At 50.4% G+C, this 461,373-nt stretch carries 407 protein-coding genes, 2 tRNA genes and 11 pseudogenes (2 of these 420 only partly in view); 184 read left to right on the top strand and 236 right to left on the bottom strand.

Going from position 1 to position 461,373, the window contains the following annotated elements:
• Positions 1 to 42, bottom strand: the 5' portion of a protein-coding gene (locus C7W93_RS04115; protein ID WP_108438878.1) for an ABC transporter substrate-binding protein. 1,035 nt of this gene lie to the left of the window's left edge; the window shows 42 of its 1,077 coding nt (coding positions 1-42); it begins with the start codon at positions 40 to 42; its stop codon lies off the left edge, out of view.
• Positions 43 to 558: 516 nt separating this feature from the next.
• Here C7W93_RS04115 and C7W93_RS04110 point away from each other — a divergent pair.
• On the top strand, positions 559 to 1,203 hold the full coding sequence (locus C7W93_RS04110) for an SAM-dependent methyltransferase (protein ID WP_108438877.1): 645 nt from the start codon (positions 559 to 561) through the stop codon (positions 1,201 to 1,203).
• 127 nt (positions 1,204 to 1,330) lie between these two features.
• Here the strand turns inward: C7W93_RS04110 and C7W93_RS04105 are convergent, their stop codons facing one another.
• On the bottom strand, positions 1,331 to 1,621 hold the full coding sequence (locus C7W93_RS04105) for a putative quinol monooxygenase (RefSeq protein ID WP_108438876.1): 291 nt from the start codon (positions 1,619 to 1,621) through the stop codon (positions 1,331 to 1,333).
• Between the two features lie 94 nt (positions 1,622 to 1,715).
• Here C7W93_RS04105 and C7W93_RS04100 point away from each other — a divergent pair, with 94 nt between their 5' ends.
• The 5 genes from C7W93_RS04100 to siaD all read left to right on the top strand — a co-directional run bounded on the left by C7W93_RS04100 (position 1,716) and on the right by siaD (position 6,483).
• Positions 1,716 to 2,282, top strand: a complete 567-nt coding sequence (locus C7W93_RS04100; protein WP_108438875.1) for a hypothetical protein — start codon at positions 1,716 to 1,718, stop codon at positions 2,280 to 2,282.
• 453 nt (positions 2,283 to 2,735) lie between these two features.
• Complete coding sequence (siaA, locus tag C7W93_RS04095; RefSeq protein ID WP_201747156.1) at positions 2,736 to 4,724, top strand: biofilm regulation protein phosphatase SiaA; 1,989 nt, start codon at positions 2,736 to 2,738, stop codon at positions 4,722 to 4,724.
• Between the two features lie 16 nt (positions 4,725 to 4,740).
• On the top strand, positions 4,741 to 5,283 hold the full coding sequence (gene siaB / locus C7W93_RS04090) for a biofilm regulation protein kinase SiaB (RefSeq protein WP_108438874.1): 543 nt from the start codon (positions 4,741 to 4,743) through the stop codon (positions 5,281 to 5,283).
• A 25-nt stretch (positions 5,284 to 5,308) separates the two neighbouring features.
• Entirely contained in the window at positions 5,309 to 5,689 is a 381-nt protein-coding gene (gene siaC / locus C7W93_RS04085) for a biofilm regulation phosphoprotein SiaC (protein ID WP_108438873.1), read from the top strand.
• 2 nt (positions 5,690 to 5,691) lie between these two features.
• The gene (gene siaD / locus C7W93_RS04080) at positions 5,692 to 6,483 is read left to right on the top strand and encodes a biofilm regulation diguanylate cyclase SiaD (RefSeq protein ID WP_108438872.1); all 792 of its coding nucleotides are present in this window, start codon (positions 5,692 to 5,694) and stop codon (positions 6,481 to 6,483) included.
• Between the two features lie 142 nt (positions 6,484 to 6,625).
• Here siaD and C7W93_RS04075 read toward each other — a convergent pair whose 3' ends face one another.
• Together C7W93_RS04075 and C7W93_RS04070 are read right to left on the bottom strand one after the other, a co-directional pair.
• Entirely contained in the window at positions 6,626 to 7,309 is a 684-nt protein-coding gene (locus C7W93_RS04075; RefSeq protein WP_108438871.1) for an HAD family hydrolase, read from the bottom strand.
• A 311-nt stretch (positions 7,310 to 7,620) separates the two neighbouring features.
• On the bottom strand, positions 7,621 to 7,866 hold the full coding sequence (locus tag C7W93_RS04070; protein WP_108438870.1) for an H-NS histone family protein: 246 nt from the start codon (positions 7,864 to 7,866) through the stop codon (positions 7,621 to 7,623).
• 290 nt (positions 7,867 to 8,156) lie between these two features.
• Here C7W93_RS04070 and C7W93_RS04065 point away from each other — a divergent pair, with 290 nt between their 5' ends.
• The gene (locus C7W93_RS04065; RefSeq protein WP_108438869.1) at positions 8,157 to 9,368 is read left to right on the top strand and encodes a patatin-like phospholipase family protein; all 1,212 of its coding nucleotides are present in this window, start codon (positions 8,157 to 8,159) and stop codon (positions 9,366 to 9,368) included.
• A gap of 355 nt (positions 9,369 to 9,723) precedes the next feature.
• On the top strand, positions 9,724 to 10,341 hold the full coding sequence (locus tag C7W93_RS04060) for a hypothetical protein (protein WP_146177516.1): 618 nt from the start codon (positions 9,724 to 9,726) through the stop codon (positions 10,339 to 10,341).
• 119 nt (positions 10,342 to 10,460) lie between these two features.
• Here the strand turns inward: C7W93_RS04060 and C7W93_RS04055 are convergent, their stop codons facing one another.
• The 6 genes from C7W93_RS04055 to C7W93_RS04030 form a co-directional block, all read right to left on the bottom strand.
• Complete coding sequence (locus C7W93_RS04055; RefSeq protein ID WP_108438867.1) at positions 10,461 to 11,240, bottom strand: peptidylprolyl isomerase; 780 nt, start codon at positions 11,238 to 11,240, stop codon at positions 10,461 to 10,463.
• Positions 11,241 to 11,363: 123 nt separating this feature from the next.
• A complete protein-coding gene (locus C7W93_RS04050) occupies positions 11,364 to 11,630 on the bottom strand; it encodes a BolA family transcriptional regulator (RefSeq protein ID WP_108440470.1) in 267 nt (88 codons plus the stop codon).
• Positions 11,631 to 11,638: 8 nt separating this feature from the next.
• A complete protein-coding gene (locus tag C7W93_RS04045; RefSeq protein ID WP_108438866.1) occupies positions 11,639 to 12,259 on the bottom strand; it encodes a septation protein A in 621 nt (206 codons plus the stop codon).
• Between the two features lie 91 nt (positions 12,260 to 12,350).
• The gene (gene msrB, locus C7W93_RS04040) at positions 12,351 to 12,749 is read right to left on the bottom strand and encodes a peptide-methionine (R)-S-oxide reductase MsrB (protein ID WP_108438865.1); all 399 of its coding nucleotides are present in this window, start codon (positions 12,747 to 12,749) and stop codon (positions 12,351 to 12,353) included.
• Positions 12,750 to 12,805: 56 nt separating this feature from the next.
• A complete protein-coding gene (locus C7W93_RS04035; protein ID WP_108438864.1) occupies positions 12,806 to 14,305 on the bottom strand; it encodes a YdiU family protein in 1,500 nt (499 codons plus the stop codon).
• Positions 14,306 to 14,504: 199 nt separating this feature from the next.
• Positions 14,505 to 15,326 carry a ferredoxin--NADP reductase gene (locus C7W93_RS04030; RefSeq protein ID WP_108440469.1) on the bottom strand — a complete coding sequence of 274 codons (822 nt, stop codon included), beginning with the start codon at positions 15,324 to 15,326 and terminating at the stop codon, positions 14,505 to 14,507.
• Positions 15,327 to 15,650: 324 nt separating this feature from the next.
• Here C7W93_RS04030 and hutU point away from each other — a divergent pair.
• Positions 15,651 to 16,604: pseudogene (gene hutU, locus C7W93_RS04025) on the top strand (urocanate hydratase); the annotation flags it as partial.
• Positions 16,605 to 16,870: 266 nt separating this feature from the next.
• Here hutU and cls read toward each other — a convergent pair.
• Positions 16,871 to 18,265 carry a cardiolipin synthase gene (gene cls, locus C7W93_RS04015; RefSeq protein WP_225869743.1) on the bottom strand — a complete coding sequence of 465 codons (1,395 nt, stop codon included), beginning with the start codon at positions 18,263 to 18,265 and terminating at the stop codon, positions 16,871 to 16,873.
• Positions 18,266 to 18,393: 128 nt separating this feature from the next.
• Positions 18,394 to 20,688, bottom strand: coding sequence for a site-specific recombinase (locus C7W93_RS04010; protein WP_108438862.1), 2,295 nt, complete (start codon positions 20,686 to 20,688; stop codon positions 18,394 to 18,396).
• 414 nt (positions 20,689 to 21,102) lie between these two features.
• On the opposite strand from C7W93_RS04010, the gene C7W93_RS04005 reads away from it, so the two are divergent.
• Positions 21,103 to 21,894 (top strand): DeoR/GlpR family DNA-binding transcription regulator, encoded by a 792-nt coding sequence (locus C7W93_RS04005; RefSeq protein ID WP_108438861.1) that lies wholly within the window; start codon positions 21,103 to 21,105, stop codon positions 21,892 to 21,894.
• Positions 21,895 to 21,960: 66 nt separating this feature from the next.
• Here C7W93_RS04005 and C7W93_RS04000 read toward each other — a convergent pair whose 3' ends face one another.
• Positions 21,961 to 23,022 carry a DNA-binding protein gene (locus C7W93_RS04000; RefSeq protein ID WP_108438860.1) on the bottom strand — a complete coding sequence of 354 codons (1,062 nt, stop codon included), beginning with the start codon at positions 23,020 to 23,022 and terminating at the stop codon, positions 21,961 to 21,963.
• Positions 23,023 to 23,321: 299 nt separating this feature from the next.
• Here C7W93_RS04000 and C7W93_RS03995 point away from each other — a divergent pair, with 299 nt between their 5' ends.
• From C7W93_RS03995 to C7W93_RS03910, 18 genes are all read left to right on the top strand, one after another.
• A complete protein-coding gene (locus C7W93_RS03995) occupies positions 23,322 to 24,305 on the top strand; it encodes a tyrosine-type recombinase/integrase (RefSeq protein WP_108440468.1) in 984 nt (327 codons plus the stop codon).
• 207 nt (positions 24,306 to 24,512) lie between these two features.
• The gene (locus C7W93_RS03990; protein ID WP_108438859.1) at positions 24,513 to 25,385 is read left to right on the top strand and encodes a DMT family transporter; all 873 of its coding nucleotides are present in this window, start codon (positions 24,513 to 24,515) and stop codon (positions 25,383 to 25,385) included.
• Between the two features lie 265 nt (positions 25,386 to 25,650).
• The gene (leuC, locus tag C7W93_RS03985; RefSeq protein WP_108438858.1) at positions 25,651 to 27,051 is read left to right on the top strand and encodes a 3-isopropylmalate dehydratase large subunit; all 1,401 of its coding nucleotides are present in this window, start codon (positions 25,651 to 25,653) and stop codon (positions 27,049 to 27,051) included.
• A 23-nt stretch (positions 27,052 to 27,074) separates the two neighbouring features.
• Positions 27,075 to 27,197, top strand: coding sequence for an entericidin A/B family lipoprotein (locus C7W93_RS03980; protein WP_108438857.1), 123 nt, complete (start codon positions 27,075 to 27,077; stop codon positions 27,195 to 27,197).
• A gap of 58 nt (positions 27,198 to 27,255) precedes the next feature.
• Positions 27,256 to 27,903 (top strand): 3-isopropylmalate dehydratase small subunit, encoded by a 648-nt coding sequence (gene leuD / locus C7W93_RS03975; protein ID WP_108438856.1) that lies wholly within the window; start codon positions 27,256 to 27,258, stop codon positions 27,901 to 27,903.
• 127 nt (positions 27,904 to 28,030) lie between these two features.
• Positions 28,031 to 29,101 (top strand): 3-isopropylmalate dehydrogenase, encoded by a 1,071-nt coding sequence (gene leuB / locus C7W93_RS03970; protein ID WP_108438855.1) that lies wholly within the window; start codon positions 28,031 to 28,033, stop codon positions 29,099 to 29,101.
• 94 nt (positions 29,102 to 29,195) lie between these two features.
• The gene (asd, locus tag C7W93_RS03965) at positions 29,196 to 30,329 is read left to right on the top strand and encodes an aspartate-semialdehyde dehydrogenase (protein ID WP_108438854.1); all 1,134 of its coding nucleotides are present in this window, start codon (positions 29,196 to 29,198) and stop codon (positions 30,327 to 30,329) included.
• Positions 30,330 to 30,617: 288 nt separating this feature from the next.
• Positions 30,618 to 33,407: a FimV/HubP family polar landmark protein gene (locus C7W93_RS03960; protein ID WP_225869742.1), complete on the top strand. Its 2,790-nt coding sequence runs from the start codon at positions 30,618 to 30,620 to the stop codon at positions 33,405 to 33,407.
• Positions 33,408 to 33,580: 173 nt separating this feature from the next.
• Complete coding sequence (gene truA, locus C7W93_RS03955) at positions 33,581 to 34,399, top strand: tRNA pseudouridine(38-40) synthase TruA (protein ID WP_108438853.1); 819 nt, start codon at positions 33,581 to 33,583, stop codon at positions 34,397 to 34,399.
• Positions 34,400 to 34,509: 110 nt separating this feature from the next.
• Complete coding sequence (locus C7W93_RS03950; protein WP_108438852.1) at positions 34,510 to 35,178, top strand: phosphoribosylanthranilate isomerase; 669 nt, start codon at positions 34,510 to 34,512, stop codon at positions 35,176 to 35,178.
• A 66-nt stretch (positions 35,179 to 35,244) separates the two neighbouring features.
• Positions 35,245 to 36,507 (top strand): tryptophan synthase subunit beta, encoded by a 1,263-nt coding sequence (gene trpB / locus C7W93_RS03945; protein ID WP_108438851.1) that lies wholly within the window; start codon positions 35,245 to 35,247, stop codon positions 36,505 to 36,507.
• A 138-nt stretch (positions 36,508 to 36,645) separates the two neighbouring features.
• The gene (gene trpA / locus C7W93_RS03940; protein WP_108438850.1) at positions 36,646 to 37,443 is read left to right on the top strand and encodes a tryptophan synthase subunit alpha; all 798 of its coding nucleotides are present in this window, start codon (positions 36,646 to 36,648) and stop codon (positions 37,441 to 37,443) included.
• A 112-nt stretch (positions 37,444 to 37,555) separates the two neighbouring features.
• Entirely contained in the window at positions 37,556 to 38,428 is an 873-nt protein-coding gene (gene accD, locus C7W93_RS03935) for an acetyl-CoA carboxylase, carboxyltransferase subunit beta (protein WP_108438849.1), read from the top strand.
• Between the two features lie 90 nt (positions 38,429 to 38,518).
• Entirely contained in the window at positions 38,519 to 39,847 is a 1,329-nt protein-coding gene (folC, locus tag C7W93_RS03930) for a bifunctional tetrahydrofolate synthase/dihydrofolate synthase (RefSeq protein WP_108438848.1), read from the top strand.
• 80 nt (positions 39,848 to 39,927) lie between these two features.
• On the top strand, positions 39,928 to 40,908 hold the full coding sequence (locus tag C7W93_RS03925; RefSeq protein WP_108438847.1) for an SPOR domain-containing protein: 981 nt from the start codon (positions 39,928 to 39,930) through the stop codon (positions 40,906 to 40,908).
• A 111-nt stretch (positions 40,909 to 41,019) separates the two neighbouring features.
• A complete protein-coding gene (locus C7W93_RS03920) occupies positions 41,020 to 41,508 on the top strand; it encodes a CvpA family protein (protein ID WP_108438846.1) in 489 nt (162 codons plus the stop codon).
• A gap of 109 nt (positions 41,509 to 41,617) precedes the next feature.
• Positions 41,618 to 43,129 (top strand): amidophosphoribosyltransferase, encoded by a 1,512-nt coding sequence (gene purF / locus C7W93_RS03915; RefSeq protein WP_108438845.1) that lies wholly within the window; start codon positions 41,618 to 41,620, stop codon positions 43,127 to 43,129.
• A gap of 74 nt (positions 43,130 to 43,203) precedes the next feature.
• The gene (locus C7W93_RS03910; RefSeq protein WP_108438844.1) at positions 43,204 to 44,457 is read left to right on the top strand and encodes a cystathionine gamma-synthase family protein; all 1,254 of its coding nucleotides are present in this window, start codon (positions 43,204 to 43,206) and stop codon (positions 44,455 to 44,457) included.
• Between the two features lie 112 nt (positions 44,458 to 44,569).
• Here the strand turns inward: C7W93_RS03910 and C7W93_RS03905 are convergent, their stop codons facing one another.
• On the bottom strand, positions 44,570 to 45,151 hold the full coding sequence (locus C7W93_RS03905; protein ID WP_108438843.1) for a TIGR00730 family Rossman fold protein: 582 nt from the start codon (positions 45,149 to 45,151) through the stop codon (positions 44,570 to 44,572).
• 31 nt (positions 45,152 to 45,182) lie between these two features.
• On the bottom strand, positions 45,183 to 45,884 hold the full coding sequence (locus tag C7W93_RS03900; protein WP_108438842.1) for a TetR/AcrR family transcriptional regulator: 702 nt from the start codon (positions 45,882 to 45,884) through the stop codon (positions 45,183 to 45,185).
• A gap of 139 nt (positions 45,885 to 46,023) precedes the next feature.
• Between C7W93_RS03900 and C7W93_RS03895 the strand changes: the two genes are divergently transcribed.
• The 11 genes from C7W93_RS03895 to C7W93_RS03845 all read left to right on the top strand — a co-directional run bounded on the left by C7W93_RS03895 (position 46,024) and on the right by C7W93_RS03845 (position 56,721).
• Positions 46,024 to 47,049 (top strand): patatin-like phospholipase family protein, encoded by a 1,026-nt coding sequence (locus tag C7W93_RS03895; protein ID WP_108438841.1) that lies wholly within the window; start codon positions 46,024 to 46,026, stop codon positions 47,047 to 47,049.
• 49 nt (positions 47,050 to 47,098) lie between these two features.
• The gene (locus C7W93_RS03890) at positions 47,099 to 47,986 is read left to right on the top strand and encodes an alpha/beta fold hydrolase (protein WP_108438840.1); all 888 of its coding nucleotides are present in this window, start codon (positions 47,099 to 47,101) and stop codon (positions 47,984 to 47,986) included.
• A gap of 131 nt (positions 47,987 to 48,117) precedes the next feature.
• Positions 48,118 to 48,963: a 3',5'-nucleoside bisphosphate phosphatase gene (locus C7W93_RS03885; RefSeq protein WP_108438839.1), complete on the top strand. Its 846-nt coding sequence runs from the start codon at positions 48,118 to 48,120 to the stop codon at positions 48,961 to 48,963.
• Between the two features lie 272 nt (positions 48,964 to 49,235).
• Positions 49,236 to 50,120: a protease HtpX gene (gene htpX / locus C7W93_RS03880; RefSeq protein WP_108438838.1), complete on the top strand. Its 885-nt coding sequence runs from the start codon at positions 49,236 to 49,238 to the stop codon at positions 50,118 to 50,120.
• A 94-nt stretch (positions 50,121 to 50,214) separates the two neighbouring features.
• On the top strand, positions 50,215 to 50,838 hold the full coding sequence (locus C7W93_RS03875; protein WP_108438837.1) for an L-threonylcarbamoyladenylate synthase: 624 nt from the start codon (positions 50,215 to 50,217) through the stop codon (positions 50,836 to 50,838).
• 109 nt (positions 50,839 to 50,947) lie between these two features.
• On the top strand, positions 50,948 to 51,637 hold the full coding sequence (locus C7W93_RS03870) for a site-2 protease family protein (RefSeq protein WP_108438836.1): 690 nt from the start codon (positions 50,948 to 50,950) through the stop codon (positions 51,635 to 51,637).
• Positions 51,638 to 51,697: 60 nt separating this feature from the next.
• The gene (locus C7W93_RS03865) at positions 51,698 to 52,900 is read left to right on the top strand and encodes a tryptophan--tRNA ligase (RefSeq protein ID WP_108438835.1); all 1,203 of its coding nucleotides are present in this window, start codon (positions 51,698 to 51,700) and stop codon (positions 52,898 to 52,900) included.
• A 20-nt stretch (positions 52,901 to 52,920) separates the two neighbouring features.
• Positions 52,921 to 53,529, top strand: a complete 609-nt coding sequence (locus C7W93_RS03860) for a class I SAM-dependent methyltransferase (protein ID WP_370446393.1) — start codon at positions 52,921 to 52,923, stop codon at positions 53,527 to 53,529.
• A 194-nt stretch (positions 53,530 to 53,723) separates the two neighbouring features.
• A complete protein-coding gene (gene dapA / locus C7W93_RS03855) occupies positions 53,724 to 54,602 on the top strand; it encodes a 4-hydroxy-tetrahydrodipicolinate synthase (protein WP_108440466.1) in 879 nt (292 codons plus the stop codon).
• A gap of 58 nt (positions 54,603 to 54,660) precedes the next feature.
• The gene (gene bamC, locus C7W93_RS03850; protein WP_108438833.1) at positions 54,661 to 55,839 is read left to right on the top strand and encodes an outer membrane protein assembly factor BamC; all 1,179 of its coding nucleotides are present in this window, start codon (positions 54,661 to 54,663) and stop codon (positions 55,837 to 55,839) included.
• Between the two features lie 72 nt (positions 55,840 to 55,911).
• Positions 55,912 to 56,721, top strand: a complete 810-nt coding sequence (locus C7W93_RS03845) for an MBL fold metallo-hydrolase (protein ID WP_108440465.1) — start codon at positions 55,912 to 55,914, stop codon at positions 56,719 to 56,721.
• Between the two features lie 169 nt (positions 56,722 to 56,890).
• Here the strand turns inward: C7W93_RS03845 and C7W93_RS03840 are convergent, their stop codons facing one another.
• Positions 56,891 to 57,163 carry a hypothetical protein gene (locus C7W93_RS03840; protein ID WP_108438832.1) on the bottom strand — a complete coding sequence of 91 codons (273 nt, stop codon included), beginning with the start codon at positions 57,161 to 57,163 and terminating at the stop codon, positions 56,891 to 56,893.
• Between the two features lie 341 nt (positions 57,164 to 57,504).
• Entirely contained in the window at positions 57,505 to 58,626 is a 1,122-nt protein-coding gene (locus C7W93_RS03835; RefSeq protein ID WP_108438831.1) for a cupin domain-containing protein, read from the bottom strand.
• 164 nt (positions 58,627 to 58,790) lie between these two features.
• On the opposite strand from C7W93_RS03835, the gene C7W93_RS03830 reads away from it, so the two are divergent.
• Entirely contained in the window at positions 58,791 to 59,339 is a 549-nt protein-coding gene (locus C7W93_RS03830) for a peptidylprolyl isomerase (RefSeq protein ID WP_108438830.1), read from the top strand.
• 179 nt (positions 59,340 to 59,518) lie between these two features.
• On the opposite strand, the gene C7W93_RS03825 is transcribed toward C7W93_RS03830, so the two are convergent.
• The 4 genes from C7W93_RS03825 to ilvD all read right to left on the bottom strand — a co-directional run bounded on the left by C7W93_RS03825 (position 59,519) and on the right by ilvD (position 66,939).
• A complete protein-coding gene (locus C7W93_RS03825) occupies positions 59,519 to 60,526 on the bottom strand; it encodes a hypothetical protein (protein ID WP_225869741.1) in 1,008 nt (335 codons plus the stop codon).
• Positions 60,523 to 63,246: a DNA mismatch repair protein MutS gene (mutS, locus tag C7W93_RS03820; protein ID WP_108438829.1), complete on the bottom strand. Its 2,724-nt coding sequence runs from the start codon at positions 63,244 to 63,246 to the stop codon at positions 60,523 to 60,525. The genes C7W93_RS03825 and mutS overlap by 4 nt, the downstream gene beginning before the upstream one ends.
• A gap of 138 nt (positions 63,247 to 63,384) precedes the next feature.
• Complete coding sequence (locus C7W93_RS03815) at positions 63,385 to 64,653, bottom strand: TIGR03862 family flavoprotein (protein WP_108438828.1); 1,269 nt, start codon at positions 64,651 to 64,653, stop codon at positions 63,385 to 63,387.
• A gap of 408 nt (positions 64,654 to 65,061) precedes the next feature.
• On the bottom strand, positions 65,062 to 66,939 hold the full coding sequence (gene ilvD, locus C7W93_RS03810) for a dihydroxy-acid dehydratase (RefSeq protein ID WP_108438827.1): 1,878 nt from the start codon (positions 66,937 to 66,939) through the stop codon (positions 65,062 to 65,064).
• A gap of 393 nt (positions 66,940 to 67,332) precedes the next feature.
• Between ilvD and metC the strand changes: the two genes are divergently transcribed.
• Positions 67,333 to 68,628 carry a cystathionine beta-lyase gene (gene metC / locus C7W93_RS03805; protein ID WP_108438826.1) on the top strand — a complete coding sequence of 432 codons (1,296 nt, stop codon included), beginning with the start codon at positions 67,333 to 67,335 and terminating at the stop codon, positions 68,626 to 68,628.
• A 66-nt stretch (positions 68,629 to 68,694) separates the two neighbouring features.
• Here metC and C7W93_RS03800 read toward each other — a convergent pair.
• Both C7W93_RS03800 and C7W93_RS03795 read right to left on the bottom strand, forming a co-directional pair.
• A pseudogene (locus tag C7W93_RS03800) lies at positions 68,695 to 69,163 on the bottom strand (Lrp/AsnC family transcriptional regulator).
• 40 nt (positions 69,164 to 69,203) lie between these two features.
• Complete coding sequence (locus C7W93_RS03795) at positions 69,204 to 70,355, bottom strand: hypothetical protein (RefSeq protein ID WP_225869740.1); 1,152 nt, start codon at positions 70,353 to 70,355, stop codon at positions 69,204 to 69,206.
• Positions 70,356 to 70,530: 175 nt separating this feature from the next.
• Between C7W93_RS03795 and C7W93_RS03790 the strand changes: the two genes are divergently transcribed.
• Positions 70,531 to 71,310, top strand: a complete 780-nt coding sequence (locus tag C7W93_RS03790; RefSeq protein ID WP_225869850.1) for a HugZ family protein — start codon at positions 70,531 to 70,533, stop codon at positions 71,308 to 71,310.
• Between the two features lie 33 nt (positions 71,311 to 71,343).
• On the opposite strand, the gene dmeF is transcribed toward C7W93_RS03790, so the two are convergent.
• The 4 genes from dmeF to C7W93_RS03770 all read right to left on the bottom strand — a co-directional run bounded on the left by dmeF (position 71,344) and on the right by C7W93_RS03770 (position 74,720).
• On the bottom strand, positions 71,344 to 72,396 hold the full coding sequence (dmeF, locus tag C7W93_RS03785; protein ID WP_108440462.1) for a CDF family Co(II)/Ni(II) efflux transporter DmeF: 1,053 nt from the start codon (positions 72,394 to 72,396) through the stop codon (positions 71,344 to 71,346).
• A gap of 8 nt (positions 72,397 to 72,404) precedes the next feature.
• Positions 72,405 to 72,680, bottom strand: coding sequence for a metal/formaldehyde-sensitive transcriptional repressor (locus tag C7W93_RS03780; RefSeq protein WP_108438824.1), 276 nt, complete (start codon positions 72,678 to 72,680; stop codon positions 72,405 to 72,407).
• A 79-nt stretch (positions 72,681 to 72,759) separates the two neighbouring features.
• Positions 72,760 to 73,455 carry a haloacid dehalogenase type II gene (locus C7W93_RS03775; RefSeq protein WP_108440461.1) on the bottom strand — a complete coding sequence of 232 codons (696 nt, stop codon included), beginning with the start codon at positions 73,453 to 73,455 and terminating at the stop codon, positions 72,760 to 72,762.
• Positions 73,456 to 73,511: 56 nt separating this feature from the next.
• Positions 73,512 to 74,720, bottom strand: coding sequence for a DUF2252 domain-containing protein (locus C7W93_RS03770; RefSeq protein ID WP_255419144.1), 1,209 nt, complete (start codon positions 74,718 to 74,720; stop codon positions 73,512 to 73,514).
• A 103-nt stretch (positions 74,721 to 74,823) separates the two neighbouring features.
• Between C7W93_RS03770 and C7W93_RS03765 the strand changes: the two genes are divergently transcribed.
• From C7W93_RS03765 to C7W93_RS03740, 6 genes are all read left to right on the top strand, one after another.
• On the top strand, positions 74,824 to 75,195 hold the full coding sequence (locus C7W93_RS03765; protein ID WP_108438822.1) for a nucleotide pyrophosphohydrolase: 372 nt from the start codon (positions 74,824 to 74,826) through the stop codon (positions 75,193 to 75,195).
• A gap of 102 nt (positions 75,196 to 75,297) precedes the next feature.
• A complete protein-coding gene (locus C7W93_RS03760; RefSeq protein WP_108438821.1) occupies positions 75,298 to 75,699 on the top strand; it encodes a hypothetical protein in 402 nt (133 codons plus the stop codon).
• A 144-nt stretch (positions 75,700 to 75,843) separates the two neighbouring features.
• Positions 75,844 to 76,566: a FadR/GntR family transcriptional regulator gene (locus tag C7W93_RS03755; RefSeq protein ID WP_108438820.1), complete on the top strand. Its 723-nt coding sequence runs from the start codon at positions 75,844 to 75,846 to the stop codon at positions 76,564 to 76,566.
• A gap of 156 nt (positions 76,567 to 76,722) precedes the next feature.
• Positions 76,723 to 77,478, top strand: a complete 756-nt coding sequence (locus C7W93_RS03750) for an SDR family oxidoreductase (protein WP_108438819.1) — start codon at positions 76,723 to 76,725, stop codon at positions 77,476 to 77,478.
• A gap of 85 nt (positions 77,479 to 77,563) precedes the next feature.
• A complete protein-coding gene (locus C7W93_RS03745; RefSeq protein ID WP_108438818.1) occupies positions 77,564 to 78,424 on the top strand; it encodes a fumarylacetoacetate hydrolase family protein in 861 nt (286 codons plus the stop codon).
• A gap of 319 nt (positions 78,425 to 78,743) precedes the next feature.
• Positions 78,744 to 80,060: an MFS transporter gene (locus C7W93_RS03740; RefSeq protein ID WP_108438817.1), complete on the top strand. Its 1,317-nt coding sequence runs from the start codon at positions 78,744 to 78,746 to the stop codon at positions 80,058 to 80,060.
• Positions 80,061 to 80,259: 199 nt separating this feature from the next.
• Here C7W93_RS03740 and C7W93_RS03735 read toward each other — a convergent pair whose 3' ends face one another.
• Complete coding sequence (locus C7W93_RS03735; protein ID WP_146177515.1) at positions 80,260 to 80,892, bottom strand: hypothetical protein; 633 nt, start codon at positions 80,890 to 80,892, stop codon at positions 80,260 to 80,262.
• A gap of 199 nt (positions 80,893 to 81,091) precedes the next feature.
• On the opposite strand from C7W93_RS03735, the pseudogene C7W93_RS24925 reads away from it, so the two are divergent.
• The 5 genes and pseudogenes from C7W93_RS24925 to C7W93_RS03710 all read left to right on the top strand — a co-directional run bounded on the left by C7W93_RS24925 (position 81,092) and on the right by C7W93_RS03710 (position 84,705).
• Positions 81,092 to 82,075, top strand: a pseudogene (locus tag C7W93_RS24925) (LysR substrate-binding domain-containing protein).
• A gap of 83 nt (positions 82,076 to 82,158) precedes the next feature.
• Positions 82,159 to 82,812 carry a GNAT family N-acetyltransferase gene (locus C7W93_RS03720; protein WP_108438813.1) on the top strand — a complete coding sequence of 218 codons (654 nt, stop codon included), beginning with the start codon at positions 82,159 to 82,161 and terminating at the stop codon, positions 82,810 to 82,812.
• 384 nt (positions 82,813 to 83,196) lie between these two features.
• Positions 83,197 to 84,135, top strand: a complete 939-nt coding sequence (locus C7W93_RS03715) for a GlxA family transcriptional regulator (protein WP_108438812.1) — start codon at positions 83,197 to 83,199, stop codon at positions 84,133 to 84,135.
• A gap of 93 nt (positions 84,136 to 84,228) precedes the next feature.
• On the top strand, positions 84,229 to 84,399 hold the full coding sequence (locus C7W93_RS24560; protein WP_161539872.1) for a hypothetical protein: 171 nt from the start codon (positions 84,229 to 84,231) through the stop codon (positions 84,397 to 84,399).
• An 81-nt stretch (positions 84,400 to 84,480) separates the two neighbouring features.
• A complete protein-coding gene (locus C7W93_RS03710) occupies positions 84,481 to 84,705 on the top strand; it encodes a hypothetical protein (protein WP_108438811.1) in 225 nt (74 codons plus the stop codon).
• 102 nt (positions 84,706 to 84,807) lie between these two features.
• Here the strand turns inward: C7W93_RS03710 and C7W93_RS03705 are convergent, their stop codons facing one another.
• A complete protein-coding gene (locus tag C7W93_RS03705; protein WP_108438810.1) occupies positions 84,808 to 85,179 on the bottom strand; it encodes a hypothetical protein in 372 nt (123 codons plus the stop codon).
• A 118-nt stretch (positions 85,180 to 85,297) separates the two neighbouring features.
• Here C7W93_RS03705 and C7W93_RS03700 point away from each other — a divergent pair, with 118 nt between their 5' ends.
• From C7W93_RS03700 to C7W93_RS03655, 10 genes are all read left to right on the top strand, one after another.
• A complete protein-coding gene (locus C7W93_RS03700) occupies positions 85,298 to 85,594 on the top strand; it encodes a single-stranded DNA-binding protein (RefSeq protein ID WP_108438809.1) in 297 nt (98 codons plus the stop codon).
• 58 nt (positions 85,595 to 85,652) lie between these two features.
• Positions 85,653 to 86,474: a hypothetical protein gene (locus C7W93_RS03695; protein WP_108438808.1), complete on the top strand. Its 822-nt coding sequence runs from the start codon at positions 85,653 to 85,655 to the stop codon at positions 86,472 to 86,474.
• Positions 86,444 to 86,773 carry a hypothetical protein gene (locus C7W93_RS24385; RefSeq protein WP_146177513.1) on the top strand — a complete coding sequence of 110 codons (330 nt, stop codon included), beginning with the start codon at positions 86,444 to 86,446 and terminating at the stop codon, positions 86,771 to 86,773. Before C7W93_RS03695 ends, C7W93_RS24385 begins: the two co-directional genes overlap by 31 nt.
• 414 nt (positions 86,774 to 87,187) lie before the next feature.
• Positions 87,188 to 87,475 (top strand): major coat protein, encoded by a 288-nt coding sequence (locus C7W93_RS03685; protein WP_108438806.1) that lies wholly within the window; start codon positions 87,188 to 87,190, stop codon positions 87,473 to 87,475.
• Between the two features lie 402 nt (positions 87,476 to 87,877).
• Positions 87,878 to 89,176 (top strand): hypothetical protein, encoded by a 1,299-nt coding sequence (locus tag C7W93_RS03680; protein WP_146177512.1) that lies wholly within the window; start codon positions 87,878 to 87,880, stop codon positions 89,174 to 89,176.
• A gap of 3 nt (positions 89,177 to 89,179) precedes the next feature.
• Positions 89,180 to 89,515 carry a hypothetical protein gene (locus C7W93_RS03675; RefSeq protein ID WP_108438804.1) on the top strand — a complete coding sequence of 112 codons (336 nt, stop codon included), beginning with the start codon at positions 89,180 to 89,182 and terminating at the stop codon, positions 89,513 to 89,515.
• Positions 89,515 to 90,666 carry a zonular occludens toxin domain-containing protein gene (locus tag C7W93_RS03670; RefSeq protein ID WP_108438803.1) on the top strand — a complete coding sequence of 384 codons (1,152 nt, stop codon included), beginning with the start codon at positions 89,515 to 89,517 and terminating at the stop codon, positions 90,664 to 90,666. Before C7W93_RS03675 ends, C7W93_RS03670 begins: the two co-directional genes overlap by 1 nt.
• Positions 90,663 to 91,946, top strand: a complete 1,284-nt coding sequence (locus C7W93_RS03665) for a type II secretion system protein GspD (protein WP_161539871.1) — start codon at positions 90,663 to 90,665, stop codon at positions 91,944 to 91,946. The genes C7W93_RS03670 and C7W93_RS03665 overlap by 4 nt, the downstream gene beginning before the upstream one ends.
• Positions 91,947 to 92,071: 125 nt before the next feature.
• On the top strand, positions 92,072 to 92,662 hold the full coding sequence (locus C7W93_RS03660) for a hypothetical protein (protein ID WP_108438801.1): 591 nt from the start codon (positions 92,072 to 92,074) through the stop codon (positions 92,660 to 92,662).
• 423 nt (positions 92,663 to 93,085) lie between these two features.
• A complete protein-coding gene (locus C7W93_RS03655) occupies positions 93,086 to 93,466 on the top strand; it encodes a hypothetical protein (protein WP_146177511.1) in 381 nt (126 codons plus the stop codon).
• Between the two features lie 759 nt (positions 93,467 to 94,225).
• On the opposite strand, the gene C7W93_RS03645 is transcribed toward C7W93_RS03655, so the two are convergent.
• Complete coding sequence (locus C7W93_RS03645) at positions 94,226 to 95,152, bottom strand: LysR family transcriptional regulator (RefSeq protein ID WP_370446392.1); 927 nt, start codon at positions 95,150 to 95,152, stop codon at positions 94,226 to 94,228.
• Between the two features lie 166 nt (positions 95,153 to 95,318).
• On the opposite strand from C7W93_RS03645, the gene C7W93_RS03640 reads away from it, so the two are divergent.
• From C7W93_RS03640 to C7W93_RS03595, 10 genes are all read left to right on the top strand, one after another.
• Positions 95,319 to 96,023: a glutathione S-transferase family protein gene (locus tag C7W93_RS03640; RefSeq protein ID WP_108438797.1), complete on the top strand. Its 705-nt coding sequence runs from the start codon at positions 95,319 to 95,321 to the stop codon at positions 96,021 to 96,023.
• A gap of 73 nt (positions 96,024 to 96,096) precedes the next feature.
• Positions 96,097 to 96,603 carry an amidase family protein gene (locus C7W93_RS03635; protein ID WP_161539870.1) on the top strand — a complete coding sequence of 169 codons (507 nt, stop codon included), beginning with the start codon at positions 96,097 to 96,099 and terminating at the stop codon, positions 96,601 to 96,603.
• 119 nt (positions 96,604 to 96,722) lie between these two features.
• Positions 96,723 to 97,484, top strand: coding sequence for a GntR family transcriptional regulator (locus C7W93_RS03630; RefSeq protein WP_108438795.1), 762 nt, complete (start codon positions 96,723 to 96,725; stop codon positions 97,482 to 97,484).
• Positions 97,485 to 97,575: 91 nt separating this feature from the next.
• Entirely contained in the window at positions 97,576 to 99,285 is a 1,710-nt protein-coding gene (locus C7W93_RS03625; RefSeq protein ID WP_370446441.1) for a fumarate reductase/succinate dehydrogenase flavoprotein subunit, read from the top strand.
• A gap of 19 nt (positions 99,286 to 99,304) precedes the next feature.
• Positions 99,305 to 99,538 (top strand): ferredoxin family protein, encoded by a 234-nt coding sequence (locus C7W93_RS03620; protein ID WP_108438794.1) that lies wholly within the window; start codon positions 99,305 to 99,307, stop codon positions 99,536 to 99,538.
• Between the two features lie 52 nt (positions 99,539 to 99,590).
• Positions 99,591 to 101,000 carry an ABC transporter substrate-binding protein gene (locus tag C7W93_RS03615; protein WP_108438793.1) on the top strand — a complete coding sequence of 470 codons (1,410 nt, stop codon included), beginning with the start codon at positions 99,591 to 99,593 and terminating at the stop codon, positions 100,998 to 101,000.
• A gap of 34 nt (positions 101,001 to 101,034) precedes the next feature.
• Positions 101,035 to 101,925: an ABC transporter permease gene (locus tag C7W93_RS03610; RefSeq protein ID WP_108438792.1), complete on the top strand. Its 891-nt coding sequence runs from the start codon at positions 101,035 to 101,037 to the stop codon at positions 101,923 to 101,925.
• Between the two features lie 5 nt (positions 101,926 to 101,930).
• Entirely contained in the window at positions 101,931 to 102,773 is an 843-nt protein-coding gene (locus C7W93_RS03605; protein ID WP_108438791.1) for an ABC transporter ATP-binding protein, read from the top strand.
• Between the two features lie 10 nt (positions 102,774 to 102,783).
• Positions 102,784 to 103,767, top strand: coding sequence for a HEAT repeat domain-containing protein (locus C7W93_RS03600; RefSeq protein WP_108438790.1), 984 nt, complete (start codon positions 102,784 to 102,786; stop codon positions 103,765 to 103,767).
• A gap of 13 nt (positions 103,768 to 103,780) precedes the next feature.
• Positions 103,781 to 104,119, top strand: a complete 339-nt coding sequence (locus C7W93_RS03595) for a gamma-butyrobetaine hydroxylase-like domain-containing protein (protein WP_108438789.1) — start codon at positions 103,781 to 103,783, stop codon at positions 104,117 to 104,119.
• Between the two features lie 47 nt (positions 104,120 to 104,166).
• Here C7W93_RS03595 and C7W93_RS03590 read toward each other — a convergent pair whose 3' ends face one another.
• A complete protein-coding gene (locus C7W93_RS03590; protein WP_108438788.1) occupies positions 104,167 to 105,498 on the bottom strand; it encodes an LLM class flavin-dependent oxidoreductase in 1,332 nt (443 codons plus the stop codon).
• Positions 105,499 to 105,808: 310 nt separating this feature from the next.
• Between C7W93_RS03590 and C7W93_RS03585 the strand changes: the two genes are divergently transcribed.
• From C7W93_RS03585 to C7W93_RS03540, 10 genes are all read left to right on the top strand, one after another.
• Complete coding sequence (locus C7W93_RS03585; RefSeq protein WP_108438787.1) at positions 105,809 to 106,294, top strand: rhodanese-like domain-containing protein; 486 nt, start codon at positions 105,809 to 105,811, stop codon at positions 106,292 to 106,294.
• 76 nt (positions 106,295 to 106,370) lie between these two features.
• Positions 106,371 to 107,294, top strand: a complete 924-nt coding sequence (epsC, locus tag C7W93_RS03580) for a serine O-acetyltransferase EpsC (RefSeq protein ID WP_108438786.1) — start codon at positions 106,371 to 106,373, stop codon at positions 107,292 to 107,294.
• 78 nt (positions 107,295 to 107,372) lie between these two features.
• A complete protein-coding gene (locus tag C7W93_RS03575) occupies positions 107,373 to 107,666 on the top strand; it encodes a helix-turn-helix domain-containing protein (RefSeq protein WP_108440459.1) in 294 nt (97 codons plus the stop codon).
• Between the two features lie 65 nt (positions 107,667 to 107,731).
• Positions 107,732 to 108,664, top strand: a complete 933-nt coding sequence (locus C7W93_RS03570; protein WP_108438785.1) for a family 2A encapsulin nanocompartment shell protein — start codon at positions 107,732 to 107,734, stop codon at positions 108,662 to 108,664.
• 101 nt (positions 108,665 to 108,765) lie between these two features.
• Positions 108,766 to 110,625 carry a family 2A encapsulin nanocompartment cargo protein cysteine desulfurase gene (locus tag C7W93_RS03565; protein WP_370446440.1) on the top strand — a complete coding sequence of 620 codons (1,860 nt, stop codon included), beginning with the start codon at positions 108,766 to 108,768 and terminating at the stop codon, positions 110,623 to 110,625.
• Between the two features lie 181 nt (positions 110,626 to 110,806).
• Complete coding sequence (gene tauA, locus C7W93_RS03560) at positions 110,807 to 111,805, top strand: taurine ABC transporter substrate-binding protein (protein ID WP_108440457.1); 999 nt, start codon at positions 110,807 to 110,809, stop codon at positions 111,803 to 111,805.
• On the top strand, positions 111,778 to 112,602 hold the full coding sequence (locus tag C7W93_RS03555) for a taurine ABC transporter ATP-binding protein (RefSeq protein ID WP_108438784.1): 825 nt from the start codon (positions 111,778 to 111,780) through the stop codon (positions 112,600 to 112,602). The genes tauA and C7W93_RS03555 overlap by 28 nt, the downstream gene beginning before the upstream one ends.
• An 8-nt stretch (positions 112,603 to 112,610) precedes the next feature.
• Positions 112,611 to 113,501 (top strand): ABC transporter permease subunit, encoded by an 891-nt coding sequence (locus tag C7W93_RS03550; RefSeq protein WP_108438783.1) that lies wholly within the window; start codon positions 112,611 to 112,613, stop codon positions 113,499 to 113,501.
• Between the two features lie 211 nt (positions 113,502 to 113,712).
• Positions 113,713 to 115,002 (top strand): O-acetylhomoserine aminocarboxypropyltransferase/cysteine synthase family protein, encoded by a 1,290-nt coding sequence (locus C7W93_RS03545; RefSeq protein ID WP_108438782.1) that lies wholly within the window; start codon positions 113,713 to 113,715, stop codon positions 115,000 to 115,002.
• 229 nt (positions 115,003 to 115,231) lie between these two features.
• Positions 115,232 to 115,879 (top strand): HD domain-containing protein, encoded by a 648-nt coding sequence (locus C7W93_RS03540; protein WP_108438781.1) that lies wholly within the window; start codon positions 115,232 to 115,234, stop codon positions 115,877 to 115,879.
• 83 nt (positions 115,880 to 115,962) lie between these two features.
• On the opposite strand, the gene C7W93_RS03535 is transcribed toward C7W93_RS03540, so the two are convergent.
• Entirely contained in the window at positions 115,963 to 116,769 is an 807-nt protein-coding gene (locus C7W93_RS03535) for a glutamine amidotransferase (RefSeq protein ID WP_108438780.1), read from the bottom strand.
• A 417-nt stretch (positions 116,770 to 117,186) separates the two neighbouring features.
• Here C7W93_RS03535 and msrB (C7W93_RS03530) point away from each other — a divergent pair, with 417 nt between their 5' ends.
• The 3 genes from msrB (C7W93_RS03530) to C7W93_RS03520 all read left to right on the top strand — a co-directional run bounded on the left by msrB (C7W93_RS03530) (position 117,187) and on the right by C7W93_RS03520 (position 119,307).
• Positions 117,187 to 117,795 (top strand): peptide-methionine (R)-S-oxide reductase MsrB, encoded by a 609-nt coding sequence (msrB, locus tag C7W93_RS03530; protein WP_370446391.1) that lies wholly within the window; start codon positions 117,187 to 117,189, stop codon positions 117,793 to 117,795.
• A 38-nt stretch (positions 117,796 to 117,833) separates the two neighbouring features.
• Complete coding sequence (msrA, locus tag C7W93_RS03525) at positions 117,834 to 118,571, top strand: peptide-methionine (S)-S-oxide reductase MsrA (RefSeq protein ID WP_108438779.1); 738 nt, start codon at positions 117,834 to 117,836, stop codon at positions 118,569 to 118,571.
• Between the two features lie 292 nt (positions 118,572 to 118,863).
• Positions 118,864 to 119,307, top strand: a complete 444-nt coding sequence (locus C7W93_RS03520) for a porin (protein ID WP_108438778.1) — start codon at positions 118,864 to 118,866, stop codon at positions 119,305 to 119,307.
• A gap of 232 nt (positions 119,308 to 119,539) precedes the next feature.
• Here the strand turns inward: C7W93_RS03520 and C7W93_RS03515 are convergent, their stop codons facing one another.
• Positions 119,540 to 121,072 (bottom strand): DUF535 family protein, encoded by a 1,533-nt coding sequence (locus C7W93_RS03515; RefSeq protein ID WP_161539869.1) that lies wholly within the window; start codon positions 121,070 to 121,072, stop codon positions 119,540 to 119,542.
• Between the two features lie 488 nt (positions 121,073 to 121,560).
• On the opposite strand from C7W93_RS03515, the gene yjjJ reads away from it, so the two are divergent.
• The gene (yjjJ, locus tag C7W93_RS03510) at positions 121,561 to 122,925 is read left to right on the top strand and encodes a type II toxin-antitoxin system HipA family toxin YjjJ (protein WP_108438776.1); all 1,365 of its coding nucleotides are present in this window, start codon (positions 121,561 to 121,563) and stop codon (positions 122,923 to 122,925) included.
• A gap of 49 nt (positions 122,926 to 122,974) precedes the next feature.
• Here yjjJ and cobA read toward each other — a convergent pair whose 3' ends face one another.
• From cobA to C7W93_RS03490, 4 genes are all read right to left on the bottom strand, one after another.
• A complete protein-coding gene (gene cobA, locus C7W93_RS03505; RefSeq protein WP_108438775.1) occupies positions 122,975 to 123,748 on the bottom strand; it encodes a uroporphyrinogen-III C-methyltransferase in 774 nt (257 codons plus the stop codon).
• Positions 123,749 to 123,907: 159 nt separating this feature from the next.
• Positions 123,908 to 125,518, bottom strand: a complete 1,611-nt coding sequence (locus tag C7W93_RS03500) for an ABC transporter substrate-binding protein (RefSeq protein ID WP_108438774.1) — start codon at positions 125,516 to 125,518, stop codon at positions 123,908 to 123,910.
• Positions 125,519 to 125,719: 201 nt separating this feature from the next.
• Entirely contained in the window at positions 125,720 to 126,343 is a 624-nt protein-coding gene (locus tag C7W93_RS03495; protein WP_108438773.1) for a hypothetical protein, read from the bottom strand.
• A 126-nt stretch (positions 126,344 to 126,469) separates the two neighbouring features.
• A complete protein-coding gene (locus tag C7W93_RS03490) occupies positions 126,470 to 127,144 on the bottom strand; it encodes a nucleoside/nucleotide kinase family protein (RefSeq protein ID WP_225869739.1) in 675 nt (224 codons plus the stop codon).
• Between the two features lie 356 nt (positions 127,145 to 127,500).
• On the opposite strand from C7W93_RS03490, the gene C7W93_RS03485 reads away from it, so the two are divergent.
• The 5 genes from C7W93_RS03485 to C7W93_RS03465 all read left to right on the top strand — a co-directional run bounded on the left by C7W93_RS03485 (position 127,501) and on the right by C7W93_RS03465 (position 132,149).
• Entirely contained in the window at positions 127,501 to 128,502 is a 1,002-nt protein-coding gene (locus C7W93_RS03485; protein WP_108438771.1) for a sugar ABC transporter substrate-binding protein, read from the top strand.
• A gap of 173 nt (positions 128,503 to 128,675) precedes the next feature.
• Entirely contained in the window at positions 128,676 to 129,635 is a 960-nt protein-coding gene (locus C7W93_RS03480) for an ABC transporter permease (protein WP_108438770.1), read from the top strand.
• Between the two features lie 2 nt (positions 129,636 to 129,637).
• Positions 129,638 to 130,438 carry an ATP-binding cassette domain-containing protein gene (locus C7W93_RS03475; RefSeq protein WP_108438769.1) on the top strand — a complete coding sequence of 267 codons (801 nt, stop codon included), beginning with the start codon at positions 129,638 to 129,640 and terminating at the stop codon, positions 130,436 to 130,438.
• Entirely contained in the window at positions 130,431 to 130,883 is a 453-nt protein-coding gene (locus tag C7W93_RS03470; protein WP_108438768.1) for an RbsD/FucU family protein, read from the top strand. The genes C7W93_RS03475 and C7W93_RS03470 overlap by 8 nt, the downstream gene beginning before the upstream one ends.
• Before the next feature lie 6 nt (positions 130,884 to 130,889).
• Entirely contained in the window at positions 130,890 to 132,149 is a 1,260-nt protein-coding gene (locus C7W93_RS03465) for an ROK family protein (RefSeq protein WP_370446390.1), read from the top strand.
• A 24-nt stretch (positions 132,150 to 132,173) separates the two neighbouring features.
• Here C7W93_RS03465 and C7W93_RS03460 read toward each other — a convergent pair whose 3' ends face one another.
• The 6 genes from C7W93_RS03460 to C7W93_RS03440 form a co-directional block, all read right to left on the bottom strand.
• A complete protein-coding gene (locus C7W93_RS03460; RefSeq protein ID WP_108438767.1) occupies positions 132,174 to 132,662 on the bottom strand; it encodes a MaoC family dehydratase in 489 nt (162 codons plus the stop codon).
• 107 nt (positions 132,663 to 132,769) lie between these two features.
• Positions 132,770 to 132,943, bottom strand: a complete 174-nt coding sequence (locus C7W93_RS24555) for a thioredoxin family protein (RefSeq protein ID WP_161539868.1) — start codon at positions 132,941 to 132,943, stop codon at positions 132,770 to 132,772.
• Between the two features lie 182 nt (positions 132,944 to 133,125).
• A complete protein-coding gene (gene ribA, locus C7W93_RS03455; RefSeq protein ID WP_108438766.1) occupies positions 133,126 to 133,794 on the bottom strand; it encodes a GTP cyclohydrolase II in 669 nt (222 codons plus the stop codon).
• Positions 133,795 to 133,927: 133 nt separating this feature from the next.
• Positions 133,928 to 134,542, bottom strand: coding sequence for an FMN-dependent NADH-azoreductase (locus C7W93_RS03450; protein WP_108438765.1), 615 nt, complete (start codon positions 134,540 to 134,542; stop codon positions 133,928 to 133,930).
• A gap of 25 nt (positions 134,543 to 134,567) precedes the next feature.
• The gene (locus tag C7W93_RS03445) at positions 134,568 to 135,269 is read right to left on the bottom strand and encodes a pirin family protein (RefSeq protein ID WP_108440454.1); all 702 of its coding nucleotides are present in this window, start codon (positions 135,267 to 135,269) and stop codon (positions 134,568 to 134,570) included.
• Between the two features lie 191 nt (positions 135,270 to 135,460).
• Positions 135,461 to 136,867 (bottom strand): MFS transporter, encoded by a 1,407-nt coding sequence (locus tag C7W93_RS03440; protein ID WP_108438764.1) that lies wholly within the window; start codon positions 136,865 to 136,867, stop codon positions 135,461 to 135,463.
• A gap of 110 nt (positions 136,868 to 136,977) precedes the next feature.
• On the opposite strand from C7W93_RS03440, the gene C7W93_RS03435 reads away from it, so the two are divergent.
• Entirely contained in the window at positions 136,978 to 137,901 is a 924-nt protein-coding gene (locus C7W93_RS03435) for a LysR family transcriptional regulator (RefSeq protein WP_108438763.1), read from the top strand.
• Here C7W93_RS03435 and C7W93_RS24920 read toward each other — a convergent pair.
• Positions 137,842 to 137,979, bottom strand: a pseudogene (locus C7W93_RS24920) (LysR family transcriptional regulator); the annotation flags it as partial. The gene C7W93_RS03435 and the pseudogene C7W93_RS24920 sit on opposite strands and share 60 nt — an antisense overlap.
• Positions 137,980 to 138,174: 195 nt before the next feature.
• Complete coding sequence (locus C7W93_RS03425; RefSeq protein ID WP_108438762.1) at positions 138,175 to 140,157, bottom strand: autotransporter outer membrane beta-barrel domain-containing protein; 1,983 nt, start codon at positions 140,155 to 140,157, stop codon at positions 138,175 to 138,177.
• 326 nt (positions 140,158 to 140,483) lie between these two features.
• Between C7W93_RS03425 and dbpA the strand changes: the two genes are divergently transcribed.
• The gene (gene dbpA / locus C7W93_RS03420; protein ID WP_108438761.1) at positions 140,484 to 141,872 is read left to right on the top strand and encodes an ATP-dependent RNA helicase DbpA; all 1,389 of its coding nucleotides are present in this window, start codon (positions 140,484 to 140,486) and stop codon (positions 141,870 to 141,872) included.
• Between the two features lie 63 nt (positions 141,873 to 141,935).
• Here the strand turns inward: dbpA and C7W93_RS03415 are convergent, their stop codons facing one another.
• Positions 141,936 to 142,577: a PolC-type DNA polymerase III gene (locus tag C7W93_RS03415; protein ID WP_108438760.1), complete on the bottom strand. Its 642-nt coding sequence runs from the start codon at positions 142,575 to 142,577 to the stop codon at positions 141,936 to 141,938.
• 251 nt (positions 142,578 to 142,828) lie between these two features.
• Here C7W93_RS03415 and C7W93_RS03410 point away from each other — a divergent pair, with 251 nt between their 5' ends.
• On the top strand, positions 142,829 to 143,296 hold the full coding sequence (locus C7W93_RS03410; protein WP_108438759.1) for a (2Fe-2S)-binding protein: 468 nt from the start codon (positions 142,829 to 142,831) through the stop codon (positions 143,294 to 143,296).
• Positions 143,293 to 145,617 (top strand): xanthine dehydrogenase family protein molybdopterin-binding subunit, encoded by a 2,325-nt coding sequence (locus C7W93_RS03405; RefSeq protein WP_108438758.1) that lies wholly within the window; start codon positions 143,293 to 143,295, stop codon positions 145,615 to 145,617. The genes C7W93_RS03410 and C7W93_RS03405 overlap by 4 nt, the downstream gene beginning before the upstream one ends.
• Positions 145,618 to 145,849: 232 nt before the next feature.
• Here C7W93_RS03405 and C7W93_RS03400 read toward each other — a convergent pair whose 3' ends face one another.
• Positions 145,850 to 151,084, bottom strand: a complete 5,235-nt coding sequence (locus C7W93_RS03400) for a hypothetical protein (protein WP_108438757.1) — start codon at positions 151,082 to 151,084, stop codon at positions 145,850 to 145,852.
• A 540-nt stretch (positions 151,085 to 151,624) separates the two neighbouring features.
• Positions 151,625 to 152,137: a hypothetical protein gene (locus tag C7W93_RS03395; protein ID WP_108438756.1), complete on the bottom strand. Its 513-nt coding sequence runs from the start codon at positions 152,135 to 152,137 to the stop codon at positions 151,625 to 151,627.
• Between the two features lie 191 nt (positions 152,138 to 152,328).
• Between C7W93_RS03395 and C7W93_RS03390 the strand changes: the two genes are divergently transcribed.
• Entirely contained in the window at positions 152,329 to 153,429 is a 1,101-nt protein-coding gene (locus C7W93_RS03390; protein ID WP_225869738.1) for an ABC transporter substrate-binding protein, read from the top strand.
• A 178-nt stretch (positions 153,430 to 153,607) separates the two neighbouring features.
• Here C7W93_RS03390 and C7W93_RS03385 read toward each other — a convergent pair whose 3' ends face one another.
• The 3 genes from C7W93_RS03385 to C7W93_RS03375 all read right to left on the bottom strand — a co-directional run bounded on the left by C7W93_RS03385 (position 153,608) and on the right by C7W93_RS03375 (position 157,647).
• A complete protein-coding gene (locus C7W93_RS03385; protein WP_108438754.1) occupies positions 153,608 to 155,062 on the bottom strand; it encodes a Ppx/GppA phosphatase family protein in 1,455 nt (484 codons plus the stop codon).
• A 208-nt stretch (positions 155,063 to 155,270) separates the two neighbouring features.
• Positions 155,271 to 157,325 carry an ATP-dependent DNA helicase gene (locus C7W93_RS03380; RefSeq protein ID WP_108438753.1) on the bottom strand — a complete coding sequence of 685 codons (2,055 nt, stop codon included), beginning with the start codon at positions 157,323 to 157,325 and terminating at the stop codon, positions 155,271 to 155,273.
• A gap of 121 nt (positions 157,326 to 157,446) precedes the next feature.
• Positions 157,447 to 157,647: a YdcH family protein gene (locus tag C7W93_RS03375; protein ID WP_108438752.1), complete on the bottom strand. Its 201-nt coding sequence runs from the start codon at positions 157,645 to 157,647 to the stop codon at positions 157,447 to 157,449.
• Positions 157,648 to 157,861: 214 nt separating this feature from the next.
• Between C7W93_RS03375 and C7W93_RS03370 the strand changes: the two genes are divergently transcribed.
• A complete protein-coding gene (locus tag C7W93_RS03370; RefSeq protein ID WP_108438751.1) occupies positions 157,862 to 158,614 on the top strand; it encodes a PP2C family serine/threonine-protein phosphatase in 753 nt (250 codons plus the stop codon).
• A 151-nt stretch (positions 158,615 to 158,765) separates the two neighbouring features.
• On the opposite strand, the gene C7W93_RS03365 is transcribed toward C7W93_RS03370, so the two are convergent.
• The 13 genes from C7W93_RS03365 to C7W93_RS03305 all read right to left on the bottom strand — a co-directional run bounded on the left by C7W93_RS03365 (position 158,766) and on the right by C7W93_RS03305 (position 173,945).
• Positions 158,766 to 159,725, bottom strand: coding sequence for a hypothetical protein (locus C7W93_RS03365; protein ID WP_146177510.1), 960 nt, complete (start codon positions 159,723 to 159,725; stop codon positions 158,766 to 158,768).
• Positions 159,726 to 159,884: 159 nt separating this feature from the next.
• Positions 159,885 to 160,982 (bottom strand): cell division protein ZapE, encoded by a 1,098-nt coding sequence (gene zapE / locus C7W93_RS03360; RefSeq protein ID WP_108438749.1) that lies wholly within the window; start codon positions 160,980 to 160,982, stop codon positions 159,885 to 159,887.
• A gap of 178 nt (positions 160,983 to 161,160) precedes the next feature.
• Positions 161,161 to 161,571, bottom strand: a complete 411-nt coding sequence (locus tag C7W93_RS03355; RefSeq protein ID WP_108438748.1) for a hypothetical protein — start codon at positions 161,569 to 161,571, stop codon at positions 161,161 to 161,163.
• An 11-nt stretch (positions 161,572 to 161,582) separates the two neighbouring features.
• Positions 161,583 to 163,010, bottom strand: coding sequence for a dihydrolipoyl dehydrogenase (lpdA, locus tag C7W93_RS03350; protein WP_108438747.1), 1,428 nt, complete (start codon positions 163,008 to 163,010; stop codon positions 161,583 to 161,585).
• Positions 163,011 to 163,249: 239 nt separating this feature from the next.
• The gene (gene odhB, locus C7W93_RS03345; protein WP_108438746.1) at positions 163,250 to 164,509 is read right to left on the bottom strand and encodes a 2-oxoglutarate dehydrogenase complex dihydrolipoyllysine-residue succinyltransferase; all 1,260 of its coding nucleotides are present in this window, start codon (positions 164,507 to 164,509) and stop codon (positions 163,250 to 163,252) included.
• A gap of 72 nt (positions 164,510 to 164,581) precedes the next feature.
• Positions 164,582 to 167,437, bottom strand: a complete 2,856-nt coding sequence (locus C7W93_RS03340; RefSeq protein WP_108438745.1) for a 2-oxoglutarate dehydrogenase E1 component — start codon at positions 167,435 to 167,437, stop codon at positions 164,582 to 164,584.
• 340 nt (positions 167,438 to 167,777) lie between these two features.
• On the bottom strand, positions 167,778 to 169,091 hold the full coding sequence (gltA, locus tag C7W93_RS03335) for a citrate synthase (RefSeq protein WP_108438744.1): 1,314 nt from the start codon (positions 169,089 to 169,091) through the stop codon (positions 167,778 to 167,780).
• A gap of 127 nt (positions 169,092 to 169,218) precedes the next feature.
• Entirely contained in the window at positions 169,219 to 169,488 is a 270-nt protein-coding gene (locus tag C7W93_RS03330) for a succinate dehydrogenase assembly factor 2 (protein ID WP_108438743.1), read from the bottom strand.
• 177 nt (positions 169,489 to 169,665) lie between these two features.
• Positions 169,666 to 170,376 (bottom strand): succinate dehydrogenase iron-sulfur subunit, encoded by a 711-nt coding sequence (locus C7W93_RS03325; protein WP_108438742.1) that lies wholly within the window; start codon positions 170,374 to 170,376, stop codon positions 169,666 to 169,668.
• Positions 170,377 to 170,388: 12 nt separating this feature from the next.
• The gene (gene sdhA / locus C7W93_RS03320; protein WP_108438741.1) at positions 170,389 to 172,167 is read right to left on the bottom strand and encodes a succinate dehydrogenase flavoprotein subunit; all 1,779 of its coding nucleotides are present in this window, start codon (positions 172,165 to 172,167) and stop codon (positions 170,389 to 170,391) included.
• A 2-nt stretch (positions 172,168 to 172,169) separates the two neighbouring features.
• Positions 172,170 to 172,535: a succinate dehydrogenase, hydrophobic membrane anchor protein gene (gene sdhD / locus C7W93_RS03315; RefSeq protein ID WP_108438740.1), complete on the bottom strand. Its 366-nt coding sequence runs from the start codon at positions 172,533 to 172,535 to the stop codon at positions 172,170 to 172,172.
• Complete coding sequence (gene sdhC, locus C7W93_RS03310; protein WP_108438739.1) at positions 172,536 to 172,952, bottom strand: succinate dehydrogenase, cytochrome b556 subunit; 417 nt, start codon at positions 172,950 to 172,952, stop codon at positions 172,536 to 172,538.
• Positions 172,953 to 173,156: 204 nt separating this feature from the next.
• Positions 173,157 to 173,945, bottom strand: coding sequence for a GntR family transcriptional regulator (locus C7W93_RS03305; RefSeq protein WP_108438738.1), 789 nt, complete (start codon positions 173,943 to 173,945; stop codon positions 173,157 to 173,159).
• Between the two features lie 367 nt (positions 173,946 to 174,312).
• Between C7W93_RS03305 and C7W93_RS03300 the strand changes: the two genes are divergently transcribed.
• The 5 genes from C7W93_RS03300 (at position 174,313) to C7W93_RS03280 (ending at position 181,498) form a co-directional block, all read left to right on the top strand.
• Positions 174,313 to 175,302, top strand: coding sequence for a malate dehydrogenase (locus C7W93_RS03300; RefSeq protein ID WP_108438737.1), 990 nt, complete (start codon positions 174,313 to 174,315; stop codon positions 175,300 to 175,302).
• A gap of 166 nt (positions 175,303 to 175,468) precedes the next feature.
• A complete protein-coding gene (locus tag C7W93_RS03295) occupies positions 175,469 to 176,446 on the top strand; it encodes a CoA ester lyase (RefSeq protein WP_108438736.1) in 978 nt (325 codons plus the stop codon).
• 79 nt (positions 176,447 to 176,525) lie between these two features.
• Positions 176,526 to 177,053, top strand: coding sequence for a hypothetical protein (locus C7W93_RS03290; protein ID WP_108438735.1), 528 nt, complete (start codon positions 176,526 to 176,528; stop codon positions 177,051 to 177,053).
• Positions 177,054 to 177,328: 275 nt separating this feature from the next.
• Positions 177,329 to 180,052: an aconitate hydratase AcnA gene (acnA, locus tag C7W93_RS03285; protein ID WP_108438734.1), complete on the top strand. Its 2,724-nt coding sequence runs from the start codon at positions 177,329 to 177,331 to the stop codon at positions 180,050 to 180,052.
• A gap of 195 nt (positions 180,053 to 180,247) precedes the next feature.
• A complete protein-coding gene (locus C7W93_RS03280) occupies positions 180,248 to 181,498 on the top strand; it encodes a DUF2863 family protein (protein WP_108438733.1) in 1,251 nt (416 codons plus the stop codon).
• Positions 181,499 to 181,695: 197 nt separating this feature from the next.
• Here C7W93_RS03280 and C7W93_RS03275 read toward each other — a convergent pair whose 3' ends face one another.
• Positions 181,696 to 182,874 (bottom strand): M14-type cytosolic carboxypeptidase, encoded by a 1,179-nt coding sequence (locus C7W93_RS03275; RefSeq protein ID WP_108438732.1) that lies wholly within the window; start codon positions 182,872 to 182,874, stop codon positions 181,696 to 181,698.
• A 76-nt stretch (positions 182,875 to 182,950) separates the two neighbouring features.
• On the opposite strand from C7W93_RS03275, the gene C7W93_RS03270 reads away from it, so the two are divergent.
• The 4 genes from C7W93_RS03270 to C7W93_RS03250 all read left to right on the top strand — a co-directional run bounded on the left by C7W93_RS03270 (position 182,951) and on the right by C7W93_RS03250 (position 184,739).
• A tRNA-Pro gene (locus C7W93_RS03270) sits at positions 182,951 to 183,027 on the top strand.
• A 616-nt stretch (positions 183,028 to 183,643) separates the two neighbouring features.
• Positions 183,644 to 183,967, top strand: coding sequence for a type II toxin-antitoxin system RelE/ParE family toxin (locus tag C7W93_RS03260; RefSeq protein WP_108438730.1), 324 nt, complete (start codon positions 183,644 to 183,646; stop codon positions 183,965 to 183,967).
• 1 nt (position 183,968) lies between these two features.
• Complete coding sequence (locus C7W93_RS03255) at positions 183,969 to 184,301, top strand: helix-turn-helix domain-containing protein (RefSeq protein WP_108438729.1); 333 nt, start codon at positions 183,969 to 183,971, stop codon at positions 184,299 to 184,301.
• Positions 184,302 to 184,385: 84 nt separating this feature from the next.
• Positions 184,386 to 184,739, top strand: coding sequence for a hypothetical protein (locus tag C7W93_RS03250; RefSeq protein WP_108438728.1), 354 nt, complete (start codon positions 184,386 to 184,388; stop codon positions 184,737 to 184,739).
• A gap of 1 nt (position 184,740) precedes the next feature.
• On the opposite strand, the gene C7W93_RS03245 is transcribed toward C7W93_RS03250, so the two are convergent.
• The 7 genes from C7W93_RS03245 to C7W93_RS03215 all read right to left on the bottom strand — a co-directional run bounded on the left by C7W93_RS03245 (position 184,741) and on the right by C7W93_RS03215 (position 192,520).
• Entirely contained in the window at positions 184,741 to 185,031 is a 291-nt protein-coding gene (locus tag C7W93_RS03245) for a type II toxin-antitoxin system RelE/ParE family toxin (RefSeq protein ID WP_108438727.1), read from the bottom strand.
• Positions 185,024 to 185,269, bottom strand: coding sequence for a type II toxin-antitoxin system ParD family antitoxin (locus C7W93_RS03240; protein ID WP_108438726.1), 246 nt, complete (start codon positions 185,267 to 185,269; stop codon positions 185,024 to 185,026). Before C7W93_RS03240 ends, C7W93_RS03245 begins: the two co-directional genes overlap by 8 nt.
• An 862-nt stretch (positions 185,270 to 186,131) precedes the next feature.
• Positions 186,132 to 187,076 (bottom strand): LysR family transcriptional regulator, encoded by a 945-nt coding sequence (locus C7W93_RS03235; RefSeq protein WP_225869737.1) that lies wholly within the window; start codon positions 187,074 to 187,076, stop codon positions 186,132 to 186,134.
• Between the two features lie 180 nt (positions 187,077 to 187,256).
• Entirely contained in the window at positions 187,257 to 188,609 is a 1,353-nt protein-coding gene (locus C7W93_RS03230) for a D-serine ammonia-lyase (RefSeq protein ID WP_108440452.1), read from the bottom strand.
• Positions 188,610 to 188,753: 144 nt separating this feature from the next.
• Complete coding sequence (locus C7W93_RS03225; RefSeq protein WP_108438725.1) at positions 188,754 to 189,494, bottom strand: aldolase; 741 nt, start codon at positions 189,492 to 189,494, stop codon at positions 188,754 to 188,756.
• 75 nt (positions 189,495 to 189,569) lie between these two features.
• The gene (locus C7W93_RS03220) at positions 189,570 to 190,877 is read right to left on the bottom strand and encodes an MFS transporter (RefSeq protein ID WP_108438724.1); all 1,308 of its coding nucleotides are present in this window, start codon (positions 190,875 to 190,877) and stop codon (positions 189,570 to 189,572) included.
• A 143-nt stretch (positions 190,878 to 191,020) separates the two neighbouring features.
• Positions 191,021 to 192,520, bottom strand: coding sequence for a M81 family metallopeptidase (locus C7W93_RS03215; protein ID WP_161539867.1), 1,500 nt, complete (start codon positions 192,518 to 192,520; stop codon positions 191,021 to 191,023).
• A gap of 532 nt (positions 192,521 to 193,052) precedes the next feature.
• On the opposite strand from C7W93_RS03215, the gene C7W93_RS03210 reads away from it, so the two are divergent.
• Both C7W93_RS03210 and C7W93_RS03200 read left to right on the top strand, forming a co-directional pair.
• Complete coding sequence (locus C7W93_RS03210) at positions 193,053 to 193,724, top strand: antibiotic biosynthesis monooxygenase (RefSeq protein WP_108438722.1); 672 nt, start codon at positions 193,053 to 193,055, stop codon at positions 193,722 to 193,724.
• A gap of 511 nt (positions 193,725 to 194,235) precedes the next feature.
• Positions 194,236 to 194,772: an Lrp/AsnC family transcriptional regulator gene (locus C7W93_RS03200; protein ID WP_108438720.1), complete on the top strand. Its 537-nt coding sequence runs from the start codon at positions 194,236 to 194,238 to the stop codon at positions 194,770 to 194,772.
• Here C7W93_RS03200 and C7W93_RS03195 read toward each other — a convergent pair.
• The 24 genes and pseudogenes from C7W93_RS03195 to C7W93_RS03085 form a co-directional block, all read right to left on the bottom strand.
• Positions 194,769 to 195,473: an SDR family NAD(P)-dependent oxidoreductase gene (locus C7W93_RS03195; protein WP_108438719.1), complete on the bottom strand. Its 705-nt coding sequence runs from the start codon at positions 195,471 to 195,473 to the stop codon at positions 194,769 to 194,771. The two genes, C7W93_RS03200 and C7W93_RS03195, sit on opposite strands and share 4 nt — an antisense overlap.
• A gap of 27 nt (positions 195,474 to 195,500) precedes the next feature.
• Positions 195,501 to 196,385: a phenylalanine 4-monooxygenase gene (phhA, locus tag C7W93_RS03190; protein WP_108438718.1), complete on the bottom strand. Its 885-nt coding sequence runs from the start codon at positions 196,383 to 196,385 to the stop codon at positions 195,501 to 195,503.
• 15 nt (positions 196,386 to 196,400) lie between these two features.
• Positions 196,401 to 196,715: a 4a-hydroxytetrahydrobiopterin dehydratase gene (locus tag C7W93_RS03185; RefSeq protein WP_108438717.1), complete on the bottom strand. Its 315-nt coding sequence runs from the start codon at positions 196,713 to 196,715 to the stop codon at positions 196,401 to 196,403.
• Between the two features lie 9 nt (positions 196,716 to 196,724).
• Positions 196,725 to 197,918 (bottom strand): amino acid aminotransferase, encoded by a 1,194-nt coding sequence (locus C7W93_RS03180; protein ID WP_108438716.1) that lies wholly within the window; start codon positions 197,916 to 197,918, stop codon positions 196,725 to 196,727.
• Positions 197,919 to 197,942: 24 nt separating this feature from the next.
• The gene (gene hppD / locus C7W93_RS03175) at positions 197,943 to 199,019 is read right to left on the bottom strand and encodes a 4-hydroxyphenylpyruvate dioxygenase (RefSeq protein ID WP_108438715.1); all 1,077 of its coding nucleotides are present in this window, start codon (positions 199,017 to 199,019) and stop codon (positions 197,943 to 197,945) included.
• A gap of 259 nt (positions 199,020 to 199,278) precedes the next feature.
• A complete protein-coding gene (locus tag C7W93_RS03170; protein ID WP_108438714.1) occupies positions 199,279 to 200,388 on the bottom strand; it encodes a HoxN/HupN/NixA family nickel/cobalt transporter in 1,110 nt (369 codons plus the stop codon).
• Positions 200,389 to 200,483: 95 nt separating this feature from the next.
• Positions 200,484 to 201,335, bottom strand: coding sequence for a hydrogenase nickel incorporation protein HypB (gene hypB, locus C7W93_RS03165; RefSeq protein WP_108438713.1), 852 nt, complete (start codon positions 201,333 to 201,335; stop codon positions 200,484 to 200,486).
• Positions 201,335 to 201,664, bottom strand: a complete 330-nt coding sequence (locus C7W93_RS03160) for a hydrogenase maturation nickel metallochaperone HypA (protein WP_108438712.1) — start codon at positions 201,662 to 201,664, stop codon at positions 201,335 to 201,337. Before C7W93_RS03160 ends, hypB begins: the two co-directional genes overlap by 1 nt.
• A 21-nt stretch (positions 201,665 to 201,685) precedes the next feature.
• Entirely contained in the window at positions 201,686 to 202,798 is a 1,113-nt protein-coding gene (hypE, locus tag C7W93_RS03155) for a hydrogenase expression/formation protein HypE (RefSeq protein ID WP_108438711.1), read from the bottom strand.
• Positions 202,795 to 203,973, bottom strand: coding sequence for a hydrogenase formation protein HypD (gene hypD, locus C7W93_RS03150; protein WP_108438710.1), 1,179 nt, complete (start codon positions 203,971 to 203,973; stop codon positions 202,795 to 202,797). The genes hypE and hypD overlap by 4 nt, the downstream gene beginning before the upstream one ends.
• Entirely contained in the window at positions 203,970 to 204,656 is a 687-nt protein-coding gene (locus C7W93_RS03145; protein WP_108438709.1) for an SIS domain-containing protein, read from the bottom strand. Before C7W93_RS03145 ends, hypD begins: the two co-directional genes overlap by 4 nt.
• A 36-nt stretch (positions 204,657 to 204,692) precedes the next feature.
• Entirely contained in the window at positions 204,693 to 204,974 is a 282-nt protein-coding gene (locus C7W93_RS03140) for a HypC/HybG/HupF family hydrogenase formation chaperone (RefSeq protein WP_108438708.1), read from the bottom strand.
• Positions 204,965 to 207,421, bottom strand: coding sequence for a carbamoyltransferase HypF (gene hypF / locus C7W93_RS03135; protein WP_108438707.1), 2,457 nt, complete (start codon positions 207,419 to 207,421; stop codon positions 204,965 to 204,967). The genes C7W93_RS03140 and hypF overlap by 10 nt, the downstream gene beginning before the upstream one ends.
• A 208-nt stretch (positions 207,422 to 207,629) precedes the next feature.
• On the bottom strand, positions 207,630 to 208,172 hold the full coding sequence (locus C7W93_RS03130; RefSeq protein ID WP_108438706.1) for a hydrogenase maturation protease: 543 nt from the start codon (positions 208,170 to 208,172) through the stop codon (positions 207,630 to 207,632).
• Complete coding sequence (locus tag C7W93_RS03125) at positions 208,169 to 209,575, bottom strand: hypothetical protein (RefSeq protein WP_108438705.1); 1,407 nt, start codon at positions 209,573 to 209,575, stop codon at positions 208,169 to 208,171. Before C7W93_RS03125 ends, C7W93_RS03130 begins: the two co-directional genes overlap by 4 nt.
• The gene (locus C7W93_RS03120) at positions 209,572 to 210,219 is read right to left on the bottom strand and encodes a DUF6084 family protein (RefSeq protein WP_201747153.1); all 648 of its coding nucleotides are present in this window, start codon (positions 210,217 to 210,219) and stop codon (positions 209,572 to 209,574) included. The genes C7W93_RS03125 and C7W93_RS03120 overlap by 4 nt, the downstream gene beginning before the upstream one ends.
• Entirely contained in the window at positions 210,212 to 210,853 is a 642-nt protein-coding gene (locus C7W93_RS03115; protein ID WP_108438704.1) for a DUF5947 family protein, read from the bottom strand. Before C7W93_RS03115 ends, C7W93_RS03120 begins: the two co-directional genes overlap by 8 nt.
• Before the next feature lie 62 nt (positions 210,854 to 210,915).
• Complete coding sequence (locus tag C7W93_RS03110) at positions 210,916 to 211,488, bottom strand: NifU family protein (RefSeq protein ID WP_108438703.1); 573 nt, start codon at positions 211,486 to 211,488, stop codon at positions 210,916 to 210,918.
• Complete coding sequence (locus C7W93_RS03105) at positions 211,485 to 213,311, bottom strand: nickel-dependent hydrogenase large subunit (RefSeq protein ID WP_108438702.1); 1,827 nt, start codon at positions 213,309 to 213,311, stop codon at positions 211,485 to 211,487. Before C7W93_RS03105 ends, C7W93_RS03110 begins: the two co-directional genes overlap by 4 nt.
• A gap of 51 nt (positions 213,312 to 213,362) precedes the next feature.
• A complete protein-coding gene (locus tag C7W93_RS03100) occupies positions 213,363 to 214,424 on the bottom strand; it encodes a hypothetical protein (RefSeq protein WP_201747152.1) in 1,062 nt (353 codons plus the stop codon).
• Positions 214,425 to 214,798: 374 nt separating this feature from the next.
• A pseudogene (locus tag C7W93_RS24915) lies at positions 214,799 to 215,122 on the bottom strand (PAS domain-containing protein); the annotation flags it as partial.
• A gap of 39 nt (positions 215,123 to 215,161) precedes the next feature.
• Positions 215,162 to 215,974: pseudogene (locus C7W93_RS03095) on the bottom strand (response regulator); the annotation flags it as partial.
• Positions 215,975 to 216,073: 99 nt separating this feature from the next.
• Positions 216,074 to 218,350, bottom strand: a complete 2,277-nt coding sequence (locus C7W93_RS03090; protein WP_370446389.1) for a PAS domain S-box protein — start codon at positions 218,348 to 218,350, stop codon at positions 216,074 to 216,076.
• A 67-nt stretch (positions 218,351 to 218,417) separates the two neighbouring features.
• A complete protein-coding gene (locus tag C7W93_RS03085; protein ID WP_225869736.1) occupies positions 218,418 to 219,164 on the bottom strand; it encodes a Crp/Fnr family transcriptional regulator in 747 nt (248 codons plus the stop codon).
• A gap of 341 nt (positions 219,165 to 219,505) precedes the next feature.
• Here C7W93_RS03085 and C7W93_RS03080 point away from each other — a divergent pair, with 341 nt between their 5' ends.
• Positions 219,506 to 219,739 (top strand): hypothetical protein, encoded by a 234-nt coding sequence (locus C7W93_RS03080; protein WP_108438701.1) that lies wholly within the window; start codon positions 219,506 to 219,508, stop codon positions 219,737 to 219,739.
• A gap of 117 nt (positions 219,740 to 219,856) precedes the next feature.
• Here C7W93_RS03080 and C7W93_RS03075 read toward each other — a convergent pair whose 3' ends face one another.
• Positions 219,857 to 220,003 carry a lmo0937 family membrane protein gene (locus C7W93_RS03075; RefSeq protein ID WP_108438700.1) on the bottom strand — a complete coding sequence of 49 codons (147 nt, stop codon included), beginning with the start codon at positions 220,001 to 220,003 and terminating at the stop codon, positions 219,857 to 219,859.
• A gap of 430 nt (positions 220,004 to 220,433) precedes the next feature.
• On the opposite strand from C7W93_RS03075, the gene C7W93_RS03065 reads away from it, so the two are divergent.
• The 6 genes from C7W93_RS03065 to C7W93_RS03035 all read left to right on the top strand — a co-directional run bounded on the left by C7W93_RS03065 (position 220,434) and on the right by C7W93_RS03035 (position 227,898).
• Complete coding sequence (locus C7W93_RS03065) at positions 220,434 to 221,792, top strand: hybrid sensor histidine kinase/response regulator (protein WP_108438698.1); 1,359 nt, start codon at positions 220,434 to 220,436, stop codon at positions 221,790 to 221,792.
• A gap of 238 nt (positions 221,793 to 222,030) precedes the next feature.
• Positions 222,031 to 222,444: a hypothetical protein gene (locus C7W93_RS03060; protein ID WP_146177509.1), complete on the top strand. Its 414-nt coding sequence runs from the start codon at positions 222,031 to 222,033 to the stop codon at positions 222,442 to 222,444.
• Positions 222,444 to 223,895, top strand: a complete 1,452-nt coding sequence (locus tag C7W93_RS03055; RefSeq protein ID WP_108438696.1) for an ATPase domain-containing protein — start codon at positions 222,444 to 222,446, stop codon at positions 223,893 to 223,895. Before C7W93_RS03060 ends, C7W93_RS03055 begins: the two co-directional genes overlap by 1 nt.
• A gap of 601 nt (positions 223,896 to 224,496) precedes the next feature.
• Positions 224,497 to 226,641 (top strand): 3'-5' exonuclease, encoded by a 2,145-nt coding sequence (locus C7W93_RS03045; RefSeq protein WP_370446388.1) that lies wholly within the window; start codon positions 224,497 to 224,499, stop codon positions 226,639 to 226,641.
• 199 nt (positions 226,642 to 226,840) lie between these two features.
• Entirely contained in the window at positions 226,841 to 227,566 is a 726-nt protein-coding gene (locus C7W93_RS03040) for an AzlC family ABC transporter permease (RefSeq protein ID WP_108438694.1), read from the top strand.
• Positions 227,563 to 227,898 (top strand): AzlD domain-containing protein, encoded by a 336-nt coding sequence (locus tag C7W93_RS03035; RefSeq protein WP_108438693.1) that lies wholly within the window; start codon positions 227,563 to 227,565, stop codon positions 227,896 to 227,898. Before C7W93_RS03040 ends, C7W93_RS03035 begins: the two co-directional genes overlap by 4 nt.
• 154 nt (positions 227,899 to 228,052) lie before the next feature.
• Here the strand turns inward: C7W93_RS03035 and C7W93_RS03030 are convergent, their stop codons facing one another.
• The gene (locus C7W93_RS03030; RefSeq protein WP_370446387.1) at positions 228,053 to 228,649 is read right to left on the bottom strand and encodes a GntR family transcriptional regulator; all 597 of its coding nucleotides are present in this window, start codon (positions 228,647 to 228,649) and stop codon (positions 228,053 to 228,055) included.
• A 307-nt stretch (positions 228,650 to 228,956) separates the two neighbouring features.
• Here C7W93_RS03030 and C7W93_RS03025 point away from each other — a divergent pair, with 307 nt between their 5' ends.
• The 4 genes from C7W93_RS03025 to C7W93_RS03010 all read left to right on the top strand — a co-directional run bounded on the left by C7W93_RS03025 (position 228,957) and on the right by C7W93_RS03010 (position 232,974).
• Complete coding sequence (locus tag C7W93_RS03025; RefSeq protein ID WP_108438692.1) at positions 228,957 to 229,238, top strand: UxaA family hydrolase; 282 nt, start codon at positions 228,957 to 228,959, stop codon at positions 229,236 to 229,238.
• Positions 229,239 to 229,287: 49 nt separating this feature from the next.
• Positions 229,288 to 230,457 (top strand): UxaA family hydrolase, encoded by a 1,170-nt coding sequence (locus C7W93_RS03020; RefSeq protein WP_108438691.1) that lies wholly within the window; start codon positions 229,288 to 229,290, stop codon positions 230,455 to 230,457.
• A 190-nt stretch (positions 230,458 to 230,647) separates the two neighbouring features.
• Positions 230,648 to 231,973, top strand: coding sequence for a C4-dicarboxylate transporter DctA (gene dctA, locus C7W93_RS03015; RefSeq protein ID WP_108438690.1), 1,326 nt, complete (start codon positions 230,648 to 230,650; stop codon positions 231,971 to 231,973).
• On the top strand, positions 231,970 to 232,974 hold the full coding sequence (locus tag C7W93_RS03010) for an Ldh family oxidoreductase (protein WP_108438689.1): 1,005 nt from the start codon (positions 231,970 to 231,972) through the stop codon (positions 232,972 to 232,974). The genes dctA and C7W93_RS03010 overlap by 4 nt, the downstream gene beginning before the upstream one ends.
• 107 nt (positions 232,975 to 233,081) lie before the next feature.
• Here C7W93_RS03010 and C7W93_RS03005 read toward each other — a convergent pair whose 3' ends face one another.
• The 13 genes from C7W93_RS03005 to C7W93_RS02945 form a co-directional block, all read right to left on the bottom strand.
• Positions 233,082 to 233,789, bottom strand: coding sequence for an ABC transporter ATP-binding protein (locus C7W93_RS03005; RefSeq protein ID WP_108438688.1), 708 nt, complete (start codon positions 233,787 to 233,789; stop codon positions 233,082 to 233,084).
• On the bottom strand, positions 233,782 to 234,567 hold the full coding sequence (locus tag C7W93_RS03000) for an ABC transporter ATP-binding protein (protein WP_108438687.1): 786 nt from the start codon (positions 234,565 to 234,567) through the stop codon (positions 233,782 to 233,784). Before C7W93_RS03000 ends, C7W93_RS03005 begins: the two co-directional genes overlap by 8 nt.
• 2 nt (positions 234,568 to 234,569) lie before the next feature.
• Entirely contained in the window at positions 234,570 to 235,736 is a 1,167-nt protein-coding gene (locus C7W93_RS02995; RefSeq protein ID WP_108438686.1) for a branched-chain amino acid ABC transporter permease, read from the bottom strand.
• A gap of 2 nt (positions 235,737 to 235,738) precedes the next feature.
• Complete coding sequence (locus C7W93_RS02990) at positions 235,739 to 236,659, bottom strand: branched-chain amino acid ABC transporter permease (RefSeq protein WP_108438685.1); 921 nt, start codon at positions 236,657 to 236,659, stop codon at positions 235,739 to 235,741.
• A gap of 106 nt (positions 236,660 to 236,765) precedes the next feature.
• Complete coding sequence (locus C7W93_RS02985) at positions 236,766 to 237,710, bottom strand: LysR family transcriptional regulator (RefSeq protein WP_108438684.1); 945 nt, start codon at positions 237,708 to 237,710, stop codon at positions 236,766 to 236,768.
• A gap of 2 nt (positions 237,711 to 237,712) precedes the next feature.
• Positions 237,713 to 238,330: a HutD family protein gene (locus C7W93_RS02980; RefSeq protein ID WP_108438683.1), complete on the bottom strand. Its 618-nt coding sequence runs from the start codon at positions 238,328 to 238,330 to the stop codon at positions 237,713 to 237,715.
• Between the two features lie 36 nt (positions 238,331 to 238,366).
• Positions 238,367 to 239,521 carry a branched-chain amino acid ABC transporter substrate-binding protein gene (locus tag C7W93_RS02975; protein ID WP_161539865.1) on the bottom strand — a complete coding sequence of 385 codons (1,155 nt, stop codon included), beginning with the start codon at positions 239,519 to 239,521 and terminating at the stop codon, positions 238,367 to 238,369.
• Positions 239,522 to 239,655: 134 nt separating this feature from the next.
• A complete protein-coding gene (argE, locus tag C7W93_RS02970) occupies positions 239,656 to 240,861 on the bottom strand; it encodes an acetylornithine deacetylase (RefSeq protein ID WP_108438681.1) in 1,206 nt (401 codons plus the stop codon).
• Positions 240,854 to 241,531 (bottom strand): DUF1028 domain-containing protein, encoded by a 678-nt coding sequence (locus C7W93_RS02965; protein WP_108438680.1) that lies wholly within the window; start codon positions 241,529 to 241,531, stop codon positions 240,854 to 240,856. The genes argE and C7W93_RS02965 overlap by 8 nt, the downstream gene beginning before the upstream one ends.
• Before the next feature lie 18 nt (positions 241,532 to 241,549).
• Positions 241,550 to 241,975, bottom strand: a complete 426-nt coding sequence (locus C7W93_RS02960; protein WP_108438679.1) for a Rid family hydrolase — start codon at positions 241,973 to 241,975, stop codon at positions 241,550 to 241,552.
• 52 nt (positions 241,976 to 242,027) lie between these two features.
• A complete protein-coding gene (locus C7W93_RS02955; protein ID WP_108438678.1) occupies positions 242,028 to 242,534 on the bottom strand; it encodes a flavin reductase in 507 nt (168 codons plus the stop codon).
• Between the two features lie 53 nt (positions 242,535 to 242,587).
• On the bottom strand, positions 242,588 to 244,042 hold the full coding sequence (locus C7W93_RS02950) for a 4-hydroxyphenylacetate 3-hydroxylase family protein (protein WP_108438677.1): 1,455 nt from the start codon (positions 244,040 to 244,042) through the stop codon (positions 242,588 to 242,590).
• A 295-nt stretch (positions 244,043 to 244,337) separates the two neighbouring features.
• Positions 244,338 to 245,051 carry a GntR family transcriptional regulator gene (locus tag C7W93_RS02945; protein WP_161539864.1) on the bottom strand — a complete coding sequence of 238 codons (714 nt, stop codon included), beginning with the start codon at positions 245,049 to 245,051 and terminating at the stop codon, positions 244,338 to 244,340.
• A gap of 193 nt (positions 245,052 to 245,244) precedes the next feature.
• On the opposite strand from C7W93_RS02945, the gene C7W93_RS02940 reads away from it, so the two are divergent.
• The 8 genes and pseudogenes from C7W93_RS02940 to C7W93_RS02910 form a co-directional block, all read left to right on the top strand.
• Positions 245,245 to 246,351: a mandelate racemase/muconate lactonizing enzyme family protein gene (locus C7W93_RS02940; protein ID WP_108438675.1), complete on the top strand. Its 1,107-nt coding sequence runs from the start codon at positions 245,245 to 245,247 to the stop codon at positions 246,349 to 246,351.
• Between the two features lie 33 nt (positions 246,352 to 246,384).
• Positions 246,385 to 247,068, top strand: a complete 684-nt coding sequence (locus tag C7W93_RS02935; RefSeq protein ID WP_108438674.1) for an amino acid ABC transporter permease — start codon at positions 246,385 to 246,387, stop codon at positions 247,066 to 247,068.
• Between the two features lie 11 nt (positions 247,069 to 247,079).
• Positions 247,080 to 247,736: an amino acid ABC transporter permease gene (locus tag C7W93_RS02930; RefSeq protein ID WP_108438673.1), complete on the top strand. Its 657-nt coding sequence runs from the start codon at positions 247,080 to 247,082 to the stop codon at positions 247,734 to 247,736.
• A pseudogene (locus C7W93_RS02925) lies at positions 247,720 to 248,295 on the top strand (amino acid ABC transporter ATP-binding protein); the annotation flags it as partial. The gene C7W93_RS02930 and the pseudogene C7W93_RS02925, both read left to right, overlap by 17 nt.
• The gene (locus C7W93_RS25415; RefSeq protein ID WP_370446439.1) at positions 248,235 to 248,414 is read left to right on the top strand and encodes an endonuclease domain-containing protein; all 180 of its coding nucleotides are present in this window, start codon (positions 248,235 to 248,237) and stop codon (positions 248,412 to 248,414) included. The pseudogene C7W93_RS02925 and the gene C7W93_RS25415, both read left to right, overlap by 61 nt.
• A gap of 89 nt (positions 248,415 to 248,503) precedes the next feature.
• Positions 248,504 to 249,298 carry a transporter substrate-binding domain-containing protein gene (locus tag C7W93_RS02920; protein WP_108438671.1) on the top strand — a complete coding sequence of 265 codons (795 nt, stop codon included), beginning with the start codon at positions 248,504 to 248,506 and terminating at the stop codon, positions 249,296 to 249,298.
• A gap of 116 nt (positions 249,299 to 249,414) precedes the next feature.
• Complete coding sequence (locus C7W93_RS02915) at positions 249,415 to 250,521, top strand: porin (RefSeq protein WP_161539863.1); 1,107 nt, start codon at positions 249,415 to 249,417, stop codon at positions 250,519 to 250,521.
• Positions 250,522 to 250,603: 82 nt separating this feature from the next.
• A pseudogene (locus C7W93_RS02910) lies at positions 250,604 to 250,729 on the top strand (SDR family oxidoreductase); the annotation flags it as partial.
• A gap of 160 nt (positions 250,730 to 250,889) precedes the next feature.
• On the opposite strand, the gene C7W93_RS02905 reads toward C7W93_RS02910, so the two are convergent.
• From C7W93_RS02905 to C7W93_RS02850, 12 genes are all read right to left on the bottom strand, one after another.
• On the bottom strand, positions 250,890 to 251,759 hold the full coding sequence (locus tag C7W93_RS02905) for an amidohydrolase (protein ID WP_108438669.1): 870 nt from the start codon (positions 251,757 to 251,759) through the stop codon (positions 250,890 to 250,892).
• A gap of 8 nt (positions 251,760 to 251,767) precedes the next feature.
• On the bottom strand, positions 251,768 to 252,292 hold the full coding sequence (locus C7W93_RS02900; protein ID WP_108438668.1) for a MaoC family dehydratase: 525 nt from the start codon (positions 252,290 to 252,292) through the stop codon (positions 251,768 to 251,770).
• A gap of 99 nt (positions 252,293 to 252,391) precedes the next feature.
• Positions 252,392 to 253,705 (bottom strand): MFS transporter, encoded by a 1,314-nt coding sequence (locus C7W93_RS02895; protein WP_108438667.1) that lies wholly within the window; start codon positions 253,703 to 253,705, stop codon positions 252,392 to 252,394.
• An 87-nt stretch (positions 253,706 to 253,792) separates the two neighbouring features.
• Positions 253,793 to 254,938 carry a CaiB/BaiF CoA-transferase family protein gene (locus tag C7W93_RS02890; RefSeq protein ID WP_108438666.1) on the bottom strand — a complete coding sequence of 382 codons (1,146 nt, stop codon included), beginning with the start codon at positions 254,936 to 254,938 and terminating at the stop codon, positions 253,793 to 253,795.
• Positions 254,935 to 256,074, bottom strand: a complete 1,140-nt coding sequence (locus C7W93_RS02885; RefSeq protein ID WP_108438665.1) for an ABC transporter substrate-binding protein — start codon at positions 256,072 to 256,074, stop codon at positions 254,935 to 254,937. Before C7W93_RS02885 ends, C7W93_RS02890 begins: the two co-directional genes overlap by 4 nt.
• Positions 256,075 to 256,078: 4 nt before the next feature.
• Positions 256,079 to 257,179, bottom strand: a complete 1,101-nt coding sequence (locus C7W93_RS02880) for a Gfo/Idh/MocA family protein (protein ID WP_108438664.1) — start codon at positions 257,177 to 257,179, stop codon at positions 256,079 to 256,081.
• 3 nt (positions 257,180 to 257,182) lie between these two features.
• Positions 257,183 to 257,632, bottom strand: a complete 450-nt coding sequence (locus C7W93_RS02875; RefSeq protein ID WP_108438663.1) for a MaoC/PaaZ C-terminal domain-containing protein — start codon at positions 257,630 to 257,632, stop codon at positions 257,183 to 257,185.
• 16 nt (positions 257,633 to 257,648) lie between these two features.
• Positions 257,649 to 258,002, bottom strand: a complete 354-nt coding sequence (locus tag C7W93_RS02870) for an L-rhamnose mutarotase (RefSeq protein ID WP_225869735.1) — start codon at positions 258,000 to 258,002, stop codon at positions 257,649 to 257,651.
• Entirely contained in the window at positions 257,999 to 258,844 is an 846-nt protein-coding gene (locus C7W93_RS02865) for a carbohydrate ABC transporter permease (protein WP_108438662.1), read from the bottom strand. The genes C7W93_RS02870 and C7W93_RS02865 overlap by 4 nt, the downstream gene beginning before the upstream one ends.
• 4 nt (positions 258,845 to 258,848) lie before the next feature.
• A complete protein-coding gene (locus C7W93_RS02860; RefSeq protein WP_108438661.1) occupies positions 258,849 to 259,739 on the bottom strand; it encodes a carbohydrate ABC transporter permease in 891 nt (296 codons plus the stop codon).
• Positions 259,740 to 259,826: 87 nt separating this feature from the next.
• On the bottom strand, positions 259,827 to 261,152 hold the full coding sequence (locus C7W93_RS02855; RefSeq protein ID WP_108438660.1) for a sugar ABC transporter substrate-binding protein: 1,326 nt from the start codon (positions 261,150 to 261,152) through the stop codon (positions 259,827 to 259,829).
• A gap of 135 nt (positions 261,153 to 261,287) precedes the next feature.
• Positions 261,288 to 262,358: an ABC transporter ATP-binding protein gene (locus C7W93_RS02850; RefSeq protein ID WP_108438659.1), complete on the bottom strand. Its 1,071-nt coding sequence runs from the start codon at positions 262,356 to 262,358 to the stop codon at positions 261,288 to 261,290.
• On the opposite strand from C7W93_RS02850, the gene C7W93_RS02845 reads away from it, so the two are divergent.
• The 3 genes from C7W93_RS02845 (at position 262,342) to C7W93_RS02835 (ending at position 264,884) form a co-directional block, all read left to right on the top strand.
• Complete coding sequence (locus C7W93_RS02845) at positions 262,342 to 262,578, top strand: hypothetical protein (protein WP_146177507.1); 237 nt, start codon at positions 262,342 to 262,344, stop codon at positions 262,576 to 262,578. The two genes, C7W93_RS02850 and C7W93_RS02845, sit on opposite strands and share 17 nt — an antisense overlap.
• Positions 262,579 to 262,806: 228 nt before the next feature.
• Complete coding sequence (locus C7W93_RS02840) at positions 262,807 to 263,883, top strand: porin (RefSeq protein WP_108438657.1); 1,077 nt, start codon at positions 262,807 to 262,809, stop codon at positions 263,881 to 263,883.
• Positions 263,884 to 264,038: 155 nt separating this feature from the next.
• Positions 264,039 to 264,884 carry an IclR family transcriptional regulator gene (locus tag C7W93_RS02835; RefSeq protein WP_108438656.1) on the top strand — a complete coding sequence of 282 codons (846 nt, stop codon included), beginning with the start codon at positions 264,039 to 264,041 and terminating at the stop codon, positions 264,882 to 264,884.
• Positions 264,885 to 264,979: 95 nt separating this feature from the next.
• Here C7W93_RS02835 and C7W93_RS02830 read toward each other — a convergent pair whose 3' ends face one another.
• The 5 genes from C7W93_RS02830 to C7W93_RS02810 form a co-directional block, all read right to left on the bottom strand.
• Positions 264,980 to 265,714, bottom strand: coding sequence for an amino acid ABC transporter ATP-binding protein (locus C7W93_RS02830; protein WP_108438655.1), 735 nt, complete (start codon positions 265,712 to 265,714; stop codon positions 264,980 to 264,982).
• A 69-nt stretch (positions 265,715 to 265,783) separates the two neighbouring features.
• A complete protein-coding gene (locus C7W93_RS02825; RefSeq protein WP_108438654.1) occupies positions 265,784 to 266,743 on the bottom strand; it encodes an agmatinase in 960 nt (319 codons plus the stop codon).
• Between the two features lie 47 nt (positions 266,744 to 266,790).
• Positions 266,791 to 267,453: an amino acid ABC transporter permease gene (locus tag C7W93_RS02820; RefSeq protein WP_108438653.1), complete on the bottom strand. Its 663-nt coding sequence runs from the start codon at positions 267,451 to 267,453 to the stop codon at positions 266,791 to 266,793.
• Positions 267,443 to 268,123, bottom strand: coding sequence for an amino acid ABC transporter permease (locus C7W93_RS02815; protein ID WP_108438652.1), 681 nt, complete (start codon positions 268,121 to 268,123; stop codon positions 267,443 to 267,445). Before C7W93_RS02815 ends, C7W93_RS02820 begins: the two co-directional genes overlap by 11 nt.
• A gap of 14 nt (positions 268,124 to 268,137) precedes the next feature.
• A complete protein-coding gene (locus C7W93_RS02810; protein WP_108438651.1) occupies positions 268,138 to 268,992 on the bottom strand; it encodes a transporter substrate-binding domain-containing protein in 855 nt (284 codons plus the stop codon).
• 116 nt (positions 268,993 to 269,108) lie between these two features.
• On the opposite strand from C7W93_RS02810, the gene C7W93_RS02805 reads away from it, so the two are divergent.
• The 3 genes from C7W93_RS02805 (at position 269,109) to C7W93_RS02795 (ending at position 270,863) form a co-directional block, all read left to right on the top strand.
• The gene (locus C7W93_RS02805; RefSeq protein WP_108438650.1) at positions 269,109 to 269,993 is read left to right on the top strand and encodes a LysR family transcriptional regulator; all 885 of its coding nucleotides are present in this window, start codon (positions 269,109 to 269,111) and stop codon (positions 269,991 to 269,993) included.
• 99 nt (positions 269,994 to 270,092) lie between these two features.
• Positions 270,093 to 270,236, top strand: coding sequence for a carboxymuconolactone decarboxylase family protein (locus C7W93_RS02800; RefSeq protein WP_225869734.1), 144 nt, complete (start codon positions 270,093 to 270,095; stop codon positions 270,234 to 270,236).
• Positions 270,237 to 270,521: 285 nt separating this feature from the next.
• Positions 270,522 to 270,863, top strand: a complete 342-nt coding sequence (locus tag C7W93_RS02795) for a BON domain-containing protein (protein WP_108438648.1) — start codon at positions 270,522 to 270,524, stop codon at positions 270,861 to 270,863.
• 242 nt (positions 270,864 to 271,105) lie between these two features.
• On the opposite strand, the gene C7W93_RS24380 is transcribed toward C7W93_RS02795, so the two are convergent.
• Complete coding sequence (locus C7W93_RS24380; protein ID WP_146177506.1) at positions 271,106 to 271,456, bottom strand: hypothetical protein; 351 nt, start codon at positions 271,454 to 271,456, stop codon at positions 271,106 to 271,108.
• Here C7W93_RS24380 and C7W93_RS02785 point away from each other — a divergent pair.
• Both C7W93_RS02785 and C7W93_RS24550 read left to right on the top strand, forming a co-directional pair.
• Complete coding sequence (locus C7W93_RS02785) at positions 271,455 to 271,958, top strand: hypothetical protein (RefSeq protein WP_108438646.1); 504 nt, start codon at positions 271,455 to 271,457, stop codon at positions 271,956 to 271,958. The two genes, C7W93_RS24380 and C7W93_RS02785, sit on opposite strands and share 2 nt — an antisense overlap.
• A 123-nt stretch (positions 271,959 to 272,081) precedes the next feature.
• On the top strand, positions 272,082 to 272,360 hold the full coding sequence (locus tag C7W93_RS24550; RefSeq protein WP_161539862.1) for a molybdopterin-dependent oxidoreductase: 279 nt from the start codon (positions 272,082 to 272,084) through the stop codon (positions 272,358 to 272,360).
• Between the two features lie 91 nt (positions 272,361 to 272,451).
• Here C7W93_RS24550 and C7W93_RS02775 read toward each other — a convergent pair whose 3' ends face one another.
• Positions 272,452 to 272,889, bottom strand: a complete 438-nt coding sequence (locus tag C7W93_RS02775) for an RcnB family protein (RefSeq protein ID WP_108438645.1) — start codon at positions 272,887 to 272,889, stop codon at positions 272,452 to 272,454.
• A 424-nt stretch (positions 272,890 to 273,313) separates the two neighbouring features.
• Between C7W93_RS02775 and C7W93_RS02770 the strand changes: the two genes are divergently transcribed.
• A complete protein-coding gene (locus C7W93_RS02770) occupies positions 273,314 to 274,690 on the top strand; it encodes a CHASE3 domain-containing protein (protein WP_108438644.1) in 1,377 nt (458 codons plus the stop codon).
• Positions 274,691 to 275,631: 941 nt separating this feature from the next.
• Here C7W93_RS02770 and C7W93_RS02765 read toward each other — a convergent pair.
• The 23 genes from C7W93_RS02765 to C7W93_RS02655 form a co-directional block, all read right to left on the bottom strand.
• On the bottom strand, positions 275,632 to 275,841 hold the full coding sequence (locus tag C7W93_RS02765) for a cold-shock protein (RefSeq protein ID WP_108438643.1): 210 nt from the start codon (positions 275,839 to 275,841) through the stop codon (positions 275,632 to 275,634).
• Positions 275,842 to 276,276: 435 nt separating this feature from the next.
• Complete coding sequence (locus C7W93_RS02760; RefSeq protein WP_108438642.1) at positions 276,277 to 277,281, bottom strand: hypothetical protein; 1,005 nt, start codon at positions 277,279 to 277,281, stop codon at positions 276,277 to 276,279.
• 297 nt (positions 277,282 to 277,578) lie between these two features.
• A complete protein-coding gene (locus tag C7W93_RS02755; protein ID WP_108438641.1) occupies positions 277,579 to 278,868 on the bottom strand; it encodes an NRAMP family divalent metal transporter in 1,290 nt (429 codons plus the stop codon).
• Between the two features lie 340 nt (positions 278,869 to 279,208).
• Positions 279,209 to 281,605 (bottom strand): ATP-dependent DNA helicase, encoded by a 2,397-nt coding sequence (locus tag C7W93_RS02750; protein ID WP_225869733.1) that lies wholly within the window; start codon positions 281,603 to 281,605, stop codon positions 279,209 to 279,211.
• A complete protein-coding gene (locus tag C7W93_RS02745) occupies positions 281,590 to 283,290 on the bottom strand; it encodes a VRR-NUC domain-containing protein (protein ID WP_108438639.1) in 1,701 nt (566 codons plus the stop codon). Before C7W93_RS02745 ends, C7W93_RS02750 begins: the two co-directional genes overlap by 16 nt.
• Positions 283,291 to 283,326: 36 nt before the next feature.
• Entirely contained in the window at positions 283,327 to 283,638 is a 312-nt protein-coding gene (locus C7W93_RS02740) for a hypothetical protein (RefSeq protein ID WP_108438638.1), read from the bottom strand.
• Positions 283,639 to 283,804: 166 nt separating this feature from the next.
• Entirely contained in the window at positions 283,805 to 286,399 is a 2,595-nt protein-coding gene (ligD, locus tag C7W93_RS02735; protein ID WP_108438637.1) for a DNA ligase D, read from the bottom strand.
• 13 nt (positions 286,400 to 286,412) lie between these two features.
• Positions 286,413 to 287,378 carry a Ku protein gene (locus tag C7W93_RS02730; RefSeq protein ID WP_108438636.1) on the bottom strand — a complete coding sequence of 322 codons (966 nt, stop codon included), beginning with the start codon at positions 287,376 to 287,378 and terminating at the stop codon, positions 286,413 to 286,415.
• Between the two features lie 191 nt (positions 287,379 to 287,569).
• Positions 287,570 to 287,989 carry a PRC-barrel domain-containing protein gene (locus tag C7W93_RS02725; RefSeq protein WP_108438635.1) on the bottom strand — a complete coding sequence of 140 codons (420 nt, stop codon included), beginning with the start codon at positions 287,987 to 287,989 and terminating at the stop codon, positions 287,570 to 287,572.
• A 316-nt stretch (positions 287,990 to 288,305) separates the two neighbouring features.
• A complete protein-coding gene (locus C7W93_RS02720; protein ID WP_108438634.1) occupies positions 288,306 to 289,010 on the bottom strand; it encodes a response regulator transcription factor in 705 nt (234 codons plus the stop codon).
• Positions 289,011 to 289,142: 132 nt separating this feature from the next.
• Positions 289,143 to 289,649, bottom strand: a complete 507-nt coding sequence (locus C7W93_RS02715; protein ID WP_108438633.1) for a type II secretion system protein — start codon at positions 289,647 to 289,649, stop codon at positions 289,143 to 289,145.
• Positions 289,636 to 290,037 (bottom strand): type II secretion system protein, encoded by a 402-nt coding sequence (locus C7W93_RS02710; protein WP_108438632.1) that lies wholly within the window; start codon positions 290,035 to 290,037, stop codon positions 289,636 to 289,638. Before C7W93_RS02710 ends, C7W93_RS02715 begins: the two co-directional genes overlap by 14 nt.
• A complete protein-coding gene (locus C7W93_RS02705) occupies positions 290,012 to 290,545 on the bottom strand; it encodes a type II secretion system protein (protein ID WP_108438631.1) in 534 nt (177 codons plus the stop codon). The genes C7W93_RS02710 and C7W93_RS02705 overlap by 26 nt, the downstream gene beginning before the upstream one ends.
• Positions 290,542 to 292,695 (bottom strand): secretin N-terminal domain-containing protein, encoded by a 2,154-nt coding sequence (locus C7W93_RS02700; RefSeq protein ID WP_108438630.1) that lies wholly within the window; start codon positions 292,693 to 292,695, stop codon positions 290,542 to 290,544. The genes C7W93_RS02705 and C7W93_RS02700 overlap by 4 nt, the downstream gene beginning before the upstream one ends.
• Positions 292,696 to 292,697: 2 nt before the next feature.
• On the bottom strand, positions 292,698 to 293,264 hold the full coding sequence (locus tag C7W93_RS02695) for a hypothetical protein (protein WP_108438629.1): 567 nt from the start codon (positions 293,262 to 293,264) through the stop codon (positions 292,698 to 292,700).
• Positions 293,261 to 293,866, bottom strand: a complete 606-nt coding sequence (locus C7W93_RS02690; RefSeq protein WP_108438628.1) for a hypothetical protein — start codon at positions 293,864 to 293,866, stop codon at positions 293,261 to 293,263. The genes C7W93_RS02695 and C7W93_RS02690 overlap by 4 nt, the downstream gene beginning before the upstream one ends.
• A 2-nt stretch (positions 293,867 to 293,868) precedes the next feature.
• Positions 293,869 to 294,378: a hypothetical protein gene (locus C7W93_RS02685; RefSeq protein ID WP_108438627.1), complete on the bottom strand. Its 510-nt coding sequence runs from the start codon at positions 294,376 to 294,378 to the stop codon at positions 293,869 to 293,871.
• Positions 294,365 to 295,129, bottom strand: coding sequence for a hypothetical protein (locus C7W93_RS02680; RefSeq protein ID WP_146177505.1), 765 nt, complete (start codon positions 295,127 to 295,129; stop codon positions 294,365 to 294,367). Before C7W93_RS02680 ends, C7W93_RS02685 begins: the two co-directional genes overlap by 14 nt.
• A complete protein-coding gene (locus C7W93_RS02675) occupies positions 295,110 to 296,780 on the bottom strand; it encodes a GspE/PulE family protein (protein ID WP_108438625.1) in 1,671 nt (556 codons plus the stop codon). The genes C7W93_RS02680 and C7W93_RS02675 overlap by 20 nt, the downstream gene beginning before the upstream one ends.
• Positions 296,777 to 297,949, bottom strand: coding sequence for a type II secretion system F family protein (locus tag C7W93_RS02670; RefSeq protein ID WP_108438624.1), 1,173 nt, complete (start codon positions 297,947 to 297,949; stop codon positions 296,777 to 296,779). The genes C7W93_RS02675 and C7W93_RS02670 overlap by 4 nt, the downstream gene beginning before the upstream one ends.
• Positions 297,946 to 298,452 (bottom strand): transglycosylase SLT domain-containing protein, encoded by a 507-nt coding sequence (locus tag C7W93_RS02665; protein WP_108438623.1) that lies wholly within the window; start codon positions 298,450 to 298,452, stop codon positions 297,946 to 297,948. The genes C7W93_RS02670 and C7W93_RS02665 overlap by 4 nt, the downstream gene beginning before the upstream one ends.
• A 1-nt stretch (position 298,453) precedes the next feature.
• Entirely contained in the window at positions 298,454 to 298,891 is a 438-nt protein-coding gene (gene gspG / locus C7W93_RS02660; protein WP_108438622.1) for a type II secretion system major pseudopilin GspG, read from the bottom strand.
• Positions 298,892 to 299,008: 117 nt separating this feature from the next.
• On the bottom strand, positions 299,009 to 299,674 hold the full coding sequence (locus C7W93_RS02655; RefSeq protein WP_108438621.1) for a DsbC family protein: 666 nt from the start codon (positions 299,672 to 299,674) through the stop codon (positions 299,009 to 299,011).
• Positions 299,675 to 300,486: 812 nt separating this feature from the next.
• Here C7W93_RS02655 and C7W93_RS02645 point away from each other — a divergent pair.
• From C7W93_RS02645 to C7W93_RS02620, 6 genes are all read left to right on the top strand, one after another.
• Positions 300,487 to 302,613: a TonB-dependent copper receptor gene (locus C7W93_RS02645; RefSeq protein ID WP_225869732.1), complete on the top strand. Its 2,127-nt coding sequence runs from the start codon at positions 300,487 to 300,489 to the stop codon at positions 302,611 to 302,613.
• Positions 302,614 to 302,936: 323 nt separating this feature from the next.
• Positions 302,937 to 304,556 carry a lytic polysaccharide monooxygenase gene (locus C7W93_RS02640; RefSeq protein ID WP_108438618.1) on the top strand — a complete coding sequence of 540 codons (1,620 nt, stop codon included), beginning with the start codon at positions 302,937 to 302,939 and terminating at the stop codon, positions 304,554 to 304,556.
• A 472-nt stretch (positions 304,557 to 305,028) separates the two neighbouring features.
• A complete protein-coding gene (locus C7W93_RS02635) occupies positions 305,029 to 305,709 on the top strand; it encodes a response regulator transcription factor (protein ID WP_161539861.1) in 681 nt (226 codons plus the stop codon).
• A gap of 126 nt (positions 305,710 to 305,835) precedes the next feature.
• On the top strand, positions 305,836 to 307,218 hold the full coding sequence (locus tag C7W93_RS02630; protein WP_108438616.1) for an NAD(P)/FAD-dependent oxidoreductase: 1,383 nt from the start codon (positions 305,836 to 305,838) through the stop codon (positions 307,216 to 307,218).
• A gap of 360 nt (positions 307,219 to 307,578) precedes the next feature.
• Positions 307,579 to 308,295 (top strand): response regulator transcription factor, encoded by a 717-nt coding sequence (locus C7W93_RS02625; protein WP_108438615.1) that lies wholly within the window; start codon positions 307,579 to 307,581, stop codon positions 308,293 to 308,295.
• A 2-nt stretch (positions 308,296 to 308,297) separates the two neighbouring features.
• Positions 308,298 to 311,591: a hybrid sensor histidine kinase/response regulator gene (locus tag C7W93_RS02620; RefSeq protein ID WP_161539860.1), complete on the top strand. Its 3,294-nt coding sequence runs from the start codon at positions 308,298 to 308,300 to the stop codon at positions 311,589 to 311,591.
• Here C7W93_RS02620 and C7W93_RS02615 read toward each other — a convergent pair.
• From C7W93_RS02615 to C7W93_RS02580, 8 genes are all read right to left on the bottom strand, one after another.
• Entirely contained in the window at positions 311,567 to 312,346 is a 780-nt protein-coding gene (locus tag C7W93_RS02615; RefSeq protein ID WP_108438613.1) for a hypothetical protein, read from the bottom strand. The two genes, C7W93_RS02620 and C7W93_RS02615, sit on opposite strands and share 25 nt — an antisense overlap.
• 62 nt (positions 312,347 to 312,408) lie before the next feature.
• Positions 312,409 to 313,554 carry a YaiO family outer membrane beta-barrel protein gene (locus C7W93_RS02610; RefSeq protein ID WP_108438612.1) on the bottom strand — a complete coding sequence of 382 codons (1,146 nt, stop codon included), beginning with the start codon at positions 313,552 to 313,554 and terminating at the stop codon, positions 312,409 to 312,411.
• Positions 313,551 to 314,762, bottom strand: a complete 1,212-nt coding sequence (wecB, locus tag C7W93_RS02605) for a non-hydrolyzing UDP-N-acetylglucosamine 2-epimerase (RefSeq protein ID WP_108438611.1) — start codon at positions 314,760 to 314,762, stop codon at positions 313,551 to 313,553. Before wecB ends, C7W93_RS02610 begins: the two co-directional genes overlap by 4 nt.
• Positions 314,759 to 316,654: a polysaccharide deacetylase family protein gene (locus C7W93_RS02600; protein ID WP_108438610.1), complete on the bottom strand. Its 1,896-nt coding sequence runs from the start codon at positions 316,652 to 316,654 to the stop codon at positions 314,759 to 314,761. The genes wecB and C7W93_RS02600 overlap by 4 nt, the downstream gene beginning before the upstream one ends.
• Complete coding sequence (locus C7W93_RS02595; protein ID WP_108438609.1) at positions 316,648 to 317,691, bottom strand: hypothetical protein; 1,044 nt, start codon at positions 317,689 to 317,691, stop codon at positions 316,648 to 316,650. The genes C7W93_RS02600 and C7W93_RS02595 overlap by 7 nt, the downstream gene beginning before the upstream one ends.
• The gene (locus tag C7W93_RS02590) at positions 317,688 to 318,809 is read right to left on the bottom strand and encodes a polymer-forming cytoskeletal protein (RefSeq protein WP_108438608.1); all 1,122 of its coding nucleotides are present in this window, start codon (positions 318,807 to 318,809) and stop codon (positions 317,688 to 317,690) included. The genes C7W93_RS02595 and C7W93_RS02590 overlap by 4 nt, the downstream gene beginning before the upstream one ends.
• A gap of 3 nt (positions 318,810 to 318,812) precedes the next feature.
• On the bottom strand, positions 318,813 to 320,498 hold the full coding sequence (locus tag C7W93_RS02585) for a glycosyltransferase family 2 protein (RefSeq protein WP_370446386.1): 1,686 nt from the start codon (positions 320,496 to 320,498) through the stop codon (positions 318,813 to 318,815).
• Between the two features lie 412 nt (positions 320,499 to 320,910).
• Entirely contained in the window at positions 320,911 to 321,279 is a 369-nt protein-coding gene (locus C7W93_RS02580; protein WP_108438607.1) for a hypothetical protein, read from the bottom strand.
• Positions 321,280 to 321,440: 161 nt separating this feature from the next.
• On the opposite strand from C7W93_RS02580, the gene C7W93_RS02575 reads away from it, so the two are divergent.
• Positions 321,441 to 322,649, top strand: a complete 1,209-nt coding sequence (locus C7W93_RS02575) for an IS256 family transposase (protein ID WP_108440444.1) — start codon at positions 321,441 to 321,443, stop codon at positions 322,647 to 322,649.
• A 315-nt stretch (positions 322,650 to 322,964) separates the two neighbouring features.
• Here the strand turns inward: C7W93_RS02575 and C7W93_RS02570 are convergent.
• From C7W93_RS02570 to C7W93_RS02530, 8 genes are all read right to left on the bottom strand, one after another.
• A tRNA-Sec gene (locus C7W93_RS02570) sits at positions 322,965 to 323,057 on the bottom strand.
• Positions 323,058 to 323,071: 14 nt separating this feature from the next.
• Positions 323,072 to 325,009, bottom strand: coding sequence for a selenocysteine-specific translation elongation factor (gene selB, locus C7W93_RS02565; RefSeq protein WP_108438606.1), 1,938 nt, complete (start codon positions 325,007 to 325,009; stop codon positions 323,072 to 323,074).
• A complete protein-coding gene (selA, locus tag C7W93_RS02560; RefSeq protein WP_108438605.1) occupies positions 325,006 to 326,493 on the bottom strand; it encodes an L-seryl-tRNA(Sec) selenium transferase in 1,488 nt (495 codons plus the stop codon). Before selA ends, selB begins: the two co-directional genes overlap by 4 nt.
• Positions 326,490 to 327,521, bottom strand: coding sequence for a formate dehydrogenase accessory protein FdhE (gene fdhE, locus C7W93_RS02555; protein ID WP_108438604.1), 1,032 nt, complete (start codon positions 327,519 to 327,521; stop codon positions 326,490 to 326,492). The genes selA and fdhE overlap by 4 nt, the downstream gene beginning before the upstream one ends.
• Positions 327,522 to 327,582: 61 nt before the next feature.
• Positions 327,583 to 328,227, bottom strand: a complete 645-nt coding sequence (locus C7W93_RS02550; protein ID WP_108438603.1) for a formate dehydrogenase subunit gamma — start codon at positions 328,225 to 328,227, stop codon at positions 327,583 to 327,585.
• Positions 328,227 to 329,183 carry a formate dehydrogenase subunit beta gene (fdxH, locus tag C7W93_RS02545; protein ID WP_108438602.1) on the bottom strand — a complete coding sequence of 319 codons (957 nt, stop codon included), beginning with the start codon at positions 329,181 to 329,183 and terminating at the stop codon, positions 328,227 to 328,229. The genes C7W93_RS02550 and fdxH overlap by 1 nt, the downstream gene beginning before the upstream one ends.
• Positions 329,184 to 329,227: 44 nt before the next feature.
• Positions 329,228 to 332,299, bottom strand: coding sequence for a formate dehydrogenase-N subunit alpha (gene fdnG / locus C7W93_RS02540; RefSeq protein ID WP_146177504.1), 3,072 nt, complete (start codon positions 332,297 to 332,299; stop codon positions 329,228 to 329,230).
• A gap of 228 nt (positions 332,300 to 332,527) precedes the next feature.
• A complete protein-coding gene (locus tag C7W93_RS02530; protein WP_108438599.1) occupies positions 332,528 to 333,169 on the bottom strand; it encodes a hypothetical protein in 642 nt (213 codons plus the stop codon).
• A 297-nt stretch (positions 333,170 to 333,466) separates the two neighbouring features.
• Between C7W93_RS02530 and tkt the strand changes: the two genes are divergently transcribed.
• Positions 333,467 to 335,554: a transketolase gene (tkt, locus tag C7W93_RS02525; RefSeq protein WP_108438598.1), complete on the top strand. Its 2,088-nt coding sequence runs from the start codon at positions 333,467 to 333,469 to the stop codon at positions 335,552 to 335,554.
• Here the strand turns inward: tkt and C7W93_RS02520 are convergent.
• The 8 genes from C7W93_RS02520 to C7W93_RS25410 form a co-directional block, all read right to left on the bottom strand.
• A complete protein-coding gene (locus C7W93_RS02520; protein WP_108440443.1) occupies positions 335,540 to 336,847 on the bottom strand; it encodes a glucoamylase family protein in 1,308 nt (435 codons plus the stop codon). The genes tkt and C7W93_RS02520 overlap by 15 nt on opposite strands.
• A 484-nt stretch (positions 336,848 to 337,331) precedes the next feature.
• Complete coding sequence (locus C7W93_RS02515; RefSeq protein ID WP_108438597.1) at positions 337,332 to 338,030, bottom strand: HAD family hydrolase; 699 nt, start codon at positions 338,028 to 338,030, stop codon at positions 337,332 to 337,334.
• Entirely contained in the window at positions 338,027 to 339,472 is a 1,446-nt protein-coding gene (gene zwf, locus C7W93_RS02510; RefSeq protein WP_225869731.1) for a glucose-6-phosphate dehydrogenase, read from the bottom strand. Before zwf ends, C7W93_RS02515 begins: the two co-directional genes overlap by 4 nt.
• Positions 339,473 to 339,474: 2 nt before the next feature.
• Positions 339,475 to 340,521 carry a phosphogluconate dehydrogenase (NAD(+)-dependent, decarboxylating) gene (gene gnd, locus C7W93_RS02505; RefSeq protein ID WP_108438595.1) on the bottom strand — a complete coding sequence of 349 codons (1,047 nt, stop codon included), beginning with the start codon at positions 340,519 to 340,521 and terminating at the stop codon, positions 339,475 to 339,477.
• 169 nt (positions 340,522 to 340,690) lie between these two features.
• Positions 340,691 to 342,106 carry an alpha,alpha-trehalose-phosphate synthase (UDP-forming) gene (gene otsA, locus C7W93_RS02500; RefSeq protein WP_108438594.1) on the bottom strand — a complete coding sequence of 472 codons (1,416 nt, stop codon included), beginning with the start codon at positions 342,104 to 342,106 and terminating at the stop codon, positions 340,691 to 340,693.
• Between the two features lie 61 nt (positions 342,107 to 342,167).
• Entirely contained in the window at positions 342,168 to 344,000 is a 1,833-nt protein-coding gene (locus C7W93_RS02495) for a glycoside hydrolase family 15 protein (RefSeq protein ID WP_108438593.1), read from the bottom strand.
• Between the two features lies 1 nt (position 344,001).
• Positions 344,002 to 344,787 carry a trehalose-phosphatase gene (gene otsB / locus C7W93_RS02490; RefSeq protein WP_108438592.1) on the bottom strand — a complete coding sequence of 262 codons (786 nt, stop codon included), beginning with the start codon at positions 344,785 to 344,787 and terminating at the stop codon, positions 344,002 to 344,004.
• A gap of 403 nt (positions 344,788 to 345,190) precedes the next feature.
• On the bottom strand, positions 345,191 to 345,385 hold the full coding sequence (locus C7W93_RS25410; RefSeq protein ID WP_370446385.1) for a hypothetical protein: 195 nt from the start codon (positions 345,383 to 345,385) through the stop codon (positions 345,191 to 345,193).
• A 286-nt stretch (positions 345,386 to 345,671) separates the two neighbouring features.
• Between C7W93_RS25410 and C7W93_RS02480 the strand changes: the two genes are divergently transcribed.
• The 7 genes from C7W93_RS02480 to C7W93_RS02450 all read left to right on the top strand — a co-directional run bounded on the left by C7W93_RS02480 (position 345,672) and on the right by C7W93_RS02450 (position 353,792).
• Positions 345,672 to 346,613 (top strand): D-ribose ABC transporter substrate-binding protein, encoded by a 942-nt coding sequence (locus C7W93_RS02480; protein WP_108438591.1) that lies wholly within the window; start codon positions 345,672 to 345,674, stop codon positions 346,611 to 346,613.
• A gap of 162 nt (positions 346,614 to 346,775) precedes the next feature.
• On the top strand, positions 346,776 to 347,453 hold the full coding sequence (locus C7W93_RS02475) for a DUF2291 family protein (protein ID WP_161539859.1): 678 nt from the start codon (positions 346,776 to 346,778) through the stop codon (positions 347,451 to 347,453).
• The gene (locus C7W93_RS02470) at positions 347,450 to 349,033 is read left to right on the top strand and encodes a sugar ABC transporter ATP-binding protein (RefSeq protein ID WP_108438589.1); all 1,584 of its coding nucleotides are present in this window, start codon (positions 347,450 to 347,452) and stop codon (positions 349,031 to 349,033) included. The genes C7W93_RS02475 and C7W93_RS02470 overlap by 4 nt, the downstream gene beginning before the upstream one ends.
• Positions 349,034 to 349,055: 22 nt before the next feature.
• A complete protein-coding gene (locus tag C7W93_RS02465; protein ID WP_108438588.1) occupies positions 349,056 to 350,138 on the top strand; it encodes an ABC transporter permease in 1,083 nt (360 codons plus the stop codon).
• Positions 350,138 to 351,184 (top strand): Gfo/Idh/MocA family protein, encoded by a 1,047-nt coding sequence (locus C7W93_RS02460; protein ID WP_201747150.1) that lies wholly within the window; start codon positions 350,138 to 350,140, stop codon positions 351,182 to 351,184. Before C7W93_RS02465 ends, C7W93_RS02460 begins: the two co-directional genes overlap by 1 nt.
• A 14-nt stretch (positions 351,185 to 351,198) precedes the next feature.
• Positions 351,199 to 353,217, top strand: coding sequence for a hypothetical protein (locus C7W93_RS02455; RefSeq protein WP_201747149.1), 2,019 nt, complete (start codon positions 351,199 to 351,201; stop codon positions 353,215 to 353,217).
• Between the two features lie 143 nt (positions 353,218 to 353,360).
• Positions 353,361 to 353,792 carry a universal stress protein gene (locus C7W93_RS02450; protein WP_108438587.1) on the top strand — a complete coding sequence of 144 codons (432 nt, stop codon included), beginning with the start codon at positions 353,361 to 353,363 and terminating at the stop codon, positions 353,790 to 353,792.
• A 98-nt stretch (positions 353,793 to 353,890) separates the two neighbouring features.
• On the opposite strand, the gene C7W93_RS02445 is transcribed toward C7W93_RS02450, so the two are convergent.
• The 3 genes from C7W93_RS02445 to C7W93_RS02435 form a co-directional block, all read right to left on the bottom strand.
• Positions 353,891 to 354,889 (bottom strand): LLM class flavin-dependent oxidoreductase, encoded by a 999-nt coding sequence (locus tag C7W93_RS02445; protein WP_108438586.1) that lies wholly within the window; start codon positions 354,887 to 354,889, stop codon positions 353,891 to 353,893.
• 240 nt (positions 354,890 to 355,129) lie between these two features.
• On the bottom strand, positions 355,130 to 355,369 hold the full coding sequence (locus C7W93_RS02440; RefSeq protein ID WP_108438585.1) for a DUF1488 family protein: 240 nt from the start codon (positions 355,367 to 355,369) through the stop codon (positions 355,130 to 355,132).
• Between the two features lie 100 nt (positions 355,370 to 355,469).
• On the bottom strand, positions 355,470 to 355,700 hold the full coding sequence (locus tag C7W93_RS02435) for a hypothetical protein (RefSeq protein ID WP_108438584.1): 231 nt from the start codon (positions 355,698 to 355,700) through the stop codon (positions 355,470 to 355,472).
• A gap of 426 nt (positions 355,701 to 356,126) precedes the next feature.
• Between C7W93_RS02435 and C7W93_RS02430 the strand changes: the two genes are divergently transcribed.
• The 3 genes from C7W93_RS02430 to C7W93_RS02420 all read left to right on the top strand — a co-directional run bounded on the left by C7W93_RS02430 (position 356,127) and on the right by C7W93_RS02420 (position 363,484).
• A complete protein-coding gene (locus C7W93_RS02430) occupies positions 356,127 to 356,936 on the top strand; it encodes a MipA/OmpV family protein (protein ID WP_225869730.1) in 810 nt (269 codons plus the stop codon).
• Between the two features lie 114 nt (positions 356,937 to 357,050).
• Positions 357,051 to 358,472 (top strand): NADP-dependent phosphogluconate dehydrogenase, encoded by a 1,422-nt coding sequence (gndA, locus tag C7W93_RS02425; RefSeq protein WP_108440440.1) that lies wholly within the window; start codon positions 357,051 to 357,053, stop codon positions 358,470 to 358,472.
• Positions 358,473 to 358,585: 113 nt separating this feature from the next.
• Complete coding sequence (locus C7W93_RS02420) at positions 358,586 to 363,484, top strand: NAD-glutamate dehydrogenase (protein WP_108438583.1); 4,899 nt, start codon at positions 358,586 to 358,588, stop codon at positions 363,482 to 363,484.
• Between the two features lie 99 nt (positions 363,485 to 363,583).
• On the opposite strand, the gene C7W93_RS02415 is transcribed toward C7W93_RS02420, so the two are convergent.
• The 9 genes from C7W93_RS02415 to gcvH form a co-directional block, all read right to left on the bottom strand.
• Complete coding sequence (locus C7W93_RS02415; RefSeq protein ID WP_146177503.1) at positions 363,584 to 364,504, bottom strand: hypothetical protein; 921 nt, start codon at positions 364,502 to 364,504, stop codon at positions 363,584 to 363,586.
• 786 nt (positions 364,505 to 365,290) lie between these two features.
• On the bottom strand, positions 365,291 to 366,313 hold the full coding sequence (locus tag C7W93_RS02410) for a class I fructose-bisphosphate aldolase (RefSeq protein ID WP_108438581.1): 1,023 nt from the start codon (positions 366,311 to 366,313) through the stop codon (positions 365,291 to 365,293).
• Positions 366,314 to 366,463: 150 nt separating this feature from the next.
• Positions 366,464 to 367,252, bottom strand: a complete 789-nt coding sequence (locus C7W93_RS02405; RefSeq protein WP_370446438.1) for a slipin family protein — start codon at positions 367,250 to 367,252, stop codon at positions 366,464 to 366,466.
• Positions 367,253 to 367,257: 5 nt separating this feature from the next.
• Positions 367,258 to 368,724: a nodulation protein NfeD gene (locus tag C7W93_RS02400; protein WP_108438580.1), complete on the bottom strand. Its 1,467-nt coding sequence runs from the start codon at positions 368,722 to 368,724 to the stop codon at positions 367,258 to 367,260.
• 197 nt (positions 368,725 to 368,921) lie between these two features.
• Entirely contained in the window at positions 368,922 to 369,923 is a 1,002-nt protein-coding gene (lipA, locus tag C7W93_RS02395) for a lipoyl synthase (protein WP_108438579.1), read from the bottom strand.
• A 67-nt stretch (positions 369,924 to 369,990) separates the two neighbouring features.
• Positions 369,991 to 371,115, bottom strand: coding sequence for a glycine cleavage system aminomethyltransferase GcvT (gcvT, locus tag C7W93_RS02390; protein WP_108438578.1), 1,125 nt, complete (start codon positions 371,113 to 371,115; stop codon positions 369,991 to 369,993).
• Between the two features lie 88 nt (positions 371,116 to 371,203).
• Entirely contained in the window at positions 371,204 to 372,583 is a 1,380-nt protein-coding gene (locus tag C7W93_RS02385; protein ID WP_108438577.1) for an L-serine ammonia-lyase, read from the bottom strand.
• A gap of 92 nt (positions 372,584 to 372,675) precedes the next feature.
• Entirely contained in the window at positions 372,676 to 375,594 is a 2,919-nt protein-coding gene (gene gcvP / locus C7W93_RS02380) for an aminomethyl-transferring glycine dehydrogenase (RefSeq protein WP_108438576.1), read from the bottom strand.
• 114 nt (positions 375,595 to 375,708) lie between these two features.
• A complete protein-coding gene (gene gcvH / locus C7W93_RS02375) occupies positions 375,709 to 376,089 on the bottom strand; it encodes a glycine cleavage system protein GcvH (RefSeq protein WP_108438575.1) in 381 nt (126 codons plus the stop codon).
• 483 nt (positions 376,090 to 376,572) lie between these two features.
• On the opposite strand from gcvH, the gene C7W93_RS02370 reads away from it, so the two are divergent.
• From C7W93_RS02370 to C7W93_RS02360, 3 genes are all read left to right on the top strand, one after another.
• On the top strand, positions 376,573 to 378,201 hold the full coding sequence (locus C7W93_RS02370; protein ID WP_108438574.1) for a hypothetical protein: 1,629 nt from the start codon (positions 376,573 to 376,575) through the stop codon (positions 378,199 to 378,201).
• 662 nt (positions 378,202 to 378,863) lie between these two features.
• Complete coding sequence (locus C7W93_RS02365) at positions 378,864 to 379,088, top strand: hypothetical protein (protein ID WP_108438573.1); 225 nt, start codon at positions 378,864 to 378,866, stop codon at positions 379,086 to 379,088.
• 252 nt (positions 379,089 to 379,340) lie between these two features.
• Positions 379,341 to 379,664 carry a hypothetical protein gene (locus C7W93_RS02360; protein ID WP_108438572.1) on the top strand — a complete coding sequence of 108 codons (324 nt, stop codon included), beginning with the start codon at positions 379,341 to 379,343 and terminating at the stop codon, positions 379,662 to 379,664.
• Positions 379,665 to 380,054: 390 nt separating this feature from the next.
• Here C7W93_RS02360 and C7W93_RS02355 read toward each other — a convergent pair whose 3' ends face one another.
• The 6 genes from C7W93_RS02355 to C7W93_RS02330 all read right to left on the bottom strand — a co-directional run bounded on the left by C7W93_RS02355 (position 380,055) and on the right by C7W93_RS02330 (position 385,940).
• Positions 380,055 to 380,534, bottom strand: a complete 480-nt coding sequence (locus tag C7W93_RS02355) for an HAD domain-containing protein (protein WP_108438571.1) — start codon at positions 380,532 to 380,534, stop codon at positions 380,055 to 380,057.
• 170 nt (positions 380,535 to 380,704) lie between these two features.
• Positions 380,705 to 381,358, bottom strand: coding sequence for a LysE family transporter (locus C7W93_RS02350; protein ID WP_108438570.1), 654 nt, complete (start codon positions 381,356 to 381,358; stop codon positions 380,705 to 380,707).
• A gap of 111 nt (positions 381,359 to 381,469) precedes the next feature.
• A complete protein-coding gene (gene panE / locus C7W93_RS02345) occupies positions 381,470 to 382,426 on the bottom strand; it encodes a 2-dehydropantoate 2-reductase (protein WP_108438569.1) in 957 nt (318 codons plus the stop codon).
• A gap of 91 nt (positions 382,427 to 382,517) precedes the next feature.
• On the bottom strand, positions 382,518 to 383,054 hold the full coding sequence (locus C7W93_RS02340) for a helix-turn-helix domain-containing protein (RefSeq protein ID WP_108438568.1): 537 nt from the start codon (positions 383,052 to 383,054) through the stop codon (positions 382,518 to 382,520).
• Between the two features lie 151 nt (positions 383,055 to 383,205).
• Positions 383,206 to 384,714 (bottom strand): DHA2 family efflux MFS transporter permease subunit, encoded by a 1,509-nt coding sequence (locus C7W93_RS02335; protein WP_370446437.1) that lies wholly within the window; start codon positions 384,712 to 384,714, stop codon positions 383,206 to 383,208.
• 98 nt (positions 384,715 to 384,812) lie between these two features.
• Complete coding sequence (locus C7W93_RS02330) at positions 384,813 to 385,940, bottom strand: HlyD family secretion protein (RefSeq protein WP_108438566.1); 1,128 nt, start codon at positions 385,938 to 385,940, stop codon at positions 384,813 to 384,815.
• A gap of 321 nt (positions 385,941 to 386,261) precedes the next feature.
• Between C7W93_RS02330 and C7W93_RS02325 the strand changes: the two genes are divergently transcribed.
• The gene (locus tag C7W93_RS02325; RefSeq protein WP_108440438.1) at positions 386,262 to 387,677 is read left to right on the top strand and encodes an efflux transporter outer membrane subunit; all 1,416 of its coding nucleotides are present in this window, start codon (positions 386,262 to 386,264) and stop codon (positions 387,675 to 387,677) included.
• Between the two features lie 48 nt (positions 387,678 to 387,725).
• Here C7W93_RS02325 and C7W93_RS02320 read toward each other — a convergent pair whose 3' ends face one another.
• Positions 387,726 to 388,292 carry a gamma-glutamylcyclotransferase gene (locus tag C7W93_RS02320; RefSeq protein WP_108438565.1) on the bottom strand — a complete coding sequence of 189 codons (567 nt, stop codon included), beginning with the start codon at positions 388,290 to 388,292 and terminating at the stop codon, positions 387,726 to 387,728.
• 302 nt (positions 388,293 to 388,594) lie between these two features.
• Between C7W93_RS02320 and C7W93_RS02315 the strand changes: the two genes are divergently transcribed.
• From C7W93_RS02315 to C7W93_RS02290, 6 genes and pseudogenes are all read left to right on the top strand, one after another.
• A complete protein-coding gene (locus tag C7W93_RS02315) occupies positions 388,595 to 389,515 on the top strand; it encodes a 1-aminocyclopropane-1-carboxylate deaminase/D-cysteine desulfhydrase (RefSeq protein ID WP_108438564.1) in 921 nt (306 codons plus the stop codon).
• 64 nt (positions 389,516 to 389,579) lie between these two features.
• Positions 389,580 to 389,843 (top strand): annotated as a pseudogene (locus tag C7W93_RS25405) (LysR family transcriptional regulator); the annotation flags it as partial.
• Positions 389,844 to 389,871: 28 nt separating this feature from the next.
• Complete coding sequence (locus C7W93_RS02305; protein ID WP_108438562.1) at positions 389,872 to 390,801, top strand: HlyD family secretion protein; 930 nt, start codon at positions 389,872 to 389,874, stop codon at positions 390,799 to 390,801.
• Positions 390,798 to 391,775, top strand: coding sequence for an ABC transporter ATP-binding protein (locus C7W93_RS02300; RefSeq protein ID WP_108438561.1), 978 nt, complete (start codon positions 390,798 to 390,800; stop codon positions 391,773 to 391,775). The genes C7W93_RS02305 and C7W93_RS02300 overlap by 4 nt, the downstream gene beginning before the upstream one ends.
• A complete protein-coding gene (locus C7W93_RS02295; protein ID WP_108440437.1) occupies positions 391,775 to 392,926 on the top strand; it encodes an ABC transporter permease in 1,152 nt (383 codons plus the stop codon). The genes C7W93_RS02300 and C7W93_RS02295 overlap by 1 nt, the downstream gene beginning before the upstream one ends.
• A gap of 294 nt (positions 392,927 to 393,220) precedes the next feature.
• A complete protein-coding gene (locus tag C7W93_RS02290) occupies positions 393,221 to 393,448 on the top strand; it encodes a type II toxin-antitoxin system HicB family antitoxin (RefSeq protein WP_108438560.1) in 228 nt (75 codons plus the stop codon).
• Positions 393,449 to 393,471: 23 nt separating this feature from the next.
• Here C7W93_RS02290 and C7W93_RS02285 read toward each other — a convergent pair whose 3' ends face one another.
• The gene (locus C7W93_RS02285) at positions 393,472 to 394,278 is read right to left on the bottom strand and encodes an EamA family transporter (protein ID WP_201747217.1); all 807 of its coding nucleotides are present in this window, start codon (positions 394,276 to 394,278) and stop codon (positions 393,472 to 393,474) included.
• A gap of 195 nt (positions 394,279 to 394,473) precedes the next feature.
• Between C7W93_RS02285 and C7W93_RS02280 the strand changes: the two genes are divergently transcribed.
• Positions 394,474 to 395,328: a LysR family transcriptional regulator gene (locus C7W93_RS02280; RefSeq protein ID WP_108438558.1), complete on the top strand. Its 855-nt coding sequence runs from the start codon at positions 394,474 to 394,476 to the stop codon at positions 395,326 to 395,328.
• A gap of 133 nt (positions 395,329 to 395,461) precedes the next feature.
• Positions 395,462 to 396,712 carry an IS256 family transposase gene (locus C7W93_RS02275; RefSeq protein ID WP_108438557.1) on the top strand — a complete coding sequence of 417 codons (1,251 nt, stop codon included), beginning with the start codon at positions 395,462 to 395,464 and terminating at the stop codon, positions 396,710 to 396,712.
• Positions 396,713 to 396,777: 65 nt separating this feature from the next.
• Here C7W93_RS02275 and C7W93_RS02270 read toward each other — a convergent pair whose 3' ends face one another.
• A complete protein-coding gene (locus C7W93_RS02270) occupies positions 396,778 to 397,068 on the bottom strand; it encodes an HU family DNA-binding protein (protein ID WP_108438556.1) in 291 nt (96 codons plus the stop codon).
• Between the two features lie 262 nt (positions 397,069 to 397,330).
• Here C7W93_RS02270 and C7W93_RS02265 point away from each other — a divergent pair, with 262 nt between their 5' ends.
• Entirely contained in the window at positions 397,331 to 398,563 is a 1,233-nt protein-coding gene (locus tag C7W93_RS02265; protein WP_108438555.1) for a DUF2863 family protein, read from the top strand.
• An 88-nt stretch (positions 398,564 to 398,651) separates the two neighbouring features.
• Here the strand turns inward: C7W93_RS02265 and C7W93_RS02260 are convergent, their stop codons facing one another.
• From C7W93_RS02260 to C7W93_RS02245, 4 genes are all read right to left on the bottom strand, one after another.
• Complete coding sequence (locus C7W93_RS02260; RefSeq protein ID WP_108438554.1) at positions 398,652 to 399,134, bottom strand: hypothetical protein; 483 nt, start codon at positions 399,132 to 399,134, stop codon at positions 398,652 to 398,654.
• A gap of 265 nt (positions 399,135 to 399,399) precedes the next feature.
• Positions 399,400 to 402,465 (bottom strand): efflux RND transporter permease subunit, encoded by a 3,066-nt coding sequence (locus C7W93_RS02255; protein ID WP_108438553.1) that lies wholly within the window; start codon positions 402,463 to 402,465, stop codon positions 399,400 to 399,402.
• A gap of 3 nt (positions 402,466 to 402,468) precedes the next feature.
• Positions 402,469 to 403,638 (bottom strand): efflux RND transporter periplasmic adaptor subunit, encoded by a 1,170-nt coding sequence (locus tag C7W93_RS02250; RefSeq protein ID WP_108438552.1) that lies wholly within the window; start codon positions 403,636 to 403,638, stop codon positions 402,469 to 402,471.
• A gap of 74 nt (positions 403,639 to 403,712) precedes the next feature.
• Entirely contained in the window at positions 403,713 to 405,293 is a 1,581-nt protein-coding gene (locus C7W93_RS02245) for an efflux transporter outer membrane subunit (protein ID WP_108438551.1), read from the bottom strand.
• Between the two features lie 317 nt (positions 405,294 to 405,610).
• On the opposite strand from C7W93_RS02245, the gene C7W93_RS02240 reads away from it, so the two are divergent.
• From C7W93_RS02240 to C7W93_RS02220, 5 genes are all read left to right on the top strand, one after another.
• Positions 405,611 to 406,303, top strand: coding sequence for a TetR/AcrR family transcriptional regulator (locus C7W93_RS02240; protein ID WP_161539858.1), 693 nt, complete (start codon positions 405,611 to 405,613; stop codon positions 406,301 to 406,303).
• A gap of 146 nt (positions 406,304 to 406,449) precedes the next feature.
• On the top strand, positions 406,450 to 407,082 hold the full coding sequence (locus tag C7W93_RS02235; protein ID WP_108438549.1) for a paraquat-inducible protein A: 633 nt from the start codon (positions 406,450 to 406,452) through the stop codon (positions 407,080 to 407,082).
• On the top strand, positions 407,069 to 407,788 hold the full coding sequence (locus C7W93_RS02230) for a paraquat-inducible protein A (protein ID WP_108438548.1): 720 nt from the start codon (positions 407,069 to 407,071) through the stop codon (positions 407,786 to 407,788). Before C7W93_RS02235 ends, C7W93_RS02230 begins: the two co-directional genes overlap by 14 nt.
• Positions 407,781 to 409,412, top strand: coding sequence for an intermembrane transport protein PqiB (locus C7W93_RS02225; RefSeq protein ID WP_108438547.1), 1,632 nt, complete (start codon positions 407,781 to 407,783; stop codon positions 409,410 to 409,412). Before C7W93_RS02230 ends, C7W93_RS02225 begins: the two co-directional genes overlap by 8 nt.
• Positions 409,409 to 410,044 carry a membrane integrity-associated transporter subunit PqiC gene (locus tag C7W93_RS02220; RefSeq protein ID WP_108438546.1) on the top strand — a complete coding sequence of 212 codons (636 nt, stop codon included), beginning with the start codon at positions 409,409 to 409,411 and terminating at the stop codon, positions 410,042 to 410,044. The genes C7W93_RS02225 and C7W93_RS02220 overlap by 4 nt, the downstream gene beginning before the upstream one ends.
• 26 nt (positions 410,045 to 410,070) lie before the next feature.
• Here the strand turns inward: C7W93_RS02220 and C7W93_RS02215 are convergent, their stop codons facing one another.
• A complete protein-coding gene (locus C7W93_RS02215) occupies positions 410,071 to 411,423 on the bottom strand; it encodes a TAXI family TRAP transporter solute-binding subunit (RefSeq protein WP_108438545.1) in 1,353 nt (450 codons plus the stop codon).
• 4 nt (positions 411,424 to 411,427) lie between these two features.
• On the bottom strand, positions 411,428 to 412,531 hold the full coding sequence (locus tag C7W93_RS02210; protein ID WP_225869842.1) for an acyltransferase: 1,104 nt from the start codon (positions 412,529 to 412,531) through the stop codon (positions 411,428 to 411,430).
• A gap of 263 nt (positions 412,532 to 412,794) precedes the next feature.
• On the opposite strand from C7W93_RS02210, the gene C7W93_RS02205 reads away from it, so the two are divergent.
• On the top strand, positions 412,795 to 413,025 hold the full coding sequence (locus tag C7W93_RS02205; RefSeq protein ID WP_108438543.1) for a DUF3820 family protein: 231 nt from the start codon (positions 412,795 to 412,797) through the stop codon (positions 413,023 to 413,025).
• 9 nt (positions 413,026 to 413,034) lie between these two features.
• Here the strand turns inward: C7W93_RS02205 and C7W93_RS02200 are convergent, their stop codons facing one another.
• The 6 genes from C7W93_RS02200 to C7W93_RS02175 all read right to left on the bottom strand — a co-directional run bounded on the left by C7W93_RS02200 (position 413,035) and on the right by C7W93_RS02175 (position 419,558).
• Positions 413,035 to 413,511 carry an acyl-CoA thioesterase gene (locus C7W93_RS02200; RefSeq protein WP_201747147.1) on the bottom strand — a complete coding sequence of 159 codons (477 nt, stop codon included), beginning with the start codon at positions 413,509 to 413,511 and terminating at the stop codon, positions 413,035 to 413,037.
• 217 nt (positions 413,512 to 413,728) lie between these two features.
• Positions 413,729 to 414,844, bottom strand: coding sequence for a lipocalin-like domain-containing protein (locus tag C7W93_RS02195; RefSeq protein WP_108438542.1), 1,116 nt, complete (start codon positions 414,842 to 414,844; stop codon positions 413,729 to 413,731).
• On the bottom strand, positions 414,844 to 417,432 hold the full coding sequence (locus tag C7W93_RS02190; RefSeq protein WP_108440435.1) for an FtsX-like permease family protein: 2,589 nt from the start codon (positions 417,430 to 417,432) through the stop codon (positions 414,844 to 414,846). The genes C7W93_RS02195 and C7W93_RS02190 overlap by 1 nt, the downstream gene beginning before the upstream one ends.
• Positions 417,433 to 417,475: 43 nt before the next feature.
• Positions 417,476 to 418,192 carry an ABC transporter ATP-binding protein gene (locus C7W93_RS02185; protein ID WP_108438541.1) on the bottom strand — a complete coding sequence of 239 codons (717 nt, stop codon included), beginning with the start codon at positions 418,190 to 418,192 and terminating at the stop codon, positions 417,476 to 417,478.
• A 152-nt stretch (positions 418,193 to 418,344) separates the two neighbouring features.
• The gene (gene alkB / locus C7W93_RS02180) at positions 418,345 to 418,998 is read right to left on the bottom strand and encodes a DNA oxidative demethylase AlkB (RefSeq protein ID WP_108438540.1); all 654 of its coding nucleotides are present in this window, start codon (positions 418,996 to 418,998) and stop codon (positions 418,345 to 418,347) included.
• Positions 418,999 to 419,015: 17 nt separating this feature from the next.
• Positions 419,016 to 419,558 carry a cysteine hydrolase family protein gene (locus C7W93_RS02175; protein WP_108438539.1) on the bottom strand — a complete coding sequence of 181 codons (543 nt, stop codon included), beginning with the start codon at positions 419,556 to 419,558 and terminating at the stop codon, positions 419,016 to 419,018.
• 167 nt (positions 419,559 to 419,725) lie between these two features.
• On the opposite strand from C7W93_RS02175, the gene C7W93_RS02170 reads away from it, so the two are divergent.
• Complete coding sequence (locus C7W93_RS02170; protein WP_108438538.1) at positions 419,726 to 420,613, top strand: alpha/beta fold hydrolase; 888 nt, start codon at positions 419,726 to 419,728, stop codon at positions 420,611 to 420,613.
• A 55-nt stretch (positions 420,614 to 420,668) separates the two neighbouring features.
• Here the strand turns inward: C7W93_RS02170 and C7W93_RS02165 are convergent, their stop codons facing one another.
• The gene (locus tag C7W93_RS02165) at positions 420,669 to 421,652 is read right to left on the bottom strand and encodes an aldo/keto reductase (RefSeq protein ID WP_108438537.1); all 984 of its coding nucleotides are present in this window, start codon (positions 421,650 to 421,652) and stop codon (positions 420,669 to 420,671) included.
• A 306-nt stretch (positions 421,653 to 421,958) separates the two neighbouring features.
• On the opposite strand from C7W93_RS02165, the gene C7W93_RS02160 reads away from it, so the two are divergent.
• Together C7W93_RS02160 and C7W93_RS02155 are read left to right on the top strand one after the other, a co-directional pair.
• Complete coding sequence (locus C7W93_RS02160) at positions 421,959 to 422,876, top strand: LysR family transcriptional regulator (protein WP_108438536.1); 918 nt, start codon at positions 421,959 to 421,961, stop codon at positions 422,874 to 422,876.
• Between the two features lie 173 nt (positions 422,877 to 423,049).
• Positions 423,050 to 424,258 (top strand): NAD-dependent formate dehydrogenase, encoded by a 1,209-nt coding sequence (locus tag C7W93_RS02155; RefSeq protein WP_108438535.1) that lies wholly within the window; start codon positions 423,050 to 423,052, stop codon positions 424,256 to 424,258.
• Between the two features lie 128 nt (positions 424,259 to 424,386).
• Here C7W93_RS02155 and C7W93_RS02150 read toward each other — a convergent pair whose 3' ends face one another.
• From C7W93_RS02150 to C7W93_RS02140, 3 genes are all read right to left on the bottom strand, one after another.
• The gene (locus C7W93_RS02150) at positions 424,387 to 424,815 is read right to left on the bottom strand and encodes a molybdopterin-binding protein (RefSeq protein WP_108438534.1); all 429 of its coding nucleotides are present in this window, start codon (positions 424,813 to 424,815) and stop codon (positions 424,387 to 424,389) included.
• A gap of 94 nt (positions 424,816 to 424,909) precedes the next feature.
• The gene (locus C7W93_RS02145; RefSeq protein WP_201747146.1) at positions 424,910 to 425,365 is read right to left on the bottom strand and encodes a DUF4118 domain-containing protein; all 456 of its coding nucleotides are present in this window, start codon (positions 425,363 to 425,365) and stop codon (positions 424,910 to 424,912) included.
• Positions 425,366 to 425,446: 81 nt separating this feature from the next.
• On the bottom strand, positions 425,447 to 426,298 hold the full coding sequence (locus C7W93_RS02140; RefSeq protein ID WP_225869729.1) for a carboxylesterase: 852 nt from the start codon (positions 426,296 to 426,298) through the stop codon (positions 425,447 to 425,449).
• A gap of 506 nt (positions 426,299 to 426,804) precedes the next feature.
• Here C7W93_RS02140 and C7W93_RS02135 point away from each other — a divergent pair.
• Positions 426,805 to 429,825, top strand: coding sequence for an autotransporter serine protease (locus C7W93_RS02135; RefSeq protein ID WP_146177502.1), 3,021 nt, complete (start codon positions 426,805 to 426,807; stop codon positions 429,823 to 429,825).
• Positions 429,826 to 430,104: 279 nt separating this feature from the next.
• Here C7W93_RS02135 and C7W93_RS02130 read toward each other — a convergent pair whose 3' ends face one another.
• The gene (locus C7W93_RS02130) at positions 430,105 to 431,190 is read right to left on the bottom strand and encodes an agmatine/peptidylarginine deiminase (RefSeq protein WP_161539857.1); all 1,086 of its coding nucleotides are present in this window, start codon (positions 431,188 to 431,190) and stop codon (positions 430,105 to 430,107) included.
• A gap of 507 nt (positions 431,191 to 431,697) precedes the next feature.
• On the opposite strand from C7W93_RS02130, the gene C7W93_RS02125 reads away from it, so the two are divergent.
• Entirely contained in the window at positions 431,698 to 432,234 is a 537-nt protein-coding gene (locus C7W93_RS02125) for a cytochrome b (protein WP_108438529.1), read from the top strand.
• Positions 432,235 to 432,278: 44 nt separating this feature from the next.
• Here C7W93_RS02125 and C7W93_RS02120 read toward each other — a convergent pair whose 3' ends face one another.
• Positions 432,279 to 435,659 (bottom strand): ATP-binding protein, encoded by a 3,381-nt coding sequence (locus tag C7W93_RS02120; RefSeq protein WP_108438528.1) that lies wholly within the window; start codon positions 435,657 to 435,659, stop codon positions 432,279 to 432,281.
• A 269-nt stretch (positions 435,660 to 435,928) separates the two neighbouring features.
• Here C7W93_RS02120 and C7W93_RS02115 point away from each other — a divergent pair, with 269 nt between their 5' ends.
• Positions 435,929 to 436,648 (top strand): response regulator transcription factor, encoded by a 720-nt coding sequence (locus tag C7W93_RS02115; protein WP_108438527.1) that lies wholly within the window; start codon positions 435,929 to 435,931, stop codon positions 436,646 to 436,648.
• A gap of 114 nt (positions 436,649 to 436,762) precedes the next feature.
• Here the strand turns inward: C7W93_RS02115 and C7W93_RS02110 are convergent, their stop codons facing one another.
• From C7W93_RS02110 to C7W93_RS02100, 3 genes are all read right to left on the bottom strand, one after another.
• Positions 436,763 to 437,467, bottom strand: coding sequence for a DUF899 family protein (locus C7W93_RS02110; protein ID WP_108438526.1), 705 nt, complete (start codon positions 437,465 to 437,467; stop codon positions 436,763 to 436,765).
• Positions 437,468 to 437,570: 103 nt separating this feature from the next.
• Positions 437,571 to 437,765: a hypothetical protein gene (locus tag C7W93_RS02105; RefSeq protein WP_108438525.1), complete on the bottom strand. Its 195-nt coding sequence runs from the start codon at positions 437,763 to 437,765 to the stop codon at positions 437,571 to 437,573.
• Between the two features lie 82 nt (positions 437,766 to 437,847).
• The gene (locus C7W93_RS02100) at positions 437,848 to 438,048 is read right to left on the bottom strand and encodes a hypothetical protein (RefSeq protein ID WP_108440434.1); all 201 of its coding nucleotides are present in this window, start codon (positions 438,046 to 438,048) and stop codon (positions 437,848 to 437,850) included.
• Between the two features lie 178 nt (positions 438,049 to 438,226).
• Between C7W93_RS02100 and C7W93_RS02095 the strand changes: the two are divergent.
• Positions 438,227 to 438,562, top strand: a pseudogene (locus C7W93_RS02095) (NAD(P)(+) transhydrogenase (Re/Si-specific) subunit beta); the annotation flags it as partial.
• A 116-nt stretch (positions 438,563 to 438,678) separates the two neighbouring features.
• Here the strand turns inward: C7W93_RS02095 and C7W93_RS02090 are convergent.
• Complete coding sequence (locus tag C7W93_RS02090) at positions 438,679 to 439,107, bottom strand: VOC family protein (RefSeq protein ID WP_108438524.1); 429 nt, start codon at positions 439,105 to 439,107, stop codon at positions 438,679 to 438,681.
• 105 nt (positions 439,108 to 439,212) lie between these two features.
• Here C7W93_RS02090 and C7W93_RS02085 point away from each other — a divergent pair, with 105 nt between their 5' ends.
• Together C7W93_RS02085 and C7W93_RS02080 are read left to right on the top strand one after the other, a co-directional pair.
• Positions 439,213 to 440,118 (top strand): LysR family transcriptional regulator, encoded by a 906-nt coding sequence (locus C7W93_RS02085; protein ID WP_108438523.1) that lies wholly within the window; start codon positions 439,213 to 439,215, stop codon positions 440,116 to 440,118.
• Positions 440,119 to 440,252: 134 nt separating this feature from the next.
• Positions 440,253 to 440,533: pseudogene (locus C7W93_RS02080) on the top strand (amino acid ABC transporter ATP-binding protein); the annotation flags it as partial.
• Between the two features lie 396 nt (positions 440,534 to 440,929).
• On the opposite strand, the gene C7W93_RS02075 reads toward C7W93_RS02080, so the two are convergent.
• From C7W93_RS02075 to epsL, 15 genes are all read right to left on the bottom strand, one after another.
• Positions 440,930 to 442,042, bottom strand: coding sequence for a glycosyltransferase family 1 protein (locus C7W93_RS02075; protein WP_108438522.1), 1,113 nt, complete (start codon positions 442,040 to 442,042; stop codon positions 440,930 to 440,932).
• A gap of 116 nt (positions 442,043 to 442,158) precedes the next feature.
• The gene (locus C7W93_RS02070; RefSeq protein ID WP_108438521.1) at positions 442,159 to 443,151 is read right to left on the bottom strand and encodes a DUF535 family protein; all 993 of its coding nucleotides are present in this window, start codon (positions 443,149 to 443,151) and stop codon (positions 442,159 to 442,161) included.
• Between the two features lie 53 nt (positions 443,152 to 443,204).
• Complete coding sequence (locus C7W93_RS02065; protein ID WP_108438520.1) at positions 443,205 to 444,623, bottom strand: mannose-1-phosphate guanylyltransferase/mannose-6-phosphate isomerase; 1,419 nt, start codon at positions 444,621 to 444,623, stop codon at positions 443,205 to 443,207.
• A gap of 72 nt (positions 444,624 to 444,695) precedes the next feature.
• Positions 444,696 to 445,466 (bottom strand): WecB/TagA/CpsF family glycosyltransferase, encoded by a 771-nt coding sequence (locus tag C7W93_RS02060; RefSeq protein WP_108438519.1) that lies wholly within the window; start codon positions 445,464 to 445,466, stop codon positions 444,696 to 444,698.
• 101 nt (positions 445,467 to 445,567) lie between these two features.
• Complete coding sequence (locus C7W93_RS02055) at positions 445,568 to 447,049, bottom strand: lipopolysaccharide biosynthesis protein (RefSeq protein ID WP_108438518.1); 1,482 nt, start codon at positions 447,047 to 447,049, stop codon at positions 445,568 to 445,570.
• A gap of 55 nt (positions 447,050 to 447,104) precedes the next feature.
• Positions 447,105 to 448,169 carry a glycoside hydrolase family 5 protein gene (locus tag C7W93_RS02050; RefSeq protein ID WP_225869728.1) on the bottom strand — a complete coding sequence of 355 codons (1,065 nt, stop codon included), beginning with the start codon at positions 448,167 to 448,169 and terminating at the stop codon, positions 447,105 to 447,107.
• Between the two features lie 53 nt (positions 448,170 to 448,222).
• Positions 448,223 to 449,347: a glycosyltransferase family 4 protein gene (locus C7W93_RS02045; protein ID WP_225869727.1), complete on the bottom strand. Its 1,125-nt coding sequence runs from the start codon at positions 449,345 to 449,347 to the stop codon at positions 448,223 to 448,225.
• Positions 449,337 to 450,587 carry a polysaccharide polymerase gene (locus C7W93_RS02040; protein ID WP_225869726.1) on the bottom strand — a complete coding sequence of 417 codons (1,251 nt, stop codon included), beginning with the start codon at positions 450,585 to 450,587 and terminating at the stop codon, positions 449,337 to 449,339. Before C7W93_RS02040 ends, C7W93_RS02045 begins: the two co-directional genes overlap by 11 nt.
• A gap of 186 nt (positions 450,588 to 450,773) precedes the next feature.
• The gene (gene epsG, locus C7W93_RS02035) at positions 450,774 to 451,649 is read right to left on the bottom strand and encodes a chain length determinant protein tyrosine kinase EpsG (protein ID WP_108438516.1); all 876 of its coding nucleotides are present in this window, start codon (positions 451,647 to 451,649) and stop codon (positions 450,774 to 450,776) included.
• A 5-nt stretch (positions 451,650 to 451,654) separates the two neighbouring features.
• Positions 451,655 to 453,070, bottom strand: coding sequence for a chain length determinant protein EpsF (gene epsF, locus C7W93_RS02030; RefSeq protein ID WP_108438515.1), 1,416 nt, complete (start codon positions 453,068 to 453,070; stop codon positions 451,655 to 451,657).
• A 59-nt stretch (positions 453,071 to 453,129) separates the two neighbouring features.
• Complete coding sequence (epsE, locus tag C7W93_RS02025; protein ID WP_108438514.1) at positions 453,130 to 453,918, bottom strand: polysaccharide export protein EpsE; 789 nt, start codon at positions 453,916 to 453,918, stop codon at positions 453,130 to 453,132.
• A gap of 49 nt (positions 453,919 to 453,967) precedes the next feature.
• Positions 453,968 to 454,972 carry an EpsD family peptidyl-prolyl cis-trans isomerase gene (locus C7W93_RS02020; RefSeq protein WP_108438513.1) on the bottom strand — a complete coding sequence of 335 codons (1,005 nt, stop codon included), beginning with the start codon at positions 454,970 to 454,972 and terminating at the stop codon, positions 453,968 to 453,970.
• A gap of 5 nt (positions 454,973 to 454,977) precedes the next feature.
• A complete protein-coding gene (locus C7W93_RS02015; RefSeq protein ID WP_161539856.1) occupies positions 454,978 to 455,625 on the bottom strand; it encodes a hypothetical protein in 648 nt (215 codons plus the stop codon).
• A gap of 93 nt (positions 455,626 to 455,718) precedes the next feature.
• On the bottom strand, positions 455,719 to 457,101 hold the full coding sequence (locus tag C7W93_RS02010; RefSeq protein ID WP_108438511.1) for an undecaprenyl-phosphate glucose phosphotransferase: 1,383 nt from the start codon (positions 457,099 to 457,101) through the stop codon (positions 455,719 to 455,721).
• Between the two features lie 12 nt (positions 457,102 to 457,113).
• Positions 457,114 to 458,337 carry an XrtB/PEP-CTERM-associated polysaccharide biosynthesis outer membrane protein EpsL gene (gene epsL, locus C7W93_RS02005; protein ID WP_225869725.1) on the bottom strand — a complete coding sequence of 408 codons (1,224 nt, stop codon included), beginning with the start codon at positions 458,335 to 458,337 and terminating at the stop codon, positions 457,114 to 457,116.
• A 1,213-nt stretch (positions 458,338 to 459,550) separates the two neighbouring features.
• On the opposite strand from epsL, the gene C7W93_RS02000 reads away from it, so the two are divergent.
• Positions 459,551 to 460,261, top strand: a complete 711-nt coding sequence (locus C7W93_RS02000) for a phosphatase PAP2 family protein (protein ID WP_108438510.1) — start codon at positions 459,551 to 459,553, stop codon at positions 460,259 to 460,261.
• 303 nt (positions 460,262 to 460,564) lie between these two features.
• On the opposite strand, the gene C7W93_RS01995 is transcribed toward C7W93_RS02000, so the two are convergent.
• Positions 460,565 to 461,373: the 3' portion of a porin gene (locus C7W93_RS01995; protein ID WP_201747145.1), read on the bottom strand. Its footprint extends 277 nt past the window's final position; only the last 809 of its 1,086 coding nucleotides appear in the window; the start codon falls outside the window, past its right edge — the gene reads right to left on this strand; it ends in the stop codon at positions 460,565 to 460,567.

Raw genomic sequence — 461,373 nt, 5'->3', positions numbered from 1 at the left:
TGCGCTGCGGCGGGACGTTACGTCTTCTTTAATAGAATCCATGTGATGACATCTCCAAGACAAGGTTGAATTTGATTTTATTATGACATGTCATTACGTTTATTGACATGTCATTGAAATATATGACATGTCAGTGAGGCGGTCAAGTTTTTTTGAGAAATTTGCTTCAACTTGGCATGGGCAGCGTAGTTCATTGTGATTAAGTAAATATCTGCCCAATTATTTGCTGGAAATATCTCCCAAAAACGCTCACGAATTGACCGTCGCTCTAGTGAGTTTTAGCGAAACTACCCGAGCATTTAGCCGCCAAATTGCATAGGATGCGTATAAAACCGTGTAAAATTCCAGTGATTACAAATCACGTCATTTTTGGCCTTCAGTGACGATAAAGCCCTGAATATTCAGGGCTTTATGTTTTTTGACATAACGCGTTTCAGTTTATATTCGCATCTTGGTGTCACCCGCTACAGGGATACGCATCAAGAGGGCACACCGACTTGCCTGACCAACTTGCGCCGGTCGATTTTCAACTTTTTTATTACATCTGGAATAAGTAACATGCTGATCATTACCATCAAACAAGGTAAAGAAAAAAGCCTGCTGGTTCGCCAGCCATGGATTTACGCTTCGGCTATTGAGCGCGTCGATGGCAAGCCGGGCGAAAACATGCAGTTTGGCGCCACCGCGCTGGTGCATTCTTCTTCAGGTAAATTTCTGGCGCGTGCAGCGCATAGCCCTAAATCAGAAATCCGTGCACGGGTCTGGACTTTTGACCAAAACGAAGCGGTTGATCATGCCTTTATGAAGCGTCGCATCAAAGCTGCTGTGTCCGCACGCAGCATGGCTGGTGGGGCAAAAAATAGTGCAGCGACGGATGTCGTGCATCTGGTGATGGCCGAAAAGGATGGTTTGCCCGGTTTATTGGTCGATTGGTACGGCGGTCGTAAAGGCTATTTAATCTGTGAATTTCAGGCCGCTGGCGTAGAAGCCTGGAAGGTGCCTATCGTTAAAGCGTTGATGGCTGAGACGGATTGTCCCAACGTGTATGAGCGTTCCGATGAGCTGATCCGTAAAGGCGAAGGTTTACTGGACGTATCCGGTGTGCTGGCCGGAGAAGAACCGCCAGATGAAACGCAGTTCACGGAAAATGGCGTGCGTTTTGCTGTGGATATCAAGACCGGCAAAAAAAGTAAATATCGATAGTTTGATCGCTGCATAGTCAGCATTTTTTAGTCTGGCGCAGAAAATGTGCGCTATCTTTTTTAGAGAAGATAGCGCGCAATGTGTAACTGGTTTTTTCTGTACTGCTTGCTGTATTCCGCCAGGATTTTTACGCCAGGATTTCGAGTATGCGTAAAGTGCTACTCTCTACTAAATCCGCGGCTTGCGCTTTCCATGTCATCACGTGCGGCGCATCAAAATGTTGATGCAGCAATTCACGACTTTCCCATCTCTCGAAGAAGACGAAGGTACGGGGATCGTCTAAATCGCGATGCAAATCATATTGGATGAAGCCAGGATCGCTTTGCGTGGGCGCAATCAGTGCACGCATCGCTGCTTCCATGTTTTCTTCTTGTCCAGGTTTGGCGGTATTGATCGATATGACGGCGACGTGTGACATGCGTTTCCTTTTTTGCGGTGAATGTCAGACAGTACAGCAGGATAGGGTTGCGCGTACGAACGATTCAACGTCACTAGTGTAAAGAAAGCCTGAGATGAACGACACAATAAATCCCGCAAGTCATGAAGATATGCTGCCGATCGGTATGTTGGGAAACGGACGGGGCACGGCGAAAGCGATGGAGACAGTCGCCATTCGCAAAACCAATATTGAAGGATGGCAGCCGTTTCATTATGAAAAAATTTCGGCGACCGAATTTGAAGTCAGTGGCGGTATTCCGGCCATTATCGGCGGCGCAAAAAGATGGCCCGAACCGCATACCACCGTGATTGTTTCTGAAGAAGAACTCGCGCAGGAATTGGAGGCGGTGTCGGAAGAGGCGCCGGCAGGGAATGACGACAGTGTCCGTGTAGCAGCACCTGCCGTTTTGGTGTCGAGTGCCGTGCAATCCTTGGCTGGCATCACGGATGCAAAACTGGCTAACCCAGCAAGCAGCAAACAAAAATACATGACCGTCATTTTGCGTATGCCGGACGATGCGGCTGGGCATCAGCGTATCGCCGACATGCTCGCGCTAGATAACAATTTCTTCGGTGCAGTGGTCATGGCGACTGCGTTTCAAGAGGATATTTTGGTGAGTCAGTTTTTACAAAAGAGCTAAACGAAAAAGTATTTTGTTGTCAGTGTGGTTGTATATTTTATTGTCTTATTTTGAACGAGAGGGCGGTCTCGGCGAAAATGGACCCGAAGCGCCACCAATTGACGATAGGGCGATAAGAACTAAGTTTTATGTGTATGGCGCAGGCTTGTAGCGGGGCACTATTTTTGCAATGAAAATTAAATAACAATTTATATTGGCATGGTTATATCATGCAATTATTACATAATTTATTATTAATTTTATGTTTTAAGTGAAGATTTTGATGTCGGGTTTTGGCGTCGGTTATTTTCTGGATAGCAAGGAAAAAAGCCAATTTGACATTGCCTTGCGTTAAAAGTAACATCTCTCCAAATCCACATTGGCATACTCAGGCGCATGTATTTGGCTGTATCCTTTCGTCGGCAAAATCTTCCGGTATTTCCGGTTTAAAAGAACTTTCTGAGAAGAAACATAGTGCGAGCATTAGGTCTGCGTGAGAAATCGGTACTGGCCTTGTTCGGCACCTTCCTTTTGGTAATGCTGCTGGCAGGACTTGCCGGCTGGCAAGCGGTTGAATCGATACGCTCCCATCTGGGGACGGCGTTTACCGGTAATTTTACTTTACTGAATCGTGAGCGAATTCTGGCACCTGTCAGCAGAGAGCTGGCACTGTCGCTACGATTGGCTGGCTCGCAGGCAATTCGTCAATGGTTTCTCGATGGAAATAATGTACAAAAGAAAGATTCAGCGTTCGAGGAAGCCGAAGGCTTCCGTGCGGACTTTACCGATAAGTCATATTTCCTCATTTCGGCTCTTTCGAATAACTACTATTTCAACGACCCCAAAAGTCCCGTCAGCAGCGCGCCACGTTATCAGTTGAAAGTTGGCGATCCAAACGATGCCTGGTTCTTTAGTACGATGAAAGGCGACAAACGCTTTAACGTCAATGTCGATCCCGACGTCAAACTAGGTGTGACTAAAGTGTGGTTCAACGTCATGGTGACGGACGGTGATCGCAAGCTTGGGCTGGCGGGTAGCGGTTTGGATTTGTCGGTCTTCCTGCGTGACTTTATTGCCACTACCGAGCGCGGCGTTACACCAATGATTGTGAATGCCGATGGCGCGATCCAGGCGCATCCTGATAGTAAGCGGATTGCTTTTAACTCAGGAACTAAAGAAGCCAACATTTACCAGTCGCTATTTGGATTGCTGGATGGTCCTGGCGATGCGGCAGCGGCGCGGCAGGCTTTGGCAAGTTCGGCTGCCGCCCCGGGCAGTGCGAAGATGTTCTCAGCCCGAATACAAGGAAAAGAGCAGATAGTTGCCGTATCGTATATCCCTGAACTGAAATGGTATGTGCTGACCGCGGTCGACCTGAATAAGGTGGAAGTGATTGGCGATGGCTTCCTGTTGAAGGTGGCGATTGCTGCTGCCGCTTTGCTGGCGCTGGCCGCACTGGGATTTGTTTATGCGGTGAATCGCATGATCCTGACACCGCTGATGACGTTGAAGCAATCGGCGCAAAAGATGGCGGCAGGCGATTATGCCATTGCGTTGCCAGCACCTCGCGATGATGAGATTGGCGAGTTGGGCGCAGCATTTGGCGCGATGGTGGATAAAGTACGGCGCAATACCGAAGAACTTGAGGAAGCAGTGCGCGAACGTACCGCAGAGCTGGTGTTGGCGAATAAAGAGATGGGCGCAGCAAACAAGAAGATAAGCGATTCGATTTCTTATGCCAGTCTGATTCAGCGCACGATTTTGCCGGACCGGCAGTTGAGCATGGCGTTGGGCGACAAACACTTCGTACTCTGGCGTCCGCGCGATGTAGTGGGCGGCGATTTTTATGTTTATCGCGAAGTCGAAGGCGGTTGCCTGCTCGGCGTAGTTGACTGTGCTGGCCATGGCGTGCCGGGCGCTTTCATGACTTTATTAGCCCGCGCTGCGATCGATCAGGCAATCGACGAGGTCGGTGTTAACGATCCCGCCGGGATTCTGCAACGCACCGATCAGGCGGTCCGGGCGATGTTGCAAGCTAATGAGGATCAGCGTGACCTTGCGACCAATATGGATGCAGGTTTTGTTTATCTGGATTTTGTTGCCCGCCGTGCAACGTTCGCAGGTGCCAAAATCGCGTTGTACTGGTGCGATCAGGACGAGGTCGGCACGATCCGTGGCAGTCGGCGGGCGATCGGTGATCGTCGGCCTGGCGAGTTTCAGAACGAGACGACGGGATTAGATGGCGCGCGTACCTTTTACATGACTACCGATGGCTTCCTCGATCAGGCAGGCGGTACGCGCGGATATGGTTTTGGAAATGCACGTTTTGCCGATATGCTGCGACAACATGCCAAGCGGCCTTTGGCGGAGCAAAGCGCGGCGTTCGAATCAACGCTAGCTGCGTATCAGGGACCTCACCCGCAACGCGACGATATTACTATCATCAGCTTTCGCTTTGGCTGACCCTTTGGAGACATCCATGGATGTGCTTGACCTTCTTTCCTTGCAGCAGACATTTAATCAACAGCGGATAATGCTGTGTTTTAACGGGCCGCTGACTAAAAGCTTGATCGAAGAGATCGGTAATGCGTTGCGCAACTATTTGCAGCGAGAAAATCTGACCGCCTCTTCATCGGTAGACGTATTTGCGGCATATATTGAACTAACGCAGAATATTCGCCACTATGCAGTTAGTAAAGGCTGGGAAGAAAGCGAAGCGGCTGCCACCGTAGTGGTTGCCCGCGATGCAGTGGGACGTCATATTGTCTCGGCTGGCAACTTGCTGGACGCAGCCGACGGCCCTGCGCTGGTCGAACGTATTAATGTTCTGGCAACGATGGATAAGGTGCAGTTAAAGGCCAAATATAAGGAAGCACTGCGCATGCCACGCGCAGCAGGAACATCCAGTGGTGCAGGGCTGGGTTTGATTGACATGGCACGCAAGGCGTCTGAACCGCTTGCTTGCTCGTTACGCACCCTTAATGACGGCAAGGCATTTATCAGCCTGCGCGTTGTGTTGTAACAGGAACCGCACAAAGGAACGCATGATGGAAAATTTGATGATAGCGGGTACGCAATCGACACCGGAAATTCATTGCGACAAGGATACCGGTATCGTAGAAATGCGCGGAGATTCGTATCCAGAGAACTCCTATGAGCTTTTCTCTCCGGTAATGGATTGGGTTGCGGCAGCTCTTAAGGATAGTGATCAGCCGCTGCTGCTGAAGCTGCATTTGTTGTATCTGAATACCAGCAGCGTGAAAGCGATGATGGATATTTTTGACATGCTCGAAGATGCGCATGGCAAAGGACGCGCGGTGGCGGTGAATTGGTATTACGACGAACAGAATGAACGTGTAGCCGAACTTGCCGATGAATTCAGGGAAGACTGTACTTTCCCGTTTACTATCGTCGAGCAGGTCGAATAAATATGCGTGAAGCGCGCCCACTTGAAACATCGATTGAAGCCTTGTTGGCCGATAGCGCTTATGAGGGGCATCCTCTGCGCCAGCCATTGGCCGATCTCTATGCCGAATGTCAGGCGCAATTGCACCGGCTTGAGCGTATTACCAGCATTTCAGATCAATATCAGACGGCAGCGCGCGAGGTGAATCTTTCCCTGAGCCAGCGTTACGGTAAACATTTACGGCAGCTTGAAAAGTTGGTGCGCATCACTGACCGCTATCAGTCGATGATGCGAGAACTGAACGTTGCATTGAAGGAAGCTTCAGCCACGGATGCATTAACCGGCCTTGGCAATCGGCGCATGTTGATGGAGCAACTGAAATCGGAAGTCGCAAGATGGGAGCGTATGCGCCGTCCGTTTGCGATTGCGATCGCCGACATTGACCATTTCAAAGAGGTTAATGACACCTACGGCCATGAAGGCGGTGATAAAGTCTTAACCGAAATCGCACAAATTCTGAAGTCCGGCATGCGGGAATATGATTGCTGCGGGCGTTGGGGGGGAGAAGAATTCCTAATCGTCTTACCGGAAGCGACGGCGTATGATGCCGGGTCGATTATCGAGCGCCTGCGACATGCGATTGAAACCTCCGACATCCAGCTCGAAAATAAGCTTGTGCCGTTGTCTGCCAGCTTTGGAATTGCGGAATACTTTCCGGGCGAAACCATTTCTGATCTGATCAATCGCGCTGATGCGGCCATGTACGCTGCCAAGCGGGCAGGGCGCAATCGCCATGAAACTTCTCGCAAAGATTAGCGAAGCGTTGGCCCTCGATTCGGCGCAATCACCCTTTTAAGAACATTCATTCTTTCAAATTTGCGCAACGCTAAAAGCGTGCAGCTCGCATGTTTTACGTGTGCTGCCGCCAAATTACCGCGTCATCAATCTTCGTCAGCATTTAGTTAATCCCTAATCCATGCAGAACTCTATGCGAGAGTTCTGCGGATGTGCGCGAAATAAGTTCCTCAGGCACGTTAAATTTTTTGGTGAGACGTTTATGGCTTTCAAATCCATATGAAACCATGAACGGGTGCATGCCCGCACTTATTCCCGCCAGAAAATCTTTTTCTTCATCGCCACAAATATAGCTGCGCGCCGGATTAATATTAAATCGCTCTCTGGCGGCACGGAATTGCACGGCCTTTTCCTGGCGCACAGGAATATGGATGAAAAAATCGAGCGCGTCGAGATCGATGCCATGGCGGCGAAATAATTGCCGAAGTGTTTCTTCCGGTTCATTGGTGATATTGCGCGTCACCAGACCGACCACAATATCCGGGGCTGCTATCAGAGACTGAATCAATTCTGTGATTTTGGGATATAGCTGTGCCTCTTCGCGATAAACTTCGGTTAGCGTGGTCACTATCTGTTTCCTGCTCTGCTTACCAATCTGTTTTTTGATATTCGCTGGAAAATCCTTCAGCCCCCCCAAATATTTAAAAATATGGCGTCGCTTTTGAAAACTTTCTTCATCGCCGATTGCCATATTGTGGCGTGCAAATGTTTTGTCGATGGCGCTAAACGCGTCTATCGTCGTGCCGTCTGCATCCAGAATAATGAGTCGTTTGTTATTGTCGTACATACGCTATCCGTGAATTAATGGTGGTAATGATTGCGTGCTGTTCTCACGCGGCGACTCTGTCAGCACCCTAACTAATTAATGTGACGGCAGCGTGACGTTGAGATTATTGGGAGCGCACTACTATCGACGGGCAATCAGGCTTTGGTCTGGCCGTTTTTTTTGGACTAACAATAAAAAAGCCACGTGCAATGACGTGGCTTTGGTAATTCTTCTGGTCTTCTGCATGCGGTCAAATTAGCGCGTTGTGCTTTGCTACTGTCGCTTGAATTTTGCCAAAATCGCACATGCTGAAGTTGACCTCGATACCGAGATTACATCTCAGTATTTTCCGGTGTCGATTGCTGTGCTTCTTGCGGTTCTTGCGCTTCGACTGGTGTAGAGGATGGCTTCATTACGCGTTTCTTGCCCATCAGGCCTAAATCGGCGCCAGTGATGCCATATTCTTGCATCTTGGTTTTGATTTCCAGGATGACGTCGGCGAGCTCAACCAGACGGACTTCTTCTGCTTGCTTACGCAACTGTTCGATTTGATCTTGTAGTTCTCTGTATGTAGACATTTCTGAGGCTTCCTTCGGCTGGAGAACGGTAAAGTATACATTAACCCTGTGGATGAACGAGAGTAGCCGGATAAAAACCGCATAAAAATTTCTATATGGTGCCGAGTTGAATTTCCTTGCAATAGCTTTGAAAGCAAATTTGCTGCTGCAAGCATATTTTAGCGTTGCCTGAGACGGCCAAATACAGCCAGTCATCGCGCAATGCCCCTTGTTTTCTTTTTTTGCGTACAGGGGAGCTTAACAATGTCTGTTCACAGCGTATAGTCATCGGTCTTATTCAAGGATTTCATATGATGCGTTTCATCAATTCTTTATTGTCAGCTATCGGATTATCGTCGGGCTTTACGGCGCAGCAAACCATCGCCTCGGCTTCACAGCGAGAAGCCGAGGATCAGGCAGATCGGCAGGAATACGAAGCGAGGATTAACGCGGTAGTGAATGGATTGGTCCTTCGCAGCACAATTCGCGTTGATAACACGTTGGATATATTGATGCTATCTGGCGGCGGTCAGCATGGTGCTTATGGCATAGGATTTTTGCGCGGTTGGCAAAGTCGCGCCGATGCCATCATGCCGAACTTTGATCTGGTGACTGGAATCAGCACGGGCGGCTTGCAAGCACCGTTTGCTTTACTTGGCACTGCTGCCGCACTCGATCAGGCTTCGGCGCTTTATCGCAGCGCGACCACCGATTTTGCACCAACCTTTGATTGGTTATTCTGGTTGCGACGAACGGGAGGATTGGTCAAAACGGCGCGTTATAAATTGATGATTGAACGCGAGATGGATACCCGTATGACCGCGCAGTTGCAAGCTAGCTTTTCAGAGGGTAAACAACTTGTGATAGGCACGACTGATTTTAATTTGGGCATTGGACGCCTTTGGGATATCGGGCATGAATTGCAGGCTGACGATGGTTTAAATCGGGTGCAACAAATATTGCTGGCAACGACCGCAATTCCGGGTGTTTTTCCACCATTGATAATCGACGGTCATGTGCATGCGGACGGCGGGGTGATATCCAACCTGCTCGGTGCTCTGGATTTTGAAGGCTACAGAAAATTGGGTGCTCGACTCGCTGCGTCAGGCGTCACTCAGCCGACAACAGTACGTATTTGGGTAGTGGTTAATATGTGGACATATCCCAAACCAATATCGATTAATCCGTTTAGTCGTCGTGCGATTTTGCAGCGTAGTAATTCATTAATGTTCTGGAATCATCAGCTGCTTTATCTAGCCGGGCTGAACGATCTGATCCGTGCAGTTAATGCAGAGGTTCCGGAATTGCGCCTGGAAATGCGTTATACCGCGATCCCATCCGAATTGGCAAACGCGCCGGGAGCGGCAGCATTGTTTAACGAGGAATGGATGACGCGTATTGAAAAATTTGGCTTTGAGCGCGCTCAAGGCGCGAATCCTTGGGATACGACGACTACGCCGCATGCGCGACCGTTGCCCGTATTGACGTCCGCTGAAAGAGTGGCGTTTGATCAGGATGAATGATGCAGCGCTGAGAGTGCAACCATTAACGTTAAAAGTATCTACTCTCCGTGTGAAAGTTTGACTGTCGATAAATTACTAATAATTTTTAGTGGTATTTTTGTTGATTTTTTACTACTGTAAAGGGAGTGGTTGCGATCAAAGTGGCACGTATAGCCATGTAGAAATAGTTGCGAAAGAAGGCATGATTTGATTTGCGCGACCGATATAAAAGGAAGTCTTGGTTTGACCAAGACCATGGTCAACAAATTGCACACAGGGAGCGCTGAAAATGGACCAACTATATCTACTCAGGTTGAGGTTTATTATTCCCTGCGCGTCGTTACTTCTAGTCTTATCAGGGTGCGCATCTGTTGGATTGAACACGGTAGAGTTGCAGCCGGTCATCATCAATACGGGCACTTTGGTTCAAGCTGGCTCGTTTGGTTTTTGTGCATCTCAAGGCAAGACGCCAGAGACAACATTTTCCTCGGTTCCGCCACAGATGATGGTTGGATATGATGATTTCTTTAGGGGTGGTAAATCACCTTTTGCTTGCGATGACGTCCGGATTTCCATCTTCAGAGGTGGCGTGAAATTCGATTTGACGCAGTTTGATCGAATTGCGCATGCAGAGCTTTTGCTAGACACGATGCAGTCGGTAACACGCAGCGACGGTAAGCTGATGCAAACTCAGACGCCTGTTTCTTATGCGAATATGCTTTGCGTGGCGACCGAAATATTTGCTTCTAACATGCTTTGCGACAACGAAATGCCACTTCCCGTAGGTGAGGTTATTAGCATTGATGTATCCAACCAAGTACGCGATTGGATAAATAAGCGACGTAATAACTTTGGCTTTATTTTAGGTGGCCCAAGGCCGATGTTTTCCGCACAAACGCCGCCGCGGGACAATGATGCAAAAATAAGTTGGTACAACAATGTTCGCTTGCGTGTTACTTATCAAAAGACTGGAAATTCCAGGGTAATGCAGTAAATTGGTGCTAGCTCGCGTATGGTAAGTAATCTAAAAAATGAGATTCATTGTGTTTGCTACAGGCAATAAAAAACGCTCCGAAGAGCGTTTTTTATTGCGACTATAAGGCTCAGTGAGACTTATTGAACCTTAGCTTTTGCACGCAATTCCTGTTGGTATGCTTGCAGTTTCTTCTGTTGCAGCGCCTCAGTGATTTGTGGCTTCACTTCAGCTAATGTAGGGATCTTAGCTGGACGGGATTCTTCCAGACGAATCACGTGGTAACCAAATTGGGTTTTCACTGGCGTTTCAGTGATTTGACCTGGTTTCAATGCGACCAGAGCGTCGGAGAACTCTTTAACGAAAGAAACGGGAGTTGCCCAACCCAGATCGCCACCGTTAGCAGCTGAGCCTGGATCTTTTGATTGCTTTGCCAGATCTTCAAATTTAGCGCCGCCTTTTAACTTGGCAATGATAGCTTTTGCATCGGCTTCGTTTTCTACCAGGATATGGCGAGCATGGTATTCCTTGTCGCCAGCAGTTGCTTTGAATTTGTCGTATTCAGCCTTGATATCGGCATCGCTGATTGGGTTTTTCTTGATGTAGTCTGTCACCAATGCGCGAATCAGGATCGACTGACGGGCGATATCAGCTTGGGCTTTTACGTCTGCGCTGTTACCTAGGCCTTGTTTTTCAGCTTGCTGGACCAAGATTTCGCGGTTGATCAGCTCATCTTTAACCATTGCGCGCAGTTGCGGTGAATCAGGCTGGCCGCCTTGAGCTGCCATTTGAGTAACCATCAGGTCGGCACGCGAAGAAGGGATTGCCTTGCCATTTACAACGGCAATATTTTGGGCTAAAGCAGGTAAAGCAACAGCTGCAAAAAGTACGACCAGCAAGCGAGCAGGTTTAAAAGTCATATTCAAATCCTAAATAGATTGGGGAGGTGTAGAAGAATAAAGCAGAATATAGCTAGAAAGAATGAAGTGTCTAATTAATGTGTAACTAAATTTTACCGACGCAAGAGATAACCAATACGTTTTTTAGGAGTTGCTTAGTTCCGACGGTGCCAAGGCAATGATCGCTAAAGCATGAATTTTATGTTTCATCATGTCATCTAAACAATCATACACCAGACGATGCCGATTCAAGCGATTTTTCCCTTCAAAAACTGTGGAAACTAGCTTTAGCCGGTAGTGACTGCCGCCGGAGGCAGCGCCGGCATGTCCCGCATGCATTGCCGACTCATCTTCGAGTAGACATTCGGTCGGCGCAAAAGTTGCAACCAATTTTGTGCGAATCTCATCCATCTGGGTCATTATTTTGGCTCCTTAATGTATTTGGATAAATACAAGCTTTGCCCGATAACAAAGGCAAACATCAAACCCATACCGCCAAATAGCTTAAAGTTTACCCACGTGTTGGTAGGAAAGTTAAAGGCCACGTACAAGTTTAGTACGCCCATAAATACAAAGAAAGCGCTCCACGCCAAGCCTACTTTGGCCCAGATTGGCTCAGGTAATGCCATCTGTTTTTCCATCATTGTACGGATCAAATTTTTACCCATAACTAACTGGCTAATAAGTAATGCGCTGGCAAAGCACCAATACAATACCGTTGGTTTCCATTTGATAAAGGTGTCGTTGTGAAAGTAAATCGTCGCGCCGCCAAATACCGTAATAATTACCAGAGAAACCCATAGCATTGGATCAACTTTTTTACGGCGTGTAAGTAAATACCCTATTTGCAGCAGAGTAGCCAAAATCGCTACCGCAGTGGCCAATATAATAGGTGCCTGCGTCGCAGTAACAATGCCACCGGAGACGAAGCCCGACAAATATTGTGATACCAACGCTTGCGCCGCGTCGGTGTGGCCTTCGCCCCACTTAAAAATGCCGAAAAAGAGTATTACCGGGAAAAGGTCAAACAGAAACTTCATGGGTGGTACTTTCGTTCTAATGAGAAAATTTTGGCGAAGAATAATATTGGTCACCGAAAATAACTGACGTTAAATAATATTAACGCGCTGATTATGTCGGATCAAACCTCAATGAAGCAGAGTTAATGCAATAACGTAAGCCGGTCGGTGGCGGTCCATCAGGAAAAACATGGCCTAAATGAGCGTCGCATACATTGCATAAGATTTCAGTCCGGTTCATCCCGTGCGTACGATCGATGCGTTCGCTGACATTGTCGGGGTTAATGGCTTTGAAGTAGCTGGGCCAACCGCAACCAGAATCAAATTTTGCATCAGATTCAAACAGCGGTGTATTACAGCAGACGCATGTATATATACCGTGTTCATGATGATCCCAAAATTCGCCGGTAAATGGGCGTTCGGTCGCTGCTTTACGCGTGACTTCGTATTCCATTGGTGCAAGTGCTGCACGCCATTCCGCTTCGGTCTTGGTAACTTTCACTGTAGACATTATGGTTTCCCGTTTTTTAGCAGTTTTATATGGTGTCTCGACGACAGTTTATGGTTTTAGGACGAGCAGCTAACTTCTAACTTACTAGCCCAATCCGGCGGCAATTCGGCATAGCGTGCGTGCTCAGGTTGCTCGTCAAATGGTCTCTCTAAAATCTGCCTTAATTTGCTGACTTCAGAGTAGTCTTTTTTCTGTGCTTTTTCGATGGCAATTTGTGCCAAATAGTTTCGCAGCACGTATTTGGGGTTAATTGAATGCATTGCAAGGCGGCGGGTTGCGTCTATGCTGTTTTCTGCGGTTAAACGTAAGCGATATTGTTGTGCCCAGCTGTCAAAACCCATTCTATCTATAAACAGGTCACGCAAAGGCGCATCGGTTTCAGGATGCACGCTTTGCAAATCACCTAAGCGCCGAAAGAATAAGGTGAAATCTGCGTGACTTCCTTGCATAAGTGCAAACATGGCATCGAATAATTTATCGTCATTTTCCTGATAAGTCTGTAAGCCCAGTTTTGCATGTAGTAAGGCGTCGAGTTTTTCAGCGTATTGCGCCTGATAATTTTTTAATGCGTCTTCGGTCGCTTCAACACTGCCAATCAATGGCAGCAATGTCTGACCAAGCGCATAACAATTCCAATGGCCGATTTGCGGTTGCATATTATAAGCATATCGACCTTGGCTGTCGGTGTGATTGCATATATAGCTCGGGTCGTAAGCTTCCATGAAACCAAAAGGGCCATAGTCGATAGTTAGTCCCAAAATTGACATATTGTCGGTGTTCATCACGCCATGCATGAAGCCGACCGCTTGCCATTGCGCCATTAAATGCGCGGTACGCTTTGTTACTTCGGCCAAAAAAGCATGGTAACGATTTTCGGCCCCGGCTAATTCTGGATAAAACGTATCGATAACGTAATCTGCCAGAACTTTTAGCGATGTGTGATTTTTGTTATAAAACCAATGCTCAAACGAACCGAAGCGCACGAAGCTTGGCGCTAATCGCGTCACCACCGCTGTGGTTTCGGGCGTTTCGCGCATGACCAATTGATTTGAGCCGATCACGCTGAGTGCGCGCGATGTAGGTATGCCCAGCGCGGCCATCGCTTCCGAACATAAAAATTCGCGGATAGAAGAACGCAATACTGCACGACCATCACCCATGCGCGAGTAGGGCGTTGCGCCAGCACCTTTAAGTTGAAGTTCGATACGACCCGCCACGGGATCTGATGCAGGGACGTCGCCTAATAATATTGCTCGACCATCACCTAATTGGCCTGCCCATTGGCCGAATTGATGGCCTGAGTAGACTGCTGCAACTGGTCGCGAAGCTTCTAATAGTTGGTTGCCCGAAAATGTTTCGACAAACTGTTCTGATGAAAATATGGCAGGGTCGAGGCCGATCAATGCGGCCGCCGAAGCGCTGGCATCTACTAAATAGGGAGCCGGGAGCGGCGTTGGCATTAGACGCGTATAGAACTCAGGCGGTAAAGCTGCGAACGCGTTGCCTATCGAAAGAGGCATAACTGCTGCGATATTTTTTACTGCTGGGGCATGCATGCAATTTCCTTGGTTGTCGGAATGTGGTTTTAGGCGACATTTTGACAGAGATAGAAAATGTCGTTGTCGCCAACGTCGTTGTAGGTGGATTTCTGTGTTTTGTAAAAGGGCGCAGGCAATATTATTTAATAATAAATAGCCATCTAAAGGATGGCATCAATTCTTGGCCTATCGCCATTTGTCCATTACCAAACTTAACTCACCAATAATCTTCTGTGACGAATTGCCCGGGGGCAGCCCTGCGGCAAGGGCGCATTCCTCGTTGTGCCAATATTTCTCTCGTCGCTGTAATCATTTCCGGATTGCCGCACATCATTAAACGTGATGCGTCGACCGTAATGGGATGGCCGACAGCGCTTTCCAACGTTCCGTTTTCGAGCAACGTCGTAATACGTCCGTGCAAATGCTGTGCGCCATTGGAAACAGTATCTCTGGTCGTGGCTTGCACTAATGTCAGGCGCGCACCGCCGTTAGTGAGTTGCGAGCGTTGCGACAAACTGCTTAATAACGGTTGATAAGCTAATTCTTCGCTGGTGCGTACGCAATGAACGAGCACTAAATTACGAAATTTTTTCCACACCGATGGATCTTGCAAAATGGAGATGAAAGGACCCAAACCGGTGCCGGTCGCCAGCATCCAAAGGTCTTCACCGTCGACAAAGCGATCCGCTGTCATGAAGCCATAGCTGGTTTTATCAACCAGTACGGAATCCCCCGGCTGAAGCTTCGCCAGTAGTTCGGAAAATTGTCCATTTGGCACAAGTACAAGATAAAACTCTAGCGCATCTTCCTCGACCGCCGAGGTGACTGAATAGGCGCGTGAAAATGTTTCTCCGCTCTCGGCAACCAGTCCAAGTCGCGCAAATTGCCCCGGCGTAAATACATAGCCAGGAGGACGCGTACATCGAAAGGACAGCAATTTGTCAGTCCAGTAATGCACGCTGGTCACTATTTCGCTGGTATTTTTTTCCATATTTTTGTCGGCGGTGGGCATATGAGGTAAGGCAGTGAATGTGGACATTGAGCCTATAACCATACACTTTTCGGCCCGGCGATGGGGTGGTAACGATTGCTCGGTATCGCTTATGCATCTTTATATGCATTTCTACATAGCGTATGTACGGTCAACTTGCTATTTTTCAACTAAAACGACATCTGACATAAATTTTATTTGACACATGTTGTATAGCCATTCTACTTAAGCTGAATATACAACTTGATCGCTATAAAATAATGAATCACCTAAATTTAAGGGCTTAAATAGCTGCACTAGCAACGCAAGATAAGTCTTAGAGACAGCTATAAACAAACGATCGTCTTACCACTTTTATCGAAAGTAAACAGAATGAATGCAATAACGTTGCCAAAATTAACCGATCCACGCCACGGCGAAACCCGCGTAATTCGCGCTGCACGCGGTACTGCTTTGATTGCCAAAAGCTGGCTGACCGAAGCACCGCTGCGGATGCTGATGAATAATCTTGATCCTGAGGTCGCCGAGCGCCCGGGTGATCTTGTGGTGTATGGCGGCATCGGGCGGGCGGCGCGGGACTGGGCTTGTTTCGACAAAATCGTTAAAGTGTTGACAGCACTAAATGAAGACGAGACCTTGCTGGTGCAATCCGGCAAACCGGTTGGTGTCTTTAAAACCCACGCCGATGCGCCGCGCGTACTGATCGCCAATTCCAATTTAGTCCCAAAATGGGCGAACTGGGAGCATTTCAATGAACTAGACCGTAAAGGTCTGTTTATGTATGGGCAGATGACCGCTGGAAGCTGGATTTACAGCGGCAGTTAAGGCATCGTGCAAGGCACGTTTGAAACATTTGCCGAGGCAGGACGTCAACATTTTGGCGGCTCTCTGGCGGGTCGTTGGATTCTGACTGCTGGCTTAGGCGGCATGGGCGGCGCGCAGCCGTTGGCTGCAACCCTGGCGGGCGCAGTGTCTTTGACCATCGAATGTCAGCAACCCAGTATTGATTTCCGCTTACGTACACGTTATCTGGACAAACAAGCCAAGGATCTGGATGACGCCATAGCATTGATCAAATATCAGACCGAACGCAAAGAAGCTGTTTCTATCGGTTTGCTGGGTAATGCTGCCGAAGTCTTATCTGAAATGGTTAAGCGCGCTCGGGCTGGTGAGATCAAGCCCGATCTGGTGACGGATCAAACCTCTGCGCATGATTTAATCAATGGCTATTTGCCGATTGGCTGGAGCGTTGCGCAATGGAAAGAGGCGCAGACCGTGCAATCGCAGCAAGCGCAATTGATGGCCGACGCTGCCAAGTCTTGCGCCCAGCCCCCGATAAGAACATTCATGCGGTGCAATTGGAATTGGCGCAGTGTACTTATATGGAAGAACAGCATCCTTTTGCTTTTAATGAAATGTTGGCAAATCAGGTGCGACCGACATTACGCCTGTTTATAGAAACAATGCTGGCACGCGCGCAGCAGAATCTGCCTTAATATCTAATGTGTCATGGCGCGCAACGCGACGATTGGCAGATACATTCGTCGCATTCTAAGTATGGGCAGCTATGTTGTCGTTGAAGCTTTACACTTTTAAAGCCAGTATTCGAACGATCTCGCTGCCCATTCCTTAATCCGGTCCGCCATCGAACGTTGGTCCCAGGCTTGTTTGGTGATTTCTTCCGATGTGTTGAGATCATCCCGAAACGCGTTTTCCATTTCACGGCCAAACTCGTCACCGAGAATGATGACGTTTGCTTCGTAGTTATGCAGGAAGCTGCGGATATCGAGATTTGCTGAACCAACGGTTGACCAGACGCCATCAATCACAGCAGTTTTGGCGTGCAGCACAGCGACTTTTAAGCGATAAATTTTGATACCGGCCGCCAGCAATTGGTCGTAGTACGATTGCCCCGCTTGAAATACTAAACTGTTGTCGGAAACACTAGGAAAAATCATTTTGACGTCGACTCCCCGTGCGGCCGCATCGATTAATGTCTGTACCATTTGTGAGTCGGGAGCAAAGTAGGGCGTCGTAATGTGGATGCTTGTCTTCGCATTCTGAAACGCCTGGATATATGCCTTGTAAAGTGAAAAGTCGCCTCGCGGCCGACTGATGACGACGCGCACAACTTTGTCACCGGCATTGCTTAACGTTGGAAAGTAGTCCAGATCGGGCAAATCCTCGCTAGCCTGCCCCGACCACGAACGCATAAATGACAATTGCAGCGAGGCGACTGCCGGTCCTTCAATCTTGATATGGGTGTCGCGCCATCCTACCGAACCGCTGGCTTTTTTCTTCGACCTGAATAACGAACTGTTGGCATAGGCCGCGCTGATATTGACGCCGCCGGTAAAGGCAATTTTTCCATCAACGACCAAAATTTTTCGATGATCACGATTATTCAGACGCCAGCGACCAAACCGCTTGAGCGGATTGACGGGATTGAATTCAGCTAGCTTAATCCCTGCATTACGCATCCGGTCAAAAAATTCGGCAGGCGTGCCTAGGGTTCCTACGCCGTCATAAATAATATTGACCTGCACACCAGCGCGTTGCTTTTCAATTAATAAATTAGCAAAACGTAAACCAAGTTCATCCTGATCGAAAATATATGTTTCAAAATTAATATTATTTTTGGCATTCGAAATGGCCTCGATCATTGCATTAAGTGTTTGCGGTCCATCAAACAGCAGCGTTATTTTATTACCGGAAATCAGCGGTGTACTAGTGGCTGCATCTTCCAGGGCGGCTAACTTTTTCAAATCGACGTGAGAGTGGCGCAGTTTATTAGCCAGAACTGAGGGTGTTCTTTTTGTTAAAAGAGTATTTTCCGGGGAGTTGCCGGTTGCTAAGTTAGCGTTGGCAGGCTCCGTTTGACTAAAGTCGCTGACGTTTGGCAGGGAGGCGCACGCAGCGACCATCAGGCCGAACAAGCTTAGAAAAAGTAGGCGTTGCAAGCGGTGAAATCGGGAGGAATTTGACATCGCGGATCTTTTTATATCAGGCTAAACAGCATGACAATAAGTATATAGTCAAAATATCATTACCCGAGCAATCTTTGATCCGGTGTTGGCCGTGGATTTATTAAACAAAGGTCATTGAGAGGTCATAGTTATCCTGCCAGATTATTTTCACTTTCACTAGTCGTCGACACGACAATTTTCGGCGGTATAAAAAAGTCGATAGGGCGTTTAATGAAACGCGCAAATATCCCTTTTGCAAGCGGCAGGCTTTGCTGAAACCGTACTTGGCGAGAGCGTAAGGCGACAAATAAAGCCAATGAAAAACTGACCCACAGATTAATAGTACCGATAGCTAATATGCCAAGAATCGAACGCACGACTGTATGCCAGGCCATTTCATTATTCAGCCCAACTAGAGAGATAGCGAAGTTCGCAGCTGAAAATGTAATGTGGCGAATATCAATTGGCAAGCCGACCATAAATCCGATGGTGCCAATCGTGCCCAATAGAATTCCGAAGTAAAAGTTACCCATTAAGCCGCCCAGATTGCCCTCAAGGTAATGCGCGACCTTACTTAAACGTTCCTTGCCAAGTATTTTCCCCAACCAACGCGCACGCTCTATGCGTTTTGCCATATGAGTATATAACGCACTATTGTCGTAATAGCCCGAAATCAGACCGGCGATAAACAGACAACCGCCAGCAATAGCAGCATGAAACAGCGCCAGGCTATTTAAAGGATCAATATCGTGGAGTAAATGCTGGGCTTTGTCAGGGCTGACCAGATGGTGACCAAACAAATAGAACCAGGCAGTACTAATGAGATAGGCGACTGGGAACACCATTAAAAGATTGCCCGCCACTGCCACAAACTGGGTGCGCAATACTTTAACGATTAACTCGACCAGACTATCTATATCGATATTGCGTCCATCTTTGCTGTGTAATCCGGCGGCAATCCGCGACGCGGTCATTGCCGGTTGCTTGGTAGCGACCGTAAAGTGTAAAACGTGAATTAGCATGAAGCCGACCGAGTAATTCATGCTGAACAAAAAAGCTTCAACCAGCGGCGCGGCGCGTAAATAGGAGAATAGAATCTTCAGCAGCGCCATAAATCCAATGACAACGCCTGCACCGGATGCCGAGCGGAACATTGCATTGAATTGGCTGCGATTTTCTGCAATGTAATGTTCGCCGGTTCGGCTGGCATTTTCGGTGATGTTTCTGGCGAGCAAGTTAATGTTGTTGGCAAATAACTCGCGCACTGCATATTTGCGGTTATGCGCTTCAACCAGTTCTCTTGCCAGCGCGATGGCGGCAGTGCGTTTGGATAGTTCGGTAAATGTTATCGCTGGCGTTAAGGTATTTTCTTTTGCATCTTTTGCATCTTTTGCCTGATCGTCGACTGATGCCACGATGTTCGCGTCATCTGCACTGTTATTTATCTCAACCAGTGCCAACAGTTTGCGTAGGCGCGCTATGTTTTGATCCAGACGCACCAATAAATAAGTCAGAGCAACGCTGGTGCCTTTTTTTAGCGCATTTTTGCGAATTTTGATGACGACGTCGTCGCATTGATCCAGCATGACATGCAGATGTTTAGCGTCTTCAACTAGCGTCGGTGAGAATTGCTCATCGACTGAGTCGTCGTCTTTTTCCGCGTTTATTTCTATGGCATCGTCTGTTTTAGTAACGGTAAGCGCATCGCTATTCGTGGCGTGCTCATCATCAAGACGACGGCGATAGTCTGCCAAGTAGCGATGTAATTCGACGTTTTGCATCAGAAAAGGCGATTCGAAATCTTCCATTTCCGGATATAAACGAATTAAGGACGGTTCCAAGCCCATCGCGCTGACGCGATACGACAAAGTTTGCGTGGCTTCCAATAACTCGACGATCGTTTTGCGCCGGTCGCGGGCTTCGTCGGAGGATTTACTGGTTGCAGTGCTGGCATGCTCAACCCCGTTTGCGTTGGGAGTTTCGGCGTCGGATGGCGTAGCTCTCAACGGCGATGCATTATCCAGAACCGCAATCAGGTCTAGCCATTCTTTGGTGGAGATTGCATTCAGCCATAGGTAATCCGTTTCTGCCGGTAGAACGCGGTCCAGGCAATCTCTTAAGTAAGCCTCGTCTAACGCGGGCGGCAGCACTCTATAAGATATGCGCTGAAACAGTTCCGTGAAGAAGCCGGCGTTGGGCAGAATCCCGATGTCGGTATATAAACTTGTTTGACGCCGAGTCGCGTACAGTCGGCATAAATAATGCCTTAGCGCACTGGCTTGAAGCGGATCATTTTTTAGCAACTCCACCAGCACGCGAATCTTTTCTGCGGCTTCGCTGCCGTTTTCTGGATTTGGTGGTCGCAACGTGTCTACCAAAGCAGTCAGATATTCAACGTTGGGGGAGTCTGGATCGACGGCAATCAGTTTAAGTGTGGATAGCATGAAAACGTTTTTAATTGCGAAGCGCACAGTGTACGTTTTGTCAGGTTAAATTGCGTTATCAATTGCATAGATGGTGTGGGGTGATTGCAAAAATGGTAAGAAATTTCAGGACGCTACGCGTATCTCTGATAGTTATATGTATGTGGAAAACGCAAAGTGCAATGACATATTTCTCCTAAGGTATAAAAAACAATCGCCATTATTGCTTTGGCATGACTTTCAGCCGGTAAAATGCTTTCCTTGTCGATGAATCTATTGGGAACTAAGATTGCATGGGATTGCGTCCTGATGCCATGTCCAAGGTAGTTTTGGTTTAGTTTGCCGTATCCATGCGCCAATAAAAAGCTTCGCCCAGAAAAATAAAAATACATTTCAATTATTTTTGACTACCGACACCAAGACGGAATTCGTTATATGACACAGACACCGGTCATTGCATTAAATGTACGTCAGCAGGAAATACTCAATTACGTCCAGCGTGAAAGTTTTGTCACAGTAGAAAATTTGGCGAATCGTTTTGGGATGACGCAACAAACCATTCGACGTGACATTAATATGCTGTCGGAGCTAAATCTGCTGCAGCGTTATCACGGTGGTGTTGGTTTGCCTTCTAGTGCTGAGAATATTGCCTACGGCGCGCGGCAGGGATTGCAATCTGAAGAGAAACGCAGGATTGCGGCGTTGGTCGCCGAACATATTCCCGATCAGGCAACCTTATTTATCAACATCGGCACAACGACTGAAGAAGTCGCCAAGGCCCTCAGCCGTCGCCGTAACTTACGCGTTATTACTAACAACCTTAACGTTGCTGCGATCATGAGCGGTTATCCCGGCTGCGAAGTGATCATTGCTGGCGGCGTGGTGCGGGCGCGTGATTTAGGGGTTACTGGCGAAGAAACGATCGATTTTATTCAGCGCTTTAAGGTGGATTTTGGCATCATCGGCGTTTCTAGTATCGATCCCGATGGCGCTTTACGCGATTTTGATTATCGTGAAGTCCGCGTGGCAGAGGCTATTATTGCCCATTCCCGCACGGTATTTTTAGTCGCCGACCATTCCAAATTTATGCGCTCCGCATTAGTGAAGCTGAGTGAACTGTCTAAAATTGATGCCTTGTTTACCGATAAGCCGATACCGGAATCATTGGTTCAGGCTTTTAAAGACGCGGATACGGATGTATTCGTGGCGGATAAAATATCGGATTAATCTCCGATTGTTCTGATGGGATCTTGTTCCGACTGATCTTGCTAATTTTTTCAGCGCATCGGTTACTTAGCTCAGTTTAGATTCGGTCGGAGTCGGAATCATCAATGCTTGGGCCTGTAATGTGGCCCGTTCTTGCAGCAAACTACTTTTTTCCTCACGTAATTTTTCTAATTTGTCCTCTGCGTCCTTAATACGTTCTGTCAGCATCGATTTCTCCTTTTCTTCTACAGCAAACCGCATGCGCGCCGCATCAAGCGTTTGCTGGGTCGTTACGAGCGTGTCTTTTAGCGCGGTGCGATCAGAGCGCAACTGCGCTACTTGATACGACAACTGACTATGTTCCTTGCTGATTAACACGGCTTGTTGACGCTCGCTATTGAACGCTTCTTGTAATTGCCCTAGCTCCTCGCGCAGCAAAGGAAGTTGTTCTAGCAATGCTTCCTGCTGCACTATTTTTAGCTGCTGCGCGCTGCATTGCTGTCGACTGCTCGTCAATTCTTGTTCTGTTCGCATCAATCGCTGCTCAAATCCGCTGCGTTCTTCGGCGCGTTGCAGTGTGCTGGCCTGTTGATAATGCTCGAACTGCGTCCGTGCATAAGTTAATTGCTGATTGATCGTTGCAATTTCAGCTGCACGGTCTGACAGGCGATTATGCAAACCGGCATTTTCAGCTTGCACTGTTGCCAACGTTAGATTTAGCCCTCGTTGTTCTGCGCGCAGCTGTTCAAATACCTGCTGGGCGCGCGCGGCGTCCTCGGTCAAATGGGCGTTCGTTTCAGCGGCGGCCGTATTTTCTTCGTGCTGGCGCTGCAATGTTTCCGCCATCGCATCCAACTCTAGCCGATGTGCCTCTTGTGCCTGCTCCATTCTTTGCTCGACATTGGTTTGCAGATTGTCGTACACGGTTTTCATTGCATCGATGAAGGCTGGCGGGATGCCGATATCGATGCTTCCAATCGTTCCTTGCTGCTCTGCCTTCCACCGTTTTAAGAGCGGGGCGAGGGTGCTTTTGCTGCCGGTACTCCCTAATTCTTCACGTACGTTATCAACAGTGGGATTTTTGCCCTCAGCGGTTAATTTAACAGCAGCCTGCAAAACGTCAGAATACAAAATTCCAATGCGACCCATTTTTTATCCTTTAGTAACATATTACATGATACGTAATATTATCTTAAATTATGATATTTAATAACATTAATTTTCTAATTTATAACATTCGATAATGTATGTTATCGAATGTTATGTTTGGTATGATGGCGCTGCTTGCTGTAATGCGTATTACGGTGTGGTTTGGATGAAAAAACAGTCTTCAAAAATTGGGGCTCTAAATTTTTGAGGCAACGGACTTGGCGCGTTGGGTTTGGTATTTATGCGATACCGCTTTTTTATAATAGAGATGAGGTTCAGGTTAGATGAGCGATGACCGTATGAAGATCCGCATTAACTCTAATCAGGCGTTGATTGAGAAAGCGTCGCCCAGCGCGCAATCAATCGACGCCTGGCAACAGCAGCATCGTGAGTTTCTGGCTGCTGCTACCTCCGATAACACGCGTAAAACGTATCGCTCGGCGATTCGCCATTATTTGGAATGGGGTGGGGTTTTGCCGGGGGATGAGGCGACGATTCTTCGCTATCTGCTGGGGCATGCTGAGTTGTTGAACCCGCGGACATTGGCCCTGCGTCTGACGGCGTTATCGCAGTGGCATAGTCAGCAGAATTTCCCCGATCCGGCCGCAACGCCGACTGTGCGTAAAACATTGCTCGGCATACAGCGTAAAAATGGTCAGCCAGCACGCAAGGCAAAAGCATTGCCTGTAGAAGATATGGCGTTAATTGTGTCGGCATTGCAGAAACTTGGAACGCTGAAAGCACTGCGTGACAACGCGCTGCTGCAGATTGCTTACTTTGGTGCGTATCGGCGCAGCGAGGTGGTACAGCTTCAAGTCGAACACATTACTTGGGAGCCAGAGGGATTGCTGCTAACGTTGCCGCGCTCCAAGACGGATCAAAAAGGCGAGGGCGTGATTAAAGCAATTCCGTTCGGCGATCAGACTTGCTGTCCCCCGACGGCTTTGCGTGCCTGGATAACTGCGGCAGAAATTACTTCCGGACCACTATTTAAAAGCATTAACAAATGGGGGCAAATTGGTGAGGAGGCTATGCATGAAGCTAGCCTGAACGGTATTTTGACTGCAGCCGCCATGTTGGCCGGGTTGCCCTATGTGCCGCAATTAAGTAGTCATAGCCTGCGGCGCGGAATGGCGACCAGCGCTTATCGTGCCGGAGCACGTTTTCAGGATATAAAACGGCAGGGAGGCTGGCGTCATGACGGCACAGTGCAGGGCTATATCGAAGAAGCAGGGCGTTTTGAGGAAAATGCGGCTGGTCATTTGCTGCGACGAAATAAGTAGGGCGGTTAGGTGGGGATTATTGCTAATCTGATTAAAATTTGCCGATACCGTCGATTTGACTGTAGATATTAGTCTTTGTTGCTGTGTCCGAATTTGGCCAGACTGGGCAATACGATTTCATTACAATCTTAATTGCTGGCAGACTTTTGCATCTTTCCTTGCCCTTTTGCCGAACGTACAACTTCTCTCGAAACTCCTCCGCGAAAAATGAATATTCTCGAACTCCTATTATTAGCCGCAATTTGGGGCGCTTCATTTCTCTTTATGCGAATAGGTGCGCCGGAGTTTGGGCCGGTCGCCTTAATCTTTTTGCGAGTGGGAATTGCCGCGGTGGTTCTCGCACCTGCGCTGCGTTCGGCTAGCGCACGCCAGCATTTCAGGACAAAGGCCTTGCCATTAATGGTGGTTGGCGTTTTCAATTCAGCGCTGCCGTTTTGCTTGTTTGCTTACTCAACGCTTTACGTTAATGCGGGTTTTGATGCGGTTTTAAATGCGACAACACCGCTATGGGCAGCGCTGATCGCGATGGCATGGTTAAAAATCCCGTTGGGCAGAGTGCAGGTGGCTGGTTTATTGATTGGATTAATCGGCGTAATTATCTTGGTGTGGGACAAAATCGACGGTGGTCTGCCAAGTGTGTGGCTGGCGACTGGCGCAGCGTTACTGGCAACGCTGTTGTATGGCTATTGCGTCAATTATTCTAAACAACGTTTAGTGGGTGTGCCCCCGTTCGTTGTCGCTTTCGGAAGTCAATTCTTTGCCACAATCGTATTACTTCCATTTGCCTTGTTTTATTGGCCGACGGAGGCGATTTCTGCGTCCTCCTGGTATTCGTTACTGGCGCTGGGCGTAGTGTGCACGGGTTTTGCCTATATTCTGTATTTCAGACTGATTGAAAATGTCGGTTCTGCATATGCGGCATCCGTCACCTTTTTGATTCCAATCTTCGGCGTAGTCTGGGGTGCCATTTTTCTGCGGGAAGAAGTAACGCAGACGATGATGATTGGCTGTCTGGTCGTGTTGGTGGGGACCGCTCTGGCGACGGGAAAAATAAAATTTTCGCGGTTTGCGCGCCTTTGATTTAAGTAGTTGATGCAATGGGGAGCGGGCGATTGCTTGTTATTTTGCCACTTAAACAGTGCGGCGGCATTGCCATAAATTACGTATATATAAGCTGATCGATGTTTGGTCGAGGAGTGCGAACTCTCTTTATTGGCGCAAATCGCAGTTAATGGGCGATGTTTTTATGTCACTTTGCCGCATGCAACCGAAATTTGAACCCCACAACTATGGCATAATCCGAGGCTAATCCCACCGTTTAGCGCGTCCTTGTACGCGATTGATCATGCTCAAAACTCTTTACGACAAATTATGGGAATCTCACGTTGTCCATGCCGAACAGGATGGCACAGCGATTCTTTATATTGATCGACATTTATTACATGAAGTGACTAGCCCACAGGCTTTTGACGGTCTAAAGCTGGCTGGACGGACGCCATGGCGCGTTCCAGCTAATCTGGTCGTCGCTGATCACAACGTTCCAACGACTGATCGTGCGCACGGGATCATTGATCCGGTCTCGCGCCTGCAAGTCGAAACATTGGATGCGAACGCCAAACAGTATGGCCTGACTTATTTCGGTATGAATGACCTGCGCCAAGGGATCGTGCATGTAATCGGACCTGAGCAAGGTGCGACGCTGCCAGGTATGACGGTGGTATGCGGCGATTCACATACTTCTACGCACGGCGCGTTTGGTTGTCTGGCGCACGGTATCGGCACCTCTGAAGTTGAGCATGTACTGGCTACTCAGACGTTATTGACAAAAAAATCCAAGTCGATGCTGATTCAGGTTGAGGGTGTGATCCCGAATGGCGTGACCGCAAAAGACATCGTATTGGCGATAATCGGCCAAATCGGGACTGCTGGCGGCACTGGATATGCGATTGAATTCGGTGGGGCAGCAATTCGTGCGCTTTCGATGGAAGGCCGGATGACAGTCTGCAATATGGCTATTGAGGCTGGCGCCCGAGCAGGAATGATTGCAGTGGATGACACGACGATTAACTATGTTAAAGGTCGTCCGTTTTCGCCAGTCGGCCCGCATTGGGAGCGCGCTGTCAGTTATTGGCGCACCTTGCACACCGATGTCGGTGCTAAGTTCGACTTGGTGGTCACATTAAATGCTGCTGAGGTCAAGCCCCAAGTTACTTGGGGTACGTCGCCTGAAATGGTCGTGGCGATCGATGGCCGTGTACCTGATCCAGACAAAGAAAAAGATCCAACCAAGCGCGATGGCATGGAAAAAGCGTTAGCTTACATGGCGCTGAAACCAAATACCGCGATAGAAGATATTCGTATCGATAAAGTATTTATCGGTTCCTGTACCAACTCACGCATTGAAGATTTGCGTGCTGCCGCGGTCGTAGTACGGGGAAAATTCCGTGCTTCTAACGTTAAGTTGGCGATGGTGGTGCCAGGTTCAGGACTGGTCAAAGAACAGGCAGAACGCGAAGGCCTGGATAAAATTTTTAAAGATGCTGGTTTTGAATGGCGGGAGCCTGGTTGCTCGATGTGTCTTGCGATGAATGCAGATCGTCTCGAGCCTGGTGAGCGTTGCGCATCAACCTCAAACCGCAATTTTGAAGGTCGTCAGGGTGCTGGTGGACGTACTCATCTGGTGAGTCCGGCGATGGCCGCGGCGGCCGGTATTGCCGGTCATTTTGTTGATATTCGTTCGCTCTAGTCCTATCTTTTAATATCAAAAATATGAAAAAAATCATTACTTTATGTGTTTTTGCTGCCGCTGCCACGTTGATGGCTGGCTGTAATACGTTTCAAGGTTTCGGCAAGGATGTCGAACACGTAGGCGAAAAAATTCAGGGAAAGTAAATCGGTTCGCCAGCGCTTGTGCTGGCGTCTGAATGGCCCCTATTTTGGAATAAATGTCATGAACAAATTTACCGTATTAGATGGTTTGGTGGCACCGCTGGATCGTGCCAATGTCGATACCGATGCCATCATTCCGAAGCAATTCTTAAAATCCATTCTGCGGACTGGATTTGGACCGAACCTGTTTGACGAATGGCGTTACCTGGATCATGGCGAGCCGGGCATGGATAATACAAAGCGCCCAATAAATCCTGATTTTGTGCTGAATCAAGCGCGCTATCAGGGAGCCTCTGTTTTATTGGCACGAAAGAACTTCGGTTGCGGCTCCTCACGTGAGCATGCGCCATGGGCTTTGGATCAATATGGTTTTCGAACCGTGATTGCGCCTAGCTTTGCCGATATTTTCTTCAATAATTGCTATAAAAATGGTTTGCTACCGATCGTTTTGCCAGAAACCCAAATTGACCGTTTATTTGACGAAGTTAAAGCGTTCCCCGGATTTCGTTTGATTATCGATTTGGAAAAACAACTGGTCACGACTGCGAACGGCGATGTTGCCTATCCATTTGAAGTCGGTGAATTCCGTAAGTATTGTTTGCTGAATGGTCTCGATGATATTGGCTTGACTCTACGTCAGGCTGACAAAATCCGCGAATTCGAAGATCGCCATTTATTTGAACAACCATGGTTGGCAAATACGATTTGATGCGATAGAGGGTGGCGCATTACATTAATGCGCCGCTATACGTGAAACCACATTTGTACGATGAAATCGGGCTCGTTAATCATGCGTCTGCGTTCCAGCGTTTTTTGAACTTAATTATTTACAAAACATGAAAATTGCAATCTTGCCTGGCGATGGTATCGGTCCTGAAATTATCGCCCAAGCGGTCAACGTCCTGAACGCGTTAGACGAAAAATTCACTCTGGAAACTGCCGCTGTCGGCGGTGCTGGCTATGCTGCGCATGGTCACCCGTTGCCAGACGCAACACTAAAATTGGCGAAAGAAGCGGATGCGATTTTGTTCGGTGCGGTCGGTGATTATCAATACGACTCATTGGAACGCTCATTGCGTCCAGAACAAGCGATTCTGGGCCTGCGTAAAAATTTAGGGTTATTTGCGAATTTGCGTCCGGCGATTCTGTATCCCGAGTTGGCTGGTGCATCAACACTTAAACCAGAAATCGTATCCGGTCTGGATATCCTGATTATTCGCGAATTAACTGGTGACATTTATTTCGGTCAGCCACGTGGTGTGCGTACTGCACCTGATGGTGCCTTCAAAGGCGAGCGCGAAGGTTTTGATACCATGCGCTATGCCGAGACGGAAATCCGTCGCATTGCGCATGTAGCTTTCCAGACTGCGCTTAAACGCGACAAGCGTTTGACCAGCGTGGATAAAGCTAACGTACTTGAAACCTTTCAATTCTGGCGTGATATTGTTACTGACGTTCATAAAGAATATCCGGATGTCGCGTTGGAGCATATGTATGTCGATAACGCGGCGATGCAATTGGTGCGCGCACCTAAGAAATTTGATGTAATCGTTACTGGTAATATGTTTGGCGATATTCTGTCGGATGCTGCGGCAATGTTGACCGGATCCATTGGTATGCTGCCATCAGCATCGTTGGATGCAAATAACAAAGGGTTGTATGAGCCTTCGCATGGTTCCGCACCAGATATCGCGGGCAAAGGCATTGCCAATCCTTTGGCGACGATTTTGTCCGCGGCAATGATGCTGCGTTACTCTCTGAATAAGGCTGAGCAGGCTGATCGGATAGAAGCGGCGGTCAAGAAGGTGCTTGCGCAGGGTTTGCGTACAAGCGATATCTACGAAGCTGGAACGACCAAAGTCAGCACTAGCGAAATGGGTCAGGCAGTCGTCAAAGCGTTAGCTTAAGCTGGCGTAGTTACGCCTGAAGAAATGTTTTTTTGAGTTGTCATAGTGTGTATTGGTTACGGGAGTTTCCCCGTTCATGTGTTAGGGAGTGATGATGAAACTGGTTGGTTTAGTCGGTTGGCGAGGTATGGTTGGTTCTGTTCTGTTGCAACGTATGCAGGAAGAGGGCGATTTCGCCCATATAGAACCGGTATTTTTTTCAACTTCAAATGCGGGAGGAACTGCGCCTGCGTTGGCAAAAAATGAAACAACGTTAAAAGATGCCAACGACATTGAAGCGTTAAAAAAATGCGACATCATTATTACCTGTCAAGGCGGCGACTATACCAGTGACATTTTCCCGAAACTGCGTGCATCGGGCTGGAACGGTTACTGGATCGATGCGGCGTCTACGTTGCGGATGAAAGAAGATGCCATCATCGTTCTTGATCCTGTGAATTTAGATGTCATTAAAAATGGCCTGACACGGGGCATTAAAAACTACGTCGGCGGCAATTGCACGGTGTCGTGCATGATGATGGGATTAGGCGGATTATTTCAGCACGATTTAATCGAATGGATGACCTCGATGACATATCAGGCAGCATCCGGTGGTGGTGCGCAACACATGCGTGAATTATTGACGCAATTTGGCGCAATTAATGCCGAAGTTAAATCGTTGTTGGATAATCCAGCAGCAGCGATTCTGGAAATCGACCGTAAAGTGTTAGAAAAGCAGCACAGTTTTTCTGCTGATGAAACCAAGCAGTTTGGCGTGCCGCTGGCAGGTAATCTGATTCCGTGGATCGATAAAGATCTGGGTAATGGTCAGTCTAAAGAAGAATGGAAGGCTGGCGCAGAAACCAACAAAATTTTAGGGCGCGGCGAAGGATTTAATAGCGACAAAGCCCCGATTCCTATTGATGGTCTATGCATACGTATTGGTGCGATGCGTTGCCACTCACAGGCGCTCACGATCAAACTTAAAAAAGACGTGCCGCTGGATGAAATTAACGACATCATCTCTAGTAATAACCAATGGGTAAAGTTAGTCGACAACAATCGTGAAGATTCAATGCGAGATCTGACCCCAGCTGCCGTCACTGGCAGCCTGACTATTCCCGTTGGCCGCTTGCGCAAACTGGAAATGGGTGGAGATTATTTGTCGGCATTTACGGTCGGCGATCAATTACTGTGGGGTGCGGCAGAGCCATTACGCCGCATGCTGCGGATTGTTCTCGATAAGTAAATTAACTAAATTATGAAAATATTCGTCTTTTATTGACGAATGAGCGGTATAAAAAGGTTGTTTTTCAAGTACGCGAAATAAACTGACCAGACTTATTTTAAGAATATGGTCTGGTTGATGTTTGCAACGTAGCCCGCTGATATTCGCCATTGCGAATTTTTAGCGGGTTTTATTTATCTAGTGGCGCTTATGCGGCCGCTAGCTCAACGTTGATATTTTGAAACTTCTGGAATAACATTGACAAAACGCAAGATTTATTTTTAACTTATGCGAACGGAAAAAGGTCCCATGCCATATAACAAGAGATTAAATCCATCTAGCAAATTTATTTCAGCTGGCTTAAAAACACTGAGCTCAGCCGTTATTTCTGCGGTGGTATTAATGTCCGGAGCGCATGCCGCAGGTTTCGGAAAAATCACGATTTTGTCGTCCTTGGGGCAGCCGCTTCGTGCCGAAATTGAACTGACCTCTGTGGCCAAGGATGAAGAGTCGCAATTGGTGGCGAAATTAGCCTCTGCTGACGCTTATAAACAAGCCAATATTGAATTCAATCCGGCTTTATTATCGTTACAATTTTCGATTGATCAGCGTGGGGCACGCAAATTTGTTCGCGTAACATCCTCTCAGCCGATAAATGAACCATTTGTCGCGGTGTTGATTGAATTGGGCGGCTCCAAGAATCGGGTTTTAAGGGAATACAACGTATTGCTTGATCCAGCGGATGCGCGGTCAACGCAATCTCCGCAGATTACAGCGCCTGCACGTGCAGCTGCATCAGTTTCTACAACGACTTCATCTTCTACAAAAACGACTACGCTGCCATCTGGCGCGCGCAATGATCGTACGCCTTCTCCTTCTGTAGAAAAAAAAACAGCGCAAGCTGACCGTGCCGCAGGCTCTGCGACTAAGCCTTCTGAGGCTGGCGGGGGAAAGAGTAAGCCCGGTGATACAGATTATCGCGTGAAGAAAGGCGATACACTGTTTCGCATCGCGGTAGATAATTTGCAGAACGGTGTATCACTCGATCAAATGTTGTTGGCGATGTATCGCGGTAATGAACGTGCATTTATCGATAAGAATATCAACCGTCTGCGTAGCGGCCAAATTCTCGCCATTCCCGATGCTGATACTGCGCGCAGTGTTCCGCGCGCAGAAGCTTCTAATGTAGTTTTAGGTTTGTCCAAAGATTTTCACGGATATCGCAATACGCTGGCGACCCAGACAGCAGCCGCGTCACCACGCGAGGCAACTGAGGCGAAACAAAGCGGTGGCGGAAAAATCAGCGCTAAAGTGCAAGAACAGGCTAATCCTGCGAACGATGCTAAGGACAAGCTGAAACTATCGCGCGCTGGCGATATCGCTAAACCCGATGCTAACCCAACGGCCGCTGCGGTTGCTGCCACCGAAGAGAAAATAGCGCGTGAAAAAGCAGCAGTTGAAGCTAACGCACGCGTTAAGGAATTAGAAAAAAATATCATGGACTTGCAAAAGGTTCTTGATGTGAAAAGTAAGAACCTGGACGAGTTGCAAAAGCAAACTAGCAGCATCGGCAAGACTTCGCCGCCGGTTGCTCCCGCTACTCCACCTGCCGCAACTGGCAGCGCGACAAGTGCTGCGGTAGCAGCAGCTACGTCAACACCTAATCCTGCAGCAGTTGCATCAAATGCCAGCAGTGCAACAACCACTGATGCGGCAGCCTCAGTGGCGGCGTCAGACGCCGCACCGGCAGCTGTTGTTACGTCACCAGTAGTGGCGGTCGCTGCTAAACCAGTTATTAAGCCAGCCGCGCCGAAAGCAATTCCTGAGGCACCTCCAGAATCCAGCTTTATTGATAGCGTGACCGATAATCCATTGTTACCCGCTGTTGGTATCTTGGCGCTACTTTTGGCAGGTTTGGGTATTCATCGGTTTCGTCGTAAAAAACAGCAAGCATTTCTGGATAGCGGCGGCGTACCGTTAACCGGTTCAGGATTAAAGTCGAATTCGCTATTTGGTTCAACAGGCGGTCAAAGTGTCGATACCAAAAATAGTATATTCAACTCAAGCTTTGTACCATCCGTCAGCAGTCTTGATACAAATGTAGATCCAGTTGCCGAGGCTGACGTATATATAGCCTATGGACGCGACGTGCAGGCAGAAGAGATTCTGAAAGAAGCATTGCGCAGCCAACCCAATCGCCATGCCATCCGGGTTAAATTGCTAGAAATTTATGCTACGCGGAAAGATGTTCGCGCTTTTGAAATTGTCGCTAGCGAACTTTATAGTCTTACCAATGGTGTCGGCGAAGAATGGCAGCAAGCCATTGCTTTAGGTGCAGCTGTAGATCCTACAAATCCGCTTTACGGACACGGTATGTTGACGGAGCAGGTCGTTGCTAAAGCGGCTTCTATTACGGCCCCAACGCAGCCGTTGGACGGACTTGATTTCAATGCATTGAATGCAGTCACCGAGCCTTATGAGCCAAAGAGTAATTTTTTGGAGTCCAAGCAGCCTGAGGCGACGGAGTTATTTGCACCGTTGAGTGCTGACGAGTTATCACATAAGGCCGAAGCATTGATTGATGGCGCACAAGATTTGGATTTGCATTTTAAAGACGCAAACAAATTCTCGTCGCTAAATACAGATGCGGTGAACGTTCCATCGGTGCCGGAATCGACAAAATCCGTTCTGGAGTCGCTTGATTTCGAACTAGGCAATAATGGGTCACAGGCGCCGCACTTTAGCCTTCCATCTGCTTCTTCAACTGAAAAGCTTATTGATCCAAGTATTAGTGCTCGAACCAAGACGATTGAGCATGTTACTGCCCCTGTTGCATTGGCTAGTCCGCTGGAGTTTGATCTCTCTGGAATGGATCTTGATTTGGGTGATATCGTTGAAAAATATGTGCCAACCAAAGATGTTGCATCCAAGGCAAATGTTGTCAGTAATGCTGAAATGGCAACTAAGCTTGATCTTGCTGTCGCTTATCAGGAAATCGGCGATAACGAAGGCGCACGCGAATTGCTTGAGGAGGTCTTAAAAGGTGGGGACGTTGCACAAGTATCAACGGCTAAAATATTGTTACAAAACCTCGCGTAACACATTAAGTTTGCATCTTAATTGCCAGCAGTTAGCATCTAATTAACTATTGGCAATTGACGGGCGCGGCGTTATGCTTGCGCCCGTTTGTCTTTTTAGCATTATGCTGGCGGTAAATCGTAAAGGGCTATTCTCAGCTCACAAAGTTGCGATATTTTTGAAGTGGAGTTGGTTTGAAGCGAATCGTTCTCGGGGTACAGTATGACGGAACCCCTTGGCGGGGATGGCAAACGCAACCGGACGGCAAGACCGTACAGGACAAGTTAGAGTTCGCCTTGCAGAAATTTACGGAAGGCAAGGTGTCGACCATTTGTGCCGGGCGCACCGATGCAGGTGTACACGCGCTTGAACAGGTGGTGCACTTTGATACACTATTGGCACGCGATTTGTCATCCTGGGTACGTGGTTTGAATGCTTTCTTGCCGTCATCAATTGCAGTGCGTTGGGCTTGTGAAGTACCTTATTTCGCAGCCACGGCGCACGTTGATGGCAACCAGCAATTTCATGCGCGCTTCAGCGCTACTGCGCGCACTTACCATTACCTGCTGTATAACCATCCCGTGCGATCGCCGTTAATGGTAAACAAAGTCGGATGGGCATTTCGACCGCTAAATCTTGAAAATATGCAGCAGGCCGCAGAGCATTTTGTTGGGACGCATGACTTTTCGGCGTTTCGTGCCATTGAGTGCCAGGCGCGCTCCCCGATACGGACTATGCATGAACTTAGCATTAAGAGTAGCGGTGATTTAATCGTGTTCACGTTGCGCGCCAACGCGTTTCTTCATCACATGGTACGCAATATAGTTGGGGCTTTAGTTTTTGTGGGCAATGGTAAGCAAGCACCTGATTGGATAGTTGATCTGCTCTTGCAAAAAGATCGAAGTCGCGCTGCGCCGACCTTTATGCCGGATGGACTATATCTAGCGAAGGTTGAATATGATCAAAAATGGAACCTGCCGCAACAACAGTCCGCAATATTGCCTTGGCTGTAAAAGCAAAATCAGTCCTCATGTAAAGAAACATGTGGAGCAGCGCATAGACCGCTAAATTTCTGGCAATTACAGGATTTGGTGTCATATCTACTTTTTTATCCATCGACAAAATGAATCAACGTACCCGAATCAAAATTTGCGGCTTGACGCGTGAGCAGGACGTCGCAGCGGCGGTTGCCGCTGGCGCAGATGCGATTGGTTTCGTTTTTTATGGAAAAAGCCCGCGCTATGTCTCGCCACAACGAGCGGCAGAGCTGATAGCCGGATTGCCGCCTTTCGTTTCAGCCGTAGGATTATTTGTTAATGCAACGCCAGAAGAGGTTTCTGCAACAGTCTCTATCGCGCCATTGTCATTATTGCAATTTCATGGTGATGAAGATGTTTCGCAATGTCATGCAGCTGCTAGCCGCGTAAATCGGCCTTTTTTACGTGCAATGCGCATAGGAACCGCAACAGTTGCTGGCGATTTGATAGAATGCGATGTAAATTATCGTTCAGGTAGTCGGCTTTTCGCCGGTTTGTTGCTCGATACCTTAGTTGATGGTTATGGTGGCAGTGGAAAGGTCTTTGATTGGTCTCTAATCCCAAAAGAACTCGCGCCTCAGGTCGTTTTAAGTGGTGGCTTGAGCGTACAAAACGCGACTGACGCGGTGGTCCGCGTTCGCCCTTATGCGGTCGACATCAGTAGCGGTGTCGAACAAGAAAAGGGTATCAAAGATCCCGCCAAAATACGTGCCTTTATTGATGCGGTGCGTCAGGCGGATGCCACTACCGATTGATTGCGAGAGATATTTGCGCACATTGGGTGAAAAACACCGTCAATCAGCCATTTAAGAGAGAAACAAATGAAAGAATTAAATCCGCTTGAGCATTATGCCGAGCGTCAGGCACTTGCTACCGCGACCTTGCAGCAATCTGCACAATACAATCTGCCGGATGCAAAAGGCCACTTCGGAATGTACGGCGGTAGTTTCGTTTCAGAAACGCTGACGTTGGCGCTTAAAGAATTAAAAGAAGCCTACGCACATTATCAGCACGAGCCGGTTTTTTTAGCAGAATTCGAAAGCGAGCTAAAACATTTTGTAGGCCGTCCTAGTCCTATCTATCACGCAAAACGCTGGTCCGAACAAATGGGCGGCGCACAAATCTACTTCAAGCGCGAAGACCTGAACCATACAGGTGCCCATAAAATTAACAACGTAATCGGTCAGGCCTTACTCGCCAAGCGTATGGGCAAGCCGCGTGTCATTGCAGAAACAGGTGCAGGTCAGCATGGCGTAGCCACCGCCACAATTTGCGCACGATTCGGCTTGGAATGCGTCGTCTACATGGGCAGCGAAGACGTCAAGCGTCAGAAGCAAAACGTTTACCGAATGAATTTGCTTGGTGCGAAAGTGGTGCCTGTCGAATCTGGTTCGAAGACGTTAAAAGATGCGTTGAATGAAGCGATGCGGGATTGGGTCACCAACGTTGAAGATACTTTCTATATTATAGGCACGGTTGCTGGCCCTCATCCTTATCCAATGATGGTTCGTGATTTTCAGTCTGTGATTGGCGAGGAATGTCTGACCCAAATGCCGGAAATGACCGGCCGTCAACCGGACTATGTTGTTGCGTGTGTAGGCGGCGGTTCTAATGCAATGGGTATTTTTTACCCTTACATTAACCACCACGATGTCCGTCTTATCGGTGTTGAAGCTGCAGGCGAAGGATTGGACAGCGGCAAGCATTCCGCGTCCCTGACAGCAGGTTCTCCGGGCGTATTGCACGGCAATCGTACTTACCTGCTGCAAGACGAGAATGGTCAAGTCATTGAAACCCATTCAGTTTCAGCTGGCCTGGATTATCCGGGCGTTGGTCCTGAACATGCCTGGTTGAAGGATTCTGGTCGCGCCTCTTACGAAACTATTACCGACGACGAAGCACTGGCCGCATTTCATACTTGTTGTCAGATCGAAGGTATTATCCCCGCCCTGGAATCAAGTCATGCGCTTGCCTACGCGGCTAAATTGGCGGCGACGTTGCCAAAAGATAAAATCATCCTCGCCAACTTGTCTGGCCGCGGTGATAAAGATATGCATACCGTTGCCGAACGTTTGAAATTGTGATGTCGTCTCAGCGATAGAGGCTCGGCCTGGCAGCGACCTACCTTGTTTTTGGTGTGTCGCTGACAGTGCTAATACTCTGATCCATTGCACTCACCCAATCAGCCTACGCATAGCCCACGAATATTACCTAAGACAAACATGTCACGAATCCAGTCTACGTTGGCCGCATTGGCCGCAAATAACAAAAAAGGCCTCATTCCGTTTATCACGGCGGGTGATCCCGATCCTGAACTGACCGTACCGTTAATGCATGCGCTGGTGGCAGGCGGTGCTGATATTCTCGAATTGGGGGTGCCGTTCTCCGATCCAATGGCCGAAGGTCCGGTAATTCAGCGTGCGTGCGAACGCGCGCTTAAATTCAATGTAAGTTTGCACGATGTATTAGGTTACGTACGCACGTTTCGTCAGACAAATACCGATACGCCAGTGGTGTTGATGGGTTACGCCAATCCACTTGAACGCATGGGCGTTGATGCTTTTATCAGTGCGGCAAAAGAAGCTGGTGTCGATGGCACCATCGTCGTTGACTATCCGCCGGAAGAATGCGAAGAATTCGCCCATAAAATGCGTGCTAACGGTATGGACCCCATCTTCTTATTGGCTCCAACGTCAACTGAAGAGCGTATTCAGCAGGTAGCAAATGTCGGCGGTGGATTTGCTTACTATGTGTCACTCAAAGGCGTGACTGGTGCTGCAAATATCGATATCGTTGAAGTCACCAAACGCATTGCAGCGATCCGCAAGCATGTTAAATTGCCAATTGGTGTGGGTTTCGGCATCCGTGATGCAGCTACAGCGAAAGCCGTTGCACAGGTGGCGGACGCGGTTGTCATAGGTAGTCGTATCATCCAGGAGCTAGAAAACACACCGCGTGAGCATGCAGTTGCTGCAGTGCAGACGTTCATCAGCGGTATACGTAAAGCGCTGGACGAATAGTTGTGAAAATAAACAGGAGAAATGCTATTGGCTAACAAACAGCGATTTACTATCGCTGTTTTTTGGTTGAAGGTACAATTCGGCAAGTAAAAAATATGAAGGAGGTCGCTCTATGAGTTGGCTTGAAAAACTACTCCCCCCACGTATCCAACGCAGCGATTCAGCGACACGCAAGTCTATCCCTGAAGGACTTTGGGTTAAATGTCCATCCTGCGAAGCTGTGCTCTATAGGACCGATCTGGAATCCAATATCCACGTCTGCCCAAAGTGTAGTCATCATCTGCGTATTCGCGCCCGTGATCGTCTCGATGCTTTGCTGGACGCCGGTGGCCGGTATGAAATCGGTCAGGAAACATTGCCGATTGATACCCTCAAATTCAAAGATAGTAAAAAATACCCTGATCGCCTTAAAGCGGCGATGGAAGCCACCGGTGAAACGGATGCTCTCATTGTGCTTGGCGGCGCGATTATGACGTTGCCTGTTGTAGTTGCCTGTTTTGAGTTCGAATTTATGGGTGGCTCGATGGGTTCTGTAGTGGGTGAGCGGTTTGTTCGGGGCGCGCAAGTCGCGTTGGAGCAAAAAGTGCCATTTATCTGCATTACAGCGACCGGCGGCGCGCGGATGCAAGAAGGTTTACTGTCGTTGATGCAAATGGCAAAAACCACAGCGATGCTGACTAAATTATCGGAAAAGAAATTACCGTTTATTAGCGTGCTGACCGATCCGACCATGGGCGGCGTATCCGCCTCATTTGCGTTTATGGGCGATGTTGTAATCGCCGAGCCAAAAGCGTTGATCGGCTTTGCCGGACCACGCGTGATCGAAAATACTGTGCGTGAAAAATTGCCTGAAGGCTTCCAGCGCGCTGAGTTTCTAGTCACCAAAGGTGCGGTTGATATGATCGTGGATCGACGCAAAATGCGTGAAGAAATCGCGCGTTTGTTGGCCTTGTTGCAAAATCAAACGGCTGAAACGCTGGCTTGATATTGCCTGACCTTGCATAACGTTATTAGCCTGATGAATAGCCCGAATCGTTAGCTGTTCGGGCTATTGTTTTTGTTAAATGAGTATCGAATGCCTACACCGTTGACCACGCCAACCGCTTCTAGTAAACCGACCACTCTCGACGAATGGCTGTTATTACTCGAATCGCGCCACTTTAAAACCATCGATATGGGCCTGGATCGGGTCAAATTGGTTAAAGAGCGATTAAATATCCAGTTTGGTTGTCCGGTTATCATGGTAGCCGGAACCAACGGCAAAGGGTCGACCTGTGCGATGCTGGAATCAATGCTGCTACGCGCCGGTTATAAAGTTGGCTTATATATCAAGCCGCATTTTTTACTCTTCAATGAGCGGGCGCAATTGAATGGCGAATCTGCATCGGACGAGGCGCTGATTGCCAGCTTTGAGGCAGTGGAAGCACAACGCGGCGATGTCTCTTTAACGTATTTTGAATTCACCACTTTGGCGATCATGCATTTGCTGGCATCGTCAAATCTGGAAGTTGTGATTTTGGAAGTCGGTCTTGGCGGGCGTCTGGATGCCGTCAATGTGATAGACGCAGATATCGCAATCGTCACTAGCATCGATATTGATCACACTGATTATTTAGGCGATACCCGTGAAAAAATCGGTTTTGAAAAGGCCGGTATTTTCCGTGCGGGCAAAACCGCTATTTGTAGTGACCCGGTGCCGCCGCAGTCATTGATTGATCATGCCAACGCCATCGGCGCTGACTTGTGGTTGTTGGGACGCGATTTCAACTACACCGGTGACAAGCAACAATGGAATTATGGCGGACGTGGACAACGTCGGAATTCCCTCGGTTATCCTAGTCTTCGTGGCGCAAATCAATTATTGAACGCTTCAGCCGCATTAGCCGCGTTAGAGGCGCTACGCAATCAATTGCCGGTGAGTGCGCAAGAGGTTCGCACCGGCTTGGTAACGGTCGAATTGCCAGCCCGTTTTCAAGTGATGCCTGGTCAACCTTTAGTTGTGCTGGACGTTGCCCACAATCCACATGCATCGGCGACGCTAGCCCAAAATCTCGACAATATGGGTTTTCATCCCTATACGTACGGCATATTTGGTGCGATGTTGGATAAAGATATCGAGGGCATTGTGGCGCAACTAAAAGGCAGAATAGATCACTGGTGCGTGACTGACCTGCCATTGCCACGCGCGGCCACGGCCGAGCAATTGCGGCAACGTTTAGTGGCTGCCGGGGTCAAGGTCCAGGAGGGCGCATCAGCGGAATCGACTATTCAAAGTTTTACAACTCCCGCAGAAGCCTACGCAAATGCGCTAAGCAGGGCGGGTGAGAATGATAGAATTGTGGTTTTTGGATCTTTCGTGACCGTTGCTGGCGTGATGGAAGCTAGAAAATCCGGACTTCACTGACAATGTGCGCTGTGATGTATTGCATTTCCGTCAATGTTCCAATGTTCCAATATTGCACTTTCACACTAAATCGGTAACGCATGGGCTTGTTCTCTTTCCTCCGTAAAAATAAGCAACAGCCTGGCTCTGAGCAGAGCGCCTATAATTCGCGTTCAGCAGAGGACACAAGCGCCATACGCGCCAGCAGGAAACGTAAAAACCCCAGCAACGAAGCCGTCGATCCGGTTCTTCCAGAAAAAAAACGTGCGCGACGTCGTTTGGTCGGGGCCGTAGCGTTGGTGCTAGCCGTTGTAATTGTCTTGCCTATGGTGCTGGATTCCGAACCGAAGCCGTTGGCAGATGATATTGCCATCCAGATTCCTTCGCGTGACAAACCAACATCTGCATCCTCCTCGGCAGCAGCATCTGTTGCCGCTAGCGTCGGCAATGGTCTGGATCAGCAAGAGGAAATCATTGATCCGGCGAGTTCGCCTGTATCGTCCCCAAGCCCTTCAGCCACTCAAACGCAAAGTGCGCCTGCGACACCGAATGCAGCAGCTCCGGCACCATTAGCGCAGACTTCCAGCAATAACGTCAATTCAGTCGTACCGCCCACTGCGCAAGCAAGCGCCGATATCAAACCAGAACCTAAACCTAAAGCTAAACCAGAAACCAAGCCGAAAACAGAGGCGAAGGAAGAGCGAAAGCATACGCCTGAACCTAAAGCCATCGTTACAGCTGAGGATAGCCTCGATGTAAGCGACGCTGAAGGAACGAGCGATTCAGCGCGTGCTGCCGCTATTTTAAATGGCAACACAAATGTAGCAAACCACGCATCCGCTGAGAAAAAATCAGCAAAATTTGTTATTCAGGTCGCGGCGCTGGCATCGCAAGAAAAAGTCGATGAATTGCAGGGAAAGTTAAGAGATGCAGGAATTCGCTCTTATACGCAAAAGATAAAAACGGCTTCTGGTGAACGTATCCGTATCAGAGTCGGCCCCTTTAATAGTAAAGAAGAGGCTGAAAAGGCCCGTGCCAAGCTAGCGCCGCTGGGTTTAGCGGGCAGTTTGATTCCAACTTGAATATAATGCCGACCAGCCTCATATGCCTGGCTTAAGGTAGTTTAGTAATTTGCAGCAGAGAACACCCAAGCGAATTCGGATTAATGATTTTTGATAGGTTCCAGAGGCAGTGTGACGATTTTTGATTACCTAGTATTGTTTGTGCTGATTTGTTCAGTCCTGATCGGCACCTTACGCGGGTTGGTCAAGGAAATTCTGTCTTTGGCAAGTTGGGTTATTGCCTTGTTTGTTGCGAACGCCTACGGCGAAAGTCTGGCAGTATTGCTTCCTGACGTCATACCTGGTGCCGTAACGCGATTGATTGTGGCATTTCTAGCACTATTTATAGGTGTCAGATTGCTAATGATGTTGTTAAGCATGGTATTGGATGGACTGGTCAAGGCAACTGGCCTGAGCGTCGCCGATAGGGGTTTAGGAGGCTTGTTTGGGCTTGCACGAGGCGCGGTAATTGTTGTGGTGGCAGTATTAGTCTGTGGCACAACAGCTATCCCAAAACAGTCATTTTGGCGCGATGCAGAGTTAAGCCCGCTTGCAGTCACTGCGGCAAATACTGCTTTGCCCTTCTTGCCGGAAGCATTTGCACAGCATGTAAAGTTTTAGAAGGCACTTTGATCCCCGAATTTGTAGCATTTGTCTTATTTGTTCTCGTTTGTATCGCTTGTATTGCTTCCTCGAAATAGTTTCGAATTGTTTTATTTAGGAGTCCACCATGTGTGGCATAGTCGGCATCGCCTCTCACAACCCCGCCAATCAACTGATCTACGATGCATTGCTGCTGTTGCAGCATCGCGGTCAAGACGCTGCGGGAATCGCAACCAACCAAGGTAACGGATTCTTTATGCACAAGGCCAATGGCTTAGTGCGTGACGTTTTTCGGACCCGCAACATGCGTTCTTTGCCAGGTAATTTTGGTATCGGTCAAGTACGCTACCCAACTGCCGGAAGCGCTAGCGCAGAAGAAGCGCAACCGTTTTACGTCAATGCGCCATTCGGTATCATTTTGGCGCATAACGGTAACCTGACCAATGCTGAACAACTTAAAATTGAGATGTTCAAAAATGACCGTCGGCATATCAATACGGATTCTGATACAGAAGTCTTGCTGAACGTGCTAGCGCATGAAATCCAGCAAGCCACTATCGGTTATTCGCTTGATCCAGATGCACTGTTCAAGGCCGTCGCAGTGGTTCACCAACGGGTTCGTGGCTCGTATGCTGTAGTCGCGCAAATCGCCGGTCACGGTTTGTTAGCATTCCGCGATCCTTACGGTATTCGTCCGCTGTGCATCGGTATTAATGAAACCGACAAAGGTACAGAGTATGTCATCGCCAGCGAGTCGGTCGCTCTTGAAGGTCTGGGATTCCGCTTCTTGCGCGATGTCATTCCCGGCGAAGCGATTTTTATCGATATCGAAGGCAATCTGTACAACCAGCAATGCGCCGACAATCCGACATTGAATCCATGTGCTTTTGAGTTCGTATATCTGGCACGTCCTGATTCCATCATTGATGGTGCTTCGGTCTATGCTACACGCCTGAAAATGGGTGAGTATCTGGCTGATAAGATCAAGCGCGAATTCTCTAGTGGCGACATCGATGTGGTCATGCCGATTCCTGATTCGTCGCGTCCGGCAGCTATCCAGCTGGCACTTAAGTTAAATATCGAATATCGCGAAGGATTTATCAAGAATCGCTATATCGGTCGCACCTTTTTGATGCCGGGACAAGCAATACGTAAAAAGTCGGTACGCCAAAAGCTCAATGCGATTGGATCTGAATTCAAAGGCAAGACTGTGCTGCTGGTGGATGACTCTATCGTCCGAGGCACAACTAGCCGTGAGATCGTTCAGATGGCGCGTGATTCCGGTGCTAAACGGGTGATTTTTGCTTCGGCAGCGCCTCCGGTTAAGTTTCCAAACGTCTACGGGATTGATATGCCGACGCGAGGCGAATTGATTGCTTATGGTCGTACCGATGAAGAGGTTTGCCGCGAAATTACCGCTGATGCCTTGGTATACCAGGACATTGATGCATTGAAGCGCTCGATTTCGGATGTTAATCCGGCATTGAAAAATTTTGAAGCTTCTTGTTTCGACGGTCATTACATCACTGGCGATATTTCACGCGACTATCTGGATCGTATCGAATTTGTGCGAAACAATCCGAAGGCTGAAATTGAAGATGGTGTGCGTTCGCAACTGAATCTCGCAAATTTTGAGTGATTGTAGTCAGGAACCGGCCCGATAACTCGGGCAGGTTCCGTTTTCGATAGAATCAACTGGAACCTGTGTGGACCATGAGTAATACAGAAAGCAAAAAAAGCTACGGATTTACTACGACAGTCGTGCATTGCGATCGCCAAAAAACCATTGAGCATGGTTCTTTGCATAAGCCGGTGCACACGTCGGTAACGTACGGATATAAAGATGCGCGCCAGTTAGCCGAAGTGTTTCAGGGACGCGCTCAAGGTTATCGCTATGGTCGGCAAGGCAATCCAACCGTGTCGGCGCTGGAAGATAAAGTCAATGTGATGGAAGGTGGTTATGCCACTATCTGTTTCGCCACGGGCATGGCAGCGATTAGTGCTGTGGTGCAGGGCTTATTACGTGCTGGTGACCATGTAGTCTCGACGGCGTTTTTGTTCGGTAACACCGCAAGCGTTTGGCAGACTATCCAAGGCCAGGGCATCAATGTCTCGATGGTGGATGTAACGGATATTGTGCAAGTAGAATCTGCTTTAACGCCGAATACGCGCATGGTATTCGTGGAAACCATCGCCAATCCACGCACACAAATTGCAGATTTGAAGCGCATAGGCGAAGTATGCCGTGCGCGCGGTATTTTGTTTGTGGTTGATAACACCATGACTTCGCCGTATTTGTTCCAGCCAAAAGTCGTTGGCGCGAGTCTGGTGATCAACTCGCTGACAAAGTCGATAGGTGGCCATGGTAATGCGCTCGGTGGTGCATTGACCGATACAGGCTTGTTCGATTGGGGCCAATATCCCCATATATTGGATAGCTACAAAAAGTTTCCAACAGTGCAATGGGGGATGGCGCAGATTCGTGCAAAAAGCTTGCGTGACTTTGGCGCTTCGATTGGCCCTGAAGCTGCGCATCATATTGCCGTCGGTGCAGAAACAATGGCATTGCGTATGGATCGCAGTAGCGCCAATGCGCTGGCCGTAGCGACAATGTTAGAAGCTGATCCACGGGTCGCTGCTGTGCATTATCCTGGCTTGGCATCGCATCCGCAGCATGCATTGGCAAGCGAGTTGTTCCGCTCGTTTGGCTATTTGCTGAGTTTTGAGTTAAAGCCAGAGCTTGATTGCTTTGATTATCTGAATCGGATGAAGCTGGGTATTTCAGCGACGCATCTGGGCGACAACCGGACGTTGGTATTGCCGGTCGCTCATACCATTTTCTATGAAATGGGCCCTGAAGCGCGCGCGCGGATGGGGATTTCCGATTCGCTTATTCGGGTATCAATCGGCATTGAAGACACCGATGATCTGGTGGCTGACTTTAAGCAAGCCTTAGATCAGAACTAAATAAGAATAAATATTTTCATCCCAGTGTTAACTGCGATGCTAAATATATGTATAAAAATGCCACGTATTCGAAAGAATGCGTGGCATTTTTTTGTGGCGCGAGTTAGCTGGATTAAATCGTGGTGCGATCCAACCACTTTGTTACCGTGAGTGGTATAAATGTTTTGAACCTGGTTAGCAGCGTTGGTGCGTCGGGCGCATCCATCAACAAATCCGCTTGCTCGGCTTTGAGAAAGCGCTGCGAAACCATATGCTGAATAAATTGAATGAGGCCATCGTAAAAACCGTCCACGTTCAATAAGCCGATTGGCTTTTGATGAAACCCTAATTGGGCCCACGTGAATACTTCGAATAGTTCTTCCAGCGTTCCTACGCCGCCTGGCATTGCGATGAAGCCGTCCGACAATTCTGCCATCATTGCTTTGCGCTCATGCATGTCTTTAACGATATGCAGTTTGGTTAAACCTTTATGCCCCAGCTCTTTTTCTAGTAGCGCTGTTGGGATAACACCAGTAGCAATTCCGCCCAGTCGGATAACTTCATCGGCGATAATCCCCATCAGGCCAACATTGCCGCCGCCGTATACGAGCGCAATGTTGTCGTCGACCATTTGCTGCGCTAGTGAGCGTGCAGCTTGTGCGTAAATGGGAGATGCTCCAGGAGAGGAGCCGCAATAAATACAAAGTGATTTCATTGGTTATAGAAATGTAAAAGTGGATTGCGCGTTATTGTATTGAAGAAATGGCGTTGTCAGCGCTAGTAGTGCCGTTTTTGTTCAAATATTGGGCGGTGAGCTCTTCAAAGTGGACTAAAGTCTGGCCGCGCAAATAGGGATGCATTAACGACAACACCTGATAGCATCCGCTGGCCAAGGCATTTTCTACGACCGCTTGCTCGGTATACTGGCGCGGATTTAATACATATTGATATGACAGCCAGTAACTTGCAGTGACAACCATATTTGTAGAGAGTGCGTCGATTTCAACTGCATTGACAGCCAAAGCGTTGTCCGCTTGCAAACCTTGACATAGTTGTTTTACTACCTTTATTTTATGGCCAAAAATTTCTTTAAAATGCAGCTCTAAAGTGCGATTGCGCGATAATAAATCGCTTAAGTCGCGATAAAAAAAGCGGTAACGCCATATTAGCTCGAACATAAGATGTAAATAACGCCATACATCTTGCATTGTCGGTCGGACCTCTTGTGGAACGGCTAACATACGACTCATTGCTTCTTCAAACGTCACAAAAATCGAATTAACGATGTCATCTTTATTGCGGAAATGGTAATACAAATTTCCCGGTGAAATTTTCATTTCATCGGCAATGATGGTGGTGGTGATATTTGGCTCGCCGAATTCATTAAAAAGACGCAAGGATAATTCTAAAATTTTTTCTCGCGTACGACGTGGCGCCTTTTGTTCCATGATTTTTTCTTTCCGAAAAATATCTGTATATCTGTGATTACGTCCTGTATATCGGGGGTTATATTGATTCTAAATATTTATATATGCTAAAGATTGTATATTGCTTCTGTAGACTGGCATATAACCAATAAGGGAAATCATGCAAAACAAAACCGTGACATTAGCATTGCAGGGTGGCGGATCGCATGGAGCGTTCACGTGGGGCGTTCTGGATCGATTGCTTGAAGATACTAGAATAGATATTAAGGGTATCAGCGGTGCCAGTGCTGGCGCGATGAATGCCGTAGTCATGAGCCATGGTTATGCGGTCGGGGGTAGGGATGGCGCGCGCCAGGCTTTAGCCGATTTCTGGGAAAGTGTCAGTACCAATGATCCGTTTAGTTTTATGCCGCATCATGCGCTTAGCGATGTGGCGATTGCCCGACAGGCATCTTCGACCGCTGTCATGAAAGGTTTGTTTTCGATGATGCGGTTGTTTTCGCCTTATCAATTTAATCCGTTTGATCTTAATCCGCTACGTGACATTCTTGTCAAACAAATTGATTTTGATCGTTTGCGAACGGACGGAGATATTAAATTATTCATCGCGGCCACCCAAGTTAGTACAGGTACCCTAAAGATATTTCGCAATCGTGATTTATCGCTGGATGCCTTGTTAGCATCTGCCTGCTTGCCGTCGATGCATCACGCAATAGAGATTGATGGCGAAGCGTATTGGGATGGTGGACTGACTGCGAATCCGCCAATTTTTCCTTTGTTACATCTCTGTGCATCGCCAGACATTATGGTGGTGCTATTACATCCATTCCGCCGGCCGAAAACACCCACAACCTCTGATGAAATCGGTCAAAGACTGACTGAAATTAGTTTTAGTTCTACCTTTTTTACCGAGATAGGCGGAATCGCACTAGCGCGACGTAATATCGCAGAAGATCCCGAGGCCAGCGGCAAACTTGAGCAGCGATTAAAAAATCTGAATATGCACGTTATCGATGCCAATGACTTAATGAGTCATTTAAGTGGCTCTAGCAAGCTCAATACCAAAGCATCTTTTATCAACGCATTGCGCGATGCCGGTCGTCAACAGGCGACTATCTGGTTATCAGAGAAGTTTGATGATCTTGGACGCTGCTCGTCTTTCGAACTTGACCAATTTATTTCATAGCGGTATATGCGCTGCTTAATTTCCCAACCTTTTTCTTATTAAGTAATCGATGAAAGTATCGCAATCGGATTTCATTCAAGTGCGCGGACTGCGCTATCACATTCGACGTTGGGGGAGGCCAGATGCTCCACAGCTATTCATGCTGCACGGGTGGATGGACGTATCGGCTTCTTTTCAGTTTGTCGTTGATTGTCTGGCGCAAGATTGGCAGGTCATCGCGCCGGATTGGCGGGGTTTTGGCCTGACACAACGCGGACCTGCGGATGTATATTGGTTTCCCGATTATTTGGCAGATCTGGACGCCATTTTGCAGCATTACGCAGGTCAGGAATCCGTCAATTTGCTCGGTCATAGCATGGGTGGCTATATCGCCGGTTTATATGCGGGCGTGCGGCTTCAGCGGATTAATAAACTAATCAATCTGGAAGGATTTGGTCCTGCGGTATCGCAACCGGATCAAGCGCCCGGACGCTATGCCAAATGGTTAGATGCATTACGCGTAGCGCCAGTGATGCACGGTTATGCATCGGAAGCCGCTGTCGCTGAGCGTTTGAAAAAGAACAATCCTCGACTGACAAATGCACGCGCTGCTTTTTTGGCGCAATACTGGGCCAGCGAGACAAGTTCGGGAAAATGGGAAATTCTTGGTGATCCCGCGCATAAACTTATCAATCCGGTCCTTCCGAAAGTCGATGAAATGTTGGCGTGTTGGCGTCAGATTCATGCGCCGGTATTATGTGTTGAAGCCGAAGATACCGACCTGTGGCGATGGATGGGCGGCAAGGATGTTATGCGTGCAGAGGTTGATCGGCGTATAGCGTGTCTTGCAGATGCACGTCTTGTAATGATTGCCGAGGCCGGACATATGCTGCATCACGATCAGCCCCAATTATTGGCAGAGACAATAGAGCGATTTCTGGCAGATCAGAAAACGTAAATCACCAGCTATTAATAAATTATCGGGTATAGATAAAAGGGTGTCACATCGGCGTAATGTGCGCTCGCAACAAAATGGTGGCAAGGGGCGTACAATCATTCCTTTAACTCGTGACTTATTGAGCCTCCTAGATGTTGAACGTTGACCTTCATTGCCACTCGAATATTTCCGACGGGATTTTATCGCCATCGGCAGTTGCCGTACGCGCTAAAGCCAACGGTGTAGATGTCTGGGCTTTAACCGATCATGACGAGATCAGAGGCATTCCCGAAGCCCGTGCCGCCGCTCTTGAACTCGGTCTGCAGTTCGTCACAGGGGTTGAAATTTCGATTACCTGGGGTGCGCAAACTATCCATATCGTTGGCCTGCACATTGATGAAACCAATCAGGAGCTGGTGCAAGGATTAGCTGAAACTCGCGGTGGTCGTGAACGGCGCGCGCGCGATATGGCGGCGCAACTGGCCGCAGCAGGGATTCCTGATGCATTTGAAGGTGCACTAAAACACGTTGGTAATCCCGACCTGATTTCTCGCACGCATTTTGCCCGTCATTTAGTTGACATCGGCATTTGTGCTGATACGCATGAAGTATTCCGCCGTTATCTGGTCGAAGGTAAGCCGGGTTATGTACCTCATCGGTGGGCTAGTTTGGCGCAAGCAGTGAAATGGATACTTGGTGCCGGCGGGATTGCGGTAGTTGCGCATCCGGGTCGCTATCATTTGAATGACGTTGCGCTCGGCGCGTTCTTCGATGAGTTTAAACAATTAGGTGGCACAGCCATTGAAGTTAATACCGGTAGCCACTCGCCAGATCAATACACCGAATACGCCAAAATTGCCATTGCCTATGGTTTTCTGGGGTCCCGTGGCTCTGACTTTCATAGCCCCGGCGAGTCCCGGGTTGATCTCGGCGCGTTACCGCCATTGCCTCCTGGCGTGGTACCAGTCTGGCACGACTGGTCTTTAGAAAACGCTTAAATCTCTGCCTGACGACGGCCATAGCCCAGGCGCCGCTCGACTTTCCTCGTTTATTCAAGTAAATTCCGGTTTCATCTAATTGATCATCTTCATTGAAGAAATGTATGCAATTTAAATGATTGTTTACGCTCTAAGATAATCTGATCGGATTGATGAAGATGCCGAAAACAATTTTGCGTTTGGTCGTGCGAGTAGTTACGTAATTGTTTCCCTCTTGAAATTTGTAATAACAGACCTATTTAAAAGCTATTCTCAATTTAGGAGTTTTGCGCATGAAACGTATTTTCCTGTTCCTCGCCACAAATATTGCAGTAATGCTGGTGTTGAGCGTCGTCCTATCGTTGCTGGGCGTGGATCGTTTTCTAACGCGTAGCGGCCTTGATATTCCAAAATTGATGGTGTTCTCACTGATCGTGGGCTTCGCTGGATCAATTTTTTCCCTATTAATCAGTAAGTGGATGGCAAAACGTTCCACTGGTGCACGAGTGATCGAATCGCCAGCGAACTCAACCGAGTTATGGTTGATCGATACCGTCGGAAAATTGGCGCAACGGGCGGGTATTGGCATGCCTGAGGTCGCCGTATTTGAAGGTGAACCTAACGCATTTGCGACTGGAGCTTTCAAAAACTCGGCATTAGTGGCAGTTTCGACCGGCTTGCTCGAAAGTATGACAAAAGAAGAAGTTGAGGCAGTATTGGGGCATGAAATCGCCCATATCGCGAATGGCGATATGGTGACGATGACCTTAATACAAGGCGTTGTTAATACTTTCGTCGTATTTTTGTCCCGCGTAATTGGTTATGCCGTTGATCGGGCCATGTCACGCAACAATAACGATGGGCCGGGTGCTGGTTACTTCATCGCAGTCATTGTTTCTCAGGTTGTTCTGGGGATTGGTGCATCAATGATTGTTGCCTGGTTCTCACGTCATCGGGAGTTTCGTGCCGATGCCGGATCTGCTAAATTGATGGGCAGCAGTGTACCAATGCAGCGTGCCTTAGCGCGTTTGGGTGGCGGCCAGGCAGCGTCTTTGCCCGAGTCGATGGCAGCGATGGGTATTAATGACAAGCCCGGTTTTATGGCATTATTCTCAAGCCATCCACCAATCGAACAGCGCATCGCGGCGTTACGCGATCCACACGTTACGGCGTTGTAACCATTCGAAGATAGTGTTAACACTATAAGAAGGTCACCGGGCGGCGGTAGTCTGACGACTATCGCCGTTTTTATATTTAAAGAGTTAGCGAGCCATGAGCCAGTTTTTTCACATTCATCCTGATAACCCACAATTGCGGTTAATCAAGCAAGCGGTACAAATTATTCAAAGCGGCGGTATCGTCGCTTTACCGACGGATTGCTGTTATGCCTTGGTCTGCCAACTAGACAATAAAGATGCCGTCGAGCGCATGCGCCGTATCCGAGGCGTGGACGATAAGCATCATTTGACCTTGTTGTGCAGCGATCTGAGCGAAATTTCAGAATATGCCAAAATCGATAACCGTCAGTTCCGTCTGCTGAAAAGCGGTACGCCGGGACCTTACACGTTTATTCTTGGCGCCTCTAAAGAAGTACCACGCCGTCTGAGTCACCCGTCGCGCAAAACCATAGGCCTGCGCGTGCCCGAAAGCGTTGTGGTACAAGCACTGCTGCAAGAGTTAGGGCAGCCGCTGATCGGTACAACCTTGATTTTGCCCGGTAATGGCTTGCCGCTTACCGAAGCAGAAGAGATACGGGATCAGTTAGAAAAACAAGTAGAGTTGGTGATCGACAGCGGCGCATGTAGTCTCGAACCAACGACGGTCATTGATTTGACGGCTGATGAACCAATGTTAATTCGACAGGGACGTGGGGATGTCAGGCTGTTCGGATTATAGTCACGCCTGAGATAGGCAATCTGCGCTTTCAATCTTTAGCTTATGATTTTAATTGATCATTTGCTCCGAATCCGCCGGGCATACGTGCCCCTCTGTTAAAATTCAGCGAATGAACGATCTCATACAAACTATTGCAGTATTAGCATTGCCTTTGCTTTTTGCCATTACGCTACACGAGGCCGCGCATGCCTACGCGGCGAAATACTTTGGCGATCCGACCGCTTATATGCTTGGTCGGATGAGCCTTAATCCTGTCAAACACATCGATCCCTTTGGCACCATACTAATTCCGCTGCTGATGTTTTTTTCAACTGGCGGGGCTTTCCTATTTGGCTATGCAAAACCAGTTCCGATCAATTTTGGTCAACTACGCAAGCCGAAACGCGATATGGCATGGGTCGCATTAGCCGGACCAGCTGCCAATGTGGTGATGGCGCTAGGATGGATGCTGGTATTAATCGGATTAGCAAGCACCGGCGCTGAAACGCAAGATTTCTTCGTCAGGATGGCACAATACGGTATTCGTATTAATCTAGTGCTGTTTGCATTGAATCTATTCCCAATTCCCCCGCTGGATGGCGGCCGTATTTTGTTTAGTTTGCTGCCGCATAAATACGCCTTTAAACTCGCCAAGATCGAGCCGTATGGTTTCTTTATTGTGTTGGCTTTGCTGCTGATAAAACTGCCGCAATTCGGTGATCAGCCTACGCTATATGCAGTCTGGATTACGCCGTTAATGAATATCGCCTCTGCTGTTTTACGATGGATTGTTACGCCGTTATTGATGTTGGTGCAGTGATCCTGTTGTAAGAACTTAATTGTCCCTTTTTATTTGCCTTTCTGATATCTCACATTAATTATGTATCCTGATCGCGTTGTTTCTGGCATGCGTCCTACTGGCGCTTTACATCTCGGCCACTATCACGGCGCTTTAAAAAACTGGGTTCGGCTGCAATCCGAATTACCTTGCCTGTTTTTTGTCGCTGACTGGCACGCGCTGACAACCCATTACGACGATCCCAGTCAGATCGAAACCAGTACCTGGGACATGTTGATCGATTGGCTTGCTGCCGGTGTCGATCCATCGCAATCGACATTATTTATCCAGTCTAAAGTGCCGGAACATGCAGAATTACATTTGCTGCTCTCCATGGCCACGCCGCTAGGTTGGTTGGAGCGCGTCCCGACTTATAAAGATCAACAAGAAAAGCTCACCGACCGTGATTTGGCAACCTATGGTTTTCTAGGCTATCCATTACTGCAGGCGGCTGATGTTTTAATTTACCGTGCAACCCAAGTGCCAGTAGGTGACGATCAAGTTCCGCATATCGAAATGATGCGCGAGATCGCACGACGTTTTAATCATCTTTATGGGAAAGAAAAAGGCTTTGAAGAAAAGGCGCAAGATGCCGTCAAAAAGTTAGGTAGCAAGCGCGCCAAGCTTTATCACGAATTGCGTGTCGATTTTCAGCAAAAGGGAAGCGAAGAGGCATTGGAGCAAGCTAAGGCGATGCTTGATGATGCCCAGAATCTGTCGATGATCGACCGAGAGCGATTGTTCGGTTTTCTTGAGGGGAGCCGTAAATTGATTCTGTCCGAGCCCCAGGCGCTTCTGACAGATGCATCGCGTTTACCAGGTCTTGATGGCCAGAAAATGTCGAAAAGCTATGGTAATTCCATCGCTTTGCGTGATGACAAAGATACGGTTACCAAAAAAGTGCGCACTATGCCGACAGACCCCGCACGTGTACGTCGTACCGATCCGGGTGAGCCAACTAAATGTCCGGTATGGCAGTTCCATTTGGTCTATTCCAATCTAGCCACGCAAGAATGGGTCACAAAGGGCTGCCGTTCTGCCGGTATTGGCTGCCTGGAATGCAAACAACCCATAATCGATGCCATCGTCAGAGAGCAGGAGCCAATGCATGAACGTGCTCAGCAGTATCTGGATGATCCTTCTCTTGTACGCGCAATTGTGGCTGACGGCGCGGATCATGCCCGCAAATTAGCGCAGGATACAATGCGTGACGTGCGCGAGGCCATGGGCTTAAGCTACAGCTGAGTTATTTGTCGCTCCGAAAAATGTTTTCTGCCCCAATTACAAAGCCAATTGATATGCCTGATCTGCCTGTTTCTAGTTGGGTAAAACGTTTTATAGGCACAATCCCGGCTGGGAAAGTACTCGATCTTGCCTGCGGTGAGGGACGTCATAGCGCAATGCTGGCGGCAGCGGGCAAGGATGTGCTAGCGGTGGATCGCAATCCTGATGTACTTATAAAAATTGCGGAAAAAGGCATCGAGACGCTTCAGATTGATTTGGAAAGCAATAATGATCTTGCGCTGGCAGAGTTATTTCAGCCCCAGCGTTTCGCCGGAATAGTCGTAACAAATTATTTACATCGTCCTTTGGTGCCGCTGCTGCTTAATAGTATTGCTGATCAGGGAGTGCTGCTGTATGAGACCTTTGTTGAGGGAAATCAACAATTTGGCAGGCCCTCCAATCCAGATTTTCTTTTAGCATCAGGTGAGTTATTGCGCTGGCTGGCCGCTGATTCTGAATACGTTTGGCATGTTGTGGCGTTTGAAGAGGGCTATGTCGAGCATCCAAAGCCAGCAATGGTGCAACGACTTTGCGCTGTAAAAGGAACCGCCGGTTCTCTGGCAGGTCTACAGCTCGATGTAATTACTTAAGTGATGCTAGATGTGATCGTTTCTTTATCATTCCGGAAATATTGGTCACTGCGCTAAATAGTTCGGCGGTCGATCAGGCTAACTCGACTGCTTCTCGGTAAATTCATTTGTTTTAATTTGAATTGCACGTGGAATTTCCCCATAGTCTCGGCTATCCGCTACAATCAGGTTTTTATCTCTTCGTACTTACTATCATGATCCAAGGTAGCATCGTTGCAATCGTTACTCCCATGCATGCGGACGGCAGCCTTGATTTGCCGGGCCTACGTAAACTGATTGATTGGCATATTGCCGAAGGTACTGATGCGATTGTCATCGTCGGTACTTCAGGCGAATCGCCGACAGTTTCGGTAGCAGAGCATTGTGAATTGATCAAAGTTACCGTTGAGCATACTGCAAAGCGGATACCGATCATTGCCGGTACTGGCGGGAATTCAACCGCTGAGGCGATCAATTTAACCCGTTATGCCAAAGAGGTCGGTGCTGACGCCTCGTTGCAAGTCGTGCCTTATTACAATAAGCCTACGCAAGAAGGCATGTATCAGCACTTTAAGAAGATTGCAGAGTCGGTTGATTTGCCAGTGATTTTGTATAACGTACCAGGTCGTACGGTTGCTGACATGAGTAACGAAACGATTTTACGTCTGGCACAGATTCCGGGAATTGTTGGTGTCAAGGATGCCACCGGCAATATCGCACGTGTGACAGATTTGCTGCGTTTGGCTCCGGCCGATTTTGCTGTGTATTCCGGTGACGATCCGACCGCGATGGCGTTGATGCTTTGTGGTGGTAAAGGCAATATTTCAGTCACTGCCAACGTTGCACCACGGGATATGCATTTACTTTGTATGGCTGCTATTAAGGGCGATGTCGCCGAAGCCATCAGAATTAACAATAAATTACTGCCACTGCACATTCAATTGTTTATTGAACCGAATCCGGTTCCGGCAAAATGGGCATTGTTTGAAATGGGCATGATGCCGTCCGGACTTCGTTTGCCTTTAGTGGCATTGTCGCCCGCATGTCACGTCCCGGTTCGTGCGGCATTGCGTGAATCCGGTGTACTAAAATAAGCTGCGCTAACAGGCGTTTTCTCAAGAATTTTTTTCGTTCCATTCATTCTGTATTCACATGACTATTCGCAAGAACATTCCTTCAGCTTCACGCAGTCTTATCCAACGTAATCTTATTTTCACACTGGCATTGACGAGCCTGGCAGGTTGCAGCTCTCTCAATTCGATGCTGGAACCGGATCGTATCGATTACAAAAGCGCCGATAAGGTCAAGACGCCAAAACTGGATATTCCACCTGATCTTACGCAATTGCAACGCGAAAATCGTTACGCTATTCCTGAGTCAAATCAAGGTACAGCGACAGCGTCTGGTTATAACCTTCAACAAGGTTTGAAGCCTGCTACTGGCGAGTCCGTCGTGGCGCCTAACGGTGCTCCTGACATGCACATCGAACGTGATGGCTCGCAGCGTTGGTTGGTGATTCAGGCGACGCCTGAATCGTTGTGGCCAAAGATTAAAGATTTTTGGCAAGATTCAGGTTTCCTGATCAATGTCGAAAATGCTGATACAGGTGTAATGGAAACGGATTGGGCTGAAAATCGTGCAAAGATTCCGCAAGATTTTCTCCGAAACACGCTGGGCAAAGTCTTCGATTCACTTTACTCAACGGGCGAGCGCGACAAGTTCCGTACACGCCTTGAGCGTGGTCCAAATGGCACGACTGAAGTCTATATTAGTCATCGTGGCGCGGAAGAAGTCCTGACCGGCTCATCAAAAGAAAATAGTATCTGGACTGCACGTGCAGAAGACCCACAATTGGAGGCAGAATTTTTGTCTCGCCTGATGTCCCGTCTGGGCGCAGATCAGGTTAAAGCCAAGGCGGCAGTCGCTAGCGCACCATCTTTGCAAGCACGCTCTAAGTTGGTTAAGGGTGCAGCCGGTACTGGGGCTAGTTATGTTGAAGTCGACGAGAGTTTTGATCGTGCATGGCGACGTGTAGGTTTGGCGCTTGATCGGGTTGGCTTCACAGTGGAAGACCGTGATCGTACGCAAGGTGTTTATTTTGTGCGTTATGTCGATCAAGGTGAGGACATTAAAAATAAGAAATCGGATGGTTTCTTCTCAAAAATGTTCTCAAGTTCCAAAAAAGACGACAAAACTGCAGCGCGTTATCGTGTAGCGGTAAAAGGCTCCGGTGCAGCAAGTCAGATCGCCGTGCAAAACAATCAAGGTCAGCCTGAAACTTCGCAAGCAGCCGATAAGATCCTCGCTTTGATAAACGAGCAACTTAAGTAAATGTTCAAGTAATCGTTTTGTCGTTGCCTTTCGAATGGTTCGTGAGGCAGCGATATCCAGAGGGTCATGTCGTTGAAATTTGCCAGTCTGGGAAGCGGTAGTGAGGGTAATGCCTTATTAATTTCTACTGCTTCCGCTAATCCCTCTATCGCTGCTGCCGCAACCAAAGCCACAACCACCATTATGTTGGATTGTGGCTTTGGCATTAAAGAGACCGAAAGGCGCTTGCTCAAATTGGGCGTCAGCGCGTCGGACTTATCCGCGATTATAGTCACGCACGAGCATCAGGATCATATCGGTGGTGTATTCAAATTTGCGCGACGCCATAGTTTGCCGGTATGGCTTACGTACGGCACTTATCAGGCTGCCTCTAAAATCTCCAAGAATTGTAATGATGTGCAAATACATTTTTGCCGAGATGGTGAGGAATTGACTATTGGCGAACTGGAGCTAACGCCGTTCACGGTTCCGCATGATGCGAGAGAGCCGGTTCAATATGTTGCCAGTGATGGCAAACTGAAGCTCGGCGTGTTGACAGATGTCGGGAAATCCACAAACCATCTCATTCAGACCTTAAGTGGCTGCGACGCGCTGATATTGGAGTGTAATCACGATCGTCAGATGTTGCGTGATTCTGCTTATCCACCTTCGCTTAAGCGAAGAATTGGGGGAGATTATGGGCATCTATCAAATGAAGCCGCTGCCGAGATTCTAAAAGCGCTAGATCAATCCGTCTTACGTAGAATCATAGGAGCGCATTTGAGTTTGCGTAACAATACGCGCGAACTTGCATTTTCTGCGCTGCTTGCAAGCAAAAAGAATGACGATACCGAGCTAACAATCGCCTGTCAGGAAGATGGCTTTGATTGGCTGGAAATATAATCAGCCCATGCGAAAGAGGGTTGTGGGCTATCGATGATGATTGAATGGGGTTGCAGAGTGTGCATCATCATTTGGAAATGCGTTCGATGTAACAGAAAAGTGTTCTTTGACTATATTTTGACGCAAAAAAAGCCGACCCGAGGGTCGGCTTTTTCTTAGCAACAAAAAATTACTTAGATGCAGCTGGAGCAGCAGCGTCAGCAGCAGCCGATGTAGCTGTTGTTGCAGCAGCAGCAGCGTCAGAAGCAGCTGTCGATGCAGCAGCAGCTGAAGAAGCAGCAGCGTCAGCAGCAGAAGCAGCTGTCGATGCAGCAGCATCAGCAGCAGCTGGTGCAGGAGCTGTTACTGAAGCAGCTGTATCAACAGCAGGCGCTTCGTCTTTTTTACCGCAAGCAGCCAAAGTCAGGGCCAACAGGGAGGCGATCAATAGTGTTTTTTTCATGGATATTCCTTCAGTAGTAATCAAAAATTTTTTTTGCGATGAATAATTACCGGTAATTATCGCTCTACAGGATGTTTTCGCAGTGCTTTGCACTAAATTTGCGCATTGCGATACAACAAAAACTTTCCAGCTGCGAATTATAGCGGATTTTGTTTAATATGACATAGCAGGTTTGCTTTTTAGTAAGGATTTGTATTGCCGCAACAAGGATCAAACTCTTCTTCGGCAAGGAGACCAATGTACGCTTTTTAGGACTAAAAAATGCAATTTAGTTGTTATAAAACGTAAAAATCCTTTCTATCAATCTCATTTAATGTTTGTCATTTATTAATAGCGATTAATCAACCGAGATTAATCCAGCCATCTTCGTACCATGTATAAAGCGCCTCCAGCACGTCCTTGGAAACTACGCTGGCAGCTTGCCCGTCTAATTTGCGATTATCTGCTAATACGCATAATGAGGCCTTATCCTCACGCCCCGCAGCAAATGACTCACCATTAATAAACAGATGTTTGCCGCGATACAGCATTTGTGTCTTGCGCGAAAGTGAGACACCACGCTTGGCGATAGCAGCCGTAAAACGCGACAGTGTTAAGGGCCGCGGAGGCGACTCAAAAAATACGGTCGCTTTTGGGTCTGATAAATATTCACCAACAAAAATGGCGACGTCATCGTCCGTAAAGCGTACTTTATTCAATGCATCTGATATTTGGGAGAGCATATTCCGCCCAATTTCCGCAGGATGTTTGGTTGGCGCCAGATCCGCATCGGCGTAACGGCCGGGAAGATCGATTGAGTCTGCCATGAACTGCAAAAAAGCCTCGCCTAATTCCTGAAATGCTGGTGCGCGAAAGCCAATCGAATAGGTCATGCATTCACCGATGGCAGTGCCGTCGTGAGCGTATTGCGGCGGCAGGTAAAGCATATCGCCTGGCTCAAGTACGAACTCTTGCTCTGGCGTGAAATTTTTGAGAATTTTTAGCGCGCTGCCTTGTACCAGTGTTAAATCTTGCCCTGCGCCGATTTTCCAGCGACGTTGCCCATGCGCTTGCAACAAAAACACATCGTAAGAATCAAAGTGTGGGCCCACGCCACCGGTGTCCGTAGCATAACTGACCATCAGATCGTCCAGCCGGGTGTCAGGGATGAAGCTAAACTGTCTTAGCAGCGCATCGGCCATGTCGTCATGTAAATTGACGCCTTGCACCAATAACGTCCAATCTTTTTTGCTGATAGCCGGTACGGTTGCGATTGGTCCATTTTCTACTTTCCATTCTTGCTTAAAATGGGTGATCAGGCGTGACTCAACGTCGTCGCGGGCAGCCATTTTGAACAACGCATCAGCGGATAATAAGGGCTTAAATCCCGGTATCGCCTGCCGAATCAGCAGGGGTTTTTTGTGCCAGTAATCGCGTAAAAATTGCGCAGGCGACAGGCCGCCCAGTAAAGTGAAATTTTTCATAGCCCGCATTATATCGGTTTGACTATCCTTGCATGCTGCACTAACGCCACAAGTCTTGGAATTCGCCCTGATTTTTATTATCTGCGGATAAATTTTTCTGGTTCCGCGGACCTGATGAATTCGGCGGGTATAATCTGTCCGCACATTAAATGAAAGGAATGATCATGAAGATTGCCAAGAATACGGTTGTGACTGTCCACTACAAACTGTCAGATGCTCAAGGCAACTTGATCGAAGAGAGTAGTGAGCCGATGGTTTATTTGCACGGCGGTTACGAAGGCACGTTGCCAAAAATTGAAGAAGCGCTGGATGGCAAGGAAGTTGGCTACAACGTCGAGCTACAAGTTGAGCCGGATGACGCCTTTGGCGAATATGACTCAAAACTGGTGAAGATCGAGGCGCGCAATCGTCTGCCGACACCGTTAGAAGTTGGTATGCAATTTGAAGGCACGCCAGACGGTGAAGATGATGATGAGCAATCTCTGATTTTTACGGTTACCGATATCGCTGATGATAAAGTCGTTTTAGATGGCAATCATCCTTTGGCCGGTATAGCGCTGCGTTTCGACTTGACAGTCGGCGAAGTACGCGAGGCAACAGAGGAAGAAGTCGTTCATCAACACGTGCATGGTGCCCATGGTCATCACCATGGCGAGCACGATGATCATGATGACGATGCTGCAGATGAATTCCGCAGCCATCCTTTGCATTGATTAACGACATGCAATAGATTGATCGCATCTGTCGTCGTTTAGGCGATTACAGATGAAAAAAGCCGTGAACATTGATTTTTAATCTTTGTTCACGGCTTTTTTATATCTATAGCGAATTGCGACGCTCGATATTTATTTTTAGATCTAAATCTAAACAGAGGCGAATTAATAATGTCCTCTTAGTTTCGTTTCTTATCCATCACAAAAAAATCCGGATGACGCTCATCAACCGTTACTTTGATCCAGGCGGTGGCGATCTCCATATCGCCCAGATTTTTTTTCCAGATAATGCCAGCGGGGATGGGGGCGGTGTCGGTAGGCGGCTCGTGTATGAGCAATACCTTTCCGTGGAATTTTGATGCCAACGCATTAATGGCATGGCGCATTTCGACAAAGCCGTCGCGTTTAACATTGAAATCGAATATACGATGATGTTGTATCGCCAATGGATCTCCGTCACAAAATAAAACAATCCCATCCGATTTCTTTTGCGACGCAATCACAAATATACGTTGCAGCCACTCCTTATTGGCGATTAGTCGATCTTCAAACTCGCTGTTTCGGCCACCTTCGGACATGTAATGGTTGTTTCGAGAAGGCAAATTGATCGTGGCAAACATCACATTACCGATTTCCCAACGCGCATTTTCAACATAGCTACGAAATTTTGGCGATGTCGATTGGCGATTCATTGGGATACGCGTATCGCCGAACGAAAAATCGTCAGCAAAAAATAATTCTCGAATCCTATTCAAGCGTTCAAAGGACGTTGAGCGCCCAGCTTCGTTTTTACAGGCAACCCAATCGCTGGCAGATAGCGAGACGATCAAACCATTTTTGGCACTATTGAGTAACGCCTTGCGTTGCTGGTACATCTTGTCGGAACAAGGTTCTTGCTCTGACTTGATGCCATTAGTGACGACGAAAGCCAGATTGTCATCGTCGGTTTGTGCGATCGCTGTACGCAGGGTGACGTCGTCCGAGGCTGTGCGGAACGGATGTCCGATAACACCGAAACTAAAGACATTCGTATCCGATTGCTCATCAGCAATGGCGGGCGCTGAGAGAAAAAATAGTGCCAGCACAGCGGCTATTGTCCCGGCAGTGATCTGTCTGTAAATTGGTCCCAATTTCTGACGCAACTTATGCGACTTATCGTCTACAAATAACGAGGAGGGGTGATTCATGCGACTTTTTGAAAAGCTGTATCCGGATTGCTTAAATGCTTCAACCGGTACAATTGCTCTAAAGCTTCCCGCGGCGTCAGGGCGTCTGGATCTATCGTTGCCAATGCTTCCAGCAACTCCGTTGCCAATGCGTTCTCCGTCTGATGATCTTCCGCAAGTTCGACATCAATATCTGCCAAATCATCATCCGTCTGAGGGCGCGAAAACAAGTCAAATTGTGGCGTCGCTTGCACTGATTGCGATTCCAGCAAGGCTAAATGCTTGCGTGCAGCACGGATAACAGGCGCTGGCACGCCAGCCAATTGCGCCACTTGCAAACCGTAGCTTTGCGATGCCGGGCCGGGTTGAACCGCGTGTAAAAACACAATGCTGTCTTTGTGTTCAACCGCCGATAGATGGACATTCGCGGCTGAAGCATGGATATCCGGCAATTGCGTCAGTTCGAAATAGTGCGTCGCAAACAAGGTAAAGCTGCGCGTTACTTCAATCAATTGCTTGGCAATCGCCCAAGCTAAGGCCAAGCCATCAAAAGTGGAGGTGCCACGGCCGACTTCGTCCATCAGCACCAGTGAACTTTCACTAGCCCCATTCAGAATGGCGGCCGATTCGGTCATTTCCACCATAAAGGTAGAACGTCCGCCAGCAAGATCATCGGCAGCGCCGATACGCGTGAAGATACGATCTATCGGACCAATTACTGCACTGCTGGCCGGTACGTAGCTGCCCACGTAAGCCAGCAATGTGATCAGCGCAACTTGACGCATGAAGGTTGATTTTCCGCCCATGTTCGGACCAGTGATCAGCAGCAATTTATTTTCTGCCGACAACATGCAATCATTGGCGATAAAGTGTTCAATTTGCTTTTCAACGACAGGGTGTCGACCTTGCTGAATCTGGATCGCCGGTTCTGCCACCAGCTGCGGTGCGCACCAGTCGTGCCGCGACGCGTGGTCGGCCAATGCCACCAGCGTGTCAATTTGTGCCAGCGCCTGTGCGATCGTTTGCAGCGTGCCAATATGGGGCGCCAAATCTTGCAACAACTGTTCGTAAAGCACTTTTTCCCTGATCAACGCGCGTTCTTGCGCTGACAAGGCCTTGTCTTCAAAGGCTTTGAGTTCTGGCGTAATGTAACGCTCAGCATTTTTTAGAGTCTGGCGACGGCGATAATCGTCAGGGACTTTATCCGTCTGACCGTGCGTCACTTCAATATAAAAGCCGTGGACCTTGTTATATTCTACCCGCAGATTGGCAATACCGGTGCGTGCGCGTTCTCTGGTTTCCAGATCGATTAAAAACTGACCTGCGTTCTGCGATAAACCGCGCAATTCATCTAAATCGGCATCGAAGCCGTCGGCAATCACGCCACCGTCTCTGACCATTGTCGCCGGTTCGGTAGCAATGGCGTTCTGCATCAACGTCAGGCATTCCACTGGCGTGGCTAATGCCTGTTGTAGCGTACTTAACAACGAAGTTAGCGACGTATTGTCATCGTCAACTTCATCGCTGCCGCATAGTGCAATGCCTGCCCGGACTGCATCCAGTTGCTGTAAACCGTCGCGCAAACCGGCCAAATCACGGGGGCGTGCTGAGAGCAGAGCTATGCGGGTGGTGATGCGCTCAATGTCGGGGACTGCTGCCAGTGTTGACGATAGTGCTGCCCCTGCATCCGCAGCCAGTAATGCGCCGATAGCGGCATGCCGTCCTTGCGCCACGGATTGCGCACGTTTAGCGTGATGCAGCCAATGCCTTAATAGGCGCGATCCCATCGCGGTGCGGCAATGATCTAATAAGGAGAATAAAGTCGGTGCACCTGAAGCAGAATCTTCGCCTCGAATAGTTTCGGTGAGTTCCAGATTGCGACGCGTAGCAGCATCTAAGCCAATGAATTCATTCTCTGTTTCGACTGTCAGGGCGCGAACATGCTGCAAGCCCTTGCCTTGCGTAGACTGTGCATAACGCAGTAACGCTCCAGCCGCGCCGATAGCGGTGCTTAGACCTTCTGCGCCAAAGCCGCTTAGAGTGCTAACGGCCAGTTGTTCGAGCAAGGCCTTTTCACCGTTGGGGACGTCAAAATGCCATTCAGGAACCGTTGTCGCCTTGCTAGATAAGGTCAGTCCGTGGGCGGTAGACAGGATCGGGCTGGCAAGATCGGCGATCAGTATTTCAGCAGCGGCGATGCGTTCTAATTCTTGCTTAAGGCGCACGTCCAGCGCTCGGATTTCGCCGCTGAATTCCATCATTTTCAAAGCACCGCTTGCCATCGATAGCCATGCCAGGCCGACCGTGGCAGTCTTGCGTTGCTTGTTCTGCGAGAACGATAGCGCCAATAGCGGCTGCTCAGATTTTTCTGGCAATAAGTTGGAGTCAGTTAGCGTTCCCGGCGTGACAACGCGTACGACTTTGCGTTCTACGATGCCCTTGCTAGTTGCCGGATCGCCGATTTGTTCGCATAATGCCACCGATTCGCCGATCTTGACCAATTTGGCCAGATATTGATCTGCAGCATGAAACGGTACACCACACATTTTAATCGGCGCACCGTTATAGGTACCGCGAGAAGTCAGCGTGATGCCTAGTAAACGGGACGCTTTTTCCGCATCTTCAAAAAACAACTCATAAAAATCCCCCATCCGAAAGAACACGAGTGTTGTTGGATGGTCTGCCTTGATGCGGAGATATTGCGCTGTGCCGGGGGAGATTTTTGCTTTTTCTACGGTCATCCGTTTATCACTCGCACGTCATTAATTACATTAACCATTTTTATCTTTCAACCTATAACTAATTTGTTCGCATGCATTGCCATAGTCTCTGGCACGCCATTTTTTACCATTGATGGCAGGTGTTGAATTTTAAACGCTTTACTGCTCCAGCTGCGTTTCTAGCCATTTAAGTACGCCAGAACCGGCTTTTCGTCCTGACGCAAAGCACGCCGTCAATAAATAACCGCCCGTAGGTGCTTCCCAATCCAGCATTTCCCCCGCGCAAAAAAATCCCGGTATTGCTTTCAGCATTAAATTTTGATCTAGTCCTTCGAACATGACCCCACCAGCGCTGCTGATGGCTTCGTCGATGGGTCTTGCCGAAGTCAGTGTGATCGGGAGCGCTTTAATAGCAATAGCGAGTCTGGCAAGGTCAGCAAAATCATCGGAAGCGAACTCTCGCAGTAATCCGACTTTGACGCCCTTTAATCCAAGCCGACTTTGCAAATGTCCTGACCATGACCGCGCGCCACGAGGATGCGAGACTTCGGCAAGTACCCGTTGCGGTGACCAATCGGGTAATAAATCAAGATGCAAACGCGCACTGCCATGGCTGGCGATTCGATCACGTAATCTTGCCGATAGGGCATAGATAAGGCTCCCCTCAACGCCATTCGCGCTGATGACGAACTCACCTTGTTTACGGAACGTGTTTGTTTTATCGGCACTGTCATCCAGATCCGGCAACGCGATGGCGATCGATTTTAAATAATGACCGGCAAAGCGCTCCTGAAAATACGTGCTTAACGCAACGTTGAAACCACAATTCGATGGCACTAAAGACGCCACAGGAATCCGGCGTTGTTCCAGCAATTTAACCCAGGCGCCATCGGAACCTAAACGTGCCCAACTACCGCCGCCGAGTGCCAATATCGTTGCATCAGCAATGACCGACTGTTCGCCATCAGATGTAGTGAAGCGTAGTCCGCCATCATCGTTCCAGCCGATCCAGCGATGGCGCATGTGAAATTGCACGCCAGCCAAACGCAAGCGATGTAGCCATGCGCGTAATAACGGCGCAGCTTTCATATCGGTAGGAAATACGCGCCCCGACGATCCCACAAAAGTTGACACGCCCAGCGATTCGACCCAATTACGTAAAGCGTCTGGGCCAAATGCTTCTAGCAGCGGGGTAATATTTTGTTCCCGTGCTACATAACGCGACAGAAAGTCTGAATAAGGCTCCGAGTGCGTGATATTCATGCCGCCTTTACCCGCTAGCAGAAATTTGCGGCCTACGGATGGCATTGCGTCGTAAACATTGACCTGAACACCACCGGCAATCAATATTTCGGCTGCCATTAATCCGGCAGGGCCACCGCCGATGATGGCGACAACAGGGGGGCGGGCAGTGGGCCAGGAAACCATGAATTTTTTCGAATGAAGGGATATTTAACGAAAGTGCAGGAGATAAAACACACCGAGGCCGTAGTCTACGCCCCCGTCACTCAGCTGCCAATCGGTTACGGCGATTTAAGCGCGGCATCCTGATTTAATGCCCGGAATATTGCCATTTATGCTCCGCAACGGATCGCATGCCGCTGGGTGGACTAAATGTGAAAGTAATTCTCTAATAGGCTGGTTCGGATCGGGCGCAAGCGGTTATGAAGATACCGCCCTGATTTGACATCCGATGGCTTTTCCCTATGCAACTATTTTGGGGTAAGTTTATCAATCGGAAAGATAATAAAAAACGCGCCAGTGGCGCGTTTTTTGTTGCTGGTCAACATTTACTCCACAGCGTCACATCGACGCTGTTCGTACGCCCATGAGAGCTTAACGCTTCAACTGGCTAATATCACGCACTGCGCCACGATCCGCCGACGTCGCCATCGCAGCATACGCTTGCAACGCTTGCGAAACATAACGCTGACGGTTGACCGGCTTCCAGCCATCTTTGCCCTTGGCATCCATCGCTGCACGGCGTTGCGCTAATATTTCGTCGCTGATCGCCAAGTTGATACTCCGATTCGGGATATCGATTTCGATGGTATCGCCATCTTCGACCAGACCAATTGCGCCGCCTTCCGCTGCCTCTGGGGAAGCATGGCCGATCACCAATCCTGAGGAGCCGCCTGAGAAACGACCATCAGTGAACAACGCGCAAGACTTGCCCAGACCTTTCGATTTGATGTACGAGGTCGGGTACAGCATTTCTTGCATTCCAGGGCCGCCTTTTGGTCCTTCGTAACGAATAATGATGGTGTCGCCAGCTTGCACTACGTCGCCAAGAATAGCTTCAACCGCTGCGTCCTGGCTTTCAAACACGCGCGCTCTGCCGGTGAATTTAAGAATGCTTTCATCAACGCCAGCAGTTTTGACGATACAACCATTGACAGCCAGATTACCGTACAACACAGCCAAGCCGCCATCTTGCGAATAAGCATGCTCTTTATCGCGAATACAACCGGTGCTACGGTCCATATCCAGGCTGGTAAAGCGGCTTTGTTGCGAAAATGCAGTTTGGGTGGGAACCCCGCCCGGTGCCGCGCTAAACAGTTTATGCACTGCCGGGTCTTGGGTTTGCGTGATGTCGTTATTGGCAATGGCTTCGGCCAAATCTTTACTGTGAATAGTCGGGCGCGTGGTGTCGAGCAAACCAGCGCGGGCCAATTCACCCAAAATACTGATGATGCCGCCAGCACGGTGGACGTCTTCGATATGGTATTTGTCCGTCATCGGCGCGACTTTGCACAAACACGGTACGTGACGCGAGATACGGTCGATGTCGGCCATCTTGAATTCGACTTCGGCTTCTTGCGCCGCTGCCAGCAAATGCAAAACAGTGTTGGTAGAACCGCCCATTGAGACGTCCAGCGTCATCGCATTTTCAAATGCGGCTTTATTGGCGATGGTGCGTGGCAGAACTGAATAATCGTCTTGCTCATAGTGGCGTTTAGCCAGTTCAACGATCAATCGGCCAGCGCGCAAGAATAATTCCTTACGATCTGAGTGCGTTGCCAGGATCGTGCCGTTACCGGGCAACGCCAATCCCAGCGCTTCGGTCAGGCAATTCATCGAATTAGCCGTAAACATACCCGAGCAAGAGCCACAGGTTGGGCAGGCTGCACGTTCGATTTCGGCAATGTCGGCATCGCTGACGGAGGCATCGCCGGCTTTGATCATGGCATCGACCAAATCGATTTTGATGATTTTTTGGGTCGTAGAAAATTGGCCGGGAATGACTTTTTCAATGATTTTTCCAGCTTCCATTGGGCCGCCGGAGACAAACACGACAGGAATGTTAAGGCGCATCGCAGCCATCAACATGCCCGGTGTGATTTTGTCGCAGTTCGAAATACACACCATTGCATCCGCGCAATGGGCATTGACCATGTACTCAACCGAGTCCGCGATCAATTCGCGTGAAGGCAACGAGTACAACATGCCGCCGTGACCCATTGCGATACCATCATCGACCGCAATGGTGTTGAATTCTTTAGCAACTCCGCCCGCCGCTTCGATTTCACGCGCGACCAGTTGGCCGAGATCCTTCAAATGGACGTGACCCGGTACGAATTGGGTAAAAGAGTTGACTACGGCAACAATCGGTTTATCGAAATCGCCATCTTTCATACCGGTTGCGCGCCAAAGAGCGCGAGCGCCGGCCATGTTGCGGCCATGGGTGGTAGTGCGTGAGCGGTATTCGGGCATGACTTCAATCTCCAATAATCTATCTAATAAGGTAGAACTAAAAATGTCCAGCGAAACATGTGATGCGTATAAACAAGCTATAAACAGGCCATAAAACAGCTACAAATCTGCGCTTAGAGTGCCTTGCCCCTACCGCGCTGTCAAATATATGATTTCAGTGTAATTAAGATGTTTTACATATTAATCGCTCTTGATAAGGTCAAAACAATCAAGCGTAAATCCTGATTTGCCAAATTGGTGATAAATAAAAAACAATTACCCAATGCATGACAAATATTAGTAAAAAATTCTAAATTTAATGATTTTTAGGGAAAATACGCAAATATTTTTCTAACGTAAGAACTTAGAATCATTACTTGGCAATATCGCCCGGCAGGTCAGTGAAGGAAAAGTATGTCCTCAATTAACTCTTCAAGCACAAGTTCAAGTGCGATTTCTAACGACCTCGGTGATTTGTCTATCGCTACAGCGGTTGAATTAGCAGACTTATTTGCGCCACAAACTGTGGAACCAACCCACATCCAGCACGTGGATACACAGCTCATTCATGCCGGTCGCGAGCCATCCTTGTATGGCGGGATGGTGAACACGCCAGTTTTTCGCGGATCGACGATCATGGCAGATAATCTGGATGATTGGGAAGCAGGGCGTCAAACTGACAATCCAATGGCTAAGTACGGCCGTTTTGGCACGCCTACCACACGTTCATTCGAACAAGCCATAACTACTCTGGAAGGCGGCGACCATGCGCTGGTGTTCCCATCTGGATTGTCGGCCTGTACGCATAGCATCATGGCTTTCGTTCAAGTTGGCGATCACATATTAATTACCGATAGCGCTTATGGCCCGACGCGTACTTTTGCCGAGCGTGTATTGCGCCGGATGGGCGTCGATGTAGAGTTTTTTGACCCATTAATCGGTGGCGAAATTCGCCATTTGATGCGACCGAATACCCGTGTCGTGTTTGTCGAGTCGCCCGGCTCATGGACCTTTGAAGTACAAGATATACCCGCCATCGCCGAAGAAGCGCACAAGGTTGGCGCTTACGTGCTGATGGATAATACCTGGGCCACACCGCTTTATTTCAAACCTTTCGAGCATGGCGTCGATGTGTCGATTCATGCAGCAACAAAATACATAGTCGGTCACTCCGATGCGTTATTAGGTGTCGCCAGCGCCAATCAACGCTCGTGGCCGATTTTGAAGCAAGGTGCCCATGACTTTGGTCAAACAGCCGGGCCTGACGATATTTATCTGGCCTTGCGCGGGATGCGTAGTATGGCGGTGCGTTTGCGTCAGCATTGGGATAGCGGCATGCAATTGGCTGAATATCTGGCGACGCAGCCATTAGTCGAGCGCGTATTGCATCCTGCGCTTCCATCGGATCCGGGGCATCAGCTTTGGAAACGAGATTTTCTGGGGGCGAGCGGTTTGTTCACGATTGAGTTGAAGCCCATAGGCCGTCCTGCATTTGCCAGTTTTTTTGAGAGCTTGCAATTGTTCGGTATTGGCTTGTCGTGGGGCGGCTACGAGAGTCTGGCGCTACCGATTGATAAACCGCCGACTCGTGTTGCCTCAAGCAAAACTTACCAAAATCCGTTGGTGCGTATTCATGTCGGGCTGGAAAATATAGATGATTTGAAGTACGACATGGGGCGCGCCTTCAAATGTATGGCGGCCGCATGTTAGTTACTGCTGCGTTGTAACGAGCAATGTTCACTTGATATTCGATTGGTATTTGCTTGATTAAGGCGATTAATCAACGTCGATATATCCCAATGGCAGAGCGGTGGTGTGTTTAATCTGCTCCATCGCAAAGCTGGCGTTAACATCGAATAACGCATTAGATTGCGTCAGCTTCTGATACACCTTGTCATAGGCGGCGATATTTGGCACAACTATCCGCAGCAGATAATCAATATTCCCGCTCATGCGGTAAAACTCGACTACTTCAGGAATTAGTTTTACCGTGGTGCTGAATTGTTCGTACCACGCTGCATTATGTTGGTTGGTTTTGATCGATACAAAAAACCGTCACACCTACATTTAACTTTTCAGCATCTAGCAGGGCAACGCGCTTCAGTAAATAACCTTCTTCTTCTAATTTCTGAATGCGACGCCAGCACGGTGTTAGCGATAAACTCACTTTTTCGGCAATTTCTGCCACCGCGACGGTGGCATCTTCTTGCAGTATTGCCAATATTTGTTTATCTATTTTATCCATCTGTCGCTGTCGTGTTGCTTATGTTTAGTGGGTCTTCTGCTTATCTGAAGAGCGCTTTTCGGCCTATCTCAGAGGGAAAAACACAGGCTACATTGTGACCGCAATCAGGCACAATTTCCATCATCCTATGATGTGGCGAGGCTAGTATTTGTTGATCATAGAGATGATAAGCCAAGCCGCGATGCAGGCGGAAGGGGCCTTGCAGGGCCGCGCCGCAAGATTTATCGAGGATTTTATAGGATGCTTTTTTGCTACTGCCGCTGTCGAGTGCAGCTTCCAGATAAGTGATGTCGGCAGCTTGATAGGCCTTGCGTGCAAGCCCGGCGCTGCGATTCTGTGAGAGCATTTTTGGTAGTTTGTCAGTACCGTATTTCCAGTCGTTATAGCCCGCGCAATTATTTTCCATATCCTGCGATGTACTCATCTCAATGCTGCATTTTCCAAAATCAGTTTTACCATCAAGGTCACAATCGGCCCAAGAGACTGGCTTGTCTGCGATAGTTGGTTGTGGCCGTTGCTGATCGAAATAAAGCCACGTGCCCGGATCGGCTATCACGAAGCGTAGCGCATACGGTTTTGCATTCAAGTTTGAGAAGGGGACGTAATGCTGCACCATTTGTGCGCCAGCAGAAAACCCGGCGATGGTTACGGTCTTTACGCTGGGATAGCGTTCCGCGATCTGTTCAACCAATTGATCCAGCGCTTTGAAGGACGTCATCTCTGCCATATTTTGTGCCGCACCGTCTGCCATCCAGCTATTGCAATTCCACATCAAATCGCCCGGTTGCGAAGACTGTTGATCCAAAGTGCGACATTTTTGGGCATTTGCGTCATCGACCTGAAACAGCGGTGCAATGATTAGTGTAGACCGCAAATTGTCTGTTTTTGCCGCTGCAATAGCGGCATTAAACGTTTTACTGACGTCATGTGAATGCCCGTGAATCGCGATTAATACAGATGTAATAGAAGTATTTAACCGCGTATTACCGTTGGTGAACGGTTCCGATGCATAAAACCCTAACGTGCCGCCATTGTTGCTAGCTGATTTCAGATCAACTCTGAAAAAGCATTCTGGCGAGGCTTGCATAGAACATGTACTGATGGGTTTGCCTGCCGCGATATTGCTCGCTGTATTTCCGGCTGCTTTACTTGCTGGAATGATGAACACCGTCAGCAGGAGTAATGCCATCATTGATCGAACGGAATTAAAAAAAATGCCTGGAGAAATTCTCATAAAAAACAGGTTTCCATTAATACTTAACGTTCAGGGAGCGAAAATTAGAAGGGCAAAAAAAGGGTAATTGAAAAATTAACCTTACTTTCCATCCTATCATTAGAGGTCGTTAAACTGCCATAATTTGATTGCGGTGCCTGTCTTCAAGGACAATGCATATAGTAATTGTCTGCTTACTTTTTTATGCGTAGGATCATGTCATGGTCGCGTTCAAAATTCCTTCGTTATTGATGCTATAAAGCAACCCAACTCGTATGAAAATAACATTCCCTTCAGCGATACATTTACTCCACGAAGCGGCTTGGGCAGTTTAGCAACGCACTCAACGCAAATGCCTGGCTATCCTTTTGCGACCGCGTTGCCATTCGCGCTCGATGAGCAGCACTGTCCGCTGTTTCTCATCAGCGACCTTGCCGAGCATACGAAAAATCTGATCACGGATTCTCGTGCCAGCCTGCTGATTCATAGTCATGACGGTCAGCATGTCCTGACGACTGAAAGGATTTCGATTGTCGGCGACGTCACACCCATTCAACTTTCTGCAGATGGTATTGCGCGCTATCTTCGTTACCATCCGGATGCCAAAGAGTATCTGGCTTTAGGTGGGTTTTCTTTTTATCGGTTGTTGCCGCAGCGAGCGCGGTATGTTGCCGGATTCGGCAATATGGGATGGATTGAAAACGAAGAGTGGTCGACGGTCGAGGTATTGCCGTTGGCAGAGGAAAGAAATTTGCTACAAGGCATCACCGATACCTATTCAGGACCCGGCCCGCTAAGAATGTTGGGAATTGATTGCTATGGATTCGACGTTGAAAAAAATGGCAAACGCACCCGCCAGCGGTTTTCCGCGCCGGCAGGTGCTGTCGAACAAATTGGTGAGGTAGTAAGGCGCTTCCTCGTCGCTATGGCGTAGCGCATCGGTCGCTTAAATCACACAGTTCAATGGTTATGCTGGCCCCAGCCCTGTATGGACTTCGACCGTGATGTGGGATAGTCCTTTGATTTTTCGCAGCGCGGTATGGTAATAAGCCGGTCCATGCGCAGGCTCGGCTGTGACCAGAGAGACGACTGCACCAAAGTGCCCCGGCCCTAAACGCCACACATGCAAGTCCACCAGTTTGTCATTCGCCGTGGCAACAACTGCGCGTACTTTATTTGCCATTTTATCGTCGGGGCTGACATCCATCAAGATGGCACCGGTATCGCGCGCCAATCCGACAGACCAGTTTGCGATCACTAGCGCGCCAATAATCCCAGCTACTGGGTCCATCCATAACCATCCAAATGTCTTTGCTAACAGCAGCCCAATAATCGCCAATACCGATACGGCGGCGTCGGCAATCACATGAATATAGGCCGCACGCATATTGTGATCTCGCGTGTCGACGCTGTGCGCTTCATGTTGATGGCCATGTTCTTCAACTTTGGCACTGTGCTCATGATGCAGATTGTTTTGGTGGGGCGCATGTGCAGGATGTGACGCTTCTCCGTGCGGGTGGCTATGGCCGTGGCCGGTTTGGTGGGAGTGTCCATGATGATCGCCGCTGAGCAACCATGCGCTGGCAATATTTACCATTAATCCAACGATAGCAATAGGGATCGCTTCGCCAAAATGAATCGGTACCGGTGACATAAGGCGTGCAATCGCCTCATAGCCGATCAGTACAGCGATCATTGCCAGAATAATCGCGCTGGTAAATCCCGCCAGGTCGCCCAACTTGCCGGTGCCGAATACAAAACGCGGATCACGCGCATGTTTGCGGGCGTAGGTATACGCGAGAGCTGCAATTAACATTGCCCCAGCATGCGTGGACATATGCATCCCATCCGCGACCAGCGCTAGCGAACCAAACAACTTGCCGCCCACAATTTCGGCTAGCATCATCGCGCTACATAGCACAATCACGGCCCACGTCTTGCGGCCGTTTTTATCATGGCCTTCACCCAAAAACACGTGATCATGTCCTACACCAAAAGGCGTTTCATAAAATGTTTTCATGGTCAGACTCACTTGAAAAAACTATGGACAACGTCGATCAATTGTTCCTTGGCATCTTCATGCGTGCCTTCATGCGGCGCGACATCAACCAGGTGCGTACGAATATGATCTTCCAGCACGACAGCCAATAAGCCCGTCATTGCACCGCGGCAACTTGTTATCTGCTGCAATACCTTTATGCAATCGCCTTCGTCCACTAATGCCCGCTCAATCGCATCGATTTGTCCCCGAATGCGTCTGACACGATTTAAAAGTTTTTGTTTATCTCGAATAGTATGGCCCATGATGCAACTCCGATAGTAATGTCAAATATAGGGTAGGGGACTATATTATATTGGACATTCGTTTATTATTGCAAGCGGTCTAACATCCAAGGATTTCTGCAAGCGTGATCAGGTTAGGTGCATGAAAAGTATTCTCTGGATGAGGAGAAACGTCCTTAATCCGGGCTGCCCCAAATTCATAAGGGCGCTCGATGTAGGCAGTTTTTAATCCTGTTTTGCGCGCGGCTTCCAAGTCATCCTGATGCGCCGCCACTAGCATTACTTCGCTCGGCGCCACGTCAAATATCTTTGCCACGCCGAGATAGGTGGCCGGGTCGGGTTTGTATTTCTTGAATACTTCGGCAGACAAAATGCAGTCCCACGGCAATCCAGCGTGTTTCGCCATGTCGGCAAGCAGTCCAATATTGCCGTTCGACAAAGAGCAAATCGTATATCTGGATTTCAGGCGCGTTAAGCCCTCGACCGAATCAGGCCACGCATCCAGCCGATGCCATATTTTGTTGAGATGGCATTTCTGTCCTTCGTCCAGACCGATAATCTCAAAACGTTGCAAAAGATCGTCCAAAATCAAACGATGCAGATCATCGATCAGCGTCCATCCCAGCTCACCCGACATCACCCGTTGCATCGCCGGTTTATAGCCATCCCGCCACGCTAGCGCAAACTCAGCGCCGTCGATACCCAGTTGCATCGCGTCAATTTCGCGGGCGATGCTGGTGTGCCAGTCCACGACTGTTCCGAATACATCAAATGCCAATACTTTTATTTGCATCATGTTCATTTTTTTCTAAGGTAAAAAATCAATTATCAAAATGGGATTGAGCAACGACATCAGCCCTTGCCTTCGGTTTCCAATGCATATTTACGGCAATGCTCTAAATAACCAGCCTCATGGCTGGCGATCAGTTGTACCACGCCTGTCCATAGCCAATCAGGGGTGGAAAATGTCTTACTGCGATTAAGTTTGAGTTCACGCAGCCAATTTTTGCGCGTGGCGTCATCCATTTGCCGGGCATGGGCGCAACCAACGGCGTACGCCAGATAGCGGCCCATATGTGTCGCTTGCTCAGCGCTCAGCTGATCGATTTCTAATTTAAGATCTTGCGGTAATAGTTCGCGAATGAAAACACCACGCTCTAAAAAGCGCTGCGCTATCATGCGTTCGCCTAATGCGGGCGACATGTGGCGCGCACCTTCTACGACGCGGCGCGCATTGTCACGCGGCATGCTGACGTGGGGATAGCGCGGGGCCGCCGCGATCACGGCTTCTTTGATATCCATCAGGCAAAAATCAGTTTCGCCAACGCTCACCAATACCGCGTAGCGTAATCGTCCCAATGAGCTACAACCTTTGACCCAATAGGCAGCATCCAATACTTCGATTTTGGCGTCATCATCACGCGACTTCAGTGTCGTGATCAGTTTCACCATTTCTTCCGCTGCAAACATCTGAGAAATACCTTTTTTCTCAGCTTTTGACAGTGGCCAGAAATTTTTGCCGAGTGGAATATTCGGCTTTGTATTGACGATCCTTTCCTTCGCCAGTTCTTTCCAGGAGCGTTTAACCGCGCTGCGCATAACGACTTTTACAACGTGCGGTTTTTCCATCGCCACCCGTTCTTCACCCGCTTCCAGCGCTTGCTCATAACCGATCATCAATTGTTCGAGCATGTTTGAAGTAACAATCCCCGGCAGGCGCGAACCACGTGCGACTGCGGCAAGCGATAAGGCTAGTCGGACCAGATCGTGTGCCGGATTTCCGATAATTGTCTGATCGAAATCGCGTATCTGCACATCTACATGTCCATCAGCAGCAGCTAACGGTCCAAGATTGCCAAGATGGCAGTCACCGCAGATCCAGATTGCCGGGCCTTGCGGAAGTGAGTGCCCTCGCAAACTGTGCAACCACGCATAATACTGCATCGTATTGCCTCTGACATAGGCGTGTGGTGAGCGTGCCATTTTCTGATTGCGGAGTGCGGTCAAATTGGGCTGGCGCGCATCAGGAGCGGGAATTTTTAGCAATTGGAATCCAATCAAAAAATGAGTTGGGGTAGGGGCTAGGCAATAACCGAGGAACGCACACATGGATAATACTGCGCTAGTAAAGTAATTACTTTATATTCAACAACGAAAAGACATCATGACGACGCTCCAAACAACAGACCGGTTAAACGACTTACGGGCGTCAGTGCGGGCCTTTGTGTCTGAACGCGACTGGGATCAATTCCACACGCCAAAAAATCTGGCAACCGCGCTCTCTGTCGAGGCGGCCGAGCTATTGGAGCCCTTTCAATGGCTTAATAGCGGAAGTGCCGACGAACTCAGCGATGAAAAACGCGTAGAAATTCGGCATGAAATTGCCGATGTGTTTCTTTATCTGATCATGCTTGCAGACAAGATGGGGGTCGATCTGATTGACGCGGCAAAAGAGAAAATTGTGCTGAATGCGCTCAAATACCCGGCTGAACGTGTACGCGGAGACGCGAGAAAATCCTCCGAATATCCCGAATAAAACATCCAAAACTTGCTCGTTAGCGTAGTTAACCTATGAGCGGGGTGCGGCTGAACGCTATTAGCTCCGCCGAAACCTTTAAGTTAATCACTTCTTAAGACGATGATGATCAAAAAATGTGGCATTAGCGTGGTGTTTATATGGTTTCTGATAGGTGGAATTGGACACTTCGTTGCGCCCGATTTTTTTCTGCAAATTATTCCCCCCAATTTGCCTTTTCGACTGCAAGCCGTTTATATCAGCGGATTTTTTGAGATTGCCGGTGCATGTGGGCTTATTGCTATGCGGTCGAGGAGGGCAGCCGGCATCGGTCTGTTCTTGTTGACCATTGCCGTCACGCCTGCGAATGTTTATATGTGGCAAAATTCACAACTTTTTCCCAGCGTCTCGCCAACACTACTAGCTCTTCGATTGCCGCTGCAATTGATTTTGTTAGCACTGATCTGGTGGTCTACCAAGACTGAGCGTCATTACAGTTACAACAAAAACCATCAAAGTCGCTAATTCAGACTTTTACGCTTTTCCCCCTCGTGCCAATTTGTAGTGGCCTTCGCGCTATTCTGATTCTTGACATAAATAAAAAATGCGCCTAATCTTCGTTCATTGGTCTTACCATTGAACTGGTAAGCAGAACTCTAGAACTATTCCATGTCATTCGATCCAATTGTTAATACCTCCATTTCAGAACAGGTAGCGCAGCGCTTGTTACAGATGATCCGCACGGGTGAGTTAAAACCAACGCAGCAATTGCCGCCCGAACGTGAGTTGGCAACGATGCTCGGTGTTGGTCGGCCAGCGGTGCGCGAGGCGATTCGTGGCCTATCGTTACTGGGTTTGTTACGCATTCGCCAGGGCGAGGGGACTTTTGTCGGCTCGTTGCATCCGCGCGAACTGCTTGAGCCGCTGGAAATGATCATCGATCTGAACGCCGGAACGCTCGATGCCCTATTTGATTCTCGCATCATTATTGAAAGCGGTGTCGCGGCATTAGCAGCCAAACATATTACCGATGAACAGTTAGCTTTTCTCAGCGCCACGGTGCACGATGAAGCCACATTGCTAAGTGACGCGGCGACATTTTCCGCCGCCGACGTGGTGTTTCACGAGACCATCATAGAAGCTTGCGCCAATCCTTTTCTGCAAAGTATTGCTGGCAGCTTGTATGTATTGGGCAAGAAAAGTCGCAGCATCACCTCTCGTATTCCCGCAGTGCTAGAGCGTAGCCTGCAAGACCATCGTGACATTCTTGCCGCGTTGCAGGCACGCGACCCGGACCGCGCCTCTCAAGCCATGCGACATCATTTACTACGTGTGCGCGAGGGCTATCACAACGCTGCCGACGCAGTTGCCTCGCACTTGCCGCTGACATAAACCGCATCGCTCGCCCCAAAAATATCTCCGTATTTTTTTAGTGCCCACGCAATAGGTTCGAGGCTAAGGCAGGCGTGCGCCTGTTCAGTGCGGATTGTGCCGATGGTGTGGAAGTTTGCCCATTTGTTTCATCTCTCATTCTTAAAGGAGTCATCCATGACAAATCGTCTTGCAGGAAAAACTGCACTGATTACTGCTGCTGCGCAAGGTATTGGCCGCGCTACTGTCGAAGCATTTCTGCGCGAAGGCGCAACGGTAATTGCCACTGATATCAATGAAACATTGCTGGCAGAACTAGCCGCTTTGCCGAACTGTATTGCGCGCAAGCTAGATGTGACGAACAACGAAGAGATCAAAGCGTTAGCCGCCGAATTTGGCGCGATCGATGTGCTGTTTAACTGCGCTGGTTTCGTCCACCACGGCACCATTCTTGAATGCGATGAAGACGCCTGGAATTTCTCTTACGATCTCAACGTCGGCTCGATGTATCGCACTATTCGCGCTTTCTTGCCAGCGATGTTGGCTAAGGGAAGCGGATCGATCATCAATATGTCTTCGGCGGCTTCCAGCATCAAAGGCGTGCCGGTCCGTTTTGCCTACGGCGCGACCAAAGCAGCCGTGATCGGCTTGACCAAGTCTGTAGCGGCTGATTTTGTCTCTAAAGGAATACGCTGCAATGCAATTTGTCCGGGCACTGTCGAATCGCCATCGTTGCGCGGCCGTATCGCAGATCAATCGCACAGCAGTGGTCAAAGCGATGAGGAAGTCCGACAAAATTTTGTCTCACGTCAGCCTATCGGACGTTTGGGCAAAGCCGAAGAAATAGCGGCGCTAGCGCTGTATCTGGCCTCTGACGAATCCGGTTTCACCACTGGTACTAGCCAAATTATCGATGGTGGCTGGTCGAACTGATTCACTGATCGAGCGCGTCGGAAGGGCTTGATAGCTCTTCAAGAAAGATCTAATTTCCCATTTATTATCACCAAAGGAGAGTATTTTGAAATTATTGCGCCACGGCCCAAAGGGTCAGGAAAAGCCAGCTGCGATTGATGCCAGCGGCAAAATTCGTGATTTGTCTTCGATCATTGACGACATTCACCCAGCCGCATTATCCCCGGCCAGTCTGGATAAATTGCGCGCGCTCGATTTATCGCGCTTGCCAGAAGTAGCAACGCCAGAGCGTATCGGCACGCCGTTTACGGGTCTCGGTAAATTTGTTTGTATCGGCCTCAACTATAGCGACCATGCGGCTGAGTCAGGTCTTGCTGTGCCCGACGAACCCGTGCTGTTCAATAAATGGACGAGCTGTTTTACTGGCCCCAATGACCCTATTGTCATGCCTAAAAACTCGGTCAAGACTGACTGGGAAGTTGAACTGGGCGTCATCATCGGCAGCAAAGCGCGCTACGTTTCGTTAGAAAATGCAATGAGCCATGTTGCTGGTTATTCAGTCATCAATGATGTCTCCGAGCGTGAGTATCAAATCGAGCGTAGCGGTACGTGGGATAAGGGCAAAGGTTGCGACACTTTTGGCCCGGTCGGACCTTGGCTGGTCACTGCCGATGAAGTTGGCGATCCACAAAATCTGTCCATGTGGCTGGACGTCAATGGCAAGCGCTATCAAGATGGCAGCACTAAAACGATGGTGTTTAATGTTGCATTTTTAATCCATTACATCAGCCAGTTCATGACGCTTTATCCTGGCGACATTATCTCTACCGGCACGCCACCTGGCGTCGGTTTAGGACAAAAACCGCCAGTCTTCCTAAAAAATGGCGATGTCATCCGCCTTGGTATCGAAAAACTTGGCGAACAGCAGCAAACCGTGCACAACTGGGATGCGTCGTTGCTGGATTAATTAGTTAATTTATGAAATTGGTCGGCGCGTCGACGCCTGCGTTACCGCGCTGACCATGCAATCCCCGTTAGCCCCGTCAAAGGGATATGCCGCTATAAGGCGTCTGATCCTCATTCTCGCCGCGAACATTCGTTCAAAAATATCTGCACAAATAAAAAATAAAAGATCAGCCGATGCTGTGTCGCCTCCACCAGAGGCGATGGCAGGTCGCGCGACGGATTCCAGATCGACCTCCGCTTCGGCAGATGGCGATCTGGTTCACTAATGGATTACTAATAGATCAACCTTGAATATTAGTGTCCTCACAGGAGCACGAGACATGTCTGCAACCAGTAGTTTTGTTACGTCCAGCACGACGGCATTTGAAGAGGCCGCTTATCGCAAGATCACGTGGCGCATTATCCCGTTTCTGATTGTCTGTTTTATCTTTGCCTATTTCGATCGCGTTAACATTAGTTTTGCCAAACTACAGATGCAAAGCGACCTTGGCTTAAGTAATGCCGCTTATGGTTTCGGTGCCAGCATCTTTTTTGTTGGTTACTTCATTTTTGAAATTCCCAGCAATATCATCATGCATCGGGTTGGTGCCAAATTATGGATTGCGCGCATCATGATTTCCTGGGGTATCGCCTCATCGCTGCTAATGCTGGTGCATAACGAAACCTGGTTCTATGTATTGCGCTTTATCATCGGCGCCACTGAAGCGGGCTTTTTGCCCGGCATCATCCTGTATTTTACTTACTGGTTTCCGGCGAAAAGACGGGCACGCATTAATGCAATTTTCATGACTTCAATTGCCGCGTCCGGCGTGATTGGCGGTCCGGTCGCAGGTTTCATCATGACCCGCTTCGATGGCGTCAATGGTTGGGCCGGGTGGCAATGGCTATTTCTGCTAGAAGGTTTGCCGACAATCGGTTTGGGCTTGCTAGTATTACTTTGGCTTGACGACAATATCGGTAAAGCAAAATGGCTATCGACCGCAGAAAAAAAGGTCTTGCAAGACAATATTGATCGTGAAAACAATAGCGTTGTAGCCCATAGCTTTATGGATGCGATCAAACAGCCGGCCACGATTTTTCTATCGATTGTTTATCTATTTATGTTGATGGGTTTATATGGTCTGACATTCTGGCTGCCGCAATTAATCAAAAATACCGGCATCGCTAGCCCGATGACAATTGGCCTGCTCAGTACTATTCCTTACGCAGCAGCAGGCGTGATGATGGTGCTGATCGCGCGCAGTTCGGACCGGTATGGTGAACGGCGTTGGCATCTCGGCCTATGCATACTCGCTGGAGGTATCGGGTATGTATTGAGCGGGCTATTCGGCGACAATACGGCAATCTCTATCGCGGCGCTGACCTTGGCGGCTATCGGCGTCATTGGCTGTCTGCCAGTATTTTGGACACTGCCACCGAAATTCTTAACAGGCAGCGCCGCTGCTGGCGGGATCGCTCTAATCAATTCGGTCGGTAATCTGGGCGGCATTATCAGCCCTTATATGGTTGGCAAAGTAAAAGATGTCACCGGTAGCACGGCAGGGGGCTTATATGCCATTGCGGCGGTCACTATTCTGGCGGCGTTATTGGTGATGTTTGCGTTACCGCGCAGCGTTGCTGGCAAGGATAGCGATTAAATAAAAAAGGCCTGCAATGTTGCAGGCCTTTTTTTAAATTAGTGACGCGCGTATTTGTTAGGGCTTAGCTAGGCAACGTCGAGAATATGTGCACGGTATTTTTATACTGCCCAATCGGATAGATAAATTTTTTAATGCGCGTGTGTGGTAAACACCCGCGCATTATGTTTCTTGAAACAAGCATTCGGCCATGCTTTTATCAAAGGCCATCAGGGAAAACATAGTTTGCCGGTGCAACCGCCGGGCTATCGATTGCCAAGCTGATTTGCAAATGCTCGATCAAAGCGATCTTGCGTATATCCCCAAAGTAGACTCTGCCATTCACGAAGGTACGCACCGTTCCGTGAAAGCCTGCGACATTATGCGCATCCAGCGGTTGACCCCAGATATCGAAAAAATTACCTAAGTCATAGGTTTTATCCGTGGGAGATTCAATATGCAAAATGCCGCTCGCATCATGGGTATGCAGCCAATAAAATCCCTTACCACCCTCCACAAATCCATTCGCGATCTGGAGCGGTTTGATAATGCCAATCCCGCGCGGAACAGCGATCTGCTTATCTTTATAGTATATCGATAGATGCGCATGATAGTGATACTTCAACATTTCATGGCTAGAACCCTCAATCCCATCAATAACTTGCCCATGCCCGCCTTTGTCCGTATCGCCATCTGCAAAAAAAGCATTCCCGAGCTGTCCACCTTGTTGCAATGTAATGGTGCTACCGGATGCATGGGCGACCGTTTGCGCACTTGAAAAAGTGCAGGTCACTAGTAAGCATGATGCAAAGAACAGGGATTTAAGGGGTGGAATAAAAGTAGGAAGAGGCATGCTATGTCACTTGGTAAGAAAAGTTATAAAAATAGCCTCTGAATTATCAATGGACTATTTTCGAGGTAATATTTAATGCGCTAAAAATAATATAGGCAAGTATATAACCGACACAAGAAAAGCGTTTGAAGGACAAATTCTTGTTCGTGTATTGCCAGCGTATTATCAAATAAATAGAACCCTAGGTCAGCCTAGCAATGTGATAAAGGCTTTCGTGAACAAGTTAACTATCGATTTAAATGACCTGTATTTCTTTGTCCATATCGTTGATCGTAATGGATTTACAGCCGCCGCAGATGCGCTTGGTGTACCAAAATCAAAGTTAAGCAGACGTATTTCAGAATTAGAGAATTTACTCGGCGTTCGATTACTGCATCGGTCCTCGCGACGGATCGCCGTTACAGATGTCGGTGCCGAGTTTTATCAGCATTGCGTGGCAATGCTGATGCAAGCCCATGCTGCCGAGGATGTCGTACAGCGCACCCTGGCGGAGCCTCTGGGCATCATACGCGTGAGTGCGCCACCCGCAATGACCGATCTTATCTTGAGTGATATTTTGCCCCGTTTTATGGAGAAATTTCCCAAAGTTCAGGTCATTATCCACGCAACAAATCGCAATGTAGATCTTATCGAAGAGAGAATCGATGTAGCCCTGCGGATTAACTCACAAGATCTTGAAAATTCCAGCCTTGTCCAGGCCAACTTATGCCCTACGCAGTGGACCTTATTAGCCAGTCCTTATTTTGTAAAAGCCAATGCATGCCAATGCATTGCAGTATATCGCGGACTTATCGTCGGTTGATGCGCTTGTATTCGGCATAACAGAAGAAACACCAAGCTGGCGATTATTAAATCAGGCTGGCGAGAAAAAACAATTTCCTTGCAAGTACGGATGCGTAGCGATCAAATGCAGCTTTTGAAAAGCGCAGCACTCGCAGGAATGGGTGTAACTGCTTTACCTGTGCATGTCTGCGCCGGCGAACTGGCGCAGGGGACGCTGGTACGGGTACTCCCCGATTGGACTCCTCCAAACGGGTATGTGCGAATTGTGTTTCCGACCCGTCGTGGCGTTGTGCCTGCGGTGCGCGCCTACGTGGATTTTTTAAAAGCAGAATTGCCCGCCAGAATTGCAGAGCTATGCGCACTTGAGACGAGAGGCAAAACCCCTCAGCTTGCAGATTGAACGATTCATCGGACGCGTCCGCACGCCAGCCATTCGTCGCTGTCATTTGATAGGATGCATCTTCCAAAGATCATTGAAGTTTAATGATGCATATTCTTGAGCAAGCAGCATTTTCCGCCTGGCCTTCGCTGGAGCAGCAAGATCATGCTGGATGGCGTCTACGCTTTGCAAATGGTTATACAAAGCGCGCAAATTCCGCTAATGCAATTGCACATTCAGACATGCTGACACCCTCTCAGATTGATTACATTGAGGCGTTTTATCGTTCTCGTGATGTGCAGACAGTGTTTCGACTGGCATCGTTTTGCACTAGCCAAGCCACCGATGATGCACTGGCAGAAAGAGGTTATCGTTTCGCAGATATGTCGTTGGTGATGTCGATGCCTCTTGATAAAACAAGCTTAGCGAACAGGTGCGAATGGCTGCCGGATGCTAAAGCCTGGCTCCAGACGTACCCGGAAGCAGAAAGGGAGCTTGGCGTCGAACAGGTGAATCATCTTCAAATATTGTCAGCGATAAAAGAGGATTGCGCTTTTGCTGTTTTACGTCAGGACGGTCATCCAGTGTGCTGGGGGCTTGGCGTCGTCATTGGAGAGCACTTGGGGCTGTTTGATATCGAAACGCATCCTGACTTCCGTGGGTATGGGATGGCGAAGCAGCTATGCGCTGACCTTATGAATTGGGGGCAATACAAGGAGCAAAAACAGCATTTCTTCAAGTGGCATGTGCCAACGTAAGCGCAATTCGCTTGTATGAAGGACTCGGCTTTCGTCGCAGCTATCATTATTGGTATCGTTTGCGCCCATTGGAAATATAGCGCAGCTTGCGGGACACAGGATTAGGTCGGAAGCTTCGAAGCGCGCTAAACGGTCAATATAGATTTTGCCGATGCCGCAAGAAGCACCGGTTATCAGAGGCCGCCACTTTATAGATACAGGTTCATGTCCTACCTCTGGGATGCGTTGCCAGCCGCTTCAGCACCATCAGCACCGTCAGCACCGTCTTAAATAGAGGAGTATTCTTACTCCCCATCATCCCAAAGTTCATCTATCCATCTTTTTAAGACGTCGGCTGAATGATTATCACAATCCCCAACGCTCACGTCGGCCCAAGAGATCATCATGCAAAGTATCGGTTTTGTTATTTTCCCTGAGTTTCAGGTAATGGGTTTTTCAATGATCACGGTGTTTGAGGTTGCCAATCTGGTCGCCAAAGAACCTGTTTATACCGTTTCTCTTTTATCTGAAAAAGGTGGCTTAGTCCGCTCGTCGGCCGGATTTTCAGTGGAAACCGAAGCTTTTAGCAATAGAGTTTTTGATACGGTAATCATCGGCGCAGGCATGGAGGTGGTGCCATCGACACCGGGTCTTCTGGATTACATTCGTCATTCTGTGCAGGCATCCCGACGCGTCGCGGCGCCATGCGTTGGTGCGTTTGTGTTGGCTGAAGCAGGGGTGTTGGACGAGCGCCGGGCCACGACGCATTGGGCTTTTGCACGCGACTTGCAGACCCGTTTTCCTCTTTTGAAAGTGGAAGAAGATCGGATATTTATCACCGACGGTCCACTCTGGACTTCGGCGGGAATGACGGCTGGCATCGATCTGGCGATGGCAATGGTCGAGAAAGATCTGGGGCCGGAGATAACCCGGATCGTCGCCCGCAAACTGGTCGTCTATCACCGCCGTGCAGGGGGACAATCACAGTTTTCCGTGCTTCTGGAATTGGAACCCAAGTCGGACCGTATCCAAAAAGCGTTGGAATTCGCTAAAAAGAATCTGCGCACGCTGTTAACCGTGGAAGAGCTCGCCGAAGCTGCAAATCTAAGCCCACGCCAGTTTAGTCGTGCTTTTCGTGCCGAAACAGGCCAATCACCCGCGAAAGCGATAGAAAATTTGCGCGTCGAAAATGCCCGTTTGCTGATGGAGCAGGGCCGTTTATCCATGGATATGATTGCGAATGAAACCGGCTTCGCAGACCGCGAACGCATGCGTCGGGCTTTTCTAAGGGCCTTCGGCCAACCGCCGCAAGCTATGCGGCGCAATGCAAAGATGGCGGCTTGAGCAGGATTTTTATTGCATGCGTTTTAAGCGAATCCCCATAGGCCATTTTTTGCGCGGAAATAACCGCAATCACGCCCATCCCGTCTTTATCATTTGAGCCCGAAATCCGAAGAAGTCGAACAACTACGCGATATCGCGACACGTTGCGGCGACCGCGTTGCGCTGACCGCCTTGGTAGAGAGGGTCGCTGGGGTGGTGAAAATGCGGGAGATCGCAGGCGAGCCAAGCGTTGCGCGCTTAGCTTTTGGATCGTTTGATTACTGAGTCGACGCCGGAATCGAAGGGACGGGCAGGGAGCTTGATTACGTCCGTTCACGTTTCGTCATCGAATCACGCTACGCCGGCATGCCGCCATCAGTCGACGGCGTCACTCTGGATATTCAGGACGCAGCGCTAATAGCTGGGGACGTAGCTTTTGGCCGCCGCTTCGGTTTTGGTGCCAAGTTGTGCATTCACCCAAAACAAGTGTATGCGGTAAATCACGGTTTTATGCCAAGCGACGCCGAACGTGGATGGGCCGTTCGCGTACTTGCCGCGCTCGCTGAAAACCTTCGCGGGGCTTATTCATAAAAAATTTTAAATTTGATGTACGTAAGTTATCAAGAGAGTATTTTATTTGAGTTTGTTAATTTCGCATAATTTATAACTTGTTGCGCTACCCTTTACCTCATATCACAACGCTAAGAGCAAGCTCCGGCGCGGGTTACAGCGTGATATGAGGTATTCAAAATTTCCTGAAATTTTCTCCGCAATGACCGAAATAGTCGCTACTCCCGCGACTGCGAATTGCAACGAAATACGCTCCCAATAGGCACGTTTTGCCGGATTCTTTTCAAGCTCTTTATGTACTGCCGCGAATGCTACGTGCGGCTCTACTTTTGCCATATCCGCCAACATCATTATCTCGGCCTCATCTGCTGGTCGGCGTCCGCTTCTAAGTTCCGAAACCCTGCTGCGCGTTATACCAAGCCGGAGAGCAAGTTGATTGTCACTTGTCAAGCCCCCCTGTTGTTTAGCTGCATCAATTAAGTCTATTTGGTTCATATTTCCTCCATTTTCGTAACTGTACAGGGTTGTTCGCAGTTGACAACGTGCGCATTCGCGAACAATGATTCGCTCTGTGCGCAAATGCGCACGTCAACCAAGCGAAAAGGAATTCACCATGAGCGATCCAAAAGCGCCTCTTAAGGCAAATCAAGCACTCGTAGTCGGCCGTATTGACAATGTCCGCGTCTTCGAAGTTTCCGGCAAGCGCACGTTTGAATCCCGCGTTATGCAACCTGCGCCGGATTCCTTCACATCTCCTACTGCTGTTGCAGTCATGTCCCATCAAAAACTCGGCAGTCCCGGCGATGACGTGTCAGTGCTGGTCTCTGTGGCCGGTTTCCGCGATCACTACAAGGACAAGGACGGTAACGCTGTCCAGACGGCTAGAAATACCCTGCGCGTGGTCGAGTAAGGCTGTTAAGGGGTTGGGCTTGTCCCAGCTATCAACAACTCATAAACGGGGTAATTCAGTGTCTAAATTCGCAGAGGCTGTTGGTTCTTATGAAAAAGATTTTCAAGGTGTTAAAAAAAATAACACCATCTTTGAGGACTTCGGTTCGAATGCCTTTACCCCGCTCGAAATGGTTCGTGATGAATTGCGATACAAACGCCTTCGTAGAAATATCGGTGTAGCTGCAAAGCTGCACGAAATCAGCCTCGCGAAGGGTCGCAAAAATCATAACGTCATCATGGTCACGTTGACATACGTTGTAGATAGCTGGGACTCAAAGCACATGTCTGCGTATGTGGCAAATGTCCGTAACTGGATGTTTCGCCGTACTGGTGAAAAACTCAAATATGTTTGGGTCGCCGAGATGCAAAAGCGTGGCGTTATTCACTATCACGCGCTGTTCTGGATGCCTCGTGGTGTAACGATGCCAAAGGCCGATAAACAGGGTTGGTGGCCGCATGGCTCAACCAAAACTGAAAAGGCAAATAAGCCGGTTGCCTACGCGATGAAATACGCGTCGAAACTCGAGTCAAAAGAGGGGTTCCCAAATGGTGCTAGAACATACGGTGTTGGTGGTCTTGTTGAGTCTGATCGCGGTGCTCGCCGCTGGTTTAATTTCCCCAGTTTTATTAAGGCGCGTGCGTCGGTCGCTGATCGGTGGACTCGGGCCGCAGGGGGTGGATGGCTTGAGTCTGGAACAGGTGAAATATGGCCTTCTGAATGGGCACTTTGCCTTATCACAAAGCTTCGATTATCCATTGTCCGGATTCACGATCATGGCAGACCGCTTGACGTTGGGGGGCCGTTCTCATGGGTGAAGCCGAATCTGCAATTCGCTTGAGGAATCTGGTTGCGAGTAAGTATTTTCAGGATAAGTGCAAGTTGGAGCGTCGGACGGTGACGGTGCCGGACAGCTTTGATCCGGAGGAATACATGGACCGCTTGTTTCAAATGGATAACGTTGGCGGTCAACTGGATGCGTATATCACTTCGGAATTGCAATGGGCCGAACAGGTGTTGCAAGACCGGCTTGCGGCTGAGCAAGCGCGCAACAGCCTTCCAGATGGCGCGGCATCCAGCCGCGCCGGTGGAAGCGGCCCCACGGAGTCGGGTCCTCGCATACGGGCCTATTGGGATTAGTAAATGGACATTACTCCCGGAATGTTGATGGGTATCGCTGTCGTTCTTTGTTTCGCGCTTGGCTGGATTGCGGGTGTGCAGCGATGAATTTTTTCACTGAGATACGGCATTTTTTTCTTGTCGAAAGGTTAATCAAAATGATGTTAATAAAGGGCATTTGGCCTACGTTATTGTTGCTGGCTTTGTTCGTCGGCGGCGTCTATTTGTTTCGATTTATTGTTCGTCGTTTTCGGAATCATCCATGACTACCGCGCAGGTGGTTGGTTATTGCTTAAGCGCGTTTGGAGTTGGTTATTCGGCTGGTGCAATACAGCGGATTATCCGCAAGTCAATTGAAGTGCTGGATTAACATTTTTCAGAATTTGCCGCCTGAAATCTTATTTTGGCTGTTCACATAAAGAGGGAGTTTTCAAGATGAAAAAAATTATTGGTCGCACTTACCAAGCTTTTAAACGCGTTGCTCAGCGTGGTTACGATTCCGTTAAAGGTGGTGTCGCTAAAGTCGGTGCCGCTGGTGCTGGAACGCTGGCTCTCACTGGTATCGCTCATGCTGATGGTACTGATCCCGGCGTCGCTGCAATCACTGCGCTGAGTAGCACTGCAACGACTTATATTGCTGCTGCGTTTGCGGTGGCGGTTTTGGTTGCTGGCGGTTTCTGGGGTATTTCCATGATGAAGAAAGCATTCAGCAAAGCGAAATAATCACCCGTGTAGCCTTCCTGTGGATTTATTGCGCAGGAGGGCTTTTTTCATTTATAGGGCTGGTGACGGTGGACGACGCGCAGCGGTGGCCCTCCGGCATCGGCCCTATTTCACATATATATCGGTGGGATTATGAGTAAGCAGAAAGTCTTCGTCCGGGTGGTTATTGCGCTTATGTTGCTGCAATTCAGCATTACTGGTATTGCACAAAATAGTCTTCCGACTGTCGTGTCTTCCCCAATACAGCAGCCTATTTTTAACACTTGGCAACCGTCGTTAAGTAATGGAATGGGAACGATGTATTCCAGTCCCGGTGCTCCCCAATCCTATCCTTTTCCGCAAACTGCTACGTCCTCTGGCTCTGGCGTAAATGCTGGCGCATCAGGTAATACGGTGTTGCAAATGCCTAATGGTGAAAAGGTAAATGTCCCGACTACTGCGACTGCGAATGTATCGAATAGCTCGATTGCAAATAGTGCTGCTGGTGCGTTGTTGAATGCCGCAGTGATTGCTGGATTGATAGAGGGTGTGGACGCGTTGCGTAGGGCGTTAAACGATTCGGCTACTAATATAGACTGTAGCGGAAAGAATCCGTTTGGCGGCGATAAGCTGGACCCGTTCAGTTTTTGTACTGCAAAAAAACCTGACCCTGCTTCGCCAAATCCTTTGCCTGTCTCTGGTTGGCAAGATTTTTCAGAGCTTGGTGCTGACTCTGGTTATCACTCTTCTCCTCAAACTGTTTGCGATCTTCGGGGCGCGAATTTAGGTTTTGATCTCAAATTCTCGCCTGCCTCCGGACTTTGGAATGGACTTGATGGAACTACGTTTGGCTGGTGTAACAGGTCTGACGGTGTGCACATGGGTCACGCTGTTACTGGCGATCCTGTTCTTCCCGGTGCGGTTGCTCCTCAAATTCCTGTGACGTCTGATCAGTTGGCGGCTCAGATGAAAAGCTATATGGACGCTCATCCAGATGATGCTGTTGGGATTTTTCAAGGGTTGCGTGATGCTGGTTTGCCGGCTGCTACTGTATCGCCTCTGATCGATGCGAATACGCCTGTGACGATCTACGCTCCTAGTGTCACTGTTCCTTCCGCCATCAACTCTACGAGCACTATTCAAAATTCTGACGGCACTACGAGTACTGCCACTAGAAGTCAGGTCTTCACAATTGAGCCGACGACGACTGGAACCACGGCTGGTACTATTTCTGCCAATTTTCCTTCTAAAACAAATACCACCACCACGACCATAAACAATTCGACTGGTGCTGCGACATCTACGAGTACAACAACTTCCAATCCGGCCGCGCCTACGATTGCATCTGTTGGCAACTCACAGGGCAAGGAATGTGGCACACCGGGCCGTCATCCGTGTCAGATCGATGAGACTGGCACACCGCTGGCCACCGCTGTTGATGGCAATATCGATTTATCTAAGATTGACGCGCAAAACAACATCAATATGAATGCTGTGGGCGCGATCACGCCAGCTTCGCAAGGTCTCTTAACTTCATGGATTCCACAAATTCAGACTGCCGATTGCGTGAATCCTTCTGTGCCAACTCCTATCACCGGCGTTATGCGAGATGTAGAAATATGTGCACCCGTCAATACGTTTAAAACGTTCATTAACGGCGTTTTGTGTGTCCTTTGCTTGTTCGGTTGTGTCGCGCAAGTTCAATCCGCTATAAAGGCTTAAATCATGCCGCTGCTCGGTACGTTACTCTCTGGATTATTCACTCTGTTGTTTAGTATTTTTGGTAGATTTTTTGTTGCTGAAAAAGCGTTTCATCTTGCGGCTGTCGGTATCATTTTGGTGCTTACTTCTGCGCTTTGGTCTGCCATGACTTCCTGTGCGACTGGCATATGTGCTGCTGCGATTGCCGGAATTAGCCTGTCTCATCACAACTTTGCGGTTGGACTTGGTATAGCCTTCAATAGCGTGACGTATAGCGCTGCCGGTTGCTATTTCACTGTCTGGGTGTTGTGTCAGATTTATGTGATTAAAAAACGCGCAATTAACATTCTGGCGAAATAATGGCTGTCTATGCGATTACCGGAAAACTCGGAAGCGGCAAGGGCAAGGGTGCTATTAAGCGGCTCCGTGATTACCTGAAAGAGGGAAAGCGGGTTGCCACGAATTGCGATGTGTTCCTCGAACATCTTTTGCCTGATCAGTCTCACGACACAGTTATACGTGTTCCGGATAAACCATCGGTTGAGGATCTTTACGCGATTGGGTCCGGCAATAAGTACATATTGTTTGACCCCATTTGCGTGGTCACTCAAAACGGCTATCAGCACTCGGCACCATCGCCAAAATTGTTGCCGGGGTTCGATGAATCGCATAACGGTGCGTTAATTTTGGATGAGTGTGGAAGTTGGTTGAATACGCGCGACTTCCAGAATAAGGGGCGGGCCGCGCTGCTTGAGTGGTGTATTCATGCCAGAAAATACGGCTGGGACGTTTATTTTATTTGTCAGAATATTTCGCAAATTGATAAGCAACTACGCGACTCGCTGTTTGAATACGTTGTTCGGCTGAATCGGTTGGATCGGATGAAAGTCCCGATTATTTCGCCGATCTTTAAGCTGATGACTGCGGGCTTTACTGATGGCTCTTTGCCTCGGATGCATATTGCCGTTGTTAGGCTTGGGTCGTCGCCAGATGGACTTGTCGCTGATCGTTGGTATTTTCGGGGAGACGACATTAACAATGCTTACAACACGACCCAGGTGTTTAGCGACACTTATCCGCATGCAATGCATAGTGTTTTGTCTTCGTGGCATTTGTCTGCGGTGGTCGGAATGCCTCCTAATTTCTGTGGTCCCATTCATCCAACACGCGATTTTCAATTATTGAAGCCGCGTCCCTTACCCCCTAAAGGCCCTCACAAACATATGGCTAAATTCTTGATGGTTGCAATGTTATTTGGCGTCTTTCTTGGCGCTGCTGGCCTTCGGTACGGGGTTCCGCTTGTATCGGCAAAGGAGGCGGTTGCTGTGCAGTTGCCTGCTGAGCGTAAGTATTCTGAGGTGGCGGGGCGCGGTTTCATGATTAACGGTGGTGTTGTCTCGGTAATTTTGTCTGATGGTCGCACGGTCAAGCCGGTAAATTTCGTGAGTAACGCATCAGGTTGGGAGGCGGAAATTGTTAATGGCCAATGGATAAAAGGGGTTGCGCAATGAAACGGTTATTGATGATTTGTTTGTTGGTGCCGTTGTTGGCGTTCGCTGCTCCTGCGCCGGTGTCATTCGATTTTGCGGCTGTGTCGCTGGTCACGTTCGCTCAGGCGACGTTTAAATCTATTCTCGGTAGGGATTACGTCATATCGCCTGATGTGGTCGCTATGGACCGGAAAATTACTATTAGCGTTAAGAAAATCGACGTTAGCGAAGTTCCGGATTTTGTCGAAAGTCTGTTAAAGGCCCAGGGTATTCGTGTGACCGAGCGGGGCGGCGTTTATTTTCTGGATGCGTATAAGGTGTCGCTTGATCAGGTTGTTCAGGACGAACTGGGGACTTCATCCAAAAAAGATCAGAGTAAAAAGGTCGCATACATTGCGGATGCTGATGATGTCGGTCCGGCTCGTGAGGTTGATTCGCGCCAGATGAGAGAAATTAATAGGGTCGATGCTGATGCTGATTCGGTCATGTATGTTCCGCAAAATCGCACTGCGGAATTTGTTGTGTTGGTGCTCAATTCGGCCTTTGGCGGTCATGTGGCGCAAGCTGCTGGGTCGCAGGTCGTACTTACTGCGCGTAAAGAGCGGCTGAAAAAGATTGTGGCGCTTGCTGACGTGTTAGACCGTCCAGCTCGCCTTGTGGACGTGTCAGCCTCGTTTGTTGAGGTATCCAAAAACTCTTCACAGGGCAGGGGGATTTCGCTTATTGCCTCTGTGCTTGGTGCTAAGTTTGGTGTGTCGCTTGGTAGCGTCAATTCGGGGTCTGCTTTGAGTTTGAAGAATACGAATTTTGAGTTGGTTATCGATGCATTAAATAATGATGGAAGGTTTAAGCAGGTTTCCAACTCAAGGGTTGTCGGGGACGAAAACGAGCGCATGAGCTTGACTGTCGGGGATGAAACGCCAACGATATCCAGCACTGGCAAGGATAACTCTGGAAACGCTATCCAGAACGTGGTCTATCGCCCATCAGGCGTGATTCTGGACGTGCTGCCGAAAGTGCTGGGGTCTGGCAAAATCAGTCTCGCAATTGATGGTCAGATATCGAGTTTTCAGGCGACGGTAACGGGAGTCAGCGGGTCGCCTACACTGGTTAAGAGACAGGTTAAAACGTCTGTGACACTCGCAGATGGTGAGGTGCTTCTTATTGGTGGATTGAACGATACAAAGGCGCTTGAGAGCACGTCAGGGCTTGCGTTCCTTCCTGCTTCTTGGTCGGCAAAATCGGGGTCGAAGTTACAGACGGATTTGGTGTTGATTCTTAGCGCTAAGGTGGCGCAGTGATTGTACGGATAGCATAAAACTATATAAATCGTTTATACGATTAATATTATTTTACGTGACGCGTCACGAATATGTTGATTAAACGTGACGCGTCACATATAATATAGTCATACATCGGGGGCTATATGAAACAACCAAACGACACCAAAACGCTTGATCTGTTGACTGACGAAAAACGCTCTCGGGGTCGTCCGCGTCTTGAGGGTGCGAAGTCCCAAGCTGAACGTGCGCGTTTGTATCGCCTCAATAAAAAACTGAATCCTCCTGTAGTTAAATCTGGTGCGTGGACTCGCGATACGGATAGCACGGCGCTTGTTTCGTCGTTGCATGCCGATGTTGAGGCGTTGCGCGAACAATTGCGTCAACGCGACACTGAGATTGCGGCCTTACGTCGTGAGAATGCATTGGTGATTGATGAGCGAACCAAGGCGTTTGCTGCTGTTGCCAATGCATCTGCATGCATCTCAGTAATGGAAAAGGATATCCTGCGCTTGGAAAGTGAATGTGCCGTACTGGATGGGTTGAGAGACTCACTTATGGGCGATGTTCTGATGCTTCACGATGAGGTCATACGCCTTGAGGCACTAAATAAACGTGATGCATCACAAAAAACACCTGCGAAGCCGTCACGAAAAATCGTCACGAAAAAGGCGTCTTCATCTAAATCTCGTGACGCGTCACAAAAAATAGATGGTGATCTCAATTGGTCTGCGTGATTAATTGACGTGACGCGTCACGAATACTCATGTATGTGATTTTATTTCTTGAAAATCACATACAAGCTTTGCTCGATGCTGCTGGCCGCGCTTGTCACTAGTCCGTTACTGATTCGAGACGGCCCCATCGGGGTAAAATCTTGCGGGTCACGGCGAGAAAAGCGATTACATTTCTCAACAGGGCCTCGGTGGTTATCGGCTCCCAGCCGTCCGCAGGGCAAGTTTTAGGCGGTCCATCGCACGATGCCGCTCATTCCCGGTGGTCTCTCCGCATAATCCCTCCCTTCTAAAGTCGCTTTTGACCTTGGCGGTCCTCGGGCTAGATTGGTTTTCGAATGGGGGTATATTCGGAAAGTAATCTGGACCAATGCCCCGAAGAAAGTTGTTAACGATACAATTCATAAAAATTAAATGGGGGTAGGGATGGAACAAATTACCTGGTATCAATGGCTCGGTATCTTGGGGTTTCTGAGCTGGCTACTTGGCCGTACTTTAATTCGCAAGAATGCATCTAACGCAATTAAGAAGGCGCGGCCTGTAAATCGCGAAAGGGTGGTGATACCAAAAATTCGATCTGTAAGGTCTGCTCAGGAAGAAAAGATGGTTATTCCAAAAGCTAAGCCCAGAACGGACTATCTTGCTGATACTCGCAAACTCACTGCCGCATGCTTTGGCGACCGTAACAAGGCAGATCGGTTGATTGAGTTCGAAAAAATGAAAGCGCCCGGTATTAACCATGCTGAGGCGGTTAAGCGGGCGCTTGAAAGGCTTGATAGAGACCGTGGCGGTCGCAGTGGTCGTTAGTATCTGCGCTGGCCGCGCACGGCGAACCAGCCGCGTTTAGGTAGAATCCGCTCATTTGGTTTCGCGGGTTGGTCGACTATAGCGCGTTTAAAAGATGGCCTCATCACTTTGACGGATGCGTATTGCTCGTCGTTGCATGGGAGAGGATAGCCGCGCCTAACGCAATAGCCAACGTGTGTTCGTCCGCGATCGAGGTCGTATAGCTTTGTCATATAACGCCCCTCGAGCGTAATTAACCGTAATGCCCATTTCGGGCAGTAGGTGTTTCCGGCTTCCCAATCCGTGATTGTTCGGATGTGCCGTCCCATTATTTTTGCCGCTTGCGCAACAGAAAAGCCTCCCATTTCACGAGAATGAATAAAAGCTGATGCAAAACAATGTATATTTTTTGTGGAGATACGGCGCTTTCTCATTGACATTAACCCCTGTATGTGAACAAACGAAAAAATAAAGCCGAGATACATGGTCTCGGCGTGTAGTGGGCGGTCATTATATTGTTCATTGGAAACCGCAATTCAGTGCTAAAAGGGTAGCTATACAAGTTCGCATAATTTATATTATGTCAAATCAATGCTGCCCGTTTTACAATGTGTTGCTTGGCGCTCGAAGCTCACGTTTAGTCCAGCAGGATCGAACAACATCCCTAAAAAAGAATTGTACTTTCGCTACGGACATTCATGCACCCACTATGTGGAACGATTAGGTTGTGTGGTCATGAAACATAGTCCGCTCAGTGTCGGGTCATGTATCCATTTCCAACTATTGAGCTGGATGAATACTTAAGGTGGACCGTAAGAAATCAATAAATGCGCGCACCTTTGCAGATAGATGGCGGTTCTGCGGGTACAGAATAGAGAACGGCCGGGAGCGCCCGGCATGATCGTGAAGAACTTCCACAAGGTCTCCACGCTTCACGGCACCGGCGGCCGCGAAATTGTAGGTCTGGTATAGGCCGCCCCCAGCATTGACCCATGCGACGCAACCAAGCGCATCGTTGAGTACTCGCATCCGGCTCTGAACCGGATGATCGATCTCTTCCCCCTTCTCGCCCTTAAACAACCATAGCATCGGACGCCCGGTATTCGGTGACACGTACTGAATGCAATCGTGAACCTCAAGGTCATGGAGAGAAAGTGGCGTGCCCTTTTTCATCAGGTATTCCGGCGTACCGAAGACGCCCAAAAACGCGTCCTCGAGCTTGTATGCAACCAGCCGCGAGTCGCGCTGAATACCTACTCGTATTGCAAGATCAAATCCCTCGTCAACAAAATCGATGATCCGGTCCGAGATGCTTAGCTCAATTTCGATCTGCGGGTATGCCTCGGTGAATTTGGGCATAAGGGGCAGCAACCGATGCGTTCCGTAGGCTGCACCTACGCTGATACGCAGTAGTCCACTGGGAACTGTCTGCCCGCCGGTGATAGCGCGTTCGGCTTCGGCGATCTGGCCCAAAGCTAACTGACACTCCTTCCAAAAAAGCGCCCCTTCGTTTGTGACCTTAACGCTTCGAGTTGTGCGGGAGAACAGGCGCACTCCCAGGCGCTGTTCGAGCCTGCTGACAGATCTGCTGACGGCCGCGGGCGTGACGCCGAAGAACTCGGCTGCCGCCGTGAAACTACCCAACTCTGCTGCTTTGCAAAACTGCTCGATGCTTCCGAGCTGAATCGAATCAACTACCGCCATCATTTATTCCTAAATGTAATAAATGAAATGATTCTACCCCCATTTATCCGCGACAAACAAGCTAATACACTGCGATCAATGCTTGTGCAAAAGACCGATTGCAAGCTAACCGGGGGTGCTTCGCTGAAGCTCGCCACACTATCTGCTTTAACTATAAGGAACCATAATCATGGCAACCAAACTCCACCTCTTCACCTCGCCTTCGGCGTTCCCTAACCCGCAGCGCCTGCGCCTGTTCATGCACGAAAAAGGTATTGCCGATCAGTTCGAGGAGCGCATCTACGATATGTCGCCGGGCGGCGAGCAGCGGCAATGGCCGCATTTGAAGATGAATCCGTGGGGCGAGACTCCTACCCTTCAATTGGCCGACGGCAGTTTTATTTCCGAGACCGCCGCTATCGCCCGGTATCTCGACCAAGCTTACCCTGGGCGCAAGATCATGGGCGAGAGCGCGTTGGAACAGGGTCTCGACAACATGTGGGACAACCGCATCTGGGTGCATATCCTCTACCGGATCGTCACGGCGTTCCATGTCCTGCATACCGGACTTGGATTCAAGCTCGAACTCACCAAGAATGAGGCCTGGGGTGAACATAGCCGCAAGGAGGCGCTGACGCATGCAGCCTTGGTCAACCAACATCTGTCGGACGGACGCAAGTGGATACTTGGCGGTGATGAGCCCACCTTCTCGGACATGACGCTGGCAACCGCGATCGCCTTTTCCAAGTTTCCGGTCAATAACACCCCACTGGACGAGCGCTTCGAACATCTGGACGCGTACTGGAAGCGCTGGCAGCTTCGCCCTAGCTTCCAGGCTGCCTATGCGGATCGCAACAGCGGCGTGCCGGAATTGGATAATCCTAAGGGAAAATGAACCAAACAGCCCGGCGAGGACCTCGGCATCGACGCTGCGATTCTGGCCTTCCTTCCGGACCTTTTGGCTGGGCATGCGTCCGGCAATGTGGGGATTGCCCTACGAGGATGGTATTCCGCCAGACCTCATCGAACAGCTAACACCGATGGCACGCAAGTTTTGGCTAAACGCGCAGCGCTATGACAAGCACGATGTATTACGGCATCAGGCCAGCAACAATGCCCACGCACTGCATCTGGGCGAATTCTTCGGCAAATACGACGCTTTACTGGTACCTGCTTTCGCTATAACGGCCCCTAAGGCTAACGGCCCATTCTCGCTGGCTAACGACCGTGATTTCGATGTCTATATCAATGAACTGCTGGATGCTGGGCGTTACGTTATTCCCGCCAGCGATGCGGGCATTCCAGCGATCAGTTTGCCAGCTGGAAAGGACGCCAACGGCATTCCGGTCGGTGTACAGCTTTATGGAAAATGGTTTACAGAGCCGCTTCTGCTGCAACTGGCAGCGCAGCTGGAGGCGTCACGTCCGCAATGGTTCAACACGGTGCCGCCTATCCATGTCAGCACATTAAGCTGAGACGAAAAACGTTTTCGTTATAAGCATGTACGAAGATATTCGTTCTCAGAGCAGACTGAGTTCTCTACCATTTGCACATCGGTCATAACCTGTTATTACAGGTAAAAAAGGACAATGCAATGCATGATTTACAGGCGGTCGAACCGTCCCCCGTTCCGTTGTATGTGCAGGTCAAGGACATGCTGCGCGAACGTATCTTTGATGGCACTTATGGTCCGCATGCGCAATTGCCGTCGGAAAGCGAAATGGGTGCCATTTTCGGTGTCAGCCGCATCACTGTACGGCAGGCGCTGAGCGACTTGCAGCGCGAAGGCATGATTTTTAAAATACCGGGGAAAGGCACCTTCATCGCTAAGAAAAAAGCTGCGCAGGAACTGACGCGGCTGGAAGGCTTTGCCGAAGCGATGACGCGCAAGGGCTATGAAATCTATAACCGTGTCGTCGGTCATCGTTCCCTCCCCGCCACTGCTGACGTTGCGCAACAATTAGGTGTAGAGCCTGGCACGATCGTGGCGGAGATCCGTCGCGTGCGCCATCTCAATCGTGAGCCGGTCTCGCTGGAAATCACCTATCTGCCTGAAGAACTGGGCGAGCGGCTGCGTAACGAAGACTTATCCAGCCGCGATATTTTTCTGATTTTTGAGAACGATTTTGGCATCGCGCTCGGTCACGCAGACCTGCAGATTGGCGCCATTATTGCCGACCGCGCTTTAGCAGAAGCCTTGCAAGTCAATGAAGGCAGTGCATTATTGCGCATAGAACGTCTGACTTACACCGCTGACGGCAAACCGCTAGATTTCGAATATCTGTATTTCCGCAGCGAAACCTTCCAATACCACTTGCGCATTGCGCGACGGCCCGCAGCAACCGACGCCAGCTAACCGTCAATATCGCCAGCAACAGGAGAACATCATCGAAACGCATATCCAAACCGTAGACGTACTGGTTATCGGCGGCGGCACTGCCGGACCCATGGCGGCAGCCAAAGCCAAGGAAGCCAATCCGGCCCTACGCGTACTGTTGCTGGAAAAAGCCCACGTCAAGCGCAGCGGCGCTATCTCGATGGGCATGGACGGCCTGAATAACGCCATCGTGCCCGGCTTCGCCACACCAGAGCAATACGTCAAAGAAATCACCACTGCCAACGATGGTATCGTCAACCAGAAAACGGTGATGGCTTACGCCCAAAACAGCTTTCCGATGATCGAAGAGCTGGATCGCTGGGGCGTCAAGTTCGAGAAGGACGAAACCGGCGATTACGCCATGCGCAAGGTACACCACATGGGTACTTATGTGCTGCCGATGCCGGAAGGCCACGACATCAAAAAGGTGCTGTATCGTCGTCTGAAACGTGCACGCGTTGAGATCACCAACCGCCTGGTGGCGACACGTCTGCTAACAGCCGAAGACGGCAGCATTGCCGGGGCCATGGCGTTCGATTGCCGCACCGGCGACTTTCACGTGATCCGCGCCAAGACCGTTGTGCTGTCAACCGGTGCCGCCGGTCGTCTGGGTCTGCCAGCTTCTGGTTACCTGTTCGGCACGTATGAAAATCCGACCAATGCTGGCGATGGCTATAGCATGGCTTATCACGCCGGTGCCGAGCTGTCGGGTATTGAATGTTTTCAGATCAATCCGCTGATCAAGGATTACAACGGCCCAGCTTGCGCTTATGTCACCGGACCATTCGGTGGATTCACCACTAACAGCCACGGCGAACGCTTCATCGAATGCGATTACTGGAGCGGCCAGATGATGCAGGAGTTCTACAACGAACTGCAAGGCGGTAACGGACCGGTATTTCTCAAACTCAACCATCTTGCTGAAGAAACCATCAGCACTATCGAGACCATCCTGCACACCAACGAACGTCCCAGCCGAGGCCGTTTCCACGAAGGACGCGGCACCGATTATCGCGAGCAAATGGTAGAGATGCATATCTCCGAGATCGGCCTTTGCAGCGGCCACTCCGCTTCCGGCGTGTGGGTCAACGAACATGCTGAAACTACCGTACCCGGCCTGTATGCCGCTGGCGATCTGGCTTGCGTGCCGCATAACTACATGCTGGGCGCGTTTGTCTATGGCAAGTTGGCGGGCGAAAGTGCGGCACGTTACTGCGCCGAAAAGCCCTTGGCGGATGTCAGTCAGCAGCAGATCGAGACCGAACGCGCACGGGTGTGGGCACCGCTTAGCCGCACTGACGGCCTGCCGCCGAATCAGGTGGAATACAAACTGCGCCGCATGGTCAACGACTATCTGCAACCGCCCAAGGTCACACGCAAGATGGAAATCGGCTTGTCGCGTTTCGAAGCGATCCGCGAAGACCTCGACCGCTTGCAGGCGCGCAATCCGCATGAACTGATGCGTGCGCTAGAAGTGCACGCCATCCGCGATTGTGCCGAAATGGCAGCGCGTGCTTCGTTGTACCGGACGGAAAGCCGTTGGGGTCTTTATCACAACCGCGTCGACTATCCTGAACGTAACGATGCCGAATGGCTGGTGCATGTGCAAGTGAAAAAAGAGCAAGACAAAATGACCTGCTTTAAGCGCCCTTTAGAGCCTTACATCCTTGCCCTCGACGACAAAGAAAAATCGGCTTACCAGCATCTGCGCATCAAGAAAGATACCGACGCAGGAAGCACCGCCGACCATACCAAGCAGGCCGAACCTGCTACCGCCTGAAACAGAGTGAGGACCACCCATGCCAACCGCTTTTAACATCACCAGCGTTCCCGTGACGATCGACGAAGATAAATGCATCGCCGAGAAAGGCTGCACCGTCTGCGTCGATGTCTGCCCACTCGATGTCCTGGCTATCGACCTCTCCAAAGGCAAGGCTTTCATGAAGTTCGATGAATGCTGGTATTGCATGCCCTGCGAGACGGACTGTCCAACCGGCGCAGTCCACGTAGACATACCTTACTTATTGCGCTGACAGCGCTGACAGACACACAAGCTTGACAGACCTTTTCATCGGAGAAGTAACTATGCATTTTCGTCAAAATATCTTTACAGCGTTGTTCGGCATTTCGCTCGCTTTCATGGTCGGCTCCGCTAGTGCGGAAACGATTCGTATCGCCATCGGCACGCAAGACACCACCATCAATTGCGCCACCGGCGGTCTGATGATCCGTGAGTTGAAACTGCTGGAAAAGTATCTGCCGCATGACGGCAAATACAAAGATGCGCAATACGATATTCAGTGGAAAAATTTCACTTCCGGTGCGCCGCTGACTAACGAAATGGTCGCTGGCAAGCTGGATATCGGCTCAATGGCTGATTTCCCCGGTTCTTTCAATGGCGCGGCTTTCCAGAAAGCTGGTAAGCGTAGCCTTTTCATCGCTGTGCTATCAGGCAGTACGACCGGCAGCGGTAATGGCATCGTGGTGCCGAAAGCATCCAGCGTGCAATCGCTTGCCGAGTTGAAGGGCAAGACAATTTCGGTGCCTTTCGCTTCCACTGCCCACGGTATGCTGTTGCGTGCCGTCAAGGAACAGGGCTGGGACCCGGAGAAAGATGTCAACATCATTACCCAAGCCCCAGAAGTCGCCGGTTCCGCGTTGCAAAGTAATAAGATCGATGCGCATGCCGACTTCGTGCCGTTCGCGGAGTTATTCCCGCATCGCGGCTATGCACGCAAGATTTTCGATGGTTCGCAAGCCAACGCCCCTACCCTGCACGGCAGTTTGGTTGATAGCGACTATGCCAAGAAGTATCCGGAAATCGTCGTCGCTTACCTGCGCGCCGCCATCGAGGCAGACCGCCTGATGACCGCCGAGCCGGAGAAATATAGCGAGCTGATCGAAAAAGTCACCGGCATTGAGGCCGAAGTCAGTTATCTGTTCCATGGCCCTCTGGGACTGCAAACACGTGATTTCACCTGGAAGCCTGAATACCGCCAGGCCGTTAAAACATCGATCGACACGCTCAAGGCTATGAAGCGCACTGAGACTGATCTGGATGCCAATACCTTTATCGTCGATGATTACATCCGCACGGCCTTTAAACAATCTGGCCTCGACTACGATGCCCATCTGAAGAACTATGCGAAGTCACCATTGATCGCCAAGGATGCCTTGACCGGCAAGCCCATCACCGATCCGAAACGCGTCGGCCAAATCTGGGTACAAGGCGAGCCACTGGTACGTCATTACGCATCGCTGGAAACCGCATTATCCGAGGCGCGCAAGCTAGAGAAATCCGGCAAGAAGATCCGCACGGTCTATGCTCATGACCGCGAAAGTGGCTTGAAACTATTAGGGGCCGACGCTTGGTTCGTGCAAAGCAAGAATGACATCAGCGCCTTTCTGCTGAAAGCATCGGCAGAGGCTTGGGCTAAGAAGAACAACGGCAAGGTACTGGATTTCAGCGCTGCCAAAGCCGTCGGTTCAGTTTAATTATCTCCACCCAACTATCCGACGGAGTCAGTTCATGGCCCTGAGTTCTTCATTTCACGCGTCCGAGGACAGCGTTCTGCAAGGCGAGGCATTGGCGTCAAGAAAGAGTCGGCAGCGACGATTGCCGACGCCGCTTTCCTTCGATATCGTCTCGCTGCAATGGCTGCACTATGGGTTGCGTCTGGCTTCCATCGTGATTTGTTTGTTGCTTTGGCAAATGGCATCTACTCACCACCTCAATCTGGGATTGATTACGTTTCAAAACGTACCTTCGCCTCAAGAAGTCATTCAGGCGGCTTGGGCGTTGCTGCAATCGCCCAAGCTGCTGTCGCATCTGAGCGCAAGTCTGTATCGCGTCTTTGCCGGTTTCATCGTTGCTGCGCTGGCCGGTATCGTGCTGGGCATGCTCATCGGGCGCCTGCGCTGGGTGGGGGATGTGTTGATGCCGCCGCTGGAGCTGCTGCGGCCGATTCCGGCGGTTGCGTGGATTCCGTTAGCGATCTTGATGTTCCCGTCGTCTGAAATCTCGATGATCTATATCACCTTTATTGGCGCGCTGTTTCCGATTCTGCTCAATACGATTCATGGCGTTGAAGGCGTCGATCCACGCCTGATCGCCTCAGCGCGTAGTCTGGGCAGCGGACGGCGCGCCATCTTTGCCGAAGTCATCCTGCCAGCTGCCGCGCCCAGTATTGTCACCGGCCTGTCAATCGGTATGGGCACGGCCTGGTTTTGTCTGGTCACGGCGGAGATGATCGCTGGTCAATTCGGCATTGGCTACTACACCTGGGCGTCGTACACGATCCAGAATTATGCGAACATCATCGTCGGCATGCTATTTATCGGTGTGATGGGCATGGGCAGCAGCGCCCTAATCAAAAAACTGGGCAGCCTGCTGATGCCCTGGTATCGGTTGCAAAGGTAAACGCCATGGGGACAGAACAGTTCGGCAAGGTCGATATCGACCGCTTGCATATTCAATTGGGCGAAGGAAAGCGTCGATTCGAAGCCTTGCATGACGTTTCCATTTCCATTGCGCCCGGCGAATTCGTCTGCGTACTCGGACCTTCAGGATGCGGTAAGTCAACTTTGCTGGGTGCGCTGGCGGGACATCTAGCAACCAGCGCGGGCAGCGTTCGCGTGGATGGCATCGCCGTGGATGGGCCGCATCCGGATCGCGGGCTGGTGTTTCAACACCACACCTTATTTCCATGGAAACGTGTGCTCGACAATGTCGCCTTTGGCCTCAAAATGAAAGGCGTCGCGCGTCGTGAACGTCACCAGCGGGCTCGCGATCTGTTGAAACTGGTCGGGCTAGAAGACTTTGAGCACAGCTATCCGGCGCATTTGTCCGGCGGCATGCAGCAACGCGTCGAAATTGCACGCGTCCTGATCAACCATCCTCGGGTCATGCTAATGGATGAGCCATTCGGCGCGCTTGATGCACAGACGCGGCTAAAAATGCAGGAACTGCTGCTGGCAGTCTGGGCGCGGATCGAAACCACGATCTTGTTCATTACCCACGATATTGATGAAGCCTTATTTTTGGCTGACCGTATTTTGGTGATGAGTCCCAGACCCGGACGCATCATCGAAGAGATCAAGATCGACTTTCCTCGACCACGCGGACCGGAACTAGTGACATCGCCGCAGTTCACGGACTTAAAGCGACATTGCCTCGCCCTGCTCCATCCCGAAACCAGAGTCGTGCCGCTGGAGCGCCTCAGTCCGCTCGGCGCACCGAAGCTGACCGATATTCAATTTGCCATTTAAGGACTATGCAGTGAGCGCAGCCAATTCCCTCAGCATCAAAAGCCATTCGTACGATGACGAAATCAACGATTTTCGTCACCGCCTGCAAAATCCGGACGCCGCGATTCGCCGCATTGCCGTGCTCGATCTGATCGATGTTGCTGCTGACGAACATGCACCGCTGCTCGTGGAGGCGCTGCAAGATCCTTCAGCCGAAGTTCGGCTAGAGGCTGCCCGGGCGCTAGAAGCGTTTGAAAATGACGACAGCGTTGCCGCCCTGATCGACCTGCTGACCGACGAAGACACGGAAGTACGCGAAGCCGCCGCCCACGCACTCAGCGAATTGAAGGATCCCGAATCGGCCATCCTGCTCTTGCCCCGAGCGTTGGATGAGCGACCGTTCGTACGTGTAGCCATCTTGCGCGCCTTGCGTGAGCTGCGCGTGCCGGAGAGTCTGGAGCCAGCGCTGGCCGCTTTGACCCATGCCGATGCATCGGTACGACGTGAGGCGATTTCGGTCCTGGGTTATTTAAAGCAAGTCCGCGCGCTCGGCCTTATCATGCAGCTGGCTGCCAGCGATATCGATCCGGAAGTGCGTCGCGCCGCCACCGGCGCACTAGGTTTTGCCACTGACGATAGCGTATTGCCAGCATTGCTCGCAGCATTACGTGACGCGGCCTGGCAGGTGCGCGAAGAAGCCGCTACTACATTGGGAAAACTGCGTCTGGAGGCCGCAACCGCCGATCTGATTACGACATTGGACGATGCGTATTGGCAAGTGCGCCTGCGCGCTACACGCAGTCTTGGCCGACTACGCAGCGCGGTTGCAGTGACGCCGTTGCTTCAGACCTTGCAACACCAGATCAGCAATCTGCGTAAAGAAGCTGCCTTGTCACTGGGCGAGATTGGCGATGCCGCCGCACTTCCCGCGCTGCTGATAGCAGAACAAGACCCTGATCCCGAAGTCCGCAAGGCGGTGCGATTGGCGTTGGAACAGATTCGCGCTGGCGCTTGAGCACAGACATCTCATGCCACATCCGCTCAACATCAGTAATCAAACCATCAGCGCCCAACTCAGTATCGATTGGGACGATGGCGTTCAGCAAATTCTGTCGCATCTTTTCCTGCGCAGTTGTTGCCGGTGTGCTGATTGCAAGGCCTTACGGCTGCATTCAAAGGCCGAATTGACCGTAGCCGAAGATATTCGGCTGACGGAAGTGCGTCTGGTCGGTCAATATGGCATGCAATTGATCTTCAACGATGGCCATGATCGCGGCATCTATCCGTGGCTCTATTTGCAAGAACTTCTGTCTGCCGATGACGCCATCGCGTCTGCAGAAAGACTAGCGGTTATCGGGCGAGCCTGAATGCAGGCTGTCGTGGTGAAGCCCGAAATTCTCCTCATGCGAGCCTATCAGGAAGCGGCAAAATATTTATTCACCGGTCTTGGCAACCCAAGATTTTCTCGTAAGGTTTTACCTTCGTACTCACGGCGAAAAATCCCTCGACGTTGCAGTTCCGGCACTACCTTATCAACAAAGTCATCAAGGCCGCCCGGTAGCCATGGGAACATAATATTGAAACCATCCGATCCTCCGGTCTCCAGCCATTCTTGCATTTCATCCGCAATCGACGCTGGCGTACCGACAATGGCAAGCCCCGAATATCCGCCCAGTCGCTGCGCCAATTGCCGCACCGTCAGATTATCTTTATGCGCCAGTGCGATCACGCGTTCGCGTGCACTTTTGCTGGCATTCGAGGGCGGAATTTCTGGCAAGGGGCGATCCGGATCGAATTTCGATGCATCGTGCCCCAGTGCAATCGACAGCGAGGCAATCGCGCTTTCGTAGTGCACCAGACTATCCAGACGTGCCCTAATCGCCTTTGCCTGCTCTAATGTGTCGCCGACCACGACCAGCGCGCCCGGTAATATCTTGAGATGTTCGGGGTCTCTGCCGATGCGCTCCATGCGCCCTTTTACATCGGCATAAAAGCGTTGACCGTCTGCCAGAGATGACTGTGCGGTGAACACGACTTCGGCCGTTTCCGCAGCAAGTTGGCGTCCGGAATCCGATGCGCCAGCCTGGACAACTACCGGCCAGCCCTGAACCGGACGGGCAATATTCAACGGCCCTTTTACCGATAGATGCGGTCCGCGATGATTGAGGACGTGCAATCTTTCCGGTTCAAAAAATACGCCGGTTTCCGCGTTACGCACAAAGGCATCGTCATGCCAGCTGTCCCAAAGACCGGTCACGACGTCGTAAAACTCACGCGCCCGAGCATAACGGGCGTCGTGCTGCAAGTGTTCTTCCAAGCCGAAATTCAGCGCAGCCTCTGGATTGGAGGTCGTCACAATATTCCAGCCTGCACGACCGGCGCTCAGATGATCCAGCGACGCAAACCGCCGCGCGACGTGGAATGGTTCATCGAAACTTGTCGATGCCGTGGCGATTAGCCCGATATGTTCGGTGACCTGACTTAATGCGGACAAGAGCGTGAATGGTTCGAAGGACGTCACGGTGTGGCTGCGCTTGAGCGCCTCGATCGGCATGTTCAGCACAGCAAGATGATCTGCCATGAAGAATGCATCGAAGCGCCCACTCTCCAGCTTTTGGATGAAGCGCTTGAGATGCGCCAGATTGAAATTGGCGTCGGGAAATGCACCGGGATAACGCCACGCGCCGGTATGAATGCTGATGGGGCGCATGAAGGCACCCAGCTTTAGTTGACGTCGAGAGACCATGTCGTAAGGGCGGCGGATGGGCCGGAAGAAAGTGGATGCAACGGGAAAGATAACGTTTAAAAAGTATATAGACAGTCCATCGCTGCGCTAACGACGTTTAATCGATATCAATATAACCGCACGGCTATTTCCAATACAACAGTCACCTGGATCGAAAATCCTTTATTTGTTTTTCGTCTTTGGGAGCGCGTTTTTATTCGTTTGATTTCAGTTTGCCGGACCGTACATTTATGTCAAGAGATTGCTGTGGTCTATCGCCATCAGAATGCCCGCAATTCCGTATCATTCGAACAATCATTGAGGTCTCATTATGTCAGTAGTTGACACACCTGCACTTGCACCTGTATTTGCATTGCCCCCGCAACTGGCATCGATCAAAGCGCATGCCGAATCGTCTGGATTGCCCTTTGCCGGTGGCGTTACACCGGTCGTCGCCTGGAATCTTGTCTCTGCGCATCGTGTGTTGTTGGTGGATGTTCGGTCCAACGAAGAACGTAAGTTTGTCGGCCACATTCCGGGAAGTCTTCATGTGCCTTGGGCAACAGGTACTGCGTTGACGCGAAATCCGCGCTTTGTCCGTGAATTGGAAAGCAAGATTGGCGGCAAGAATACCGTCGCGCTGCTGTTATGTCGTAGTGGCAAACGTTCTGCGCTGGCGGCCGAAGCGGCAACTAAGGCTGGCCTTACCGGTATTTTTAATGTGCTGGAAGGCTTTGAAGGGGAAATCGACGCGCAGCAACAGCGTGGCAAGTCAGACGGCTGGCGATTTCATGACCTGCCTTGGGTTCAGGACTGAGCAATAGCAGCGCTTGGCGTCGTCATAGCAAGTGCTAAGTCCGATCAGTAATAGCGTTTTTCCTTAGAGGAATCGTGTGGCCACTTTCGATATCAACAACATTGTGCAATCTCTGCATGAGGCTCGTCATAGCTGGCGTCTGGCGCAACGCCGTGCCAGTGAACCCGGCGGTAGAGAATTTCCGTCGCGGGATGCGCTCGCCAGCATTCTCGATAGTTTGAAGGGCGTACTCTTTCCGATGCGTCTTGGTCCTCCGGATCTGCGTCAGGAAAGTGAAAATTTTCATGTCGCGCATGCGCTTGATGCGGCCTTGCATTCATTGCTAAAACAAGTTCGGCTGGAGTTGAAATACAACGCCGGATTGACTGGCGCGGCAGATAGAAATGTCGACGATGATGCGCTGACCGCGACCAGAGCCTTTGCCACGGCGCTGCCAAAAATACGCAATTTGCTCGACAGCGATGTGCTGGCCGCCTATCAAGGCGACCCGGCGGCGCGCAGCGTTGATGAGGTCTTGCTGTGCTATCCCGGCGTGCTGGCAATGATTCACTATCGGCTGGGACATCAGTTATACGCTTTAGGTCTGCCGCTGCTGGCCCGGATTGTGGCCGAGCTTGCACACGGCGCGACGGGAATCGATATTCATCCCGGCGCAAAAATAGGTGCCGGTTTTTTCATTGATCATGGCACCGGGGTCGTCATTGGCGAGACAGCAATCATCGGCGAACGCGTGCGCGTTTATCAGGCTGTCACGCTCGGTGCCAAGCGCTTTCCGACCGATGCTGAGGGGAATCTACAAAAAGGCCTGCCACGTCATCCGGTAGTGGAAGACGATGTCGTGATCTACGCCGGTGCAACCATCCTCGGTCGCATCACGCTCGGCAAAGGCGCAGTCATCGGCGGCAATGTCTGGCTAACGCATGATGTACCGCCGGGTGGGCGCATTGCGCAGGCTGAATCGCGTGAGGGCGTCTTTGCCAACGGTATTGGTGCCACATGAATAGCGCGACGGGGAGCCTCTGAAATGAGCGTATCGAGATATTCCAGAAGGCCGGCCGAGACGGCGCAAAATCCTGACCTGCCGGAAGCTGGCGACAGCGTTTCCAACGCGCTGGTACAGAGTTTCGGAATCGGTGTGCGGCAGTTGCGCGAGGCGCAACGTTGGTCGCAAGAGCGCTTGGCCGAGAACTCGAATCTGAATCGCTCTTACATCGGCGAGATAGAGCGCGGTAGTGTTGTCGCGTCGCTGGTTACCATCGAGAAACTGGCATCGGCGTTGCAGCTTACACCGTCCGCGCTGGTGACACGTGGTGAAGCCATCAGCCAGATGAATCTTGTGCGGGGGATTAAGTTGATGGCGATAGCATGTTGAGACAGAACCACTGAAACGCCACACTTTGCAGGTCTTTTTTTAAACACACTTGAATTGGAGTTACGATGTCGGCAACAGTTGGCAGTACCACTACGCTTGGCGATAACGCAGCAAGACAGCTAGCAAACGCTACCAAAACCGTCCCTCAACTGGAAACGATCAGCCCTCGTTGGCTGACGCATCTGTTGCAATGGGTGCCGGTCGAAGCTGGTATCTATCGGCTTAACAAGGTTAAGAATCCTGAGTCGATCAAGGTCACTTGCACCGCACGCGAAGAAGAAAATCAACTACCGCGCACTTTCGTCGATTACGAAGATCATCCGCGTGAGTTTTTCCTCAACGCCGTCTCTACCATCTTGGACGTCCACACCCGCGTTTCCGATCTGTATAGCAGCCCGCATGACCAGATCAAGGAACAACTGCGCCTGACTATCGAGACCATCAAAGAGAATCAGGAAAGTGAGCTGATCAACAATCCCGACTACGGCCTGCTGGCGCAAGTGACGGACGAACAGCGCATTTTCCCGTTGACTGGTGCGCCGACACCGGATGATCTTGATGAATTGTTGACCAAAGTGTGGAAAGAACCTGCTTTTTTCCTTACCCATCCGCTGGCGATTGCAGCCTTCGGTCGTGAAGCGACGCGTCGTGGTACGCCGCCTCCGACCATCAGCCTGTTCGGTTCGCAATTCATTACCTGGCGCGGTATTCCGTTGATTCCTTCGGACAAAGTGCCGGTAGCCGATGGCAAGAGCAAAATCCTGCTGCTGCGTGTAGGCGATAAACGTCAAGGCGTCGTCGGCTTGTTCCAACCTGGTCTGCCGGGTGAGCAAAGTCCCGGATTGTCGGTGCGTTTCATGGGCATTAACAATCACGCAATTTCGTCTTATTTGATCTCGCTGTATTGCTCGCTTGCGGTGCTGACAACCGATGCGCTGGCAGTGCTCGACGATGTCGAAATCGGCAAGTACCACGACTATCCTGACACCTATAAATAGGCCGCGACGTGAGCCCACTATCGCCCTCCACTTCCCTCCCGGCACCAGAGTCGTCAGGCGCGCCGTTCGATCCGGCGGTGCTGGCGCGTTTGGCGACAGAGATGTTCGCTGCGCCACCGTTCTCGCCGCACGGCGTCCAGGCGCCGGGGAATATTGCCCCGCCCGGTTCGCCGCTGGCCAGTCCGGCTGGTTTCGGGCCTGGCGTGCCCGGCACGCCGATTCCACAAGGACAGATTCCCGGCAGCAACCTGATACCGGGTTCGCCTACGCAAGTTCTGTCGTTGGGTAATCGCGTACCAGCGCTGGCACCTGTCGCGCAGGCTGGCAACGGTGTTCCTGACAAAGCGCTGAGTGCAATCCCGGCATACGAACCGCGCAGTGGCGGCACGTTGCTGGGCGTATCCGAATCGCTGGATGCAGGACGGCCGCAAGCCGGTGCATCGCCGTATTACTTTCTCAGCGATTCTTACGGCCAGCCCGGAACTGCCGCTGTACCTGCAACCGAATTGCCACAGCAGGATGCGCATTTATTCACGTCACCGATTCCGGAAAATCGCAGCCTGACCGCCCCTCCGGTTACCGGGCTTCCCGGTGCCGCAGCGCCATCGTCGCCATCGCCATCCTCTGCGCCGCAATATTATTTCGTCGATGCTGTGGTACTGCCTAGCGGGTATGTCACGCCCGCCAAACCAGCGCCGCACGCAACTGTGCCATTGGCTGGCAGCGACCGTCATCCGCCGTTCGATGTCAACGCGGTGCGACGCGATTTTCCGATTCTTCAGGAACGCGTCAATGGCCGTCAATTGGTATGGTTCGACAATGCTGCAACCACGCATAAGCCGCAGTCTGTCATTGACCGCATCAGTTCTTTTTACGCACACGAGAATTCAAACATCCACCGGGCCGCGCATGAATTGGCGGGTCGGGCGACCGATGCTTACGAGGGTGCGCGTGAGCGGGTCCGACGCTTCCTGAATGCGCCGGATGTCAATGAGGTCATTTTCGTGCGTGGCACCACTGAAGCCATCAATCTGGTCGCCAAAAGCTGGGGTGCACAACATGTTGGCGAAGGTGATGAAATTATCGTTTCGCATCTTGAACATCACGCTAATATCGTTCCTTGGCAGCAACTGGCCGCCGCTAAAGGGGCAAAGTTGAGGGTGATTCCGGTAGATGATTCTGGTCAGGTCCTGCTCGACGAGTATCGCAAACTGCTCAACGACCGTACCAAAATTGTCGCCGTTACACAGGTTTCCAATGCCCTCGGCACGGTGTCGCCAGTAAAGCAAATCATTGAATTGGCCCATCGTGTCGGTGCCAAAGTGCTGGTCGATGGCGCGCAATCGGTGTCGCACATGCGCGTGGACGTACAAGCTCTGGACGCCGACTTTTTTGTATTCTCGGGCCACAAACTGTTTGGCCCCACCGGCATCGGTGTGGTCTGGGGCAAGCGCGCAGTTTTGGAAGACATGCCGCCGTGGCAAGGCGGCGGCAACATGATCGCCGACGTGACGTTCGAAAAGACCGTATTTCAACCTATTCCCAACAAGTTTGAAGCGGGAACTGGCAACATTGCGGATGCGGTCGGCTTGGGCGCTGCCATTGACTATATCAACAAGATTGGCATCGAAAACATCGCCCGTTACGAGCACGATCTGTTGGTCTACGGCATGCAGCAACTAAGCGAGATCAAGGGCGTACGTCTGATCGGCACGGCAAAAGACAAAGCCAGCGTCATGTCGTTCGTTCTGGCCGGTTACAGCACTGAAGAAGTGGGCCACGCGCTCAATGAAGAAGGTATCGCGGTCCGAACCGGGCATCATTGCGCTCAACCGATTCTGCGCCGTTTCGGCGTTGAAACGACAGTCCGGCCTTCTCTGGCGTTCTACAATACCTTCGATGAAATCGACCGTCTTGTAACGGTCATCAGAAGGCTCTCGTCGCAACGACGAACCGGCTGAAGCACGCAAAACGATAGCGGCTTTTTCAACGCGGTCATGTACTAGATACATGACCGCGTTTTTTCATGGTGCGGCGCTTCTTGTTCGCTCAATCATCGTATATGTATAGCTGGAAAGATTCGTGTTGCTACGCAAAACGGACTTTTATACTCGAACGACTATCCACTTGGTCGTCAATAATATGAAAAAAACTCTACACGTCCTGGTACTGGCCGCATCGGCCATTTTGACGGGAAACGCCATTGCTCAAAGCAAGGAAGTCGTCATTGCTTATCAGGACATGGTTGTGCCTTGGCGTTACGCTCAGGACGCGCAAAATCTGGCGCAAAAGACCGGCTACAAGGTGACATTCCGCAAATTGGCTAGCGGTGCCGACGTCATCCGGGCGCTGGCTTCCGGTTCGGTACAGATCGGCGAAGCAGGTTCTGCACCGATTGCATCCGGTTTGTCGCAAGGCCTCGATATCGAACTGTTCTGGATACTCGACAACATCAATGACGCAGAAGCGCTGGTGGTGCGTAACGGCAGCGGCGTCAAGAGCCTGGCGGATTTGAAAGACAAGCGCATCGCGGTGCCATTTGTCTCGACATCGCACTTCCATACGTTGCTGGCGCTGGAGAATGCCAAGGTCGATACGCGTAGCGTCAAAATTCTAAACATGCGCCCACCGGAAATTGCTGCCGCATGGGAGCGTGGCGACATTGACGCCACCTTCATCTGGGACCCGGTTTTGGCAAAAGTGAAGAAGAATGGCCAAGTATTGATCACTTCCGGTCAGATCGCCAAACAGACCGGCAAAGCTACCTTCGACGGCATAGTTGTCAGCAAGGCTTTCGCACGTCAGAACGATGCTTTCCTGACCCAACTCGTGAAGACGCTCGCTACCACGGACGACAACTATCGTCGCAATAAGGCCGCGTGGACAGCAGATTCGCCACAGGTAAAAGCCGTCGCAAAATGGTCGGGTGCAGAAGCCGCAGATGTTCCGGCAAGTCTGGCGTTGTATGAGTTTCCGACGTTGGAACAGCAAGCTTCCACGCAATGGCTGGGCGGTGGCGCTGCCCAATCCCTGGCTGCTACGGCTACTTTTTTGAAAAGTCAGGGCACCATTCAGGCAGTCTTGCCGGATTACAGCACAGGAGTAAATGCGACATGGGTACACAAAGCCGCAGCACGATAGTTCAAGCCACGGCACAGACAGGCGGCCGACTCGATATACGTCGACTGTCGGTGCGCTTTGCTTCGGCGGCACAGGATGAGGCGCTAGCCTTATCCAACATAGCGTTGTCGATTGCGCCGGGGGAATTCGTTGTCGCACTCGGGCCTTCCGGTTGCGGCAAGACGACGCTATTGAATTGCCTCGCTGGCTTCGTGCAGGCTTCGCAGGGAGAGGTCTTGCTCGACGACGTGGCTATCACAGGCCCCAGCCCGGAACTGGGCGTAGTGTTTCAGAAGCATGCCTTGCTGCCGTGGCTAAACGTGGTGGACAACGTCGCGCTTGGATTGCGTTTTCGCGGGGTACCGCGCAGCGAACGTATCGCGATCGCACTCGAAAAACTGAGTCTGGTCGGATTGGCGCAATTTGCACAATCGCCGGTCTATCAATTGTCCGGCGGCATGCAGCAGCGCGTCGGCATTGCCCGCGCGCTGGCAAATAATCCGCGCGTGCTGCTGATGGACGAACCGATGGGTGCGCTCGATGCATTGGCGCGCGAGTCGATACAAGAGTTGCTGGTGAATGTCTGGCAACGTACCGGCAAAACCATCTTTTTCATCACGCATAGTGTAGAAGAGGCGCTGTTTCTGGGCTCTCGGGTCATTGTCATGTCGCCTCGTCCGGGGCGTATTGAGCATCAATTCGATCTGCCTTTTTCACGCGAATATCTGGCATCCGGTGATGCCCGCGCCGTCAAATCATCGCCGGATTTTATTGCTTGGCGCGAACGCCTTCTGCAACTTGTGCACCGCCCTTCCTGATACTGTCTATGACTCATCCTTCGTCGTCACCTGTCGTCCCAGATACCGTCTGGAGCGACATCGCATCGCCATCGTCGCTTCCTGCCGCAACAACGCTGCTACCGGCTGCCAAGGTCCATCCACGTCCTGGCAGCGGCAAAACACTGGGTATTACGATCTCAACAATCGTCATTCTTTTTCTGGCTTGGTGGAGCATTACCGCGCAGGGGTGGGTTGCGCCGCTTTTCCTGCCATCGCCATCGGCTGTATGGAATGCTGCGGTACAAGCATGGAACGGCAATGTGCAAGGCGGCCTGCCGCTGATCCAGCATTTGGCGTGGAGCCTGATGCGCGTATTTGGCGCTTTCGCGCTCGCGGCCATGACCGCCGTACCGCTTGGTCTGCTGATGGGCACGAGCAGGATCGTGCGCGGCATCTTTGATCCGTTGCTCGAATTCTATCGGCCGCTGCCGCCTCTGGCGTATCTTCCCTTGATAGTGATTTGGTTCGGTATCGATGAGACAGCGAAGATCTTGCTGATTTATCTTGCCTGTTTTGCGCCCATCGCTGTCGCAACCCGGGCGGGCGTCAGCGGAATCCTGACCGAGCAGTTACATGCTGCGCTATCGATGGGTGCTACCCGTTGGCAATTATTACGGCATGTGATTTTACCGGCGGCGCTGCCCGACATCCTGACCGGCCTGCGGATTGCCATCGGTTTTGGCTGGACGACGCTGGTCGCCGCTGAAATGGTGGCGGCGACGGCAGGCGTTGGGCAACTAGTGTTGAATGCGTCCAACTTCTTGCGCACCGATATCGTGATCATGGGTATCGTGCTGATCGGTATCGTGGCTTGTCTGTTCGATTTGATAATGCGGCAGCTGGAACAAAAGCTTGTGCCGTGGAAAGCGCACCGTTGATTCGGTGTTCCGTCTATGCCTTCAATATTGTCCGGGGCATTATGAGGTGCATCCCTTAAAACAGCGCATGGCGCAATAAGCAATTTCAGCGGCATTGCAATGGAATCGGGCCTCGACTGAAATATCGGCTATGGATATGCGGAATGATTCGTTCTCTGTGGATTGATGGCTGGTTAGAGTCATTAATCCACATCACTCGTTGGAATATCCCATGACCCAAGTTCCTCAATGGAAGTTCGAAACTTTATCCGTGCATGCTGGCTATTCGCCTGATCCGACGACGAAGGCAGTCGCTGTTCCGATTTATCAGACGGTTGCCTTTGCATTCGACGATACCCAGCATGGCGCAGATTTGTTCGACCTGAAAGTACAAGGCAACATTTATTCGCGCATCATGAATCCGACGCAGGACGTGCTAGAGAAGCGCGTTGCTGCTCTCGAAGGCGGCATTGCGGCACTGGCAGTGGCATCCGGTCAAGCCGCTGTCACCTACGCAATACAGACTATCGCTGAAGCCGGGGACAACATCGTGTCTGCCTCCACGCTGTATGGCGGCACCTACAATCTGTTTGCCCATACGCTGCCGCAGTTTGGTATCGAAACCCGTTTTGCCGATCCGCGCACGCCCGCCTCTTTTGAGCCGCATATCGACGCGCGCACCAAAGCGATCTTCATCGAGTCCATTGGCAATCCGCTCGGCAATATCACCGACATTGCCGCCATCGCCGAGATTGCGCATCGCCACGGCGTGCCGCTAATCGTCGATAACACCGTGGCGACGCCCTATCTGCTCCGGCCTATTGAACACGGTGCCGACATCGTGGTGCACTCGCTGACGAAATATTTGGGAGGTCATGGTACGAGTTTGGGTGGCGCCATTGTCGATTCTGGGAAATTCCCGTGGGCGAAATACAAGGAACGCTTCAAGCGCCTTAACGAACCAGATGTCAGTTACCACGGCGTGGTCTACACGGAGGCGCTGGGCGAAGCCGCCTACATCGGTCGTGCGCGGGTGGTTCCCTTACGCAATACGGGTGCAGCACTTTCCCCTTTCAACAGTTTTTTGATTCTGCAAGGTATCGAAACACTGGCATTGCGCCTCGACAGAATCACTTCGAACGCCTTAACTGTCGCGCAATATCTGAAGAAGCATCCAAAAGTAAACTGGGTCAACTATGCCGGATTGGAAGATCATCCGGATCACGCGCTTGCAAAGAAGTACTTCAATGGCAAGGCATCCGGCATTTTGACATTCGGCGTCAAAGGCGGCCTTGCTGGCGGTGCCAAATTTCAGGACGCGCTTCAGTTATTCACCCGCTTGGTCAATATCGGCGATGCCAAGTCGTTGGCAACCCATCCGGCGTCAACGACGCATCGTCAATTGTCTCCCGCCGAACTGATTAAGGCCGGTGTCACTGAAGATACGGTGCGGCTATCCATTGGTATCGAACATATCGATGACCTGATCGCTGATCTGGATCAGGCGCTCAGCTTGGTCTGATGGTTGCTGCTTTTGCATGCGTGCCGTCATGGACGCTTGCAGCAATGTTCTCTATCCCCATCCCGTTTCTGCTATTACTTTGCTGACCGTCATATAGGCGAACATGCCTGTGTGATTGGTCCGGCAGCCTTGTTTGCGACGATTACGAAAGCGCCAGGATGCGTGCCGTACTGGTAGCAATCGGCGTCACTAGGCTATCATCGCTGCCTTCTTCTTTTTTCTGAGCATCATGATTACACTACTCGATAGCTGGCGTCCGCGTCTGCTGGCAATTGCCGCCAGTCATCTCGGTGACGATGGTGCCCACGACATCAATCACCTGCATCGCGTCTGGCGCAGCGCAACGATCCTACTCAAGACCCATCCCGAAGCTGACGCGCTGATCGTGCTTGCCGCCTGCTATTTGCATGATCTGGTCAATCTGCCCAAGAATGATCCGCAGCGTCACCTCGCTTCGCGGCAGGCTGCCCAGTTGGCGGTGCGGCTATTGGGTGAGCAAGGGTTCCCGCCCGAGCGCTTGGCTGCGGTAGCGCATGCCATCGAGGCGCACAGTTTTTCGGCCAACATTGCTGCTCAGTCTATCGAAGCCAAAATCGTGCAGGACGCTGATCGCCTTGATGCGCTTGGCATGGTCGGCATCGCGCGGCTGTTTTATATCGCTGGCAAAATGGGCAGCGCGCTGGCGCATCCGGACGATCCACTTGCCGCGCACCGCATTGGCAATGACAAGCTGTATGCGTTGGACCATATAACGCTTAAATTGGCAGGCCTGCCCGCGACCATGCAAACCGCAGCGGGTCGGGCTGAAGCTGACTTGCGATTACAAAGTCTGGAACAGTTTCGCGATGAATTCGTTGCAGAATGGCAAACGGCTTAGTACTGGTTTAGCAGTTGCTTAGAAGTTGCCTAGTAGGTAATGCGCGATTGCAAGGGCGGGATAATCTTCCCTGCTCGGCTTTTTTATTCGCTGTGCGTAAAAAGCGCATCGAACGCCAGCGCGACCGGTTTTAAACGTACATCCTTCGGTCTGTACAATTTCTTCTCTAAAAACGTTATTCCTTGAAGGCTAGATAGCCATCCTCGCCAGAAATTATCCGCTGCAGTTTGAAATGCAAGCCCGTATTGTTTGGCATCTAAACGGAGACGGGCGAGGCTGACGTTGCCTGTGTGCGTTATTTCGTGCGCATGGCCGATCAACCATTGCTCGACCATCTTGACTTCAAATTCCGGGTGAAATTGCAATGCCAGGCAATTCTTGCCCGATGAAAATGCTTGATTCATGTAAAGGTCACTGGATGCCAGATGTTTTGCGCCAACAGGCAGATCGAATGTGTCGCCGTGCCATTGCAATACTTGCGGAGCGGTTTTGATCAATGTGTCGAAATAGGGAACGTCGGAAGTATGTGCGCCAGCTTTTAGCGGGCTCCAACCGATTTCTTTACCGGCTGTACCGGGATACACTTTTGCATGCAGTGCTGCTGCCATTAATTGTGCGCCGAGGCAAATCCCTAATGTAGGTAAATCGTCAATCATGCGCGCACGTAACCATGCAATTTCGGTGCGCAGGAACGGGTACTGCTCTAAATCGTAGGCAGCGATGGGGCCGCCGAGCACGATTACCACGTCCGCATCCAATGGCGAGACTTTGGAGAATGAATCTACGCCGACGTCAAAATACATAACGTTGAAGCCGTTTGATTTTAATATCGGCGCCAGACGACCGAGGTCTTCGAACGCTACGTGACGTAAGGCTAGTACATTTTTCATGCGTAATCTTTTAATTCATCTAAAAACGAGGTTCATCGCACCTGTGGCGTCTGCATTCACTGGGGTGATACGGGTGTGGGGTGTGACGCGAAGAGGCTTTAATACGCTATATCTTATCGCATATAACGACGAATAGATAAATGACTTTTTCCATCACGCTCGTTCGTAAAACTCGGGAATTCGAACTAAATTTCTTCTATCTTGTAAGTATCGGGCTGTATCCGCGACTGAACAGTAACGCGCATGACTTGGATGGCAAGCCAGCGTATTTTCCAGGACCGCGTCAGGGAAAACTCGCGGCATGGATAACGAGGATAATGGTCTATGCAGGTGAGCAATGTCGGCTAGGTCACATTTGCGAGCGATTTTTGGTGCCGGGCGCAGCCTTGTGTATTTACTTTCGATTAAGGAATAATCATGATTTTTCCAGATAAAAGTACGCTGTTGATCGCTGGCGATGCAAAACTCGGTCGGCGAACAATGCTCAAATATGGGGTCAGCGCTTTCATTGCGAGCACCATGCTGGGCAAGGTAATGGCTGCAACGGTGACATCGCCTTCGTCCGCACAAAATAATCAGGTCGAGATAGAATATTTTTCAACCGCAGGCAAAAGTCTGAAAGTAGTGTCTTTACCAAAGGTTGTCAAAAAAGATGCGGAATGGCGCGCCCTACTCTCTGCTAGCTCTTACCAAGTCACACGGCAAGCAGGAACAGAAGTTCCCTTCACTGGAAAATACGCGAGCAATCATGCCGATGGCATTTATCACTGTATTTGTTGTGACACCGCGCTGTTCGATTCAAAAACAAAATTTGAATCTGGCACTGGCTGGCCTAGTTTCTGGCAGCCGATATCGGCACGTAATGTCGCCAAAGACGCCGACAACAGTTTAGGCATGCAACGCGATGCCATTTCGTGCCGTCTTTGCGATGCGCATTTGGGACACGTTTTTGATGACGGTCCAAAACCAACAGGATTACGTTATTGCATGAATTCTGTTGCATTACATTTTGTAGCTCGCGGTTAATCTCTTGCAGCCTTTTAATAGATTATAAGGAGTATTAAATGAGATCTCGACATAGACGTTATGCAGTACCTGCACGCTATATAACACCCTATATTACGCGTACGCTTTTTGCATTATTGATAGGTATCTCCGGTATTGCCTGGAAAAACGCCGCTTATGCGGCTGAGGCAGCGGTAATCATTGCGGCACCGGAAGTCAATAATCAAAAAATAAAAGGCCCGCTTCAGACCGCAGTATTTTCGGGTGGGTGTTTCTGGGGTGTGCAAGGCGTGTTCCAGCATGTGCGCGGGGTACGCAAAGTTGTGTCCGGCTACAGCGGCGGCCAAAAAGATACGGCCCAATATGAAACTGTCAGTACGGGCAAAACTGGTCATGCCGAATCCGTTCAGATTACCTTTGACCCGGCAGAGGTTTCTTATGGAGAACTGCTGCACGTCTTTTTCTCGGTAGCGCATGATCCGACCCAGCTAAATCGGCAAGATCCGGATACGGGTACGCAATATCGATCCGACATTTTCTATGCCGACGATGCGCAAAAAGCCACGGCTCTGGCGTATATCGCGCAACTGAACAAAGCGCATGCTTTCCAGGCTAGTATCGTGACACGCGTTGATCCTTTAAAGGCATTCTATCCAGCTGAAGGCTATCATCAGGATTTTTTGCTACACAATCCTAACTATCCCTATATTGTGTACAACGACTTGCCTAAAATCGATAATCTGAAGCGTGTTTTCCCAAAAATGTATAGCGCTACACCAGTGACATTCGTAAATTAATATCGCTAAAAACCTGTCGAATATGGCTCCGCGCTGAACAGAATCAAGCAGAGAATTTGTTGTCGATGACATAATTTATCGTTTGTAATTCTGGTTCGACAGGCTGCTGTAACGCATCAATGTCGCAAGTCGTTTCTTAAAAAACGGTAACAATCGAGGAGGTTGCACTCCTCGTTACTGTCATCGCACTGCCCTCCCTCATTTGACATTTGTTAAGCCAATAAAGCGGTTACGCGACGCTTGTAAAGTTGCGCTTATTCCTTTGTATATTCAATAAATCACTTTCGAATAAATTATAAGCAAAGTCATTATTGGTACTCGCTATCAAGCAGGCCCAGCGAAGATTTACGGCGCCTGGTCGCAAGTAAAACAACCGCTGTCAACTACGGTAGCCGCAACCGGTCTGGTCAACATTTCCACGGCAACTAAAGCGAATATCTTTGATATTGGCGTCGATTACGTCCTCACACCTAATCTGCATGTGTTGGGAAGTGTCATTTACGACCATGCTGATATCAGCCGCAGAACCGTTGGCGCAACCAAAGCCAGCACGACGCAGTTGAATGTAGGCGTTAATTACTACCTGTTAAAACGTACTGACCTGTATGCCTTTTACACCAATCAGCGCGCAAAAGATGCAAACAATCCAGGCGTGATTAACGGCGCTTACAGCAGCGCACCGGCAGGCGATGTTGGTCAAAACGTGGTTCGCGTCGGTATTCGTCATAAATTCTGATTAGTTAGCAGAAGTCAGAAAAAAGGTGTTCAACGAGCGTTGATCACCTTTAAAGAACGACACAATATAAGCGGTATGTCTCTTCGTGGGGCATACCGCTTTTTGTCGAATTTCTCTCGTTATTTTGCCCGCATTCCAAATTGACTCTACCGCTTGAGCCGTTTTGCGCATCCGCCCGAATAAGGCTCTGCGCAAAAATGCGTAGACGATCTAAACCGTTCAGCTAACTGGTCTAAAAGTTACGCAACGTATGGACGGTAGTCGCGACCGCCGACTGAATTAAGGCGATACGCTTTCTGGCTTCAGAGCGTTTGCTGGAGGCAAGTTGCTCCAGATTTATATCCGGAATATCGCTGCATGACAATTGGAAGTCGCCGTCGGTGCGAGACATGGCACCGAGCTCTCGCCAAAATTCATCGTAGTTGGCGAATATCTGGCCGGTACGCATTTGCTGCTGCATTACGCGGTTGCGATTCGATACCAAAATTAAGTGTTGGCAGCCGTAGGCTTTGCCGATTTCTCGCACTAGTCGCACCATCAAACTTTTTGGCCGCATGCCGAACATGTCACGCGTCGCAAAACGGACTCGGTCTTGCGCATCGCTACCACGCGGGCCTTGCAGACAGCCGATGCCGACGCATGGTTGCAAGTTGTCGCCATAGAAAGTGAAGGCTACCGAGAATAAACGTTGTTGATCGACGAATAAATTTAATGCCAGTTCTCCCTCGCGATCCAATGTGGCGATGGACGACAGTTCGATCGAATAAACAGTGCCGGATTTGCCATTGATACAACCTAATATTAATGGCGATTCGGCCGCACGCAATACCAGCGGCGCAAGCCCGTGCGCAAGTACGAAGTTGTAATGCGAAATCAACATACTCAGCCGATCAAGACTGCGCAAACGATTCGACTGATACGGTCGGTAGATTTTTTGCAGTAATTTCGGTGTGGCGGAGGCTAATTTTGCGTGCAGCGGCGAGCTGTTCCAGTACGTCAGCCAACGATGAGTTTCGTGATAATAGAGTAGTGTTCTGACGCCCATTCTTATACGACGAGCGAAGTACGAAAGGCTGGGCTGCGGCGATGACAGGCCAGTTTGTAAATCTATACGGGGCGTGGAAGGACAGGTATGGCCTACGACGACCGGCGACCAAGATAGCAAGCGCACCAGCGCGGAGTGCTGCATCAATAATTTTCGCGCTCCTTCTACTAGCGAGAAAAAGCGTTGATTGATGACGTTGCCGGGATGGGAGTTCGCGGCCAGCATCATCGTCAGCGCAACAATTCCGGCCTCGATAATATCTAGTGGATAGTACATACCAAGAAAAATTCGGGCCCATGCTGCCGCCAGTGACAACGACAGTAGCAACACACCAAACCATCGTGATTGCATGGCTTTCGCTGCCCACAATGACAGCCCTGCCGCCAGCGTGATGGCTATCGCAAGGGTTGGGCTAAGTCCGTAGCTATTAAACGACTCGTAAACGATGCTTGATGCAGCTTCTGCTTCGGGGTGGGTATATTTCCAAAATTGCGTAATCGCTTCGCTCACCAGCACAGCCGCAATTGTCGCCGCTGAAGCCTTGAGCGTTTTCACTCTGGTGACTTTATCGCAGCGATACCACAGCGCGGCAAGGCTGGCAGGAACCAGATAAATATCCCATTCGGCAATGGCAAGCACCATCAAAAATAATCCGCTGAGGAACCCGGCAGACGCATTAAGCGCCACCCGCAGCTGGTGAGGATAAAAAAATCGTGACATTGACCAGGATGTGTAGGGAAAAATTGTTGTATTGCAATTTGTTCTATTGAATTCGAGCAGGTCTGATCTTTTGGTCAGCGCGTGCAGTGACATATAGAATTACAATTAGAAACATAATGATACATTTAATCCGACAGGCGGAAAGCGCGCCCAACAAATAAAACGGGCCATTTTGGTTGCGTCTTATATTTACCGACTTATTGCTCATCTAATCTTAATCAGAATAGCTTTCAGGCAATTTCAATTGGCTGTGTAAAATTTTAATCGCTTAATAGAAAGTTGCTTTTACGCAATTATCGGAAATACCTAAGAGCGCCTCCGGCTGTAATAACCTTATGCAGAAAAGAGCGTTTGAGCGTGGCGAATTGGCCCTTCTTTGCAACGAAAACGTCCCTCTTTTCTATAAAAGTATCTATTCATTATCTATTCATTTAGACTGTATTTTTATGAGTTCTCATTCTCGGACTGTCTAAAAAATATCTATTCATATGGCATTCAATCGTAGCAAAGACAACATAGCCGAATTGCGCCGATTGCTGGCAAGTGCGCCATCGAATGCGAAGACATTATCGGCAGCGCTGGGAATCAGTCAACCTACGTTTTCACGTTTATGGCCGACCGCTGGCAATGACATTGTGGCGCTCGGCGCTGCGCGCGCGACCCTGTATGGTTTGACGCGGAGGATTCGCGATATCGGCCCTACTCATCCTATTTTGCGTATTAATGCGCAGGGTGAATCGGAAGATTTTGCGCTGCTTACAGTGTTAGCCGGACATTGGTATGCGTATCAATTTACCGACTCTTCAGATATTTTTACTTGTGAGGGCTTGCCGTATTTTCTGCAGGATCTTCGCCCGCAAGGATTTTTGGGGCGTCTGGCACCGCGTGAAAACGCTGACCTGACGTTGCCCTCAGATATTGTCGAGTGGACCGATGATGACGCGCTGTATTATCTGGCGCGGCGCGGTGACGATAATATGGGCGATCTGATTGTTGGCAATGAATCTTACAGGCGTTTCTTTGCACAAAAATCCAACGCAGATAAGGCATTTAGTAAGGCGTTTATTCAAGCAAGCGAAAGAGACGTTCGCTACCCTGAATTGGCGGAGCGTGCGCTAAAAGGTGAGACAGTCGGCTCCTCCGCTGGCGGAGAACAGCCGAAGTTCACCACCGCTATTTTGCGTGGCGCAGCAGATCCGATTCCGGACCATGTCATCGTAAAATTTTCACCGGATATTCGTACCGCTAGCGGTCGGCGTTGGGGCGACCTGTTAGTTGCAGAACATCTGGCGTTAGAAACTTTGCGAAGAAATACTATTCCTGCGGCAGAATCCAACATTTTGGTAGCAGCCAACCGCGTGTTTCTTGAATCCGTCCGCTTTGATCGGATCGGCACGACTGGCCGTACATCAATGGTGTCGCTAGCAGGTTTAGTGGGCGAAACTGGCGCAGCGGACAAAACCTGGTCCTATGCCGCGGCGATCCTGGCGAATCGAAAAAAATTATCCGTGGCGGACCTTGCCATGATTCAGCTCTTGGACGTCTATGGAACATTGATTGGCAATTCAGACCGCCATCCGGGTAATTTGTCGCTGTCTTGGACGTCTGATGGCACGTTTGCGCTGAGGCCTTGTTACGACATGCTGCCAATGATGTACCGCCCTAATTCTCAGGGCGAGGTGGTTGAGAGGGAATTTAATTTGTCGGGGCTAGACCGTCTGGATTTGCGCTTTTTGCAAAGGGCCAGCGATCTGGCCAATCAATTTTGGGATAGCGTACAAACGGATGCGCGGATTTCCGAAGATTTCAAACGCGTGGCGCGGTTACACGTCGCGGTAATGCATCCCGCATAGAAAAAACAACCGATCGGTCAAACTCCTACACCGAAATAAATTCCTGAATTTAGAAATGTTGCGCTATCGGCAACGTCGTCGATGGCAAAGATTCTGCCTGCGTCGCGCAACGCACCACATCGCCGATGACGATGATGCTAGGACTGCCGATGGTTGAGTCGGCCAGTGCAGCCGATAATTGGCCGAGCGTCGTAATAAGCTGCGCCTGCGCTGCTAATGTCGCGGATTGAATTACGGCAACTGGCGTCGACGCAGCCTTGCCGCCAGCCAGTAATGCGGCCTGAATTTCGGCGCAACGGGCAACGCCCATATAAATGACTAGCGTGAGGCCGGTTTGTGCCAGCAAACCCCAGTCAGGATTTGATTCCGGCGTTTTGCCATGACCGGTGATAAAAATCGCGCCTTGACTCCAATCCCGATGCGTTAGCGGGACGCCGATCGAGGATGGCGCTGCCAAGCCGCTACTGATGCCGTTAATTACTTCTACCGCGATGCCGGCCGCTTGCAAATGATCGCGCTCTTCGCCGCCGCGACCGAACATAAATGGATCACCGCCCTTTAGCCGCACCACGCAGTGTCCGGCCTGCGCCTCCGCAATCATCAAACGTTCGATAAATGCTTGCGGGGTCGATTTGCAGCCGCCGCGCTTGCCTACCGGCACAATGCGGGCGCTTGATTTTGCGTGTACCAAAATGTCCGGATTGACCAAATCGTCGACCAAAATCACATCGGCAGCGGCAATCGCCTTAACCGCTTTCAGCGTGAGTAAGTCAGGATCGCCGGGACCGGCGCCTACCAAATAGACTTTAGCGAGGTTTGTCATGATGGCATTGCTTCAAATGGAGTTGCCTTGATATAAGCAAGCACCGTTCCAGCGGTCCGGCCTGGATTGCGCATCATTGATAGCCATCGCCGCATGAAAAAGGGGATTACGCCGACGTTTTCAGTCGGCGATTGCACCAAGTTAGTGCGTGAGCCTTCCCTATTTTGCCAAATCGACGTTCTGAAATTCATATTCGCTAAACACCGACATTTTGAAGCCGAGTACTTCTTTTCGCGCGGCGGCATAGCGTAAAGCGTGTGCAATCGTGATCCACGGCGTTTCTTCATGCGCGATGACTTGCGCTTTTTCATATAGCTTTGCGCGTTCTGCCTGAATCGGTGTGCGTTTGGCGCTTTGGATCAACTTTTCAAAAGCAGGATCACACCAGCGCGCTTTGTTGCCGCCACCTTTAACGCCATCACAGCCAAGCAGCGTCGCGAAGAAATTATCCGGATCGCCATTGTCACCATTCCAGCCATACATCATTACTTGCTGCTCGCCCTGATTGCTGCGCTTTACGTATTCGGCCCAGTCATAGGTCATTAATGTGGTGCGAACGCCGATTTTTGCCCAATCGGCCTGAATCAATTCGGCCATGCGCTTGCCATCCGGGTTGTAAGGACGGGTTGCGGGCAGATACCACAGCACGACATCCGCACCGTTTGGATAACCGGCTTTGGTCAGCAGCGCCTTAGCTTGCGCGGTGTTATAGGCGTAATCCACCAACTTGTCGTTATACGACCACAGCGTTGGTGGAATCGCATTTTTCGCGGCCTGCCCTGCACCTTGATAGACGATCTTAAGAATGGCTTGTTTGTCGGTCGCCATATTCAGCGCTTGCCGCACTAATTTATTATCGAACGGTTTTTTCTCAACATTAAACGCAAGATAGCCAACGTTCAATCCTTCTTTGCTGAACAAATTGATCGCTGGATTGGCTTTGATCATGGGAAGATCGGCCGGTTTCGGCAAGGTCATTACCTGACATTCGTTAGCCTTTAGTTTGGCGTAGCGTACCGAGGCATCGGGCGTAATGGCATAGACCAGATTATCGAGCTTGGGACGACCGCCCCAATACGCATCGAAGGCTTTATAGCGGATGACCGCATCTTTTTGGTAGGACACGAATTCAAACGGGCCAGTGCCGATTGGCTCGCGATTGATGATTTCTGGCGTCCCCAGCGCTTTCATTTTCTCGGCATATTCAGCCGACATAATCGACGTGAAATCCATGCCGAGATTGGCAACAAATGGCGCTTCTGGATGCTTGAGGGTGAAGACGACGGTGTAATCGTCCCGCTTTTCCACTTTGTCGATAATTTTATCCATCCCCATATCCAGGAAATAGGCAAAACTCTGACCCGCTGGAAGTTGGTGAAATGGATGCTGCGGATCGCCCATGCGATTGAAAGAGAACAATACATCGTCCGCATTGAAATCACGGGTGGGCTTAAATCGGGCATTGCTTTGGAATTTAACGCCACGGCGTAATTGGAAGGTGTAGGTCAATCCATCGTCTGAGGTTTTCCACGACGTCGCCAGCGCAGGTCGCAGTGCAGTGGTACCGGTTTCAAACTCAACCAAGCGGTTAAACACCGGCACTGACGAGGCCTGAAATGAAATCGCGGTGGTATAAAGTTGCGGATCAAATCCTTCCGGGCTGCCCTCTGAGCAAAACACCAACGTCTTTGCCGCGAAGGCGAAACCGGTGTGTATCCCAAGCAATGTCAGCAAACTGGCCTTGATCCATAACTTCGATTTAGTTTGCATGCCGTTCTTTCTTTTGATTGCCGATAGCAAAGAAATATACCGCGCCAAATATGAATTTGACAGCGGAATTTAAAAGTGGAATTTAATGCTGAATTGCGGCGTGGAATAGATCAAAAATTAAAATTATCGTTATGCGCCAAATGCAAGGCGATAAAAAAGGACGCCTGTAGCGTCCTTTTGTGCAGAGTGCGTTAGCGCTGATCAGGGCTTATCTATCGGTTCTGTGATCGGGCCGCCAGTGGTCACGCCACCGGATGTCCCCATAATGTCATCGTATGGTGTCTGCGCCATCCGAAATGGATACGCACGCGAAGATGGAAAGTTTTCCGTTTCGACATGATCGGCGGAGCCTGCCTGAATGTCCGGATTATCGACCAGCGCGGGACGAATCTTTGCTCGCTCTGCGACGATTTCGTCTGCGGTAAAAGGTGGCGATGCAGGGTCGTAGCCGGTGTAGCCTTCTTGCCGCCAGCTCTCCGCATGTTTTTCAATATCCAGCGCGCCTGCGTTGCGTAAAGCGGATTGCGCAACCGTAACTAGCGCATCGTCAGCGACAAAAATCGCGACGACGACATGACCACGACGAACCGCTTCTGAATAATGACCGATATCATCGTGGTTACTACCAAATAGATTGCTCAACAAATCACGAAGACTATCTGTTAAACCGCGGCTGACGTGCGTGTCTATAGCCGCGCCGGAGACATGGCCTTCGTGCTGCCGAACATGCACATCGGTGGCCGCAAAACCGGAAGAAATCAACTCTTGCTGAGCGTGCTCAGCGGCCTCGTAACGATCGAATACCCCGACGATTGTTTGTGACATGGTGCCTCCTATGATTGGTGAATACCAACATGCATCATTGGCGTTACAACGCACACACACCATCGGCGCATGCCGCTTTATGCTGTAGGACTTATTCTACTCGTTAGATTTTCCAGACGTTTGAAGTCATGGTTTATCTGACGCAGAGGCTAATCTAAAAACCTGATCTGCCCGCGTTTGGGTAGACGCAATCAAGACCGCATTCGGCTCATCGGTCTCTCTCACCCATGCCTGCGCGGCTTGTTCATCTCGCCCATAGCGGATATGCCGCGCAATCAACCGGGCTTGCCGAACTTCCGGCGCGATGTCCAGATACCAGGCTTCGTCGAGCAGGCCGCGTACTGAGCGCCAATGACCGTGATCGAGCAGCAAGTAATTTCCTTCGGTAATAACGAGCTGAACTGACGGAAGAACGGCTATCGCGCCCGCTACCGGCTCTTCAATTTCACGTCGGAACTCAGGCGCATACACAATCTCATCCGTCGCTTGATCACGCAGTCGCTTCAGCAGCGCAACATAGCCTGCACTGTCAAATGTATCTTCTGCGCCTTTCCGATTACGGCGATTCAGACGCGTTAACGTATTGTTAGCCAAATGAAAGCCATCCATAGGCATCACCACTGCTTGCCCCGGCAAACCCGCCACCAGCGCTTCCGCAAATGTCGATTTTCCCGAGCCGGGTGCGCCGACGATGCCGAGAATTAGACGTTGACCCGGATTACCATTATTTTTGTCGTCTAGCCTTGCCCGGAGGTTTGTCAGGCAGGCTTCAATCGTCATTTCTTGCGTGGAATTTGTCACTGTCGGATCACTTTGTTGAGATTGGAAATAAGTTTATGTGGTTTATTGTTGTATCAATTAGCGCATTTCTGCATGCCTGCATTGCCATTTCCTTACCACCAACGCGACGTTTTTCTGCGAGCAGCAGCTGTAGCAGATACATGCTAACCGTCCGATTCTACTGCCAGACACATCCTTATCGCCTGCTCGTCGGTCTCAAAATAATAAATAAAGTAACTTGATTTATTAATTAATGAAGAATATATTCGCTACAAGCAGCGAGGTAAAGCGTTCGTATCACAAGAAAACGCGATTCGGCTAGTACGCGATACCCCGCGCCAATGATCGTAGACCATAACAATTCGAGGAGACACCGAATGCTATTCAAACTTACCATCGTCGCAACCGTCCTGGCCGCCAGCGCAAGCATGGCAATTGCTGCCGACCAACCAATTATCGGTTTGATCACCAAGACCGAGACGAATCCCTTTTTTGTCAAAATGAAAGAAGGCGCGCAGGAAATGGCGACTGCCAAAGGCGCTAAGTTGTTAAGCGCATCCGGAAAATCGGATGGCGACAATGCCGGTCAGGTCACCGCGATAGAAAATATGATCGCCGCCGGTGCCAAAACGATTCTAATTACGCCTAGCAATTCCAAAGCCATCGTTCCGGCCATCAAAAAAGCCCGCGATCAAGGCATCATGGTCATCACGCTCGACAGCCCTACTGACCCGCAATCTGCCGTGGATGCCTTATTCGCGACCGATAACTACAAGGCCGGTGTGCTAATTGGTGAGTATGCAAAAGCAGCGATGAAAGGCAAACCCGCCAAAATCGCGATGCTCGATTTATTACCCGGCCATCCGGTCGGCATTACCCGTCATAACGGATTTTTGTCCGGTTTTGGCGCACCCGGTCTTGATGGCAAGACCATGACATTGGGCAAAACTGCGGATGTCGTCTGCATGGCCGATAGCTGGGGCGATCAAGCCAAGGCGCAAACCGTCATGGAAAACTGCCTGCAGAAAAATCCAGAAATTAATCTGGTCTACACCATCAATGAACCTGCCGCTGCCGGTGCATACAAAGCCTTAAAAGCTGCTGGCAAAGAAAAAGGCGTCATGATCGTATCGATTGATGGCGGCTGCACTGGTATCGCCGATGTCAAAGCGGGCATGATCGCAGCGACCTCACAACAATATCCGTTGAAGATGGCGGCGCTGGGCGTTGCGGCCGGTATCGACTTTGCCAAGACTGGCAAAAAAGCCAGCGGCTATGTGGATACAGGCGTGACGCTGATCACTGACAAGAAACAGGAAACGGTCGATAGCAAGGATACAAACTATGGCATGGGTGCTTGCTGGGGCAAGAAAAGCTGAGGCACACGTTGAACTGTCGCTTGCATTATCCAATGCCGGATTAGCTAATCCAATGCTAAATCTGACGTAAGGATGCATCCTGCGATGGCTTCTCTGAAATTATCCGTACTTACAAATGCGTTGGTACGGGCCCTCCTCTTCTTTCTTTGCTCTCACTACTCCACTCAATTCCTATGAACGCTCGCTTACTTAATCGCTTGCCGCCCGTTGCCACACTCGGTCCGGTGGTCGCGTTGCTGGCTGCCTGTCTATTTTTCGCCTCGCAATCCGATCGATTTTTTAGTGGTCAGAATTTCTCCCTGATTTTGCAGCAGGTGATGGTCGTCGGCGTGATCGCGATAGGCCAAACGCTGATTATCCTCACCGCCGGGATTGATTTATCCTGCGGCATGGCAATGGCGCTGGGTACGATTGTCATGACCAAGTTTGCCGTCGATCACGGCATGAATCCGTATTTGGCGATTCTCTGCGGCGTGCTGGTCTGCACATTAATCGGCGCTATAAATGGCGCATTAGTGACCAAGATCAGATTGCCAGCCTTTATCGTCACACTGGGCACAATGAATATCGCGTTTGCGGTCATGCAGATTTATTCGCAAGCACAAACTGTCAGCAATTTGCCCGATGCCATGATGTTCTTCGGCAATACGTTTCATCTTGGACAAACGACGATTACCTACGGCACGGTATTGATGCTGGGGCTATACATACTGACTTGGTTATTCTTGCGCGAGACGGCCCCCGGTCGCCATTTATATGCCGTTGGTAACAATCCTGAATCGGCACGTCTGACCGGCATCGCCACCAATAAAGTCCTGTTGGGCGTGTATATGGCAGCGGGGATGTTTTATGGGATTGCCGCATTGTTATCTGTGGCACGGATGGGCGTGGGCGATCCTCAGGGCGGCACGACCGACAATCTCGATAGCATTACGGCAGTCGTACTCGGCGGGACTAGTTTATTTGGCGGACGCGGTACGGTTTTCGGAACATTAATCGGCGTGTTGATCGTAGGCGTATTTCGGAATGGCCTGACATTGATGGGCGTGCCCTCTGTGTATCAGGTATTGGTCACCGGCATTTTGGTGATTCTGGCCGTAGCGACCGATCAATTAACCCATAAAAAGGGCTGAAAATGACTATAACGACACCCAATCCGGCCCTGGTGTTTCAGGCCCGCGGCATTACTAAACGGTATGGCCATGTGACTGCGCTTGACGGCGTGGATTTTGAATTACGTGCCGGTGAAATTCTGGCAGTGATTGGCGACAATGGCGCAGGTAAATCCAGCTTGATTAAGGCGCTGTCCGGCGCGATTGTGCCCGACTCAGGCGAAATGTTACTAGACGGCAAACCGGTGCATTTCAAGTCGCCGATAGATGCGCGGCGGCACGGGATTGAAACGGTTTATCAAGATTTGGCGGTAGCGCCAGCCATGACGATTGCAGAGAATTTGTTTCTCGGTCGTGAGATTTTGCGTCCCGGTATCTTGGGCAGCTGGTTTCGCCTGATCGACAAAAAAGCCATGCTGGCTGAAGCTGTGCGTCATATGCAGGACTTAAAAATCGGCATACGTTCGATGCAACAGGCGGTCGAAACCTTGTCGGGTGGTCAGCGCCAAGGTGTAGCAGTTGCGCGCAGTACAGCGTTTGCCAAACATGTGGTCATTCTGGATGAGCCGACCGCTGCCCTTGGCGTCAAAGAGGGCAATATGGTGCTTGAATTGATTCGACGTGTCCGTGACCGCGGTTTATCCGTGATTTTGATTAGCCACAATATGCCGCATGTATTTGAAATCGCTGATCGGATTCATATCCAGCGTCTCGGAAAACGTGTCGCAGTGGTAAATCCTAAACATATCAGCATGTCCGATACGGTCGCTGTCATGACGGGTGCCAAGAACCCAGAAGATTTGCCGGAAGAAGCCAATGCTTAAAGGTATCGACCCGCATCTCTCGGGAGAGTTACTGAAGGTGCTGTGCGACATGGGTCACGGTAACGAAATCGTCATCGTCGACGCCAATTTCACGGCCCATTCATTAGCTGCAGGCAAACCCGTTATCCAGCTTCCCGGCATCAGCTTATTAAGCGCGTGCAAAGCGGTATTGTCAGTATTTCCTCTTGATGCGATAGCGCAGCCGGTGGCGTACATGCAAGTGTCTGATACTCCCAGGGGCTATGCATCAGCAGCGCAGCGTGCCGTCATTACACTGCTGGAAAAAACAGGGGCGGCTAAGCCGGAGCAATGCGAAGCCGTTGAGCGCTTTGCTTTTTATGAGCGCGTCAAACACGCTTATGCGATTGTGCAGACGGGCGAATTGCAACCGTATGCAAATTTTCTCTTTAAAAAGGGTGTCATTGTCGATGCCCTGCTAACATAACGCCCCATGTCCTCCATCACTGCGCCCGTTATCACCATGCCAAGCCCGCAATCTGAAGACGAAAAGAGGCGCTTACGTCCACGTGGCTCGAACCAAATCGGCATGCGGCAGTTTAATGAGCGCGTGGTGCTGCAAGCGATTCGCTTTCACGGCTCCATGCCGAAAGCCGACTTGGCCCGCCTCACGAATCTGAGTACGCAAACCGTCTCGCTGATCATCAATCGCTTATTAGATGAGGGATTGGTGCTTAAGTTGGACGCGTTGCGCGGCAAGGTTGGTCAGCCCTCTGTGCCTATCGCACTGAATCCAGATGGCGCATTTTCAATCGGCATCAAGATTGGTCGCCGCAGTATGGACGTGCTGCTGGTCGATTTTTTGGGGCATGTGCGTGAGCGCTCTTCGTTGCGCTATCCGTTTCCCGATCCAGAAATGACGTTTGCAGAAATCGCTTCGAAATTGACGCATATGCGCACTTTGCTGGGGCCTGAATTAGCGCAACGACTCAGCGGAATCGGAATCGCTGCGCCGTTAGCGTTAGGCGGTTGGCAAAAGTTGCTTGGCATTGATCCGTGTGAGGCCGATAAATGGCACAGCATCGATATTCTTCAGCGAGTGCAGGCGATGACAGACTTGCCGGTACAGTTTTGTAAAGATACGGCTGCGGCTTGTGTCGCCGAATTGGTAGCTGGCAGAGGCCGCAGTATCAAAAGTTTTTTGTATATTTTTGTCGATACTTTTATCGGTGGCGGATTAGTAATAGACAGTCATTTGCGCGGCGGTTTGCATGGCAATGCTGGCGCGGTAGCATCGATTCCGCTGGGATTGGCGCGACGCGGCGGCGTTTCTCCGCCCGAACAGTTATTGAGCGATGCCTCGTTGTTTAATCTTGAAAATTTATTTGAGGCCGCCAATCTGGATGCGTTAGCGTCGTTCGATCAGCGCGCCTTGCAAGCACCGTGGCTGGCGCATACCGACGTTTGGCTGGATGACGCAAGTCGTGCCATTGCGCTTGCGATCAACAGCGCAACTTGCTTACTGGATTTGGATGCGGTCATCATTGATGGTTCTTGCGACCGTACTCTGCTGGAAAAATTGCTAACAGAAATAGAAACTTCACTGACTTACTACAACTGGGAAGGTATTACCCGGCCCACAGTCCATGCAGGCACTATCGGCTCGGACGCACGTGCTATTGGCGGTGCATTATTGCCGCTATACGCCAATTTCGCACCAGATCACGATCTATTTCTTAAACTGGATAAATAATTTTTAAGCTGTCCGGCAGAGATGTCAGGTTGCCGCGTTCACTTGGTTTTTGCTCCACGCCATCAGTTTTGCCAGCAGCACCTGGACTACTTCACCGCTCTGATTGATCGTTTCGCTACGTACCTGGATCATGCCGCGATCAGGGCGTGAACGCGACGGCGTCACGGCGATAACTTCGCTGGCAACATGCAGAACATCACCGGGGCGAGTCGGCTTGGGCCAGGTAATTTCCCCACCTGCACCAATGATGCCGCCCGCTAACGGCATACCGCTTTCCACTAACAATCGCATGGTAATCGACGCTGTGTGCCAGCCACTGGCGGCCAGTCCGCCAAAGAAGGTCTTTTGGGCGGCAATCTCATCTAAATGAAAAGGCTGCGGATCGAATTGCTGGGCGAAACGTTTGATATCTTCTGTTGTTACTTGAAATTCGCCAGAGGTGAATTGTTGGCCGACTACGATATCTTCCAAATAAAGCCGTGGTGCCTTGGTGTGCTGATCCAGATTTTCCATTATGCGATCCTTTAGATGCTTAAAGCGATTTCTTTATCGTAATCGGCGACCAGCAAAGTGATGCTCTGCATGTCCTGCTGCTTTAGCAAGCTATCAACGATGGGCTTTTATACTTTGCAGGTAGGACACCAGTCAGCGTGAAAATAGACAATTGCGGGCTTGCCTTCGGCCTGTAACTTGTCAAATTGTGCTTGACTGTAGGCGACCTGAGCGGCGCTGGCAGTGAATGAAGTCACCAACATCGCCGCGCCTATTAAGGCTGAGGAAATAAATGACCGCATATTATTCTTCAAGAAAGATAAGTCACAACGACCCGCGGGTTCGCACATTGCGGCTACAGACAGACAATGGCGACATCCATGATGTCGCCAAATAAATGCACATTCAGCTATCTAAAATCTTGCTGGCTTAATCAAACTAAAGACCGCTAAGGACTCTTTGTTATCAGTTTTTTGAGCCGACTTTATTCAGATTCGTCCTGATGCTCCAAGCCTTCGTTGGGCAATATATGCCCAAGTTTTTCTGCCTTGGTATCCAGATAACGCGTGTTAAACGGGTTTCTGTTTAAAATCAGCGGCAGGCGTTCAACCACTGGCACGCCCATTTTTTTCAACGCATCCATTTTGCGTGGATTGTTCGTCATCAGGCGCAAGGTCTTGATACCCAGATGTTGCAACATCGGTTCACACATGCCGTAATGGCGTAAATCATCGGCAAAACCAAGTTGCTGATTCGCTTCGACAGTATCGGCGCCAGAATCCTGAATGCGGTAAGCACGAATTTTGTTCAGCAAGCCGATTCCGCGACCTTCCTGACGCAGGTAAAGCACAGCGCCACGTCCTTCAGCGGCAATTTGCTGAAGCGAACCTTCCAATTGCGCACCGCAATCACAGCGCTGGCTAAATAGCGCATCGCCGGTCAGACATTCCGAGTGGATGCGTGCCAATACCGGCAAGCCGTCGGTGACGTCGCCCAATACCATCGCTAAATGTTCTTTACCAGAGGGATGATCGATGAAAGCGTGAAGCTGAAAAGTTGCCCACGGTGTAGGCAATTCGCAAGAGGTGACATATTCCAGTGTTTCATGGATTTGGGCTGCAGCGGCGTTACTTGGTGTGATATGGGTGCTCATGAGATGGATACGTTACTTCAATATAAAAAGCCCGCCATTGGCAGAAAAGCCCGGCGGAGTGAGATTATCGGCTTTCGCGTCGATTCTCACATTCCGACAGGCTCCTGCTGACGTGCCTTGCCAATTACATAATTCAGGCTGGAATTAATTCAGTCATCGTACTACGAGAATGAGAAATCGCGCTGGCCACTGCCTCTTCGCCCATTGCCATTCCTTCAGTGTGGATGAAGTCGATATCGCTCAGGCCAATAAAGCCCAATACTGCACGCAGATAAGTTTCATGAAAATCCATGGCCTTGCCTGCGCCGTGGCTATAAACACCACCACGGGACGTAAATATAACGACTTTTTTGCCTTGCACCAAGCCGACGGGGCCGTTTTCTGTGTATTTAAACGTGCGGCCTGCGCGTGCAACGTGGTCGATCCAAGCTTTCAAAGTCGAACTAATTGAGAAATTGTACATCGGCGCACCAATCACGATGACATCGGCATCCATTAACTCATTTATTAGCGAATCTGACAATTTTACCGTTTCTGCCTGCTGAGGGGAACGCTGCGCTTCAGGTGTAAAAAACGCGCCCATCATTTGCTCGGTCAGATGCGGGACTGGATTGGCTGACAAATCACGCTCAACAATCGTATCGTTCGGATTAGCCAGCATCCATTTAGTCAAAAATTCCGCAGTCAACTGACGTGAAATTGAGCCAGTGTTACGCACGCTGCTGTTCAGATGGAGTAATTTGGTCATGATAAAAGTGCTTTCAAGAAAAAAATTAATAAGGCAAATCAAATAGCAATACTTCCGCCGCATCCGCCTGGCCAAACGACACTAAGGCTTCGTCTGAAATTTTCAGCGCATCGCCAGTACTCAGCGCCTTGCCATTGACGGTTATCGTGCCGCGTATCACATGGACGTAAGCGGTACGGCCAGCAACTAAAGCATGCGAAATTTGATCTTCAGCACCTAAAATTCCCGCAAAAATGTTCGCGTCCTGATGTATTAATACCGATTCATCGCGTCCGTCGGAGGAAGCAATCAGTCGGAATTGACCCTGTTTCGATGCCGGGGTGAAATGTTTTTCTTCATAGCTTGGGGGAATCCCTTTTACGTTCGGCTCTATCCAGATTTGTAAGAAATGTAAAGGCGCGGTAGACGAGCTATTAAATTCGCTATGGCGAACACCCGAACCGGCACTCATGCGCTGCACATCGCCGTAATGCAAAACAGATCCTGTACCCATGCTGTCTTTATGCTCTAAAGCGCCGTCGAGTACGTAGGAAATAATTTCCATATCACGGTGACCATGCGTGCCGAAGCCTTGTCCCGGTGTGACGCGGTCTTCATTAATCACCAACAGCGGTCCGAAGCCGGTTTGCTCTGGATCTTGGTAATGACCAAATGAAAAGGTATGTTTCGATTGCAGCCAGCCATGATCGGCACCACCGCGTTCACCACTTTTACGCACTTGTAACATGATATTTTCCGTTTCTTGATATACGATTATTTCGATCATAAAAAACTGATTCGGTGGGGTTGAAACTTTGTTCCCCATCCATGAATCACAGTATGGTCGCCAATAGCCTAAAAGAAAAACGGAAAATTTTCATATCTATTATCGAAAAAATCGAATATTAAATTTACGCAGAATACGCAACGGGGCGTCATTCAGCTTTTAGCAAGTTGCACCGCGCCGTGCGATTGTGGCAGCCCGGTTTTGCACCAGTAAGCTATTGCCGCAGATGTAATGAGCAAGATCGTCGATGCCAACATCGCAGTACGGATTCCGCCGATGATTTCTAGCGTCGATCCGGCAGCCACCATTGCGCCAAAGACCGCAACGCCCATCGCGCCGCCAACCTGCCGCGCCGTGTTCAGCACGGCTGACGCAGTCCCGGCCTGATGTCGTTCAACGCTGGATAAAATGGCGGTGGTCATCGCTGGCACGGCCAGACCCATCCCCGCCGGAATCAACGCCAGCCCCGGCAACATTTCCAGAAAGCTGGCTGTAGTAGAAATACCAAACCAGCCCAGCAACGCATATCCGCTAGCCCCAATCAGGCCGCCCAGCACCATTGGCACGCGCAAGCCGGTCCGCGCTGCCATCCAGCCGCTGGTGATATTGGAAAAGATGAAAGTGCCGGTCAGCGGCAAGAAAATCAGGCCGGTTTGAAGCACGGAAAAGCCACGTACTTTTTGCAAATAGAAACTCAAGATGAAGATCACGCCATAGTACGAAAAATTAACCAGCACACCGAACAGCACTGCACCGGAAAAACTTACCTGACGGAACAATCTCAGGGGCAACATCGGTGCTTTGCTGCGGTATTCAACGATTAAAAATGCGGCACCGGCAACCACTGCCAGCACAAAACCGCCCTGCACCAGATAGTGTGACAAACCCAGTGCCTGCAATTCGATTACCGCACCAATAAATCCGGTGAGCGCAACAATTGCCAGTAATTGGCCTGGCATATCAAATGACCGGTGTGGATCTTTGCTAGGCAAATGCGGCACCACTTTGCAAGTCAGGACAAAGCCAATAATACAGATCGGGATGTTGACCCAGAAAATGCTGCGCCATCCTGCCATCGACAGCAGCACGCCGCCAATTACAGGACCTGCGGCAATTGAGGCACCGCCCGCAGCGGTCCACCAGCCAATCGCTTTAGCCAGCATTTTTTTATCGTGGGCATAGGCGAAATTAAGAATTGCCAACGAGCTCGGCACTAGCAATGCCGCACCGACGCCCTGCACCGCGCGGGCAAGGTTAAGCTCTGTGGCGGATGGCACCAGCGCGCAGGCTAACGAAGCAAGGGCAAACAATGAAAACCCACCTAAAAATACGCGTTTAGAACCAAATTTGTCGCCCATCACCCCTGCCGACAATAGAAATACGGCGAAGCCCAGCGTATAGGCATCCACTACCCATTGCAGCGAGGACACGCTAGCGCCAAGTTCAACGCCAATTTGGGGTAGCGCGACGTTGACGATGGTCACATCCAGCTGCACGATAATAAAAGCAAAGCTGGCAGCTAATAAAATTGCCAGCGACGGTGTTGATGCCGATTTCATAACTATTCCTTATTTGTCAGGTGCTAGTGTGCAATATAAAGCACCTGACATATTTAAAAAAATGAATAATAATGAAGCCATTAATCTGTTTTTGAGAATTGAGGGCCAATATGGATCTCGCAGCACTCCGCATTTTTAAGGCAGTTGCAGAAGAAGGTAGTGTGACCAAAGCCGCTATACGCTTGCATCGCGTACAGTCCAACGTTTCAGCACGGTTGACGCAATTGGAAGAATCGCTAGGCGTATCGCTGTTTCACCGCTCTGGACGACGACTGTTGATTTCCGCCGAAGGTTCGCGTTTGTTGGAATATGCCGACAGACTGCTACAACTGGCCGAAGAGGCCGAAGCCTCGGTCCGAGGCGATCATATGCCATCCGGAAAGCTCAAAATAGGCGCAATGGAAACCACAGCAGCGGCGCGTATGCCATTAGTTTTGGCAGCGTTTCATCGAGATCATCCAGAGGTCGATTTATTGCTCGACACTGGTCCCAGCGACTATCTGGTGCAGGCAGTGCTTAGCCATCAGCTTGACATTGCATTAGTCGCCGCGCCGGTTGCCGGGCCTGAATTGCAGCAACTGGAAGTATTTCAAGAAGAATTGCTGCTATTGACAGATTGTGCGCACGCCCCGGTTGTTCGACCGCAGGACGTTGAGAAAAAAACCTTGCTGGTCTTTCGTTCGGGTTGCGCTTACCGTCGCCGTCTTGAGGGATGGTTTAACGAGGCTGGCGTCATTACCTCACGCGTGTCGGAATTCGGAACCTTTGAAGCCATTATCGGCTGCGTCGCTGCCGGGATGGGCGTGGCGCTGATGCCAAAGGAGTTATTACGTCAGAGAAAGCTGGCAACCAGCATCCAGGCGCATAACTTGCCGCCGGAAGTATCGGTCGTCAAAACGATGCTGATCTGGCGACGGGATGTCACCCACCATCCGGCCCGCCAGGCGTTTGCCGATAGTTTTTTTGCTGACAAATCAGGACATGGGAGAAGTCGACTTTTCGATCAGGAAATCGACGAAAGCGCGTACTCGTGAAGACATGTGGCGCGCATGCGGATACAGCAATACAAACGGTCGCGATGCACCGCCCAATGCTGGCAACAATTCGATCAGGTCAATTCCGATAATTGGGGTGTAGCAGGGGAAAATACGACTGTGCGGCGTAAGCGCGAAGCGATTGAAAAAGCGGTGACTTAATAATTTGGAATCAACTTCGAATCAACTACGTATTACCAGAAATTGCGCCGTAGCCAGTATCAGCTACGGCGCAATCATCTTTTCGACCGATTAATCGATTATGCAACCGCTTTAAAACACTTTACTGACACCCAACTGAACCGAGTTTGCCCTATTCCCGCTGGCGAATTGCCCGCTATAACTAGCAAAAGCAGTCGTATCCACTGCCAACTTAATAGTCGCACCCAGATCTAACCGTGTGGTATTCGCCGGACCTTGATAACCGGGCATACCGAAACTGCCACCCATTCCGATGACATGTGCCCGGACTTCATTCGGCGTATTTTTAAACTCCTTTTCCCAGGCAATCTTGGCAAACGGTTGCACCGCATAGCTGCCGATGAATTGGTTTGAGGATATTTGCAAACCTAGGCTGGATACCAGGGATGTCCGTGTTTGCTTATCAAAATGCATCGCCGTGCTGTCGTTCCCCATTTCGTCAAAGTCTTCGATCTTGACTTGTTGCCAGGTCACGTTAGCTAACGGGCTGAGCGTAGCTGCGCCGAAGGCAAAGTCGTACTGACCGCCTATGCGCAGCAATACCTGATCGCCAGCGGTGGATGCATTTTCCGTGCGCAGTGCTGCACCGAGTGTAATGTTGCGTTGTACATGGTTATAGTCCAGCAAACCGGCCAGACCGATGGCGTTCACCGCCCATGCGCCGTCACGATATTGGGTATAGGCCGAAATCATGGTTTGATTCAGTTTGAAGTTGCCGGTGTTGTTGCCAAAATCAGCTTTGTTTTGACCATAGCCAAACGCTGTACCAATCATCCAGTTCTGATTAATCCCATAATCGACGCCAACGGTGGCGCTGTTGATCGATCCATCCAGGCTTTGAGTGTTGTCGGTGCCGCCGAAGTTTTGCTGCGTGTGATTCACCACCGCATAGCCTTCTGCCTTACCGACGTTATAAGGCTGCGCCCCAAACAATCTAAACCGATGGTCGATCGCTTGCGTCTGTGTCACTGCGCCTGCCAATGGTGCTGAGGCTAACAAGCTCATTTGTGACGGTGCCAGCAAGACCGATTCTGCGTACTGCGCAATGATCGCTTGAGCAGCACCAGTAGGATGCACGCTATCGGCAAATAAATAGGTTTTGTTGGCATTAGGTTCGACCAAGGTCGCCGCAGTACAAGTACCGGAATCAGGCGTAGTACATGCTGCAGAAGTCACGTTTTTAAAACCGTATAGCGCGGGATTGCGGATCACTTCGTCGAGCAGACTAAACGCATCAAGGGCGATGATATTGCCGCCCAACTGGTTCAGGCTTTGGTTCAATGTCTGATTAAACGTATACGAGGCACCCGTCCAAAGCGTCTGTAATCCAGAGGCGGCGGCTTGCGGCGTGTTGCCAATATCCGGCAAATTCACCACCATGACTTTATTCGCGCCAGCCTGTTGCAACTTGCCAATCAAACCGGCAACATTCACGGCCTCTCCCGCGACCAGACCAACGATTGTTTGCGCCGTCGCTGCTTGTGTTGTTGGGTCAAATAAGCCAGCGCCATATTGTTGGGTATAGGCAAAAACATCGTTTGCGCCTGCCCAGATCGTGTACAGGGCCTTTTTATCTGGCGTTGGATTACTGGCTAAATAGCCATTGATTTGCTGGGTGACAGAAGGAACGATGGGCGCCAGAGTTGGATCAAGAACGGGCTGACTTACGCGGGCATCACCGACCGCATAATTAGTGCCGCCGCCAGACACAACACCAGTCGGCGTCAGTATAAAAGCAGGATTGGCGGTTAGGCCATTTTGATGCGCCAGAAGCTGCGTCCAGATCAGATCGGGATTAGTCGTAAATGATGGCTGCTGGCCGACGCCACTGTAAAAGCCGCTGTCCATTAAAGAGTCGCCAAAAAACACCATCTGCGAAAAGCTCGATGCAGATGCCCCCGGTGCGATACAAAGACTCACAATGCCGATGCCGAGAGTTGCGCCAATAGTCGATAGCGTCGATGACGTTGGCTGGGATATCGACTGCGCGCGTGGGGCAAATAATGCAGAAAAAAATGACGCACAACGTGAAAGTGCAAATGGTGGCTGTGTCAAAGGAGCTCTCCTTAAATTATTATGGGTCTTTACATTCACGGTGATATCTGTGATGCGTTGGGGCTCTATGTATGCGCAAGGGGATTTATGCCTTGTCTCAATGAGAGTAGCCCTATAAGTTTTTTATGGCAATACTGGTCGCCAGCCCATGCATAACAAGGACAATCACCCAGCGCGGGTGTTGCTAGACCACGACAGATTGCGTGTCTGACTGGCGCGATAAAGATATCAAATTAGCATTTAAATTGCACAAAATTGCATCACATCTGGCCCTAAACCGGTACGCCTGTTAGACTTCCCTCCCCTTTCTGTTGGCTTCCATCACTGTGACCACTTCATCTTTCTCCACTCTGCCCTTGTCACCAGCGCTATTGCGTAATCTCGATAGTCTCGGTTATCACGAGATGACGACCATACAGGCCCAAAGCTTGCCGGTGATTCTGGAGCGACGTGATCTGATCGCTCAGGCGAAGACCGGTAGCGGCAAAACGGCTGCTTTCGGCATCGGTATTCTGCATAAGCTGAATCCCACTTACTTCGCGATTCAGGCGCTGGTGTTATGCCCAACCCGCGAACTGGCTGATCAGGTTGCCAAAGAACTGCGTCGGCTAGCCCGCCTTGAAGATAACGTCAAGATATTGACACTATGCGGTGGTTCACCGATGGGGCCGCAAATAGGCTCGCTGGAACATGGCGCGCATATCATTGTTGGTACGCCGGGACGGATACGCGATCACATTGGTCGTGGCAGCATCAATCTGGCGACCGTACAAACGCTGGTGTTGGATGAAGCGGATCGCATGGTAGACATGGGGTTTTACGAAGAGATTTCAGGTATCGTCAGCGCCTGTCCTAAGCGCCGCCAGACATTGTTGTTTTCGGCGACCTATCCGGACGATATCCGCAAGGCCAGCGCCGAATTTTTGCGCCAGCCGGTTGAGGTAAAAGTCGAAGCGCAACACGATGCGGGGCAGATCGAACAACGGTTTTACGAGGTGAGCTATGACGGTCGCAATGCTGCTGTAGCGCAACTGCTGAACCACTACCGCCCGGTATCGACCATCGCCTTCTGCAATACTAAAATTCATTGCCGCGAGTTGGCCGCCGAATTGCGCGATCAGGGGTTTAGCGCGCTGGCGTTGTACGGCGAGCTTGAGCAGCGCGAACGAGATGAAATTCTGGTCCAATTTGCGAATCAGAGTTGCTCTGTATTGGTCGCCACCGACGTCGCCGCACGCGGGCTGGATATTCAGACATTGGGCGCAGTGATTAACGTTGATGTCTCGAAAGACACTGAAGTCCATATCCATCGCATCGGACGTACCGGGCGCGGTCACGATAAGGGTCTGGCGCTGAGCCTGTGTGCACCGAATGAAAAAAAATGGGTCAAGCTGATTGAGGATTACCAGAAAGGCCCTGTGACCTGGTTTGATCTGGCAACGCTTGAACCGGCCGAAGGTGGTCCATTACAAGCGCCGATGGTCACGCTGTGCATTATGGGTGGTAAGAAAGACAAGCTGCGTCCTGGTGATTTGCTGGGTGCGCTGACCGGCGATGCGGGCCTGACCAAAGAACAGGTCGGCAAAATCAGCGTATTTGAGTTTATGACGTATGTTGCGCTAGAGCGCCGGATGGCTAAACATGCCTTTACGCGCTTGAGCAGCGGCAATATCAAAGGCCGTAGTTTTAAGATGCGCTTTGTCACCGACTTATAACTGATTAGTCGTGCATTGCGGTTGGCAGACATTGTTTCCCCAGTCGCAATGCGCGTCAGTTATTTAATTAGTCGAGGCGGATTGACTAAATTGTTTTGCTAGAAAATCCGGCACTTTTGCAGCAGTCAGCTTATTCACCGACACCAGCAAATCCGGATGTATTGACGGCACGCGATAGGTCTGTGCCAGACGCTGCGCCACATGCAGCAACAGATTGGCCGAAACTTCAGCATCAGCTTCCGCTCTATGGGCTGTGCCATGAAACGGTATCCGCAAGGCCGTTGCCAACGATCCCAGTTTATAACTCGGCATGCCGGGGAATAGTCTGCGCGATAATTTCAGCGAGCAAATTAATGAATTATGGCGCGGTTGCAAATTTAACATGGCGCTTTCTGCCAATAAAAATTTCGCATCAAAGCTAGCGTTATGCGCAGCTAACGCATCATTCCCAATAAAATCGAGTAACGCTGGCACAACTTCAGAAGCTGGCGGCGCCTTATCCACCATTGCCTGCGAAATACCCGTCAATTGTGTGATGAAATACGGTATCGAGACCCGGCAATTCACCAGCGAGACAAAGCGCTCAACGATCTTCCCTTCCACAATCCGCAGTGCAGCAACTTCAGTAATGCGGTCCCCCATTGCAGGGCTGAGTCCAGTGGTCTCGAAATCGAGCATAACGATCGGTTTTTGAAATACGCCCATGAATCCTCAAAGTACATTTTTTTTGATGGACGAATACTACAGCATGAGACCGATGGCAAGCTATTGCTGAAACCGGGAATCGCCAACGTTATGTGCTTCTAGGCTCTCGCCTAAGTACAGAATCGACATTTTTCAACAGGGAAACATTTCCAAGACTACAATCCACTCACACCCCCGGCTTCGATCGGTCAGGTTATGCGGTACTTCTGCCCCACTCCATCATTAGGCAATACTCCCAAGTTGGAAAGAAAATGACAATATTAAATATCAATGGTAAGCAGCACACAATCGACTTGCCAGCCGAGACCCCTATCCTTTGGACCTTGCGCGATAGCATGGGACTGACCGGAACTAAATTCGGGTGTGGCATGGCGCTGTGCGGAGCATGTACCGTGCATCTGGATGGCGCGCCGATACGCTCCTGCGTGACGCCGATCAGTGCAGCTGTCGGGAAAAAGATTACTACGATTGAGGCGATTTCCAGCGATGGCGTCGGCAAAGCTATTCAACAAGCCTGGGTTGCCTTGGGCGTACCGCAATGCGGTTACTGTCAGGCTGGGCAAATAATGTCCGCTACCGCTTTGCTGAAAACCACACCCAAACCAACCGATCAGGAAATCGACGACGCGATGAGCGGGAATATCTGCCGTTGCGGGACTTATACGCGTATCAAAGCAGCCATCAAGCAAGTCGCTGCCCATAATGGAGTCGCCCAATGAGCGCCACCTTTGATGAAGAAATCGCTGCAGTGCCCGCAACCAATATGACGCGTCGCAGCTGGCTTAAGGGCGTTGGTGCATTCACAGGCTTAGTATTGACGGTCGGTATAAACGGTGTGGTCAACGCGGTTGAGACGCCTGTCCCGCCAAAAAAATATGGTGGTGCGAGCATGTCCGGCGGCACCGTCGACAATCCTTTGGTGTTTGTTTCAATCGGGGCAGATGGTATCGTTACCATCGTTGCTCATCGGTCGGAAATGGGGCAAGGTATTCGTAGTAGCCTGCCGCTGGTAGTCGCCGATGAGCTTGACGCCGACTGGAGCAAAGTACGCGTCGTGCAGGCAAACGCCGATGAGAGCCGTTTCGGCAATCAGAATACGGATGGCTCACGCAGCATGCGTCACTTTTTCACTCCCATGCGTCAGGTCGGCGCGACCGCCCGTTTGATGCTGGAAACCGCTGCAGCCAGCCGTTGGAATGTCCCCCTATCCGAAGTCAGCGGCAGCAACCATGCCGTCCATCACGCCAAATCCGGCCGTAGTCTGGGATATGGCGCTCTGGCCGTGGATGCCGCTAAATTGCCTTTGCCGCTCCCAGCCCAAATTCATCTTAAAGATCCGGCGCAATTCCGTTATATCGGCAAAGACAAATTCAGTAGCGTCGATTTTCAGAACATTGTGACGGGCAACACCCAATATGGCATTGATGTACGTCTGGACGGCATGGTCTACGCGGTTATCGCAAGACCGCCCGTATTTGGTGGAAAAGTTGCCAGTTTCGATGCGGCTGATGCGCTAAAAGTACCGGGCGTCATCCGTATTATTGAATTGAAAGGCAGCCCGCCTCCAGCGCTGTTTAATCCGCTGGGAGGAATCGCCGTGATCGCCAGCAATACCTGGGCTGCGATCAAAGGCCGTGAAGCCTTAAAAATCACATGGGACGATGGTCCGAACGCCAGTTACGACTCGACCGTATTTAAGGTTACGATGCAAGAGGCAGCGCGCAAGCCCGCCAAGGTAATGCGTAATGAAGGCGACACAATGGCGGTGCTGGCAAAAGCTGGCAAGCGGATTGAAGCTGAGTATTACATCCCGCATCTGGCCCACGCCACGATGGAGCCGCCAGCAGCGACCGCCCGGATTGTGAATGGAAAATGTGAAGTCTGGGCTTGCGTTCAAAATCCACAAGGAACCCGTGCGACCGTTGCTGGTAGTCTGGGTTTGAAGCTGGACGACGTAAAAATCAACGTTACCTTACTCGGCGGGGGTTTCGGCCGTAAATCCAAGCCAGACTTTGCAGCGGAAGCCGGTCTGCTATCGCAAGCGATGGATGGCAAGCCAGTAAAAGTGACCTGGACCCGGGAAGACGACCTGCGTCACGACTATCTGCATACCGTGTCTCTAGAACATCTGGAAAGCACGCTTGATGAAAAAGGCAGGCCGCTGGCTTGGTTGCATCGCAGCGCAGCACCGACTATTTCCTCGACATTTGTAGCCGGAGCCAAGGGCGAATCAGCGGGTGAACTAGGCATGGGCGCGATTAACATTCCTTTTGTTATTCCGAATATTCGCGTTGAAGCGCCCGAAGTAGAAGCGCATACCCGGATCGGCTGGTTTCGCTCAGTGTTTAATATTCCTCATGCGTTTGCGGTGCAATCGTTCGTGGCAGAACTTGCTGCGGCCGCGAAACGCGATCATCGCGAATATCTGCTGGAATTAATTGGACCAGCACGCAAAATAGATCCAAAAGAAATGTCCGACAGTACCAACTATGGCGAATCGCCGATCCTGTATCCGCTAGATACCGGTCGTATGCGTAATGTCGTTGAGGTTGCCACACGCGAGGGCGGCTGGGGTCGCAAGGTCGCCAAGGGGCATGGTTTAGGGCTAGCGGTGGCTTATAGCTTTATGAGCTACGTGGCCGCTGTGATAGAGGTCGTCGTCAACGAAAATGGCGAAATCAGTATTCCCCGCGTCGATGTAGCAATCGACTGCGGACCGACGGTGACACCAGACCGCATCCGTTCGCAAGTTGAAGGCGCTTGCATCATGGGTCTCAGCCTTGCCATGACCGGCGAAATCACCTTTAAAAATGGTGCCGTCGTACAGGGTAATTTTCATGAATACGATGTTTTGCGGGCACTCTCTGCGCCTAAGGATATCCATGTGCATATCGTTGAGCATACTTACGATATGCCGATGGGCGGTGTTGGCGAACCCGGCACGCCGCCAATTGCCCCTGCGTTGTGCAATGCGATCTTTGCGGCAACCGGCAAGCGGATACGCGATTTGCCGATTCGTCAGCAATTAACCAAGGCTTGAGTGGGGCAATAAACAATAAATTATTCACTATTCACTATTCACTATTCACTATTCACTATTGGTGATGACGTTATCAGGTTGCTAATGGCTTAACGCTAAAGGGCGTCATACTGATCCGGCATAAATACATTTGCCGGGATCGGTATGACGCCCTTCTTTCGCCCTTCTTTCTTTATACGTGCAAACGTATTGAAATTAGCTAATCACTTTTTAACCAAGATACCCTTAAAGCTCACCCGGCTATCACACGACGCGGCCTGTACTCTTCCCGCTTAGGCAAGACCGGCATGCCTGCCTGCCCCAGCCCAGCAGCAACAGGATCTCCCCATGCCTCTTGGGACGCATGGGTTTCGGGAAGATACCTAAAAACGAATTCAGCGTCAGGAAACTGCTCTGAAACACGGATGAAATTGAGTAGGCATGACGTACAGGGCGGCAAAACTGAAAACATTTCCAGTTTTATAGGCCGATCTGTGTTGGCACTCAATATGACTCTTTCCGTATCGACAGTTCGCGTTTGTGTAATGGAATATTTGTTTTTGTTAGGAAGGTCGAAACCATCAATTGTTTGCTCCGCAACTGTGCCTTCGTTCTTTTGTTGCATCGCATTACCGGGAATGTTTTTATATTTTTTTGCGCCATCAATATACATCGCATTTTCAAAGGTATTGATGTTGTCATTGCGCGTGCCGGAGACACAAAAAATAATTTTCCGCTCGTTACTGCCCTCTACAGTGACGATGGCAAAGGCAAAATTTCGCCGTCCGATTGTCGAAAAGAAGTCCTCTTGTATGCCACCCAGAATCTCCGCACCGCTCATGCCCGGAACTCGTGCTCTGACCGGAAAATCCTGCAATATCATTTTGGTTATTTCAAAAATTTCATCCAGCTCTTCTGATTGGGCAAAAATTGGCACGGGGTAAACCTGCCTTAACTTAGGCGCCTTATGCACATAAGCATTGATCAGTTGTTCTCTAAAGCTTCGGTTGCGCCTATCTGAACCCAATATATCTGACAGCATGGGATCGATGACGCTCTTTACTTCCGCAAAATCTGCCAGAGCGGGAAGTTGATCCCACTCTTGTCCTTCTTTGACATATTTCTCCAGACTGCCGTGAATCGCAGCTAACTTATTGTCATCAAACAATTTTGTATTCAGCGCTGCCAGGATGGCATCGCCGTCTTCGGTGTGTACGGTGCGTAAAATCTGTATGACATTTTTTGCCGAGACGATGGATATCGACACATCAAAAGGCGGCTGCGGATTGAATTGGCGGAGTTGAAATGCCTGGTAATGGCCAGCCTCTTTTGTTGTGGCTAACGTCAATTCGACTTTTGCATTAAGCCCGACGCCTGCGGTTATCTCAAAACGGTAATAACTGTTTTTTTCCACATGCACCATGCCGAATAATTGTTCTTCGTCATTGCGATAGGTACCATAAGTCACGACTCTGGGATATTTTTCCCCCAGACTTAGCGTCATGGCCATATTGCCTTCTAACGCCACAATTTTCCCTGTGGTCTGAGTAGGAATAGTGACGAATTCGGGAACATGGGTTCTTTCAAAAAGATATTCTCTTATTTTTCTGTGATCTTCTTTTAATGACACATATTTACCGTCCAAAAAGGTGTATTCGATGGCGTTTTTGCCGTCGCCCTTTGTTTGCGTATAGACGGTTATCTTATTCTGGACTGTGCGGATTAGCCCGACGTCAGGCTGCTCTTGATAAATGTCTTTCAGCAGTGTGAAGGTATATCCGTGATCCTTGGTTTTGGAAATACCGCAAGTCTTGCCAATCGCACGCTCACTTCTGCATAGGCCAACTTCGTCAGAAATAATATTTTCGAGCAACGTTAATTTTGGATTAACTGTGCTGTGAACATCAACCCCATACAGCCGATTGTTGATCTCAAACACTGCGATGCGATCAGGCACAGAACCATAATGCGGCAGGTATTGCGCGCTTACATCCGGCCCCAACACAATTTCTATGCCGCTTCCCATTCTTCTGTTAAAAGTGGACATTTCCATTGCTTCTGGCAGCATAGTCGACGCGATTAGTCCGCCGTTAAAATCCTCCATAGCGGGGCCAAACATGTTGCCGGATGTTGGATTCAAAAAATGATAGCGCTCAGTTGTCGTTGTCGGCGCGACGAAATTTTTTACCAATGCATTTTTTTGCAGAGGTTGGTTGTTGTCGTAGATTGTCTTTATTTTGATATGCCCTCTATGCGGGACAACCGTCTGATCGTGAACAAACCAGATTCCGCTCTTTTGAGAGAAGTTGATATCAAGATCGAGATTGTGTTGTATCTCTTTAGTGACGGCCTCCATACCAGGCTCGCCTTTGAGGAAATTCAGCAATAAAAGTAGCCGATTTTCGGCCTGCCACAGGTTTATCGCGCCTTCCCCAACGTGGTACAGCATGCTATAGCCGGGATCTAACAGATTAATCGCTGTTGCCAAGGCTTCTGCAGCCAGCGGTTTGGCTTCTTGCGCCAGCTTCTTCATACTCCAGCCGGGACCCATCATAGTCAGGCCAGACGAGCGCAAGGCATTGCTGCCTATATCGCTGCTGGCAGAGCGGGCCAGATCTAACGCGACATTTTCAGAAAACTCCCATCCTGCCAGCAGCATTGCATAGGTGGCCTTGGACAGCGAAGCCGCGAATGGAAAAAGCAGCATTGCATCCATCGTACAAGGAATAGCAGCGTCATCCAGCATCCCTTCGTCAAGCCTCTTTCCGCAAGTATAAAATGGGCGCAGGCTGTATTCGAATTCGACGGTCTCGGCACGGGCTATTTCAAAATGCGTTATGCCATACGCGACTTTGTATGATTTTTCCAGCCGTTCCATGATCAGTATTTCTGCCAAACGTTTCGGCAGACCGGCCTTGTCGTCGGCAGAGATCAACGGAATTGTATCGATGGTGGTCAACTTCCATTCTTGCTTTGTATTAAATTCAGGCCATTGCTGCTCTGCCAGTTTTTGTGTTTCGTTTGAAAAAAACTGGTGCGGATATCTGTCCAGCCATTCTGAAAGATGACCTTCCGTGGTCTCTATGAATGTGATCAACGTCTCGCCAGGATGCGCGAACGATAATAAATAAAACTTCACCTGATCACCTGTGCCGGCCACAGGCGTAGTTACTTTTAGGAACATTCCACCTTGATCCGGTTTATATTCGACCGGCGTCATATTTTCTTTTTCAATCGGTAATCTGACGACTACGTCAGGGCCAATTGACATAAAACCCAGTGGGGGAGGAGAAATGAGGCTACGCATGATCGAAGGAGCGATAACATCCATTCGGGTAGCGTTATTAAAATGTTTGCTCGTCGTATCTAGTCCATTGAGTGATTGAAGGATCAAGCGCGTCCAGGAGGCCACTACGTTGTCGGCGTATGTCTTAAAATTTTGCTTGAATGCATCAGCCAGCTCCGAAGTTGGCGGGAAATTGTTAAAACGATTTTTTAGCACGCCGTTAAGTGCCGGTTTACAGTCGCCAAGATAGTATTCAAGCGCGGTATGTTTGCCCAAACAATCCTCATCGCGGTAGTCAAAGTCGACATGCCAAAGCGCAAATTTTTCATCGGAGGGAACGCCTGCAGAGCGTAAAATTTTGTGCGCTGTTTGGGCGCGTGTCGGCGATGGGCTCTTGAGCAGATCGTAGGCCTCGGTCCAGGGCTTGAACTCCTCAATTAAGGCAAGTCGATCGGCTTCCTGATAGCAACGCAGCGCCGTAACAATCGTGGCGGCCGCGTCAGCCGTTTCAAGACTAGATAAATTGATTGCCCCGGTTGCATCGGCGTAGCGCAATGCCCCATACATTTGCGGTGCCGCCCTGTTTTTCCAATCACCATGATCTTTTACCAGTACCTGTAACGATCGTCCCATTGTGCGCAAAATCTGCTTGCTGAAATGCCACGGATTTACATTGAGCGCATCCGCAGTATCTATATCGATTTGTAATTGTGCCCAGGCCAAACCGCCATAAATCATATTTGGGGGAGTGTCAGTGCGCGCTAATGTCGGCTCGTAAAGCGCCAGAATCTGGCTAGCGACCGATGCCGCGACTTCCCTTTTGATACCAATATTTCTGAGACAAATTTGAACTAAAAACCCTTTTATCACTTCCGCTACGGTTAATTTTAACTTTGCTGCATCCCGAAATTGGTAGCCGCCGAGAGAGTAAGGTTGCTGCTGACCGGGTGGTGCAATCATCGCGCTAAGTAAAATTGCGAGGGTTTTTTGTTGAAAAGCTAAGTCAATCGGGTTCTCGGATGTTCCTTCGTAAAAGCCTATATTGCGCATCAGATGCCGCATCAAAAGACGGCGCTCTCTCGAGTCAACCATGACGACGTGGGCTGGCATGACCGATCCCGGCTCTGAAATGGATTCTTTATCGGCAGGCGTAAGATGGGAATGCAACAGCGTCAACACCTTAGCGGTGTGCCCGGCATCTGCCCGACTCCAATTTTCAGCACGTAAATAATTGTGCAAGCCCTGCAATAATTTATCCGATTGCTGTATCAGCTTGGCGCTGGTATTGATGGAAGAGTTGCTGGGAATTGCAGAAGGAAGAGAGGACTCAGAATACGGCGTTGAGGGCGGTATCGTGGTTCTGGGCATGGCAGCTGTTACACGATTTCGGCCACGTTGATATATCGCGTCTTCAGCGGGAAAATAGTACTCCTCTACGGAGACAGTCTCAGCGGAAATTTGTTGTTCACCGCTGCGATTATGATGAGTCAACAGATTCGGCAAACCGGTTTCCGTCGCCAGCGAAATTGCGGAGCGCCGATGAGGTTTGCGATGCACTGTTTTTGAGATTGAATCGAGGTGATCCTTCAGACCTCTCAAAATGGGATTTCTATCTCTTTCAGAAGTGGATAGTCGTGATTGTTCGCTAGCATTTTCAATATAAACCGGCGTCACGACCGGCGCAGAGCGTGAATTTTCGACGTGTGCGTTCGTCCTGCTTTTATTAACAGCTACGCTAGTCTTAGCAGATTGTTGATTTTTTTTGCGTGGATTCGACAGAGGGTTTGACGTCGTCCTCGGTACGCTATCGGTTGGCGGCAAATAAGCATTTTGAATTGCCGCAGTGCGGGTTGGGAACACGGTATTGCTCGACGCAGGCAAAATGGAGAATATGTTCGCGTAAACATTTAAGGTCAGCATGGCCAGAGGCGTAGGTGGTGCTTCGCCTATGATTGGATCGATGTGATTGCGTCTTTCAAGCGTATGGGCATCTCCATCGAGCCGATGTTGACGCCCCGCCTGCAACACTTCCCGGATTGAATCACGGTGGAACGCCGGGCGGAAGAATGCAACATTGGTCACCTGCGAGACACGCGCACCAAATTTCGCACTTTGAGGTGGTGTTGTCCCGAACGGTCTATTTGCATTCTGTAAGGCTGAATGTTGGTAGCGGGATGTACTGTAGGTGCTAAATTTGCCCATGAAGCGAACGCTCTTTCGTATGTAAAAATCGGGAAGGACGGGCTAATGAACGGATGTTTTATTCAAAAACCACATTTTTTGGCGACGATAGTAATTTGGCCAAAGAAGGTTTACTTTCAAAAAAAGACCTTCTTCCTCAACAATTAGAAATACAGAATGGTTTCGCTACCGGTGTTATTAGAGGGGATAAAAAATAAGGGCTGGAAGTGAGAATGAGCTAAGCATTGGTTGAAACTTCCTGCCGAGGGGCCAAGATCGGTGCGGCGCTATCCATCCAGCTAAATATGGCTATTTGATGAGACTTGAAGCAGATTCGTGTGGGGTAAGCAGGATTTGTGAGCAGTGTTGAAGCGCAGGATGCCGAGGGGAATAAAGCGAAAGAAAATGTCGGCCATTTCAATTATCGGCAGATCAATAATCTCTTTTATTGGTATCTATTGATGACATCGTCACCGGAGTGCGGTCTTTACTCTGTAATACGACTACGCAGGCTAAAAAAAGAAAGCGACATGCGCCGCTCTCCCATTCATTTTTTTGGATTTATTTATCTTTTTTTGGACGACCGGCTTTTACCAATGGCAGGTTAGCAATCGCTGCTTTCAATTTGGCATTATCCAGATCTTTGATTAAAGCTACACCGATACGCAACAATTCGCTTTTCTTCACTGCCAGACCAGCTTTCAGGCAAGCCTTCTTAACATCACTCAACACTTGATATTCATCTTCCGGCATCGTGAAACTGTCACGCACCAGTTTAGCTTTCTTTGCCTTCAATTTTGGCTCAGGAACCGGTTTAGCACGGATAACGGTCGGGGCTGCAATCGCTTTAGCGGCTGGTGAAGTTGTTGCACTAGCTGCACTTTTTGGCGCTGGCGCGACGGAGGCTTTTGCTGGGGCAGCTTTCTTTGCTACAACAGGCTTCTTCACTGCAACAGGTTTTTTCGGAGCGACCGCGGCAACTTTAGCTGCTGGCTTTGCCTTCTGAACCGGTGCTTTAACAACTGGTTTTTTGGGGGCAGCGACGGTTGGTTTGGCGGGTGTTCTGGTAACCATAAATACTCCTTAAATTAAATAGTATAAATAATATATGCAATTTATTCGGGATTGGCAACATATGTTTGCCGATAACCTTATGTATTTTCATCATCTTGTAACAATTCCCGCAGAGAATCGTTCAATGTCTCATCTTTTTTATCCCTAATATTATGATATCGGCGCGTAAATATTTACACCTTAATTTGTTGTTGATCTTAATATTTTGCGTCACGTTAGCGCCCTCCTTCGCCGCGAAGATCGCTGGCGAGAATATTCTCGTCGGACAGGCAATTGATTTATCTGGGCCGAATGCCGATCTGGGACGTGACTATGTCGCTGGCATCAAGACTTATTTTGACGCTCTGAATGCCAATGGCGGTATAAACGGCCGTCATATCCAATACCTGACGATAGATGACCAAGGGCAACCAGCATCTGCGGTGAAGGCGGTGACAGAGCTTATCGAAAAACGCCATGTCGACTATTTGTTTGGGGGCGTAGGGGACGAGGTCACGCAGGCGACGCTGACTGCACCGGTATTTCAGCGCAGCGGACTGCTGCTGTACGCACCTTTGGCCGGCGCAGATTATCCCCAAGACGCATCCATTTTATTGTGGCGTCCCAGTTATCGGCAAGAGATGCGTTATATCTTTTCTCATTTTGGAAAACTCGGCATTAAAGACATCGGCCTGGTTTATCAACCCTCACCGACGAATATCGAGGCCTATCACAGCCTGATGGCGGAAATAAAATCGACTGGCATAAAGTTAAGTGGGACGGTTAACTTAACCAGCCAGAATGCGAGCAACATCAAAGCAATCGCCAATTTGGGTGCGGCAAAACCAAGTTTTGTAATGGTGATTGCCGACACGGTCAGCACAGGTATGTTTCTGAAGAAGTTTCGCACATACGCGCCACACACATTTGTCGCTGGCTCGTCTTTAACCAACTTACCGATGCTGCGGCAATTAGCCGGCGCCCAGGCAGTTGAATGGACGGTATTCTCGCAAGTAGTTCCCAATCCGAATAGGGGAAGCTCACAGATTCAGCTTGAGCATTTGGATATGATGAAAAAATATCGGGACGAACCGGTCTCATCATTCACCCTGGAAGGCTATTTCGCGGCAAAGTCCTGGGTCCAGCTTATACGGGCTCGCAACGGCGCTGGAATAGCCCTGCACGACTTCAAACTACCTAAAGGCGGTGTAGATGTAGGTGGCTACATTATCGGTGCCACGCCAACTAGCAATCATTTATCCGAGTATGTCGACATTGCTCTCTTCAATAAGGCAAATGGGCTGACTTTTTAGTTTGCTGTTGGACGGGGCGCATTGCTTTGTTAATGGGCCGATGACGTGCGCTCCCGTTGAGAACAATGTTATTACACAGGCCAAAACGTCAAATATCCGCTTGATCAGCGGATATTTTTATGTGAAGGCGTGATTTCAGTGACGATTTACTAGCGATTCTGCTAGCAAAAGTTCTCGATCAATTCCGTTTTATCGCAAATTCCACACCAATTTCACGCCACCATTCACGCTCTTTTTCCATCCAATAGGTCGCGGTCGGATGGTTAGCGACCCATTCACGTTTGATGTCCAGCTCAATTTTGCTCTTCATTTTGACGCGTAACTCATCCAGATTGACCTCAATGCGTGAATGCAAAAACATGACCGCAAGACGCAGTGCCAGCACGGCTTTGGAAAAATCGGCATCCAGTAAACTTTCACCAAGCTTGCGCAGATTACCTTTTTGCCCGAGTATCATTTGGCTCATATTTTTTTGCTCGCGGGTGGTAAAGCCGGGCAAATCGGCATTCGCAATCAGATAGGCCGCATGTTTGTGATAGCCGCTTTGCGATACAACCAGACCGACTTCGTGCAGCAAGCCACTCCAGTGCAGATACTTTTCTAGTGTGTCATCACTCGGTTTCAGCATGCCAAACAACGCACTGGCAGTTTCGGCGACCCGATTGGCGCGCAATTGGTCGACATGAAAACGTTGCGAAAAATCGCGAACTGACTGTTCGCGACGATCCAGGCGCGTGCCGCGGAGTTGTAAATCCCACATTACGCCCATGCGTAAACCGGCTTCAATCGGGGTCAGTACTTCAATGCCTAATTCCTGCATCAAGCCGCTCAACACAGCAACGCCACCGACAATCACGGCAGCACGATCCGGCTTCATACCGACCATATCGATACGCGTGACATGCGCCATCTGGATAAAGCGCTCCTTCAATGCCTCAAGGCTTTTGTAGGATAAACGCCGATCTCCGAGACCATTTTTTTCGATGGTTTCTGCAATCGCCCGGATTGTGCCTGATGAACCGTAAGCGTTGGTCCAGTTTTGCGGGCGATACGGCGGCGCGGCGTCCTCGAAATGGCTACGCGCTGAAAGTATGGCCGCATCGTATGCAGCAGCAGTAATACAACCATCGGCAAAAAAAGCCAGGCTTTGGTTCACGGTGCCGATGCCAAACGATTCCACGCGTTCAATTTGTTGACCACGCCCTAAAATTAACTCTGTTGAGCCGCCGCCAATATCCAATACCAAGCGCTTTTCATTTGGCAGGCGCAGCATGCTGGCAACGCCCATATAAATGAGACGCCCCTCTTCCTCGCCCGAGATAATTTCAATCGGATAGCCAATTGCGGCTTCTGCCGCGGGTAGAAATGCTGCTGCGTTCTTCGCGATACGCAGGGTATTGGTCGCGACGACGCGGACTGCTTCGAGCTGATAGTCGTCGAGAATAGTGCGAAAGCGCGCAAGAGAATCAAGGGCAGTCTGGATCGCGGCCTCGGTCAAATTCCCTTTGCTATCAAGACCACCCGCCAACCGAATCGGATCACGCGCACTTTTAATGACGCGTATCGCGTCGCCATTGTATTTGCCGATATGCAAACGAAAGCTGTTTGAACCCAAATCGACTGCTGCAAACATCACATCCTCTCAATCTACTGAATACGGAACTGTATTAATTAAACAATCATGAACGGTATATTTTGACGTTTGCGGCACGAAGCGCAGAATCGTATAAAACATATTGTTAATGTCTGTACGGACAATAAGTCCGCATTATTACAGGTTAATGACAGAGAAACACTTTACCGGGGCGGCGGCCCACTATTTTGCGAATTACATCTTTAGATCAATTGCTTGACGAATCGGTGCGCCAAAACGCCGTTACCACGTCGAGATCACGAGTCCGTTTAAACGGCGGCAAGCTTTGCCAGATACGTTTTCCGTAGCCCTTTGAAATCAGACGGGGATCGCAAATCATTAATACGCCACGATCGCTTTCGTCACGAATCAAGCGCCCTGCTCCTTGCTTCAGATTAATAATCGCGGCAGGCAATTGGTGATGCATGAAACCGTTCATTCCCTTTTTTTCCAGCGCTTCGATACGCGCCGCCAATACAGGATCGTCTGGTGGGGAAAATGGCAATTTGTCGATAATCACTAGCGACAAAGCTTCTCCACGCACATCGACACCTTCCCAAAAACTTTGACTACCAATTAAGACGGCATTTCCTGCGGCACGAAAACGGTCTAACAATTCGGTCCGACCAGCCTCGCCTTGTACTAGTAACGGAAACGGTAGCTTGCGCTCTTCGAACTCTGCGCGCAACCTTTCCGCAGCACGATTTACCGCCCGTAAAGAGGTGCAAAGCAGAAAAGTACGCCCGCCTGCTGCCTCGATGACCGGCAGCGCCGCATCAATCACCGCATCGGTATATTCCGGTGAGTTTGGCTGTGGCAAGTTTTGCGGGACATACAACAAACCTTGTTCGTTGTATGCAAATGGACTAGGCCAGGATTGCGCCGGTTCCCCTGCCAGGCCCATTTGTGACGCGTAATGCTGGAAATCATTTTTGACGGCCAACGTAGCTGACGTAAAAATCCAGGTACGCGGCACACCCTCGCGCTGTTTGTTAAAAATCGGGGCGATGGAAAGCGGAGTCTGATGCAATTGCAACGATGTCGAAAAGGCTTCTACCCAGAGCACGCGGCCTTCAGGATCGGCATGCACGGCGTCCTTGGTGCTGCTAGTGCTGGTTTTTGTCTTGGTTTTGACTGTATCTTGTTTGTTCCAGCTATCGATTCGCATCCCAAGTTCGATGGCGCGGGTACGGCATTGTTCGATGGTTTCGGCACGTTCAGCCTGTTTTTCGAGCGTTGCGATCATGCCGTCGAACTCTTGGCGTAATGTCTCCAGTGCGGGAAAAAAGATGCTGGATGGCGCGATTTGATTGAGCGAAAGGCGCACGACATCTTGCGGAAATGCCAGACGTAAATCGCGCGCGGCCTTCTCGACTGGCATTACAACCTTGGCCCAGTCAGCACCATCCCGAGCATGAGATAAGCCTTCGGCCAATACGTCTCGGCATAATTCAAGAATCTGAGAAGTCGAGACAGTATCGCCAAAAAATAACGTAGCGACTTCAGGTAATTGGTGCGCCTCATCAAAAATAATCGTATTGGCAGAAGGCAATAGTTCCGCTACCCCGGTGTCTTTTAACGCAACATCGGCAAAGAATAGATGATGATTTACCACTACAACGTCGGCCTGCTGCGCTTCTTTGCGCGCCTTCATGACAAAGCAATCCTGGTAATACTGACATTCCGCGCCGAGACAAGTATCTCGGGTAGAGGTTACCAAATTCCAAATCAATGCGGTTTCAGGTACTTTCGCCAACTCGGCCTTATCGCCAGAGCTGGTGGTTTTCATGAAGCGCGAAATCTCGCGTAAGTGACCGACATCCTCCCGCGATGTCATCCGCCCGTTTTGCAAGGTCCGTTCCAGATGAAAATGGCAGACGTAGTTAGCGCGACCTTTTAATAAGGCAATCGATACCGGCGCGCTGAGGGCTTTACGCACGGTCGGAATGTCACGCAAGAATAATTGATCCTGCAAATTCTTGGTGCCGGTGGAGACGATGACCTTGCCGCCCCATAACAAGGCGGGCACCAGATAAGCGAAGGTTTTGCCAGTACCCGTACCGGCTTCAGCAATTAAGGTGGTCTGCTGTGCGATGGCCTCGGCAATAGCTTTGGCCATATCGGTTTGCGCCAGGCGCGGACGAAACCCGCCAACAATTTGTCCCAAGGGGCCGTTTGGACCAAATAACTGATCGATATCGGCGTCGTGGGTGCCAGCGGGTGGTGCGTTTTCAGCAATGGGGGAGGATAGTTCTTCGGTCAAGGTAACTTACTGTAGTCAAGCACGGGATAAAATAAAAAGCATATAAAGAAAGCAACTAAAAAATCAACTTTGCCGGTTCTGTCGCGAAAGGGCGAAACTAACGCTTCAGAGGTGACGGTTCCTATGCAGGAATATCAGGAATTAGTTGCATTCTCAGTAGCGTAATGTGGTCTTTCAGCTGCAATTTACGCTTCTTTAAGCGCCGCAATTGTAACTCTTCACGCCGTAAGTCGTGTGTCATCACATCAATCACTGCGTCAAGATCGCGATGCTCAACTTCCAGTTCAATGATGCGGCGGAGAATATCTTCCCGATCTAGCATAGTCACATTCCAGCAATGAAATTCAATGAATTCTAGAGAATAATCTCACTTTAAAAGAGAGATCATTCTTACGTATAATGATTTTCAGAAAAATTTCGGATACCAGCATCGCTCTGTCGAATCGGTCTTTGCAGACTGACCATCAAGTGAGTGGTTAAATTAATCCGTATTTAAAATATTCATAACAAGAGCGCAGTTTAATCTACCCAGACGAATGAGCCAATACAAGATCGACGCAGGGACCGGACAGCACATCGGGGACCGGGCAGAACAACAAGACCGGGTTGCCATTTTTGGTGCGCCCAACGCGCCTGGTTACATGATGGCGGTATTGGCCGATGGCATGGGTGGACGGCTCGGCGGCGCGCTCGCAGCCGATCAGCTCATCACTACCGCAAAACAACTATTCGCTGACTTCGCTCCCGCCAGCGATACGGTAGAACAATTGCTGCATGATATTGCCAGCGAAACCCACACCATCATTAAACTCGCCGGCGTGACCAGCGACAAAGAGCCGCACACCACCATGGTTGCGCTGGTATTGGCACCCAATGGCGTGGCGACATGGGGTCATGTGGGCGATTCGCGCCTTTACCGCTTTAAGGGGCCAGATTTTGTCGAACACACGGTTGATCACTCGTACGTAGAGAAGTTGATCGGTGAAGGCAAACTTACCCGTGACGAAGCGCAATCGCATCCTTTGGCGAGTGTTCTCGTGAACGCGATTGGCTCTAAAGTGGGAGATCCGCTAGTGTCGATAGCGCGTTATACCGGGCTAAAAGCCGGAGATATGTTTTTGTTATGCTCTGACGGATTTTGGCCATATTTTACCCACGTCGAAATGGGTGCGGCGATTGCTGCGAATAAACCACGCGATGCGGCTGAAATGTTGATCGCTCAGGCTCGTCTGCGGGCTGTTGGCATTAATGCTGATAATTGTACGTTTGCTATCGTTAAACTGGTTTAGCGAATAACGAACGTAAAAATAGGCCGACGCAAAAAAGCGCGGCCTATTTTTAAAAGCGGCAAGAAATTTGATGCACATGCATTTGAGCATGGCCTTCTGATTAACCTGTGGCAGTCTTAGGTCAGTCGAAAGCCATGACAACATTCTTGCATTATGGCTGTGCCGGAGTGGAAGACGCAGGCGGGGTAGCAGCCTTTTTTTCCGCTAATTGGCGTTCTTTCTCCGCTTTTTTCTCCGCTACATCACGTTGACGTGCCGTAGCATCCTGCCCTTTTTTAATGAAAGCGGCCCTGTTTGCAGCGCGTTCAGCCGCCTTCGCAGTTTCGGTTTGCTGAATACGTTGCAATTTCTGCGCATTATCGGTTACACGCTTTTCCGCCTCACCAGCGTGTAATTTGGTATTAGTTTCGACGGCAGCCGCTTTTTCATTTCCTTCTTTTACTTTGCGCGCTGTTGTGATTTCTTTGTCTTTTTGATCTTGCTCACGTTTAGGCGCTGCGATGCCTTCTTTGGCAGCTTGATCGGCCAGCGCTTTGTCTCGATCGTCCGCTGTAGCGCGTCGTTTAAATGCGTTCGCTTCAACCTCAAGAGGACGAATTTGTTTTAAAGCCAGACGCCGCTGCTCTTTCGCGGCATTTAAACAGCGGTTGGTAAAAAACTTTTTGTAGCAAATCCGTTGCTCATTCAGGCTGCGTAACTCAACGTCGGCACGTGCTTTCGTGATATCGGTCAATACGGCATCTGCACCTACGACGGAGGTCACCGAGCCGGCTGGATGATGCGCGACAAAATCAGCTGCTGGAATAGATGCATCCAGCAATGTATTTGGATCTATTGACGCCGATGCCGATGCAGCGACCGTCTCTGTCGGCTTGGCGGGTTGCTTGATCTCTTGCTGCGCATCCAACGTCTCAGGTTGTTTGTTATCCAACGTGACGCTGCTGGTTTCAGCGGGCTTTGCGGCCTCTTGCGCATAGGCCGTACCCGTGAGCACCGCGCCGCTCAGGGCTAACATAGCTACGAATACGTATACCGATTTTGTACGAGGGCGCACACCACCGGTGGCCATCGTCAGAGACTGCTTATCAAAAACAAGAGGGACTAGACTCACGTATTGCCATCCATTTCTTTACGTTATTGCATTTATTTGATTGTTCAACTTCACAATCGAATTCTACGGGATTTCATTATCTGCGCGCGATCCGAAGCCAGACATTTGTTCAACCCTGTATTAGGCGGCAAGTGCACGCATTTGTCCCAGAGCATTCGCTTACGCAATTGCCGCAGCCGTCGCCCGTTGTTCAGAATCCATATATTCCTTCGATTGCATCTCACTGATGCGCGACACTGTCCGATGAAATTCATTCGACAGCATGCCTTGGGTGTACAGCTCTTCCGGGGCGACTGCGGCTGACATGATTAATTTAATTTTGTGATCATAAAACACATCGATCAACCACGTAAACCGGCGCGCCTCGGATGACATTGCTGCTGACATGTGCGGGATATCGGACAATATCACCGTATGAAAGCGGCTGGCAATTTCGAGATAGTCATTTTGCGATCTCGGGCCGCCACACAGCGTGGCAAAATCAAACCAGATAACGCCGCCAGCGCGGCGCAAAGATTTGATTTTTCTGGCTTCGATATCAACGATTGGGTCTTCATCTGCGATTTCTGCAATACCTGCAAAAGCGTGGCGCAAGGCGCGATCACTGTCGCCGTTAAGTGGGCAATAATAACTATCAACCAAATCCATCGCACGTTGACGATAATCAATGCCTGCATCGATATTCATCACGTCTAACTTATCCCGCAGCAACTTGATAGTTGGCAGCATACGATCGCGATGCAAACCATCTGGATATAGAGTGCCGGGTTCGTAATTGGAGGTCATGACAAACGACACGCCGTTGTCAAATAAGGCTCTTAACAGGTTATAAAGAATCATGGCGTCGGCGATATCCGACACATGAAATTCATCAAAACAAATTAGCCGGTATTTTTTTGCGATACGCTTAGCGACTTCATCGAGTGGGTCTTCTACTCCCTTCAACTCATCCAATTGGCGATGGACTGCGCGCATGAATTCATGGAAATGCAAACGGACTTTGCGCACCACCGGCACCACGGAATAAAAGCTATCCATGAGAAAGGATTTGCCCCGTCCTACGCCGCCCCACATGTAAACGCCACGCGGCACATCTGGACGATTAATCAGGCGCTTGAACGAGTTTGATCGTTGGGCCTTAAAGGTTACCCACTCGTCATAGGCTTGCTGTAGACGTTCGACGGCTTGTAATTGCGCCGCATCGGAGCTAAATCCGCGTTGGGCCAACGTCTGTTCGTAAAATTCCACGACATTCATGATAATCAATTCTCACTTGCTAAATTCGTCAGCAACGCAGCACTAGCAGGAACGCCAGTAAACCCGTCACTAACAGTTACTCGCCATCTGTTAGTGACCACGTTATCGGAACGTCTGGGCAAAAACAAAAAAGGGCGAGCCTTTGCTCACCCACGCATAATCAGAACGTCTACCCTGCCTACAATCGGTCCAGTTCGACCGTTACGCGGTTAGGATAGGCACTGTTTTTATCACTAACGTTCATTGGCAAACTCATACCCTGCCCCAACCCAATACCGCCACCACCGGCACTGTTACCCATGCTGGGTAAGCCGATACCGGCGGGGGCTTTGTAGACAGTCTCAGCGCTGCGATAACCACGTTTATTACATGATACGTGCAAGTCACCATCGGAGACCGCAATCACCACATCGGCTGGCGTAGTCAATTTCCACGTTCCGCCATCCGTTTTGACGACACAATTTGCTGCAGCTAGCGGCTGACCTTGTGAGCGGGTTTCGATCACGATGCGTCCATTATTCCCCTCGGGTGTCGCACAACCGGCTAATAATACAACCGACAACAGAGGTAGCATGGTCAAATGGCGCATCGCGGTTTCCCTTAGAAGTTCAACGAACGCTTATCGACAGCTAAAGCAGCTTCTTTGGTCGCTTCTGACAACGATGGATGCGCGTGGCAGATACGGGCGATATCTTCTGCCGATGCACGGAATTCCATCGCAACCACAGCCTCGGAAATCAACTCCGACGCCATTGGGCCAATGATGTGTACGCCGAGAATTTCGTCGCTCTTGGCATCAGCCAGGAATTTCACCATACCGGAAGTATCGCCCAAGGCGCGCGCCCGACCATTGGCCAGAAACGGGAATGTGCCCGCTTTATAAGCAACGCCTTCTGCCTTCAATTGCTGCTCGGTTTTACCTACCCATGCGATTTCTGGCGAGGTGTAGATGACCCAAGGAATCGTATTGAAATTGACATGACCGTGCTGTCCCGCGATGCGCTCTGCGACAGCAACGCCCTCTTCTTCTGCTTTGTGCGCAAGCATAGGGCCACGCACTACGTCACCGACAGCCCAGACATTTGCCAGATTGGTTTTGCACTCGCCGTCGACGTTGATAAAGCCACGTTCGTCGAGTTGCAAGCCAACGCCTTCGGCATTGAGACCGATGGTATTTGGTGTGCGACCGATGGAGATAATCAATTTGTCGAATACTGCTTTTTTGGCTTCGCCTTTAACATCCGTATATTCGACGGTGACATCTTTCTTGCCTGCTGTAATCGCGCCGATTTTCACACCAAGACTGATGCTCAAACCTTGTTTTGCGAATAGCTTAGCCGCTTCTTTAGCAATTTGGTCATCTACTGCGCCAAGAAACGCTGGCAGTGCTTCGAGCACAGTTACTTCAGCACCAAGACGACGCCAGACGCTGCCCATTTCGAGGCCAATGACGCCAGCACCGATAACGCCCAGTGTCTTTGGTACAGTGTCGATTGCCAGCGCACCCGTATTCGACAAGATCAACTTTTCATCGAAAGCCGCACCGGGCAATTCACGGGCGTTGGAACCAGTTGCCAGAATAATGTGCTTACCGGTGATGGACTCTTCAGTTTTACCAGCAACCTTGATCTCGTACCCTGCTGCGTCGCCCTTGACGAAAGAACCGCGGCCATGGAAAAACGTGACTTTATTCTTTTTCAGTAAATACAGGATACCGTCGTTATTTTGCTTGATAACCGTACTTTTCCGCGCCAACATCTGTGGCAGATTTAAGCTCAGCCCCTTGATATCGATACCGTGGTCAGCGAAAGCATGGCCTGCATGCTCGAAATGCTCCGACGATTGCAGAAGTGCCTTGGATGGAATACAACCAACATTGGTGCAAGTTCCGCCAGGCGCTGGGCCATCGTTCGCATTTTTCCACTCATCAATACAGGCAGTATTGAAACCAAGCTGCGCAGCACGTATTGCCGCGATATAGCCACCAGGACCGCCACCGATCACGATGACATCAAATTGCTTACTCATAGTTTTCCTTCGTTTATTTGCGGCGCCGCTCAATTCGCAGCATCACGCATTACATCCGGTAAATTCGGTATTTACTTGATTGCTTATTGCTTACTTATTTGGCTAACTTCCGGGATGTAGTCGCGATTACATTCAATCTAACCGGCCATGCACAATAAGTTTTACGTAAAGCAATGCGCCCGACACTTTCACGCATCCATTAAGGAGTGCAGTTGTTAGCATCCGGCGCATTTTCTACATTACAAGTCCAATAGCAGGCGTGCAGGATCTTCCAGCGCATCCTTCATGGCAACCAACGCCAACACAGCTTCACGGCCGTCAATGATACGGTGATCGTAAGACATCGCCAGATAGTTCATTGGACGAATCACGATTTGACCATTTTCAACGACTGCGCGGTCTTTGGTTGCATGCACACCCAAGATAGCTGACTGCGGTGGATTGATAATTGGTGTCGACAGCATCGAACCAAACGTTCCGCCGTTAGAAATCGAGAAAGTACCGCCGGTCAAATCTTCCATCGTCAACTTGCCGTCACGTGCTTTGGCGCCAAATTCACCGATTTTCTTTTCGATTTCAGCGATCGACATTTGATCGACGTCACGCAACACTGGAACGACCAGACCACGCGGCGAACCGACAGCAATACCGATATCGAAATAACCGTGATACAGAATGTCATTACCATCAACAGAAGCATTCACAATCGGATATTTCTTCAAGGCAGCAACAGCGGCTTTCACGAAGAAAGACATGAAACCAAGCTTAACGCCGTGTTCTTTCTCAAATTTATCTTTGTACTTTGTACGCAGATCGATTACCGGTTGCATGTTGACTTCATTGAATGTCGTCAAGATTGCATTAGTTGATTGCGATTGGATCAAACGCTCAGCGATACGTGCGCGCAAACGGCTCATCGGCACGCGTTCTTCCGGGCGCTCTTCTTGTTTTGCTTTATTTGGAGCAGCAACTTGTTGCAATGCAGGCTTGGCAGCAACAGGTGCTGCTGCAGCTGGTGCCGCAGGTTTAGCTGCTAAGGTAGTTAGAACATCACCTTTAGTAACACGACCGTCTTTACCGCTGCCGGCGATTTGCGTCGCGCTCAAATTATTCTCGGACAACAATTTAGCTGCTGCTGGCATAGCGATACCGGCTGCAGTATTACTTACCAATTCCGGTGCTGCTACAGGAGTTGTCGCATGACCAGGTTGCGGCACAGGTATTGCAGACACTTCCATTGGGCTGACTTTTGCAGAAGCATCAGTATCGATGATCGCGATGATCTGACCAGCGACGACTGTTGCGCCATCCGCTTCAACAATTTGTACCACTATGCCATCATTTGGCGCAGGTAATTCAAGCACAACTTTATCTGTTTCGATATCAATCAGGTTCTCGTCGCGCGCAACTGGATCGCCAACTTTTTTATGCCACTGCAACAATGTCGCTTCTGCGACGGACTCTGATAATTGGGGGACTTTAACTTCTATAAGTGCCATGAAATTCTCCGTATTGGGGTTGGTGCAGGCGTGCCATGATTTGAATGTGGCACGCCCTTGTTCAGTATTCAGTTATTTGGTAAGAACAAAGCCTTTGAGCTTCGAAAAGGCAGTGTCTAACAATGTTTTTAGTTGCGCGTAATGCTTGTCGTAGTAACCCACGGCAGGCGATGCGCTGGCTGGACGGCCTGCATAAGCAAGCTTTTGACCATCATCCAGATTTTCAAAAATATTGTGCTGAATCTGTAGCCAGGCGCCCTGATTTTGCGGCTCGTCCTGCGCCCATACCAATTCACTGAAATTCGGGAACTGCTTCAGTTCAGCAGCAAATGCCTTGTGTGGGAACGGATACAACTGCTCGAGACGAATAATCGCCACATCGCTTTGACCGCGTTCTTTACGTGCATTCACCAAATCATAGTAAATCTTGCCGGAGCAAGCGATAACGCGCTTGACCTTCTTAGCATCGATCTTGTCATCAACTTCACCGATAACAGTCTGGAAAGAGCCTTTAGCAAAATCTGACAATGGCGAACCAGCATCTTTGTTACGCAGCAGCGACTTCGGCGTCATGATGACAAGCGGCTTGCGGAACAAGCGAATCATTTGACGGCGCAGCAAATGGAAAATCTGCGCAGCAGTAGTTGGTTGCACGACCTGCATGTTGTTGTCGGCACAAAGTTGCAGGAAACGCTCCAGACGCGCTGAAGAATGTTCTGGTCCTTGTCCTTCGTAACCATGCGGCAGCATCATGACCAAGCCTGATGCACGACCCCATTTCACTTCGCCGGAGCTTATGAATTGATCAATAACGACTTGCGCGCCGTTGGCGAAGTCACCAAATTGCGCTTCCCAGATCGTCAATGTATTCGGTTCTGCTGTCGAGTAACCGTACTCAAAGCCGAGTACCGCTTCTTCTGACAAAACGGAGTCAATGACGTTAAACGGTGCTTGTTGATCGGATACATTTTGCAACGGGATATAGCTGCCTGCATCCCAACGCTCACGATTTTGATCATGTAACACTGCATGACGATGCACAAACGTGCCGCGACCAGCATCTTGACCGGTTAAGCGAATGGTATAGCCGGAAGAAACTAACGATGCGTAAGCCAAATGCTCGCCCATACCCCAATCGAGGTTAAGCTCGCCACGACCCATAGTGGCGCGATCGTTTAGTACTTTTTCGACCAGTGCATGCACCTTGAAGTTTTCCGGCACGCTAGTGATACGCGTAGCCAGACGTTTCAATTCGGTCAATGGTACTGCGGTGTCAGCAGCATCAGTCCATTTACGATTCAGGAACGGCAGCCAGTCAACTGCATATTTGCTTTTGAAGTTGGTAATAACTGGATCAACAGTGTGCTTACCAGCGTCCATCGCATCGCGATAGGCCTTGACCATCGCATCGCCTTCATCCGCTGCGATCGTGCCTTGCGCAGTCAGTTTGTCTGCATAGACCTTACGCGTACCTGGATGCTGTGCAATCTTTTTGTACATCAGCGGTTGCGTCAATGCTGGCGTATCTTGTTCATTGTGACCAAGTTTGCGGAAGCAAATAATATCTACAACGATATCTTTCTTGAACTCAACCCGATAATCAAGTGCGATCTGGGTTGCAAATACGACAGCTTCAGGATCGTCTGCATTAACGTGCAATACAGGAGCTTCGATCATCTTGACGACGTCGGAGCAATACAAAGTCGAACGGGAATCGCGTGGATCTGATGTGGTGAACCCGATCTGGTTGTTGATCACGATATGGACCGTGCCGCCTGTACCATAACCACGTGTTTGCGCCAGATTGAGCGTTTCCATGACCACGCCTTGTCCAGCAAAAGCGGCATCGCCGTGGACTAGTATTGGCAAGACTTGCGCGCCGTCTTTGTCGCCGCGACGTTCCATACGCGCCTTAACAGAACCTTCAACCACTGGGTTGACGATTTCGAGATGGGATGGATTGAACGCTAGCGACAGATGGACAGGTCCGCCTGGGCTTGTGATGTCTGAAGAAAAACCTTGATGATATTTAACATCGCCGGCTGGTAAATCATCGCCGTGTTTGCCTTCAAATTCGGCAAACAATTCTTGCGGCATTTTACCTAGTGTATTGACCAGAACGTTAAGACGGCCGCGATGGGCCATACCGATAACGATTTCCTGAATACCCTTTTCGCCGCCGCGTTGGATTGTTTCATCGAGTGAAACAATGAAGCTTTCTCCACCTTCGAGGGAGAAACGCTTTTGTCCGACATAGCGCGTGTGAAGGTAACGTTCCAAACCTTCTGCTGCTGTCAGACGCTCGAGAATGTGTTTTTTCTTTTCAGCTGTGAAAGTCGGTGCCGAGCGTGTCGACTCCAAACGTTCTTGTATCCAGCGCTTTTCGGTTGGATCACTGACATACATGAACTCTGCGCCGATCGAGCGGCAATACGTATCACGCAGTGAGTTCAGCAAGTCACGTAATGTGGAAGTTTCTGTACCGAAGTAGGTATTGCTGATGTTGAACACAATGTCCATGTCCGCATCAGTGAAACCGTAAAAAGTTGGGTCCAGCTCTGGAAGCGCCAGACGTTCCTGACGTTGCAGCGGATCTAAATTTGCCCAACGTGAGCCCAGATAGCGGTAAGCAGCGATCAATTGCGTGGCCGCTACGCGTTTACGCCCCATTTCAGCGTCAGCCGAAGCAGAAATCGTACGAATTGGGCCATGTTTTGCGCGCTCTGCGAACGAAGCGATGACCGAAGCGTGCGCTACGTCAGGCTTATCTGTGCCATCACCTGCGGGCACATGTTGCATGGCGTCGAAATACGCGCGCCAATTATCTGAAACAGATCCTGGATTGTCGAGGTATGACTCGTACAGATCTTCAATGTACGGTGCATTACCTCCGAAGAGATATGAATTGGAGCGATATTGCTGCATCATCTTGCTCACCTTTCTTCGCGTTTCGCGAGATTAGCGGGTTAACATAACCTTCCGCGACACGGCCTGACCGGTTAGCGGATTGCACATCAAGTTGTGGGGAAGGGATTAAATTACAACTGCCTAGTACTGTATTCTTTTCAAAAAACACCATTTGATTCAATCGTATGCTTACACTTATCGGCTTTGCCATCTCCGCCACATTTCTATTATGGACGTAATACAAAACCTCTAAGCTATCCGTCGCAAACGATCAATACTCGTTGGTGCGTAAGGATAGCATAAGTAATATTAAAGAATACAAAAAAAGCGAATCATCAGATTCGCTTTTTTATTACTGCTATTACTTACTGTCCGTACGTTCTGCCAGTGGCACAACATCACGTGTCGGCGAGCCGATAAACAACTGACGCGGACGACCGATTTTTTGCTCTGGATCGGAAATCATTTCGTTCCATTGTGCAATCCAGCCTACGGTACGCGCCATTGCAAAGATTCCAGTGAACAGTGAGACAGGAATACCTAGTGCAGACTGAACAATACCTGAGTAGAAGTCGACGTTCGGATAAAGTTTGCGAGAAACAAAGTATTCGTCTTCCAGTGCCACTTTTTCCAAGGCCATTGCCAACTTGAACAAAGGATCGTTTTCCAGACCCAATTCAGCCAGCACTTCGTAACAAGTTTCACGCATCAATTTTGCGCGAGGGTCGTAGTTCTTGTAGACACGGTGACCAAAGCCCATCAATTTGACGGTTGAGTTCTTGTCTTTAACTTGTTTGACGAATTCAGGAATGTTATCGACAGTTCCGATTTCTTTCAGCATGTTGAGTGCTGCTTCGTTAGCGCCGCCGTGTGCAGGGCCCCACAAACAAGCAATACCAGCAGCGATACAAGCAAACGGATTCGCGCCGCTTGAACCGGCTAAGCGGACAGTTGAAGTCGATGCATTTTGTTCGTGATCAGCATGCAAAATCAAAATACGATCCAGGGCACGTACCAATACGTCATTTACTTTGTAATCTTCGCAAGGCGTAGAGAACATCATGTGCATGAAATTAGCGCTGTACGACAAATTATTACGCGGATAGACGAATGGCTGACCGACGTTGTATTTATATGCCATTGCAACAAGCGTTGGCAATTTGGCAATCAAGCGAATCGCCGAAACTTCCCGATGACGTGGGTTAGTAATATCTAACGAGTCATGGTAAAACGATGACAACGCGCCAACTGTACCAACCAACACAGCCATAGGATGTGCGTCACGACGGAAACCACGGAAGAAAAACTGCATCTGCTCGTGAACCATGGTGTGGGCAGTCACGGTCGCATCGAAAGTTTCTTTTTCTGCTTCTGTCGGCAACTCGCCATTCAGCAGCAGGTAGCAAGTTTCGAGGAAATCGCAATTAACAGCCAATTGCTCAATCGGATAACCACGATAAAGTAGTTCGCCCTTGTCGCCATCGATATACGTAATCGACGAATTACATGCAGCTGTCGACATAAAGCCCGGGTCGTAAGTGAATTTACCGGTCGCACCGTATAACTTACGAATATCGATTACTTCAGGACCAACAGTTCCTTTATAAATCGGAAAATCAATGGATGGACTACCGTCGGAAAATGATAGCGTGGCTTTGGTATCAGCGTTGGTCATGGCTCTTCCTTCATTTAACAGGTGATGCTTGAATCAAAAAAACTAAAAGACGTACGTAGGTCCCATGTATCCGCATGCAAGCTAATGCATCTCACCGACCAATCGCCAGTGGCGGCTTAATTTCCATTCAGGCTACGCGTAATCGCGCTAGCAAAGCATGAACCTGAGGTAAATCCACTTCACCCTCTGGCTCGTTACGACCCATCAACAAATTCATCAGTTCAATATCCGTCAATTCCATCAGCCGGGTAAAGGCGTCGACGTCATCATCTGTGATGGTTGACTCATTTGCATCCAGAAATCTGGTCAGTATTAAATCATTTTCCAATAGGCCGCGTCGCGCGCGCCAGCGCAGTCGTGCGCGCTTTGCAGGATCAGCTTGATGGGTAATGGTCATGATTTACTTTATTCCATTTAGTACAGGCAGCTAGTATAAAAACTAACGATTCAAAACAATGTCGGAGGTAATCCCGGCGGATCGGTCGAAGCTAAACACCACTTCGCCTCATCCGCTGGAAAACTGCATTAAGCGTTGCCATTCAAACCACCGAATGGTGGCGCTTAATGGCAGTAGTTATACCGCGCGACGAACCATCAATTCCTTGATTTTGCCGATCGCTGCGTTCGGGTTTAAGCCCTTAGGACAAACATCAACGCAATTCATGATCGAACGACAACGGAACAGACGATATGGATCTTCCAAGTTATCCAGACGCTGGCCAGTTGCTTCATCGCGGCTATCGGCGATAAAACGGTAAGCCTGAAGCAAACCGGCAGGACCGACGAACTTGTCTGGATTCCACCAGAACGAAGGACAAGAGGTCGAACAGCAAGCACACAGAATACACTCGTAAAGACCATCCAGCTCTTCACGTTGCTCTGGCGTTTGCAGACGTTCTTTTTCCGGCGGGATACTGTCGTTGATCAGGTATGGCTTAACTGAATCGTATTGCTTGAAGAACTGCGTCATATCGACGATCAGATCGCGAATCACTGGTAAGCCAGGCAAAGGCTTCAAAATGATCGGCTCAGACAATTCGTTCAGATTAGTAGTACATGCCAGACCGTTTTTGCCGTTGATATTCATGGCATCAGAGCCACAAACACCTTCGCGACATGAACGACGCAACGCTAACGAATCATCAACATCCGCTTTAATACGTTGCAAAGCATCCAGTAGCATTTTGTCAGTTGGCAACAACTCAACTGTCAGGTCTTGCATGTAAGGCTTCGTATCCTTGTCCGGATCGTAGCGATAGATTTTAAATTTAACTGTACGTGACATGGCTAGACCTTATTAGAAAGTACGTGGTTTTGGCTTGAACGTATCGACGGTCAGCGGCTTGGTGATGACTGGCTTATAGTCGAGTCGATTACCTTCGGAGTACCACAAGGTATGCTTCATCCAGTTTTCATCGTCGCGCTTTTCGTAGTCACGATGCGCATGCGCGCCGCGTGATTCTTTACGAGCAGCAGCCGATGTAATCGTGGCTTTAGCAGTTTCGATCAGATTATCGAGTTCCAGCGCCTCAACCCGCGCAGTATTGAAGACTTTCGATTTATCCTTAAAGGCGACATGCTTACGACGCTCATCGAGGACCATAATTTCTTTATAGCCCTGCTGCAGCAACTCGTCAGTCCGGAACACACCGCAATAGTGTTGCATGGTTTTGCGAATATCACCGGCAACATCTTGCACGCGCTCGGAACCTGTACTGGCTTCAAGTTTTGCAACCCGCGCCAGAGCGGCATCAGTTGCATCGGCCGGCAGAGGCTTGTTGCTGCGCTCTTTCAGTTTACTGTCAACGATGTGGTTACCGGCAGCGCGACCAAATACAACCAAGTCCAGCAGCGAGTTAGTACCAAGACGATTTGCGCCATGCACTGACACGCAAGCACATTCGCCAATCGCATACAGGCCATTCACGATAGCGTTAGGAATGCCGTTCTTTGGCACAACAACCTGACCGTAAACGTTAGTCGGAATACCACCCATTTGATAATGGATAGTCGGCACGACCGGGATAGGCTCTTTAAGTGCATCGACGTTGGCGAATTTATGACCAATTTCCAGAATCGACGGCAGACGTTTCTTGATGGTCTCGGCACCGATATGGCGCAGATCCAGCATGACGTGATCCTTGTTTGGACCACAACCACGGCCCTCTTTGATTTCCTGATCCATCGAACGCGAAACGAAGTCACGCGGTGCCAAGTCCTTCAGCGTTGGCGCATAACGTTCCATGAAACGCTCGCCGTTGGCATTGATCAAAATACCGCCCTCGCCGCGCACGCCTTCAGTAATCAGCACGCCTGCGCCAGCTACGCCAGTTGGGTGGAACTGCCAGAATTCCATATCTTCCAACGGAATACCAGCGCGTGCCGCCATACCCATACCGTCGCCAGTATTAATAAACGCATTAGTTGACGCAGCCCAGATACGACCAGCGCCGCCGGTTGCCATGACAGTGGTTTTGGCTTCCAGCATCATGATCTCGCCAGTTTCCATTTCCAGCGCAAGAACGCCGAGTACATCGCCGTCAGCATCGCGCACCAGATCGATTGCCATCCACTCAACGAAAAAATGCGTCTTGGCGCGAACGTTGCGTTGATACAGTGTGTGCAATAAAGCATGACCAGTACGGTCAGCTGCTGCGCAAGCACGTGCCACCGGCTTTTCACCGAAATTGGCTGAATGACCACCGAAAGGACGCTGATAAATAGTGCCATCGGCGTTACGGTCAAATGGCATACCCAGATGTTCTAATTCGTACACGGCTTTCGCCGCTTCACGACACATGAATTCGATTGCGTCCTGGTCACCCAGATAATCTGAACCCTTGACCGTGTCAAACATGTGCCAGTACCAATTGTCCTCGGACATATTTCCCAGCGATGCACCGATACCACCTTGTGCTGCAACAGTGTGCGAACGGGTAGGAAATACCTTAGACAAAACGGCGACATTTAAACCAGCTTCCGCTAACTGTAGCGAAGCACGCATACCGGAACCACCGGCACCAACGATTACCGCATCAAAGCGGCGTGTAGGAATTGTGGATTTGATAGCTGCCACGATTACACTCTCCACAAAATCTGCGCCGCCCATCCGGCACAACCGACTAGCCACAAAATTGTGGCAACTTGCAATACCAGCCGCAAAGCGACCGGTTTAACGTAATCCATCCAGATATCGCGCACACCAACCCATGCGTGATAAAACAGCGCCATTAAGGCAACGAAGGTCGCCAACTTGAACCACTGATGTGCAAATAATCCAGCCCAACCTTGGTAGCTGAAATCACTCGCAGTCAAAAAGGAAATCAATAAGATAACGGTGTACAGCGCCATGACAACAGCTGTAGCGCGTTGCGCGAGCCAATCGCGCAGACCGTAATGTGCGCCGACGATCAGGCGCTTTGAACCGATATTATTATTAGCCATTTAGAATGCTCCGAACAATTTCAATGCAACTAGCAAAGCTAGTGGCAAACTTACAGCAAATACGCCGACTGCTGATTTACGTGCGCTATCTTTATCCAGGCCGATATGGTTATCCATGATCAAGTGGCGAATGCCAGCGCAGAAATGATGCAGATAAGCCCATGAAAGCGCAAGAATGATCAGTTTGACTAACCAGTTGGAAGTAATGCCTCTAAAATATTCGAACGAAGTTTCGGATACGAGACTGGTGTCGAGCAGAAAGAGAATGAAAGGCAGCAGCAAAAACATCAGCAAGCCACTAATTCGGTGCAGAATCGAGACAAAACCTGCCAGTGGCAAGCGATAACCGATTAGTTGATTAAGATTTATATTTCGAAATTGTGGCCGCTGATTTTTTTCGGCTTCGGCTTCAGACATACAGGGTTCTCCTCAGTTTTAAAACAATCACGCAATTTTCGCTTATTTTTGTGCAGCACACCAATAGTTATTCGGAATTCCACTGAATTACTATTTTTCGAGTAGATTTCTACAGCCAAATTCCACTATCCGCACACATAAATCAGGTTTTGCCGAGATAATCGCTTGCGCACCTCGGCTTGACCCATTGCACTCCATTAATCGCTAACTTAACTCGTTCTGGTAATGATGATGCTCCGTCACGTACAGTCCACGTCGCACTTCTACAGGCTTATCGCCGTATGTAAACGAGACTCTCTCGACACTCAAAAGCGGCGATAAAGGTCGCACGCTTAATAACTCCGCCACTTCGTCATCGGCACTTGCCGCACGGATTTGTTCGGTCGCGCGAATCATGCGCGTCCCAAACTCCGTCTCAAACAGCCCATACATAGGCCCGCGATACTCAACCAAACGTTCGAGCGTCAAACCTTTGAATATAACGCCGGGCAACCATAACTCTTCGAGAATGGTCGGTGCGCCCTCGAACGACATAACGCGCTTGACGAATACTACAGAATCGCCGGATTTCATGCCGAGCAAGCGCGCAATTTCCGCCGGAGCACGTAAACGTTTCAACTCAATAACGCGCTTTTCAGCGGGTTTCGGTTGACTATCATCTGGCATTAGGCGTAAAAATCTGAACTGAGTCTGATCCTCATGATGCGTCGCAACAAAAGTACCTTTACCTTGACGCCGAATGACTAAATTTTCAGCAGCCAGCTCATCAATTGCTTTTCGAACGGTTCCCTGGCTAACCTTGAAACGGTTACCCAACTCTACTTCGCTAGGAATTAATTCGCCCGGTTTCCATTCGCCAGATTGCAGACGCTGCATGATGAGCGCTTTGATCTGTTGATAGAGGGGGCTAAAGGTGGGGGATATTCCAGCGACAGCAGCGCTGCCGGGGGTGGCTGGATCACTGCTAATCATATTCGATGGTGTGGAACTCATAATTCAGGATTTCAACACAAAACACACCTTGTAGTCCAGTACAAAATACGCAATTAATATGTCTTATATAAGATATAAGATAGTCATTGACAGAGTTATCATGCGCGCCTACACTCGCGGAAAACACCTAATTGTCATGGCATCGACTGAAGATTGCTTGCATAATTTCGCATGCGTCAATGTACGACAAATAGTACTGCCGTAAGACTCGGCCCATAATCTGTATGGTTATTGTGCTGCATCAGGATAGTTAGCTAGTAACCAGAATTCTCGCTAAAACAAACTGACGCACGCTGTTTTCGACGGTATCATTAGAGGTTTCAAGCAGTACAGATATCGCTTTTCATCACCACTCTGGAGATTCAACATGGCTAAAACCCCAATGCGTGTTGCCGTAACCGGCGCCGCTGGTCAAATCGGTTATTCCCTATTATTCCGCATTGCCAATGGCGACTTGCTCGGCAAAGACCAACCGGTTATTTTGCAATTGCTGGAAATTCCTGACGAAAAAGCCCAAAAAGCATTAAAGGGCGTCATCATGGAAATCGACGATTGCGCATTCCCATTACTGGCTGGCGTTACTGCTCACAGCGACCCACTGACAGCATTCAAAGATATCGACGTAGCCCTGTTGGTTGGCGCACGTCCTCGCGGTCCAGGAATGGAACGTAAAGACCTGCTAGAAGCCAATGCGCAAATCTTTACCGTTCAAGGTAAAGCACTTGATGCTGTCGCATCACGCAATGTCAAAGTATTGGTAGTCGGCAATCCAGCTAATACCAACGCTTATATCGCGATGAAATCGGCACCTAACCTGCCAGCGAAAAACTTCACTGCGATGCTGCGCCTGGATCACAACCGTGCTTTGTCGCAAGTCGCGGCAAAATCCGGCAAGCCAGTAGCCTCGATCGAAAAAATGTTCGTATGGGGCAATCACTCGCCAACTATGTACGCCGACTATCGCTATGCGACAGTGGACGGACAATCGGTTAAAGACTTGATCAACGATCACGAGTGGAACAAAGATGTATTCCTGCCAACCGTTGGTAAACGCGGCGCAGCAATCATCGAAGCACGTGGCCTGTCTTCCGCAGCATCGGCAGCTAACGCTGCAATCGATCACGTGCGTGACTGGGTCTTGGGCACAAATGGCAAGTGGACTACTATGGGCGTTCCATCGGATGGTTCATACGGTATTCCTGAAGGAACTATCTTCGGTTTCCCTGTTACAACCGAAAACGGCGAATACAAAATCGTTCAAGGTTTGGAAATCGACGCATTCTCGCAAGAACGTATCAACGTAACGTTGAACGAACTGTTGGAAGAGCGTGAAGGCGTGAAACATTTGGTTGGTTAATTCCAGCTACAAACGTGCGAATCATTTACATAAAATAAATGATTCGCACGCTGCGTGAATAAAAACTGATGCAAACAGTGGGTGTTCCGGCCATGTTTGTGTCAGTTGATTGTATAGATTCAGGCAACACTCATAATTCAAGCCCATTCAAGTCAAGCTAAGCCGTATGCACCCTACCGAGGTTTTATTCCTAGGCAAGCAACCACCGGTCTCCCTTCCGGTTTGCGATCACTATGCAGGTGCCGAAAAGCTCATGCGTAAGTCGGTCGTTCTTCAACAAGAACTGGGCCCTGTATTCGATATTACTTTTGACTGCGAAGATGGCGCTGCTGCTGGCAACGAAGCCACACATGCGCAACTTGTCTCTGCCGTTATCGCTAGCGAAGACAATCGATTTAATCGTATCGGTGCACGCGTTCATGATCTAAGCAGCAGTTTTTTCGAACAAGATGTAGAAATTATTTGTCGCACCGCAGCGACGCGCCTCGCTTATCTGATGCTGCCGAAGGCAGAAGGCGTGGCAGATGTCAGCGCCGCCATTGACCTTATCAATCACCACTCCAGTCTGGCTGGGCGTCAGGCGCTGCCGGTACATGTTCTTATCGAAACACACGGCGCGCTGACTGATGTAGCCGCAATCGCCGCGTTACCACAGGTCGAATCACTCTCATTCGGGATCATGGATTTTGTGTCCGCCCACTATGGTGCGATTCCGAGTGCTGCCATGCGCTCGCCCGGGCAATTCACGCATCCCCTAGTCACCCGCGCCAAGCTCAACATTGCAGCCGCCTGTCACGCGCATGGCAAAACGCCTTCGCATAACGTCACGACTGAAATTCACGACAGCGCTGTCATTGCTGAAGATGCGCTTCGTGCCAAGACGGAATTCGGTTATACGCGGATGTGGAGTATTCACCCTTCGCAGATCAGGCACATTTTGAACGCATTTTCACCGACTCAGTCAGAAGTGAGCGAAGCGGCTCACATTTTACTGGCTGCCCAAAAGGCAGCCTGGGGTCCTATCCAATACCACGGCAATTTGCATGATCGCGCTAGTTACCGTTATTACTGGACCGTTTTGCAGCGAGCGAGAGGCAATGGCATCGTACTGCCCTCCCCCGCGAATGCATTATTTTCTAACTAAACGTTGCGCTTTGTCCATGTAACCAATATCGTAGCGCGCCTTTGACCTAATTAACCGCTCAAACTACCAGCGTAAACATATGAAAAAAACTCTCTCTATCCTTAGCCTGTTGTGCGCAAGTTTGCTGATGACTGCACCATTGGCATCGATCGCACAAACTACCACCGGCCAACCAGCGACGACAAAGAAAGTCGTCAAGAAAAAAGTCACCAAAAAGAATACTGGCAAAAAAGCGCTGCCGGCTGTTGAAGCAGATGACGGCGAAGATGAAGGCACGCCAGACATCAAAACCTCAGTTGCGATTGATTACAACTGCGAACTCGGTAACAAACTAACGATTTATCGCAATGCTGAAGACGCCAAACATATCGCGCTGCGTTGGGGTAAGACACTGCATCGTCTCACCAAAGTCGTTACGACAACAGGTGCCGATCGTTTTGAAAATCGCAAATATGGTCTGGTATGGATCGGTATTCCGGCCAAAGGCATGTTGCTTGACTCAAAACAAGGCCATCAACTTGCCAACGAATGTAAATCGCCCGAGCAGACTGGATCTTCTGCAGTTGCACCTGCCGCGAGTCTGATAGCCGAACCAGCCCACGGTTAATCGTAGGCTAGTCGAAAAAGCTGCCGTATAGCCGATTAGTTTTGGTCGGCTATACGCTGGCATGAGCTATGCATGTAGTTGTTAGATTGGCAGCACCGGATTTTCGGCACCCTTTTGGGTATCTGAAAATGCGAAAAGGATGGTAAATAGCGATGTTTTTAAAGCGCATCTGCACTGGTTGCGATTCAAAAACCGACGCCGGTTACCCACCGAAGTACTACAAAAAAAAGTATCAAAGTACCGTTTTTACTCGAATTGTAATTTAAGGAGAAATCATGTCCCGCAACACGTTGAACACGCTCAAGGAATTTAAGATTTCCGAGACAAAGAAAGGCAAATTTTATTCTCTGCCTGCGCTAGAAAAAAAACTCGGCATCAACATTTCACGCCTGCCTGTATCGATCCGTATCGTGCTGGAATCAGTGCTACGTAACTGTGATGGCAAGAAAGTAACCGAAGAGCACGTCAAGCAACTCGCCGCCTGGAGCGCAACAGGTGCCCGCACTGACGAAATTCCTTTCGTAGTTTCTCGCGTAGTTCTACAAGATTTCACCGGCGTCCCACTGCTGGCCGACCTGGCAGCAATGCGTAACGTCGCAGCACAACTCGGCAAAGATCCAAAGAACATCGAGCCGCTAGTACCGGTTGATCTGGTCGTCGACCACTCAGTTCAAATCGATCATTTCCGTGAAAAGAAAGCACTCGACCTAAACATGAAACTGGAATTTCAGCGCAATAACGAGCGCTATCAGTTCATGAAATGGGGCATGCAGGCATTTGATACATTCGGCGTAGTTCCTCCTGGCTTCGGTATCGTCCATCAAGTCAATCTGGAATACCTTGCACGTGGCGTACACAAAAAAGGCGATGTTTTCTACCCTGATACATTAGTCGGCACGGATTCGCACACCACGATGATTAACGGTATCGGCGTAGTCGGCTGGGGCGTTGGTGGTATTGAAGCAGAAGCCGGTATGCTGGGACAACCGGTTTATTTCCTGACACCGGACGTTGTCGGCGTCAATCTGACAGGCCAATTGCGTGAAGGCGTCACCGCAACTGACTTGGTCCTGACGATCACTGAGCTGCTGCGTAAAGCCAAAGTTGTTGGCAAATTTGTTGAGTTCTTCGGCGAAGGCACTGCATCGCTGAGCCTTACTGATCGCGCAACTATCGCGAACATGGCACCAGAATACGGCGCAACAATGGGCTTCTTCCCAGTCGACGAAGCAACCATCGACTACTTCAAGGGCACTGGCCGCAGCAAGGCAGAAATCTCTGCTTTCGAAGGCTATTTCCGCGCACAAAAATTGTTCGGCATTCCAAAAGAAGGCGACATCGATTACACCACAGTTATCGCACTCGATTTGGGCACAGTTGCACCATCATTAGCAGGTCCGAAGCGTCCACAAGATCGTATCGAAATCGGCAATGTAAAAAACAACTTCGCTGAATTATTCAGCAAGTCGGCAGCAGAAAGCGGCTTCAACAAAAAAGCTGAAGATCTGGATGCAAAATACGTTGATGCGAACGGCGTCGGCGTCATGAACGGTGACGTTTTGATCGCTGCGATCACATCTTGCACCAACACATCCAATCCAAGCGTCATGCTAGCTGCTGGTTTGCTCGCTAAAAAAGCGGTTGAAGCTGGCCTCAAAGTATCGCCACATATCAAAACTTCGCTGGCCCCTGGCTCACGCGTTGTTACCGAATACCTGACTGCAGCCGGTTTGCTGCCGTACCTGGAAAAACTCGGCTTCGGCGTCACTGCCTACGGTTGCACCACCTGTATCGGTAACGCTGGCGATCTGACACCATCAATGAACGAAGCCATCGTCAAGAACGACATCGTCGCTTCGGCCATTCTGTCTGGTAACCGCAATTTTGAAGCACGGATCCATCCGAATATTCGCTCTAACTTCCTGGCATCGCCGCCGCTAGTCGTCGCATACGCCATCGCTGGCAATATGACGCGCGATCTGATGACTGAGCCAGTTGGTCGTGGTAAAGGCAAAGATGGCAAAGCCAAGGATATCTATCTGGGCGACATCTGGCCAACTTCGCAAGAAGTCGCCAAGCTGATGAAATTCGCGATGAATGCCAAGACGTTCAAGGCAAACTATGCGGATGTCAAAGGCGCGCCGGGCAAATTGTGGGAAGGCATCAAGGGCGTAGCCCAAGGTCAGGTTTATGATTGGCCAACTTCGACTTACATTGCTGAACCGCCATTCTTCCAAGACTTTACGATGGAACCAAAACCGGCTGCTACTGGCATTACCGGCGCGCGCGCGCTAGGCGTATTTGGCGACTCGATCACTACCGACCATATCTCACCAGCCGGTGCGATTAAAGAATCCAGCCCAGCTGGTAAATGGTTGGCAGAAAACGGCGTGTTGAAGGCTGACTTCAACTCCTACGGCTCACGTCGTGGTAATCATGAAATCATGATGCGCGGCACTTTCGCCAATGTACGTATCAAAAACTTGATGATCCCGGCAACGCCTGACGGCTCACGTGTTGAAGGCGGCATCACGCTGCATCAGCCAGCAGCTGCAGAAATGTCAATTTACGATGCAGCAATGCAATACGTAAAAGACGGCGTTCCAACCATGGTCTTTGCTGGTGAAGAGTACGGTACAGGTTCGTCACGTGACTGGGCAGCCAAAGGCACACAATTGCTAGGCGTAAAAGCAGTTTTTGCCCGTTCCTTTGAGCGTATTCACCGTTCGAATCTGGTCGGTATGGGCGTATTGCCACTACAGTTCATCGGTACAGATAGCGTTGATACACTTGGCATCACTGGTAATGAAACCTTTGACCTCAAAGGTATCGACGGTGAAATCAAGCCACAACAAGATGCTATATTGGTAATCCATCGTGCCGACGGCGAAACCAAAGAAGTGAAGGTTCTGCTGCGTATCGATACACCAATCGAAGTCGATTACTACAAACATGGCGGTATCCTGCCATTCGTGCTGCGTCAGTTACTTGCGGCATAAATCGTCGTCTAATGCAGTGTTTGCACTATAGAAAGCATTAAAAACTGTAGCGCATTGCGCCGCTAATCAAACGCCGGACTATTTACTTAGTCCGGCGTTTTTTTTTGTTCCCTGCATCCACTAGTCCACTACAATACAATTATTCGACCTGGCAGTCATTTGCCCCATTCAATTCGTCAAGCTCCAAATACCATCATGCGCCGTCCGTCTAAAACACCACGCAAGTTCTCCACCGACAGCCACCGACTGACTGAATTGGCACAAGCCCTCGTTCTCGCTTCCAGCCGTATGGAGCAGCGCGCCTGGGAACACGAACTAGATATCCATCTCAACAAACTACTCAAAAGCCATCATCAAGAACCCATCGATAGCGCACTAGAGCAATTATTCCCAGATCAGGCCGACGCTTACGATGCCTTAATGGACGCAGTTGAAGCCTGTAGCGAATCTTCAACTATCGAACACGATGGTGTGAGTTACGACACGTTATTAATAGCGATGCCGATATTAGCCTGGACGCGGTTTTCAATTGCGGCCGGTGCGATCCCGCCAGACATGATCGCCACGCTCAGCAGCCATTTGCACGCCCATATTTTGGCACCGGATGTCCGGGTGGCATTAAGCCCGACTTTATACGCCATTGATCAGTTGCCGCGCTCCCATGCCGATACCTACACATTAATGCACCGTATGACCATCGCGGTGTTAACCGGCAACGCCGTATCCTCTGCACCCAACGCACCTGAAACCGCACCCTTTTTAGCCGATACCCGCTATCTATTAGCAACGCTAGTCGTGCCGAGTGGGCGCCCATTATTTTGCTGGCAACCCGGTGCAGCAACTACCGTCAGTAACGCAAGTAGCGCCATGAAAAAAGCCATCGCGCTCGAACATTGGCAAGCACAGGTAACCCCGAACGTCAGTCGGTTGTTACCCGGTTGCGGTATCGACCTGCTATTGCCCGAAGCCTATTTTGTCGCCTGTAGAGAAGGCGACAAACAAATTCGTCCAGTCTCTTTGCGTGCGGCCAGCTACTACCTTGCCACCACGCTAGAAATTGAAAGCAAAGACTTGCATGTGACTATCGGACGATTCAGTGAACAACCAGAAAGTAATCGGGTCGATGAATATCGAATAGGTTTTTCCGTCGGACAAACTCCTGACATCATTTATGGCGTTGTCTGGCCGCTGTATGGACAAGAAGAAGCAACTGAAGAAGTCACAAGCGTGGTTGCAACTGACACAGAAACCCAAACACCGTTAGAGCAAATTCTACTATTGCTACGCGAATGCGGGATCAACGACATACAGCGCCATGATGAACTGTTTGCGATGGAATTTTGCGACGACTGCGGCTCACCGTTTTACGCAGATCCCGAAGGTGAACTGGTTCACCCTGAAATGCCGGAAGATACGCCGCCAAGCGGATCAGCACATTTTCATTAACGTTTTTTATGCAGAAATAGATGCGAGTCAGCCGCGCAGTGGCATTAAATAAGGCCGTTGAAAGTAGCGCTGAAGACACGATTGCAGAGAATCGAAATAGTATTATCGGCAATAGAAGTGGGATTCCAAAATAGAAAATGCCGCGCTCAGTCAGACTAAGCGCGGCATTTTTTTGCATGGATTATGTCAGGCAGATATTACTCAAATGCTTTCAGAATAGGCTGCAAAATCGCAGCTCCCAATCGCGCACTCCGCGCGCCATTCCAACCGGTTTGGGCATTCGGCAAATTCGCATTATCTTTAAAAGGCAATTCCAGCGTCAGCGATAAACATTGAAAAGTGTGGCCTACATATTTGGAAGCCAGCTTCAATACATCGGCACTATACTTCCCAGCGTGATAGCCGTATTTACTTTGGAAATCCGGACTAGCACTTTCAAAATTTGCGATAAATTTATTCTGTTCAACTGCCTGTTCAGCCGTAAATCCGTCCAGCATCTCCGAACCTGCCACAAAGTTATAAGGCAATGCCTCATCCCCATGCACGTCAAGAAATAGATCGCAGCCAATTACGTGCATCTTGTTCTTCACCAGAAAAACCTCTGGGCTTGTTTCCAACGACGGCGTCATCCATTCCCGATTTAAGTTAGCACCGGCCGCATTGGTCCGCAGATTGCCACGCGCCGCGCCATCGGGATTCATATTCGGTACCACGTAAAATACCGTGTTCTGCAACACCTGCGTAGCAATCGGATTAGCCTCATCCAATAAAGCATCCACCATCCCCTCCACAAACCACTCCGCCATGGTTTCGCCCGGATGCTGACGTGCGATCACCCATACTTTTTTAGCCGCAGACGGATTTCCAATCACCATCAAATTCAAATCGCGACCGTCAACTGTATTGCCTAGATCCTCAATCGCGACGCGTGACGACTGCCCTGCGCGTCCCAATAAACCCAGATGCCGCTCCCAAGTGTAAGGCTCAAAATAAGCGTAATACACGCTATCGCACTCAGGCTTATGGGATATCCTCAGGACCTGTCCATCATAAGTAGTAGGAACGCGAAACCAGGTCTCACGGTCGTAACTCGCCACTGCCTGATAATCCTTCCATCCATTTGTATACGTCGCCTGACCAGCGTTCATCAAGCTAATATTGCAAGCCTCTCCCCGTGCGCCCTGCAAACGAAAATAAAACCACTGCGTAAAATCCGCATGCGAATCGCTGCGTATATTCAGTTCGATTTGTTGCGGCTGATCTGCACGCAAAACAACGATGGCACCACCATCAAAATGCTGGCTGATTTTTATGGGCATAGGATGATTAAAAGAATTGGCAATCACAACTTCGGCGAAAAATAAGACAGAAGTCATAACGTCATTTAAATGATTTTTTTCACAATCCAAGTGGATTAAAAGCGCTTTTGCGCTGCTATAATAGCAGGCTAGTCGGGGCGTAGCGCAGCCTGGTAGCGTACTTGGATGGGGTCCAAGGGGTCGAGTGTTCGAATCACTCCGTCCCGACCAATAGAATCAAAGGGTTAGCTTAAAACCTGTATGTAAACGCAGCACTGTATATTATACAAACGTATAATATACAGTGCTGTTTTTCCATTTTGCGCCGTTTTAAGACATTCAATGCGCCATTAAAAAATGGCCAATTCTCTCCGCATTAAATTCCGACCTTTTTTCACTCCTCCCATATTTACCGTTGCGACTGCAGACAATTTGCGCGATCAGATTGTGCGAGAGTTTTCATTCAAATCATTTGGTCACAATTGGTTGGCCAACGCCGTCGGCTTCTACCACTAAGACTGCGCCCACCTGGGTATGAAACGCACACCACTATTTGAATGGGATTGTTACGGCCTGACGCTGGTTGTTCTCGCTTTCGTGCTGACCGTTTTGGTGTCGGCGTTAGCGTACAAATATATTGAGATTGCGTTGTCTAATAAGCTGAAGAAATTTCTTTTGGAAAGCTTTAAACACACCAACCGAAGTCCGACTGCAGTAAGAACTGGTTAAGTTGACAAGATCATACGCACGTCGATTGCCACTAAAACTTGTCGTCCAAGCCATTTACCCTCGCTCGATTCAAACAACATGACTTGATTTAGAGTCAAAAGTGAACTAATATAGATCCATTCTGAGAAATTACAAAAAACCTTTTACCAAGTATATTAAAAAAGCGCATACGGCGCTGCAAATGGCAATTGAGGACGCTGTTGACGAGGTTTGTGATGATCCAGAAAGCGGCGTCCCGAAAACCGGCGACCTAACAGGAATTTGGGTTTATAAATTCACATTCAATCGTCAGGAATATTTGATGGCGTATAGGCCGCCTACGGATCAGAAACAGCGGCAAAGCACTGAGATTGAAATACTGATAATTGATTTTTACCAGTTGGGCGTCCATGAAAATTTTTATGATGAGCTCAAACGGTATTTGAAGTCCGAGAGGAAATAACATGCGCACAATGACTGCAGAACAACTTTTTGATGATCTTAAAACCATGCCTGTAAATGAGCGTTCTCGCTTTTTTACATTGCTGACTTCCAATGCATTTGGCGATGAAAATGCCACCCATGAACAAGTGTTCGGTCACTTGGCAACTGCCGAGTTAACGGCTCAAGAAGCTGCCGAATACTTGGAAGTCTCAATGTCGACATTTCGACGTTACGTGAGCGATGGCAAGATCAAAGCGAGTAGCGAACTGGGACGGAATCAACTTTATGCTGCTAGCGAATTGAAAATGTTCAAACGGGCGCTGAAAGAGGTAAAGCGCTCAGCTAGGAAATAAGAAAAATCGTTGGGCGTCGCCAATTATTAACTACATTGGCATAATTATATGTGATCGCCGACGTACGTATTTGAGGACTTTGATGTGGTACTGGTAACTACGAAGTCTTGTGCTGACTTCATTCGTGCCAGCTTCAAAGACAAACCAAATACCGCTCGTAAGTACGGTGGATTGATGCACAAGCTCTTCAAATTCGCGATTTCGGAACTGGGGCTTCGCGAGGATAATCCAATCACCCAGCTCGACTTATCCGATTATGCAGTTAAACGTCGAACCATCCTGCCCACCCATACGCAAATCGCTGCTATCCGTGCGGCCAGCCTGATTGGTGCCAAGATGCCCCCTATCTCTAGCGGGCCAACATTTTGCTGCTTGGTGGATATGTCTTATCTTTGTTGGCAACGTGCCATCGATATACGCACGTTAAAAGAGACGTGAGTCACAGATAGCGTGAGGCATCCATACGGTCATGCAGAATACGAATTACGGCGATACCGTAGTTCGTGATGCGAAAATAGATCACGTGATGCTCGACACCTTGACGACGATAGCCGGGCCGGATGTGGTCACATGATGGAGCTGTTTTGGGCGTTTGAGCCAGAACTTCAAAGACATCTACCAACATGTCTGTATAGCGATTGGCTTGATCTACGCCCCAGTGCTGAAAGGTATAAGCCCAGATTCCCTCAAGATCTTGTTCAGCTGCGGGAGTAAGCCGATACTCAGCCATGTGTCGTTAACATGCGCTGCTTGAATGCTGCGGCATCGAATGATCTTGGCTCACCGCTGTCTTCGCCGTCAATCAGATCGGCACGTATGGCCTCGACATGAACGCTTCGTTCTTGTTCACGTCGGATTAAGTCACGGATGTACTCGCTGTCATTGGTATAGCCGCCAGCGGCTATCTGAGACTTAATCCAGCCGTCTTGCGTATCGGTCAAAGTGATGGTCTTGCGTATAGTTCCCATGTCATCTCCCAAGTTAAGCTTCAATAGTATGATTAGTTCATACTATTGAAGCATTATCGCGCAAAACCGTGCATCTTGTCAGTTCTATTGATTTGCCACCCTCGGGACCAAAGTTAGCGAGTCCCATCCGCTTTCAAAGTGACTTATTGATGGGTAATTTTTATATTTCTCTCACCCGTCTGCCCAAAAATTTGCGGCAATTTTTTAAACTTTTCGTGTGCACAGAAAAATGGCGAGTGACCGAAGCCCCCGCCAGTCACCTATTGAAAAGGTTTACCGATCCCTCAGTTCTAAATAGCCGTTATCACGCCGTCTGTGAAATATATGTAGCCACCACTTGAATAAACCCACTGCTCTCGAACACTATCGGCTGTCGTAGTCCGGCTTATATGTGCAGGTGCAACCCATGAAGAAGCCGGTATATTTGCTGCCGTAATTCCGATGCTGACTCCTTCTTTTTTCGGCCCTGCTTTTTTTGCTAACTGAGCTTTTAGCTTTTTGGGTTCCGATTCGGAAACATACTTGATACTTGAATTTTCCTTTCGGCCCTGGAAAGGTGTCCAAGCCTTGCATCCTTGAAACGCTGCAACTGATCACCAATCACTAACGCCTCCTTACCATCCATAAATCTAATTTTGAAAATAGTAGTATGGAATCGAAGGGGTGGTAAGTTCGAATCTTACCGTCCCGACCAATAGAATTAAAGACTTAGGTCAATCAGCGGCTGTGTATCAGGGCATGAAGTTTCTTCGAACCGTAAAAACCAAACATATCCGCGTTAAATATTCTCGCTTGCTAATGTAATACGTCGCCTGCCGTCTGCGGTAGAGCGACGAAGAAAACGATTTAACCAGCCCAGCTTTTACCGCAAATACGGCAAAACACGTTTAACTATATCAAGGTAAGCTTTCGCCTCGCCGCACAACCACGCTTCAACGGAGGCGAGCGGACCTTGGACACTGCCTTCTGTGACAAAGAAATAGCCGGCTCCCGATGGTACGCAGATGCCAAACAAATCAACAAGGCGGCCGCTCATCAGATCGTCCAAAACTAGCGCTGCTCGCCCCATCGCTACACCTTGCCCATTTACCGCGCCGGCTTGCGCTAATTGCGATAGATTGAAATGGCGTCCTGATGCCAGATCGGGGCTGCTGACGCCAACTTGTTCCAGCCAATACTCCCATTCCTCAAACTCTGAAGCTCCCTCCCAAGGACTGGAGTCGTGAAGTAGCCATTCTGGGCGCAGGTCAGACGGTGATATTAGCTCTGGATGTTCTTTAATAAATTCAGGGCTGGCGACTGGTAGTAACCATTCGTCTAAAAATTTGCGCGCTTCTAAATCGGTGTAGCGTCCCAGGTCATAGCGCACCGCCGCGTCCAATCCTTCCCGGACTAGTCTGGAGCGATCCAGGCCGTGAAACTCGCCGTGTATCTTGAGATGTATTGTTGCGTGTTGACGGAAGAAATTATTTAACTTGGGAATCAACCATCCCATCGCGAAGGAAGGAGAGCAGCTTAACGAAACGTCGTGACGATCTTCGGTTCGACGTAGTTGGATTAGTGTGGCATCAAGCGCCCTGAACGCATCACGCGCTACGGCGTAAAGCCGCTCCCCTTCTGGCGTGAGTGTCAGCGATCGGGGGCCACGAATGAATAGAGGTCGCCGCAGGGCATTTTCCAGCGATTTAACTTGTTGGCTAATGGCACCCTGCGATACGCAAAGCTCGGCAGCGGCACGTGTGAAGTTCCCATGCCGTGCTGCCGCATCAAAACTCCGCAGCCACACCATCATTGACGACGAAAGCATGTCATATTCCTAGCAATTCTTGTATTGCGCATTATAACCACCAGCTTCCGCCGTCATGACCTGCTGTGTGGTCAATTTTTTTGCAGTAGTCGCCGAAAGCCTTGATACTAAAAGGTCACAATGATACAAGTTCTATTGAACAGCCAACGTCTGACCGGAAAGCCTACCCTCCTTCATTGCTCAGCGCTTCGGTATGACGCGCCTCCCATTTGCCAGATAACTTTCATATTCCGCAGTCGGCACCATTCCACCGCCGGTAGCCCAAATGAGATGGTTTGCATTTGACCAGGCCGTATCGCTTAGACCCAATCGCTCTCGATATCCTTGTTTCTCGGAAAGAACGCGGCTAAACCCCGCTGCACCTGCTAGCGCTGATGGTTCCAACTGTAAATGCTCCGTCTTTTGCATCAGGTAAAGGAGCGAAAACATTTCATCGTCGGTAAGGGTGTAATAGCCGTCAATCATCCGTTGCATCGCAGTGCCTACGAATCCTGATGGACGACCGACAGCCAGTCCATCCGCAGCGGTATGATTGGTGATGCCAAAATCCTGCACGGCCAGTTTATCGTGCAAGCCGGTATACACGCCCATCAGCATGCAGGGCGACTGTGTCGGTTCTGCGAATATGCAATGCACGTGATCACCAAATGCCAACTTCAATCCAAAGGTGATTCCCCCGGGGCCGCCGCCCACGCCACAAGGCAAATAAACAAACAAAGGATGTTCGGCATCCACACGGATCGCAGCTTCGACAAATTGCGCCTTCAGACGCTCGCCAGCAACAGCGTAACCAAGAAACAGCGTCATCGAGTTCTCGTCGTCGACGAAATGACAAAGTGGATCACTTTCGGCGTTTTTCCGGCCTTGCTCGACCGCTTGGCCATAGTCTCCGGCGTGTTCAACAACGACCACGCCATGCGAGCGTAATTTATCCTTTTTCCATTGGCGGGCATCGGATGACATATGTACCGTGGCTTCAAAACCGAGCTTGGCCGCCATGATACCGATCGACATCCCCAAATTACCGGTCGAACCAACCGCAATTTTATGTCGACTGAAGAGCGCACGACAAGCTGCTTGATTGAGCAAGCGATAGTCATCTGTCGTCTTCAGCAAGCCTTCTTGCAGAGCCAGTTTTTCAGCATAAAAAAGGACTTCATAAATACCTCCACGCGCCTTGACAGAACCGGCTATCGGAAGGTGGCTGTCCTTCTTTAATAACAACGAGACCGGATGGCTAATCCCGGTTATTTTTTGTACCTCCCGTGAGAATGCATCCACCCGAATTAACTCCGATTCGATCACGCCATTGGTTTTTGTAACCTCCGGAAAAACCTCCATCAAATACGGTGCAAATCGTTGAAGCCGCGCACTTGCATCGCTCACGTCAGCAGCAGTCAGCGGGATATCGTCAAGCGCTTGCGCTATAGGAGCAATCGCCGGATTGAACCATGCAATCGCTTCTCCTTTCATCAGAGGTTTTATTAACGGAAAAGCGGTAACCCAATCCGCTATCGTTTTGCCATATACCATTTCAACCACAACAAATTCCTCTGGTTAATGCAACAAGCATTGCTGTTGCGTCCACTTAACAATCGTTACAAGCGCTCTAGTAACCGCGCTGTTTATTAAACCAATCGTATTAATCCAACCGCGTCTATTAAGTATCAAACGGCATCAACCAAGCGTGCGCCGCAAGGCCTTAAAAAATAGCTCTGATTGCAGACGCTCTCCACTGCTCTGTCTAGCGACTTCCCTAGAGATTTCAAGCGACGCGGGATTCAGCGGCAGACCGGTAGAGCGGGCGATAACTTCCGACTCGCAAGCACGTTCCAGATAATACAAATCGTCGTAGGCGTAATCCAGTCGATCTCCGCAGACGACTATGCCGTGATTGCCCAAAAATCCTATATCGGCACCGTTCATTGCATTGGCAATGCGTTCACCTTCGGTATGATCCAGCGCAAGTCCGTTGTAATGGTGATCAACCATAACGCGCCCATGAAAACGCATCGCATTTTGGGATAAGGTAGTGTCGAGAGAACAGGCCCGCGTCAACGTCAGTGCTGTGGCATTTGGCATATGCGAATGCAGGACGCAATTCTTTTTCGTGATGCGATGAATCGCTGCATGAATGAACATCGCTGACGGTTCAATGTCGTAGCGACCCGCCAGGCGCTTGCCGTTGCTATCGACCATGACGATGTCATCGGCCTGCACTTCTTGCCACATTAATCCGCGTGGATTGAGCAGAAATTTATTCGGATCTTGCGGAAGCGCAACGCTGAAATGATTACAAACGCCCTCACCGAGGCCGTGATGCGCAGCTGCACGCAGCGCCAAAGCAAGGTCTTCTCTGAGAGAAGCGATGTGCGCTTCATGGAACAGCGCCATATCTATAGAAATCGTATTGTGCATTTTTACTCCAAAAAAACGTAGAACGATAAAGCTAAACTAATGGAAGAGGGCCGCAGTTTAGGAGCCGTATTCAGATTAACTGCTTACAGCAGGAGCAACGGTGGCGTGTTTCTCAGAGCCGAGTTCACCCATTGCTCTGAGGCGTAAGACCAGTACGATTACCAGTATTAATGTCGCCGCCAGGAAGTACAGGCCATAACTCAAGCTGCCGGTGTATTCCTTAATCAGACCGATCCCAAATGGACCGAGATAACCGCCAAGATTCCCGATTGAATTAATGACTGCCAAGCCTGCAGCAGCGCCCGTACCCACAAGAAACTGGCTTGGCAAAGTCCACAATACGGCGGACGCTGAATACATACCAAAGCCGGTCATACACAAAAATGTCAGTTGAAGCACCAGCGAATGGGATAGCGCCGCACCGACTAAACCAGCAGCTGCAAGCAATGTGCATACGATGATATGGCCATAGCGTTCGTTATACTTATCTGAACTTCTTGGAACAATTAGCAGACCAATGACACCGAATAAAAAGGGAATCGCAGACAAGAAGCCAGTCATTAAATCGGAGGAATTAAATCCCTTAACAAGCGTTGGAAGCCATAACGAAAGTCCGTAGATTGAAAGCGGAATCGGAACATAAGCGAAGGCCAACAATAATACGCGTGGGTTTTTCAGCGCACTCAGCGGGGAATGCGATTTCTCGACGATGATACCTGCCGCATCTTTTTCAATTTCCGCTTCCAGCCATTGCGCCTCGCGCGGCTCCAGCCATTTTGCATGGGATGGCGTTTCAGGCAGCAATTTCAGTGTCGGTAACGCAAGCAAGACCGCAGGCAAGCCGCACAGAATGAATACCCATTGCCATCCATGCATGCCTAACATGCCATTCATTCCCAGTATCGCTCCGGCTAGCGGGCCGCCAACCAACGGCGCAAGTGGTTGGGCAAAAAAGAAATAACCGTATATACGACCTCTGCGGCGCTTTGGATACCAGAGTGTCAGGTAGTACAGAACACCCGGATAAAAGCCCGCTTCGGCAGCGCCCAATAGAAATCGCAGGAGATAGAAAGACGTTGGTCCCTGTATCAGCGCCATTGCCATCGTAATCGCGCCCCACGTAACAATGATGCGCGCAAACCACCTCCGTGCGCCGACTTTTACAAGAATGACATTACTAGGAAGTTCGAAAATAATATAGCCCAGGAAAAATAGTCCTGCGCCGAAGCCATAAGCGGCATCGCTGATACCGACGTCTACATTCATGTAGAGCTTGGCAAATCCTAAAATCGACCGATCAATGTACGCTATCAAATACAGCAGAACCAAAAATGGTATCAGTCGCAGCGTCACGCGTTTGTATAGTTTGTCTTCATTCATCATAGCGGTTTTCCGATCCTTGCTCGTCCACTGTTACCCTCAAAAATAGGGAATCTGTTGGCCCGATCAAGTGCGGCTTTTATCTCCATCTGTTTATTTGCGCTCGGTTTGCGAGGGTGGTTTTTTAGACTTTTTACTGCCTGTGCTTATGGCTGGGAAAGACTTTTCACTTCAATGTCACGCGGCCAAAACGGTGAAGGACGGTGTTGCCAGCGCAAGGTCGCCAGATTTGCTGAAGAGGAACCGGCGCTATCCACCAGATACCAGGAACTGCCATCCTTCAACAAATTGCGGAAATTCATCCCATTTTTTAAAACAACGATAGCGAAATCGTCTGGGTTAATTCCCACCGCGCGAAATTGTTCGTCTGCATATTCGTAGGTGCCTTTGCTAGCCACCAGAATCCGTATCCCTTGAATGCCAAGAACCACTGTCGGTCCCATATCGCCCTGCACGCCTGCCGCAGGACCGGCGGCATACGTGAATTTGCCATTGTGCACATTGCAGACTTTGGCTCTTAATTTCAACGGCGCGCCGTGACGCGGATCCGCAGAAAAGCCAAGCGCTAGTTCGACCTCAGTACCAACGCCGCTTTCAATCGCCTTAGCTACCGCGTCCGGGTCCACCATGGAGACTGCGCATTTAATGTCAGATGCATGAGTCAGCAAGGCTGCCAGGACATAGGCGGAATCCCCAGTTGAGCCAGCGCCGACGCTGTCACCGGTATCTGCCAAAACAGCAGGCTTAACATGCGCTTGAATAGCTTTTTCTATTGCGTCTTGCACCGGTAATAGCGGCAACACAAATTCATCGCGCAACGCCCATAGCTTGTCGGCAATAACACGTGCAGTCCGTTCGGCCAGCGCTTCGCTGTCATGAGCGATCGCTAGCGCGACGTTGCCCGCTGCATCGTCGTCCAGCCAAGGCTGGCAGGTGAAATAGCTCGTCGATACAACTCCATCGTTTTCGCATCCTCGTGCAAACGCCTTTAACTTTGCCAGCGGAGCATTGCCCAATGTTGAACCACCAGGGACCGGAACCAACATGTCAAGACGCACCATGCGCATGACGGGCGAAAGTGTGCCGCGCAAGGTGCGGACCAATAAATCACCAGCCCGTTGTCCGGTGGTGTAGACATCATCATGTGGATAGTTTTCGTAGCCGACCAGAATGTTCGCCGCCTGCACCATCTTCGGCGTGACATTTGCATGCAGATCGAGACTGCACGCGATAATCGGCATCGAGCCGACAACCGAACGTATTGCCTCAAGTAGCTGACCTTCGCCGTCGGTGACGCCAGGGCTAATCATCGCGCCATGCAAGGCCAGATAGAGTCCATCAAATGGCCCCTGCTCGCGAATACCCTTCAAAATGGCGTCGACCGTTTCACGATAGAAATGCGGTTCTACAGTGCCACCAGAACCACCGTGCGCCAATAAAATGGGAATTAATTTTATGCCGCCGTCAGCCTTGAGCGCATCGACACCGCCGGAAATCGCCAGCGGATTACCGTCAATCAGGTCCCAGATTGCCTCGCCTTCTGCATAAAGACCAAACTCCGGTCGACCACACACTTTGGGCGAGAAACTGTTTCCCTCAAATTCAAAGCTCACCACTGCCACCCGCTTAATCTCTGATGTATTCACTTTCGTCTCTCTTATGTCAAAATTTGTTCGCAGATGTAGCTGCCGTTTGCCGCCCGTGAAATCGACTCTTGTCACGAACCGTTTTCACTAACCTGTAAAAAATCCCGCGATTAGTTTAAATGTTGACTGAAAACCAGACTGCGGCAAACTGTGTTTCCTGAAAAGACTATTTCTAGCGAGAATCAACGGCTACTTCAATGGGTGTGATTCTTGGGCCTCTACGTTTTTATCACAAGTCATTTATACTGCCCCAGCCATTAACCAAACTAATAGCTAACATCGCACAAATCTGGGGCAACCCTTCCCTTCGAGACATTTCCTCCGCGCATCTCTATACTCACAAAATTCGTGCACCAGGCACTGCACTGGTGCAAACAATAATCTGTTTTATTTTGCATTATTGATAAATTTATGAACAAAGTTGTTAGCTTTTTGATGTTTTTCGATGTAAAAAGACAACCCGAATCAGCATCAAAAATTAAGCTCAAAATTTGAATTATCTTCAAATCGCAGAATACGTAAGGAGGCAACGATGTTTTCAGTTCTTTTTGAAGTTCATCCCAAATCAGATCAATGGGATGCCTACTTAGGCTATGCCAAGCTACTCCGCCCGGAACTGGTAAAGGTTGAGGGATTTATTGACAACATCCGTTACCGCAGCCTCACCCGCGAAGGCTGGCTGTTGTCGTTATCGGGATGGCGTGATGAGAAAGCGCTAGTTCGTTGGCGCACGCAGGCGGTGCATCACGACGTGCAAGAGAAAGGTCGTGCTGAGGTCATGCACGATTACCATCTGAGAGTCGGTCAATTGACGCAAGATACCCGGCTGCCCGATGGCTGCACGCTGCAAGAACAACGGTTGGATGAGACTGAAGTTGGTGATGCCACCACGATAGTCTTGATTGATGCCAAACGGCCGGATGAATTGGATGTGGACGCTAGCGCCGAAGATATCGCCATCTGGTTAGGGCTTCCTGCGAGCGCTCCCGGCCTTGTCGCCTGGGATGTATTTGATGCGGTGTTGTCGCCCGGCGATTTGATTCTGCTGATGTCCTGGCGAGATCAAAATGCTGCTATCGCATACGAAGCATCTGCTAATCTGCCGGACAATGCGAGACGCCGTCGTCGGGTGCGTGTGGTGCGGGATTACGGGATGTTCGAACGCCGCGAAGCACCGCAGTATTATCCCGATATTAAAAAATAATCAGGGCAAACCTAATTGCGGCGGCAACGGTTATCCAGATCGTATAAAACAATGCACTTCAAAGCAATAAAGTTTATCAACGCAAATGTCGCCGGGCGCTGGAATAAGTTCATCTACCAAGGCAGCGCCCCAACTGCCTTTTTGCAGTACCGCGCTATTGCCACCTTGTTCGAACGCCGGATCTTCCGGAAGATGATCCCCCAAGCCGATACCCTGTCCCATAGCTTTGGTAGGCCGAAAATAATCGGGGGAGAAACGAGACCAATATGGGGAGGTGGGGAGATTCTTCTATCGCAGACTTTTGACGATATTTAGCCACAATCAAAAGCGCTTTTGCGCTGACCCACCTATTTGATAGCCGACTATTGATCAGGCTTTAACGACACTGTATTCTCACGGCGAAGCCATTGAATACGGCGCTATTTGTTGCGGCATTATTTAATCTGACAATAGCGCCCTATCACACCGAGATGCGTTAATTATTGCGTTACTTTTCAAAGAGGAAAGAATTATGTCCGCACTTACCGTTGACCGGTTTGACTTGCAATTGCTCGCGGAACTGCAGCAGGATGGGCATGCGACAAATAGCGTTCTTAGCGGAAAAATACATCTTTCCACGTCGCAGGTTAGTCGTCGCGTACAGCGTCTTGAGGAAGGCGGCATTATTGATCACTATGCTGCCATTCTCGATCCTGTTGCTGTCGGTCTGCATTTGGTGGCATTTACGCACGTGACGCTAGACCGGCAAGGGGGCACATCGAGTGAAAAATTTGAACATGACATTACGAAACTGCCGGAGGTGCTTGAATGCTTTTCGCTGGCCGGTGACGCCGATTATATGCTGCGCATCGTGACCTCGGACCTGACGTCGTTTTCAGAATTCATGACGATGCATTTGTTGCGTTTACCCGGCGTAACCAATGTGAAATCAAATATAACGTTACGAAAAATCAAGCAAACAACTATCCTGCCGTTGGATCACGTCATGCAACCGACAGAAAACAAACAACGCATTCAATATTCGTCATTGTCGGAAAAGTCCGTTTAAGACTGTCCCGTCACCGGTATTGACGCGCCATAAATTGCACGTGCCGCATCGGATGCCAAAAAGGTAATCACATCGGCCAATGCTTCCGGCGCGACCCAACGGCTGGCATCGGCAGCTGGCATGGCAGAACGATTCTCCGGCGTGTCAATAATGCTCGGCAACACGCAGTTGACGTTGATATTAGATTGCCTTAGTTCTGCCGCCATTGCTTCCGTTAGGCGGATCACAGCATCTTTTGAGGCGCAATACGCCCCCATCTGCGCGACGCCCTTCTGAGCGGCATTGGCACCGACATTGATGATCTTGCCGCTTCCGCCCGCCAGCATGCCCGGCACCACGGCACGCACCATCTGCAACATGCTGCGTGCATTGATGTCGATCAGAAAATCCCAATCATCATCTGACGTTTCGTGTACCAATGAACCCATCCGAAAACCGCCTGCAATATTGCAGAGGATATCGATACGCCCGAATTGCGCGATGCCCGCCGTTACAGCCGCCTGCACCTGCTTGGGATCGAGAAGATCCGTGGGCACATATAACCGCTGCGTTCCCGGCGGCCCGAAAGCACTTTCGAGACTTTCCATTTTGCGGCCGAGAAGAACCAGGTTTGCACCTTGGCGTGCGAATGCACGGGCGACGGCCCGACCCAGATTGCCGCTTGCGCCGGTAATCACGACGGTTTGCGTGTTGAAATCCATAAAATACCTCTGAAATTTAGATGTGCGTTAGCGCTTGGCACGATGATAATTTGACGTTCCCGCTGTCAGCACTACATCCGTTGACAGGACGTCTCCCGGCTCAAATTGCGGGTGATGCTTTACTTTTTCGTAGAGCGGAGCAAAGTCGATCTTGGCCAAATCCAATAGCGTTTCCAGATGCGGAATGACGAAATAGGTCTCTTGAAAATCATCGATACGATAGCGTGTCTGCATGACGCGTTCGAGATCGAAACGCAGCCGATTGGGAGAAGGATCATCCAAACAAAAAATAGATTCGGTATACGACGAGACGATCCCCGCGCCATAAATACGCAGTCCATCAGGCTGCTCGACCAATCCAAATTCGACCGTATACCAATAAACCCTTGCCAATTGCTCTAGCATGCCAAGCTGCTTCGCCTTCAAACCACCCGCGCCGTAAGCCTGAATGTAGTCAGCAATAACTGGATTCATCAGCATCGGAACATGCCCGAAAACGTCGTGAAAGACGTCCGGCTCTTCCAGGTAATCCAGTTGATTGGGCTTGCGTATGAACTGACCTGCGGGAAAACGACGATTGGCCAGATGTTCAAAAAACACTTCGTCTGGAACCAGCCCCGGCACCGCCACCACCTCCCAACCGGTGTGCTGCATCAATACCTCACTCAAACGCCGAAAATCGGGAATCTGATCTGCGCCAATGGGCAAGGCATGCATCCCGGCGACAAACTCATCGCAGGCACGGCCGGGCAGCAGCTTGGTCTGACGTTCAAAAAGTGTCTTCCACACTGCATGTTCTTCTGCGGTGTAATTTTCCCATTGCTGATCGATGGTCCAATCGGCCCGTTCCGGCTGAGCCGGTGCGCTGACCGGGACGGATGCTTTTTCGACGTCGTTTAATTGTTGTTGCATAATGACTTCTCCGGCCTATTTGCCATCATCGCGTGATTGAAATCGCCCAAATATCTTGTCTGCATAACGCGCCAGATTGACATCCTTATAGGTAAGTCCATCGGCATCATGCGTCGTCAGTGTGACGTTGACTTTGTTGTAAACGTTGGACCATTCAGGATGATGGTCAGCTTTTTCTGCCACCAGCGCGATCTGCGTCATAAAGGCAAACGCCTCAGCGAAGTCCGCGAATACAAATTCACGCGTGATTGCGCCGCGCTTTAAGTCTTGCGCCCAGTCAGGCAGCGTAGCTAATACGTCGCTGCTTACTTCTGCTTTAGAATTACTCATCTCTTTTCCTCAATCCATTACTTGCATCATCGCTGCCGCGACGGGTGCAATCTTTTCCTGCGTCAATGCAGCCAGACAAATGCGTCCCGAACCAACCAGATAAATCGCAAATTCGTCACGTAGCCTGCGCACCTGCGCGGGATTTAGCCCGGTAAAGCTAAACATGCCCGTCTGCTTACGTAGATAATCTACTTTCTCTGCTGGCAGCTCGGCTTGCAAACGGGTGTATAAACCATCGCGCATCGATTGAACGCGGATACGCATTGCCTCTAATTCTGCTTGCCATTCGCTGCGAAGTTCGTGGCTTCCCAGTACTGTCGCAATGATCCGTGCGCCATGCGTGGGTGGGCTTGAATAGTTGCGACGGACCGCGGCTTTCAATTGACCCAATACGTTATTCGCCTGTGTTTCGTCATTGCAGAGCGCATGCAACGCACCGCAACGTTCACCGTACAGCGAGAAATTTTTGGAAAATGATCCTGCGACCAGCATCTGAATGCCTAGAGACGCAAAGTAACGGATCGCAAATGCATCGTCCTCAATCCCCTGCCCAAATCCCTGATAAGCGATGTCAAAAAACGGCAGTAATGACCGGCCTTGAATAGTCGTCGCCAGATCGCGCCACTGTTGCGGATTCAGGTCGGCCCCGGTCGGGTTATGACAGCAAGCGTGCAGCAGGACGATGCTGCCAGGAGGAATCGCTTTTAACGCGGTTTGCATGGCGTCAAAATCAACGTGCTGTGTTGCGGCGTTGTAGTAAGGATAGCTATTGACCGCGATGCCTGCCCCTGCAAAAATCGCGTGATGATTGTCCCAAGTCGGATCACTGACCCATACCTGTGCGTCGGGAAAATAAGCTGCCAGAAAGTCTGCACCGACCTTTAACGCCCCAGAACCGCCCAAGGTCTGCACGGTGGCGATGCGTTTCTCTTTCATGGCCGGATCGGCATCGCCAAACAGTAGATTGCGGACCGCGTTTCTATAGTCCACCAACCCTTCCATCGGAAGATAGGCGCGTTTGGCAGGATGCTGCAATATGCTCTGTTCAGCTTTCAGCACCGGGCCCATCAGCGGTAATTGCCCTGCTGCATTCAGATACACGCCAATACTAAGATTGATCTTTTCTGGACGTGGATCGGCCGAAAACTCTTCATTCAGCGTAAGAATTGGGTCGCCTGGATAGGCATCAACATGTTCAAACATTGGGGGCTCCTCAAAACAAATTTATTAATCAGGGTTCAGCACGCCGCGTCGTACCTGATCCCGTTCCAATGATTCGAACAGCGCTTTAAAGTTGCCTTCACCGAAGCCCTCATCGCCCTTGCGCTGGATAAATTCAAAAAATACCGGACCCAACATCGGAGCAGAAAAAATTTGTAGCAACAGACGTTTGTCGCCCTTATCCGTTGCGCCATCGAGCAAAATCCCACGGGTCTGTAAGGCGTCAACCGGTTCGCCGTGACCGGGAAGACGTCCCTCCAGCATCTCGTAATAAGATGCAGGAGGCGCAGCCATTAACGGAAAACCGGTAGCTTTTAACGCATCCAGCGTAGTAATCAGATCATCGGTAAACAAGGCAATGTGCTGAATCCCTTCGCCGCCGAATTGCATCAGAAATTCTTCGATTTGGCCTGCGCCCTTGGATGATTCTTCATTCAGCGGAATACGAATTTTGCCATCCGGGGCGGACATTGCCTTTGAAGTCAGGCCGGTATATTCGCCTTTGATATCGAAATAGCGAATCTCACGGAAATTGAATAGTCTTTCGTAAAAATCAGCCCAATGCCGCATCCGTCCGCGATATACGTTATGGGTCAAATGATCAACTAATGTCAGCCCGGCACCTTTTGGATGGGGATCAACGCCCTCAATAAATTCAAAATCGATGTCATAGATCGATTTACCTTCTTCAAAGCGATCAATCAGATACAAAGGCGCGCCGCCAATACCTTTGATCGCTGGCAGACGTAATTCCATCGGCCCAGTCGGAATATCAATCGGTTGCGCACCCAGTTCTAACGCCCGCGCATAGGCTTTATGTGCATCTTTCACGCGAAAAGCCATGCCGCAAGCCGCTGGACCATGCTCATCAGCGAAGTAAGAAGCAATGCTGTTCGGCTCGTTGTTAATAATGAAATTGATCTGCCCTTGACGATACAACAGTACATTTTTTGAACGATGCCGCGCAACCAGCGTAAAGCCCATCATCTCGAATATCGGCTCAAGTACATTTGGCGTGGGGGACGAAAATTCGACAAACTCGAATCCCATTAGACCCATAGGATTTTCAAAAAGATCGGACATGGTGTGTTCCTGGCTGGTGAAGATAAAGGGATAGAAAGCAACAATCCGACTGACGAATTGTTGACGGCATGAAAAAATTATACTGCGCGTAAAACGCACAATGTGTGCGTTATGGGGCTTAAAAATGCCATATATGCACAAATTATGTGAAATATTGAGATATTTCAGGATAAAAATGCATGATGTCGGGAGCTGACGCAAACAACTCTGCTGGGTATGCTAATTTGACGCACATCCGGATCAGCGCAGTCGCGGTAATTCACGCCCTATCTGAATGGTTTTCAGATAGTTGCGCTCTTGCAACTAAAGGTTTGAGTTCAAGGTCGTCGAATCTGCGCCAGCGATACAGCGCCGCAGACAATCCCCAGCTAAAGACAAACAGTCCGACGATGACATAGCCAATCAGGCCAAAGTTGTTGTTGAGGCTGCCCACCGTTGTCCAGAACGCCCCTGTCAGATGCAGTTTGTCGCCAAGTAGCCCAAGTGCCTCGATACCGCCCACGGCTAACGCAACGATGACGGAAACGAAAGTAATCGTCATGTTGTAGTAGAGCTTACGGATCGGTTTGATAAACGCCCATCCGTATGCACCCAGCATCAGGATACTGTCAGTGGTATCGATCAATGACATCCCTGCCGTGAACAGGGCCGGGAATATCAGAATTGACCAGATTGGCAAACCTTTCGAAGCCTCGGTTGCCGAAATCCCCAGCAGCGCTATCTCGGTAGCGGTGTCGAACCCCAATCCAAAGAGCAAGCCTAGCGGGTACATATGCCAGCTTTTGCTGATGATCTTAAACATCCGCCGGAAGATCCGCGCAAGGAAGCCACGATTTGCCAGCAGTAAATTGAAATCCTCCTCAACGTAGGGTTGCCCTGCCCGGACGCGTTGGAATGCCCGATAAATCGCATGCAGCACGATCAGATTGATCAATGCAATGATGAGCAAAAAGATCGCGGAGACTGTCGTCCCGATCATGCCGCCAATTTCCTTGACGGCATCCATCTGCTGCTTGAGTACCAAAGCGGTGACCGCAATCGCGACGCAGGCCAGAATCACGACTGTCGAATGCCCCAACGAAAACATAAAGCCGACTGCAACGGGTCGTTTGCCTTCCTGCATCAGCTTACGGGTCACGTTGTCTATCGCGGCGATATGGTCGGCGTCCACGGCATGTCTTAGGCCAAAGCTATATGCCAGAAATGCAGTGCCCATCAATAATGGATAGTCGCGGAAGGCAATGAAAGCCCATGCCCATGCGCCGAAATTTAGCACCAGCAAAAGAGCGTACATGCCGATGACTTTCCCTTTTACATCGGCCGATGCATCGTTAAGTAACTTAACCACCGCCGGAAGTAAACGGCCCATCACGGCCTCCGTAATTTTTATTATGTAAGTAGGAAAACTTCAATCATCTGCTTAAATCAACGTTAAGACGGCCAGTTAATTACTGTATTGCATCGTCATTGCACAGCTCCTGTTGTCACGCTAACGCGGCTGTGCAGCCAGTCATACCAGCCAGCCATGCCCTCCCCGGTTTGGGCCGATAACTGAAATACTTCAAGCGCCGGATTCACCTGTCGGGCGTAGGCAATGCAGCGCGCCACATCGAACCGAAGATAAGGTAAAAGATCAATCTTATTGAGCAGCATTACCTGACTAGCCCGGAACATATGCGGATATTTGATCGGTTTATCTTCACCTTCGGTCACCGACAAAATGACCACCTTTGCCTGTTCGCCCAGATCGAACAGCGCCGGACATACTAAATTACCGACGTTTTCTATCATTACTATTGCGCCCGGGGGAGGATTCAGTTCTTGCAAACCGTGCGCCAGCATCTCTGCGTCAAGATGACAGCCAGTCCCGGTATTGATCTGAATCGTCGGACAGCCGGTAGCGCGCAGGCGTTCAGCATCATTACTAGTCGCCTGATCCCCTTCGATAACATGCAGCGAAAACTCACCATTCAGATCGCGTAGCGTGCGTTCAAGCAGCGTCGTTTTTCCTGACCCCGGTGAGCTGACAAGATTCAGCGCCAGAATTCCACGTCCGGCAAACCAACCGCGATTACGCTCTGCGATAAGGCGATTTTTGGCGAGAATATCTTGTTCCAGACTAACAATGGTGCTGTGTTCGTGAGAATGTGGGTGCACGTGCGAATGCGGCCCGGTATGCAAGTGCCCATGCGCAGGCACAGCGACATACGCATGTCCATGATCTTGCGCCGTTTGATGCAAAGCCCGCTGTTCACCGGATGCCGCGTCGGTAATCGTTACACCATCCGTGTCAGAGCATCCGCAGGTTGTACACATCACACCACCTCCATTTCTTTGATCCTGAGCCCTTCACCGGCAATGCAATCAATCTCAATCGAACCACAGTCGCAACGCACCAGAAAGTCATGCATCTCCATTTCACGCAGACATGCGCGGCAACGGCCTCGCCCAGCAACGTCAACGATGTCCAGCGTTGCACCCTTTAGCGCAGTGCCCTCCGTACATACATCAAAACAGAATCGAATCGCCTCCGGCATGATCGCGGTGAGATGGCCGATTTCCAACGTCACCCTCAGCACTTTTGCACCCGCCGCACGCTCGGCGCAGATTTCCACGATGCTCTGGGTGATGCCTAGTTCGTGCATGGCAATGCTCCGCAATGACAGTCAACAGATACGCGGCAACTGTTCGCCGACTAACATATCGACGATACGTTCGCCGCCAAATAATGTCACCAATAACACAGTGCCTTGCGGTGCAGCGATCACTTCGCCCAACATTGCCGCATCGCGTCCCGCCGGATGGTTGCGCATGGCCGCCAATACTGCATCGGCGCTACCACGCGGCACCACCGCCACCAATTTGCCTTCGTTCGCCATATATAACGGATCAAGCCCCAGTATTTCGCACACGCCCTTGACTTGCTCCCGCACCGGCAGCCGACTTTCTTCAAAGCGGATGCAGACCGATGCCGACTCCGCGATCTCTTTCAAGACCGTCGCCACACCGCCTCGCGTGGCATCGCGCAAGCAATGTATATCCGGGCAGGCCGCCAACATCGCTGCGATTAAGCTGTTCAGGGGTTGGCAGTCGCTTTCGATGGACGTGTCCAATGCCAAATCCTGGCGCACAGCCAGAATGGCGGCGCCATGATCGCCGATGGTGCCATTGACCAGCACAATATCGCCGGGTTGGGCGCGACGTGAGTTGATATTTGTCCCCTGCGGGATGACCCCGATACCGGCAGTATTAATGAATAATTTGTCGGCTGCGCCACGATGCACGACCTTGGTATCGCCGGTGACGATTGCTACTCCTGCTGCCGCTGCGGCGCTGGCCATTGAACGCGCCACCCGACGCAGCGTGTCGATATTCAGGCCTTCTTCCAGAATTACCCCGCAACTCAAATACAAAGGTCGCGCCCCGCTGACAGCAAGATCATTGACAGTGCCGTTGACGGCCAGCGTACCGATATCACCGCCGGGGAAGAATAATGGATCGACTACATAGGAGTCAGTCGTGAAAGCCAGCCGATCTCCATGCGCAAGCAAGCCGCTTAACGCAAAACGCGCCTGATCTTCCAGTGGGGCCAGCGCCGGATTATCGAAGCAAGAGACGAATACATCCTCGATCAAATCGCGCATCGCCTTGCCACCGCTGCCGTGCGATAACGTGATACGGGTATCGCGTAGCCTGCTGGAGCGGCAAAAAAATGGCGTCGTGCCCGTTGCGTCTAGCGCGGCCTCTGCCAAACGCGTCGGTTCAATTGGGTCGTTCATACATTCGCCTTTGCCACTTCTGGCGATTCGGGTTCGTCGGCACGTCTGCGGATTAAGCGAGCGACTTCCACGCCGCCATAGTTATAGACGGCTGCGCAAGCACCTTCTGACGACACCATTAGCGCGCCCAACGGCGTTTCCGGTTTGCAGGCGCGTCCGAAAACTTTGCATTCCCACGGTTTGATGACACCCTTTAGCACCTCGCCGCATTGGCAAGACTTGGGGTCGGCGATCTTCAGATTCGGCACCGAAAATCTACGCTCCGCATCGAAACGCGCATAGCGCTCGCGCATGCGTACGCCGGAATGGTCGATAGAACCCAGTCCGCGCCATTCAAAAAACTCGCGCAGTTCATAAACCTGATTTACCGCCGCCAACGCCGGATGGTTGCCGTCCTCGGGAACGATGCGCTGATATTGATTTTCTACTTCGCAACGACCTTCAGCCAATTGTTTAAGTACCATCCATACCGATTGCAAGATATCCAGCGGTTCAAAACCGGCGATCACAATCGGCTTGCGATAGTGTTGGGCGATAAAGGCATACGGACGACTCCCAATCACCATACTGACGTGTCCCGGCCCCAAAAATCCATCCAGCGTCAATTCGGGCGAATCCAGAATCGCTTTAATAGTAGGAATGATGGTGATGTGATTGCAGAACAGCGAGAAATTTTTAAGCCCCTCGCGCTCTGCTTGCAACACCGTCAGCGCGGTACTTGGCATCGTCGTTTCAAAGCCAAGCCCGAAGAAAATTACCTCTCGATCCGGATGCTCGCGCGCCAGCTTTAACGCGTCTATCGGTGAATACACCATCCGCACATCCGCGCCATCGGCCTTGGCCTGCAATAGGTTTTTCTCGGAACCGGGCACCCGCATGGCATCGCCGAACGTCGTCAATATCACCTGCGGATGCTGTGCCAGTGCAATGCAATCGTCGATCCGCCCCATCGGCAGCACGCAGACCGGGCATCCCGGTCCATGGATAAATTCGATGGCGTCCGGCAGCATCGTCTCTACACCATACTTGAATATCGAGTGCGTATGACCGCCGCAAACCTCCATCAATTTCAATGGCCGCCGTTGGCAAACATCGATTTTTTTGATCAGCTGCGTGATCTCATCGAGCAGAATTTTGGCTTTGATCGGATCACGGAATTCATCGACATATTTCATGGCTGCGCCCCCTTGGCAAGGCCGCCGCGCTCATCTGCCAGCAGTGTATGCACCAAATCCCAGAGGATATGGTAGATGGCAACATGGGTTTCCTGAATTCGATGGATGCTGTCAGTGCGCACCGTCAGGCAGTAATCCACATCGCGGCTGATGGCCATTCGTCCGCCATCCATCCCGGCCAGTCCAATCGTGGTCATGCCCATTTCTTTGGCCCTAATGAAAGCAGCCAGCAGATTAGCCGAATTGCCGCTGGTAGAAACACCGATTACGGTATCGTCACGGCGGCCCAACGCAATGATCTGGCGCACGAAAATATGGTTATAGCCGACATCATTCCCGACCGCAGTCATCATCGCTGTATCGGCGACCAGATTGATGGCCGCCAGCGCTGGCCGTCCGGCGGTGACCGGGTGTAAAAATTCTACCGCGATATGCGCCGCGTCACAGCTAGAGCCGCCGTTGCCCATGGTGTATAAGCGTCCGCCTTGCAAATAAGTGCGCGCAATCGCCCGCGCCACTGCCACCACCTGCGTGCCATTTTCCTCAAAGAAGCGATATTTGGTGTCGATACTGTGCGCTGCCTTTTGCTTGACCGATTCCAGCAATGCCGTATCCAGTCCTTGCACATCATGCTTGGCGCCGTGCAAGAACGGATATAAGGATTTAAGCGCTTCATCGGACATCACAATTCTCCTTTTTAGCTAGCGAGGGGTATGCATCTACTGCATCCCGCTAACCTGCATAGCTTGCATTTCCAGCTGCATTTCGCCCAATTCATTGAGCAACGCCAGCGTCTTGGCCGCCTCAATTTCATCGATACGACTCATGGCGAAACCGACATGCACCAATACCCAGTCGCCAACGCATTCTGACGCCGGATGCGTATCATCGACCACGCATACAATATTGATCGTCCGCCGCACGCCTGCGATCTGGACGGTCGCCAGATAGTTTTCGGCATCGATGATCTCCACGATCTGGCCCGGGATACCTAAGCACATGGCTTGCCTCCGTTGTGCATCCTATGAGAAACGTCAATCGCCCGAGCCGCTGCAATTGCTGCCTGCCCCAGCGATAAGCCGCCATCGTTAGCGGGAACCTGCTGCTGGCTAAGGACCGTAAATCCATGTACCCGAAGTCCAAGCGCAACTTGTTCAAACAGGATGCGGTTTTGAAATACGCCGCCGGAAAGGGCAACCGTAGTCGGCCCAACCGACCGGGGACCGACCGATGCAGCGCATCGTCGTGCCGTATCCACGACGGCCTTTGCTAACCCAAAGTGAAAACGTGCCGCGATAATTCCTGCCGCCGTGTGATCGGCAAGATCGCGCAGCAGCGCTTGCCACATCGACGCAGGGTCGATTTCCATGATTGCTTCGCCATCGCCATCGCCATCGCCAGTCAGGGCAAAGGGATAGGCCGCAGCATTGTCTGCCCATTGCCGCGCTACGTTGGTTGCCAACCCTTCCAGCGCAATGGCAGCTTGCCCTTCGTAGCTGGTTCGCTCGCGACAGACGTCTATCGCGCCCGCGACTGCATCGAATAATCTTCCGCAGGAACTGGCAACAGGACAATTGATTCCGTGCGCCAGCATGGCGTCTAAAGTTGCTAGCGGCTTACTTTCCATAAATCGCGTTAATGCCAGATCGCCGTAAGTATCGCGGATTGCTGGCCAGCCAATTGCCACCGCCAAATGCGCGTAGGTACAACGCCAAGGCTCGTGCATCGCCTTTTCGCCACCGATCAACGCTATCGGCTTGAAGCGTGCCAATCGACGGAAAGCGCGATAGTCGGCCAGCAGAAATTCACCGCCCCAGAGTTCGTTTTCTTCGCCCATTCCCATCCCGTCGAGCACGATTCCCAGCACCGGCGGTGCATTCAGTGCTTGCCCGTTTTCTGCAAGGCAACTTGCGACATGGGCGTGATGATGCTGAATCCATGCGATGGGTAAACCATCTTGCTCAGCCAATCTCAGGCCGCGTCTGGTCGAGGCATAATCCGGATGGTTATCGACGGCGATCATTTTTGGTCCGTGCTCGTACAAATGTCGAAACAGCGCCAAATTGCGCCCATAGTCGCGTTGCGTGGCGGCATCCTCCAGATCGCCTTGATGCGGCGAGAGGATTGCTTGTCCTTCTGCAATCAGACAAAACGTGTTTTTTAGCGCTCCGCCCATCGCCAAAATCGGCGGCGCTGCTTTAAATCCGGGCGGCAACGGCAGCGGTGCTGGCGCATAGCCACGCGCCCGACGCAGTAAATGCGGCGTACCGTCCATGAATCGCACGACAGAATCATCGAGCCGATTAACGATATCGCGATCATGCAGCAACAAGTAATCGGCGATCCCGGCCAGTCGCTGTTGCGCATCCTGATTGGTCGTGCATTGCGGCTCGTCACTCAAATTGCCGCTGCTAAGTACGATTGGCCGGTCCAGCCCATCCATCAATAAGTGATGCAGCGGCGTGTAGGGCAACATAAACCCTAACGTAGTCAGTCCCGGCGCAATCGCCTCTGGCAGACTATTGACATTGTGCAATGCGTCGCATAGTACGATGGGCGCAGCGGGACTTGCCAGCAACTTCCGCTCTCCTGCCGAAAGCTTGCAATAATTTTCTACCATAGCGAGATCGCGGGCCATCAGCGCAAACGCTTTATGGTCGCGGTGTTTACGTTTACGCAGACGCGACACCGCCTCAGCATTGGTCGCATCGCAGGCCAGATGAAAGCCGCCCAAGCCTTTGATCGCGACGATTTGTCCTTCCAGCAGCAAATGCTGCACACAACCGATAGCATCTTCGCCCGCTTCGGGCAGCACGATTGAACCGTCGTTTGTGACTAGCCAGACCCTAGGACCACATTGCGGACAAGCGATGGGTTGCGCGTGAAAGCGACGATTCAATGGATCGGTATATTCTGCACGGCAGTCTGCGCACATCGCGAATTCGCCCATGCTGGTATTGTCGCGGTCATACGGAATCGCTTGCACGATGGATAGTCGCGGGCCGCAATGGGTGCAATTGGTGAACGGATAGCGATAGCGCCGTTGCGCAGGATTAAAGGTCTCATCAATGCATGCCGCACAAGCCGCCGCATCCGGTACTATCCCGGTACGAATCCTGCCCCTGCTGCTGGCGGTGATGCGAAACGGTCCGGCAGGCGCAATCCCGGTTAGTCGCCGCCGTTCCAGCGCGACGATGTGCGCTAACGGTGGTGCTTCTGTGCTAATACGTTGCACAAATTGATTGAGCATCGCCTGCTCACCCCAAGCATGGATGAGAACGCCATCGCTATCGTTGTGTACCTCACCAACCAGATTGCATTCGCACGCCAGACGCCACACGTTCGGGCGAAAGCCGACGCCCTGCACCAGGCCGCGAACCCGTATTTCTTCGCCTGCCGTCTGTGTTTTCGTCATCCGATCTTCAACCGGGTGAAGCGCCGATCCCATTTGCGTCTCCTGACATCGCTGTCTGGCTATTCAATGCGTTGCGGTTTTTTAGTCATTTATAGCGCTAACCCAGACTCACATATTGCGAATTTTGATGTAGCGTTTGATATCCTTCAAATTCGCTGTCACCGCGACGATGACCAGCGGCAATACGAAAAAACGAAAAAAGCCTTTCATGGTGGCCTCCTGAAAATTAACTATGAAGTTTCTATGTCATTACCACACGCTCGGCCTCATCTTTAGCCGCTGCATCCAATAATGAGTCGATCAACGTGATCGCCTGTTCCACTGATGCCGCAACGGTCGCGCTCAAACCGATCCGGCCCTCCTGATCGGACTCTGTCCCAAAACTTTCCGGCTCGCAGCCGACCAGCAAGACACGGTGGCAAGTTCCACCTAGCAAGCCGACTGTTTGCAGCACTTTGTCTGGCTGCATTTCATGCGGTGAAAGCAACAATGACGGCGGCCCTGATTGTCGCGATGCCTGTGCTTCATCACTTTGTAGCGAAGCCGATGCGTCGAGCAAATACAAGCTGCCCGGCGCGCCGCCACGCTGGGTGGCATCCACCAAAATCGCCAATGCTATGTCTTCAAGTAGCGCGTAAGTCAGATCGATACCGCAGATGCCAAAATCCTGAATGCGTACATCCTGCCGCTCGGAACGACCACGCATGCGCTGCACGACTTCGATACCGAAGGCGTCGTCGCCCAGAAATAAGTTGCCGATACCTGCGACCAGAATGCGACTCATGTGTTTGCTCCTTCTGATGCGATGGGCTCGACTTCTTCCGGTCCAAAAAAGAAACGATGACCAGGCATGCGCGCCAAGCCTAAATCGCGTCCCGGGTCGTCATCGAGCGTGATCGCGATGTGTATCCGGTCCTCAAAATCCCGTTCGAGCGACTCAATAGTCGCAATTTTTCCTGCCAGCGCCAGGTCGAATATGTCGGCGTTTCCCCGTGGCCGCAGCCGGACTTGATCGCCTACCCGCAAATCTCTGCCGTTGACGCGTAAAAAAGCCAGACGCGGTTTGTTGTCGATCTCTTCCCACGGCGCGCCGATAGTCTGGCTAGACTCCTCCATTGCCGGGAAAGCGCCGGGTCCGCGTAACGTGCCATGCAATTGCTGTAACTGTTGCGGCGTGAGTTTTTCGGTCCGTTCTAGCAAGGCTCTTGAGCGCTCATCCACGGCTGCCATTTCGGCCTTTTCCTGATCGGTCATGGTCAGAATCCGCAAGGTCAGAATTTCATCAATTTCAGTGCCATCGAAAAGGTCGCCGGGACTTTCAGGAGCGACTTGCGGGTAATCGTAAAGAATGATCGGCGAAGCCAGCATCGTGTCGAACGATCCTTCATCGCCCACCAATACCGGCCAGACGCCATGATTTTTACATTCGGCTACCTTCCTAGCGAAAGCCGCCGGAGGATCAATGGACGACACGAACTGACCATCCGTTACGCTGAGAATCAAATGACACGACACCAGCGCCTGTAGCGTAGCAGCGTCGCGGCTGATGTTGCAGGCATTCGGTAAAGGCGTGTTATTACGGAGAATGACGGTGATCTGATAGAGGTTTTCGGCGATCAGTTCGGCATGTATTTCTACTTCGCCATTGATGCAACGACGCGTGCGCACCAACACGCCCGCCATCTCGCCGTGCGCATTGCGCAGCGGTTCCCATTCGCGCTGTCCTGCCAGAGTGAACGATGTTATCCGCTGCGTTAAACCGGATGCATTTACGTCCCGGATGGCGAGCGGATCAACTGCGATCTGCTGCTCAATCGCCTCCTGCCATGCATAAAAGCGCTTGCCGTCTATCGTCAATATTTCGACAGCACGATACGATGGTAAATCGGGCGACGTTTGGTTCGGTTCCGCTGCTAGGGGCGGCGTTAATTCTCCAGCTTCGCGTTCGATTAAATGGAGAAAGCCCGGCGTCACAATTAGCACGGTGTCCGGGCCGCCTTGCAGTAAACACTGGGTCTGGATCATCCAGGATTCAGCACCGCCATTTGCGATGTTATAAGCGTGCGGATAAACGCCGCCGAAAGTCCAGCGTTGGCGATTTTTTACCGACGAAGCGCGGTAGGGATAGAGCATGTAGCCTTCGTACAGCACAGCGTTGACAATGCTATTGATGGATGCGGCGTTCATGGCAGATTCTCCTCAACGCCGTCCAGCAAACTTTCCACTGCTTGCTCCCAGGATGACAACCCATGCTGGCGCTTGTACTGATAGAGACGGTCGAACTGGTTACGGTCCAGACGCAACCATGCGCTGTTGGGATAATAGTGATCCATCATTTCTTGCCATACCGGCACGGGCAGCGAAAATTGCGCTTCTTTACTCCAGGCAATCCGGCTGATTTGTAAGCCGGTATTTTCATCGCGATAAAAAATCGTCCCACTGAATTGAAACAGCAACGGGACTTTGCCGTCTTCAAGCGCGTAAAAAAACTTAACTGCGGCGGCATTGAAATCGTAGCTGCAAGGCACCGGCATATCGACTACGCAATCATTCTGAAACCTGGGCACCAGCAAGCCGACATGCGTCCACAGCAGGGAATGGATTTTTTGACTGGCACTGTTCGGATCGCCAAATAATTCGCGCAAGCGTTCCTGTTCAGCGGGCTGATAGCGCCGCCGTGGGGCTTCAATCTGAATTTGACATTGCAAAATCACGTTCGCGATATCGTCGCCCGCTATCGCGCTGGCGATATGTAACTTGAAATTGAGCATGGGCGCCGCTGCGCAACGGACACTCTCGACACTTTCTACCTGAAAAGAGAGATCAGGCATGGAAACTCCTCTCCGGCGCGGCGGCATTAGCGTGAAGACCAACAAAAAATCTGTGAATGGCGGCCCATGCCTCGGTGCCGCCGGTCAGGCCATGCCAATGTGTGCGGATAATGCCGGTCAACGCATAGCATTGATCAATCGGCACCCGGTAATAGTCGCGGGCACCGTGGGCACGATTGATTAAAAGCGCCTCGACATCTGGCGCTAATGCCGCCAACACAGGGCTTTCAGCTTGCAGTTCTTCCCATGCCGACAGATCGAGCGAAGATTCGGTGGTGCCAGCCGGACCGGGGTATAACGCGACCACTCTCGACAGTGGCGTGCTTTTGAAAAAGAAGGCAATATCGATGGGAATTTGTAATGTATCCCATTGCGCATCGGTCAGCACGAAATCGGCGTCGGTCAATTGCTGGCTACGCGTCGGGATCAGACGATAGTTATTTTCGGCTCCGTTACCGAACAGCACCGCACAGGCGTGACAGCAGCAGAGCAAGCGCCGCTCCGATATTTGCATCAGGTGCCGATGATCTGCGCGAATCACGGCGCTGCACATTTCGCAGCGCTGCTCAGGTTCTGCGCCATGGGTGAACCGCCGTAGTCCGGCTATCCATCCTTCAGATCGTACTGGCGACATGGCGCTTCACCCTTCCTCTCTAGCAGAAAGCCTACTTGCGGGCAACCGTGTCCGGACAGGTTTTAGCGGTGAGTTCCCTCATGATTTCCGCGCAGGACTGAGGCCGGTACAAATTTCATTTCATGCACATCGCTGTCGATAGCGGGCAGATTCTCGATGTCAATCGTGGCGACCTCCGGCGCTCTCGCAAAAATCGCTGCTTCAATATCGCTTTGAATCCGGGAAGCGGCACCGTTTTTACCGTGCCATTTGCCGGAAAGTCGCAGCCTTACTGCGGCTTCGTCTATCGCAATCACGTCAATTTTCAAGCCCTGCACACCTAATCCGCCGCGTAATCCGTCGACGGCTAGCCCTACACGTGCCGTCAAATCATGCGGATGCAGACCGTGCAGCAGCAGCAAGGCGGCAACGCTATCGTCAAATGCCAGCTTGTCCAGCATCGCTTTCCCGGCACCGTTAGCGCCAGTGTCGGCGACAATATCGAGGATGCGCGATAGCCCTTCGCCGTGCAGATCCAGAATTTCCTGCACCAACTGGCGCGCGCAATCGCGGGCCTCTGAATCCGTCAGCGATTCAAGCGTCATAATCAATTCACCGATGCGATCCTGGCCACTGCGCACTGCAATGGCGCTCACTTGTGCTCCCCACGCGGCACGCCGAAGCTAGGTGAATGCGTTACATCAATCGACTTTCCGTCTCCGACATACATATGAACACCGCATGGCAAGCACGGATCGAAGCTGCGCACGGCGCGCATGATATCGATGCCTTTGAATTTATCAGGTCCGTTTTCTTCAAAAATAGGCGTGTTCTGGACCGCGTCTTCATACGGGCCGGGCGTGCCGTAGATGTCGCGTGGATTAGCATTCCATGGCGTTGGTGGATACGGATGATAGTTGGCAATTTTGCCGTCCCGAATGACCAGATGATGCGACAAGACGCCGCGCACCGCTTCATGAAAACCGCAGCCGATGGCCTCGTCGGGGACGTTGAACTCGGTAAAAGTTCTGGTGCGTCCGGCGTGCAATTCGGCCATGGCTTGTTCGGCGAAATAGAGCGCGCAGCAGGCGGCATAAGCCTGGAAATAAGTGCGTGCCCGATCCCGCTCGATGGCATTGCTCCATTTGGGGATTTTCCACTCTAGCTCGACTTCGGGCTTGAGAGCGGTTCTGGGCAGATACATTTTCACACTATGCCCGGTTGATTTCACATAGCCGATATCGACTAAACCAGCCAGCGCCGTCGACCATAAACGCGCAATCGGACCGCCGCCAGTATCAAGCGCCAGATGATCGCCAGTACGTTTGTCTAACCAGCGTGGTGACATGACCCAGGTGTAATTACCGTCGAAGTTTCGCTTTTGCGGACGGGGAATCGTGGTTTGATTCCATGGATGTTTGCGGTCTACCGGATTACCTAGCGGATCATGCGTAACAAACATTTCCTGATTGTCCCAGTCGCTGTAATAAGAGCTGCCGAGCAGAATACGAATATTCAGATTGATGTCTACCAGATCTGTCGTGACCAATTGACCATCGACGACTACCCCGGGCGTGACATACATTGCACGCCCCCATTTGGTCATCGTCCGATAATCATAGTCACATTCTTTCGGATCTTGGAACGAGCCCCAGCAACCCAACAAAATACGCCGCCTGCCAACTTCTTCATAGCCGGGTAATGCTTCATAGAAAAAATCAAACAGATCGTCATGCAGCGGGACGACTTTTTTCATGAACTCGACATAGCGCATTAACCGTGTCAGATAGTCGGTAAACAACTGGATCGATGGCACGGTGCCGACGCCGCCCGGATACAGTGTCGATGGATGGACATGGCGGCCTTCCATCAGGCAGAACATTTCGCGGGTGTAGCGCGAAACTTGCAACGTTTCGCGATAAAACTCGCCAGTAAAGGGGTTGAGCGCGGTCATGATGTCTGCGATTGTGCGATAGCCATGCTCCTTGAAATGCGGCGCTTCCTTGGTCTTGGCTTTCTCCCATACGCTGGGATTGGTTTCCCGCACCATTTGCTCACAGAAATCGACGCCGACCAAATTGTCCTGAAAGATATTGTGGTCGAACATGTATTCAGCGGCTTCGCCAAGATTGACGATCCATTCAGCGATTGGCGGCGGTTTTACGCCATAGGCCATATTTTGCGCATACACCGAACAAGTAGCGTGATTATCGCCGCAAATACCGCAGATTCGGCTGGTGATAAAGTGCGAATCGCGCGGATCTTTGCCTTTCATGAAAATGCTGTAACCGCGAAATATCGACGAGGTGCTGTAGCACTCGGCGACGCGGCGATTTTCAAAATCAATCTTGGTGTAGATGCCCAGGCTGCCGACGATGCGCGTGATCGGGTCCCAGTTCATCTCGATCAGCTTGCCGGGCTTTGTTACAGGCTGCGTGGAGGCACCGGGCGTCACGCCCTCTTTGGTGCTGATGGCCATGTTCTGACTCCTCGTAAGTCGTCTATCTTGCTCACGTCCCTGTCGCTATTTTTATGGCTGGTGATAACCGGTGGTAAGTTCGTCCCGGTTATGCCGCCATTTTGGTTCTTTATTAAGGGTGGAATTAGTGAAGCCGCGTAGTTTGCGGATCCAGCTGCCGTGGATCTGCACCGCCTTGGTGGAAATCAATGCACCGGGAGGTTCATCCATGAACGGCATGAATTTATCGGGAAAACCCGGCATAGTGCAGCCGATGCAAATGCCGCCCACATTTGGACAACCGCCGATACCCGCCATCCAGCCGCGTTTAGGCACGTTGCATTGGACCACCGGCCCCCAGCAACCGAGCTTCACGATGCAATTTGGACTGCCGTATTCGTCGGCGAAAATCGCTTGCTCATAACTACTGCCGCGGTCACAGCCATCATGCACGGTGCGCGTGAACAACCATTTTGGTCGCCCGACTTCATCTAACGGAATCATCGGGGCCAGACCGGCTAATTGGTACAGCAGATAAAGCAATGTTTCCATGAAATTGTCGGGCTGCACGGGGCAACCGGGCACGTTGACAACAGGCAAGCCAGCGCGTGACTTCCACTCCCATCCAAGGTAATCATTCAGCCCCATGCAGCCGGTTGGATTGCCTTGCATTGCATGGATACCGCCATATGTCGCGCAGGTTCCGGCACCAACAACTGCAAGCGCTTTCGGTGCCAGACGGTCGATCCATTCCGTGGTTTTAATTGGCTGTTTGGTGACTGGGTCTTCGCCTTGCGCCGCCCAATACCCTTCGCCGCTGATGTTTTCATTCGGGATCGAACCTTCGACCACGAGCACGAAATTGTCGAGTTTGCCGTTAGCAGCCTGATGGAATATGGCTTGGAATTCATCGCCATTTTCGTAAGCGAGAACGGGGTTATGCAGGTGAACTTTGGGTAATCCGGGAATAGCACCCAAGATGACGTCTTCGATACTAGGTTGCGTCGCTGCGGTGATCGACACCGAGTCGCCATCACAACCAAGTCCTGCTGTCATCCAAAGAATGTGCACTTCCTTAAGATCGGGAGCGCGCTGGGTTTTACGTCCATAGGGAACCTCGGGCGTGGCTGACATGATGTTGACTCCTCTGCTGACGCTAAAACTTCCAATTGGAATGTTCTGCAACAGATTTCGGCACGACAACCATTGTGTGTAATCGACCTACGCATCAGCGACCCGAAATGAAAACCAACCTGTTGTATGGCGAGTTTCCCAAGCGCTATTCTTATTTATTCTGTAAAAGAAGATGCTGCCGAAGTAAGTGATTTGCCAAGACTTTCGTCTTGATTAAATATATAAAATTTTTTTCACGCATTCAAGGATTACTTAGGAGAGACTTAACGCAGATATGCTGAAGCCTTCAAACGGCCGCCGGAATGGCAGGCTTGCTGCGCTTCATTATTGCTGGCCGGAATTCTCGATTAGCGTGGAGAGCAATGTATGTGCAGCTAGTAATTCCGTATGCTGATCACGCCGACGATGATCCCGCTGTCATTCACTGGCAATGGCCGCCAATCAATCGACACCGCCAGCGTCGTTCCGTCCCCACGCCGCAAGTCCGTCGTTTGGGACGGTACTGTGTTGCCTGCCGTCAGCGCATCATAAATGGACCTCAACTGCTGGATGCTGCCAATGCCGAAGTCGGCTAAATCTAGCGCGAACAACGCTTCTCGCGTGTAAGCAAACATGCTGCAAATCGTCTCATTTACATCGATCAGACGCATGCCGACAGGGTCCAGCAAGCACACGCCTTGCGCTATCACATCCATTGCATTGCGAAAACGCGTTTGCTCCGGATCAAGACATACGCGGTCGGTAACATCCATACCGATGCCGCGATAACCAATGAAACGACTGGCAGAATCGAACATCGGTTCGCCACTGACTTGCAAGTATTGTTTTTTGCCGGTCGGATTAATTCGGCTATAGACGAAATCAAGAAACGGTTGTCGGGTCGCAATATTGGCATGCAGCAGCGCCCGTTCGGCGACATCCCAACCGTCCGATAAAACTGTGCCGGAAGCTCCCAGTAACGCGTCTGCCTCGATCCCCAGCATTTCAAAGACCGGGCCGGAGATTTGGGTAAATTTCCCTTGCGGATCTTGTTCCCAATACCAGTCCGATGACAGCTCGGTAAAGCTTTTAAAGCGGGCTTCGCTGGCGCGTAGTTCGGCTGTGCGCTCCTGCACCGTTTGTTCTAGTACCTTGTTGTAATCGTTCAGTTTTTGATACAGCAGCCGCACTTCCAGCATGTTGTGGATACGCGTCTGGACTTCTATCAAATCAAACGGCTTGCTGATGAAGTCTTTTGCACCAGCTTGCAAAGCGCGCAACTTATGGCTAGGTTGCGCCGTGATGACTAGTACCGGCAAATAGCTGCTGGTTTCTATGTCCTTCAACGCTTCCATCACCTGAAAACCATCCATTCCAGGCATTTGTAAATCCAGCAAAATCAAATCGTAGCGATGGGCCAAATGGAGCGGATAAACCGCGTGCGGATCCATGGTCGAGGTAATGCGCGAGTAGCCTGCATTCCGCAATACCTGTTCAAGCAACATAACATTGGCCTCCTGATCGTCGACGATCAAGATGCTGGCGTTGAGGATTTCTGTTGCATCAAGCATTTCATTTTTCCCGAAATATCGTCTATTTGTGTCTATCTGTTATACGACAGCATTACGTAAATTTGTGCGCCCTTGTTTATATGTCTGGCCTGAAACACGCTAATGCGTTTCGAGGGCATGATCCAGCGCCGCATCTAGCGCTTCCATAAATGCATTTACCTTGATCGGTTTTGTCAAATAGCGAAAGAATCCGGCCTCAAGGCCCTTTTGAATGTCGCGCGGAACAGCGTTTGCCGACAGCGCCATAATCGGGATGTGCGCTGTTGCAGGATCTTCGCGTAATATTTTCAACGCACCGAAACCGCTGATGCCGGGTAAATTGATATCCATCAAAATGATGTCCGGCCGATAGGCTCGCGCTAACTGTATGCCAAGATGACCATCGGCGGCAGTTAATAATTTCAAATCACTGCGCCGCGCAATTAATTGCTCAACTAAAGCAAGATTTGCCGAATTATCTTCGACATACAGCAAGCTGCGTTGCGATGGTAATGGTTGCGCTGCCAGATTTTCCGATGGCACCAAACCGACCATATCAACACTATTAAAGTCTAATTCCGGTGCATGAGAGGCTGCCAATTCGACCCAAAACACGCTGCCTGCACCGACAGTGCTCTCGACCCCGATCTCGCCGCCCATCAATTCGACCAGTTGCTTGGTAACAACCAAACCAATACCAGTACCTTCTTCGCCGCTGGTTTCTTTTCCTAACCGGTTAAATGGCTGGAATAGCTGCCCCAATTGTTCTGGCGTCAAGCCCGCGCCCGTGTCCTTGATGCTGATCCGTACCCGATTTTCAGCCGTCATCACACATTGAACGATGACTGCACCACCCACACGGTTATATTTAATCGCATTCGACAGAAGGTTAATCATGACCTGTTTAACTCTGGTGCGGTCAGCAAAGACATAGAAAAGGTTGTCGAAATTCGGGAATGTCATCCGTATGCCACGCTTTAGCGCCTGCGCCTCGATCATCGACTGACAATCCAGCAGCACTTCCGTCAGCGACATCGATTCTTCTGACATGGTGACTTTGCCGGATTCAATCATCGCCAGATCGAGTATTTCATTAATCAGACGCAGCAAATACCAACCTGCCTGCAAAATCTGGTCAATCGAACGTTGCTGAGGTAACGAAGGTGGCGGCGTCTCGGAGGCCATCAGCTGTGCAAATCCAAGTACGGCGTTGAGCGGCGTGCGCAATTCATGACTCATGCTGGATAAAAATTCAGACTTTGCCAGATTAGCTTTTTCCGCCGTCGCTTTGGCGCTTGCCAGTTCAAGGTTATTTTCTTGCAGCGTATGTTCGAATTGTTTTCGATCTGTAACATCCCGCGCCGCCGCGAACACACCTTGCAACTTGCGATCACGATCGTGGAAAGTAGTCGCATTGTAAGAGACGACAGTTTCCTTGCCATCGCGCGCGCGCGCAGTCAATTCATAATTGGTGACTTTACCTTCGCGTAGTACCCGCTTGATAGCGGCTTCGGCCCGATCTGGATCGGTAAAGTAGTTTTTAAACGGCGCACCGATCAATTCATCGCGGGTGCATCCTGTCAGCGCTTCCATCTGCTGATTGACATCGCTAATAATGCCGCGCGGATCGGTCGTCATCAATGCGTCGATATTTGATTCAATCAACGAGCGCGTGTAAAACTGTTGATCACGCAAACGCTGATCCAGCATGGCCTGCTTGGCTTCGACTTGCTTGCGGACCGTGTTATCGGTGCTGATTAAAAGGTAGCCGATCACTTTGTCATGCGCATCGCGTAACGCAGTAACCGACAGCATCACAGGGAAGCGACTGCCATCTTTGCGAATGTAGGTCAGCTCATAAATTTCTTCGATACCGCGGAGCGCCTGAAATACCAATGCATCAAAACCGGGTGCAATCTCAGCATCCCATTTTTGGCTCAGAGTCGCGGTCATCACAATTAATTCTTGCGTATCCAAAATGCTGGCTGGCGTAATTTTATCCATCACGTCGACGGCCGTATAGCCAAGCATGTGTTCGGCACCGACGTTAAAAATCTGGATGATGCCCTGCGCATCCGTCGCAATGCAGGAGAAGTTAGCATTATTGAAGATCGCATCTTGTAATGTTCCGGCCTTTATTAAAGGCTCTGGGCTCACCTCTTCCAAGGGTGCTCTGGGTACAAGACACGTACGAATATCCGACCTGATCTTAATTTGCAACAGCCCCAGAACGACCATTAAAGCCAGTAATGCGATAAAACCGGTCTCGAGCAAAGGTGAAACCGATTGCGCAACAAGCTGCCATCCCATAACGACAATCAGCAATAGCACGATGAATGTGATCACGAAACCGATCAACGTCAATCGCTCAACCGTGTGTGTTTTTATTGTTTGCATGATTTAAAACCCAAATGATTGTAGGACTACGCATAAGACTTAGCACTAACAAAGTGATAGCAGTACATCAATCGCGCGACACGCGTTGTCGCTTGCGACCGTCTGGCAGCAGGCGAATAAATTCTTTTTTGACGACGCCATAACATTCGCAGACCCGGCATTCCAGTCCGGCACGATCCAATACCGTGATATGCCCGCGCCGGTAGCGGATAAAGCCATAACTCTGCAATTTTCCAGCTGCTTCAGTGACGCCTTCGCGCCGTACTCCTAATACATTGGCAATTAATTCCTGGGTCGTCGTCAACTCATTCGAGGGCAAACGATCCAGCGTCATTAAAAGCCAGCGACACAATTGTTGCTCCAGCGAATGGTGGCGATTGCATACGGCGGTTTGCGACATCAGCGTGATCAGTGCCTGGGTATAGCGCAGTAACAACTGCAATACCGGCCCGGCACGATTAAATTCGTCCATTAATATGCGGGATTTGAGGCGGTAACCATGGCCGCCCGTCTGCACTATGGCCGCGCTAGGCGTTGTGTCGCCCCCCATGAAAAGAGACACGCCCAATACGCCCTCCTTGCCAACGCCAGCGATTTGAGAAGAACCTCCGCTTTCCAACACGTAGAGTAATGAGATGATGGATGTTGTGGGAAAGTAAAAGTACTGTAATTTGCCGCCTGACTCATGCAAGACATCACCTAGCAACATGGGAATCAATTCGAGATGGGGGGCGATGCGATCAAATTCGTCATCGGGCATGGCTGCCAGAAGCTGATTTTGTTGAGGATGGTGCAGATTATGCTTATCGAACATAGTGAAATTCCTGCTTCCAGGTGTTAACCGTTGAGCCGAAAAAGCCTCGATAGCATGCTGATCAAGAAGGTAACACACCCAATCTGACCAATTAAATGTGATTCCACGTTTTTCACATTCATCAAGACCTGTGTCGCTTAAAAATGACTATCAACGCTGTAAAAGAACATCCGCCAAACGTATCGCTCTTATTCGACCTCTATCACATCCAACAAATAGCCTGTTTCGCAAATATAAATCACGCATTGTGCGTCACCGCACGGAGCGCGGGGAACTAATGCGGAATACTTGGGTCGTGCTGCAAATTATGGGCCATTTTGATTCAACATTTGAGGAAAGTCATGACCAATAAAATTTGGGGCGGCATTACCATCGGCGGGGTTCTGGTCGCTTTTCTTGGCTTGCTCGCTATGCAATCATCCCAATCTATCGAGCGTCCCGGAACTGCTATTGGTCCATGCAGCACCACACCAGAGAACAACGCGCACAAAAATAAATTACAAGGTGAGAAACCGCATCGTACGCCTGAATTGAGTCGGCAATTAGGGCCGCCTGTGCGTCACTTTATGTATTGATGGCTAAACGGATAGCGTTAATGAGGATGTCCGTTTCGGCTGTCCATCCTCGATAACGCGATTTGTGCCTGGGATGAGATGGCGCCCTCAAAAAATTCCGTGCCGTCCTAAGCCAGGCTAAACCCCGCGACCACTAATCAAGCGCAGCAATATCATGACAACCGCGACCACCAACAGAATGTGAATAAAACCGCCCATCGTGTAAGAAGAGACGAAACCTAATACCCACAAGACAAGCAACACGACCGCAATTGTATAAAGCATGTTTTTCCTTTTTTGCCAGACATTGCAATGCATTACGTCAACGAATTGTGCGAAATCTACCTACATGACGTGGCACACAGCGCATCTTGTGCGTCGCTTTAATAAAAACGATGCACGAAAGATGCGCTTCGCTGGCGTGAATTTGGTGCCGATCTTTGAGGCGATCGGCTCACCTGCTGTTTAGTGCGCAGACAGACCGATCTTAACGTCTCAGTCGTGCGGTTTTATTCATGCAGATATATCCTAACCTTGCGTCACTTTTGCTTCTGTACGCTAGCACACACTGGCGGCAGTCTTTTTGCGCACGCATTATAAGTAAATCGATAAGTATCACGCAGAGTGGAATAGGAGTATTCTGAATCGGTATAACAGCTGCCCTTCTGCCATTTGACAGACTCAAGCACATCTCATAGGTCGCTGGATTCTTATAATGAATAATGAATTTCCAGGTATCGCTGGCTACGCGCCCCCCGCTCATACTACAGACGACAGGCTCGCGCTGTACTCTCAGGAAGCGGAACAACTTCAGCGTCGGATAACAGAACTTCTGGCGCAGGTGGAGTCGTTGCGTGAAGCGACGAAAAGCCAAAATGCCCTCGAAGACCTGGTCCTGAAATTGCAGGAAGCAAACCAGCATTTAGTCATTGCCACATTTGGCGCGCAAGACATGCAAGCTTCGGCCGAGGCAGCCAATCTCCGGCAAGCCGACTTTCTATCGATGCTGGCGCATGAACTGCGTAATCCGCTGGCACCCATCGCAATGGCCGCCGAGTTGCTGGGCAAAATTACGACGGCACATCCGCAGCTACCAAAACTGCATGGCATCATTTGTCGTCAAACCAGCCATATGAAGCATCTTGTAGATGATTTGCTAGATGCATCGCGTTCTAGCAGTGGCAAGATTACACTTCAAAAAAGCCCGCTTCTGCTATCTGAAATTATTGAAAGCGCGGTCGAAACCAGTCAGCCTTTTATCGACAAGCGTCATCAGCATCTCACGCTAGAGCTGCCGGCAACGCCCGTGGTGATCGATGGGGATTTGGTCAGACTGGCCCAGGTCTTTTCAAATTTGCTGATCAATGCCGCCAAATTTACGCCTGAACACGAAAAAATCACTATTTCAGCGCGCAAACTTGGCAATACGATAGCGGTCTCGGTAAAAGATAACGGCATGGGAATCGCGCCCGACATTCAACCGTTCATTTTCGATCTTTTCACACAGGGCTATCGCTCGTTGGATCGTGCCCAAGGTGGACTTGGCATTGGTTTATCGCTGGTGCGTACCATCGTTGACATGCACGGCGGCAGCGTTAAAGTGCGCAGCGCAGGCGTAGGTTTTGGTAGCGAATTTATCGTCGTGCTACCTATTTCCAGCAGACCGTTATTAAGTGAGATTGCTGCACCGATAGGCCTCCCTTCGCGGCATTGTCGGATATTGATTGTCGAAGATAATATTGATTTGAGTGAAACATTGAGCGACTTGCTAACGCTGGAAGGACATACCGTAACGTCGATGTTTGATGGAACGACCGGACTGGCTATGGCAAAAGTAAATCCTTACGACATTATCATTTGCGATATTGGCTTACCTGGGATGGACGGCTACGAAGTCGTAAAACAATTGCATTTGTCTTCATTAAATCCCCTCCCTTGCTGCATCGCCCTTACCGGGTATAGCCAGCAGACCAATCGCACTCTGGCAAAAGAAGCTGGTTTTGCGCACTATCTGGTGAAACCTATTGCTATCGATACATTGTTAACTCTTATTTCAACGGTTACCCTTAATTAATCCGTTGCGCAGTTATAGCGCGTTTCTCAACCGATATATTCTCGCCCCCATTAATCGATATTGATAAGTCCCCGTAAACCATATAACGCTGGTGCGCGTATTTTCTCAAGAATAAATACGCGATCTAAATTGGCTATTCAAACTATCGATTCGTAAAACGTTGCGCTATACTCAACTCCAATCTGGGACTCACTCTTTTCGTCATCGTTGTCGTTGTACTATGAACACAAATTTATATATGTCAACAATCAACGCTCAACGGCATCAAGTGGTACAAAGGGCCGTGATGCAACGGCCCGAGGCAGTCTTGGAGACCACCGTTTATCTTTGGGAACGGCTGGCATCCGAACTCACCTCCATCATCGGCGAAGGCGGTTTTCAGTCCCTCTACTCACGCAGTGTTCACCTTACCAGCGCGAGTTTTCCCTGGATGGTGCTCAGCCATCCCTGGCAACGGACTGACTCTCGATTTGTCGATTTAAAAGTTAGTTTTGAAGATCGCAGTTTTACTGAAACCAGTGAAGCGAGTATCGCGTTACTGGTCACTTTCATCGATATATTAGCCGTGTTAATTGGCGAGCTCTTAACGACCAGCATCCTGCGTTCGGCCTGGGGTGATGACGCTTTAGATATAGCTGGAAAGGAGCTTTGATGCTAAGTAACAAAGTAACCATAGGCCGTCTGGCGACAGGCGTACCTGGTTTGGATAATTTGCTCGGTGGAGGTCTTCCGGAATTTTCGTTTAATCTACTGGCGGGCACGCCCGGAAGTGGTAAAACAACGCTGGCGCATCAAATCATGTTTTCGCTGGCAAATCCCGATCGGCGTGCACTCTTCTTTACCGTCCTGGGAGAGTCGCCGTTAAAGATGCTGCGTTATCAACAGCAATTTCCCTTCTTCGATATCGACAAAATCAATCATTCGATTAAGTTCGTTAATCTGGCCGCAGACCTTCTGGACGGCGATTTTGATCTCGTTTTGACGCGGATCGCTGAAGAGGTGCAAAACTTCACGCCTAGTCTGGTATTCGTCGATTCGTTTCGATCGGTAGTCCAGTCGGCAAGAGCTACCGACCCCGGCGTTTCCGGCTTGCAACATTTTGTCCAGCAACTCGGGATGCAAATGACCAGCTGGCAGGCGACGACTTTTTTGATCGGTGAATATTTAGCGCCGGAAGCAGAGTCCAGCCCGGTCTTCACGGTTGCCGATGGCATCATTTGGTTATCACAACTGGTGCATCGCGATGCGATGATTCGCAAAATACAAGTCGTTAAAATGCGTGGTCAGGCGCAAAGTCCGGGCGTGCACACGTTCCGCATTAATGATGACGGCGTCCAGATTTTTCCACGTGCCGTGATCAAACCGGACAATGCAGGAGAAATCCAGATATCCGGCGATACACGTCTGTCCATGGGCGTACCGCAACTCGATGACATGTTGGGCGGCGGCCTGCCGGTTGGTTATTCGTTGCTGGTGGTCGGCCCATCCGGTTCCGGCAAAACCGTCCTGGCAACCGAGTTCTTAGCTGAAGGTGTGCGTTTAGGTGAGCCGGGCGTCATTGCTGCCTTTGAAAAAAGTCCAAACCAGCTACTTAGCCATCGACTCAATACCCTCATAAAAAATGGCAGCGTCGGTTTAATCGATACCCGCACGCTGGATCTGTCGATCGACGAAATCTTGCACGATCTGGTTGCCATGATTACGCGTATGAAAGCCAAGCGCGTGGTGATCGACTCTTTGTCTGGTTTCGAACTGGCGCTGGCTTCGGTATTCCGCGAAGACTTTCGCGAGGCGCTGTATAGAATGATTGCTGTCCTTACCAGCATGGGCGTCACCGTTTTGATGACAGCAGAACTGGAAGATCAATATACAAGTTTACGGTTTAGTTCTTATGGCAACGCTTTTCTCGCAGACGCGATCCTGATGCAGCGCTATGTCGAGATTTCGGGCCAATTTAAACGCGTCATTTCTGTCGTCAAAGTGCGTGCTAGCGCTCATAGCAAAGATATTCGCTTCTTCGATATTGCCCATGACAACATCACCATTGGCGAGCCGTTAACCAACTATCAAGGCATTCTGTCAGGGCATCCGACAAGTTGCTAGCTTAGTTTCAATTCGCCAATCACGATGGCGCTTGTTCGCGCCAATGCACAGTACCTTCCAACTGCCTTTCAAACGCGTGGCTTCACAGCTGCGTTTGCGCAAAAAAAACCGTCCAGCGGATGGACGGTTAAGGAGGTACTGAGCAGACCAACCAAAAATAACTAAAACAGCGATGCTAACTCTAACTGGACGTCGTACACGGCAGAAGGCAGTTTGGCTCGCTGTGAAACAGTTTGCATAAAATATGTCCGCGCTACTGTCTGCCAGCGCACATAAGGAGAAATAATCATGCAAATAATCAGAAGTCCCTTTAAGTGAAGCGCGAACGTGACATTTTCGGACAAAAAAGCCAACATCCAATGCCGCAAAAAAAGCGCGGGGGATGCTACAACAACGCGGTCTTTTGAATGACAATCTGGAGAAACGTTATCAAGGCTATCTTAAGGATTTTGCATCATCCCCGATGTAGTGCATTTCGGCACACCCACTTTTAGGTATGATGCAAGCGCGGCAGCGTTAGCAGTAGCCAATAACGAAACGATGTCGCATGGTAAAAATAGCGTTATATCGCTGAAATAAATTAAAAGTGGAAGTCAACAGAATGATGGGCACACCCAATGCAGTGCGATTTACTCCGCCGGGATTCACACCGACCTTGGAACAATCCAGCATCCAATTATCCCAACACAAAGTAACGTTGATCGAAGCAAATGCTGGTGCTGCCAAAACCACGACCTTGGCACTCAGAGTGGGCGAAGCGATTGCCCGAGGTTTACCGCCAGAGAAAATTTTAGCCCTCGTCTTTACGCCGGAAGCAAAAGACGTAATGCAGTACCGCCTGGTGCATATCGGCATTCCCGTGGCGACTGCGGCGCGTGTCAACGTACTTACATTTGAAGAATTCTCGGACGAAGTTCTACGCAAAATCGAGGGAGAAGATATTCCCAAAGTGAAGTCGGAAAAAGATCTGAAGCCCTACGCCCTCGCAGCCATAGAACGCGTGAGTGAAAATTATAGTGCGCTGGTCGACTTTCTGGAGATACGCACACACAATATCGCCATCAGCCAATTTATCAGTTGCCAGTGTCAGCTCAAAGCCACGATGGCATTGGTAGCAGACGTTCAGGATATGGGATTGGCGGAAATAGCGGAACAGTTTGACGTCCCTCTGACCGACTATCTTGCAACGATCGAATATGAACGCATTCGTCTGGGGAATTTTGATGAAGTGTTATTTAGAGGCCCATTCGACGCTACCTACGATCTAGCGCGGCAGTTGGTGTGTTTCCCAGAAACCAGAAGCGCTCTGCCCCATTACGGCTTGGTAGTCGGTGACGAGTTACACGATCTCAATGAAGCCTCTTTTCAAATTCTGGAATGTTTATTAGCGATCGATAAACTCTATTTCGTTGGCGCTGGCGACAAGGATCAAGTTATTCACTCGAAGCTTGGCGCGGACGAGAAGTATTTGAAACATCGCTTCGCTGACAGTTATCCCAGCACCGTGCGCTATCCGTTGACAATGACTTATCGTCACGGCCCACATCTGGCATACGCGATGGAAGCTTTTAAGCAAAAGCCCATCGATTCGACATTGCCGCTGAAGACGGAAATCACGCAACTGCATTATGGCGATGCAGCCGTCGGTGAATGCGCTGATCGCGTTGTAGATGCCGTTAATAAGTGGAAATCAGAGAAACGTCCGTTGGGCGCATGCGCGGTTTTGCTACGCGATCGACATCAATCTGTCGTGATCGAAAATGCATTGATGCGCGCCAATATCGGCTATCGGACGATAGGGATGCAAAGTTATCTTCAGCGTGAAGAAATCCTTTTTCTACGCGGCATGATCGCTATCGCATTGAAAAATCTTTCCACGGTAAAGTCAGAGGCGGTGCGGAAAGCAATCGTAGAATCTCTGGCGATGTTTGGCGAACTGGCATTCACCTCAGAGGAAATGGGCTATGCAAAAAACGCTATCGCCAAAGATCCTGAGAATCTAAGTTACTTTTTCACGGGCCAGCTTCAACGCAGCGAATCAAAACAAGCAAGCGCCAGCATATCGAACGTGGTGGCTTATATGGAAAGTCTGGCAACTGATACCCCGGCTGATGTCGCTATGCAGGAAATGTGCAACAGAATGGATTTTAAAGCGGCTGCCAAGCGCATTTACGTTCATCCGCACGATGCCATCGTCGTGGCGAAATCGATTGATGGCTTCATTTCAGTGGCGCAAGAGTCGGGTATGAATCTGCGCCAATTCTCTGAGTGGATCGGCACCGCAGATGCTTTTGTCGCCTCGCACAGAAGCAAAAATCTGGTATTGATTGAATGCGTCGAAAATTCAAAGGGCAAAGAATTTGATCACGTCATTTTGCCGTTCCTGGAAAATGGCGAATTCCCAAGTGCAATGCAAGCCATACAAGAAGAAAAGAATTTGTTCTATGTCGGCGCTACCCGTGCAAAATCGCGCCTGACATTAATTTCTCCGATTCAAGAAGAAAAACAGAGTCCTTTTATCAGTCAAATGCAATTATCATCGTCGCGTTCGCGGGCTGCTGAGGCTGTTCAAAAAAATCAGACTCAAGGAGTCGCGCTACCGACCCGCGTTGATCTGGCGGTCTCTTATAGCGATAGGGATAGTGCGAAATCGTTAGGCGCGCAATGGGATGGGACCCGCAAGGTCTGGTACGTGATGGCGGGGCAAGATCTACAGCCTTTCGCACAATGGCTGCCGCAAAAGTAGGATTCTTGCGCGGCCTATTTATTCAGACGGCCATCTCTGCCCTGCCATGGCCCAGCTTAAAATTAAACGCCGCACGGTCCGTCAGCAAGGATAATGCTGCTGCAATACCCACGTTTGCGATAAGTCATTGCTGCAAACGATAGGATCCAAATCTAAAACGAGATATGGCAAAAGCCATCACTTACAAAAGGAGATTGTTATGTCCCACTTAACGCCGCGGTCCAGCTTTATTGCTGGCTGTCGCGATACAATACCGATGCTGGTCGGTGCTGCGCCGTTCGGCGTCATCTTCGGATCGCTAGTCTCTGCCAATTTATTAAAAGCGTGGCAAGGCCAGTTAATGTCGCTCAGTGTGTTTGCTGGTTCCAGTCAATTTATCGCCATCGGGCTGGTCGCCGCGCAAGCCGGCCTGCTAGTGATTTTGTTTGCAACCTTCATCGTGAATCTGCGGCACATGCTATATGCTGCGGCGCTGCTGCCCTACGTCGCGCATTTACCGGCGCGCTGGCGCTGGTTGCTGAGTTTTCTGATGACTGACGAAACCTTCGCCGTGATGAATAGTTATTACCGTCTTCACCCGCAATCGCCAACAGGCCATTGGTACTTCCTTGGTTCAGGTCTGGCAATGTATGGCAACTGGCAATTCTGGACGTTGATCGGGTTACTATTCGGCGCGATATTTCCACAACTTCAAACCTTGGGTCTCGACTTTGCGATGGTCGTCACTTTTATTGCCATCATCATTCCGCAGCTTACGCGCCTGCCGTATTTCGGCGCTGCGCTTGCCGCTGGAATATGTGCATATCCACTGCGGGGCCTGCCTTATAAAATCGGCCTGCTGTTGGCAGTGTTGATCGGGATAGGCGTCGGACTTGCGTTAGCGCGCAAGAAGCCAGACAACAAAGTTTTGCCGGGAGCCGTATGACTGCTACATGGATAAATACCTGGATGATTGTCGGTATGGCCGTGATCACGATCTTCATCAAGACGGTGATTTTTGTGCTGGGCGACCGGATTACTTTGCCCGCCCTTTTAAAGCAGGCACTCGGCTTTGTACCGGTCACGGTATTGACGGCGATTATTGTGCCGATGATTCTTGCGCCGCATGATAAAGGGATGGAATTCACCTGGCGGAATCCGCAACTGGTGGCTGCTGTGGTTGCCGTCATTGTCAGTGCAACAACCCGCCATCAACTACTGACCATTTTTATTGGATTAGCGGTATTTTTCGGTTGGCAGTTAGGAGTGTTGGCTTAATTAATATCGGCGTCTTGTATGAAAACTAAAAAGAAGCTGATTGCATTCACTGCAATCAGCTTCTTTTTTTGACTCAGCGTTTGCTCACGGAGGACGCTACATTAATTAATTGAGAGCGCATTAACATCCGTGACGTTGCTATCAACGAATCGCGTCACGATGCCCCCATTGGTTCGGACGAATATTCGTACTTGCTAGTAAGGACATACGAATAGCGCAACTCCACGGGTTGTTCCTTGAAAGACAACGCAACGCGAATAACCTGCAGCAGTGGCTCGCCGTCCATCACGCCGAGCAAGCGTGCCTTGAGTGGATCAGCTTTAACGGCACGCAAGCGCTCGCGTGTAGAAATAACAGTTATCCCAAACGCATCTTGATAAAGTTGATACAGCGTGGCAGAACGTTCGCGCAACTTTTGCTCGGTAAGCCCGCGAAACAGGCTTTCAGGTAACAAAATTTCATCAAGAACAATAGGTGCGCCGCCGAGGGAGAGCCTATTCACAAAACGCATCAGGCGTGAGCCCGGATCAACGCCAAGCATCATCACGGCATGCGAATCAGCTTTGACATAGCCAACTTCCAGCAGCTCCACTTTCGGATATTCCTTGTAGCCGTCCTGCCGCACTACATGGAAAAAAGAAAACAAATAGCGATCTTGATTATGCGTGGCGACGAACGTACCGAGTCCCTGGTGACGCACCAAAAAACCTTCGCCCGACAATTCGTCGACTGCCTTGCGCAAGGTTCCCATGCTCACGCCAAACCGTTCGCAAAGTTTTTTTTTCTGAAGGAATGACGTCGCCTGCCTTCCACTCGCCGTGACGAACCGACTCGATAATATGCCGCTTGACCGTCTTATAGAGTGCAGTCCCCGCAGAATTCGCCCCTCCCAATCTCTCAATCTTCATCCATTCCTCGCAAGCGTCAAAAGTTAAGTATAGCCAAATAATTTAAGAATTTTAATGTTATATATCATACAGGTCATCTAGTTGACTTGCATCTGTTGCGTGACTAAGATTTGTTGACCGCATGTGCGGCGATCTAACGAGGAGATGGAAATGATTAATTTTGTGGTGCATGAGGACGGTGACTCGGTCGGCACGATAGTGGTCGAAGGCGTAAAAGCTGGCGCGACGCTTACTGGCTGGGTGATGGAGCAAGACAGGACGATCACACTGAAGACCGTAAGCGACATCCCAATTGGGCACAAGATTGCGTTAAAGGATTTGGTGAACAACGACACAGTGATCAAGTACGGCGTTGATATTGGCCGCACGATCATGCCAATTAAGGTCGGCGAACACCTGCACGTTCACAACGTCAAGACCAAGCGTTGGTAGGCTGAAGCTGCGCTACTTACTTCCAACATTCATAAAAAGGATATAAATAATGATCACCAAGGACACAACTTTTCTGGGATACCGCCGCGAAAATGGCCGGGTCGGCGTTCGCAACCACGTCATCATCCTGCCAGTAGACGATATCTCCAACGCCGCGTGCGAAGCAGTCGCGAACAATATCAAAGGCACGATGGCACTGCCACACCCTTACGGACGCCTGCAATTTGGTGCCGACCTCGAATTGCATTTCCGTACACTGATCGGCACTGGTGCAAATCCCAATGTCGCCGCCGTGATCGTCATCGGCATTGAAGAAGGCTGGACCAAACTGATCGTAGATGGAATCGCTAAGACAGGTAAGCCAGTAATCGGCTTTTCGATTGAGATGCACGGCGATCACGACACGATTATGCGCGCCTCAAAAGCAGCACGCGAAATGGTGCAATGGGCCTCAGAAAAGCAGCGCGAAGCCTGTCCGGTTTCCGATCTATGGGTGTCTACGAAGTGCGGCGAGTCCGATACGACGTCCGGCTGCGGGGCAAATCCGACGGTGGGCAATGCCTTCGACAAACTCTACGCACTGGGCAATACGCTGGTCTTCGGCGAAACAACCGAACTTACCGGCGGTGAACATTTGGTTGCAGCACGCTGTCGCACACCCGAGATCAAAGAGCAGTTCATGCAAGTATTTGATCGTTATCAGGATGTAATCAACCGTTATAAAACGTCCGACTTATCAGACTCACAACCGACCAAGGGCAACATCGCTGGCGGTTTGACCACCATCGAAGAAAAGGCGCTGGGCAATATCCAGAAAATCGGTAAAAAATGCATGGTCGATGGCGTGCTCGATAAGGCTGAAACACCGACCGGCACAGGTCTGTGGTTTATGGATTCGTCTTCCGCCGCCGCAGAAATGGTGACGCTGTGTGCCGCCTCCGGTTATGTCGTGCATTTCTTCCCGACGGGTCAAGGCAACATCATCGGCAACCCGATCATTCCAGTGATTAAAATTTGCGCCAACCCACGTACCGTTCGCACCATGGCTGAACACGTCGATGTGGACACATCCGGTTTGTTGCAACGCGAGTTCAACATGGACAGTGCCGGCGACAAGTTGCTCGAATGCATGCTACGCACAGCCAACGGTAGACTAACCGCTGCCGAAGCGCTTGGACACCGCGAGTTCGTCCTGACCCGTCTATACGAAAGCGCCTAACTTTTCAGGACTCCGGCCCGCGCTTTAAAGAAGAGGCGAAGCGGCGGGCCGGAATAATATTCCGTCCTCTACGACGGACTTTGTAAAAACTGACCGATGCAGAAGCGGTACGAATGCGCGCGGTCAGTCATAAATCATCGGTAAAAAACCGAATCGCGCGGCGTGTCGTGCGATAAAAGGAGACAGGATTATGACGAAGCGTTTGTTCAAAAGTTTGTATTTACAGGTGGTGGTTGCACTCATTCTTGGCATTGCCGTCGGGCACTTCAACCCGTCGCTGGGCGTAGCACTCAAGCCATTGGGCGATGCTTTCATTAATCTCATCAAGATGCTTATTACCCCCATCATTTTTTGTACAGTGACAGTGGGTATCGCCAAGATGGAGAACGTCAAGACGGCGGGCCGGGTGGGCGCCAAGGCCCTCATCTATTTCGAGTTGATCACCACACTGGCTATGGCCATTGGTCTTATTGTCGTCAACATTGTTCGGCCCGGGGATGGCATCAACGCCGATCCCACCGCTATCGACACGACATCACTGGCAAATCTAACAGCGTCGGTCAAATCACAAGGAACAGTCGATTTCCTCACCAACATCATCCCCTCTAGCGTGGTCGATTCCTTTGCCAAGGGAAACCTGCTGCAAGTCCTCTTATTTTCGATACTCTGCGGCATCAGTCTTTCTCTGATGCGCCATAAAGCGGCACCCGTCACGCGCTTTCTGGACGATTTCGGCAGCATGCTACTCGGCGTAGTTAACATGATCATGAAGCTAGCCCCCATCGGCGCTTTCGGAGCAATTGCCTTCACCATTGGCAAGTACGGAATTGGCACGCTAACCCAGCTTGGATTGCTGATCTCTTGCTTTTATATCACCTGCATTTGCTTTATCACCGTCGTTTTGGGCAGTGTATGCAGATGGTCTGGCATCAGCCTGTGGAAATTTATCAAATTTCTAAAAGAAGAAATTTTTATTGTGCTGGGTACGGCCAGCACCGAGTCGGTATTGCCACGTATGCTTGAAAAAATGGAGGCGGCCGGTTGTCCAAAGGCTATCGTCGGACTCGTTTTGCCCACCGGTTATTCCTTCAATTTAGATGGTGCGGCGATTTACCTGACTATGACGTCGATGTTCATTGCACAGGCCATGAACATCCATCTTTCGCTTTTCCAGCAACTTGGACTAGTAGCAATCTTGCTGGTAACCTCCAAAGGCGGTGCCGGAGTCGCCGGAGCAGCATTGATAGCGCTGGCCGCTACGCTGCAAGCCACCAGCATTATTCCATTCGCAGGCATCGCCCTCATCATCGGCATTGATCGCATCATGAACGAGGTCCGGGCTGTCACTAATCTCATCGGTAATGCCGTCGCCACGGTCGCCATGTCAAAGTGGGAAAAGCAGCTTGATCTGGCACGGATTACCGCAGTGCTCGACGGCAAGCTCGACGTCCAAGCCGAGCTGGATAAAAACACAATTGTTGGCGCCCCTCATTTCGCGCCTAAGGATTACGCATGACGCAGTTATCCATTGATCGCCTGAACGACATCGCCGCAGCGGTATTGATACGCGCTGGCGCCTCGCCGGAGATGGCACGCTCTACCGCCGCCGCTCTGGTCACGGCGCAGGCGCAGGGCCTGCCCTCCCACGGCCTTTTGCGCCTGCCGCAATACGCAAGCCATTTACGCCACGGGCGAGTGAACGGAGCCGCCGTACCGCGCGTTGGCCATACCAAGGCTGCCGCCTGCCTTGTGGATGCCGACGAAGGGCTCGCTTTTCCTGCCTGCGCACTGGCCGTCTCGGAAGCAATCTCACGCGCCAGCGAATTCGGCGTAGCCTTCGCTGGCGTCAGCCGTAGCCATCATTTTGGCTTAGCCGCTTATCATTTAGAACCTATTGCCGCAGCCGGAATGGTCGGGCTAGCTTTCAGCAACTCGCCAGCGGCAATGCCTGCCTGGGGCGGTCGCCGCGCCATCTTCGGCACCAATCCAATCGCAGCTATTTTCCCGCGCCGTGGTACACCGCCGTTAGTGATCGACCTGTCGTTATCAGAAGTCGCCCGTGGCAAACTGATGGTCGCGGCGCAGGCAGGAACCGCCATCCCAGCGGGCTGGGCGCTGGACAAAGACGGCAATCCGACTACCGACCCACAAGCCGGACTCGACGGCATGATGCTGCCTGCCGGGGGAGTCAAAGGGGCGATGCTGGCGCTTATTGTGGAGTTGCTATGCTGCGCGCTGACCGGCGCAGCGTTCGGCTTCGAAGCGGACTCGTTTTTTGCCGAAACTGGCAATCGGCCGCGTATCGGTCAGGCTTTTATGGTTGTAGACCCTGGCGCGCTGGCGGGCAACGACGTGTTTGCCGAACGCGTGGAAACATTGATTGCGACGATGCTGCTCGATCCTGAGGTCCGCCTGCCCGGCTACCGCCGCTTAACGTTGCAAAGCCGCGCCGAGGCGGATGGTATCGAGGTAGAGGAGCCGCTGCTCAATCAGCTGCTGGCTCTGGGAGAAGGTTAATCGTCGAAGGGTGCTGGTAATAAGCTGCGCCTTCTATAAAACCAAAATGAAGCTGGCTGCGTCATCCGCAATCAGCTTCATTTTTTTCGGCTTAACGACGGCGGGTTTTAAAAATACGCGTCCCTGACGACATCGCTTTCTAGCAATGCTTCTGCGGAATCGGTGGCAACGATCTGTCCCTTCACCATCAGATAACCGCGATCCGCAATGCTTAACCCCTTCTCCGCATTTTGTTCAATCAGCAAAACCGTCGTTCCTTGCCGATTGATTTCATGCGTAATGTCAAAATACTCGTCAATTAATTTGGGGGAAAGGCCTAGCGACGGTTCATCCATGATGATCATCTTCGGCTGGCCGATAATTGCGCGCACCAAGGCGACCATTGCTTGCTCACCGCCGGATAGCGTCCCGGCCCCTTGCAGCAACCGTTCTTTTACACGCGGAAAAAGAGCGCACGTCTCTTGCAAGCGTTGTTCGAACGCGTGCTTATTGTTGCCGCCAGTGACCGCATCGAAGCCCAACCTCACATTTTCCAGGACTGTCAGTTGCGGAAACAAACGTCGCCCTTCCGGCACCAGTCCGATTCCTAGCGAAGCAATTTTTTCCGTTCCCACAGCGCTTGCCTGCTTACCACAAATCGTGACCTTGCCTTCCGTGGGATGGACCAGATCGGTGACCACTCTGAAAAGGGTTGTCTTGCCTGCGCCGTTTGGCCCCAGCAAACACACCAGCTCGCCCTGCTTTACATGCAGCATTACGTTGCGCAACATCGGCACACGGCCATAAGCGCTACTAACATTATCCAGTTCAAGCATGCGCGGCTCTCCCGAGATAAGCTTGCTGGACGCGCTCGATTTTGCGGATATCATTAAAGCTTCCTTGTTCAATTTTTTGACCGAAATCGAACACCATAATCGAATCTGGCAGACTGGCGACCAAACGCATATCGTGTTCGATAATAATGATGGAAAGCGTTGGCTGTATTGCCTGTAAACGCCGGATGTCAGCGATCAGCGCATCGGTTTCTTTGTCGTCCATCCCTGCCGATGGTTCGTCGAGCAATAATAGTTTGGGTGAAGCCGCCAATGCCCGTGCAATTTCCAATCTGCGGCGGTCAGCCTGCGCCAGACCAGAGGCCAGCGTAAACCGTTTTTCATAAAGTTCTTCGGACACCATCCGCAGTAACTCGCCAGAGCGTTCAGCTGCCATCGCCAGCTCCCGGCGGGACCGCCACGGCAAAAATATAGCGCGCAATACGCCGGTCGTAGTTTGGGTATGCATGCCGATTAATACATTATCGAGCACGCTCAGATCGCCGAACAATCGACTAGACTGAAAAGTCCGACTGATTCCCATGCGCACAATCTGATGCGGCGCGATGCCAACCAGATTTTTCCCCATGAATTCGACGCGACCAGAACTGGGCTTATAGATACCCGTCAACAAATTAAATAACGTGGACTTTCCGGCACCATTCGGACCGATGATGCCAAGGATATGTCCTTGCGGCAGTTCAAAACTGACATCATCGAGTGCAGTCAGGCCGCCGAAACGAATAGTGGCACCCTCGCAACGTAAAATTATCTTGCCCATACTCATCCCTTGTAATGACGCAATTGTTTTGGAATCAAGCCTTGAGGACGCACGATCAGCATCAAAATGACCACTGACGCATAGATCAACAGCCGATAATCCGAAAACACGCGAAACTTCTCGGGCAATATGGTCAGCAAAAAGGCCCCAAGTATCACGCCCAACACGTTATCCATGCCGCCAACAATCACCATCGTCATGATGGTGACCGATACCAGAAAAGTAAAATTATCGGGCGAAATATAGGTCACGTAAAACGCGTAAATCGTCCCGGCAAATGCTGCCATAAACGCATCCACTGCAAAAGCCAGCATCTTGTACCAAGTCACGTTAATGCCTTGCGCGCTTGCTGCCAGTTCATCGGTACGCAACGCATTCCAGGCCAAACCGACGCGCGAATTGTGAAGCAGATTTGCCACCACAACAGAGACCACAATCAAGGCGAATGCGAGGAGGAAAAAATTCACCTGACTGGGCAAGCTTTGCCCGAAAATCAAAATCGGATCGGAAAATGAATGCCCAAATAACGTCGGCGCAGGAATTCCCACTAGCCCGTTCGGTCCGCCGGTCCATGAAGCATTATTAATCAGCTGTTGCAATACGATGCCAAATGCAATTGTCACCAGCGCCAAATACGAATTTTTAGTTCGCATGCACGGGATACCAAGCAAAAATCCAAAGATCGTCGCAACACCGGCCGAGGCCAGCAAACACCACCAGAAGCTGACGCCCCAATGGATGGCAAGTAGCGCAGATGTATAGGCACCGATTCCATACGACGCGCCAGTGGCGAAATTAGGAATATTTGCGCTGCCAAGTTGAAAATTCAGTGCCAGCGCAAGTACCGCATATAGTTGCGATATGATCAATAAATGCAATATATACGTATTTCCTTGCAGGAGAAACGGATACGCCAGCACCAGCACGGTCGCCCAGACTAACGACAGCGTTTTACATTGCGCAAAACTACCGGCTATCGCACTTTGGATTGCATGGTTGCGTTGCGTGTAGAGCAGCGCGCCCGCACCCAAAATTAATAGCGCCAGCAAAATTGGCCATGATTCCAGTATCAGGAAAAAATACAGCCATACCGCCAGACTGGTTTCCAGTAGCAAGACAATCGGTGCCGCACGGCGCGGTGCCACTTTTATAGTTGATTGCGTCGACATGGTTATACCTTTTCCACAACTACTTTACCGAGCAGGCCTTCTGGCTTGAACAGCAAAAATATGATCACCAGCAGAAATGCAACGACTTGACGATAGGCTGCGCCATCCGGGATAACTGACTGCGCGATTGTTTCAGCACCGGCGATCAGCAAACCGCCCACAACAGCGCCGAAAATGCTGCCAAGACCACCCACAACAGCGGCAGAGAATCCCATCAATCCGGCCAGAATCCCGAAGTCGAAACGGGTCGCGCCAACGTTTCCGGCATAGAACAGTCCGGCGATTGCACCGCTTGCCGAGGCGATGAAGAAGGTTGCTTTAAACACGCGGTCGGAGCGTACGCCCATCAAACGCGCCGCTTCTCTATCCTGTGACACTGCACGGATCCGCACGCCAATCGCCGTTTTCTTGAGTAAGAAGAACAGCCCTGCTAGCAACGCTGCGGTAATCGACAGTTCAACGACAACAAACCAACTCACCATGACTTCGCCGATGGAAAAAGCCGAACCGGTAAAAGGCATCGAGAATGCATGCGGGCTGCTGCCTTCGGGGTAGAACCGCCGAATCAATTCGCGCAGCAAAATCCCCAGCGCAACTGTGGCGACCAGCGGCATCATTGCTGGCGCGCCACGCAATGGCCGAATCACGATGTGTTCAATGAGTATCCCGAGCAGTCCGATAACGAGAATCGCGACGATCATCGCCATAGTCAGCGCAATCGCGGCGCCGCTATGCGCAAATAGTGGTTCGACCATGGGAATCACTGCTAACGCGATGAAAGGTGCCATTAACGAGACGTCGCCGTGCGAAAAATGGATCACGTTGACCACGCCAAACAATAGGCTGAAACCAATCGCCAGCAACGCATATACGCAGCCGAGCACTAACCAGTTCAACAACTGCTGCGTTAATTCCGCTGCCATGTTACCCCCTGCAAATACTGTGTGTAACCCAACATAAAATCTCCTGTACTGGATTGGTGTGCTCGTAAAAACCCACTCTCCATTTATTTGTTTATTTACTGACAAATCATTCAATACTTAACACTTTATCGCTGTTATCGACGCAGTCTTTATTCAACACTTGATGACAAAAATCGACAAACAACCGCGCTGGTCTGGTTAACTGGTTGGATTTCAACCACACTGCGGAGAGGCTGATACTGTCGACGGGTTCATCGATTTTCAGCGAGACGATGCGATTTCCATCGTATGTCACGCTGGTTTCCGGTTGGCTGACCATGATCGAGAATCCCAGCCCCTGCCCCACCAAACCGCGCACCATTTCCAATGACGGTGAACGAAAGGCAATACGGGGGGCTAAATCGTAGAGACGGAAAACATCGAGAAAGTAATTTTTGCTCGGCAATAAATCCAGCAAAATCATCGGTTCTTTACTGATTTCTTTTAGGGAAACACTATCCCGTTTAGCCAGAGGATGATTGGCCGACAACATGATGTAAGGATGCAGATCATTGAGCAGTAATGAAGAACCAAATTCAGAATGTTCGATTTCCTGGTTATACACAATTGCCAGATCAAGTTGCCCGCAACGTATGCTGCTCAACATATCGCTTTGGTCGCCATCGCGGATATTCAAGGTCACACCCGGATATCTTTGTTTAAATTCAGCAATCAATTTTGGCAAGTAGATCGGTCCCAGCGTTTCGAAACAGCCGATATCAATTTGCCCGGAAACGATATCGTTATCGGCCAGCGCGTTTTGTTCAAACTCGCGCAAGACTCGCAACAACTCTTGCGCCTTGTGATGGAAACGAATACCGGCAGGCGTGAGTGTGATGCCTTGCGCATGTTGTCGGATGAAAAATTGAATACCGAAATTATCTTCCAGACTTTTGATTGCCGAAGAAATCGAAGGCTGGGCAATAAACAGGCGGCGCGATGCTTCAGAAACACTACCGCACTCGACGGTAGCGACAAAGTACTTCAGCTGTCTAAAGGTGTAGTTGACCATGGCTACCTATCCGTGATGTCAATGATGTCAATTTTGATGATCGTCGCTGCAGCAGCGGATGCAGCGGATGCGACTAGCCGATACGCACCGGACGACGTATCGATACGCAGCGTTTCCTGCTCGCTAAGTTGGTGGTAAATGTCATCATAGCCAACCTCGCAATGCCCTTTCAGGCAATACAACAGCGTTGTGCTGTTCGCAGCCGGATGATGTTGCAAAGGCGTCGTGCCCAATGTCAGTATTGATGTCGAAAAGCGCACTTTTTCTCGTGCGCCCATGATATTAAATACCCGCACCGGCCCATTGTGCAAATAGCTTTCTGTGACATCGTCACCGCTAAAATAAACCGCATCCAGCGGTGCATTCAACAGCGTCGCGTCATGTTGACCGCAACGCAACTCCAGTCCACCGCCGTCGATTAACAGCAACAGCCGGTCGACGCCTTCAAAGCGGGAGAATGCGCCCGACGTAGTAATTTCCGGCAGGCTGAGACGCCAAATAAAGTCTGCATTGCTGACAGAGTTCGCAGAGTCGGTAATTTCCCGCGTCGTGCCAAGACCATTCTTCCACGCCACGGCGTGGTAGTCAGTGGCACGATAATGTTGTGAACGAATCGACACTGAAAAGCCTCCTGATGCGCTATGAAAAGTTGGCGATTATTGCTGCCATGCAACCCATTTACCGGCCTTCGCCTGTTGAATATCCACTGTCACAGGTACTTTGGTTTGGCCGCGCTGATCGAACTCGGTTAATCCCAATACGCCTTGATACTTGATGTTGCGAATAGCCTTGGCGAGTTGGGCCTTGTCTTTATAACCGTTTTCCTTAATCGCTTTCAACATGATATTGGTGGCGTCGTAAGCGTACTTTGCATACGGACCAGCAGCGTCAGGGAAGCCAGCTGCTTCATAGGATTTTTGGAAAGTTTGCAGTGCAGCACTCTCAGATATTTTTGGTGAACTTACTAACGTTCCGTCAGCAGCAGCACCTGCAATTTCGAGATACTTCGGATCATAAATACCCGAAATTGCGATCATCGGAATATGCGCCATGCCAAGCGCCGTCATTTGTTTGCGGATCAATGCTGCTTCTGTAATAACGCCACCGAAGTAAATAATATCCGGATTACTAGCCTTGATCTTAGTCAACATTGACTGGAAATCGGTGGTGCCGACCGGCGCTGAAGCCTTGCTGATGATCGTACCGCCAGCAGCAGTGAAATATTCAGACATCGCTGCTGTATTGGCCGCACCATAGTCACTGGTATCCGAAACAATCGCCATTTTTTTCTTGTTATATGACTTCGCTGCCCAATCCGCCAACGGCTTGTTTTCCTGCTCAAGCGTCGGCGTAACGCGGGTCACGACGGGCATATTTGCCTCCGTAATTTTAGGGCTGATCGCGCCCCAAATGACGGTTGGCATCTGATAGCGGTTGAATACCGGCGTGGTTGCCAGCGCCACCGGGCTGTTCCAATGGGCGGTTACCGCGATAACCTTATTATCATTAACAAGTTTAAGCGCGGCAGACACGCCCACCGCCGGATCGGAGGCGTCATCCAGCGCCACGCCCTCAACCCGATACGGATAGCCGCTGGCGTTTGCTTCCTTAATTGCCAGCAGAAAACCATTGCGCGCACCCAAGCCTTGCTGCGCATTGCCACCCGTCATCGGTCCGATAAAACCAAGTTTAATCGTATCTTGTCCAAAAGCCATCTGTGACGTGCTGGTCACGGCAGTTAAGACTATCGCGCAAAATAGTGTACGGCTTGCACGTTTCCAGATCGGTGAATTTACATTTAATTTTGACATGACTATCTCCATTATTTATAGGTTTTATAGGTGGTTTTACGGGCCGCAATGCGGTGAGGAAGAACAAAAAACAACCGGGCAGTCTGAAAAAACACTGAACTCAGAGTAACCCAGCGAAAAAATCGTAAACAATATTATTTATTGTCAGGGGCTAGCAAAATACTATGATCAACGCTGCACAACGTCACGCCTAGCCGCTGCAAAAATTGCTCGCATAATGCTACCTGCGCTACGGCAATAAACTCATCCGGCTGATGACCCTGCGCCATACTGCCGGGGCCGCAGACTACCGTGGGGATGCCTGCGGCAGTAAACAAGCCGCCTTCAGTGCCATAGCTAACGGTCTCAGCCCGCTCCGACCCCATGATCATTTTCAGCAAACGCACGATAGATAAATCGTCGGGACTGTCAAGACCGGGATAACTAGATAGCAAGTCAAAGGAAATATCGCTGGCTGCCGATTTTTTCTGCATTTTCGGCAATAGCTCTTGCTGAGCAAAATGTTTGATATCGTCCGCCACACACTGTGGGTCGAATAATGGCAGCGTGCGTACCTCGAAGTCAAATCGACACTCTCCAGGAATCATGTTCAGTGCGCGCCCGCCTTGAATCGTGCCGGTCTGTAAAGTACTAAACGGGGGATCGAAGCGCGGATTAATCTCACCTTCGGCCAGCTTCTCGCCGAGCTGTGACAGACGATTGATCAATTTAGCGGCATATTCGATGGCGTTGACGCCATACGGCGCATACGCAGAATGCCCTTCTGTACCGTGCACTTTGCAGCGCATTGCCATTTTTCCTTTATGACCGCTAACTACTCGCATTTCGGTTGGCTCACCGATGATGCAGGCAATTGGCTTGATAGGCCGCTGACTAAGCGACGCTAGTAAAGAGCGCACGCCCAGACAGCCGATTTCTTCGTCATAGGAAAAGGCCAGATGAATCGGCAACTGCAAATCCATTTTTACAAAATCGGGAACCAAAGCCAGCACAACGGCAATAAACGATTTCATGTCAGCCGTGCCGCGCCCATACAGACGACCATCTTCTTCAACCATCTCAAATGGCGGTTTGGTCCAGTTCTGGCCGTCTGTCGGGACCACGTCGGTATGGCCAGAAAGCACCACGCCGCCACGGTCACGCGGACCAATCGTTGCGAACAGATTGGCTTTGTCGCGCGTTTCATTAAAATGCAGTTCGGATTCGATCCCGTAACCGGCAAGATACGTGCGGATGAAGTCAATCAATGCCAGATTTGATTCGCGACTGACGGTGTTAAAGCCCACCAGTCGGTCTATCAACTCCCTGCTTTTAATCGCTGTAACGGCCGCTTCACTCATCGCCTGGCACGCCATAACTTGGTGCTGCTGCCGGATTCAGCGCACGTGCGACATACTCATCCATTTGCGGCTGATACATATCCCACAAGGTTCGCAAGCGTTCAACCGGGCCATTTTCTTCCCAATCGACCCGAAGATTGACCAACGGCCACGCCAAATCACTTGCGACCAACAGTGCGGCGGAATGGACCGGGCCAACCTCTCCACCAGCAGCAATCCCAGCGCTCAGAGCACGCAATAAACGTTCGGCAAGATGTTGGTCGTCAGCTGCCTCGAATGCGCTGACCATCGCACGCGGAACATCTTTCGTTGACAGCAAATTGCCCGCCGCAATGCAACCATTACCGACGACAACTGCGTTGGTGCCCAGGATTTTATCGCCGGTGAAATGCGCGATGCGTCCTTGCGTATCGACCACCATTACCTGCCGATACTCGCTAAAGTTGTCTTTTTGCAAGACTTTATCAAGCGCTGCTTTCGGTAATAGCCCGCCTTCCAGCAGTTCAAGAATATCCTGGCCGATGCTAGGCAAAGTCACGTTTTGCGTGGCAACCGCTCCAACCCGCCCGCGCACCCAAGGGCAACGGCTGCCGACACTGATACTCGACGTGGTGATGGCAACGCCGACCATGCGGGTTTTGGGACAATAAGCAGTCAATGAAAATGTCATGGCTAGTTCCGTCGTAGGTTATTTAGCGTTAGCGTCGCTATCGGGAATCATCGCTTCGACGTCGATTTCCATCACCATTTCCGGACGGGCAAAGCCGCTGATGATCAGGCCGGTCGAACAGGGAAAAACACCCTTTAGCCATTTTCCGACGACGCCGTACACCGCTTCACGATCTGCGCGATTGCTAATGTAAATAGTTGTTTTGGTAATGTGTTCCAGTTTCGCGCCAGCCTCTTCCAGCAAAATTTTGACGCACTTCATCGCATTTTCGGTTTGCGCCGCAGCATCGCCGATACCGACCATGTTGCCATCCAGATCAAAGCCTGTTTGTCCGCGTAGCCAGACATAATTGCCAGCACGTACGCCCATGCACAGATCATTGTCCATGCCTTTTCCTGGGTACATGTCGCGGGTATTAAAGGGACGAATACGGGTATGCACCATGAGTAACTCCTTCAAATAAGTAAGATAAATTTATTCCAGCCGGTGAATAACTTCAGTGATTGCGTTCGGCGCTGGGAAACAGCCATGACGTGCCGTAACTGCGATTGGCGTGCAGCAGCGGCCGTGTCGTTTTCCCAAACTCCACCGTCAGAACACTGCCGATGAAGATGTAATGCGTATTGATGCGCATGTGTTGCATCAACTGGCAATCGAACACTACCAACGGGTCGTCGATTGCCGGTGCCCCGCTGTCTAACTTGTGCCAGGTTGCACAGCTGAATTTATCGCCATCCGGCGCAGGCACACGTCCGGCAAAAGTATCCGAGACGATGGACGCTTCGTTGTGCAGCAAATTGACACAGAAAACGCCATTCTCAATGATCGCCTTGCTGGCATTGCTTAAATGGTGGACGCAGACCAGCAAAGTGGGCGGTTCGGCAGAAACCGACGACGTGGCGCTGACCGTCACGCCAAAACGACCGGCGACACCGTCAGTGGTCACGATCGAGACGCTGTTGGGCACCCGACTCATGCCATTTACAAAATTTTCGCGTAACATTTTTTTCTTCCTTCAAAACGCAGCATTGTGCGAATCTGCCATGGCTGAACGCATTACTTCGCCAGTACCCGGTCCGATAAGCCTGCCGATGTTTTGACGTATTGCAGTGGCGTATCGAAATCAAAGTTGCGATAGACCGCCCCCAAATGCGCAAACGGCGGCGATTGCGCAAACAATTGAAACGTCAATCGATGTCCGGCGTAATCGGAGTTCAACAAATCTCGACCGAAGGCAAGCAACTTACGACGATCATCGGCCAGCCAATTGTCATTGATGGAGTAATACTTATCCATCCACTTGCTGGTCTCGGGATGATTGAACGAAGCTGCCGACGGCGTTACGCAGATTTGCCCGCCGCACAATTCACGCGCCAGATGCATCATCGCTGGCAACTGCGTACAAGCCTGTACGCGACCGGTGTAGAGTAAGGATTGATTCGGCATCAATAGACCGGATGGGCTACTTTCACCGGCTGCAATCGAGGCGGTTAAATGCGCATTAATTGTTTCTCTGTAGACCGCTAACGCGGCAAGTTTTTCCTGCACGGCTTGCTGCTTTTCCAGACCGGTCTGGCGCACGTTAAACAGCGCAGCACCAATCATCAGATCCGCCATACGCAGCGCACGCTGCACCCAGGCGAAAGCGCTATACCGATGGAGCGTTGAACGGATAAAGCTGGCGGCGCGGGTATGCTGATAAAACAGTACATTTTCCCAGGGAATCAAGACGTTATCGAAAATCACCAGCGTATCGATTTCATCAAAACGACTCGACAATGGATAGTCTTCACTTGGCGCGCGGCCGACGAATCCCGAACGGCAAATATGCTTAACGCCGGGTGCGCCCATGTCGCAAATAAAGCCCAGTGCATAGTCGGATAACTTGGCCTCGCCCCAGTTGGCGATGGTTGGTTTGACAAATGCCTGATTGGCGTAAGCAGCAGCGGTTTCATATTTCGCGCCGCGTACGATGATGCCTGCGTCAGTTTCTTTTACAACGTGGAGCAGCGAATCCGGGTCTTGCTCTTGCGGCGGTTTGGAGCGATCGCCTTTGGGATCGGTATTTGCCGAGACGTGAAAAGGATCGGCATATAGCGCTTTATGAATGTGGCGATCGATGTTTTCCGCGAAGCGCGGATCGACTTCATTGAGCACGTCTTTACCATCGTATAAGGACCACATTTCACCGATTGTTTCATCGCCGACACGGGTCACGATGCCACCGATATCGTCCATCACCGTATCGACAGCAAGCCTTTTATCATGCCAGTCTTGTTGCGTATAAGGCAGCTTCAGGCCCATGGCATTGCGTTCGCCGGTGGACGCATCGACATAGGTCATGATGTCGCGGGTTGCCTCTTCATGTGCAAGATCGTAGATGCGCGCACGAACATCGATGATCGGCTTAAAGGAGGGATGCTTGGTAATGTCTTTTACCCGCTCGCCATCGATCCATACCTCACGATCATCGTTCAAAGAATCCCGATATTCCGCACCCGTTCTAATCATTTTTACTTCCTCCTTACAGAATAATATTTTCAACGAGACTCATAATTGCATAATCTTTGATCTTGCATTTCCAGTGTTTTCTTATGGCTGAACAATAAAAAAAATACCCCCGATGCATCGTGAAAATGCATAGGGGGTATTCAATTGAGAGTAAGTAATGAAATAAAAATCCTTTATTCGGACTTCTATTTCCTAAGCTGGAAGAGGCTTTTGAAAATTGTTAAGGAAGCGACACTCAGCGCTTTTAAGGGCGCCGAAATATTATTAGAACGCTACGATTCGGCAAAAAATGTGATCAATCAGAGGCCAACACTTGGGTAACATCACTTCTCTGCGCACGCAATTGCGCTGCCTTCAAATGTCCGTGTACGGCCGATTCGGCGCGATCGGGATCGTGTGCCCGAAACGCTTCAACTATTTCCAGATGTTCTTGCATCACGGTTTCGGAACCGATGTTATTGCTGTTAGGCACCACCGATAAGCGTGCTACCAACAAAATGGTATGCAATCCGCTGTATGCACTGGAAATGATCGGATTGTCCGCGCTATCAACAATCAATTGATGGAAAGTTTGCTCAAGGTCAATGTACTGGCGATAGTATTTATAACTGAGGCCCTTTTTATACATTGCGCCCATTGCTTCACAGGATTTTTCCATGCTGGCAATCGTTTCATCACTAGCATTGACGGCACCCTTGCGTGCGCAATGCGCTTCCATCATCAAACGATATTCTAAAATTTGACGCATTTGTTGCGCGTCAGGCACCGGCGCGATGGAAAAGCCGGAATTAGTGCTGGATACGACCAATCCTTCTGAACCCAATCGTATCAATGCTTCTCTTAACGGTGATGTACTGATGCCGCATTCGCGCGACAGCGCATCGATATTAACCCGTGCGCCAGCCCGCAACCGCAGATCCAGAATCTGTTTTTTCAGTTCTTCGTAGGCTTGCTCAGCCAAAGATGTCTTAACGAATCGCGTGCTGGCAGGTGAAGGTTTCGCAGCCATTGATGCTCTCATTTCAAATTGCCAAATCGCGATTATGCCATAGGCGGAAAGCGTATTTACGCACATCTTAAAAAATATATCGTGCACGATAAATCATGCACGATATATTGACAGCTAAAAATACCTTGGTTATATTCCATCACCTCCAGTGTGTCGCGATGCAGACACCGGCAATTCAATGACAAGGAAATCTATGGCCATTATTCAACGCATCGAGATCGTGCAGGTCGATCTGATCCCTAAAACCAAACGCTCGGATGCGATCCAGTCGTTCGTCGCGCAGGAAACCGTGTTGGTCACGCTGCATTGCGACGACGGCAGCAGCGGCACGGGCTACACCTATACCATCGGCACTGGCGGCTCTTCGATAGTCGCGTTGCTAAAAGATCACCTAGCACCGCGACTGATCGGTTGTGCGCCGGAAAACTATGAACACATTTGGCGCGATCTGCTGCGGCATACGAACGCGACCGCAGTCGGCGCAATTACCAGTCTGGCGCTGGCGGCGATTGATACGGCAATCTGGGACAGAAATTGTCGCCAAGCCGGGCTGCCTTTGTGGAAGATGGCCGGTGGTGCACAGCCGCGTGTGCCGGTGTACACGACTGAAGGTGGCTGGCTGCATCTGGAGCCTAGCGCGCTGGTAGACCTGACGCTGCAAGCAAAAGACCAAGGATTTTTAGGCGCAAAAATCAAGGTCGGCAAAAAACATCTGGCCGAAGACATGGCACGCCTGAGCGCGGTGCGCAACGCCGTGGGCGATCATTTCGAGATCATGGTTGATGCCAATCAGAGTTTCACCGCAGCCGAAGCCATTCGCCGTGCACATGCTTATAGCGAGGTCGGCATTGCGTGGCTGGAAGAGCCGTTGCCCGCGCAAAATATCAACGCCCATAAACAATTGGTAGCGCATACCTCGATACCTATCGCGGTTGGTGAATCGATGTATGACCCCGGTCAGTTCGGGGAATATCTGAAACAAGAGGCTTGTTCGATTGTCCAGCCAGATGTCGCGCGCGTGGGCGGGATTACGCCATGGTTAAAAGTCGCGCATCTGGCCGAAACACTCGGCGTAGCAGTCTGTCCACATTTTCTGATGGAGTTGCATGTCAGTCTATGCGCTGCGGTGCCGAGCGCGACCTGGGTCGAATATATTCCACAACTAGACGATCTGACCGACAGCCGCATCCGTATCGAACAAGGTCATGCACTGCCGCCGGATGAACCCGGTATCGGCATTAGTTGGAACTGGCAACGCATCACGGCACAGCAAAAATTCTCAACCATCATCATAAAATGACAGGCCACTAGATGGTGATAACGAGGAGACAACATGCATTATGAGTTTGATTTTTCCAGCGTGCTGGCGCAATGGCCGCTGTTTTTGCACGGCGCGTGGGTCACCGCGCAATTGACGGTATTTTCTACATTTTTCGGCTTCATATTAGGGACTTTGTGCGCAATCGCTTTGGGTAGTCGCTTTGCTGCGTTGCGCGGTCTGGTCGCTGCCTACGTTGAAGTAATTCGCAACACACCGCTGTTAATTCAGAGTTATTTTCTGATTTTCGGGATGTCCAGTATCGGCATGACGGTGCCGATCACTGCTGGCGTAGTCCTGGCCATGGTGGTGAATATCGGTGCGTATACCTGTGAAATCATGCGCGCCGGTATCGAGTCCATCAACAAAGGACAAATCGAAGCTGCCGAATGTCTCGGCATGTCACGTGCAGCGGTGTTCTGGCACGTTGTCTTGTTGCCCGCCACGGAACGGGTCTATCCGGCACTCAGCAGCCAGTTTGTGTTGCTGATGCTGGCATCGAGCATTATGTCGGCGGTCGGCGCGGAAGAATTGTTCGGCATTTCTAACCGGGTGCAGTCTGATACTTATCGCAGTTTTGAGGTGTTCGTCGTGGTCTGGATCGTCTATCTGGTCTTGTCGTTTTTATTGCGTCTGGCGTTTGCATTGCTGGCCCGATTTTTCTTCCCGCGCCGGCGCAAGCTCGGCACGCCTTTGTGATCGGAGCCGACATGCTGCATATCTCTTCCGCACAAATCTCTTACTTGCTGACCGGCGCAGTTGGCACGCTGATCCTGACATTACTGGCATTTACCGGCGGCGCGATTGGGGCGCTTGCCATTGCACTGATGCGGGTTTCACGCAGTCCGGCGCTCCGCGCTTTTACCGCTGGCGTTATCCAAGTCGTGCAGGGAACGCCGTTGCTGATCCTGATGGGTTTATGTTTTTATGGGCCGAATATTCTCGGCATTGGTTCGGTGCCAGCGCTGGCTGCAGCGGCGGTTGCCATGACAATTTATGCCAGCGCGTTTCTGGGTGAAATCTGGCGTGGCTGTATCGAAGCGGTGCCTAAAGCCCAGTTCGAGGCGGCCGAATGTCTGGGCTTGTCGCACCTGCAAACCATGTACAAGGTGGTTTTGCCGCAGGCTTTACGCATTGCCACGCCGCCCACGGTCGGTTTTATGGTGCAGATCGTCAAGAACACTTCTGTCGCTTCGCTCGTCATCGGTTATGCCGAAATGTCGTATGCCGCCAAGGAACTCAACAGTTCTACATTTGAGCCGTTTCTGTATTTCGGTCTGGCGGCAATGTTGTATTTCGCGATGTGCTATCCGCTGTCGCTATGGAGCAAATATCTGGAAAGGAAGCTGAATGCAAGCCGTCGTTAAATTACATCAGGTACGTAAAAATTTTGGCCCTCTGCAAGTCCTCGATGGCGTCACCTTCGAAGTCCAAAAAGGCCAAGTAGTCGCCATCATCGGCAAGAGCGGCTCCGGCAAAAGTACCGCATTACGCTGCATCAACCGGCTGGAAAGCATCGATAGCGGCAGCATCGAAGTCTGCGGTCATCAGGTCGATGCTAAATACGATCCGCGTGCATTGCGGCGCGATGTCGGCATCGTCTTTCAGGGCTATAACCTATTTCCGCATTTGACGGTGGAACAGAACGTGACGCTGGGTCTGATTTCAGTCAAGAAAATGTCGAAAAATGCGGCCCGAGAACTAGCGCAAAAAATGTTGCAACGGGTTGGGCTGGAACAAAAAAGTCTGTCCTATCCCGAGCAATTATCCGGTGGTCAGCAGCAACGCGTCGCGATTGCCCGTTCGCTGGCAATGATGCCGCAATTGATCTTGTTTGATGAGGTCACGTCTGCACTCGATCCTGAATTGACCGGGGAAGTATTGAAGGTAATGGAAGATCTGGCGCGTGGCGGCATGACCATGATTTTGGTCACGCACGAAATGGCCTTTGCGCGTCATGTAGCAAATTTGGTCGTCTTTATGCATCAAGGGAAAGTATGGGAAAGCGGGCCGCCCACTATTCTGGATGCGCCGCAAACGCCTGAGTTACAGCAATTTTTAGGGACCGATTTATAACCCGTCACGCTCTGTCATTTTCTTTATCTTCACGTCACATTTTTGTTAAGGACATCACATGCAATTCGCCAAGTTATCCAGCGCCATCCTGATTGCCGTCGCCACTCTATGCGCGCATGTGGCGCATGCCGATACCCTAGACGACATTCAGAAAGCCAAAAAAATCCGGATCGGTATCGGCATGGATGTGCCGCCGTATGGCATGAAAGATGATCAGCTCAAAGCTATCGGTTCCGACGTTGAAACTGCGCAACTGATCGCGCAAAACATGGGCGTGGCGTTGGAAATCGTGCCTGCCACCGCTGCCAATCGAATTCCTTATTTGCAAACGAATAAGGTTGATGTGGTGATTGCTTCGCTGGCGGTGACACCAGAGCGCGGCAAGGTGATCGACTTTTCTTTGCCTTACGCCGCGATCCAGGCCGTGGTCGCTGCGCCCAAGAGCATGGTGATCAAAAACTATGCCGATTTAGCAGGGAAAAAAGTAGTCGTAACACGCGCCTCGACGAATGACGCTGAAATTACGAAGTACGCGAAGGACGCGCAAATTGTCCGCTTCGACGATGACTCGACTTCCATCACCGCCATCCTCAGCGGGCAGGCCGATATATTCGTATCATCCCCTGCCCTGATGACGGTCATCAATCAAAAAAATCCGCAAAAGAATCTTGAGTCGAAAATCGTTATCAAGACTTTCCAATTGTCCGTCGGTTTACGGAAAAACGATGATCGGCTGAAGCAATTGATCAACGGCTATATCAAGATCAATCTCAAAAACGGCAAACTAAATCAGATCTATCAAAAATATCAAGGCATGCCGCTTCCGGAAGAAATCATCAAGGCCGCCGATTAACTAAATCCAACTTTGTAATTAGCAAGACGATGCGCCGGAAACGGCGTGTGGACTTTCTTCGTCCAAAAAAAGACATTCCATCCTCAAACCAATAAATCAACCCCAGGGAGACAGCAGTGAAAAGATACTTGATCGGTAGTTTAGTCTTAGCAGGAAGCGCAGGTTTCGCCAGCAGCAGCGCGTGGGCGCAATCGGCAGTGACCGTCTATGGCGCACTGGATGCAGGCATCACCTACGCGAATAATTCTGGGCCGAATAACGGCAATACGGTCAGAATGGATACAGGCACTTTGTACGGCAACCGCGTTGGATTTCGCGGCGTTGAAGACCTGGGCGGCGGTAACCGCGCTATCTTTCTGACCGAGAGCGGCTTCGCGCTGGATAACGGTGCTAGCACCCAAGGCGGATTGCTGTTTGGCCGACAAAGTTATGTTGGGCTGGAAAGTAACTACGGCACGCTGACCGTGGGCCGACAATACACGCTGGATCTGGAACTGGCGCCGTATCACGCGTTTGTCGCGTCACGAGTCAACAACTTTGCCGGTATCTCTCATTGGGTGGATCGTCTCGGGGACCGCGTCGATAATTCCTTACGTTATAAAAGCCCGGTCATGAATGGCTTTACAGTGGCGGCCTTAATCGGCCTAGGCGAAAAAGCAGGCAGCCAGAGCGCTAGCCGGACGCTAAATGGCGCAGTTAATTACGTCAATGGTCCGCTAGCCGCGGGCGCGACGTATTTGCGTATCAACGACGCTAATGGCGATCGTCTGACCGGCGTTGCGGTGATCGATGGACAATATACATTCGGTGCAACCACGCTGCATCTGGCCTATACCGACACCCACGGCGTCGCAGCCAATTCACTTTGCTTTTCCACTTGCGCGGCAAACTCGGCACAAATCGTGCGCACCTATGAAACCGGCGTGGATTATCAACTGAACGCCACAAACAGAGTGTACGGCGGCGGTGCGTTGACCAAATTTACCGACGGCTTGAGCGGCAAAGCGCTGCAATACAATCTGGCCGCTTTTCATACGCTATCCAAACGCACTGAATTGTATTCCTTGTTCAGTCTGACCAAAACCACCGGTCTGGATGGTTTTGCACGCGCAGCATTCGGCACGCCGGATTTTGGTGCCACCGCCTTCGTGACCAATCCTCAAGGCACCGCGAACAAGGCAAGTCAAATGGCCTTGCGAGTTGGCATGACGCATCGTTTTTAAAGCCGACGTGGAATGTCTGGGCGGATGTTACCTGCCTGCTCCAGAACCTGTTCTAAAAACAAACGGACGAAGAAAGTCAGACAGACAAAAAACACAACGCGTAGGAAAAGCCACCGAAATCGCTGCTCTGGCGGTTTATCTGGCCTCTGACGACGCCGCTTTTACCACCGGCACGACACAGATGATCGACGGCGGCTGGTCTAACTAACGACCTTCACTAAGCGCCAGACAAAATATCTGGCGCTTAGGAGAATGTGGGTGATAGACGCAAGCGATATCCATCACGAGGCTGCAGAAGATGAAATCAGGCTGAAACGGTGCACGAACTCGTATTCCGGACAAAATGAGACTTTATCAAAGTGCAAGACTTATAGCCGTTGCTCAGTCACTGCTCCCAATCGATAAAGTGTTTCAGCATTGCGATACAACAGCCGCACCTGCTGATCTTCGCTGCAATCACGCAGCAACGCCTTAGTGGCATCGACCCATGCAACTAAACCGCCGCCTAGCGTACAGACCGGCCAATCGCTGCCCCACACAACGCGATCCCAGCCAAAGGATTCAATCACATGTTCGGCATACGGACGCAAAGTCTCGACGCTCCATCCAGCATCCGCATACGCCACCAATCCTGATAATTTACAGTGCAGATTAGGATAGCGCGCTAATTCGCTGATAGCGCTCTTCCACTCTTCGAAAGTTTGATCGGTGCTTTCCTTGATGGCAGGCACGCCGCAATGATCGAGTACGAAACGCACCTCTGGACATTGCTGCACCAACGGCAGCGCAACGCTGCGCAATTGCCGCGCCAATACACAGAGATCGAAACTGTAATCGACAGCAGCCAGCAAGCGTAAATTAGCCGCGAATAACGGTGTTTGCGACAGATCGTCAGGGCTAGTATGCAAAATGCGCCGCACCCCTTTCACTGTGGGCTGCAACAGCAATTCCCCCAAATTCCTGGCAAAATCGCCGCTTTCGGGCCGACAAGCTGCAATCTGCCCTGCCAGAGCGCCGCCAGACTCAACGGCCAGTTCTGCAATCATCGCAACTTCGTCGAGTTGATTTTCTTGTGCCACATCAACCTCCATATGCAGCGCCGCCCGTATGCCGCAATTCGCCGCTAACTGGCGATAATCATCGAGGTGAAAAGCCCGATTCAGCGCGCTGCCAGCGATCCACGGATACCGCACACGTTGCGGATAAACCAGATGCAGATGGGTATCGATGATATGCATAGAACTCCTTATCCCTGTGCGGCCAGCTCAGCTACGGCTAACGCCGGGCCGCGATATTTAACGGTTTGAATGTGCTCACAATACAGCACCAGCTCGCCGTCGCCTTTGAAAATTTCATAGCTGGCGCGATACAGCCCCATCTCCGCACTTTTCGGTTGTTTGGACAGGTCGGTTTTGATCGCATAGATCGTGTCGCCGATAAACACCGGCTTGATAAATCGCAGTTTATCGTAGCCGTAAGAAAAAGCATTGACGCAATTAGTCGCCACCAAACCAAGCCCTGCGCTAAACACAAAAGCACCGGCCACCAGACGGCGGCCAAAGACGCCCTCTTCTCGTGCAAAAGTTTCGTCGGCCACGTACGGATGCATATCTAGTACCAATGCATTGAATTGCATGCTTTCGCCTTCAGAAATCGTGCGGCGTATCGAACGAATACGATGGCCGACGACGATATCTTCATAAAACCAATTTTCTGCGTTCCAGACGGGAATCTGCGCATGCAGCTTTGGATCGGGATTAGGGTTACGCATCACTTTTTCCTTTAATAAATAAATGATATTCAGGCGTCAATTCGGTATAAATTTGCCGTCACCAGATGGCGACGGTTCATGCAACGCCATTTTTTTTGCTTAATATGCACGTACCAACGCGCCAGGAGAGCCGCTGCGACGTAACCACAGCAACAGCAAGACGCTGATGGAGCAGATTAGCGCCAGAACCATAAAGCCAGCGTTACTACTAGCAAAAAATTTGTCTGCGAAGACTTTGATCTGCGGCGACAGGAAAGAACCAACATTGCCAATCGATACGATGAACGCGATCCCACTGGCCGCAGCGGTTCCGCCCAAATACCGCGTCGGCAAACTCCAAAATACGGGTTGAGATGCGGTCAGTCCCGGAATCGCGATGCATGCAGCGATTACGATCAGCAATGGGCTGGATATCCACAGCAACGAAGCCAACGCCAGCGTGCCGACCGCCACCATCACCATGACGACGCGACGATGATTGTCGTGCCTGTCAGCGTAGGCCGTCACCGCATAGATCGTCATTGCCGAGCAAAGCCACGGTATCGCAATCAAAAGGCCCACCGCAAAAGTGATATGCCCGCCCATGCTTGCTGCCAGCTTGGATGGCAAAAAGAAGATCAGCGGCGCAGCGCCGACTTGCAGGCAAAAATACACACCGATGAAGGCCAATACCCGTGGATCTTTGAGGACGCCCATCGCTGTATGACCACCATTAGCCAGTTTCTTGCGTTCCTCACCTTCAAGCACAGCCGCCAATGCAGCCTTTTCTTCTTTAGAAAGCCATTTAGCATCCTGTGGATTGTTGTCGAGGTAGAAAAATGCGATCACGCCCACAATAGTTGCAGCAAGCCCTTCCACCGCAAACATTAATTGCCAGTTAGTCAGCCCAAAAACTTCATGGAAATTCAGCAGGAAGCCGGATAAAGGGCCGCCTAATACCAACGATAAAGGCACGCCGAGATAGAACAAGCCAATGGCACGTGCGCGGTTCTTGGAAGGGAACCAGTAAGTCAGATACAGCAGCACGCCAGGATAAAATCCGGCTTCGCACACGCCTAGCAAAAAGCGCAGGATATACAGCGTATTTTCAGTGTGCGCAAACAGCATCGACGCCGATACCAAGCCCCAGGACACCATGATCCGGCTCAGCCACATGCGCGCACCGACGCGATGCATGATCAAATTACTCGGCACCTCGAACAACGCATAACCGATGAAGAAAATACCTGCGCCCAGCGCGTAAGCGGCCTCGCTAATGCCGGTATCGGCCTGATAGGCGATTTTGGCGAAACCGATATTCGCGCGGTCCAAAAATGCCAGAATCAGCATCAAGGCAAGAAATGGCAATAGGCGAATGGTTGCTTTACGCACAGCACGGTCAAGTGCAGGCGCGTCACTGCGTTGTGTACGCATTATTTGTCTCCGTTTATAGTATTTATTGAGTCAGCTTGGGGTCTGCGCGATGCAAGAAAATGCAGCGTGTGGGCAGACCGCTTTGCATCACGACACCGCATATTCCGCATTAATCTGCGCGGTATGCTCACCTACTCTGGGTGAAGCACGCCCGTCTTTCAGCACAGCGCCGTCGATGCGAATCGGGCAACGCGTCGTCACTAGCGCCTGACCGTTGTCGCGAGTCACCGGCTGCAGAAAATCGAGCACCTTAAAGCCATCGTGGGCCAGCATCTCGGGCCAATCCATCACTGGCGCGCACCAATAATCCGCCGGTTCCAGCCGATCTAACCAATAGCGGGTGGACTGGGTCTGCAAATGCGTCACCAAATGCTGCTTGATTTCATCGCGTCGGTCGAACCAGCTTTGCGGATCGTCATAGGCCTGAAGCGCGGCGCAATCCAGAATTTTTCCGAGCTGCGTCACAGAACCCATCGCCAGCGATAAATAGCCGTCCGTTGTGCGATAAATGCCATACGGCGCGCCCAAATAAGCATGCGCATTGTTCACCGCGCTACGCTCAGGCGCTTTACCGCCATCATTCAAATGCGTCGTCAAAACTTCAAATTGCAAGTCCAGCATCGATTCCAGCAAGCTGACTTCGACCAGACCGCCAGCGCCGGTAACGCCACGCCTTACCAGACAGGCAAGTAAGCCCTGCACCAGATGCGCACCCGCAAACAAATCGGCAACTGCAATTCCGGCCGGCACTGGCCCCTGCTGCTGGTCGCCATTCAGCCAGACAAAACCGGTCCGACTTTGGGCCAGCAAATCCTGCCCCGGTAAATCAATCCATGGCCCCTCATTGCCGTAGCCGGTCACCGTGCCGTACACCAGACGCGGATTAATCTCGCGCACGCGGTCGTAATCTAGGCCAATGCGCTGCATGACGCCGGGGCGAAAATTTTGAATCAGCACATCGGCACGCACGATCAACTGCTTAACCCGGGCCAGATCCGACGGATCTTTCAGATCGGCGGCATAGCTGCGCTTGTTGCGATTAATGGTATGAAATAGCGTGCTGTCGCCATCCAGATCCAGATTCGAAATATATAGCTGGCGACACAGATCGCCTTTGACCGGACGTTCGATTTTGATCACCGTCGCACCCAGATCGGCCAGCCGTAATGCCGCTGACGGACCAGCCAGAAATTGGCTTATATCCAGTACCAATAAACCTTCTAATGGCTTCATTTAAAACACTCCTTGTGAAGGTGATTGATCAACTGCAAACAGACCGGCGCTGCGGTTTCACCACGCAAGAAAGCGTGGACCAAGTGTCCCGCACGATCCTGAAAATCGATATAACCCGCGTAGCGCGGCCTGATCCAGGATTGGTCCAGCGTCGCCAACGTCGCAGAGAAATATTGCTGCACATCAATATTATTGTCAGCATCGCACCATGCTTGCCGATGCCCCGGCTGGCCGCCATTGGCGGTGAAAATACCGGTTTGGGTCGACACTTCGGCAACAAAGCGCGCATAGGCGAGCGCGATCTCCGGATGTTTGCAAGAAGCCGATACCGCTAGCCCCGCCCCGCCCAGGACCGACCGCAAAGGCTGGCCGTGTCGCGTCACCAAGCCACCAAAGGCCAGCGGACGGCGCGCATAGCCACGACGGCTGTAATTCGAATAACCGTAGGCGAAAGGACAATAAGCAATAGCATCACTCAGCGTCATCGCCTCATAGGTCTGAATCGGATTGCGTGTCAGACACACCGGATCGCAGAGACTGACTAATTCCCGCAATGCTTCCAGCGCGGCAACGCCAGTCTCTTCGCTACAAAAATAGGCAGCTTGCTGGCCCGGCGTTTCGCCCTCCGCCAGACAAAGCATGTAAAAGTTCATCAGGCTATCGATGGGGATCGCTGGCACCGCGACCTTGCCCTGCCGCGCCAATTCCAGCAATTGCGCCCAGTTTTGCGGAACCTCGCCCGCGTCCAGCAGATCAGCTCTGCGGCTGGCTACCGGCGTCGCTGCATCGATTGCCAAGGCCCATTGATGTCCGTTGACCTGATAGCTGGCATGCGATCCGCCGACACTATTGGCGGCCTGATCGGAGAGAAAATCGGCTGACAGGTACTGATCCAGCGGCAGAAACAAGCCGTGCGCCGCTGCTTCGCCCATCGATGGATGATCAATCACCAGCAAATCGAATTCGGCCGCCAGATGTGCAATCGAATAATCGGCGAAAGCTTGCAACGAACGCGTTTGCCACTGTATTTGGCATTCCGGGTGCAGCTCGTGATAGCGCTGTGCAGTCGCGACTTTCGGTAACAAGCCACGGGTGTGGTCCCAGGTAGTTCCACGCAAGAGAAAAGAGTCAGTCATCGTATTAATAAGGTTTGGTGGAATCTTGGCGCGGGGCTACGCCGCCGCGCTCGCTGGAAATTTTGCAAGCATCGACCAGCGCCATCGTACGCACTGCGTCATCAACGGCGGTCAATAAAACGGTATCTTCTCCCGCGGCGTAGCGTTGCAGATTGGACATAATGCCAACGAAGGCATCGGGAAACCAACGTCCTTGCAACGGCACATCGGTCCAGTCGCCATTGGCGCTGATAATTTGCAAGGTTTCCGCCGCGCCGCGTGGATAGTCGAGCAACAAACCGAGGCTGACGATTGCCGCCCCACGCACGCCTTCAATACGAATGCTGGCGTCTTGATGCTGTGGGCCGAAGCGGTAGGTGTGATTCAGCGATAAACAACAGCGCACGCCGGGATAGTCAAGAATCGTGCTGGTGCGCGCATCGGCCAATGTCGGATGGTCAGGGTGCGGCACCGATAGCGACATGACAGAACGCGGTTCGCCCAAAGTACCGCGTATCCAATCCATGTAATGAATTGAATGCATCAATGTTTCGACCTGCGGCAACGCTGCCATGAACGGCCATAATTCCCACGGCGTATGGCAAGCCAGCCGGACTTCGACATCGACGATATCACCAATTAAATCTTGTTCAATTGCTGCACGTAATGCCAGCATCATCGGCGAGAAACGTAACTGAAAATTCACCGCAGCGATCAAATTGCGCTGCTGACACAACCCCGCAATTGCCAGCGCCTGATCATAATGAATCCCTAGCGGCTTTTGTATCAACACCGTCGCACCGAGCGGGATCATTTGTATAGTTTGCAGCAGCGCTTCTGGCGGCAGCGCAAGATCAAAGACAGCATCTTTTATCGTCAGGGCCTGCTCCAGGCTGTCGCACACTTGGGCGATGCCAAATTGCGTAGCGAGTTGTGTGGCGCGCGCAATATCCAGATCGAAAATTGCCGCAACGATAAAGCCGCCCTTGCGATACGCGGGTAAATGGGAGTCGCGGACTATCCCGCCCGCGCCGAGGATGACGATGGGACGGGGCTGAGTTGGCTTCGGCCAGTCTTGCCGCAAACCGCGTATGCGCTCTGCAATGGTTTCATTCGCTAAGGTCATGCGTCAAACTCCACGTCGATTAACCAACAGAATATGTTCACATGCCATCACCACCTCGCTCCGCTGATTAAGCACTTCGCAGGTTTCGGTCACGCGACCAGCATCGGCGCGCTTGGGATCATCAGCCTTGGCGCTGATAGTGATGCGGGTATGAATGGTGTCACCGATAAATACCGGTTTGACGAACCGCAAGCGGTCATAACCGTAGGTAAACGCGGCAGTGTTAATCACCCCTGCCGTCAAACCCACACCGATGGCGAACACCATCGTGCCATGCGCGATGCGCTGACCGAATGGCGTGGTTTTGCAGAATTCTGCATCCATGTGATGCGGAAAAAAATCTCCGGTATGGCCTGCGTGCACCACAAAATCAGTTTCGGTAATGGTGCGTCCGTTGGTGCTCCGCACATCGCCGATCTGATAATCCTCAAAATATTGCGCTTGCTGCGTCATGGCTTACCTCATTTCTTTAATCCAGATGAAATACTTCTTCCATGGGAGCCCAATGCTCATCTGCCGCCTTTGATGCCAGCGGCAACTGACAAGGGATGCACAAAGCCCACCAGCGTTGTGTGCATTCTTGCGCGGCAATAATCGCCATATCGGCAGCAAAATCCGCGCCGCGATATTCCCAATAACCGAATAACAAGTTTTCCGGTTCACGCAAAAAAATGCTGTAGTTGTGGATGTGGGCGTCGCGCAGGCTCTGCAAAATCTCGGGCCAGCATTGCGCATGCAACGCCTTGTATTCGGCGATCTTTTCCGGGCGAATGGCAATCACCATCCCCATGCGCTGCGATGTAGTAACAGTAACGCCGCTCATTTGACACCGCCAAAAGTCAGGCCTGCGATCAGATGTTTTTGCACAATAAAGGTCAAAATCAGCGCTGGCACGATGATGATCACCGCCATCGCGCACATCCCGGCCCAATCGATCGTGAATTGCGCGGTGAAGTCCATCAGACCGACTGGCAAAGTCTTGGTATCTGTACTGCGAGTTAATTGCGAGGCCAATGCATATTCATTCCAACAAGTCAGGAAAGAAAATATTCCGGCTGATGCAATGCCTGACTTTGCCAATGGAAATTCGACCATCCAGAAAGCCTGCCAGCGCGTGCAACCATCAATCTCCGCCGCTTGATATAGCTCGTTAGGGATTTGGCGGAAAAAGCCATCGATTAGCCAGATCGAAAACGGTACGTTCATCGCCAGATACACCAGAATCAAGCCCAGTTTGGTGTCGACCAGACCGACCCATGACCAGATAATGAATACCGGCAGCGACAATGCAATCCCCGGAATCGCCCGGCTTAACATTAGCGTGACGAACAACGTTGGCTTGTATTTGAAACGGAAACGCGCAAACGCATAACCGCCCATCATCCCCACCAGCAATGACGCCACGGTGCTGACTACGGAAATAATCACCGAATTGAGAAAATATTCAGTGACCGGAATCGGCACCATATCGCCCTTACCGATGATGTTGCGGAAATTCTGCAAGGTATAACTGCTCATGTTGAACAGACTATCGTTGGACAGAATCGCGACATTAGGGCGAAAGGCATTGAGCACCACCCACAGGCCCGGCACGCAAATGATGCACATCGCGACAAAGATACCAAACCACAGCGCAAGCCGATTAATACTGAAAGAATTGTTCATGCGCTTAGGCCTCCATGCCGTCCATGTGACGCCGTGCGGCGTTGAGTTTTTTGAAGAAGTGGATGGTGAAGACCACGGAAACGATGACCGATACATAACCCATCGCATTGGCGAAGCCCATGCGCGCATCTTCGTAAGCAATCCGTCCGGTCAGGGTCCACAGCAATTCGGTCCGCCCGCCCGGGCCACCGTTAGTCATGATTTTGACGATGTCGTAAGCGCGGCCCACATCCAGCGAACGTATCGTCATTGCAATCCAGACGAACGGCATCAAAAATGGCAACGTCACGTGACGGAAAGCCTGGACGCTGCTGCAACCGTCTACTTTGGCCGCCTCTAGCGGATCTTTAGGCATCGCCATCAGACCGGCCAACAACAGAATCGCGAACAGCGGCGTGGAGTTCCAAATTTCGGCGGCGGCTAGTGAGATGAAAGCCAGCGTGCCATCGACCAGCCAGGGGATGGCCTCGGTGACGCCAAACCAGCGCTGCAATACTGCGTTCACGACGCCGGTATTGTCATTGAGCAAAAATTTGAACTGAAAGCCAACCAGAATCGGCGAAAACATCATCGGAAACATCATGATGGTGCGCAGAACACGCTGGCCGCGCGTGATTTGATTAACTAGCAGCGCCAATCCCAGACCAAACAACAGTTCCAGATTCAGCACCACAGTCAGAAATAAGATGGTACGTCCAAAGGCCCACCAGAAATCCGTGTCCTGCAATAACCGCAAGTAATTCGCAAACCAGATAAAGTTGCTGATACTTTCTGGGCGCGTAAGCCGATAGGCTGTAAAACTGGTGTACAGGGAGAACAGCAGGGGCAACACCACGACCAGGCCGACCGCGATGAACGCGGGCAGCAATAGTTTGGCAGGAGTTGAAATTCGCATGGTCAATTCGGCAAATAAAATAAGAGAGGAAGCATCGCCACCGCCGCATGATCTACGGCAGTAGCCCGCACTAGGCAGTTGCGGCGGTTATTTCAGATAGCCTGCATCCTGCATTAACGCTGCCACTTTTTTGGCGGCATCATCCAGCGCCTGCTTGCTGGTTTTGTCGCCGATGATGGCTTTTTGCAGTTCTGGCCAGATCATGTTGGAGGCTTCGATCCACTCTGGAATCAGCGGTGGCGTGAAGGCATCTTCGTTCACGCCCGCAGCAAAAGTCTGAAACACGTCGGCCATATAATGATCGTCCTTGGCTTTGAATTCCTTGAGAGCAGCGGCCTGCACATCTTTGCGACTTGGCATCAAACCCTTGCGCGCCTCCAGCATTTGCGCGTCGAAACTGGTCAGATACATGATCAGATCGGCCGCAGCTTTAGGGCTTGGGCAAGTAGTCGTGATCGAGAACGTATGTGAGCCGGCCCAACCGCTGCGCTTACCGCCATCGCCACGCGGCGCACGGGTGATGCCGACTTGTCCGGCAATCTTGGAGTTTTTAGGATCGTTGAAGAACGACGCCCAGCCGCCCCAATCTAAATCGAAGGCCACGCTACCGCTGGCGAAACCGTTGCCGAGATCATCCCAGACATAATTTGGCGAACCCTTAGGCACCGCACCCGCCTTGTAAAGATCGACAAACCATTGCAGCGATTTCACGCCTTGGGCAGAATTGAAAGTCGGCTTCCAGTTTTTATCGAACATCGCACCGCCGTTGGCGACCAGCATTTCATAGAAACGACCGGTAATGGCTTCATCCTTGCCCGCGAACTGCGTGCCATAGAAGCTTGGCGGTTTGGCGAAGAAGATTGCCTGTTGTTTGGCTTCGTCCCACGTCACAGGCGGCGCCAGATCTTTGCCAAATTTGGCTTTATAGGCCGTCTTGTTGGCAGGATTGTCGTAGACCGTTTTGTTGTAATACAGCTCGCTGATGTCGGCATGGCGCGGCAATTGCACCAATACGCCGTTGACCGTCGCGTGTTTTAGCAATAGCGGCACAAAATTATCCAGATACGAAGCCGGGATCAAATCGCGCAGATTACGATAAATCTTGCCGTACTGCGGCGCAAAGCTGGTGTGATTCGAGGCGACGCAATAATCGATCTTGCCAGCAGCGATATCCTGCTTGATTTCACGGTCCAACTCGAAATGATTTTTGCGAGAAATGATCTCGACCTTGGCACCGGTCTTCTTTTCCCATTCTGGAATGACTGTATATAGCGTTTCATATTGCGCACCGCCAACCAGTTTCACGCGTAATGTCGTGCCCTTGAATTCACCATCGGCTTGACTGACGCCACTGGTCAATGTCATTGCCACGGCTGCGGCTGCAATACTTAATTTGCACCAAACCTTACTCATTTGCTGTCTCCTTTATATTTCTCGTTTTAATGGTGCATCGCATTGTTAATTGCCGTTGCATCACACCGGCAAAACCAATTTTTTCACTCAGCTGCGCTTACCTCGCATAACCGCTTGTTTGCTTATAAGAATGCTTCAGCGCAGACGATTACGGCTGGCGGCGTCGAACACATAGCTTCTGCCGGCACGCGGTGCCAGATGGACGATATCGCCGGGGCGGAATTGCTGACGGTCATGAAACACCACGCATAATTCGCTGCCGGCGTAACTGCAAAACAGTTCGATGGTGGCGCCAGTCGGCTCAACTACTTTTACCTCGCAAGCCAGACCCTGCCCGGCCTCGACCACATCGCAGTGTTCTGGACGCATACCGAACACCACCGCCTGACCATCTTTAGCTGCCGTCATTGGCGCTGTCAGCTTGCCATTTTGGGCGAACTCGACCCATGCTTGCGTGCCTTGCTTGCGATACACACCGTCGATAAAGTTCATCGATGGCGAGCCGATAAAGCCCGCCACAAACAAATTGTCCGGATCATCGTAGACTTGCAGCGGCTCGCCCTGCTGCTCGACCTTGCCGTCACGCATGATGACGATCTTGTCGGCCATGGTCATCGCTTCGATCTGATCGTGCGTCACATAAATCGCGGTAGTTTTAAGCCGTTGGTGCAAGGCTTTGATTTCGGTACGCATCTGCACGCGCAGCTTGGCATCCAGATTGGATAAGGGTTCATCGAACAAAAATACCTTCGGGTCGCGCACGATGGCGCGCCCCATCGCCACCCGCTGACGCTGGCCGCCGGACAGTTCACGCGGAAAGCGCGAAAGCAATTTGTCTAGACCCAAAATATCGGCGGCACGCTGGGTACGTTGGGCGATTTCAGCCGCTGGACGCTTTGCCAGCCGCAAGGAAAAACTCATATTATCTTGCACCGACATGTGCGGATACAAAGCGTAGTTCTGAAACACCATCGCAATATCACGATCTTTCGGTGCCAGCTTATTCACCGTTTGTGCGCCTATGCTGATATCACCGCGATCGACTTCTTCCAACCCGGCAATCATCCGCAATAACGTCGATTTGCCGCAACCGGATGGTCCGACCAGCACCACGAACTGCCCATCGTCGATAGACAGCGACACGCCTTTCAAGATGTGGGTATCGCCATAATATTTGTGCACTTCGCTGATGCTTACCGATGCCATTTCTGTCTTCCTCTTTATCTGTTTTTTGATCTGCGTTTTTGGTTTGCCTGCTTCGCTGGGCTGCCATTCTCAGGCGAACAAGAAGCAGTCGTTTTTTGCCAATGCGACAAATAGCATTCCCGATGCCGTCTCGATTTTTCTTGCCTGGGCTTTCCCAGCTGATGGGTACATTATGATCGTCGCATTAAATTTTATCAATAAAATTTGTTTTTATATTTAAATTTATTTTGTTAATATTGTCGCCGATCGCAGTATTTAAGTTTCAAATAGATACTTAAAGCTGAGATAAAGATATGGAAATTGATAAATTTGACTGTTTAATAAAATTTAATTTCATTAATAAAAAACATAAAAAGGATATTTAAGACCCGCAAAACCCATTTCAGGCCACGCATTTATCGCTGCAAGCCAGCAGCAAATCACATAAAAAAACCTCAGGAGACGCAACATGCCACTAGCAACATCATCGAATCGTTATCTAAAAAAATTGGCCGCAATCACGTTCATCGGCATCGGCTGCACCACTGCTCATGCTCAAACTAGCGGCACCAATGTCACCTTCTACGGTCGCGTCAGCGCTGGCGTCGATTACCAGACGAACGTCGCCAAACCAGATGGCAGTACCGGCAGTTTGTTGCGCGCCGCTGGCAATCAGTGGGGCACGAGCATGTTCGGATTTAAAGGTTCAGAAGATTTGGGCGACGGATTAAGCGCACTATTTCTGCTTGAATCCGGATTCGACGCCACCAATGGCACCACCAACGGCAGCGCCTTGTTTAATCGCCGCTCTTACGTCGGCCTGAATGGCGCAGCCGGATCGATCAAACTAGGTAAAAACCTGTCGATCAGCAACGATGTCTGGTATATCGATCCGAGCGGTCAGCAATTCATGTCCAGCGCCACCCTGGTGCACGGTCGCAACTGGCAAGGCGTGAATAATGTCATCGAATATCAGACCCCGACCTGGGGCGGTTTCAACGCGACGCTGCAAACCGGCCTCGGCGAACAAGTCGGCTCGCTGACTAAAAGCCGCAAGGATGGCATCTCGTTGGTGTATTCAAATTCGGCGGTGGAGTTACGTGCGATTTACGACACCGCCCGCGATCCTAACGGCAAGTTTGTCAACGTCTATGACACTTCAAAAGAATTGATTTTGGGAGGTGTCTGGACTATCGACAAACTACGCTTGTTTGCCGGTTACGAAAATCTGAGCGCGCCCGATGCACCCACCAATGCGCCCGATAAGGTCAATCACTATTGGTTAGGCGCGAACTATCAGATCACCCCAGCGCTGACCTTGATAGGATCGGTTTTCCGCGTGAACGCCAACAATGGCGGCGGTAATGCCAACTTGCTGATGGGCGGCGTCACTTATTCGTTATCGAAACGTACAATGCTGTACGCCAGCCTGGGCACAGTACGCAACAGCAGCAATGCCAACTTCTCGGTAGAAGCGACGGATAACAGTCCGTTACCGGGCAAAAGTCAGAGCGGCGGCTATGTCGGCGTAGTGCATAATTTCTAAATCCTAAGGGCGGGCACGGGCCGCATTTGCGGTATCCGTGCCCGACAAACCTTGCTTTCATACTGTATATTAGTGTTCATTTGATAAAAATTCGTGCACGCAAACGTGACTATTTATGAAATGCATTCTAGCCATCCCGCGTTATCATGCCAGCTATGCCAAAAACATCAAAAATACCAAAAACCACTCTTCCCGAGGCCGAGACCGATACACCAGCGGTTCCCGTTGCCGATACAGGAAAGTCGCGTTATGTCGCGCCAGCGCTAGATAAAGGACTGGATATCCTGGAACTGCTGTGCCGCTCAGAACAAGCATTAACGCTCAACCAGATATCTCGCCAGCTAGGCCGCAACGTCAATGAAATTTTCAGAATGGTGGTCACGCTAGAACAGCGCGGTTATCTGATTGCGGATGGCGACCAATACCGGCTGTCACTCAAATTGTTCGAGCTAGCGCACTATCACCAACCGATACGCTCACTGGTCAGCACCGCGTTGCCGCACATGCGCGAACTGTCCAACCGCAGCATGCAATCTAGCCATTTAACAGTATATGAAGCTGGTCGGGTCATCGTAGTGGCGCAAGTCGACAGCCCGGAACGCTGGGTTTTTGGCCTTAAAGTGGGCGGATTGGTGAGTTTGACGGACACTGCATCCGGTCGCGTATTGCTGTCTTTCCGTGACGAAGCCGAACGCAGCCGCATGCTGGCCGCCAACGTAAAGATCGACGGCGAACAGGATTTTGACCCTGCGCAGTTAAGCCGGCAAATCGAAGAAACCCGGAGTAGCGGTTTTTCACGGATGGAGAGTCGCCAAATTCGCGGAGTCATCAATCTTTCGTTCCCCATCATCGGCGCCAACGAACGCATATTAGCTTCGCTGAATGTACCCTTCATCGAACGCATCGATAAACAGGTCAATCCCGATCTCGACGCAGTACAAGAGATTTTGCGCGAAATATCACAGCGCTTGTCCAAGTTGATGGGCAATGCCAGTTTTTAAAAACGACGGCCATGATGTTGACATCATGGCCGTCGGCTCATCGAGTGTTTGGCTAACAAAAAATCTGCTTTCTTAGCGCCATCTCAAATGCAGCATTAATGCTGCAAAATCCGCGACAAAAACTCTCCCACGCGTGGTGAACGGGCATGCGGCTCACCAAAAAACGCATCCTTCTTACAGTCTTCCACAATTTTTCCATGATCCATGAAGATGACCCGATGGCTAACCTTTTTGGCGAAGCCCATCTCGTGCGTAACGCACATCATGGTCATGCCCTCATTGGCAAGTTGCACCATCACGTCCAGCACCTCGCCCACCATTTCAGGATCGAGTGCTGAAGTCGGCTCATCAAACAGCATCACAATCGGATCCATACTCAGCGCCCGTGCAATTGCCACGCGCTGCTGCTGGCCGCCAGAAAGTTGCCCTGGAAACTTGTCTTTATGTGCCAGCAAACCAACCCGATCCAGCATTTTTAGTCCGCGTATGCGAGCCTCATCATTACTACGATTAAGTACCTGCACCTGCGCTAGCATCAGATTTTCGGTCACCGATAGGTGAGGAAATAACTCAAAATGCTGAAACACCATTCCCACGTGCGAGCGCAGTTTAGGTAAATCCGTCTTCGGATCGGCAATGCTGATGCCGTCGATAGCGATGTCGCCCTTTTGAAAGGATTCCAGCCCATTTACCGTCTTGATGAGCGTACTTTTGCCGGAGCCAGATGGCCCGCAGACCACCACCACTTCGCCTTTCTGGATGGATGTGGTGCAATCGGTCAGCACCTGGAAGTTGCCATACCATTTGGAGACGTTTTTAATATCGATCATGGAAATTTGCAGTCATTTACAGTCAACAGAGGATGGGATTGCCGATTTAGCGCTGAAATATCGCCAGGATCATTTGTCGAAATAACCAGCTTTGATAGTCGAACCGATCAGATTGACGATCAAGCGTCCGGCAGTCACGCATGTCAGCTTGCTGGCATTGTCTTTAGATGGCTGGATTTCAACGATATCCATCCCAACTACGCGGCCTTTTTTCACCAGCCCATGAATCAATTTGCGGGCCTGAATAAAGGTCATACCGCCCGGCGCCGGGCCGTCGACTGCGGGCATGATGGTCGGGTCCATGCCGTCGGCATCGATTGATAAATAGTAATTGCCGCCATCGGGAATCCGTGCCAGCACCGCATCCATGCCAACGTCGTGCAATTCATAGGCAGTAATGATATCGGCACCGTATTGTTTGGCGACTTCGTAGTCTTCCGGACGTGCGCTGCCTTGGGCACGCAAACCAATTTGCACGATATGGACCACGTGTTTCATCTCCGAGGCACGTCGTATCGGGCTGGACAAGCCATCTTTCACGCCATTGACTTCATCGCGCCAGTCAAGATGAGCATCGACGTGTACCAGCGTAATCGGACCAATCTCGCTATAGGCGCGTAAAACCGGCGTCGTCACGCCATGATCGCCGCCAAGGATGATCGGTAAGCCGCCGCCCTTCAGAATCTGGCGCACCGCCAATTCCACGCGACGATAATGATCGCCAGGATTTTTCAGATCGGGAATTACATCGCCGCAATCAACAAAACGAATGTCTGAACGGCCTTGCAACAGCGGGCCGTCAATATCGAAATCATAATGATCAGGTGCACGCACGATGCGGTCGGTAACATCCCGAATTGCTTGCGGTGCGTTGGTCTGATCGTTCGTAAAAGAGCGTGCGCCATAGGCCGAGCCAAACGGCATGCCCAGGATGGCGATATCGGCTTGCAGGTTTTCCAGATCGGTCACCAACTCAGAATAAAGCAGCGTTGCGTGTCCTGTACGTGGGGCGGAGGTCAATTTTTCCATTGTGTTTTCCATGTAATTTTTAAATGTGTGAAGCAACAAAAAAGGGATTAGCGATGACTCCAGCGGCGCACGCGTTTCTCCATCGCGTGCCCAAAAGTCTCCATCACTACGCTAGCTCCCCAGTAAATCAGCGCGGTTGTACCGAGCACTTCCAGATACGCAAAGGTGTCAGCGGTCATCAAATTGCTTTGGTAAGTCAGTTCCGGCAGGCTCATCACCGAAAACACGGCCGTATCCTTGAACATCATGATCGTCAGGCTGACGGTCGGTGGAATCAGAAACCCGAAAAGCTGCGGCACCACGACATAACGTTGAATCTTCCAGCCGGACATCCCCAACGACAGCGCGGCCCGTATTTGCCCTTTAGGAACACTGCGAAACGCCGCACGCAGGATTTCGCAAAAATAGCCACCGGTATAAAACGCCATGGTGCCAATCGCAATCGAGAACGCTGAACCGTGCATACCGAGTTTCGGCAGTCCAAAAAAAGACAGATACACCAAAATCAAAAAAGGAATGTTGCGCACCAATTCAACATAGCTCAGCGCCACCGCCCGCAATGCCTTGCGATTGGCGTCGGCCATATACGCGGCAATGGTGCCGATCACAATCCCCAGCGGAATCGCGATGGCGCTGATGGTGGCGGTCAGCTGCAAACCTTGCAATAAGGCAGGCGTCGCCAATTTGACAATACCGAGATCAATGAACATTGGGCAGCAATCCAGAAAAGTGACGCTCGATACGGCGCGATACAGAGGAGGCGCACCACAGCATGACGAAATACACCGCAGCGGTTGCCGCAAAAATCTGCAACGGCAGATCGCTTTGCAACGAGGCATTCCGCGCCACGGTCGCCAACTCTGTCACCGCAATAATCGATAGCAGCGATGACGCTTTCAGCAATACGGTGTATTCATTTGTCAGCGGCGGCACAGCACGATGAAATATCTGTGGCAACAAGACAAAACGCCAGACTTGCCACGGCCGCATCCCGAGTGCCCGCGCTGATGCAGCCTGGCCCAGCGGAATGGTGGAAAGCGCGCCGCGCAATATCTCGCTAACATACGCAGTCGTGTTTAACGCCAGTGCCAAAATACCGGCAGCAATCGGTGAAATATTGATGCCGAGCAATGGTGGCAAAACGTAGTAGGCAATCAGCAGCTGAATCAACAGCGGCATGCCCCGCATCGCGCTGACATAGACGATCACCAGGGAGCGCAGAATAGGGCCGCCCGCCACGCGGATTACCATCAACACCACCCCCAGCAGCAAGCCGATCACGAAGGCAGAACTGCTGGTATAGAGAGTCACCCCGGCACCCTGCAAGACGCCGTCAAAAAACGGCTTAAGTGCGCCGTGGTCCGTGAACCAATCGATCATGGCAAAACCCCCGCTCAGAGTGCACCCTTGGGGAGGTAGCCGGAGGTCGGCAAATTCAACGCCTCACCAAACCATTTCTTCTGCAGCTCAACCAATTTGCCGTTAGCCTGCATTTCCTCTAACGTCTGGTTGATGAAAGTACGAATCGCAGGATCTTGCGGATTAGCAACCCAGCCCAACAAACGCGGCTCACCCACTTCGCCGATCGCCTTAAAGGCACCGGGCTGGCGACGCATTTGTACAGACAATACATTCGACGGAATCACACCGATATCCAGCGTGCCATTTTTGAGGGCAACGCTAACGTCCGGATAGGCTTGAAACAGTTTCAGCTCAGCAAAACCTTTGCCAGACTTGGCCTTCATCTGACGTTCAAACTCTTGAATCACCGGCTGAGCCTGTGAACCCATCTGCGTACCCACTGTTTTGCCGACCGCATCGTCTGGTTTAACAATCGTTTTATTGGTCGCATTCACCACAAGCATCGCGTGCACGATCCCAACCGGGCGGCTGAATGCAAAGCGCTTGGCGCGCTCTTCCGTGATCCCGACGCTGGTGGCGACAAAGTCGAATTTATGCGACATCAAACCCGGCAGCAATCCTTGAAACGGCAGATTCAGCTGAACCAGCTTGACGCCCAGTTTTGTTGCCATGTATTCAAGAATATCGTGACCGTAACCGACGATGACGCCGTTTTCTACATATTCATAAGGCTCGTAGGCGGCTTCTGTACCAACGGTCAATTGACCGCGCGCCTTAATGTCTGCCAGCGTCCCACCTTCTGCCATAGCCAGCGCTGGTAAAAAAGCAATAATTGCGGTCGCGATGGCGGCCTTGATTGCGCTGCGGCGATGCTGTTTGAGTTTCATGTCGTCTCCGTATAGTTCAATGTGAAGCAGTTATGTCCCTAATCTTAGTAGGGGTGAAAGCAAATGAAAAATGATTCTTTTAGTGGTATGGTTACGAAAAATGAGACCTTTTAATCATGAGCCAATTAGACTTTAATGAACGAGACCTGCGCTCGTTGCGTATTTTTTGCACAGTCGCCCAAGCAGGTGGATTCACCGCCGCCGAGCAACGCCTCAACATGTCCAAGGCATCCATCAGCCGCCACATTCGTGATGTGGAAGAACGCTTAGGCGTGCGTTTGTGTGAGCGCGGACCGGCAGGATTCAAGCTTACTGCTGCGGGCATCGTCGCGCTAGAAATGGCGTCAAATGCGCTCAAGTATCTGGAGCGAATTCGTACCGAAATAGACTCCGTCCGTGGCGTGTTATCTGGCACGCTTTCAATCGGCATGGTAGAACATCTGATTACACACGATGCATGCAAAATTCCCGAAGCGCTGGCCGAACTCAAGCGCCGTGCGCCAGACGTTCAGCCCGAAATTATTGTGATGACCTTCGCCAACCTCAGTCAGGCTTTGCGCGAACGTCGGGTCGAGGTAGCAATCAGAGGAATGTATGTGAAAGACAGGATGTTCAACTATGGGCCGCTATTTGTCGAAGTGCATCGGGTTTATGGCGCGTTGCAACCCGGCCAGAAATCCCATAGTCAGGTGCCGCTGGTCTACCGCCCTCACCCGTTTGTTGAGCAAACACTGGCTCAACATGGTTTTGAACGCGGTCCCGACGCTGGCGGTCTGGAAACGATTGCCCTGCTAGCAGCAACCGGGAATTATTGCGGCCTGCTGCCAGAGCATTACGCCAATCTGGTGGCGCAACGCTATGCTATCGAGCCTCTGCCAGACGGCCCGGAATTTCATAATACGATTTGCGCGATCACAGAAGCATCGCGGCCATTAACGCGTCGCGTAGAGTTGTTTCTGGATATTTTGGAAGAACTGCATAGCGATCAGGTGGGCATATAGAAGTCAGCGGGATGACCTGCATCATGCAATTGAAAAGTCCTTCGACTGGGCTCAGCCTCGCATTTTTACCGGAAGCGGCGCTCTTCGAATGTCACGATATTGAATATTGATAATGACGCTAGCGTTGATGAAATTAGAGAGGTGCTATTACACGCGACGGTTTACTGTGGCGTGCCGCTGGCGGTGGATGCATTTCGTGCGGCGCAAGAGGTGCTTAAAGAGGTAGCGGCCTCGGCCGACTAATATAAAGACATAAAGTAATGGCGCGCTATTGCCAACAACCAGCGCGCTGATAACGCTACCGCAATATCAATGATGCAAGAAAATTGGTAAAAAGCATCTCATTATTATCCTTGTAACAACGCCTTGTAAATCAATTTATATCACCTAAGCTTATCAAAAGCCCATGCTGACATATGCGCTCCTGACGCGTCATCGCTGGCACAGAACCATCATCACGTCCCACCGCAATCCGCAATATCTGAAAAATCCACGAATCGGTCGCAGATCCATTTAATAGGAGAGATCATGAAAATTACGTTAGCCACATCTTGTTTGGTGTTAGGCGCATTGTTGGGATCGATGGGGTCGATGGCATATGCCGCGGATGACTCTAGCGCAATGTCGCAATCCAAACCGATGCGCGCAGTCAAGGATTCCGTGATCACAACAAAAGTAAAAGCCAAACTCATGGCTGAAAAAATGTCTTATGCGAAAGATATTAAGGTCGAGACGGACCTTAACGGCATCGTCAGTTTGGGCGGAACGGTGGCAACACAAGAGGATTCAGATAAGGCGACTGATATTGCGCAAGATACCGACGGCGTTAATTCGGTCAGAAATCATATCAAAGTACAGCCAGCCCAGTGACCGCAAAAAAGGCAGATGGCTATTTCCCTGCTGTACATAAGCTTGCAACTATAGGCTACACATCGCCTGATTCTGTTTGATTTATAACGGCAGAAATCATTCGTAAATTGGAGGGAACAATTCTCTGATAAGCCTATCCATAGATTAGGTCATGCATGCTACCGCATGTTTAGACCGCTTAACCCTTACTTACTTAACAGCAGGCAATCCGTTCAACATAAGCTAAACCATCTTTTGGGAGTTCATATGTTAATCAAACGTGTCCTTATTACCGCGCTTATCGCCAGCACAATCTTGGTCGGATGTAAAAAAGCGGATGATACAACCGCGCCTGCTGCATCTGCTCCAGATGCAACGATGCCGCCAGCTACATCACCGCCTAATACGATGGCACCTCCGGCCACATCGACACCAGATACTATGGCACCTCCGGCTGCTAGCACTAGCAGCAGCGGTTCATAGCAGGCCATAGTTTTTGAGCGTAGCAAGGTAGCCCTCGGGCAAATAGCACCCACCTTAAAGTCATTCAGGTGGGCGCTATTTCGATGCGTGATGTCAACGCCCAATACAGTGACGCGAAGGAGATGAGCCATGAAAGCGAGCAATCTTTTGCTGATTGTTTTCAGCTGGTCTGCGGCAGCGTTGGCACAAGCACCGGCACCGCCCGATATGCCTGATGCTCAGCCGGAAATGCGGCCACCTATGCAGCCGGATGGACAACCGGACAATCCGACGACCTCGTCCGGCATCAAAGTTCGGACCAAAACCGACAATGGATTTACCTACGTCTGCGGCGGCGTCGGCATTGATGAATCAAATTATATGAAACGCACGTCCAAAGATTATGATTTGATGGCGACCTTTGCGGCACAGGATGGTAGTTATCTGGCGGATGTGCAACTGGTAGTCTCCAGTAAAGACGGCAAGTCAACACTGCAAACGGTCTGCTCCGGACCGATCATTCTGATTAAATTTCCACGCCCTGGAACCTATCAAATTAGTGCGACAGTTAAAAATAGGCCGATGGCAAAGACCGTCCAGGTACAGATGAATCACGGCACCCGTACGATGGTGTTTGTCTGGCCCGCTAATTAAGGGCGTCTACGATTAATACGCTGCCATTCGGGTAGATTTTACCGAATGCTGCTGAGTATTTTCCGCGTTTTTTATTTCCTGAATTCTATTCGTCACCACTGTTTTGTGAGGCCTTCATGTCAAATGATTCCGGCGCAAAAAATGGTTCGCCCATCTGAATCTGCCGCAAGACGATCGGATGTATTACAACAATCAACCAAATTAGGAATCGCGCCAGAAAAGGTACGCGTCATTTGCCCATATGTTGGCGGCGACTTTGGCTGCAAAGGCTCCACTGCAGTAATCGCCCGTCATGGCGGCCAGCCTATTGAGGCGACCATGGATGCCAAGCCCGGAGATGAAAAGAAAAAATATGAACGGGTTCGGGATCTGCTAATAACATTAGATAAAGTAATGGTTTAAAGGCTCAAAGATTTCAGATTAGATTGGTTTAATGAAAATAAAGCCGCAGATCGGACAACGATCTGCGGGGAATATAGGCTAGCGGGTTAAATCAATTATTTAATAGAAGTTGCAGGATAATCCCGGTGCCGATAGCGGCCAATACATAATCACCGCCTGTTTGCACCCAATGGTAGCCACGCGGTGGCGCGCTCAAATGATGCCCGCGCCAATCGTCGACGACATATTGTCTGTTGTTACGGTATTCAGGCGGCAGTCGGCCACCTCGACGGAAGTCGTGGTTTGGACCTGCACCGCGTTCATCTTGTCGCACTTGATTATTGTTCCCACGATTTTGAAATCCGCCACGATCCATAGGTCGCCCGCCGTTACCGCGATGATCTTGTTGATCGCCACCGCGCTGCATTTGTTGATTACGCCCCTGATCATGACCCCGATCAGTGCGCATTTCATTATCCTGACCGAAGGCTGCGCCGCCGGTAGATAAAGAAATCGCCATGATGGTAGACAAAACTATTTTTCTGTTCATGCTGGACTCCGTTTGGTTGTTATATAGCGTACATGCGTCATGTACCACTGCGAAACCTGCCAATAGTTAACTGGCTGAAATAATTATCTACCTAATTCCTATTGATTGACAGTTACGTTTCGACATCAAAATATGCCTACGGTTCATTTAAATGTGAGCGAAAAATCTCCTACAGATACATCAGAATTTGTCCTACATCAACTCCCAATTTATTGCGTTAAAATTTAATAGCGTTAGTGACGCGGCAATGAAAAATTATCATTTTTTCGTTTTATTTTCTTCTTACTTTTTATTGTCATCGCTGCTTTATCCACAAGCGAGATCCTTCATACAAAAATCGCTATATTGATTGTCCCTGCGCCAATTGCGTCCATGCTAATCTGTGATTAGATTAATAATTAAAAATATCAAAGGGACTCATCCAGTGAAAAAAATTACTTCTGCATCGTTGCCGGGCTACGTGATGGTGCTGTTTGTAATTTGTCTCATGACTTTTGCCGCTACAGCCCTTACCACCTATCAAAATCTGCAAAAACTTAAACAGAATAATGACGAGATGGAACATAGCTGGCGCATCAAAGATCATTTAAAAAATATTAACTTATTGATCATGGATGCAGAAAGTAGCTTGCGCGGATATTACATATCTGACGATCCGTTATTTCTAACGCCATGGAAACACGCCAAAGATAAATTAGAGGCAGAATTTACGACACTAGAAACCTTAACTGCGGGTAACCCAGTGCAACAAACATACCTTTTACAACTACGTGTTCTATTTGATCGCAAGTTAAAAAACTTCGATGAAACGCTTGCGCTTTATCACGACGGCGGCTTACCCGAAGTGGTGAAAATCGTGCGGCTGGGCGAAGGTAAAGAGATAATGGATGAGGTCCGACTTGTAGATACCATTATGGAAAAAGACGAATTAGAATTATTGACCGCCCGACATAATCGTTTCTACATTGAGTTTAATAGAACATTGTGGATCGGAAATCTCATTAGTAGTATTGGATTAATTATTTTAATAATTTTTTATCGGTTAATTTTGAACAATTTTTCAAAACAACGTGCTGTGGAACATGAATTGAAACTAACAAATGAAAATCTTGAATCGACGGTACTTGCGCGCACGCGGCAACTCTCTATTCTTTCACGTCATTTATTAAAAGTATCGGAGGAAGAAAAAGCCAAGTTGGCGCGTGAACTACACGATGAAATGGGCTCTGCTTTGACGGTGATCGGTATGACGCTATCGAACGTTTCGGCGCAACTTAAGGATACCGCCCCAGTCATTTCCAATCAGCTAATAAGGGCAAAACAGGCCTTAAAAGATACCGTTAATTTAAAGCGTCGCATTATTGAAGACTTGCGTCCCAGTATGTTAGATAATTTGGGACTGACCGCCTCAATCGAAAGTCATTGCGAACATATTGCGCACGTCGCGGGCCTGACTTGCGAAACAGAAATCGCTGAAGATTTTGAAAATATCGATCCCGATTGGGCAATCGCCTTATTTCGTATAGTGCAAGAATCGCTGAACAACGTCATTAAATACGCCCACGCCTCTCACGTGAAAATCACATTGCAACGTAAGGCAGCAGGACTATGGCTGCAAATTCTTGATAACGGCATCGGCATTCCGGGTGACGTATTGGAAAAACCAAAATCGCATGGACTTCTGGGTATGCGAGAACGTATGTTACTACTCGGCGGATCTTTTACTATTCAACGCGGTACTGGCGGCAAAGGCACAGCGGTTGAAGCCTTTATTCCTTTCCCACCGGGTATTGCCATCTAAACGCGTAGCTCTATCTTTGCAATACTACTCACGAAAGCATCACCATTAATCTGGCTGACTTTTTCTGAGCATTAATTCATATACAAGCTATCTTCAAACCTCTCCGGAATAACCGGCAAAAAAATTGCTTCATTCGAAGCAATTTTTTTACTACAACGTCATAGCTTAGTATCAATCAGCAACAGTCTTGTCCTACGTGATTTTTAAGATATTAAAGCGTTCCTAATCGATTACCAGGACCTGGCTGGTCACTTAAGCGGCGGTTTCGATTGCTGGCATGACAAGCGCATAGCCGTATTCATGCGATGCCACAACGCGTCGCTTGGGCTAGATTTTTGGTGAGTTGTTTTATTCGCAGCCTGAGGGGCGGTAGTAACGGCAGGGGAACGTAGACGTTGATGCATTTTATCTTCTTCTCGAAACAAAGGATTTCGTGTCATCACTAACTCCATAATCAAATACGTTGATGGGATGCCAATGTTTATTTTAAATTTACTTTATTTACTACTCTGAAGGATGCAGAGCTTTTGCGATAACCGGTTTGTAAAGACGACCGTCATGCGTTTGGAAGAATTAGAACGCCGTGCTCGATATTTCTTGCGGCTATGTTCTGAACTTCATTCTAGCTACTTACAAAGTAGTATTCAATCAGAATATAGCAATCAGTACCTGCTTCAACATAGGACATTCACTGATTGTTCTGTAGGACAATTACGCATCCGTCTCTATGCCCGGCGTCAGCGTTTTTTAGCAAAAAATCAAAGCAACGTTTCAATAAACAAACCTGCTTATCTGATAATGTTCTATCTAATTAGATGCATTAATTGCTGAAGTACATGATGATATCGGGAAAGAAAAAGGCTCGCCATCCTTGATCTGAAACGATCGAACATGCGAGCCCTTTAGAGGGCAAACCTACGATCTGATTACTATCGCACCCTCTAAGCTTTGGGATCCTGGATATTAGACGCCTGCTTGCCTTTAGGACCCTGAGTAACATCGAATGTTACTTTCTGTCCTTCTTTCAGCGTTTTAAAACCACCCATCTGAATTGCGGAGAAATGTGCAAACAAATCTTCCCCTCCATCATCTGGAGTAATAAAGCCGAAGCCTTTAGAATCATTGAACCACTTGACGGTACCCGTTGCCATAATACGTCCTTCCAAAATTAACAACTAAACGAGTTGTTAAAGCATCAGACCGCACCAAGGCTGCCTGTACCTCAACCGCTCCCCCTCTATCAACAAGCATGAAGCAACATACCTATCAATATTCCTTCTGTCTTTCCTATTTGTGCATCGCAAAATAAACCAGCCCATATACGACGAACTGGCGTTCCGCAAAGAAATTTCCTTGATGTCATCGCGTTGCTGCCCATGCTCAATACTGCGCCTGTTATTTCTATTTCAAGCTATGATTTTATTATTGATATGCTTGCAAACTGCTGAAAGCAAAACACTTTTCACGTTAATAATGCGATTAAAATAATCAAAGGAATTGGTATGCCAATAAGCCATAATAAAATTGCACCCATCGTAATCTCCTATATTTAACAACGTAATCTAGATTTAAGTAGCAAAGCAGCATTACAACGGCGCTACATTGCCCTGCACACGGTCACGCTGTTTGCCGCCGAAAGTTGCCATCAAGCTGGCAAAAAAAGCACCTATTAGCAATGCCACAAATATCCAGAGTGCGGAATGGGCCGCAATCGTACGGGCTTGGTCGGCAGCATTTTTTGCGGCAGTCTCGGCATCGGTTTTCGCTTTAGTCAGTCGACCAAAAACATCATCCACCCGTTTGTCGGCATCCGCAGAAGACATGCCAGTACGGCGTGCTACCTCACCTGATAAATATTGCTTATCGTCGGGAGACAGCGTACCAGTGCGTAAATCGTTAGCGAAAATTCTTACCACTTCAGCGCGCATCGAAGTGCTATCGGTCGCCGACATGTTGGTAGGAGCGGCGTTCTGAGTCGCAGGTGCAGCGGGTTGGCCGGTGGTGGCGGTGGTTGAAGCGGTGTTATTCGAAGTCAAAGCGGTATTAGGCTGACCTCGCATTAACATGTCTGAAAAATAGCTAATCGAATTAGCTGTACCGCCCGTCCCTGCTGCTAACCCCGTTGCTGCAGCCCCCGCAGTGAGTGCAGTCCCGCCCGCCTCCAACGCAGCGCCGCTAATAACGCGCACCGCGCCGGTCAGAAAAATAGCCGTCACCAATGTTGCTACAGCCCACGATAGCAAGCCATGTGCGGTATCGCGAAAATAGACTTCATCGGTATGCACGCTAGCCCATTTAACACGCAAACGCCCTGCTATGTAACCGCCTATCCCGGCAGCTGCAAGCTGTGTAAACGCAAGCCAAATAATGGTCGCTTTTCCCATCGGCACTGAACTGGTCGACCAAGGCGAGATAGCCGACAGACCAAGTCCGCTGCCCAGAATCACTAATACTAGCGATAATGCAGCCGCTGCCGCAGCCCCGGCGAATATCGCGCCCCACGACACGCCAGAAGCATTCAAATCAAATGCTGTACCGGTATTGTCGGCATCGAACGGATATAAACCTGACACCTTGGATTGAGAATCCATATAAATTTCTCCTGTATCGCCATATAAAAGTTGCATCATGCCTTCGACAAATGCTGCTTACTCCCGCATTCACACGTCGACATAAGCGTTTAAATAATCAAATCGATGAGATTTAACATTTCATTCGATGTATAAATCGTAATATCCGAAGCTGCTGTCAGATATCGGTGAAACACTGATTTTCATGTAGGAAATAGCGAAAGCACATGATGCTGCAAAGGGATTCACCAGAGAAATAGTGCCGAATAAAAAGAATATATATGGGAATGCACAGCCGTAAAAATGGTGGGTAAAAGATTATTGTCCAATGGTACAAAACATGGCCACAACTGCAACGGCCATAACGCCGGTGCAAATCCAGCCTAAGGCCTTTAATCGCAGACTAATGACGAACGTCCCCATAATGTCTGACCGTGCTGCCATTAACATCATCACGCACATTATCGGGACGGAGATAACACCATTGACCACGGCGCTCCAATACAGCGCTTTAATGGGATCCAGCGGCGTAAAGCAAAGTGCTACGCCGAGTAAAGTCGAGATGGCGATAATGCTGTAAAATTTTTTCGCCATCGTGGGTTTTAATTCGAGGCTGTTCTTCCAGCGAAACGTACCTGCCAGCGCATACGCAGCGGAACCGGCCAATACCGGCACGGCGAGAAGTCCTGTCCCGATAATCCCTGCACTGAATAATAAGAAAGCGAACTCCCCCGCAATCGGCCGCAATGCGGAAGCAGCCTGCGCCGAAGTCTGAATATTGGTAATGCCATGCGAGTGGAGTGTTACTGCCGTAGTGAGAATAATAAAATACGCGACAATATTAGAGAATCCCATGCCTATAAATGTATCGATTTTTATCCGGCGAAAATTTTCCGGTGCCTGTTCTGGCGCATCAATGAGCGGTTTGGCATTGGCATCAGCCAATTGATCTTCGACCTCCTGTGAGGTTTGCCAGAAGAAGAGATAGGGGCTAATAGTTGTCCCGAATATAGCCACCACGGTAGTAATGAATTCGGATCGCCAGGATAGCTCCGGATAAAATGTTTTATTAATCGTCTGGGTCCACGGGACATGCACAACAAAGGCGGTCGCGACATAGGCTAGTAACGCCAGCGTCAGCCATTTTAATACCCTGACATAACGACTATAGGGAATAAAAATCTGAAGTAGTAGCGACAAAATCCCGAAGCACAACGCATAGAAATGCGTATTGCCGCCAATCAGTAATTTTAATGCATCTCCCATTGCGGCAATATCGGCGGCGATATTAATCGTATTGGCAATCAGCAAAAGACTGACAATGCTATAGAGAAGCCATTTGGGATAATGTCTGCGAATGTTAGTGGCAAGGCCATGACCACTTACGCGGCCTATTTTTGCGCTAATGATTTGAATGCCTACCATTAACGGATAGGTTAGGCATAACGTCCATAACATGTTGACACCAAATTGCGCGCCCGCCTGAGAATAGGTGGCAATGCCGCTTGGATCGTCATCGGCAGCGCCGGTAATCAATCCGGGGCCGAGTTTTTTAATCCATGAACTGTCGGCAGCTTTTATCGTTTCGCTCTTTGTGACATTTTCCATTTTTTCTTTCGCAAAAGAGAAATACAAAAAATAGTACTACAAAGATAGAGAGCCCAAAATCAGCGAATGTATAAACGTATTTGAATATCTGTGTTCAAAGAACAGGAGCACCGGATATTTCATGGCGACTCTGCGCTCCACAAGAGGCGAGGAATATTCGGCATATTCAAAGACGAGTATTGCTACGTCGAATCTAATGTGGAATCGCTCTATATTCAGAGGGCGAATGCAAGAATCGGCACTGCCACTTTCTCGTTACTTTACAGGACTTATTGCTTTATAGGCAAGTCGAAGAAAGCTGTATTGGCGTAATTTTGAGCAAGCCTGAACACCGCTCGCGTCAGTATTTCACTGGTGATTCAACTTTCCACCAGCTCGGCAATAGACGCACAACATCGGGTCGCGCAAACCGATCATCCATTAAATAAACAACGCCCTGATCCGACTGCGTACGAATTACCCGCCCGGCCGCTTGCACCACTTTGCGAATTCCGGGAAACAAGTAAGTGTAGTCATACCCCACCGCCGCGCTGAACGTTGCATTCATGCACTGCATCATGTGGTTATTCACAGGATTTAAAGGCGGCAGACCCAAGGTGGCAATAAACGCGCCGATTAAAGATTTGCCGGGAAGATCAATTCCCTCAGCAAACGCCCCGCCCAGCACCGCAAAGCCGATGCCCTGACTAGTCGCTGAAAAATTAGCCAAAAAATGTTCACGTTCCTGCTCGTCCATCCGCCGCGATTGCACCCAAATTGGCATTTCCGGGTTCTGTGCACTGAACCGATCAACGACTTGCTGCAGATATTCAAAACTACTAAAAAAAGCCAGATAATTTCCTGGCATCGTTGTGTACTCACGTGCAATCAATGCAACGATCGGCGCAATCGATTTTGCGCGGTCTTGATAACGGGTAGAAATATTGCTGACAATGTTGACAGACAATTGATCAGCACTAAAAGGCGATTGCACGTCTATCCATGCCGTATCGGCGGGTAGTCCAAGCGTATCGCTATAAAAATGTGACGGCGTTAATGTTGCCGAAAATAAGACAACCGAACGCGCAGAGGCAAAACGCTGGGCAAGGAAAGGTGCGGGGATAATATTGCGGAGGCAGATGACGGTTTCCTGGCCTTTCGATGAAGAGGAATTTTGCGCAGCCTTCGTGATATCGCATAACGAAGGCGCTGGGGGATGAATATCTTCCTGCACATCTACATCTAAATGTGATTCGGACGTAGATTCCGATTTAGATTGGGATGCAGAGTCGAACAATGCAATAAGATGCGCGAAATGCAGCATATCAAAATAATAATGCAGTAGCCGCGACCCAGTCTCTATTGGATTTTCATTTAAATAAAGGGAAATTGTATTGATAGCTTGCTGCAGCGCATGACTAAAAGCGGCGGGAATAACTGGATAAACCTGATAAGACGCATTCTGACTTTTGTTTAAACTATTCCATTGACGATTAAGTTTATCGAGGGATTTTTTTATCTCAGCCGGTGCAGAGCGACGCACGATATTGAAACCGATCTGGTCCAACTCGGCGGTATACATTTTCCGCGCCCGTTCCACCAGATCGTGCGCTTCGTCCACCAGCACCGTGACTTGCCATTGATTGGCAACGGTGAGGCCGTACAGCATGGCGTTGAGGTCGAAATAATAGTTATAGTCGCCGACGACAATATCGCTCCAGCGGACCATATCCTGACTTAAATAATAGGGACATATCTGATGTTCCAGCGCCACCGTTCTTAGCGCGGCCTTATCCATCAAACCTATCGTGACCGCTGCTTTGCGCGCCATCGGCAATCGATCGTAAAAACCTTTAGCGAGTGGGCAAGAATCGCCGTGACAGGCCTTATCGGGATGTTCGCAGGCTTTGTCTCGGGCTACCAGCTCCAGCACACGTAACGGTAAAGTGGGCGCGCTTTTGTCGATTAGTGTGATGGCTTCTAGTGCCAGACGACGACCAGACGTTTTAGCCGCAAGGAAAAATAGTTTATCCAGGCCCTGCCGGGGCCATGCTTTAAGGGTTGGAAATATTGTGCCGATGGTTTTGCCGATGCCGGTTGGCGCTTGCACCATCAAGCATCGTCCGCTGGTCGTCGCTCTATAGACGTCCTCAGCCAATGCGCGCTGACCGGGGCGAAAATCGGCATGAGGAAACTGCAAAGCCGTTAGCGCCTGATCGCGTGCGGCACGATGCGCTAACTCATGCGCCGACCATGCCAAAAATCGTTCGCATTGCTCTTCAAAAAATCCCTTCAGCGCAGCGGCAGAATAGGCTTGCACCAGCACCGTTTCCTGTTCGCTGGCGATATCAAAATATACCAACGCCACCCGCAATTCAGAGAGTTCATACTTTTGGCATAACAACCAGCCGTAAATTTTTGTTTGGGCCCAATGTAACTGGCGATGATTGTCGGGCATCCGGTTCAGATCGCCTCGAAATGTCTTGTATTCTTCTAATTGATTTTGCGCTGGATTATAGCCATCGGCGCGACCGACAACGCGCAAATTCTGCATGTCGCCAGTAAGTGTTATTTCCGCCTGATAGCTTTCAGCGCCAATTACGGCGGCGGCAACCCGACGAGACCGGATGATGGCATGACCAGCAATCCCCTCCTGCGCCGTGGGCGATGGTGTGAAACGGAGATCGAGATCCCCTTCTTTTGCAGTGAATTCGCAGAGGTCGCGGACGGCGACCTTGTATTTCACCCCACCTTGCATTCGAGCTCCTTCGTCCATTCGACATAACACACTGCGGCAGGCATATTGTGTTTACTAAAATAGTCAAACCAACGTAGTTGATTATCTTGTAAGCGATCGCCGGGCCCTTTTACTTCAATCAGTCGATATTGTTTTCGCTCTGGCCAGAACTGAATTAAATCCGGAATACCGGCGCGGTTTGCCTTGATATCTAGCAAAATTCGCTCAAACCAGCATTTCAAATGATGCGCTGGCACGCACAGCAACGCAAGCTCCAGTAACTCTGCGGTCAGCACATCCCAGAATACAAACGGTGATTGAATCCCTTTTTTTTCATGGAAGCGCTGGCGGATCGTTTCGGCATACTGATCAGAGTCCAGTTGCTGCAAACTCGCCTTAAACTGTGGTTCCCGCCGACGGTAAAAATCGGCGCTGTATAAATCAGCTGGCCCGGTGTGAAAAGGATGAAAAAAGGCATTCGGTATAGGCGTAAAGATAACGTCCCAGCATAGCAATCCAAAAAGGGAATTGATTAACCCATTCTCGACGTAATGTACTTGTGCGTTTTGCGGTGCGTTTGCCAGCTGCAAATATTCTCTTGCCAGCTCTTCCACTGATTCTTGCTGCGATGGCTTCTGTAATGTCAACGTCATTTTGTTGAGCAGCACCCGACTTGCAACAGCTTCTTTGGGATGACCAAGTTGTCGCATTAACCTAGGGATGACCCGTAATAAACGCTGTTTTTCTTCTTCGTTTTCAGGCGCGTATTCTGCGATTTTTGCCAGTTTGAAAGCTGCTTCAAGTTGCCCGCGGCGTTCCATTATCCTGATGGTACGAATACGCGCGCCCTGATAATTACTTAGGGCATAGACAGTCAGCGCATTGACCAGATCTTCGCTTTTCTCGTAATGCTGTGCAATCTGGAATAGTAATCTGGTACGCCGTTCTTCCAACAAAAGACTGTCATATGCTTGCGCGGGGATATCGTTGATGACGGCATCGGCACTCTCGCCTTGTTGGAATCGTTCTCGACATTGAAAAAGATGGCAGTAGTCTTCAATTTCCTGGCGCTTCTGAAATCCTCGCGATGTGGATGAAAATGCCACTTTTTCGTATTGAAATATGCCCAGATCGGCGAGTACGAACTCCGTCCAGCTCTGACGTAAATTGCCAAAAAATAACAATCTGAGATGGTCGCAGATTGTGCATACTTTGACTTGATAGACGCATTCGGTCGCATTGGGCCACCAAACGGAAAATGGGTGAATATCACTGATATCGCCATCTTCGCTAATTTCCCGCATCTCTTTTCGTAGCGCTTCTAACTGGCTTGATTTTTTTGCCGACTTTTTTGGCAGCGTTCGCCCAAAAATATGGGGTATTTCTGTCTTTTTCAGTAGAACAAACAAATCGTCGACGCTGAGAAAGGGGTTGTTATCTACCCATCCCAGCGCAACCAGCGGCGCCACTGCTGCGCCTAACGACCCTATTTCGTCGTAGACCAATTTACTTGATCGAAATAACTTCCCTTTTCGCATCACCATTCTGACCAACAATGCCTGGGATACCTGCGGCAATGATGAAAAGTCACGGATAAACGCTTGTTCCTCATCGATAAGGAGATCGCTGTAGCGCTGATCGACCCAATTCAAAACGAGCTGAAAATTGTCAAGATAGTAAAAGCGATTTTCGATCAAATTAGGCATTTCGACAGGTGAATGAAGGATCCGACAGACTTACACTTAGTCGTTTTTCGCCATAGGTGATTGTAATTGGGCCTGACGAGAATCATGCATGGATAGCAAGGGTTGCTGCGCACCGCGTCTGCTCAAGGACCGCGCTTCACATAATCGGATAACCCACATACGCAGCAGCAACACTTCAAGATAGCCGGACGCTAGGCTGGTGCGTAACTCAATTAACGGATTGGGTGTGTAATAACGTTTGCGATAATCACGACAAATCGATATTTCCCGACCACCGATTTGAAGCACAATCGCTGCAGGCACGTCATTAAAGTCGTACCCAGCGCCAACGGAGTTAAAGTTTGCCATAGTAAGAAATCCCCTCAGAAATCATCAACAATGAAATCAAAGCTTACCATAACAACTGTATAAATATACAGTAAAAATTATACTCCCATGGATTTGTCTCGTTTACGCAAAAAATTACCTTAAATGAAACAAATATAAATGCCGAATAACATCGATAAATCCGATTTCAATCTAACCTCTCAGGCTTAAAATTCAACATCTTCATAGGAGAAGTTAAGCGTTGCACGGTCGAAGCGTAAGCATCCCAAGGCGTATTACCGCGATCAAGCCGCGTATGAATATTAGCGACCGTCCAATGCGCCGCGCTGTGAATACTTTGCACTTCGTCCCATTCAATCGGCACAGAAACGCCCAGCCCCGGCCTTGCGCGAGCTGACCAGGCGCATACCGTCGTTGCGCCAAAACCATTACGAAGATAATCCACAAATATCTTGCCGACGCGATTACGTGGGCCGCTTTTGACCACAAACCGCAGCGGAAAAACACCCACCAAATGCGCCACTATCGCATGCGAAAACCCCTTTACCACGTCCCAGCCAAGCTGTTTCGCTAACGGCACCACCACATGAAAACCCTTACCGCCACTGGTCTTAACAAAAGATTTCAATCCTAGCTGGTCGAGTAAAGCTTTTACCAGTAATGCAGCCTCTTGCACGGCAGCCCATTCGACACCTTCGCCGGGATCAAGATCGAATGTCATGCGGTCTGGTTTGTTGATGGATGTCTTGATCGCGTTCCACGTGTGGAATTCGATCACGTTCATCTGCGCGGCCGATAGCAAGCCTTCCGGGCGGACGATCTCCAGCAAACGGGGATGGTCGGGATCGAGCTTCTCTGACAGCTGCGCCACGCCCGCCATCTGCCCTACTTCCAGATGCTTCTGAAAAAACAGCTGTTTTGTGATGCCGTCGGGCGCTCGCACCAAAGATACGGGACGCCCTTGCAGATGCGGCATCATCAACGGCGCAACCAACGCATAAAATCGTAGCAATTCAATCTTCGTAATACCGGTGCTGGGGTCGATTTCGCGTTCGGGACTGGTGATTTTCAACGTCGGGGGTAATGACGTTAAAGGCGCCTTTTCGCCGATGGGATGGACTGGCACCTCACGAATGATCTTGCGGGCTGGCTTGTCATTGCGCAAACCATGGAAAACAGCATGACGAATCCGGCCGCTATGGGTCCATTCGGCAAATGACACCTCAGCCAGTAACCTAGGTTTTACCCAATGACCATCTGGCCGCAGATCGCTGACGGCGGTGAACGGACTACGCTCGGCGTGGATAGCATTCAGCGCCGTTCGTAGACTGCGCAACGTTTTATCGTCAAATCCTGTGCCGACCTTGCCCGCATAACGCAATTTACCGTCCTCATCATGTACACCGAGTAACAGAGCGCCGATTCCCGCCCGGCTTCCCTGCGGATCGGTATAACCGCCGATCACAAACTCTTGCCGATGGCTGCACTTCAACTTAATCCAGTCAGGGGAACGCCGTTCTGCATAGGGCGCATCACGTTTTTTGCCAATAACGCCCTCCATTCCCAGGCGGCACGCTGAGGCGACAATATCTTCGCCATTGGCCTCAAACGATTCGCTGAACCGAATCGTTGGCGGCAAATCCTTATTTAATAGCGATTGCAGCAAAGCTCTACGCGATACCAACGGGACCGGTCGCAAATCGAAGCCATTAAAGAAAGGGACGTCAAACAAAAAATACACAATTTTCTGAGTTTTATGGCTATCGAATGCGCCTTGTAACGCCTGAAAGTCGGGAATGCCGCTTTCATCCGGCATCACGATTTCTCCGTCGTACCAACCTGCCGGAAGTGCCGCAGCACGCAATGCATCCGCTAAAACGGGCAATTTTTCGGTCCAGTCGTTACCATTGCGCGTCATCAAAACAATTTTTTTGCCTTGCACACGGGCCAGCAAACGATAGCCGTCGTACTTGATTTCATATAACCATTCGGAAGACGCCGTTGGCGGCTTATCCACCAAGGTGGCTAATTGCGGTGTCAGTTTTGACGGCAACGCGGCCTTGACCGCACCTGCGGGAACGGTCTGCGATGGCGTATCAGACTTATTTTTTTTAGTTGAAGGTCCGGACTTCGTCGTTTTGTCAACGGTTGCGGTGTGCGTACCGGACTTGGCCTTTGTGATCAGCTTACTTTTAGGCTTTGCGGCCGACGTTGACGCACCCAGTTGAGCAACACTATCCGGCATTTCATCCACCACGCTATACGCCACAGCAGGTCGTGCAAAATCGTCTTTTTCCTTGATCAGCAACCATGTCGGCTTCTTTGGATTGTCTTTGTCGCTTCTGCTCTTCATCCGAATCAGCGCCCAATGACCATGCAATTTATAGCCATTCAGCGTGAATTTAAGATTGCCGTCGCGCAATCCCTGTGAAGGATCCTCCAAAGGTTGCCACGTTCCTTTGTCCCAAATGATGACTTTTCCCGCGCCATATTGCTTAGCAGGAATTTTACCTTCGAAGCTGTTATAAGCGATGGGATGATCTTCTACTTGCACAGCCATGCGCTTATCTTTCGGGTCATAACTCGGCCCCTTTGGGACTGCCCAACTGCGCATAGTGCCCTCAAATTCCAGGCGCACGTCGTAATGCAAATGAGAGGCCCAATGCTTCTGCACCACGAACGCAAGGCCGGACTGATTGGCAGCGCCGCCGTCCTCCGGCTCTGAAGTTTTGGTGAAGTCGCGTTTGGTTTTGTAGATTTTCAGCGGATCGGGACGCGTCATGACGAGATATCCTTTAGCTGGCCTTCCGTTTTGCGGCTGGTTTCTTCGCTGCGGGCGGTGCAGCTTTAACCGATTTAACCGATTTAACCACCTTGACTGGCTTTACCGATTTTGCAGGTTTTGGAGTCGGCGCGGCCTTCTTCTCAGCAGTCGTTGACTTGGGCCGACTAATATTGTGCAGGCTGCGCTGCAACATCTCGGTCAAGTCATAAATCCTTGCACCGGAACCTGTATCGTCATCCGCTTTTTCAATCGACCTGACGGATTCGGTCTTTCCAGCCTTCACTTTTTCTTCTACCAATTTAAGGATTTGTTCCTTGAAAGAATCAGAAAAGTCGGCGGGATTCCACTTGCCGCCCATATCGCGCACCAGTTGTTCGCCCATCTTCATTTCTTTGTCGTTCAAGCCCGCCGCTTTGACGCCTTCGGCAGGCAAATCAAGTTCTTCCCAATCCCTGACTTCGTCGCCCCAGCGCAGCAAATCCAATACAAGTGCCGGTCCGCAAGGCATCAACACCGCCAGATGCTGCTTGGTTTGAATGACGACCTTGGCAATCCCGACTTTACCTGTCTTAATCAATACTTCGCGCAATAAGGCATAGACTTTCGCACCTTTATTGATCGGCGAAACATAGTAAGGACGTTCCAGATACAAGAACGGAATTTCGCCAGCGTCGACGAAGCTTTCGATTTCAATCGTTTGAGTGGATTTGGGATAGGCTGCGGCAATTTCTTCTTGCGACAAAATGACGTATTCACCGTCTTCGTATTCGATCCCTTTGACGATGTTTTCTTTATCGACTTCTTTGCCGGTTTTTTTATTGATACGCTTGTAACCGACAGGGTCCATCGTGCGCTTGTCCAGCCAGTCGAAATTCAGACCTTGTTCGGAAGTAGCAGAATGCAACGCAATCGGGATATGCACCAGCCCAAACGAAATCGCGCCTTTCCATAGTACACGTTTGCTCGCGGTAGCCATTGCAGACTCTCCTACGGTTCACCAAACTGCTGGGATTCCTATAAATACAGGCTTGATATAAGCGCAATACAGGTTGATTACGGGCGGACTGTGCCCCGCCCATAATGGTCAGTCTCATACACATTTTTACAATCAGGTTATCTATAAGGTTGCGAATACATTGCAATGAAGACTGCAATTAACCTTATTTTTTACACTAGCGGGGATGAGTCGGAAAAGCGATCTGTTCCATAGTAGGTGTCAATTTCACGTATCCAACTATGGTCTGCCATATCTGGCCAGTGATCTTTATCAAAGCCTGGCGCACTTTTCAGACGATCCTTATCGACATTCAGAATGAAGCGCTCATTCACGGGATCAAGCTGTAAAGCTTCCCATGGGACCGCAAATAATTTTTCTCCCATTCCAAGAAAACCACCGAAAGAAAGAACCGCATAATTAACTTTGCCAGTGCGTGTGTCTAACATCAGTTCTTTGATATCGCCCAAGTCCTCTCCGGCCTGGTTGCAAACATCATTTCCAATCAAAGTATCTGCACCAAGAACTTCTGGTCCAGGACCGCCAGTGCTATTTCTATATATGCCGTAAGTATCACGATCCAAGTAGCTCATTTTTTAGCTCCTTTCGAACAACATTAGGATGGATTACGTTCGTTCGATCCCTGATTGAACGTAAGCTCTAGACTTATCGAAATTGGCAAAAGTTCCGTACGGTCTCTGCTTAAAATTATTGCAATATAGGCGCGTTCAAAATCTCGTCAAGTGTGACACTCCATGGCTCTGGCAGAAGTTAATTGACGGTAAGGATTACCAGATTCGCTTGCCGAAAAGCAAGGCAAAAAAAAGCGAAACCAGTGTTTTGGTTCCGCATCGACAGCGACAAAAATCATATCCAACTAGCTATTAAACCCGCCTGACTAGCCGCAATTTAGTCTCTCTTTTGAGGCTCACTTTCAGGTGGTGCAATATTCGTCAGCCCAACTTGAGAATTCAGTTGGAACAACTCGGCATCATTAGCACACGCAAGTTTCATCATACCCATGCGTTTTTGGTTGCTGATAGTTTTACTGCTGCGGCGCACGTGATCTGCAATCGCCTGCACCGACATACCGCCTAGAAACATCCGCAGCACTTCAAGCTCTTTTTTCGATAATAAGGCGATCTTATCGACATCCGGCCGGGTGCTTTGCGCTTCCAGCGTTGCGGCCAGACTTTGGCTTAAATATTTGTATCCGGCCGCCACGCGTTTGATCGCTACCGGAATTTCATTCAGATCGCTGCCCTTATTAAGCAAGCCATGCACACCCAATTGCACAATTTTGCTCAACAAAGCGGGGTTGGTCAGCACCGTTAATACGATCAACGTTACGTCAGGAAAGCGACTTTTGAGGCGCGCCAGCATTTCCATTCCATCACCGAAAGCGCCGCCCGGCATCGCATAATCGGTCAGCACCATGTCCACCTGTTCAGGGTGGTCAGCGGGGCGAGCATCCAGCATTTCGAACAATTCGGTTGAGTTGGAGGCAGTGCCAATGAGACTCACATCCGGCAAATTTTGTAGAATGGCGCGAACGCCCATGAGAACGATGGGATGGTCGTCTGCGATGACCAAATGTAGTTTTCGACCATACATGCTTGGACCTCAGGAAATGTGACATTTTGCTCATGTGCCAACACTGATTATAGCTTGTAGAGACAAAAAACGGCCATCATATGCAATGGTGTCGACTTAAGTCCCTGTGCCAACGTCATTTTCCTCTGCCACTTATTGGTTGCATATAGCCGCTGAAGCGGGCTTTACTTTGCTTCCTTTCACCAGAAACTGCCATTCTGAGTATTGCGTTTTCCCTTCGAAATCTTTCTGATGCTTCGGAAAATTATGTTGCTTATAGGGCGTATCGGTACTTTTGCTATAGACGCCGATGATGCGTTCGCTATGATCTCGCAATATTCCCCAACCGCCATCAACGCTGGCAGGCGCGCTCATGGGATCGCTGTATGCCATGCGTAAATGTCGGCGTGTCTGGAAATCCCGCCGATCTTCCAGCAATGCCTCAAAATTCGGAGGATAACAACCGCGTACCGGTCCGCTTTCAAAATAACTCTTCACAGCCTGGGCAATTTGATTGCCATTGAACAGTAGATCGGCTTCTTTGCCGCGGTTCATACGCACCGATAGCGAGCCGGATAACTGGAATGCCATGATGCTCATCACCGCTACCATAATCATCACAGAAAGATAGGCAAAACCGCGCTGCTTACCATTCTGCATATGCCTCTCCTGATAGCGACATCCCCTCTGCCCCACTGCGCACTTCATAAATTTGTGCATCGTCGTCCAGTTCTGGCTGCCACGAATCGCGGCGTCCGGTCACCGGATCTAACGGCACTTCCTTCAAATAGCGGCCGCTCACCAGCTCTTCCAACGCTTGCGGACCTGCGCCCATATCTTGCCGATAGTGGTCAATAGCCTCACGCAGACCGCGAATATTATGTTGCAATACGACCTCTTTGGCGCGCTCTGTCTGTTTGAAATATTTTGGTGCGACTAACGTCATCAAGGTCGCAATAATCGCCATCACGACCAGTAATTCGATCAGCGTAAAGCCATTTTTTCGCAGCTTTTCTCCTTTGTTACCATTGGTTATATGGAATGCCATTGAGACCCTCTTCTGTATTCGTTGACGTGATATCGAAAACATCCTCGCCGGATTGCGGCGAATCGAACGCACTATCGTAACTGCGCAATTGCCAGGTTTCGGCCGCAGGGGTATCGGGACAATTGCACATCGGATCGCGTGGCAGTCTGCGCAAGAAAACTCGTTTTCCGCCATTGACATTTTCTTTGTTAGCGACGCCCGTCTGCAACACTTCCAGATTGGCGGGATAACCACTGGCATCCAGCATTTTTTCGATCGCGCCGTCATCTGCAGCCTGTTTGTAGGCATCGATGGCAGTCCTGATTTCACGCAGGCCATCCCGTAATTCCTGCTCTTGATGACGGCGCGCCATAAACTCTGTCATGGGCAACAGCGCAGCCGCCAGAGAAGCCAAAATAGCCAGCGACACCATCAGTTCTATCAAGGTAAAGCCACGGACTATTTTATGATTCGTAGTAATTTTTCGTTCTCGCTGTAGCAGCCTGCCGCGATGCAGCCAGTGTCTCATTTCATTTCTCGCCATGCGGTGATAGTCGCAGCTTCGACCTTCTCCAGCAATGCCGTTTGCGGTTGCATTTTTGTATTCACCTGCGTCATGATTGCTATCATTCTTGGTGAATTCGCAGCCGTCGCCAACGTCGTCGTCACGGACCAGCCACGTATGCTGAGCGTCTGATGATAACTAAGCGATTTCTGAGTCAAAGGGGGCAGGACAACATCGGATACGCCTTGTTCAGCCGGGGCTTCAAGCATCGGCAGTTCATTTGCAGGATTGACATCTGCTGTCGGTTCTTCAACAGCGGTATCACTTGAACTTGATCCAGCGGAAGAATTACCACCACCAGTTGTCAGACGTGCGCCTTCTGTGTTGCGCAGTATCAGACTTTCACCACTGACACGGGATTCTGTGCCAGAAATAAACGTTGTCACATGCGCGCCCGGCAATTCCAGTTTGCGTTCGATACGCGGCGTGATAACCAATACCAATTCCGATTTTGCATTGCTGCCTTCGCGATTACCGAACAAACGATCCAGCAACGGCAACTGACTAAGGCCCGGCAAACCTGACTTATTGTCGCGATCTTCGCGATTAATCAAACCTGCCAGAATTTGCGTTTCGTTATCTTTCGCCGTCAATGTAGTTTTAGTTTTACGCTGATTAATCCGATAGTATTTAGCCTTTTTCGGCGACTCTTCAACATCGCCAAGACTGGATACCGTCAAATCGATATCAACGCTGATCTCACCATCCAGACTGATTGTCGGCAACACTTCAAATTTCAGACCGACATCCAGCATTTCGACTTTTTCCGAAGTTGCCCCAGAATCCGTCATCAAGTTAGTAATCACGGGAATCTTTTGACCGATCTCAATGTGCGCTTTTTTGCCGTTCTTGACGCGAATTTTTGGATTCGCCAGGACCTGCATGCTTGTCGCCTTTTGCAACATATTCAGCGTTACGCCTTTTTGGGCACCGAGATTAACGAACAAATCTTTTTTCTTCAAAGAGGAAAATAGATTCAGCGGAATATTACTGCCGCCGCCTTCAGACGCGCCGTCGGCTTTGGAAATACCCAAGCCAATCGCCCCCGGATATTGCATACCGAGGTTGAGTAAATCATTGCTGCTTACCTCAAGCACCTGCACGTCCAGCGTTACTTCGGCTTCAGGCCGATCCAGCGCCAATACCAGGCGGCTAGCCAATTCCAGCGTTTCTGGCGCATCGCGGACAACGATGGCATTGATCCGCTCATCGATATGGATATCTCTGGTTTTAAGCGTCATTTTCAGCGCACTGCTGACCGACTTTGCATTAGCATGGCTTAAGAAAAAAGTCTTTACCGCCATGTCGCGATATTCTTTATCCTTGCTGCCATTGGCTGGATAAATCAGCAGCGTGTTGTGATTCAATACTTTTTTACGCAAGCGATTGGTCGCTAGCAATAGATTGATGGCGTCTTCTGCGGTGGTTTTTTTCGCAGAAATACTCGCCGTGGCCGATTTCGATACATCGGCATCGAATATGAAATTGACCCCGGCCAGTTTTGAAATGGTATCAAAAATGCTGACCAGATTATGCGAACGGAACGTCAGCGAAACCGGTTTTTGTAACGAAGCGCCGAGCGCTGGCGATAGGGTTTTCGATTCAGCCACTCTGCGCATCAAGGTATCGCGTAGTTTGATCGCATCCGCCCATGATGGGCGCTCTTCCAATACTTTGTGGATCAGCTTAAGCGCATCATCCGGACGGCTTTCCGCCATGACACGCGCTTCAGCCAGCAATTCTTTTAAATGTTTGCGGTTATCGATCTGATTGATCGCCTGGCGCGCCCGCATGTTGCCGTTATCGTATTTCAGCACTGTTTCAAACCGCGCAAGCGCCGTCTGTTCATCGTCTGCCGCAAGCGCTTCTTCAGCCTCTTGATAGTAACGTCCGACCAATTGATCCAACTGTTTATACATGGCGCTATCGAGACGCATGTCTTTTGGACTTTCTTTCTTAGCGTCTTGCAAGACGTCAATAGCGGCTTCCAGCTGACCTTGTTGCGCCAGTTTTTCCGTTTTTTCCATAGCGCGAGGTACGGCACATCCAGCAATTAGCGATGCCGTCGTCAACATCAACAAACTCTGTACCACGCGGTGTTTTAAATTTGACATAATTAATTCCCTGTTCCGCTAATGGCTCGGTCGATATCGACTATGTGTTCAAGCTGCAACGGCAAATAAGTAAATGTGATGCGTTCGTTTTCAATCTTTTCGAGTCGGTAATTGCGCTCTAGCACATCACCGATTTTGGGGCTTGCAGCTGCACCGCATCCTTGACACAGGATCACGGTTTGATCGCCTTTGGTAAGGATGATCTTGCGTTGCGCGCCATCGACCCACAGCCCGCTCACCTTCATCGGGAAAGCCGGGGCTCTGGCTGGTACCGGTGCCGGTATTGGCGCTGGCTGCGCTGCCATTTCTTTAGGCCTGCTCAGCGCAGGCAGTGGCGCATTGCGTGCCGCCATCGCTTGTGGCCCTTGGTTCGGAAACAAATTACGTGGTGCCGACGCTGGCAGTTCCGGCAACGTCGATAAGTTCTTGTCGGCCGGTTTTACTTTTTTGCTGACTGCTTTGGCACGCACTGGTCCAGCTTCATCAGACGCTGTATCGGTCAACATCGCATAGCCGCATGCGGCGATGGTGAGTGGCAGCACAATACGCAAATACATGGGAATTTTCATTTCGCCACCTCTGCATGCGTTACCTTGCTTTTAGCCATGTCAGTGTTCTTGACAACGTCATTACTCGCGGGCTTAGTGACCGACAATTTCATTTCAATCTCAAGCATGACTTCGGACGGCGTTTTTCTAGTTAAAGAAAATGTTTCCACCCACACGCCGGGCAGACCTGCCAACTCTTCACTCAAGTCCCTGAACAACGCATAACTGCCTGCAGTCGGCAACGTAATCAAAATGCGACTGTCTTGCGCCGCACCCTTTTTGCCACGCTGTATTTGTTGATATTTCACTTCGCGTGTATCCAACGCATACTTTTTAGCCAGATCCAACACATCTTGCTGCCCCGCCGATGACAAAGAACCAACCTTCGAGACAACGTTTCGGCTGTTATGAATCTTTTTAGTATTAGCAACTTGCTGCGCCGTGATGCGGGTCAATGTATTTTGTTGTTGATTGATAGTTGGTTTCAAGAAAGCCTGATGCGCAATCAGCGCCACCACTAGAATCCCGCAAGCGCTAATGCCCGGCAAGCCAAGACCACCGGCGACGCGATACCACTCCCATTTAAGACGTTGTTGGAATCTGTTCAGGTCTATTTTTTGCATAGTCATTTCCACCCCAATACCAGACTGGCATCCAATAACCATGCATCGGTAACGATCTCTTTTTGCACATGCTGCTGCAAAAACACATCATTCCCAAATTGCTGTTTTAGGCGATCGACAAAACCGAATAGCGCTTCGCTAGACGTGGCGCTGACATGCAATTGCATGCGCCCTTTGTTCATATCCGTCTGCATGCGTAGCAGGCTGATATCGTCATCCCAGGCGGCTTCGACCCGTTTCAGGGCGGCAATAGCGGTCTGCGATGGTGCGCCTTGTTGCAAAATTTTGTTGGTCTGTTGCTGTGCCCGTTTTTCTTTATCGATGCTGCGTTGCAGATCGGCAAGCTGTACGTTTTCTGTCCGTAAGTGCGCGGCCTGTTGCTGCATCACGCTGATGTCTTGCCATAGCACCGCCGCGGCGACCAAACTGGTGGCGACAGCCGCAGCGATCATCGCCGGACGGAAATAATCGACTGTGCTGGCAGGGACGCTACCGCGTCTATACAGGTGCATGATTATTCTCCAGCGCGGCATCGGCATCGGTGGCCGTCGCGATCTCTGTCGCCGTGACGTCATCGTGCGGAATTGCATACTCACTAAAATGGATATTTGTCGGAAAATGATTTGCCATCATAGAGGCCGATATCAAACATTGTTCCGCCGTCTGGCCGATACCGCGCAGAGCAAAAGCGTTGCACCAAATGCCATCGCGGCGGAAGGCAAACTCATAACCGCCCGATTGATGCGACACAAATACGGCGTCGGCATCTGGCGCGCCGGATTGACGGTTAATTGTGTCGGCCAGCAACGAATGCACACGGCGCAGACGCAATTTTTGTTTCTTGCAGGCGCTGACAATCTCATCCACGACATCGCGCCGGATTGCGCTGGCAATTGCCGGACACGCAAAACGTTCCTGAAATATCTCGCAATACCAGTCAGAGCGCACGATGCCATATTGCTGCTCTAACATAGATTCTGCGTAGGCCAGACGATCTGCCGGTATAAGTATTTCATCCTGCCAAGGCAAAATCATATGGTTGGCATAGGGATAACCAACCGCGACTTCAATCGCGTCAAGCATCGGCAATGCGCTGCGCGGCAATCCGGCGATAAGCGCATCAATTGAGGATGCACGGTCGATTTCGCCCGCTTCTGTCACTTGCAAAGCACTATTTTTTGCTTCGTCAAGGGGACTGCCGGATGTCCGTAGCGTTATTTCGGCACCGATGACAGCGCTATATTTAATCCATCGCAATGACACGTTGCACCTCTTGTAATGTAGTTTTTCCTTGCAGCACAGCGGCCATCGCTACGTCGCTTATCGAAATAAAGCCTTCAGACTTGGCGATTGCCTTAAGCGCGCGCATCGGTGTTTTTTGCAGAACCGCATCCTTGAATGTCTCGCTGCAACGCAGAATCTCGGCCAACGCTATACGTCCATGAAAACCAGTGGAACGACAGGCGGCGCAGCCTGATCCAGCCATCAGATTGATGGGAACCGCTTCCTTAGACTGCTTCGATAAAATGGAGATATCGGTCAGATGTTTTTTTGCCAGCGCTATTTGCGTTGGATCAGTAACGGGTTTTGCGCAGGCCTGACAATTGCGCCGGACCAGTCGCTGCGCGACAACGCCGTTCAGCGCTTCGAGCAGACTTGCCGGTTCAACACCCATGTATAGAAAGCGCTCCAGCACACTAAACACACCGTTCGCATGCACGGATGACAGCACCAAATGCCCCGTTAGCGCGGCTTGCACTGCTATACCTGCGGTCTCCGTATCGCGGATTTCTCCGACCAGAATGATGTCTGGATCGTGCCGCAAGATCGAGCGCAATCCTTTGGCGAAGGTCAGCCCTTTTTTGTCATTGACCGGGATTTGGAGCACGCCCTGCAATTGATACTCGACCGGGTCTTCGATCGTGATGAGCTTTTCTTCGCCGCTGTTCAGTTCTGACAGCGTGGCGTACAGCGTAGTCGATTTACCGCTACCGGTTGGACCGGTCACCAGCACCATGCCATGCGGAATTTTTACCAGAGCGCGGATGCGATCCAGCGTATTGTTATCGAAGCCCAGCGTTTCGAGCTTGATTGCTTGATTTTGGCTAGATTTATCCAACACTCGCAATACCGCATCTTCGCCGTGAATACTTGGCATCACGGATACCCGAAAATCGATATTTCGTGACTGAATGCACGCCTTAAAACGGCCATCCTGCGGAATCCGGCGTTCGCCGATATCCATACCGCCAAGCACCTTGATGCGCGAGACCGTCTGTTCTGCAAAGTCACTGCCCTGCACTTGCGTAATAAATTGCAGCACGCCGTCAATCCGATATTTAACGACTAAACCGTCATCAATACTTTCAAGATGGATATCACTGGCGCGTGACTGCAACGCATCAAACAAGGTCGAGTTAAGCAATTTAACTACCGGACTTTGATCCTGAGAAATAGTGCTCAGCGAGATTTCTGCCACGTCATCGGTTTGGCGTTCCGATTGTTCTTGCTGGAACTGATCTATCGCACGCTCTTGCGCTTCGATTAGCTGTAACCGCTGGGTGACAGCATCCGGTATCGTGATCGCCAGCACAGCTGCGTGTTCGTTACACAGGCGTTGCGTCCAGTTCCGCGCCGGGATCGAATCCGGACGGCCCATCACTAGATATAAAACTTCATTCACGCGAATCGGCAAAATCTGTTTTTCCAGCACAACTGCCAATGACATGATGTCGAAATCGCACTCGGCTGCCAATACAATGTCGGCGGAGACAGACTGCAATCCGATCAATTCAGCGATCGTCTCAAGCCGTTCAGGATGTTTATTTAACGTATAGGCAATCACGCCATCGGCCGTGTCAGACAACGGGCTAGACAGGCAAGCTGGCATGTTCAAATTTAGGTGGTTCTTCATGAAACACTTCCCGCCAACTCAAAGATCGGCATATACAGTAAAAAGACGATGACCCCGATGAGACCACCTACGATAAGCATCAAGACCGGCTCAAAAACTTTGCTAAATACTTCTATGGCACGGGCCAGCGCTTCATCATGAAATTGCGCAATACGTTCACACATCCCGGCCAGATCGCCGCTTTTTTCTCCTACGCGCAACAATCTTGCTGCTACTGGCGTTGTCAGATTGGCGTCGATCAATGCGCCCGCTACGCCACGACCTTCTTCGACGTGCTGAAGCACTTGTTGCAAGTCCGACTGACGGTCTGCGGGAAGCAACTTGCCGGTGAGTTTTAATGCATCGACGACGTGCATGCCCCCTAGCAGTAATAGGCCGAAAGTGCGATAAAACCGGGCCAAAACAAATAGAACCCGCTGTTCATTCAGGCGTTTCAAGCTCCACACCATTTTCCATAGCCCCGCTTTCACAGTTGCTGTACGCAGCGCCATCACCACCGCAGCGATACCCACTGCCGCGCCGATCAATAGTTCGCTACCGCGCTCAGACAACAATTCCGCCCACCACACCATCAATTGCGCAGTCCCGTTTAAATCTTTCATGCCGCTGAAAACAGTGGCAAAACGCGGGATCACAAAGACCACCAGAAATCCCAGAATCAACGTACCGACGGCCACTACGATGAGCGGATACATCAATGCGCTCCATACCTTCTTTTTGAGACTGGAAATCTGTACTTCATAATGATGAAACCGGCGTAACGCCTGCGGTAACTGCCCGCTATGCTCGGATGACGCCACGCTAGCAATCAGCAATGCAGGAAAAATATCGCTGCGTTGCGCCATCGCCTGCGACAGCGGTTGACCGTGATATAAATAGGTCAGCAAACCATCTAATACTTCTTTATGTTCCGGATTTGCCGATTTTTCGGCTAAGGCTTCGATTGCCTCCACCAATGCCAGACCGGCATCCAGCAGCGCAATCAGTTCTTGAATGAATAAACCAAGCAAAAATTTACTGCGGCGCTTAGCCCGTTGCGGGACTTCCTTAATCCGCAATACCTGTCCTAATCTGGCGCATTGTTTGCGAGCATCATCGACATCTGTGGCTTGTATCGATTGATGCTGCGTAAGCCCATCGCGCAGAAGAAATGCATCAAACTGCTTCATTGCACGACCGTACTTTGCGATTTGACCGGGATGACCTGGGGCACCTGACGTTGACCATCTTGCGTTTTTAAATGCCGATACTGTCGCGCTACCTTTTTAATATAGCGATTGCGCGCTGTCTTACGATTAGCGCCGACGCCAGCGTTGTAGGCGCCGACAGCTTCCCAGTTATAACCAACGCGCTGTATAAACTCTGCCAGAATCCAGGCACCGACCATGACCGAGGTACAAGGCTCTGCCAACAGAGATTTTTCGGTAATGCCGAATGGCGCAAGGCGCGGAAAATGTAGTTTATTAATTTGCATTAGTCCCACGTCATAGGAACCGTCATTGTTATAGTTTCGGGCCGAGATATTGAAGCCCGACTCGACATGCGCGATTGATTGCAGCAACACCGGATCAATGTTGTAGCGATCCCCTGCTTCGATCCAGCAATTGGCCGATGCCACCGCCGGGAATGCTACTGCGATGCAAAAAGTCAGGGCGGTTAATGATCTTTTCATCCTAAAATCCCCTCGTAATCACTTTATTTTTGCCGGTTCCTCCGAGCTGACCATCCGCACCCAACGATAAAATTTCAACGTCATACGTTGCATCTGCATCACGCGCCGGGTTATGCCATACGTAAGGGTTGTCCCACGGGTCTTTTGGCAAATCGTTGTTCAGATACGGGCCTTTCCATTTTTCTTGTCCTACTGGCTGCACGATCAAGGCTTCTAAACCGTCTTCTTCCGATGGATATTCACCGGTATCCAAGCGGTACTGCCCAAGTACATCGGCCAACGTTTTCATTTGCGCGGCGGCGGCGCTTTCTTTTGCTTGCTCGATCTTGCCAAACAACTTAGGCCCGACATACCCGGCCAGAAGCGCGGTAATGAGCAGCACCACCAAAAGTTCAAGCAAGGTAAAGCCACGTTGTGAAGTTTGTTTGATGTGCATCATCTGTATTTCCTTAACTAATTTATGGGGCGATACTTCATTACGCCACTATCCCAACATCGGTAGCGATGCATCGAATACATCACGGCGAGATTGCCAATTTGAATGTTTAGCCAAAACTTACTTGAGGTTTTTTTCAATCGCATTCGCACGAATAAAGCCGTTGGAACGGGTGCCGTCAGCAAAGATCATCACTGGCGTGCCCGTAATCCCGAAACGCTGGCCGATATCCAGTAATTCCTGCACTTTAGGTGCGCACTGCTCGTTCTTTTCCGCCGCTTTACCGTGCAACATCCAGTCACCCCAGGCTGCAACAGGGTCTTTTGCACACAACATGTCGCTAGCTTTAGCTTTTGAATTGGGCGATAAGAAGGGAAACATAAAGGTGTAAACAGTCACGTTGTCGAGGTTCGCAAGCTCTGTTTCCAAGTGTTTGCAATAACCACAGTTAGGGTCCGAGAACACTGCAACGTGGCGCTTACCGTTACCTTTAACGCGCTTGATCGCCTTGTCTAAAGGCAGACTCTCCCACAATTTTTTGTTAGCGTTGTCGTTGACTTGTGGCGAGGCTGCCTGACGCGAGAATGTACTGCGAATATTTTCAAACAGCCCGTAATGGCCATTGATTTGCGGGTCGCCAATGGCCCCCGTCTTTTGAAGGCCGCCCTGATGTGTTTTATTTGGCTGCAAGCCATCGGCGACGTTCGCGGCCGATGCAGGAAGCGATGATGCCAGCAAAGAAAGTGCCGTCACGATGGCGAGGTGCTTAAGGGATTTGATAGACATTGTTTAATGCTCCTGTTGAGGTGAACAATGATTTCTGATGTACCTGTTACACCGGACCTTTTTGCTCTGTTTAAGTTGACATGACGCAGTTTTACAGAGATGTCTTCTCGGAAGAATGGGATTTATCCCAAAGATGTGAGGCAATCTGGGTAGATGCTCTTGTCAGATATTTCTGCGATACACCGGATGAGGATAAAAAATAACGCCGACATGAATGGCACTGGAACTGGCGCAAAAAATCTCAATAAGCTTTGCTAGCGCTTTCAACATGACACATCTGTGCTTTGATTAACTTTGATTGAACTGCGCTTAGGTTAACTATGTACTGGCTATGCAGTATCGATTTTCGATGTTTAAAAAAGCGAGAATTCTCGGCCGATGCAGCATGCACTTCGCGTAATAGCCCTGCGTTGCAACGTCCGTCCGAATAAGGATTTATCCATAAACGGCACGCATTCAATACATATTCATCCAACTTCAGCATGTCCCTTGATTCAAGGCGGCGCTATTGTATTCGCACCCGCTTTCGATAGATAGACCGATACGGTCCGCCCACCAAAACAAAGATTTGTCTTTGTCAAATATAGATTTTTCTTGTCGAATCTCTGGATTTATCCAATATTTTTTCTCGATACAAGTGCTCAGAATGTATCGCACCAAACGTATTCGAATGTAGGAATGCATCTGTCGACCGATATCACTTTTGTTTCTGAATGTAGCGATTGCCTGCGAGGTAGCGACTACGTCCGAACTCAATCGCTTTGCTGCCAGCATTTTTGATATTTCGTTTTTTTTTAAACATTAAGCTCATCGTGAGTAAAGCTGAAGCTGACAACAAAGCGGCGTCCCCGCTGTCAGCAGGCATAGTCGCGACTGGCTTAGCATCTAACGATTTCACAATGACGAATCGCTTCAAACTTACTCCGATTGCTTTCGTTCTAAGCGCCCTTTTTATCAATAATGTTCAGGCCCAGACGCCAGAAAATTTGCGGATCATAGAACAACACGCACCACTTCCAGAAGTCGTCGTGACCGCACCGCAAATGTCAGCACCACTAACGATCGTGACCGACCCAAAAGCCCCCCGCCAACCGGTTCCAGCACAAGACGGTGCAGACTATCTGAAAACTATTCCCGGCTTCTCAGTCATCCGCAAAGGCGGCACCGATGGCGACCCTGTATTGCGCGGCATGGCGGGTTCAAGATTGAATATCGCGATGGATGGGCAACAAATTTTAGGTGGTTGCGGTGGCCGTATGGACCCGCCAACGGCGTATATCTTTCCCTCTGAATACGACAAAATAACAGTCATTAAAGGTCCGCAAACCGTGCTATACGGCCCTGGCAGTTCTGCTGGTACGGTCTTGTTTGAGCGCAGTACACGCCGTGCGCCACCGGGTTTGAAGTTCAATCTCAGTTCATTGACAGGCAATTTCGATCGTCATGATGAAGTCGCCAGCGCGCGCTATAGCCTGTCTGACTTCTATGTCGAAGCTGGCGCTACTCGTTCCCATTCCGGTGATTATCGCGATGGCAACGGCAATTCCGTGCATTCCTCTTACACGCGCTGGAGTAGTCGCGCAGCCTTTGGATGGACACCAGATGACAACACGCTGCTAGAATTGTCGGTGGCAAAAAGCGATGGACAGGCTGCTTATGCCGATCGTCGTATGGATGGCGCCAGCTTCGCCCGATCAACTGTCGGACTAAAGTTTCAAAAGAGGAATATCTCGCCGATGATTAGCAAAGTCGAAGCGCAGATTTATCATAATTACATCGATCATGTAATGGATAACTACAGCTTACGGACGCCTCCAAAAGGCAAGATGCTGATGGCAATGAATCCAGACCGTACAACAGAAGGCGGTCGCGCCGCGGTCACATTAAATCTGAGTGACGCAACACAACTGGTCGCAGGCTTCGATGTACAGAGTAATCTGCACCGTGCCCGTGCTGGTATGGGCTTCACATCTGAAACAGTTTCATATAAAAATAACCCGCGCACTAACAACGCCAAATTCCGCAATGTCGGCTTGTTCGGTGAGTTGACGCAACATCTGGGCGAAAAGGAAAATCAACGCGTCATTTCTGGATTGCGAACAGATTTCTGGCATGTCGCGGATTTGCGCCAAGCTACAGGAAACTCCGCCGATGCCATACTCGGAAGTGGATTTACACGTTATGAACGCGATCTGATCAGCATCCCGATGACAGCCTACGCTGGCCTGGGATTTGCGCAACGCTTCCCTGATTACTGGGAAATTATCGCCAAACAAAGTGCCAACAGCACCAGCGCTTTTGGCATGAATCCAGAATCCACCGCGCAGATTGACGTTGGTGTCTTGTATAAAGCCGGGCCATTAAACCTGACCGCATCTGGCTTCACCAGCTTTGTAAAAGATTACATTCTGATTCAATCGAATGTAACCAAAGGCGGAATGCGCGGCATCTCTATCGCACGCAATGTCGACGCAGCAACCTGGGGTGGCGAAATCGGCGCAACGTATGCACTGAATCAGCTGTGGACGCTTGATGGGTCGGTGAATTATGTACGCGGCAACAATTTGACAGACCATACAGCGCTAGGTCAAATGCCACCATTGGAAAGCAAATTCGGTCTTACTTTCGATAATAAAATATGGTCGCTCGCCTCCATGGTGCGCACTGTTGCATCCCAAAATCGTTTTGATCTGAACAAGGGCAATATCGCCGGGCAAGATTTGGGTGCCAGCGCAGGATTTACGATATTCTCAGTGAATGCTGGCTGGAAACCGCGTAAAGATATGCTGATTTCGGCAGGTGTCGACAATATCACCAATAAAGTCTATGCAGAACACCTTAGCCGCAGCGGTTCCGCGATACCTGGATTTAATCAAACCACACGGATCAATGAACCGGGCCGTACCGTATGGCTGAAAGCGCAATTCGATTTGAAGTAACACCATTGAGAACCGTTACGTAGCAAACGTAAAGGTTATTCAGCAAAAAAGAGGGCGACAATGTCGCCCTCTTTTTTTACGCCATCACCATCTACACAACCTCACGCCAACTGCGCGCTTGCCACTTATCCAGTGCGGATAATTCTACCTCTCCCTATCGCTTTATCTTAGTCAAATCACGCCTTTGTCAGATATTAAATCCCCCTCCAAAAACGCACAATGCTTCAGATCAACAGCAGCTATGCGGCCGGCACATAAACCGATGCGGCGATGTTTGTTTGACGTAAAAAATAATTTTTATCAACTCACAAAGGTTTTATCAAATGTCGTCATCAGTTAATACGAAAACACTGGGTAAGTTATCGCTGGGATTAACGCTTGTACTGGGTTCGTTGGTCGCGCAACAAGCGGTTGCGCACGGTTATGTGGAGTCTCCTCCTAGTCGGTCATTGGCATGCTATGTAGGTCAGAATACAGGTTGCATCGAGCCATACGAACCGCAAGGTGTTGAATGGGGCGGCGGCGGTCCTGCCTTCGATTTAACTAAGCCAGGTAAAGAAGCGTTCCCAATTGGGGGCCCAAAGGATGGCGATATCGCAGCGGGTGGTCTCACCGACAAATACGGTTCCCTGAATGAACAAACAGCAAATCGCTGGAGCAAAACCAAGGTCAAGCCGGGCATCAACACGTTTAAGTGGAAATACACCGCCGATCATATTACTGCGTATTGGCAATTTTTCATCACGAAAAAAGACTGGAATCCAAACATGCCGTTGTCACGCGCATCGTTTGAAACAGCGGCAATTGCTACGCAAGAACACAATGGCACTAAGCCAAACGGCGGCATTATGCACTCTGACCATCAAGTGAATATTCCTGCTGACCGCAGTGGCTATCACGTCATTTTGGCAGCATGGAAAACCTCAGATACTTCAGCTAGTTTTTATCAGGTCATCGACGTGGATATTCAAAATGACATAGCTGTCGCACCATCCAAATGGAAAGAAGTTGGTTCGATTCAACCAAGCCCTACTGATCTGAAAGCCGACACAGTTATTCGTGCACGGGTAATGGTTGCAGGTACGGAAGACCGCAGCAAAGAGGTTGTAATGGACATTCGCAGCGATGATGAAGGCAAAAGCAGCCAATGGCCGCATGCCCTGGCAACGAAAATCAATGCTGAGAATACCGGATACAAAGCAGGTCAACTTACTAAAGATGATGAAGTGAAGCCAGCGTTTGGTACGAATAACGCCTACGTGCAGAAAAATAGTAAAGTCACCGGAATCATGATTGATATCCAACGCGCAAATCCTATTTTCTCGATGGATGTCAGTGGCATTAAACCAAGCTACAAAATCGAAAATGGTAAAGTCACACTGCATTTTGATGTTAAAGCCCTGGGCGATTCCAGCAATGTGAAAAACGTTGTTTATAACGCTGATAAAGAAGAAGTTGCACGCAGCGAAGCAGACGTGAACGACGGTTCGGAACATTTCTCATTGAATATCGAGAAAGCAGTAGCCGGTAACTATGAACTTGTCACAGTCGGCAAAGCCAAGTCGGGCAAACTGATTCAGAAGCAATCACCGTTCAAATTAACTGGCGGCGACGTTGTTGCACCGGTAGTGCCTGTTGTACCAGTTGTGCCTGTTGTACCAGTTGTGCCTGTTGTGCCTGTTGTGCCTGTTGTGCCCGTCGTACCAGTTGTGCCGGTAACGCCTAAAGTACCAGTTGTGCCGGTAGCTGGCGATTACGAGTTCACTTACCCGAATAACGTAGATTCTTACGTTGCAGGTTCGCTGGTATTTCAACCCGCAGATGGCGCAACTTATGAATGTAAGCCTTTCCCATACGCTGGTTGGTGCAAACAATCTCCTGCTCATTATGCACCGGGCGTTGGTAGCAACTGGGATGATGCATGGATTAAGATTAGTAAGTAATTGATCTATCATTAAAATAATCCGGTGCCGAATTAGCCATATCGGCACCGGGTCTTTGATCATAAAAGCCGCCCTGATTTATCGGGGCTTTTTTTTTGGTGCTACAAAAATTCTTGCGATACCGTATTAAATTTTATCTGATCAAAATCGCAGATTGCAGATCAATCGATATATCTATTTTCCATTTTTTTGCATGTTTAAAAAATTGCAGACCATCATTTCTACGATGCGATAGTTGAATCGAAAGCACACCGACAAAGCTATTCCTATTGATTATTTACATCCCAGCGCCTTTGATGCAATCACTTTGGGACAAATCCCATTCACGGTTGCTGTCATTAAGAATATTCTTCTCATTAACAAGTCAGGACAAATTTTTATCGCGTAACTAAACATTCTGCTGTCGACTAATTGATGCGGCGTATCAATGAAGACGTTCTGTGGACCACCTATACCAACGGAGATTTCCCCCATGTCTATCAATATCGTGATCGTCGAAGATTCCACACTTGTCCGTAAAGGCCTGGTCTCCCTCGTCAACAATTTGCCATCAACAGACGGGTTTGGTACAGAGTCGACTGGCTCACAGGCGCCATATAACGTCATCGCCGACGTTGCATCTCCTAAAGAATTGTTTGCGGTTCTGAAAGCGGATAATCCCGATCTTTTGATATTGGACTACTCATTGCAAACCAATAGCGATGATCCGCATCCGTTACATGCGCTGGATGGTCAAAGCCTGATTAAACATATCCGAAAAAATTACAGTACTAATATTCTGGTTGTATCTCTGCATCATTCTCCCATCATCATCCGCGCGGCGCTGGAAGCCGGCGCCACCGGTTACCTCAGTAAAAGCGCCAATATAGACGTTCTCGCTCAAGCCATCCACACGGTATTGAAAGGCGAAACGTTCGTCGAGCATCATTTACTGAAAAACATGCTGCATCGAAATCCAGACGCTGCTGTGATCAGCCCAAAAGAATTAGAAGTATTGCGCCAAATGGGAAAAGGCAGCCGCCTGACAGATATTGCGCAACGTATGAGTCTCAGCATTAAAACTGTCAGCGCCCACAAGTTACGCGCAATGGAAAAATTACGGGTACGTAATGACTCTGAACTCTACCGTGTCATTACCGGAATGACGCTGTAATTCAGATCGACATATAAACACTGGCGAAAAAATATACACCCATTCTGATAGCAAGGCGGCAGCACTGAGCTGGCTTTCTTACCACCATCAATCATTTATTTATATTCAAACAGAATCAGGAAAAATATGCGCAGCAGTAAACGAAAATTATTAATTGCAATGGGACTAGGCGGAATCACCCTGGCGGCATGCAATACGCATACGGTGCTCAGCCCTTTTAACGCCATCGCGTCGTCTGAAGCATTAGCTGATGATTACGACACCATTATTATCGGCGCAGGAATGGCTGGTCTCTCGACCGCGCATACGCTTAGAAAGGCTGGCAAGAAAGTTGTCATTATCGAAGCCAGAGATCGCATTGGCGGCCGTATACATACCGACCGGAGTTTCGCGACTGCACCGATAGAATTAGGTGCGGAGCTGATTCATGGTTCCAAGGTGCCGACATGGGACATCATCCGTGCACAAGGTATCAAAACATTATTGATGGATCAAACACTAGCGTATAAAGACGGTTCTTGGGTAACCCCAGAATTAGCATATCCAGAAGCAAATATAATAAATATCGCTATCGCGTCTGCGCCGTATAACAAGGAAACAATGGAAGCGTACATGCAGCGTACCGGCATCACCAACGCGCAGTTACCGTTGGCAGTACGTCAGCAAGATCTGGATAACGAGCCTTTCCGTTTTATCGATGCAGCTAAAGCGCTTGGCCTTTCGGATGATGATGAAAGCGAAGATTTCCCCGATAACGACTTCCGTCTTTTAGGCGGTTATGATCAGCTTCTGAAACCATTGGCGCAAGGCGCTGACGTGGTGTTGAATGCACCCGTGACAGAAATTCATCGTACCGAAGAAGGCGTCGCCATTCACTATCTAAAGGATGGCAAGACCCATATTTTGAAAGCAAAAACAACCGTTATTACCATACCGCTCGGCGTACTAAAACACCGTGACGTGCGTTTTTTCCCGGACTTACCAATCGCCAGATGGAACGATATCGACGCTGTCGGCGTAGTGACTGCAACCAAATTGATTTACAAGTTTCCGAAAAATATTATGCCTGCAGATGCAACAGGCTTGCTTGATCTGGATGCTACGCCGGGCCAATGGTGGAGCACCTCTGCGGGCTATGAGGTACTGGAACAAGATGCTGTGATAGTGGGTTGGTTAGCAGGCGATAAAGCGCGTCATGTTCTGGAAATGTCACGAAAAAATGCCCGCGATTATGGCGTAAAAATGTTGCGTACCAGCCTGAATATGCCGACACTGACACCGCTCGACTTTACGACGCACGACTGGCAGGCAGACATTTATGCACGCGGCGCTTACTCTTATACGCCTGCCGGTACGGTAGCGCGTAATCGCAGGGCATTGGCCATGCCGCTTGCGGGGCGACTGTTTTGGGCAGGAGAAGCAACGCATCACGCATCGTATGCAACTGTGCATGGCGCGTATGATTCTGGTCGACGTGCTGCCAGTGAAATACTTAAGCAATTAAGTTAATTGCGGTTAAGGCTTTGGGTATTTATTGGTATTAATTTTAGAGGAAATAGTGCAGCGAATCTGCGCTACTTTTTCACTGGCGCGTTGCGGCAGCACACTAACAGCCAATGAACTGCGACACTCTCACCAGAGGTGACAACAATCCGGTACGATCCACTGTTGCTTATCAAGAAAAATCTTTTACAGATGAATAATCTGCCCATTTTTACAGTTAAATCCAACGTAAAAAGAGATCTATCCTAACGCAAAATTCTCCCATTTTAGGGATAATTCTACTCATTCTGGCGTGATGAAAATCACTTAAGAATACGGTCAGGTAGCCGCCCCATTTTTTGTAAATAGAAAGACAAGGAGAAAAATATGTCTGACATCTGGCATCCGATCGATCAAAGCTCTACCAATGAAATCTGCAAAATTATCATTGCAGATGACCACCCTATTCTTTTGCATGGCGTTGAAAAAATACTCGCAACGGATAAAAATATTAGTATCGTCGCCACTGCAAAAACAGTGGCTGAAACGTTTAAAGCGCTGGAGACGTTTCCTTGCGACATTCTGATTTGCGACTACTCGTTTTACGGCGATGATCTGCCGGATGGCTTGCCGATGATAAAAAAAATCAGGCAACTATATCCTCCCCTCAAAATTATTATTCTCTCAGCGCGTGATGATCTGGGAACCGCTCGCAATACGCTGGAATGCGGAGTATTCGGATTTGTCCGGAAAAATAGCGATATGCGGAATGTTATTAACGCCGTTCAAGAAGTTCGTTTCGGGAACAAATTTACCGATACTGCAACGACGCAGGACATGCTGAAAAATCTTCTTTCACTGGGTAAAGGCGAACGCTCCCCGACTGTCGGTCGCGTCTCATTTACACCCAAAGAAATAGAAACTATCCGCCTACTGCAACGTGGACTGACATTAACCGAAATCGCCGATCTGACAAATCGCAGCGTGAAAACGGTCAGCGCCCATAAGCAGTTACTGATGAAAAAACTTGGTACGAAAAGTAATATCGAATTCTTTCATATGCTTAGCAATGAGCAACTTGTCTCCTCTATCACGTCGCGATGACCATGTATGCGGGGCAAATACCGTTTTCGACCCGCTTTGCGCAACGCTGGCTGACACCTGCAAATAGCCCCGTCAAACTGCTGGGGCGCTATCATCAATGGATACTGTATAGCGGTGCCACCATGTTTACGATACTGGCGCTGTGTGCCGCTGTCATCGGTGTGGCGATGTATGCAGAAAACTTCATTCATACCCAACGTCTGTTATTCGACAGCGAGAAACGTCAGGTTGCCATCAAGGTCATTGCCGCAGATGCCAAAATGCGCCAGATCATTATCAGACAAGAATTTCTGGACCAACAAAGAAATACCGCACTGACGCCAGCATCGACGCCCCATTACGCGGCACTGCCACAGCCCACTGCAACGCAAAATGATATCCTTTTTTCGCGCCTGCGCGATACTGCCAATCCGCTTGATCACCCGTCGTCAAACAACCTCGACGTCCTCGTCACAGCACCCGCCGAAATATCCATCACCACGACACTAACGCCAACAGAGCAGCCGGAGATGTTAGCCAGCTTGCTACATCAATTCTATGATGTCGTGCCCGGCGTCAGAAATATCGCGCAAGCTGGCAAGAGCACATACATCATGCTGTATGACAAAAACAAAACATTTCTCGGTGTGCATATGCCGCAGAACGTCCGCCCCGCCATCCGGCAGCAACCGACGCCATCTGCCGCTCACACCTTCATCGATGACGCCGTCGCACCGATTGAAGCTGCAATCGAAAAAATACCCCCGGCACAATTACGCGCTGGCAAAACTGTCTGGGTCACGCCTTACACCGACAAACTGACAGGTCAGCAAATCATCAGCCGCGCTGCGGTCATATTTCATGGCGACAAAGCGTTCTCTGTATTAGTCATCAGTTTTCCGGTTGAAGAATTCGCGCGCCATTTCCTGATACAGCCAATGACGAGCGGTTTTGCCGTTATCGCGGCAAACGGTGTTGCGTTATCGGGTGAAGTCACCGAAGAAGTCGCCAGACAAACGCTGGCCCGCGAAAAAAAGCGGCCAGTGACGCTGGAAAAATATACGACCTCGTACACTAATTCTCTCAATACACTGCTTGCCGGCGACACTACGCTGGTCGCATTAAGTCATCCCATCGGGAACACTGGCTGGATCATGCTGTATACGTTTGACTGGACAATGTTGTGGAGCACACTCAACGCCAAGATTCTTTTTACGATGGGCCTGGCATTGCTGCTCAGCCTGATGCTTTGGACGTTAGTTATTCTGTTTAATCGGCTGATATTTGTGCCGGTCTTCAGCGAAGCACTGCGGGTACACGATAGCGAAGCCTTTAACCGGGCAATGATGACGGTGGCACCTTTGGGATTTTTTGTATTGAATTATCGCACCGGCGAGCTTTTGCTAGACAACATGCAAGCATGCGCCATCGCGAGCAGAAACTGCCCATCAAACGATATGCGACCATTCCATCAACGTCTGATGGTCTGCTATAAAAATCTGGAAGAAGCCGAACGCGCCGGAAACGATGGCAGCCAAATGCTGACGCATGCCGTGTTGGAACTTCCTGCCGCTGCGGCAAATACTGACCCCGACTATGCGTTGGCGATGTTTACGCGCACACGCTATTTGTGCAATGACGTGCTGCTATGCTGCTTAAGCGACATTACCTCACAGAAACATGCCGAACGCGTTTTACACAGCGCCAAGATAGAAGCCGATGAAGCCAACAAAGCGAAATCAACTTTTCTGGCATTAATCAGCCATGAAATACGCACGCCGCTGCACGGCGCAGCAGGCCATCTGGAACTGTTGGAAATGGCATCATTGGCCCCTGCCGAACGCGAACTGGTGCACACCATCCGGGGTTCATTTCAATCGCTGCTTCGCATCATCAATGACATACTCGACATTTCAAGGATAGAGGCAGGTCAGCTATCGTTAGAAAACGCGCCTTTCAATCTGCGCCAAACGGTCGCACATTGCGCCCATTTGTGGACGCCCGCGCTAGAAAGAAAATCCGTGGCGTTCCAATGCCGGATAAGCCCGACCATACCGAACGTATTCATTGGCGATGCAGGAAGGCTGACGCAAATTCTTAATAACTTGCTATCGAATGCCGCAAAATTTACCTCTGAAGGTCAGGTTCTTCTAGATATCACCGGACAAGCGCAGGATACTGGCTATGTTTTGCAAATGGCGGTTCGGGATTCCGGCGTCGGCATTACAACGCACGATCAAAAATATCTATTCAGACCATTCAGTCAAGCCAATGCGGGCATCGCCCATGAATTTGGCGGCACCGGGCTTGGCTTGTCACTCTGCAAGCAGTTAGTCGATGCGATGGGCGGCAAGATAACCATTCAAAGCGTCTACGGTACTGGCACAACCGTTCTGGTGAAATTAATGCTCAGCAGTCCTGCTGCCATTGCGCTCGTTGCTTCGCCAGAGAAGACGCAAGCGAGCAGCGGAATGTTAAACGTCATGCACTCGCAGCCCCACGCCATTGCCATTAATGCCCCCTTAGCGCTGCGAATACTCGCAGTGGAAGACGACCCCGTTTGCAGAAAGCTTCTCGAAAAACAATTATTCACATTAGGATACGTCAATGTCGATTTCGTCGATAACGGCTTAGCAGCGCTTGAACGCGCCAGCTCCGTCCTAGCCGGTGCACCCTACGAACTAATACTGACCGACATGCGACTGCCGCTGATGAGCGGGCATGAACTGATTCCGTCGCTCCGTCGAAACGGCTTATCCACCCCCATCATCGTCATGACCGCAAGCGTCGTAAACGACCACATTGCCCTTATTCTTCCTGAGATCGATACTTTGCTGACTAAACCGATATCGCTGTCCAAACTTAAAGCTGCGCTGGCCCGTTATACAGGCATTGGCGAACCAGAGGCTGTGCCAGAGACAGCACCGCTAATACCGCCAGTTGCGCCACTATCACAGCGATATCCCAGCGCAGAGGGCTTCGATGTCGATATTGCGATGATATTTTTAGATACTTATCGTGACGATCTGTGGGCAATATTGCACGCATTTAATGACGGAGATAGAGCGACATTGGATGGACGTCTGCACAGAATAAAAGGGGCTTTACTGATCGTGCAGGAAGATAATTTGGCCCAACTCTGTGAAGAAATGTGTCATGGCATTCAAGCCAAAGAGAAGCTGCCCGCCCCACAACAACTGCGCCACTTCATTAAAGGGCTATTACGGGTTGTGCGGGCCCTGCGCGTCATTTACCCCGCGTTACGCGCAAACCGCATAAATCAATCTAAACATCATTCGCTCATTGCCCATGAATAAAATGCCATAAAGAGCATCACGTTGAGAAATGCCCCAAAAACCAAATACAACAACGGCAGCATTAAAGCAGAAAAATGATACAAAAAAATTGCATGGACCAATAACTGCGTCGGCGCAAAAACACAAAAATACAGCATCATCACCAGCGTGAAACCTATTTTTTTTGCGACTGGAAAAGAATAGATGTAGTAAGAAAAAGCCAGAAGCCAAGGGATGATAAGCAAAAATACAATCATCATCACTAGTGCATCACGTGAATAAGTCTCCAGGTCATAAGGAAATGATGCCGGAGAAAAGCCGAAATAGAACAGCGCTGTGCTGTGGACAAACACCAGCACACGCAATAAATAACGCAATGGCATGTAACTAATCGGCAGCCAAAACGATAACGCCAGCACAAATAATGTCAGCGCAATATGCAAAAGCCAGCCACTGGTAGTCGGGATGGCACCCGCCAGATGGATCGCAGGAACCGTCACCAGTTGCCCCAACAATGCAAATTGCCCGGTGTGCGTTATCTGGCCGGGAAGATCCAGTCGATCAAACCAAAATAACAAAAAAATCGACCAAAACCGCGCTAAACGCGTCACTGCCAACAACGTCAGCACATTCAACCCCAGCGGCAGCAGCACGATTTGCAACCAGCGACTGCGGGGGAATTCCAGCACCCGTAATGATCGGTGCATTCTGATCTGATCGCCACGATGCCCCAGCAAGCGACCATACTCAGCTGCAAAATTGATACGTTGCTTCATAGTCGGCCGCCTTTTTTTGTTGAACTCTTATCGTTGGACCTCTTAGCATTGCGCTGCTATACCTAAAAATCCTTGAAGATACCGACCTCAACACCACGTCGTTTATACGAAGGGTTGGTGTAATACTCGCCAACCATATTAACGCCCCAGTCTTTGCCGATCCATTTGCGATACGACAGCGTGGCGATGGTGCTATTAAAACCGGAAATGACCTGTTGGTCGCCAAGCAATTGATAAGCCTCTTTCCCGTGACCAACGCGCAAGGTCAGATAAGATTGCTTGTCGTGACCATAGGTCGCCGTCAGAAAAGCATAGTTCGCTTTGACGTGACCAGGCGAACTGTCATTGACAAGAAATTCACCCGAGACGATCCAAGGGGTTTCAAAGTAATAGTCAGCGCCGATATGCAAAATCTGATCGTGATGCGAATCTTTTGCCTGGTAATGGGTGTACCCAATCACGGCGACAAGATTTTTCTTTTCCAGAAATTTATGATGGATAAACACATCTATGCGCTCACGCGGCCAAAAAAATCCGCCCGAACTAGAACCCACCGACACCGCCGCATACCAGTCATCAGTAAAAGTATGCGTCAGGCCAGCGCTATAAAAGGTCCCGCTATCGCCATAACGCCTGGCATCTACAAGCTCGTAATTCCACACATTTTTCTCATTCTGCACCCATGCGCCACGCACATATTCGCCCTCCCATGAAGGTTGACGGCCGGTGAGGACGTACCGTTGCGCGCCAGCCTCGATATAGCCTTTGGAGGGAGCGGTAACCGCTACCGGCGGCGTAGGGACAGGCGCTTCCAGCAGCGGCTCGGTTGCCGCCGCTGTCGCTGATTGCACAGTCATATCGTCCGGCGCCGGTAGAGTCTGTTCGATATCCGCTGGCGGGGGCGCTGGCGCTGGCGCTGCCGTTGGCGACGACATCAATGGTGCCTGAAGTTGCTTGGTGACGTCCATTTCCGTCCCATCTACAGGACTGACTTCGGCCTCATCCACTGCCAAAATCGGATTCTGCCCAACGCTTGTCGATCCCGGCAGAAATTCATTGATATCGTTCGACGCAGCAGCGGCAACTGCATCCGCTTCGGCGACCAGAATCAATCCAGTCATCGCCAGAATAGCCACCATTTTTTGCCCGTATGCCCGTTGTCGGCTACTTAAGCTGACGCGCAGGCTTAATCTCGTTTTCATATTCATGCTGCACGCTCTTGCATGACGGCATCGGCATGAGCCATTTCTTGCGGCTGCCGGGGTGCGATACTTTGCAAAAGAATATCCCGGATATGATCGGCCGCATGACCGTCGCCAAAGGGATTTTTGACATCGCACATTTTCTTGCGACTAACGCCATCCGCATGCAACCAGGCCATCTTTTCACCAATTACCGCCGCATTGGTCCCCACCATAATCCCCCCTCCCGCCGCAATCAATTCTGGCCGCTCTGTCGTATCGCGCAAGACAAAGACCGGCACGCGCATTACCATTGCCTCCTCCTGAATGCCACCTGAATCGGTCAAAATTAACCAAGCTCTTTTCATAATCCAGAGCAACGCTGGATAATTCAGCGGCTCGGTCAGAAACAACCGCTTTGCGACGCCCGGACACACATCCGCAAAAACGTGATGCACGGCCTCTTGCACAATCGGATTCATATGCACCGGCCAGACCGCGCACAAACCTTCGTCATTTTCCAATGCCTCACGGACTGCGGTGGCAATTGAAGCAATGCCCTTTTCCCAGTTTTCCCGCCGATGCGCAGTTACCAGCAGCAAGCGCCTTTCTGGCAAAATGGCAGGCAGATTTTTCAGACTTGGCGGCAACGAAGTGAGGCCCTGATCGGGCAATTTATCGATGTAGTTCATTCCCCACAAGGTCGCATCAACAATCGTATTGCCTACGCAATAAATGTGTTTACTATCCAGGCCTTCACGTAGAAGACTCGACTCTGCAATCGGCGTCGGCGCAAAATGCCAATGGGCGATCCGGCCAATTAATTCGCGATTTTTTTCTTCTGGAAACGGGTCATACATCGCGCCGCTGCGCAAACCTGCCTCGACATGACCGACCGCTATCTGGTGATAAAAAGCTGCCAGCGTTGCTGCCAGCGCGCTGGACGTATCACCGTGCACCAAGACCGCCGCTGGTGAAATCTGCTGTAAAACCGCATCAATTTCCTCCAGCAATAGTCCGTTCAAATGCGCTAGCGATCCGGAGGTTCTTTCCAGTTTTAAAAAATAGTCCGGCAACATATCGAAAAATTTGTACAACGGCCATGCCATTTCCTTATGCTGCCCGGTATGCAACAACTTCACAGGCAAAGCCGATGCTTTCAGCGCGCGGTAAACCGGGGCCATTTTAATGATTTCAGGCCGTGTCCCCATGCATAATAAAATCGAAGGATTCATTTGTTTTCTCCCAAAGGTCGAAAAAATAGATGCGCCTTAAGATGCTTGCCGTTACCGGCCACGATTACCCACTCAGTCGATCCATCCCGCACCTGCCCTACCCCCTTATCCAACACCGGCTTGGTATACCGGGTTTTGGAAAAGCGCCAGCTCTGCTCGCTCAAATTTTCTGGATGAAAAGCGGTAAACTCCAGCGTATTTTTTTTATCCTCAGACAAGCGCCACAGCACCTGTTCGCGCCGATCAAGAAAATCGGCAATTCTTGTCATCGTGTACCAACGGAATTTGCCATGGGTCAGCATTCCGCGGGTATGCAGCATCCAGCTGCGTGCCGCGTCGCTATACAGCACCACGCCCGGCGGATGAAAATACACCAGACGAATTAGCGCCTGATCCTGGGTAAAATCGCTGACCTGATTTAGCCATGTGCCGAAATCCTTCTGACTGACTTCAGGGTCCAGCGCAGCCTCTTCAAAGGTCGCAATTTCTCCTCGCACTAATACCGGAAAGGTCCAGATTTTTTTACCCAGACGCTCACCATTGATATACGAATGGGTAGGTCCCTGACCCACATTGCCGGTGTAGTAATGGGCGCGCACGCCATGCGCCTCCAGATAACGGCTGACCCAGGCCGGATGATTTCCCAGCGGTGCCGAGTATTCCCGCACAGGTTTTCCTGCTGCTTTTGATATGGCGTCGTTATTCAACGCAATATATTTCGCAAAGTCCGTCTCATTCGAGTCGCTGATATGCTCGCCAAAATAATTGTGAATCCAGCCGCCATGGCTGCCAACTTCGTCGCCGCGGGCGACAAATAATTTTATCCACTTCTGAATCTCGGCATTATGGTCAACGTTCAGTCCCACATGATCATTAAACGTGTTGGTATCCGGCCCGGCAGTCAGATCGATAGAATAAGGACCCTGCTCAAAAAATCCTAAATCGACCATTTTTTGAATACTCGGAATCGCCAGACTGGAATCGATGTGCCAGTTCATAATCAGCCCGCCAATACCATCCGGGCTGTTGCCCATCACGGGTAGCTGTAAAACTACCCGGGCAAAATAGTTCATGAAACCATGCAAAGGTGCCCCATCCGTACGCAGCTTCAGATAGGTCAGCGGCAAATTCACAAACAACACTTCGCCTTTGCCAAACTTGTGTACCCCGGCCAATAAATCGCCACTGTCAGACACCATTAACGTCTTACCGACGAATGCGCCTTCGGTAACAAAATGGCCGTATTCCAATCGATCATAGCTATACGACGAAATAATCACCTCGTGGCTTATATCCAGACCCGCCGCATGCCGCGACCCAATGGAGTCCTTGCTGGCAAGATCGCGCGGAACAGCGGTATATTTTCCGGGCGGAATATTCAGCGCAGTCATCACGTCCGGCGTGCTGATAGCGGGCCCGATCACAAGGGTGTCATCGCCCAGTTTTTTGTACAAAGCGTACTCAACGCCGACCAATTGCGACATTCTTGCGCGTTCTGGCACTGCGCCGCCTTTCAAGTTCAGCGTACCGGCGTCAAACGCCACCATCAACTTGCCACCATTGCGCACATATTCTGAAAGCGTATCGATCAGCACCACGCTCATCTTCCGATGCATCGCATCCGGCACAATAATCCCTGCATAACGCACACGGTTAAACAGCGACGGTTGTAAAAACTCTCCCGCGTGCACCGGCTGCAAGTGAATCCCCTCTTCCAGCGCGGCATCCTTCCAGGCACGCACGCCCACGTCGGTAAATATCACGTCATCCTCGATAAGAAGCGCGATCGTATCAATCGGGCCTTCCGGTGCCTGATAACTACGCAACACCGCCAGACCTGCCAGCGCCAATAACACTAACACCACAGCCGACGTCCAGATACGCTTTAACATATTGGCCTTTCGATTATTTCTTCGGTGGATGACGCGCTAACAGATTGCGCGACATGGCTGCTTAACACCGCGTACTCAACTTCTTCCAGAACGTTCCAGCGTGGTCCGGCTCTTAACGATCCTGCGTTCGCCGCCCAGCACAGCGCGGTATGATTGTCGCCCATGCGTTTTGCTGCGATTGCCACTAGCCCCCAAGGAAAATAGTCGGCTTTCAGCATTAACCAACGCTGTTTATTCGCCTGCAACCACGCTTTATATGCCGCCCGACGATCACGACGGATATCTGGCAAATCGCCTAACAATGGGAATAGCTGGGCCACGCGATCCGGATAAAAATCATCGGCTTGTCTTGCCTGAGTAGTGATGCGATAGCGCTTTAAAACCGGATCCCAAAAGACCGCCTCAATCGCTTCTGCCACAGCTTGCGCCCTAACCGCGTAGGCCTGCCCGCGCCATGCCGGACCGTGGGCCGTAAAATATCTGGACAAGACGCGGTAACCTTCGTAAATCTCAACGTTGTCCATCAACAGCGCCACTGAATTCGTCGCCGAAATGGTGTATGTCCCTTTGGCTGGATTGTTAGCGGAAGCCGCCACCCGCAGCGACTCCAACTGCGTCAGCGAACGATCAATGCTGCGCACTATTTCCGGCGACATCTCGCCCTGCGTCGTCTGCGCCAGTAAAGCCACCCACATCGCCATCATCGCGTCATCCGCATCCGCGTCCTGACACGCCACCCAGTCAGATGCAGCAGTCGTTTTGCAATAGCGCATAAAACGACCGTCAGGAAGCTGGCGCGGCAATAACCATCTCACCCATTTTTGCGTCATGTCTTGCACATTCAACCCTTGCTGCGCTGCCAGCAAAAGTGCTTTGGTAGAGAAATACGGGTCAACGAAAGCAACATTGCGCTTTAAGGTAATCGCGCCATCTTCGCTCTGATAGCCGCTGAGATCGACGCCAGAAGCCGCCACGGACAAAAGCGGCAACGCTAGCATTACCGCGCCAGCAATCCGGGCTGTACGCACTAAACTCATAGCGCAGCCCTCCGATTCACTGCCATCCCCCGAACCCGCGCCCACAACGTTCCGTAAGCAATCGTGTTGTGGGCATACATTTTGATCACTGGCGCGCTAACAGAAGTGGGGCTGTTGGCCGATCCAATCCGCGAACCATGACCAACCAGTACCGCTTGCTCTGAAATTATCGGACCATCGATGACGGCATGAATGCCGCACACAATCCGGCCTGCGCTCACGACCGCGCCGTGGACTGTTACACCCGCCTCCATCTGAATCCCGAGATAGGCTTTGATGCTGCCATTGACCAAAGCGCCCGCACCGATCCGCAATTTTCCGCGCACCACCAAGTCCCCCTGAAGGACGGAATTTGCTGGCAAGATCAGATCGCCGGAGGCAATAATCCGGCCCTCATCCATCCGCTGCTCGACCATTGCAGCGATACGCTCAAGCGCAGATGAACGCTGTTTATCAGCGCTAGCACGGGCTAAATCGGCATTGGAACGGTGATTAACGTCCCCAAAACAAATGCGTGGCGCGTTCAATCGCTCAAATCGGCCACCGCCCAGAAAATGTACTTCTTCGTCGGCTGATGCCCGTCCATACAAGATGACGTCCGGGCCGATATGCAAACGTGTTGCATGCACCCAGCGTGACACTTCGCAGCGCGCCCTCAGCAAAACATTCCCTTCAGAAAACAGCGCACGGAAATGATTTTCGACACCGCTTTGAATATTTCCGACCGCATATACCTCACGCGTGAAATAGAATTTATCCGGCAACATCAGATTTTTTTCAGCGACTAATTGGCGGTCAGTCATCCTGCGCCCGATTTCTTCAATATCAAATGCCAGCGCACCGTCTTCAGTCACGATCAGAAATGCCGGGCCATGTTTTTCCGTTTCGGCCAACAGCGGTGCTGCTCTGGCAGCAATCACATCGGGCAAAGAAATCCCATCGAGACGATCCCGCGACAATGCCGCCAATTTGCGTGCAAACCGGGTGATGCTGCGATCGTGATCGTAGTCAATATTCAGCGGTTCTATATCACTAGGGCACAGTAATTCCCGCAATGCAGGCAGCAATGGCGCGGTGAATAACAGCATCACGAAGAGAATAAAAAGTATGGTCCACATCGCTCAGGACTCCTTCCGATAACGTACGGTTTTGTCCCAATGGAACCGGCGATGCAGCAGATGATCAGTCAACAATTGGTCCAGCGTGGCCTCAGAAATACCGACTAGACTGACGATAAAGCCGATCAGATTGAACGGTAAAAGGCGAATCCGGCGATGGTTGTAGTCAAGATGGACTGCGGCTGCAATTTCAAAAAAAGCCGCAAAATTTCCCAGCGTGCAATAGCTGGTAAACGCGACGATCGAGAGCAATCCAATCGCCAGGGGTGTATCGCCAAAATAGAACGCCAAAATCCCAATCAGCCAGCCAATAATCACAATCGGCGACATCATATACACGCCCAGTAACAGCAGGCCATCCAGACGCTCGACAGTCGGTAATGAGCGATCGCGCAGCAACGCCGCCGAATGCCGGAACAGCGCCTGATTATGTCCTTTTGCCCAGCGTTTGATTTGTTTGTAGCGCACCGGCCAGGATTCCGGCACTTCTTCGTAACATTCGCAGCGATTTTGATAGACGGTTTTCCAACTGCGCAATAGCAGTCGAAAAGTCAGATCTGTATCTTCCGCCAGCACATCGTCATGCCAGCCGCCGATGCTGTGCAGCGCCCGCATCCGCACGCCGCCGACAGTGCCGCCATATTGCGGTACTAAATGAAGATTCATCCGCGCTTGCTGATCCACTTGATAACCGGCCGAACGTTCCAGATCGAGCAAGCGGGTCAACAGATTAGTGCCCACGTTCAGGGGCACTACGCGGCCCATTACCGCGCCGACTTCCGGATCGAAAAAAGCGGAAACAAGTTGTTTGATCAACCCTTTAGAGGGGATGTAATCGGCATCGAACACAACGATGATGTCGCTGGTCACCGTAACGGTTGCGTCTTTGAGCGCGGCGGCTTTGCCCGGCTTGCCGTCGATGCGGTGAAATGGATGAATGCGATTCGGATAAAGCGCGACAAATTTATCGATAATTTCGCGGGTTCTATCGGTGGAGCGATCATTGACCGGGACGATATCGAGTTTATCGGCGGGGAAATCGACTTCCAGCAATGCTCTGATCGAGCCTGAAATAACCGCTTCTTCGTTGTGCGCAGCAATCAAAACCGTAACGCTGGGCCAATTGGCGACATCGATATCACTATAGGGATGGCGTTGTTTGCCGAATAATCGGTTCAGGGTAAACAGGATGTGCCGAAAGGTGTAAATCAACAGAAAAATCGCAATCACTGCGCCTAACCATTGCAGGCCGACCATCAGCGCACGTGAGCCGGAATTATTGCTAGTCGGCAATTCGTGGGTTGAGGTGCCAAATTCGGTATCGATTTGTTCTTTAACAAAGGGGGAAATAGCATCGATGCGGGCTGGGGTGATGGGCCAATTGGCCCGCAACGCGGCTGGGCCGCCTTTTTCAGGATCATCGGGTATCGCGGCTTTTATCGCGATGTTGGGGTCTTTTTCTACCACTTGCTCGGTCACTTTAATGGTGACTGGATTGGGTGGCAGGGGATTTGCGTGGCCGCTTTGCGAGACTAGACATAGCGCGATGGCGGTGATGGAGGCGCAAAGGTATACCCACACCAGCGCTATTGAACGTGGATTAATTGCCGGGCGCAAAGGCACATTGACTAGTAGTTGCTTTGGCCTTTGGTGCTCTGCTGCTCGGTAAAGGGTAAAAAGAAAAAACATCCTTTTCTCCTAACGCTGGGCTGAACTCTAATTTCGCTTCACTTTTTTTAGGCTGCAAAAAGTGATAGCGATCACGGTGCCAGAGACACGAAGTAATGCATTCGATTAGCTAGTGGATGATGTCGGCTTAATTTTGGGGGCATTACTGAGGAAGGGTAAAGATGCCGAATCTTGTGTTTTTGATTATAAAGTAGTCCACAGAAAATAGTAGGAAAATATTGTTAAAAATATATTTTTAATGGTTAAATATGCAATAAATTTGCAACTGTTACTGCGGGGTATTTTTAGGTACGGTGGTGAGTTGGGAGATGGGTGTTGAACGGGGGGGTGTTACAAGATTTTGTGCGGAAGGTGTTGATGACCGGGTGAAATGTGACGCTGTCATCGTCATCTCTACAGAGAGGTGTAGCTTTTATTGCGGATGTTTGTTATTGGCGGCTTCCATTGTCTGTTGTGGGGATGGGCCGTCTTCGTTGATCCAAGCGATGTGTTTTATGGCGTATTCGCCTAGCAGTCGGGCGGAGGTGATGGCGAGGGTTTGTAATTTTTCTGCGTGGAAGGCGCAGAATTTTGTTGTTGATTTGGTGGTGCTGTCGGTTGAAGTGCTTTTTTCGATTACTTCGAGGCAGGTGGTGATGCTTTCAATGACGGCGGTTCCCAGTTCGGCGAATTCATGGAGGAAGTAGGTTTTTGAATAGTTTGTGACGTCAAGGGGAAGGTGGTCTTCAGCGGTTGGCTGAGTTGAGTTTGGGGACTGTTTAAGTGCTGTGGTATCTGGCATTAGTCTATCCTTTAGTCTGGTTGACCGCACCCGTTGGATAACGGGTGGGCAGCAAATGACAAGGTTGACAGACTGGTGAAGAAAAAAGGAGACTGTAAAAGAATTTGTGTAACTGCCCATCCTTGATACCCTAACGGGTAAAACCAACGATGGGCAATTTTATGGATCACGATAAATTAAAAGCATTAGCGGCAGAATTGGCAAAAGATCTCAAAACGGAAAAAGATCTGGGCAATCTAACGCAGCAATTGTTAAAAATGACGGTAGAGGCGGCGCTCAATGCGGAAATGCGCGAGCATCTTGGCTTCGAGAAACATCAACCGCGGGCGCTGAGCAATGTGCGTAACGGCTCATCCAGCAAGACCTTAAAAAGCCAGTATGGCGAAGTGGAGATCATCACCCCACGGGACCGGGAAGGCTCGTTTGAACCGCAACTGGTTAAAAAGCAGCAAACGCGCTTAACCCATATGGATGATCAGATTCTGAGCCTGTACGCCAAGGGCATGACCACACGTGAAATCGTCGCGACCTTTAAGGAATTGTACGACGCTGACGTCTCGCCAGCCCTCATTTCCAAAGTCACCGACAGTGTCAAAGAACGCATCGTTGCCTGGCAAAGCCGTCCACTGGATGGCCTGTATCCCATCGTCTACCTCGACTGCCTGGTGGTGAAAGTACGGCAAGATAATCAAGTCATTAACAAAGCAGTCTTCCTGGCACTGGGCGTCAATTTACAAGGGCAAAAAGAGCTCTTAGGAATGTGGCTGGCAGAAAATGAAGGGGAAAAATTCTGGCTAGGTGTCCTCACGGAGCTAAAAAATCGTGGCTTGCAAGACATCCTGATCGCCTGTGTTGATGGCTTAAAGGGCTTTCCTGATGCCATTGCCACGGTCTATCCACAGACACAAATCCAGCTTTGCATTATTCATATGGTCCGTAACTCTCTCAAATATGTCAGCTGGAAGCACTACAAAGAAGTGACGGCAGGTTTGAAGACGATTTACCAGTCGACTACCGAGGAGCAAGCGCTACTGGCTCTGGAGCAGTTTGCCCAGCAGTGGGATGCGCAATATCCGCAAATCAGTAAATCGTGGCAAAGCAACTGGCATAACATCAATACGCTATTCGCCTATCCAAGCGAAATTCGCAAGGCGATTTACACCACGAATGCCATTGAATCGCTCAATAGCGTCATTCGCCACGCTATCAACAAGCGCAAGGTCTTCTCTACCGATGACTCGGTGCGCAAGGTCATTTATTTGGCGGTCGACGCAGCCGCAAAAAAATGGACCATGCCGATCCGAGACTGGCGATCGGCTATGAGTCGGTTTATTATTCAGTTTGATGAACGGTTGAAACCGTTTATTTGAAGTCGGGCAGTTACACAGAATTGTTTACAGCCTCGAAAAAAGCCAGCAAGCCCGAAGGCTTCCCCGCCACCGCCGCCCAGTGAGGACGAACGACTATACAGCCCACATGACGCGGTCCGCACTTCTTCAATCAGGCTGTCAAACCCAGCTCCTATGAGAGGAGCGTTGCCACCTTACCTCTGATAAAAACGGAGGTCAATTAGTAATTTTTAGATTTTGGGTTTTATGGAGTTATTCTTATGGTTGATAGCTGAAGCAGAGAAAGACCCGTTTCAATCACCAGCTAACGAATCAAACCAAACAAAAAACCTAAGGCGGAAGGCAGCAAGAGTCGAACTTACGAAGAAGCGGCTGACGCCCCCTACCGGGTTTGAAGCCCGGCCGCACCACCGGATGCGTATACCTTCCAAACACAACCACCTCTAATGATCAACATACCCCATCGACCCATTAACCCGCACCAAGTGCGCATCCCCCCGCCGCCGAGTATAGCCGACGCGATCAAAGAACTCCAATAACTGAATCGCCCGTTTACGTCCCAAACCAGTAGCATCCCGAAAAGCCGCAGCGCTAACCGGTAGCAAAGGCGCATCACTATCTCTATCTCCACCGCCAGCAAGAACAACCACCATCCGCGCCAACTCATCAGTCCGCGCAGGATGATAAAACAAATCCTTCACCACCTGACTAACTTGCCCAAGCTTAGCAAGCTTGCACAACAAATCCCGTGCAACCGACTCATCCACGCCATGCTCACGCGCCAAATCCCTTACCCACGGTGGACTAAACTCCGCCGCATCCAACGTCGCCAGCAACACGTTCGCCAACGCCACATCATCAGCACTCAACGCCACCGTGTGCTCCGCCAACCGCAACCACGGCCCCTGCTGCACCACCACACCCGCAGCACACAAATCCCCCACCACAACGCGCCACAAAGCCGTATCAAGATCCGGCGCAACAATCCTCCGCAACCGCCCAATCTGCGGCCCCACTTCATCCGGCGTCACCGCATGAAACCCCTGCAAAGCATCCACCGCACGCCCGGCAAGTGCATCCACCGCCGCCTGAGAGATCAACAAAGCATCCCCTTCCCGCAAAGGAATAATCCGCGTATCGGGCGGCAACACCAACCGATCCGCAGGCACCTGTGACAACCGCACCAACACAGAACGCAGCAATCCTACCGGGCTGCAATCCAGCAGCCCGCCACAATCACCAGACGCCACAAACGCAGCCAAGCCATCCCGCCACGCATTGCGCGCCGGACTGCGCCGCTTGTAAGCCGGACCAACCGGATCCAACACAATCCCGCCGCCAATCGTCCGCGAAGCCTGCGCATTTCGCACCACCAAGCGATCCCCCGGCACTGCATGCACCGACACATCAAACACCAATTGCACCCTGCCCGACTGCCCTGCCGCCAACACATCGCCATCCAGCAAAACGGCATGCGCAGTCCGATGACTCGCCCCCAAATGTACATGTACCGGCGACCATGATTTCAGCGGCAAACCCGCATCGTTCAGCAACCGCAAATCAATATCAATCCGCTCCGAACATTCAGCCAGCGCAGGTGACAAAATCCAATCTCCACGATTGATTTGCTCGCGCCCGATTCCTACCAGATTCAACGCCAGGCGCTGACCGGCATACCCGACAGCCGCAGGTCGATTCTGCGCATGAATACTACGCACCCGTACTTGCTCACCGCTCGGGGCCAACACCAACGTGTCATCAGTTGACACAGACCCCGCCAGCGCCGTACCGGCAACAATCGTCCCGTATCCAGCCAGTGTAAAAACCCGATCTATCCCGAGCCGAAACAAGCGCTGATCAGCACGAGCAGACATCCCCGCCGCCACCGCAATAAGATGCGCCAGCAACGCTGCCACACCGGGATCGTCCGCCACATTAGCCTGTGTCCGAAAAATCGGCGCACCCGAAAATGGCGTCGACGCCAACAACGCTGCAATATCAACCTCAACTTCGACCAGCCGATCTGCATCGACTCGATCAATCTTGGTCAACGCCACCGCGCCACGCGCAACCCCCAGTATTTCCAGTATCGCCAGATGCTCGCGCGTTTGCGGCATGACGCCATCGTCGGCAGCAATCACCAGCAAAGCAAAATCAATCCCACTGGCCCCGGCAGCCATCGCATGAATCAATTTCTCATGCCCCGGCACATCAATCACACCAAGTACATCGCCGTTCGGCAAAGGCAAATAAGCGTACCCAAGCTCAATCGAAATACCGCGTTCTTTTTCTTCTTTCAGGCGGTCGGTATCCACGCCAGTCAAAGCACGCGTCAAGGTAGTTTTGCCGTGGTCGATATGCCCGGCAGTGCCGACGATCATGGCGTCACCGTCGTTATAGGTTCGCGCAATGGCGCCATCAACTGCGCTGTGAACTGCGCTTCGTCGGCACTTTCCAGACAACGCAAATCCAACCACAAAGTATCGTTGGCAATCCGCCCGATGACGGGACGCGGCAATTCGCGCAACCATTTCTCAAGTTGAGAAAGCCCCGATTTCCCGCGAGGCCTGGCCGGATGAGATCGGCTCACCCGCACCGAAAATCCATAACTAGGCAACAAATCGACCGGCAATGCACCACTGCCAATTTGACTAAACAGCGGTTCGGCGGCAACAACATACCGATCACCCAGCGCCTGTTGCAGCAGCGGCGTCAGGATTTCTGCCTGTGCCCGTATTTCCGCCTGCGGACGCGTCAACAGCCGCAACGTTGTCAACTGTTGCGGCAAAAACTCGGGGCTACGATATAAACCAAGAACCGGTGCCAGTGCGGCCAGCGTCAGCTTTCCAACACGCAAAGCCCGCTTTAGCGGATGACGTTTAATTTTTTTGATCAAGTCGGCGCGCCCGACGATCAGTCCCGCCTGCGGGCCACCCAGCAGCTTGTCGCCGCTAAACGTCACCAGATCAGCCCCGGCCTCGATGGTCTGGCGGACCGTTGTTTCGCACGGCAAGCCATACTGCGATAGATCAACCAACGTGCCGCTGCCCAAATCGACCACGGTCGGGGCGTTATGGATTTTCCCCAGCCGCGCCAATTGATCGACTTCTACGCTCGTAGTAAAACCCTGAATCACATAATTGCTGCAATGCACTTTCATCAGCAATGCTGTGCGCGGGCCAATGGCATCCGCATAGTCGCTCAGGTGCGTGCGATTGGTGGTACCGACTTCACGCAACTTGGCACCGGCCCGCATCATAATGTCGGGAATACGGAACCCACCTCCGATCTCGACCAACTCGCCACGAGAAACGATCACTTCTCGACGTGACGCCAATGCGCTCAACATCAGCAACACGGCGGCAGCGTTGTTGTTGACCACGGTCGCGGCTTCTGCGCCGGTCAGCTCACACAGTAAATCTTCGACCAAATCATCGCGGTCGCCCCGCTTGCCGGTGGCTAAATCGAACTCCAGATTCATCGGCGCACGCAATGCATCCACCACCCCGCAAATAGCAACGTCCGGCAGAATCGCCCGACCAAGACTGGTATGCAACACCGTGCCGGTTAGATTGAAAACTTGCTTTAACGGCGAAATGGCGGCCGTTGCCAAACGCTCGGCAATTACCGCGTTCAAGGCTGTAATCTCATCAATGACAGCGATCGGGGGCGTTTCTGTTGTGCGTGGTCCGGCGATTTCCTCTCGTAGTTCTGCCAGCAGCGCGCGCACCGCCGCCAGTGTTTGGGTACGGCCATATTTTTCGATCAACGCTGTACATGATGTATCCGCGAGTATCCGCTCGACCGAGGGCAAACGCGCCGCAAAAGCGGCATTGCTATCCAACGCTGATGTTGAAGTAGTCATTCTGGTGCGCCAAACCAAAGTAAAGGATTCATGCTGGCGCGGGTATAACCGGCCTCGGTCACCAATACATCCAGCATTAAACTAGCCAGATCGTCGGCTAGCGGGTCAACCTCGTAATCATGTTCTTGATTAACAATTTTGCGATAGGTGTGGCAGTCGTCGCAGGTTTCGGCACGGATAACTTTTTGCGGGTCATTGGCTTTGTTAGTCAGCGGTGCGTCGGTTTTCTGCCCATTGTCTGTCTCATCCCCTGTATTGCTACGCCCATCCAAACCTTGATAGGCAATATTGGCGTTTTTCTCGCAATGCGAACATTTGACGCGCACCATATGCCATTCGCTGGCGCACAGGCCGCAATGTAAGTAACGATAGCCTTGCGACTGACCGCCGATGCGTATCACGCTGGCGACTGGCGGCGAACCGCAAACCGGGCACAACGTGCCGGTTTCCAGTGCAGGCACATCTTTCAGCGCCAATTTGCTGGAGCGATAAGTCCAGAGGACTTGCAACGCGGCAGCCACGAATGGCGCTTGCGCAGGATCAAGCGCTTCGGTGCGCTGGGCCAGCACCGCATCGGCTAGCGCATCAAGTGTATTTTTGTCCAGTACTTGCAAAGCGGCCAGCACTGGCGCAAGTTGTGGCCGAGCGGCTAAAGTTGGCTCCAGAGCGATCAATAGCCGTTCAAAAATGGTGTACCAGATAGCAGGCCGATCACCAAACGCAGGCAGTGTAGGCATCCCGTGCTGGCGGGCAAGATCAAGCGTGTCTTGATCAGGGTGTTCTGGATCGGCGTTAACGTCGATGAGCGATGCAAACACACCATTCTGTGCATCAACTACATCGGCCATCAGCAAACAATATCCACTTAATTCGGGGCTGACCGGGGTGCCGCTAATGGCACCGGCGGCTAGTTTTCGCAGGCGCGCTGCGCGTGACCCAAAGACGCCATCCGTCGGCGGCAAGCGCAAGCGCGCGATGGAGATGTGATCGAGGGATTCAATCTGCCCGCGTTCTAGAATTCGTTGCACTGAGACTCCTATTTACTCTCTTCTTACAGAGAAAATGGGGCCGGTGAGATCGGCAACTACGTTACTTTTTTATACTCTCCCGGAACCAGCGTGGGTGATGCTTTCTTGCCCAGCCAAGGGTCACGGTACCACGCACCATTGCGCCGATAGAACCCTTGATCCAGAACCCTGCATAAATGTGAATGATAATACCAGTGATCAAAACAAAGGCACAAATGGCGTGTAACAAAGCTGACATACGCACAATCGTCACTGGAAAATAGAAGGAAAAATATTGTCGCCAGATCACAATGCCAGATAATACCAAGCCGAGCATGCAGACGACCATCACAAAAAACAGCAGTTTTTGACCAGCATTATATCTGCCCACTTCGGGGAGTTTATCCTCCCTATTAGCAATGACATCGTCGATCTGTTTCAGCCACTGCACGTCGCCGTCTTCAAACAAGTTATGTCGCCAAAACCGCAAAACTAATAGTAAAAACGATAAAAACATCACAATTCCGACAAACGGATGCAAAATCCGGGTCCATTGACCGCCGCCGAATAGCGCCGTCAACCAAAACATTGACGGATGAAATAGTGCCAACCCAGACAATGCCAGCAACACAAATGTGATCGCCGTGATCCAATGATTGCTGCGTTCGTTGGGGGTATAACGCAGGATTAACGGCCAGGTTGATCGATGTTCTTTGAGGCTTTTCATCACAGTTCTCCCGGCGGATATGGATTTTGCGGGCCATGCCGAATTTGTGCGTTTTCCTGGATTTTACGCGCAGCTTCTTCCGCCTCGCGTTCCTCTTCTTCACTGACTTCGCTGGGGCCAACCCGGGTGTAATGGAAAAAACCGGTCAATGCTGCCAGCGCAATCCCAGCCATTGCCAATGGTTTTGTCACGCCCTTCCACAGCGACACAAACGGACTAATACGTGGATTATTGGGCAAGCCGTGATACAGCGATGGCTGATCAGCGTGATGCAACACATACATGACGTGCGTACCGCCGACGCCGGGCGGATCGTATAGCCCGGCCTTATCAAAACCGCGCGATTTCAGATCTTCGATGCGATCCTCGGCATGCAGTTTCATGTCTTCTTTTGTACCGAATACAATTGCCCCGGTCGGACAGGTTTTAACGCAGGCCGGTTCTTGCCCCACTGCGACCCGATCCGAGCACAACGTGCATTTATAGGCGCGATGGTCTTTTTTGGAGATGCGTGGCACATCGAAAGGGCAACCGGCGATGCAATAACCGCAGCCGATGCAATTTTCCTCATGAAAATCGACGATGCCATTGGTGTATTGAACGATAGCACCCGGGGCCGGGCATGCTTTAAGACAGCCGGGATCTTCGCAATGCATGCAGCCATCCTTACGGATTAGCCACTCAAGATTGCCTTCCTGATTTTCGTATTCTGAAAACCGCATGACCGTCCATGATTTAGCGGTCAGGTCGCGTGGGTTGTCATAGGTGCCGGTGGTGTCGCCGATTTCGTCGCGTAAATCATTCCACTCCATGCACGCGGTCTGGCATGCCTTGCAGCCGATGCATTTAGATACATCGATCAGCTTGGCGACGGTGCCTGTAACCGGCTCCCGTGCCGCAGGCGGCTGCACCGTGGTGGCTGACAGACGTCTGATATCCAGCGATTGCATTGCCATGCTGTTACTCCTTTTGCTGCTTTAGCAGCAGACGCGCAGACCGATTATGCTTTTTCCACCTTAACCAGAAACGATTTAAATTCTGGCGTCTGAGAATTCGCATCCCCGACCGACGGCGTCAGGGTATTAATCAGATAACCCGGTTTAGTCACGCCAGTGAAGCCCCAATGCAAGGGCAAACCAACCGTGTGCATTTTTTTGCCTTCAATCACCAATGATTTGATCCGTTTGGTAACTACAGCTTTAGCAATAATATGCCCACGATTCGAGCTGACTTTAACCCGATCCCCCGCCACCACACCGACTTCCCGCGCCAGTTCTTCGCCGATTTCGACAAACTGTTCCGGCTGGATAATCGCATTCAGCCGCGCATGTTTAGTCCAGAAATGAAAATGCTCGGTCAAGCGATAACTGGTCGCAATATGCGGAAATGCCGCATGTGTGCCAAATTGCGCCCGGTCTTGCGCAAATACGCGTGCCGCCGGATTACTAGTAGCGAGTGGATTTTTTGGATGCAGTGGGTTATAGCCAAGTGGGTTTTCAAAAGGTTCGTAATGCTCTGGAAACGGTCCTTCTGCCATCGCATTTCTGGCAAAAAACCGGGCGACGCCTTCGGCAAGCATGATGAACGGTCCCATGCCATTTTCGGGCGGTTCATCGACCTTGAAGTCGGGTACGTCTACCCCGCCCCACGCCGCACCGTTCCAGCCGATCAGCTTGCGTTTGGCATCGAAAGGTTTGCCTGTCAGATCGCATGATGCGCGGTTGTACAATATCCGCCGATTGGCTGGCCATGCCCAAGCCCAGTTGAGCGTCTGACCAATCCCACTTGGATCGGTGTTGTCGCGTCGCGCCATCTGATTACCCGCCTGCGTCCATGCGCCGCAAAATATCCAACAGCCGCTAGTAGTGGTGCCATCGTCACGCAGCAACGCAAACGATGGCAATTGTTCACCTTTCTTCGCCAGTATCTTGGTGGCATCTTTGGGATCGACCAGATCGACTAAGGCCTGACCGTTATATTCTTTCGCCAGCTCTTCTGGCGTCGGACTTTCGGGATTGGCATAGGGCCAGGTCAGATTAACAATCGGATCGGGAAACTTGCCGCCTTCGGCCTTATACATCTTACGCATGCGCAGAAAAATGCCCGACATAATATCCAGATCGCTACGCGACCGGCCCGGCGGCTCTGCACCTTGCCAGTGCCATTGCAGCACTCGCGACGAACTGACCAACGAACCGCGCTCCTCCGCAAAGCACGAGGTAGGCAAGCGAAATACTTCGGTTTGGATTTTCTTGGCATCAACGTCGTTAAATTCGCCGTGCGGCTTCCAGAACTCGGCCGTTTCCACCGCCAACGGATCCATCACTACGAGCCATTTCAGTTTCGACAAACCTTCGCTGACCTTCTGCTTGCTAGGGGTAGACGCCAGCATGTTGAAACCTTGCGCAATGTAGCCATTCATTTTTCCCTGATGCATCAGCTCCACCGCCTGGAGCAAATCGTAGGGCTTATCGAGTTTGGGCAGATAGTCGTAACACCAGTTATTCTCAGCTTTAGCCGCATCTCCCCACCAGGTTTTCATGAAACTGACGTGGAAACTGCGATAATTTTTCCAATAACTGAGTTGATTAGGGCGTAATGGCTTGCTGGCGCGGGCGGCGATATAAGCGTCGAAATCCTGCTCTTTCTCGCCCGGCAAGGTCATGTAACCGGGCAGCAAATTGGACATCAGGCCAAGGTCGGTCAACCCTTGAATATTCGAATGCCCCCGCAAAGCGTTCATGCCGCCGCCAGCAATGCCGATATTCCCCAGCAGCAGTTGCACCATAGCCCCGGTCCGAATAATTTGCGCGCCGGTCGAATGATGGGTCCAGCCCAACGCATAAAGGATGGTCCCGGCACGGTCGGGCGTTGCAGTCGAGGCCAACGCCTCCGCCACTTTTTGGAATTTATCCGGCGGCACGCCACACGCACGTTCGACTAATGCGGGGGTATAACGTGAATAATGAGCCTTCAGCAGTTGATAGACGCAGCGCGGATGCTGCAACGTCGGGTCAACCGTGGCAAAGCCATCGCTGCCCATTTCATAATCCCACGTGCTTTTATTCGGATACCCACCGGCTTTTTCGTCATAGCCTGAATACAGGCCGTCATTAAATGCGAAATCCTCACGCACGATAAATGGCATGTCAGTGTAGTTACGCACGTATTCGTGCTGGATTTTATCGTTCACCAGCAAGTAATTGATGATCGCGCCCAAAAACACGATATCCGAGCCAGTCCGGATCGGCACATGAAAATCGGCCACCGATGCGGTGCGCGTAAAGCGCGGATCGACCACGATCAAGCGCGCCTTGTTATGCGCCTTGGCTTCGGTCACCCATTTAAATCCACATGGATGTGCTTCAGCGGCATTGCCGCCCATAACCAGGATGACATCGGCGTTCTTGATGTCGACCCAATGATTCGTCATCGCGCCACGTCCAAACGTCGGGGCAAGACCTGCCACCGTAGGACCGTGTCAAACGCGCGCCTGATTATCAAATGCCAGCATCCCCATACTACGTATGGTTTTGTGCGTCAGATACCCGACTTCGTTGGTTGCCGCAGATGCCGCCAGCATGCCCGTCGTCAGCCATCGATTGACGGTCGCGCCGTCAGCATTTTTTTCAATGAAATTGGCATCGCGATCCTGTTTCATCAGCCGGGCGATTTTGTCGAGTGCATCGTTCCAGCCAATTTTTTGCCATTTGTCGTCCCCCGGCGCACGATATTCAGGCGCTAATAAACGGCTGGGACTATGGATGAAATCGATCAGGCTGGCCCCTTTTGGACAGAGCGTGCCGCGATTCACCGGATGGTCGGGATCGCCCTCGATATGAATGATACTGGCAGAGACGTTTTTAGCGCCGTCACCAAGACCGTACATCAGGATGCCGCAACCGACAGAACAATAGGGACAGGTATTGCGGGTTTCAGTAGTGCGTGAAAGTTTATATTGCCGGACTTCCGCAAGCGCTGCTATTGGCGCAAAACCCAGTAAAGCGAGGCTGGAGCCCGCCAGCGTTGTGCCAGTAACTTGTAGAAACTGGCGCCTAGACATTTGATCCATGATGGCCTCTAATGACAGATGCAACGGTAACACCGGAGTACAGTGGATGCTGAAAAATATAGCACTAATTGAGAAACACCGTACAAATATCACACTGTTAAGACATTAACTCGCAGGCTGGTGATGGCATAAAAATCCATTAACTCATCCATTAAACCTGGAACCGATTTATTGTTTAGTATTGCCGCTGCGGTGTTGACGGTGTTGAATGGATTTGATTCCGGAAGCTTAAAGAAAAGGTCGGACGGTCGTATTGCGGTTAATTAACGTGGTAACGATGTTATCAAATTTAATGAAGTTATTACCGAGCGCTTTGGCAACCGTGTATTGCACGTCGAATCGATAATCGATGGTGCGGTGCACTTTGGTAGTGGCTGTGAAATGCGCGTCTTTGACGTACACCATTTGCCTATCCTTAGCTTCAAAAACGTAATACGTATTTACAGCGTTCGGTAGTTGTGGGCTGCCTTGTTGGTACGTTCGATAAATACCATGGTGTCCGGTCCAATATTCCAGATTACGACGGCGGGGGTCGAATTTTTCAGCGGCTCTGGCTTCCAGCCCCGTTGCGTAATTGGCACTGGATCGTTTGGGCGTTTGTGTGCGCCTGATGTGAATTTTTATCTGATCATCTTTTTCCGTCATTCCGGGCAAAATTGGCTCCATGCTTGGATAACGAAAAGCAAAAGTAATCAATTTTTCATCTGCATCGCTGGGTTTATATTGCGCTGGCAAGGTAAATATAACGGCACCATCATAGGAAGATAATCGTTTCAGAGGGATGTCTTGGCAGGCCATTACGAAACAAATAAATACTGTCATCGAAGCAATGATGAGGTACGGTTTTTCGGTAACAGTCTTGATCGTCATACAAACTTTCTCTCAAACAAAAAAATAACTTTTATGCTGCAACACAACAATTTCTGCGAATTTCGCAAGGTTACCTGTAAATGATTGCAGATAATTCTGAAAATAAATTCAGATTTTTCTTAATTAGAGATCACGTCGAATAGAAACTAGACCGTTAAAACACAGCATACCCATGTGATCGCAGGTTTTTTTGAACTAGTTAAAACTGCGCTCGTCCTATCTTCAGCGTTAAAAAATACCGCCCCAATCTGAAGTTGCCGCTGTTCCCGCCAGTCAACGAAATCAAGGAGTCACCAAATGCGTGTCAATCCATCCTTCTCTGCGCTCGACGATGTTTGTGTCAATACGCTGCGTTTTCTTTCAGTGGATGCAGTCCAGCAGGCAAACAGCGGTCATCCCGGCCTACCGCTGGGCGCAGCACCGATGGCGTATGTGCTGTGGACGCAATTTCTGAAACATCATCCATCCAATCCACACTGGATAGATCGCGATCGTTTCGTGCTGTCGGCGGGACACGGTTCCGCGCTGCTATATAGCCTGCTACACATGACCGGCTACGATCTTCCGTTGGAACAACTACAGCAGTTTCGTCAATGGGGCAGTATTACGCCCGGTCATCCAGAGCGCGGTCTGACGCCGGGGGTTGAAGTTACGACAGGCCCGCTCGGACAAGGATTTGCCAACGGCGTCGGCATGGCGATTGCAGAGGCACATCTAGCTGCGCAGTACAACCGGGACGGCTTGCAGGTAATCAATCATTTCACTTACGGGATTGTCAGCGATGGCGATTTGATGGAAGGGATTGCCTCCGAGGCGGCGTCGTTGGCGGGTCATTTGCAACTGGGTAAATTGATTTATCTTTACGATGACAACAATGTGACCTTGTCGGCGGGGACTGAAATGACGTTTAGCGAGGACCGCGCACGGCGTTTCGATGCCTATGGCTGGCAAACGCAAACAATAAAGGACGGCAATGATTTGGCAGCGATAGCAGAAGCGCTGGAGATTGCGCGCGCTGAAATCGGACGGCCATCACTCATATTAGTGCGCACACATCTTGGTTACGGCTCGCCCAACAAACAAGACACTTTCGAGGCGCATGGTTCGCCGCTAGGCGTGGAAGAAGTACGGCTGACTAAACGTAATTTGGGTTGGCCTGAGGAACCGCCATTTACTATTCCAGATACCGCCAGAGAGCACTTTCTTGCAGTAAACAAGCTGGGCGAGACGGCTGAAGCAGCATGGAAAGATATTTTTTCTGCCTACGAAAAACAGTTTCCTGTGCTGGCCTTGGAATTCCAGCAACGGATGGACGGTGGCGGTGCCGCCCTGCCCGCTGGCTGGGATACCGATATTCCGCAGTTTCCGGCGGATGAGAAAGGCCTGGCAACGCGGGTGGCGGCGGGCAAAGTCATGAACGCCATCGCTGCGCATTTCCCAGCGCTATTTGGCGGCTCGGCGGATCTGGATCCTTCGACCATGACGGCTTTGAAAGGACATGGCGATTTTCAGCCGCCCGGCTTAAGCGATCTTGACATGGCCATAGAAAGGCAGGGTTCTGACAGCGGCGGTTGGAGTTATACCGGCCGGAATCTGCATTTTGGCGTGCGCGAACATGCGATGGGCGCGATCATGAACGGCTTGGCAGCGCATGGCGGCGTGCTGCCGTTTGGTGCGACTTTTCTCGTTTTTTCCGATTACATGCGGCCATCGATCCGCCTTGCTGCGTTGATGGGCTTGCATGTGGTGTATGCATTTACCCACGACAGCATTGCATTGGGCGAGGATGGCTCGACCCATCAGTCGGTAGAGCAGCTTGCCAGTTTACGGGCAATCCCGCGTTTGATCGTTATTCGTCCGGCCGACGCCAACGAAACCGCTGTGGCATGGCGCGTGGCGATGCAGTCATTTCACCAACCGGTAGCGCTGGCCCTGACCCGCCAGCACGTGCCGACGTTGGATCGCGCGCATTTTTCCTCTGCCGATGGCTTGCAGCATGGCGCTTACATTCTGGCGGATCCGTCGGGCGGCAAGCCGGATCTGATTCTGATTGCCAGCGGCTCGGAAGTGTGGCTGATCGTCGCTGCGCAGAAAGCGTTAGAGGCGCAAAACATTCAGGTGCGGCTTGTGTCTATGCCAAGTTGGGAGTTATTTGAAAATCAGTCGCAGGAATATCGCGATACGGTATTGCCCCCGACGGTAAAAGCCCGGCTGGCAGTCGAAGCGGGTATCGCGCAAGGCTGGCATCGTTATGTGGGCAACGCTGGCTCGGTGCTTTCGGTCGACGATTTCGGCGCGTCTGCTCCGGGCGATGTGCTGTTACGTGAATACGGTTTTACTGTTGAAAACGTATGCAAGCGGGCATTGGCTTTATTGCGTTCCTAACCATCCTCCCGCAAAGCCGGCGCGTCGCAAGCCGGTCGCGATGTAGGGGCAATCACGCATCAAATGCCATAACAATTCGCTACGATAATTTTCGACCATCAAAATAATCGGGCCTTCGTTGATACCGAAATGCCAATGCGAAACCCAGCCATAAGGATTGTGCGATTTGCCGGGATATGTTGGGTTGTAAGTGGCCTTGAAGCCATAGGGATTACCGGCTTTTAAGCCGATTTCGTGGATGAAATGGTCGATGGTGGGCAACACGATTTCGGGTGCAAATGGTAGTGATGCGACAACTACCCAAGGGGCGATGGTACCGTCGTCCGGGCCGTGCGGAACACCGCGTGCGACATAGTCAAAAAATTCACGTTTGACGCCGTTCACCTCAAGGCTAATGGGGCCGGGGCCATCGCTGGCGGTGATGCCCCAGCAGCACGCGCCATAGCCGACAAAGCCATGCGGATTGTCGATGGCGTATTGTTGTTGCACGACGGTGGCGCGACGGCTGTTTTCGAAATAGTCGATGCCTTTGGTGCGCATGAAGGTGTCTTGAATGCCACGGAAATCTATCCAGATGTGGGATAGTTGATGGGTGAATAGCGAACCGGCGTAGAGGTAATCGTAGCCGTAGCTGTTTTCCCACTTATATTCTGAGGCCCAGTCTTCGTAGCTGTTATCTGACAATGGGTGCGTGGGAGAGCCAAATCCTAGGATATAGAGCAGCAAGGCTTCGTCGTAGCCTTTCCAACGATAGGGGATGAAGCCGCTTTCTGGCAGCCATCCCATTGAGACTGCGCCGCCGTTGGCTTGTGCCCATTGCCAGTCGGCGCGTAAATATAATGCCTCTGCCAGAGTGCGGATTTCGGTTTCGTCTTTGGTGGCGGCATCGAAGTAGCGGCCGGCGGTTAATGCGCCGGCTAGTAAAAAGGCACTATCGATGGTGGATAGTTCACAGTTCCAAACGCGGCGACCGGTGGACATGTCTAGAAAATGGTAATAGAAACCTTTGTAGCCGGTGGCATCGGGTTCGGGGCCTTGGGGGCTATTCCAGAAAAATTTTAGCGTTGTCAGGACGCGGGTTATTGCTTCGGCGCGGGGGATGAAACCGCGCTCTACTGCTACTGGGTAGGCGGCTAGAGCCAAGCCAACAGCGGCGACGCTGGCTGGCCAGCCGGGGGCGCTTTTGTCTATTACCAGACCGTTTTTGGGGTTGGTTTCATGCATGAAATAGCTGAAAGATTCGCGTTGGAGCATTTCTAGTTCAGCTTGTTGGGAGAGTTTTTTTTGGGTCATGGTGAGGGGGGTGTTTGGGTTTGGTTCGGTTATTTGGTAGTTGAAACGGTCGGTGCTCCGTAGATAGTTCGCCGGGGGTAGCGCCTGCAAGGTCAAGAACAAGGTCAATAACAACGTCAACTGTGGTTGCTCACGCAACCTTAACGACAACTTCGCTTCTCCGATCGTCGTTCAACCCGACACACCACCACTAAAAAAGCGGCTGTTTTTGAAGCGGCATTTGACGTGGCTGTTGAAGTTGACCTACCCCGTCATATAGCGCTGCCAAATGTTTCAAGGGTTTGTCGGAAAACATGTTTGAGCGAAGCGAGTTGGTTTTTCGACCCGGCAAACCTCTGAGACATGCGGGAACCTGGGCAGTGATATCTACGGTCGCCTTCTTTTTGGCTCCGTTTTCTGCCGGGGTGCCTAGCCGAAGCGAGAACAAAGTGACCGGCTGCCGCGCCGTCCCCGGCCTGCTTCCACGAAGAACAAACCGTTTTAGCTACCAAACAATGACCCCATCTCGAAAACCCACAACCCGATCCAACTCCCCAATACACTCAACCGTAAAATCCGCCTCCGGATAAGCCGCAACCTCCCCCGCATCCAAAGCATAATGCCCCTGCCGGGGAAAAACCGTACTCAACTTCTCCCCCATGACACTCTTCATCGCCGCCAAAATCCGCAACTTATCATCCACCATCACATAATGCCGCGCCGGATACCGCAACTGAAGATCATCCAGCATCTTCTCCTTATGGATATAAATTAACACCCGCCCCTCAACCGCATCCCACAATCCAGAGCGCTGAATTTTGCGCGGCTGAAACACCACATCTCCGTCCGATAAAATCACCGTCGGCCCCCACGCACCGAACCGGGCAAGCACATCCAGCGCCCCCGGATACAACCGATCAGCAAAGGGATAATCCACCAAAAACGCCGACATTTGCAGCAACCGCGGATCATTCATTGCCCCAAGTCGATATCGCTGCAACGCCCCCAAATAATCCGCATAACCAAGCTCCACCCGCAACGCCTCAAAAATCTGCCAGTAACGATCCCGATTAGCCTCACCGAACTCTTGCGCCAGATGTGTTTGCAAATCGAATTGCACGCGATCGTTGTCCAGCAAGGTATTGTCGCAATCAAACAAAAAAACAATCTCAGCCGGTGCTGCCAAGTTGGTCGCGTTTGTCATTGGCGTACGTCCTCCGAAGCAGCGGGGTTATCCCATTGATCGCCATCTTCCATGAGTTGATCCGCTGAAGGTGGCCCCCACGTATCCGGGTCATACATCACCACTGGCACCAGATCAGAGAAAGTCGTCCCGGTCGTCGTATCCAATATCGGCTCAACCACGCGCCAGGCGGCCTCGACTGCTTCGCCGCTGGTGAACAAGCCTGCATCTCCTTGTAGCGCATCGCCCAGCAACCGCTCATACGGCGTCATCTCGTCGCCGGGAGGGCGATGGGAGATCAGGCTTGCTGCGGTGCCGACCATCGCTTCCCCAGGCAATTTGGTACGCGCACCGAGAGCGATCAATACATCGGGACTGAGGCGAAAACGAAAATAGTTAGGATGCCCGGTGCCAGCATCAAACACGGGATGCACGGGCGGTTTGAGTTCGACCAATACCTCCGTGCACGTCACCAGCAACTGTTTTCCAGCGCGAATATAAAAAGGTACGCCGGACCAGCGTGGATTGTCGATATGCAATCTCAGAGCCGAGAAGGTTTCGACTTGCGAATCGGCAGCAACACCGGCCTCATCGCGATAGCCTTTAAACTGCCCGCGCACGACCTCGTCAGGGACCAACGGACGCATCGCTCGCAAGACCCGTAATTTTTCGTAGAGGATCGCATCTTGAACCGCAGCCGTGCCTGCCTTGGCATCGACATTCATCGGTACTTCCATCGTCAGCAACACCATCACTTGCAGCAGGTGATTTTGGATTACGTCGCGAATCGCGCCGACTTCTTCGTAAAAAGCGCCTCGCCCTTGCACGCCGAATTGCTCTGCCATCGTGATCTGCACACTGGCAATATAGGCACGATGCCAGATCGGCTCAAGAAAGGTATTGGAAAAGCGAAAGTACAGCAGGTTTTCAACGGCCTCTTTACCCAAATAATGGTCGATCCGAAAAATCGCCTCCTCGGCAAAAGCGGCGTGTAGCGTGCGATTCAGTGCTTGTGCAGACGCAAGATCGCGCCCAAAGGGCTTTTCGACGATGACGCGTGCATTCTGCGCACCGCCAGAAGTCGCCAGCCCTTCTGTCACAGGCGCAAACATGCTGGGTGGAATGGCCAGGTAATATAGCGGCCGCACTGCATTACCCAAGGCTTGACGTAATTGCGCGTAGGTCGCAGCATCCTGGTAATCGCCACTAATATAGTGCAGTTGTGCGGAGAGTTTTTCGAATGCAGCAGCGTCAAAGCTGCCATGTTTTTCCAGGCTGTCGCGCGCGCGTTCGCGAAATTGATCGATTGTCCAGTCAGATTTAGCCACGCCGATAATCGGCAGATCAAGGCGACCATGCACGATCATGGCTTGCAGCGCCGGGAATATCTGCTTGTAAGCAAGATCACCGGTCGCGCCGAAAAAAACAAACGCGTCGGAATGCTGAGGGGAAGAGTCAGCCATCGTCATTCCTTCGGTGTTGTCGGTTCAATCGCCTTTTCAACATGACCGCCAAATCCGTGTCGCATGGCGGACAATACTTTATCGGCAAAATCGGATTCACCGCGTGAACTGAAGCGTTCATACAGCGCGGCACTTAAAATAGGCGCTGGCACGGCTTCGTCGATGGCGGCCGTAATCGTCCATCGGCCTTCGCCAGAATCCGACACCCGCCCGGCATAGTTTTGCAACGTCGGGTCTGCGTTCAGCGCACCGGCGGTCAGATCGAGCAACCATGATCCGATCACGCTGCCGCGTCGCCATACCTCTGCGATCTCGGGCAGGTCCATTTCATATTGATAAAATTCTGGATTGCGTAGCGGCGTTGTTTCGGCGTCTATCGTGTTTTTTTGGAGACCGACGTTAGCGTTGCGCAGAATATTCAGCCCTTCGGCATACGCGCCCATGATGCCGTATTCGATACCGTTGTGAACCATTTTGACGAAGTGACCGGCTCCTTGAGGGCCGCAATGAAGATAGCCTTGCTCGGCGGTACTGGTGGTGTGTTGACGTCCCGGCGTAAGCGTGGCTGCATCGACGCCGGATGCCAGCGTGGCAAAGATGGGATCGAGATAAGCGACGATGTCTTTTTCGCCACCGATCATCAGGCAATAGCCCCGCGCCAACCCTGCTACACCGCCACTGGTGCCGACATCGACATAATGAATCTGGTGCGGTTTAAGTTCTGTTGCGCGTCGGATATCGTCGCGATAATAGGAGTTGCCGCCGTCAATGATGATGTCCCCGGCGGCAAGTAAAGGTGCCAATAACGCCAGATCGTCATCCACTAACGCAGCGGGGACCATCAGCCAGATTACGCAGGTGCCGCCATCGTGCTTACGCAACTTGGTCACCAAATCGTTTAACGAAGATGCGCCGACAACGCCGGGTTGCAAAAGCGCCGTCACCGCCTCGTCCCGAACGTCGTAGACGACGCATTCATGGCCGCCGCCAGAGAGCCGCCGCACCATATTTGCGCCCATGCGCCCCAATCCAACCATGCCGATATGCATTGTGAACCTCCTTGTGGAAATTCTTATTGCGATAAATTGTGCACTGGAAACCATTTTCAGGATGCAGATTGGAAACAGCATTGCCATGTTTCGCGACACCGGCTGAGAACGATTCTACGATGAATTTCTATAGCAAATACAGCACGTCATTTTTAAATATAACTGCAATCTAATAATCGGCATCCCCTGCCGGTTGCGACTGTTCAAGATTTTCTAATGTTTCGAGAAATGTTTTGCACCACCAATGGACATCTTGCTCTTTAATCCGACGCAATAAGGCTTCATGACGCTTACGCCGTTCGTCCAAAGGCATGCGCAACGCCTGTTGAATAATCTGTGCAGTGCGTTCGACATCATAAGGATTGACCAACAACGCTTCTTTAAGTTGTTCAGCTGCGCCCGCAAAGCGCGACAGCACCAATACGCCCGGGTCTTCGGGGTCCTGCGCCGCTATAAATTCTTTGGCAACCAAATTCATGCCATCGCGTAAAGGCGTGACCAGCCCAACCCGGCTAGCCCGGTACAAGCCCGGTAAGCGCTTCCGCGCTACGGTGCGATGGATATAGCGAATCGGCATCCATTCAAGTCCGCCGAAATCACCGTTAATCGATCCGCAGAGATTTTCCAGCTCATGCCGGATGTTGGCGTAAGCATCGACATCTTCGCGGCTGGGCGAAGCGATTTGAATCAGCGTTGCGCTGTTCTGATTTTCGGGATAACGCACCAGTAATTCACGAAAGGCGCGAATACGCTGTGGCAGCCCTTTTGAGTAATCCAGCCGATCAACGCCTATCAGCAATTGACGGCGCGAATATTCTTCGCGCAGCCTGCGAAACATTTGCATGCTTTCTTTACTTTCGCCCAGACGCGTGAACTCATCAACATCAATACCGATCGGAAATGCGCCCGCCTGTACCGTACGATTGTAGGCGCGATAACGCCCATCCGGGAGCGCTTCGGCATGGGCCTCACTTTGGACGTAATGCGAAAAATTCGTCAAATCCGCATCACTTTGAAAGCCCAGAAGATCGTATGCAAATAACGTACGTAGCAACCAATCCTGCTGCGGAATAGCTGCGGTAATCAATGGCGGCGGCATCGGAATATGCAGAAAAAAACCAATCCGATTACGACATCCCATTGCCCGCAAATTAGCAGCTAACGGGATCAAATGATAATCGTGTACCCAAATCTGATCATCGGGCTTCAGCAATGGCAACAATTTGCGCGCAAAAAGTTCGTTAACGCGGCGATAGCCCTCGGCAAAACCCGGTTCGTAATTCCCTAAATCGAGTCGGTAATGGAATACCGGCCACAGCACGCCATTGGCATAGCCAAGGTAATACGCGTCGTGATCTTTACGACATAAATCGACGGTGGCCAGCGTGACGTTGCCCGCTTGTTCTATATGTACTTTGCCTTCACCCGGCGTGCCGCCGTCGGCTTCTTCGACTATCTTGCCGCTCCAGCCAAACCAGAGCGCACCGGTTTTTTTCATGCTATCGCCGAGTGCGACAGCGAGACCTCCCGCGGCTGGCTTACGTGGATCGGCAATACGATTTGAAACAATAACGAGACGTGACATAGTTTCCTTTCAGCTCTTGAACCCTGCTTACAACCTCCCCAGTAGCGTCCGTGAAGCTTTTTTAGATAGCGGTATCCCATGGGGCCGATAACCGCATGGCGCAATTAATCAGTCCTACCATTGAATAAGTCTGCGGAAAATTCCCCCACATTTCGCCGGTCACGGGATGGGTGTCCTCTGATAACAAGCCGAGGTGATTACGGGCTTTAAGCATGGTTTCAAAAATCTCACGCGCCTGTTCTTTTCTGCCGATACGGGCTAACGCATCGATACGCCAAAACGTGCAGATATTAAATGCGGTTTCAGGCTTACCAAAATCGTCCGGCGCTTCGTAACGGCGCATATACGGACCATCGCACAACGTGCGTTCCAGCGCATCGACAGTGGAGACAAAACGTGGATCTTTGGGGTCGATGAAATTCACTTCAGCCATCAACAGCACGCTGGCGTCCAGATCGCGTCCGCCCAGACTTTCAGCAAAGGCCTGACGTTCTTCGCTCCAGGCTTCCCGCAACAACAGTTCGCGGATAATCGCCGCCCGGCTTGCCCAATGCTCTGAACGTTCCACCAATCCTAGTTTCTGCGCGATCTTGGAGAGTCGGTCGCAGGCGGCCCAACTCATCAGTACCGAGGAAGTGTGAACCCGCGCCCGTGAGCGTAATTCCCACATTCCGGCGTCCGGTTGATCATGGACCCGAAACGCCTGATCGCCCACCGCCTCCAGATGGAGGAATTCCGGAATGCCTGCACGATGGAACAACCGATGATCCAGAAACGCCTGTGCTGCACCCAAAACGATATTGCCGTAGACGTCATGCTGATAATGTTCCTGCGCCTGATTCCCAATCCGCACCGGCGCGTTATTCCGATAACCGGGTAATTGCTCCACGATGGATTCTGGCAGCAACTCCTCCAGCCCGATGCCATATAACGGCTGAATATGGCCGCCCTTGGAGCGCGCCACGACGTTTTTCAGATAGCGCATGTAATCTTCCAGCGTCCCGACTTCTGACAGGCTGTTAAGGGCGCGCACCACAAAGAAAGCGTCACGCAACCAGCAATACCGATAATCCCAATTACGACCGCTGCCGGGGGCTTCGGGAATGCTGGTTGTCATGGCTGCGATGATCGCCCCGGTATCCTCGAATAACGACATTTTCAGCGTAATAGCGGCGCGAATGACGACGTCTTGCCATTCCAGCGGCACCGCCAGACGGCGACTCCAGGCGCGCCAGTAATGCAGGGTTTCTTTCTCGAATATGCGGGCCGTGTCTTCAATACCCTCCGCCAGCGATTCATCCGGCCCGAGCATGAAATTGGCGGTTTTATCCAATACAAAAAACGACTCAGTCAATAAATAGCTCAGCGACGTATCGGTATTCAGACGCAGTGTGTCTGACGGACCGACATACCGGATGTGATGGCTGCCTTGCGTGACTGTCGGCACATGTCGCCCCCAATCAAAGCGCGGCTTCAGGCGCACACGGATGCGGATTGCACTGTCTAGCGGTCGAACACGGCGCACTAGCATCAGCGGACGAAACATCCGGTCACGACTAAGAAAACGTGGTGCAAAATCGGTAATTTCAATGCCACGGCCATCTCCGTCAAACAAACGCGTACGCAAGACGGCAGTATTGGGTTCGTAGAATTGCTCACTACGGGCAAAATTCTCGACTTCAATGTCCCAGAAACTGCCATTGTCTGAAGCATCTAATATTGAATTGAATACGGGATCGCCATCGAACCGCGGCAAGCAACACCAGACCATCTTTCCCATCCGATCTACCAGCGCGCTAAATGCACAATTTCCGATCACGCCGCAATCGAGCGAATGTGTGACCGGCGGAGCAGTAGGGATTGGTGGAGCAGACTCGGCAAAAGTATTCGTCATATCAACGTTCCTTGGCTATGGATAAAAGGTGGGGCTCTTGGGCTAAGCGCGCCAATTGAGATAGTTCGGTGCGCAGTGCCTGCGGGCTGGCGATCCGATAACCTGCAACGCTGGCACCTGCGCCAATTTTGATCGCCATCCCGCCGACCTCCTGAACATAAGCAAAGCCAATTTCGTCTGTCGTATCGTCGCCAAAAAATACCGGACGTGTGCTGTTGAATGGTGGTTCCGCCAGAAAATCGCGAATTGCAGTGCCTTTGTTCACACTGTCGGCCTTGGCCTCTATCACCATTTTTCCGTGTATTAGCACCACGCCGGGACAGTTACGCAACGCGGCCTGCATCGCAAATTTGCAGACAACCTCAAGCTCGGGCGCCTGACGATAATGCAGCGCAAGCGCCCCGCGCTTTTGTTCGACCCGCAAACCGGGATGGGCTGCAGCCAATTCGTTCACGCAGGTCTGCATGGCAGAAAATTCGGTTACAGGCGCGTAATGGAGGACACCGTCGATATCACGTCGCTCCATGCCGTGAACCCCCGCTACAGGCAGCGTGATGGTGGCAAGCATGGCATCGATTTGTGCAATCGGACGGCCGGAAACGATGGCTAATCTGCCATCCAGCAGATCACGAACAGCGTGTAGCGAGGCAATTAATTCAGGGGAAATGACGACTTCTTCCGGCGTGGGTGCCAGGTCAACCAGCGTGCCATCGAAATCTAGGAAAAGAGCGCATTCAAGTAAAGCGTGCACGTTGAAATGTGCGTCTGTAGGTTGTGCATTTTGCATGTATGGACGACCCCAGTGAAGTGTTGGAAGGCGGCATCTTATGAAAATAATATTGATCGAAGACTCTCCGGAAATCTGGCAACTTCCCGCATATTAGGAAGCGAATAACACGATGTTCGCTTCTATTTTCATAAGATTATTCTTATATAAATGCTAAAAAATCGAGCGTTATTACTTTTATTAGGATAAGTCTTGGGATCGTTTAGTTCACCATTATTTTTTTCACATGACTAAATCGACTGTTTCATGGGGGAAATAAAGGTGTTTAGGTTGCGCCTATTTGGTTGAGGCTCATAGGAAATTTTAATATGATTTTCACAACAAAAAAAAGGAGCCATGCGGCTCCTCTTTTTCTAAAAAACATCTAAATAAGTCTAAATTTACGCGTACTCCCGGCATTACGTCATACCCAATTCTCCAGACGTAGCGCAGAAACCCTTTCAAACTCTCGTAAATTATTAGTTATCAGTGTCAATCCTTCGCTGCGCACATGTACCGCAATAGGTAAGTCATTCACGCCAATGGGCATTTCTTTACGCTCAAGATCGGCGCGTATATCACCATAGTGGGCGGCGGCTTTAAGGGTGTAATCGAGCACATCCTATGGCGCTAATATATTGCACGTCTAATGGGGACGCCATCCCACTTTATGCCGCTTTACTCTCTCCTTTTTAGAAAGTTTTTCGGGCTTATAAATTGTTTAACATGATCGTTGACATTACAACATACTCATCATACCATCACACCAGAATAAGAATTTCAAGTGATTTCCTTACAGTCCTGCCATTATCAATACGACACGTAGCACCTGATCAGAACTCTGATCAATAACAGCTAATTGCCATAGAGCGAAGCTGCTTTTTATCATCCACCGAGGAGACACTATGACATTTGTAACTAAGTTCGCTATCGCCTGCATTTCCGTTTCAACCCTATGCATGGCACAGGTTCCCGCTAGCGCGGCAGAGCTGATCGCCATCATCACGCCATCCCACGACAATCCCTTCTTTAAAGCAGAGTCCGACGCCGCCGCCGCACAGGCGAAGAAAATGGGCTACGACACGTTGATATTGATTCACAACGATGACGCCAACAAACAAAACGAATTATTTGATACCGCTATCGCCCGCAAAGCCAAGGCGATCATTTTGGATAATGCTGGATCCGATGCGTCGATTTCTGCGGTGGCAAAAGCCAAAAAAGCTGGCATTCCCTCGTTCCTGATTGATCGTGAAATCAATGCGACCGGTATTGCTGTTACCCAGATCGTGTCGAATAACTATCAGGGTGCACAATTAGGTGCACAAGAATTCCTGAAGTTGATGAAAGGCAAAGGCAATTACGTTGAGTTGTTAGGCCGCGAAGCTGATATCAATGCCGGTGTGCGTTCCAAGGGTTATCACGACATTATTGATCGGGCACCCGGCATGAAAATGGTCGCCAAACAATCGGCTAACTGGAGTCAGCCAGAAGCGTTCACGATTATGGAAAGCATTCTGCAAGCGCATCCAGAAATCAAAGGGGTCATTTCAGGCAACGACACGATGGCAATGGGCGCGTGGGCAGCGTTAAAAGCGGCGAAGCGAACCGATGTCATTCTGGTCGGCTTTGATGGCAGCAATGATGTCCGCGATTCGATCAAGGATGGCGGCATCAAAGCTACCGTGCTGCAACCGGCATTCCGTCAGGCCCAATTGGCGGTTGAGCAGGCAGATAAATACCTCAAAACAGGCAAAACCGGCCTCCCGGAAAAACAGTTGATGGACTGCGTTCTGATCAATGCGCGGAATGCACCGAAACTGGAGTTATTTGCGGTTTTGAAATAATCCTTAGTGTCAGTAATGGGTGCGGCAGAAGCGCCCATGATGAAATATGCCTACTCTCGACAAGACGTTCAGAGTAGGCCTCAACAGATTAAGATTATTTGCCTGCATTCGCGCGACTATCTCCAAGGCGCATTGCTGCATCAACCCGTTTGGAATTCAGACATGAAAAATCGTAGCGCATGCGCGTTGACCATGCTTGTTGTGAGTGCGTTAATCAGCGGTTTAGGCGGTTGCAAGCTAGTCAAAAACGATGCTACGACAGAAGCCGCGAAGAAAAATAGTGCATCCTCTTTTAATAACAGCGCCTTTGATCCCGTCGCAATGGTGACGAAATTGTGGTTGCCGCAAGTTCTGCCGTACATCGATAAAAAAGCGGTGGATTTTGCGACGTTATCGCAAGCGATGGAAAAGGATCTCGACGCTGCGGGTAAACAATATGGTTATCACGAAAAAGGTGAAGACACGCCGTGGAACTTCGTCACCACAGTCGAAGGTGTCGTGGTTGAGGCGGATACCGATGCCAGCGCGCCTACTTTACGAATCGCCACCAGTAATAATGGCAAAGGAGATGCTGAAATACAGATTGGCCCGATTTTTAGCGGTGCCTCTTTGCGTGACTCCCTGCCTTTTATCTCGTTTGATAAATTTGCGAATCAGATCGATTTCGCCCAATTTGCCTCAGCGCTGAACGATCACGCTTACGCCACCGTCCTCAAAGATAAAATCCCTGCCGATATTAAAGGCAAAAAAATCAAAGTAACCGGTACTTTTACCTATGATAGCGCGGCTGATATGCCGTCAGTGATGCCGGTAACGTTCTTGGTGGAGAGCGGTAAATGAGCGACGCCACCAAGCAGGACGACGCCCAGCACGAAATAGTATTGCGCGTTGAAAATGTCACCAAAGTCTATCCCGGTACGATTGCGTTAAAAAATGCCACTTTTGCAGTAAGAAAAGGGGCAGTTAATGTGCTGGTGGGCGAAAACGGTGCCGGTAAGTCAACCCTGATGAAAATCATTGCCGGGGTCGAGCAACCGACTACAGGCCGGGTCATGATTGGCGACGCCGAAGTCCATTTAAACAGCATCGACGACGCCGTGGCGCACGGGATTGGGATTGTATTTCAGGAATTAAACCTGTTTCCCAACTTGTCGATAGCCGAGAATATTTTCATTTCAAGAGAAATCACCGGCATCGGCTTCAAAATCGCCATGGCTGAGCAAGAACGTCTTGCGGCGCAACTGATGGAGCGGCTGGAACATCCGATCAATCCGGCAACATTGGTAGGCGAACTGCGCATCGGTCAGCAGCAAATTGTCGAAATAGCCAAGGCTTTATCGAAAAACGCCCGCATCCTGATTATGGATGAGCCAACCTCAGCGTTAAGCGCAACCGAGGTCGATATTCTGTTTCGCGTCATCGCTGAACTGAAATCGCAAGGCGTGGCGATTGTTTATATTTCCCATCGTCTGGAAGAGTTAATTCGCATCGGCGACTATATTACCGTGCTGCGCGATGGTCGCATTACCGGCAGTCAGGCAATGACAAATGTCGATGTGAAATGGATCGTTAAACAAATGGTGGGCGCCGACACCAAAGATTTCTCTCGGGCTAGCGATCATCAGCTAGGCGCAGAAATACTCAGCATTAAGGATGTTTGCTTGCGCGGTAAGACGCAGGGTTATCTGGTCGATCACGTTTCGCTATCGTTGCGAGCAGGCGAGATCGTCGGGATTTATGGCCTGATGGGCGCGGGGCGTTCAGAGCTTTTTGAGTGCATATTCGGCCTGCACGATCATGCGCAAGGGCAAATCCGGCTGGACGGTCATGCGCTGGAAGGCAAAACGGTGGCGCAGCGTATTCAGTCTGGTATGGCGCTAATCCCGGAAGACCGCAAGGCCGAAGGCTTGGTTTCGATCCTGTCGATTAGCAGCAATCTGACTTTGTCCAGCTTGAGCGACTTTGCCGCCGGCTGCCACATAAATGCTGAAAAAGAGCGCGGCGCGGTGCAATGCTTTATCCGTGAACTAGCAATCAAAGTCGCCAATCCCTCTCTGGAAGTCAGTTCGCTCAGCGGCGGCAATCAGCAAAAAGTAGTGATCGGGCGCGCGCTGATGACTAATCCCAAAGTCTTGTTGATGGATGAGCCTAGTCGCGGCATCGATGTCGGCGCAAAAGCCGATGTATTTAAAGTCATGCGCGATCTGGCGTTCAAAGGGCTAGGCATTTTGTTCGTCACCTCTGATCTGGAAGAAGTGATGGCGCTGTCGGACCGCATCATCGTCATGTCGAATGGCCGGATCACAGCAGAATTCGACCGTGATGAAGCAACTCAGGATGCCTTGGTCAGCGCGTCGGCGATTGGCCATCTTCAACAGCACAGCAAAAGAAACGATAGCGTCCTTAGCGACGCAGCATAATTATTCAGGAGACGCTTAGATAATGACTTCCACTACGACGAATACGCGCTTTAAAGCTAGCGCACCAAAACCGCAAAATATGCGCGATGCACCCATCTTGCTGCTGCTTAAACTACGCACATTGATCGCGCTGTTTGCGGTAATTATTTTCTTTTCGCTGGCGATTCCCAATTTTCTGAACGTTGCCAATATGCTGATCATGTCTAAGCATGTGGCGTTGAATGCGTTGCTGGCAATCGGCATGACTTATGTGATTATTTCCGGCGGCATTGATTTGTCGGTCGGTTCGATTGTCGGCTTAACCGGCATGGTGGCGGGTGCGCTGATCCTGCACGGCATCGATCTGGGCGCATATACGCTGTATTTAAATGTACCGGAAATCATCGTCGTCACGCTGCTGATCGGGATCGCCATCGGCGCGCTGAACGGGTTCTTGATCACCCGACTGAATGTTGCACCGTTTATTGCCACGTTGGGGACGTTGTATATTGCACGCGGAGCAGCGTTGCTATCCTCGGATGGCGCCACCTTCCCTAACCTGATCGGCAGCGAAGCCAATGGCACCACCGGCTTTCTCTTACTTGGCACGGGCAGTTTTCTCGGCATTCCCCTATTAATCTGGCTGTTGATTATTGTCGGTTGCGGTGCAGCTTATTTGGGCGCAAAAACACCGTTGGGACGGCATATTTACGCAGTCGGCGGGAATGAACGGGCCGCGACGTTATCGGGTGTCAAAGTTAATCGCGTCAAGATGTTTGTGTACATGTTTTCTGGATTTTGTGCAGCTATGGTGGGGCTGATCATTTCTTCGCAACTAGTCGCCTCCCATCCGTTGACGGGCGAATCGTTCGAGCTTAATGCGATTGCGGCAGCGGTCTTGGGCGGCACTTCAATGTCTGGTGGCCGCGGCAAAATTACCGGCACGATCATCGGCGCGTTTGTCATTGGCATTTTGTCGGATGGGATGGTAATGATGGGCGTTAGCGCGTTTTGGCAAACCGTCATCAAAGGCGTTGTCATTATTACTGCCGTCGTCATTGACCAGATCCAGCAGCGCATGCAGCAACGTTTTGCCTTGCGTCAACAAGCCTTGAGCGGCAGCTAATGATGACCGCTAGCGTGTATCCAATGTTAAAAGGCGCTGTTATCGGCTGCGGATTTTTTGCTCAAAATCATTTACATGCCTGGCGTGATATTGCAGGCGTTGAGATCGTGGCACTGTGCGATGGCAATGCCGAGCGATTACAAGCCAGCGGCAAACTATTCGGTATCAGCAAACTGTATAGCGACGCATCCACGATGCTGGCGCAGGAAGCGTTGGATTTCGTCGATATCGCCACCACGGTGGGCAGCCATCGGACTTTGGTTGAGATGGCCGCTAACGCCGGGGTCGCCGTGATTTGCCAAAAGCCTTTTGCGCAATCGCTGGCAGACGCCCACGCCATGACCGCCTGCTGCGCAGCGGCTGACGTGCCATTAATGGTGCATGAAAACTTTCGCTGGCAAACACCTATTCTGGCATTGCGAGAGGCGCTGGAACAAGGACTGATCGGCCAGCCGTTCTGGGGTCGCGTATCGTTTCGCTCGGCCTACGACGTGTATAGCGGTCAGCCGTATCTGGCGACCGATGCGCGCTTTATTATTCAGGATCTGGGTATTCATATTCTGGATATCGCACGCTGTCTGTTTGGCAATGTCGCGCAGTTGAGTGCAACCACCCGTCGCGTTAATCCGAATATTGTCGGCGAAGATGTGGCAACGATCTTGTCGACCCATCGCAATGGGATTACCAGCGTCGTCGATTGCAGTTACGCGACCATGCTAGCGGACGATCCTTTTCCACAAACGCTGGTCGAGATAGATGGCACTGAAGGCAGTTTGCGCCTGTTGTCTGGTTATCAATTGCAGATTCACAATAAAAGCGGTAGCCGCATCATCGACTGTCAGCCGCCATTATTGCCATGGGCAGAACGTCCTTGGCATAATATTCAGGGAAGCGTCTTTAATATCCAGCAGCATTGGGTGGAGTGCCTGCAAGAGAAGCGCGAACCGGCGACTTCCGGTCGTGATAATCTGCATACTCTGGCTTTGGTAGAAGCCGCCTATCAATCGGCAAATAACCAGCAAATGACCGTCACCATTGCGCCCTGACTACGTTGACCATCATGACAACTGCATCCATTGATCCTGCATTAAGTCTGCTTTATTACGGCACTACGGCGTCACCCAGTCAAGCGCAGCAATTAAGCGCTGGCTTGCTGACGGTTGATTTTATCGATGGCGGACTGCGGAATATTTGTTACGCCGGGCATGAAGTGCTGCGCGCCATCGCCTATGTGGTGCGTGACAAGGATTGGGGGACGTACGCGCCCATCATCAGCAATCTGCAACTTTCTCAGAACGCAGAACAGTTCAGCCTAAGCTATGACGCTACTTGCCGCGATCCAGACGGCCAGAAATTGCAGTACACGATACGCATCGTTGGTCATCAATCCGGCACGTTGCAGTTTGAAGCCAATGCCACCGCGATCACCGATTTTTTAACCTGCCGTAACGGTTTTTGCGTGCTGCATCCAATTGCGGGGTTAGCGGGCGCGCCTGTGACCATCACCCACACCGACGACAGCATCGAGACTTCCGTGTTTCCCGCCTTGATTGCGCCATGGCAACCGTTCAAGGATATTCAGGCGATCACGCATCAGGTTGCCGCCGGGTTGCAGGCGACCTGTCAGTTTGAGGGCGATGTATTTGAAATGGAAGACCAGCGCAATTGGTCCGATGCTTCGTATAAAACCTATGTCCGACCGTTGGCGCGGCCTTGGCCCTATGTAATTCCAGAGGGCGAGACTGGTGCGCAATCGGTCTGGTTGCAGATTGAAAGTAATGTCGGTCAGCCTTGTACGCCGCTGCCAGCAGCGCAAAAAACTGTCGTCACGCTCCGTAAAACATCGACAGTATTACCAAAAATCGGCATCGCGGTCACGCCGGAAGAATGCGCATCCAGCCTGCAAAATATCGAATTTCTTCACGCGATCAGTCCGCACATTATTTTGTGCCATTTTGATCCGTTAGTAGGTCACGGTACGCAAGCTTTGGCCGGTTTCGCCGCCCTCGCCGAGCACTACCGCGCCGACTATATTTTGGAATGCGTGCTACCAGGTGTCAGCGATCCCGGAATCGAATTGGCGGCGATTGCCGCGCAAATTGCCGCATCCGGATTCAAACCCGATGGCATCGCCATTTGTCCTTCGATTGATCGCCAATCAGTGCCGCCTGGCAGCGTGTGGCCGCCCTGCCCGACATTTCAGCAAATTTATCGGGCAGCTCGCCTGACTTTTCCGGATAGGCGGCTCGGCGGTGGCATGTTTAGCTATTTTACAGAGCTCAATCGAAAACGACCGCCATGTGCAGAGTTGGACTGGGTAACCCACAATACCAATCCCATCGTCCACGCTGCCGACGATGTGAGCGTAATGCAAACGCTGGAAACCCTGCCCCATATCACACGTTCTTGCCGCGCCATGATCGGTGCAGATAAGCCTTATTGGGTCGGGCCGGTGACCATCGGCATGCGCCAAAATCCGTACGGCAGCCGCACGATGCCGAACCCGGACGGGCAACGCATTCCAATGGCCAGCAGTGATCCGCGTCAGCAAGGCCTGTTTGGGGCCGCGTGGCTACTTGGCTATGCAGCGCAGGTCGCCGATGCCGGGCTGGAAGTGCTGACGCTGGGTGCATTGATGGGACCGCTTGGATTGTTGGGGCACAATCACGATCAAGAGCCTGCCAGCGATCATGATCATAGTTCAGACAATACATTGCGACGTTATCCTGCCTTTCATATCGTCGCCGGACTAGCCAAATTAGCAGAAGCCACGCTAATCGCTTGCGATACCACGCAACCGGACAAAATACTCGCCATCGCCGGGGTTGATCGTTTGGGGCAGACTACGTTGTGGATTGCCAATTTGACCGCCAGCCGGCAAACATACCGCATCAACGGCGCTATCCCGGCGCGGCGGCCTGTAGTCCGAATTCTTGATGAGAAAAATCCTTCGGAAATGGTAGTGGTTGCAACCGCTGCTGAAGCGATCTCAAACGCGGAAAACGTCGTTTTTCAGGGAGAGTTAAATCCGTATGCCTGCGTTAACTACAGTTGGTCGCCCACTTTGGCAAAGCATTAAACACCTGCTGATGAGGACTGCCAGAAACGTTCAAAAGGTACAAAAACGGTATATCCGCTCAATCATAAAAAGCGCACAATAGATCACATTCAAGGGCTAAACTGGCCTGACGAAACCTCACCGCCTGACGGGAGGTATGGTTTATGTACAAAAATATCTTGGTCGCCTATAACGGCACGCCCGAAAGCCGTTCGGCTTTGCACGAATGCATTCTTATCCATCCGCCGTCAACGACCGCCATTCATTTACTGGCAGTCATTCAGCTTTCCGCTAACGGTATGGCTGGCGGCTATGCGCCTGAGATTGCTTTTGCTGTCAGAACGCAAACGATGGGCGAGGAACTGGCCGCAGGTCGCACGCTGATGGCCGCTGCAGGACTCCATGTGAAGACGCATTTGGAAATGGGCGAACCGGTCGATGTTATCGGTGCACTGGCCGATGCATTGGGTACGGATCTGGTCATTGTCGGACATTCTCGGCGACAGAAATTTTCTGCCCGCTGGTGGCGAGGGTCGATGGATGCGTTGTTAGTGGAGAGGGTCAAATGTAGCGTGTTGGTGGCCGTCCATAGATGACTTGGCTGGAATGCATAGACGATTAATACATTAAGGAGCATCGAATCAATCAGCTGATTCGATGCTCCTTTGTTTTACCTTGAAAAATAGCGAGAAACTTATCGTGGACGCTCCATGCCACGCGCTATCTCGGCAATGATCTCGTAAGATCGCAACCGTGAGGGATGATCGAAAACATCCGACACCACCATTAATTCATCCGCCCCGGTGATCGATATCAGTCTTTCCATCCCCGCCCGCACGGTTTCCATAGAGCCGACAATCGAGTAAGCCAACATGTGTGAGGCCTGGGCTTTTTCCGACTGGGACCAGTAGGTGTCGATATCGTCAATCGGGGGCTTGCTGAGACCGCGTGCACCCCGGAACATGTCAGTGAACGACATTTGCTGGGTCGTCGCCAGACGGCGCGCTTCGGCGTCGGTCTCAGCCGCAATAATGTTGACGCCTACCATGGCATGTGGCACGGCCTGTTGCGCGGAAGGCTTGAATTGTGCGCGGTAAAACTGCAATGCGGCTTCGAGCGAATCCGGTGCGAAATGCGAGGCGAACGCATAAGGCAATCCCAATTCTGCGGCGAGTCTTGCGCCAAATGTGCTTGACCCTAAAATCCAGAGCGGAACCTCGGTTCCTGCGCCCGGTACAGCGACGATACTCTGGCCAGCGGTTGCAGGGCTTAGAAAAGCCTGAAGTTCGAGGACATCTTGCGGGAAGGATTCTGCGCTGGCGGGATCGCGACGCAATGCACGGGTGGTGATTTGGTCAGTGCCAGGTGCCCGGCCCAAGCCCAGATCGATGCGTCCGGGAAATAATGAAGCAAGTGTGCCGAATTGCTCTGCAATCACTAATGGAGCGTGGTTTGGCAGCATGATGCCGCCAGCGCCGACACGGATTGTGCTGGTGCCAGCGGCGACGTGCGCAATCGCCACAGCCGTTGCGGCACTAGCGATGCCTATCATATTGTGATGCTCAGCCATCCAGAATCGGCTGTAGCCCAGTTGCTCTGCATGGCGCGCAAGATCGCGGGCGTTGTCAAGGGCGGTACGGGCGTTGCTGCCCTGGGTAATGCGAACCAAATCGAGGATCGAGATGGGGATCATTTGTGTGTCCTTGTCTAACTGCATGTGGTGGACGTAGAGTATATCCTTCCTCTTCGATTTCATCTGGCGATGGGCAAATCGTGGGAGTTGTGGTTTGGGTTTGGTTTTTTTATTCGCGGTTTTGGTTTAATAATTCGGTTGGTTCTCCGTTGATGCAAACCGGGGCGGCCCAGCTCGCATCAACGGAGAACCAACCGTTTCAATTACAACAAACCGAAGCCAAATTAGCCAAACCGCTATCTAAAACGACGAAGCCGTCAACACAACCTCATCCACCCCCAACTCCAACTCTTTAATCGCCGCAGCACGAATCAATGGCTTATTTTCCAAAAACGCACTAACCAACTGATCACGCGTAAGTTTAGAAGTTTGAATTTTCGTCAGATGTCGAAGCGCATCAGAGAGAACCGTACAAGTAACCTTCCCCCCATCAAAAGGGACATCAAACGTAATCTCCGTATTCAATTCGTTGACTTGCATATAGCCTCCGCATCTATCTCATAAGCCCCTACTATGCGATAGGCGCTCAAACATGATTCCTACGCTTCAAGACAGCAACAAAGCGTTCCCCCCTGCCGCATTAATTAAATGGTGATAATTTAGTCTGTATATCCGATCGTGCGTTATCAAGCGCCGCATGATTCGCCGTCCCATGCGTTGGTAGACCTTCGGCAATATTCGCCCTAGTCCACGGAATCTCGGTTTTACCATCCTTACTGACAGAATATTCCGCCGCCCACACATCGCCGCTAGGCACAGCCCGCGTCTGTATCTCATAACCTTCATAAATCGTCGTCGTGATGGCGGTCATATCAGTCTCTTTTCAAAAAGTGACCTGCATTAATTGCAGGTCAATATCCGGCAATCCAAACGTATTAAGCAACGATTTCATATTTGCTTTCAAAGAATACACGCAATACGCAAGGCCGCTATAACAAGCCCATCTTATTGATTTTCCGTAAAGAAACGCACACACTCAGTAATAAATAGACGCATAACATATCGCCGCTATACAGCGGCAAACCTACCGGAAAAATATACCTGCGATAGAGAGAATCAAACCTAGGTTAAACTATCTCCCAATTCAAAAATCTCATTAAGCGCGAGCAATTTTGCACCGTCGAATATGCCTTCGTAAAGCGATTATTCGATACCCTCATCTGCCGCTATTAAGTCAGAACCCCTTAAGATGACTATTCATCAACAAGTCGCAATTAGCATCTATCCCTGGAAAAGCATGAAAGAAACATCTCCAAACAAAGCAATTCTGAATGCAATTCTTAGTGGTCTAACCGGCATGGCGATTGCTTCTACGGCGTTCGCGCAAGAGTCAAATCCAAATCCGCCAGAAAATGCGGAGCTGCCCCAACGTCTGGTGGGCGATCTGGGCCTGGGCGTCTATCAGTCGCCCAGTGAAATCCGGGGCAAACATAGCTCCACCATGAAGTTGCCTTATGGCTACATCGACTACGGCAGATTTTTTGCCCGGATTGACACCCTCGGTATTAAAACGGTCAAAATGGGCTACGGCTATCTGGAACTGGCTGGCAAAGTTAATTTTGATGGCTTTAAGACCGAAAACACACCGATTCTTCATGGCTTGCATAACCGAAAGGACGCTATTCCTCTGGGTGTAGGGACTTATCAAGAAACCCCGGTAGGTGCTTTTTTCCTGAACGCCTTCTACGACGTCAACAAATCCCACGGCACATTGCTGGAAGCAATCTATGCGGGCGAAATAAAAGCCGGCTCCGTCAACTTTTATCCGCAAATCGGCGCCGAATACCATAGCGCAAATTACGTCAATTATTACTACGGCGTGACGCCCGCCGAATCTGCGGCAAATGGCAACTTCAAGGCCTATCAGGGAAAGGGCACCACCAATCCGCTAGTCGCACTGCAAGTTGAAATCCCGCTCAGTCCAACCTGGGTGGTTAACTTGTACGGACGCTATAAATGGTTTGGGGACAGCGTAAAGAATAGCCCTATCGTCGACAAAAAAGCGACGCAGCTTTACTTTGTTTCATTGGCCTATCGTTTCAAATAAACGTTGCCTGAAGCAATTTTTAACCAACAAAACATGTTTTGATGCTGACTAAAAAACGGCACTCGCCGACTGCATCAACCGATCGCTTTTCCGGGAGAACGTATGACTAAGCAAGTGACGAAACAATTAATCGGCGTAGTAGGACTGGCCGTAATGGGCCGCAATCTCGCTCTGAATATCGAAAGCCGGGGCCACGCAGTATCTGTTTATAACCGCAGCCGCGAAAAAACCGACGAATTGATCGCTGAATTTCCAGATCGCGCATTGGTCGCGACGTATTCGCTGGAAGATTTCATAGACTCGCTGGAAAAACCGCGCCGAATACTATTAATGGTAAAGGCCGGTACTGCAACGGACCAAACCATCGACGCCATCAAACCTCTGCTGGATCAAGGCGATATTTTGATCGATGGTGGAAACACGCATTTCACCGATACCATTCGACGCAATGATGATTTAGCAAAATCCGGCATTCATTTCATCGGCACCGGCGTTTCTGGCGGCGAAGAAGGCGCGCTAAAAGGTCCGGCAATCATGCCCGGCGGCCAGCGCGAAGCGTACGATCTGGTCGCGCCGATTCTGACTGAAATCGCGGCCAAAGCCCCTGACGGCGTACCGTGCGTCGATTACATCGGGCCAGATGGCGCAGGACATTTCGTCAAAATGGTGCATAACGGCATTGAATACGGCGATATGCAACTGATCGCTGAAAGTTACGCAGTACTAAAACATGTCGGCGGCTTATCAAATTCAGATCTGAGTAAGGTCTATGCCGACTGGAACGCAGGCGAGTTGGATAGTTATCTGATCGATATCACAGCGCAGATTTTTGCCAAAAAAGATCCTGACACCGGCGCAGACCTGATTGATGTCATCCTCGACCGCGCTGCGCAAAAAGGCACGGGCAAATGGACCAGCCAGATCGCGCTGGATTTAGGCATTCCTTTACCGCTGATTACCGAGGCGGTTTTCGCCCGTGTATTGTCCTCGATGAAAGATGAGCGGATTGCTGCCAGCAAGAAGCTATCCGGCCCGGCCGAGACATCATTAAATGCAGCATTCGGTGGCGATCGTCAAGCCCTGATAGATGCTGTACAACGCGCGTTGTATCTGAGCAAAATTATTTCGTATGCGCAAGGCTTTGCACAAATGCGAGCCGCATCGGACAACTATAAATGGGCGCTTGATTACGGCAATATCGCTAAGATTTTCCGAGCTGGCTGCATCATCCGCGCCAGCTTTCTACAAAAAATTATGGAAGCCTACGCAACCGATAAGCAACTGGCAAATTTGCTGCTGGATGATTACTTTGCCGACATCGCCGCCAAGTATCAATCAGCATTGCGACAAGTTGTCGTCGCCGCGATCAATGCCGGTGTTCCCGTCCCCGCGTTTTCCTCTGCCATCGCGTATTTTGATGCGTACCGTACCGCGCAACTGCCAGCCAATCTGATTCAAGCCCAGCGCGATTTTTTTGGTGCGCATACCTTTGAACGCACCGATAAAGAAGGCAGTTTTCACGCAGACTGGCCTTGATCAGACCGATATCAGTTCATTAGAATGGGGGCAGTATTACTGCCCCACGTTATTCCGCTCCACACTTTTGCGTACCATATTGCATAGCCGGGTTAACCATTTGAAAGAGAACCATGTCTGTCATTTATAAAGCAGCCGAACAAAAGAAACAGCAACAACTAGCGGAAATGGTGAAGTTTGCCGGTGACCGCTTGCCACCTGCAGTTTTTGCGACCATGCAGACATTTCTGATCGATTACTATTCTCAGGTTGGTGAGGAACAAATACTCAGCCGCAGCATTTCAGACCTGTATGGCGCTGCTGTTTCTCACTGGCAGTTTGCCCGGCACTTCAAAAGCGGTGCGCCGCGCATCCGCATCTACAATCCGCAAATCGATGAGCATGGCTGGGAATCGGCCCATAGCGTTATCGAGATCGTCAATGACGACATGCCGTTTCTGGTGGATTCCGTTACCACTGAAATCAATCGTCTGGGCCTGACCCTGCACGCGGCGATTCATCCGGTTTTCCGAGTCTGGCGCGACGCCTCCGGTCAGATTGAAATGGTTCAGCGTCCCAGCGATGTCAACGCCAAAGTCGGAGCAGAAAATAACGACAGCGGACGGCTGGAATCGTACATTCACTTCGAAATCGACCGTTGTACCGAGACCGACCGTTTAGTCGAAATCATGACGGGCGTCACCAAGGTATTAGGCGATGTTCGGGCCGCAGTGGAAGACTGGCGCAGCATGATGACCACCGCCAGTGCGGCAGTAGAAGATCTGCGACAACAGCCATGTGACGATGAAGTGTTGCAAGCAGAAGTCGATGAAGCGCGCGCTTTTCTGGAATGGATGATCGACGATCATTTCACGTTTCTCGGCTCTCGCGACTATGAATTAGTCGTCAACGAAGGTGAAAACTATCTGCAAGCGCTGGTCGGATCGGGCCTGGGTATTTTGCGTGAGTCATTGCGCGATCCATTACGTACTTCCGATAGTGCCGACATGACGAAACTGCCGAGCGGTGCGCAGGCAATTATCGATGCGCGTTCGCCCGTTTTTATTACCAAAGCCGATTCTCGCGCTACCGTACATCGTCCCGGTTATCTTGATTATGTGGGCGTTAAACGGTATGACGCCGCAGGAAAAGTAATTGGCGAACGGCGCTTTATCGGCCTCTATACCTCCACTGCATATATGGTCCCGACCAGCGATATTCCGTTGGTACGGCGCAAGGTCGCCAAAGTGCAGGAACGCGCCAGTTTTGTACCAAAAGGCCATTTGGCGAAGACCCTCGCCACCATCCTCGAACAATACCCACGCGATGAGTTATTTCAGGTCGATGAAAATGACCTGTACGACACCGCCATCGGCATTTTGCGCCTTGAAGAACGCCAGCGGACCCGATTATTTGTGCGTCAGGATGCATTCGGTCGCTATGTTTCCTGTCTGGTCTATGTCCCGCGTGACAAATTCAATACCGAGTTGCGTACGCGCATCCAGCTACTGCTGCTAGAGGCGTTTAACGGCCTCAGCGTTGAATTCACGCCCTTGTTGTCAGAATCGGTACTGGCCCGTATCCAGTTCACAGTCCGCACCGAGCCGGGTACTGTCGCCAACATTGCCAATATCGACATTGGCGAATTGGAAGCAAAGATCGTCAAGGCCACGCGCCGCTGGCAGGATGATCTTGCCGACGCATTGCTGGAAAGTCGCGGTGAAGAGCACGGCAATCGATTGCTGCGGCGTTACGCAGCATCCTTTCCAGCTGGTTTTCGGGAGGATTACGCAGCCCGCGCAACGGTGCGCGACATTGAATTAATGGAGGCCGCCCAGCAACGCGCAGGCTTAGCGATGAATTTGTATCGTCCGATCGAAGCGGCTGCCTCCTCCTTGCGTCTGAAAATTTATCACGCTGGTAAGCCTATTGCGTTATCCCAAAGCTTGCCGATGCTGGAACATATGGGGGTCAAGGTCAATGAAGAACGGCCTTATCGAATCGAAGTCCAGGATGCCGCGCCAGTCTGGATACACGATTTTGGCATGCAAACCGCCGATGACAGCGAAATCGAAATCGACCGTATCAAAGACATATTTGAAGATGCTTTTGCCCGTGTCTGGGATGGCCAAGCCGACAATGACGATCTGAATCGACTAGTATTGACCGCCCAGCTCAACTGGCGCGAAGTCACCATCTTGCGCGCCTACGCCAGATATCTGCGTCAGGTCGGGTCCACCTTCAGCAATACCTATATCGAACACGCTGTGACCGGCAATCCTGCGATAGCCCGCAATCTGGTCGAATTATTCCTGGCACGTTTCGATCCTTCGGCTGGATTAAGTCCCCAAAATCAGGACCGCGTGAATGCGTTGTTGCAGCAAACAGAAGAGGCCATGGATCAGGTTCCCAACCTCGACGAAGACCGTATTTTGCGGCAGTTCCTGGGCGTGATTCAAGCTACGTTGCGCACGAACTACTTTCAGCGCGATGCTAACGGCCAACCGAAATCCTATTTATCGTTCAAGTTCGACCCTGCCAAGGTACCCGGCTTACCTGCACCCAAACCGATGTTCGAGATTTGGGTCTATTCGCCACGCTTTGAAGGCGTCCATCTGCGCGGTGGCAAAGTTGCACGTGGCGGCCTGCGCTGGTCTGACCGACGCGAAGATTTTCGTACTGAAGTATTGGGTCTGGTCAAAGCACAAATGGTCAAGAATGCCGTCATTGTGCCGGTGGGTTCAAAAGGCGGCTTTGTGCTGAAGAGCGCCCCGCCCGCCTCTGAGCGTGAAGCCTATTTAAAAGAAGGTATTGCCTGTTATCAGGATTTCTTACGCGGCTTACTTGACCTTACCGATAATCTTGTCGCTGGCAAAGTGGTCCCGCCTGCCAATGTCGTGCGTTATGACCCCGATGACCCGTATCTGGTGGTGGCCGCCGACAAAGGCACGGCGACTTTTTCCGATTTCGCCAATGCCATTTCCGCCGAATATGGCTTCTGGCTGACCGATGCGTTCGCCTCTGGCGGATCGGTCGGCTATGACCATAAGAAAATGGGCATCACCGCGCGCGGGGCATGGGAAGCGGTCAAGCGGCATTTCCGCGAAATTGGCATCAACACGCAAGAGCAAGATTTTACCGTTGCCGGTATCGGTGATATGTCCGGCGATGTTTTCGGCAACGGCATGCTGCTATCGCGCCATATTAAACTTGTGGCAGCTTTCGATCATCGGCATATTTTCCTTGATCCTAATCCCGATCCGGCTGCCAGTTTTGCCGAGCGTGATCGCTTGTTCGTATTGCCACGCTCTAGCTGGGCGGATTACGAGGCCAAATTGATCTCTGAAGGCGGGGGTATTTATCCACGCACGCTCAAGACGATTCCCCTATCGCCGCAAATCCGCGCCGTGCTCGGCATCACAGCCGAAGAATTATCCCCTGCCGAGTTAATCCACGCGATCCTGATCGCCCCAATCGACCTGTTGTACAACGGCGGCATAGGCACCTATGTCAAAGCTAGCCATGAAACGCACGCGCAAGTCGGTGACCGCACCAACGATGCCATTCGCGTCAACGGTGCCGAATTGCAATGCAAAGTCGTCGCAGAAGGCGGCAATCTGGGGCTGACGCAATTTGGGCGGATCGAGTTTGCGCAAAAAGGTGGCCGTATCTGTACTGACGCCATCGATAATTCCGCCGGAGTCGACTGCTCAGATCATGAAGTAAATATCAAGATATTGCTCGGACTGGTCGTCACTGAAGGTGAAATGACCGAGAAGCAACGTAACAAACTGCTGGCAGAGATGACGGATGAAGTTGGCAAGCAAGTGTTGACCGACAACTACTATCAAACCCAATCGCTATCTGTAGCAGGTCGCGGCGCTACTTCATTGTTAGAACCGGAAGCAAGATTGATTCGTTATCTGGAGCGCGCCGGACGACTTGACCGGGCAGTCGAATTTTTGCCTTCGGATGAAACCATTGCTGAACGCAAAACCGCCAAACAAGGCCTGACTACACCGGAACGCGCTGTACTGATGGCGTATAACAAAATGTGGTTGTACGAGGCAGCGCTGGCGTCCGATTTGCTGGATGACCAGTTCGTCAGTCATGCGCTGAGGCAGTATTTCCCGCAAGCGCTACGCGAACGTTATCCCGACGTCATGACAAGGCATCCGTTGGCGCGTGAAATCATTGCCACGTATGTGGTGAATACGCTCACAAATCGGGTCGGCACAACCTTTGTGCATCGTCTTAGCGACGAAAGTGGTGCAAGTCCGACCGACGTCATCCGCGCTTGCCTGATCGCCCGCGATGTCTTCGGCTTTGAGGAAATCTGGAATGACATCGATGCGCTAGATAATCAGGTGCCCGATGCATTGCAAGCACAAATGTTTATCGAAGTCGGCCGCCTGATCGAGCAAGCTAGCTTCTGGTTCCTGCATCGGCATGCAAAGGGAGAAACGATCGAAGACACGGTAGCCCGCTTCCGCCCTGCCGCCGATCAACTTGGACCGATACTGCTGACGTTGCTGGATACCAGTGACGCTGATGCTCTCAAAGCGAAACAAACTGCGCTCACTCAGGCAGGGGTATCGGAAACCTTGGCCCGCCGTGTCGCCAGTGCGGAATTAATCGGCGCGGTATTGGATATCGCAGAGGTCGCGACGATCACGGGTCGCAGCCTGGAATTGGTGGCACAAGTTTATTTCGCATTAGACCTCAACCTGAATTTTGGTTGGATGCGCGAACGTGCGGCCACTTTGCCAGTAGACAGCCATTGGCAAACGCTGGCGCGCACAGCCTTGCAAAGTGACTTAACGATGCTGCAACGCTCTCTTACCGCGAACGTGATCAAACTATCGCCGGATATCAATCAGTCACCGGAGATGATCGTCGCCTGGCAAACCGCGAATCGCCCGCAGTTGGAGCGCTATCGTCGTCTGTTAATCGATTTTCAGCTAGGCGGCAACGTGGATTTGGCGATGCTGTCAGTGGCGGCACGCGAGATGCGGGCAATAGAAACTACCTAAGCTGTTTACGTTGATCTAGACATATAAACGAAAAACCACTGCCTTTGCGGGCAGTGGTTTTTTGACTATATAGAAACCAAGATAGAAATTGGGGCAGATTTAAAGATCAGTTGCTTCCACCGCTTTTGGAGCGCTCGGAGGGTGACGACGCGCCACCGTGGCGTAAATTGGCTCGGTACTTTCAATAGTAGGAGAAGAAGGAAGGAATTTTTCCGCAATTACATTAACTGGCGTCGTTGCCGTGGGCAACTTAACTTCTAATCCCGCATAAAATTTTGAAGTTGCGCTTACCGGACTTTTTGGAGAGCCAGGGGGCGATGTTTTACTTGAACTGAATAGCTTTGTAACCTTACCAAAAATCTTAGATTGATTGCTTTTTAACGATTTTCCGTTCAGAAAATTTTCTGCTGGGATAACACCTTCCGAAGGAATTTGAGGGGGGGATCGAGTCCATTCTTTAGTTAGAATAGCTTGCGCGTCGACAAATACTGACTCGAGCGCTGCTCTCAAGCTCGAAAGCTCCGATAAAGGCGTTTCTTTAACCTTTACAGCAGCAGTTGCCTCATTAATTACCGCTTTGACGCCAGTATCCAGCTTATCAAACATAGCTGAACTGTTAAGTGCTGTTAAGAAATAATTTATTTCTGTTTTAATAATCTTTAAAGATTTAGCTTCTTCTCTTTCTAATTTCACGATAATTATTTTTTCATCAACCAGGCATTTTAAACTAGCTGCATATGATTCCAGAGCTAATAATTCATCTGCACCATTTAAAATAACGGCCTCGTATATCGTCGCACAAGTTGATAACTGTTCTGCAGCCCGGTCTTTAGCCTCTTCTGTATAAAGTTCGAGAAGAACATTGGAAAGTTTATCTACATCGTTTTTGGCGTGCTTCAATTTCAGTGCGTCATAATTGGAAGAACTCGTTTTCCGCTCCGCCGGAATGAGATTATCCTCAATTGCCGATTTATCTGACGCCTTAGTGACAGCCCCGCCCTCTACCAAAGTACGTACCAAACTGAAATCCAAGGGCTTACGGGAAGAACCATCAGGAACTGGGGATGCGCAACTTTTAACTTCGGAGGAACTGCTCGTCGAACACATTTGTTTCAAGCGGGACGTCTTATTCAGAAGCGGGTTATCCGTAACAAATTTCGTTATTGTGGTAGGGCGAGCGGCGGAGGTGACACTAAGCATGATGTACTTTCAAAACAGTTGCGCAATACCTAATCTATTCATAGAAAGGCTAAGCAGAAAAGAACCAGCGTCAGAGTACATTTTAAATACGCTTTTAATATTCCAAAATTAGCTCATTTTCCGGTCAAATAAATTACCGATTGTTCTACATATTCATGCGATTCTGAGATTTCAATAAGCCGTCATCTGGACCTATCGAAGCGCGGTATTAAATGTGTTTAATTAATTAATTACAAATTTACTCATATTCCGTTGATGCGATGTATTTTGTTCCTAGTAATGGCCTAGCGAAAAAGTGGCACCACGATATAAGACCTGTTGTCTGGCTTCTATGTTTGTCGCGCTTTCGCCTTAGACCTGCATAGTAAAAGACCGAAGCGCGTGAATAGGACGAACCTATTCTCGTACTTCTGAGCGTAGGTTATTGTGGTGCGGGTGCGGGAAACGCTTGCCGATCCTTCTTATTAATTAGAAAAGTAATAAGCTCCCCCATTTTTTTCAAATATGCATCCGGCGTAAACATATAAATATATATATCAAAATCAACAATAGATTGAATAACTGCAGGCTAAAAGACATATTCGAATTCGCGTGAGTAAATTATTGTTATTCCTCCTCCATCGCCGCCGCGTAGTTTCCCTGCACCGCCGCACTATTCAAACGCGCACGCAAATATAGCGCTTGTTGCGCGGCCTCTTTATTCCCGACTGCACCTCCCCAAACTTTTATCGCCGAGGCCTGCAGCGCACGCCCATACGAGAAGCTCACATTCCAAGGCTGCTTTCCAGCGGCGTTCATCGCATTCAAATTAGACGTGGCGGCAGCATCGGTTTGTCCGCCAGACAGAAAATTGATGCCCGGCACCGCTGCTGGCACCGTGCGCCGCAGACAGCTAAGGGTTGCTTGTGCGATTAGCTGCGCCGAACTTCGCTCTGAGCATGTCGCGCCGGGCACCACCATATTCGGTTTCAGCAACATGTACTCCAGCATGACGCGCTGCTGATGCAGGGCATGAAATACCGCATGCAGTACTTGCTCGGTCACCTTTTCACAGGTGGTAATGGTATGGTCGCCGTCCATCAAAACCTCTGGCTCGACAATCGGAACTATCCCCGCCTCCTGACACAGCGCGGCGTAGCGTGCAAGCGTGTAGGCATTGCTAGCGATCCCCTCTGACGTAGGAATGCCAGCGCCGATGGCGATGACCGCCCGCCATTTGGCAAAGCTCGCGCCTAATTGTTTGTATTCGCTCAGACGTTGTGCAAGACCATCCAGCCCCTGGGTAATTTTCTCGCCGGGGAAGCCGGGCAGCGCCACCGTGCCTGTGTCGACTTTGATGCCGGTTAATATTCCCTGTGCCGTCAACACTGCGGAAAGTGGTACCCCGGCGGTATTTTTTTGCCTGAGCGTTTCTTCGTAAAGAATCACGCCGCTGATGAAGTCGCCCAATCCCGGCGTGGAGAACAATAACTCCCGATAATCGCGTCGACTTTCCTTTGTGGATGCCACATTCACGGCAGTGAAACGCTTCTCAATGGTGCCAGTGCTTTCGTCGGCCGCAAGAATACCTTTGCCGGGTGCTATTAGTACGGCAACGGTTTGCGCCAGGTCTTGTTCGGATAGCGACATACTTCCTCCATGGATGACAAAACAATTAGGAATAAGCAAGAATAAACAGTCAGACAACGAAAAATCTCAAACCCATTTCGCAGGAAAACTGAATGTAAATTTTAATGCTAATGATCAAATTGATGAATTTTGGTAGCGTTGCTTACTGCACTATAACAAGTGACTTTGCTCTGGCAAGGTATCCCCTTTTGCATTTGCCAGTATTGTGAAAATGTCCATCGGCACCGGGAAAATAATCGTCGAACTCTTATCTCCCGCGATGTTGGTCAGCGTTTGCAGATAACGCAATTGCATCGCTTGTGGCTGCTGGGCCAGCATTTGCGCTGCTTGCAGAAGCTTTTCCGAGGCTTGCAATTCACCTTCGGCATGAATGATCTTGGCGCGGCGTTCACGTTCGGCCTCCGCCTGGCGGGCGATGGCGCGAATCATTGTTTCGTTAATATCGACATGTTTAATTTCAACGGTAGACACTTTGATTCCCCAAGCATCGGTTTGCGAATCCAGCACTTTCTGAATGTCCAGATTAAGCCTTTCGCGTTCGGATAACAACTCATCCAGTTCATGTTTACCAAGCACCGAGCGCAAAGTCGTCTGCGCCAACTGGCTGGTAGCATCAAAAAATCTGACCACTTGAATCACGGACTTCTCCGGATCAACAATCCGAAAATACACGACCGCATTCACCTTGACCGAGACATTGTCGCGGGTGATCACATCCTGCGGCGGCACATCGAATACGACGGTACGCAAATCGACTCTAACCATTTGCTGAATCCCGGGAATCAGCAACACCAACCCCGGCCCCTTCACTTTCCAGAACCGGCCCAACATGAAGATGACCCCGCGTTCATATTCGCGCATGACGCGGATGGCGGAAAGCGCTATCACCGCGATGACCAGAACTACAATCCCACTGAAACCGACGCCAAGGGTCATCATCATGATTACTCTCCTGTTTGCGCTGCGTTTTTTGGGCCCACTGGCATCACTTTTAGTATCAGCCCGGTCCGTGCCGTTACCCGCACTTGCTGTCCTTGCTGCAACGAAACCGGGCTTTGCACGCGCCATTGTTCGCTATGCACGCGCGCCCAGCCTTCGTTGCTAATGCCATCCGCCTGCCTATTGATAATCGTATCGCTGAGCATTAGCCCGGCGCTGCCCAACAATTCCTCCGCCCCACTGACAACAGGACGCCGCCGCGATTTGAGTACCGCACCGGAAACGAAAAATATGAAAAGCGCAGTCACCACCGCCAGTGCGACAATTAACGATAGCGGGATACCGTAGCCCGGCAAATCGGTATCAATCAGCATCATCGCGCCTATGCTGAACGCAATAATCCCCCCTATGCCAATGACACCAAAAGTGGGTAAATATATTTCCGCCGCCAAGAATCCGATACCGAGAAGAATCAGGCCCAGACCGGCGTAATTGACCGGCAGCATTTGTAAGGCAAACAAACCGATTAATAAACAGATCGCGCCAGCCACGCCCGGTAAAACAAAACCGGGATTGGAAAATTCAAAAATCAACCCATACACGCCGATCATCAGCAGGATTAGCGCAGTGCTAGGATCAGTGATGATCGCCAGAAACCGGGTTCTGTTATCCAACTCCAGCGTTGTCACAGGCGCGCCTGCCGTGTGCAAAACGTGCGTTCCATCTGAGGTTGAGATAGATCGGCCATCAAGCTTACGCAGCAATTCCGGCACATCCAGCGCGGTGAGGTCGATCACTTTCTGATGTAGCGCTTCTTCAGATGAAAGACTGACCGCCTCGCGTACTGCACGCTCTGCCCATGGAGCATTGCGGCCACGCATTTGCGCCAGGCCACGGATATAGGCTGCCGCATCATGCATGCGTTTTCTGCTCAGGGTACTTTCATTGTCGGCGGGCAATTCGGGTGCAGAAGCATTTTTATCGGCTTTGTTTGCGTCTGCTTTTGTATCCTTGTTTGGATTTTGCGGCGGCTCCCTTTGACCGGGCATTCCTATCTGTACCGGACTGGCAGCGCCCAGATTGGTGCCCGGGGCCATCGCAGCAATATGGCTTGCATAGAGAATAAACGTCCCGGCACTGGCAGCACGCGCACCGCCGGGCGCAACAAATGTCGCCACCGGTATCGGCGAGGCCAATATCGTCTGAATAATCTGGCGCATTGAGATATCGAGACCGCCCGGCGTATCCATGCGCAGCACAATTAATTGCGCGCCCTTTTGTTGCGCACGCACAATATTACGGCTGATAAAAGTCGCAGTAGCGGGACCTATCGCGCCTTCCAGCGGCAGTACGATAACTGGCCGGATAACTGTCCCGATAACGGGCGCAATCGGCGCAACCGGTACGGTGCTTGCCCATTGCAGGGTCAGCCCCAAACTTAAGCCCAGCATGATTTTCAGCAACTTCAGCATATGTGCCCGAAGTGTTAAATAACATCAATTTAGCGAGGATGATCATTTAATTATTGCAGAAATTTCAATAAAAAAAAGCGCTGTTTATTGTCTGGTCGCAAAGATCACGACCGAACAATAAACAGCGCTTTACCAAACAACTTTTGCCACCAAAACAGCAACCTATAGCGGATTGCTTAAGCAACACATTGTCAACATCACCGTAATGCCGGGGTCGTCACAAAAGTGCCATCAGACTGCGAATCTGCATGATAAGACGAACGGACCATCGGGCCTGAGGCCACGCGTGAAAAGCCCATCTTCACTGCTGCCAGCCGCAAAGTTTCAAACTCCTCTGGAGTGACATAGCGCGCTACCGGAAGATGATGCGGGCTAGGCTGCAAATACTGGCCTAGCGTCAACATATCCACCTGATGCGCGCGTAAATCCTGCATGACCACTTCAATTTCTTCCAGGGTCTCGCCCAAGCCCAGCATCAGTCCAGATTTTGTAGCGACGTGCGGATGGTGCTGCTTAAAACGCTGAAGCAATTCCAGAGAATTGCGATAGTCAGCGCCGGGACGTGCCTCACGATAAAGGCGAGGGATCGTTTCCAGATTGTGGTTGAACACATCTGGCGTTGCTTGCCCAAGGATTGCAAGCGCGACATCGATACGCCCCCGAAAATCGGGCGTCAGAATTTCAATTTTTATTCCCGGACTGAGCGCACGTGTTTGCTCGATGCAGTTAACAAAATGGGCTGCACCGCCATCACGCAGATCGTCCCGATCCACCGAGGTAATCACGACATATCGCAAACTCATCGCTTTAATCGTTTGCGCCAGATTTTTTGGTTCTTCCGGATCGAGCGCCAGCGGACGACCATGACCCACATCGCAAAATGGACAACGTCTGGTGCAGATGTCGCCCATGATCATGAAAGTCGCGGTGCCGCTTTTGAAGCACTCGCCAATATTTGGGCAATTCGCCTCTTCGCAGACCGTATGCAAATGGTTGTCGCGCAGAATTTCTTTCATGCGTAAAACTTCACGCGTACCAGTAAATTGGGCGCGAATCCACGCTGGCTTACGCAGGTATTGCGCCGGTTCGGTGGGGATAATCTTAATCGGAATGCGCGCCATCTTTTCTGCGCCACGCAATTTATCTCCGGCTTCTATCGCACGCCGTGCCGAGATTGGTGCAGGGATTAGTTCTGACATTGCTTCTCCACTATTGATTGATAGGAAACCTTCCTGGCAAAGTTTTCCTGGATTAACTTTGTCATCCTTAACCGCGGTAGTAGCGTTGCGGCGTAAACGGCGTTTTAGTCACAACTACCGGAATCGACTTACCACGCACAATCGCTTGCAGCAGCGTGCCGGGTTGGGCATGAGCGATATCGACATAGCCCATTGCGACCGGACCGCCGACGGTTGGTCCAAAACCACCGCTGGTCACCTTACCGACCACCGCACCATTGGCATCGACCACCTCAGCGCCTTCGCGCACCGGAATTCGCTCTTGCGGCAGTAAGCCCACTCGCTTACGCGCAACGCCTTCTGCAAGTTGCTGCAAGATAATGGCAGCGCCCGGGTAACCGCCTGCACGCGCCTGATCAGCCCGCCGGACTTTAGATAACGCCCATGCCAGACTAGCTTCGACCGGCGTAGTCGCATCGTCCATATCGTGCCCATACAGGCATAATCCTGCTTCCAGACGTAAAGAGTCGCGTGCTGCCAGACCGATAGGGGCGACTTCCGGTTGATCCAGTAACAAACGCGCCAGCTTTTCTGCATGCGCGTTTGGTACAGATATTTCAAAGCCATCTTCACCGGTGTAACCCGAACGGCTCACAAAACAAGGGAAGCCAGCCAGCGTCACAGTGGCCGTTTGCATGAATAACATTTGCGCAACTTGCGGCGCAAAGCGTGCCAACACCTTTGCGGCTTGCGGTCCTTGCAACGCCAGCAAGGCGTACTCACTTAATTCTTCCACAGTGCAGCGGTCTGACAAATGCTGACGCAAATGCGCTATATCTTGTTCTTTGCAAGCGGCATTGACGACTAAAAATAAATGGTCGCCGGCATTCGCGACCATTAAATCGTCCAATATTCCGCCAGTTTCATTGGTAAATAGCGCGTAACGCTGCGTATTTACGGGAAGATCGATGATATCCACAGGTACCAACGTTTCCAGCGCTGCTGCCGCGTGTTGACCCGTCAAGCGCACCTGCCCCATGTGCGAAACATCGAATAAACCGGCTTGCGTGCGCGTATGGCTGTGTTCTTTCAATACGCCAGTCGGGTACTGCACCGGCATTTGATAGCCAGCAAACGGCACCATCTTTGCGCCCAACTCAACATGCAGATCGTACAACGGCGTGCGCGCGAGGGATTGAGAGTTGGTCTCCATATATTTCCTTTTTTAAAGCTAAATAAATTTAAATGAGTACGTTTCTACGCACCGGAAAGCGCTGACGGAGGCTTGCAAAAATAGCCCGTCAACACTCAATAACATTTACCGCGAGTCCGCCTCGCGAGGTTTCTTTGTATTTTGTTTTCATATCGGCACCGGTATCACGCATCGTCTTGATCACATTATCGAGCGACACAAAATGTCGACCGTCGCCACGCAATGCCATTCTTGATGCGTTGATCGCCTTGACCGAACCCATCGCATTCCGCTCGATACAGGGCACTTGGACTAATCCGCCAATCGGATCGCAAGTCAGGCCCAGATTGTGTTCCATGCCGATTTCTGCGGCATTTTCTACTTGCGCCGGTGTGCCGCCCATAACTTCTGCCAATGCGCCAGCTGCCATCGAGCAGGCGACACCAACCTCGCCCTGACAACCCACTTCAGCGCCAGAAATTGACGCATTTTCTTTATACAAAATACCAATCGCGGCTGCGGTCAGTAAAAAGCGGACTACGCCGTCCTCATTCGCCGTGGGCACAAAGCGGGTGTAGTAATGCAATACCGCAGGAATAATTCCGGCAGCGCCGTTGGTCGGCGCGGTCACGACACGGCCTCCGGTGGCATTTTCTTCATTAACCGCTAACGCGTACAGGTTGACCCAATCAAGCGTCGTCAATGGATCGCGCAGACTGGTTTCCGGCTGTGCCGCTAGCGTGCGATACCACTCGGCTGCACGGCGACGAACTTGCATTGGGCCCGGCAGAACGCCCTCTTTCTGACAACCACGTTTGACGCAATCCTGCATCACTTGCCAGATATTCAGCAGCCCGCTGCGGATTTGTTCTTCGGAGCGCCAGACCTTTTCGTTTTCCAGCATCAACTGGCTGACAGAGAGTTGATTTGCTTGGCATAAGGCCAGCAGCTTGTCACCGCTGTGAAATGGATACGGCAACGTCGTGGTATCCGCCACAATACGGTCCTCTCCCGCAACGTTCTCATTCACAACAAAACCGCCGCCGACTGAGTAATAAACCTTGTTGGCGATTTCGGCGTTATCGCTATCGAAAGCCGTAAACCGCATACCGTTCGAGTGATACGGCAAAGTCCGCTGGCGGTACATTAATAGATGTTCTTTCTCTATAAATGCGACCTGCTTTTGCCCTATTAAATTGATCGTTGCAGTGCTGCGGATATGCGCCAACTTATCAGCAATGGTGTCAATATCGACCAGATCCGGGCTTTCACCCAGCAGGCCCAACAAGACCGCCTTGTCGCTGCCATGACCTTTGCCAGTCGCGCCTAGCGAACCATACAACTCAGCTTTGACAGTATGCGTACGCTCCAGCAAACCGTTTTTCTTCAAACCGTTGGCAAACAACAGCGCCGCCCGCATCGGCCCCACCGTGTGTGAGCTTGAAGGGCCAATGCCGATTTTGAATAATTCAAATATGCTAATGGCCATATTTCAATGCTCCTGACAAAGCTTACTGTGCGGCGATCAACCCCATCGCACCAACCCAGCTGCGATGGGGTTGCTTGGCTTAATGCCCGAACTTATTCGTAATCCGATAATGGTGGGCAGGAGCAAACCAGATTACGGTCACCATAAACGTTATCGATACGACCAACCGGCGGCCAGTATTTATGCGCTTTTCTGAGTGAGGTCACGGGGAACACCGCTTGCTCCCGCGTGTAAGCGCGTTCCCATTCACCAGTCAAGTCCATCGCGGTGTGCGGTGCATGTCGCAGTGGACTACTCTCAGCGCTAATATGGCCATCTTCGATCGCTTGGATTTCATGCCTGATCGCAATCATCGCATTGCAAAAGCGATCTAATTCCTCCTTAGATTCGCTCTCTGTCGGTTCGATCATCAACGTCCCGGCAACCGGAAACGACATCGTCGGCGCATGGAAACCAAAATCGATGAGACGTTTGGCAACGTCGTCCACAGTCACGCCTGTTTTATCTTTTAATGGTCGCAAATCAATGATGCATTCATGCGCCACCGTGCTGCCTTTGCCGTCTTTACCCGCGTACAGAATCGGAAAATGCGGGGCCAGAGTGTGGGCAATATAGTTAGCGTTCAGGATCGCCATCTGGCTAGCCTGTTTCAGACCGCGACTACCCATCAATGTGATGTAGGCCCAGCTAATTGGCAAGATATTCGCACTGCCCCAAGGTGCGGCAGAAACCGGCGCAATTCCCGTCTCTAACAAGCCATGACCAGGCAAAAACGGTGCCAAATGGGATTTGACCCCAATCGGACCGACGCCGGGGCCACCACCGCCGTGGGGGATACAAAAGGTTTTATGTAAATTAAGATGCGACACGTCGCCGCCAAAATGACCGGGGGCGCACAGGCCAACCATCGCATTCATATTCGCACCATCGATATACACCTGACCGCCATGCGCATGCACGATGTCGCAAATTTCACGGATAGCCTGCTCAAATACGCCATGCGTAGAAGGATAAGTAATCATCAATGCCGCAAGATCGGCAGCATGTTGGTCCGCCTTGGCTTGTAAATCGGCTACGTCTACGTTGCCGTTATCATCGCAACGCACCACGACAACTTTCATCCCTGCCATATGTGCCGTAGCAGGATTTGTGCCGTGTGCAGAACTAGGAATCAGGCACACATCGCGCTGCCCCTCGCCCCGACTTTGATGATAAGCGCGGATTGCCAGCAACCCGGCATACTCGCCCTGCGATCCGGCATTTGGCTGCAACGACACGGCGTCATAACCGGTGCAGATACACAGCATTTGTTCTAGCTCACTGACTAATTGCTGATATCCCTGTGCTTGCTCTAGCGGCGCAAACGGATGAATGGCGCTGAACTCTTTCCAGGTAATCGGAATCATTTCCGTGGTTGCATTGAGTTTCATCGTGCATGAACCGAGCGGAATCATGGTCCGATCCAGCGCCAGATCTTTGTCCGCCAAAGCGCGAAGATAGCGCATCATTTGGGTTTCAGAGTGATGGCTGTTGAAGACTGGATGCGTCAGAAACCCGCTAGTACGGCGCAACGCTACCGGAATATGATCGGCGGCAATGGCCTCAACGGCAACAAATGAAAGCTCAGGCTGGCCCGCGCTGGAAAAAATTCGCCAGAGCGCTGCTACATCCTCGGTGGTCGTGGTTTCGTCAAAGGCAATACCCACCTTATCCGCATCCACAATACGCAAATTAATCGACTGTGCTCGCGCCGCCGCGTGTATCGCTTGCGTATGCCCGACTGTGCGCAAAGTGATCGTGTCAAAAAAATGCGTTGTTAATACTTCGATGCCCAGTTCATTCAGATTTTTAGACTGATTCAGCGCCTGTATGCCGCTGACAAACGTCGCCGCCAGACGATGCACCCGTTGTGCGATGGTTTTTAGTCCTTCCGGGCCATGATAGACCGCGTACATGCTGGCGATATTCGCTAGCAGCACTTGCGCAGTACAAATATTGCTGGTGGCTTTTTCACGGCGGATATGTTGCTCACGCGTTTGCATCGCGAGGCGATAGGCAGTGTCGCCGCGACTGTCGATTGACACGCCCACGACGCGTCCCGGCATCAAGCGCTTATGCACATCTTTTGTCGCAAAGTATGCAGCATGCGGACCGCCATAGCCCAACGGAACACCAAACCGCTGCGACGAGCCAATAGCCACGTCAGCGCCAAATTCTGCGGGTGGCGTCAACAATGTCAGTGCTAGTAAATCGGCGGCAACCACGACCAATGCATCCTTGCTATGTGCGCTCTCCACCGCGCTGGCGTAGTCGTGAATTTCACCGCTCAAATTAGGATATTGCAGCAAGACGCCGAAGTAATCCAGATCGTCCAATGCCGTCAAATGATCGCCCACTACAACGTCAATTCCAATCGGTGCTGCACGTGTGCGCACAACATCAATCGTTTGCGGATAGCAATCCTGCGATACAAAGAAAGTCTTACTTTTGCTCTTGGATACGCGCTGACAAAAGGTCATCGCTTCCGCCGCTGCCGTCGCTTCGTCCAGCAATGAGGCGTTGGCGATTTCCATACCAGTCAGATCAGACACCATGGTCTGAAAGTTTAATAATGCCTCCAGACGGCCTTGGGATATCTCCGGCTGATACGGCGTATAAGCGGTATACCAGCCCGGATTTTCCAGCAGATTACGCAAAATAACGGTCGGCGTATGGCAGTTGTAATAACCCATGCCGATATACGATTTAAAAATCTGATTTTTGGCAGCGATGGTGCGCAAAGCTTCTAGCGTCTCTACTTCATTAAGCGCGCCGCGCAGCATCAGCGGCGCGTCCGATAAAATCGCCGCCGGAATCACATTTTTGATCAGCGCATCTATCGTTGGATAACCCAGCGCATCGAGCATGCGCTGTTGATCCGCTTCGCCCGGCCCGATATGCCTGCCAACAAAATCCGTATGCTGTAATAAGTCTTCAAACGCAGGCCGTATCTGTGCCACAACTTGATCCATGGTGTCCTCTTGCTAATTCGCTTGTGATGATGTGAATGTGCCGCATATGCCGCGCATCGCAGTATGCGCGGCATGGGGCAATTCTGAATTTATTGCTCTGACAAGACGTTGTCTTTAACCCAGACTGGCGACAAATGCCTTATAACCAGCCTCGTCCAGCAGGCCTTCCAACTCGGTCACATCGCTTGCCTGAAATTTGAAAAACCAACCAGCGCCCATTGGATCTTCATTGATCTTGCCGGGTTCGTCCGCTAATAAACCATTGATTTCTGTGATGACGCCAGCGACCGGCATATTGATTTCACTGGCAGTCTTTACGGATTCTATGACAGCAACCTCTTCGCCTTTTTCTACCTGATTGCCTACATCCGGCAATTGCACATACACAAGATCCCCCAAATGATCTTGTGCAAAATCGGTAATCCCGACAGTTACCACGCCGTCGTCTTCGATCTTCAACCATTCATGTTCTTCGGTGTATTTGGTGACGCTCATTGTTGGCCTCTATGTTTGAAATGGGTTGAATTGTTCGCTTTTCGCAGATGTGGAATTGTAAGATTTTGCATATTTCTTTTGCAATCAATTAACCCCATAAATAGTTTATTAATGCATAAAAAATTTAATATTTATCTAAAAATAAAAATATTTTCGAAAAATTTTTCTATAAAGAAAAATCGTATATTGAGGGTGAGGCTGCAAATAAAGGACAAGTTGTCAATATTGCTTAATTGGCACTAAAAAAGACCTTTATCAAATGCGTGTGCACGTTTTGGGCCTTTCCCGGTTGTTTGCGCTCTGACGAGAAGGCTGTCACCCCTTCGGCAGTCAGCATCCCGTCAGAGGAGGAAATGAACATTTATTGAATGCCAAAAATAGATGCATCACTTAAATTGAGCCGCAATTTCAGTCTTATTGTGCACCCGAATCTGACGTAGCTGTTTCATTAGCTATTTTCAAATCTATCATCTCAGGAAATTCATGCTCGCTTTGACCACTATTGCCTCCTCTTTAAGAGTATCGCCGTCCCAAAATATTCGCTTACCAGTATTTACATTTTCCAAAACCACTAACTCTTTGAGTAATAATATTACTTATTGTCAAAATACTTCGACTGATAGAAGGGATTCAAAATTAGTATCAAATCCATTAATCTCTATTAGTGGGACACAACATCAAAAATCAGAAGATACGTCACTGCTACTAAATAAAAATTTTAAATCTTGTAATACATTATCAAAGCAACATTTACAACGTAATGATGTATCCGCAATATCATCTAAAAATATTATTGGATTCAACATTAAGGAAAAGAAGCAGAATCTTGAACAACAGGTCGTACATTATTTAGCGTTATGTAAAGAATATAAAATTGATGAGTACACCGCAATTAATACTGTTCTAAAAATTCTCGATCAGGTTTATGTGTCGAATGTGAGCAAAAAACCTGAAGAAATTTTTATAAAATTCGAATCAGAAATGAACTTTAGTAAGTTAGGAATGGAGAAAGATTTAAGCAAGGACCTACCGCACCAAGAAAATACAAAAACTTCATTTTCTTTGTTTCGAACCAATAATGGATTAAGTGTCAAAAACGCAAAAAAAATATGGACTCATAAAGCATTCGATATTTTACAAAGTAACCCGATTATCTTACCGCCGAACATCGAAAGCACGACTAAGCAGGAAATTTGCTCACCAAATTTCGTTAGTAAAGGCTTAGTTTCCTCGGAGCAAGAGACTCAGGCCAAAGCACAAATGCCGAAGACTACTGTTCTCATACATGAAGAGCCTGAAAAAATTGTACAAGAGAGACCGTCTAGCAGAACAACCAGCAGAAAAAACTCCGAGATACCTGATACCTCTGCCGCCTTTAAAACAGACCCTAGAATTAAAAGCGTAATCGATGCCGAAAAGAAATTTATATTTATTCCTAAGCATCGAATAAAAGAACAATCTCCAAACAAATATTCCGCTAAAAATAGTTTTTTTAAAGAACGGCACAGGATTGATTTGCTTACAAATCTTGGACCTGCACGAGAGGAAATAGAAGCTTACACAGAGTTCACTGCAGAATTGAAACTTGTTGCGTCGTCTAAAAATGTAGTTGAAATACAAAAGTATTTACTAGAAAAATATAATATTAAAGATGATAACGTTCAATCACCTGCGAAAAAATTAGAATTATTAATGCAAAGAAATGATGATCTTTTAAGCATGATAAAAAAATTGACAAAACATCGTCCAACAAAACATAAAAATGCTTTATATTTTCGACCTAAGCTATACACCATCGACGAGACCACAAGCCCTATTCCTCTGATTGCGAACGCTCCACCTATAAAATCGCAAGCATTAATTCTTGAGAAGGCATCTATAAATATGGATGCTTATAAAAAAGAGTTAGATAAATATGAGGCCCTGAAGGATGTGCTAAATGGCATCGCTCCAGAACAAGCTGTTCAGATTTTATATACTATATCCATGTTAGCTGCTGATGACGTATTTCCCATCGAAGATCGACACAAGAAACAAATGGCATTAGCACTTAATAGAAATGAACGCTTAAATACTGAATTACAAAAAATTCTCAAAAAAAAATACACCTAATAGAAAGTAATCGGTCTGACAACACTCCTCAGATTAGTAAAATTGGCGAAATGTCTATGGCACCTACTGCTGCCTAACAACCATATAAAAAATTAACGTCAAGCAATTACACAGTCAGGCTACGCCCAAAGAACCATTACTTTCGCGATCAGAGGCAAAGTTTTACGCCAAAGTTCACGGAATTTCCTCTAAAGCGTAGCCGCCATTTGCTAATGGCCTGACAACTGGTCGCACGCAACTCATCCATCCGATCGACGGACGCCTTGCCTAATCAGGTAAGGCAAAATAATTCGCAGAAAAGTAACGACATTTGCATTTCAATCCGCAAAAAAATCGCAACAGCAACACGATGCAACGCATGTGCATCGGTGCGTCGTACTCATATGGGGCGTCTATCGTAGGCTGCTGCGCTGCCGTGCATGTCTTCAGGCAACGCGAAAATCATCTGAATTTAGCGTAAGGCGCTGTAAAATTTACAGTCCCAATTAATACTCAAAATGATCGACTAAAAGTTGAATCGACAGGATTGAATTGATCGCACTTTTAGCTTACAAATAAGTAAAGAAGTAAGACTGCGCGGTGAAAGTTATCCTGACATTTACGAACGATTCCGGCGGCATTCCTTAAGGCGATTTTGATTACTTTTGAGTAAGGACGACGCAATGACTACCTCATCTAAACAGCATCGCATCCATGATTATATGGATCGGCATTTTGCGGCGATCGCTTCGATCTCCGGTCAGCTCGCGTTGATAGCATTAATCGTAACGCTATTCCTGAGCGCCTGTCTCGCTCTGGTGATATTCAGCGATACAACTCTTTTGCTTTTACAATTATTGCAATGGATCGGCAAGGATTGCATATGGTGCATCATCACGCCATCCTGACAAAATTTCTTATAGATGCAATGCAACGTTTGCACGAAAGCAATGTCGCAAAATAACATCATAGAAACATGCGAAGTTGAATAACTTCCCACAAATAAATCTGGCTGTTACCATATAAACGCGGGTAAGCTAAGCTGCAAGAACGAACGAAAGTCGAGTGAAATTTTTTATCCTCTATCAATCCGTTCTCGGCAGAAGACGATCGCAATTTGCATAAAGCTGAAACGTCATTGCCAACGTACAGGAGCAATTATGAACATACTCAAACGTTTGTTTACTCCAACGCACATCGCTATAGTAAATGACGAGCTATCAGCCGCACGGATACAATTATTGTCGGCAGAGAATGATCTGGAACACGTTCAAGCGCAGGTCCATCTTCTAAACAAACGCATTGCGCGATTGGAAGGCAAATTAAAAAGTGCCGCTGCGTATTCGTCTTTAATAGATGCACAATACTATGCCAACAGACTGCGTAATGCGCCCCCCGAGCCGATCAACAGATCGCAGCAAACCGAGCATGACATCACCGATCTACGGCCACAAATCGCAGGAAAATCTAACGTCGCAATATAGGCAACTAATAGAGGCAAGTATAGGCTAGCCACTCACGCCGCCCATACGTACATTGGCCTGCAACAGGAATTGATCATGTTCCTGAAGACCAATAGTAATGTTGGATGATCTCATCGCCTGGCGGGGTGGTATACCTTGATTGTCGGTGACAACATTGTGGGCGCGATTGGCTGCTCTGATGGCGCGGGAATACAAGATGAAGTAACCGCTAAAGCGGGTGCGAAAAGTGTCCGACAACTGCCATTAGATAGCGCACAAAAAAAGGCACGTATTCACACATCCGGTTGATGTGTGAATACGTGCCTATTATTTTTTCGCGTTGCTGTAATGCTATAACTTACTGAAAAGTAATATTTTTTCGTTCTCTTACGTCTCGAAAAAAACTATTTTTTACAACGTCGCAAGTATTTTACGGACCGCATCCTGCGTTGCCGGATCGCTCAATCCCAGATTTCCTTTTGTCTCGATTAATCGATCGCGATGCGCTGCAGGCCAGCCAAATGTATCGTCATCGATAGCAAACCAGCTGTCCGGTTTACGCAGCGTGACGTCATTCAAGATTTGCATGCCACGCGGCATCAGATCGAATTCGCTTTGCAATAATTTTGGATGATGGAAGGTTGATCCAACAACTCGCGCACGCAAACTTTCGCTAAGTTCTTGCCGCGTTGCATCGAATCCTAACGCCCTCACCCAGCTCGTCGATAAAACAATTTTCACGTCTGGATAAGGCGCAAGCAATTCTTCCAATATCGGCATCCACTCAAAGAATGACCGCTCTGGCGTCGTGATATACATGCCACGCTTACGATTGCGGATAACCATGCCGTCATGCAGCACACCGTTGTAGTCCAGATATAAAATTTTCATTAAGTTTACTTATTAAAGCTGATTCAATTGTTCTAAATAATTGCAGGTCGGAACTTTTGCCAATGTGATCAAAGCTACTGACAAATCAGGCCTGCAAGGGACACAGCGTTGTTCGGTGTAAATTTTCTCTAAACTATTTCACCACCGTTTTCAATGCGTTTGTACGAACTTCATAAGCTATGGTTTCCGCGCTTAACAAAAAATAGCGCGGTCCCAATAGCCATTAATAAACCGCCAAAAAATCGGTTCTGAATTTTAAGAGCCTGCGCGTTTCGAAACAGATTTTGCATCGATCTTCCGGCCAATGCGTAACCATGCATAACAGCAACGTCTACCACTACTGTGGTAAGCGACATGATTAGTAGTTGCAACGCTAACGGGCGATACTGGCCGATAAATTGGGGCAGCACCGCGACCATAAAGACGATGCCTTTGGGATTCGTGACATTGGTGAGAAAACCAGTTGCACAGCGCCGCCGCCATGTCGAGAGCGCTGCGGATGGCTCCCCTTTCTCAGTAGGGCTTGTTGCAACCGGCGATACAGGTGCACGCCACTGCGAAAACCCCAGATAAATGAGATACAACGCGCCCAATATCTTCACAACATTAAAGGCAATTTCAGACGCTACCAGCAAGGATCCAATTCCCGCCCCTGCGATCAGCAAAATCACAACCAAACCACATTCAAGCCCAAGAATGGTAGCGCCGGTACGCTTTACGCCAAACCGCACGCCATGGCTCATCGCCAGAACGGCACCGGATCCGGGCGAAACGGCAATAATAAGCGATGCCAGTAAATACGCCGTCCAGACATGAATATCCATACTATTTTCTCGAATTTAACTTATGTGACGTTTTAAGCCGCTATTTTAACGGGGTGCGTGCGATAAGTGTTGTCCGCGTCGTCTTAGGGGATAAATATGCCGGTATCCGCACTAAACTGCCGTTTCTCGCTCCCGTTTTGCTTCATAGGCTTTCAGATTCGCATAGGCCACGCGCAATAAAGATTGAGACTGATTATCTTTCGATCCGCGATTGAGCAGATCGCCGACAATATGATCGGCCTCAATCGGTGCGCCACGCTGGATATCTTTGAACATCGAAGCGGTGAGCGGCGAACCTGCTGTCGTCAGGACAGAACGCGCACGTTCAATGGCGGCGGCACGTAAAGCGAAGCCATTTTGTGCAGCGATAGCGCTGCATTCTTCAAAAATAGTTAACGCCAGGTCACTAGCGCCGACACTGACAATATCGCCCACCGTAGCGCGCATCAAACAGGTAATGCTGGCTGCTGAGGCAATAAATACCCATTTTTCCCACATCTCCTGCAAGATATCCGTACTGGCATTGGCATCAAATCGTACAGCCGAAAAAGCCGCCTTCAGCGCATCGATACGCGCCGAACTGGATCCATCCAATTCACCGAACGAAAGCCCATGCGTGTCATTCAAATGCAGCACTGTGCCATCCGCATCAAGCGCGGCAGAAATCATGCATTGCGCGCCCAACACATGTTTTGCGCCAAACCGCAGCGCCAGATCATTGACATGTCGCATACCGTTCAGCAATGGCAGGATCACTGTTTCGGGACCGACCGCTGGCGCAAATGCCTCCATCGTCTGGGCCAAATCATAGGCCTTGCAGCCGACAATCACCGCATCGAATGGCGCAACATTTGCTGCATGTCCTTCTGCAGTCAATTCATCGGCTGTTAAATGCTGCGGCGTTGGCAAAGCCAAATCACCGAAACGACTCTTGACTATTAAGCCAGTTTTTTCGAGTTGCGCAGCTCTGCCCGGTCGCAATAGAAACGTCACGTCCTGACCAGCTTCTAGCAAACGACCGCCGAAATACCCGCCAAGCGCACCTGCGCCTACGATGAGAAAACGCATATATTTTCCGTTACATAAATGTAGTAAATAACTAGCCCGTATTAGCCGAATCTTAATGAAAATGGCTGGGCAATGAAGAAAGCAAGTGTCATCAAGCCATCAGTTTCGGCGGAAAATCCGGTATTTTATCGGGCGATGCGCGTTTTTGCGCGGCATAGGCCATCCGATTGTGAACGCCGGGCCCGGCTGCTGGCCCCGCTGTTAACACGTAGTTTTTCCCAATGATCTTCTTGCCACTTTTCCCATCGACCAGAATCGGTTCAACAGTCGCGCCTGTTTCAATATCCGTCAGCACCACGCTTAGGCCATCCGGGGCGAAATGGTTATTTCCCCATGCCATTAAGGCGATCATAATCGGTTTAAACGCCCTGCCACTTTCAGTGAGTATGTATTCAAAGCGCGGCGGCTTTTCCAGATATTGACGGCGTTCCATCAAACCCTCGGCCACCAGCGCCGTCAAACGCCTAGTCAAGATATTCGGCGCAATCTCCAGACTTTTTTGGAATTCATCAAAACGCGTCATCCCATAAAAGGCGTCGCGCAGAATGAGGATGCTCCACCATTCGCCCACCCGCTCCAGACTGCGCGCGATGGGACAACTCATATTCGTAAAACTTTTGCGATGCATGAGATCACTCCTTTACCGTCAACATGAAAGAAAGCATAGGCTTGTCGCTATCATTGTGCAAGTGGCCTCCCTGAATCACTAAAACCCTGGTAAATCCCTGCATCGATGATGCAGGTTGCCATCAAACCAAACCCAACCGCGATAAAACGGCCTAATGCGCGTCTGGCGATGGCGCTTTAGGTGCCGCAATTTTTTTCATCAGCGGCACCAACGCGGTGGTGATCACAAAGCACAGCATCACGACGAAAAAAGCATCGGCAAAGGTCTGCGTTTGCGCTTCTCGAAAAGTCAGCAGCCATAATTGTTTTACCGCCCCTAACTGCGCATCGGTCGTGTTCAGCCCCCAGCCGCTGAGATTGCTGCTGGCCGTTTGCAGCATCGTCGTCATGGCTTCATTACCTGCATTCAAATGTTCTGCCAGACGCAAGAAATGCAAATTGGTCCGATCATTCAGAATAGTGCCGCAAACCGCGATACCGATTGCGCCGCCCAGATTACGCATCAGATTGAACAGGCCGGATGCCTGTTTAAGCCGCTCCGGCGCTAATCCCCCCAGCGTCAACGTGACCGTCGGCGCGACCGCAAATTGCTGTGAAAAACCGCGCAATGCCTGCGGGAGCAGAAATTCATGCCATCCCCAATCGTGCGTAATCGGCATGAAATTCCACATACTTAGCGCAAAACCAGCCAGTCCCACCATCAACAGCCAGCGCAAATCTACGCGTTTCGCCAGATAAGAATAGAAAGGAATGGCGCACACCTGAAATACGCCGGTTGAGAAGATTGCCAAGCCGATATCCAACGCACTGAATCCGCGGACCCGCGCCAGAAATACCGGCGTCAGATAAATCGTCGAAAAGATACCGATACCGGTGACAAACGAAAATAGACATCCAAGCGCAAAATTGCCATCTTTTAACGCGCGCAGATCGACTACCGGATTGGCAAATGCCAGACTGCGCCAGATGAAGCTAATACCCGCCAGCATCGATATCCAGGCCGTGGTACGAATCACATCATCGCCCAACCATCCCAGCCGCGGCCCTTCTTCTAATGTATATTCCAGACAGCCTAAAAAGATCGCCATCAGAATCATGCCAAAATAATCCGCTCCGCGTAGCAGCGAAGGATTCGGCTGATCGATATGCACCAATCGCGGCACCATCACAGCGACAAAAATGCCGGGCACCAGATTAATAAAAAATAGCCAATGCCAGGAATAATTACTAGTAATCCACCCGCCTATGGTCGGCCCCAGCGTTGGGGCCAGCGATGAAATTGCACCGATGGTCGCCGCAGCAATGACCCGTTGATGCCCCGAAAAATAGATGAAGGCCGAGGTAAACACCAACGGAATCATCGACCCGCCCAGAAAGCCTTGCAGCGCTCTGAAAAAGATCATGCTATTGATATCCCAGGCCAAACCGCACAACAAACTGGCAATCGTAAATCCCACCGCAGAAACACAAAACAGCCAACGCGTAGACATCACGCGAGATAGCCAGCCAGAAAGCGGAATCACGATGATTTCCGCGATCAGATAACTGGTTTGCACCCACGCCGTTTCATCGGCACCGGCAGACAGCCCACCGCCGATATCGGCCAGCGACGCCGAGACGATCTGGATATCTAGCAACGCGATAAACATGCCCACGCACATACAGGCAAAAGCAAATATCTTCGCCCGTGGCGACAATTCGCCGAGATTGGGAAGCGACTTCACCACCCTTGGGGCGATGGCGGTCGCGGCAGTCGCGCTCAAGATTCAGTCCGGCTAACGATTTTACTGGCAGGTCGATCATCGACTTGCGCCGTGACAGACAGGCCCGGGCGTAATTTACCCAGCTTGCCACCCTCGCCGTCCAGCACCACGCGTACCGGAACCCGTTGCACAATCTTGGTAAAGTTGCCGGTGGCATTCTCTGCCGGAAGAATGCTGAATTGCGCGCCGGTGGCGGGGGCTACGCTGGCGACATGGCCGTGAAAGACTTCACCGGGGAGTACATCAGCAGTGATCTTGACAGCCGATCCGGGGTGGATATGCGCCAATTGATTTTCTTTAAAATTGGCATCCACCCACAAACCTTGCGCTGGAACCACTGCCAATAACTGACCACCAATCGTGGCATACGCGCCGACACGGGCGCGACGATTACCAATCACGCCATCGATGGGAGAACGCAACTCGGTATAGCTCAGATTCAGTTCGGCCAAATCGCGCTGCGCCACGGCTTGGGCCAAGGCCGCCTGGATTTTTTGCTTTTGTGTCGCGATCACCTCAATCTGGCGCTGTGCCGCATTCAGGTTTGCCTGCGCTTTTTGGTCGCCGGCAAGCGCTTGTTTATAGTCGGCGTCCGCTTTCTGAGAGCTTTGCACTGACACTGCCGCCTTGGCTGACAGATTTTGATAACGGGTCTGATCATCGCGTGCACGGCGTGTTTCGGCGTTAGTAGCAACGATACCGGCCCTGGCCTGATCAATCATCGCATCTTGTAAATGATGCGTCGCGTCAATATTCGCCAATGAAGCCTGCTCTGCTGCCACGGCCGCATCGGCTTTCGCTAAAGCAACAACGTAATCACGATTATCGATTCTAACCAAGATATCGCCCGCATGGACGACTTGGTTATCGCGCACGGCTATTTCTGTGATGTTGCCGGACACTTTAGGACTAATCACGGTCACGTCACCACCGACATAGGCGTCATCGGTGTCTTCCATAAAGCGCCCGACGGTTGCCCAGTGATACGTGTAAGCGATTGCGCCGATGGCGACAATTACGATCAAGCTGCCAATGGCGAGCCGTTTTCTATTCGGTTTAACGGGATATTCTGCGCTGACTTCTGCCTTATGTTTTGCGCTGAGTTCGATTACATCTTTGGTCATGATTGGCACCGGTATCTATGATTGATGAAGATTAATTTATGTTACTTGCATTTTGATAGTTACAAGATTAAGCTAGTAACTATCGAAATGCAAGTAACTATTTTATCTACCGGATATTTAAAAAGAAATCACAGCATGGACACCCAATCAACCTCACCTCTCCCCTCCGGCAACGTCTATCTGACGCAGCGGCAGTATCGCCAGCAAGGAAATAACAGCGAAGAATTAGCGCTAGACCTGGCTTTAGCCGTTGCTTCGTCCAAACCATTGCTGCCACACAAGACTGTCGTAAAATTACCAACGCTGAAAAAATCTACCCTCATGAGCGCAGCCGTATTAGCGCTCAGCACTTTCATTGCAGGTTGCGCCACTGGGCCTAACTACCAAAAGCCGAGCGATACGGATCTGTCGGCCCTGCACAACGCCAAGATGCTAAATGCACGTCAAACAGCTGCGCCGATGCCTGCGCTGGATAGTTGGTGGACGGGCTTTCACGATCCGGTATTAACCGGAATCATCGAGCACGTACTAAAGCAAAATCTCGATCTGGCAGCCGCCATTGCCCGCGTCGATCAGGCCCGCGCCATCGCGACTGGCACTGCCGCGCAACGTCTGCCGCAAGGCAATCTCATCAGTGATGCAACCAGAGCAAAACAATCCCTTCAAAGTCCGTTAGGTAAAATCGCGAGTACCTTCCCCGGTTATGAACGCACGCAGACCTTTTATGATGTCGGCGCTGGGGCCAGTTGGGAGCTTGATCTTTTTGGCAGTTTGAAACGCGGCAGCGAGGCCGCCAATGCAGAGGAAGAAGCAGCCGAAGCGGACCATCTGGGCGTCCGTATTTCAGTGGCCGCAGAGGCAGCCGATGCGTATTTCCGTATTCGCGGCGCGCAGGCGCGCATCGCGCTTGCAGAAAATCAGGTAAAAACCAATAATCGCCTGCTTGAGTTAGTCGGAATACGCTTGAACGACGGTCTTTCTACCGTCCGCGAGCAAGCACAGGCAGAAGCGCGCTTATCGGAAGCCCGTGCCAGCATTCCGCCTTTACGCACTGAGTTAGAAAGACAATCAAACCGGTTGGATGTGTTGATGGGCGCACAGCCCGGCACCTACGCAACCGAACTGGTCAAAGCGCCAAACACAGCAGTCATCCCCGCAACCGCCGTGGCTGATAGCCCAACCGCATTTTTACGTCGTCGCCCTGACGTCATTGCTGCCGAGCGCCGACTCGCAGCATCGAATGCCAACATCGGCGTAGCAATGGCGGAATATTATCCAAAGCTTTCTTTATCCGGACTATTAGGATTCGGCAGTTTAGGTGCTGCCGGGCTGTTGTCACAGAACAGTTTTCAGCCCGCAGTCGGACTCGGCCTGCGTTGGAGAATATTCGACTTTGGCCGTATCGATGCAGAAATCGCCCGCGCTAAAGGCGTGAATAGCGAAGCTTTGCTGATGTATCGGTTATCCATGCTGCGGGCGACGGAAGATGTCGAAAACACTATCATGACTCTGGCGCAACTGGAAGTGCAAAGCCGCGAGCTGGTGCGCGAAGTTGATGCGCATCAGCGTGCTCGCGATGCTTCGGAAGAGGCCTATAAAGGTGGCGCTGTCAGCTTGACTGAAGTGTTGGATGAAGACCGCCTGCTATTAACTGGGCAAGATCAGCTTGCCCAGGCACATGCCGATAACGCGCGCGCAGCGGTCACGACATTCAGGGCGCTGGGTGGTGGTTGGTAGAAATAAGCAGGCTAGCCTATATCGACTGGCCTGCGACATTTACTTTATCTAATTGTCCAGCGCAATCAAATGCTGTTCGATTCCAAACACGTGGGCATCTTTTTTACCGAGCGCTCTCAGCGCTGTCGCTAAGCCGGTGAGATATTCTTTATTATGCCCACTGGGACCGGACGATGCGGCGATTTGACGAGCGATGTCCAGCTCGGAAGCCGGTCCGAGAAAAGCCGTATTTTCCGCCGTGGCGATATATACCACCCCCTCTGCGTTGGTCCCATCCTCAAAGATTATTTCTGTAGAAAGTCGCAGATAACCGTTCTTTTCACGGTAATCCAGATGCTCAAAAATCTGCGGGGTAATTAAATAAGCCATGCCTTCGCAAATCGCCTCTGCTTCCCGTATCAGCGTAACCACGCGCCCCGGCGCTGTGTGCGTTCCACGATGATCGTATGAGCCTTGCCAGAAGCGCCGCGTCCAATTTCTAATCAGCGCAGGACGTTTTTCAACAAACGGAAAATCGGCTTTGAATATCAGTGAGCCATAACCAAATAGCCAGACACTGGGGTGATCATCGAATCGATCCATCAACTTATTGATGGCAGTTGTATCGGCGGGCATGAGACAAACCTTTTAATTATTTTTAAACGAATACGACATCGCTAAAGCGCTGGATTACATCAGTCGTTCAACAATTAAGCGCAAGAACTTAGTGTTAAAAAATCTTGAAGAATGCGTAACGACAAGGCTTGATATTACCCATTTCTTTTGCGGCACGCTCTGCAAAATATGCATAAGCACGAACAAAAATAACATTATTCCATGACACTTTTTTTTGGGAAAGATTAAATTCGCTTTCTTTTGCCGATCTTTTTCATTGCACTATAAAATTGCCTATCTTCTCTCATCGCGCAACCATTTTTATGGACTTTCCAAGTCAGCCATCTCCCTGCCAATACATTCCAGCGTCGTCGTTTTGGGGTCAGGCTATTTGGATTAAACGCGATGACCTGCTCCACCCCACAGTTTCAGGAAATAAGTTTCGCAAACTCAAATACCCTCTGCTAGCCTTGCGTGAACGTCAACGTGAAGCCGACAGAGATGGCAGTCAAAAAATTACGCTCACCACCATGGGCGGCCCTTGGTCAAATCATCTGCATGCCCTTGCACACGCAGGTGCACTTTATGGCTGGCCCACGCACGGCTTGGTGCGCGGTCCGCAAGAAATGCATACCGCAACGCTGGACGACTGCCGCCGACTTGGCATGCGGATTCAAACGGTGACACGGGATGAATATCGCGACTTAAGAGATATCCCCGATGCGTGGCGGCGTCATGTCGATACGAGTGACATCAACCATGCCTGGTTTCCCGAAGGCGGAAGCCTGCCCGAAGCACTGCACGGCGTGGCCGAAGTCATCGCTGAACTCCCTTTTTTTCCGGACGTCGTCATGGTCGCATGTGGCACTGGTGCAACGCTGGCGGGGCTATTGGCAGGAATGGGCGGCAAAGGACGCGTCATCGGTATCGCCGTATTGAAAAATGCGGGCTATTTGCATCAGGAAATTGCGACTTTGTTGCAACAAGCCGGATATCCAGCATATAAAAACTATACGTTGATTACCGATGCGCATCATGGCGGCTATGGCAAAGCGCCCGCTGAACTGAAACAATTCTGCCATGATTTTTCCCGCGAATTAGCTATTCCGATAGAACCGGTTTATACCGGGAAATTGTTCTTTGCTTTAAAGAAAATGGTGCAAGAGAACGCATTTGGCGCAGACGAACGTATCGTTGCCGTTCATACAGGCGGCCTGCAAGGCGCACGCGGATTTACGGATTGAATGTATTCTTATCACTGCCCGTCGCCCTGCCTAACCTGAGTCACATGGAACGGCATTCGATGACTGCGGCATGATGGTCACCGCGATTATTGCGGGACAAGGCGTTGGCCTCGTCCCGGCAGCAATTACAGCGACCGCCCTCGCTGACAACAGACTAGTCAAACTTTGGGACTTTGACTGGCCAGAGGACTATGCTTATCATCTGGTCTTACCCGATGCAAATTATGGGCGCGCAGTGGGCGCTTTTCGCAAATGGCTTATTGACGAGCTAGGGAGATATCCTCATGCAACTACGCTCTGCCAAATCGGATCAAGACCCGGTGCTTAATGTCGCTACCAAGATACTTACGCTGATAATGATGTCGAGTTCGCTGTTGCTGGCAGCCTGCTCAAAACCACGCGAGAATGTCTGGCAAGGCTACGTGGAAGGTGAATACGTCACCATTTCTGCATCGCAATCCGGCCGACTCGATCGTTTATCGGTTGCACGCGGCCAGCAAGTAAGCGTTGGTGCCGCCCTGTTCGCGCTTGAGTCCGGTGATGAAACAGCGGCACGACAGCAAGCGCTGCGCCAACTACAATCAGCCGAGGCGCAACTGACCGATATCCAAAGCGGCAAACGTCCTCAAGAAATCAGCGTCACCCAAGCCCAATTATTGCAAGCGCAGGCGATGGCAAAAAAAGCGCAGGTGCAATTGGCGCGTGACGAAAGCCAGTTCCAAGTAGGCGGCATCGCCAAACAACAACTCGATGATTCGCGCGCGACCGCAGAAACCACCGCAGCGCAAGTCCGTCAGTGGCAAAGCCAGTTAGCAGTCGACCGCCTGCCTAACCGCGACGCGCAAATCCGCGCCCAGCAAGAACAGGTCGCCGCCTCGCAAGCAGCGCTGGCACAGGCCGAATGGCGTCTAGACCAGAAAACAGTCAGCGCAACCCGTACAGGATTAGTCTTCGACACACTGTATCGCGAAGGCGAATGGGTCGCTGCCGGTAATCCGGTAGTACGCATGCTGCCGCCAGAAAACGTCAAAATACGCTTTTTTGTACCGGAACCGGTACTCGGCAAACTGAAGCTTAATCAAACCGTCACACTGTATTGCGATGGCTGCCCAGCTGATTTGCCAGCGTCCATCTCCTACATCGCCACCGATGCCGAATTCACCCCGTCGATTATCTATAGCAATGAATCGCGCGCCAAACTGGTTTACATGATCGAAGCCCACCCCTCGATGACGGACGCGCCCAAACTACATCCCGGGCAACCGCTGGAAGTGAGCCTGCCATGAGCGCCGCCAGCGGCGACGCAGAAGCGCAAAACAAAAATGCCAACGCTGATTTAGTGATCGATGTTGATCGCATTAATAAACATTTCGGTGATAAACACGTTGTAAAAGATCTTTCGTTGCAAGTTCGACCGGGCGAAATTTTTGGCTTTCTTGGCCCAAACGGCAGTGGCAAAACCACCACGATTCGGATGATGTGCGGTTTGCTGACGCCCGACTCTGGGCGCGGTGCATGCCTTGGCTTTGACATCATTCGTGAAAGTGCTCAGATCAAGCAGCGCGTTGGCTATATGACGCAGAAATTCTCTTATTGGGACGATCTGAGTATCCGAGAAAATCTGGATTTTGTCGCCCGCGTATATGCCATGAAAAACCGCAAAGAAGCGGTTGATCGCTCATTGGAGAAACTTGGCCTGACCAGCCGCGCCAAACAACTGGCAGGCTCGCTCTCGGGTGGCTGGAAACAACGACTGGCGCTGGCCGCCTGCATGCTGCATGAGCCGCAACTGTTACTGCTAGACGAACCTACCGCCGGGGTCGATCCCAGCGCACGGCGCGATTTTTGGGAAGAATTACATACGCTGGCAGCGCAAGGTATCAGCGTTCTGGTCAGCACGCATTACATGGATGAAGCTGAGCGCTGCCACAAACTGGCTTACCTCGCCTACGGCCAATTGTTAGTGCAAGGCACCGCCGCAGAGATTGTCGCAGCGCAGCATCTCAGCACATGGACTGTGCACGGCACCAATCTGGTCGCACTCTCGCAAAAATTACGCGACCAACCCGGCGTCGATCAGACGGTCGCATTCGGCACGTCTTTGCATGTCTGCGGCAAAGACGGTGCGCAACTCGAAAATACGCTGCGTCGGCTGACGCAGGGGCAGGACCTGCGCATGGAACCTATCGCGACTAGTTTAGAAGACGTGTTCATCTACATGATGAAGCATTCCACCGACAATTTCGGAGGCACAGCATGATGCGAGCCAGACGCAGCATCAGCAGTTTCTCGTTATCTCGGTGGTGGAGCATCGTACGTAAAGAGTTTTTACAACTCATGCGAGACCCCGTTACTTTGCGCATGATTACGGTGATTCCGATCATGCAAATGCTGTTATTCGGCTACGCAATCAATAGCGATCCCAAGCACATGCCGACCGCCGTCATCGCCGCAGATCATAGCGAATTCACGCGTACTTTCATCGCCGCGATGAAAGCATCCGATTATTTCGACATCGTCAGCGAACTGCCAAACGAAGAAGCTGGTCGCACCGCGCTGGCGCAGGGAAAAGTGCTGTTCGTCCTGAACATCCCCGCCAATTTCTCACGTGATCTGTTACGCGGGGAGCGCCCGGCCTTATTAGTCGAGGCCGATGCAACCGACCCCACAGCCACCTCCTTAGCATTGGCAGCGTTACCGGCCTTAGTGCAATCGGTCAGCGACAAGGACTTGAAAGGTGCGCTGGCAAAATTCAGCAGCGGCAACCCTGCCTTCGACGTGCAAGTACACCGGCTATATAACCCAGAAGGCATCAGCCAATACAACGTCGTGCCGGGACTGATGGGCGTCGTCCTGTCAATGACGCTGGTCATGATGACCGGGCTTGCCATGACCCGTGAACGGGAGCGCGGCACGATGGAAAATCTGCTGGCCACGCCGGTTACGCCGATCGAGGTCATCACCGGCAAAATCATGCCTTACATCGCGATTGGACTGTTGCAAGCCACGATTATTTTGTTGGGCGCGCACTTTATGTTTCATATACCGTTCGCCGGTAGTCTGATCGCGATTTACCTCGCCGCACTGCTATTTATTGCCGCCAGCCTGACCGTCGGCATCACACTCTCGTCCCTTGCGCAAAATCAGTTGCAGGCGATGCAACTGACAATGTTCTATTTCCTTCCCAACATACTGCTATCGGGCTTTATGTTTCCTTTTCAAGGCATGCCAAAGTGGGCGCAGTTCATCGGCAACCTGCTGCCACTGACGTACTTCAACCGTTTGATACGTGGCATTTTGCTAAAAGGAAATGGCTTGGTAGATCTGTGGCCCAGCATCTGGCCACTCATGCTATTTACCGTTCTGGTGATGGTTGTTGCGGTGCGTTTTTATCGACGCACGCTGGATTGAGGAGGCAGCATGCGAAGCCATATAGGGCGATGCAGCGCAACGTTTTGAGATTAATGCAGATATTCCCGCATAATGCTGGACCGTATTTCACTCCCCATTGGATACGCTGGTACACACGGCGCTTCCCACCCTATATAAGCGATGAATGCTGAACCTTCTGAGGCTAAAGGGTCTCGGGTAGCAATTGTTCTTTTTGCAGGTCAAAGTGATGCGCCGCCCTCTTCCTTCATCTGACGTTGATAAAGGTACGATTGCATCAATCAGAAAATGGCTTGATGAAAATGAAGTGACACCATGATTAACACCATGAATATCGACGGTCATCAAGCCGTTACTGTCTTCGACTCTGAACTGGATTTGTTTCGCGGCGAATTTATTGGCCTTAACGGCGGCGCGGATTTTTACGCTGGCGACGTAAAAGGCCTGCGCCATGAAGGGGCTATTTCTTTGCAAGTGTTTCTTAAAACATGCGCAGCTAAAGGCATTGAGCCACGCAAAAATTTTTCGGGAAAAACTCCCTGACACCCCACGTCAGATATCAAAACTTACGAGCGATCTTTACCAATTGCGCTCGTAATCCCAATCGAGCTGACGATAATACACAGCACTGCAATGCCCTGCGAGGTCGTCAATCCTTCTTTTAAAAACAAATAACCACACACAGCACCCAATGCAGGCTCCAGGCTCATAAATGTGCTGAAGGTTTTTGATGGCAGTTTAGTTAACGCCACCATTTCAAGGCTGTACGGCAGAGTCGATGAAAAAATTCCGACTAACAGCGCGGTTGGCAGAATCGCCAACGAGAATAGTCCGGTTCCAGCATGAATCAATCCGATTGGGAAGATGAACATTGCTGCGACCAGTGAGCCAAGTGGCACGCTCATCCGACCGTTTGCATCGCCCGCCTTCTTTCCTGCGACGATATAAACTGCCCAGCAAACACCCGCGAACAATGCCAGCAAGACCCCGGTGATATCCAGCCCCGCCGATAGCTGACCGAATGGCAGCAACAAATACAGGCCAAAAATCGCCAGCGCAAGCCATATCAAATCAGCTGGGCGACGGGAGTAAAAAATCGCGACAGCCAACGGTCCGCTAAATTCGATAGCCACTGCCGGACCTAAGGGAATCGTTTTTAAAGACATATAAAACGCCAGATTCATGCACCCTAACGCTGTCCCATAAACTAGTATCGGACGCCAGACGATCAGATGCAAAGGTCTCCGCCAAGGGCGATAGATCACACATAAAAAAATCGCAGCGAACCCGATACGCAGCGCCGTGACGCCTTCTGCGCCGATCTCAGAAAATAAGCTTTTGGCCAACGCCGCGCCGCCTTGCAATGAGGCCATCGCGATCAGCAAGCAAATGATGGGCAGCGCTTTACTCGGCGCTTGCGTCGTTGTTGAAACGGGGATTGATTCAGAAAATTGCGGCATGAACACACTTTACAGAGGAAAAAACAGCGATAGACCAAGCATGATGCGACTAGTCAATAAATTGTACAATCGAATAAAATTTACCTTATTCATTCGATTTATTGAACCATGACACTTCCCGAACTCAATATGGGGCAATTGCGAACGTTCGTTGCCGCCGCTGAACATGCCAGTTTTATTGCGGCATCCGAGGCGGTCAATCGCTCGCAATCTGCGGTCAGCATGCAAATAATGAAGCTAGAACAGACGCTAGGCCAAAAACTGTTCGTGCGGCATACCCGGCGCATCACACTAACCATCGCCGGAGAAACATTGCTGCCGTTTGCGCGCAGGATGTTGCAAATCGAAAATGAAGCCATCGCCGCCCTCCTGACCCAAAAACTGGAAGGACGCGTCGTGTTAGGCGCGCCGGACGACTATATGTCATCGCTTTTGACGCCGTTATTAGAGCGGTTTTCCACCATGTTTCCGCGTGTGGAAATAGAGCTCATATGTGCGCAAAGCACCCTGCTGGCACCGATGATAAAAAAAGGCAGCGTCGATCTTGCGTTCGTAACCAAAAGTGAAGGCTTGAACGGCACGCTGATACGGCGCGAACCGATGACGTGGGTCGCCTCCGCCAAGCATGGGGTATGGCATAAATCGCCCTTGCCTGTTGCACTGTATGAAGTCGGTTCGGTGGCCCGTAACAACGTGCTGGCAGCGCTTGCCAGCGGTAATCAATCTGTCAGCACAACATTTAGCAGCACCAGTCTGGCGGGTATTCTGGCAATGGTAGATGCCGGTTTGGCGGTGGCCGCATTAGCCAATTGCAGCATACCGGCGCATTTGAAGAGGCTCGGTATAGAGGACGGATTTACAGCCATTGCACCGCTTGACATTGTGCTGGTCAGAAGCAGCAAAAGTAACTCGCCGCCGATCAATTATCTGGCCGACGACATCATCTCAAGTTTAAGCATCTGAGCTAATCGCTGAATGTAGGAATACCAGGATGCAGACATAAAAATGGCGAACCGAAGTTCGCCATTTTTTGAGGGTGTATTAAGCTTTGTGTAAACGGTCATTTGGCAGGACACTGCCACCATAGAGGAAAAAAATGGCCTACATAAAACGAAGCGAGCGGGTTAAGCCCGATCCTGAACTGGTGAAGCTGGCGGATAGCCTGCTTGCCAATTACAAGAAACCTGAAGACCTGATTGGCGAAAACGGTTTGCTCAAACAGCTCACCAAGATGCTCGTTGAACGTGCTTTGGAAGTCGAAATGACTGATCATCTGGGTCACGACAAAAGTAGTTCAGTCACGAACGACACGTCCAACACCCGTAATGGTCACAGCCTCAAGACGCTCAAAGGCGATTTTGGTGCGCTCTCCCTGGATATTCCCCGGGACCGCCAAGGTGCCTTTGCCCCGCAAATCGTCAGCAAGCATCAGACCCGATGGACTGGCTTTGACGACAAGATCATCTCGCTTTACGCCCGTGGTCTGACGGTCAGAGAGATTCAGAGCCACCTGGAAGAAATTTATGGTGCCGAAGTATCGCCCAGTCTGATCTCGTCAGTGACCGATGCGGTAAGCGAAGAGGTCAAGATCTGGCAGGCCAGACCGCTCGATGCCTTGTATCCGATTCTGTATCTCGACTGTATTCACGTCAAAGTGCGCGACACCGGCACGGTACGTACCAAGGCCGTCTACCTTGCCATCGGCGTGAATAGAGAAGGCAACAAGGAAGTTCTGGGACTGTGGATTGCGCAGACGGAAGGTGCCAAGTTCTGGCTTAGTGTCGTGACGGAACTGAAGAATCGCGGCGTGCAGGATATTTTTATTGCGTGTGTCGATGGATTAAAAGGTTTCCCTGAAGCCATCGAAGTGGTGTATCCGAAGGCGACCGTTCAATTATGCATTGTGCATATGGTGCGCAACAGTTTGAATTTCGTCTCCTGGAAAATGCGCAAGGAAGTCGCTGCCGATCTCAAGCGTATTTACACCGCAGCGACCATCGATGAGGCCGACATCATGCTCACCGAATTTGAATCCAAATGGGATAAGGACTACCAGGCGATCAGTTTGTCATGGCGCCGTAACTGGGCGCGGATTACGCCGTTCTTCGACTACCCACCTGAAATCCGCAAGGTCATTTACACCACCAACGCCATCGAATCGATTAATATGAGTCTGCGCAAAATCATCAAAACCCGCAGTTCATTTCCCACTGATGAGGCCGTCAGCAAACTTTTTTATCTGGCGCTCAACAACATCAGCAAGAAATGGACGATGCCATTACGGGACTGGAAAGGGGCACTCAACCGCTTCACAATCCAGTTTGAAGAACGGATGACACCGATTTAAACAAAATTCCGTTTACACAAAATCCGGCACACCCTCCATTTTTTTATTGCTCAAGCGCGAAAATATTATTTCTTCTTTTTAGCACCGTTAACCGCATCTTTAAATGCTTTACCGGCAGTAAATTTGACGGTAGTCGCGGCTTTGATTTTGATCGCTTCGCCGGTACGTGGATTACGGCCTGTGCGGGCGGCGCGCTTGCCGCTGCCGAATGTACCGAAACCGATCAACTGTACAGAGTCGCCCTTCTTTACCGCTTTGATAACGTTGGCAATCAAAGAGTCCACAGCGCGTTTGGCGGCTGCTTTTGAGAGCTCACAATCTCCTGCAATACTGTCAATCAATTCATTTTTATTCATTTGGTGACTCACTCTATAGGTTGATAGAGCGAAAATTCTAGCACTGCATTACTCAAAAGAAAATGAAAGCTCTGCTCAGAATGCAAAATAGATGCGTTTTTGACCTATTTCAAGACAATCAAGCTGATTCAGCCCTCTGCTTTCCTCCTAAAATTGCCTCGTTAAGGGATAATCACGCGCATACACATGTTCGTGTCCCCCATTTTGTTGCCTGCATTGCGCAATAATCCGCCACTAGCTTCACATAATTACATTAGAAATCATGCCAAAAAACAAGCGACCAGCACCAAGAAAATCTGCGCCATCCGCCGAGGATATCCAAGATGCGCTGGTGCAGCAGTTATGCGATCTATCCATCGATCTCGCCGAGCAGGAAGATTCTGACGCGCAGACCGCCTTGAGCGATGCGCAAAAAGAACAGGAACGCGAAATCTACAAGATCATCAAAAAGAGTCTGCATCAGAAGAAAGATGATGTTTTGTATGAGTCACTAGATCGCTTAAAACACGCGGATAGCGCGGTCTATCAAGTATTAAAGGCGCGTATCGAAGAGGCCGCAGAAGTGGTGTTGATACGCCGCGATGAAGGCATTACGGTTGAGATTAATGCGTTTCTGATTCCTGTATTTGTACGGACCGTGGGTGGCCTTCAGAGTGCGCAATCCTTTCAGGATCAAGACGCATTTGACTTGCTGACCCAAAGCTTGCAGAAGGCAGAATTGGAAAGTCCGGACGCCACAGTTGTACTGGTGAGCTATGCCTATCATCTGGATGAAATTGACAGCATTACTTTCAGCCATCTCAACGCGATGGTGCGTGATGCATTTGCGTCAATGAGCGACAAGCGAGGTGCGCCGACTGCGGCAATCGATAGTAGCTTTAAGGGCTGGCCGGAAAGCCAATTTGCGCCGACCGATGAGGCCGTGGAGTTACGGTTTTTGCTGGGCTTTACGTTGAAGACTGCTGATGATGCTTTTTATCATGTGCCGGAAGATGATGCTGCCGCAGATGCTTATTTCGATGTGCGGGAAAAACGTTTTCAGGAGTGGACTGAGCAGGTTGCGCCGTTGGTAAAGCAATGTCTTGTCACGGATGGACGCGAAGTTGATGTGAATTTTCTGTATCAGGATTTATTTCATGGCGGAAAAGAACGCGGCATTGCAGAGTATTTTATGCTGCAGATGATGTCTGAATTGACGCATGGGTTGGAGCAGTATGGTATTGCGGCAGAGAGCACTAAAGCCGTTATCGGGCCTGCCGATAATCGTGGCGATATTGTATTGCGTGTGAATTTGTATAAAGAGTCGGATGGAAGTTTGGTGGCATCGTCAGAGAAACCTTCTTCCGTGACGCGTGAATTGCAGATTGAGTTTGATGATACGTATGATGCTTTGCTGATGCTTGGGGTTAAATCAATGGCTATTGCGAGGGAGTTTAGTGTTTATGGTGAGGCGATTGCGGTACAGCCTTACGTACCTGCTTCTGAAGAATCTTGAGTATAAAAAATGCTGCACGACCGATTGGGTTGCGCAGCATTTTTGTTGTGGGCTAATCGATTAAGCCAATGATTGCTCTGCCGGGGCGTTATTTGCCGCCGGGCACGATTACCACTGGTGGGCCTACTTCGGTTGTTACGCTTTCTCTTAATATCCCGCCGGATTCTGCACTTCCCTCTACTACACCATCAGCTTTCATCCGTTGAAGGCAATCGGGACGATCGCGTTCCGGTAATGCGTTGCAGCGGTCTAGTCTGTTCTTTTTATACTCTGCCTGCGTATCGTTTAGTTGACCTTTACGGGCGGCTTCGAGGGCAGCCCCGGCTTCACGCAGGCAGGTGGCGCGATCTTCGTTTGAGGTGCCGTTTAGGCAGGCTGTGCGTTGCTTCTGATAGGCGGCTTTGGCATCAGTTAAGTTGGTGCTGTTGCCCTTATCGGCGGCCAGGGCTGAGGTTGCCATTAGCATGGCGATCATCATTAGGAATGTATGGAATAAAAATTGGATGTTTGGACGGATGATCGCGACGGACTTCTTTGGGGTCGGGATTTGGTACTGGTGTGGGACTGGCATGGCGAACTCCTTCAAAAAAACAGCTGATTTTGTGGCAGCTGAGCATGGATTAGTAGGAGAATTTCGTTGATGGTGAGTTGCTAGAATACTCCTGTCCTTTGAGAACAGGTTAGTATTCGATTGGATTGATTTGGGTTAATTTGGTTCGGGTTGGTTTGGTTGTAATTGAAACAGATTGTTCTCCGTAGAGGCTTTGTCAAGGGTAGCCCGACAAACTAGCCACAGAGAACAACCACCCGTTTCAATTACCAAAACCCGCAACCAATCACTCAGCCACCAACCTATCTCCGGCAGCTCCCTTCTTAGCCGCAGCAGCCTGATGATCATGCGCAAGGAACAAATACATGGCCGGTACCACAAACAAAGTGAACAAAGTCCCAATAGACAACCCAGTAAAGATCACCAACCCCATGGCATGTCGTCCAGCCGCACCGGCACCGGACGCAATCACCAGCGGCAACACCCCAAACACCATCGCCGCAGTAGTCATCAAAATAGGCCGCAACCGCACGGCAGATGCCTCTTCAATCGCTTCCCGTTTGCTCTTGCCGGCTTTCTGCAATTGATTAGCCACCTCAACAATCAAAATCCCATGTTTACTAATCAGCCCCATCAACGTCACCAACCCAACCTCGGTATAAATATTGATAGAAGCAAAACCAAGGAAAATAAACATCGTTGCGCCAAATAACGCCAATGGCACCGACACCAAAATCACAATCGGATCACGGAAACTTTCAAACTGTGCTGCCAGTGCCAGAAACACAATCACCACCGCAAACAACATCGTCACCACGAATCCACCGGACTCCTGAACGAACTGGCGCGATTGCCCCGAATAATCCACCGTATAGCCGCTCGGCGCGACCTCTTTGACCGTAGCGCGCATAAAGTCCAGCACATCGCCCTGCGAAGAACCCGAAACCCCCGACAGCGTCACCGAATTAAGCTGCTGAAAACGATTAATCGACTCTGGCACCACGTCGTACTTGATATGCGCAACCGTGCTAGCAGGAATCATCGAACCACTCGGCGTCTTGATATAGAAATTCAACACCTCAGACGGATTCAAACGATCCACCTGCAGCACCTGCGGAATAACTTTATAAGAACGCCCGGCAATCGAGAAGTAATTCACATAACCACCACCCAGCGCCGCGCCCAACGCGCTACCGACACTCTGCTGCGTCATGCCCAGCGCCGCAATCTTGTCACGATCCACCACCACAGTTGCTTGCGGTTTATCGATCTTCAAATCGGTATCGATGAAATAAAATTTACCAGAAGCGCGTGCCTTATCCAGAACCGCCTGCGCAATCGTATTCAGATTTTCAAAAGGCTCCGTCGTCGTAATCACAAACTGCACCGGCAATCCGGACGACCCCGGCAATGCCGGAAACTGGAACGCTGCTACCCGTGCACCGGCAATCTTATTCCACTGCGCTTGCAAATCCTGTTGAATTTGCTTGGCACTGCGCACCCGATCGCCCCAGGATTTCAGCAGAACACCACCAATACCAGCATTCACAGTCGGCACGCCAGTGATCTGGAACATCTGTGCATATTCAGGTGCCGCTTTAGCCGTCTTGAAAACCTGATCGGCGTAGGTCTGCATCTGATCTGACGTTGCGGTCGGCGCACCAACTACCTGCGACAACACGATGCCCTGATCTTCTTCGGGTGCGAGTTCTGACTGCGACATCTTAAACATCAAGCCCAGAACAACCATCAATATTGCCGCCATCACAATCAATACCGGCCATGTATCCAGCAAGGCATGCAAGGTACGTTGATAAGTGTGATGCACCTTTTCGAATACGCGATCGATGGCTTTAACAAACCGGCCAGTATCCTGCTCTGGCCGGAAAAACCGCGAACACATCATTGGCGACAACGTCAACGCCACGATGCCAGATACCGCCACTGCGCCAGCCAGTGTAAATGCAAATTCGGTAAACAGCGCACCAGTCAGACCGCCTTGAAAACCAATCGGCACATACACCGCAATCAACACCACCGTCATCGCCAGAATGGGGCTGCCAAGTTCGCGTGCGCCGAGCAGCGAGGCTTCCATCGGCGATTTGCCTTCTTTCATGTGGCGATCAACGTTTTCCACCACGATAATCGCATCATCGACCACCAGCCCGATTGCCAACACAATCGCCAGCAACGTCAGCAAATTGATCGAATAGCCCAGCGCCAGCATCACGAAAAACGTCCCGATCAGCGACAGCGGCATCGCAATAATCGGCACGATAACAGCACGGAAACTGCCCAAAAACAGGAAGATGACGATGGTCACAATCAGCAGCGCTTCGACTAACGTCTTGATAACTTCTGTAATTGAGGTGTTAATGAACTCGGTCGAGTCATACACAATTTCGCCGGTTAGTCCGTTTGGCAATTGTGACTGAATCTCTGGGAACTCGGCACGCACGCGCTTGGCGACGTCCAGAATGTTCGCATCCGGTGCAACCTTAATCCCGATGAAAACAGACCGCACGCCACTGAAGGCGACGTTAAAATCATAATTTTCTGATCCCAGCGAGACGGTCGCCAGATCTTCCAGTCGAACGATAGAATCGCCGCTGTTTTTGACCACCAATTTTTTGAATTCGTCTACAGAATGTAAATCCGTGCCCGCCGTCAAAGGCACAGTCACCATTTGGCCTTTGCTTGAACCAAGCGCCGCCAGATAATTGTTATTCCCCAATGCCGTGCTGACATCCGCAGCCGTCACGCCATAGGCGGCCATCTTGGATGAGTCCAGCCATGCACGCAGCGCAAACTGACGCGCCCCAAGCAGTTCGGCGGTCTGTACGCCTTCTACCGAATCCAGCTTCGGCTTCACCACCCGACTCAGAAAATCGGTAACGTTGTTTGTCGGTAAAGTCTTGCTATAAAACCCCAGATACATCGCATCCGTCGTTTGCCCGGTCTGTACCGTCAACACCGGCTGCTGGGCCTGCGCTGGCAACTGGTTCTTGACCGAGCTAACCTGGGTATTAATTTCCGTCAGCGCCCGATTCGCGTCATAGTTCAGACGCAAAGTAGCAGTAATGGTGGATACACCACTGCTGCTGGAAGACGATAAATAATCAATCCCCTGCGCTTGCGCAATCGCGGATTCCAGCGGCTGCGTAATAAAGCCCGCTACCGTTTGCGCATCGGCACCGTAGTAAGTCGTCGAAATAGTAACAACGGCGTTCTGCGTCTTTGGATATTGATTGATCGGCAAACTAAACAGCGAGCGTAATCCCAGCACCACCAGGAGCAAGCTCACCACCATCGCCAGAACTGGCCGGCGGATAAAGATATCGGTGAAGTTCATGACTTAGTGCTCTTGTGGAGTCGGGTTCGGGTTGTTTAGCGGCTCGACCGTATTGCTGATGACCACCGCAGTACCATTCTTCAACTTAATCTGCCCACTGGTGACGACTTGCTGGCCTTCTGCTAATCCGGTCAGAATCGCGACCTGATCACCGCGTGTTTCGCCTGTCGTCACAAATACTTGCTGGACCACAAGATCACCTTTTTTAGGTCCGTTCGCGGCCGCTTTTTCATCTTTAACGGCACCTTTTGCTGCTGGTTTTTCCTCAAATGGCTTAACGACAAACACTGTAGAGCCATACGGGTTATAGGTAATCGCGGTTTGCGGCAGCGTCAGATACATTTTTTTACCGCCGACTTCGACATTCACGTCCGAAAACATGCCCGGCAATAGCTGGCGTTTTGGATTGGCAACGGTCGCCTCAACCTGCACGTTACGGGTGGTCGGGTCGACTTTTGAGCTGATAGCGGTAACCTTGCCTGTGAAGGTAGTACCTGCATAAGCATCGTTCGTCAGATTCAATACTTGACCAACCTGCAAGCCACCAAGTTGTTTTTGCGGGATATAGAAGTCGACATAAATCGGGTCTATCGTCTGCAACGTGACGATCTTATCGCCTGGATTCAGATATTGGCCCGGGTTGACCGTGGTAATGCCGAGCTTGCCGGCAAACGGTGCGCGAATAGTTTTCTTTTCCACCGTAGCAGCTTGCTGGGCGCCTAATGCGCGTTTGCTTTTCAGATCGGCGGCATCGCTATCGATCTGCGCCTGACTGATCGCCTGCACTGCGAATTGCGCTTTATCGCGCTGGAGTACCGTGGCGGCTAGCTCGGCGTTCGCTTCCAATGCGCGCAATTGTGCAACATCAGAGTCAGCGTTCAGTTGCACCAGCAATTGCCCGGCTTTGACATCGTCACCTGACTTGAAATTGATGGTGCGCACCAAGCCAGCAATTTCGCTAGTCACATCGACACCGCGCACTGCGACCAGCGTTCCGACCGAGGACAAATGCGGTTGCCATTCAACTTTCTTGATCGTTGTTGCCGATACCGTCTGAGCGCCCTGCTTGGGCGCACTGGCAATCAATTTACGGATGTGCAGAAAAAACCCTAAAGCGAGTAAGGCGATCAGTAAGACCACCCCTCCCAGCATAATGAGCATGCGTTTCGTCATGAATACCCCTTACCGTTCTATGTTCAGATGTGGACTACAGATTTTTTAATGGCAAACAAAACGCTGAAGATCGATCAATCTTCACTTGCAGATAGCGGTACGGGCAACGTTGCAGCGGTAGACGCTTGCGCCAACGATTGCCGATTCCACCAACCGCCGCCCATGGCCTGAAACAGTGCGGCACTATCGGCATAGCGTGCAGCCTGTGCCTTGACTAAACTGACTCGGGCTTGTTGATAAGTACGCTGCGCATCCAGCAACGTCAGATAGCTGATCGCGCCTAGCTTAAATTGTTGGGTGCTGAGATTGAGCGATTCACGCGATAACGCTTCCACTTCGGCTTGTTGCTTAAGGGTTGACGCGTCGAACTCCAGCGCACGCAAACTGTCTGCCACATTCTGAAATGCCGTCAGCACGGTCGAGCGGTAATCCGCTGCGGCCTTATCGTAGGCAGCAACCGCTGCACGCCGTTTGGCCGTCAACGCACCGCCATTGAAGATCGGTTGGGTAAGTCCTGCTGCCAGACTCCACACTACTGCGGCTGGCGTAAATAAGTTATGCACTTCGGTAGCAGACGTGCCATAGCTGCCGGTCAGATTGATTTGAGGATAGAGATTGGCGGTAGCGACACCGACCTGAGCGCTGGCCTGATGAAATGTGGCCTCACTGGCACGGATGTCAGGTCTTTGGCGCACCAAAAGCGACGGCAGCGACACCGGCAATTCTTGCGGCAATTGCAACGAAGCTAAATCGAACTCTGGAAGTCCTGCTTCATTCGGCAACTTGCCAGCGTAGACCGACAACTGATGCCGTGTCTGGGATAACGCTTTTTCTAGCGGTGGCAACGTCGCCCGCGTTTGGGCAACGGTATTGCGCTGAAGCAGAACGGTTGAACGGGGAATAGCACCAAGATTGAGCTGTTTCTCGATCACTGATAACTGTTTTTCCTGCGCATCCAATATCTCATGGGTTGCTTGCAACTGCGCACGCAACGATGCTTCTTGAATCGCCGTCGTGACCAGATTCGAGGTTAGGGTTAAATACGTTGCTTCTAATTGAAACTGTTGAAAATCAACGCTAGCCTGCAAACCTTCTAACTGACGACGATTACCGCCGAATACGTCGACCGAATAAGAGACGTTCACCGACGCGCTGTACAAATTGAAAATGCCAGCGCCAACACCGCTGGTGGCATTGACTTTTTCACGATTGGCACCGAGTTGACCGCCAACGCTGGGATACAGCAGGCTGCCGGTTTCGGCACGCAGATTTTCTTGTACCTGACGCAAGGCCGCCTGCGCAGACGCCATACTAGGGCTGCGCTTTAAGGCATCGCGAATCATCTGATCCAGCGGAACGGAATGGAATAGCGACCACCATTGCGCCGGAATATCCTGACCGGCGGCAAAATGTTGCTCCAATCCCGCGCTTGGAGCACCCGGGTCAGACACCGGAACTGCCTCGGTCTGTTGCGGTACTGGCGATGGCGTGTAGCTATCACCGCTTTGAGGCGCTGTCGGGGCCTTGAAATCGGGGCCGACGGCACAGCCTGCTAGTAGCAGAACCAGCGCCAGCGATGTGCGCGCACGGTTAAACAAAAACCGGCTAGGTGGGCTATTTTTTGATTGTTGGATGCTAAAAGTGCGAGAGATCATAATTCGTATCCGACTTAGTGCGTTGTACCAGCATCACAACGAGGAAAAGTGTACTTTCGAATAACTGCAATGCCACAGAAAATTCCTAACGTCGGGCGCTAAACGATGCACCTTTGTATAGTATTGACTGATAGCTTACTGTCCCCGGAAGCAGCGATAGTGTGGCAACACCACAGCGGACCTCTCTGGACTCTTACGTACCCTTGTTGACTGGCAAGCGCCCTTGGCACCCGTATATTCCAGCCTCTTCTGGGATTGAAGTGTGATAATGTAGCATGAATTAAAAAAACGAAACGTTTTATTTATAAATGGAAATTATGCAACAAAAAGAGGAACAAATCGGCCTACTGGCGCCCCCTGAATCGGGGGCAGAAAAATCTCGTGCGGGCCGCCCAAAATCGGGGACTGAAGCAGAGCGCCTCGACCTTTTGCTGGACGCCGCGACGACGATTTTTTTGAAAGAAGGCTATGGCTTAGCCAGCATTGCCCGGATCGCCCGCGCCGCCGGAGTCTCCACACGGACCATTTACGAAAAATTCCCCAACAAGGGTGCGTTATTAATAGCGGTCATCAAACGGCTAGTAGTCAGTGAATTAACCAAGGTCATTGAAAATGGTGTTTTGGATACCTGCACGCCTGAAAAGGCGCTGACCACGCTAGGCACCATCATCATCACCAGAGTGACTTCGCCGGACGCCGTCAGCCTGTATCGATTGGGCCTGACCGAGGCCCAGCGGATTCCTGAGTTGGCAGAAAAGGTTTGTCAGGCTGGCCCCATGCGCACCGAGGATTTAGTCGCCGGTTATCTGGCCTCACAAGTAAAGCGAGGAACGCTGGAGATAGACGACCCCACCAAAGCAGCGCAACTGTTTATCAGCATGATCACCGACGCCCCGTTGCGACACGCGTTGTTCGGCTTAGCGCATCAGATCGAGCAACGCAGTCTGGACTTGCATGTCCAAAGCGTCGTCAAACTATTTCTGCGCGGCTCACAGCCACGAGACAAATAATGCGCGTTACACTGCATTGGCAGAAATTGTTTCCTAACGATCCTGCTGGCCCAGCTTTAACAGCCCCATTGATGATTAAAAATGCGGAGGGCTAATGTGTGAAAATTTTTTCCACCCATTCAATCGATCGCTAACCCACACCAATAATGCGTGAACTCCCCGATCTGATCGCTTGCGAAGGATGTGATGCGCTGTATCAGAAGCGCCCGCTCGGCACCGACGAAATTGCCATTTGCGCGCGTTGCGGTACAGAGCTTGAGCGCGATTCCAGCCGCCAGCGTCAACGCCTGCTGCCGCTGGCTGTTGCGGGTCTGATTACGTTCATCATCGCCAACGCATTTCCGATTGTGGAGATTGAACTGCAAGGATTGCGTAATCAAACCACGCTGTTTGGCGCTGTGTTGACACTCAGCGCAGAAGGCATGACGCCGGTTGCACTGCTGGTGCTGGCAACCACAATCGTGTTTCCACTGATGCAGCTGTTATTTCTTATTTACTTGTTAATCCCGCGCCCTGACGCCACGCATCCGCCGGGTTTTCGCTGGATGGTACGCGCTATGCAAACCCTGCGCCCGTGGGGCATGATCGAAGTTTTTTTGTTGGGCGTGTTGGTCGCAATCGTCAAATTATCCAATATGGCGACTGTCTTGCCGGACGTTGCGCTGTGGGCCTTTGGCATATTAACCATCTTATTAACCGCGGTCATTTCATTCGATCCCCGCTATTTCTGGCAGATAACGCCGTCCCCCAGTGCGGAGAAACGCTATGACAACGCCTGACCCACTTCACGCATATTCCCGTGAACCGGATGCCCCGGACGAGGACATTGCCGTGGAAACCGCTGCCAACCGCAATATGATGTCCTGCCATCATTGCGCCACGGTCTGGCAAGACGTCGCAGAGCACGATCGCTGCGGTCGCTGTAATACACCTTTGCACCTGCGAAAACCTGATAGCTTCAATCGTACCTGGGCCTTACTGTTCGCTGCTTGCCTGATGTATCTTCCTGCCAATCTGATGCCGGTCATGATTACCAGATCGCTATTAGGCGTCCAGCAAGACACCATCATGAGCGGCGTGATTTATTTTTGGGTCTCCGGAGACTGGGAACTGGCGGCAATTATTTTTATAGCGAGTTTTTTAGTCCCCCTATTTAAACTCAGTGCCATGATTTTAATGACCTTTACCGCGCAAAAACATAGCCGCTGGCGTCGACTGGAACGTGCAAAGCTCTATCGCATCGTTGAAGTGATCGGACGCTGGTCAATGCTGGATGTATTTGTCGTATCGTTGCTGGCAGGCCTTGTACAAATTAGCGGTTTCGCCCGCATCACGGCGGGCATCGGCGTCGCGGCTTTTGGCTCCGTCGTTGTGTTGACCATGCTGGCATCACTAACTTTCGACCCTCGTCTGACCTGGGACAAGACTGCCGACAGTCTTGATCTGGAGAGGTCACAGAATCCACTGAAAGAACAAAATGAGTGAAGAAAAGCAACCATCGTCGGCGCCGGATCTGCCTACGCCAAAACTAAAACGTCCGCGTGATTGGCTGCCCTCACTGGTCTGGCTGATTCCGATTGTCGCAGCCATAGTCGGTCTGACGCTGGTGGCAAAGATATTGGTAGAGCGTGGCCCCGTGATTACGGTGACGTTCCATACGGCAGAAGGTCTGGAAGCCGGAAAAACCAAAGTAAAGTACAAAGACGTGGATATCGGCACGGTGGATAAAATTTCGCTTAGCAAAGATCATTCGCACGTCATCGCCACCGTGCAGCTACTTAAGGATGCCAAAAGCTTTACCGCGAAAGATGCACGGTTCTGGGTGGTGCGGCCACGCGTTGCTGCGTCTGGGATATCTGGCCTCGGCACCTTATTGTCCGGAGCTTACATCGGCGCAGATGCTGGCAGTTCTGAAGAGACCAAAGATGACTTCATCGGGCTAGAAGTCCAGCCGATCGTCACGCGGGATTCCGCTGGTCAGCAATATCTGTTGCACTCCAGCGATATCGGCTCACTGGATATCGGCTCACCGGTTTACTATCGCCGCATCAAGGTTGGGCAATTATCGGCTTACGATCTGGACAGCGATGGCAAAGGGGTCACATTACGGATTTTTATTAACTCTCCGTATGAAAAATTTGTCGGCAAGAATACCCGCTTCTGGCATGCCAGCGGCTTCGATATGCAGATCAATTCAAGCGGTTTTAAGCTGCGCACCCAATCCTTGGCAACTGTCGTACTGGGCGGGATTGCGATGCAAGCGCCAGATGGCGGGATCGGCCCAGTCGCTAAGGAAAACACGGCATTTGTGCTAGCCGAAGATCAAAATATGGCCATGAAAGCACCCGATGGCGTGCCTGAAACCGTATTGCTTTACTTTAATCAGTCGCTGCGTGGACTATCCCCGGGCGCAACCGTCGATTTCCGCGGTGTTGAGCTAGGTGAAGTCAAATCCATTGGAATTGAATACGACAACAAAAAACGTGAATTTCTAATGCCGGTGCTGGTGGAAATTTATCCGCAGCGCCTTGGACGTCATATTTTTGAGGATGGAGAGGAATCAAAGTATACCCAGCAAGAGCGCTTGCAATACATGATCTCGCGCGGCTTGCGCGCGCAGCTACGCACGGGTAATTTGCTGACTGGTCAGATTTATGTCGCACTCGACTTTTTCCCGAAAGCACCGCCGGTAAAAGTAGACACGACCAAAATACCGTTAGAGTTGCCAACGATTCCGAACAGCCTGGACGAAATCCAATCGCAAATCGCCGATATTGCACGTAAGCTCAGCAAAGTGCCATTTGACCAGATCGGCAGCGATCTGCAGAAAACACTGGGAACGCTGAATCGTACCCTCATCAACGCCGAGCAATTGACCAAGACGCTCAATACCGACGTTGCCCCGGAAGTCGCCGCCGCGATGAAAGATGTACGCAAAACGTTGAATGCGGCAGAGCAAACCCTGTCTGCGGATGCGCCCCTACAACAGGATCTGCGCCAGACATTGCAGGAAGTCGCGCGTTCAGCCGCTTCGGTGCGGGTGTTGACCGATTATCTGGAACGACATCCCGAATCATTGATTCGTGGCAAAAAAGAGGAAACTAAATGATAGCCATAACCTCCCGCCGGCGGAGCCGTTCTTGCTTGCTCAGCGTCGCCAGCATCAGCGCAGCCCTACTTTTGGCAGCCTGTAGCGTTGCGCCGACGCGGTTTTATACGCTGGCAACGCCCTCGCAACTCAGCACCGCCAAGCCGACGACGCAGAATATTTTCATTGAAGTACCACCCATCGGCTTGCCGGAACGACTGGCCCGCCCACAGTTAGTGGTGCGATCACAAAATACCCGCGTCGATATTCTGGAACAGGATCGGTGGTCGTCGTCATTCAACTACGAACTCCGCGATGCTCTCGCCAGTGGGCTGGCAAACCGTCTAGGCGCGGTCGATGTCACACGCGGCGGTCGCCCGGCAGGTTCACCGGCCTATCGGATTGCGATTGAATTGCGAGAGTTCGACGCGGTACCGGGAGATAAAGTACACGCGTTATTCGGCTGGACCATTACGCGCTCTGACAACGGCCGCAGCGCCGCTTGTCAGTTGGCAGTGTCAGAACCGGTTAGCGCGGGCATGGATGCGCTGGTCGCCGGGGTCCAACGTGCAGTGGCAGACGCTGTGACGGGCATCGCCGGAGATGTCACAACGTTAGCCGCCGGGAATCCCGTGCAGTGCAAAGCGATGTAAAAGATACAAGGCCAGCGGCGAAAATACTAGTTGCTGCTGGCCAGTCTGGTACGAACGAAGCCGATATGCTCGCGCAGCACATAAAACTGATCGGCAAAGGCCAGCGGCATTTTCATGCGATTCACCGCCTCTTCGATCTGATCCAGACGTTGCAGCATCTCGGCATGTTCTTCCGGTGTATGCGCGACAGGCCCCCGCTCCAATGCAATCAACGAACCATACCAGCGATAAATTCTTGATTTAATGCGCCAGCCGTATAGCAACGGGACCAACTTAAATGCCGGAATCAGCAACAAAATCAACGGCAACAAGACCACCACGGTACGATCAACCAGACTGGCAAGCCAGTACGGCAAGGTGCGATAAAAAAATCCTTTACCTGATTTGTAATACCGTGTGGCGTCGTCGCTGATACGAAACTCGTGCGCCAGTGGCGCTGGAAACTCGTTAGCGCGTTGCAACACATTGGCACCGCTGTGCACCTCTTTCGCGGCATCGATCAATAAATCCGATAAGGCCGGATGCAAGTTCTCACGCGCCACCAATTCCGCCGTCGGCGCGATCAAACGAATGTCATGATCGGGAATATTCCGGCCAAAATCAAACACTCCTTTAGGGATTTTGAGTTCATTCAAATAGCTAAAACGCCGCGCATAGCCGCTCGCCTGTGCAAAATCCAGCAGACGAACTCCCGGTGCCCGCAACAACTTGCCCATCGTCGGCGGTGCGGCAGAGTCGCCCATCAAAAATGCGGCATCGATCTTACCGTCAGTCAGCGCCTTGGCAGCCTCATCGCCGCCCATATCCAGCAACGCAGTCTTGCCGCCCGGAACAATGCCATTGGCTTTCAATAAGGTCAGTGCCAATACCCGCGAACCGCTTCCTTGCAAACCGATAGCGACACGTTTTCCGCTCAACTCAGACAAACGGTCTATGGTTTCTTTGCCGCGATAAAATACGGAAACCGGCACATACGCAATACTTCCCAGCGACATCAGACTGTCGGTCGACATATCAGCAGCAAGCCCGCCCTGTACAAATCCGATATCGACACCGGTAGTCGGATCATTTAATTTTTTGAGATTGTCTAACGACCCTTCCGACATCACGATTTTCAACGTAACGCCGTTGCGCGCCAGTATTTTGCGATATTTCTGCGCGTCGTTCCAAAAGTTACTATGCTCTGGTCCGGTCGTGATGGTGATTGTTTTGGGCGGCGCGGGATCGATCAGCCAGATGGCTAGCCAGATAGCGACTATCGCTAGCAGCACAATCGGGCCGAAGCTAATCGCCAGATCGCGCCACGAAATGGCGACGAAGCGCGCCTTAATGCGTTTCGCGGATTCTTGCTGTTTGAGAAGTGTGTTTTGAAGGGCCATAGGCCTATTTTAAGGTGGAAAGCGTAGGTTGCAAAAAAGGGGGTACGGCGCTATCCGCAGATGCCCGGCCGACGCCACGCGATGACAGGCGACTCAGCGGCAGCTGCACCCAACGATAAAATGCCGCGCCAGCCAGCATACTCGATCCCCACGCCAGCAACATACCAAATGCCTGCAAGAGCGGTTGCGCAGGAACAAAGCGCGTAAAAATCGCGTTCACAATCAAACAAACGGGAAAATGCACCAAAAATACCCCATAAGATATTTTACCGACATTGCTGCCCATACCGCCCATCCGTAGCCAGCTAGGCCCGAAATGGTGATTTTGACGCCTGCTGATGCACACCAGCGCACAGGCAACTACCAAAGCAACAGCAATGCGACTACGAAAATCTACCATTAATGCACCAAGCGTTGGCAACAATATTGCCGCCGCCAAAAGCACAACGGTCGCCCGGTGACGGGCCGGATCGCGCGCCCACCAAGCCAGAACACCCAGCCCATAACTGCCGAAAAAGTAGATGGCCCAGGCATCCCACCTGGCGTCGCGATTAAAGTACCACTGCGAGGCGCAAACGCCGCCAATCACCAAACACGGTACTAACCAGGGCACGCTTCGTCGCACAGCCAGTTTGCCAGCCATCCAAATCAAACATGTTAACAAAGCATATAGCTGAAAATCGATGGCAACATACCAGGCACCGGCCGATATCGACTCATAGCCCAGAACGGTATGTAGCAAAAGTGCGTGCGCCGCCAGTTGCAACAACGTCGGCATCGCAGAAATAGAGTAATGCGTCATCCATGCGCCAGCTAGCGCAGAAGCGCCGACCGCCAATGCCGTTGCCACCATAAAAGGCGGCACCAACCGAACATAACGCCGCCACACTACGCGTAAAGGATCAGCGATACCCGGCATTCCAGCTGGCGCAAGTGACTTGGCGGCCAAAAAACCGCTGGTCACCAGAAAGACCTGCACAGCGATACGTGCGTAAGTGTCCAGCCAGCCGATAAACATCGGCGCAAATGGGCGAACGTGGTCTGACATTGGGCCGTAAAATGCTAAATGGTGCAAGACAATGCATTGCGCTGCGATAATCTTCAACAGATCGATGAAGCCGCTTTGAAAACTAGCGCTGCTACTTTGACAAGTATTGACCTGCTTTGGAGACCGCAGCGCGCTGCGCGCAATGCTGGATTCGCGCCGTACAGCTTGTTTCGAAAGAGGTCTTTGGGAAGACCCGTGCAAAGGCGGAAAAGCGCTCATTATTACTCTATCAATGCCAATAGCTGCGGGACGCTTATGATACGGCTTCCGCCGCCGCTGTCCAGCGGAATTGCATAGACCTGACATAAAGCTGATAACCAACCATGCAACCTGAAGCTTTAGCCCTTTTAGTGACCTGGGAAATGCCGTATGGCAAATACAAAGGGCGACTGATCGCGGATTTACCCGGACATTATCTTGGCTGGTTTGCGCGTGAAGGCTTTCCGTCTGGTGAGCTGGGCGCGCTGCTTGCGCTGATGTATGAGCTAGACCACAACGCGTTGCGACATTTGCTTGATCCTTTGCGTAAAAAGGATCGAAAGCAAACTTTTTAATATCAAATGCTAGACGCTTTTAATGCGGCTGGCTTCGATTTTTTTACGGAAATCGCGCCGCACCAACGCATTGTTAAAGCGTTCGCGTTGTTCTTCTGTCACCGGCTCCAATGGCGTCACCGGGATAGGCTTACGGAATTCGTCGACCGCAACCATCGTAAAGTAGCAACTATTTGCGTGCCTGACCAAGCGTTTCTGGATGTTTTCAGTGACGACTTTAATACCGATTTCCATCGAAGTCGTGCCGGTGTAATTCACCGATGCCAGAAAAGTCACCAACTCGCCCACATGAATCGGCTCACGAAAAACTACCTGATCGACCGACAATGTCACAACATACGTTCCTGAATACCGGCTGGCGCAAGCGTAGGCCACGCTATCGAGAAATTTAAGTACCGTGCCACCATGGACATTGCCGGAAAAATTCGCCATATCCGGCGTCATCAGCACGGTCATCGTCAGTTCGTGCGAAGGAGAAGCGATCATGATGTCTTACCTTTTCGTATAGTACGTATTTGGTGTAAAAATCGCCTACCTTGTCGGCGCTGCCAAAGTGCAGCGGCAGTGGCAGATTTGCTCGATATTATGCCGCAGGCGCGGTCACAGGCGATCTAAAAAATAGGTTTTTTTTCGATATAACAGATATCAACTTGCTATCTGAAAACGGCCCGGCCCGTCTCAGCGCCGCAACGCGTGCAAACCCTTAGAATTTCAAGGGTTTTACATAGCCGGTTAATTCAAAATAGCCGCGCCCGGCGGATTTTCCATCGCGATTAACCGTAACAGCCCCCTCCCAATACACCGAGCCGGTCGACTGACGCGAATCAAGCTCCTGATCGTCTTGCAACGGTTTCAAAAGCCATTCAATCGGCCCGGTTCGCAATAACGATTGCACGGGATAACTGGCGTCAGTGCGCGGCGAACGCCATAGCCGTTGCGGTACAAAACTCACCTGATCGGGGCCAAACTGCGTGATTTTTCCACCAGCGTCACGCAACGCTGCATGTGCCCAGACTTTGGTGCCGGTCCGGCTGCGTATCTGAAACGCCATCAGCGCCCCGCCGTCATCCAGATTCGCGCCTAACCAGTCCCAGCCAGACGCATCAGCATCCAACACGCTGGTCGACCATTCATGGTCCAGCCAGGCGATGCCGGTTACGGCTTGGTCATTCCCGGTCTGACTATCCCGACCTGCGCGCAAAACCGTACCGCTGACGCGTAATTGCGGCTCGCTGTAGTAGTAACTGGCCTGCGCAGGTTTTGGCCCCTTACGCGAATAACCGCCCTCACCTTGCAACAATGGCAACTGTGTCGGCATCAATGTCAGTTTCAGCGTGAAATCACGAGCGATAACATTTACCGCATAACTGCCATCCGGGCTGCGTACGATACGCCAATCGTCTAGCGCCACATCGGTATTGCTCTGTTTGGCATAGGCAAGACCAAAACCGGCACGGGCGCTTTTCTGGTCGTGCAGCAATTTTCCCAAACTTGGATCGGATAACGCAGCATGAGCGATGATGAGTTGAGTCGGCGCAAACGCACTCGGATTGGCGCGATCATGATCGGTCGCTGAGCGGAAAAAAGTGATCTGAAATCCCAGCGGTTTGCCATCCGGCGTAGTCAGCCAGCCCGTTGCGTACCACCATTCGGTACGAAAGTCCGGATGCGCCCCGGTATCTTGCGGCAATGTCAGCGGGTGATCTGGCGTGACTTGCGCAAATTGCGGCGGCGCAGCGTTGGTTATGCCAGCCGTTAACAATATCGAAATCCCTAGAAGAATCGCGCTAAACCAACCGCGCCGAAAAACGTATCGCATCACCAATCCTCCCGCACTGCCCGCACTGCATCCATCGCCACCGCCCGCAAGCCCGACACAACGGCAGTCAGCGTGGCAGAAATCAGCAGCAACAACGCGACCCATCCCAAACCTTGCCACGGCATATGCAATTGCATGGTCCAGTGAAAAGATTGCGGATTGACGATAAACACCAGGATTAAACTGATCGCCCATCCCAGCAAGAAACCAACCGCGATCCCCAGCGCGGTCAGCAAACACCCTTCCAACGCCAACACCGCCAGAATCTGCCGCCGCGTGACGCCAACATGGCGCAACATACCGAACTCCTGAGTCCGCGCCAGCGTTTGCGCCGAAAATGTCGCCGCCACGCCGAACAAACCAATCACAATCGCAACCACCTCAAGCAAATACGTGACAGCAAAACTTCTATCGAAAATTTTCAAACTAAGTGCGCGAATATCGCCCGGCGCAGAAAATTCTAGCGATGCGCCAAATGGCAGCTTACGCATGGCGGCAATGACGGCGTTCGGTTTGGCATCCTGCTGCAAGATAAGCGCGACTTCGGTTGCATCGGTATCGCCAGTCAGACGCCGATAATCACCTAGCCGTAGCTGAATCGCCCCTGTTTGCCGCGCATAGTCACGCCAGATACCCGCCACCACAAACGACTGCACATGCGCGCCTATCGGCAATTGCACGCGCTGACCGAGTTGATAGCCGTAGATATCGCGCATCGCCTCGGACACCCAGATCGGCAACGCATCCGGCGGTATCGCCGCTGGTAAAAGAACTTTGCCAGTGATCGGCACACTGCGCGCCGGATCGGATGCATCGATTTCTCGCGCAAGCAGCGTCACAGGCGGCCGCGCCGGATCAAGGGTTAAGGTCGATGTATGCGAGAAATTAGCGCGTTTAACACCCGGCACAGCCGCCAGTAAAAACTGCTCGGGACTGCGCATCGCGCCGGTATCGCCGCTGCTGGCAGAGCGTGCATATAAATCAGCAGACAACAATTGCGCCAGCCAATTGTCCACCGAGACCCGAAAGCTTGACACCATAATCGCCATCGCCACAATCAGACTAAAACTGGATAACACGCCGCCCAGTGCAATAGATGCATGGCCCGGCACGTTGGCTAACCTGGCCAGCGCCAACGTTCTGATCACGCCGCTGCGTGTTTTTAAGCTGAGCTTCTGCACAATGGGAAATACCCATGACGCCAAACGCGGCATTAACGCAATCCCACCGATCAGCATCAAGGCCACCGCGAAATAGCCAAAGATAGGCAAATCGAACAGAGGCGGCATTTGCGTCAACAGCGCGGCCACTAGTAAACAAAGCAACGCTGGCCATGCGGTCGCCAGACGCGCTAAAGCCACCTCGCCGCTACCGGATTTAAGGGCCGCCGCTGGTCTTGCACGCGATGCTTCAAGCGCCGGGGCCAGACTTCCCAACAGCGCAATCCCGGTGCCGAGCGCCAGAAAAATGAATGCCGCCGGAGCATCAAACTGTACGCTAGGCTGCACGCCACGAAAAAATCCGCCGCCCAGATCGCCGCCAAAAAAATGCAATGCCGTCGCCGCCATCGCGTAGCCTAAAGCCAATCCCAACAACGATCCTAACCCGCCAAGCAAACCACCTTCCAGCAAAATCTGACGCAATAACTGACCACGCGTCAGGCCTAAAACCCGTAACAAGGCAAACTGCGCCCGCCGCCGAATCACAGACAACGCCTGCGTGGAGAAAACCAAAAATGCGCCAGTAAACAGCGCCACCAGCGCCAGCACATTCAGATTGACCCGATAAGCGCGGGACATATTATTGGTACGATTTTCTTGATCCTGAATTTCCGACACCTGCAATTGCCCCTGCATCTGCGCCAGCAGAGTGCGGCGGAACGCATCCCGATTCACGCCCGGTGCCAGCCGGAGATCAATCCCGGATAGTTTTCCTATGCGACCAAAGCGCCATTGCGCAGCAGCAATGTCCATGACCCCAATTCGCTGACCTGCCCTTGCCCGCACCAAGCCGCCGGCAACCCGCAACGTGACAATACCCGTGCCACTGCGCAACGCCAGTTGATCGCCCGGATGGACTTTTAACCACTCTTGCGCCGCAGGGGACAGAAATATTGCATCATCGGAGAGCGTATCGAACGGATGATCAACGCTGGGCACGCCAGTCAGATCGGGCGCAATCAAGGCTGCACGAAAGACATCTATGCCAAGGACTTTCAACGCACTGTGCTGACCGGGAGCATCAGGCACACCGGGCAAACTGGGCACTGTAACATCGAGCTCCAATACCGGACTAGCCAACGCCACGCCTTTTTGACGCGCAATTTGCGGATACAGCGCGTCATCAAACAGCGGCTGCACACCGCGCACCTGCAAGTCGGCCAAGCCAGATAAACTTCTTGCGGCGGCAGAAAATTCATTAAAGGCAGCACCGTTAATCAAATCCACAGCATAGCCCAGCGACACCCCCAGCGCGATGGCGATCACCGCTACCAATGACCGCACTGGATAAGCGCGCCACTCGGCAAACAGCAACCAACGCGACAACAGAGGAATATTGCTGAAACCGGATTTTACTGATGGTTTCATAGTCGATACGGTGGCGATCAGGTCAACCTTGCTCATCGTCGGTTCAGACCTTCGCCGTCAGCGGATGCAGACCGCTTGCGGTCAACTCAAGAATACGGTCGGCGGTTGCCGCTGCCGCCATTGAATGCGTGACCATAATCGCCGAAGCGCCGTTGGCTTTGCATTCATGGCGCAATAGCGTCAATACTTCATGCGCGGTTTCCGGATCGAGATTGCCGGTAGGCTCATCAGCCAGAATCAGTTTAGGCCGATGTACCAGCGCCCGTGCAATCGCAACACGTTGCATTTCGCCGCCCGATAGCTGGCGCGGGAAGTCATTGCCTCTGCCTGCCAATCCCACTGCCGCCAACATTTCAGTTGCACGCGCAAAACCTTGCCCGTTCAATAACAGCGGCAACGCCACATTTTGTAGCAGCGTCAGATGTGGCAGTACATGAAATGCCTGAAATATGAAACCGAGTTTTTGGCGGCGCAAACGCGTTGCAGCATCTTCGTCTAGACTGGACATCGCCACGCCATCGATCAGCACCATGCCTGCGTCGGCATTATCCAGTCCGGCAATCAGATTCAGCAGCGTCGATTTGCCGACACCAGAATCGCCCATAACGGCAACATATTCGCCGGGCTGCAACGCAAAATCCAGATGCGCCAGCACAGTCCGACCGTGTCCATAAGATTTTTGCAGGCCGCGACATTCGAGCGCGGGGGCAGCCGCTGTTGCATTGGAATCGAAAAGGGGTTTTGCAGGAGAGATAGACATTCAGCGCAGAGTGGACAAAAGGTGGATGCATCGAGCCGTAGGAAGTGCTCGTGAGTGTAGAGCATTTTGCAAGTTGTCACAGTCTGCCGCACAATAAACACAGCCAGCGGTTAACGCGATATTTGCGGCGCAAAGCTCGTCGCGCTTAATGCTCAGGTTGCTTTACGAAACGTCAAATTAATCCGTACATCCCCTGTCAGCGGATGATGCGCTTCTTTTAATGGCGAAATGCCGTGAAAATGCAATCGGGCCGGGCCGCCCCACACCACCACATCTCCATGCGTCAGCTGTATTCGCTGTGTTTTATCTTCCCGGCAAGCACCGCCAAACAAAAAAATGGCCGGGATACCAAGAGAAACAGAAACAATCGGCTGGCCGATATCACGCTCATCCTTGTCCTGATGCAACGACAACCGTGCGCCAGCAGCGTAGCGATTAATCAGACAAGCATCGGGCGCAAAATCCGCAAAACCAGCGCGCGCCGCCGCATCCTCAGCCAATTTTCGAAATACTTCCGGCAAAACAGGCCATTGTTTTCCACTGAGGGGGTCAACTTTGTCATAACGATAACCCCTGCGATCCGTCACCCAGCCATACGACCCGCAACTAGTCATCGCCACCGACATCGTAAAGCCGCCCGGCGTCACCATATGACGGAACGGTGTCTGAGCGGCAATCTCATCCAAGGCGGCAAAAATTGCCGGTTCATACGACAACGCAAAGTGACGCAGTACCAGCGCGCCGGGGCACAGTTCTTCATGCCAGACACGGCTTTGCTCTGCATCATCGAATAAATTTAATGACATTTATTTATCCTGGGCGATCAGTTAGAGGGAAAATTAAGCCGGTCTGAAGACAGCGCCAGAATGCGAGAGCCAAAACTCGTTATCTCAGGCAAAGTGTAATTATGATGCTCCCGAATTTGGGCAGCACTCGCATGCGCCTTATCGTGCGTGGTATGCGCATCAGCCACTAGCGTGACGTCGTAACCCAACGCCGCAGCGCGTCTGACGGTCGTATCTACACAAAATTCGGTGGCGTAACCGCATACAAAGAGGTGTGAAACGGACAGTGTTTCCAACAACGCACTGAGAGATGTTCTCAAAAATGCATCCCCTGTCGTTTTTCTGACAAGGTTATCGGTCGCCTCGACTTTCAATTGTTTTACCAGCGCCCACGCTGCTGACCCAAACTCCAGTTCCCCTGAGTTCGTTTCATGCTGGACAAAACAGACCGGAATGTCATGTTCTCTGGCGCGGGATGTGAGATCGTTGATACGCATAACTATGGCATCAGCCAGTGCCGGTCGTGGCTCCGGGCGAAATAGCCCTTCCTGAACATCGATCACAAGTAGTGCGGATGCCATTTTTTCTCCTCAGCATAATTCGTTAGCTTATCGTAAGTTAGCGCTGTTCAACGATGCAAAAACAAAGCGAAATTCGGCCTGTTTTGCTTACTTATTACTTAAAAAGGACTACCCTGCCAGAAGCAGCATTCAGCAAACCATCCAAATGAGCGGCGCAGAAGATAACTATGATAAAGCAGATAGAAGCAGGCGTTTTAAACGTAGCCTATACAGAAAATGGACCCATCGACGGTATCCCAGTGATGCTTTTGCACGGTTTTCCGTATGACGTGCATGCCTATGACGAAGTCACGCCGCTATTGGTGAGCGCCGGATGTAGGGTATTTACACCGTATTTGCGCGGCTATGGTGCGACCCGTTTTCTGTCGCCGGATACACCGCGCTCCGGTCAGCAAGCCGTGTTAGCACAGGATTTGTTGACTTTTATGGATGCACTTGGGATTGAGAAGGCCGTGCTGGCCGGTTATGACTGGGGTGGTCGCGCCGCCTGTATCGTGTCCGCGCTGTGGCCGGAACGGGTGATCGGTCTGGTAACGGGCGGCGGATATAACCTGCAAGATATCCCTAGTTCCATCAAGCCACAGCTTCCGCAAAATGAACACCGCTATTGGTATCAATACTACTTTCACAGCGACCGTGGCGAAGCCGGTCTGATGCAAAATCGTGGGGAGTTATGCCGGTTATTGTGGACGCTCTGGTCGCCCAATTGGCAGTTTGATCAAGCGACGTATCAGCAGACGGCAGCCGCTTTTGATAATCCCGACTTCGTGCCGGTGGTGATCCATTCTTACCGGCATCGTTTTGGGCTGGTGGCTGGTGACCCGACCGTGGAGCATATTGAACAACTACTGACGAAACAACCCATCATTACCGTACCCACCGTCACGCTGGAAGGCGGTGGCGATGGCGTCAGTGCGATTGGTGGCGCTGAACAGCACGGGCGCTATTTTAGCGGCCCGTATCAACGTCAAGTCATCCCGTTAATCGGTCACAATATCCCGCAAGAAGCGCCGCATGATTTCGCTGCGGCGATATTTTCTGTATTGCAGTCTTGATAGAAAGCCTATGGCAATATGACCGCGTAGTTTCAGTCATATTGCCAACCAACATCTACCAGTAATGATGCACGTGCGGGCGAACACGCTCCCGATACAGCGCATTTATGGCTTGCAAAACACTGTCGGGTAAAGGCGGCAAATCGGCAGCACTGATATTCTCCGCAACCTGATCTGCACGTTTAGCCCCGGCCAGAACGCAAGTAACGGCGGGCGACGTCAAAATCCAGCGCAATGCCAGTTGCGCCATCGACATGCCTGCCGGCACCAAGGCACGCAGCGCCTCTACCGCCTCTAGCCCGGTCGCAAAATCCAATCCTGAGAAGGTCTCACCGCGATCAAACGCCGCGCCTTGCCGATTAAATTGACGATGATCATCTGCAGCAAAAGTGCTGGTGGCGTTAAATTTGCCAGACAACATGCCGGAAGACAGTGGCAATCTGGCGAGGATGCCAACCTGACGTCGCATCGCTTCGGCAAAAAACAGCTCTTGCGGACGCTGGCGGAAAATATTGTAGATAATCTGCACGCTTTGCACCGCTGGATATTCAATCGCCTTCAATGCCTCTTCCACCCGCTCTACGCTGACGCCGTAATACTGCAACTTACCGGCTTTGACAAGATCATCCAACACGCCGAAGACTTCCGGCATGTAATACACATCGGTCGGCGGGCAATGCAATTGCAACAAATCTAGCGCGTCAGTATCCAGATTGCGTAAGCTGCGCTCTACAAAGGCGGTCAAATTTTCGCGATTGTAGCCACCCGCAACGTGCGGATCCAAGCGCCGCCCGGCCTTGGTCGCGATATGAAACTTTTCGCTGCGATCTTTGCGTAGTTGTGCCAGCAACCGTTCACTGCGACCATCGCCATACACATCGGCGGTATCGAAAAAATTCACGCCGTTATCCAGGGCCTTATGCAGCGCCAGACGCGATTCGTCATCATTGACCGTTCCCCACGTCCCACCGATTGCCCAACTACCAAAACTCACGGTCGACACTTTCCAGCCAGTGCGGCCGAGTACACGATATTCCATTGCTTTTCCCACCTTGTAAGGTTATTCAGACATCCGACTATAAGGACTTCAGGCCAAATCATCCAATCATAAGTTTGGATTTATCAATACCGGTTTTGATATCGAAACCCGCAATCTGGGTATCCGAATGGAAGCGACTTAGGCATTACCCCGTATCTCTGCATCCAAAGCGCTATATACACAAAGGAATAGCGTTACACTCATTTATGTCTGGCGAAACGGTCATTGCAGCGAAAATTTAACGAGACAACCATACGTTGCTGCATATAACAATTAAAAAAAATCTTCATCCGATTTCATTCTTCTATGTTTATACGACAACTTAAATATCTGGTAACCCTTGCCGATTTAGGCCATTTTTCGCGTGCGGCCGAGGCCTGCCACGTTTCCCAACCTGCCCTTTCCACCGCCATCCGTAATCTTGAAAAAGAACTGGAACTGAATCTGGTCCGGCGCGGCAGAAACTATGAAGGACTTACTGCTGAAGGCGAGCGTGTCGTCGGCTGGGCGCAGCAATTATTGTCTAGCTATGAAGCAATGCGGCAAGAGACCGTCAGCGCGCATAAAAACCTTTCGGGAACCTTGCGCATCGGCGCAATCCCCACCACCATGCCCGTCGTGCCGTTTCTGACAACGCCTTGTCAGGAAGAATATAGCGAGATTAAAGTAACCGTCCTGTCATTGTCGTCCGACGAGATTGTGCGGCGTCTGGATAATTGCGATATCGATCTGGGCCTGACCTATCTTGACGATAAATCGCTATCCGGTTTCCAGATGTATCCGTTATTCGTAGAGCGCTACGTGCTGGTAGCCCGAAATGAAGCGATTTTTGAGGGTCGGGAATCGTTAGATTGGAGCGAGGTGGCAAGCCTGCCTTTATGTCTGTTAACAACGAACATGCAAAGTCGTCGCATCATTGATGCGGCATTTCGAAAGGCTGGGGTCACGCCCCGGATTCGGGTTGAGACCGATTCCATCTTCGCGCTGTATGCCCAACTGCGCTGTAGCGATTTATGCGCAGTGGTCCCCCACAGTGTGCTGAGTCTGATCGAACTACGCCAGGAAATTGCCGTGATGCCGATCACGCCGCATCTCTCGCGTGAAATCGGTCTGATTACCCGCAAACAGACCCCCTATCCTCCCGTCACGGCAGCCGCGCTGGAAATGGCATTAAAAGTGCCACTACAGGCGCGTTTCGATAGTTTGATAACCGGCCCTTATTGAACCATTGCTGTACGGTATTGGAAAATAGTGTCCGAACTGCGCAGAATCCTCCACACGATCCGGCTGCATCATCACCGCAGCACGGTCGCAGCTGAATGGCCGTAATACGCCAATTTTTGGTACAGGACAGCAATAGAAGCTGCTCTGCAATTCAACTATTCTGGAGGATTCACATGGCAAAGATTATCTGTGTTCTATACGACGACCCTGTCACCGGTTACCCCACAAGCTATGCACGCGACGACTTGCCACAGCCAGAGCGGTATCCCGACGGACAAACGCTGCCGACACCGAAAGGCATCGACTTTAAACCTGGCGCACTATTGGGCAGCGTTTCCGGTGAACTCGGTTTGCGTAAGTATTTAGAATCGCAAGGGCATGAATTGATCGTCACCTCCAGCAAAGACGGTACCGACAGTGTGCTGGATCGCGAATTACACGACGCAGAAATCGTCATCTCGCAACCGTTCTGGCCTGCGTACATGACCGCCGAGCGCATCGCCAAAGCCAAGAAACTGAAGATGATTGTGACTGCCGGGATCGGTTCGGATCACACCGACTTGCAGGCAGCGATTGAAAATAATATTACCGTAGCTGAGGTAACTTATTGCAACAGCCACAGCGTAGCCGAGCACGTCGTCATGATGATTCTGGCGCAGGTGCGTAACTATATTCCATCGTATAACTGGGTAGTTAAAGGCGGATGGAATATTGCCGATTGCGTCGCCCGTTCGTATGATTTGGAAGCCATGAACGTTGGTACGGTAGCTGCCGGTCGCATCGGTCTGCGCGTGTTGCGTCTGCTGAAACCTTTCGACGTCAAACTGCATTATCTGGATGGTCACCGTTTGTCAGAAGCAGTCGAAAAAGAACTCAATCTGACTTATCACAGCACGCTGGAAAGCTTGACCAAAGTGTGTGACGTAGTGACGTTGAACTGCCCATTGCATCCTGAAACCGAACACATGATCAACGAGAAATCGTTGAAAAACTTCAAGCGCGGCGCGTATTTGATCAATACTGCACGCGGCAAGTTATGTGATCGCGACGCCATCGTCAACGCGCTGGAAACCGGGCGTCTGGCAGGGTATGCAGGCGATGTCTGGTTCCCGCAACCGGCACCAAACGACCATCCATGGCGCACAATGCCGCACCACGGCATGACACCGCACATCTCCGGCACCAGTTTGTCAGCGCAAACCCGCTATGCAGCTGGCACGCGTGAGATTTTGGAATGCTACTTTGAAAAACGGCCGATTCGCGACGAATACCTGATCGTTCAGGGCGGCAAACTGGCGGGCGTCGGCGCGCACTCTTACAGCAAGGGCAATGCTACCGGCGGCTCGGAAGAAGCAACCAAGTACGAGAAAAAGAGCGCTTAAACTAGCTAAATATTTGTGACGATGCAAAAAAGAGCGCTGAGTAAATTACTCAGCGCTCTTCTTGCATGTATTTATTGACGGGAGTGATGAATACTATTTCCAGCAACTTAATACTTATGTAGACCATATTACGTCGGTACGCCGACGATCACGTGCGAGGCTTTAAAAATCGCAGTGGCGGCTTCGCCCTCAGCCAAACCAAGGTCGGTCGCGCTATCGATTGTGATAATGGCACAGACACTATTTCCGCCCGCCAGTTGGATCACCACTTCGGCGTTTACCGCGCCAAGTACCAGTTTGGTGACTTTTCCGGCCAGTTGATTACGTGCTGACAAGCGAATGCCATCGACACCAGTGGCGACAATTACCCAAGGTGCTTTAATCAAGGCAATCGCACTGCTGCCAACTTGCAGGCCGAGATTTTTGGTGCTTTCGCTGGTAATGATGGCAACAAGTTTGTCTCCACCGGGTAATTCAATTTCGATTTCATCGTTGACGGCACCGGTCTTAATGTGGCTAACCTTGCCGTGAAATTGGTTACGGGCGCTGGTTTTCATATTAGGTCTCCGAAATCTATCAAAGCAAAAAATGGAAAAGAATAAAAGAATGCGCCTAATTCGACATGACGCACTCTGCGCGCACAAAAGCTATTTACTCGGCCGCATTTCTGGCATGTTCGACACGTCTGGCTTGGTCAGATTCAATCAACAATTGATAGCGCGTCTCAGAAACCCTTTGCTGCAAAACGGCAGCATAACGCTCGCGTTGCAACCATTCGATTATCCATGAGGCCAACAAAATGATACTTACATAAACAATAACGATATAAGCATCCTTCATAGCAATACCATCAAAGAAATAATAGGGCTTTCTGAAAAAGAAAAACGCCGTGGGTAAGCTAATCGCCAATAGTCCCGTGGAGTGCCAGAAGCCAAAGAAATACGCCATGACGATACAATTCATCGAGAAAAATAGCATAGACATGGATTCATCCAATGCTGAATTCAACACATAACGTAGACAAAATGCGATAGCAAATCCGACAAAACAGATGGACACTGAATGAATACCGCTTTGCTTCCACGTTCTAGAGTTTTTTAATTTCATTACAGTTTTCAAATAATTAATACTAGATAATATTGGGCATTACCTAGTTATTTAAGCTGATTCAAGCACGATTAGCAAAAATTAACCACGTCGATCTTTTAACGGAGATTTATTTTGTAAGTCTCTGTAGGACATGTCATTAATATGCATCTCAATATTTTTCTTTAAAAAATGGACCGTTTCGTTGGTGACGATTTCACGTTCGTTATCGACAGTAATAATATGATAACAATCTCCCAGCCAAATTATTTTGCGCATTTCTGAACTAACATGCTCCAAAATTAGCTCTGGATTTTTGGGTGAAGCGGTTTCGTCATCGATGGCATGGATCACCAGAATATTCGTTTTCACTTGCTTAAGCGAATTGCGCACATAACCCATCATTTTTTGTGCGGCATGCAGTTGCCTTGCCGGGATAGCTGCCGCGCCAACGGCCGCGACGCCATCTTTTTTGAGCGCGTTCGCCACTCGTCTACGCATATCGAAATTTTTTATCCCAAATGGGTCACTTTCCTTGTGCGACCAATTTTTATACCCCAACAAAAACGGAAGCTTCATTAGATGCTGATACCAAGGGATCGACCAGCCGTCATATCTCAGCACAGGGGATAGCGCCACGATGGCGATCAACTCGTTACTGCGGGACGCCACGGCCAGCGCTAAAGTCGCGCCCATGCTCAAGCCGCAAATAGACACTGTCTTAAAATTCACCTTCAGGCGGGAAATTTCACTTTCGACGAATGCACACCAATCTTCCCAATTGGGCGTGATGCTGGCATCAACATGCCCTGCCGAATAGTCGGGTATGACCAGCTCAATCACTGCACAACCATTTTTCCTGAGCGCTTTGGGAATTGATCCCATTTCCAGTGCCGAGCCGCATAAACCGTGTAATAAAATTACTGCATGCGTAATAGGTTGTTCATTTTGCATTTTTTCTTCCATCGCAGGATGGTTTCTTTGAGTCCGCATTAAATATCCATAGTGTAAAGCGCTCAGGGCTAGCTTGCGCGTGCATGCCCTTTTTCTCCGAAAACGGCGAATGCCATCGTACTGCAATAGCGTGCCAATTCAGTCATAAGCAGGATAGACAAGATTGTAGTCGATGCTAGCGCTACCGAAGCAGATACCCACTGCATTTTTTGGGAAAAATCCCATTCTTAAATTCTCGCCATTTCGCGATACTTCCCTCATCGCATCACTGCAACCGATTGATGCAACGGCAATTGAAGGTGTAAGCCTCTCAAAATGCCGGTGAAAAAAATAGTGATTTAAGACCTTCCAGAACGCAACTTGCCTAAATTCTGGCAAATGGTCTTCTTTACGGCGAGGGACCTGCTCCCTCGCATCGACAAACTCTTACAGCGAAAATTCTGCGGCTTGCCCAATAAGTGGCAAACCAGCGGCAGCCTTTCGATCTGTATTTTTGAAAGTGAATAATGCCAATATCCCTCATCACAAAAGACGCATCATGCATCGCCGTTTCTTTGCTTCTCATCGGTTGCGGTGGCGGAGGCAGCGGCAGCGGAGCGCAAAATCCTTACGTTTCAAAGCCGATCTCTACTAAGACCACACCTGTTACGCCAACCACAGTCATCACTGCACCGGTAACAAAACTTGTCACGCCAGTGATAATAACTACGCCCGTGGTAACACCAATAACGCCGGTCACCCCGCAGATCATTACTCTCCTGCCGATTACACCTGTTACGCCAAATATTGTTACGCCACCGCCGATAACACCTGTCACGCCGGATATCGTTACTCCACCGCCGATAAAGCCAGTTACACCAAAGGTAATTACTGCGGATCGTCCGCTATTTGACGCCGCCGATCCGATTGGCATGAAAGACCTGCGCAATCGCGGCATTACTGGTAAAGGCGTAAAAATCGGCATCGTCGATACCGATTTTCTAGCGGAACACGCTGAGTTCGGCGATCGCGTTCAAATGAGCGGCGACGGCAACGGCAATGCCCACGGCACCCATGTCGCGGAAGTATTGGGCGGCAAGACTATAGGCGTTGCGCCAGAAGTGACTATGCTTGCTGTTGCAAGCGGCGCCAAAGGCAATAACAATGGTCTGAAGACCCATCTTGACATCCAAACCCTTCAAATTTTTAGTCTGTCAAAAGCGAAAATCGTGAATTTATCGATGGGAACCGGAGACATTACCAAGCCAACCAAATCCCAGCTCAATCTCCGTTCATTCAAAGATATGGTGGCACGAGGCAGTTTATTTGTATGGGCGACAGGTAATTCGGGTCAAAAAAATCCTTCATCAGAGGCTGGTATGCCGCTGAATGATCCAAAACTGGAAAGAGGTTGGCTCGCCGTTACCGAAGCAAATGTTGCAGGCAACGGCTTTGGGCAGGCTGAAATGCCAAGTTATGCCAATCGCTGTGGTGTCGCATCCAACTGGTGTCTGGCGGCACCGGGAGAAATGGTCTCTGAAATCACCGGAAAATCTGCAAACGGCACTTCCTTCGCAGCACCTGCCGTCTCCGGAGCCGCGGCGCTGGTCAAGCAGGTTCATCCATCGATGAACGCAGACTTGCTGCGCCAGACCATTTTATCGACGGCCACCGACATGGGCGAATCGGAAAAATACGGCTGGGGAATGTTAAACGTCAGCAAAGCCATCAAAGGTCCCGCCCTATTTGATAAGCGCCTGGCGCTAGGCGACAATGTCGTAAGCTATATTTTTGACGATCAGAACTCAGACTTTAGCAATGATATCAGCGGCGATGCAGGTTTAATCAAAGTCGGACCGGGGATGCTGACTTTGTCCGGTCAAAATACTTATCAGGGGCATAGTCAAGTCACCGCAGGCACACTAAACATCACCGGATCAACCGCAAGCAACGTAAATATCGACTCAAAAAGTCATTTGCGAGGCGATAACGGTCGTGTAAAGGGTAGCGTTATTAACAGCGGCGGTATGCAAGTAGTGGGCAACGGTCTGGCTATTGGCGGCAATTACACCTCTGAAAAAGCGACCCTGGAAAAGCAAATGGGCGCACCATTGACCATCGGCGGTAAAGCAACACTAGGCGCGCAATCCAAGTTAGTCATGACGCCGAAAAAAGATGAAGCATCATTCGGCTATATCACAGCACAGGGAACGACCGATGTCGTGATGCGGGCTGGCGGCGGAATAGAAGGCAAGTTCAGCGAAGTCGGATTTAAGGAAAGTGGTGGCGATATCGTGAAACCGGCAGCAACACTGTTCAGCAAAAGCGCCTTAACCAAAAATCAAAATAGCGTCGAATTGCACGTCAGCCGTCATGATTTGCAGGTAGTCGCTGAACAAGCTTTTGCGACCGATACAACACGCATCAACTCGGCAAAGAATCTTGAAAAAGTATTACGGGTAGCAGATGAAATGGTCGCGACAGAACAAACCGGCGGCGACAACGCAGTCTTTTTGATGAATGCTGCAGCGATGCAAGAAACTGATAATCTTTCGGCAGCAGCGGATGTATTGGATAGTTTGTCAGGGCAAATTCATGGTTCAGCACAAGCACTGACGTTTCAACAATCGCAATCGATTAATCGTGATCTGTCGAACCGGCTGGCGCAATTGGGCAATAACAACAGCGACAATCCATCAGCCAAGACTGGCATCTGGACCAGCGTTATAGCAAGCTCGGGTAAATTAACCCAGCACGGTTTTGCCAGCGCCAACACAACACTGTCAGGCGGCCAGTTTGGTATCGACACGCGTTTGAATGATGACACTATCATCGGTGCAGCATTGGCCTATTCAGACAGCACAGCGAATTTCGACCGTTTTGGCGGCCAATCGAAAAGTCAAAACATTGGCGCGTCACTTTACGGTCGCTATGCGTTGCAGGCAGCAGGCGTCAATGCATACGTGAGTGGACGTGCAGGTATTGCTACGGTTGATAGCAATGTTAGTCGGACAGCGATTGTCGGATCGGAAGCCATCAATTTGCAGGCAAAACATACGGATCAAGTGTTGTCGGCCTATCTGGAGACAGGCTTCGATCATCAACTCACCAGCAGCATAAGCGTAACGCCATTTGCAGGCGTGTCGTATGACCGTGTTAAGCGTGGAGGTTTTAGCGAGTTGGGCAACACATTCGGCCTAAGTGCCAATAGCCAGGCTTATCAACAGACTGCCGGCTTGTTAGGCGCACGTGGCAATGCGAAATTCAACTGGTTTGCAGGAAAAAGTAACGTGCAAATGTATGCCGCCTGGCAGCACGCATTTAACAACGGAAATTTGGATTTTGCGGCTAACTACACCGGCGTAGCAGGAACAAATGTGTCTGTAAAAGGTATCGGCATGCAGCGCAATACAGCGTGGGTTGGTATCGGCATTGCGACGGATGTCAGCAAGCGTTGGAGTTGGCATGCTAACTACGATGCGCAATTCGGTCAGACGGGGAAGTTGAATAATGTTATATCGGCAGGGATTCGCATGCATTTGGACTGATCAGGATGCAGAAATAGGCTAACAAATTGATGTCAGCGCAATCAGGTCTGATAGTGTCCAATCGCATTGGATAACTATCAGACCTTTTTTAGGTTTACTGGCTTAATGACTAAGAGAAAAACAGTAGCTATAAGGGAGAAAGATGGGGAAGAAAATAATCGGCTAGGTGTCTAGCCGAAAAGCGTCGCAATGATGAAAAGATTGATGAATGGGCACCTTTGTTGACATCCAATGCCCTACTCCGCGCCATCAAACTATCAAATGAGACTCACAGAGCGCTCAAGCAACCGTCGGTTGCTGTTGCGTCACACAATGGATGCCGCCGCCATTCTCGCAAATAATATCGACATTTACCTGCACGATTTTGCGACCGGGATACAGTCCTGCCAGCACTTCGGCAGCAGCGACATCAGCGCTGGCATCGCCGAATTCCGGCACAATGACCGCACCGTTACAGACATAATAATTCGCATAACCGTTGCACATGTCCGGCTCAGTCGAGCGAGTCGTCCGCGAGCGGCGCATCGTCACTACTTCCAGCTTGCGGCCACGGGCGTCGGTTGATGTACTGAGTACGGCGACGGCGTGCTCAGCCATTTTGGCTTCCGAGCAGGTGTCGCCCTCTGGCATTAACTCGACCAATACCAAACCCGGCCGGATAAAACGCGCCAGCAAATCAATATGACAGTCGGTAATATCCTCACCGCGCACGCCCGGCAACCAGATGACCTTCGAAGTCCCCAGAGCGGCGTTGAGTTGCGCTTCCAATTGTTTTTTGTCCATACCCGGATTGCGATTGGTATTGATAATTGCGCTTTCGGTCGTCAGTACGGTCCCATCGCCATCAACTTCTATCGCGCCACCTTCAGAGATTAAGCCTCCCTTTCGATGTGATAGCTTCTGCAGAAGGCCTACCTGCATCGCGACTTTGGCATCATCCCGATGCCGCTGCTTGTTGCCCCAACCGTTAAAATTCAGGTCCGATATTGCCTGCTGACCGTTGCCATTGTTCACAAAGATCGGCCCAGAATCCCGTGCCCACATATCGTCCACAGCCATCGCAAAAACGCTAACAGTCGGGCCGCACAAATGACGCACATGCGCCATCTGCTCCGGTCGCGCCAGCATGTATACCTCTTCAAATTGCGCAATCGTGCGCGCAAGACCGGCAAGATCCAGTTGCACCAGATCAAAGTACGCAGCATCGCCATACAAATCGGCATGCGCAGGCCATTGCATCCAGGTCCGGACATGCGGTAAAGATTCTTCGGGCATATAGAAATGCGCGCCAGAATCGGCAATGGCAGCGCCGGTATCAGCGTCAGGATTGAAGGGGAAATTAAGACAATGGCGACGTTTGAACATAAATGGAAATACTCCAAAAAAAGGGTTGCCTGGCAGACTCTGACCAGAGCGCAGGACACGCCACGCGCGTCGATAGCGAGTATGGGCAGGCGTTGCACCTGCACATAATTGGTAACTATCGCCCTCAGCGATAGTTGACGCTTCTGCCCACATTTCTAAAATTTACGACAAACAGACGACCCGCCTCACCTGCTTAAGAAATACAACATATGAATAATATGCGTACTCTTTGAGGAAGTATAACCACGTTAGTCGGCAAACGATCGCTGCCAACGGAACAACCAAGCTGTTTGTAACAATGTCAGTCTGGCATGGGTAGCCGCAATGCGCTGCCTGAAAACAATGCGACATTTCTCTATCGCCCATCCCTTTTTTCTGCTTCACATTCCGGATTAGTCGCGTATGAAACCGCGCTCAAAACCTTCAAACTGACGCCCTCAATCGTAGAACGATGCATCGGTATACGTCGATAAACATCACCTACGGCGACGTCTCTTTTAAGATTTTATGACTACTTCTATTGACACACTTCCTCGACACGAACGCTATGACACGCTGACACGCCGCGCGCATTGGATTGCTGCAGTCATTATCATCTATACGATGATTGCCGGATATTCCCTGCATCTGATGGTCGGCACCGTCTACTTTGCATTCTTTTCGGTGCTGAATATGTCGTTGGGCACTTTGGTGATACCGCTCATGATCGTTCGTTATATCTGGGCATTTTTTCGGCCCAGCGTCCCCTACCCGACTGACTTATCACGCCCGAAAAAGAATATGGCGCATTTGGCCCATGAGATGTTTTACCTGATCATATTTGTGATGTTAATCAGCGGGGTTTTGATGCTGACGCATGGATTTCCATTGTTTTGGCTGATCGATATTCCTCAGCCGATCATCAATCCAGCCGTGAACGCCTTCTTTTTCAAGATTCATCGGGTAGCCTGTATTGCCGTGTCTGTCACGTTAGTCCTGCATATTGCCGCAGTGGTGAAGCATCAACTGATTGATAAGCGCGACATTTTAAGCCGTATGCTTTAATCGCATGATTGTTTGGACTGTTCATTGGTTGATGCAACCGCGGTTCAGTCGTCCGGGTCGATGTCGAGGCGAATCTGCTCTAACATCGTTTGTAGAATAGGGGCTAGCCGGAATGCTTCCTCGTGCCAATCATACTCGACACTTCCTTCTATCGTGGCGCAGAGCGAGATCGCAGGACGCATATCGAGCGCGCCCATTCCCCCTTGAATCCGATGCACAATCTGACCGAGATAGGCCAGATCAGCGCGTGTAATAGCGTCCGCCAGCAAGGCCATATCTTCGGTAATCCCCACGACAGCAGCCTTTAACATCGCGGGTTGCCACATCTGCGTAGCGTCGGAAAAAGCTTTAGCAATCGCTTGCTCATGGTCAGCGGTAATCGTCTGACTATCACTGAGTAGCGTCATAGCCGCACCGTTGTGCAAACCGACATGACGCTCCAACAATTTTTCCAAGTCATCCATAGCGAACGGTTTTACCAGATAACCATTCATGCCTGCTGCCAGGCCGTGTTCACGCTCGCCAGCCAGCAGGCTAGCCGTGATAGCAACAATAGGAATCGTCACGCCGTTAGCTCTGAGCGCCGAGGCCAGTGCATAACCGCTCATGCCCGGCATATTTATATCGGTCAAAATCAGATCGAAATGCTGCCCATTTTGTATCTGATCCAGCGCTTCCTGCGCACTTTCGGCAGCAGTGACATGACAGCCGAAATAAGCCAATTGTTTATCCAGCAAAAGACGATTAATCGCTTGGTCGTCCACCATCAGGACGCGTGCGTCGGTCCTGCACGTGCTCCCTTCCATCGCAAGCTGCGTAGCTTGCTGCGGGACAGCTGCTTTACGCCCCGTAACTATTAAGATGGCGTCAAGCGCGGCTGTCGCTGAAAGGGAATTAGCAAATCCGTCACGTCCTTTAAGAAATGGCCGATAAGGAAAGGATAGATCCAAAAACACCGCGTCAGGCCGTGTCATCGTCTTACGTTCAGAACGATCTGCATTGGTAACGGGCATGAGCACTATATCAATTCGCGCCAAATGACCGTCCCGTTCTAATAAATCATCCTTGCGCCCTGCAACGACGCCACCATGCGCGTTTATTAGTAAGGATAAATAATCTGTGTATGCCGGAATTGCATTGATATCAAAGGTTAAACCGTGAAGTACATCGGCAACATCAGCTTTAGTAGAAAGACTGAGCGGGATGCTGACGGTGAAGGTTGCGCCTTTTCCCGGCGTGGAAGTAAGGCTGATCGCGCCATCCATAGCGGCGACGAATTTCTTGCATATAAAAAGACCGAGGCCGGTACCTGGAAACTGTTCCCCGGCAATAGTGCTGCTGGCCTGCCCAAACGGTTGAAAAATCCGTTCCCGGTCTTCCGCGTCCACGCCCGGTCCGGTGTCAGTGACCGAAAGTGAGATGCGTGCACCATCTGGCCCGGTTGTCAGTAATTTTCCTGTCACGGTGACGCTGCCGTGAGCGGTAAATTTGACGGCGTTATTAATCAGATTATTCAGTATCTGCGTCAGCTTCAGCGCATCTCCCCACCAAAAGCCGTCTAATGCGGGATCGACGAAGCAAAATAATTGCAGTCCTTTTAACGATGCCCGCGACCAAAAACTTTGGACAACCGCCTCAATATCTTTAGTTAAATTGAATTCCTGGCGATCCAACTCTGCGGTTTCCGTTTCACCCTTCGTGAAATCCAACGCATCGTTCAAGACATCTTTCAGCGTGCGTGCAGAACTGTCCATTGTGTGGGACAACTGATGCTGCTCGTCATCCAGCTGCGTTTTTGCCATTAGCTCGATGGAAGCCAGCATGCCATACAAAGGCGTGCGGATTTCGTGACTGATGGTCGCGAGAAACATGCTTTTCGCCGCGCTTGCAGATTCCGCCAGTTGCTTGGCCTGTGCCAACGCCTGCTCAGTCCGCTTGCGATCTGTCATATCGCTTAGCACGCAAATCATGACCGGTTCATCCGCGAGCATCGCCGAAGCAATCCCAATTTGATAGAACTGACCGCTGTCGCTATCCTCCAGATGCAGCACATCCAACGCATTTTGCGACGATAGTATCGACCATGTCTGACCGCTTATTCGCCGATCGTTACTATCGAATAACTGCCATTGCACCAACGGCACAAATTGCGAATTCTGCAATATGACGCTGCCGTCGCGCACGCGTAAAACAGCCAGACCGACCGGCGAAGTTTCGACTACGGTACGATTAAAATTCTCGCTATCGGCAAGTCGTTTGGCCTGCAACGCTGCGGGCCGGATCACCAGCCGGGTAATCCGTCGGGTATCGAAAAATACATTCGCGATTAGCAATAAAAATAGCAGTATGCCGATGCCAATTGGCACAACCTTATCCCACAGAACCGACCAGACACTGACGGCGTAAAGCACTCGCCACTGGATGTTGGGAACCGCATAACTGACTTCCAGCACCGCATCGGTCAGGCGAAATTGCAGCAAGCGGGTGTAAGTATCATAGCCATCGTCATCATCCAGATGACGGTATAACGCGACCTCTTCGGTGGTCGGTGCGCGACCATCCACCAGCATTAAATGTCCCCAATCGGAATACAGCAAAACCGATCCCAGCTGCCGCTGAAACGCATCGCCGCTTATCTTGCTACGTCGGGCCACGGCATCGGGCGATACATCACTGGAAGCGTATCCAATGATCTTTCCCTGATCGTCACGCAAGGGAATAAAACTGGTAAAAATATTACGACCGGTAAATGGGTCGACCATAGACTCGGTCCAGAAAACACCGTCAGCATTGGCCGATGAAGGATAGTCGCGCAGGATTTCTTGAAAGGCACGCAGCTTCATATGTGAGAAGCGCGTCATCTTGTCGACATCAAGCGTCTGCCCGGCTGCATGTTGCATAAAAAAACTTAGCGTACCGTCCGCAGATAGCAATAATGATTGATCGATACTCTCTGAACTTCCCCAAAACACTTGGTCGAATCGTGCAAAACGACTACCCAGCGCAAATAATTTTCTTTCAGTGTCTTGCGGTAAAACAACCGGAGAGGCACCCGCGAATGGTGCGCTGCGTAAGGTCCAAAACCTTTCTCCGGTTGGCAATACGGTTTCCTTGAGTTGTCCAATCGCAGGTAAATCGTCGCCCTCATGCAACAAGTTCTTGCAGGTCGCATCCGAACTGCATAAATATCCCGGCACAACATTGGCATACTTCGCAATGAAATATTCTTGTTGAGAAATTTGCCTCAGCAAATCGGCATAATTTTCTTGCGCCCATTCGCTGCGATCCCAGAGCGTAAACAACAGCAAGAGGCCGATGAATAGCGCAAGCAACAGGCTTAATACTGCGACGATTAAATAGGTGCGCGCCCTTAAAAATCTGCGCGAAATCGTTGTCATGCGGTCGGTTGAAGAGGGATATGCCATGACATTTTTGTATTTTGATATTGTTGCAGCATAGCATCTGTATCCGCCACTCCCTTAAACTCAGAAAACTCTTGCCACTATAGAGCCATTTCGCGGCAAAAAAGAGAGACCTCTGATCGCCATTTTTGTCCGTAATTGAGATAATTCTTTTAGCACCAAATCGGCCAGACACGACTTCAATGCATCGAATACGATCAACGTAATCCATCTATCGACGGCTATCGATTAGTATCAAACTGCCTTTTACTAAAGGAAAAAAAGACAAACATATGATGACCGCGCCACCTACTTTTCAGCCTTCTCACTCTGCTTGCGACGTCATCGTTGCGGACGACCATCCCATTATTCTGCATGGCGTAACAACCATTTTAGAGAGTGACAAAAATATTCGGATTGTTGCCACCGCCCAAAATGTATCGGACGCTTTTAAAGCGCTCTCGGAGCAAGCCTGCGATATCTTGATTTGCGACTATTCGTTTTATGGTGATGCGATGCCAGACGGTTTGCCTATGATAAAAAAAATCCGCCTATCATTTCCGACGCTAAAAATTATCATCTTGTCAGCACGCGAAGACTTTACAACTGCCCACAACGCATTGGAATGCGGTGTACAAGGCTTTGTGCGAAAAAATAGTGATCTGAAAAATGTACTTATTGCGGTCCAAGAAGTCCGCTCCGGCAATAAGTATATGGATAGCGCGACAGCGCAGGATATGCTGAAGCACATGTTGACACTGGGCAGAAACCCACGCTCGCCGGCCATCTCCCAAGTCAAGCTCTCTGCCACCGAGATTGAACATATACGTTTATTAAAACGCGGATTGAGCCTGACAGAAATCGCCACGATGACACAACGCAGCGTTAAAACAGTCAGCGCACAGAAACAAACGCTGATGAAAAAACTCGGCTCAAAAAATAATATGGAATTCTTTAATACGATCAGCAACGATCATCTGATGTCTGGCATTTCCAATGTTCCTCAAAAATAATTACCCCAAGCGAGGTCATTATTTCGCTTTAAACACAACTATCCGCGCTCTGATCGTCAAGTGAGCACGGCGACCCTGCGTTGTAGTATGCGGTCTCACTGCAAAAGCGTTACGTTATGCGGGATAGTGTAGTTTGGGATACCAGTTGCCCCCACGCCCCTCCGGCGTGCTATCGAGAATAGTCCAGAGCGGCATTAAATCAGGTGCACCGCGTGGATCCGGGCCGGGATCGGCAGTCTGAAAACCCATCTCCCCGCTCCAGAAATGGCGAATCGCACCATCGCGCCGGGTGAACACATTGAAAGCCGGAATATTGGCGTCCTCGGCATGCACATATGCACGGGTGTAATCCCCGCGAATATCAGAAAAAAGCCTCAGATGTTGCCAGCCGCGCTGCTTCTTGAATGCGATCAGGCGTTCAATTGGCGAACGCGCCACCACCACCAACGCAATACGCTGCGCTACATCAGCCGCCTCGCCATCCCATGCAGAGAGCAACGAAGTACACATCGGACAAGGCTGTTCGCGCTGAGCACCATACATATAGCTATAGATCGCGAGGGTCTCTTTGTCGCCAAATAAATCGGAAAATACTACAGGACCGTCTTCACCCACAAATTGATACTCCTTGGGAACGATGCCGCCCGGCGGCAAAGCGCGGCGTTGCTCAGCCACGCGTTCGATGTGGCGTCGCAGATCGATTTCCTCGGCCAGCAGCGCCTCGCGCGCAAGTCGGTATTCGTAGCTTTCATTGGGGAAACGTACTATGTTCTTTTTGGCTAATTCGGATGCTGGCGTCAGGTTTTGCTGGTGATCCATAGCAACTCTCCTCTTTGTGCCTTCGTTTTAGTCGTTGAAGGTTATTGGAAAAGCAAGTTTAGGATAGGAGATTACAGAAAATTTGATTTGAACAGGCAAGCGGCTAATGATAGCCGCCACCCTCGCCAGGACTTTCTCCTGGATCGTTATAACGGCTTTCGCTACGTTCTTGATCGCGATCTCGATCCCGGCCTACCCCTGTGCCGTGGTAATAATCTCCACCACCCGGCCCCCAGGGTTCGGCGACACATCCTGCGAGTAGCGTGGCTAACATCAGCAAAAGAGTGAGACGTTTCATGATGGGACTCCTGAAAGGTTGTCGACATGCGTTTCGACGTCTCAATGCGCTTTCAGTTCAGCATCGTTTGGGCATTTTCCTCCTACGTTGGCGGACGCTCTACCAGACTTTTTTGCCAGACACCTTTATAGCCGAACGTCGGTGCCGGTACTTCTTCTGCGAACCAAAAGTCGGTAAAGCTCGCTACATGGGGAATAAGAAACCAGTGCGCGTAACCATTCGCGTCAATTGCCCACCAGCGTGCACTTTTTGGTGCTTCTTTCCAATCTACATGTGGATGCATAGTGATCACCTCCATGCATTCATTGTAGTCGCCTCAGCAAATCAGGCAAATGCAGCCTTCGAATGAAACCGATAGTGAACTTTTACACAGGAAATTATTTGATTTTGTGCAAAGTCATAACAACTTATCTAGTTACCAGCGTGACTTATTCAACGATGTCGAATATTCACCGTATTTCTATATGAATGTGTTATTGGCCGAGGCGGAAGTGCCCTACGATCAGGTGTTTGAGATGGAAGACATCAATAGTGAGTTTGCCCAGGCGGATGTGGTGCTGGTGCTGGTGCGGGGCGCAAATGATGTGGTGAATCCGGCGACGAAAGATCCGAAATCGTCGATTGCGGGGATGCCGATTCTGGAGGCCTACAAAGCCAAAACGGTCATCGTCAACAAACGCTCGATGGCCTCTGGTTATGCCGGATTGGATAACGAGTTGTTCTACATGGATAAAACCATGATGGTGTTTGGGGATGCGAAGAAAGTGATTGAGTCGATGGTGAAGATGGTCGATTAACCCATACCAGAAAACTTTATTACCGAAAGCAGTTGGGGCGTCAGCAAAAAGGGGAATTCAGCCACCACAATCAATTAGATGGCTAATCTCCTTTTGCCGAACGCCCCTTTACGTTTTTATTTTGCGAATAATTGGTTAATGTCCCCGAACGCCTTAAATTCAATCGCATTACCGGACGGGTCATAAAAAAACATCGTTGCTTGCTCACCTGTCTCGCCCTTAAAGCGAATATACGGTTCGATCACGAATTCAATCTTTTCTGCCGTTAGTTTGGCGGCAAGTTTTTCCCACTGCTCCATAGGAAGCACCGCTCCGAAATGACGGACCGGCACCTGTTTCCCATCGACGTCGCCGGTGACTGCTTTTGCGGTTTCTGCCGGTGCAAGATGCGCCACGATCTGATGGCCGAAAAAATTAAAATCTATCCAGGCATCCGAACTACGTCCCTCGGGGCATTCAAGTAATTCACCGTAAAACGTGCGCGCTGCAGCCAAATCGTTGACAGGAAAGGCAAGATGGAACGGCGGAATGTTATTGCTAGCCATGCTATATCCTCTGAATATTTTAAATAAGTATCGATAGGATAAGACATTAAGATTAAGTTGTACAATGCATACTTTACTGGCTTAGCCCCTAAAATTTGGTTGCTCATGATTCGAAATCTGAAAACATTTATAGCTGCAGCCAACGCCGCATCCTTCTCGGTTGCAGGTGACAAAGTTGGCCTGAGTCAGTCCGCCGTCAGTGCGCAGATCAAGCGACTTGAGGATGAATTTCACTGCGAATTGTTTGATCGCTCTGCAAAATCGGTGAGTCTGAGTCCAGCAGCGTGCAATCTACTGCCTCTGGCGCTTGAAATCGTAGCGCTATACGAAAAAATGAAGGTCACCGCAGGCTCGCTCGATTTTGGCGGCAGCATCCAGATCGGTGCCATCACCAGCGTGCAAAATCAGCTATTAGGCGATGCACTACAAAGGCTAAAAAAACAATATCCACGCGTCATAGTCAACATCGTCCCGGGAATGTCATTGCATATCATGGCAAAAATTGATGCGTGTGAAATTGACATGGGAATCATAATTCGCCCAACGCACATTTCAAAAGATCATAGCTGGGAGACGATACTCCGCGAGCCCTACGGCATCATTGCCCCGTTAAATTCGACCCACACAAAGCTGACGGACCTGATTCGCGAGCATCAATTTATTCGATACAACCGCTTTTCTACCGGCGGCCGCCAAGTCGATCAATACCTCCGGCGGCGGCGCATCGCGGTCAATGAAGGGTTGGAGTTCGACGAGCCGTCCGTCATCATCAAAATGGTAGAGCGAGGGCTAGGTATGTCAATCGTTCCCCTATGGCTGGTCATGGACGGCAGCGCCCTCAAAGTGCGGGTACTCTCTTTGGGAACGAGCGTTTTCTACCGCGAAATTGGAATACTTGAGCATCAACGTTCGCTGAATAACCCACTCTCGCCGTTCTTGCATCATGCTTTGCGTGAAGCATCAAAAGACGTCGAGCAAAGACTACTGGAGGCTGGACTATTGTTTACATGATGTCGTGGTTGCGCGCCCCAGGCACAGCCTCAATAAGGATCAGTTTTGCTGGAACGCCATAGGAACGAATTCGTGCTATTAGTCGGAATCAGTGCCATTTTCCAACGAAAGCAGATACTCCCGGTATCTCGGTTCGCTCCCTATCGATGGACCCGATTGCCATGTTGTTCGATGAACCCACCTCTGCGCTCGATCCAGAAATGATCAATGAGGTGCTAGATGTCATGATCGAACTGGCGCAAGAGGGGATGACGATGATGTGCGTCACACACGAAATGGGTTTTGCCAAAAAGTCGCGCACCGGGTCGTGTTTATGGATCAGGGACAGATTGTCGAAAATGGCAGTAAAGATGCGTTTTTTGCCAACCCGACTTCAGATCGCGCGAAAGAATTTTTATCGAAGATTCTGCATTAAGAAAAGTGAACCATCACTGCCGACAGATGCACATTTGTAGGTGCAGCGTAGGATTGCTTTCATCAGCAGCCAACGCAGAGAAACATTGCAGTGCCTAACGCAAAAGTAGCCCGTAACCTAAAACGTCATTATTTATGGCCTAAAAGGTGAATTAATGACCTATTGACTGTGCGGCTGCGATTGTAGGATGTACCAAAAATGGCTTCAATCGAAGCGCCGTATACGTCTTAATTGCATCAATCTTTTTCATCCAAAGCCGCTTTACGTCGATGTTGGTGGTTGCGGTCAGGTATCGTTATGCAATCGCATCCGGTTCAAGGGTTCTCTCAGAGATGGTGCCAGATTTTCCTTACGACTTTAGGCTGATCTTAGGATAACAATCTTATTGTCCACGGTTCATGGCACAAGCCCGGTATCCGAAAATGTTTCTGGGGCCAGCATCCGCTCCACCACTTCCGACCAGCGCAACGGCGTTCTCTTCGGCGCGAGCCTTGGCGCAGACAGGGCCGCCCGCATGGCATGCGCGATGGAGTCGGCATTGCCCGGTATATACCCAAAGCGCGAAGTGTAGTCGCCCACAACGCTAGCCGGACAGACCGCAGGCAATTTAAAAAAATCGTATTGCATTAACTTCATCGACGTATCGGAGAGATAGCGCGGTACTTCTTCGGAACGGTATGGCGCGATGCCGATCGCTGCGTGCTTGATGTAAGGCAGCGTGGTCTGATGGCGCATTTCCTCATGCACTATCACATTTTTTTCATAGCCCGGATGCGCGCCCCTGCCGCATCCGATAATGTGAAACGTGACCTCAGGGAAAAGTCTGGACGCCATCACAAAAAAAAGTGGATCAAACAACATCGACCCAACCGATACCGCATGTAAACCTGCGTCGTAAGGCGATGGATCAGCGTGCTCTTCCACCGAAAAATCGAAACCGTGCGGAATCACATAACAGTTTTCTACCCCCGGCATACCCTCCGCCATCAGGCGCGATGTCAGGCAAAGCGCATCCATCTTAAAAGCGACCCGCGCAAACACAGACTTTACATACGATGCGACATTGATCGTATCAAGATCATCCGACGCAATGTAGACCGTTTTTGCCAGTGGATTGAGACGTTGGACAAGATCGAAGAAAATCGGCGCAATACCGCTTTCAAAAAACACGATATCGGCTTGTTTTATCCATTCCACCAACACTGGACTGGGAAAAGCGACATAGCGACTGAATAGAAACTTTTCGACCGGAAACAAAATATTCTTACGCAAATTAATCGGATGGATGAATGTCTTCCAGAGAAAACAACGTACGCCATCGTGTACCTCAACTTTATTGGCGAGATGATTTAACGCGCTTCTGGGATCAGATTTCAACTGCGACAGAAAACTATACTGGCAAGAAAAAAAACTGGTCTCCCCATATTTTTTTAACTCGGCCGCAATGAAATGCATGTTGACCTTGCGCCGTGATCGGTAATCATGGGCAGTAATCACCAAAGATCGCATTACCTTCTCCTTAGTTTGATGTCAGGCAACGTATATCGTGGCATAGCCTTCGCGCGAGGCTTTTACCGCCAAGGACTTTCTCAACAAACACCAATCTGAAGCGCGCAAGAGATAGTTCAGCTATAACCATCGCCGATGTAAGAAGTGGTCAGCATATTTTTTGCCGCCTCTTTAATAGTTATTTTTTCATCAACTTCTTTCACAAAAAATTGGACCATTGCTAGCGCGACCTCATCTCTGATGTCATTTTTAAATTGACGCTTTTTTTGTGTTCTCTTGCGGTGGTGGTTTTCAATGAAATCTAACGGTTTTTCTTTATAAGGAAGCGGAATCTTATAAAAATTTGTATCGGGAACACGATCACCATAATTATCAAAAAACTTATCGTAAGAAAAATAGAATTTCACCCCCTGCGAAATCTGGTTTTTATTCCCAATACTCACAATCGTGTCAAAACCAAGCGCCTTTCCTACACCACTCAGCGCAGCCATCAATAAATGTGCGGGCTGAATATCATGGCAAAGCTTTGTCGCTAGTTTCACACCTTCAAAATCACGCATTCCCTGAACACTGGAAAGAAAGATGACGTTATCGTCCTCAAGCTGAAATGAATTGCCATTCGCTATAACAAAAATGATCCGATAAATACTGACCTGATCTTTTTTGAATACCAGACATAAATCCCCTTCGTAATCGATCGTATGCGGAAAATCCATCGCTATTTCAAAAGTCACATCGTTGATAGTTTTTGACCAGAGCGGAATCGGACGATGATAGACAAGATTCAAAAAATCCTCTTTGAAATGCTTTTGCAGATAAGAATAATGTCCGATTAATATCGCCAGACTATTCTTTGTAGAGATATCAAAGGAAATGTAATTCCGCAAATATTTATAAGACATCTCGGGATTATTCAGCATTAATTGCGCAGATTGCGGATGACTAAGGATGCGGATCAACTGCACGTGCTGCCTGCCATTAACAAGTAATAGGATTGCCCTGCGCCATGTCCTCAATCTTAAGATTGATCTCCTCTGCAAAATATTGCGCGTTATCACGGAGGTCGTAAAAAGAAGCGATCTAAACGGAACCTTTGAAATGAGCGACATGATTGAATCCTCCCAAGAAAATCCCTCGTTAGAAAATGCGTCAACACTAGCGCTTAACTGCGCTTATAAATATCGTCAAACCGTACAATATCGTCCTCGCCCAAATAGCCACCTGACTGCACCTCAATCAAATGCAGCGGCATCTTGCCGGGATTTTCCAGCCGGTGCGTCACGCCAATCGGTATATAAGTAGACTCATTCTCGGTAAGAAATTTTTCTTCTTTTCCGCACGTAATGCGCGCGGTGCCGCTGACAACCACCCAATGTTCAGCGCGGTGATGATGCATTTGCAGCGACAATTTTCCGCCCGGTTTCACCGTAATGCGCTTTACCTGATAACGGTCACCAATATCGATGCCCTCATAGCTTCCCCACGGGCGATAGACGTTGGCGTGATTCATATGCTCTGTGCGGCTATTTTTCTTGAGGTCATCGACAACTTTCTTGACGCGCTGTACATGATCTTTGTGCACCACTAACACCGCATCCTTGGTTTCCACCACAATCAAATCTTCTACGCCAATCACTGCGACAAAACGATTTTCTGCGCGAATCATCGAGTTCTGAACATGGTCTGAATACACGTCCCCGCGTACGACATTGCCGTCGGCATCGGCCGCCAGTATTTCCCAAAGCGCCGACCACGATCCCACATCGCTCCAGCCCATTTCGGTTGGCACCACGACCGCATGCCGGGTATGTTCCATCACCGCATAGTCAATCGATTCCGCCGGACAGGCCGCAAACGATGCCTCATCCAAACGGCAGAAATCCAGATCATGATAAGCACCGGAAAACGCTTTTTCGCAGCTATCGGCAATGGCTGGCCGAAATGCACGTAACTCTTCGAGATAACTCGCCGCCTGAAATAGAAACATGCCGCTATTCCAGCTATAAGCCTGATCCGCAATAAATGCTTCTGCTGTCGCAAGATCGGGTTTTTCTACAAATTGTTCAACCGCATAACATCCCTCATCAACATCCAGCGCCCTGCCCCGGCGGATATAGCCATAGCCAGTTTCAGGTCCAGTCGGCACAATACCGAAGGTCGCTAGTGCGCCGAGTTCCACAGCTCCCAGAAGACGCTGCATCGCCGTATGAAAAGCGGGCACGTCAGCGATAACATGATCGGCGGGCAGTACCAGCATCACCGCATCTTTATCCTGCTTCAACAGAAAATGTGCCGCGACAGCTACCGATGGCGCGGTATTTCTGCCTTCGGGTTCTAACAAAATACCTAACGGAGCGATGTTGATGGCGCGCAATTGTTCCGCAACCAAAAACCGATGTTCGTTACCGCAAGTGATTAACGGCGGCATTAATTCCGACCACGTGGACAAGCGTTGCGAGGTCTCTTGCAGCATCGAAAATGTGGAACACAGCGGCAGCAATTGCTTAGGCAATGCCTCACGCGAGAGAGGCCATAAGCGCGTCCCGGAACCGCCAGCAAGAATCACAGGGTAGATTTTCATACGTCATCCAGCGCTCAAGAAATGAAGGTTTTCAATTTTTCGATGCAAATAACTCAAACTCACCAGACTGCGTTATTTGCCACTTTCAAGTTTACTAAGCACAGCAGCGGCGTCGCCTCGGTGCTTCCTGCATAACATCAAAAATCGGATAATATCGACCGTGTAGCGCTGCCATAAGCGGCGCGGCTCAAGGCAAAGCCGATAAAACCATTCAAGACGGATGCGTTGCACAAACCTTGGCGCACGCGGCTTATCACCGCTCCAAAAATCGAACAAGGCACCGACGCCGATAGTCACATTTGCGTTCAACATAGAACGATTGCTGAGAATCCACTCTTCCTGATGCGGATTGCCCAGCGCCACCAATACGACCTCCGCCTTGGCGCGATTGATGATCTCTGTCAACGTTGCACGATTTTCATCCATACCTGCATAACCGTCGCAATATCCCACCACCGTCTGGCCCAGGACGTCGCGAACATACGCTGCCGCTTTGCCTGCAATCTCTGGCTTTCCACCCAATAGAAAGACGCGTAAAGGTCTGCGGGTGACGGAAAAGAAATAAGGAATAAAATTGGTGCCGTTCAAATTTTCTATAAAACTCTCACGATGGAATAAAAAGGCTGCGATATCCATGCCGACACCATCATTCACAATCGTCACCGAATGGCCTACCAACTTGTCTAACAGATGGCGGCACTGCACAATAAAATTTGTATTGGCAAAAAACAGCACCATCTTTTTATCCCCCTGCACAGCGTGAATCAACTCCGTCGCCAACGCCGCTGAAGTTGTTTTGATCACCGGAAAACCAGCGAGTGGAATCATTTTTTCTGTACGCATTGGCTACTCCTGTGAAGATACAATACCCGGAAGCAACGACGATAAATCTCTCCAGCGAATCTTCTATACCTCCTAAATCAGTCCTTTATCTGATATCGAGGTCAACGTAAAAATGCGTGGCGCAAGCGGAGGGCATAGAGCAGCATTTCATGCCACGAACTATTAATTGCTCTGATATGCCAGCCTGTAATTGCCACGATGACGGGATATAACAAGCCAGCCACAAATACACCACCCACCAGCAAGGTGGCATCTGCGAAATTATTCGGCATAAGTACCAGATAACCGGCTAATCCAAAAAACAGCATGACACTGCCCACCACCGGCGGTGCCAGCGCATACCACAACATCCGTGGACTCAGCCCCAGCGCGCGATTCAACAATGTTTGCGACACGGGAAACAACAGCAAATGCGCACCGCAAAACGATAGACTCATACCCAACAAGCCGAATTGGTAAAAAGCCGCAGCCAGCGCAGTGGCAAGCGTTATTTGTGCGACGCCAAGCAGCACCGGTATCCAGCGTTTTCCTATGGCGAAAAATAGATAGTCATTCAAGTCTCCAATGGACGATACCAAATACAAAATCGCCAGAGCGCCAACTGTCGGTGCAGCAGGTGACCATTTCGCGCCGAAAAAAATCTCTACCAAAGGCTTTGCCAGTACCGCCTGAAAACACAGCAAAGGCGCGGCGCAAAAGAGCGTGATACCGACGATTTTCAAATAGCCTTGACGCAGCGCAATCACATCCGTCCCGGCATCGGAGAACACTGGCAGTGCAACTCTGTGCAGCGAACTGGAGATAATCAGATACACCGCCGACGTCATCCGTTTTGCCAGGTTATACAAGCCAGTGGCATAGGGCCCCAGAAATATACTGACTAGCAGAGAATCGCCGTTGGTGTTGGCAAATCCAAGCACGCCAGCAAGCGCCACCTGTCGGATATCGCGCCTGAATGAGCGCGTCAAAGTGGGGTCAAAAACAATCTGCGGTAGCCAGCGACTTTGCGCCACCACCAGCACCAATGCCAGGCCCGACGCCGTCACCTGCTGCACCACTAACGCCATTCCGCCCCAACCCTTAACAGCCAGCGAGATGCCGACGATGCCACCCAAACTGACGGAGACAATTGAGCGAATAGCAAGCTGCCGAAAAAGCATGTTACGCACTAGCCGGGCTTCATGCGCCCGCACCAGACCGAAGAAAAGAATGGAGGCGCTCATACCCTGTAATACGATTTTCAACTCCGGCGCACGAAACAATGCAGAAACGACGCCCGCAGAAAAAAACATCGCTGCCGCAAGTACGATCCCGGCCAACGTGCAATACGTAAACACCCATGAATAAAGCCTGTCGTTAGGCTCCGCAGACCGCACCACGGGCATAGCAATCGCATCAAATACCACCAGCCGGGTGAACAAAATGAAAAGATGCGCGACTGTTAGCAAGCCAAAAGCTTCAGGACTTAAAAACCGAGCCAGTACAGCAAAGATGGCGAATGCCAATACTTGCTGGGCAAGGTTGTCTATGATCGACCAGATCGATCCAGATGCCACGCTGCTGCTAGCATTTACCTGCTTCATCGCACTCTCATTCCGGCTGGAAACGAAAAATTTGAATATTCATTCAGCCTTCAAGTTACATGCCATTTTTCAAAATAGCCAATTGCGGCTTATCGCCACTGCTATCGAACTGAATACTGAACGGATAACTGCCCAACCACTGTCCCGCAGCCCAATATGTCCAACCACCCCAAACAGGACTGCCTTTCATTGCGCCGACAATTGCCGCCAAGGCATCCAGACATTGCTGATTAGCGGGAACGCCGAATTCCCCCAGAAACAAGCGCTGCTTAGTGGAAGTCGCCCATTGCGTGATGTTGCTCATAATCACGCTCAAACGCGCTGGATCAATACAACTACTGTGGGTGCCAGAAAAATTTGCATCGGCGTACTGATGCGTTTCGATCAAGTAATTATTGGCGGGATCGTGAAATGTGCGGAAGGCATCAGCATTTGAGATCGCACCATCTTTCGCAAACCAGGCATGCGCACCGCTCCAACTGCCTCCCGGCACCAAAATCAGATTTTTTGCGCCATTTTTACGCAGTGCGTTCAGGGTCTGCTGCGCAGTGGCGGCCCAATCGGCGGTCGGCAGTTTACTAGGTTCATTCATAAGGCCAAACGCGACGTTGGCGGGGTCTTTGAATGTAGCTGAAAGTCGCACCCACAAATCCCCCAAGGCTGCACGCGGCACCTCGGTCGATCCGATTGGATTGCCACGATATTCGCCGTAATTGTGAACATCTAAAATCAGACAGACGCCCAACGATTGTGCGGCTGCGGCGGTGTCCACTATGCGCTGTAACTCAGTCGGATTAAGTGGGGCGAATAATTGCGGCTGTATCCGCTCCCATAAAAACGGCAGCCGAAAAGTATTCATTCCCACCGATTGAAAATGGCGCATATCGGCTACATCGGGATACACGTAATCCTTAAAAATAGTACCCGGCAATTTTTCAGAGGCGAACTCGGCACCACTCAAATTAACACCCACCATCCGCGCATTATCCAGACAACCGGCGTTTGCCAAATGACTTGCAAGGAGGCATCCGACTGCCATTGCCACGCATAACCGGCGCAACCACGTACGCAACGCCAGAAAGGATTGTTCAACTATCGTCATGAAGAAAATTTTCATCATTTGATACCACCTTAAACGATGCGACATTAGAATGCCAATAGCCTTTTTTCGTCTTATGAAGTAACCAGACTCTTGTAAATATCCACGTATTTATCGGCGATGTGCGCCCAGTTATAACGCTCTACAAACTGCTGCGCCTGATCACGCCGATGCGTATAGGTCAATTGCGCCTCTGTGTACATATTTAGCAGTTGGGCGACATTCTCGTCGGCGCTGTTATCCGCTAGCAGCAACCCGATTCCGGACTGCTCAATCAGATGGCGAAATGGCGGGATGTCGCTGAGTATCGGCGTCAATCCAGCACTCATCGCCTCAATCGGTGCGATGCCGAAGCCCTCATGCCGCGATAGACAAATAAAATAGCTGGATTGTCCAATCAGGGCGGCCAATTCGTGATCCGAAGGATTCGGCACTATCTGGACGGCATCCGTCAATCCGTGTTCACCTAGCCAAACACGGAATTCATCCGCACTGTGATCGTATTCCCGGCCTGCAATGATTAACTTCCATCCGGCCTGACGGGCGACCAACTTTTTAAATAGCGCAAGCGTTTCGCGCAAGCCTTTATTGATAGACCATCGTCCGAAATAAATGAGGGTCCGGGTTGGCGTCGGAGAAGATTGCCCGCTGTATTTTTCAACATTGACGCCATTTTCGATGACGGTCAATTTGTGTGGCTGGACAATTTTTTCAAAAATTTTCCCATCATTGCCGCTAGTCGCAATGATCTTGTCGTAGATCAGAGACGATGCCCGCGTAACCGTATTGAAATAGACTTTTTTGAATCTGGATGCAAAATTAGTATGGAAAAATCCGCCATGGGTAGAGGCAACTAGCGGGCGTCGATGGACAAGCCGGGTCAGCGCCAGATAGTCAAAAAAGAAATCGATGCCATGAACATGAATCACATCGGCGTCGGCGATATGCTGCAACACTTGCGGGCAAACCGGATATCGGCTGCTGCCGTGAAACGGCAAACGTACCACACCGACGCCGTTGATCTGCGCTGCCGGTGCGAGAACTTCGGTCGAATTTCTGAATAAGCGGTTCAGCGTCACGATCCTCGGCTCCTGATCATGGCGCTCGCGTTGTTGCCGCGCGATATTCTGGACGACATCTTCCATTCCACCAATCGAGGGAGAATACTGACGCACAATGTGCACAACTTTAATAGACATTGGGTGCTTCCTTCTGCTGGCTGAATCGATCGAAGAATTGCGATGCCTTAGCGGGATGGAGCGCGGTCGGCGCTTGTTGACGAACACCGAAACAGCCAATCAAAAACCATAAAATACCGGCGGTTTTTAGCGCAAATAATGAAGTTCCGCTGACGCACAGAATCAAAGACATGTACAAAGTGATATAGGCGCGAAACCGATTGCCTCTTTCATCTTCCATTTTGAGCATCCAGAATGCGACCCACAAAAAGAGGCATAGCAACACCCCTAATCGTGTCAGCAAATAGGGATAGCCCATATCGCCATAGCCGAGCTGATAACCATCCAGTCCGAACAGCATTCCCAACTCCATATCGCGTAATATTTTTCCGCTGACATACAGCCGCCCAAGGATGTTGTCACCGTAGTGATCGCCAAGCAATGCGCCAATACTCAGCAGCAGCAACACACTCAGCAAAGGTAAAATAATCATCCAGATATAGCTTCTTCCCAGCGGCAAGCAGCGCATTAATATCAGCATACCGACAGTGATGATCCCGTAACGCGAGTCGCTTAAGGCAATCATGGTGACGGCCGCAAGCACAAAGAAAATCATGCCTTTGATGTCTTCACGTCGCTTTGATAAGCCCCACGCTGCAACGATGACTGCAAAATTGCCCAGTGAAACAGGCTCCAAAAATATTGACGATACGCGATGGCTGCCGAGCAGCGATGGCAAGATCGTGCGCCCAATGCCCTCCGGACGCATGCCGTTCAGACCGAGCACGCTATCCTTGGCCCAATTACTGCCAGCGGCCAGACTGCCTTGACTGACGTAATAGGAAAAAATATTGAAGATTTGAGAAAATGCATCCAAAAACCATAATTCAAAAAATCCGAAAATCAATACCAGCACAACCATGATTTTTAGTAAGCGGTCTGCATAGTTGAGATCGCCGATTTGCCGTCCTAGTCCATAGAAAAAAATCGGAATCATCACATCACGAAAGCCCTTAGGATCGAGCTGATTACGAAAAATTGCCAGCAAGAATAAGTAGGCTGCCACCAACGTAGCGAAGGCAACGAATTCAAGTCGAATACGTTTGATCAGCACGACAATGCAGGCGAGATAAATACAGGCTTCTGCGATCGCCACATCGGCCATCGAAATGGTATGCACTCTGGTATGCACCGCGCACAAAATCGCCTGATAAGTCAACGCGCCAAACAAAATCCACAATACCAATCTTTTGTTTGGCACAGCCAGATCCATTTGGCGAGGAAAAATAAAATTCCTGATATCTGTGAAATAGAACATACGACGGATGACCCATAGGAATGCAACACAATCGAAGCAATCAATGCAACAAAATCGCGCAGTGGTGGGGCGGCCCTGGTAACGTCTACGGCGCGCTCTGCCAGACGACAAGGATTAATCTATTCCCCCTCAAAAGCTCACCAGAACAGAGCCGACGACTTCCGTCCCGCAACGGCGCAACTGATCGCTGAACGCGCCGAGATCGGCCATGCTCGTATGGTTCTTTCTGACGACCAGAAGAACGCCGCCAGCACGGACAGCAATCGTCAACGCATCGGCCGCAGTCGAAAATGCAGGCGTGTCATACAAAATGATGTCGAAGCGATCCCGCAGCCCGTCATTGATCAGGTTAAAGCTGGGACGATTAATCAATTCTTGCGGATTAGGGACTGGCGAACCGGCGGGAAACAACGACAGATCGATGAAGGATTCGGCCATTGCGACCATGTCCATACCGGCACGTCCCGCCAATACATCAGACAGGCCGCGTCCTGCCCCCAAATTGAATATCTTGTGCTGAGAAGGATTGCGCAGATTAGCATCGACCAAGAGCGTCTGCCTGCCCAATTGCGAGAATACGACCGCCAGATTAGCCGCCAACATGCTAGTGCCATCGCCGGGATTGACACTCGCAATCGCCAGCGTTTTATGCCCGGCAGCAAACCAATGCAGCATTAATTGACTGCGCACGCTACGGAGCGTTTCGACTTCCGCGCTGAAAGGGTGATAAGCGGCCGCCAGAGCAGAGGGATAGTCCCCCTGACCAAAGGTTTGATAAGGATAGTCAAACTGATGCGATAGCACATGCTGAATATCCGATTCGCTGACCAGCCCCAGCCGCTGGGCCGCCTCGCCAAAGCTACAGCCATCTTCTAACTGCAGCCGCTTCACGCTGTCTACCTGCTCCAATGTGATCTTGCCTTGCTCGACCAGCATGCGGCTGATGTTTGCATCATTCCTGGCGGCGGCTGCAGAACTCACCATAGGGGTGACGAGATTATTCATATCTATTAGCCTTTCCAGCCTATCATTGTGCGTCGGGATAACGACAGATTCGAGAGCGCGAATTTGCGCGGTGGTTTACCCCAGTCGATGGTGCCGAGCATCGGCGCTTGCAGCACAATTGCTACATCGTTAGCGGACCTGATGCGACGATTTGCCATTTCCATCAATAGCGCTAATGCCAATCCAAGCATGCTGCCCAACAAGATCGACAACACGAGATTAAGCAGTATATTCGGGCTGGCCGGAAGCATCGGCACTGCTGCCGGATTAAGTACGCTAACGTCCGATTGATTCGACTGTCCTTCTAGCTCAGTCTGGGACAACCGCAGATTAGCCGCATCGTAGGCCCGCTGCGCATTATCGACATCCTTGGCGAGAACCGTGAGTTCGCCACGCGCCAGATTGAGTTGCAATACTTTGCTTGTTTGTGCTGCCAGCGCGGCGCTGACCTCCGCTGCACGCTGCCGCAAAATCCGGCCATTATTCGCAGCACCGTTATTGGTCGCACTGATATTGCTGTTCAGCTCATAGCGCAGTCGGTCGACCTCTGCCTTAGCAGCCTGATACTGTGGATGATTCGGAGCCAGATTCTGCGCCAGCAACGCAAATTTTCCTTCGGCTTGCGCCAACGACGATTTCAAATTTTGTAGCAACGGATTCGCTATCACATCGGGCGAATCCCTACCGCCACGACTCATCGCCTGATTACCGCGCGACGACCCTTCCATCGCTAGCCCCTGCGCCTGCACCAATTGGCTGGACAACTCATTCAGCCGTGCGGTTTCGACGTCAAGATGGCCGTCAATGCTGACCAAGCCGTGCTTTTGCTGGTATTTGGCCAGCTTATCCTGCGCGTCTTCCAGATCGGCACGCAAAGTTTTGACCTGTCCGGAAAAATACTTAGAGGCTTGCTGCAACGGTGCAGTCTTGATTTGCAGATTGAGCTGCTGATAAGCGTCGGCAAAGCCATTGGCAATCTTGGCAGTGAATCTGGGGTCGCTCCCCTTCGCAATGATTTCAATCAGACTACTATCCCGTGAAGGTGTCACCTCGACCATTTTCAGCAAAGTATCGCCCAACCACTCACGGATTGAACCATTAGCATTTCGCAGTTTGGCAAAGCGCTCCTTAAAGCCGGGATTATTCGTCAGGCCCAGGTTATCAACTACTTTCAATGCAACGCTTCTGCCGGTGACGATATCGAGCTGAGTCGCCATATAACCGGACACCAGTTGCTGTGCCAATATCTGGCCGGAGACGGGATCGGTCCCTTTATAATTCAGCAGCAGCGTCGTTGAAGTCTTATAGGTTTTTGGCAACAGCAGAGTGACAACCGCCGTGACCGTGACCGTGACGATCAACGTTAAAAGAATGATCTTGTAGCGTGCGCGCAGAATGATTAAAAGCTGAGAAAAAGTCATGAAATATCCTCTCGAATCCGCAAGAAAAGAAGGGGCGGCATCAGCACCCGCAACTGATGTCAGAACAAACTTTCCTTTACATAGACAACGTCATCCGGCCGCAACACTTCATCATTTTTTACATCGATCATCTGCACACTTCCGCTCGTATCGCGTCGTTTAACACGCAAGCCCCGTTCAGTTCCCCGCGGCGTAAGACCGCCGCCGATCGATAACGCCTGAACCACGGTCATATTCCGTTCCAACCGATAACCGCCGGGATGCTGCACCTCGCCATAGATATAAAATTTGGGCGCGCGATCTACGTACACCATGTCACCGTTGATCAGCGTGAGATTTTCCTTCATGTCGGATGACTGAATCATCTCAACCAGATTGATTACTTGCTTAGTAGTTTTTCCATCGCGGGTACGGACTACGGTAGCAGTATCGCCGCCCTCAGGACCGACACCGCCCGCCACTGCCAGCATGTCGGTAACGTTACGCGTTCCGCTAATCGGATAGCGACCGGGGCGCAAAACTTGTCCAAGAATCGATACCTGTTGACTTTGCAACTCAGTAACCAAAATATTGACTTCAGCGTTGCGCAGAAAGCCACCATCGATCAGCAGGCCGGAGATCTTTTTTTCAGCATCCGAAGTCGACAGACCGTTAACATTGACGTTTCCGATAAGGGGAAATGTAATGTTGCCTGCTTCGCTGACTTTTGTTTCCAGACTTAAATCCGGATTGCCGAATACCGAAATTTTTAAGGCGTCTCCCGCGCCCAGCGGCGTATCCGACGCATAGGCAGAAATCGCAAAAACTGCCAGCAACAGCGCTAGCAAAATTCCATAGAATCGTTTCATGATCACCCTCGTCCGGTTAAGTGAATTTTTTATGGAAAAATCAACCACCTCATTTAAGTTTTGCCGCATCGTGACCAGCCGTCCTGCCCCCGGGTGCGCTTATAGCCATTGATGACTTATCGGGCTTTACATCGGGTAATACCACCGATGCAGGCGAGTCCTCCTCGACACCCGAAGCAGCCTTGTCCAGATAGTCGATTTTTGCCGAAGATCGTAGACGTGCGATTTCTGCGACAGCGACTTCATGCATTTTATTATTGAATAAATAGCGTTCGATTTGCGCGATAGCGGCGGCTTTCATCACCGGGCTTTCCCTCAGATCATTCAATGCACAGAGCAGCACCTGATCTTCTTCTTTTAGGATAAACAGGTGGTTTCCTCCCAACTGTTGAAGTTGAACGATGATTTCGGCGGGCATGTCCGCGCTGGTGTAGGAAAGTGCAGCATCCGCATACGCAATTTTGTGCACAATCAGCCACGCCTCCACCTGTTCCAGCAATGTCGCCGAATCCATCACTGCCTTTAGTGGCGCGCTAAAGTCCTGCGGCGCGATACGTAGTTGGCGGATATCAAGAATCTTACGGTGCGCAAATAATTCCGGGTGCGACTGATAATAAGTATCGATTTCGTCTGTAGTCGGTTTAACCGAATTCGCCGCCTTAGATTCCAGATAGGCTTGCACGATCACCTGAGTCTTGAATCGCTCGATGGTCTGCATCACTTCAGCATCACGATTAATTTTGTTACGCAACGCCGCATCCAGCAACACCTGCCGGTCAATCAATGCCTCCAGTACCTGCTTGCGCATGGTTGGCGAAGTGTCGATGCCTGTTTCTTGCATGCCACTTATTCGCACCAACTCTGCGTCTAACTGACCTGTTGTAATGTTGTCGCCATTCACTCTCGCCAATATTTTGCTCGCGGCCTTCCCCTGATCATGACAGGCAGATAGACACATTGCGGTAAGCGACACCAGCAGCATCAATGAACTCACCCGCCTCGCAGGCAATACGGTGCAAAGAAAACGCACGTAATTAAAAAATTCAGAGCGCATCACAATTAGCCTCCCGAAGTCGCATCAGCTTGCGTCAGCGCGGCTTGCTTTTTTCGAGAAAGAAAAAACGATCTTGCGAAAAACTGCCAGAGGCCTGCTGGCCCGATCCGTTTCGGTACAGAATAAAAGCCAATGGCGGTGCGTAGCGGACGACGGCGACCTTGGTATAAAACAAAGCAGAACGCAACCAGAAACATGACCCAGTGCCCAGGCTGTTGTGATGATCGCACCTTGAAATGTTTCAGAAAAAAATACAACGAATCGTCCGGAATATTGATATCAGAAGCCAGATTGTTGGATACAAAATCATCAATTTTATTGCTCAAAAAAATCATCGGCGCGACATTTCCTTCACTCTTTTTATCACTCAAATCTTTCGCCGCGCCAACGACCGAAGCCAAAGAAATAGAGGGAAACTGCGCGGGGTAAGTTGCCAAGCCAGTTTGGAAGACGTTGCGCCAGTTAGGGACTGCCACGCCAGACCTATCAGCATCGGTCGCTAACAGAGACGGCAATCCGGTCGTGTGCATACTCAGTTCAAAAATGGGCGTCGCAGCTATCGCGGCACTGCAATGCGCAGCGAATAGGAAACAAGTAAATAACCTGGCTCTCTGCATGATCTTTCCCCTAGAAAAGGACGCACCATAGGCCAATATGGCGTGCACTATAAGGAACAAAAGAAACCTGAGCGTTCGCTTCTATAAATTTTTTATGCATTACCATGAGCGACGTTGCGCACCCATACACTAATAGGCATTGTCTTTCTTCAACACTTCTTTGACGGTACGAACAATGATCCATAAATCCAGCGCCAGAGACCAGTTGCGCAGATACTCCAGATCGTATTCAATCCTTGATCGCATTTTGTCCAGCGTATCGGTTTCTCCGCGAAAACCGTTCACCTGCGCCCATCCCGTTATGCCGGGCTTGACCTTGTGCCGCAGCATGTAACCCTTGATGAGCTTGCGATACATTTCGTTATGGGCGACTGCATGTGGGCGAGGACCGACGATACTCATACGGCCTTGCAATACGTTGATAAATTGCGGCAATTCGTCGAGTGAAGTACGGCGAAGAAAGCCGCCAAAGCGCGTCACTCGTACATCATTTTTCTTCGCCTGATTGACTACTGCACCGTCCTCGCAGACGCCCATCGAGCGGAATTTATAGACCACTATTTCTTCGCCATCCAATCCATAACGGCGCTGTGCAAAAATGATCGGCCCCGGAGAAGATAATTTGACGCCTATCGCAATGACAAACATCACTGGCAATAGCATGATCTGAATCAGCGTCGCAAGAACAATATCGCTGCCGCGCTTTACCAGACTGCGCAGGCCGATGAACGGTGTCTCGCAAATGCCGATAACAGGAACCCCACCAACTTGATCGAGACGCGCCTGTATCAAATCAAAGGTATAAATATCGGGGACGAAATAGATTGATGCAGTCGTATCCCGCAACTCTTCCATCAGACATAACATTCTGGGATGCGGCGACATTGGCAAACAGATAAAAATCGTCTTAATCTTGTGTTCACGCACATAAGGGCCTACATTTTCAATCGCCCCGAGATGCGGGCAGTGCAAACCGGAGGGTCTGACGACCTGATCGCGATCATCGAAAAATCCGCACATTGTGATGCTTGCATTACTCCGCAACGTAAGGCGTCTGAGCAAATCCACGCCGGGATCATTCGACCCGATGATCACTGCCGAGCGTACTTCATGATCTTTTCCAAAATTGAATACCAGCCGATAAGCGGTCATCCGACTTAATAGAAGCGCGAATGGCGCAAGCGCAAACCACATAAATATAACGTGATCGGAAAATTCATCGCGCAGCCCCGTACCCTGCCCTATCAACATCAGGATAACGACAATAATCGCCCATCCAAAAAATATATCTCCGGCATAGGCAAGTTGTCTTCCAACGTGCAAATTACGGTACAGGTCAATTTGTTCATAGACATAAGAGGACACGAAGAAAGTGAGAATCATCAAAATCAGATAATTCCCAGTAAACAATTCGTCCTGTACCGTGATGACCAGATATAGCAGGCCGAGAATAATGACCGGATCAAGCAAGCGCTTGAAGAATGAAACCAGAGGGATATCATTCTCAGTCATTTTATCCCCCCATTAAAATAAGAAGCGCGTATTCAGCATCACGGCGTTACTTGTGTAGCCACCAGTAGCGTTGGCTGAACTTTGGGTGCTGCGACTGCCGGATAATTGAAATTCCCAGCGCAACGTTGGCTTGTAGACCAGCGTCAGTGCCATATTGTGTAAAACATCGTTCGGATCGGTCCCGAGAAGACCAGAATCCGTCGAATGACTGAAATCTCTTTTTTCATATTTGTATTGCGCTACTAAACGTATTTTTTCAGAATAATTCCAACTCGCACCAAAGCTGGCACCACGGTTCAACGAATAGACTGTGGTGAGATCATCCACCGCGCCAATCTCGCGCCATGCCGCAACGGTGAGATCGATTTTTCCTGTCGGCGACCAATCTGCTGATACACGAGAATTAAACCCGCTAAAATTCCGCACAGAAAACGCATCTTGTTTTCTGTCGACCCAGCCACCCAGGAAATGAAATCGCGTCTTACCGCTGAACAGCCAATCTATTTTTGCCTTGAGCTCGTTCTGATCGTAACTGTTAGCCACGGACAAGCCGCCATCCTGCTGAGGGTTGGGAAAGTTTGCGCGAATATGACGTAGTTGCAGACCGACGGTGCTACCGCTGATAGCAAGATAATCCAGCCCCAAAAGGGCTTGATTCTGCGTATTGTTGAGTGGCGCCTGCGAGCTTAAGTCATACGATAAATCGCTATGCACCAAGCCAGCATTGACACGCCAGCTGGGGTGAAACAACCAGGACCCATCTATGTACTCATTCACTTGCGTACGTATATTTGCTTGTAATAAATGGAAATCGACAAAAGGCGTCAGGCCCTGCGCGTAATTAGCGCCGACATTCCCTTCGACGTGATTTCCCAGATGCCAATTCCAATTGGCGGAGGCATTTTTATCCAGATGATCGAGTGCCGTAAATCGGTTGTAATCGACTTTGGCGACATTCAGATTCGCACTCAGATGTTGTTGCCCGATTCTTTCGTCGGCCACCACACCGGCTTCCGCTCTACGCGAAAAATCAGACAAGCTACTGCCTATTCCCATCGCTTGCGCAGTCGCCGAATTTGGCAATCGCAATAAATTGTTATCGTAATTAACGCCGTATGCGACATAAGGGGTTATCGCATCGGGCGGCGCAATCAGAACCTCCGGAAGCGGTATGTATTCGGTAGGCACCAAATCGCTGGTGGCCGCATGGGTCGACATGCATGAAAAAATCGGCATAAGAATAATAGTTTTCCAAGGCAGCCGGTTAACTTCAGCAAAGTGTCTCAAACGTCTTTTCATTTAATCCCCTTTTGGTACATAAAATTGCGTCAAAAAATGCGCGATGAAACGTGAATCCACATTTACATAAGGCCTTTTTTCTGCAATGTAGATGTGCAGAATCAGTCGTTAAGATAGATGCGTATTTACCGAGAAACTACAGATGAAAGAAGCATTGCAGACTACAAAAGACTCAACCTGACGGCCATTTTTTAGACCGACTTAATGATTCCAATGTTATTAAATCCCTGATGCATTTTTGCGTGATTCCCTGATAGAGAAATCAGTAAGTGCTGCTATAAATTTTGATTCGGTAACTGTATTTCTCCGCATGCTTTCAAAACAAGAGAAAAAAATTACGGATTTTTAAGTGCGATATGAGATATGTTGCGATACAGCAAAAATAACTTTCGGAGTTTCATAAAAATATTAAATGCGCTGTTTCCGTGAGCCAATTCCGCTTGACATCTGGTGCCTTGAAGGTTTGAGAATAGGTGGAAAAATACTAAAAAACAAGAAATTTATTATGCAATTGCAAATTAAAAATATGCACCTCAACGGAGGGAGGCAAGAACATGCTGCGACGCAATATTTTTAAGAAAAAATTACTTCGTGAGCGCTATTACCGTTTAGAATAATCAAAAATTAAACGACATTCTGCATACCCCGGCTGCCCACGAATGAATCCATCTGACCTTGTTTAAATGATTGTTATTTGATCAGATCAACGGCAACTGATGCACGCAAGTGAATCACCTTAAACGTGCCCCAGCAACTGTATTGTGACGCACCATTTCCATTTCTGTCCCAAGTATCGGATGACTGTAGCTAAATCGCAGCCATCGAATAAAAGTGATTGCCGGATCGGTTTAAATATGCAACATTTACATACATTAGCAGCACCTCATTGCCGATACTGATCGGCAGTTGGTTGTGTATAGCATTCATACCCGAAAAAATTTAGCGCAAAAAAATGCGGCCATGTGACACATAAAACAACGCATAACGCGCGCACTTTAATGTGCATTAGCTTCTAATTTACGCATCCAATTTTTATACTTTTAACGTAGCGATGCTGAATCTCCGCCACCACTAGCGCACATATTATTTCAGAAGTTGCATGACACAGGGCCAGCCATCAACCAGACTATTACGGTGAAGGATCGCGAAAATGTGGAATAATTCTTTGAATTTGATGGTGATCAATTGGATGGGACAGTTTAATTCTGCCTCGGCACATTTCAATCAAATCGTCCATTACATGGCCAATTCAGATTTGGTCAAAGGCTTCCCGATCATGGGAATTATTTGGTTTTTCTGGTTCCGGGATACCGATCCAAAATCAAATTCCAAACGGATTATTGTCGCAACGCTGATCGGATGCGTTATCGCCGTCGGCATCACCAGATTAATTAATAATCTAGGACCATTTCAACCCCGTCCCATCGCAAACCCCGCACTTCCCTATCATGCCTATATCGGCTTATCTGAGCCGAAGAGCCAGGCTTTATATATTTGGAATTCTTTCCCAAGCGATCACGCCACCTTATTTTTTAGTCTGGCGATGGGAATATTTCTCATTTCGAAAAGAGCTGGGGCCTGCGTATTTTTATATGTTCTGTTGTTTATTGCGTTACCGCGTGTGTATCTCGGGTTACATTACACGACAGATATTTTAGCAGGCGCTCTTTTAGGAACGGCCTGTGTGGCCCTTTGCAATCGTAAAGGCATAGTCAAACTTTATGATGCGCCATACCAGACATTATTGAATAAATATCCGGCTGCTTTCCAGGCGATCATTTTCATTATCTCTACTGAAATAAGTCTGATGTTTTATGATGTCCGGCTGCTTGGTTTGGGAATTGTGAAATACCTTCATTGAAGAAATTTTTATACTACGAAGCGCGTCTTGCGGTCCCTGCCAAGAGGTTTAGCTTATATTCAGCTTGGATGCACGCTTTGACAAAGATCCTAGCCACGGATGGCTACGTCAGCAGTTGATGCTTTGCGCCGCGAGTAAGATTTCACGGTGAGGCGGAAGGGTCGGTAGTTAAAAAATGCAATAAGGCTTCGATCCATTTTAAGCAACCCACAAAAACTAAAAACCCACACTCTCCGAGAGAATGTGGGTTTTTAGTTTTGATTCGATATTCAGAAGAAAAGGATGCCGAACCAGCGATTAGAATTAGAACGAATGATGCATACCAACCGTCGTTACCAACTGGCTTGGGCCACCCGCAACGCCAGTCGATCCGGCATTACCAGTGCCATTCATGACAGCATACTTCGCGTCGCCACCAGCACGCTGATAAGCTGCCTGCACATATAGTTCAGTACGTTTAGACAGCGCATGTACATTACTCAAACTTACTGTATTCCAGCGCGCACCTTCTAGCTTGGACAGGCTGTAGCCGACATTCAGCGTGTCTGCGGCAGCATAATGCCAGGCTGCACCCAGATCGAAGTTCTTCTGCTTTGGCGCCGCATCACTCGGCAAATCGATCTTGACCTGCGTGTAGACGGTGTTTAGCCGCACATTTCCGATGGTGTAACCAAGCCCTGCGGCGACTGTCGTCAGGCTGTTGAATACGGTTGCCGCACTGCCCAGACCAACGCTGCTGAGAAATGCTCCGGCGTAACCGGCGGCACGATTGTTCAACTTGGAATACGCCAGCACAGCCCGCAGCGGGCCATTGGTATAGGTGGCGCCAGCGCTAAGGTTGCGCCCCGTGCTGCTGCTGCCAGCTACTTCGCCAAAACCCACCATGCCGCTCGTTTGCAGCCCGGAAAATGTCGGCGTGGTGTAACGCACGGCATTGTCGAACTGGAAGGTGTTGGCCAGACTATCCAGATTTCCGGGATGGAATAAGTACCAGTTGGTTAATTGATAGCCGTTGCTGAATTTGCCAGCATAATCAAATACGATATCAGGCATATGGCCCATCGTGACGGCACCGAAATCGCCCGAGAGCCCGACCGAACTCATACGATTGA

Origin of the sequence: Glaciimonas sp. PCH181, assembly GCF_003056055.1 — a bacterium.
In the GTDB taxonomy this organism is placed as follows: Bacteria; Pseudomonadota; Gammaproteobacteria; order Burkholderiales; family Burkholderiaceae_D; genus Glaciimonas.
Note: the sequence above shows the minus strand (reverse complement) of the source record. Positions and strands in the feature narration are given on the sequence as shown.

Bases quoted from the DNA above. Each gene is read 5' to 3' on its own strand.
- C7W93_RS04110 (WP_108438877.1), top strand. From the start codon at position 559: ATGCTGATCATTACCATCAAACAAGGTAAAGAAAAAAGCCTGCTGGTT.
- C7W93_RS04105 (WP_108438876.1), bottom strand. From the start codon at position 1,621: ATGTCACACGTCGCCGTCATATCGATCAATACCGCCAAACCTGGACAA.
- C7W93_RS04100 (WP_108438875.1), top strand. From the start codon at position 1,716: ATGAACGACACAATAAATCCCGCAAGTCATGAAGATATGCTGCCGATC.
- siaB (WP_108438874.1), top strand. From the start codon at position 4,741: ATGGATGTGCTTGACCTTCTTTCCTTGCAGCAGACATTTAATCAACAG.
- siaC (WP_108438873.1), top strand. From the start codon at position 5,309: ATGGAAAATTTGATGATAGCGGGTACGCAATCGACACCGGAAATTCAT.
- siaD (WP_108438872.1), top strand. From the start codon at position 5,692: ATGCGTGAAGCGCGCCCACTTGAAACATCGATTGAAGCCTTGTTGGCC.
- C7W93_RS04075 (WP_108438871.1), bottom strand. From the start codon at position 7,309: ATGTACGACAATAACAAACGACTCATTATTCTGGATGCAGACGGCACG.
- C7W93_RS04070 (WP_108438870.1), bottom strand. From the start codon at position 7,866: ATGTCTACATACAGAGAACTACAAGATCAAATCGAACAGTTGCGTAAG.
- C7W93_RS04065 (WP_108438869.1), top strand. From the start codon at position 8,157: ATGATGCGTTTCATCAATTCTTTATTGTCAGCTATCGGATTATCGTCG.
- C7W93_RS04055 (WP_108438867.1), bottom strand. From the start codon at position 11,240: ATGACTTTTAAACCTGCTCGCTTGCTGGTCGTACTTTTTGCAGCTGTT.
- C7W93_RS04050 (WP_108440470.1), bottom strand. From the start codon at position 11,630: ATGGATGAGATTCGCACAAAATTGGTTGCAACTTTTGCGCCGACCGAA.
- C7W93_RS04045 (WP_108438866.1), bottom strand. From the start codon at position 12,259: ATGAAGTTTCTGTTTGACCTTTTCCCGGTAATACTCTTTTTCGGCATT.
- msrB (WP_108438865.1), bottom strand. From the start codon at position 12,749: ATGTCTACAGTGAAAGTTACCAAGACCGAAGCGGAATGGCGTGCAGCA.
- C7W93_RS04035 (WP_108438864.1), bottom strand. From the start codon at position 14,305: ATGCATGCCCCAGCAGTAAAAAATATCGCAGCAGTTATGCCTCTTTCG.
- C7W93_RS04030 (WP_108440469.1), bottom strand. From the start codon at position 15,326: ATGTCCACATTCACTGCCTTACCTCATATGCCCACCGCCGACAAAAAT.
- cls (WP_225869743.1), bottom strand. From the start codon at position 18,265: ATGTCAAATTCCTCCCGATTTCACCGCTTGCAACGCCTACTTTTTCTA.
- C7W93_RS04010 (WP_108438862.1), bottom strand. From the start codon at position 20,688: ATGCTATCCACACTTAAACTGATTGCCGTCGATCCAGACTCCCCCAAC.
- C7W93_RS04005 (WP_108438861.1), top strand. From the start codon at position 21,103: ATGACACAGACACCGGTCATTGCATTAAATGTACGTCAGCAGGAAATA.
- C7W93_RS04000 (WP_108438860.1), bottom strand. From the start codon at position 23,022: ATGGGTCGCATTGGAATTTTGTATTCTGACGTTTTGCAGGCTGCTGTT.
- C7W93_RS03995 (WP_108440468.1), top strand. From the start codon at position 23,322: ATGAAGATCCGCATTAACTCTAATCAGGCGTTGATTGAGAAAGCGTCG.
- C7W93_RS03990 (WP_108438859.1), top strand. From the start codon at position 24,513: ATGAATATTCTCGAACTCCTATTATTAGCCGCAATTTGGGGCGCTTCA.
- leuC (WP_108438858.1), top strand. From the start codon at position 25,651: ATGCTCAAAACTCTTTACGACAAATTATGGGAATCTCACGTTGTCCAT.
- C7W93_RS03980 (WP_108438857.1), top strand. From the start codon at position 27,075: ATGAAAAAAATCATTACTTTATGTGTTTTTGCTGCCGCTGCCACGTTG.
- leuD (WP_108438856.1), top strand. From the start codon at position 27,256: ATGAACAAATTTACCGTATTAGATGGTTTGGTGGCACCGCTGGATCGT.
- leuB (WP_108438855.1), top strand. From the start codon at position 28,031: ATGAAAATTGCAATCTTGCCTGGCGATGGTATCGGTCCTGAAATTATC.
- asd (WP_108438854.1), top strand. From the start codon at position 29,196: ATGAAACTGGTTGGTTTAGTCGGTTGGCGAGGTATGGTTGGTTCTGTT.
- C7W93_RS03960 (WP_225869742.1), top strand. From the start codon at position 30,618: ATGCCATATAACAAGAGATTAAATCCATCTAGCAAATTTATTTCAGCT.
- C7W93_RS03950 (WP_108438852.1), top strand. From the start codon at position 34,510: ATGAATCAACGTACCCGAATCAAAATTTGCGGCTTGACGCGTGAGCAG.
- trpB (WP_108438851.1), top strand. From the start codon at position 35,245: ATGAAAGAATTAAATCCGCTTGAGCATTATGCCGAGCGTCAGGCACTT.
- trpA (WP_108438850.1), top strand. From the start codon at position 36,646: ATGTCACGAATCCAGTCTACGTTGGCCGCATTGGCCGCAAATAACAAA.
- accD (WP_108438849.1), top strand. From the start codon at position 37,556: ATGAGTTGGCTTGAAAAACTACTCCCCCCACGTATCCAACGCAGCGAT.
- folC (WP_108438848.1), top strand. From the start codon at position 38,519: ATGCCTACACCGTTGACCACGCCAACCGCTTCTAGTAAACCGACCACT.
- C7W93_RS03925 (WP_108438847.1), top strand. From the start codon at position 39,928: ATGGGCTTGTTCTCTTTCCTCCGTAAAAATAAGCAACAGCCTGGCTCT.
- purF (WP_108438845.1), top strand. From the start codon at position 41,618: ATGTGTGGCATAGTCGGCATCGCCTCTCACAACCCCGCCAATCAACTG.
- C7W93_RS03910 (WP_108438844.1), top strand. From the start codon at position 43,204: ATGAGTAATACAGAAAGCAAAAAAAGCTACGGATTTACTACGACAGTC.
- C7W93_RS03905 (WP_108438843.1), bottom strand. From the start codon at position 45,151: ATGAAATCACTTTGTATTTATTGCGGCTCCTCTCCTGGAGCATCTCCC.
- C7W93_RS03900 (WP_108438842.1), bottom strand. From the start codon at position 45,884: ATGGAACAAAAGGCGCCACGTCGTACGCGAGAAAAAATTTTAGAATTA.
- C7W93_RS03895 (WP_108438841.1), top strand. From the start codon at position 46,024: ATGCAAAACAAAACCGTGACATTAGCATTGCAGGGTGGCGGATCGCAT.
- C7W93_RS03890 (WP_108438840.1), top strand. From the start codon at position 47,099: ATGAAAGTATCGCAATCGGATTTCATTCAAGTGCGCGGACTGCGCTAT.
- C7W93_RS03885 (WP_108438839.1), top strand. From the start codon at position 48,118: ATGTTGAACGTTGACCTTCATTGCCACTCGAATATTTCCGACGGGATT.
- htpX (WP_108438838.1), top strand. From the start codon at position 49,236: ATGAAACGTATTTTCCTGTTCCTCGCCACAAATATTGCAGTAATGCTG.
- C7W93_RS03875 (WP_108438837.1), top strand. From the start codon at position 50,215: ATGAGCCAGTTTTTTCACATTCATCCTGATAACCCACAATTGCGGTTA.
- C7W93_RS03870 (WP_108438836.1), top strand. From the start codon at position 50,948: ATGAACGATCTCATACAAACTATTGCAGTATTAGCATTGCCTTTGCTT.
- C7W93_RS03865 (WP_108438835.1), top strand. From the start codon at position 51,698: ATGTATCCTGATCGCGTTGTTTCTGGCATGCGTCCTACTGGCGCTTTA.
- C7W93_RS03860 (WP_370446393.1), top strand. From the start codon at position 52,921: ATGTTTTCTGCCCCAATTACAAAGCCAATTGATATGCCTGATCTGCCT.
- dapA (WP_108440466.1), top strand. From the start codon at position 53,724: ATGATCCAAGGTAGCATCGTTGCAATCGTTACTCCCATGCATGCGGAC.
- bamC (WP_108438833.1), top strand. From the start codon at position 54,661: ATGACTATTCGCAAGAACATTCCTTCAGCTTCACGCAGTCTTATCCAA.
- C7W93_RS03840 (WP_108438832.1), bottom strand. From the start codon at position 57,163: ATGAAAAAAACACTATTGATCGCCTCCCTGTTGGCCCTGACTTTGGCT.
- C7W93_RS03835 (WP_108438831.1), bottom strand. From the start codon at position 58,626: ATGAAAAATTTCACTTTACTGGGCGGCCTGTCGCCTGCGCAATTTTTA.
- C7W93_RS03830 (WP_108438830.1), top strand. From the start codon at position 58,791: ATGAAGATTGCCAAGAATACGGTTGTGACTGTCCACTACAAACTGTCA.
- C7W93_RS03825 (WP_225869741.1), bottom strand. From the start codon at position 60,526: ATGAATCACCCCTCCTCGTTATTTGTAGACGATAAGTCGCATAAGTTG.
- mutS (WP_108438829.1), bottom strand. From the start codon at position 63,246: ATGACCGTAGAAAAAGCAAAAATCTCCCCCGGCACAGCGCAATATCTC.
- C7W93_RS03815 (WP_108438828.1), bottom strand. From the start codon at position 64,653: ATGGTTTCCTGGCCCACTGCCCGCCCCCCTGTTGTCGCCATCATCGGC.
- ilvD (WP_108438827.1), bottom strand. From the start codon at position 66,939: ATGCCCGAATACCGCTCACGCACTACCACCCATGGCCGCAACATGGCC.
- metC (WP_108438826.1), top strand. From the start codon at position 67,333: ATGTCCTCAATTAACTCTTCAAGCACAAGTTCAAGTGCGATTTCTAAC.
- C7W93_RS03795 (WP_225869740.1), bottom strand. From the start codon at position 70,355: ATGATGGCATTACTCCTGCTGACGGTGTTCATCATTCCAGCAAGTAAA.
- dmeF (WP_108440462.1), bottom strand. From the start codon at position 72,396: ATGAAAACATTTTATGAAACGCCTTTTGGTGTAGGACATGATCACGTG.
- C7W93_RS03780 (WP_108438824.1), bottom strand. From the start codon at position 72,680: ATGGGCCATACTATTCGAGATAAACAAAAACTTTTAAATCGTGTCAGA.
- C7W93_RS03775 (WP_108440461.1), bottom strand. From the start codon at position 73,455: ATGATGCAAATAAAAGTATTGGCATTTGATGTATTCGGAACAGTCGTG.
- C7W93_RS03765 (WP_108438822.1), top strand. From the start codon at position 74,824: ATGACGACGCTCCAAACAACAGACCGGTTAAACGACTTACGGGCGTCA.
- C7W93_RS03760 (WP_108438821.1), top strand. From the start codon at position 75,298: ATGATGATCAAAAAATGTGGCATTAGCGTGGTGTTTATATGGTTTCTG.
- C7W93_RS03755 (WP_108438820.1), top strand. From the start codon at position 75,844: ATGTCATTCGATCCAATTGTTAATACCTCCATTTCAGAACAGGTAGCG.
- C7W93_RS03750 (WP_108438819.1), top strand. From the start codon at position 76,723: ATGACAAATCGTCTTGCAGGAAAAACTGCACTGATTACTGCTGCTGCG.
- C7W93_RS03740 (WP_108438817.1), top strand. From the start codon at position 78,744: ATGTCTGCAACCAGTAGTTTTGTTACGTCCAGCACGACGGCATTTGAA.
- C7W93_RS03735 (WP_146177515.1), bottom strand. From the start codon at position 80,892: ATGCCTCTTCCTACTTTTATTCCACCCCTTAAATCCCTGTTCTTTGCA.
- C7W93_RS03720 (WP_108438813.1), top strand. From the start codon at position 82,159: ATGATGCATATTCTTGAGCAAGCAGCATTTTCCGCCTGGCCTTCGCTG.
- C7W93_RS03715 (WP_108438812.1), top strand. From the start codon at position 83,197: ATGCAAAGTATCGGTTTTGTTATTTTCCCTGAGTTTCAGGTAATGGGT.
- C7W93_RS03710 (WP_108438811.1), top strand. From the start codon at position 84,481: ATGCCGCCATCAGTCGACGGCGTCACTCTGGATATTCAGGACGCAGCG.
- C7W93_RS03705 (WP_108438810.1), bottom strand. From the start codon at position 85,179: ATGAACCAAATAGACTTAATTGATGCAGCTAAACAACAGGGGGGCTTG.
- C7W93_RS03700 (WP_108438809.1), top strand. From the start codon at position 85,298: ATGAGCGATCCAAAAGCGCCTCTTAAGGCAAATCAAGCACTCGTAGTC.
- C7W93_RS24385 (WP_146177513.1), top strand. From the start codon at position 86,444: ATGGGTGAAGCCGAATCTGCAATTCGCTTGAGGAATCTGGTTGCGAGT.
- C7W93_RS03685 (WP_108438806.1), top strand. From the start codon at position 87,188: ATGAAAAAAATTATTGGTCGCACTTACCAAGCTTTTAAACGCGTTGCT.
- C7W93_RS03680 (WP_146177512.1), top strand. From the start codon at position 87,878: ATGCCTAATGGTGAAAAGGTAAATGTCCCGACTACTGCGACTGCGAAT.
- C7W93_RS03675 (WP_108438804.1), top strand. From the start codon at position 89,180: ATGCCGCTGCTCGGTACGTTACTCTCTGGATTATTCACTCTGTTGTTT.
- C7W93_RS03670 (WP_108438803.1), top strand. From the start codon at position 89,515: ATGGCTGTCTATGCGATTACCGGAAAACTCGGAAGCGGCAAGGGCAAG.
- C7W93_RS03665 (WP_161539871.1), top strand. From the start codon at position 90,663: ATGAAACGGTTATTGATGATTTGTTTGTTGGTGCCGTTGTTGGCGTTC.
- C7W93_RS03660 (WP_108438801.1), top strand. From the start codon at position 92,072: ATGAAACAACCAAACGACACCAAAACGCTTGATCTGTTGACTGACGAA.
- C7W93_RS03655 (WP_146177511.1), top strand. From the start codon at position 93,086: ATGGAACAAATTACCTGGTATCAATGGCTCGGTATCTTGGGGTTTCTG.
- C7W93_RS03645 (WP_370446392.1), bottom strand. From the start codon at position 95,152: ATGATGGCGGTAGTTGATTCGATTCAGCTCGGAAGCATCGAGCAGTTT.
- C7W93_RS03640 (WP_108438797.1), top strand. From the start codon at position 95,319: ATGGCAACCAAACTCCACCTCTTCACCTCGCCTTCGGCGTTCCCTAAC.
- C7W93_RS03635 (WP_161539870.1), top strand. From the start codon at position 96,097: ATGCGTCCGGCAATGTGGGGATTGCCCTACGAGGATGGTATTCCGCCA.
- C7W93_RS03630 (WP_108438795.1), top strand. From the start codon at position 96,723: ATGCATGATTTACAGGCGGTCGAACCGTCCCCCGTTCCGTTGTATGTG.
- C7W93_RS03625 (WP_370446441.1), top strand. From the start codon at position 97,576: ATGGCGGCAGCCAAAGCCAAGGAAGCCAATCCGGCCCTACGCGTACTG.
- C7W93_RS03620 (WP_108438794.1), top strand. From the start codon at position 99,305: ATGCCAACCGCTTTTAACATCACCAGCGTTCCCGTGACGATCGACGAA.
- C7W93_RS03615 (WP_108438793.1), top strand. From the start codon at position 99,591: ATGCATTTTCGTCAAAATATCTTTACAGCGTTGTTCGGCATTTCGCTC.
- C7W93_RS03610 (WP_108438792.1), top strand. From the start codon at position 101,035: ATGGCCCTGAGTTCTTCATTTCACGCGTCCGAGGACAGCGTTCTGCAA.
- C7W93_RS03605 (WP_108438791.1), top strand. From the start codon at position 101,931: ATGGGGACAGAACAGTTCGGCAAGGTCGATATCGACCGCTTGCATATT.
- C7W93_RS03595 (WP_108438789.1), top strand. From the start codon at position 103,781: ATGCCACATCCGCTCAACATCAGTAATCAAACCATCAGCGCCCAACTC.
- C7W93_RS03590 (WP_108438788.1), bottom strand. From the start codon at position 105,498: ATGGTCTCTCGACGTCAACTAAAGCTGGGTGCCTTCATGCGCCCCATC.
- C7W93_RS03585 (WP_108438787.1), top strand. From the start codon at position 105,809: ATGTCAGTAGTTGACACACCTGCACTTGCACCTGTATTTGCATTGCCC.
- C7W93_RS03570 (WP_108438785.1), top strand. From the start codon at position 107,732: ATGTCGGCAACAGTTGGCAGTACCACTACGCTTGGCGATAACGCAGCA.
- C7W93_RS03565 (WP_370446440.1), top strand. From the start codon at position 108,766: ATGTTCGCTGCGCCACCGTTCTCGCCGCACGGCGTCCAGGCGCCGGGG.
- tauA (WP_108440457.1), top strand. From the start codon at position 110,807: ATGAAAAAAACTCTACACGTCCTGGTACTGGCCGCATCGGCCATTTTG.
- C7W93_RS03555 (WP_108438784.1), top strand. From the start codon at position 111,778: ATGGGTACACAAAGCCGCAGCACGATAGTTCAAGCCACGGCACAGACA.
- C7W93_RS03550 (WP_108438783.1), top strand. From the start codon at position 112,611: ATGACTCATCCTTCGTCGTCACCTGTCGTCCCAGATACCGTCTGGAGC.
- C7W93_RS03545 (WP_108438782.1), top strand. From the start codon at position 113,713: ATGACCCAAGTTCCTCAATGGAAGTTCGAAACTTTATCCGTGCATGCT.
- C7W93_RS03540 (WP_108438781.1), top strand. From the start codon at position 115,232: ATGATTACACTACTCGATAGCTGGCGTCCGCGTCTGCTGGCAATTGCC.
- C7W93_RS03535 (WP_108438780.1), bottom strand. From the start codon at position 116,769: ATGAAAAATGTACTAGCCTTACGTCACGTAGCGTTCGAAGACCTCGGT.
- msrB (WP_370446391.1), top strand. From the start codon at position 117,187: ATGATTTTTCCAGATAAAAGTACGCTGTTGATCGCTGGCGATGCAAAA.
- msrA (WP_108438779.1), top strand. From the start codon at position 117,834: ATGAGATCTCGACATAGACGTTATGCAGTACCTGCACGCTATATAACA.
- C7W93_RS03515 (WP_161539869.1), bottom strand. From the start codon at position 121,072: ATGTCACGATTTTTTTATCCTCACCAGCTGCGGGTGGCGCTTAATGCG.
- yjjJ (WP_108438776.1), top strand. From the start codon at position 121,561: ATGGCATTCAATCGTAGCAAAGACAACATAGCCGAATTGCGCCGATTG.
- cobA (WP_108438775.1), bottom strand. From the start codon at position 123,748: ATGACAAACCTCGCTAAAGTCTATTTGGTAGGCGCCGGTCCCGGCGAT.
- C7W93_RS03500 (WP_108438774.1), bottom strand. From the start codon at position 125,518: ATGCAAACTAAATCGAAGTTATGGATCAAGGCCAGTTTGCTGACATTG.
- C7W93_RS03495 (WP_108438773.1), bottom strand. From the start codon at position 126,343: ATGTCACAAACAATCGTCGGGGTATTCGATCGTTACGAGGCCGCTGAG.
- C7W93_RS03485 (WP_108438771.1), top strand. From the start codon at position 127,501: ATGCTATTCAAACTTACCATCGTCGCAACCGTCCTGGCCGCCAGCGCA.
- C7W93_RS03480 (WP_108438770.1), top strand. From the start codon at position 128,676: ATGAACGCTCGCTTACTTAATCGCTTGCCGCCCGTTGCCACACTCGGT.
- C7W93_RS03475 (WP_108438769.1), top strand. From the start codon at position 129,638: ATGACTATAACGACACCCAATCCGGCCCTGGTGTTTCAGGCCCGCGGC.
- C7W93_RS03470 (WP_108438768.1), top strand. From the start codon at position 130,431: ATGCTTAAAGGTATCGACCCGCATCTCTCGGGAGAGTTACTGAAGGTG.
- C7W93_RS03465 (WP_370446390.1), top strand. From the start codon at position 130,890: ATGTCCTCCATCACTGCGCCCGTTATCACCATGCCAAGCCCGCAATCT.
- C7W93_RS03460 (WP_108438767.1), bottom strand. From the start codon at position 132,662: ATGGAAAATCTGGATCAGCACACCAAGGCACCACGGCTTTATTTGGAA.
- C7W93_RS24555 (WP_161539868.1), bottom strand. From the start codon at position 132,943: ATGCGGTCATTTATTTCCTCAGCCTTAATAGGCGCGGCGATGTTGGTG.
- ribA (WP_108438766.1), bottom strand. From the start codon at position 133,794: ATGAGCACCCATATCACACCAAGTAACGCCGCTGCAGCCCAAATCCAT.
- C7W93_RS03450 (WP_108438765.1), bottom strand. From the start codon at position 134,542: ATGACCAAATTACTCCATCTGAACAGCAGCGTGCGTAACACTGGCTCA.
- C7W93_RS03445 (WP_108440454.1), bottom strand. From the start codon at position 135,269: ATGTTACAAGTGCGTAAAAGTGGTGAACGCGGTGGTGCCGATCATGGC.
- C7W93_RS03440 (WP_108438764.1), bottom strand. From the start codon at position 136,867: ATGAAATCGGCATCAACACCGTCGCTGGCAATTTTATTAGCTGCCAGC.
- C7W93_RS03435 (WP_108438763.1), top strand. From the start codon at position 136,978: ATGGATCTCGCAGCACTCCGCATTTTTAAGGCAGTTGCAGAAGAAGGT.
- C7W93_RS03415 (WP_108438760.1), bottom strand. From the start codon at position 142,577: ATGGGCGTATTTCAAAAACCGATCGTTATGCTCGATTTCGAGACCACT.
- C7W93_RS03410 (WP_108438759.1), top strand. From the start codon at position 142,829: ATGACAATATTAAATATCAATGGTAAGCAGCACACAATCGACTTGCCA.
- C7W93_RS03405 (WP_108438758.1), top strand. From the start codon at position 143,293: ATGAGCGCCACCTTTGATGAAGAAATCGCTGCAGTGCCCGCAACCAAT.
- C7W93_RS03400 (WP_108438757.1), bottom strand. From the start codon at position 151,084: ATGGGCAAATTTAGCACCTACAGTACATCCCGCTACCAACATTCAGCC.
- C7W93_RS03395 (WP_108438756.1), bottom strand. From the start codon at position 152,137: ATGGTTACCAGAACACCCGCCAAACCAACCGTCGCTGCCCCCAAAAAA.
- C7W93_RS03385 (WP_108438754.1), bottom strand. From the start codon at position 155,062: ATGTTTGCAGCAGTCGATTTGGGTTCAAACAGCTTTCGTTTGCATATC.
- C7W93_RS03375 (WP_108438752.1), bottom strand. From the start codon at position 157,647: ATGCTAGATCGGGAAGATATTCTCCGCCGCATCATTGAACTGGAAGTT.
- C7W93_RS03370 (WP_108438751.1), top strand. From the start codon at position 157,862: ATGAGCCAATACAAGATCGACGCAGGGACCGGACAGCACATCGGGGAC.
- zapE (WP_108438749.1), bottom strand. From the start codon at position 160,982: ATGAATGTCGTGGAATTTTACGAACAGACGTTGGCCCAACGCGGATTT.
- C7W93_RS03355 (WP_108438748.1), bottom strand. From the start codon at position 161,571: ATGCGCCATTTGACCATGCTACCTCTGTTGTCGGTTGTATTATTAGCC.
- lpdA (WP_108438747.1), bottom strand. From the start codon at position 163,010: ATGAGTAAGCAATTTGATGTCATCGTGATCGGTGGCGGTCCTGGTGGC.
- odhB (WP_108438746.1), bottom strand. From the start codon at position 164,509: ATGGCACTTATAGAAGTTAAAGTCCCCCAATTATCAGAGTCCGTCGCA.
- C7W93_RS03340 (WP_108438745.1), bottom strand. From the start codon at position 167,437: ATGATGCAGCAATATCGCTCCAATTCATATCTCTTCGGAGGTAATGCA.
- gltA (WP_108438744.1), bottom strand. From the start codon at position 169,091: ATGACCAACGCTGATACCAAAGCCACGCTATCATTTTCCGACGGTAGT.
- C7W93_RS03330 (WP_108438743.1), bottom strand. From the start codon at position 169,488: ATGACCATTACCCATCAAGCTGATCCTGCAAAGCGCGCACGACTGCGC.
- C7W93_RS03325 (WP_108438742.1), bottom strand. From the start codon at position 170,376: ATGTCACGTACAGTTAAATTTAAAATCTATCGCTACGATCCGGACAAG.
- sdhD (WP_108438740.1), bottom strand. From the start codon at position 172,535: ATGGCTAATAATAATATCGGTTCAAAGCGCCTGATCGTCGGCGCACAT.
- sdhC (WP_108438739.1), bottom strand. From the start codon at position 172,952: ATGTCTGAAGCCGAAGCCGAAAAAAATCAGCGGCCACAATTTCGAAAT.
- C7W93_RS03305 (WP_108438738.1), bottom strand. From the start codon at position 173,945: ATGAGTTCCACACCATCGAATATGATTAGCAGTGATCCAGCCACCCCC.
- C7W93_RS03300 (WP_108438737.1), top strand. From the start codon at position 174,313: ATGGCTAAAACCCCAATGCGTGTTGCCGTAACCGGCGCCGCTGGTCAA.
- C7W93_RS03295 (WP_108438736.1), top strand. From the start codon at position 175,469: ATGCACCCTACCGAGGTTTTATTCCTAGGCAAGCAACCACCGGTCTCC.
- C7W93_RS03290 (WP_108438735.1), top strand. From the start codon at position 176,526: ATGAAAAAAACTCTCTCTATCCTTAGCCTGTTGTGCGCAAGTTTGCTG.
- acnA (WP_108438734.1), top strand. From the start codon at position 177,329: ATGTCCCGCAACACGTTGAACACGCTCAAGGAATTTAAGATTTCCGAG.
- C7W93_RS03280 (WP_108438733.1), top strand. From the start codon at position 180,248: ATGCGCCGTCCGTCTAAAACACCACGCAAGTTCTCCACCGACAGCCAC.
- C7W93_RS03275 (WP_108438732.1), bottom strand. From the start codon at position 182,874: ATGACTTCTGTCTTATTTTTCGCCGAAGTTGTGATTGCCAATTCTTTT.
- C7W93_RS03255 (WP_108438729.1), top strand. From the start codon at position 183,969: ATGCGCACAATGACTGCAGAACAACTTTTTGATGATCTTAAAACCATG.
- C7W93_RS03245 (WP_108438727.1), bottom strand. From the start codon at position 185,031: ATGGCTGAGTATCGGCTTACTCCCGCAGCTGAACAAGATCTTGAGGGA.
- C7W93_RS03240 (WP_108438726.1), bottom strand. From the start codon at position 185,269: ATGGGAACTATACGCAAGACCATCACTTTGACCGATACGCAAGACGGC.
- C7W93_RS03235 (WP_225869737.1), bottom strand. From the start codon at position 187,076: ATGCTTTCGTCGTCAATGATGGTGTGGCTGCGGAGTTTTGATGCGGCA.
- C7W93_RS03230 (WP_108440452.1), bottom strand. From the start codon at position 188,609: ATGGTATATGGCAAAACGATAGCGGATTGGGTTACCGCTTTTCCGTTA.
- C7W93_RS03225 (WP_108438725.1), bottom strand. From the start codon at position 189,494: ATGCACAATACGATTTCTATAGATATGGCGCTGTTCCATGAAGCGCAC.
- C7W93_RS03220 (WP_108438724.1), bottom strand. From the start codon at position 190,877: ATGATGAATGAAGACAAACTATACAAACGCGTGACGCTGCGACTGATA.
- C7W93_RS03210 (WP_108438722.1), top strand. From the start codon at position 193,053: ATGTTTTCAGTTCTTTTTGAAGTTCATCCCAAATCAGATCAATGGGAT.
- C7W93_RS03200 (WP_108438720.1), top strand. From the start codon at position 194,236: ATGTCCGCACTTACCGTTGACCGGTTTGACTTGCAATTGCTCGCGGAA.
- C7W93_RS03195 (WP_108438719.1), bottom strand. From the start codon at position 195,473: ATGGATTTCAACACGCAAACCGTCGTGATTACCGGCGCAAGCGGCAAT.
- phhA (WP_108438718.1), bottom strand. From the start codon at position 196,385: ATGCAACAACAATTAAACGACGTCGAAAAAGCATCCGTCCCGGTCAGC.
- C7W93_RS03185 (WP_108438717.1), bottom strand. From the start codon at position 196,715: ATGAGTAATTCTAAAGCAGAAGTAAGCAGCGACGTATTAGCTACGCTG.
- C7W93_RS03180 (WP_108438716.1), bottom strand. From the start codon at position 197,918: ATGTTTGAACATGTTGATGCCTATCCAGGCGACCCAATTCTTACGCTG.
- hppD (WP_108438715.1), bottom strand. From the start codon at position 199,019: ATGTCCGATCTTTTTGAAAATCCTATGGGTCTAATGGGATTCGAGTTT.
- C7W93_RS03170 (WP_108438714.1), bottom strand. From the start codon at position 200,388: ATGGGCCGTTTACTTCCGGCGGTGGTTAAGTTACTTAACGATGCATCG.
- hypB (WP_108438713.1), bottom strand. From the start codon at position 201,335: ATGTGTACAACCTGCGGATGCTCTGACACGGATGGTGTAACGATTACC.
- C7W93_RS03160 (WP_108438712.1), bottom strand. From the start codon at position 201,664: ATGCACGAACTAGGCATCACCCAGAGCATCGTGGAAATCTGCGCCGAG.
- hypE (WP_108438711.1), bottom strand. From the start codon at position 202,798: ATGAACGACCCAATTGAACCGACGCGTTTGGCAGAGGCCGCGCTAGAC.
- hypD (WP_108438710.1), bottom strand. From the start codon at position 203,973: ATGAAATATGTCGATGAATTCCGTGATCCGATCAAAGCCAAAATTCTG.
- C7W93_RS03145 (WP_108438709.1), bottom strand. From the start codon at position 204,656: ATGTCCGATGAAGCGCTTAAATCCTTATATCCGTTCTTGCACGGCGCC.
- C7W93_RS03140 (WP_108438708.1), bottom strand. From the start codon at position 204,974: ATGTGCTTAGGTATCCCGGGCCAGATCGTGGAGATCATCGATGCCGAA.
- hypF (WP_108438707.1), bottom strand. From the start codon at position 207,421: ATGGGATCGGCGCTTCACCCGGTTGAAGATCGGATGACGAAAACACAG.
- C7W93_RS03130 (WP_108438706.1), bottom strand. From the start codon at position 208,172: ATGAGTCGCATTCTGGTCGCAGGTATCGGCAACTTATTTCTGGGCGAC.
- C7W93_RS03125 (WP_108438705.1), bottom strand. From the start codon at position 209,575: ATGAACGCCGCATCCATCAATAGCATTGTCAACGCTGTGCTGTACGAA.
- C7W93_RS03120 (WP_201747153.1), bottom strand. From the start codon at position 210,219: ATGCCTGATCTCTCTTTTCAGGTAGAAAGTGTCGAGAGTGTCCGTTGC.
- C7W93_RS03115 (WP_108438704.1), bottom strand. From the start codon at position 210,853: ATGTCGCCAGTACGATCTGAAGGATGGATAGCCGGACTACGGCGGTTC.
- C7W93_RS03105 (WP_108438702.1), bottom strand. From the start codon at position 213,311: ATGGCCATCAGCACCAAAGAGGGCGTGACGCCCGGTGCCTCCACGCAG.
- C7W93_RS03100 (WP_201747152.1), bottom strand. From the start codon at position 214,424: ATGTCAGCCACGCCCGAGGTTCCCTATGGACGTAAAACCCAGCGCGCT.
- C7W93_RS03090 (WP_370446389.1), bottom strand. From the start codon at position 218,350: ATGCAAACAATAAAAACACACACGGTTGAGCGATTGACGTTGATCGGT.
- C7W93_RS03085 (WP_225869736.1), bottom strand. From the start codon at position 219,164: ATGTTCGATAAGCATAATCTGCACCATCCTCAACAAAATCAGCTTCTG.
- C7W93_RS03080 (WP_108438701.1), top strand. From the start codon at position 219,506: ATGACCAATAAAATTTGGGGCGGCATTACCATCGGCGGGGTTCTGGTC.
- C7W93_RS03075 (WP_108438700.1), bottom strand. From the start codon at position 220,003: ATGCTTTATACAATTGCGGTCGTGTTGCTTGTCTTGTGGGTATTAGGT.
- C7W93_RS03065 (WP_108438698.1), top strand. From the start codon at position 220,434: ATGAATAATGAATTTCCAGGTATCGCTGGCTACGCGCCCCCCGCTCAT.
- C7W93_RS03060 (WP_146177509.1), top strand. From the start codon at position 222,031: ATGTCAACAATCAACGCTCAACGGCATCAAGTGGTACAAAGGGCCGTG.
- C7W93_RS03055 (WP_108438696.1), top strand. From the start codon at position 222,444: ATGCTAAGTAACAAAGTAACCATAGGCCGTCTGGCGACAGGCGTACCT.
- C7W93_RS03045 (WP_370446388.1), top strand. From the start codon at position 224,497: ATGATGGGCACACCCAATGCAGTGCGATTTACTCCGCCGGGATTCACA.
- C7W93_RS03040 (WP_108438694.1), top strand. From the start codon at position 226,841: ATGTCCCACTTAACGCCGCGGTCCAGCTTTATTGCTGGCTGTCGCGAT.
- C7W93_RS03035 (WP_108438693.1), top strand. From the start codon at position 227,563: ATGACTGCTACATGGATAAATACCTGGATGATTGTCGGTATGGCCGTG.
- C7W93_RS03030 (WP_370446387.1), bottom strand. From the start codon at position 228,649: ATGGGAACCTTGCGCAAGGCAGTCGACGAATTGTCGGGCGAAGGTTTT.
- C7W93_RS03025 (WP_108438692.1), top strand. From the start codon at position 228,957: ATGATTAATTTTGTGGTGCATGAGGACGGTGACTCGGTCGGCACGATA.
- C7W93_RS03020 (WP_108438691.1), top strand. From the start codon at position 229,288: ATGATCACCAAGGACACAACTTTTCTGGGATACCGCCGCGAAAATGGC.
- dctA (WP_108438690.1), top strand. From the start codon at position 230,648: ATGACGAAGCGTTTGTTCAAAAGTTTGTATTTACAGGTGGTGGTTGCA.
- C7W93_RS03010 (WP_108438689.1), top strand. From the start codon at position 231,970: ATGACGCAGTTATCCATTGATCGCCTGAACGACATCGCCGCAGCGGTA.
- C7W93_RS03005 (WP_108438688.1), bottom strand. From the start codon at position 233,789: ATGCTTGAACTGGATAATGTTAGTAGCGCTTATGGCCGTGTGCCGATG.
- C7W93_RS03000 (WP_108438687.1), bottom strand. From the start codon at position 234,567: ATGGGCAAGATAATTTTACGTTGCGAGGGTGCCACTATTCGTTTCGGC.
- C7W93_RS02995 (WP_108438686.1), bottom strand. From the start codon at position 235,736: ATGTCGACGCAATCAACTATAAAAGTGGCACCGCGCCGTGCGGCACCG.
- C7W93_RS02990 (WP_108438685.1), bottom strand. From the start codon at position 236,659: ATGGCAGCGGAATTAACGCAGCAGTTGTTGAACTGGTTAGTGCTCGGC.
- C7W93_RS02985 (WP_108438684.1), bottom strand. From the start codon at position 237,710: ATGGTCAACTACACCTTTAGACAGCTGAAGTACTTTGTCGCTACCGTC.
- C7W93_RS02975 (WP_161539865.1), bottom strand. From the start codon at position 239,521: ATGTCAAAATTAAATGTAAATTCACCGATCTGGAAACGTGCAAGCCGT.
- argE (WP_108438681.1), bottom strand. From the start codon at position 240,861: ATGAGTGAAGCGGCCGTTACAGCGATTAAAAGCAGGGAGTTGATAGAC.
- C7W93_RS02965 (WP_108438680.1), bottom strand. From the start codon at position 241,531: ATGACATTTTCATTGACTGCTTATTGTCCCAAAACCCGCATGGTCGGC.
- C7W93_RS02960 (WP_108438679.1), bottom strand. From the start codon at position 241,975: ATGGTGCATACCCGTATTCGTCCCTTTAATACCCGCGACATGTACCCA.
- C7W93_RS02955 (WP_108438678.1), bottom strand. From the start codon at position 242,534: ATGTTACGCGAAAATTTTGTAAATGGCATGAGTCGGGTGCCCAACAGC.
- C7W93_RS02950 (WP_108438677.1), bottom strand. From the start codon at position 244,042: ATGATTAGAACGGGTGCGGAATATCGGGATTCTTTGAACGATGATCGT.
- C7W93_RS02945 (WP_161539864.1), bottom strand. From the start codon at position 245,051: ATGGCTGCGAAACCTTCACCTGCCAGCACGCGATTCGTTAAGACATCT.
- C7W93_RS02940 (WP_108438675.1), top strand. From the start codon at position 245,245: ATGGCCATTATTCAACGCATCGAGATCGTGCAGGTCGATCTGATCCCT.
- C7W93_RS02935 (WP_108438674.1), top strand. From the start codon at position 246,385: ATGCATTATGAGTTTGATTTTTCCAGCGTGCTGGCGCAATGGCCGCTG.
- C7W93_RS02930 (WP_108438673.1), top strand. From the start codon at position 247,080: ATGCTGCATATCTCTTCCGCACAAATCTCTTACTTGCTGACCGGCGCA.
- C7W93_RS02920 (WP_108438671.1), top strand. From the start codon at position 248,504: ATGCAATTCGCCAAGTTATCCAGCGCCATCCTGATTGCCGTCGCCACT.
- C7W93_RS02905 (WP_108438669.1), bottom strand. From the start codon at position 251,759: ATGCATATCATCGATACCCATCTGCATCTGGTTTATCCGCAACGTGTG.
- C7W93_RS02900 (WP_108438668.1), bottom strand. From the start codon at position 252,292: ATGCGTAACCCTAATCCCGATCCAAAGCTGCATGCGCAGATTCCCGTC.
- C7W93_RS02895 (WP_108438667.1), bottom strand. From the start codon at position 253,705: ATGCGTACACAACGCAGTGACGCGCCTGCACTTGACCGTGCTGTGCGT.
- C7W93_RS02890 (WP_108438666.1), bottom strand. From the start codon at position 254,938: ATGAAGCCATTAGAAGGTTTATTGGTACTGGATATAAGCCAATTTCTG.
- C7W93_RS02885 (WP_108438665.1), bottom strand. From the start codon at position 256,074: ATGACTGACTCTTTTCTCTTGCGTGGAACTACCTGGGACCACACCCGT.
- C7W93_RS02880 (WP_108438664.1), bottom strand. From the start codon at position 257,179: ATGACCTTAGCGAATGAAACCATTGCAGAGCGCATACGCGGTTTGCGG.
- C7W93_RS02875 (WP_108438663.1), bottom strand. From the start codon at position 257,632: ATGACGCAGCAAGCGCAATATTTTGAGGATTATCAGATCGGCGATGTG.
- C7W93_RS02870 (WP_225869735.1), bottom strand. From the start codon at position 258,002: ATGAGCGGCGTTACTGTTACTACATCGCAGCGCATGGGGATGGTGATT.
- C7W93_RS02865 (WP_108438662.1), bottom strand. From the start codon at position 258,844: ATGAACAATTCTTTCAGTATTAATCGGCTTGCGCTGTGGTTTGGTATC.
- C7W93_RS02860 (WP_108438661.1), bottom strand. From the start codon at position 259,739: ATGCGAATTTCAACTCCTGCCAAACTATTGCTGCCCGCGTTCATCGCG.
- C7W93_RS02855 (WP_108438660.1), bottom strand. From the start codon at position 261,152: ATGAGTAAGGTTTGGTGCAAATTAAGTATTGCAGCCGCAGCCGTGGCA.
- C7W93_RS02845 (WP_146177507.1), top strand. From the start codon at position 262,342: ATGCTTACCGATGCCATTTCTGTCTTCCTCTTTATCTGTTTTTTGATC.
- C7W93_RS02850 (WP_108438659.1), bottom strand. From the start codon at position 262,358: ATGGCATCGGTAAGCATCAGCGAAGTGCACAAATATTATGGCGATACC.
- C7W93_RS02840 (WP_108438657.1), top strand. From the start codon at position 262,807: ATGCCACTAGCAACATCATCGAATCGTTATCTAAAAAAATTGGCCGCA.
- C7W93_RS02835 (WP_108438656.1), top strand. From the start codon at position 264,039: ATGCCAAAAACATCAAAAATACCAAAAACCACTCTTCCCGAGGCCGAG.
- C7W93_RS02830 (WP_108438655.1), bottom strand. From the start codon at position 265,714: ATGATCGATATTAAAAACGTCTCCAAATGGTATGGCAACTTCCAGGTG.
- C7W93_RS02825 (WP_108438654.1), bottom strand. From the start codon at position 266,743: ATGGAAAAATTGACCTCCGCCCCACGTACAGGACACGCAACGCTGCTT.
- C7W93_RS02820 (WP_108438653.1), bottom strand. From the start codon at position 267,453: ATGTTCATTGATCTCGGTATTGTCAAATTGGCGACGCCTGCCTTATTG.
- C7W93_RS02815 (WP_108438652.1), bottom strand. From the start codon at position 268,123: ATGATCGATTGGTTCACGGACCACGGCGCACTTAAGCCGTTTTTTGAC.
- C7W93_RS02810 (WP_108438651.1), bottom strand. From the start codon at position 268,992: ATGAAACTCAAACAGCATCGCCGCAGCGCAATCAAGGCCGCCATCGCG.
- C7W93_RS02805 (WP_108438650.1), top strand. From the start codon at position 269,109: ATGAGCCAATTAGACTTTAATGAACGAGACCTGCGCTCGTTGCGTATT.
- C7W93_RS02795 (WP_108438648.1), top strand. From the start codon at position 270,522: ATGAAAATTACGTTAGCCACATCTTGTTTGGTGTTAGGCGCATTGTTG.
- C7W93_RS02785 (WP_108438646.1), top strand. From the start codon at position 271,455: ATGAAAGCGAGCAATCTTTTGCTGATTGTTTTCAGCTGGTCTGCGGCA.
- C7W93_RS24380 (WP_146177506.1), bottom strand. From the start codon at position 271,456: ATGGCTCATCTCCTTCGCGTCACTGTATTGGGCGTTGACATCACGCAT.
- C7W93_RS24550 (WP_161539862.1), top strand. From the start codon at position 272,082: ATGATTCCGGCGCAAAAAATGGTTCGCCCATCTGAATCTGCCGCAAGA.
- C7W93_RS02775 (WP_108438645.1), bottom strand. From the start codon at position 272,889: ATGAACAGAAAAATAGTTTTGTCTACCATCATGGCGATTTCTTTATCT.
- C7W93_RS02765 (WP_108438643.1), bottom strand. From the start codon at position 275,841: ATGGCAACGGGTACCGTCAAGTGGTTCAATGATTCTAAAGGCTTCGGC.
- C7W93_RS02760 (WP_108438642.1), bottom strand. From the start codon at position 277,281: ATGGATTCTCAATCCAAGGTGTCAGGTTTATATCCGTTCGATGCCGAC.
- C7W93_RS02755 (WP_108438641.1), bottom strand. From the start codon at position 278,868: ATGGAAAATGTCACAAAGAGCGAAACGATAAAAGCTGCCGACAGTTCA.
- C7W93_RS02750 (WP_225869733.1), bottom strand. From the start codon at position 281,605: ATGCAAGGTGGGGTGAAATACAAGGTCGCCGTCCGCGACCTCTGCGAA.
- C7W93_RS02745 (WP_108438639.1), bottom strand. From the start codon at position 283,290: ATGCCTAATTTGATCGAAAATCGCTTTTACTATCTTGACAATTTTCAG.
- C7W93_RS02740 (WP_108438638.1), bottom strand. From the start codon at position 283,638: ATGGCAAACTTTAACTCCGTTGGCGCTGGGTACGACTTTAATGACGTG.
- ligD (WP_108438637.1), bottom strand. From the start codon at position 286,399: ATGACGCGTCCCGATCCGCTGAAAATCTACAAAACCAAACGCGACTTC.
- C7W93_RS02730 (WP_108438636.1), bottom strand. From the start codon at position 287,378: ATGGCTACCGCGAGCAAACGTGTACTATGGAAAGGCGCGATTTCGTTT.
- C7W93_RS02725 (WP_108438635.1), bottom strand. From the start codon at position 287,989: ATGAGCTACTTGGATCGTGATACTTACGGCATATATAGAAATAGCACT.
- C7W93_RS02720 (WP_108438634.1), bottom strand. From the start codon at position 289,010: ATGTATGGTCGAAAACTACATTTGGTCATCGCAGACGACCATCCCATC.
- C7W93_RS02715 (WP_108438633.1), bottom strand. From the start codon at position 289,649: ATGCAGAATGGTAAGCAGCGCGGTTTTGCCTATCTTTCTGTGATGATT.
- C7W93_RS02710 (WP_108438632.1), bottom strand. From the start codon at position 290,037: ATGGCATTCCATATAACCAATGGTAACAAAGGAGAAAAGCTGCGAAAA.
- C7W93_RS02705 (WP_108438631.1), bottom strand. From the start codon at position 290,545: ATGAGACACTGGCTGCATCGCGGCAGGCTGCTACAGCGAGAACGAAAA.
- C7W93_RS02700 (WP_108438630.1), bottom strand. From the start codon at position 292,695: ATGTCAAATTTAAAACACCGCGTGGTACAGAGTTTGTTGATGTTGACG.
- C7W93_RS02695 (WP_108438629.1), bottom strand. From the start codon at position 293,264: ATGAAAATTCCCATGTATTTGCGTATTGTGCTGCCACTCACCATCGCC.
- C7W93_RS02690 (WP_108438628.1), bottom strand. From the start codon at position 293,866: ATGCAAAAAATAGACCTGAACAGATTCCAACAACGTCTTAAATGGGAG.
- C7W93_RS02685 (WP_108438627.1), bottom strand. From the start codon at position 294,378: ATGCACCTGTATAGACGCGGTAGCGTCCCTGCCAGCACAGTCGATTAT.
- C7W93_RS02675 (WP_108438625.1), bottom strand. From the start codon at position 296,780: ATGAAGAACCACCTAAATTTGAACATGCCAGCTTGCCTGTCTAGCCCG.
- C7W93_RS02670 (WP_108438624.1), bottom strand. From the start codon at position 297,949: ATGAAGCAGTTTGATGCATTTCTTCTGCGCGATGGGCTTACGCAGCAT.
- C7W93_RS02665 (WP_108438623.1), bottom strand. From the start codon at position 298,452: ATGAAAAGATCATTAACCGCCCTGACTTTTTGCATCGCAGTAGCATTC.
- gspG (WP_108438622.1), bottom strand. From the start codon at position 298,891: ATGATGCACATCAAACAAACTTCACAACGTGGCTTTACCTTGCTTGAA.
- C7W93_RS02655 (WP_108438621.1), bottom strand. From the start codon at position 299,674: ATGTCTATCAAATCCCTTAAGCACCTCGCCATCGTGACGGCACTTTCT.
- C7W93_RS02640 (WP_108438618.1), top strand. From the start codon at position 302,937: ATGTCGTCATCAGTTAATACGAAAACACTGGGTAAGTTATCGCTGGGA.
- C7W93_RS02635 (WP_161539861.1), top strand. From the start codon at position 305,029: ATGTCTATCAATATCGTGATCGTCGAAGATTCCACACTTGTCCGTAAA.
- C7W93_RS02630 (WP_108438616.1), top strand. From the start codon at position 305,836: ATGCGCAGCAGTAAACGAAAATTATTAATTGCAATGGGACTAGGCGGA.
- C7W93_RS02625 (WP_108438615.1), top strand. From the start codon at position 307,579: ATGTCTGACATCTGGCATCCGATCGATCAAAGCTCTACCAATGAAATC.
- C7W93_RS02620 (WP_161539860.1), top strand. From the start codon at position 308,298: ATGTATGCGGGGCAAATACCGTTTTCGACCCGCTTTGCGCAACGCTGG.
- C7W93_RS02615 (WP_108438613.1), bottom strand. From the start codon at position 312,346: ATGAAGCAACGTATCAATTTTGCAGCTGAGTATGGTCGCTTGCTGGGG.
- C7W93_RS02610 (WP_108438612.1), bottom strand. From the start codon at position 313,554: ATGAATATGAAAACGAGATTAAGCCTGCGCGTCAGCTTAAGTAGCCGA.
- wecB (WP_108438611.1), bottom strand. From the start codon at position 314,762: ATGAATCCTTCGATTTTATTATGCATGGGGACACGGCCTGAAATCATT.
- C7W93_RS02600 (WP_108438610.1), bottom strand. From the start codon at position 316,654: ATGTTAAAGCGTATCTGGACGTCGGCTGTGGTGTTAGTGTTATTGGCG.
- C7W93_RS02595 (WP_108438609.1), bottom strand. From the start codon at position 317,691: ATGAGTTTAGTGCGTACAGCCCGGATTGCTGGCGCGGTAATGCTAGCG.
- C7W93_RS02590 (WP_108438608.1), bottom strand. From the start codon at position 318,809: ATGTGGACCATACTTTTTATTCTCTTCGTGATGCTGTTATTCACCGCG.
- C7W93_RS02585 (WP_370446386.1), bottom strand. From the start codon at position 320,498: ATGTTTTTTCTTTTTACCCTTTACCGAGCAGCAGAGCACCAAAGGCCA.
- C7W93_RS02580 (WP_108438607.1), bottom strand. From the start codon at position 321,279: ATGCCAGATACCACAGCACTTAAACAGTCCCCAAACTCAACTCAGCCA.
- C7W93_RS02575 (WP_108440444.1), top strand. From the start codon at position 321,441: ATGGATCACGATAAATTAAAAGCATTAGCGGCAGAATTGGCAAAAGAT.
- selB (WP_108438606.1), bottom strand. From the start codon at position 325,009: ATGATCGTCGGCACTGCCGGGCATATCGACCACGGCAAAACTACCTTG.
- selA (WP_108438605.1), bottom strand. From the start codon at position 326,493: ATGACTACTTCAACATCAGCGTTGGATAGCAATGCCGCTTTTGCGGCG.
- C7W93_RS02550 (WP_108438603.1), bottom strand. From the start codon at position 328,227: ATGAAAAGCCTCAAAGAACATCGATCAACCTGGCCGTTAATCCTGCGT.
- fdxH (WP_108438602.1), bottom strand. From the start codon at position 329,183: ATGGCAATGCAATCGCTGGATATCAGACGTCTGTCAGCCACCACGGTG.
- C7W93_RS02530 (WP_108438599.1), bottom strand. From the start codon at position 333,169: ATGACGATCAAGACTGTTACCGAAAAACCGTACCTCATCATTGCTTCG.
- tkt (WP_108438598.1), top strand. From the start codon at position 333,467: ATGCGTGTCAATCCATCCTTCTCTGCGCTCGACGATGTTTGTGTCAAT.
- C7W93_RS02520 (WP_108440443.1), bottom strand. From the start codon at position 336,847: ATGACCCAAAAAAAACTCTCCCAACAAGCTGAACTAGAAATGCTCCAA.
- C7W93_RS02515 (WP_108438597.1), bottom strand. From the start codon at position 338,030: ATGACAAACGCGACCAACTTGGCAGCACCGGCTGAGATTGTTTTTTTG.
- zwf (WP_225869731.1), bottom strand. From the start codon at position 339,472: ATGGCTGACTCTTCCCCTCAGCATTCCGACGCGTTTGTTTTTTTCGGC.
- gnd (WP_108438595.1), bottom strand. From the start codon at position 340,521: ATGCATATCGGCATGGTTGGATTGGGGCGCATGGGCGCAAATATGGTG.
- otsA (WP_108438594.1), bottom strand. From the start codon at position 342,106: ATGTCACGTCTCGTTATTGTTTCAAATCGTATTGCCGATCCACGTAAG.
- C7W93_RS02495 (WP_108438593.1), bottom strand. From the start codon at position 344,000: ATGACGAATACTTTTGCCGAGTCTGCTCCACCAATCCCTACTGCTCCG.
- otsB (WP_108438592.1), bottom strand. From the start codon at position 344,787: ATGCAAAATGCACAACCTACAGACGCACATTTCAACGTGCACGCTTTA.
- C7W93_RS02480 (WP_108438591.1), top strand. From the start codon at position 345,672: ATGACATTTGTAACTAAGTTCGCTATCGCCTGCATTTCCGTTTCAACC.
- C7W93_RS02475 (WP_161539859.1), top strand. From the start codon at position 346,776: ATGAAAAATCGTAGCGCATGCGCGTTGACCATGCTTGTTGTGAGTGCG.
- C7W93_RS02470 (WP_108438589.1), top strand. From the start codon at position 347,450: ATGAGCGACGCCACCAAGCAGGACGACGCCCAGCACGAAATAGTATTG.
- C7W93_RS02465 (WP_108438588.1), top strand. From the start codon at position 349,056: ATGACTTCCACTACGACGAATACGCGCTTTAAAGCTAGCGCACCAAAA.
- C7W93_RS02460 (WP_201747150.1), top strand. From the start codon at position 350,138: ATGATGACCGCTAGCGTGTATCCAATGTTAAAAGGCGCTGTTATCGGC.
- C7W93_RS02455 (WP_201747149.1), top strand. From the start codon at position 351,199: ATGACAACTGCATCCATTGATCCTGCATTAAGTCTGCTTTATTACGGC.
- C7W93_RS02450 (WP_108438587.1), top strand. From the start codon at position 353,361: ATGTACAAAAATATCTTGGTCGCCTATAACGGCACGCCCGAAAGCCGT.
- C7W93_RS02445 (WP_108438586.1), bottom strand. From the start codon at position 354,889: ATGATCCCCATCTCGATCCTCGATTTGGTTCGCATTACCCAGGGCAGC.
- C7W93_RS02440 (WP_108438585.1), bottom strand. From the start codon at position 355,369: ATGCAAGTCAACGAATTGAATACGGAGATTACGTTTGATGTCCCTTTT.
- C7W93_RS02435 (WP_108438584.1), bottom strand. From the start codon at position 355,700: ATGACCGCCATCACGACGACGATTTATGAAGGTTATGAGATACAGACG.
- C7W93_RS02430 (WP_225869730.1), top strand. From the start codon at position 356,127: ATGAAAGAAACATCTCCAAACAAAGCAATTCTGAATGCAATTCTTAGT.
- C7W93_RS02420 (WP_108438583.1), top strand. From the start codon at position 358,586: ATGTCTGTCATTTATAAAGCAGCCGAACAAAAGAAACAGCAACAACTA.
- C7W93_RS02410 (WP_108438581.1), bottom strand. From the start codon at position 366,313: ATGTCGCTATCCGAACAAGACCTGGCGCAAACCGTTGCCGTACTAATA.
- C7W93_RS02405 (WP_370446438.1), bottom strand. From the start codon at position 367,252: ATGATGACCCTTGGCGTCGGTTTCAGTGGGATTGTAGTTCTGGTCATC.
- C7W93_RS02400 (WP_108438580.1), bottom strand. From the start codon at position 368,724: ATGCTGAAGTTGCTGAAAATCATGCTGGGCTTAAGTTTGGGGCTGACC.
- lipA (WP_108438579.1), bottom strand. From the start codon at position 369,923: ATGTCAGAACTAATCCCTGCACCAATCTCGGCACGGCGTGCGATAGAA.
- gcvT (WP_108438578.1), bottom strand. From the start codon at position 371,115: ATGGAGACCAACTCTCAATCCCTCGCGCGCACGCCGTTGTACGATCTG.
- C7W93_RS02385 (WP_108438577.1), bottom strand. From the start codon at position 372,583: ATGGCCATTAGCATATTTGAATTATTCAAAATCGGCATTGGCCCTTCA.
- gcvP (WP_108438576.1), bottom strand. From the start codon at position 375,594: ATGGATCAAGTTGTGGCACAGATACGGCCTGCGTTTGAAGACTTATTA.
- gcvH (WP_108438575.1), bottom strand. From the start codon at position 376,089: ATGAGCGTCACCAAATACACCGAAGAACATGAATGGTTGAAGATCGAA.
- C7W93_RS02370 (WP_108438574.1), top strand. From the start codon at position 376,573: ATGCTCGCTTTGACCACTATTGCCTCCTCTTTAAGAGTATCGCCGTCC.
- C7W93_RS02365 (WP_108438573.1), top strand. From the start codon at position 378,864: ATGACTACCTCATCTAAACAGCATCGCATCCATGATTATATGGATCGG.
- C7W93_RS02360 (WP_108438572.1), top strand. From the start codon at position 379,341: ATGAACATACTCAAACGTTTGTTTACTCCAACGCACATCGCTATAGTA.
- C7W93_RS02355 (WP_108438571.1), bottom strand. From the start codon at position 380,534: ATGAAAATTTTATATCTGGACTACAACGGTGTGCTGCATGACGGCATG.
- C7W93_RS02350 (WP_108438570.1), bottom strand. From the start codon at position 381,358: ATGGATATTCATGTCTGGACGGCGTATTTACTGGCATCGCTTATTATT.
- panE (WP_108438569.1), bottom strand. From the start codon at position 382,426: ATGCGTTTTCTCATCGTAGGCGCAGGTGCGCTTGGCGGGTATTTCGGC.
- C7W93_RS02340 (WP_108438568.1), bottom strand. From the start codon at position 383,054: ATGCATCGCAAAAGTTTTACGAATATGAGTTGTCCCATCGCGCGCAGT.
- C7W93_RS02335 (WP_370446437.1), bottom strand. From the start codon at position 384,714: ATGTGCGTGGGCATGTTTATCGCGTTGCTAGATATCCAGATCGTCTCG.
- C7W93_RS02330 (WP_108438566.1), bottom strand. From the start codon at position 385,940: ATGACCAAAGATGTAATCGAACTCAGCGCAAAACATAAGGCAGAAGTC.
- C7W93_RS02325 (WP_108440438.1), top strand. From the start codon at position 386,262: ATGAGCGCAGCCGTATTAGCGCTCAGCACTTTCATTGCAGGTTGCGCC.
- C7W93_RS02320 (WP_108438565.1), bottom strand. From the start codon at position 388,292: ATGCCCGCCGATACAACTGCCATCAATAAGTTGATGGATCGATTCGAT.
- C7W93_RS02315 (WP_108438564.1), top strand. From the start codon at position 388,595: ATGGACTTTCCAAGTCAGCCATCTCCCTGCCAATACATTCCAGCGTCG.
- C7W93_RS02305 (WP_108438562.1), top strand. From the start codon at position 389,872: ATGATGTCGAGTTCGCTGTTGCTGGCAGCCTGCTCAAAACCACGCGAG.
- C7W93_RS02300 (WP_108438561.1), top strand. From the start codon at position 390,798: ATGAGCGCCGCCAGCGGCGACGCAGAAGCGCAAAACAAAAATGCCAAC.
- C7W93_RS02295 (WP_108440437.1), top strand. From the start codon at position 391,775: ATGCGAGCCAGACGCAGCATCAGCAGTTTCTCGTTATCTCGGTGGTGG.
- C7W93_RS02290 (WP_108438560.1), top strand. From the start codon at position 393,221: ATGATTAACACCATGAATATCGACGGTCATCAAGCCGTTACTGTCTTC.
- C7W93_RS02285 (WP_201747217.1), bottom strand. From the start codon at position 394,278: ATGGCCTCATTGCAAGGCGGCGCGGCGTTGGCCAAAAGCTTATTTTCT.
- C7W93_RS02280 (WP_108438558.1), top strand. From the start codon at position 394,474: ATGACACTTCCCGAACTCAATATGGGGCAATTGCGAACGTTCGTTGCC.
- C7W93_RS02275 (WP_108438557.1), top strand. From the start codon at position 395,462: ATGGCCTACATAAAACGAAGCGAGCGGGTTAAGCCCGATCCTGAACTG.
- C7W93_RS02270 (WP_108438556.1), bottom strand. From the start codon at position 397,068: ATGAATAAAAATGAATTGATTGACAGTATTGCAGGAGATTGTGAGCTC.
- C7W93_RS02265 (WP_108438555.1), top strand. From the start codon at position 397,331: ATGCCAAAAAACAAGCGACCAGCACCAAGAAAATCTGCGCCATCCGCC.
- C7W93_RS02260 (WP_108438554.1), bottom strand. From the start codon at position 399,134: ATGCCAGTCCCACACCAGTACCAAATCCCGACCCCAAAGAAGTCCGTC.
- C7W93_RS02255 (WP_108438553.1), bottom strand. From the start codon at position 402,465: ATGAACTTCACCGATATCTTTATCCGCCGGCCAGTTCTGGCGATGGTG.
- C7W93_RS02250 (WP_108438552.1), bottom strand. From the start codon at position 403,638: ATGACGAAACGCATGCTCATTATGCTGGGAGGGGTGGTCTTACTGATC.
- C7W93_RS02245 (WP_108438551.1), bottom strand. From the start codon at position 405,293: ATGATCTCTCGCACTTTTAGCATCCAACAATCAAAAAATAGCCCACCT.
- C7W93_RS02240 (WP_161539858.1), top strand. From the start codon at position 405,611: ATGCAACAAAAAGAGGAACAAATCGGCCTACTGGCGCCCCCTGAATCG.
- C7W93_RS02235 (WP_108438549.1), top strand. From the start codon at position 406,450: ATGCGTGAACTCCCCGATCTGATCGCTTGCGAAGGATGTGATGCGCTG.
- C7W93_RS02230 (WP_108438548.1), top strand. From the start codon at position 407,069: ATGACAACGCCTGACCCACTTCACGCATATTCCCGTGAACCGGATGCC.
- C7W93_RS02225 (WP_108438547.1), top strand. From the start codon at position 407,781: ATGAGTGAAGAAAAGCAACCATCGTCGGCGCCGGATCTGCCTACGCCA.
- C7W93_RS02220 (WP_108438546.1), top strand. From the start codon at position 409,409: ATGATAGCCATAACCTCCCGCCGGCGGAGCCGTTCTTGCTTGCTCAGC.
- C7W93_RS02215 (WP_108438545.1), bottom strand. From the start codon at position 411,423: ATGGCCCTTCAAAACACACTTCTCAAACAGCAAGAATCCGCGAAACGC.
- C7W93_RS02205 (WP_108438543.1), top strand. From the start codon at position 412,795: ATGCAACCTGAAGCTTTAGCCCTTTTAGTGACCTGGGAAATGCCGTAT.
- C7W93_RS02200 (WP_201747147.1), bottom strand. From the start codon at position 413,511: ATGATCGCTTCTCCTTCGCACGAACTGACGATGACCGTGCTGATGACG.
- C7W93_RS02195 (WP_108438542.1), bottom strand. From the start codon at position 414,844: ATGCGATACGTTTTTCGGCGCGGTTGGTTTAGCGCGATTCTTCTAGGG.
- C7W93_RS02190 (WP_108440435.1), bottom strand. From the start codon at position 417,432: ATGAAACCATCAGTAAAATCCGGTTTCAGCAATATTCCTCTGTTGTCG.
- C7W93_RS02185 (WP_108438541.1), bottom strand. From the start codon at position 418,192: ATGTCTATCTCTCCTGCAAAACCCCTTTTCGATTCCAATGCAACAGCG.
- alkB (WP_108438540.1), bottom strand. From the start codon at position 418,998: ATGTCATTAAATTTATTCGATGATGCAGAGCAAAGCCGTGTCTGGCAT.
- C7W93_RS02175 (WP_108438539.1), bottom strand. From the start codon at position 419,558: ATGGCATCCGCACTACTTGTGATCGATGTTCAGGAAGGGCTATTTCGC.
- C7W93_RS02170 (WP_108438538.1), top strand. From the start codon at position 419,726: ATGATAAAGCAGATAGAAGCAGGCGTTTTAAACGTAGCCTATACAGAA.
- C7W93_RS02165 (WP_108438537.1), bottom strand. From the start codon at position 421,652: ATGGAATATCGTGTACTCGGCCGCACTGGCTGGAAAGTGTCGACCGTG.
- C7W93_RS02160 (WP_108438536.1), top strand. From the start codon at position 421,959: ATGTTTATACGACAACTTAAATATCTGGTAACCCTTGCCGATTTAGGC.
- C7W93_RS02155 (WP_108438535.1), top strand. From the start codon at position 423,050: ATGGCAAAGATTATCTGTGTTCTATACGACGACCCTGTCACCGGTTAC.
- C7W93_RS02150 (WP_108438534.1), bottom strand. From the start codon at position 424,815: ATGAAAACCAGCGCCCGTAACCAATTTCACGGCAAGGTTAGCCACATT.
- C7W93_RS02145 (WP_201747146.1), bottom strand. From the start codon at position 425,365: ATGAAATTAAAAAACTCTAGAACGTGGAAGCAAAGCGGTATTCATTCA.
- C7W93_RS02140 (WP_225869729.1), bottom strand. From the start codon at position 426,298: ATGCAAAATGAACAACCTATTACGCATGCAGTAATTTTATTACACGGT.
- C7W93_RS02135 (WP_146177502.1), top strand. From the start codon at position 426,805: ATGCCAATATCCCTCATCACAAAAGACGCATCATGCATCGCCGTTTCT.
- C7W93_RS02130 (WP_161539857.1), bottom strand. From the start codon at position 431,190: ATGTTCAAACGTCGCCATTGTCTTAATTTCCCCTTCAATCCTGACGCT.
- C7W93_RS02125 (WP_108438529.1), top strand. From the start codon at position 431,698: ATGACTACTTCTATTGACACACTTCCTCGACACGAACGCTATGACACG.
- C7W93_RS02120 (WP_108438528.1), bottom strand. From the start codon at position 435,659: ATGGCATATCCCTCTTCAACCGACCGCATGACAACGATTTCGCGCAGA.
- C7W93_RS02115 (WP_108438527.1), top strand. From the start codon at position 435,929: ATGATGACCGCGCCACCTACTTTTCAGCCTTCTCACTCTGCTTGCGAC.
- C7W93_RS02110 (WP_108438526.1), bottom strand. From the start codon at position 437,467: ATGGATCACCAGCAAAACCTGACGCCAGCATCCGAATTAGCCAAAAAG.
- C7W93_RS02105 (WP_108438525.1), bottom strand. From the start codon at position 437,765: ATGAAACGTCTCACTCTTTTGCTGATGTTAGCCACGCTACTCGCAGGA.
- C7W93_RS02100 (WP_108440434.1), bottom strand. From the start codon at position 438,048: ATGCATCCACATGTAGATTGGAAAGAAGCACCAAAAAGTGCACGCTGG.
- C7W93_RS02090 (WP_108438524.1), bottom strand. From the start codon at position 439,107: ATGGCTAGCAATAACATTCCGCCGTTCCATCTTGCCTTTCCTGTCAAC.
- C7W93_RS02085 (WP_108438523.1), top strand. From the start codon at position 439,213: ATGATTCGAAATCTGAAAACATTTATAGCTGCAGCCAACGCCGCATCC.
- C7W93_RS02075 (WP_108438522.1), bottom strand. From the start codon at position 442,042: ATGCGATCTTTGGTGATTACTGCCCATGATTACCGATCACGGCGCAAG.
- C7W93_RS02070 (WP_108438521.1), bottom strand. From the start codon at position 443,151: ATGTCGCTCATTTCAAAGGTTCCGTTTAGATCGCTTCTTTTTACGACC.
- C7W93_RS02065 (WP_108438520.1), bottom strand. From the start codon at position 444,623: ATGAAAATCTACCCTGTGATTCTTGCTGGCGGTTCCGGGACGCGCTTA.
- C7W93_RS02060 (WP_108438519.1), bottom strand. From the start codon at position 445,466: ATGCGTACAGAAAAAATGATTCCACTCGCTGGTTTTCCGGTGATCAAA.
- C7W93_RS02055 (WP_108438518.1), bottom strand. From the start codon at position 447,049: ATGAAGCAGGTAAATGCTAGCAGCAGCGTGGCATCTGGATCGATCTGG.
- C7W93_RS02050 (WP_225869728.1), bottom strand. From the start codon at position 448,169: ATGATGAAAATTTTCTTCATGACGATAGTTGAACAATCCTTTCTGGCG.
- C7W93_RS02045 (WP_225869727.1), bottom strand. From the start codon at position 449,347: ATGTCTATTAAAGTTGTGCACATTGTGCGTCAGTATTCTCCCTCGATT.
- epsG (WP_108438516.1), bottom strand. From the start codon at position 451,649: ATGAATAATCTCGTCACCCCTATGGTGAGTTCTGCAGCCGCCGCCAGG.
- epsF (WP_108438515.1), bottom strand. From the start codon at position 453,070: ATGACTTTTTCTCAGCTTTTAATCATTCTGCGCGCACGCTACAAGATC.
- epsE (WP_108438514.1), bottom strand. From the start codon at position 453,918: ATGAAACGATTCTATGGAATTTTGCTAGCGCTGTTGCTGGCAGTTTTT.
- C7W93_RS02020 (WP_108438513.1), bottom strand. From the start codon at position 454,972: ATGCGCTCTGAATTTTTTAATTACGTGCGTTTTCTTTGCACCGTATTG.
- C7W93_RS02010 (WP_108438511.1), bottom strand. From the start codon at position 457,101: ATGACTGAGAATGATATCCCTCTGGTTTCATTCTTCAAGCGCTTGCTT.
- epsL (WP_225869725.1), bottom strand. From the start codon at position 458,337: ATGCCGATTTTTTCATGCATGTCGACCCATGCGGCCACCAGCGATTTG.
- C7W93_RS02000 (WP_108438510.1), top strand. From the start codon at position 459,551: ATGTGGAATAATTCTTTGAATTTGATGGTGATCAATTGGATGGGACAG.